General features: G+C 26.1%; 505 protein-coding genes, 26 tRNA genes, 1 other RNA gene, 104 pseudogenes and 1 riboswitch (2 of these 637 running past the window's edge). Of the genes and pseudogenes, 295 read left to right on the top strand and 341 right to left on the bottom strand.

Annotated elements, in window-relative coordinates:
• The 4 genes and pseudogenes from AACK78_RS07085 to AACK78_RS00280 all read right to left on the bottom strand — a co-directional run.
• Positions 1–147: pseudogene (locus tag AACK78_RS07085) on the bottom strand (DDE-type integrase/transposase/recombinase) (its annotated part extends 93 nt beyond the left edge of the window); the annotation flags it as partial.
• Positions 123–281, bottom strand: a complete 159-nt coding sequence (locus AACK78_RS00275) for a hypothetical protein (protein WP_338955493.1) — start codon at positions 279–281, stop codon at positions 123–125. The gene AACK78_RS00275 and the pseudogene AACK78_RS07085, both read right to left, overlap by 25 nt.
• A 21-nt stretch (positions 282–302) precedes the next feature.
• Positions 303–575: pseudogene (locus AACK78_RS07090) on the bottom strand (hypothetical protein); the annotation flags it as partial.
• A complete protein-coding gene (locus AACK78_RS00280; protein WP_338955495.1) occupies positions 542–805 on the bottom strand; it encodes a transposase family protein in 264 nt (87 codons plus the stop codon). The pseudogene AACK78_RS07090 and the gene AACK78_RS00280, both read right to left, overlap by 34 nt.
• Positions 806–890: 85 nt before the next feature.
• On the opposite strand from AACK78_RS00280, the pseudogene AACK78_RS07095 reads away from it, so the two are divergent.
• Positions 891–1,223 (top strand): annotated as a pseudogene (locus AACK78_RS07095) (IS30 family transposase); the annotation flags it as partial.
• Between the two features lie 201 nt (positions 1,224–1,424).
• Here AACK78_RS07095 and rpsU read toward each other — a convergent pair.
• Positions 1,425–1,589, bottom strand: a complete 165-nt coding sequence (gene rpsU / locus AACK78_RS00290) for a 30S ribosomal protein S21 (protein ID WP_338955499.1) — start codon at positions 1,587–1,589, stop codon at positions 1,425–1,427.
• Positions 1,590–1,997: 408 nt separating this feature from the next.
• Between rpsU and AACK78_RS00295 the strand changes: the two genes are divergently transcribed.
• The 5 genes and pseudogenes from AACK78_RS00295 to AACK78_RS00305 all read left to right on the top strand — a co-directional run bounded on the left by AACK78_RS00295 (position 1,998) and on the right by AACK78_RS00305 (position 3,117).
• Positions 1,998–2,261 carry a hypothetical protein gene (locus tag AACK78_RS00295; protein WP_338955501.1) on the top strand — a complete coding sequence of 88 codons (264 nt, stop codon included), beginning with the start codon at positions 1,998–2,000 and terminating at the stop codon, positions 2,259–2,261.
• Between the two features lie 173 nt (positions 2,262–2,434).
• Positions 2,435–2,500 (top strand): annotated as a pseudogene (locus AACK78_RS07100) (hypothetical protein); the annotation flags it as partial.
• 21 nt (positions 2,501–2,521) lie between these two features.
• Complete coding sequence (locus AACK78_RS00300; protein WP_338955502.1) at positions 2,522–2,680, top strand: hypothetical protein; 159 nt, start codon at positions 2,522–2,524, stop codon at positions 2,678–2,680.
• A gap of 68 nt (positions 2,681–2,748) precedes the next feature.
• Positions 2,749–2,895, top strand: a pseudogene (locus AACK78_RS07105) (hypothetical protein); the annotation flags it as partial.
• Positions 2,896–2,934: 39 nt separating this feature from the next.
• A complete protein-coding gene (locus AACK78_RS00305) occupies positions 2,935–3,117 on the top strand; it encodes a hypothetical protein (RefSeq protein ID WP_338955504.1) in 183 nt (60 codons plus the stop codon).
• Between the two features lie 9 nt (positions 3,118–3,126).
• Here AACK78_RS00305 and AACK78_RS07110 read toward each other — a convergent pair.
• Positions 3,127–4,066: pseudogene (locus AACK78_RS07110) on the bottom strand (IS30 family transposase).
• 36 nt (positions 4,067–4,102) lie between these two features.
• Here AACK78_RS07110 and AACK78_RS00320 point away from each other — a divergent pair.
• Both AACK78_RS00320 and AACK78_RS00325 read left to right on the top strand, forming a co-directional pair.
• The gene (locus AACK78_RS00320) at positions 4,103–4,216 is read left to right on the top strand and encodes a lipoprotein (RefSeq protein ID WP_338955511.1); all 114 of its coding nucleotides are present in this window, start codon (positions 4,103–4,105) and stop codon (positions 4,214–4,216) included.
• Between the two features lie 332 nt (positions 4,217–4,548).
• Positions 4,549–5,505, top strand: coding sequence for an L-lactate dehydrogenase (locus tag AACK78_RS00325; protein WP_338955513.1), 957 nt, complete (start codon positions 4,549–4,551; stop codon positions 5,503–5,505).
• 219 nt (positions 5,506–5,724) lie between these two features.
• Here AACK78_RS00325 and AACK78_RS07115 read toward each other — a convergent pair.
• The 9 genes and pseudogenes from AACK78_RS07115 to alaS all read right to left on the bottom strand — a co-directional run.
• Positions 5,725–6,636: pseudogene (locus tag AACK78_RS07115) on the bottom strand (IS30 family transposase); the annotation flags it as partial.
• Positions 6,637–6,676: 40 nt separating this feature from the next.
• A complete protein-coding gene (locus tag AACK78_RS00345) occupies positions 6,677–6,859 on the bottom strand; it encodes a hypothetical protein (RefSeq protein WP_338955521.1) in 183 nt (60 codons plus the stop codon).
• Positions 6,860–6,898: 39 nt separating this feature from the next.
• Positions 6,899–7,138: pseudogene (locus AACK78_RS07120) on the bottom strand (DDE-type integrase/transposase/recombinase); the annotation flags it as partial.
• Positions 7,114–7,272, bottom strand: coding sequence for a hypothetical protein (locus tag AACK78_RS00350; RefSeq protein ID WP_338955489.1), 159 nt, complete (start codon positions 7,270–7,272; stop codon positions 7,114–7,116). The gene AACK78_RS00350 and the pseudogene AACK78_RS07120, both read right to left, overlap by 25 nt.
• 21 nt (positions 7,273–7,293) lie before the next feature.
• Positions 7,294–7,566: pseudogene (locus AACK78_RS07125) on the bottom strand (hypothetical protein); the annotation flags it as partial.
• The gene (locus AACK78_RS00355) at positions 7,533–7,796 is read right to left on the bottom strand and encodes a transposase family protein (RefSeq protein ID WP_338954456.1); all 264 of its coding nucleotides are present in this window, start codon (positions 7,794–7,796) and stop codon (positions 7,533–7,535) included. The gene AACK78_RS00355 and the pseudogene AACK78_RS07125, both read right to left, overlap by 34 nt.
• A 297-nt stretch (positions 7,797–8,093) precedes the next feature.
• Positions 8,094–8,222 (bottom strand): hypothetical protein, encoded by a 129-nt coding sequence (locus AACK78_RS00360; RefSeq protein WP_338955523.1) that lies wholly within the window; start codon positions 8,220–8,222, stop codon positions 8,094–8,096.
• Between the two features lie 491 nt (positions 8,223–8,713).
• Entirely contained in the window at positions 8,714–9,133 is a 420-nt protein-coding gene (gene ruvX / locus AACK78_RS00365) for a Holliday junction resolvase RuvX (RefSeq protein WP_338955525.1), read from the bottom strand.
• Positions 9,126–11,882, bottom strand: coding sequence for an alanine--tRNA ligase (alaS, locus tag AACK78_RS00370; protein ID WP_338955527.1), 2,757 nt, complete (start codon positions 11,880–11,882; stop codon positions 9,126–9,128). The genes ruvX and alaS overlap by 8 nt, the downstream gene beginning before the upstream one ends.
• A gap of 275 nt (positions 11,883–12,157) precedes the next feature.
• Between alaS and AACK78_RS00375 the strand changes: the two genes are divergently transcribed.
• The 12 genes and pseudogenes from AACK78_RS00375 (at position 12,158) to frr (ending at position 20,129) form a co-directional block, all read left to right on the top strand.
• Entirely contained in the window at positions 12,158–12,574 is a 417-nt protein-coding gene (locus AACK78_RS00375) for an HIT family protein (protein ID WP_338955528.1), read from the top strand.
• An 83-nt stretch (positions 12,575–12,657) separates the two neighbouring features.
• A complete protein-coding gene (locus AACK78_RS00380) occupies positions 12,658–12,915 on the top strand; it encodes a transposase family protein (protein ID WP_338955529.1) in 258 nt (85 codons plus the stop codon).
• 44 nt (positions 12,916–12,959) lie between these two features.
• Positions 12,960–13,223, top strand: a complete 264-nt coding sequence (locus AACK78_RS00385; RefSeq protein WP_338954596.1) for a transposase family protein — start codon at positions 12,960–12,962, stop codon at positions 13,221–13,223.
• 173 nt (positions 13,224–13,396) lie between these two features.
• A pseudogene (locus tag AACK78_RS07130) lies at positions 13,397–13,462 on the top strand (hypothetical protein); the annotation flags it as partial.
• Positions 13,463–13,483: 21 nt separating this feature from the next.
• Entirely contained in the window at positions 13,484–14,080 is a 597-nt protein-coding gene (locus AACK78_RS00390; protein WP_338954594.1) for a DDE-type integrase/transposase/recombinase, read from the top strand.
• A gap of 28 nt (positions 14,081–14,108) precedes the next feature.
• Entirely contained in the window at positions 14,109–14,825 is a 717-nt protein-coding gene (locus AACK78_RS00395) for a DDE-type integrase/transposase/recombinase (protein WP_338955531.1), read from the top strand.
• On the top strand, positions 14,826–15,008 hold the full coding sequence (locus AACK78_RS00400; protein ID WP_338955504.1) for a hypothetical protein: 183 nt from the start codon (positions 14,826–14,828) through the stop codon (positions 15,006–15,008).
• A gap of 94 nt (positions 15,009–15,102) precedes the next feature.
• The gene (locus AACK78_RS00405; protein WP_338955534.1) at positions 15,103–16,308 is read left to right on the top strand and encodes a prolipoprotein diacylglyceryl transferase; all 1,206 of its coding nucleotides are present in this window, start codon (positions 15,103–15,105) and stop codon (positions 16,306–16,308) included.
• Positions 16,292–17,233, top strand: coding sequence for an NAD(P)/FAD-dependent oxidoreductase (locus tag AACK78_RS00410; RefSeq protein ID WP_338955535.1), 942 nt, complete (start codon positions 16,292–16,294; stop codon positions 17,231–17,233). The genes AACK78_RS00405 and AACK78_RS00410 overlap by 17 nt, the downstream gene beginning before the upstream one ends.
• Before the next feature lie 61 nt (positions 17,234–17,294).
• Complete coding sequence (locus tag AACK78_RS00415; RefSeq protein WP_338955536.1) at positions 17,295–18,530, top strand: phosphoglycerate kinase; 1,236 nt, start codon at positions 17,295–17,297, stop codon at positions 18,528–18,530.
• Positions 18,531–18,854: 324 nt separating this feature from the next.
• The gene (gene pyrH, locus AACK78_RS00420) at positions 18,855–19,580 is read left to right on the top strand and encodes a UMP kinase (protein WP_338955539.1); all 726 of its coding nucleotides are present in this window, start codon (positions 18,855–18,857) and stop codon (positions 19,578–19,580) included.
• The gene (gene frr / locus AACK78_RS00425; protein WP_338955540.1) at positions 19,581–20,129 is read left to right on the top strand and encodes a ribosome recycling factor; all 549 of its coding nucleotides are present in this window, start codon (positions 19,581–19,583) and stop codon (positions 20,127–20,129) included.
• Positions 20,130–20,471: 342 nt separating this feature from the next.
• Here frr and AACK78_RS00430 read toward each other — a convergent pair whose 3' ends face one another.
• The 6 genes and pseudogenes from AACK78_RS00430 to AACK78_RS00445 all read right to left on the bottom strand — a co-directional run bounded on the left by AACK78_RS00430 (position 20,472) and on the right by AACK78_RS00445 (position 22,764).
• Positions 20,472–21,068, bottom strand: coding sequence for a DDE-type integrase/transposase/recombinase (locus AACK78_RS00430; RefSeq protein WP_338955541.1), 597 nt, complete (start codon positions 21,066–21,068; stop codon positions 20,472–20,474).
• Between the two features lie 21 nt (positions 21,069–21,089).
• Positions 21,090–21,362 (bottom strand): annotated as a pseudogene (locus AACK78_RS07135) (hypothetical protein); the annotation flags it as partial.
• Positions 21,329–21,592: a transposase family protein gene (locus AACK78_RS00435; RefSeq protein ID WP_338954390.1), complete on the bottom strand. Its 264-nt coding sequence runs from the start codon at positions 21,590–21,592 to the stop codon at positions 21,329–21,331. The pseudogene AACK78_RS07135 and the gene AACK78_RS00435, both read right to left, overlap by 34 nt.
• A 51-nt stretch (positions 21,593–21,643) precedes the next feature.
• Entirely contained in the window at positions 21,644–22,240 is a 597-nt protein-coding gene (locus tag AACK78_RS00440; protein WP_338954388.1) for a DDE-type integrase/transposase/recombinase, read from the bottom strand.
• Between the two features lie 21 nt (positions 22,241–22,261).
• Positions 22,262–22,534: pseudogene (locus tag AACK78_RS07140) on the bottom strand (hypothetical protein); the annotation flags it as partial.
• Positions 22,501–22,764: a hypothetical protein gene (locus tag AACK78_RS00445; protein ID WP_338954581.1), complete on the bottom strand. Its 264-nt coding sequence runs from the start codon at positions 22,762–22,764 to the stop codon at positions 22,501–22,503. The gene AACK78_RS00445 and the pseudogene AACK78_RS07140, both read right to left, overlap by 34 nt.
• Positions 22,765–23,116: 352 nt before the next feature.
• Here AACK78_RS00445 and AACK78_RS00450 point away from each other — a divergent pair.
• The 12 genes and pseudogenes from AACK78_RS00450 to AACK78_RS00495 form a co-directional block, all read left to right on the top strand.
• Positions 23,117–23,461, top strand: a pseudogene (locus AACK78_RS00450) (IS30 family transposase); the annotation flags it as partial.
• A gap of 247 nt (positions 23,462–23,708) precedes the next feature.
• Positions 23,709–26,036 (top strand): lipoprotein, encoded by a 2,328-nt coding sequence (locus AACK78_RS00455; protein ID WP_338955545.1) that lies wholly within the window; start codon positions 23,709–23,711, stop codon positions 26,034–26,036.
• A gap of 30 nt (positions 26,037–26,066) precedes the next feature.
• A complete protein-coding gene (locus AACK78_RS00460) occupies positions 26,067–30,308 on the top strand; it encodes an ABC transporter permease (protein WP_338955547.1) in 4,242 nt (1,413 codons plus the stop codon).
• Between the two features lie 94 nt (positions 30,309–30,402).
• Positions 30,403–30,621: pseudogene (locus AACK78_RS07145) on the top strand (IS30 family transposase); the annotation flags it as partial.
• Between the two features lie 500 nt (positions 30,622–31,121).
• On the top strand, positions 31,122–31,976 hold the full coding sequence (locus AACK78_RS00465) for a 2-oxo acid dehydrogenase subunit E2 (RefSeq protein WP_338955549.1): 855 nt from the start codon (positions 31,122–31,124) through the stop codon (positions 31,974–31,976).
• Between the two features lie 107 nt (positions 31,977–32,083).
• Positions 32,084–33,025, top strand: a complete 942-nt coding sequence (locus AACK78_RS00470) for a 3'-5' exoribonuclease YhaM family protein (RefSeq protein ID WP_338955550.1) — start codon at positions 32,084–32,086, stop codon at positions 33,023–33,025.
• A 922-nt stretch (positions 33,026–33,947) separates the two neighbouring features.
• Positions 33,948–34,232: a hypothetical protein gene (locus AACK78_RS00475; RefSeq protein WP_338955551.1), complete on the top strand. Its 285-nt coding sequence runs from the start codon at positions 33,948–33,950 to the stop codon at positions 34,230–34,232.
• Positions 34,233–34,322: 90 nt separating this feature from the next.
• The gene (locus AACK78_RS00480) at positions 34,323–34,688 is read left to right on the top strand and encodes a site-specific DNA-methyltransferase (protein ID WP_338955553.1); all 366 of its coding nucleotides are present in this window, start codon (positions 34,323–34,325) and stop codon (positions 34,686–34,688) included.
• Positions 34,689–34,822: 134 nt separating this feature from the next.
• Positions 34,823–35,086, top strand: coding sequence for a transposase family protein (locus AACK78_RS00485; RefSeq protein WP_338954596.1), 264 nt, complete (start codon positions 34,823–34,825; stop codon positions 35,084–35,086).
• A 173-nt stretch (positions 35,087–35,259) separates the two neighbouring features.
• A pseudogene (locus tag AACK78_RS07150) lies at positions 35,260–35,325 on the top strand (hypothetical protein); the annotation flags it as partial.
• A gap of 21 nt (positions 35,326–35,346) precedes the next feature.
• Entirely contained in the window at positions 35,347–35,943 is a 597-nt protein-coding gene (locus tag AACK78_RS00490; RefSeq protein WP_338954388.1) for a DDE-type integrase/transposase/recombinase, read from the top strand.
• Between the two features lie 61 nt (positions 35,944–36,004).
• Positions 36,005–36,268, top strand: a complete 264-nt coding sequence (locus AACK78_RS00495) for a transposase family protein (protein WP_338955555.1) — start codon at positions 36,005–36,007, stop codon at positions 36,266–36,268.
• Between the two features lie 182 nt (positions 36,269–36,450).
• Here AACK78_RS00495 and AACK78_RS00500 read toward each other — a convergent pair whose 3' ends face one another.
• Together AACK78_RS00500 and AACK78_RS00505 are read right to left on the bottom strand one after the other, a co-directional pair.
• On the bottom strand, positions 36,451–36,732 hold the full coding sequence (locus AACK78_RS00500; RefSeq protein WP_338955558.1) for a hypothetical protein: 282 nt from the start codon (positions 36,730–36,732) through the stop codon (positions 36,451–36,453).
• A gap of 425 nt (positions 36,733–37,157) precedes the next feature.
• Positions 37,158–37,265 carry a lipoprotein gene (locus tag AACK78_RS00505; RefSeq protein ID WP_338955560.1) on the bottom strand — a complete coding sequence of 36 codons (108 nt, stop codon included), beginning with the start codon at positions 37,263–37,265 and terminating at the stop codon, positions 37,158–37,160.
• A gap of 1,080 nt (positions 37,266–38,345) precedes the next feature.
• On the opposite strand from AACK78_RS00505, the gene AACK78_RS00510 reads away from it, so the two are divergent.
• Together AACK78_RS00510 and AACK78_RS00515 are read left to right on the top strand one after the other, a co-directional pair.
• Entirely contained in the window at positions 38,346–38,996 is a 651-nt protein-coding gene (locus AACK78_RS00510) for a UPF0236 family transposase-like protein (protein WP_338955562.1), read from the top strand.
• A 122-nt stretch (positions 38,997–39,118) separates the two neighbouring features.
• Positions 39,119–39,685, top strand: coding sequence for a UPF0236 family transposase-like protein (locus AACK78_RS00515; protein WP_338955564.1), 567 nt, complete (start codon positions 39,119–39,121; stop codon positions 39,683–39,685).
• A 181-nt stretch (positions 39,686–39,866) separates the two neighbouring features.
• Here the strand turns inward: AACK78_RS00515 and AACK78_RS00520 are convergent.
• Positions 39,867–40,315: pseudogene (locus AACK78_RS00520) on the bottom strand (IS30 family transposase); the annotation flags it as partial.
• Between the two features lie 36 nt (positions 40,316–40,351).
• Between AACK78_RS00520 and AACK78_RS00525 the strand changes: the two are divergent.
• The 3 genes and pseudogenes from AACK78_RS00525 to AACK78_RS00535 form a co-directional block, all read left to right on the top strand.
• Positions 40,352–40,519, top strand: a complete 168-nt coding sequence (locus tag AACK78_RS00525; protein WP_338955568.1) for a lipoprotein — start codon at positions 40,352–40,354, stop codon at positions 40,517–40,519.
• 375 nt (positions 40,520–40,894) lie between these two features.
• Positions 40,895–42,697 carry a translation elongation factor 4 gene (gene lepA / locus AACK78_RS00530; RefSeq protein ID WP_338955569.1) on the top strand — a complete coding sequence of 601 codons (1,803 nt, stop codon included), beginning with the start codon at positions 40,895–40,897 and terminating at the stop codon, positions 42,695–42,697.
• A gap of 41 nt (positions 42,698–42,738) precedes the next feature.
• Positions 42,739–43,368: pseudogene (locus AACK78_RS00535) on the top strand (IS30 family transposase); the annotation flags it as partial.
• A 38-nt stretch (positions 43,369–43,406) separates the two neighbouring features.
• On the opposite strand, the gene AACK78_RS00540 reads toward AACK78_RS00535, so the two are convergent.
• The 4 genes and pseudogenes from AACK78_RS00540 to AACK78_RS00550 all read right to left on the bottom strand — a co-directional run bounded on the left by AACK78_RS00540 (position 43,407) and on the right by AACK78_RS00550 (position 44,527).
• Positions 43,407–43,589: a hypothetical protein gene (locus tag AACK78_RS00540; RefSeq protein ID WP_338955504.1), complete on the bottom strand. Its 183-nt coding sequence runs from the start codon at positions 43,587–43,589 to the stop codon at positions 43,407–43,409.
• Positions 43,590–43,778: 189 nt separating this feature from the next.
• A complete protein-coding gene (locus AACK78_RS00545) occupies positions 43,779–44,003 on the bottom strand; it encodes a hypothetical protein (RefSeq protein WP_338955571.1) in 225 nt (74 codons plus the stop codon).
• Positions 44,004–44,024: 21 nt separating this feature from the next.
• Positions 44,025–44,297: pseudogene (locus tag AACK78_RS07155) on the bottom strand (hypothetical protein); the annotation flags it as partial.
• The gene (locus AACK78_RS00550; RefSeq protein WP_338955572.1) at positions 44,264–44,527 is read right to left on the bottom strand and encodes a hypothetical protein; all 264 of its coding nucleotides are present in this window, start codon (positions 44,525–44,527) and stop codon (positions 44,264–44,266) included. The pseudogene AACK78_RS07155 and the gene AACK78_RS00550, both read right to left, overlap by 34 nt.
• A gap of 442 nt (positions 44,528–44,969) precedes the next feature.
• On the opposite strand from AACK78_RS00550, the gene pgsA reads away from it, so the two are divergent.
• Together pgsA and AACK78_RS00560 are read left to right on the top strand one after the other, a co-directional pair.
• A complete protein-coding gene (gene pgsA / locus AACK78_RS00555) occupies positions 44,970–45,689 on the top strand; it encodes a CDP-diacylglycerol--glycerol-3-phosphate 3-phosphatidyltransferase (protein WP_338955574.1) in 720 nt (239 codons plus the stop codon).
• The gene (locus AACK78_RS00560) at positions 45,667–46,470 is read left to right on the top strand and encodes an SDR family NAD(P)-dependent oxidoreductase (RefSeq protein WP_338955576.1); all 804 of its coding nucleotides are present in this window, start codon (positions 45,667–45,669) and stop codon (positions 46,468–46,470) included. The genes pgsA and AACK78_RS00560 overlap by 23 nt, the downstream gene beginning before the upstream one ends.
• Positions 46,471–46,631: 161 nt before the next feature.
• On the opposite strand, the gene AACK78_RS00565 is transcribed toward AACK78_RS00560, so the two are convergent.
• The 4 genes and pseudogenes from AACK78_RS00565 to AACK78_RS00575 all read right to left on the bottom strand — a co-directional run bounded on the left by AACK78_RS00565 (position 46,632) and on the right by AACK78_RS00575 (position 47,989).
• Positions 46,632–47,228 carry a DDE-type integrase/transposase/recombinase gene (locus tag AACK78_RS00565; RefSeq protein ID WP_338954985.1) on the bottom strand — a complete coding sequence of 199 codons (597 nt, stop codon included), beginning with the start codon at positions 47,226–47,228 and terminating at the stop codon, positions 46,632–46,634.
• Positions 47,229–47,249: 21 nt separating this feature from the next.
• Positions 47,250–47,351, bottom strand: a pseudogene (locus AACK78_RS07160) (hypothetical protein); the annotation flags it as partial.
• 136 nt (positions 47,352–47,487) lie between these two features.
• Positions 47,488–47,751, bottom strand: a complete 264-nt coding sequence (locus AACK78_RS00570) for a transposase family protein (protein WP_338954456.1) — start codon at positions 47,749–47,751, stop codon at positions 47,488–47,490.
• Positions 47,752–47,818: 67 nt separating this feature from the next.
• Positions 47,819–47,989 carry a hypothetical protein gene (locus AACK78_RS00575; protein WP_338955579.1) on the bottom strand — a complete coding sequence of 57 codons (171 nt, stop codon included), beginning with the start codon at positions 47,987–47,989 and terminating at the stop codon, positions 47,819–47,821.
• Between the two features lie 546 nt (positions 47,990–48,535).
• On the opposite strand from AACK78_RS00575, the gene AACK78_RS00580 reads away from it, so the two are divergent.
• Positions 48,536–49,516 carry an IS30 family transposase gene (locus AACK78_RS00580; RefSeq protein ID WP_338955581.1) on the top strand — a complete coding sequence of 327 codons (981 nt, stop codon included), beginning with the start codon at positions 48,536–48,538 and terminating at the stop codon, positions 49,514–49,516.
• A 340-nt stretch (positions 49,517–49,856) separates the two neighbouring features.
• Here AACK78_RS00580 and infB read toward each other — a convergent pair whose 3' ends face one another.
• The 6 genes from infB to AACK78_RS00610 all read right to left on the bottom strand — a co-directional run bounded on the left by infB (position 49,857) and on the right by AACK78_RS00610 (position 54,251).
• Positions 49,857–51,710: a translation initiation factor IF-2 gene (gene infB / locus AACK78_RS00585; RefSeq protein WP_338955582.1), complete on the bottom strand. Its 1,854-nt coding sequence runs from the start codon at positions 51,708–51,710 to the stop codon at positions 49,857–49,859.
• Positions 51,711–51,733: 23 nt separating this feature from the next.
• Positions 51,734–52,039, bottom strand: a complete 306-nt coding sequence (locus AACK78_RS00590; protein WP_338955584.1) for a 50S ribosomal protein L7ae-like protein — start codon at positions 52,037–52,039, stop codon at positions 51,734–51,736.
• Positions 52,040–52,041: 2 nt separating this feature from the next.
• Positions 52,042–52,317, bottom strand: coding sequence for an RNase P modulator RnpM (gene rnpM, locus AACK78_RS00595; RefSeq protein WP_338955585.1), 276 nt, complete (start codon positions 52,315–52,317; stop codon positions 52,042–52,044).
• 28 nt (positions 52,318–52,345) lie between these two features.
• Positions 52,346–53,749, bottom strand: a complete 1,404-nt coding sequence (nusA, locus tag AACK78_RS00600) for a transcription termination factor NusA (protein WP_338955588.1) — start codon at positions 53,747–53,749, stop codon at positions 52,346–52,348.
• Between the two features lie 19 nt (positions 53,750–53,768).
• Complete coding sequence (locus AACK78_RS00605) at positions 53,769–53,936, bottom strand: hypothetical protein (RefSeq protein WP_338955590.1); 168 nt, start codon at positions 53,934–53,936, stop codon at positions 53,769–53,771.
• A 75-nt stretch (positions 53,937–54,011) separates the two neighbouring features.
• A complete protein-coding gene (locus tag AACK78_RS00610; RefSeq protein ID WP_338955592.1) occupies positions 54,012–54,251 on the bottom strand; it encodes a hypothetical protein in 240 nt (79 codons plus the stop codon).
• A gap of 165 nt (positions 54,252–54,416) precedes the next feature.
• Here AACK78_RS00610 and AACK78_RS00615 point away from each other — a divergent pair, with 165 nt between their 5' ends.
• Together AACK78_RS00615 and AACK78_RS00620 are read left to right on the top strand one after the other, a co-directional pair.
• On the top strand, positions 54,417–54,620 hold the full coding sequence (locus tag AACK78_RS00615) for a hypothetical protein (protein WP_338956513.1): 204 nt from the start codon (positions 54,417–54,419) through the stop codon (positions 54,618–54,620).
• Positions 54,621–54,909: 289 nt separating this feature from the next.
• Positions 54,910–55,462: pseudogene (locus tag AACK78_RS00620) on the top strand (IS30 family transposase); the annotation flags it as partial.
• 136 nt (positions 55,463–55,598) lie between these two features.
• Here the strand turns inward: AACK78_RS00620 and AACK78_RS00625 are convergent.
• Positions 55,599–56,762, bottom strand: coding sequence for a hypothetical protein (locus AACK78_RS00625; RefSeq protein WP_338955597.1), 1,164 nt, complete (start codon positions 56,760–56,762; stop codon positions 55,599–55,601).
• A 406-nt stretch (positions 56,763–57,168) separates the two neighbouring features.
• On the bottom strand, positions 57,169–57,303 hold the full coding sequence (locus AACK78_RS00630; protein WP_338955599.1) for a hypothetical protein: 135 nt from the start codon (positions 57,301–57,303) through the stop codon (positions 57,169–57,171).
• A 265-nt stretch (positions 57,304–57,568) separates the two neighbouring features.
• On the opposite strand from AACK78_RS00630, the gene AACK78_RS00635 reads away from it, so the two are divergent.
• From AACK78_RS00635 to AACK78_RS00655, 7 genes and pseudogenes are all read left to right on the top strand, one after another.
• On the top strand, positions 57,569–57,832 hold the full coding sequence (locus tag AACK78_RS00635) for a transposase family protein (protein ID WP_338954390.1): 264 nt from the start codon (positions 57,569–57,571) through the stop codon (positions 57,830–57,832).
• A 173-nt stretch (positions 57,833–58,005) separates the two neighbouring features.
• A pseudogene (locus AACK78_RS07165) lies at positions 58,006–58,071 on the top strand (hypothetical protein); the annotation flags it as partial.
• Between the two features lie 21 nt (positions 58,072–58,092).
• The gene (locus tag AACK78_RS00640; RefSeq protein WP_338955601.1) at positions 58,093–58,689 is read left to right on the top strand and encodes a DDE-type integrase/transposase/recombinase; all 597 of its coding nucleotides are present in this window, start codon (positions 58,093–58,095) and stop codon (positions 58,687–58,689) included.
• Positions 58,690–58,984: 295 nt separating this feature from the next.
• Positions 58,985–59,851, top strand: coding sequence for a 16S rRNA (adenine(1518)-N(6)/adenine(1519)-N(6))-dimethyltransferase RsmA (gene rsmA, locus AACK78_RS00645; RefSeq protein ID WP_338955603.1), 867 nt, complete (start codon positions 58,985–58,987; stop codon positions 59,849–59,851).
• Positions 59,852–59,895: 44 nt separating this feature from the next.
• Complete coding sequence (locus AACK78_RS00650) at positions 59,896–60,135, top strand: transposase family protein (protein WP_338955605.1); 240 nt, start codon at positions 59,896–59,898, stop codon at positions 60,133–60,135.
• 199 nt (positions 60,136–60,334) lie between these two features.
• Positions 60,335–60,400 (top strand): annotated as a pseudogene (locus tag AACK78_RS07170) (hypothetical protein); the annotation flags it as partial.
• A 21-nt stretch (positions 60,401–60,421) separates the two neighbouring features.
• Positions 60,422–61,018, top strand: a complete 597-nt coding sequence (locus tag AACK78_RS00655) for a DDE-type integrase/transposase/recombinase (protein WP_338955607.1) — start codon at positions 60,422–60,424, stop codon at positions 61,016–61,018.
• A 700-nt stretch (positions 61,019–61,718) separates the two neighbouring features.
• Here the strand turns inward: AACK78_RS00655 and gpmI are convergent.
• The 12 genes from gpmI to AACK78_RS07175 form a co-directional block, all read right to left on the bottom strand.
• Complete coding sequence (gene gpmI / locus AACK78_RS00660) at positions 61,719–63,296, bottom strand: 2,3-bisphosphoglycerate-independent phosphoglycerate mutase (protein WP_338955609.1); 1,578 nt, start codon at positions 63,294–63,296, stop codon at positions 61,719–61,721.
• A 37-nt stretch (positions 63,297–63,333) separates the two neighbouring features.
• A complete protein-coding gene (locus AACK78_RS00665; protein WP_338955611.1) occupies positions 63,334–64,146 on the bottom strand; it encodes a Cof-type HAD-IIB family hydrolase in 813 nt (270 codons plus the stop codon).
• A 96-nt stretch (positions 64,147–64,242) separates the two neighbouring features.
• Positions 64,243–65,172, bottom strand: coding sequence for a hypothetical protein (locus AACK78_RS00670; RefSeq protein ID WP_338955613.1), 930 nt, complete (start codon positions 65,170–65,172; stop codon positions 64,243–64,245).
• A 61-nt stretch (positions 65,173–65,233) separates the two neighbouring features.
• A complete protein-coding gene (locus AACK78_RS00675) occupies positions 65,234–66,244 on the bottom strand; it encodes an NAD(P)H-dependent glycerol-3-phosphate dehydrogenase (RefSeq protein ID WP_338955616.1) in 1,011 nt (336 codons plus the stop codon).
• Positions 66,245–66,255: 11 nt separating this feature from the next.
• Positions 66,256–67,572 carry a ribosome biogenesis GTPase Der gene (gene der / locus AACK78_RS00680; protein WP_338955618.1) on the bottom strand — a complete coding sequence of 439 codons (1,317 nt, stop codon included), beginning with the start codon at positions 67,570–67,572 and terminating at the stop codon, positions 66,256–66,258.
• Positions 67,573–68,241: a (d)CMP kinase gene (gene cmk / locus AACK78_RS00685; RefSeq protein WP_338955621.1), complete on the bottom strand. Its 669-nt coding sequence runs from the start codon at positions 68,239–68,241 to the stop codon at positions 67,573–67,575. It abuts the gene before it with no gap.
• Between the two features lie 16 nt (positions 68,242–68,257).
• Positions 68,258–68,959: a hypothetical protein gene (locus AACK78_RS00690; RefSeq protein WP_338955623.1), complete on the bottom strand. Its 702-nt coding sequence runs from the start codon at positions 68,957–68,959 to the stop codon at positions 68,258–68,260.
• A 67-nt stretch (positions 68,960–69,026) separates the two neighbouring features.
• The gene (locus tag AACK78_RS00695; protein WP_338955626.1) at positions 69,027–69,695 is read right to left on the bottom strand and encodes a hypothetical protein; all 669 of its coding nucleotides are present in this window, start codon (positions 69,693–69,695) and stop codon (positions 69,027–69,029) included.
• On the bottom strand, positions 69,650–72,466 hold the full coding sequence (gene parC / locus AACK78_RS00700; protein ID WP_338955628.1) for a DNA topoisomerase IV subunit A: 2,817 nt from the start codon (positions 72,464–72,466) through the stop codon (positions 69,650–69,652). The genes AACK78_RS00695 and parC overlap by 46 nt, the downstream gene beginning before the upstream one ends.
• Before the next feature lie 14 nt (positions 72,467–72,480).
• Positions 72,481–72,768: a hypothetical protein gene (locus tag AACK78_RS00705; protein WP_338955630.1), complete on the bottom strand. Its 288-nt coding sequence runs from the start codon at positions 72,766–72,768 to the stop codon at positions 72,481–72,483.
• A gap of 618 nt (positions 72,769–73,386) precedes the next feature.
• Positions 73,387–75,324 carry a DNA topoisomerase IV subunit B gene (gene parE, locus AACK78_RS00710; protein WP_338955631.1) on the bottom strand — a complete coding sequence of 646 codons (1,938 nt, stop codon included), beginning with the start codon at positions 75,322–75,324 and terminating at the stop codon, positions 73,387–73,389.
• A gap of 395 nt (positions 75,325–75,719) precedes the next feature.
• Entirely contained in the window at positions 75,720–75,833 is a 114-nt protein-coding gene (locus AACK78_RS07175; RefSeq protein WP_422396873.1) for a lipoprotein, read from the bottom strand.
• A 36-nt stretch (positions 75,834–75,869) separates the two neighbouring features.
• Between AACK78_RS07175 and AACK78_RS07180 the strand changes: the two are divergent.
• Both AACK78_RS07180 and AACK78_RS00725 read left to right on the top strand, forming a co-directional pair.
• Positions 75,870–76,858: pseudogene (locus AACK78_RS07180) on the top strand (IS30 family transposase).
• A 197-nt stretch (positions 76,859–77,055) separates the two neighbouring features.
• Positions 77,056–77,850: a glycerol-3-phosphate acyltransferase gene (locus AACK78_RS00725; protein ID WP_338955634.1), complete on the top strand. Its 795-nt coding sequence runs from the start codon at positions 77,056–77,058 to the stop codon at positions 77,848–77,850.
• 100 nt (positions 77,851–77,950) lie between these two features.
• Here the strand turns inward: AACK78_RS00725 and AACK78_RS00730 are convergent, their stop codons facing one another.
• Positions 77,951–78,757 carry an IS3 family transposase gene (locus tag AACK78_RS00730; RefSeq protein WP_338956476.1) on the bottom strand — a complete coding sequence of 269 codons (807 nt, stop codon included), beginning with the start codon at positions 78,755–78,757 and terminating at the stop codon, positions 77,951–77,953.
• Between the two features lie 434 nt (positions 78,758–79,191).
• Entirely contained in the window at positions 79,192–80,550 is a 1,359-nt protein-coding gene (gene ffh / locus AACK78_RS00735) for a signal recognition particle protein (protein ID WP_338955636.1), read from the bottom strand.
• A gap of 265 nt (positions 80,551–80,815) precedes the next feature.
• Between ffh and AACK78_RS00740 the strand changes: the two genes are divergently transcribed.
• A complete protein-coding gene (locus AACK78_RS00740; RefSeq protein WP_338955638.1) occupies positions 80,816–82,597 on the top strand; it encodes an ABC transporter permease in 1,782 nt (593 codons plus the stop codon).
• 162 nt (positions 82,598–82,759) lie between these two features.
• Here AACK78_RS00740 and AACK78_RS07185 read toward each other — a convergent pair.
• The 7 genes and pseudogenes from AACK78_RS07185 to AACK78_RS00765 all read right to left on the bottom strand — a co-directional run.
• A pseudogene (locus AACK78_RS07185) lies at positions 82,760–83,089 on the bottom strand (IS30 family transposase); the annotation flags it as partial.
• A gap of 39 nt (positions 83,090–83,128) precedes the next feature.
• Positions 83,129–83,725, bottom strand: coding sequence for a DDE-type integrase/transposase/recombinase (locus AACK78_RS00750; RefSeq protein ID WP_338955641.1), 597 nt, complete (start codon positions 83,723–83,725; stop codon positions 83,129–83,131).
• Positions 83,726–83,746: 21 nt separating this feature from the next.
• A pseudogene (locus tag AACK78_RS07190) lies at positions 83,747–84,019 on the bottom strand (hypothetical protein); the annotation flags it as partial.
• Positions 83,986–84,249 (bottom strand): transposase family protein, encoded by a 264-nt coding sequence (locus AACK78_RS00755; protein WP_338954390.1) that lies wholly within the window; start codon positions 84,247–84,249, stop codon positions 83,986–83,988. The gene AACK78_RS00755 and the pseudogene AACK78_RS07190, both read right to left, overlap by 34 nt.
• Positions 84,250–84,314: 65 nt before the next feature.
• Entirely contained in the window at positions 84,315–84,911 is a 597-nt protein-coding gene (locus AACK78_RS00760; protein WP_338955643.1) for a DDE-type integrase/transposase/recombinase, read from the bottom strand.
• A gap of 21 nt (positions 84,912–84,932) precedes the next feature.
• Positions 84,933–85,205, bottom strand: a pseudogene (locus AACK78_RS07195) (hypothetical protein); the annotation flags it as partial.
• 67 nt (positions 85,206–85,272) lie between these two features.
• Positions 85,273–85,434 (bottom strand): hypothetical protein, encoded by a 162-nt coding sequence (locus tag AACK78_RS00765; protein WP_338954708.1) that lies wholly within the window; start codon positions 85,432–85,434, stop codon positions 85,273–85,275.
• Positions 85,435–85,672: 238 nt separating this feature from the next.
• Here AACK78_RS00765 and AACK78_RS00770 point away from each other — a divergent pair, with 238 nt between their 5' ends.
• The 3 genes from AACK78_RS00770 (at position 85,673) to AACK78_RS00780 (ending at position 86,518) form a co-directional block, all read left to right on the top strand.
• The gene (locus tag AACK78_RS00770) at positions 85,673–85,840 is read left to right on the top strand and encodes a lipoprotein (RefSeq protein ID WP_338955645.1); all 168 of its coding nucleotides are present in this window, start codon (positions 85,673–85,675) and stop codon (positions 85,838–85,840) included.
• Between the two features lie 329 nt (positions 85,841–86,169).
• Positions 86,170–86,367 carry a 50S ribosomal protein L28 gene (gene rpmB, locus AACK78_RS00775; RefSeq protein WP_338955647.1) on the top strand — a complete coding sequence of 66 codons (198 nt, stop codon included), beginning with the start codon at positions 86,170–86,172 and terminating at the stop codon, positions 86,365–86,367.
• Positions 86,368–86,433: 66 nt separating this feature from the next.
• Positions 86,434–86,518 (top strand) — tRNA-Leu (locus AACK78_RS00780).
• 241 nt (positions 86,519–86,759) lie between these two features.
• Here the strand turns inward: AACK78_RS00780 and AACK78_RS07200 are convergent.
• Positions 86,760–87,206 carry a transposase gene (locus AACK78_RS07200; RefSeq protein WP_422396874.1) on the bottom strand — a complete coding sequence of 149 codons (447 nt, stop codon included), beginning with the start codon at positions 87,204–87,206 and terminating at the stop codon, positions 86,760–86,762.
• 408 nt (positions 87,207–87,614) lie between these two features.
• Here AACK78_RS07200 and AACK78_RS00790 point away from each other — a divergent pair, with 408 nt between their 5' ends.
• Complete coding sequence (locus AACK78_RS00790; protein WP_338955651.1) at positions 87,615–87,854, top strand: Mbov_0395 family pilin-like conjugal transfer protein; 240 nt, start codon at positions 87,615–87,617, stop codon at positions 87,852–87,854.
• Between the two features lie 72 nt (positions 87,855–87,926).
• The gene (locus AACK78_RS00795; protein ID WP_338955653.1) at positions 87,927–88,694 is read left to right on the top strand and encodes a DUF3196 family protein; all 768 of its coding nucleotides are present in this window, start codon (positions 87,927–87,929) and stop codon (positions 88,692–88,694) included.
• 208 nt (positions 88,695–88,902) lie between these two features.
• On the opposite strand, the gene AACK78_RS00800 is transcribed toward AACK78_RS00795, so the two are convergent.
• The 24 genes and pseudogenes from AACK78_RS00800 to AACK78_RS00905 form a co-directional block, all read right to left on the bottom strand.
• Positions 88,903–89,487 carry an inorganic diphosphatase gene (locus tag AACK78_RS00800; RefSeq protein WP_338955655.1) on the bottom strand — a complete coding sequence of 195 codons (585 nt, stop codon included), beginning with the start codon at positions 89,485–89,487 and terminating at the stop codon, positions 88,903–88,905.
• 88 nt (positions 89,488–89,575) lie between these two features.
• On the bottom strand, positions 89,576–90,178 hold the full coding sequence (locus AACK78_RS00805) for a deoxynucleoside kinase (protein WP_338955657.1): 603 nt from the start codon (positions 90,176–90,178) through the stop codon (positions 89,576–89,578).
• Positions 90,179–90,194: 16 nt separating this feature from the next.
• The gene (locus AACK78_RS00810; protein ID WP_338955659.1) at positions 90,195–90,938 is read right to left on the bottom strand and encodes a pseudouridine synthase; all 744 of its coding nucleotides are present in this window, start codon (positions 90,936–90,938) and stop codon (positions 90,195–90,197) included.
• Positions 90,938–91,486, bottom strand: coding sequence for an SMC-Scp complex subunit ScpB (scpB, locus tag AACK78_RS00815; RefSeq protein WP_338955661.1), 549 nt, complete (start codon positions 91,484–91,486; stop codon positions 90,938–90,940). Before scpB ends, AACK78_RS00810 begins: the two co-directional genes overlap by 1 nt.
• A 5-nt stretch (positions 91,487–91,491) precedes the next feature.
• On the bottom strand, positions 91,492–92,253 hold the full coding sequence (locus AACK78_RS00820; protein WP_338955663.1) for a segregation/condensation protein A: 762 nt from the start codon (positions 92,251–92,253) through the stop codon (positions 91,492–91,494).
• A 256-nt stretch (positions 92,254–92,509) separates the two neighbouring features.
• Positions 92,510–92,599: pseudogene (locus AACK78_RS00825) on the bottom strand (hypothetical protein); the annotation flags it as partial.
• Positions 92,600–92,806: 207 nt separating this feature from the next.
• Positions 92,807–93,052: a hypothetical protein gene (locus AACK78_RS00830; protein WP_338955665.1), complete on the bottom strand. Its 246-nt coding sequence runs from the start codon at positions 93,050–93,052 to the stop codon at positions 92,807–92,809.
• A 26-nt stretch (positions 93,053–93,078) separates the two neighbouring features.
• Complete coding sequence (locus AACK78_RS00835) at positions 93,079–93,378, bottom strand: hypothetical protein (RefSeq protein WP_338955667.1); 300 nt, start codon at positions 93,376–93,378, stop codon at positions 93,079–93,081.
• A gap of 25 nt (positions 93,379–93,403) precedes the next feature.
• Complete coding sequence (locus AACK78_RS00840) at positions 93,404–93,676, bottom strand: hypothetical protein (RefSeq protein WP_338955669.1); 273 nt, start codon at positions 93,674–93,676, stop codon at positions 93,404–93,406.
• Between the two features lie 19 nt (positions 93,677–93,695).
• Positions 93,696–94,487 (bottom strand): lysophospholipid acyltransferase family protein, encoded by a 792-nt coding sequence (locus AACK78_RS00845; protein WP_338955671.1) that lies wholly within the window; start codon positions 94,485–94,487, stop codon positions 93,696–93,698.
• 1 nt (position 94,488) lies between these two features.
• A complete protein-coding gene (locus AACK78_RS00850) occupies positions 94,489–94,971 on the bottom strand; it encodes a dihydrofolate reductase (RefSeq protein WP_338955673.1) in 483 nt (160 codons plus the stop codon).
• Positions 94,971–95,840, bottom strand: coding sequence for a thymidylate synthase (gene thyA, locus AACK78_RS00855; RefSeq protein WP_338955675.1), 870 nt, complete (start codon positions 95,838–95,840; stop codon positions 94,971–94,973). Before thyA ends, AACK78_RS00850 begins: the two co-directional genes overlap by 1 nt.
• Positions 95,841–96,205: 365 nt before the next feature.
• On the bottom strand, positions 96,206–96,460 hold the full coding sequence (locus AACK78_RS00860) for a hypothetical protein (RefSeq protein ID WP_338955677.1): 255 nt from the start codon (positions 96,458–96,460) through the stop codon (positions 96,206–96,208).
• A gap of 74 nt (positions 96,461–96,534) precedes the next feature.
• Entirely contained in the window at positions 96,535–97,131 is a 597-nt protein-coding gene (locus tag AACK78_RS00865) for a DDE-type integrase/transposase/recombinase (protein WP_338955679.1), read from the bottom strand.
• A 21-nt stretch (positions 97,132–97,152) separates the two neighbouring features.
• Positions 97,153–97,425: pseudogene (locus tag AACK78_RS07205) on the bottom strand (hypothetical protein); the annotation flags it as partial.
• Positions 97,392–97,655, bottom strand: a complete 264-nt coding sequence (locus tag AACK78_RS00870; RefSeq protein WP_338954390.1) for a transposase family protein — start codon at positions 97,653–97,655, stop codon at positions 97,392–97,394. The pseudogene AACK78_RS07205 and the gene AACK78_RS00870, both read right to left, overlap by 34 nt.
• Before the next feature lie 191 nt (positions 97,656–97,846).
• Positions 97,847–99,631 carry a 1-deoxy-D-xylulose-5-phosphate synthase gene (locus AACK78_RS00875; protein ID WP_338955681.1) on the bottom strand — a complete coding sequence of 595 codons (1,785 nt, stop codon included), beginning with the start codon at positions 99,629–99,631 and terminating at the stop codon, positions 97,847–97,849.
• Between the two features lie 13 nt (positions 99,632–99,644).
• On the bottom strand, positions 99,645–100,319 hold the full coding sequence (locus AACK78_RS00880) for a hypothetical protein (RefSeq protein ID WP_338955683.1): 675 nt from the start codon (positions 100,317–100,319) through the stop codon (positions 99,645–99,647).
• 6 nt (positions 100,320–100,325) lie between these two features.
• A complete protein-coding gene (gene xseB / locus AACK78_RS00885; RefSeq protein WP_338955685.1) occupies positions 100,326–100,547 on the bottom strand; it encodes an exodeoxyribonuclease VII small subunit in 222 nt (73 codons plus the stop codon).
• A complete protein-coding gene (gene xseA, locus AACK78_RS00890) occupies positions 100,537–101,829 on the bottom strand; it encodes an exodeoxyribonuclease VII large subunit (protein ID WP_338955686.1) in 1,293 nt (430 codons plus the stop codon). Before xseA ends, xseB begins: the two co-directional genes overlap by 11 nt.
• A gap of 370 nt (positions 101,830–102,199) precedes the next feature.
• Positions 102,200–102,346, bottom strand: a complete 147-nt coding sequence (locus AACK78_RS00895) for a hypothetical protein (protein WP_338955687.1) — start codon at positions 102,344–102,346, stop codon at positions 102,200–102,202.
• A complete protein-coding gene (locus tag AACK78_RS00900; protein ID WP_338955689.1) occupies positions 102,300–102,797 on the bottom strand; it encodes a DDE-type integrase/transposase/recombinase in 498 nt (165 codons plus the stop codon). Before AACK78_RS00900 ends, AACK78_RS00895 begins: the two co-directional genes overlap by 47 nt.
• A 21-nt stretch (positions 102,798–102,818) precedes the next feature.
• A pseudogene (locus tag AACK78_RS07210) lies at positions 102,819–103,091 on the bottom strand (hypothetical protein); the annotation flags it as partial.
• Positions 103,058–103,321, bottom strand: coding sequence for a transposase family protein (locus AACK78_RS00905; protein ID WP_338954390.1), 264 nt, complete (start codon positions 103,319–103,321; stop codon positions 103,058–103,060). The pseudogene AACK78_RS07210 and the gene AACK78_RS00905, both read right to left, overlap by 34 nt.
• Positions 103,322–103,452: 131 nt before the next feature.
• On the opposite strand from AACK78_RS00905, the pseudogene AACK78_RS07215 reads away from it, so the two are divergent.
• The 4 genes and pseudogenes from AACK78_RS07215 to AACK78_RS07220 all read left to right on the top strand — a co-directional run.
• A pseudogene (locus AACK78_RS07215) lies at positions 103,453–103,786 on the top strand (IS30 family transposase); the annotation flags it as partial.
• A gap of 196 nt (positions 103,787–103,982) precedes the next feature.
• Positions 103,983–105,290: an MFS transporter gene (locus AACK78_RS00915; RefSeq protein ID WP_338955693.1), complete on the top strand. Its 1,308-nt coding sequence runs from the start codon at positions 103,983–103,985 to the stop codon at positions 105,288–105,290.
• Positions 105,291–105,323: 33 nt separating this feature from the next.
• Entirely contained in the window at positions 105,324–106,013 is a 690-nt protein-coding gene (locus AACK78_RS00920) for a SprT family zinc-dependent metalloprotease (RefSeq protein ID WP_338955695.1), read from the top strand.
• 507 nt (positions 106,014–106,520) lie between these two features.
• Positions 106,521–107,508, top strand: a pseudogene (locus tag AACK78_RS07220) (IS30 family transposase).
• Between the two features lie 241 nt (positions 107,509–107,749).
• Here the strand turns inward: AACK78_RS07220 and AACK78_RS00935 are convergent.
• The 4 genes from AACK78_RS00935 to AACK78_RS00945 all read right to left on the bottom strand — a co-directional run bounded on the left by AACK78_RS00935 (position 107,750) and on the right by AACK78_RS00945 (position 110,242).
• Positions 107,750–108,967: a hypothetical protein gene (locus AACK78_RS00935; RefSeq protein ID WP_338955701.1), complete on the bottom strand. Its 1,218-nt coding sequence runs from the start codon at positions 108,965–108,967 to the stop codon at positions 107,750–107,752.
• Positions 108,968–109,123: 156 nt separating this feature from the next.
• The gene (locus AACK78_RS00940; protein WP_338955703.1) at positions 109,124–109,681 is read right to left on the bottom strand and encodes a DDE-type integrase/transposase/recombinase; all 558 of its coding nucleotides are present in this window, start codon (positions 109,679–109,681) and stop codon (positions 109,124–109,126) included.
• A gap of 30 nt (positions 109,682–109,711) precedes the next feature.
• Positions 109,712–109,990, bottom strand: coding sequence for an IS3 family transposase (locus AACK78_RS07225; RefSeq protein ID WP_422396875.1), 279 nt, complete (start codon positions 109,988–109,990; stop codon positions 109,712–109,714).
• A 90-nt stretch (positions 109,991–110,080) separates the two neighbouring features.
• Entirely contained in the window at positions 110,081–110,242 is a 162-nt protein-coding gene (locus tag AACK78_RS00945) for a hypothetical protein (RefSeq protein ID WP_338954996.1), read from the bottom strand.
• Between the two features lie 540 nt (positions 110,243–110,782).
• Between AACK78_RS00945 and AACK78_RS00950 the strand changes: the two genes are divergently transcribed.
• Positions 110,783–112,825, top strand: a complete 2,043-nt coding sequence (locus AACK78_RS00950) for a spiroplasma phage ORF1-like family protein (protein ID WP_338955705.1) — start codon at positions 110,783–110,785, stop codon at positions 112,823–112,825.
• Positions 112,826–113,018: 193 nt separating this feature from the next.
• Entirely contained in the window at positions 113,019–113,210 is a 192-nt protein-coding gene (locus AACK78_RS00955; RefSeq protein ID WP_338955707.1) for a hypothetical protein, read from the top strand.
• 36 nt (positions 113,211–113,246) lie between these two features.
• Here the strand turns inward: AACK78_RS00955 and AACK78_RS00960 are convergent, their stop codons facing one another.
• Together AACK78_RS00960 and AACK78_RS00965 are read right to left on the bottom strand one after the other, a co-directional pair.
• Positions 113,247–113,588 (bottom strand): holo-ACP synthase, encoded by a 342-nt coding sequence (locus tag AACK78_RS00960; protein WP_338955709.1) that lies wholly within the window; start codon positions 113,586–113,588, stop codon positions 113,247–113,249.
• 320 nt (positions 113,589–113,908) lie between these two features.
• Positions 113,909–114,118: a hypothetical protein gene (locus AACK78_RS00965; protein ID WP_338955711.1), complete on the bottom strand. Its 210-nt coding sequence runs from the start codon at positions 114,116–114,118 to the stop codon at positions 113,909–113,911.
• Between the two features lie 815 nt (positions 114,119–114,933).
• On the opposite strand from AACK78_RS00965, the gene AACK78_RS00970 reads away from it, so the two are divergent.
• Positions 114,934–115,674 (top strand): site-specific DNA-methyltransferase, encoded by a 741-nt coding sequence (locus AACK78_RS00970; RefSeq protein WP_338955713.1) that lies wholly within the window; start codon positions 114,934–114,936, stop codon positions 115,672–115,674.
• A gap of 35 nt (positions 115,675–115,709) precedes the next feature.
• Here AACK78_RS00970 and AACK78_RS00975 read toward each other — a convergent pair whose 3' ends face one another.
• On the bottom strand, positions 115,710–115,892 hold the full coding sequence (locus AACK78_RS00975) for a hypothetical protein (protein WP_338955716.1): 183 nt from the start codon (positions 115,890–115,892) through the stop codon (positions 115,710–115,712).
• Positions 115,893–116,203: 311 nt separating this feature from the next.
• Between AACK78_RS00975 and AACK78_RS00980 the strand changes: the two genes are divergently transcribed.
• A complete protein-coding gene (locus AACK78_RS00980; protein WP_338955718.1) occupies positions 116,204–116,719 on the top strand; it encodes a hypothetical protein in 516 nt (171 codons plus the stop codon).
• 176 nt (positions 116,720–116,895) lie between these two features.
• Here AACK78_RS00980 and AACK78_RS00985 read toward each other — a convergent pair whose 3' ends face one another.
• The 3 genes and pseudogenes from AACK78_RS00985 to AACK78_RS07230 form a co-directional block, all read right to left on the bottom strand.
• Positions 116,896–117,033, bottom strand: coding sequence for a hypothetical protein (locus AACK78_RS00985; RefSeq protein WP_338955721.1), 138 nt, complete (start codon positions 117,031–117,033; stop codon positions 116,896–116,898).
• A 254-nt stretch (positions 117,034–117,287) separates the two neighbouring features.
• Positions 117,288–117,446 carry a hypothetical protein gene (locus AACK78_RS00990; protein ID WP_338955723.1) on the bottom strand — a complete coding sequence of 53 codons (159 nt, stop codon included), beginning with the start codon at positions 117,444–117,446 and terminating at the stop codon, positions 117,288–117,290.
• Positions 117,447–117,467: 21 nt separating this feature from the next.
• A pseudogene (locus AACK78_RS07230) lies at positions 117,468–117,740 on the bottom strand (hypothetical protein); the annotation flags it as partial.
• 434 nt (positions 117,741–118,174) lie between these two features.
• Between AACK78_RS07230 and AACK78_RS00995 the strand changes: the two are divergent.
• On the top strand, positions 118,175–118,288 hold the full coding sequence (locus tag AACK78_RS00995; protein WP_338955725.1) for a lipoprotein: 114 nt from the start codon (positions 118,175–118,177) through the stop codon (positions 118,286–118,288).
• Positions 118,289–118,659: 371 nt separating this feature from the next.
• Entirely contained in the window at positions 118,660–118,911 is a 252-nt protein-coding gene (gene rpsT, locus AACK78_RS01000; RefSeq protein ID WP_338955727.1) for a 30S ribosomal protein S20, read from the top strand.
• 206 nt (positions 118,912–119,117) lie between these two features.
• On the opposite strand, the pseudogene AACK78_RS07235 reads toward rpsT, so the two are convergent.
• A pseudogene (locus tag AACK78_RS07235) lies at positions 119,118–119,433 on the bottom strand (IS30 family transposase); the annotation flags it as partial.
• A gap of 227 nt (positions 119,434–119,660) precedes the next feature.
• Positions 119,661–120,683, bottom strand: coding sequence for a ribose-phosphate pyrophosphokinase (locus AACK78_RS01015; RefSeq protein WP_338955733.1), 1,023 nt, complete (start codon positions 120,681–120,683; stop codon positions 119,661–119,663).
• 135 nt (positions 120,684–120,818) lie between these two features.
• On the opposite strand from AACK78_RS01015, the gene AACK78_RS01020 reads away from it, so the two are divergent.
• Entirely contained in the window at positions 120,819–121,046 is a 228-nt protein-coding gene (locus tag AACK78_RS01020) for a NifU family protein (protein ID WP_338955734.1), read from the top strand.
• Between the two features lie 165 nt (positions 121,047–121,211).
• On the opposite strand, the gene AACK78_RS01025 is transcribed toward AACK78_RS01020, so the two are convergent.
• Positions 121,212–121,445: an RpiB/LacA/LacB family sugar-phosphate isomerase gene (locus AACK78_RS01025; RefSeq protein ID WP_338955735.1), complete on the bottom strand. Its 234-nt coding sequence runs from the start codon at positions 121,443–121,445 to the stop codon at positions 121,212–121,214.
• Positions 121,446–121,594: 149 nt separating this feature from the next.
• Between AACK78_RS01025 and AACK78_RS01030 the strand changes: the two genes are divergently transcribed.
• The 6 genes and pseudogenes from AACK78_RS01030 to AACK78_RS01050 all read left to right on the top strand — a co-directional run bounded on the left by AACK78_RS01030 (position 121,595) and on the right by AACK78_RS01050 (position 126,075).
• On the top strand, positions 121,595–121,795 hold the full coding sequence (locus tag AACK78_RS01030) for a hypothetical protein (RefSeq protein ID WP_338955737.1): 201 nt from the start codon (positions 121,595–121,597) through the stop codon (positions 121,793–121,795).
• A 194-nt stretch (positions 121,796–121,989) separates the two neighbouring features.
• Complete coding sequence (gene uvrB / locus AACK78_RS01035) at positions 121,990–123,954, top strand: excinuclease ABC subunit UvrB (protein WP_338955739.1); 1,965 nt, start codon at positions 121,990–121,992, stop codon at positions 123,952–123,954.
• Between the two features lie 39 nt (positions 123,955–123,993).
• The gene (hprK, locus tag AACK78_RS01040) at positions 123,994–124,887 is read left to right on the top strand and encodes an HPr(Ser) kinase/phosphatase (RefSeq protein ID WP_338955741.1); all 894 of its coding nucleotides are present in this window, start codon (positions 123,994–123,996) and stop codon (positions 124,885–124,887) included.
• 67 nt (positions 124,888–124,954) lie between these two features.
• On the top strand, positions 124,955–125,218 hold the full coding sequence (locus tag AACK78_RS01045; protein WP_338954390.1) for a transposase family protein: 264 nt from the start codon (positions 124,955–124,957) through the stop codon (positions 125,216–125,218).
• Between the two features lie 173 nt (positions 125,219–125,391).
• Positions 125,392–125,457: pseudogene (locus tag AACK78_RS07240) on the top strand (hypothetical protein); the annotation flags it as partial.
• A 21-nt stretch (positions 125,458–125,478) separates the two neighbouring features.
• Positions 125,479–126,075, top strand: coding sequence for a DDE-type integrase/transposase/recombinase (locus AACK78_RS01050; protein ID WP_338954388.1), 597 nt, complete (start codon positions 125,479–125,481; stop codon positions 126,073–126,075).
• A gap of 444 nt (positions 126,076–126,519) precedes the next feature.
• On the opposite strand, the gene rlmB is transcribed toward AACK78_RS01050, so the two are convergent.
• Both rlmB and AACK78_RS01060 read right to left on the bottom strand, forming a co-directional pair.
• The gene (gene rlmB, locus AACK78_RS01055; RefSeq protein WP_338955743.1) at positions 126,520–127,254 is read right to left on the bottom strand and encodes a 23S rRNA (guanosine(2251)-2'-O)-methyltransferase RlmB; all 735 of its coding nucleotides are present in this window, start codon (positions 127,252–127,254) and stop codon (positions 126,520–126,522) included.
• Positions 127,255–127,300: 46 nt separating this feature from the next.
• Positions 127,301–127,408 (bottom strand): annotated as a pseudogene (locus AACK78_RS01060) (IS3 family transposase); the annotation flags it as partial.
• A 223-nt stretch (positions 127,409–127,631) separates the two neighbouring features.
• Between AACK78_RS01060 and AACK78_RS01065 the strand changes: the two are divergent.
• From AACK78_RS01065 to AACK78_RS01075, 3 genes are all read left to right on the top strand, one after another.
• Positions 127,632–128,999 carry a BMP family ABC transporter substrate-binding protein gene (locus AACK78_RS01065; RefSeq protein ID WP_338955744.1) on the top strand — a complete coding sequence of 456 codons (1,368 nt, stop codon included), beginning with the start codon at positions 127,632–127,634 and terminating at the stop codon, positions 128,997–128,999.
• Between the two features lie 68 nt (positions 129,000–129,067).
• Positions 129,068–129,328 carry a hypothetical protein gene (locus AACK78_RS01070; RefSeq protein WP_338955746.1) on the top strand — a complete coding sequence of 87 codons (261 nt, stop codon included), beginning with the start codon at positions 129,068–129,070 and terminating at the stop codon, positions 129,326–129,328.
• A gap of 53 nt (positions 129,329–129,381) precedes the next feature.
• Positions 129,382–131,091, top strand: coding sequence for an MSC_0882 family membrane protein (locus tag AACK78_RS01075; protein ID WP_338955748.1), 1,710 nt, complete (start codon positions 129,382–129,384; stop codon positions 131,089–131,091).
• A gap of 275 nt (positions 131,092–131,366) precedes the next feature.
• On the opposite strand, the gene AACK78_RS01080 is transcribed toward AACK78_RS01075, so the two are convergent.
• The 4 genes and pseudogenes from AACK78_RS01080 to AACK78_RS07250 all read right to left on the bottom strand — a co-directional run.
• On the bottom strand, positions 131,367–131,963 hold the full coding sequence (locus tag AACK78_RS01080) for a DDE-type integrase/transposase/recombinase (protein WP_338955750.1): 597 nt from the start codon (positions 131,961–131,963) through the stop codon (positions 131,367–131,369).
• 21 nt (positions 131,964–131,984) lie between these two features.
• Positions 131,985–132,257 (bottom strand): annotated as a pseudogene (locus AACK78_RS07245) (hypothetical protein); the annotation flags it as partial.
• Positions 132,258–132,324: 67 nt separating this feature from the next.
• Positions 132,325–132,486, bottom strand: a complete 162-nt coding sequence (locus AACK78_RS01085; RefSeq protein WP_338954996.1) for a hypothetical protein — start codon at positions 132,484–132,486, stop codon at positions 132,325–132,327.
• A gap of 63 nt (positions 132,487–132,549) precedes the next feature.
• Positions 132,550–133,166, bottom strand: a pseudogene (locus AACK78_RS07250) (IS30 family transposase); the annotation flags it as partial.
• A gap of 951 nt (positions 133,167–134,117) precedes the next feature.
• On the opposite strand from AACK78_RS07250, the gene AACK78_RS01105 reads away from it, so the two are divergent.
• The 4 genes from AACK78_RS01105 to AACK78_RS01120 all read left to right on the top strand — a co-directional run bounded on the left by AACK78_RS01105 (position 134,118) and on the right by AACK78_RS01120 (position 137,836).
• A complete protein-coding gene (locus AACK78_RS01105; RefSeq protein ID WP_338955755.1) occupies positions 134,118–135,215 on the top strand; it encodes a nicotinate-nucleotide adenylyltransferase in 1,098 nt (365 codons plus the stop codon).
• Positions 135,216–135,365: 150 nt separating this feature from the next.
• Entirely contained in the window at positions 135,366–136,613 is a 1,248-nt protein-coding gene (locus tag AACK78_RS01110) for a hypothetical protein (RefSeq protein ID WP_338955757.1), read from the top strand.
• Between the two features lie 13 nt (positions 136,614–136,626).
• A complete protein-coding gene (locus AACK78_RS01115) occupies positions 136,627–137,232 on the top strand; it encodes a hypothetical protein (protein WP_338955759.1) in 606 nt (201 codons plus the stop codon).
• The gene (locus AACK78_RS01120; protein ID WP_338955761.1) at positions 137,222–137,836 is read left to right on the top strand and encodes a hypothetical protein; all 615 of its coding nucleotides are present in this window, start codon (positions 137,222–137,224) and stop codon (positions 137,834–137,836) included. The genes AACK78_RS01115 and AACK78_RS01120 overlap by 11 nt, the downstream gene beginning before the upstream one ends.
• A 173-nt stretch (positions 137,837–138,009) precedes the next feature.
• On the opposite strand, the pseudogene AACK78_RS07255 reads toward AACK78_RS01120, so the two are convergent.
• A pseudogene (locus tag AACK78_RS07255) lies at positions 138,010–138,222 on the bottom strand (IS30 family transposase); the annotation flags it as partial.
• A gap of 321 nt (positions 138,223–138,543) precedes the next feature.
• Between AACK78_RS07255 and ptsP the strand changes: the two are divergent.
• On the top strand, positions 138,544–140,277 hold the full coding sequence (ptsP, locus tag AACK78_RS01125; protein WP_338955763.1) for a phosphoenolpyruvate--protein phosphotransferase: 1,734 nt from the start codon (positions 138,544–138,546) through the stop codon (positions 140,275–140,277).
• A gap of 365 nt (positions 140,278–140,642) precedes the next feature.
• On the opposite strand, the gene AACK78_RS01130 is transcribed toward ptsP, so the two are convergent.
• The 4 genes and pseudogenes from AACK78_RS01130 to AACK78_RS01140 form a co-directional block, all read right to left on the bottom strand.
• Positions 140,643–140,960 (bottom strand): integrase core domain-containing protein, encoded by a 318-nt coding sequence (locus AACK78_RS01130; RefSeq protein WP_338955765.1) that lies wholly within the window; start codon positions 140,958–140,960, stop codon positions 140,643–140,645.
• Positions 140,944–141,243 (bottom strand): hypothetical protein, encoded by a 300-nt coding sequence (locus AACK78_RS01135; protein WP_338955767.1) that lies wholly within the window; start codon positions 141,241–141,243, stop codon positions 140,944–140,946. Before AACK78_RS01135 ends, AACK78_RS01130 begins: the two co-directional genes overlap by 17 nt.
• 15 nt (positions 141,244–141,258) lie before the next feature.
• Positions 141,259–141,306, bottom strand: a pseudogene (locus AACK78_RS07260) (hypothetical protein); the annotation flags it as partial.
• 197 nt (positions 141,307–141,503) lie between these two features.
• Positions 141,504–141,767 (bottom strand): transposase family protein, encoded by a 264-nt coding sequence (locus AACK78_RS01140; RefSeq protein WP_338954390.1) that lies wholly within the window; start codon positions 141,765–141,767, stop codon positions 141,504–141,506.
• Positions 141,768–142,264: 497 nt separating this feature from the next.
• Here AACK78_RS01140 and AACK78_RS01145 point away from each other — a divergent pair, with 497 nt between their 5' ends.
• A complete protein-coding gene (locus tag AACK78_RS01145; RefSeq protein WP_338955769.1) occupies positions 142,265–142,828 on the top strand; it encodes a DDE-type integrase/transposase/recombinase in 564 nt (187 codons plus the stop codon).
• Positions 142,829–142,953: 125 nt separating this feature from the next.
• On the top strand, positions 142,954–143,871 hold the full coding sequence (gene miaA, locus AACK78_RS01150; protein ID WP_338955771.1) for a tRNA (adenosine(37)-N6)-dimethylallyltransferase MiaA: 918 nt from the start codon (positions 142,954–142,956) through the stop codon (positions 143,869–143,871).
• Between the two features lie 172 nt (positions 143,872–144,043).
• On the opposite strand, the gene groL (AACK78_RS01155) is transcribed toward miaA, so the two are convergent.
• From groL (AACK78_RS01155) to AACK78_RS01165, 3 genes are all read right to left on the bottom strand, one after another.
• Positions 144,044–145,657: a chaperonin GroEL gene (groL, locus tag AACK78_RS01155; RefSeq protein ID WP_338955773.1), complete on the bottom strand. Its 1,614-nt coding sequence runs from the start codon at positions 145,655–145,657 to the stop codon at positions 144,044–144,046.
• Positions 145,658–145,678: 21 nt separating this feature from the next.
• Positions 145,679–145,954 (bottom strand): hypothetical protein, encoded by a 276-nt coding sequence (locus AACK78_RS01160; RefSeq protein ID WP_338955775.1) that lies wholly within the window; start codon positions 145,952–145,954, stop codon positions 145,679–145,681.
• A gap of 277 nt (positions 145,955–146,231) precedes the next feature.
• The gene (locus AACK78_RS01165) at positions 146,232–146,336 is read right to left on the bottom strand and encodes a lipoprotein (protein ID WP_338955776.1); all 105 of its coding nucleotides are present in this window, start codon (positions 146,334–146,336) and stop codon (positions 146,232–146,234) included.
• An 81-nt stretch (positions 146,337–146,417) separates the two neighbouring features.
• Here AACK78_RS01165 and AACK78_RS07265 point away from each other — a divergent pair.
• The 6 genes and pseudogenes from AACK78_RS07265 to AACK78_RS01195 form a co-directional block, all read left to right on the top strand.
• Positions 146,418–147,087 (top strand): annotated as a pseudogene (locus tag AACK78_RS07265) (IS30 family transposase); the annotation flags it as partial.
• 112 nt (positions 147,088–147,199) lie between these two features.
• Positions 147,200–147,424, top strand: coding sequence for a hypothetical protein (locus AACK78_RS01180; protein WP_338955781.1), 225 nt, complete (start codon positions 147,200–147,202; stop codon positions 147,422–147,424).
• A 213-nt stretch (positions 147,425–147,637) separates the two neighbouring features.
• A pseudogene (locus tag AACK78_RS07270) lies at positions 147,638–147,703 on the top strand (hypothetical protein); the annotation flags it as partial.
• A 21-nt stretch (positions 147,704–147,724) separates the two neighbouring features.
• The gene (locus AACK78_RS01185) at positions 147,725–148,321 is read left to right on the top strand and encodes a DDE-type integrase/transposase/recombinase (RefSeq protein WP_338955783.1); all 597 of its coding nucleotides are present in this window, start codon (positions 147,725–147,727) and stop codon (positions 148,319–148,321) included.
• A gap of 51 nt (positions 148,322–148,372) precedes the next feature.
• Positions 148,373–148,504 (top strand): hypothetical protein, encoded by a 132-nt coding sequence (locus tag AACK78_RS01190; RefSeq protein ID WP_338955785.1) that lies wholly within the window; start codon positions 148,373–148,375, stop codon positions 148,502–148,504.
• A 399-nt stretch (positions 148,505–148,903) separates the two neighbouring features.
• Entirely contained in the window at positions 148,904–150,388 is a 1,485-nt protein-coding gene (locus tag AACK78_RS01195; protein ID WP_338955786.1) for an APC family permease, read from the top strand.
• A 139-nt stretch (positions 150,389–150,527) separates the two neighbouring features.
• On the opposite strand, the gene AACK78_RS01200 is transcribed toward AACK78_RS01195, so the two are convergent.
• The 3 genes and pseudogenes from AACK78_RS01200 to AACK78_RS07275 all read right to left on the bottom strand — a co-directional run.
• Positions 150,528–151,385 carry an IS3 family transposase gene (locus AACK78_RS01200; protein ID WP_338956478.1) on the bottom strand — a complete coding sequence of 286 codons (858 nt, stop codon included), beginning with the start codon at positions 151,383–151,385 and terminating at the stop codon, positions 150,528–150,530.
• Positions 151,364–151,582 carry a transposase gene (locus AACK78_RS01205; protein ID WP_338955788.1) on the bottom strand — a complete coding sequence of 73 codons (219 nt, stop codon included), beginning with the start codon at positions 151,580–151,582 and terminating at the stop codon, positions 151,364–151,366. The genes AACK78_RS01200 and AACK78_RS01205 overlap by 22 nt, the downstream gene beginning before the upstream one ends.
• A gap of 145 nt (positions 151,583–151,727) precedes the next feature.
• Positions 151,728–152,120: pseudogene (locus tag AACK78_RS07275) on the bottom strand (IS30 family transposase); the annotation flags it as partial.
• Positions 152,121–152,591: 471 nt separating this feature from the next.
• Here AACK78_RS07275 and AACK78_RS01215 point away from each other — a divergent pair.
• From AACK78_RS01215 to AACK78_RS01220, 3 genes and pseudogenes are all read left to right on the top strand, one after another.
• Positions 152,592–152,732, top strand: coding sequence for a transposase family protein (locus AACK78_RS01215; protein ID WP_338955427.1), 141 nt, complete (start codon positions 152,592–152,594; stop codon positions 152,730–152,732).
• Positions 152,733–153,028: 296 nt separating this feature from the next.
• Positions 153,029–153,094, top strand: a pseudogene (locus tag AACK78_RS07280) (hypothetical protein); the annotation flags it as partial.
• Between the two features lie 21 nt (positions 153,095–153,115).
• Positions 153,116–153,712, top strand: coding sequence for a DDE-type integrase/transposase/recombinase (locus AACK78_RS01220; protein ID WP_338955792.1), 597 nt, complete (start codon positions 153,116–153,118; stop codon positions 153,710–153,712).
• A gap of 19 nt (positions 153,713–153,731) precedes the next feature.
• On the opposite strand, the gene AACK78_RS01225 is transcribed toward AACK78_RS01220, so the two are convergent.
• Positions 153,732–153,872: a hypothetical protein gene (locus AACK78_RS01225; RefSeq protein WP_338955794.1), complete on the bottom strand. Its 141-nt coding sequence runs from the start codon at positions 153,870–153,872 to the stop codon at positions 153,732–153,734.
• A 351-nt stretch (positions 153,873–154,223) separates the two neighbouring features.
• Positions 154,224–154,715 carry a major tail protein gene (locus AACK78_RS01230; RefSeq protein WP_338956479.1) on the bottom strand — a complete coding sequence of 164 codons (492 nt, stop codon included), beginning with the start codon at positions 154,713–154,715 and terminating at the stop codon, positions 154,224–154,226.
• A gap of 257 nt (positions 154,716–154,972) precedes the next feature.
• Here AACK78_RS01230 and AACK78_RS01235 point away from each other — a divergent pair, with 257 nt between their 5' ends.
• From AACK78_RS01235 to AACK78_RS01260, 6 genes and pseudogenes are all read left to right on the top strand, one after another.
• Positions 154,973–155,839 (top strand): bifunctional 5,10-methylenetetrahydrofolate dehydrogenase/5,10-methenyltetrahydrofolate cyclohydrolase, encoded by an 867-nt coding sequence (locus tag AACK78_RS01235; protein ID WP_338955795.1) that lies wholly within the window; start codon positions 154,973–154,975, stop codon positions 155,837–155,839.
• A gap of 81 nt (positions 155,840–155,920) precedes the next feature.
• Positions 155,921–157,924: an NAD-dependent DNA ligase LigA gene (gene ligA / locus AACK78_RS01240; RefSeq protein ID WP_338955796.1), complete on the top strand. Its 2,004-nt coding sequence runs from the start codon at positions 155,921–155,923 to the stop codon at positions 157,922–157,924.
• Position 157,925: 1 nt separating this feature from the next.
• Complete coding sequence (gene gatC, locus AACK78_RS01245) at positions 157,926–158,219, top strand: Asp-tRNA(Asn)/Glu-tRNA(Gln) amidotransferase subunit GatC (RefSeq protein ID WP_338955797.1); 294 nt, start codon at positions 157,926–157,928, stop codon at positions 158,217–158,219.
• Position 158,220: 1 nt separating this feature from the next.
• Positions 158,221–159,696 carry an amidase family protein gene (locus AACK78_RS01250; RefSeq protein ID WP_338955799.1) on the top strand — a complete coding sequence of 492 codons (1,476 nt, stop codon included), beginning with the start codon at positions 158,221–158,223 and terminating at the stop codon, positions 159,694–159,696.
• Positions 159,689–161,122, top strand: a complete 1,434-nt coding sequence (gatB, locus tag AACK78_RS01255) for an Asp-tRNA(Asn)/Glu-tRNA(Gln) amidotransferase subunit GatB (protein WP_338955801.1) — start codon at positions 159,689–159,691, stop codon at positions 161,120–161,122. The genes AACK78_RS01250 and gatB overlap by 8 nt, the downstream gene beginning before the upstream one ends.
• Positions 161,123–161,301: 179 nt before the next feature.
• Positions 161,302–161,727 (top strand): annotated as a pseudogene (locus AACK78_RS01260) (IS30 family transposase); the annotation flags it as partial.
• 294 nt (positions 161,728–162,021) lie between these two features.
• Here AACK78_RS01260 and AACK78_RS01265 read toward each other — a convergent pair.
• Positions 162,022–163,071: a rod shape-determining protein gene (locus AACK78_RS01265; RefSeq protein WP_338955803.1), complete on the bottom strand. Its 1,050-nt coding sequence runs from the start codon at positions 163,069–163,071 to the stop codon at positions 162,022–162,024.
• 128 nt (positions 163,072–163,199) lie between these two features.
• Here AACK78_RS01265 and rnmV point away from each other — a divergent pair, with 128 nt between their 5' ends.
• The 4 genes and pseudogenes from rnmV to AACK78_RS07285 all read left to right on the top strand — a co-directional run.
• Positions 163,200–163,727, top strand: coding sequence for a ribonuclease M5 (gene rnmV / locus AACK78_RS01270; protein ID WP_338955804.1), 528 nt, complete (start codon positions 163,200–163,202; stop codon positions 163,725–163,727).
• Positions 163,728–163,932: 205 nt separating this feature from the next.
• Positions 163,933–164,991: a rod shape-determining protein gene (locus tag AACK78_RS01275; RefSeq protein WP_338955806.1), complete on the top strand. Its 1,059-nt coding sequence runs from the start codon at positions 163,933–163,935 to the stop codon at positions 164,989–164,991.
• Positions 164,992–165,118: 127 nt separating this feature from the next.
• Positions 165,119–167,014 carry an ABC transporter ATP-binding protein gene (locus AACK78_RS01280; RefSeq protein ID WP_338955808.1) on the top strand — a complete coding sequence of 632 codons (1,896 nt, stop codon included), beginning with the start codon at positions 165,119–165,121 and terminating at the stop codon, positions 167,012–167,014.
• A gap of 23 nt (positions 167,015–167,037) precedes the next feature.
• Positions 167,038–167,269: pseudogene (locus AACK78_RS07285) on the top strand (IS30 family transposase); the annotation flags it as partial.
• Positions 167,270–167,423: 154 nt separating this feature from the next.
• On the opposite strand, the pseudogene AACK78_RS01290 reads toward AACK78_RS07285, so the two are convergent.
• Positions 167,424–167,579, bottom strand: a pseudogene (locus AACK78_RS01290) (IS30 family transposase); the annotation flags it as partial.
• Between the two features lie 41 nt (positions 167,580–167,620).
• On the opposite strand from AACK78_RS01290, the gene AACK78_RS01295 reads away from it, so the two are divergent.
• The 8 genes from AACK78_RS01295 (at position 167,621) to AACK78_RS01330 (ending at position 170,044) form a co-directional block, all read left to right on the top strand.
• Positions 167,621–167,749, top strand: coding sequence for a hypothetical protein (locus AACK78_RS01295; RefSeq protein ID WP_338955812.1), 129 nt, complete (start codon positions 167,621–167,623; stop codon positions 167,747–167,749).
• Positions 167,739–167,969 carry a hypothetical protein gene (locus tag AACK78_RS01300; RefSeq protein ID WP_338955814.1) on the top strand — a complete coding sequence of 77 codons (231 nt, stop codon included), beginning with the start codon at positions 167,739–167,741 and terminating at the stop codon, positions 167,967–167,969. The genes AACK78_RS01295 and AACK78_RS01300 overlap by 11 nt, the downstream gene beginning before the upstream one ends.
• Before the next feature lie 53 nt (positions 167,970–168,022).
• Positions 168,023–168,337: a hypothetical protein gene (locus tag AACK78_RS01305; RefSeq protein ID WP_338955816.1), complete on the top strand. Its 315-nt coding sequence runs from the start codon at positions 168,023–168,025 to the stop codon at positions 168,335–168,337.
• Complete coding sequence (locus AACK78_RS01310; RefSeq protein WP_338955818.1) at positions 168,315–168,458, top strand: hypothetical protein; 144 nt, start codon at positions 168,315–168,317, stop codon at positions 168,456–168,458. The genes AACK78_RS01305 and AACK78_RS01310 overlap by 23 nt, the downstream gene beginning before the upstream one ends.
• A 342-nt stretch (positions 168,459–168,800) precedes the next feature.
• A complete protein-coding gene (locus AACK78_RS01315; protein ID WP_338955820.1) occupies positions 168,801–168,980 on the top strand; it encodes a hypothetical protein in 180 nt (59 codons plus the stop codon).
• 15 nt (positions 168,981–168,995) lie between these two features.
• Positions 168,996–169,118, top strand: coding sequence for a hypothetical protein (locus AACK78_RS01320; RefSeq protein WP_338955822.1), 123 nt, complete (start codon positions 168,996–168,998; stop codon positions 169,116–169,118).
• A 34-nt stretch (positions 169,119–169,152) separates the two neighbouring features.
• A complete protein-coding gene (locus tag AACK78_RS01325; RefSeq protein WP_338955823.1) occupies positions 169,153–169,638 on the top strand; it encodes a hypothetical protein in 486 nt (161 codons plus the stop codon).
• Between the two features lie 169 nt (positions 169,639–169,807).
• Complete coding sequence (locus tag AACK78_RS01330) at positions 169,808–170,044, top strand: hypothetical protein (RefSeq protein WP_338954946.1); 237 nt, start codon at positions 169,808–169,810, stop codon at positions 170,042–170,044.
• Between the two features lie 18 nt (positions 170,045–170,062).
• Here AACK78_RS01330 and AACK78_RS01335 read toward each other — a convergent pair whose 3' ends face one another.
• From AACK78_RS01335 to AACK78_RS01375, 9 genes are all read right to left on the bottom strand, one after another.
• The gene (locus tag AACK78_RS01335; protein ID WP_338954944.1) at positions 170,063–170,248 is read right to left on the bottom strand and encodes a hypothetical protein; all 186 of its coding nucleotides are present in this window, start codon (positions 170,246–170,248) and stop codon (positions 170,063–170,065) included.
• A 43-nt stretch (positions 170,249–170,291) separates the two neighbouring features.
• Complete coding sequence (locus AACK78_RS01340; RefSeq protein WP_338955825.1) at positions 170,292–170,432, bottom strand: hypothetical protein; 141 nt, start codon at positions 170,430–170,432, stop codon at positions 170,292–170,294.
• 4 nt (positions 170,433–170,436) lie between these two features.
• Positions 170,437–170,940, bottom strand: coding sequence for a hypothetical protein (locus AACK78_RS01345; protein WP_338955827.1), 504 nt, complete (start codon positions 170,938–170,940; stop codon positions 170,437–170,439).
• 106 nt (positions 170,941–171,046) lie between these two features.
• Positions 171,047–171,793 (bottom strand): recombinase RecT, encoded by a 747-nt coding sequence (locus AACK78_RS01350; protein WP_338955829.1) that lies wholly within the window; start codon positions 171,791–171,793, stop codon positions 171,047–171,049.
• A 1-nt stretch (position 171,794) separates the two neighbouring features.
• A complete protein-coding gene (locus AACK78_RS01355; RefSeq protein WP_338955831.1) occupies positions 171,795–172,118 on the bottom strand; it encodes a hypothetical protein in 324 nt (107 codons plus the stop codon).
• A gap of 31 nt (positions 172,119–172,149) precedes the next feature.
• A complete protein-coding gene (locus tag AACK78_RS01360) occupies positions 172,150–172,572 on the bottom strand; it encodes a hypothetical protein (RefSeq protein WP_338955833.1) in 423 nt (140 codons plus the stop codon).
• Positions 172,573–172,595: 23 nt separating this feature from the next.
• Positions 172,596–172,721 carry a hypothetical protein gene (locus tag AACK78_RS01365; RefSeq protein WP_338955835.1) on the bottom strand — a complete coding sequence of 42 codons (126 nt, stop codon included), beginning with the start codon at positions 172,719–172,721 and terminating at the stop codon, positions 172,596–172,598.
• The gene (locus tag AACK78_RS01370; RefSeq protein ID WP_338955837.1) at positions 172,714–173,004 is read right to left on the bottom strand and encodes a hypothetical protein; all 291 of its coding nucleotides are present in this window, start codon (positions 173,002–173,004) and stop codon (positions 172,714–172,716) included. The genes AACK78_RS01365 and AACK78_RS01370 overlap by 8 nt, the downstream gene beginning before the upstream one ends.
• A 13-nt stretch (positions 173,005–173,017) precedes the next feature.
• Positions 173,018–173,143 carry a hypothetical protein gene (locus AACK78_RS01375; RefSeq protein ID WP_338955838.1) on the bottom strand — a complete coding sequence of 42 codons (126 nt, stop codon included), beginning with the start codon at positions 173,141–173,143 and terminating at the stop codon, positions 173,018–173,020.
• 1,113 nt (positions 173,144–174,256) lie between these two features.
• Between AACK78_RS01375 and AACK78_RS01380 the strand changes: the two are divergent.
• The 9 genes and pseudogenes from AACK78_RS01380 to yqeH all read left to right on the top strand — a co-directional run.
• Positions 174,257–174,492: pseudogene (locus AACK78_RS01380) on the top strand (IS30 family transposase); the annotation flags it as partial.
• 71 nt (positions 174,493–174,563) lie between these two features.
• Positions 174,564–174,827, top strand: a complete 264-nt coding sequence (locus AACK78_RS01385; protein WP_338954390.1) for a transposase family protein — start codon at positions 174,564–174,566, stop codon at positions 174,825–174,827.
• 173 nt (positions 174,828–175,000) lie between these two features.
• Positions 175,001–175,066: pseudogene (locus AACK78_RS07290) on the top strand (hypothetical protein); the annotation flags it as partial.
• Positions 175,067–175,087: 21 nt separating this feature from the next.
• Positions 175,088–175,684 carry a DDE-type integrase/transposase/recombinase gene (locus AACK78_RS01390; RefSeq protein ID WP_338955842.1) on the top strand — a complete coding sequence of 199 codons (597 nt, stop codon included), beginning with the start codon at positions 175,088–175,090 and terminating at the stop codon, positions 175,682–175,684.
• A 45-nt stretch (positions 175,685–175,729) separates the two neighbouring features.
• A pseudogene (locus tag AACK78_RS01395) lies at positions 175,730–176,059 on the top strand (IS30 family transposase); the annotation flags it as partial.
• Positions 176,060–176,207: 148 nt separating this feature from the next.
• Complete coding sequence (locus AACK78_RS01400; RefSeq protein WP_338955845.1) at positions 176,208–177,593, top strand: DEAD/DEAH box helicase; 1,386 nt, start codon at positions 176,208–176,210, stop codon at positions 177,591–177,593.
• A gap of 92 nt (positions 177,594–177,685) precedes the next feature.
• Entirely contained in the window at positions 177,686–178,015 is a 330-nt protein-coding gene (locus AACK78_RS01405; protein ID WP_338955846.1) for a hypothetical protein, read from the top strand.
• An 801-nt stretch (positions 178,016–178,816) separates the two neighbouring features.
• Positions 178,817–178,972: an HAD hydrolase-like protein gene (locus tag AACK78_RS01410; protein WP_338955847.1), complete on the top strand. Its 156-nt coding sequence runs from the start codon at positions 178,817–178,819 to the stop codon at positions 178,970–178,972.
• A 50-nt stretch (positions 178,973–179,022) separates the two neighbouring features.
• Positions 179,023–180,099, top strand: a complete 1,077-nt coding sequence (yqeH, locus tag AACK78_RS01415) for a ribosome biogenesis GTPase YqeH (protein ID WP_338955848.1) — start codon at positions 179,023–179,025, stop codon at positions 180,097–180,099.
• 144 nt (positions 180,100–180,243) lie between these two features.
• Here yqeH and AACK78_RS01420 read toward each other — a convergent pair whose 3' ends face one another.
• Together AACK78_RS01420 and AACK78_RS01425 are read right to left on the bottom strand one after the other, a co-directional pair.
• Positions 180,244–180,489 carry a ferredoxin gene (locus AACK78_RS01420; RefSeq protein ID WP_338955849.1) on the bottom strand — a complete coding sequence of 82 codons (246 nt, stop codon included), beginning with the start codon at positions 180,487–180,489 and terminating at the stop codon, positions 180,244–180,246.
• 220 nt (positions 180,490–180,709) lie between these two features.
• Entirely contained in the window at positions 180,710–181,690 is a 981-nt protein-coding gene (locus AACK78_RS01425) for an IS30 family transposase (protein ID WP_338955851.1), read from the bottom strand.
• Between the two features lie 587 nt (positions 181,691–182,277).
• On the opposite strand from AACK78_RS01425, the gene AACK78_RS01430 reads away from it, so the two are divergent.
• The gene (locus AACK78_RS01430; protein ID WP_338955853.1) at positions 182,278–182,451 is read left to right on the top strand and encodes a hypothetical protein; all 174 of its coding nucleotides are present in this window, start codon (positions 182,278–182,280) and stop codon (positions 182,449–182,451) included.
• Between the two features lie 357 nt (positions 182,452–182,808).
• Here the strand turns inward: AACK78_RS01430 and AACK78_RS01435 are convergent, their stop codons facing one another.
• Positions 182,809–182,913, bottom strand: coding sequence for a lipoprotein (locus tag AACK78_RS01435; protein ID WP_338955855.1), 105 nt, complete (start codon positions 182,911–182,913; stop codon positions 182,809–182,811).
• Between the two features lie 72 nt (positions 182,914–182,985).
• Here AACK78_RS01435 and AACK78_RS07295 point away from each other — a divergent pair.
• Both AACK78_RS07295 and AACK78_RS01455 read left to right on the top strand, forming a co-directional pair.
• Positions 182,986–183,959: pseudogene (locus tag AACK78_RS07295) on the top strand (IS30 family transposase).
• Positions 183,960–184,144: 185 nt separating this feature from the next.
• Positions 184,145–184,672: a lipoprotein gene (locus tag AACK78_RS01455; protein ID WP_338955863.1), complete on the top strand. Its 528-nt coding sequence runs from the start codon at positions 184,145–184,147 to the stop codon at positions 184,670–184,672.
• 57 nt (positions 184,673–184,729) lie between these two features.
• Here AACK78_RS01455 and AACK78_RS01460 read toward each other — a convergent pair whose 3' ends face one another.
• The 3 genes and pseudogenes from AACK78_RS01460 to AACK78_RS01465 form a co-directional block, all read right to left on the bottom strand.
• Complete coding sequence (locus AACK78_RS01460) at positions 184,730–185,326, bottom strand: DDE-type integrase/transposase/recombinase (protein ID WP_338955865.1); 597 nt, start codon at positions 185,324–185,326, stop codon at positions 184,730–184,732.
• A 21-nt stretch (positions 185,327–185,347) separates the two neighbouring features.
• Positions 185,348–185,620: pseudogene (locus AACK78_RS07300) on the bottom strand (hypothetical protein); the annotation flags it as partial.
• 67 nt (positions 185,621–185,687) lie between these two features.
• Complete coding sequence (locus AACK78_RS01465; protein ID WP_338954996.1) at positions 185,688–185,849, bottom strand: hypothetical protein; 162 nt, start codon at positions 185,847–185,849, stop codon at positions 185,688–185,690.
• 505 nt (positions 185,850–186,354) lie between these two features.
• Here AACK78_RS01465 and asnS point away from each other — a divergent pair.
• The 3 genes and pseudogenes from asnS to AACK78_RS01485 all read left to right on the top strand — a co-directional run bounded on the left by asnS (position 186,355) and on the right by AACK78_RS01485 (position 188,947).
• Positions 186,355–187,722, top strand: coding sequence for an asparagine--tRNA ligase (gene asnS / locus AACK78_RS01470; protein WP_338955867.1), 1,368 nt, complete (start codon positions 186,355–186,357; stop codon positions 187,720–187,722).
• A gap of 260 nt (positions 187,723–187,982) precedes the next feature.
• Positions 187,983–188,620: pseudogene (locus tag AACK78_RS01475) on the top strand (IS30 family transposase); the annotation flags it as partial.
• Positions 188,621–188,683: 63 nt separating this feature from the next.
• Positions 188,684–188,947, top strand: a complete 264-nt coding sequence (locus AACK78_RS01485) for a transposase family protein (protein WP_338954390.1) — start codon at positions 188,684–188,686, stop codon at positions 188,945–188,947.
• Between the two features lie 218 nt (positions 188,948–189,165).
• Here the strand turns inward: AACK78_RS01485 and AACK78_RS01490 are convergent, their stop codons facing one another.
• Entirely contained in the window at positions 189,166–190,506 is a 1,341-nt protein-coding gene (locus AACK78_RS01490; protein WP_338955873.1) for an Mbov_0401 family ICE element transposase-like protein, read from the bottom strand.
• 593 nt (positions 190,507–191,099) lie between these two features.
• On the opposite strand from AACK78_RS01490, the gene AACK78_RS01495 reads away from it, so the two are divergent.
• Positions 191,100–191,297 carry a hypothetical protein gene (locus AACK78_RS01495; RefSeq protein WP_338955874.1) on the top strand — a complete coding sequence of 66 codons (198 nt, stop codon included), beginning with the start codon at positions 191,100–191,102 and terminating at the stop codon, positions 191,295–191,297.
• A gap of 59 nt (positions 191,298–191,356) precedes the next feature.
• Here the strand turns inward: AACK78_RS01495 and AACK78_RS01500 are convergent, their stop codons facing one another.
• On the bottom strand, positions 191,357–191,527 hold the full coding sequence (locus AACK78_RS01500) for a hypothetical protein (RefSeq protein ID WP_338955876.1): 171 nt from the start codon (positions 191,525–191,527) through the stop codon (positions 191,357–191,359).
• 574 nt (positions 191,528–192,101) lie between these two features.
• Between AACK78_RS01500 and AACK78_RS01505 the strand changes: the two genes are divergently transcribed.
• The 5 genes and pseudogenes from AACK78_RS01505 (at position 192,102) to AACK78_RS01520 (ending at position 196,523) form a co-directional block, all read left to right on the top strand.
• Complete coding sequence (locus AACK78_RS01505) at positions 192,102–192,620, top strand: hypothetical protein (protein WP_338955878.1); 519 nt, start codon at positions 192,102–192,104, stop codon at positions 192,618–192,620.
• A 371-nt stretch (positions 192,621–192,991) separates the two neighbouring features.
• On the top strand, positions 192,992–195,358 hold the full coding sequence (locus AACK78_RS01510) for a hypothetical protein (RefSeq protein WP_338955880.1): 2,367 nt from the start codon (positions 192,992–192,994) through the stop codon (positions 195,356–195,358).
• A 44-nt stretch (positions 195,359–195,402) separates the two neighbouring features.
• On the top strand, positions 195,403–195,666 hold the full coding sequence (locus tag AACK78_RS01515; RefSeq protein ID WP_338954390.1) for a transposase family protein: 264 nt from the start codon (positions 195,403–195,405) through the stop codon (positions 195,664–195,666).
• A 173-nt stretch (positions 195,667–195,839) separates the two neighbouring features.
• Positions 195,840–195,905: pseudogene (locus AACK78_RS07305) on the top strand (hypothetical protein); the annotation flags it as partial.
• A gap of 21 nt (positions 195,906–195,926) precedes the next feature.
• Positions 195,927–196,523 (top strand): DDE-type integrase/transposase/recombinase, encoded by a 597-nt coding sequence (locus AACK78_RS01520; RefSeq protein WP_338955882.1) that lies wholly within the window; start codon positions 195,927–195,929, stop codon positions 196,521–196,523.
• 62 nt (positions 196,524–196,585) lie between these two features.
• Here AACK78_RS01520 and AACK78_RS01525 read toward each other — a convergent pair whose 3' ends face one another.
• Positions 196,586–196,849, bottom strand: coding sequence for a hypothetical protein (locus tag AACK78_RS01525; protein WP_338955884.1), 264 nt, complete (start codon positions 196,847–196,849; stop codon positions 196,586–196,588).
• A gap of 102 nt (positions 196,850–196,951) precedes the next feature.
• On the opposite strand from AACK78_RS01525, the gene AACK78_RS01530 reads away from it, so the two are divergent.
• The 7 genes from AACK78_RS01530 to AACK78_RS01560 all read left to right on the top strand — a co-directional run bounded on the left by AACK78_RS01530 (position 196,952) and on the right by AACK78_RS01560 (position 200,708).
• Positions 196,952–197,413, top strand: coding sequence for a hypothetical protein (locus AACK78_RS01530; RefSeq protein WP_338955886.1), 462 nt, complete (start codon positions 196,952–196,954; stop codon positions 197,411–197,413).
• A complete protein-coding gene (locus tag AACK78_RS01535; protein ID WP_338955888.1) occupies positions 197,413–198,006 on the top strand; it encodes a PBSX family phage terminase large subunit in 594 nt (197 codons plus the stop codon). The genes AACK78_RS01530 and AACK78_RS01535 overlap by 1 nt, the downstream gene beginning before the upstream one ends.
• Positions 198,006–198,284 carry a hypothetical protein gene (locus AACK78_RS01540; protein WP_338955889.1) on the top strand — a complete coding sequence of 93 codons (279 nt, stop codon included), beginning with the start codon at positions 198,006–198,008 and terminating at the stop codon, positions 198,282–198,284. The genes AACK78_RS01535 and AACK78_RS01540 overlap by 1 nt, the downstream gene beginning before the upstream one ends.
• Positions 198,277–198,495: a hypothetical protein gene (locus AACK78_RS01545; protein ID WP_338955891.1), complete on the top strand. Its 219-nt coding sequence runs from the start codon at positions 198,277–198,279 to the stop codon at positions 198,493–198,495. The genes AACK78_RS01540 and AACK78_RS01545 overlap by 8 nt, the downstream gene beginning before the upstream one ends.
• Positions 198,496–198,517: 22 nt before the next feature.
• Positions 198,518–198,751, top strand: a complete 234-nt coding sequence (locus tag AACK78_RS01550; RefSeq protein ID WP_338955893.1) for a hypothetical protein — start codon at positions 198,518–198,520, stop codon at positions 198,749–198,751.
• 150 nt (positions 198,752–198,901) lie between these two features.
• On the top strand, positions 198,902–199,669 hold the full coding sequence (locus tag AACK78_RS01555; protein WP_338955895.1) for a hypothetical protein: 768 nt from the start codon (positions 198,902–198,904) through the stop codon (positions 199,667–199,669).
• Between the two features lie 103 nt (positions 199,670–199,772).
• Complete coding sequence (locus AACK78_RS01560) at positions 199,773–200,708, top strand: hypothetical protein (protein WP_338955897.1); 936 nt, start codon at positions 199,773–199,775, stop codon at positions 200,706–200,708.
• Here AACK78_RS01560 and AACK78_RS01565 read toward each other — a convergent pair.
• Both AACK78_RS01565 and AACK78_RS01570 read right to left on the bottom strand, forming a co-directional pair.
• Entirely contained in the window at positions 200,635–201,033 is a 399-nt protein-coding gene (locus tag AACK78_RS01565) for a hypothetical protein (RefSeq protein ID WP_338955899.1), read from the bottom strand. The two genes, AACK78_RS01560 and AACK78_RS01565, sit on opposite strands and share 74 nt — an antisense overlap.
• 58 nt (positions 201,034–201,091) lie before the next feature.
• Entirely contained in the window at positions 201,092–201,424 is a 333-nt protein-coding gene (locus AACK78_RS01570) for a hypothetical protein (protein WP_338955901.1), read from the bottom strand.
• Between the two features lie 297 nt (positions 201,425–201,721).
• Here AACK78_RS01570 and AACK78_RS01575 point away from each other — a divergent pair.
• Positions 201,722–202,702, top strand: a pseudogene (locus AACK78_RS01575) (IS30 family transposase).
• A 479-nt stretch (positions 202,703–203,181) separates the two neighbouring features.
• Here the strand turns inward: AACK78_RS01575 and AACK78_RS01580 are convergent.
• The 3 genes from AACK78_RS01580 to AACK78_RS01590 all read right to left on the bottom strand — a co-directional run bounded on the left by AACK78_RS01580 (position 203,182) and on the right by AACK78_RS01590 (position 204,825).
• Complete coding sequence (locus AACK78_RS01580) at positions 203,182–203,649, bottom strand: hypothetical protein (RefSeq protein ID WP_338955903.1); 468 nt, start codon at positions 203,647–203,649, stop codon at positions 203,182–203,184.
• A gap of 7 nt (positions 203,650–203,656) precedes the next feature.
• Positions 203,657–204,220, bottom strand: a complete 564-nt coding sequence (locus AACK78_RS01585; RefSeq protein ID WP_338955905.1) for a hypothetical protein — start codon at positions 204,218–204,220, stop codon at positions 203,657–203,659.
• Between the two features lie 143 nt (positions 204,221–204,363).
• Positions 204,364–204,825: a hypothetical protein gene (locus AACK78_RS01590; RefSeq protein ID WP_338955907.1), complete on the bottom strand. Its 462-nt coding sequence runs from the start codon at positions 204,823–204,825 to the stop codon at positions 204,364–204,366.
• Positions 204,826–205,104: 279 nt separating this feature from the next.
• Between AACK78_RS01590 and AACK78_RS01595 the strand changes: the two genes are divergently transcribed.
• From AACK78_RS01595 to AACK78_RS01610, 4 genes are all read left to right on the top strand, one after another.
• Entirely contained in the window at positions 205,105–205,275 is a 171-nt protein-coding gene (locus AACK78_RS01595) for a hypothetical protein (protein ID WP_338955909.1), read from the top strand.
• Positions 205,276–205,732: 457 nt separating this feature from the next.
• Positions 205,733–206,191, top strand: coding sequence for a hypothetical protein (locus tag AACK78_RS01600; RefSeq protein WP_338955911.1), 459 nt, complete (start codon positions 205,733–205,735; stop codon positions 206,189–206,191).
• 16 nt (positions 206,192–206,207) lie between these two features.
• On the top strand, positions 206,208–206,507 hold the full coding sequence (locus AACK78_RS01605; protein WP_338955913.1) for a hypothetical protein: 300 nt from the start codon (positions 206,208–206,210) through the stop codon (positions 206,505–206,507).
• Between the two features lie 515 nt (positions 206,508–207,022).
• Complete coding sequence (locus AACK78_RS01610; protein WP_338955916.1) at positions 207,023–207,181, top strand: hypothetical protein; 159 nt, start codon at positions 207,023–207,025, stop codon at positions 207,179–207,181.
• Positions 207,182–207,382: 201 nt separating this feature from the next.
• Here AACK78_RS01610 and AACK78_RS01615 read toward each other — a convergent pair whose 3' ends face one another.
• The 7 genes and pseudogenes from AACK78_RS01615 to AACK78_RS01640 all read right to left on the bottom strand — a co-directional run bounded on the left by AACK78_RS01615 (position 207,383) and on the right by AACK78_RS01640 (position 212,207).
• Positions 207,383–207,520 carry a hypothetical protein gene (locus tag AACK78_RS01615; RefSeq protein WP_338955918.1) on the bottom strand — a complete coding sequence of 46 codons (138 nt, stop codon included), beginning with the start codon at positions 207,518–207,520 and terminating at the stop codon, positions 207,383–207,385.
• A gap of 28 nt (positions 207,521–207,548) precedes the next feature.
• Entirely contained in the window at positions 207,549–208,145 is a 597-nt protein-coding gene (locus tag AACK78_RS01620; RefSeq protein ID WP_338954388.1) for a DDE-type integrase/transposase/recombinase, read from the bottom strand.
• 21 nt (positions 208,146–208,166) lie between these two features.
• A pseudogene (locus tag AACK78_RS07310) lies at positions 208,167–208,439 on the bottom strand (hypothetical protein); the annotation flags it as partial.
• Positions 208,406–208,681: a hypothetical protein gene (locus AACK78_RS01625; protein WP_338955920.1), complete on the bottom strand. Its 276-nt coding sequence runs from the start codon at positions 208,679–208,681 to the stop codon at positions 208,406–208,408. The gene AACK78_RS01625 and the pseudogene AACK78_RS07310, both read right to left, overlap by 34 nt.
• A 36-nt stretch (positions 208,682–208,717) precedes the next feature.
• Positions 208,718–208,918, bottom strand: coding sequence for a hypothetical protein (locus AACK78_RS01630; RefSeq protein WP_338955922.1), 201 nt, complete (start codon positions 208,916–208,918; stop codon positions 208,718–208,720).
• A 104-nt stretch (positions 208,919–209,022) separates the two neighbouring features.
• Positions 209,023–210,903 carry a prolipoprotein diacylglyceryl transferase gene (locus AACK78_RS01635; RefSeq protein ID WP_338955924.1) on the bottom strand — a complete coding sequence of 627 codons (1,881 nt, stop codon included), beginning with the start codon at positions 210,901–210,903 and terminating at the stop codon, positions 209,023–209,025.
• Between the two features lie 324 nt (positions 210,904–211,227).
• A pseudogene (locus AACK78_RS01640) lies at positions 211,228–212,207 on the bottom strand (IS30 family transposase).
• A 297-nt stretch (positions 212,208–212,504) separates the two neighbouring features.
• Here AACK78_RS01640 and AACK78_RS01645 point away from each other — a divergent pair.
• Genes AACK78_RS01645 through AACK78_RS01665 form a run of 5 tightly spaced genes read left to right on the top strand, consistent with a single transcriptional unit; the run spans position 212,505 to position 216,023 of the window.
• A complete protein-coding gene (locus AACK78_RS01645; RefSeq protein WP_338955926.1) occupies positions 212,505–212,858 on the top strand; it encodes a hypothetical protein in 354 nt (117 codons plus the stop codon).
• A gap of 37 nt (positions 212,859–212,895) precedes the next feature.
• Positions 212,896–213,753: a phage terminase large subunit gene (locus tag AACK78_RS01650; protein WP_338955928.1), complete on the top strand. Its 858-nt coding sequence runs from the start codon at positions 212,896–212,898 to the stop codon at positions 213,751–213,753.
• Positions 213,714–214,358, top strand: a complete 645-nt coding sequence (locus tag AACK78_RS01655; RefSeq protein WP_338955930.1) for a PBSX family phage terminase large subunit — start codon at positions 213,714–213,716, stop codon at positions 214,356–214,358. The genes AACK78_RS01650 and AACK78_RS01655 overlap by 40 nt, the downstream gene beginning before the upstream one ends.
• Positions 214,358–214,636: a hypothetical protein gene (locus AACK78_RS01660; protein WP_338955932.1), complete on the top strand. Its 279-nt coding sequence runs from the start codon at positions 214,358–214,360 to the stop codon at positions 214,634–214,636. The genes AACK78_RS01655 and AACK78_RS01660 overlap by 1 nt, the downstream gene beginning before the upstream one ends.
• A complete protein-coding gene (locus AACK78_RS01665) occupies positions 214,629–216,023 on the top strand; it encodes a hypothetical protein (protein WP_338955934.1) in 1,395 nt (464 codons plus the stop codon). Before AACK78_RS01660 ends, AACK78_RS01665 begins: the two co-directional genes overlap by 8 nt.
• Positions 216,024–216,163: 140 nt before the next feature.
• Here the strand turns inward: AACK78_RS01665 and AACK78_RS01670 are convergent, their stop codons facing one another.
• From AACK78_RS01670 to AACK78_RS01735, 15 genes and pseudogenes are all read right to left on the bottom strand, one after another.
• Positions 216,164–216,760, bottom strand: a complete 597-nt coding sequence (locus tag AACK78_RS01670) for a DDE-type integrase/transposase/recombinase (protein WP_338955936.1) — start codon at positions 216,758–216,760, stop codon at positions 216,164–216,166.
• A gap of 21 nt (positions 216,761–216,781) precedes the next feature.
• Positions 216,782–217,054, bottom strand: a pseudogene (locus AACK78_RS07315) (hypothetical protein); the annotation flags it as partial.
• Entirely contained in the window at positions 217,021–217,284 is a 264-nt protein-coding gene (locus AACK78_RS01675; protein ID WP_338954390.1) for a transposase family protein, read from the bottom strand. The gene AACK78_RS01675 and the pseudogene AACK78_RS07315, both read right to left, overlap by 34 nt.
• A gap of 44 nt (positions 217,285–217,328) precedes the next feature.
• Positions 217,329–217,499, bottom strand: a complete 171-nt coding sequence (locus AACK78_RS01680; protein WP_338955938.1) for a hypothetical protein — start codon at positions 217,497–217,499, stop codon at positions 217,329–217,331.
• Positions 217,500–217,699: 200 nt separating this feature from the next.
• Positions 217,700–218,347: a recombinase RecT gene (locus AACK78_RS01685; RefSeq protein ID WP_338955940.1), complete on the bottom strand. Its 648-nt coding sequence runs from the start codon at positions 218,345–218,347 to the stop codon at positions 217,700–217,702.
• 1 nt (position 218,348) lies between these two features.
• The gene (locus AACK78_RS01690) at positions 218,349–218,627 is read right to left on the bottom strand and encodes a hypothetical protein (RefSeq protein WP_338955941.1); all 279 of its coding nucleotides are present in this window, start codon (positions 218,625–218,627) and stop codon (positions 218,349–218,351) included.
• A 12-nt stretch (positions 218,628–218,639) separates the two neighbouring features.
• Positions 218,640–219,128: a hypothetical protein gene (locus AACK78_RS01695; protein ID WP_338955943.1), complete on the bottom strand. Its 489-nt coding sequence runs from the start codon at positions 219,126–219,128 to the stop codon at positions 218,640–218,642.
• Between the two features lie 2 nt (positions 219,129–219,130).
• Positions 219,131–219,277, bottom strand: a complete 147-nt coding sequence (locus tag AACK78_RS01700) for a hypothetical protein (protein WP_338955945.1) — start codon at positions 219,275–219,277, stop codon at positions 219,131–219,133.
• Positions 219,270–219,560 carry a hypothetical protein gene (locus AACK78_RS01705; RefSeq protein ID WP_338955947.1) on the bottom strand — a complete coding sequence of 97 codons (291 nt, stop codon included), beginning with the start codon at positions 219,558–219,560 and terminating at the stop codon, positions 219,270–219,272. The genes AACK78_RS01700 and AACK78_RS01705 overlap by 8 nt, the downstream gene beginning before the upstream one ends.
• Positions 219,561–219,573: 13 nt before the next feature.
• The gene (locus tag AACK78_RS01710) at positions 219,574–219,699 is read right to left on the bottom strand and encodes a hypothetical protein (protein ID WP_338955949.1); all 126 of its coding nucleotides are present in this window, start codon (positions 219,697–219,699) and stop codon (positions 219,574–219,576) included.
• A 569-nt stretch (positions 219,700–220,268) separates the two neighbouring features.
• The gene (locus AACK78_RS01715; RefSeq protein ID WP_338955951.1) at positions 220,269–220,508 is read right to left on the bottom strand and encodes a hypothetical protein; all 240 of its coding nucleotides are present in this window, start codon (positions 220,506–220,508) and stop codon (positions 220,269–220,271) included.
• A 433-nt stretch (positions 220,509–220,941) separates the two neighbouring features.
• Entirely contained in the window at positions 220,942–221,550 is a 609-nt protein-coding gene (locus AACK78_RS01720; protein ID WP_338955953.1) for a thiamine diphosphokinase, read from the bottom strand.
• Positions 221,537–222,217 (bottom strand): ribulose-phosphate 3-epimerase, encoded by a 681-nt coding sequence (gene rpe / locus AACK78_RS01725; protein ID WP_338955955.1) that lies wholly within the window; start codon positions 222,215–222,217, stop codon positions 221,537–221,539. The genes AACK78_RS01720 and rpe overlap by 14 nt, the downstream gene beginning before the upstream one ends.
• Before the next feature lie 12 nt (positions 222,218–222,229).
• On the bottom strand, positions 222,230–223,099 hold the full coding sequence (rsgA, locus tag AACK78_RS01730) for a ribosome small subunit-dependent GTPase A (protein ID WP_338955957.1): 870 nt from the start codon (positions 223,097–223,099) through the stop codon (positions 222,230–222,232).
• Between the two features lie 6 nt (positions 223,100–223,105).
• The gene (locus tag AACK78_RS01735; protein WP_338955959.1) at positions 223,106–224,119 is read right to left on the bottom strand and encodes a protein kinase domain-containing protein; all 1,014 of its coding nucleotides are present in this window, start codon (positions 224,117–224,119) and stop codon (positions 223,106–223,108) included.
• A gap of 293 nt (positions 224,120–224,412) precedes the next feature.
• On the opposite strand from AACK78_RS01735, the gene rlmN reads away from it, so the two are divergent.
• Together rlmN and AACK78_RS01745 are read left to right on the top strand one after the other, a co-directional pair.
• Positions 224,413–225,450, top strand: a complete 1,038-nt coding sequence (rlmN, locus tag AACK78_RS01740) for a 23S rRNA (adenine(2503)-C(2))-methyltransferase RlmN (RefSeq protein WP_422396876.1) — start codon at positions 224,413–224,415, stop codon at positions 225,448–225,450.
• A 2-nt stretch (positions 225,451–225,452) separates the two neighbouring features.
• Positions 225,453–226,214, top strand: a complete 762-nt coding sequence (locus AACK78_RS01745; RefSeq protein ID WP_338955963.1) for a PP2C family protein-serine/threonine phosphatase — start codon at positions 225,453–225,455, stop codon at positions 226,212–226,214.
• Between the two features lie 158 nt (positions 226,215–226,372).
• Here the strand turns inward: AACK78_RS01745 and AACK78_RS01750 are convergent, their stop codons facing one another.
• The 5 genes and pseudogenes from AACK78_RS01750 to AACK78_RS01770 all read right to left on the bottom strand — a co-directional run.
• Positions 226,373–226,606, bottom strand: a complete 234-nt coding sequence (locus tag AACK78_RS01750; RefSeq protein ID WP_338955965.1) for a hypothetical protein — start codon at positions 226,604–226,606, stop codon at positions 226,373–226,375.
• A gap of 13 nt (positions 226,607–226,619) precedes the next feature.
• Positions 226,620–227,027, bottom strand: a complete 408-nt coding sequence (locus AACK78_RS01755; protein ID WP_338955967.1) for a hypothetical protein — start codon at positions 227,025–227,027, stop codon at positions 226,620–226,622.
• 255 nt (positions 227,028–227,282) lie between these two features.
• Positions 227,283–227,543 carry a hypothetical protein gene (locus AACK78_RS01760; RefSeq protein WP_338955968.1) on the bottom strand — a complete coding sequence of 87 codons (261 nt, stop codon included), beginning with the start codon at positions 227,541–227,543 and terminating at the stop codon, positions 227,283–227,285.
• A 33-nt stretch (positions 227,544–227,576) separates the two neighbouring features.
• The gene (locus AACK78_RS01765; protein WP_338955970.1) at positions 227,577–227,711 is read right to left on the bottom strand and encodes a hypothetical protein; all 135 of its coding nucleotides are present in this window, start codon (positions 227,709–227,711) and stop codon (positions 227,577–227,579) included.
• 85 nt (positions 227,712–227,796) lie between these two features.
• Positions 227,797–228,367: pseudogene (locus tag AACK78_RS01770) on the bottom strand (IS30 family transposase); the annotation flags it as partial.
• Positions 228,368–228,807: 440 nt separating this feature from the next.
• Between AACK78_RS01770 and AACK78_RS01775 the strand changes: the two are divergent.
• From AACK78_RS01775 to AACK78_RS01865, 19 genes are all read left to right on the top strand, one after another.
• The gene (locus tag AACK78_RS01775) at positions 228,808–229,146 is read left to right on the top strand and encodes an Asp23/Gls24 family envelope stress response protein (protein ID WP_338955974.1); all 339 of its coding nucleotides are present in this window, start codon (positions 228,808–228,810) and stop codon (positions 229,144–229,146) included.
• 110 nt (positions 229,147–229,256) lie between these two features.
• Positions 229,257–230,876, top strand: coding sequence for a DAK2 domain-containing protein (locus AACK78_RS01780; RefSeq protein WP_422396877.1), 1,620 nt, complete (start codon positions 229,257–229,259; stop codon positions 230,874–230,876).
• A gap of 84 nt (positions 230,877–230,960) precedes the next feature.
• A tRNA-Cys gene (locus tag AACK78_RS01785) sits at positions 230,961–231,036 on the top strand.
• A gap of 40 nt (positions 231,037–231,076) precedes the next feature.
• Positions 231,077–231,153 (top strand) — tRNA-Arg (locus tag AACK78_RS01790).
• A 23-nt stretch (positions 231,154–231,176) separates the two neighbouring features.
• Positions 231,177–231,253: transfer RNA gene (locus tag AACK78_RS01795), tRNA-Pro, on the top strand.
• A gap of 17 nt (positions 231,254–231,270) precedes the next feature.
• A tRNA-Ala gene (locus tag AACK78_RS01800) sits at positions 231,271–231,346 on the top strand.
• Positions 231,347–231,377: 31 nt separating this feature from the next.
• Positions 231,378–231,454 (top strand) — tRNA-Met (locus tag AACK78_RS01805).
• 1 nt (position 231,455) lies between these two features.
• Positions 231,456–231,532: transfer RNA gene (locus tag AACK78_RS01810), tRNA-Ile, on the top strand.
• A gap of 41 nt (positions 231,533–231,573) precedes the next feature.
• Positions 231,574–231,666, top strand: a tRNA-Ser gene (locus AACK78_RS01815).
• 51 nt (positions 231,667–231,717) lie between these two features.
• Positions 231,718–231,792 (top strand) — tRNA-Met (locus tag AACK78_RS01820).
• 2 nt (positions 231,793–231,794) lie between these two features.
• Positions 231,795–231,870, top strand: a tRNA-Asp gene (locus AACK78_RS01825).
• A 5-nt stretch (positions 231,871–231,875) separates the two neighbouring features.
• Positions 231,876–231,951: transfer RNA gene (locus AACK78_RS01830), tRNA-Phe, on the top strand.
• Positions 231,952–232,058: 107 nt separating this feature from the next.
• On the top strand, positions 232,059–232,247 hold the full coding sequence (locus tag AACK78_RS01835; RefSeq protein ID WP_338955977.1) for an undecaprenyl diphosphate synthase family protein: 189 nt from the start codon (positions 232,059–232,061) through the stop codon (positions 232,245–232,247).
• Positions 232,231–233,328 carry a phosphatidate cytidylyltransferase gene (locus tag AACK78_RS01840; protein ID WP_422396878.1) on the top strand — a complete coding sequence of 366 codons (1,098 nt, stop codon included), beginning with the start codon at positions 232,231–232,233 and terminating at the stop codon, positions 233,326–233,328. The genes AACK78_RS01835 and AACK78_RS01840 overlap by 17 nt, the downstream gene beginning before the upstream one ends.
• A 3-nt stretch (positions 233,329–233,331) precedes the next feature.
• Entirely contained in the window at positions 233,332–234,480 is a 1,149-nt protein-coding gene (gene dxr, locus AACK78_RS01845; RefSeq protein ID WP_338955981.1) for a 1-deoxy-D-xylulose-5-phosphate reductoisomerase, read from the top strand.
• Between the two features lie 39 nt (positions 234,481–234,519).
• Complete coding sequence (locus tag AACK78_RS01850) at positions 234,520–235,872, top strand: site-2 protease family protein (RefSeq protein ID WP_338955983.1); 1,353 nt, start codon at positions 234,520–234,522, stop codon at positions 235,870–235,872.
• A 24-nt stretch (positions 235,873–235,896) separates the two neighbouring features.
• On the top strand, positions 235,897–240,258 hold the full coding sequence (locus AACK78_RS01855; protein ID WP_422396869.1) for a PolC-type DNA polymerase III: 4,362 nt from the start codon (positions 235,897–235,899) through the stop codon (positions 240,256–240,258).
• Between the two features lie 58 nt (positions 240,259–240,316).
• Complete coding sequence (gene era / locus AACK78_RS01860) at positions 240,317–241,210, top strand: GTPase Era (protein WP_422396879.1); 894 nt, start codon at positions 240,317–240,319, stop codon at positions 241,208–241,210.
• 6 nt (positions 241,211–241,216) lie between these two features.
• Positions 241,217–241,378 carry a hypothetical protein gene (locus tag AACK78_RS01865; protein WP_338955989.1) on the top strand — a complete coding sequence of 54 codons (162 nt, stop codon included), beginning with the start codon at positions 241,217–241,219 and terminating at the stop codon, positions 241,376–241,378.
• Positions 241,379–241,961: 583 nt separating this feature from the next.
• On the opposite strand, the gene AACK78_RS01870 is transcribed toward AACK78_RS01865, so the two are convergent.
• The 5 genes from AACK78_RS01870 to AACK78_RS01885 form a co-directional block, all read right to left on the bottom strand.
• On the bottom strand, positions 241,962–242,351 hold the full coding sequence (locus tag AACK78_RS01870; protein WP_338955991.1) for a hypothetical protein: 390 nt from the start codon (positions 242,349–242,351) through the stop codon (positions 241,962–241,964).
• Complete coding sequence (locus AACK78_RS01875; protein ID WP_338955993.1) at positions 242,339–242,752, bottom strand: ParA family protein; 414 nt, start codon at positions 242,750–242,752, stop codon at positions 242,339–242,341. Before AACK78_RS01875 ends, AACK78_RS01870 begins: the two co-directional genes overlap by 13 nt.
• Positions 242,753–242,856: 104 nt before the next feature.
• Positions 242,857–242,997: a hypothetical protein gene (locus AACK78_RS07320; protein ID WP_422396880.1), complete on the bottom strand. Its 141-nt coding sequence runs from the start codon at positions 242,995–242,997 to the stop codon at positions 242,857–242,859.
• Between the two features lie 282 nt (positions 242,998–243,279).
• Positions 243,280–244,641 carry a glycine--tRNA ligase gene (locus AACK78_RS01880; protein WP_338955995.1) on the bottom strand — a complete coding sequence of 454 codons (1,362 nt, stop codon included), beginning with the start codon at positions 244,639–244,641 and terminating at the stop codon, positions 243,280–243,282.
• Positions 244,642–245,100: 459 nt separating this feature from the next.
• Complete coding sequence (locus tag AACK78_RS01885; RefSeq protein ID WP_338955997.1) at positions 245,101–245,382, bottom strand: hypothetical protein; 282 nt, start codon at positions 245,380–245,382, stop codon at positions 245,101–245,103.
• Between the two features lie 122 nt (positions 245,383–245,504).
• Between AACK78_RS01885 and AACK78_RS01890 the strand changes: the two genes are divergently transcribed.
• The 3 genes and pseudogenes from AACK78_RS01890 to AACK78_RS01895 all read left to right on the top strand — a co-directional run bounded on the left by AACK78_RS01890 (position 245,505) and on the right by AACK78_RS01895 (position 246,625).
• Entirely contained in the window at positions 245,505–245,768 is a 264-nt protein-coding gene (locus tag AACK78_RS01890; protein ID WP_338954390.1) for a transposase family protein, read from the top strand.
• A 173-nt stretch (positions 245,769–245,941) separates the two neighbouring features.
• A pseudogene (locus tag AACK78_RS07325) lies at positions 245,942–246,007 on the top strand (hypothetical protein); the annotation flags it as partial.
• A gap of 21 nt (positions 246,008–246,028) precedes the next feature.
• Positions 246,029–246,625: a DDE-type integrase/transposase/recombinase gene (locus AACK78_RS01895; protein ID WP_338955999.1), complete on the top strand. Its 597-nt coding sequence runs from the start codon at positions 246,029–246,031 to the stop codon at positions 246,623–246,625.
• Positions 246,626–246,669: 44 nt separating this feature from the next.
• Here the strand turns inward: AACK78_RS01895 and AACK78_RS07330 are convergent.
• Positions 246,670–247,326, bottom strand: a pseudogene (locus AACK78_RS07330) (helix-turn-helix domain-containing protein); the annotation flags it as partial.
• A 36-nt stretch (positions 247,327–247,362) separates the two neighbouring features.
• On the opposite strand from AACK78_RS07330, the gene AACK78_RS01915 reads away from it, so the two are divergent.
• Positions 247,363–247,476, top strand: a complete 114-nt coding sequence (locus tag AACK78_RS01915) for a lipoprotein (protein WP_338956007.1) — start codon at positions 247,363–247,365, stop codon at positions 247,474–247,476.
• A 408-nt stretch (positions 247,477–247,884) separates the two neighbouring features.
• Here the strand turns inward: AACK78_RS01915 and AACK78_RS01920 are convergent, their stop codons facing one another.
• The 4 genes from AACK78_RS01920 to secG form a co-directional block, all read right to left on the bottom strand.
• Positions 247,885–248,643, bottom strand: coding sequence for a hypothetical protein (locus AACK78_RS01920; RefSeq protein ID WP_338956009.1), 759 nt, complete (start codon positions 248,641–248,643; stop codon positions 247,885–247,887).
• Between the two features lie 121 nt (positions 248,644–248,764).
• Positions 248,765–249,196, bottom strand: a complete 432-nt coding sequence (gene smpB, locus AACK78_RS01925; RefSeq protein WP_338956011.1) for an SsrA-binding protein SmpB — start codon at positions 249,194–249,196, stop codon at positions 248,765–248,767.
• A gap of 13 nt (positions 249,197–249,209) precedes the next feature.
• Positions 249,210–251,327 carry a ribonuclease R gene (rnr, locus tag AACK78_RS01930; protein ID WP_338956013.1) on the bottom strand — a complete coding sequence of 706 codons (2,118 nt, stop codon included), beginning with the start codon at positions 251,325–251,327 and terminating at the stop codon, positions 249,210–249,212.
• 77 nt (positions 251,328–251,404) lie between these two features.
• Positions 251,405–251,701 carry a preprotein translocase subunit SecG gene (gene secG / locus AACK78_RS01935; protein ID WP_338956014.1) on the bottom strand — a complete coding sequence of 99 codons (297 nt, stop codon included), beginning with the start codon at positions 251,699–251,701 and terminating at the stop codon, positions 251,405–251,407.
• Positions 251,702–252,043: 342 nt separating this feature from the next.
• Between secG and tig the strand changes: the two genes are divergently transcribed.
• Positions 252,044–253,366: a trigger factor gene (gene tig / locus AACK78_RS01940; protein ID WP_338956016.1), complete on the top strand. Its 1,323-nt coding sequence runs from the start codon at positions 252,044–252,046 to the stop codon at positions 253,364–253,366.
• Positions 253,367–253,620: 254 nt separating this feature from the next.
• Positions 253,621–255,939: an endopeptidase La gene (gene lon, locus AACK78_RS01945; RefSeq protein WP_338956018.1), complete on the top strand. Its 2,319-nt coding sequence runs from the start codon at positions 253,621–253,623 to the stop codon at positions 255,937–255,939.
• A 542-nt stretch (positions 255,940–256,481) separates the two neighbouring features.
• Here the strand turns inward: lon and AACK78_RS01950 are convergent.
• From AACK78_RS01950 to AACK78_RS02065, 27 genes and pseudogenes are all read right to left on the bottom strand, one after another.
• Positions 256,482–257,783, bottom strand: a complete 1,302-nt coding sequence (locus tag AACK78_RS01950) for a YitT family protein (RefSeq protein ID WP_338956020.1) — start codon at positions 257,781–257,783, stop codon at positions 256,482–256,484.
• 96 nt (positions 257,784–257,879) lie between these two features.
• Entirely contained in the window at positions 257,880–259,418 is a 1,539-nt protein-coding gene (gene fib, locus AACK78_RS01955) for a cytoskeletal motor fibril protein Fib (RefSeq protein WP_338956021.1), read from the bottom strand.
• Positions 259,419–259,865: 447 nt separating this feature from the next.
• Positions 259,866–260,810: an ABC transporter ATP-binding protein gene (locus AACK78_RS01960; RefSeq protein WP_338956023.1), complete on the bottom strand. Its 945-nt coding sequence runs from the start codon at positions 260,808–260,810 to the stop codon at positions 259,866–259,868.
• Between the two features lie 25 nt (positions 260,811–260,835).
• Positions 260,836–262,632, bottom strand: coding sequence for an ABC transporter permease (locus AACK78_RS01965; RefSeq protein ID WP_338956025.1), 1,797 nt, complete (start codon positions 262,630–262,632; stop codon positions 260,836–260,838).
• A gap of 320 nt (positions 262,633–262,952) precedes the next feature.
• Positions 262,953–263,243, bottom strand: coding sequence for a 50S ribosomal protein L27 (gene rpmA, locus AACK78_RS01970; protein ID WP_422396881.1), 291 nt, complete (start codon positions 263,241–263,243; stop codon positions 262,953–262,955).
• A 2-nt stretch (positions 263,244–263,245) separates the two neighbouring features.
• A complete protein-coding gene (locus tag AACK78_RS01975) occupies positions 263,246–263,560 on the bottom strand; it encodes a ribosomal-processing cysteine protease Prp (RefSeq protein ID WP_338956029.1) in 315 nt (104 codons plus the stop codon).
• Between the two features lie 140 nt (positions 263,561–263,700).
• Positions 263,701–263,991: pseudogene (gene rplU, locus AACK78_RS01980) on the bottom strand (50S ribosomal protein L21); the annotation flags it as partial.
• Between the two features lie 473 nt (positions 263,992–264,464).
• Positions 264,465–265,877: a Fe-S cluster assembly protein SufB gene (sufB, locus tag AACK78_RS01985; protein WP_338956031.1), complete on the bottom strand. Its 1,413-nt coding sequence runs from the start codon at positions 265,875–265,877 to the stop codon at positions 264,465–264,467.
• Between the two features lie 85 nt (positions 265,878–265,962).
• A complete protein-coding gene (gene nusG / locus AACK78_RS01990) occupies positions 265,963–266,619 on the bottom strand; it encodes a transcription termination/antitermination protein NusG (RefSeq protein ID WP_338956033.1) in 657 nt (218 codons plus the stop codon).
• A 33-nt stretch (positions 266,620–266,652) separates the two neighbouring features.
• Complete coding sequence (locus AACK78_RS01995) at positions 266,653–267,090, bottom strand: preprotein translocase subunit SecE (RefSeq protein WP_338956035.1); 438 nt, start codon at positions 267,088–267,090, stop codon at positions 266,653–266,655.
• Between the two features lie 9 nt (positions 267,091–267,099).
• Positions 267,100–267,249, bottom strand: coding sequence for a 50S ribosomal protein L33 (rpmG, locus tag AACK78_RS02000; RefSeq protein WP_338956037.1), 150 nt, complete (start codon positions 267,247–267,249; stop codon positions 267,100–267,102).
• A 411-nt stretch (positions 267,250–267,660) separates the two neighbouring features.
• A pseudogene (locus tag AACK78_RS07335) lies at positions 267,661–267,933 on the bottom strand (IS30 family transposase); the annotation flags it as partial.
• Between the two features lie 96 nt (positions 267,934–268,029).
• Complete coding sequence (locus tag AACK78_RS02010; RefSeq protein WP_338956041.1) at positions 268,030–268,572, bottom strand: DDE-type integrase/transposase/recombinase; 543 nt, start codon at positions 268,570–268,572, stop codon at positions 268,030–268,032.
• Positions 268,573–268,593: 21 nt separating this feature from the next.
• Positions 268,594–268,866 (bottom strand): annotated as a pseudogene (locus AACK78_RS07340) (hypothetical protein); the annotation flags it as partial.
• Positions 268,833–269,096 (bottom strand): transposase family protein, encoded by a 264-nt coding sequence (locus AACK78_RS02015; protein ID WP_338954390.1) that lies wholly within the window; start codon positions 269,094–269,096, stop codon positions 268,833–268,835. The gene AACK78_RS02015 and the pseudogene AACK78_RS07340, both read right to left, overlap by 34 nt.
• 63 nt (positions 269,097–269,159) lie before the next feature.
• Entirely contained in the window at positions 269,160–269,756 is a 597-nt protein-coding gene (locus AACK78_RS02020) for a DDE-type integrase/transposase/recombinase (RefSeq protein WP_338956043.1), read from the bottom strand.
• A gap of 21 nt (positions 269,757–269,777) precedes the next feature.
• Positions 269,778–270,050 (bottom strand): annotated as a pseudogene (locus tag AACK78_RS07345) (hypothetical protein); the annotation flags it as partial.
• Positions 270,017–270,280 carry a transposase family protein gene (locus tag AACK78_RS02025; RefSeq protein WP_338954390.1) on the bottom strand — a complete coding sequence of 88 codons (264 nt, stop codon included), beginning with the start codon at positions 270,278–270,280 and terminating at the stop codon, positions 270,017–270,019. The gene AACK78_RS02025 and the pseudogene AACK78_RS07345, both read right to left, overlap by 34 nt.
• 92 nt (positions 270,281–270,372) lie before the next feature.
• Positions 270,373–271,275, bottom strand: a complete 903-nt coding sequence (locus AACK78_RS02030; RefSeq protein WP_338956045.1) for an ABC transporter ATP-binding protein — start codon at positions 271,273–271,275, stop codon at positions 270,373–270,375.
• Positions 271,276–271,389: 114 nt separating this feature from the next.
• Complete coding sequence (locus AACK78_RS02035; protein WP_338956047.1) at positions 271,390–272,253, bottom strand: Hsp33 family molecular chaperone HslO; 864 nt, start codon at positions 272,251–272,253, stop codon at positions 271,390–271,392.
• 88 nt (positions 272,254–272,341) lie between these two features.
• Positions 272,342–274,360 carry an ATP-dependent zinc metalloprotease FtsH gene (gene ftsH / locus AACK78_RS02040; RefSeq protein ID WP_338956049.1) on the bottom strand — a complete coding sequence of 673 codons (2,019 nt, stop codon included), beginning with the start codon at positions 274,358–274,360 and terminating at the stop codon, positions 272,342–272,344.
• 72 nt (positions 274,361–274,432) lie between these two features.
• On the bottom strand, positions 274,433–275,740 hold the full coding sequence (gene tilS / locus AACK78_RS02045; protein WP_338956051.1) for a tRNA lysidine(34) synthetase TilS: 1,308 nt from the start codon (positions 275,738–275,740) through the stop codon (positions 274,433–274,435).
• Between the two features lie 329 nt (positions 275,741–276,069).
• Entirely contained in the window at positions 276,070–276,507 is a 438-nt protein-coding gene (locus AACK78_RS02050) for a hypothetical protein (RefSeq protein WP_338956053.1), read from the bottom strand.
• 72 nt (positions 276,508–276,579) lie between these two features.
• Entirely contained in the window at positions 276,580–276,762 is a 183-nt protein-coding gene (locus AACK78_RS02055; RefSeq protein WP_338956055.1) for a hypothetical protein, read from the bottom strand.
• An 89-nt stretch (positions 276,763–276,851) separates the two neighbouring features.
• A complete protein-coding gene (locus tag AACK78_RS02060; RefSeq protein WP_338956057.1) occupies positions 276,852–277,175 on the bottom strand; it encodes a hypothetical protein in 324 nt (107 codons plus the stop codon).
• Between the two features lie 21 nt (positions 277,176–277,196).
• Positions 277,197–277,469 (bottom strand): annotated as a pseudogene (locus tag AACK78_RS07350) (hypothetical protein); the annotation flags it as partial.
• 67 nt (positions 277,470–277,536) lie between these two features.
• Positions 277,537–277,698 carry a hypothetical protein gene (locus tag AACK78_RS02065; protein ID WP_338954708.1) on the bottom strand — a complete coding sequence of 54 codons (162 nt, stop codon included), beginning with the start codon at positions 277,696–277,698 and terminating at the stop codon, positions 277,537–277,539.
• A gap of 398 nt (positions 277,699–278,096) precedes the next feature.
• Between AACK78_RS02065 and AACK78_RS02070 the strand changes: the two genes are divergently transcribed.
• The 3 genes from AACK78_RS02070 (at position 278,097) to AACK78_RS02080 (ending at position 280,590) form a co-directional block, all read left to right on the top strand.
• Entirely contained in the window at positions 278,097–279,341 is a 1,245-nt protein-coding gene (locus AACK78_RS02070; protein ID WP_338956059.1) for a DnaD domain protein, read from the top strand.
• A 25-nt stretch (positions 279,342–279,366) separates the two neighbouring features.
• Positions 279,367–280,281, top strand: a complete 915-nt coding sequence (locus AACK78_RS02075) for an ATP-binding protein (RefSeq protein ID WP_338956061.1) — start codon at positions 279,367–279,369, stop codon at positions 280,279–280,281.
• 159 nt (positions 280,282–280,440) lie between these two features.
• Entirely contained in the window at positions 280,441–280,590 is a 150-nt protein-coding gene (locus tag AACK78_RS02080; RefSeq protein ID WP_338956063.1) for a hypothetical protein, read from the top strand.
• Between the two features lie 19 nt (positions 280,591–280,609).
• Here AACK78_RS02080 and AACK78_RS02085 read toward each other — a convergent pair whose 3' ends face one another.
• The 4 genes and pseudogenes from AACK78_RS02085 to AACK78_RS02095 all read right to left on the bottom strand — a co-directional run bounded on the left by AACK78_RS02085 (position 280,610) and on the right by AACK78_RS02095 (position 283,242).
• Positions 280,610–281,206, bottom strand: coding sequence for a DDE-type integrase/transposase/recombinase (locus AACK78_RS02085; protein ID WP_338954985.1), 597 nt, complete (start codon positions 281,204–281,206; stop codon positions 280,610–280,612).
• 21 nt (positions 281,207–281,227) lie between these two features.
• A pseudogene (locus tag AACK78_RS07355) lies at positions 281,228–281,500 on the bottom strand (hypothetical protein); the annotation flags it as partial.
• Complete coding sequence (locus AACK78_RS02090) at positions 281,467–281,730, bottom strand: hypothetical protein (RefSeq protein ID WP_338956065.1); 264 nt, start codon at positions 281,728–281,730, stop codon at positions 281,467–281,469. The gene AACK78_RS02090 and the pseudogene AACK78_RS07355, both read right to left, overlap by 34 nt.
• A gap of 210 nt (positions 281,731–281,940) precedes the next feature.
• Positions 281,941–283,242, bottom strand: coding sequence for a hypothetical protein (locus AACK78_RS02095; RefSeq protein ID WP_338956067.1), 1,302 nt, complete (start codon positions 283,240–283,242; stop codon positions 281,941–281,943).
• A gap of 401 nt (positions 283,243–283,643) precedes the next feature.
• On the opposite strand from AACK78_RS02095, the gene AACK78_RS02100 reads away from it, so the two are divergent.
• The 13 genes and pseudogenes from AACK78_RS02100 (at position 283,644) to AACK78_RS02155 (ending at position 291,385) form a co-directional block, all read left to right on the top strand.
• Positions 283,644–283,799: a hypothetical protein gene (locus AACK78_RS02100; RefSeq protein ID WP_338956069.1), complete on the top strand. Its 156-nt coding sequence runs from the start codon at positions 283,644–283,646 to the stop codon at positions 283,797–283,799.
• A 14-nt stretch (positions 283,800–283,813) separates the two neighbouring features.
• Complete coding sequence (locus AACK78_RS02105) at positions 283,814–284,389, top strand: nucleoside 2-deoxyribosyltransferase (RefSeq protein WP_338956071.1); 576 nt, start codon at positions 283,814–283,816, stop codon at positions 284,387–284,389.
• Between the two features lie 336 nt (positions 284,390–284,725).
• Positions 284,726–285,646 carry a hypothetical protein gene (locus AACK78_RS02110; RefSeq protein ID WP_338956072.1) on the top strand — a complete coding sequence of 307 codons (921 nt, stop codon included), beginning with the start codon at positions 284,726–284,728 and terminating at the stop codon, positions 285,644–285,646.
• Positions 285,647–285,820: 174 nt separating this feature from the next.
• A complete protein-coding gene (locus tag AACK78_RS02115; RefSeq protein ID WP_338954581.1) occupies positions 285,821–286,084 on the top strand; it encodes a hypothetical protein in 264 nt (87 codons plus the stop codon).
• Positions 286,085–286,257: 173 nt separating this feature from the next.
• Positions 286,258–286,323 (top strand): annotated as a pseudogene (locus tag AACK78_RS07360) (hypothetical protein); the annotation flags it as partial.
• A gap of 21 nt (positions 286,324–286,344) precedes the next feature.
• Positions 286,345–286,941: a DDE-type integrase/transposase/recombinase gene (locus AACK78_RS02120; protein ID WP_338954985.1), complete on the top strand. Its 597-nt coding sequence runs from the start codon at positions 286,345–286,347 to the stop codon at positions 286,939–286,941.
• A 77-nt stretch (positions 286,942–287,018) separates the two neighbouring features.
• Positions 287,019–287,582: an RsmD family RNA methyltransferase gene (locus AACK78_RS02125; protein WP_338956074.1), complete on the top strand. Its 564-nt coding sequence runs from the start codon at positions 287,019–287,021 to the stop codon at positions 287,580–287,582.
• A gap of 1 nt (position 287,583) precedes the next feature.
• Positions 287,584–288,159, top strand: a complete 576-nt coding sequence (gmk, locus tag AACK78_RS02130) for a guanylate kinase (protein WP_338956076.1) — start codon at positions 287,584–287,586, stop codon at positions 288,157–288,159.
• 21 nt (positions 288,160–288,180) lie between these two features.
• The gene (locus AACK78_RS02135; RefSeq protein ID WP_338956078.1) at positions 288,181–288,462 is read left to right on the top strand and encodes a transcription antitermination factor NusB; all 282 of its coding nucleotides are present in this window, start codon (positions 288,181–288,183) and stop codon (positions 288,460–288,462) included.
• The gene (locus AACK78_RS02140) at positions 288,419–288,979 is read left to right on the top strand and encodes a transcription antitermination factor NusB (protein WP_338956080.1); all 561 of its coding nucleotides are present in this window, start codon (positions 288,419–288,421) and stop codon (positions 288,977–288,979) included. Before AACK78_RS02135 ends, AACK78_RS02140 begins: the two co-directional genes overlap by 44 nt.
• 79 nt (positions 288,980–289,058) lie before the next feature.
• Positions 289,059–289,484: a hypothetical protein gene (locus AACK78_RS02145; protein WP_338956082.1), complete on the top strand. Its 426-nt coding sequence runs from the start codon at positions 289,059–289,061 to the stop codon at positions 289,482–289,484.
• 27 nt (positions 289,485–289,511) lie between these two features.
• The gene (gene argS, locus AACK78_RS02150; RefSeq protein WP_338956083.1) at positions 289,512–291,185 is read left to right on the top strand and encodes an arginine--tRNA ligase; all 1,674 of its coding nucleotides are present in this window, start codon (positions 289,512–289,514) and stop codon (positions 291,183–291,185) included.
• A gap of 47 nt (positions 291,186–291,232) precedes the next feature.
• Entirely contained in the window at positions 291,233–291,385 is a 153-nt protein-coding gene (locus AACK78_RS02155) for a hypothetical protein (RefSeq protein ID WP_338956084.1), read from the top strand.
• A 9-nt stretch (positions 291,386–291,394) separates the two neighbouring features.
• Here AACK78_RS02155 and AACK78_RS02160 read toward each other — a convergent pair whose 3' ends face one another.
• The 17 genes and pseudogenes from AACK78_RS02160 to AACK78_RS02230 all read right to left on the bottom strand — a co-directional run bounded on the left by AACK78_RS02160 (position 291,395) and on the right by AACK78_RS02230 (position 297,813).
• On the bottom strand, positions 291,395–291,991 hold the full coding sequence (locus AACK78_RS02160) for a DDE-type integrase/transposase/recombinase (RefSeq protein ID WP_338956085.1): 597 nt from the start codon (positions 291,989–291,991) through the stop codon (positions 291,395–291,397).
• Positions 291,992–292,012: 21 nt separating this feature from the next.
• Positions 292,013–292,285 (bottom strand): annotated as a pseudogene (locus AACK78_RS07365) (hypothetical protein); the annotation flags it as partial.
• Complete coding sequence (locus tag AACK78_RS02165) at positions 292,252–292,515, bottom strand: transposase family protein (RefSeq protein WP_338956087.1); 264 nt, start codon at positions 292,513–292,515, stop codon at positions 292,252–292,254. The pseudogene AACK78_RS07365 and the gene AACK78_RS02165, both read right to left, overlap by 34 nt.
• A gap of 53 nt (positions 292,516–292,568) precedes the next feature.
• Positions 292,569–293,165: a DDE-type integrase/transposase/recombinase gene (locus AACK78_RS02170; protein ID WP_338954388.1), complete on the bottom strand. Its 597-nt coding sequence runs from the start codon at positions 293,163–293,165 to the stop codon at positions 292,569–292,571.
• A gap of 21 nt (positions 293,166–293,186) precedes the next feature.
• Positions 293,187–293,459 (bottom strand): annotated as a pseudogene (locus AACK78_RS07370) (hypothetical protein); the annotation flags it as partial.
• Complete coding sequence (locus AACK78_RS02175; RefSeq protein WP_338954456.1) at positions 293,426–293,689, bottom strand: transposase family protein; 264 nt, start codon at positions 293,687–293,689, stop codon at positions 293,426–293,428. The pseudogene AACK78_RS07370 and the gene AACK78_RS02175, both read right to left, overlap by 34 nt.
• Positions 293,690–293,832: 143 nt before the next feature.
• Positions 293,833–293,940: pseudogene (locus AACK78_RS02180) on the bottom strand (IS3 family transposase); the annotation flags it as partial.
• 97 nt (positions 293,941–294,037) lie between these two features.
• Positions 294,038–294,122: transfer RNA gene (locus AACK78_RS02185), tRNA-Leu, on the bottom strand.
• Positions 294,123–294,222: 100 nt separating this feature from the next.
• Positions 294,223–294,295, bottom strand: a tRNA-Thr gene (locus tag AACK78_RS02190).
• A 16-nt stretch (positions 294,296–294,311) separates the two neighbouring features.
• A tRNA-Val gene (locus AACK78_RS02195) sits at positions 294,312–294,387 on the bottom strand.
• A 4-nt stretch (positions 294,388–294,391) separates the two neighbouring features.
• Positions 294,392–294,467: transfer RNA gene (locus tag AACK78_RS02200), tRNA-Glu, on the bottom strand.
• Positions 294,468–294,497: 30 nt separating this feature from the next.
• Positions 294,498–294,573: transfer RNA gene (locus AACK78_RS02205), tRNA-Asn, on the bottom strand.
• 24 nt (positions 294,574–294,597) lie between these two features.
• Entirely contained in the window at positions 294,598–294,783 is a 186-nt protein-coding gene (locus AACK78_RS02210; protein ID WP_338956089.1) for a hypothetical protein, read from the bottom strand.
• A 172-nt stretch (positions 294,784–294,955) separates the two neighbouring features.
• Positions 294,956–295,234, bottom strand: coding sequence for a hypothetical protein (locus tag AACK78_RS02215; protein ID WP_338956091.1), 279 nt, complete (start codon positions 295,232–295,234; stop codon positions 294,956–294,958).
• A 384-nt stretch (positions 295,235–295,618) separates the two neighbouring features.
• Positions 295,619–296,380 (bottom strand): Pr6Pr family membrane protein, encoded by a 762-nt coding sequence (locus AACK78_RS02220; protein ID WP_338956092.1) that lies wholly within the window; start codon positions 296,378–296,380, stop codon positions 295,619–295,621.
• A 300-nt stretch (positions 296,381–296,680) separates the two neighbouring features.
• Positions 296,681–297,575 (bottom strand): annotated as a pseudogene (locus tag AACK78_RS02225) (IS30 family transposase); the annotation flags it as partial.
• 25 nt (positions 297,576–297,600) lie between these two features.
• On the bottom strand, positions 297,601–297,813 hold the full coding sequence (locus AACK78_RS02230) for a hypothetical protein (RefSeq protein ID WP_338956094.1): 213 nt from the start codon (positions 297,811–297,813) through the stop codon (positions 297,601–297,603).
• Between the two features lie 297 nt (positions 297,814–298,110).
• Here AACK78_RS02230 and AACK78_RS02235 point away from each other — a divergent pair.
• Positions 298,111–299,090, top strand: a pseudogene (locus AACK78_RS02235) (IS30 family transposase).
• Positions 299,091–299,500: 410 nt separating this feature from the next.
• Here the strand turns inward: AACK78_RS02235 and AACK78_RS02240 are convergent.
• Complete coding sequence (locus AACK78_RS02240; RefSeq protein ID WP_338956096.1) at positions 299,501–300,223, bottom strand: hypothetical protein; 723 nt, start codon at positions 300,221–300,223, stop codon at positions 299,501–299,503.
• A 310-nt stretch (positions 300,224–300,533) separates the two neighbouring features.
• Between AACK78_RS02240 and AACK78_RS02245 the strand changes: the two genes are divergently transcribed.
• Complete coding sequence (locus AACK78_RS02245) at positions 300,534–301,106, top strand: DxFTY motif-containing membrane protein (protein ID WP_338956098.1); 573 nt, start codon at positions 300,534–300,536, stop codon at positions 301,104–301,106.
• On the opposite strand, the gene AACK78_RS02250 is transcribed toward AACK78_RS02245, so the two are convergent.
• From AACK78_RS02250 to AACK78_RS02300, 11 genes and pseudogenes are all read right to left on the bottom strand, one after another.
• Positions 301,103–301,888, bottom strand: coding sequence for a phosphotransferase (locus tag AACK78_RS02250; RefSeq protein ID WP_338956099.1), 786 nt, complete (start codon positions 301,886–301,888; stop codon positions 301,103–301,105). The two genes, AACK78_RS02245 and AACK78_RS02250, sit on opposite strands and share 4 nt — an antisense overlap.
• A gap of 83 nt (positions 301,889–301,971) precedes the next feature.
• Positions 301,972–302,103 carry a hypothetical protein gene (locus AACK78_RS02255; RefSeq protein WP_338956100.1) on the bottom strand — a complete coding sequence of 44 codons (132 nt, stop codon included), beginning with the start codon at positions 302,101–302,103 and terminating at the stop codon, positions 301,972–301,974.
• Positions 302,104–302,298: 195 nt separating this feature from the next.
• Positions 302,299–303,912 (bottom strand): chaperonin GroEL, encoded by a 1,614-nt coding sequence (gene groL, locus AACK78_RS02260; RefSeq protein ID WP_338956104.1) that lies wholly within the window; start codon positions 303,910–303,912, stop codon positions 302,299–302,301.
• Between the two features lie 21 nt (positions 303,913–303,933).
• Positions 303,934–304,209 carry a co-chaperone GroES family protein gene (locus AACK78_RS02265; RefSeq protein ID WP_338956106.1) on the bottom strand — a complete coding sequence of 92 codons (276 nt, stop codon included), beginning with the start codon at positions 304,207–304,209 and terminating at the stop codon, positions 303,934–303,936.
• 288 nt (positions 304,210–304,497) lie between these two features.
• Positions 304,498–304,656: pseudogene (locus AACK78_RS02270) on the bottom strand (IS30 family transposase); the annotation flags it as partial.
• Positions 304,657–304,729: 73 nt separating this feature from the next.
• Positions 304,730–304,924, bottom strand: a complete 195-nt coding sequence (locus tag AACK78_RS02275; RefSeq protein WP_338956109.1) for a hypothetical protein — start codon at positions 304,922–304,924, stop codon at positions 304,730–304,732.
• Complete coding sequence (locus AACK78_RS02280) at positions 304,924–306,465, bottom strand: sodium-dependent transporter (RefSeq protein ID WP_338956110.1); 1,542 nt, start codon at positions 306,463–306,465, stop codon at positions 304,924–304,926. The genes AACK78_RS02275 and AACK78_RS02280 overlap by 1 nt, the downstream gene beginning before the upstream one ends.
• Positions 306,466–306,517: 52 nt before the next feature.
• Positions 306,518–308,170: a hypothetical protein gene (locus AACK78_RS02285; RefSeq protein WP_338956112.1), complete on the bottom strand. Its 1,653-nt coding sequence runs from the start codon at positions 308,168–308,170 to the stop codon at positions 306,518–306,520.
• A 123-nt stretch (positions 308,171–308,293) separates the two neighbouring features.
• On the bottom strand, positions 308,294–308,476 hold the full coding sequence (locus AACK78_RS02290) for a methylated-DNA--[protein]-cysteine S-methyltransferase (RefSeq protein ID WP_338956483.1): 183 nt from the start codon (positions 308,474–308,476) through the stop codon (positions 308,294–308,296).
• Entirely contained in the window at positions 308,389–308,829 is a 441-nt protein-coding gene (locus AACK78_RS02295) for a hypothetical protein (protein WP_338956113.1), read from the bottom strand. The genes AACK78_RS02290 and AACK78_RS02295 overlap by 88 nt, the downstream gene beginning before the upstream one ends.
• Before the next feature lie 328 nt (positions 308,830–309,157).
• On the bottom strand, positions 309,158–309,262 hold the full coding sequence (locus AACK78_RS02300) for a lipoprotein (RefSeq protein ID WP_338956115.1): 105 nt from the start codon (positions 309,260–309,262) through the stop codon (positions 309,158–309,160).
• Positions 309,263–309,342: 80 nt separating this feature from the next.
• Between AACK78_RS02300 and AACK78_RS02310 the strand changes: the two are divergent.
• The 6 genes and pseudogenes from AACK78_RS02310 to greA form a co-directional block, all read left to right on the top strand.
• Positions 309,343–310,000: pseudogene (locus AACK78_RS02310) on the top strand (IS30 family transposase); the annotation flags it as partial.
• A 76-nt stretch (positions 310,001–310,076) separates the two neighbouring features.
• A complete protein-coding gene (locus tag AACK78_RS02315; RefSeq protein ID WP_338954390.1) occupies positions 310,077–310,340 on the top strand; it encodes a transposase family protein in 264 nt (87 codons plus the stop codon).
• A gap of 173 nt (positions 310,341–310,513) precedes the next feature.
• Positions 310,514–310,579, top strand: a pseudogene (locus tag AACK78_RS07375) (hypothetical protein); the annotation flags it as partial.
• Between the two features lie 21 nt (positions 310,580–310,600).
• Positions 310,601–311,197 carry a DDE-type integrase/transposase/recombinase gene (locus AACK78_RS02320; protein ID WP_338956121.1) on the top strand — a complete coding sequence of 199 codons (597 nt, stop codon included), beginning with the start codon at positions 310,601–310,603 and terminating at the stop codon, positions 311,195–311,197.
• Between the two features lie 180 nt (positions 311,198–311,377).
• A complete protein-coding gene (locus AACK78_RS02330) occupies positions 311,378–311,506 on the top strand; it encodes a hypothetical protein (RefSeq protein ID WP_338956123.1) in 129 nt (42 codons plus the stop codon).
• A 219-nt stretch (positions 311,507–311,725) separates the two neighbouring features.
• A complete protein-coding gene (gene greA, locus AACK78_RS02335) occupies positions 311,726–312,196 on the top strand; it encodes a transcription elongation factor GreA (protein ID WP_338956125.1) in 471 nt (156 codons plus the stop codon).
• A 126-nt stretch (positions 312,197–312,322) separates the two neighbouring features.
• On the opposite strand, the gene AACK78_RS02340 is transcribed toward greA, so the two are convergent.
• The 6 genes and pseudogenes from AACK78_RS02340 to AACK78_RS02365 form a co-directional block, all read right to left on the bottom strand.
• Positions 312,323–312,457 carry a hypothetical protein gene (locus AACK78_RS02340; protein WP_338956127.1) on the bottom strand — a complete coding sequence of 45 codons (135 nt, stop codon included), beginning with the start codon at positions 312,455–312,457 and terminating at the stop codon, positions 312,323–312,325.
• Positions 312,458–312,637: 180 nt separating this feature from the next.
• Complete coding sequence (locus AACK78_RS02350; protein WP_338956129.1) at positions 312,638–313,234, bottom strand: DDE-type integrase/transposase/recombinase; 597 nt, start codon at positions 313,232–313,234, stop codon at positions 312,638–312,640.
• A 21-nt stretch (positions 313,235–313,255) separates the two neighbouring features.
• Positions 313,256–313,528: pseudogene (locus AACK78_RS07380) on the bottom strand (hypothetical protein); the annotation flags it as partial.
• A complete protein-coding gene (locus AACK78_RS02355; RefSeq protein ID WP_338954390.1) occupies positions 313,495–313,758 on the bottom strand; it encodes a transposase family protein in 264 nt (87 codons plus the stop codon). The pseudogene AACK78_RS07380 and the gene AACK78_RS02355, both read right to left, overlap by 34 nt.
• 69 nt (positions 313,759–313,827) lie before the next feature.
• A pseudogene (locus AACK78_RS02360) lies at positions 313,828–314,424 on the bottom strand (IS30 family transposase); the annotation flags it as partial.
• Positions 314,425–314,873: 449 nt separating this feature from the next.
• Positions 314,874–315,638 carry a type III pantothenate kinase gene (locus AACK78_RS02365; RefSeq protein ID WP_338956132.1) on the bottom strand — a complete coding sequence of 255 codons (765 nt, stop codon included), beginning with the start codon at positions 315,636–315,638 and terminating at the stop codon, positions 314,874–314,876.
• 228 nt (positions 315,639–315,866) lie between these two features.
• A riboswitch (purine riboswitch) is annotated at positions 315,867–315,966 on the top strand.
• Between the two features lie 87 nt (positions 315,967–316,053).
• On the opposite strand from AACK78_RS02365, the gene AACK78_RS02370 reads away from it, so the two are divergent.
• Complete coding sequence (locus AACK78_RS02370) at positions 316,054–317,454, top strand: BMP family ABC transporter substrate-binding protein (RefSeq protein ID WP_338956133.1); 1,401 nt, start codon at positions 316,054–316,056, stop codon at positions 317,452–317,454.
• Between the two features lie 243 nt (positions 317,455–317,697).
• On the opposite strand, the gene AACK78_RS02375 is transcribed toward AACK78_RS02370, so the two are convergent.
• The 8 genes from AACK78_RS02375 to AACK78_RS02410 all read right to left on the bottom strand — a co-directional run bounded on the left by AACK78_RS02375 (position 317,698) and on the right by AACK78_RS02410 (position 319,453).
• Positions 317,698–317,771: transfer RNA gene (locus AACK78_RS02375), tRNA-Gly, on the bottom strand.
• 75 nt (positions 317,772–317,846) lie between these two features.
• A tRNA-Leu gene (locus AACK78_RS02380) sits at positions 317,847–317,933 on the bottom strand.
• A gap of 18 nt (positions 317,934–317,951) precedes the next feature.
• Positions 317,952–318,027: transfer RNA gene (locus AACK78_RS02385), tRNA-Lys, on the bottom strand.
• Between the two features lie 4 nt (positions 318,028–318,031).
• Positions 318,032–318,106 (bottom strand) — tRNA-Gln (locus AACK78_RS02390).
• 16 nt (positions 318,107–318,122) lie between these two features.
• Positions 318,123–318,206, bottom strand: a tRNA-Tyr gene (locus tag AACK78_RS02395).
• Positions 318,207–318,211: 5 nt separating this feature from the next.
• Positions 318,212–318,287, bottom strand: a tRNA-Thr gene (locus AACK78_RS02400).
• Positions 318,288–318,295: 8 nt separating this feature from the next.
• Positions 318,296–318,371: transfer RNA gene (locus AACK78_RS02405), tRNA-Val, on the bottom strand.
• Positions 318,372–318,535: 164 nt separating this feature from the next.
• Positions 318,536–319,453, bottom strand: a complete 918-nt coding sequence (locus AACK78_RS02410; RefSeq protein ID WP_338956135.1) for a hypothetical protein — start codon at positions 319,451–319,453, stop codon at positions 318,536–318,538.
• 180 nt (positions 319,454–319,633) lie between these two features.
• On the opposite strand from AACK78_RS02410, the gene AACK78_RS02415 reads away from it, so the two are divergent.
• Positions 319,634–320,596 (top strand): GMP reductase, encoded by a 963-nt coding sequence (locus AACK78_RS02415; protein ID WP_338956138.1) that lies wholly within the window; start codon positions 319,634–319,636, stop codon positions 320,594–320,596.
• A gap of 146 nt (positions 320,597–320,742) precedes the next feature.
• On the opposite strand, the gene ssrA is transcribed toward AACK78_RS02415, so the two are convergent.
• Positions 320,743–321,170, bottom strand: a transfer-messenger RNA (tmRNA) gene (gene ssrA / locus AACK78_RS02420).
• A gap of 466 nt (positions 321,171–321,636) precedes the next feature.
• Here ssrA and AACK78_RS02425 point away from each other — a divergent pair.
• Entirely contained in the window at positions 321,637–324,300 is a 2,664-nt protein-coding gene (locus tag AACK78_RS02425; RefSeq protein ID WP_338956140.1) for a valine--tRNA ligase, read from the top strand.
• Positions 324,281–324,499: pseudogene (locus AACK78_RS02430) on the top strand (FAD-dependent oxidoreductase); the annotation flags it as partial. The gene AACK78_RS02425 and the pseudogene AACK78_RS02430, both read left to right, overlap by 20 nt.
• 55 nt (positions 324,500–324,554) lie before the next feature.
• Here AACK78_RS02430 and AACK78_RS02435 read toward each other — a convergent pair.
• From AACK78_RS02435 to AACK78_RS02440, 3 genes and pseudogenes are all read right to left on the bottom strand, one after another.
• A complete protein-coding gene (locus AACK78_RS02435) occupies positions 324,555–325,133 on the bottom strand; it encodes a DDE-type integrase/transposase/recombinase (RefSeq protein WP_338956142.1) in 579 nt (192 codons plus the stop codon).
• Between the two features lie 21 nt (positions 325,134–325,154).
• Positions 325,155–325,424: pseudogene (locus AACK78_RS07385) on the bottom strand (hypothetical protein); the annotation flags it as partial.
• A 67-nt stretch (positions 325,425–325,491) separates the two neighbouring features.
• Positions 325,492–325,653 carry a hypothetical protein gene (locus AACK78_RS02440; RefSeq protein ID WP_338956145.1) on the bottom strand — a complete coding sequence of 54 codons (162 nt, stop codon included), beginning with the start codon at positions 325,651–325,653 and terminating at the stop codon, positions 325,492–325,494.
• 70 nt (positions 325,654–325,723) lie between these two features.
• Here AACK78_RS02440 and trmFO point away from each other — a divergent pair, with 70 nt between their 5' ends.
• From trmFO to AACK78_RS02495, 11 genes are all read left to right on the top strand, one after another.
• Positions 325,724–326,578, top strand: a complete 855-nt coding sequence (trmFO, locus tag AACK78_RS02445; protein WP_338956147.1) for a methylenetetrahydrofolate--tRNA-(uracil(54)-C(5))-methyltransferase (FADH(2)-oxidizing) TrmFO — start codon at positions 325,724–325,726, stop codon at positions 326,576–326,578.
• The gene (locus tag AACK78_RS02450) at positions 326,538–326,822 is read left to right on the top strand and encodes a hypothetical protein (protein WP_338956149.1); all 285 of its coding nucleotides are present in this window, start codon (positions 326,538–326,540) and stop codon (positions 326,820–326,822) included. Before trmFO ends, AACK78_RS02450 begins: the two co-directional genes overlap by 41 nt.
• 376 nt (positions 326,823–327,198) lie before the next feature.
• Positions 327,199–327,378: a hypothetical protein gene (locus AACK78_RS02455; RefSeq protein ID WP_338956151.1), complete on the top strand. Its 180-nt coding sequence runs from the start codon at positions 327,199–327,201 to the stop codon at positions 327,376–327,378.
• Between the two features lie 575 nt (positions 327,379–327,953).
• A complete protein-coding gene (locus AACK78_RS02460) occupies positions 327,954–328,271 on the top strand; it encodes a hypothetical protein (protein WP_338956152.1) in 318 nt (105 codons plus the stop codon).
• A gap of 190 nt (positions 328,272–328,461) precedes the next feature.
• A complete protein-coding gene (locus AACK78_RS02465; protein WP_338956154.1) occupies positions 328,462–328,752 on the top strand; it encodes a hypothetical protein in 291 nt (96 codons plus the stop codon).
• Complete coding sequence (locus AACK78_RS02470) at positions 328,745–328,891, top strand: hypothetical protein (protein WP_338956156.1); 147 nt, start codon at positions 328,745–328,747, stop codon at positions 328,889–328,891. The genes AACK78_RS02465 and AACK78_RS02470 overlap by 8 nt, the downstream gene beginning before the upstream one ends.
• Before the next feature lie 2 nt (positions 328,892–328,893).
• A complete protein-coding gene (locus AACK78_RS02475; RefSeq protein WP_338956159.1) occupies positions 328,894–329,670 on the top strand; it encodes a hypothetical protein in 777 nt (258 codons plus the stop codon).
• A 2-nt stretch (positions 329,671–329,672) separates the two neighbouring features.
• On the top strand, positions 329,673–330,242 hold the full coding sequence (locus AACK78_RS02480) for a hypothetical protein (RefSeq protein ID WP_338956161.1): 570 nt from the start codon (positions 329,673–329,675) through the stop codon (positions 330,240–330,242).
• Entirely contained in the window at positions 330,243–330,542 is a 300-nt protein-coding gene (locus AACK78_RS02485; protein WP_338956163.1) for a hypothetical protein, read from the top strand.
• The gene (locus AACK78_RS02490; protein ID WP_338956164.1) at positions 330,524–331,030 is read left to right on the top strand and encodes a hypothetical protein; all 507 of its coding nucleotides are present in this window, start codon (positions 330,524–330,526) and stop codon (positions 331,028–331,030) included. Before AACK78_RS02485 ends, AACK78_RS02490 begins: the two co-directional genes overlap by 19 nt.
• A gap of 4 nt (positions 331,031–331,034) precedes the next feature.
• Entirely contained in the window at positions 331,035–331,214 is a 180-nt protein-coding gene (locus tag AACK78_RS02495; protein ID WP_338956165.1) for a hypothetical protein, read from the top strand.
• Positions 331,215–331,239: 25 nt separating this feature from the next.
• Here the strand turns inward: AACK78_RS02495 and AACK78_RS02500 are convergent, their stop codons facing one another.
• The 6 genes from AACK78_RS02500 to AACK78_RS02525 form a co-directional block, all read right to left on the bottom strand.
• The gene (locus AACK78_RS02500; protein ID WP_338956167.1) at positions 331,240–331,518 is read right to left on the bottom strand and encodes a hypothetical protein; all 279 of its coding nucleotides are present in this window, start codon (positions 331,516–331,518) and stop codon (positions 331,240–331,242) included.
• A gap of 155 nt (positions 331,519–331,673) precedes the next feature.
• Positions 331,674–332,306 carry a hypothetical protein gene (locus AACK78_RS02505; protein ID WP_338956169.1) on the bottom strand — a complete coding sequence of 211 codons (633 nt, stop codon included), beginning with the start codon at positions 332,304–332,306 and terminating at the stop codon, positions 331,674–331,676.
• A 15-nt stretch (positions 332,307–332,321) separates the two neighbouring features.
• On the bottom strand, positions 332,322–333,530 hold the full coding sequence (locus AACK78_RS02510; protein WP_338956170.1) for a hypothetical protein: 1,209 nt from the start codon (positions 333,528–333,530) through the stop codon (positions 332,322–332,324).
• A complete protein-coding gene (locus AACK78_RS02515) occupies positions 333,520–334,437 on the bottom strand; it encodes a hypothetical protein (RefSeq protein WP_338956171.1) in 918 nt (305 codons plus the stop codon). Before AACK78_RS02515 ends, AACK78_RS02510 begins: the two co-directional genes overlap by 11 nt.
• Before the next feature lie 6 nt (positions 334,438–334,443).
• Positions 334,444–335,850, bottom strand: a complete 1,407-nt coding sequence (locus tag AACK78_RS02520; RefSeq protein WP_338956172.1) for a hypothetical protein — start codon at positions 335,848–335,850, stop codon at positions 334,444–334,446.
• A gap of 17 nt (positions 335,851–335,867) precedes the next feature.
• Positions 335,868–336,311, bottom strand: coding sequence for a hypothetical protein (locus AACK78_RS02525; RefSeq protein WP_338956173.1), 444 nt, complete (start codon positions 336,309–336,311; stop codon positions 335,868–335,870).
• A 251-nt stretch (positions 336,312–336,562) separates the two neighbouring features.
• On the opposite strand from AACK78_RS02525, the gene AACK78_RS02530 reads away from it, so the two are divergent.
• A complete protein-coding gene (locus AACK78_RS02530; RefSeq protein ID WP_338956174.1) occupies positions 336,563–337,651 on the top strand; it encodes a hypothetical protein in 1,089 nt (362 codons plus the stop codon).
• 15 nt (positions 337,652–337,666) lie between these two features.
• Positions 337,667–338,077: a hypothetical protein gene (locus AACK78_RS02535; protein WP_338956176.1), complete on the top strand. Its 411-nt coding sequence runs from the start codon at positions 337,667–337,669 to the stop codon at positions 338,075–338,077.
• Positions 338,078–338,098: 21 nt separating this feature from the next.
• On the opposite strand, the gene AACK78_RS02540 is transcribed toward AACK78_RS02535, so the two are convergent.
• From AACK78_RS02540 to AACK78_RS02565, 7 genes and pseudogenes are all read right to left on the bottom strand, one after another.
• Positions 338,099–339,211, bottom strand: a complete 1,113-nt coding sequence (locus tag AACK78_RS02540) for a hypothetical protein (protein WP_338956178.1) — start codon at positions 339,209–339,211, stop codon at positions 338,099–338,101.
• Entirely contained in the window at positions 339,177–339,740 is a 564-nt protein-coding gene (locus AACK78_RS02545) for a hypothetical protein (protein WP_338956179.1), read from the bottom strand. The genes AACK78_RS02540 and AACK78_RS02545 overlap by 35 nt, the downstream gene beginning before the upstream one ends.
• A 28-nt stretch (positions 339,741–339,768) precedes the next feature.
• Positions 339,769–339,951 carry a hypothetical protein gene (locus AACK78_RS02550; RefSeq protein ID WP_338956182.1) on the bottom strand — a complete coding sequence of 61 codons (183 nt, stop codon included), beginning with the start codon at positions 339,949–339,951 and terminating at the stop codon, positions 339,769–339,771.
• 85 nt (positions 339,952–340,036) lie between these two features.
• Positions 340,037–340,366: a hypothetical protein gene (locus tag AACK78_RS02555; RefSeq protein ID WP_338956184.1), complete on the bottom strand. Its 330-nt coding sequence runs from the start codon at positions 340,364–340,366 to the stop codon at positions 340,037–340,039.
• A gap of 21 nt (positions 340,367–340,387) precedes the next feature.
• Positions 340,388–340,660, bottom strand: a pseudogene (locus AACK78_RS07390) (hypothetical protein); the annotation flags it as partial.
• Positions 340,627–340,890 carry a transposase family protein gene (locus AACK78_RS02560; protein WP_338954725.1) on the bottom strand — a complete coding sequence of 88 codons (264 nt, stop codon included), beginning with the start codon at positions 340,888–340,890 and terminating at the stop codon, positions 340,627–340,629. The gene AACK78_RS02560 and the pseudogene AACK78_RS07390, both read right to left, overlap by 34 nt.
• Before the next feature lie 157 nt (positions 340,891–341,047).
• Complete coding sequence (locus tag AACK78_RS02565) at positions 341,048–341,428, bottom strand: transcription antitermination factor NusB (RefSeq protein ID WP_338956186.1); 381 nt, start codon at positions 341,426–341,428, stop codon at positions 341,048–341,050.
• Between the two features lie 288 nt (positions 341,429–341,716).
• On the opposite strand from AACK78_RS02565, the gene tyrS reads away from it, so the two are divergent.
• Positions 341,717–342,979, top strand: coding sequence for a tyrosine--tRNA ligase (tyrS, locus tag AACK78_RS02570; RefSeq protein ID WP_422396870.1), 1,263 nt, complete (start codon positions 341,717–341,719; stop codon positions 342,977–342,979).
• 354 nt (positions 342,980–343,333) lie between these two features.
• Here the strand turns inward: tyrS and AACK78_RS02575 are convergent, their stop codons facing one another.
• Positions 343,334–343,660, bottom strand: a complete 327-nt coding sequence (locus AACK78_RS02575) for a rhodanese-like domain-containing protein (protein WP_338956190.1) — start codon at positions 343,658–343,660, stop codon at positions 343,334–343,336.
• A gap of 105 nt (positions 343,661–343,765) precedes the next feature.
• Between AACK78_RS02575 and AACK78_RS02580 the strand changes: the two genes are divergently transcribed.
• The 4 genes from AACK78_RS02580 to AACK78_RS02595 all read left to right on the top strand — a co-directional run bounded on the left by AACK78_RS02580 (position 343,766) and on the right by AACK78_RS02595 (position 346,387).
• Positions 343,766–345,889, top strand: a complete 2,124-nt coding sequence (locus AACK78_RS02580) for a polyribonucleotide nucleotidyltransferase (protein WP_338956192.1) — start codon at positions 343,766–343,768, stop codon at positions 345,887–345,889.
• A 163-nt stretch (positions 345,890–346,052) separates the two neighbouring features.
• Positions 346,053–346,128 (top strand) — tRNA-Trp (locus tag AACK78_RS02585).
• 81 nt (positions 346,129–346,209) lie between these two features.
• Positions 346,210–346,284: transfer RNA gene (locus AACK78_RS02590), tRNA-Trp, on the top strand.
• 10 nt (positions 346,285–346,294) lie between these two features.
• Positions 346,295–346,387, top strand: a tRNA-Ser gene (locus tag AACK78_RS02595).
• A gap of 57 nt (positions 346,388–346,444) precedes the next feature.
• Here the strand turns inward: AACK78_RS02595 and AACK78_RS02600 are convergent.
• Both AACK78_RS02600 and AACK78_RS02605 read right to left on the bottom strand, forming a co-directional pair.
• A complete protein-coding gene (locus AACK78_RS02600; protein ID WP_338956194.1) occupies positions 346,445–347,302 on the bottom strand; it encodes a DegV family protein in 858 nt (285 codons plus the stop codon).
• Between the two features lie 15 nt (positions 347,303–347,317).
• Positions 347,318–348,160: a DegV family protein gene (locus AACK78_RS02605; protein WP_338956196.1), complete on the bottom strand. Its 843-nt coding sequence runs from the start codon at positions 348,158–348,160 to the stop codon at positions 347,318–347,320.
• Positions 348,161–348,522: 362 nt separating this feature from the next.
• Between AACK78_RS02605 and AACK78_RS02610 the strand changes: the two are divergent.
• The 15 genes and pseudogenes from AACK78_RS02610 to rnc all read left to right on the top strand — a co-directional run bounded on the left by AACK78_RS02610 (position 348,523) and on the right by rnc (position 362,831).
• Positions 348,523–349,383: pseudogene (locus AACK78_RS02610) on the top strand (M42 family peptidase).
• Complete coding sequence (locus AACK78_RS02615) at positions 349,340–349,483, top strand: hypothetical protein (RefSeq protein ID WP_338956514.1); 144 nt, start codon at positions 349,340–349,342, stop codon at positions 349,481–349,483. Before AACK78_RS02610 ends, AACK78_RS02615 begins: the two are co-directional and overlap by 44 nt.
• Before the next feature lie 5 nt (positions 349,484–349,488).
• Positions 349,489–349,671 carry a hypothetical protein gene (locus AACK78_RS02620; protein ID WP_338956197.1) on the top strand — a complete coding sequence of 61 codons (183 nt, stop codon included), beginning with the start codon at positions 349,489–349,491 and terminating at the stop codon, positions 349,669–349,671.
• A gap of 57 nt (positions 349,672–349,728) precedes the next feature.
• A complete protein-coding gene (locus tag AACK78_RS02625; RefSeq protein WP_338956485.1) occupies positions 349,729–351,024 on the top strand; it encodes a nicotinate phosphoribosyltransferase in 1,296 nt (431 codons plus the stop codon).
• A gap of 318 nt (positions 351,025–351,342) precedes the next feature.
• On the top strand, positions 351,343–351,504 hold the full coding sequence (locus AACK78_RS02630) for a hypothetical protein (protein WP_338954708.1): 162 nt from the start codon (positions 351,343–351,345) through the stop codon (positions 351,502–351,504).
• Positions 351,505–351,778: 274 nt separating this feature from the next.
• Positions 351,779–351,844 (top strand): annotated as a pseudogene (locus AACK78_RS07395) (hypothetical protein); the annotation flags it as partial.
• A 21-nt stretch (positions 351,845–351,865) separates the two neighbouring features.
• Entirely contained in the window at positions 351,866–352,462 is a 597-nt protein-coding gene (locus AACK78_RS02635) for a DDE-type integrase/transposase/recombinase (protein ID WP_338954388.1), read from the top strand.
• 204 nt (positions 352,463–352,666) lie between these two features.
• The gene (locus tag AACK78_RS02640; RefSeq protein ID WP_338956199.1) at positions 352,667–353,143 is read left to right on the top strand and encodes a hypothetical protein; all 477 of its coding nucleotides are present in this window, start codon (positions 352,667–352,669) and stop codon (positions 353,141–353,143) included.
• A gap of 482 nt (positions 353,144–353,625) precedes the next feature.
• Positions 353,626–354,024, top strand: a complete 399-nt coding sequence (locus tag AACK78_RS02645; protein WP_338956201.1) for a hypothetical protein — start codon at positions 353,626–353,628, stop codon at positions 354,022–354,024.
• A 338-nt stretch (positions 354,025–354,362) separates the two neighbouring features.
• Entirely contained in the window at positions 354,363–355,073 is a 711-nt protein-coding gene (locus AACK78_RS02650) for a hypothetical protein (protein ID WP_338956202.1), read from the top strand.
• A 41-nt stretch (positions 355,074–355,114) separates the two neighbouring features.
• Positions 355,115–359,209 carry an ABC transporter permease gene (locus AACK78_RS02655; RefSeq protein WP_338956204.1) on the top strand — a complete coding sequence of 1,365 codons (4,095 nt, stop codon included), beginning with the start codon at positions 355,115–355,117 and terminating at the stop codon, positions 359,207–359,209.
• Between the two features lie 11 nt (positions 359,210–359,220).
• Entirely contained in the window at positions 359,221–360,180 is a 960-nt protein-coding gene (locus AACK78_RS02660) for a hypothetical protein (RefSeq protein ID WP_338956206.1), read from the top strand.
• A gap of 235 nt (positions 360,181–360,415) precedes the next feature.
• Complete coding sequence (locus tag AACK78_RS02665) at positions 360,416–360,628, top strand: hypothetical protein (RefSeq protein ID WP_338956207.1); 213 nt, start codon at positions 360,416–360,418, stop codon at positions 360,626–360,628.
• Positions 360,629–361,072: 444 nt separating this feature from the next.
• Entirely contained in the window at positions 361,073–362,077 is a 1,005-nt protein-coding gene (gene plsX / locus AACK78_RS02670) for a phosphate acyltransferase PlsX (RefSeq protein ID WP_338956209.1), read from the top strand.
• A 7-nt stretch (positions 362,078–362,084) separates the two neighbouring features.
• A complete protein-coding gene (gene rnc, locus AACK78_RS02675; protein WP_338956211.1) occupies positions 362,085–362,831 on the top strand; it encodes a ribonuclease III in 747 nt (248 codons plus the stop codon).
• Positions 362,832–362,898: 67 nt separating this feature from the next.
• On the opposite strand, the gene AACK78_RS02680 is transcribed toward rnc, so the two are convergent.
• A complete protein-coding gene (locus AACK78_RS02680; RefSeq protein WP_338956213.1) occupies positions 362,899–363,012 on the bottom strand; it encodes a lipoprotein in 114 nt (37 codons plus the stop codon).
• A gap of 36 nt (positions 363,013–363,048) precedes the next feature.
• Between AACK78_RS02680 and AACK78_RS07400 the strand changes: the two are divergent.
• The 6 genes and pseudogenes from AACK78_RS07400 to cysS all read left to right on the top strand — a co-directional run bounded on the left by AACK78_RS07400 (position 363,049) and on the right by cysS (position 371,033).
• Positions 363,049–364,038, top strand: a pseudogene (locus AACK78_RS07400) (IS30 family transposase).
• A 318-nt stretch (positions 364,039–364,356) separates the two neighbouring features.
• On the top strand, positions 364,357–365,262 hold the full coding sequence (locus tag AACK78_RS02700) for an ABC transporter ATP-binding protein (RefSeq protein WP_338956218.1): 906 nt from the start codon (positions 364,357–364,359) through the stop codon (positions 365,260–365,262).
• Entirely contained in the window at positions 365,255–366,127 is an 873-nt protein-coding gene (locus tag AACK78_RS02705; RefSeq protein ID WP_338956219.1) for an ABC transporter permease subunit, read from the top strand. Before AACK78_RS02700 ends, AACK78_RS02705 begins: the two co-directional genes overlap by 8 nt.
• 72 nt (positions 366,128–366,199) lie before the next feature.
• Positions 366,200–367,783: a methionine--tRNA ligase gene (gene metG / locus AACK78_RS02710; protein WP_338956221.1), complete on the top strand. Its 1,584-nt coding sequence runs from the start codon at positions 366,200–366,202 to the stop codon at positions 367,781–367,783.
• Between the two features lie 20 nt (positions 367,784–367,803).
• Complete coding sequence (mnmG, locus tag AACK78_RS02715; protein WP_422396882.1) at positions 367,804–369,684, top strand: tRNA uridine-5-carboxymethylaminomethyl(34) synthesis enzyme MnmG; 1,881 nt, start codon at positions 367,804–367,806, stop codon at positions 369,682–369,684.
• Positions 369,685–369,695: 11 nt separating this feature from the next.
• The gene (gene cysS / locus AACK78_RS02720) at positions 369,696–371,033 is read left to right on the top strand and encodes a cysteine--tRNA ligase (RefSeq protein ID WP_338956225.1); all 1,338 of its coding nucleotides are present in this window, start codon (positions 369,696–369,698) and stop codon (positions 371,031–371,033) included.
• 177 nt (positions 371,034–371,210) lie between these two features.
• Here cysS and AACK78_RS02725 read toward each other — a convergent pair.
• Positions 371,211–371,594: pseudogene (locus AACK78_RS02725) on the bottom strand (IS30 family transposase); the annotation flags it as partial.
• 72 nt (positions 371,595–371,666) lie between these two features.
• Between AACK78_RS02725 and AACK78_RS02730 the strand changes: the two are divergent.
• The 3 genes and pseudogenes from AACK78_RS02730 (at position 371,667) to AACK78_RS02735 (ending at position 372,786) form a co-directional block, all read left to right on the top strand.
• Positions 371,667–371,828 carry a hypothetical protein gene (locus tag AACK78_RS02730; RefSeq protein WP_338956229.1) on the top strand — a complete coding sequence of 54 codons (162 nt, stop codon included), beginning with the start codon at positions 371,667–371,669 and terminating at the stop codon, positions 371,826–371,828.
• 274 nt (positions 371,829–372,102) lie between these two features.
• Positions 372,103–372,168: pseudogene (locus AACK78_RS07405) on the top strand (hypothetical protein); the annotation flags it as partial.
• 21 nt (positions 372,169–372,189) lie between these two features.
• Positions 372,190–372,786, top strand: coding sequence for a DDE-type integrase/transposase/recombinase (locus AACK78_RS02735; RefSeq protein ID WP_338956232.1), 597 nt, complete (start codon positions 372,190–372,192; stop codon positions 372,784–372,786).
• Between the two features lie 77 nt (positions 372,787–372,863).
• Here AACK78_RS02735 and AACK78_RS02740 read toward each other — a convergent pair whose 3' ends face one another.
• The 5 genes and pseudogenes from AACK78_RS02740 to AACK78_RS07415 form a co-directional block, all read right to left on the bottom strand.
• Entirely contained in the window at positions 372,864–373,349 is a 486-nt protein-coding gene (locus AACK78_RS02740; protein ID WP_338956234.1) for a lipoprotein, read from the bottom strand.
• Between the two features lie 2 nt (positions 373,350–373,351).
• Positions 373,352–375,460: a hypothetical protein gene (locus tag AACK78_RS02745; protein WP_338956235.1), complete on the bottom strand. Its 2,109-nt coding sequence runs from the start codon at positions 375,458–375,460 to the stop codon at positions 373,352–373,354.
• A 370-nt stretch (positions 375,461–375,830) separates the two neighbouring features.
• Positions 375,831–376,820, bottom strand: a pseudogene (locus AACK78_RS07410) (IS30 family transposase).
• A gap of 534 nt (positions 376,821–377,354) precedes the next feature.
• Complete coding sequence (locus AACK78_RS02765) at positions 377,355–377,861, bottom strand: redoxin family protein (RefSeq protein ID WP_338956241.1); 507 nt, start codon at positions 377,859–377,861, stop codon at positions 377,355–377,357.
• A 51-nt stretch (positions 377,862–377,912) separates the two neighbouring features.
• Positions 377,913–378,721, bottom strand: a pseudogene (locus AACK78_RS07415) (TlyA family RNA methyltransferase).
• Between the two features lie 226 nt (positions 378,722–378,947).
• Here AACK78_RS07415 and AACK78_RS02780 point away from each other — a divergent pair.
• On the top strand, positions 378,948–379,499 hold the full coding sequence (locus AACK78_RS02780) for a DJ-1 family glyoxalase III (protein ID WP_338956245.1): 552 nt from the start codon (positions 378,948–378,950) through the stop codon (positions 379,497–379,499).
• A 159-nt stretch (positions 379,500–379,658) separates the two neighbouring features.
• Positions 379,659–382,445: a cation-translocating P-type ATPase gene (locus AACK78_RS02785; RefSeq protein ID WP_422396883.1), complete on the top strand. Its 2,787-nt coding sequence runs from the start codon at positions 379,659–379,661 to the stop codon at positions 382,443–382,445.
• A 130-nt stretch (positions 382,446–382,575) separates the two neighbouring features.
• On the opposite strand, the gene AACK78_RS02790 is transcribed toward AACK78_RS02785, so the two are convergent.
• From AACK78_RS02790 to obgE, 5 genes and pseudogenes are all read right to left on the bottom strand, one after another.
• On the bottom strand, positions 382,576–383,172 hold the full coding sequence (locus tag AACK78_RS02790; protein WP_338954388.1) for a DDE-type integrase/transposase/recombinase: 597 nt from the start codon (positions 383,170–383,172) through the stop codon (positions 382,576–382,578).
• 21 nt (positions 383,173–383,193) lie between these two features.
• Positions 383,194–383,466 (bottom strand): annotated as a pseudogene (locus AACK78_RS07420) (hypothetical protein); the annotation flags it as partial.
• A 67-nt stretch (positions 383,467–383,533) separates the two neighbouring features.
• Positions 383,534–383,695 (bottom strand): hypothetical protein, encoded by a 162-nt coding sequence (locus tag AACK78_RS02795; protein ID WP_338954708.1) that lies wholly within the window; start codon positions 383,693–383,695, stop codon positions 383,534–383,536.
• Positions 383,696–383,780: 85 nt separating this feature from the next.
• Positions 383,781–384,533, bottom strand: a complete 753-nt coding sequence (gene nadE, locus AACK78_RS02800; protein ID WP_338956249.1) for an NAD(+) synthase — start codon at positions 384,531–384,533, stop codon at positions 383,781–383,783.
• Positions 384,533–385,837: a GTPase ObgE gene (obgE, locus tag AACK78_RS02805; protein ID WP_422396884.1), complete on the bottom strand. Its 1,305-nt coding sequence runs from the start codon at positions 385,835–385,837 to the stop codon at positions 384,533–384,535. The genes nadE and obgE overlap by 1 nt, the downstream gene beginning before the upstream one ends.
• 395 nt (positions 385,838–386,232) lie before the next feature.
• Here obgE and AACK78_RS02810 point away from each other — a divergent pair, with 395 nt between their 5' ends.
• Entirely contained in the window at positions 386,233–387,159 is a 927-nt protein-coding gene (locus tag AACK78_RS02810) for a deoxyribonuclease IV (protein WP_338956252.1), read from the top strand.
• A 2-nt stretch (positions 387,160–387,161) separates the two neighbouring features.
• Entirely contained in the window at positions 387,162–387,635 is a 474-nt protein-coding gene (locus AACK78_RS02815; protein WP_338956253.1) for a dual specificity protein phosphatase, read from the top strand.
• 226 nt (positions 387,636–387,861) lie between these two features.
• Here AACK78_RS02815 and ispG read toward each other — a convergent pair whose 3' ends face one another.
• Together ispG and AACK78_RS07425 are read right to left on the bottom strand one after the other, a co-directional pair.
• Positions 387,862–388,947, bottom strand: a complete 1,086-nt coding sequence (gene ispG / locus AACK78_RS02820) for a flavodoxin-dependent (E)-4-hydroxy-3-methylbut-2-enyl-diphosphate synthase (RefSeq protein WP_338956255.1) — start codon at positions 388,945–388,947, stop codon at positions 387,862–387,864.
• A 372-nt stretch (positions 388,948–389,319) separates the two neighbouring features.
• Positions 389,320–390,308: pseudogene (locus AACK78_RS07425) on the bottom strand (IS30 family transposase).
• 36 nt (positions 390,309–390,344) lie between these two features.
• Here AACK78_RS07425 and AACK78_RS02840 point away from each other — a divergent pair.
• The 4 genes from AACK78_RS02840 to AACK78_RS02855 all read left to right on the top strand — a co-directional run bounded on the left by AACK78_RS02840 (position 390,345) and on the right by AACK78_RS02855 (position 394,575).
• Entirely contained in the window at positions 390,345–390,512 is a 168-nt protein-coding gene (locus AACK78_RS02840; protein WP_338956260.1) for a lipoprotein, read from the top strand.
• Positions 390,513–391,176: 664 nt separating this feature from the next.
• Positions 391,177–392,436 carry a histidine--tRNA ligase gene (hisS, locus tag AACK78_RS02845; protein WP_338956261.1) on the top strand — a complete coding sequence of 420 codons (1,260 nt, stop codon included), beginning with the start codon at positions 391,177–391,179 and terminating at the stop codon, positions 392,434–392,436.
• A complete protein-coding gene (aspS, locus tag AACK78_RS02850; RefSeq protein ID WP_338956263.1) occupies positions 392,436–394,169 on the top strand; it encodes an aspartate--tRNA ligase in 1,734 nt (577 codons plus the stop codon). Before hisS ends, aspS begins: the two co-directional genes overlap by 1 nt.
• Before the next feature lie 190 nt (positions 394,170–394,359).
• The gene (locus tag AACK78_RS02855) at positions 394,360–394,575 is read left to right on the top strand and encodes a YneF family protein (protein ID WP_338956264.1); all 216 of its coding nucleotides are present in this window, start codon (positions 394,360–394,362) and stop codon (positions 394,573–394,575) included.
• A gap of 129 nt (positions 394,576–394,704) precedes the next feature.
• Here AACK78_RS02855 and AACK78_RS02860 read toward each other — a convergent pair whose 3' ends face one another.
• The 3 genes and pseudogenes from AACK78_RS02860 to AACK78_RS02865 all read right to left on the bottom strand — a co-directional run bounded on the left by AACK78_RS02860 (position 394,705) and on the right by AACK78_RS02865 (position 395,825).
• Positions 394,705–395,301: a DDE-type integrase/transposase/recombinase gene (locus tag AACK78_RS02860; RefSeq protein ID WP_338954985.1), complete on the bottom strand. Its 597-nt coding sequence runs from the start codon at positions 395,299–395,301 to the stop codon at positions 394,705–394,707.
• A gap of 21 nt (positions 395,302–395,322) precedes the next feature.
• Positions 395,323–395,595, bottom strand: a pseudogene (locus AACK78_RS07430) (hypothetical protein); the annotation flags it as partial.
• The gene (locus tag AACK78_RS02865; RefSeq protein WP_338954581.1) at positions 395,562–395,825 is read right to left on the bottom strand and encodes a hypothetical protein; all 264 of its coding nucleotides are present in this window, start codon (positions 395,823–395,825) and stop codon (positions 395,562–395,564) included. The pseudogene AACK78_RS07430 and the gene AACK78_RS02865, both read right to left, overlap by 34 nt.
• A 469-nt stretch (positions 395,826–396,294) precedes the next feature.
• Here AACK78_RS02865 and AACK78_RS02870 point away from each other — a divergent pair, with 469 nt between their 5' ends.
• Positions 396,295–396,420, top strand: coding sequence for a hypothetical protein (locus AACK78_RS02870; RefSeq protein WP_338956266.1), 126 nt, complete (start codon positions 396,295–396,297; stop codon positions 396,418–396,420).
• A gap of 175 nt (positions 396,421–396,595) precedes the next feature.
• Here AACK78_RS02870 and AACK78_RS02875 read toward each other — a convergent pair.
• Positions 396,596–396,921 (bottom strand): annotated as a pseudogene (locus tag AACK78_RS02875) (IS30 family transposase); the annotation flags it as partial.
• 266 nt (positions 396,922–397,187) lie between these two features.
• Between AACK78_RS02875 and AACK78_RS02880 the strand changes: the two are divergent.
• The 3 genes and pseudogenes from AACK78_RS02880 to rny all read left to right on the top strand — a co-directional run.
• A pseudogene (locus AACK78_RS02880) lies at positions 397,188–398,666 on the top strand (MATE family efflux transporter); the annotation flags it as partial.
• Between the two features lie 213 nt (positions 398,667–398,879).
• Positions 398,880–400,358: pseudogene (locus AACK78_RS02885) on the top strand (MATE family efflux transporter); the annotation flags it as partial.
• Positions 400,359–400,570: 212 nt separating this feature from the next.
• Positions 400,571–402,100, top strand: coding sequence for a ribonuclease Y (rny, locus tag AACK78_RS02890; protein WP_338956274.1), 1,530 nt, complete (start codon positions 400,571–400,573; stop codon positions 402,098–402,100).
• A gap of 352 nt (positions 402,101–402,452) precedes the next feature.
• Here rny and AACK78_RS02895 read toward each other — a convergent pair whose 3' ends face one another.
• Positions 402,453–402,557, bottom strand: a complete 105-nt coding sequence (locus tag AACK78_RS02895) for a lipoprotein (protein WP_338956276.1) — start codon at positions 402,555–402,557, stop codon at positions 402,453–402,455.
• Positions 402,558–402,637: 80 nt separating this feature from the next.
• On the opposite strand from AACK78_RS02895, the pseudogene AACK78_RS07435 reads away from it, so the two are divergent.
• Positions 402,638–403,109 (top strand): annotated as a pseudogene (locus tag AACK78_RS07435) (helix-turn-helix domain-containing protein); the annotation flags it as partial.
• A gap of 91 nt (positions 403,110–403,200) precedes the next feature.
• Here AACK78_RS07435 and AACK78_RS02910 read toward each other — a convergent pair.
• The 4 genes from AACK78_RS02910 to AACK78_RS02925 form a co-directional block, all read right to left on the bottom strand.
• Positions 403,201–403,797, bottom strand: coding sequence for a DDE-type integrase/transposase/recombinase (locus AACK78_RS02910; RefSeq protein WP_338956281.1), 597 nt, complete (start codon positions 403,795–403,797; stop codon positions 403,201–403,203).
• Between the two features lie 260 nt (positions 403,798–404,057).
• Positions 404,058–404,321 (bottom strand): transposase family protein, encoded by a 264-nt coding sequence (locus AACK78_RS02915; protein ID WP_338955495.1) that lies wholly within the window; start codon positions 404,319–404,321, stop codon positions 404,058–404,060.
• Positions 404,322–404,365: 44 nt separating this feature from the next.
• Positions 404,366–404,569 (bottom strand): hypothetical protein, encoded by a 204-nt coding sequence (locus tag AACK78_RS02920; RefSeq protein ID WP_338956283.1) that lies wholly within the window; start codon positions 404,567–404,569, stop codon positions 404,366–404,368.
• Positions 404,570–404,594: 25 nt separating this feature from the next.
• Entirely contained in the window at positions 404,595–405,533 is a 939-nt protein-coding gene (locus tag AACK78_RS02925) for an RluA family pseudouridine synthase (RefSeq protein WP_338956285.1), read from the bottom strand.
• Positions 405,534–405,744: 211 nt separating this feature from the next.
• Here AACK78_RS02925 and AACK78_RS02930 point away from each other — a divergent pair, with 211 nt between their 5' ends.
• On the top strand, positions 405,745–406,194 hold the full coding sequence (locus tag AACK78_RS02930) for a hypothetical protein (RefSeq protein ID WP_338956287.1): 450 nt from the start codon (positions 405,745–405,747) through the stop codon (positions 406,192–406,194).
• Positions 406,195–406,446: 252 nt separating this feature from the next.
• Here AACK78_RS02930 and AACK78_RS02935 read toward each other — a convergent pair whose 3' ends face one another.
• On the bottom strand, positions 406,447–407,445 hold the full coding sequence (locus AACK78_RS02935) for an NAD(P)/FAD-dependent oxidoreductase (protein WP_338956289.1): 999 nt from the start codon (positions 407,443–407,445) through the stop codon (positions 406,447–406,449).
• Between the two features lie 112 nt (positions 407,446–407,557).
• Between AACK78_RS02935 and AACK78_RS02940 the strand changes: the two genes are divergently transcribed.
• Genes AACK78_RS02940 through AACK78_RS02950 form a run of 3 tightly spaced genes read left to right on the top strand, consistent with a single transcriptional unit; the run spans position 407,558 to position 410,622 of the window.
• Entirely contained in the window at positions 407,558–407,815 is a 258-nt protein-coding gene (locus AACK78_RS02940) for a tRNA (adenosine(37)-N6)-threonylcarbamoyltransferase complex ATPase subunit type 1 TsaE (protein ID WP_338956291.1), read from the top strand.
• Positions 407,816–407,875: 60 nt separating this feature from the next.
• Positions 407,876–408,418: a hypothetical protein gene (locus tag AACK78_RS02945; RefSeq protein WP_338956293.1), complete on the top strand. Its 543-nt coding sequence runs from the start codon at positions 407,876–407,878 to the stop codon at positions 408,416–408,418.
• On the top strand, positions 408,418–410,622 hold the full coding sequence (locus tag AACK78_RS02950) for a hypothetical protein (RefSeq protein WP_338956294.1): 2,205 nt from the start codon (positions 408,418–408,420) through the stop codon (positions 410,620–410,622). Before AACK78_RS02945 ends, AACK78_RS02950 begins: the two co-directional genes overlap by 1 nt.
• Before the next feature lie 14 nt (positions 410,623–410,636).
• On the opposite strand, the gene AACK78_RS02955 is transcribed toward AACK78_RS02950, so the two are convergent.
• From AACK78_RS02955 to AACK78_RS02975, 5 genes are all read right to left on the bottom strand, one after another.
• On the bottom strand, positions 410,637–411,137 hold the full coding sequence (locus AACK78_RS02955; RefSeq protein WP_338954657.1) for a lipoprotein: 501 nt from the start codon (positions 411,135–411,137) through the stop codon (positions 410,637–410,639).
• A gap of 14 nt (positions 411,138–411,151) precedes the next feature.
• Positions 411,152–411,919 (bottom strand): hypothetical protein, encoded by a 768-nt coding sequence (locus tag AACK78_RS02960; protein ID WP_338956295.1) that lies wholly within the window; start codon positions 411,917–411,919, stop codon positions 411,152–411,154.
• Positions 411,900–412,634, bottom strand: coding sequence for a hypothetical protein (locus AACK78_RS02965; protein WP_338956297.1), 735 nt, complete (start codon positions 412,632–412,634; stop codon positions 411,900–411,902). Before AACK78_RS02965 ends, AACK78_RS02960 begins: the two co-directional genes overlap by 20 nt.
• A gap of 288 nt (positions 412,635–412,922) precedes the next feature.
• Positions 412,923–413,297 (bottom strand): hypothetical protein, encoded by a 375-nt coding sequence (locus AACK78_RS02970; RefSeq protein ID WP_338956298.1) that lies wholly within the window; start codon positions 413,295–413,297, stop codon positions 412,923–412,925.
• Positions 413,298–413,630: 333 nt separating this feature from the next.
• The gene (locus tag AACK78_RS02975) at positions 413,631–414,242 is read right to left on the bottom strand and encodes a hypothetical protein (RefSeq protein ID WP_338956300.1); all 612 of its coding nucleotides are present in this window, start codon (positions 414,240–414,242) and stop codon (positions 413,631–413,633) included.
• Positions 414,243–414,489: 247 nt separating this feature from the next.
• Between AACK78_RS02975 and AACK78_RS02980 the strand changes: the two genes are divergently transcribed.
• Positions 414,490–414,939, top strand: coding sequence for a hypothetical protein (locus tag AACK78_RS02980; RefSeq protein WP_338956302.1), 450 nt, complete (start codon positions 414,490–414,492; stop codon positions 414,937–414,939).
• 270 nt (positions 414,940–415,209) lie between these two features.
• Here AACK78_RS02980 and AACK78_RS02985 read toward each other — a convergent pair whose 3' ends face one another.
• A complete protein-coding gene (locus tag AACK78_RS02985; RefSeq protein ID WP_338956304.1) occupies positions 415,210–416,190 on the bottom strand; it encodes an NAD(P)/FAD-dependent oxidoreductase in 981 nt (326 codons plus the stop codon).
• 112 nt (positions 416,191–416,302) lie between these two features.
• On the opposite strand from AACK78_RS02985, the gene tsaE (AACK78_RS02990) reads away from it, so the two are divergent.
• The gene (gene tsaE, locus AACK78_RS02990; RefSeq protein WP_338956306.1) at positions 416,303–416,764 is read left to right on the top strand and encodes a tRNA (adenosine(37)-N6)-threonylcarbamoyltransferase complex ATPase subunit type 1 TsaE; all 462 of its coding nucleotides are present in this window, start codon (positions 416,303–416,305) and stop codon (positions 416,762–416,764) included.
• Between the two features lies 1 nt (position 416,765).
• Positions 416,766–417,338: a tRNA (adenosine(37)-N6)-threonylcarbamoyltransferase complex dimerization subunit type 1 TsaB gene (tsaB, locus tag AACK78_RS02995; RefSeq protein ID WP_338956308.1), complete on the top strand. Its 573-nt coding sequence runs from the start codon at positions 416,766–416,768 to the stop codon at positions 417,336–417,338.
• A 471-nt stretch (positions 417,339–417,809) separates the two neighbouring features.
• On the opposite strand, the gene AACK78_RS03000 is transcribed toward tsaB (AACK78_RS02995), so the two are convergent.
• From AACK78_RS03000 to AACK78_RS03015, 5 genes and pseudogenes are all read right to left on the bottom strand, one after another.
• Entirely contained in the window at positions 417,810–418,406 is a 597-nt protein-coding gene (locus tag AACK78_RS03000; protein WP_338956281.1) for a DDE-type integrase/transposase/recombinase, read from the bottom strand.
• Between the two features lie 21 nt (positions 418,407–418,427).
• A pseudogene (locus AACK78_RS07440) lies at positions 418,428–418,700 on the bottom strand (hypothetical protein); the annotation flags it as partial.
• Positions 418,667–418,930, bottom strand: coding sequence for a hypothetical protein (locus AACK78_RS03005; RefSeq protein WP_338956310.1), 264 nt, complete (start codon positions 418,928–418,930; stop codon positions 418,667–418,669). The pseudogene AACK78_RS07440 and the gene AACK78_RS03005, both read right to left, overlap by 34 nt.
• Before the next feature lie 98 nt (positions 418,931–419,028).
• Positions 419,029–419,232, bottom strand: a complete 204-nt coding sequence (locus AACK78_RS03010) for a hypothetical protein (protein ID WP_338956311.1) — start codon at positions 419,230–419,232, stop codon at positions 419,029–419,031.
• Positions 419,233–419,257: 25 nt separating this feature from the next.
• Positions 419,258–420,196 carry an RluA family pseudouridine synthase gene (locus AACK78_RS03015; RefSeq protein WP_338956313.1) on the bottom strand — a complete coding sequence of 313 codons (939 nt, stop codon included), beginning with the start codon at positions 420,194–420,196 and terminating at the stop codon, positions 419,258–419,260.
• Positions 420,197–420,407: 211 nt separating this feature from the next.
• Here AACK78_RS03015 and AACK78_RS03020 point away from each other — a divergent pair, with 211 nt between their 5' ends.
• Entirely contained in the window at positions 420,408–420,857 is a 450-nt protein-coding gene (locus tag AACK78_RS03020; RefSeq protein WP_338956302.1) for a hypothetical protein, read from the top strand.
• A 215-nt stretch (positions 420,858–421,072) separates the two neighbouring features.
• Here AACK78_RS03020 and AACK78_RS03025 read toward each other — a convergent pair whose 3' ends face one another.
• A complete protein-coding gene (locus AACK78_RS03025) occupies positions 421,073–422,071 on the bottom strand; it encodes an NAD(P)/FAD-dependent oxidoreductase (protein ID WP_338956315.1) in 999 nt (332 codons plus the stop codon).
• A 112-nt stretch (positions 422,072–422,183) separates the two neighbouring features.
• Here AACK78_RS03025 and tsaE (AACK78_RS03030) point away from each other — a divergent pair, with 112 nt between their 5' ends.
• Entirely contained in the window at positions 422,184–422,645 is a 462-nt protein-coding gene (gene tsaE, locus AACK78_RS03030) for a tRNA (adenosine(37)-N6)-threonylcarbamoyltransferase complex ATPase subunit type 1 TsaE (protein WP_338956317.1), read from the top strand.
• A gap of 1 nt (position 422,646) precedes the next feature.
• On the top strand, positions 422,647–423,219 hold the full coding sequence (tsaB, locus tag AACK78_RS03035; protein ID WP_338956320.1) for a tRNA (adenosine(37)-N6)-threonylcarbamoyltransferase complex dimerization subunit type 1 TsaB: 573 nt from the start codon (positions 422,647–422,649) through the stop codon (positions 423,217–423,219).
• A gap of 470 nt (positions 423,220–423,689) precedes the next feature.
• Here the strand turns inward: tsaB (AACK78_RS03035) and AACK78_RS03040 are convergent, their stop codons facing one another.
• Complete coding sequence (locus AACK78_RS03040; RefSeq protein ID WP_338955504.1) at positions 423,690–423,872, bottom strand: hypothetical protein; 183 nt, start codon at positions 423,870–423,872, stop codon at positions 423,690–423,692.
• A 39-nt stretch (positions 423,873–423,911) separates the two neighbouring features.
• Positions 423,912–424,148 (bottom strand): annotated as a pseudogene (locus AACK78_RS07445) (DDE-type integrase/transposase/recombinase); the annotation flags it as partial.
• Between the two features lie 86 nt (positions 424,149–424,234).
• Between AACK78_RS07445 and AACK78_RS03045 the strand changes: the two are divergent.
• The 3 genes and pseudogenes from AACK78_RS03045 to AACK78_RS03050 all read left to right on the top strand — a co-directional run bounded on the left by AACK78_RS03045 (position 424,235) and on the right by AACK78_RS03050 (position 425,355).
• Positions 424,235–424,414, top strand: coding sequence for a transposase family protein (locus AACK78_RS03045; protein ID WP_338956322.1), 180 nt, complete (start codon positions 424,235–424,237; stop codon positions 424,412–424,414).
• A 257-nt stretch (positions 424,415–424,671) separates the two neighbouring features.
• Positions 424,672–424,737 (top strand): annotated as a pseudogene (locus AACK78_RS07450) (hypothetical protein); the annotation flags it as partial.
• A gap of 21 nt (positions 424,738–424,758) precedes the next feature.
• Positions 424,759–425,355 (top strand): DDE-type integrase/transposase/recombinase, encoded by a 597-nt coding sequence (locus tag AACK78_RS03050; protein WP_338954388.1) that lies wholly within the window; start codon positions 424,759–424,761, stop codon positions 425,353–425,355.
• Between the two features lie 35 nt (positions 425,356–425,390).
• Here the strand turns inward: AACK78_RS03050 and AACK78_RS03055 are convergent, their stop codons facing one another.
• Positions 425,391–425,522, bottom strand: a complete 132-nt coding sequence (locus AACK78_RS03055; RefSeq protein WP_338956324.1) for a hypothetical protein — start codon at positions 425,520–425,522, stop codon at positions 425,391–425,393.
• 329 nt (positions 425,523–425,851) lie between these two features.
• Here AACK78_RS03055 and AACK78_RS03060 point away from each other — a divergent pair, with 329 nt between their 5' ends.
• Together AACK78_RS03060 and AACK78_RS03065 are read left to right on the top strand one after the other, a co-directional pair.
• Complete coding sequence (locus tag AACK78_RS03060) at positions 425,852–426,253, top strand: hypothetical protein (protein WP_338956326.1); 402 nt, start codon at positions 425,852–425,854, stop codon at positions 426,251–426,253.
• 153 nt (positions 426,254–426,406) lie between these two features.
• The gene (locus AACK78_RS03065; protein WP_338956328.1) at positions 426,407–426,928 is read left to right on the top strand and encodes a lipoprotein; all 522 of its coding nucleotides are present in this window, start codon (positions 426,407–426,409) and stop codon (positions 426,926–426,928) included.
• Between the two features lie 480 nt (positions 426,929–427,408).
• Here AACK78_RS03065 and AACK78_RS03070 read toward each other — a convergent pair whose 3' ends face one another.
• Complete coding sequence (locus AACK78_RS03070) at positions 427,409–427,603, bottom strand: hypothetical protein (RefSeq protein ID WP_338956330.1); 195 nt, start codon at positions 427,601–427,603, stop codon at positions 427,409–427,411.
• A gap of 30 nt (positions 427,604–427,633) precedes the next feature.
• Positions 427,634–427,864 (bottom strand): lipoprotein, encoded by a 231-nt coding sequence (locus AACK78_RS03075; RefSeq protein ID WP_338956332.1) that lies wholly within the window; start codon positions 427,862–427,864, stop codon positions 427,634–427,636.
• A 33-nt stretch (positions 427,865–427,897) separates the two neighbouring features.
• Here AACK78_RS03075 and AACK78_RS03080 point away from each other — a divergent pair, with 33 nt between their 5' ends.
• The 9 genes and pseudogenes from AACK78_RS03080 to AACK78_RS07455 all read left to right on the top strand — a co-directional run.
• Entirely contained in the window at positions 427,898–428,011 is a 114-nt protein-coding gene (locus AACK78_RS03080) for a lipoprotein (protein ID WP_338956334.1), read from the top strand.
• A 27-nt stretch (positions 428,012–428,038) separates the two neighbouring features.
• Positions 428,039–428,284, top strand: a complete 246-nt coding sequence (locus tag AACK78_RS03085; protein WP_338956336.1) for a hypothetical protein — start codon at positions 428,039–428,041, stop codon at positions 428,282–428,284.
• A 38-nt stretch (positions 428,285–428,322) separates the two neighbouring features.
• Positions 428,323–428,898: a dephospho-CoA kinase gene (coaE, locus tag AACK78_RS03090; RefSeq protein WP_338956338.1), complete on the top strand. Its 576-nt coding sequence runs from the start codon at positions 428,323–428,325 to the stop codon at positions 428,896–428,898.
• A complete protein-coding gene (locus tag AACK78_RS03095; protein ID WP_338956340.1) occupies positions 428,898–429,185 on the top strand; it encodes a hypothetical protein in 288 nt (95 codons plus the stop codon). Before coaE ends, AACK78_RS03095 begins: the two co-directional genes overlap by 1 nt.
• 42 nt (positions 429,186–429,227) lie before the next feature.
• Positions 429,228–429,545, top strand: a complete 318-nt coding sequence (locus AACK78_RS03100; RefSeq protein ID WP_338956342.1) for an RsmE family RNA methyltransferase — start codon at positions 429,228–429,230, stop codon at positions 429,543–429,545.
• The gene (locus AACK78_RS03105) at positions 429,512–429,619 is read left to right on the top strand and encodes a 16S rRNA (uracil(1498)-N(3))-methyltransferase (protein WP_338956490.1); all 108 of its coding nucleotides are present in this window, start codon (positions 429,512–429,514) and stop codon (positions 429,617–429,619) included. Before AACK78_RS03100 ends, AACK78_RS03105 begins: the two co-directional genes overlap by 34 nt.
• A gap of 12 nt (positions 429,620–429,631) precedes the next feature.
• Positions 429,632–430,207, top strand: coding sequence for a hypothetical protein (locus AACK78_RS03110; RefSeq protein ID WP_338956343.1), 576 nt, complete (start codon positions 429,632–429,634; stop codon positions 430,205–430,207).
• Positions 430,208–431,083: 876 nt separating this feature from the next.
• Positions 431,084–431,248: a hypothetical protein gene (locus AACK78_RS03115; RefSeq protein ID WP_338956345.1), complete on the top strand. Its 165-nt coding sequence runs from the start codon at positions 431,084–431,086 to the stop codon at positions 431,246–431,248.
• A gap of 1 nt (position 431,249) precedes the next feature.
• Positions 431,250–431,423 (top strand): annotated as a pseudogene (locus AACK78_RS07455) (IS30 family transposase); the annotation flags it as partial.
• A gap of 52 nt (positions 431,424–431,475) precedes the next feature.
• Here AACK78_RS07455 and AACK78_RS03120 read toward each other — a convergent pair.
• From AACK78_RS03120 to AACK78_RS03140, 6 genes and pseudogenes are all read right to left on the bottom strand, one after another.
• Positions 431,476–431,658, bottom strand: coding sequence for a hypothetical protein (locus AACK78_RS03120; protein ID WP_338955504.1), 183 nt, complete (start codon positions 431,656–431,658; stop codon positions 431,476–431,478).
• A gap of 89 nt (positions 431,659–431,747) precedes the next feature.
• The gene (locus AACK78_RS03125; RefSeq protein WP_338955071.1) at positions 431,748–432,074 is read right to left on the bottom strand and encodes a hypothetical protein; all 327 of its coding nucleotides are present in this window, start codon (positions 432,072–432,074) and stop codon (positions 431,748–431,750) included.
• A 21-nt stretch (positions 432,075–432,095) separates the two neighbouring features.
• Positions 432,096–432,368: pseudogene (locus AACK78_RS07460) on the bottom strand (hypothetical protein); the annotation flags it as partial.
• Between the two features lie 67 nt (positions 432,369–432,435).
• On the bottom strand, positions 432,436–432,597 hold the full coding sequence (locus tag AACK78_RS03130) for a hypothetical protein (protein WP_338954996.1): 162 nt from the start codon (positions 432,595–432,597) through the stop codon (positions 432,436–432,438).
• Between the two features lie 44 nt (positions 432,598–432,641).
• Entirely contained in the window at positions 432,642–432,815 is a 174-nt protein-coding gene (locus tag AACK78_RS03135; RefSeq protein ID WP_338956347.1) for a hypothetical protein, read from the bottom strand.
• Positions 432,816–432,877: 62 nt separating this feature from the next.
• The gene (locus AACK78_RS03140) at positions 432,878–433,144 is read right to left on the bottom strand and encodes a hypothetical protein (protein ID WP_338956349.1); all 267 of its coding nucleotides are present in this window, start codon (positions 433,142–433,144) and stop codon (positions 432,878–432,880) included.
• 961 nt (positions 433,145–434,105) lie between these two features.
• On the opposite strand from AACK78_RS03140, the pseudogene AACK78_RS07465 reads away from it, so the two are divergent.
• From AACK78_RS07465 to AACK78_RS03160, 4 genes and pseudogenes are all read left to right on the top strand, one after another.
• Positions 434,106–435,070 (top strand): annotated as a pseudogene (locus AACK78_RS07465) (IS30 family transposase).
• 164 nt (positions 435,071–435,234) lie between these two features.
• Positions 435,235–435,498, top strand: coding sequence for a hypothetical protein (locus AACK78_RS03155; protein ID WP_338956353.1), 264 nt, complete (start codon positions 435,235–435,237; stop codon positions 435,496–435,498).
• A gap of 173 nt (positions 435,499–435,671) precedes the next feature.
• Positions 435,672–435,737, top strand: a pseudogene (locus AACK78_RS07470) (hypothetical protein); the annotation flags it as partial.
• A 21-nt stretch (positions 435,738–435,758) separates the two neighbouring features.
• Entirely contained in the window at positions 435,759–436,355 is a 597-nt protein-coding gene (locus tag AACK78_RS03160) for a DDE-type integrase/transposase/recombinase (RefSeq protein WP_338956355.1), read from the top strand.
• Positions 436,356–437,036: 681 nt separating this feature from the next.
• Here the strand turns inward: AACK78_RS03160 and AACK78_RS03165 are convergent.
• From AACK78_RS03165 to AACK78_RS07475, 3 genes and pseudogenes are all read right to left on the bottom strand, one after another.
• The gene (locus tag AACK78_RS03165) at positions 437,037–437,276 is read right to left on the bottom strand and encodes a hypothetical protein (protein WP_338955951.1); all 240 of its coding nucleotides are present in this window, start codon (positions 437,274–437,276) and stop codon (positions 437,037–437,039) included.
• A 346-nt stretch (positions 437,277–437,622) separates the two neighbouring features.
• The gene (locus AACK78_RS03170) at positions 437,623–439,179 is read right to left on the bottom strand and encodes a hypothetical protein (RefSeq protein WP_338956356.1); all 1,557 of its coding nucleotides are present in this window, start codon (positions 439,177–439,179) and stop codon (positions 437,623–437,625) included.
• 209 nt (positions 439,180–439,388) lie between these two features.
• Positions 439,389–440,366 (bottom strand): annotated as a pseudogene (locus AACK78_RS07475) (IS30 family transposase).
• Between the two features lie 209 nt (positions 440,367–440,575).
• Here AACK78_RS07475 and AACK78_RS03190 point away from each other — a divergent pair.
• From AACK78_RS03190 to AACK78_RS03200, 4 genes and pseudogenes are all read left to right on the top strand, one after another.
• Positions 440,576–443,623, top strand: coding sequence for a DNA polymerase III subunit alpha (locus tag AACK78_RS03190; protein WP_338956362.1), 3,048 nt, complete (start codon positions 440,576–440,578; stop codon positions 443,621–443,623).
• Positions 443,624–443,875: 252 nt separating this feature from the next.
• A complete protein-coding gene (locus AACK78_RS03195) occupies positions 443,876–444,139 on the top strand; it encodes a transposase family protein (protein WP_338956363.1) in 264 nt (87 codons plus the stop codon).
• Positions 444,140–444,312: 173 nt separating this feature from the next.
• A pseudogene (locus AACK78_RS07480) lies at positions 444,313–444,378 on the top strand (hypothetical protein); the annotation flags it as partial.
• A gap of 21 nt (positions 444,379–444,399) precedes the next feature.
• Complete coding sequence (locus AACK78_RS03200; protein ID WP_338956364.1) at positions 444,400–444,999, top strand: DDE-type integrase/transposase/recombinase; 600 nt, start codon at positions 444,400–444,402, stop codon at positions 444,997–444,999.
• 9 nt (positions 445,000–445,008) lie between these two features.
• Here the strand turns inward: AACK78_RS03200 and AACK78_RS03205 are convergent, their stop codons facing one another.
• The 9 genes from AACK78_RS03205 to AACK78_RS03245 all read right to left on the bottom strand — a co-directional run bounded on the left by AACK78_RS03205 (position 445,009) and on the right by AACK78_RS03245 (position 450,121).
• Positions 445,009–445,236, bottom strand: a complete 228-nt coding sequence (locus AACK78_RS03205; RefSeq protein WP_338956366.1) for a hypothetical protein — start codon at positions 445,234–445,236, stop codon at positions 445,009–445,011.
• A gap of 243 nt (positions 445,237–445,479) precedes the next feature.
• Positions 445,480–445,692: a hypothetical protein gene (locus tag AACK78_RS03210; RefSeq protein ID WP_338956367.1), complete on the bottom strand. Its 213-nt coding sequence runs from the start codon at positions 445,690–445,692 to the stop codon at positions 445,480–445,482.
• A 218-nt stretch (positions 445,693–445,910) separates the two neighbouring features.
• Positions 445,911–446,687, bottom strand: coding sequence for a ParA family protein (locus AACK78_RS03215; RefSeq protein ID WP_338956369.1), 777 nt, complete (start codon positions 446,685–446,687; stop codon positions 445,911–445,913).
• A 790-nt stretch (positions 446,688–447,477) separates the two neighbouring features.
• Positions 447,478–447,654 carry a 50S ribosomal protein L32 gene (gene rpmF, locus AACK78_RS03220; protein ID WP_338956371.1) on the bottom strand — a complete coding sequence of 59 codons (177 nt, stop codon included), beginning with the start codon at positions 447,652–447,654 and terminating at the stop codon, positions 447,478–447,480.
• 21 nt (positions 447,655–447,675) lie between these two features.
• Positions 447,676–447,843 (bottom strand): hypothetical protein, encoded by a 168-nt coding sequence (locus AACK78_RS03225; RefSeq protein WP_338956373.1) that lies wholly within the window; start codon positions 447,841–447,843, stop codon positions 447,676–447,678.
• A gap of 29 nt (positions 447,844–447,872) precedes the next feature.
• Positions 447,873–448,052 carry a hypothetical protein gene (locus AACK78_RS03230; RefSeq protein WP_338956375.1) on the bottom strand — a complete coding sequence of 60 codons (180 nt, stop codon included), beginning with the start codon at positions 448,050–448,052 and terminating at the stop codon, positions 447,873–447,875.
• A 10-nt stretch (positions 448,053–448,062) separates the two neighbouring features.
• Complete coding sequence (gene rplA / locus AACK78_RS03235; protein WP_338956376.1) at positions 448,063–448,764, bottom strand: 50S ribosomal protein L1; 702 nt, start codon at positions 448,762–448,764, stop codon at positions 448,063–448,065.
• A gap of 2 nt (positions 448,765–448,766) precedes the next feature.
• Positions 448,767–449,201 (bottom strand): 50S ribosomal protein L11, encoded by a 435-nt coding sequence (gene rplK, locus AACK78_RS03240; protein ID WP_338956377.1) that lies wholly within the window; start codon positions 449,199–449,201, stop codon positions 448,767–448,769.
• A 317-nt stretch (positions 449,202–449,518) separates the two neighbouring features.
• Positions 449,519–450,121, bottom strand: coding sequence for an FMN-dependent NADH-azoreductase (locus tag AACK78_RS03245; protein WP_338956379.1), 603 nt, complete (start codon positions 450,119–450,121; stop codon positions 449,519–449,521).
• Positions 450,122–450,434: 313 nt separating this feature from the next.
• On the opposite strand from AACK78_RS03245, the gene AACK78_RS03250 reads away from it, so the two are divergent.
• The 3 genes and pseudogenes from AACK78_RS03250 (at position 450,435) to AACK78_RS03255 (ending at position 451,555) form a co-directional block, all read left to right on the top strand.
• Positions 450,435–450,698, top strand: coding sequence for a hypothetical protein (locus AACK78_RS03250; protein ID WP_338956381.1), 264 nt, complete (start codon positions 450,435–450,437; stop codon positions 450,696–450,698).
• Positions 450,699–450,871: 173 nt separating this feature from the next.
• A pseudogene (locus tag AACK78_RS07485) lies at positions 450,872–450,937 on the top strand (hypothetical protein); the annotation flags it as partial.
• Positions 450,938–450,958: 21 nt separating this feature from the next.
• Entirely contained in the window at positions 450,959–451,555 is a 597-nt protein-coding gene (locus tag AACK78_RS03255; RefSeq protein ID WP_338955783.1) for a DDE-type integrase/transposase/recombinase, read from the top strand.
• A gap of 69 nt (positions 451,556–451,624) precedes the next feature.
• Here AACK78_RS03255 and dnaJ read toward each other — a convergent pair whose 3' ends face one another.
• The 5 genes from dnaJ to AACK78_RS03280 form a co-directional block, all read right to left on the bottom strand.
• Entirely contained in the window at positions 451,625–452,731 is a 1,107-nt protein-coding gene (gene dnaJ / locus AACK78_RS03260; protein WP_338956383.1) for a molecular chaperone DnaJ, read from the bottom strand.
• Between the two features lie 68 nt (positions 452,732–452,799).
• Complete coding sequence (dnaK, locus tag AACK78_RS03265; RefSeq protein ID WP_338956385.1) at positions 452,800–454,587, bottom strand: molecular chaperone DnaK; 1,788 nt, start codon at positions 454,585–454,587, stop codon at positions 452,800–452,802.
• Between the two features lie 29 nt (positions 454,588–454,616).
• The gene (locus tag AACK78_RS03270) at positions 454,617–455,249 is read right to left on the bottom strand and encodes a nucleotide exchange factor GrpE (RefSeq protein ID WP_338956387.1); all 633 of its coding nucleotides are present in this window, start codon (positions 455,247–455,249) and stop codon (positions 454,617–454,619) included.
• Between the two features lie 25 nt (positions 455,250–455,274).
• Positions 455,275–456,288 (bottom strand): heat-inducible transcriptional repressor HrcA, encoded by a 1,014-nt coding sequence (gene hrcA, locus AACK78_RS03275; protein WP_338956389.1) that lies wholly within the window; start codon positions 456,286–456,288, stop codon positions 455,275–455,277.
• 102 nt (positions 456,289–456,390) lie between these two features.
• Positions 456,391–458,532 carry an ATP-dependent Clp protease ATP-binding subunit gene (locus AACK78_RS03280; protein WP_338956391.1) on the bottom strand — a complete coding sequence of 714 codons (2,142 nt, stop codon included), beginning with the start codon at positions 458,530–458,532 and terminating at the stop codon, positions 456,391–456,393.
• Between the two features lie 188 nt (positions 458,533–458,720).
• Here AACK78_RS03280 and AACK78_RS03285 point away from each other — a divergent pair, with 188 nt between their 5' ends.
• Positions 458,721–459,584 (top strand): Cof-type HAD-IIB family hydrolase, encoded by an 864-nt coding sequence (locus AACK78_RS03285; RefSeq protein WP_338956394.1) that lies wholly within the window; start codon positions 458,721–458,723, stop codon positions 459,582–459,584.
• 120 nt (positions 459,585–459,704) lie between these two features.
• On the opposite strand, the gene AACK78_RS03290 is transcribed toward AACK78_RS03285, so the two are convergent.
• The 3 genes from AACK78_RS03290 to AACK78_RS03300 form a co-directional block, all read right to left on the bottom strand.
• Positions 459,705–460,010 (bottom strand): MMB_0454 family protein, encoded by a 306-nt coding sequence (locus tag AACK78_RS03290; RefSeq protein ID WP_338956396.1) that lies wholly within the window; start codon positions 460,008–460,010, stop codon positions 459,705–459,707.
• A gap of 33 nt (positions 460,011–460,043) precedes the next feature.
• Entirely contained in the window at positions 460,044–460,601 is a 558-nt protein-coding gene (gene efp, locus AACK78_RS03295) for an elongation factor P (protein WP_338956398.1), read from the bottom strand.
• 244 nt (positions 460,602–460,845) lie between these two features.
• Positions 460,846–461,373 carry the end of a TrkH family potassium uptake protein gene (locus AACK78_RS03300; protein ID WP_338956400.1) on the bottom strand. It continues 1,056 nt past the right edge of the window, so only the last 528 of its 1,584 coding nucleotides appear in the window; its start codon lies beyond the right edge, outside the window; its stop codon occupies positions 460,846–460,848.

Consider the following 461,373-nt stretch of genomic DNA (forward strand, 5'->3'; position numbering starts at 1 on the left):
TAAATTATCAATTACAAGTTTGTTATTATTAAATTTTGATCATTTTACATCAATAATTTCTTTAGTATATCCATCAAGTATTGTTGATTGATAATGTTTTTTACCATTTCAAATTAAATAAGTTACATCAGTAAATAAATTGAAAATCTTTCTTTAATATCATTAAAATTACGATTTACTAAATCAGGATATTTAATTATATTTTTATTTCTATTTTGTTTTATTAATATTTTTATACGCATACGCTTTACATATTCAGCTTGAATATTATTTTCTTTCATAATTCGCAATACTTTCTTAGCATTATAAATAATGCCATAATCTTCTTTTAAATATTTGGTAATTCGACGATAACCAAATTGTTTTAAATTTTCTTCATAGACTTTTACAATATTTTTTAATGATTCGCTATCCTTACCATTACTTGAATAATTTTTATATTTATCTCAATAACTACGCTTTAAATCTGTTATATCAAGTAATAAATTTAGTGGATATTTATTAATGTTTTCTTTGATAAAAGATACAATTTTTCTTTTATTTAATTGTAAAAGTCATGAAGCTTTTTTAGTAATTTATACCTAACTTTGTAATAGTTTAAATCTCTTTTTTCAAATGATTCTTTTGGACCTTTATTGGTGTTTAAAATTCCTTTCTTAAAATTTTCATACCATGAAGCAACAGTTTTTTTATTAATTTGATATTTTTTTGCAATAAAACTTATACTATTATTTTTAACCTCTTGTACTATCATTTTTCGAAAATATGCTGTATATTTATTAAATTTTTGTCCTTTTCTTGCCATATAAAAATGCACCTCCTCTAAAGTTTAGCAAAGACTTTTTTTCTTTACTTACTTTTTTGGGTGCAGTCTAGTGCAGTCTATATTTGTATTAACAATTTTAATGAAAATGATTAAACAAATTGGTATTAGTAAATTTAGTTGTATTTTAACCGATAGAGGAAAATAATTTTATAGATGAAAAACAATAGAAAAGCACTTTAAAATAAGAGTTTATTTTTGTGATCCTGGTAAACCTCACCAGAAAGCATTAGTAGAAAGAATAAATAGAGATATAAGGCGTTTATTGGCTCAAAATGAGCCATTAATTAATATTCGTAGTAGATTAAAATCTATTTTAGATATATTAAATACCACAATTAGACCTTGCTTGGAAAATTTTACATCAAGACAATATTTTAAAAAAATTTTTTTAAATTAAATTAGTGTTTGTTAAGATTAGTAAAATTTATTTTTTGTTGTGTTTAATTTTATAATTTTAAAAATAAATATTAAAAACAATATTTTTAATTTAATATTTTTTGTAATTATTGTTTTTTATTTTTAATTTGTTATAATTTTACTAACTTTTTATGATTTAGTTTTACAGTATACAATTAAAAAATCCCATTAATGGGATTTTTTAACGAAAACTACGCAATTGGTCTTGCTTATAACGTCTTTTTTCTTTTTTGCTCATTCAGTGTTCACGTTTACGGGCTTCTTTTCTTTTAACTGACGAAACCTTGTTAAATCGTTTCAACGCTTTGTCTAGCGGTTCTCCTGCTTTTACAACAACAGTAGCCATAATATTTCAACTCCTAAAACTATATAAATTAACAATATTATCTTATCATACTTTTTTGGACAAAACAAACTTTTCTGATTTATGTATGTATATACTGTAAAACTAAATCATAAAAAGTTAATAAAATTATAACAAATTAAAAATAAAAAACAATAATTACAAAAAATATTAAATTAAAAATATTGTTTTTAATATTTATTTTTAAAATTATAAAATTAAACACAACAAAAAATAAATTTTACTAATCTTAACAAACACTAATTTAATTTAAAAAAATTTTTTAAAATATTGTCTTGATGTAAAATTTTCCAAGCAAGGTCTAATTGTGGTATTTAATATAGACTGCAACCAAAAGAGTAAGTAAAGAAAAAAAGTCTTTGCTAAACTTTAAAGGAGGTGCATTTTTATATGGCAAGAAAAGGACAAAAATTTAATAAATATACAGCATATTTTCGAAAAATAATAGTACAAGAGGTTAAAAATAATAGTATAAGTTTTATTGCAAAAAAATATCAAATTAATAAAAAAACTGTTGCTTCATGGTATGAAAATTTTAAGAAAGGAATTTTAAACACCAATAAAGGTCCACAAGAATCATTTGAAAAAAGAGATTTAAACTATTACAAAGTTAGGTATGAATTACTAAAAAAGCTTCATGACTTTTACAATTAAATAAAAGAAAAATTGTATCTTTTATCAAAGAAAACATTAATAAATATCCACTAAATTTATTACTTGATATAACAGATTTAAAGCGTAGTTATTGAGATAAATATAAAAATTATTCAAGTAATGGTAAGGATAGCGAATCATTAAAAAATATTGTAAAAGTCTATGAAGAAAATTTAAAACAATTTGGTTATCGTCGAATTACCAAATATTTAAAAGAAGATTATGGCATTGTTTATAATGCTAAGAAAGTATTGCGAATTATGAAAGAAAATAATATTCAAGCTGAATATGTAAAGCGTATGCGTAGAAAAATATTAATAAAACAAAATAGAAATAAAAATATAATTAAATATCCTTATTTAATAAATCGTAATTTTAATGATATTAAAGAAAGATTTTCAATTTATTTACTGATGTAACTTATTTAATTTGAAATGGTAAAAAACATTATCAATCAACAATACTTGATGGATATACTAAAGAAATTATTGATGTAAAATGATCAAAATTTAATAATAACAAACTTGTACTTGATAATTTAAATGATGCAATTAATAAAATTAAAAAAATAAAAAAAGATTTAAATAAAATAATAATTCATTCAGATCACGGATATCAATATACATCTAAAGATTACAATAGTAAGTGTTTAGATAACAAAATTATAATTTCAATGGGTAAAAATTATCATTGTGCAGACAACATTATTATTGAAAGTTTTCATTCATTACTTAAAAAAGGAACAATCCATAATAAAAATTATAAATCTCATAATGAATATATTAATGATGTTAAAAAATGAAATAAATGATATTCAAACCAAAAAGAAAAATATATAATAAATGAAAGTTTGTAAACCTTTTTATTAATAGTTACTAAACAGGGTGCAGTCTAATAATAAAATAGATTTTAATCTACTACGAATATTAATTAATGGCTCATTTTGAGCCAATAAACGCCTTATATCTCTATTTATTCTTTCTACTAATGCTTTCTGGCGAGGTTTACCAGGATCACAAAAATAAACTCTTATTTTAAAGTGTTTTTCTATTATTTTTCATCTATAAAATTATTTTCCTCTATCGGTTAAAATACAACTAAATTTACTAATACCAATTTGTTTAATCATTTTCATTAAAATTGTTAATACAATACTTGCCTTTTTACTAAATAAAATATGATAAAAAAGTATTTTTGATTTACGATTTACTAAAACTAACAAATGAAAATTACCACAATCAAGAGTATCCATTTCTCAAATTACACTAAAACTTAAATCATTTCCATAATCATTTAAAAATTGCTTATAATCTCTAATATTAAGTAATTTTCCACGATTATCATTTTGTTCCCCATTTTTTGTTTTTCTTTTTTTTATTTTTAAAATATAACATTTCTTTTTTTAAATTAAAATAACCTAATTTAATATATTTATACATTGTTTTAAAGCATACACCAAATTTTACATTATATTGTAATTCATACGAAGTAATAATATTTTGTGGCGAACGACCAAAATTATTATATTCATTAGAAAAATGGCGTAATTCTTGTGAATTTAACATTAAATATTTACGACATTGTTTTTTATTTTTATCATGTATTTTTTGTGCTTTTGCAGCATTATAATCATTAATATTATCAAACATATTTAACTCTTGCCAAATAGTTCTATAATCTCTATTCATTTGCTTAGCAATTTTTCGAATATTAATTGTTCCATTTTTATTTTTAAATAATTCATTATTTTTTAATTTTTCCAAATTTACTCTTTCATTAAAATCTAATCTTTCATATTTTTTCATACTTTACCTCCTAAAATACTTAAAATGTTATAATTATTGCACATAAATTATAACATTTTAAGTATTTTAGGAGCAATCGGATTAACAGCAACAAGTACAACATCATTAATTAGTTGCGAAAAACCAAATAATAGTGAAAATGGGGAGTAATAAACCAGAACCCAAACCACAGCAACCACCAGTTGGAAGTAATTGAAAGTTAATTGAAGATTATAAATTACGCGGTATAATTTATTCTTTACTTTTTAATTTCAATATCATTTGCAATCTTATTGACAGTCTTAATAACAATATCTTTACCATACTTTTTTATTAACGACCGCAAAATTAAATATTGCTTTATTTGCATAATTTCAACCTCCTATAATTAACTTTTTGTGATTATTGTTTTTTATTTTTAATTTGTTATAATTTTATTAACTTGTTAAGATTTAGTTTTACAGTATACAATAATGAACCAGGAGATTCAAAGGAGAAAAAAGATGGAGAATTCAACGAGAAAAGTAGTTTTAGTTGGATGTGGAATGGTTGGAAACAGCTTTTTATATTCAGCAATGAACAGAGGGATTGCACAGCATTATGTGTTAATCGATGCATTTCGACAAGCAGCGGAAGGGAACGCAATTGATTTATCTGATGCTGCTGCTGTCTTAGAAAACCGTTTTAGTACAATTAAAACTGGTGATTATAATGATTGTAAAGATGCTGATTTAATTGTTATTACAGCTGGAAGACCACAACGCGATGGGGAAACACGCTTAGATATGGTTGCTGATAATGCAAGAATTATGCAAGATATTGCTTTACAAATTAAAGCATCAGGGTTTAAAGGAGTTACTTTAATTGCTTCAAATCCAGTTGATGTTTTGGCATCAGTTTATCAAAAAGTAACTGGTTTTGCAAAAAATAAAGTTATTTCTTCAGGAACAACTTTAGATTCAGCACGTTTAAGAAGATTAGTGGGGAATAAATTAAATATTGCTCCAGCTAGTGTTAATGCTTATGTTTTAGGAGAACATGGTGATTCATCAGTTTCAGTTTGATCAAAAGCTTCAATTATGCAAAAATCAATTGTTGATTTTGTTGCAGAAGGGAAACTAACCGAAAAAGATCTAGAAGATATGCATCAACAAATGATGAAAATGGCTTATACAATTATTGATTTAAAAAAATCAACTTTTTATGGAATTGGAGCATGCTTATCATCAATTGCCAAAGCAATTTTAAATGATGAAAGATCAACCTTTTTAGTTGGGGCAAAGTGTGAAGGGCAATATAATGTTACTGGAACACACATTGGAGTTCCAGCCGTAATTGGGGTTAATGGAATTGAAGAAATTATTGAATGAAAATTAACTAAAGAAGAACAAGCTAAATTTGAAAAATCAGCAGCGCAATTACATGAAGCCTTAACGGTTGCTCTGGGGGCTTTAAAATAGGAAATTGTAAATTGTAAATACCAAATGGTATCATGTACGATGAAGCTCTGTATACTGTAAAACTAAATTATAAAAAGTTAATAAAATTATAACAAATTAAAAATAAAAAACAATAATCACAAAAAATATTAAATTAAAAATATTATTTTTAATATTTATTTTTAAAATTATAAAATTAAACACAACAAAAAAATTTTACTAATCTTAACAAACACTAATTTAATTTAAAAAAATTTTTTTAAAATATTGTCTTGATGTAAAATTTTCCAAGCAAGGTCTAATTGTGGTATTTAATATATCTAAAATAGATTTTAATCTACTACGAATATTAATTAATGGCTCATTTTGACCCAATCAACGCCTTATATCTCTATTTATTCTTTCTACTAATGCTTTCTGACGATGTTTACCAGGATCACAAAAATAAACTCTTATTTTAAAGTGTTTTTCTATTGTTTTTCATCTATAAAATTATTTTCCTCTATCGGTTAAAATACAACTAAATTTACTAATACCAATTTATTTAATCATTTTCATTAAAATTGTTAATACAACACTTGCCTTTTTACTAAATAAAATATGATAAAAAAGTATTTTTGATTTACGATTTACTAAAACTAATAAATAAAAATTACCACAATCAAGAGTATCCATTTCTCAAATTCCACTAAAACTTAAATCATTTCCATAATCATTTTAAAATTGCTTATAATCTCTAATATTAAGTAATTTTCCACGATTATCATTTTGTTCCCCATTTTTTGTTTTTCTTTTTTTATTTTTAAAATATAGCATTTCTTTTTTTAAATTAAAATAACCTAATTTAATATATTTATACATTGTTTTAAAACATACACCAAATTTTACATTATATTGTAATTCATACAAAGTAATAATATTTTGTGGCGAACGACCAAAATTATTATATTCATTAGAAAAATGGCTTAATTCTTGTGAATTTAACATTGAATATTTACGACATTGTTTTTTATTTTTATCATGTATTTTTTGTTCTTTTGCAGCATTATAATCATTAATATTATCAAACATATTTAACTCTTGCCAAATAGTTCTATAATCTCTATTCATTTGCTTAGCAATTTTTCGAATATTAATTGTTCCATTTTTTTTAATAGACTGCACCCTGTTTAGTAAGTATTAATAAAAAGGTTTACAAACTTTCATTTATTATATATTTTTCTTTTTGGTTTGAATATCATTTATTTCATTTTTTAACATCATTAATATATTCATTATAAGATTTATAATTTTTATTATGGATTGTTCCTTTTTTAAGTAATGAATGAAAACTTTCAATAATAATGTTGTCTGCACAATGATAATTTTTACCCATTGAAATTATAATTTTGTTATCTAAACATTTACTATTGTAATCTTTAGATGTATATTGATATCCGTGATCTGAATGAATTATTATTTTATTTAAATCTTTTTTTATTTTTTTAATTTTATTAATTGCATCATTTAAATTATCAATTACAAGTTTGTTATTATTAAATTTTGATCATTTTACATCAATAATTTCTTTAGTATATCCATCAAGTATTGTTGATTGATAATGTTTTTTACCATTTCAAATTAAATAAGTTACATCAGTAAATAAATTGAAAATCTTTCTTTAATATCATTAAAATTACGATTTACTAAATCAGGATATTTAATTATATTTTTATTTCTATTTTGTTTTATTAATATTTTTCTACGCATACGCTTTACATATTCAGCTTGAATATTATTTTCTTTCATAATTCGCAATACTTTCTTAGCATTATAAACAATGCCATAATCTTCTTTTAAATATTTGGTAATTCGACGATAACCAAATTGTTTTAAATTTTCTTCATAGACTTTTACAATATTTTTTAATGATTCGCTATCCTTACCATTACTTGAATAATTTTTATATTTATCTCAATAACTACGCTTTAAATCTGTTATATCAAGTAATAAATTTAGTGGATATTTATTAATGTTTTCTTTGATAAAAGATACAATTTTTCTTTTATTTAATTGTAAAAGTCATGAAGCTTTTTTAGTAATTCATACCTAACTTTGTAATAGTTTAAATCTCTTTTTTCAAATGATTCTTTTGGACCTTTATTGGTGTTTAAAATTCCTTTCTTAAAATTTTCATACCATGAAGCAACAGTTTTTTTATTAATTTGATATTTTTTTGCAATAAAACTTATACTATTATTTTTAACCTCGTGTACTATCATTTTTCGAAAATATGCTGTATATTTATTAAATTTTTGTCCTTTTCTTGCCATATAAAAATGCACCTCCTTTAAATTTTAGCAAAGACTTTTTTTCTTTACTTACTTTTTTGGGTGCAGTCTAATTTTAATAGTTAACTTTTTATGATTTGGTATTTACAATTTACATAGATTAAATATGTAATATCTGTTCCAATTTTTTGGTTAATTCCAGTTGTAGAAAAATTTCTATTTAGAATATTTTCATATCTTAATTGACCAGAAAGTTTTTTATAATTGAATCTTTTTTTCTAATTATAGCTTTTAATTTCATTTGTTTCATATATCTATATACTACTCATGGATTAATATTTAAATCATATAATTTTTTAATCATAATGTAATCATATTATAACCATAGATTCTTTTAAAATTATGATATGTTGATTGAATAATATCAGCAATTAACTTATTTCATTTATTATATTTTGGTTTCCCCAAACATAATCATTTATGATAACCAGCTCTGGAAACTTTAAATATTTTACACAAAGATACAATTGTATAAATATTAGATAATTAATAAATTTTTTTATATTTATTTTTTACGCTTAGGGATAAGTACTTTGATAATTCTTCAAATTGTTTTGCATATTCATATATTTCTTTCTTTGTCATTAACTCTAATGGTTTATTGGCAACTCCATGCTTTCTGGCTCTGCTTTTTATTTGTGTTCCATGACCTCATTCTAAACTTTCTTCACCTTTTGCATTATATTTTTTAATTCATAAATAAATAGTATGTCATGAAACATTATATTCCTTTGAAAGTAATTTTACGGGTTTTCTATTTTTGTATAAATTAATAATATTTATTTTAAATTCTTTATTGTTTTTTTCATATAAAAGAACATCTCCTTAATAAATTAATAAAATTTTAACATAATTTTCTATTTTTTATGTCTACTTTATTTTAGATGTTCAAATCTCTTTTATTTTTGTTGTAAATATGTCTCTAAAATTAATTGCGCAGCTAAACTATCTTTCTTTTGTTTTCGTTTTTTACGAGAAAGATTTGCTTCTAACATAATTTGATGAGCTTGATGAGTTGTTAACCGTTCGTCAACCAAATGAATTGTTATAGTTGAATCTAATAAAGGTTTTAATAAAGTAACAAAATCATCAACCATTAATGCTCGTGAACCAATGGTATTATTCATATTTTTGGGATATCCGATGATAATATCACTAAAATTTTCCTTTGTAATTAACTCCGCTAAATACTGTGCTGCCGCTAAAAAATCGTTTTCGGTAAAACGGTGAACACCATACGCTGTTGCAATAAGACCACGACTTGTTGCTAGCCCGACCGTTTTCGTCCCTAGATCAACTCCTAAATAATACTTATTCATGCTGTTTTAAAAATTCCAGCGGATCAGTTAATAACTTCGTTAAAATATCACTATTTTGATTTTTAAAACAACTTTGTGCCACGCTGTTGTTGCCGCCCCCTTTTCCTTCTAATAACGGATTTAATTGCTGAATAATTTGACCAGCTTGGTAATGATCATGTAAATCATCACTAACACCCACAACTAATGTTGCTTGATTATCATCGCCCATTGTAACTAAGAAAATTACTAAGTTAGAATAACGTGCTTTATAATCATCAATTAATACTTTTAAAGCATTAACATCAACTTTTGTTGAAAATTGATGAGTTAAAATATTAAGGTTATTTTTTTCTTGTGGTGCCAACGTATTATGTTGTTTAAGAAATTGTTGGATTAAACTATTTTCATAGTGTTTTTGTCATTGTTTAAAAATTTCTTTAAATTGCCCAACTAATTCTTTTAATAATTTCCAATTTTCTTTTGACACTGTTAAATTACTAATTTGATTTCACATTTGTTCTAAATTCTGATCAGGTAATTTGGTTTTGCCTTGATTATATTTATCAAAATAATTTATTGCTTCGATTTTCTCTTTTAAAAACTGGTCATTTAAATAACTAGCAATCGTTTTATTGGATGTAATAGCATGAATACGAAATGTTCCAGCCCCTTTTGATTCAAGGCCTGTCACTAATAAATCTTCAACATCTTGGGAATTAGCAACATGCGTTCCCCCACATAGTTCACAAGAATAAGTGCCAAATTTAACAATCCGTACTTCCGCATCATATTTTTCCGTGAAAAAAGCTAAAGCATGATGAACATCTAATGCCGTTTGAATGTCAGTATAAATTATTTCACAAGGAATAGCCGCCTTAATTGCCTTGGCAACTGACGTTTCAACCGCCGTAATTTCAGCTGGAGTAATTGGTTGATTATGGGTAATATCAATCCGTAATCTTTCATCATCATTATAAGAACCTGTTTGCATAACATGCGTCCCTAAAACTTCCCGTAACGCTGCATGAATTAAATGCGTCCCTGAATGATTTTTTCGCGTATAAAAACGACGATCACTATCAATAGAAGCATTAACGATATAGCCAACCTGTAAAATTCCTTCCACTTTAACAAAATGTAAGTGTTGTTTATTAGGTCCTTGTTGCACATCAAGCACATAACCTGTTGTATTGTCTTTTAAAATAAGACCATGGTCCGCCGCTTGTCCACCTTTTTCAACATAAAATGGTGTTTCTTGCAAAATAATATAACCTGTTGTATCTGTTAACTTTGTAACTGGTTTATCATCTGCAAACATAAAGACAATTTCCGTATTATTAACTTGTTCATGTTCATAACCAACAAATTGACTAGCAACATCTAACTTGGTAAAAAGTTCATTTTGCAGTTGAATCGCTTTAATATCTTTTCGATTAGTCCGTGAAATTATTTTGGCATTTTCTAACAATTCATCAAAACCAGCCCAGTCCACTTTAATCCCCGCTTCATGAGCTTCTTCTTCAATTAATTCAATTGGAAAACCATAACTTTCAAATAATCGAAAAGCATGTTCTTTCGAAATAACACCATATTTTGTTTTAACTTCGGTAAAAAGTTTACTTCCTTGTTCTAATGTTTTTAAAAATTTATTTTCTTCATTTAAGACAGCTTGTTCAATAATTGGTTGTTTTTCCACTAAATAAGAATAATATTCTTGCATAATTTTAACAACCGTTGCTACTAGTTTAAATAAAAATGGTTCTTCTAACCCTAGTTTTTTACCATATAAACTAGCACGACGAATCAAACGACGAATAACATAACCACGATCTTTATTACCGGGAAAAGCCCCATCTGCAATCGCAAAAGTAACTGCCCGTAAATGATCAGTAATCACTTTAAAAGCCGTATTAATTTTTAATTGTTTCACATCACCGCTAAACAATGCTGTTTCATCATAATGGTATTTCCCCTTTACTATTTCTTCAACCGCTTTAATAATTGGCATAAATAAATCAGTTTCAAAATTAGTTGGCGTTTCTTGAATAATTGAAGTAATTCGTTCTAATCCAGCCCCCGTATCAATATTCTTGCGGGGTAAATCAGTATATGTGCCATCACCATTATTATTATATTGTGAAAAAACAATATTTCAAACTTCTAAATAACGATCATTTTCTAAATCCTCTTGTAATAATTTTAATCCTAAATGGTTAGGGTCATACTTTTCACCCCGGTCATAAAAAATTTCTGTATTTGGGCCACAAGGTCCTTCCCCAATTTCTCAAAAATTAGTATCCTTATCGCCTTTGATAATTCGGTCATCACTTAATCCAATAACATTATGTCAAATTTCATATGCTTCCTTATCGTCTTTATAAATTGTGACATATAATTTAGTTGGATCGAAACCAATTCATTTTTTATCTGTTAAAAACTCTCAAGCATACATAATTGCTTCTTTTTTAAAGTAATCACCAATCGAAAAATTACCAAGCATTTCAAATAAGGTGTGATGACGAGTAGTATAACCAACATTTTTAATATCATTAGTTCGGATTGATTTTTGTGAATTTGTTAACCGTGGTGAAAATGGATTTTTACGACCATCAAAATATGGTTTTAAGGTTGCGATACCTGAATTAATTCATAGTAATGATGGATCATCAGCAGGAATTAATGATACAGATGGTAATTCATAATGGTCCTTACTACGGAAAAAATCTAACCACATCTTTCGGATTGCATTTGCTGTAAATTTTGTCATTTTAATATTCCCTTCCTGTTCATAATTAATCAATAGGATTATAGCATACCAAACGAAAAAAACTTCTTTTTTGTAAATTGTAAATACCATAGGCATCATGTACGATGAAGCTCCAAAAAAAATTCTTGTTAAATAAAAAGAGTTGTTTTTTATTTTTAATTTGTTATAATTTTATTGACTTTTTATGATTTAGTTTTACAGTATACACAATCCAATCTTCTTTTCAACATAAGTTTAGTTTGTTATAATTAATGATATAAGGAGCTGAAATTAATATGAACGAAAGTAATTGTCTTTTTTGTGATATTATTGCCCAAAAAACACCAAGTAAACAAATTTATGAAAATGACCTTGTCTATGCTTTTTTAGATGCCTTCCCCAATAGTGATGGTCATACCTTAGTAATTCCGAAAAAACATTTTGAATATTATAGTGTCACTGATGACGAATATTTAGCAGAGGTTGCTAAAGTTGGCAAACTAATTACTCAAAAAATGTATCAAGCCTTAAAACCAGCTGGTATCAATTATCTTAGTAATGAAAAAAGTGAAGCTTTTCAAAAAGTTTTTCACTATCATCTACACATTATTCCAAAATATCAAAAGGATGAAGGATATAGTTTTAAACTTAATGTTGACCAAGGAAAATTACGTGATTTAGCAGCAATCCAAACAATATTAACTTTAAAATAAAAAAATTATTTTTTAGACTGCACCCAAAAAAGTAAGTAAAGAAAAAAAGTCTTTGCTAAACTTTAAAGGAGGTGCATTTTTATATGGCAAGAAAAGGACAAAAATTTAATAAATATACAGCATATTTTCGAAAAATGATAGTACAAGAGGTTAAAAATAATAGTATAAGTTTTATTGCAAAAAAATATCAAATTAATAAAAAAACTGTTGCTTCATGGTATGAAAATTTTAAGAAAGGAATTTTAAACACCAATAAAGGTCCAAAAGAATCATTTGAAAAAAGAAATTTAAACTATTACAAAGTTAGGTATGAATTAGACTGCACCCAAAAAAGTAAGTAAAGAAAAAAAGTCTTTGCTAAACTTTAAAGGAGGTGCATTTTTATATGGCAAGAAAAGGACAAAAATTTAATAAATATACAGCATATTTTCGAAAAATGATAGTACAAGAGGTTAAAAATAATAGTATAAGTTTTATTGCAAAAAAATATCAAATTAATAAAAAAACTGTTGCTTCATGGTATGAAAATTTTAAGAAAGGAATTTTAAACACCAATAAAGGTTCAAAAGAATCATTTGAAAAAAGAGATTTAAACTATTACAAAGTTAGGTATGAATTACTAAAAAAGCTTCATGACTTTTACAATTAAATAAAAGAAAAATTGTATCTTTTATCAAAGAAAACATTAATAAATATCCACTAAATTTATTACTTGATATAACAGATTTAAAGCGTAGTTATTGAGATAAATATAAAAATTATTCAAGTAATGGTAAGGATAGCGAATCATTAAAAAATATTGTAAAAGTCTATGAAGAAAATTTAAAACAATTTGGTTATCGTCGAATTACCAAATATTTAAAAGAAGATTATGGCATTGTTTATAATGCTAAGAAAGTATTGCGAATTATGAAAGAAAATAATATTCAAGCTGAATATGTAAAGCGTATGCGTAGAAAAATATTAATAAAACAAAATAGAAATAAAAATATAATTAAATATCCTGATTTAGTAAATCGTAATTTTAATGATATTAAAGAAAGATTTTCAATTTTATTTACTGATGTAACTTATTTAATTTGAAATGGTAAAAAACATTATCAATCAACAATACTTGATGGATATACTAAAGAAATTATTGATGTAAAATGATCAAAATTTAATAATAACAAACTTGTAATTGATAATTTAAATGATGCAATTAATAAAATTAAAAAAATAAAAAAAGATTTAAATAAAATAATAATTCATTCAGATCACGGATATCAATATACATCTAAAGATTACAATAGTAAATGTTTAGATAACAAAATTATAATTTCAATGGGTAAAAATTATCATTGTGCAGACAACATTATTATTGAAAGTTTTCATTCATTACTTAAAAAAGGAACAACCCATAATAAAAATTATAAATCTCATAATGAATATATTAATGATGTTAAAAAATGAAATAAATGATATTCAAACCAAAAAGAAAAATATATAATAAATGAAAGTTTGTAAACCTTTTTATTAATACTTACTAAACAGGGTGCAGTCTAAATCTAAAAAAGCTTCATGACTTTTACAATTAAATAAAAGAAAAATTGTATCTTTTATCAAAGAAAACATTAATAAATATCCACTAAATTTATTACTTGATATAACAGATTTAAAGCGTAGTTATTGAGATAAATATAAAAATTATTCAAGTAATGGTAAGGATAGCGAATCATTAAAAAATATTGTAAAAGTCTATGAAGAAAATTTAAAACAATTTGGTTATTGTCGAATTACCAAATATTTAAAAGAAGATTATGGCATTGTTTATAATGCTAAGAAAGTATTGCGAATTATGAAAGAAAATAATATTCAAGCTGAATATGTAAAGCGTATGCGTAGAAAAATATTAATAAAACAAAATAGAAATAAAAATATAATTAAATATCCTGATTTAGTAAATCATAATTTTAATGATATTAAAGAAAGATTTTCAATTTTATTTACTGATGTAACTTATTTAATTTGAAATGGTAAAAAACATTATCAATCAACAATACTTGATGGATATACTAAAGAAATTATTGATGTAAAATGATCAAAATTTAATAATAACAAGCTTGTAATTGATAATTTAAATGATGCAATTAATAAAATTAAAAAAATAAAAAAAGATTTAAATAAAATAATAATTCATTCAGATCACGGATATCAATATACATCTAAAGATTACAATAGTAAATATTTAGATAACAAAATTATAATTTAAATGGGTAAAAATTATCATTGTGCAGACAACATTATTATTGAAAGTTTTCATTCATTACTTAAAAAAGGAACAATCCATAATAAAAATTATAAATCTCATAATGAATATATTAATGATGTTAAAAAATGAAATAAATGATATTCAAACCAAAAAGAAAAATATATAATAAATGAAAGTTTGTAAACCTTTTTATTAATACTTACTAAACAGGGTGCAGTCTAAAAAACAAGACCGTTTTAAAGAATATTCAAAATAGAATTAAGAAGGAGTTTATGCAGTGAATTTAACAACATGAATTGTCCATGATACTTATGGAAATTGATTTCGTCCATATTGACTTTTTATTTTTTGTGCTTTTGCAATTACTATTATTTTGTCGTGGGTTAATTTTCGGAAACGTGATATTCCAACCCAAGGTTTTTATTGAGGAATTTTTGTCATTACCCCAATTGCTTTATTAGGAGCGAGTTTGTTTGGCAAATATGATGTTAAGAATCCAATTTTATTTTTTAATTTATTTGCCTTTTGAGAACCCGGAATGAGTATTCATGGAGGGTTAATTTTTGGTTTAATTACTGGTTGAATTTGATTTGGGTTTGAATCACGAAAGCATAATATTTCATTATGAGTTTATGCTGATTTAATTGTGCCAAATATTTTATTAGCTCAGGCGATTGGTCGTTGAGGGAACTTTTTTAATCATGAGTTGTTAGGAAGTCCAATTGCTCGGGAACAGTTAGTGTGATTGCCAAGTTTTATTCGGGACAACCTTTTTAAATGATATGTTCCAACACCACTGCCCGATCATTTTCATCCAACCGAGGCAATTGGTTTAAATGGCAGTGGTGTTGACCCCACTGATTTTGTTAATGTTCAATATTTTCAACCAATATTTTTATATGAATCATTTGCGAATATTTTACTGTGAATTTTAATTGTGATTGCATTACCGTTAATATTTCGTTATAGTTATTATTGACGGTTTAAAAAAGAAGAACCCGATTTTAGAAAGTTATCGTGAAAAGGTGTTTCGGCAAAATGATATTATGATGTAAAACCTGATCCAACGATTGTTACTAACTTATCACAGCAAGTAAATTTACATAAAGTTTATTTTAAAAATAAACATAAGATGACAAAAAAGCAAGTGATGAAAGCTAAATGAAAATATTGTGGGGCAAGGTTAAAACAAATTTTTACAGCAGATGTTCGTGCATTAGAAAAAATAGAAAATCCACATCAATTAAAGATTGTGCGTTGTGGTGTTAAAGCGGGAATGTACATTGCTGGTTATAATTTAATTCGGATAATTTTAGAAACACAACGAAATGACCATGATTTATTTTTAAAAAATATGCGAACATTAGACTATATTATTCTTAGTTTAATGATTGTTGTTGGTATTATTTTAATATTATTTGTCCAATGGATAACTGTTAGAAAATGAAGAAAAGGCGGATGATTATATGAAAAACAATACTAATGAAATATATGATATTTTAGTAATTGGGGCTGGCCCTGGCGGGATGACAGCGGCCATTTATGGGGCTCGCGCAATGGCAAAAATCGCAATGATTGAAAAAGGGGCTCCTGGTGGAAAAGTAACAAAGACAAGTGAAATTGAAAACTATCCTGGTTTTGAGAGTATTCAAGGTCCTGATTTAGCAATAAAAATGTTTCAACAAACTCAGAAATTAAAAATCCCCTATCTTGCCGATCGCGTAATGAACATTACCAAAACAGATAATTTATTTAAATTAGATCTATTTTCAAAAAAAGAAGTATTGTCAAAAGCAGTTATTGCCGCAACCGGAACGGTTGAACGAAAATTAGGCGTGCCTGGTGAATTAGAATTAGAAGGACGCGGGGTTTCATATTGTGCTGTTTGTGATGGAGCTTTATATAAAGGGAAAGATGTCGTTGTTGTTGGCGGTGGCTATGCGGCGCTTCAAGAATCGCTTTATTTAGCGCGGTTTGTTACTAAAGTGAATTTAATTCATCGTCGTGATAAGTTCCGCGCTGATAATAATATTGTTACGAAGGTAAAAGAAAATCCCAAAATTAATTTGATTATTGATACAATCATAACCGAAATTAAGGATGTGGCCGAAAAGTGTGTCACAACGGTTGTTATTAAAAATGTTAAGACAGCGAAAATTGAACAATTAGCAGTGAGTGCGATTTTCCCATATATTGGGGCAATTCCAACTAGTAGTTTTGCTGCTAAATTAGGGGTCTTAGATCCAGAAGGTTATTTCATTATTAATAATAAATGTTTAACAGCAATCCCGGGATTATACGCTGCTGGGGATGTTACTAATACAACATTACGGCAAATTGCAACAGCTGTTTGTGATGGAGCTAAAGCAGCCCAGTTTGCCTTAGAATATCTTGATAGTTGTAATTAAAACGGTAATTTTACGGTAAGATATATAGTGGATAAAAAAAGAAAGTGAGAAGGAATTTATGATGAACAAAAAAGAATTAAAAGATGTTCAAGTTAACGGAAAAAAAGTTTTAGTCCGTGTTGATTTTAATGTTCCAATGAAAAATGGACAAGTAACAGATGATAATCGTATCGTTGCTGCGTTGCCAACAATTAAATATTTATTAGGCCAAAAGGCAAAAGTTATTTTATTTTCCCATTTAGGAAAAGTAAAAACAGCAGCTGATTTAGAAAAACATGATATGGTCCCAGTTGCAAAAGTGTTAGAACAAAAATTAGGGCAACCAGTTAAATTTGTTAATGCTTTTGAAGGCAAAGAATTAGAAGATGCGATTAATCAAATGCATAATGAGGATGTTATTTTATTCCAAAATACCCGCTTTGCGGACATTATTAATAGTGATGGTCAAATTAGTGTTGATAGTGATGGAAAAGCAACTACAAAACGAGAAAGTAAAAATGATGCTGCGCTAGGAAAATATTGAGCAAGTTTAGGGGATGTTTTTGTTAATGATGCCTTTGGAACTGCTCACCGTGCGCATGCTTCAAATGTTGGGATTGCTGATAACATTACCGAATCATGTTTAGGATTTTTAGTTGAAAAAGAAGTTAAAATGTTATCACAAGGGGTTGATAACCCGGTTAAACCATTTGTGGCAATTATTGGGGGAGCGAAAGTTTCTGACAAAATTGGTGTAATTGAACATTTATTAACTAAAGCAGATAAGATTTTAATTGGTGGAGGGATGGCTTATACATTTTTTGCTGCGCAAGGACACAAAATTGGTAATTCATTGTTAGAAAGTGATAAAGTGGCGATTGCAAAAGAATTTTTAGCAAAAGGAAAAGGGAAAATTATTTTACCAATTGATGCTTTAGAAGCGTCAGAATTTGACGATGTTCCATCGAAAGTTACTATCGGCGTTGATATTGACGATGGTTATATGGGCTTAGATATTGGGCCTAAAACAATTGAATTATTTAAAAAAGAATTAGCTGATGCAAAAACAGTGGCTTGAAATGGTCCCATGGGAGTTTTCGAATTTAAAAATTATCGAATTGGAACCCAAGCAGTTTGTGAAGCAATTGCGGAATTAGAAGGGGCCTTTATTTTAATCGGTGGAGGAGATTCTGCCGCAGCGGCAATTCAATTAGGTTATAAAGATAAATTTACCCATATTTCAACTGGTGGTGGAGCTAGTTTAGAATATATGGAAGGTAAACCACTACCGGGAATTGAAGCGGTGCAAAATAAATAACAGGACAAAACGACAAAATGTCGTTTTTTTGTTACCAAAAAGAGTTTATTTGCGAAGGGATATCAACAAAAAGTGTTAGATAAAATAAACTTAATAGAATGGGATTTATTCTTATTCAATTTATTGTTGTATGCTATAAAACTAAATTTTTAAGAATTTGATGATTATTTTGGCATTGGAAAATTAAAAATCAAAGGTTAGAATTTATTTTTTGTGATTATTGTTTTTTTATTTTTAATTTGTTATAATGTTATTAACTTTTTATGATTTATTTTTACAGTATACATATTAGAATAAAATAGAACAAAGAGAGGAAAATTTATAATGGCGTTACAATATAAGCGTGTTTTATTAAAATTATCTGGTGAAGCTTTAGGGAATCCTAATGATTTATATGATTCAAATAAAATTCATGATATTGCTAAGCAAATTGTTAAATTGCAAAAAGAAGGCTTACAAATTGCAATTGTTGTTGGAGGCGGTAACATTTGACGTGGTAACCGCGCTGATACAATTAATATGAACCCAATTAGTGCAGATTATATGGGAATGTTGGCAACTGTTATGAATGCATTAGCATTAGAAGCAGTTTTAAAAAATGAAGGTAGCGAAAATGTTGTTGTAACTTCAAAAATTCAAGTTTCGGAAGTTGCTTCGCCATATTTATTTAAAAAAGCAAAAGCTGCTTTAGAAAAAGGGACAATTGTTATTATGGCCGGAGGAACTGGGCAACCAAAATTTACCACTGATACAGCAGCAACAATTAGAACAATTGAAATTGATGCGGATGTGATGTTAATGGCTAAAAATGGCATTGATGGGATTTATGATAAAGATCCCCGCCACAATGCCGATGCTGTTCGTTTTGACAATATTAGTTTAAATGAATTACAAAAACAACAATTAAAAGTGATGGATTTAACTGCTTCTAGTTTAGCAATGGAAGATAATGTTAAAATTGTTGTTTTTGATATTAATGAATCAGATAATATTTATAGGGCAGCGCATGGTAATGCTCGCTCAACAATTGTCACAGGAGGAAAAAAATAGATGTCGCAAGAAGTTATTAATCAAACCAAAGAAAATATGGAGAAAGTGATTGTTTCCTTTGAAAATGAATTAGTCAAAATTCGCACTGGTCGGGCTAATCCAAATATGTTATCATATATTATGATCGATTACTATGGAACATTAACCCCAATTCAACAATTAGCTAATATTATGGTTCCCGAGGCACGCCAATTAGTAATTAAACCATATGACCGTTCAATTATTAGTTTAATTGTTACAGCAATTAATAAAGCCGATTTAGGGTTAACACCAAATTCGGAAGCAGATTTAATTCGGTTAAATATTCCCCCATTAATAGAAGAACGCCGAAAAATAATGGTTAAAGAAATGTGAAAGGCAAGTGAGCAATTTAAAATTTCTGTTCGTAATGAACGTCGTGATAGTAATGAACATATTAAAAAAGATGGTGATTTAAACGAAGATGATAAAAAATATTATGAAGGGGAAGTTCAAAAATTAACTGATCAGTTTATTAAAAAGATTGATGAAAAAGCAACGTTAAAGGAAAAAGAACTAAGGGAAGTGTAAATTGTAAATACCAAATCATAAAAAGTTAACTAAATCAATAGTTAACTTTTTATGATTTGGTATTTACAATTTACAAAATATTTTATTATTAATCTAACAAGATATAAATTTGCCGTTTCTATCTACACAGCGCCATTTTAAAAATAAATATTAAAAACAATATTTTTAATTTACTATTCTTTGTGATTATTGTTTTTTATTTTTAATTTGTTATAATTCTATTAACTTTTTATGATTTAGTTTTACAGTATACAAAATAGACTGCACCCAAAAAAGTAAGTAAAGAAAAAAAGTCTTTGCTCTTTAGACTGCACCCTGTTTAGTAAGTATTAATAAAAAGGTTTACAAACTTTCATTTATTATATATTTTTCTTTTTGGTTTGAATATCATTTATTTCATTTTTTAACATCATTAATATATTCATTATGAGATTTATAATTTTTATTATGGATTGTTCCTTTTTTAAGTAGTGAATGAAAACTTTCAATAATAATGTTGTCTGCACAATGATAATTTTTACCCATTGAAATTATAATTTTGTTATCTAAACATTTACTATTGTAATCTTTAGATGTATATTGATATCCGTGATCTGAATGAATTATTGTTTTATTTAAATCTTTTTTTATTTTTTTAATTTTATTAATTGCATCATTTAAATTATAAATTACAAGTTTGTTATTATTAAATTTTGATCATTTTACATCAATAATTTCTTTAGTATATCCATCAAGTATTGTTGATTGATAATGTTTTTTACCATTTCAAATTAAATAAGTTACATCAGTAAATAAAATTGAAAATCTTTCTTTAATATCATTAAAATTACGATTTACTAAATCAGGATATTTAATTATATTTTTATTTCTATTTTGTTTTATTAATATTTTTCTACGCATACGCTTTACATATTCAGCTTGAATATTATTTTCTTTCATAATTCGCAATACTTTCTTAGCATTATAAACAATGCCATAATCTTCTTTTAAATATTTGGTAATTCGACGATAACCAAATTGTTTTAAATTTTCTTCATAGACTTTTACAATATTTTTTAATGATTCGCTATCCTTACCATTACTTGAATAATTTTTATATTTATCTCAATAACTACGCTTTAAATCTGTTATATCAAGTAATAAATTTAGTGGATATTTATTAATGTTTTCTTTGATAAAAGATACAATTTTTCTTTTATTTAATTGTAAAAGTCATGAAGCTTTTTTAGTAATTCATACCTAACTTTGTAATAGTTTAAATCTCTTTTTTCAAATGATTCTTTTGGACCTTTATTGGTGTTTAAAATTCCTTTCTTAAAATTTTCATACCATGAAGCAACGGTTTTTTTATTAATTTGATATTTTTTTGCAATAAAACTTATACTATTATTTTTAACCTCTTGTACTATCATTTTTCGAAAATATGCTGTATATTTATTAAATTTTTGTCCTTTTCTTGCCATATAAAAATGCTCTTAGACTGCACCCCGTTTAGTAAGTATTAATAAAAAGGTTTACAAACTTTCATTTATTATATATTTTTCTTTTTGGTTTGAATATCATTTATTTCATTTTTTAACATCATTAATATATTCATTATGAGATTTATAATTTTTATTATGGATTGTTCCTTTTTTAAGTAATGAATGAAAACTCTCAATAATAATGTTGTCTGCACAATGATAATTTTTACCCATTGAAATTATAATTTTGTTATCTAAACATTTACTATTATAATCTTTAGATGTATATTGATATCCGTGATCTGAATGAATTATTATTTTATTTAAATCTTTTTTTATTTTTTTAATTTTATTAATTGCATCATTTAAATTATCAATTACAAGTTTGTTATTATTAAATTTTGATCATTTTACATCAATAATTTCTTTAGTATATCCATCAAGTATTGTTGATTGATAATGTTTTTTACCATTTCAAATTAAATAAGTTACATCAGTAAATAAAATTGAAAATCTTTCTTTAATATCATTAAAATTACGATTTACTAAATCAGGATATTTAATTATATTTTTATTTCTATTTTGTTTTATTAATATTTTTCTACGCATACGCTTTACATATTCAGCTTGAATATTATTTTCTTTCATAATTCGCAATACTTTCTTAGCATTATAAACAATGCCATAATCTTCTTTTAAATATTTGGTAATTCGACGATAACCAAATTGTTTTAAATTTTCTTCATAGACTTTTACAATATTTTTTAATGATTCGCTATCCTTACCATTACTTGAATAATTTTTATATTTATCTCAATAACTACGCTTTAAATCTGTTATATCAAGTAATAAATTTAGTGGATATTTATTAATGTTTTCTTTGATAAAAGATACAATTTTTCTTTTATTTAATTGTAAAAGTCATGAAGCTTTTTTAGTAATTCATACCTAACTTTGTAATAGTTTAAATCTCTTTTTTCAAATGATTCTTTTGGACCTTTATTGGTGTTTAAAATTCCTTTCTTAAAATTTTCATACCATGAAGCAACAGTTTTTTTATTAATTTGATATTTTTTTGCAATAAAACTTATACTATTATTTTTAACCTCTTGTACTATTATTTTTCGAAAATATGCTGTATATTTATTAAATTTTTGTCCTTTTCTTGCCATATAAAAATGCACCTCCTCTAAAGTTTAGCAAAGACTTTTTTTCTTTACTTACTTTTTTGGGTGCAGTCTATCTCTCCTTTAAAGTTTAGCAAAGACTTTTTTTCTTTACTTACTTTTTTGGGTGCAGTCTAAGTTTAGCAAAGACTTTTTTTCTTTACTTACTCTTTTGGGTGCAGTCTAAGTTTTTAGCAAAGACTTTTTTTCTTTACTTACTCTTTTGGGTGCAGTCTATAAAAATTGGATTGGCAACCCTTTTTAGGACACTTTTTATATGGACTGTTGTTTTCTAAATTAAACAGGTATGAAATAATTTAAACTACCGTGAATTCGAATATTGTTATATCAATGCACAAAGGCAAATATTGTATTAACAATTTTAATGAAAATGATTAAACAAATTGGTATTAGTAAATTTAGTTGTATTTTAACCGATAGAGAAAAAGAATTTTATAGATGAAAAACAATAGAAAAACATTTTCAAATAAGAGTTTATTTTTGTGATCCTGGTAAACCTCGTCAGAAAGCATTAGTAGAAAGAATAAATAGAGATATAAGGCGTTGATTGGGTCAAAATGAGCCATTAATTAATATTCGTAGTAGATTAAAATCTATTTTAGATATATTAAATACCACAATTAGACCTTGCTTGGAAAATTTTACATCAAGACAATATTTTAAAAAAATTTTTTTAAATTAAATTAGTGTTTGTTAAGATTAGTAAAATTTATTTTAAATAATGTTATTATTAATTTAACAAGAGATACAAATTTGGAGCTTGTATCTACACAATGCCATTTTAAAAATAAATATTAAAAACAATATTTTTAATTTACTATTTTTTGTGATTATTGTTTTTTATTTTTAATTTGTTATAATTTTATTAACTTTTTATGATTTAGTTTTACAGTATACAAATTTAATAAATATAAAAAGGAGTGGGTAAAATGAAAAAATTACTTTCAATTTTAGGGACAACAACTTTAACATTAACATCTGTGTTAGGAGTAGTTGCTTGTTCAAAAGGAAAAAGTAACAAGGATGATTATTTTGATAGCGAAATTAATAATATTGATCCGACAATTCGTAATTTAGTAAAATATACTAGTTCAATTGCTAAAATATTAATTTCTGGACGCCATGAAAATATGAATAATTATGCATTTCCAACATTGCAATATTTTTTAAATAATGTTGGAAATAACTTAAAAGGTACTTTTACGACTAAGAGTGGTAAAGAGGTTGAAATTAAGAAATATGTTGAGGAATATAAAGCGTTAAATAATATTTCTTATAATCCATGAAAAGCAACAAGTACAACATATCAACCAGAATGAAACATTTATAATTTGATGTCTACAATGGTAGCAATGACTGATTTTTCAAAATGAAACACAACAAAGAACCAAGGGCGTCCTACTACTAAAACTGATACAACAGGGCGTTATGAAGATTTTCAAGTAAACCAAAATTTAGCATGAGCGCAATATGATACGGGGGCTCTGGCAAATACATTATCACAAAAATCCGATTCAGTTCTTGCTTATATTCAGAGAATTGCTAATTGAGGGGGATCTTATTATGATTCATCATCACAAGCTTATGTGTCAAATATTTTATATCATAATTCTCTTTCAAACCCACCAACAAAAGAAATAATGTCTTATACGGATGGTAAAAAAGAAATTCAGTTTGGGAAAGCGGTTGCGAACCAATCTAGTGCATTATACGATTTATTTGGTTTAAAATATTTTGATGAAGCAATTACCATGTTAATGCACTTTGGGCCAGGGCTAGAATTACCAGTTTTATATTCGTTAGCACAATTATTACCATTTGCTCAAAATAACCGTTTTGGTGAAAAAACAGCTGGAATTTTCTTAGTGGCACCATTTTTTATTTTAGGTCAAATTAGAGAAGAATTTTTTGATGACTCAGGTAATTCAAAAGATGCTAGTCCATTATTAGAAATATTTGACCGTGATACAATTGATAAAACTGTTCTTAAAGTTGAAAAACAAAGTGATGGTGAAGTGATTGAACCTAATAAACAAGTTGATGAAATGAATCTTTACGGAATTTTAAATAGTCCGGTGATAGAAAAATCTATTAGAGGTTTCGGTCTCGGTGGAGAGGAACAGTTTTTAGATTTAACAAATACTACAGACAAACACACAAATACCTTTTTAAAATGATATGCTGTTTTAGGAAATTGATTTACAGCTGCTTTAACAAAAGAAGGTTCAAAGTTTGATGTTCAAAAATTTAATCGCATAATGACAAAAACAGTTTATAATGGACTTTTAAGATTCCAAGGAGCAATTGGGTTGTTTGCAGAAGATGCTGTTGTTGCGTTAATTCGAACATTATTGCAAATGTTGAATGCACCAAACTTTGATTTATTTAGTTTATTAAAAGGAATTTCTGGATTAGCAAATTGATTTTATACTAGTGATAGTGATGGACATTATAATTTAAATATTAATAATGTCAAAACAGTTGAGAATGTTTATATTGAAGGAAAAAACAAAGCTGGGTTTAAAAATAACTTAGCAGCAGTTGATATTAATAGTGAATATGCTAAATTTATTTTAGATAATTATGGCTTTGATAAAAATACTCATAAATATAAACCAGGGTCATTATTTGATATGATTGACATTTGATCACATGGGAGGAATAATACTTATCCTGATCATGAAGCAATGCATAATTTTATTACCCAAATATTAGATTCTCAAAATGGTTATATTGGTGATTTAACAAGTCAAATTAATACGGCAATGGCCCAAGATTGACTTGATAATATTTTTTTAGATCGTAAATGATACATCACTGCAACAGAAACAGGTGTTGATGGTACTAAGTTAGGAGTAGTTGTAACGGATGGTCATATAACAGGTGTACGTTACCAATTAGATTATTATGGACCAAAAGACGCTTCAACTAAATTAGGACTTCATAAAAAACCATTAGGATATAATGATCCTGTTTCTGGTAATTCTCCTTCGTATGTTGAACAAATAAAAGATGCAAACCAGCGTCATAATATTACCCCAGAGGGCCAAACATGAAGTGAACAAGATTGATTTGACTATGATGGAATGGGTAATGAATATTTAGCAAATAGTGAAAAAATTAAATACAGTTATGTTGTTGAATTTCAAAACCAAGCTCGCTTCTTATATAACCTGGGTATTAAAGATGATTTAACAAAAAATGCATATTTATTAAGTGATTTTTCTTGATACTATAATAATGTTCGTTATTATTAGTAGTCAAATTGAAAAAGAGGAGATTTAAAAATGTTGCTGTTTTGACAAATATTAAAAGGTGTGTTTAAGCAAAAAGCACAACTAACTATTTTCATAATATTGGCTGCGCTTTTAACATTGTTAACAACTTCTTCGTGAATTATTAATGCACGTTTAATTGATGCATATTCATTCATGGGGCAAGGAACTTTTGCTTATGATTATTTATTGAGGTTTGATAGTAAAAAGAAAAAAGGACAGAATGTTGAAACAATTACACCGTGATATGCTTTTAGTAATACTTATCATTTAATTACTGATACTGATGGTGGACAATGAACATTACCTTATGTTCATTTGGGCCAAGATGGGGCTTTAAAAGCCTTGGACAAGAATATTGAAATGGCATTTACTTTTGATTCAACAACAAAAGAAGTTACTAATATTGTTTTTACTGACCCTGATAAGGAGGCCCTAAATTTTTTAAATAATGGATTGTATTGTTTTAACTTTCAAAGTAAAGCGTTTCAAACATCTGTAATAGGGCAATTGTATGATCAAAATGGATTACTTTTTGCACAAAATAATTTAAGTTTAATTGAAAAATTTATGGATAATTTTACTCGTAGTGATATTTCACAAAATACTGTTAATTTAATTATTGCATATTTGAATAAGAAATACTCTGGGGAAGCAGATAAGGCAAAATTAAAAGAGGTCGTGATTGATTTTGTTAATAATGGGGTAACAAAATGGAAAAAAGATGTTGATTTGCGGGGAGAAATTAATGAAATTCCGACAAAAAATGATATTCAGGATCGCTTATTTAATGAAAAATTAAATGGGGATTTAAGTTTTTTAACCAAAGACACATCACAATCTTTAACAAAAATTAATTTTTATTATTCACCAACTGTTAATAATAATCTTGAAGTTGGTTATAATAATAATCTTGAAAATGCCGTTTTTAGTATTAATGATTTTTATAATCAAAATAATAAAAATAGTAATTTTAAGAATCACCCATATGGGCCTTATCAATTTATAGAAACTTACTATGGTTTAGTTGCAAAAGCTACAAATTTTTCATATGAATTACGTGAGCAATTTGCGTATTGAGACTTAACATCAAATTTAAAATATAAAATTATTAATTCCCAACAGTTGTTACAAAATAATAAGTTAAAGTTTATTAAAAAATATGCTTCATTTGATCCAAGTGATCCAATTAATTCGGTTTATGTTACTATTACGCCTCAATTTGCGCGTAGCCAAAAATTAAAATTAGGAGATCAACTAACAATTGGTGAAAATTCTAATTTCTTTGTGGGTGCGATTGGTGGAGATCCAGCTAATATTTATCCGACAATTTATGATACTGATGTTTTCCCAGACCCAAAAAAAGATGGGATTATTTATGTTTCAGAAAGTATTTATCGTGGTGAATCAATTGTTGCAAATGCAGAAATTGAAGAAAATTCAACATTATATATTACTCATTTTGGAACACCCGAAAATAAGAATGCCAATATGGAGCAGTTTAAAAAATATTTAGCTGGTGATTTTTGAAGTTTAAATAACCCAAGTGATAAAAATGCTTCCTTGCAAAATCGTGATGAAACAAAATTAGTTTATTTGCGTTATTCTTTATTAGGAACAATAATTAAGTTTTATCGTACCATTACAATTATCTTATGTGTTCTGTTCATAATTATTTTAGTCTTTACATTAGTAATTTTAATTAAAAAAATTATTAATCAACAAAAAATTGAGAATGGGATTTTAAAAGCAAATGGTTATAGTGGATTAACAATTTCTAGTTCTTATTTAGCCCATGCTCTTGTGGTAACTGGTATTGGTGTCCCGATTGGATGGATTATTGGGATTATTTTACAATTACCTATTATGAGTGTATTTAATAGTTACTTTGTTATTCCGGTTAACTTTTCATTTTCAATTATTCCATTTGCAATTTGTTTAGGAATTATTGGTCTTGTAAGTAGTTTGTCAATTTTAACAACTGCAACTCGCCAGTTAATAATCAGTCCGTTAGACTTATTGAATCCAAATAAAAATATTAAAATTTCAAAATTAATTTATTCAATTAGTAATCTTTTCCATTTTAAAAAATTTACAACAAAATTCAAGTTTATTATGATGGCTGTTTCAATTAAAAAAATTGGCTGATTTTTCTTAACATTTTTTATTGCTAGTTTATCCTTAACATTAGCAACGTTAATTCCCACTGCTATTAATAAGTTTAGTAAAGATTATTATGCTAATTTAAATTATAATAATGAATACGAATATACTAATGTTATTGGTAATATGCCATTTACACGTTATGAAATGTATGATTGAAATGGACCAGGGGCTTCAAATAATGCCGCGTATCCATTAACTAAAAATTCATTAGTCAGTGATTATTTATATAATAATAACAAGTGATTATCAACAAGGACTGATATTAATGATAAAAATGCTAATTTATATGTGCAACAATTAAATAATATGATTATTTTTAATTTTATGGTTGGCAAAGGGGCAAGTTTATCAATTGGAACACTCTATGTTATGTATCTTCGTTATGGTGAAAATATTGATATTCGAAATCAAATTGATACTTTATTATGTTTAACAATGCCCCGCGCTTTTAGAAAAAAACTAGTTCATCCAACTGACCGGAATATTATTGACTGTTGAACTTATTGTGCTCAATATGCAACAAGTGATGTTATGCCAAATAAGATTCGTTCAATGTGGTTAAAAAGTGAGGCAGCTAAATTGCAGTTTAATTTTACCTTTGGGACTTCAACCTATAATGCTAAAGATGAAGATGTTTATACTGGATATATAACAAATATTGCTGGGACAAGTTTCATTCTTTCAATATATGGGATTAATGCAAATAATAAAACGATTATTTTCCCAAATAAAAATATTAAAAAAATATTAGACGATACTAAAAACTTAGATATTGCAACAGATATCATTCCTATTGTCGTTAATAAAGCGGCAGAAAGTAAATATAATTTATCATTGAATAAAATAATTACTGGTACAACTAATGTTAAACAATTACAATATTGTGATGATGCAGCTCATTGTGTTGTGCCGCAAGCAAATTGATCATATGAGTTACCAAATGGTTTTGTTGATGATAATATTAATCCATTTACCCTTGATTTAACAAAATTAGCGGTTGTTAATAAGCTTCGGGCTGGTTTTGAAAGCAAAACAGGAACAATTCAAGACTATTACAATATTAAGAATTTTATTTTAAAATTACCAGTTAATGCTTTTAAAACAAGTGAATTTCAAAATGAAACAATTTCAATGACAACGGGGAATCGTTTGCCGGGATTATTAGATGTTAATAGTCCACTTGTTAATCAAAAAGTAATTACAAAAGAAGGAGACTATTATATTATTCATCCATTTGATAATAAATTTGATAAGGAAATTAATGAAATTAGTGATTTAAAAACGGGGTTCCCGACTAATTGATATCGCGAAGCTTTACGACAAGGATTATTAAAAATTGGGAAAATTACTAAAAATTTTAATTACCAGGTTATTGGAATTCAAAATTCTTATGATGTGCCAAAAGCATATGTAAACCAAGTTTTAGCGAATAAAATTCTTGGTTTTAATACAGACAATGGTCCATTATACAATAATGAAAATGATAATCCATTGTTGTGATTTAATGGTAAATTTAGTAAATATCCCGATCAAGTTGATCAAACAAAACGTTTTAATCTTTCTTCACCAGATGGGTCATATTCAATGAATGATTTTATGAATGGTCAGTTAAGCGATGGGATTGGAACAACAGATTATTTAATTATCAAATCTCAAGTTATTGCCAAATTTGCTTGAATTTCAAGTATCTTATCAATCATCTTTGTTGTTATTACTATTATAACTGCTGTTATTATTGTATATATTATGACAGAATCGTTTGTTAATTCATTCTTGAAATTTATGGCGGTAATGAAAGCGTTAGGATATTCAAATCATGAAATTAATAATTTAACATTAGGAATATTTACGCCATTTGCTGCGCTAGCATGGATATTAGGTGTTGGAATTATGTGGTTAATATTGTGATTAGGAGTTTATGGCTTTATTGCAATTGCTAAAGTAATTATTCCGTTTGGATTCCCATGAATTACAATTCCGATTACGTTCTTTTTAATGATAGCAATTTATTTAGTAACTTATTGCATTTCAACGTATAAAATTAATCATATGAGTATTCAAGAGCAAATTAATGCAAATGAAATATAAATTTAAGGTTCTGAATTGTAAATTGTAAATACCAAATCATAAAAAGTTAACTATTAATTTAGTTAACTTTTTATGATTTGGTATTTACAATTTACAATGAAAAACAATAGAAAAACATTTTAAAATAAGAGTTTATTTTTGTGATCCTGGTAAACTTCGCCAGAAAGCATTAGTAGAAAGAATAAATAGAGATATAAGGCGTTGATTGGGTCAAAATAAGCCATTAATTAATATTCGTAGTAGATTAAAATCTATTTTAGATATATTAAATACCACAATTAGACCTTGCTTGGAAAATTTTACATCAAGATAATATTTTAAAAAAATTTTTTTAAATTAAATTAGTGTTTGTTAAGATTAGTAAAATTTATTTTTTGTTGTGTTTAATTTTATAATTTTAAAAATAAATATTAAAAACAATATTTTTAATTTAATATTTTTTGTAATTATTGTTTTTTATTTTTAATTTGTTATAATTTTATTAGCTTTTTATGATTTAGTTTTACAGTATACAAAGAGTTAAACCAGGAAAGTAATGAAAAATAATTACTTGCTGATGATGGTGCTTCGGAAGTAATTTATTTTGATGAAAATTTAATGACCGAAGAATTAGAGATGAAGAAGTTATTTTACCATCGCTTAATGAAACAGAGCTAATTCAATACCAAGAAAAGAGCGTTTCAGATGAAAGCAAAAATGTTCCGGCTGCTGCTGAAAAAGAACCTAGGCCAAAAGTAGAATTAACCGCAATGAACAAGCATGAAAAGACGGAGGAAGCAAGACCGAAGGAACATGCGGAACATTTAAAATCACATGTTGCCACTCATTCACATACAACCAGCACACGTTAAAAAAGATAGTGGTGAAGAAGACAAAGAGAAGGAACATAGTGAACATTCAAAAACGCATGCAACAGTTCATTCGTATGTAGCATCCCATATTAAAAAAGATATTAACGAAGATATCAAATCAAGTGAACATTCTGTTTTATCACATCATAAAACAAAAGAGAGTTCACAAAGTTTAGAAGCTGACCAAGTTAAATTAAATCAACAAGCAATTATTTGGGCAAAAGAAATTATGGAAAGTAAACGAAATATTGCGCATGGTTTTATTGATATTGAAGTTGATATTAGTGAATTAGTTATTTTATTATTAATTATGTGTGAAGCATATTCACAAAATGAAATTGTATTAACATTGTTAATTTTTTATGTTAAAGCGGTTTACGATGGATTAAAAAAATTTCCTATTCTAAATGCATCTTTTATTAGTAAAGATCATGCCCTTTTATTGAAATTATTTTATAATATTGTTTTTAATGTGGATAGTGCTACTACTGTGAAAATGCCATTTTTATATGATTTGAAAAATTATTCCATTAAAGAAATTGCTTCAAAATTAACAAAATTAATAAAGAAAACTATTAATAATGAATTAGAAGAAACAGACTATCGCGATGCCTCATTTTCAATTATAAATTATGGTGAATATGGGATAATACGGGGAACATTTATCATTCCAGAGGATAATGTTGCTGGAATTGCCATGGGAATTATTTTTAAAAAACCAGTTGTTGTTGAAAAGAATGATATTGCAATTCGCAATATTATGGTTATTATACTAGGCTACAATGAAGCTGTAATTGGATATTACAGAAGCAAGTAAATTTGTCCATTATGTAGCGTATTTACTATCAAATCCAGGGTTATTATTATAAAACAAAAAAAGTAATGTTTTTTATTACGTATTTTTTTATTTTTAGGAGGGGAAAAATGAATATTAAAGATTTAACGAAAGAAGTTAATAATGTGGAATTAAATGTGATTGCTGATAAAGTAACACAAGGAACAGCTTCCAATGGAAGCACTTATTTATCAATAACATTAAAAGATCGCACAGGGATAATTGAAGCAAGATTATGAGATGCCCGCCCAAGTGACCTTGAATGTTGAGCGAAAGGTAATTGTTATAAAGTAAATATTAATATTATTGAATATCGCAAAGTTTTACAAGCAAAAATTAATAGTTATGATGTCATTGATAATGAAAGTATTAATTTGGATGATTTTATTGAAGTGGCACCACTTTCACTGGATAAAATGTATAAAGAAATTATGAAAACCGTAAAAAAAATGAAAACACCAGAATACCGTGAAATTATGACCTTAATTTTAGCCAAATATGGGGAACAATTTAAAATTTGACCAGCGGCAATTCGTAATCATCATGAAATAAAATCGGGTTTAATCTGACATAGTTTAACAATGCTACAAATGGCAAAAAATGTTGTCGATGTTTATCAAGATCGTTTAATTGATGCCGAATTATTATATTGTGGCGTTATTTTACATGATCTGGGTAAAGTTATTGAAATTACAAGTGGGGCAACAAATGATTTTTCGTTTGAAGGGAAATTGCTTGGTCATATTTCAATTATGGCCAATGAATTAAACCATCTTGCCCAAAGTAATAAATTAAATTCAGAAAAGATTGTTTTGTTAGAACATATGATTTTAGCTAGTCATGGACGGTTAGAATATGGTTCCCCAGTTGAACCACACATATTGGAAGCTGAAATTTTATCATTTTTAGATAATTTAGATGCGCGAATTTACCGAATTGATAAAGAATTATCAAAAACGTTACTTAATGAACAAACACAACGGCTATTATCAGTTGAAGGACGCTGATTCTTAAAACATTTTGAAAAATAATGTAGTATACCACACACATTTTGGAGATTGCAAGAAAAAATTGTATACTGTAAAACTAAATAATAAAAAGTTAATAGAATTATAACAAATTAAAAATAAAAAACAATAATCACAAAAAATATTAAATAAAAAATATTGTTTTTAATTTAATATTTTTTGTGATTATTGTTTTTTATTGGTCGCATGGAAAAAGAAGGGTTTTGAAAAAAAACTTAGAAATTGAATAAGAATAAATAAATCATTTACTAAAATGGTTTATTTATTTATAAAACCATAATTATATATTAATTTAATTGAAACAGAGAAAAGACAGCATCTTATTTATAAAATAAAAAACTTTATAGCAACTTTTTGATGTCCTCTTTAAGTTGTTTCAACATTTATTAAATATCTTAGAAATCTTTACAAAAAATGTACCTGTTTTTTTTCCTAATTTAACGTGTTGTCTTTTCTCTGCTCCATTTATATTAATTTCTATTGGCACACTTAATTATTTATTAAAAAATTAATATTTAATATATGATCTTTGAAAACTTAATAGTATTTTTCGGTATGCCAATTTTTACTATTTTGCATATTTTAAATGTGTCAAAATTTATTTTTATTATATATTTAATATATTTATTTAAAAGACAGATAGATAGAGAGATAAAAAATAAAATATTAATATTTATCTCACACTCTCTCATAAATAATTAGTTAATAACAAAATTAATATATTTTTTAATAAATAAATTATAGTAAAAGTAAGTAAAAAAGTATTAATAATATATTTATCTTAATCTCTATCATAAACAAATAATATAAATATATTAAATTAAATATTTTTGATAAACATATCTTAAAATTATATAAAAAATAATGCTAAAAAATATTTAATAATTTTAGATTAATAAAATACAAAAAATAGGATGATAATTTAATGAAAGAATTTAAAACTAATTTGGGTAAATTAACAAATACTAATGCTTTATCTTTTATCAAAATATTAGAAAATGATAGCGTTGATTTGATATTAACTGATCCACCTTATTTATATGATTTACCAACAAGAAAAAAAGAACAAATAAATTCCAGCGAAATATCAAAAAGTATAAATAAATATACTAACGCTATCTATGATAATAATTTACATAATTCATTTGATATAAATACTTATTTAGATAAATTTTATCGAATTTCAAAAAATAAATTTATGTTAATTTAAATGAATAGAAGACAAATTAAAGATTACTTAGATTGAGTTTATAAAAATAATATGAATTTTGATTTTTATTTTTGAGAAAAAATAAATCCAATGCCAATTAATAATTTTGTTTTTCAAGATAAAGAATATTGTATGATTATTTATTCTAAAAAAGATCCAATACCAAACTATATAAAAAACTATGAAAATAAAAAAATAATATTTAAAAACCCAATAGGTTCATCTTATAAAAAAACAGAACACCCAACAGAAAAACCATTAAATATATTTGGCGATTTGATTAAAAAACACAGCAAAGAAAATGACTTAATTTTAGATCCTTTTATGGGAAGTGGTACAACCACATATGCTTGTGAACAATTAAAGAGAAAATGACTAGGTTGTGAAATAAATAATAATTATTTTGCAATTATAGAAAAAAAATTAAATAAAATAGAACTTAAATTAAATTTTTAAAAAATGAATAACTTTAGACTGCACCCAAAAAAGTAAGTAAAGAAAAAAAGTCTTTGCTAAACTTTAGACTGCACCCAAAAAAGTAAGTAAAGAAAAAAAGTCTTTGCTAAACTTTAAAGGAGGTGCATTTTTATATGGCAAGAAAAGGACAAAAATTTAATAAATATACAGCATATTTTCGAAAAATGATAGTACAAGAGGTTAAAAATAATAGTATAAGTTTTATTGCAAAAAAATATCAAATTAATAAAAAAACTGTTGCTTCATGGTATGAAAATTTTAAGAAAGGAATTTTAAACACCAATAAAGGTTCAAAAGAATCATTTGAAAAAAGAGATTTAAACTATTACAAAGTTAGGTATGAATTACTAAAAAAGCTTCATGACTTTTACAATTAAATAAAAGAAAAATTGTATCTTTTATCAAAGAAAACATTAATAAATATCCACTAAATTTATTACTTGATATAACAGATTTAAAGCGTAGTTATTGAGATAAATATAAAAATTATTCAAGTAATGGTAAGGATAGCGAATCATTAAAAAATATTGTAAAAGTCTATGAAGAAAATTTAAAACAATTTGGTTATCGTCGAATTACCAAATATTTAAAAGAAGATTATGGCATTGTTTATAATGCTAAGAAAGTATTGCGAATTATGAAAGAAAATAATATTCAAGCTGAATATGTAAAGCGTATGCGTAGAAAAATATTAATAAAACAAAATAGAAATAAAAATATAATTAAATATCCTGATTTAGTAAATCGTAATTTTAATGATATTAAAGAAAGATTTTCAATTTTATTTACTGATGTAACTTATTTAATTTGAAATGGTAAAAAACATTATCAATCAACAATACTTGATGGATATACTAAAGAAATTATTGATGTAAAATGATCAAAATTTAATAATAACAAACTTGTAATTGATAATTTAAATGATGCAATTAATAAAATTAAAAAAATAAAAAAAGATTTAAATAAAATAATAATTCATTCAGATCACGGATATCAATATACATCTAAAGATTACAATAGTAAATGTTTAGATAACAAAATTATAATTTCAATGGGTAAAAATTATCATTGTGCAGACAACATTATTATTGAAAGTTTTCATTCATTACTTAAAAAAGGAACAATCCATAATAAAAATTATAAATCTCATAATGAATATATTAATGATGTTAAAAAATGAAATAAATGATATTCAAACCAAAAAGAAAAATATATAATAAATGAAAGTTTGTAAACCTTTTTATTAATACTTACTAAACAGGGTGCAGTCTACTTTAGAGGAGGTGCATTTTTATATGGCAAGAAAAGGACAAAAATTTAATAAATATACAGCATATTTTCAAAAAATGATAGTACAAGAGGTTAAAAATAATACTATAAGTTTTATTGCAAAAAAATATCAAATTAATAAAAAAACTGTTGCTTCATGGTATGAAAATTTTAAGAAAGGAATTTTAAACACCAATAAAGGTCCAAAAGAATCATTTGAAAAAAGAGATTTAAACTATTACAAAGTTAGGTATGAATTACTAAAAAAGCTTCATGACTTTTACAATTAAATAAAAGAAAAATTGTATCTTTTATCAAAGAAAACATTAATAAATATCCACTAAATTTATTACTTGATATAACAGATTTAAAGCGTAGTTATTGAGATAAATATAAAAATTATTCAAGTAATGGTAAGGATAGCGAATCATTAAAAAATATTGTAAAAGTCTAATTTATTTTAAATGCTTTTTTAACATATTTTTTTATAAAAAATATCACTATTTGTACCAAAAAAAATATCATCATTTTTATCAATAGCAATATATTTATATGTTAATTTCGCATATTTATTAAAATTAAGAAATTTTTTTGCTTTGGTTTCATTGCTTTTAAATACATATATATTATTGTCTGTTCCAAAATAAACATTATCTTTGCTATCAAAAACAATTGATAAAATCTTATCATTTATATCATTAATTTTATCGTCTATACCATTAATTTTGGTTACGGTGTCCGACCCAATGGGCAACTTATATACACTGTTGCGTGTACAAAAATAAACATTATCTTTACTATTAATTGAAATTAAATAGACCGCATCATTTATACCATTAATTTTGGTTGCGGTTTTTCCATCGTGTTTTAATACATATACACCATTATCTTCTGTTCCAAAATAAACATTATCTTTACTATCGATAATAGGCTTAATATTTTTTTTAATTGTATGTGAATCTTTTATTCCTTCAATTTTTACTGGCGTTGTTTCGCCTTGTTTTAATACATATATTTTTTTATTTCCAATAAAATAAACATTATTTTTACTGTCAGTTATAATATCAAATACATCTTCATCTATGCCAAAAATTTTATTAATAGATTTATTATTAAATTCTAAAAAATCATTTGTTGATATATTTTCATTGTCTTGCCTTTTAACTCTTTTTAATTTTTCTAAATTATTTGTTTTATTATTTTTTTATATGGGCTAGCAGCAATTACAGTTGGCATTGCAGTTCCGATAATTGTTAATAAACTTAATAAACTTAAAAGTTTTTTCATTTTGTATAATTTCCCTTCTTAAATCTCTAAACTTTCTTCATGATCTATTGACATTATATATATATATACAAGCACTTTTAGAACTATTTTAGGAAGGCAGGAAATTGAAATAACTATTATCGCGGAATTATGATTGTAATAACAAGTATGGGGGACGCGGTGATTTTTTGGCGTATTGTTTTTTTTGCTTTAATTTTGTCGAAAACTCTTGATATTTTAATAAAACCCTGATTTTATTGAGTTTTTGATAAAATGTATTTCTTGCAAATCTCTATATTTTATAAGGTTTTTTGACTTTATCAAGAGTTTTCGACAAAATTAAAGTTTTTTTGTGTGTTTTTGTTGTATTTTCATATAAAATAATTCCCTGATATGGCGTTTAAAATGCTTAATAAATGGCAGATTATTTTAATTATTTATTTGACATTTATTTTAAATGACGATATCATCATGTAGTAAAACTGCATCACATGTCTCAAAAGGAAAAGACTAACAATAACGGTTGCTTAGTTATATGTTCGTTCGTTGTATATGTTTAAATTATATATATTGAAATGTGGGAAACTATTTCTCATTAAATATAGCGAAAAATAAACAAAGCAGAAATTCTTAGTTTATTCCTTGGGTTTGATAAACCTAATAGTTATATTTAATTACCAAAAAAATGAGTGTAGCATTAATTATTGAAAAGATAATTAAAAAATAGTTTCTGTCTGTGTCAAAGTCTATATAAAGCAAGATTAAAAAATGGAGCCCTATTCGTTAAATGGGAATTAAAAAGTTTTTTGAAACTGGTTGGCATAAGTGGGTATCACTATATATACAAAAATTATTGCTAGATTAAGTAAAGTGATATAACAGAAAAAAAGCATATATAATTTGCATAGACGGCGATAATCACGGTAGTCTGGTTTAATAAAAATTAATATAATAATATTTAATTATCGCCACCTCCTTTCTATTACAAGATTAATAATAATCTTGTTTTTTTATTAAAACTAAATTTGACAAATATCTAAAATAGAGTTAGTGTGTGAGCAATATTAATTTATAAATAAAAAGGAAAAGAGGGCAAAATAAATGATAAATTTTGATAAAAATTATATTAAAAACTCTATTAATTTTTTAGATAAACAAAGTAATGAGATTATTCAACAAAATTTAGAATATTATGATGAATTAATTTTAAAAAATTATAAAACTCACGAAAGTTTAAAAGAATTTAAAGAATATAAAGTAAAAGAATTCAAAACAAGAACATTAACTATTTTAAAAGGAAAAATAACTTTTAAAAGAAGAAAATATTATAAAATTAATCCAGAAACAGGCAAAGAAGAATATATTTTCCCTTTGGATAAGCTTTTAGGAATTGAAAAATGACAAAGAATAGATAATACTGTTAAAGAAAAAATATTATCATTTATTGGCAATAAAAAAACATATCAAGATATTTTAGATACTATGGAACATGTAAAAATTTGTATAAAAACAATTTCAAATATTATGAAAAATGCAAAAACTGATAAAGAATATTATATTAATAAAACTGCTAAAAAAATAAAGGTACCTCATACTTTATATATTCAAATTGATAGAACTTATTTAAAAATGTGAAATGAAAATAAAAAATTAAAAGAAAAAATAAAAAAACATAGTATATTTTCAACTGTTCATACTGGATTTGATAAAGCAAAATCAACTAAAAAAAGACCTGTAATTGCAAATGAATAGAGATTATAGAACTAGATAATATCCCAGAATATATTAAAAAAAATAGTAAATTAACTAATTTTGTTAGTAAATTACTTACATTAATTACAAGTTATTATGATATTAATGACAATATTGAATTTATGGTATTGGGTGATGGAGCAACATGAATTAAAAATATTTCAAAATTTATTCAAGAATATTTCCCTAAAAATAAAGTACATTACACGATAGATAAATTTCATCTTGCAAGTAGATTTAAAAAATTATATCCTTATCAAAGTAAAAACAAGCAAAATAAAGAAACATATCATAAAGCAGTTGATTATTTTTTTAATGCTAAATATGAAGAATTATTAGAATGTTTAGAAAACAGCGCTTCTTTTATAAAAGAATCAAAAATGAAATTCTTAAAAGAGACAATTAGATTAATTAAAAATAATGAAGAAGGTGTCAGAAATCAAACATTATGAAATAATATTGGTTGTCATATTGAGGGTGATATATCACATTACTGTAAAGGTGTTTCGGTTAAAAAAGCAACTTATAATGAAAAAAATCTTAAAAATAAATTAAATACTAGTATGATGAATTTTAAAAATAAAATTAATTTATTTAATACTAATGAACCATTAGAAGAAAATAGAATTAATTATTCAGTTAATAATTTTGTAAATAATAGTTTACAATCAAACTTATATTTTTATTAATTTTATCTAATAAATTAAATAACTTTAATAAACATGTATTTTTGTCGTGGAAAAATTTAAAAAAATAGAAAAATATATTGATAATAAAATTAAAAGTAATATAATCTAAGTAAGTAAGTGGTATATTATTCCACAATTTCTAAGGTATTAATTAAAACCCTTAAATAATACATACAACCTTTTTGTTTTTCTTTTTTTTATTTTTAAAAAAATAGCATTTCTTTTTTTAAATTAAAATAACCTAATTTAATATATTTATACATTGTTTTAAAACATACATCAAATTTTACATTATATTGTAATTCATACGAAGTAATAATATTTTGTGGCGAACGACCAAAATTATTATATTCATTAGAAAAGTGACTTAATTCTTGTGAATTTAACATTGAATATTTACGACATTGTTTTTTATTTTTATCATGTATTTTTTGTGCTTTTGCAGCATTATAATCATTAATATTATCAAACATATTTAACTCTTGCCAAATAGTTCTATAAGCTCTATTTATTTGCTTAGCAATTTTTTCAAATATTAATTGTTTCATTTTTCTTTTTAAATAATTCATTATCTTTTAATTTTTCCAAATTTACTCTTTCATTAAAATCTAATCTTTCATATTTTTTCATACTTTACCTCCTAAAATATTTAAAATGTTATAATTTATGTGCAATAATTATAACATTTTAAATATTTTAGGAGCAATCGGATTAAAAGCAACAAGTACAACATCATTAATTAGTTGCGAAAAACCAAATAATAGTGAAAACGGGGGGGTAATAAACCAGAACCCAAACCACAACAACCACCAGTTGGAAGTAATTGAAAGTTAATTGAAAATTGTAAATTACGCGGGATAATTTATTCTTTACTTTTTAATTTCAATATCATTTGCAATCTTATTGACAGTATTAATAACAATATCTTTACCATACTTTTTTACTAACGACCACAAAATTAAATATTGCTTTATTTGCATAATTTCAACAGCCTATAATTAACTTAAAAAAGTTAACTAAATGAATAGTTAACTTTTTATGATTTGGTATTTACAATTCAATTATATAATTCTAATTAGAATTAATATTTCTTATCATTTGCAAGTTTCTTGGTTTAAAAATGTTATTTAAAGTTATTTTTTTAAAATTATGTATAATTAATAAGAATAAATAAGTAACTTTTTAAATAGAAAGGGTTTTAATTTTAATATGGATAAAAAATTAATTCGTAATTTTTCAATTATTGCCCATATTGATCATGGGAAGTCAACGTTAGCAGACCGGATTTTAGAGTTAACAGGAACAGTTGAAAAACGTGAAATGCAAGAACAATTATTAGATTCAATGGACTTAGAACGTGAGCGCGGGATTACGATTAAATTAAATTCAGTCCAGTTAAAATATCATGTGCAAGATCAGCAAGAGTATATTTTTCATTTAATTGATACTCCTGGGCATGTTGATTTTACTTATGAAGTGGCGCGTAGTTTAGCAGCTTGTGAGGGAGCCATTTTAGTTGTTGATGCGGCACAAGGAATTGAAGCGCAAACATTAGCTAATGTTTATTTAGCAATTGATAATAATTTAACAATTATTCCGGTTATTAATAAAATTGATTTACCATCAGCTGATCCAGAACGAGTTAAGGAAGAGATTGAAAATTTAATTGGGATTCCAACAACAAATGCTCCTTTAATTAGTGCCAAGACGGGTTTAAATATTGAACAAGTCCTAGAGACAATTGTGAAAGAAATTCCGGCGCCATTAGATGCTGATGATAATAATCCGTTACAAGCTTTAATTTTTGATTCACATTATGATAAATATCGTGGAGTAATGGTTTCAATTCGTGTTAAGCAAGGAACTGCTCACGTTGGTGAAAAAATTAAATTAATGAATACAGGGGCTATTTATGAAGTCACAGAATTAGGCGTTAGAACGCCGAAAGAAGTAAAAAAAGACCAGTTGGTAGCCGGCGAAGTTGGTTGATTAACAGCAAGCATTAAAATGGTTCGCGATGTTCAGGTGGGAGATACGATTACAAGTGTTGCAAAACCAGCACAGCATCCATTACCAGGTTATAAAAAAATGAATCCAATGGTTTTTTGTGGTTTATACCCAATTGATTCAGCTAAGTATAATGACTTAAAAGAAGCGTTAGAAAAAATTCAATTATCCGCTGCGGCCCTTGTTTATGAACCCGAAACATCACAAGCCTTAGGTTTTGGTTTTCGCTGTGGTTTTTTAGGCTTATTACACATGGATGTAATTCAAGAACGATTAGAACGGGAATATAACTTAGAATTAATTGCAACAGCTCCCTCGGTAATTTACCATGTTTATTTAACAAATAAAGAAATGATTAGTATTGATAATCCAAGTAAATTACCCGCCGTGCAAAAAATTGACCGGATTGAAGAACCTTTTGTTAAAGCAACAATTATGACCCCTGAACAATATATCGGCGCTTTAATGGACTTATGTCAAAATAAGCGGGGAACATATGTTAACTTAGAATATATTGATGATACCCGTCGAATTTTAACTTATGAAATGCCATTAAATGAAATTGTCTTTGATTTTTTTGATCGGTTAAAATCAATTAGTAAAGGTTATGCATCATTAGATTATGATTTTATTGGTTATCGTCCAAATAAATTAGTTAAAATGGATATTTTATTAAACAATGAAATTATTGATGCTTTATCAATTATTGTTCACCGTGATTTTGTTTACGGACGTGGGAAAGCACTGTGTGCTAAATTAAAAAAAATTATTCCACGCCAAAATTTTGAAGTCCCAATTCAAGCATCAATTAATCATAAGGTGATTGCCCGGGAAGATATTAAAACAATGCGAAAAAATGTTTTAGCAAAATGTTATGGTGGAGATATTACCCGGAAAAAGAAATTATTAGAAAAACAAAAAGAAGGAAAAAAACGGATGAAAGCAATTGGGTCAGTTGAAGTGCCACAAGAAGCTTTTATGGCAGTATTAAAGTTAGATGATTAATTTCTATATATTAGCAATTTTTTATGATTTGGTATTTACAATTTACAAATGAATATAATAATTTTGGTCGTTCGCCACAAAATATTATTACTTCGTATGAATTACAATATAATGTAAAATTTGGTGTATGTTTTAAAACAATGTATAAGTATATTAAATTAGGTTATTTTAATTTAAAAAAAGAAATGTTATTTTTTAAAAATAAAAAAAGAAAAACAAAAAATGGGGAACAAAATGATAATTATGGAAAATTACTTAATATTAGAGATTATAAGAAATTTTTAAATGATTATGGAAATGATTTAAGTTTTAGTGGAATTTGAGAAATGGATACTCTTGATTGTGGTAATTTTTATTTGTTAGTTTTAGTAAATCGTAAATCAAAAATACTTTTTTATCATATTTTATTTAGTAAAAAGGCAAGTATTGTATTAACAATTTTAATGAAAATGATTAAACAAATTGGTATTAATAAATTTAGTTGTATTTTAACCGATAGAGGAAAATAATTTTATAGATGAAAAACAATAGAAAAACACTTTAAAATAAGAGTTTATTTTTGTGATCCTGGTAAACCTCGTCAGAAAGCATTAGTAGAAAGAATAAATAGAGATATAAGGCGTTGATTGGGTCAAAATGAGCCATTAATTAATATTCGTAGTAGATTAAAATAGACTGCACCCCGTTTAGTAAGTATTAATAAAAAGGTTTACAAACTTTCATTTATTATATATTTTTCTTTTTGGTTTGAATATCATTTATTTCATTTTTTAACATCATTAATATATTCATTATGAGATTTATAATTTTTATTATGGATTGTTCCTTTTTTAAGTAATGAATGAAAACTTTCAATAATAATGTTGTCTGCACAATGATAATTTTTACCCATTGAAATTATAATTTTGTTATCTAAACATTTACTATTGTAATCTTTAGATGTATATTGATATCCGTGATCTGAATGAATTATTGTTTTATTTAAATATTTTTTTATTTTTTTAATTTTATTAATTGCATCATTTAAATTATCAATTACAAGTTTGTTATTATTAAATTTTGATCATTTTACATCAATAATTTATTTAGTATATCCATCAAGTATTGTTGATTGATAATGTTTTTTACCATTTCAAATTAAATAAGTTACATCAGTAAATAAAATTGAAAATCTTTCTTTAATATCATTAAAATTACGATTTACTAAATCAGGATATTTAATTATATTTTTATTTCTATTTTGTTTTATTAATATTTTTCTACGCATACGCTTTACATATTCAGCTTGAATATTATTTTCTTTCATAATTCGCAATACTTTCTTAGCATTATAAACAATGCCATAATCTTCTTTTAAATATTTGGTAATTCGACGATAACCAAATTGTTTTAAATTTTCTTCATAGACTTTTACAATATTTTTTAATGATTCGCTATCCTTACCATTATTTGAATAATTTTTATATTTATCTCAATAACTACGCTTTAAATCTGTTATATCAAGTAATAAATTTAGTGGATATTTATTAATGTTTTCTTTGATAAAAGATACAATTTTTCTTTTATTTAATTGTAAAAGTCATGAAGCTTTTTTAGTAATTCATACCTAACTTTGTAATAGTTTAAATCTCTTTTTTCAAATGATTCTTTTGGACCTTTATTGGTGTTTAAAATTCCTTTCTTAAAATTTTCATACCATGAAGCAACAGTTTTTTTATTAATTTGATATTTTTTTGCAATAAAACTTATACTATTATTTTTAACCTCTTGTACTATCATTTTTTGAAAATATGCTGTATATTTATTAAATTTTTGTCATTTTCTTGCCATATAAAAATGCACCTCCTCTAAAGTTTAGCAAAGACTTTTTTTCTTTACTTACTTTTTTGGGTGCAGTCTAAAAACTATTTTAGATATATTAAATACCATAATTAGACCTTGCTTGGAAAATTTTACATCAAGACAATATTTTAAAAAAATTTTTTTAAATTAAATTAGTGTTTGTTAAGATTAGTAAAATTTATTTTTTGTTGTGTTTAATTTTATAATTTTAAAAATAAATATTAAAAACAATATTTTTAATTTAATATTTTTTGTGATTATTGTTTTTTATTTTTAATTTGTTATAATTTTATTAACTTTTTATGATTTGGTATTTACAATTTACATCTCCTCTTCATAAACTTTCTTACATATTATACATTTATATAATATAATATGTAAGTAATATTAACATATCTAGCAAAGATAGTTTTAGAAAAGAGGACATAAAATGAATTGAGCTAATCGCATTACATTAATTCGGATTTTTTTAATCCCAGTTATTATTGTTTTAATGGTAATTGTTCCTTTTGAAAATAGTTCATTGTATAATGGCTGAGATCAACGCTTACTAATTGAAGGAAAAAATGTGACTTATTCATTGCCAATTAGTTATTTAATTGCTGGAATTTTATTTATTATTGCTAGTTTAACTGACTTATTAGACGGTTATATTGCTCGTCGATATCATCAAGTTACAACCTTTGGGAAATTTTTTGATTCAATTGCCGATAAATTATTAACAAATGCTGTTTTAATTATATTTGCATGTGCTAACATTATTCCAATTTGAATGATTGTAATTTTAATTGCCCGAGACTTTGTAATTGATGTTGTTCGCCAAATTTTAGCAATCAAAAAAGTAGTAATGGCTGCTAATCAATTAGGGCGCATTCGCGCAGCAATGGAAATGTTTGGAATGACAATTTTATTTTTTGTTGGCTGTCGTATGTTTAATGGTCATTCTTTACCAACAGGAGGACAATGAGATAAATTTGGATGAGTAAACCAAATTATTATGATTCCAATGTATTTAACAACAGTATTATCATTAGCGGCGGCTGGTAATTATATTTTCTTAAATCGAAAAACATTATTTGATATGACCGTTATTAAAAAACCAACATTAGAAAGTGTACAAGAAACCAATGGCACAGAAAAAGGAAAATAAATTAGAATGAGCTGTTGTTACGGGGGCTAGTAAAGGATTAGGCTATTGCTATTGCGAAGAATTATTAAAACTTGGTTATAATGTTATTGCAGTTGCTCGTAACACGATCCCGGTTGCTACTTTACAAAAAAAATATCCATCCCAATCAATTAAAATGATTAATTATGATTTAAGTATTTTAGCAAATTGTCAAAAACTATTTAATGAGGTACAAACAGATAATGTAACAATTTTAATTAATAATGCTGGATATGGGGTTTGAGGTTACTTTAATGAATCTAGTTTAGAACAAGAAATGAATATGATTGATTTAAATATTAAAGCATTACAAATTTTAACAAAACTTTTTGTGCAACGATTTATTGAACAAAACCAAGGTCGTGTTTTAAACATTGGCAGTTTAGCGGCGTTTACCCCTGCCCCAGTCTTTGCTAGTTATTATGCTTCAAAAGCTTATGTTTGAAGTTTAGGCGTGGCAATTAATACTGAGTTAAAGAAAACAAAGTCACCAGTACGGGTTATTACCTTATGCCCTGGACCTTTAAAAACTGATTTTTGAAATCGAAGTAGCAATCAACACAATGCCAAATATTATTCAACTGTCAAAGTAATGAAAACATCTACTTATGCTCGCAAAAGCCTGGTAAAAAGTTTAAAAGTCAAACGAAAAAATTATATTATAACGGGGAGTATTAATAAGATTGTTAAGAAATTAACAAAATGGAGTCCTCAAAGTTGAGTGTTAACATCAGTCTATAATTATCAAAAAAAACGAAAATAGAAACAACATTGTTGTTTCTATTTTTATATTAGGCATCGTACAGGACGCCTAATATAAAAAAATCTAGATTTTATTTAGACTGCACCCAAAAAAGTAAGTAAAGAAAAAAGTCTTTGCTAAAACTAGACTGCACCCTGTTTAGTAAGTATTAATAAAAAGGTTTACAAACTTTCATTTATTATATATTTTTCTTTTTGGTTTGAATATCATTTATTTCATTTTTTAACATCATTAATATATTCATTATGAGATTTATAATTTTTATTATGGATTGTTCCTTTTTTAAGTAATGAATGAAAACTTTCAATAATAATGTTGTCTGCACAATGATAATTTTTACCCATTGAAATTATAATTTTGTTATCTAAACATTTACTATTGTAATCTTTAGATGTATATTGATATCCGTGATCTGAATGAATTATTGTTTTATTTAAATCTTTTTTTATTTTTTTAATTTTATTAATTGCATCATTTAAATTATCAATTACAAGTTTGTTATTATTAAATTTTGATCATTTTACATCAATAATTTCTTTAGTATATCCATCAAGTATTGTTGATTGATAATGTTTTTTACCATTTCAAATTAAATAAGTTACATCAGTAAATAAAATTGAAAATCTTTCTTTAATATCATTAAAATTACGATTTACTAAATCAGGATATTTAATTATATTTTTATTTCTATTTTGTTTTATTAATATTTTTCTACGCATACGCTTTACATATTCAGCTTGAATATTATTTTCTTTCATAATTCGCAATACTTTCTTAGCATTATAAACAATGCCATAATCTTTTTTTAAATATTTGGTAATTCGACGATAACCAAATTGTTTTAAATTTTCTTCATAGACTTTTACAATATTTTTAATGATTCGCTATCTTTACCATTACTTGAATAATTTTTATATTTATCTCAATAACTATGCTTTAAATCTGTTATATCAAGTAATAAATTTAGTGGATATTTATTAATGTTTTCTTTGATAAAAGATACAATTTTTCTTTTATTTAATTGTAAAAGTCATGAAGCTTTTTTAGTAATTCATACCTAACTTTGTAATAGTTTAAATCTCTTTTTTCAAATGATTCTTTTGGACCTTTATTGGTGTTTAAAATTCCTTTCTTAAAATTTTCATACCATGAAGCAACAGTTTTTTTATTAATTTGATATTTTTTTGCAATAAAACTTATACTATTATTTTTAACCTCGTGTACTATCATTTTTCGAAAATATGCTGTATATTTATTAAATTTTTGTCCTTTTCTTGCCATATAAAAATGCACCTCATTTAAAGTTTAGCAAAGACTTTTTTTCTTTACTTACTATTTTGGGTGCAGTCTATTTTTTTTCATAAGATACTTTTAAACTTTTTGAACGAAACATTGAAACTCTTAAATTATTATATCTTTTATCTAATTCTTTATCAGTTAAGATTTCTTTTTCTTCCGCATGTATCATTTCATCTGTTCATGCAGAGATAATACCACTACCTTTACCAACTTCCCCCATAATTTTATTACCATTAGCATAACCAGCAAAAGCAACACGAGTACCACTAGGAAAAACAATTTCGCCACCTTCTTTAACATTTTTAGGTCAAACAACGCCATTTTCATTGTCAGACCCTATATCAATCCCATATTTATCATATAGATAGTTACATACATTAATTGTATCCCCAAATGTAGTATCTTCGTGAGTGTTGGCATATCTTCGTAAAATATTAGATGAAGCATCGGTAAAATTACAAGCAAAAAATAATTTTTCTGCTAAGTAATTTCATGTCTTATTAGTGCCGCGCCCCGCTGAGATAAACTTAAAAAAACTTGGCGAAGTAAAATATCGGGCATAACTATCACCAACAAAATCTTTAAATACTTCTCAATCAAAACCAAAATTATAGTCACTAAAATTTAAATCATATTTTTTATTTAAATGTTCATAACTAGTAATTCGTTTTTTATTATTAATTTTACTAAATTCTTACATATTTATTGACCTCTTTATTTTATATATAATACATTATAAGAAAAAATGAAAGGAATTTATATAAAAATGAGAAAATTTAAACATTTAATATTTGATGAGCGAGATTTATTTAAGGATTTATTATTATCTGATACTTGTAAAAAGAAAAATGGCACAATTAATTTATCTGAAATATCACGACAAACGGGTCGTGGAGTTAATGCTGTTAAAAGAGAAATTAAGCGATTTAAAAATATACAAGATTATAATCCATATCAAGCACAAAAAGATTATAAACAAAAACGTAAAAAATGCATTAAAAAACTACCTAAATTTACAAAAGAGCAGTTAGATTTTATTAAAATAAGATTTAATAAATACCACGATATACCCGAACAATTAATTTATCGTTATTTCTTGGAGTTTGGTGTTAAATTTCCTGCTTGTGTTAAAACATTGTATAAATGAATTCGCTTAGGTGAATTTGGATTAAAAAAAGAAAATTTACCCCATCGTGGTAAAAAATATAAAACAAAAGGAAAACCTGATAATCGTGGTAAATTAACTAACTTTAAATCAATTTGAGATATTGAAAATAAAGTTTCTAATGTTAGATGATTTGAAATGGATACTGTTGTAGGAAAAGACCATCAATCTAGTAATTTAGTTTTAGTAGAACAATCAAGTAAAAATTATTTTGTAATGAAATTAAAAAATAATACTGCTAATGAAGTTTTAGAAAAATTTAAATATATTGTTAAAAATAATAATTTAATTGGGAAAATGAAAGGAATAATAACTGATAGAGGAAAAGAATTTAGTAAATGAAAACAAATGGAAATATTTGCTGAAACACAAGTTTATTTTTGTGACCCCGGTAAACCACAACAAAAACCATTAATTGATCATATGAACGGTGAATTTAGATATTGACTTTCTAAGGGAATTGATTTTAATAATATTAGTCAAAAAATGATAGATTGAGTAGTTAATGTTATAAATGATAAACTCCGACCATGTTTAAATTGACTAAGTGCAAAGACAATGTTTTTACAAAATTTTAAATAAATTTATTAGTTAAAATTTAATAAATTATTTTTAGTGTGCTTAAATATGAATAAAATAAGATAAAATTACAAAAATTTAATTTTTTCTGAAAAAGTTGTTGCAATTTATTAAAAATATTTTATTATTAACTTAACAAGATATAAATTTGCCGTTTATATCTACACAGCGCCATTTTTAAAAATAAATATTAAAAAAATATTTTTAATTTAATATTTTTTGTAATTATTGTTTTTTATTTTTAATTTGTTATAATTATATTAACTTTTTATGATTTAGTTTTACAGTATACAAAGGATTAAAAATCCTACTTGCATCTTTACTTTACAACTTGAAAAAGCCGTTACTTTGTAACGGCTTTTTCAGTATAAGCTTCAATAAGATCTTGCTCTTTTAAATCATTATAGTTTTTAATTGTTAAACCACATTCAGCACCATTCTTAGCTTCCTTAATGTCATTTTTAATATGTTTTAAGGATGCTAATTCCCCATTATAAACAATAACGCCATCACGTAACACACGCACACGTGATTTATGGGGAATAAGACCATCCGTGACATGACAACCAGCAATTGTTCCAATATCGGAATGACGGAAGATTTGACGGACTTCTGCTTGGCCTAGAACTTCTTCGACCATTTCCGGATCTAACATTCCTTCTGCGGCGGCAATAATTTCCTCAGTTAGTTTATAAATAATCGTATGTAAGCGAATTGCGACTCCCTCATCTTCGGCTTTTTTACGAACATGGGCCGTTGGTCGCACATTGAAACCAACAATAAAGGCCTGACTAGCTAGTCCCAATGTAACATCACTTTCCGATATTCCGCCAACAGTTGCTCGTAAAATATTAATTTTTACGCCCGAAATATTAATTTTTAGTAACCTTGACCTCGCTGCTTCAACTGTTCCTTGGGTATCCGCTTTTAAAATGATATTAATTTGTTTTAATTGGCCATCTTTAATTTGAGCTGATAAACTCTCTAATGAGAAATTTTGATTTTTATAACGTTTATTCATCGTATCAATTTTTTTTCGTTTTAAAGCTATTTCCCGGGCTAGTTTTTCATCCCGAAAGACCATAAAGCGGTCTCCGGCATTAGGGATTTCATTTAAACCATGAATCATAACTGGTGTTGAAGGTCCCGCCAATTTAATTTTTTTACCCCTTTCATCAAATAAATCACGAACAAAACCAAAAGTATACCCAACAACTACGGCATCTTTAATATTTAATGTTCCTGATTGAACCAATAATGTTGCCACTGGTCCTAAACCACGATTCAAGTGTGATTCAAGGACGGTTCCTAACGCAAAACGATTTGGATTTGTTTTTAATTCCATTAAATCAGCCATTAATAAAATGGTATCTAACAATTCATCAATTCCTTGTTTTTGTTTGGCACTTCCTTTCACATAAGTCGTTGTCCCTCCTCATTCTTCAGGTGTTAATTCTTCTTGCGATAATTGCATTAAAATATTATCTAAATTTGTCCCTGGTTTATCCATTTTATTAACAAAAACAATAATTGGTACATCCGCGGCTTTGGCGTGGTCAATTGCTTCTTTTGTTTGCAACATCACCCCATCATCAGCCGCTACCACTAAGACAACAATATCCGTTACCTCACTCCCACGGGCACGCATTTGGGTAAAAGCTTCATGCCCAGGAGTATCAACAAAGGTAATCTTTTCCCCATTTTTCGTTTTTATTTGATACGCCCCAATATGTTGGGTAATCCCGCCATGTTCAGTGCTAACAACATTAGTATTTCGAATTGTATCTAGTAAGGTTGTTTTCCCATGGTCAACATGCCCCATAATTGTTACAATTGGTGGACGTTTTTCTAACGACGCGGGATCATCATTAACTTCAAAACTCTCAATTAAGTTTTCATGCGTTACTGATTTTTCTCGTTTAAAATCTAACCCAAATTCCAAACATAACTCCCCTAATTGTTCTTCGATTAAAAAAGTATTTTGATTTAATATCATTCCTTTACTAAAGAAATATTTAATAATATCAGTAACAGGTTTTTTAATTTTTTGGGAAAATTCAGCAATTGTTAATGCTTCATCATACACAAAAACCCCTTCTGTAACATGGGCTTCAACCGTTTTTAATTGTGATTGAATCCGATTGCGTTGATTTTTCGCTAATGATTTTTTATTCTGTTTGTTCTTTTGGCTACTCATCTGTCCCTCCTCCTTTTTGATTTTTAAGAATTATTTAATAATGTTAACAACCTTTGGACAAGATGTTGATCCTTAATCCCTATTGTTTTAACATTATCCATTCCTAAAGCTTGTTGAGTTAAATTGAAATCAAGGCACCTAAAATAAAGAATATGATAATAAAAACATTTTTGTTCATATTTTTTAGCTTGCGTTGGGCCAACATCAATACTAATTAATACTAAATAAACGGTTTTTTGTTGAATCGCTTGTAATAACCTAACTCCCGTAATGAGGTTACCGCCTCTTTTTGCTAAACCAAGATAACTATATCCTTGTTGTGGTAACATTGTTAATCTCAACCTTCACTAATTTCACGATATAACATTTCGTAAAATTGATTAGTTAATTTTGTTTTTAATGCCCGCTCTAAAACATTACTTTTTTTTGCTTTTTCATAAATCTCTAATGTTGGTCGTAAATAAGCACCACGACCATTGGCCTTTCCGTTTGGGTCAATAATAATTTCCCCGTTTGATGTCTTAACAATTCGTACCAATTCTTTTTTTGGTAACATTTGTTGTGAAATAACACATTTTCGTAAGGAAATTTTTTTGTGGTTTGCCATCTTGCTCCCTCCTCATTAATTATTTATCTTAATCGTAATAATCATCATAGTCTTCATAGTTAATTTCATCATCTTCCTCTTCATCATCTTGATTTTCAAATTGTTCAGTTTCAAAATAAGAAAGATTTTCTTCAATTTCATTGGCTAATAGCGCTGGGTTTACTTCGGTTAAATTATCAACATGATAATTTTCTTCATCCAAAATCAGCATTTCTTCTACCATTTGTTCTTCAATAATTTCAAATTCTTCAATTGGTAATCCCACTGTGATTGCCACAGGTTCTGGGGTAATTTCTATTTTTGGTTTAATTTTATCTTTTAATTTAACTTGTAAAGCCGTAAGTTCCTCGGCGGTTAAATTACCATTTCATAAAATTTCAATTTGTTTAGTTAATGCTTCATTGTAACTCATAATATTTAGTTTTCATTTCGTTAACTTCGCAACTAATTTGGCAGCACTACCACCTTTCCCAATTGCTAATGATAATTGTTCATCTGGAACAATAACATTCGCTTCTTTTCCTTCTTCATTAGTTATAATTGAAATTACTTTTACTGGTGATAATGAGTTAATAATAAATTGTTGACTATTATCATTATAAATACAAATATCAATTTTTTCATCTTGTAATTCCGCTGTTACTTTATTAATCCGGCTTCCCTTGCTTCCAACACAAGCTCCAATTGGATCAATATTATCATTTGTACTATAAACCGCAATTTTACTACGGCGCCCTGGATCACGGGCAATTTCTTTAACAGTAATTACTTGTTCAAAAATCTCGGGAATTTCGCGTTCTAATAAACGATATAAAAAATCATTGCTTGTTCGAGAACCAGTAATTTGACCGGCATTTTTTGACTTAACAACATCTTCGGCTAAAAAGATAATTGCTTGGCCAACTTCAAAATGATCAGAAAAGATTAAATTCTTGCGGGAAATATAAGCAAATGTTCGTTCAACTTCGACTAATAAGTATTTTTCTTCCGCGGCAATGACAACACCAGTCATTAAATGCCCTTTTTGGACAATATATTCATCAAATATTGAATCCTTTTCGGCTTCTTTAATTTGTTGTTTAATAATTTGGCCAGCTTGGAAAATTATTAACCGAGAAAATTCTTCAGAGTTAACTGGTTCATAAATTTTATCATCAATCGTAATTTCGTCCCCGTATTTTGCTTTTGCTTCATTTAATCCAATTTCTAATAAGTCATCTTCAACTTTTTTGACAACAGTTAATTGTTTGTCAACTTTAATTTGTCCTGTTTTTTGATCAATATCAACAACAATTGTTGCTTCAGGATCAAAATGTTTTTCATAAGCCTTTTTAATTCCTTCTTTAATTGATTCTAAAATTAAATCACGGCTAATTTGTTTTTCACTAACAATTTCATCAATTGTTGTTAATACTTTTGTACCATCAATCATACTATATAATGTTCCTTTCTTAAAATTTAACCGCACAACGCGCAAATTTAATATTTTGATAAGTTATTTGTAACGTTTTACGAGCACCTTTGATAAAATAAGTAACAGTAAGATTCTGTTCCTGATTAACCATTCTTAATTCACCAATAACATCAGCTAAATTATTGACTTTTTCCTTAAATTCCAAATAAACATATGCATTAAGAGTTTGTTGTAATTCATTTCAATCTCGTAATGGTCGTTCCGCTCCAGGTGTTGAAACTTATAACAAATACTCTTCTGAAAATAAATCAAGGTTATCAACCAGATGATTAATTTCTTCGTTAATAATTGTTAACCGATCTAAATCAAGTCCGGTTGTTTGATCTTCAATTAACACTTGCACAACATTTGTTTCAAATTCTTGTAAAAAATTAATGGTAAACAATGTTAAGTTTTGCTCGGTTAAGTAATTCGCTAACGCGGTTCTTAATTGTTGCTCTTGTAGTATAAATTGTTCCATCCAACACCATCCTTTCTTAATCAAACATAACTAAATTTATGGCATTAAAGAAAGAGCACAATTGTGCTCTTTCCTGACCCTTTTTAATTACATTATTATTATAATCCTTTATTAATAAAAAGCAAGCATATTTTTTTAAATCCATTTTAAACGATTTCACTAATTATGTATACTGTAAAAATAAATCATAAAAAGTTAACTATTAATTTAGTTAACTTTTTTAAGTTAATTTTTAAGTTAATTATAGAAGGTTGAAATTATGCAAATAAAGCAATATTTAATTTTGCGGTCTTAGTGAAAAAGTATGGTAAAGATATTGTTATTAATACTGTCAATAAGATTACAAATGATATTGAAATTAAAAAGTAAAGAATAAATTATCCCGCGTAATTTACAATTTTCAATTAATTTTCAATTACTTCCAACTGGTGGTTGTTGTGGTTTGGGTTCTGGTTTATTACTCGCCGTTTTCAGTATTATTTGGTTTTTCGTAACTAATTAATGATGTTGTACTTGTTGCTTTTAATCCGATTGCTCCTAAAATACTTAAAATGTTATAATTATTGCACAATAATTATAACATTTTAAGTATTTTAGGAGGTAAAGTGTGAAAAAATATGAAAGATTAGATTTTAATAAAAGAGTAAATTTGTAAAAATTAAAAGATAATGAATTATTTAAAAAGGAAAATGGAACAATTAATATTCGAAAAATTGCTAAGCAAATGAATAGAGATTATAGAACTATTTGGCAAGAATTAAATATATTTTGATAATATTAATGATTATAATGCTGCAAAAGGACAAAAAATACATGATAAAAATAAAAAACAATGTCGTAAATATTCAATGTTAAATTCACAAGAATTAAGTCATTTTTCTAATGAATATAATAATTTTAGTCGTTCGCCACAAAATATTATTACTTCGTATGAATTACAATATAATGTAAAATTTGGTGTATGTTTTAAAACAATGTATAAATATATTAAATTAGGTTATTTTAATTTAAAAAAAGAAATGTTATTTTTTAAAAATAAAAAAAAAACAAAAAATGGGGAACAAAATGATAATTATGGAAAATTACTTAATATTAGAGATTATAAGCAATTTTTAAATGATTATGGAAATGATTTAAGTTTTAGTGGAATTTGAGAAATGGATACTCTTGATTGTGGTAATTTTTATTTGTTAGTTTTAGTAAATCGTAAATAAAAAATACTTTTTTATCATATTTTATTTAGTAAAAAGGCAAGTATTGTATTTTAGCTGTAGACTGCACCCAAAAAAGTAAGTAAAGAAAAAAAGTCTTTGCTAAACTTTAAAGGAGGTGCATTTTTATTAAATCTTAGTTTGGACTTTGTTTGGGAATCTTGCCAAACAATTCATGAAAGGCTTGTTTTCAACCAACTTTGCTAGCATGAACCAAAAACTCATTACTAGAAATAATAAAAGTACACAAGACAATTGGCACAACATAAATTCAATAATATCATGTTGGTGGTGCAACCTCATTTGTATCATTTGCTGCAATAAAAATATATTGAAAAATAGGCGTTCAAAATAACATTAACAATTGGGTTGAAGTTGTATAAGTTGCTCCAGCCATTGCTAAACAAGCATAATATAAAATTCGCGAACTACCCATAATAAGCCCCCCTGCAATGAAAATTAAAGCATAATCGTAATATTGAAAATTCGCAAAAACTTTATACCCATCTACGAAACTTTGATGAGAAAAAACCGCGGCAATTGGAGTTCCCAATAATAACATTAATAATGTTGAAGATCCCGTCTTAATGGAAACTGTCTCATGATTTGAAAACTTAATTTTAGAAGAACTCATTAAATGTGACATCCCTACTACTTCCATTGCATAAAAAGCAGTTGTTACTAAAGCTAAACACATCCCGCCAATCGACGATCAATCTAGGCTTTCTTCAAGGGCAAAATGAATTGACATTCCGATAATTAAAAATGTTGAAATTGCTAATGCAGTCCAAGTATATTTACTTTGACGAGCACGAAAGAAAATAGCACTTCCAACCGCCGCTAAAATAACATTTAAGTTTAATAATAATCCTGGCACTGTTCCATCTGTTCCATCATGATTAGTAATTGTTAATAATACTGATAATTGAAAAAAAACCATCGCAACTGGGCCACCTAAGAAACCATATAAAACAACTAGTCATGTTTCTTTATGACGAAGTAATTTAAAAAAATTAATAAAAATTTTGGGCTTATAAAAAATAAATATCACAAAAACTGCCATTATTTCTTGCACTGTAACATAAAAAGTAACATTAATTGGTGATGCTAAATCTCCATAGAGTCCATGTGTTGGAATAATATATAACATTAAGGGGATAATAGAATACCCAACAGCAGAAATTAATCCATATAAAATCCCTAAAATAATACGTCGCTTTATTCGAATTGTATCTAATTCATTTTTTGTAAATTTTTCTTTTTGTAGCAGTTGTCCCTCTGCGTTAACCTGATCTGCCATATTTATACTTACCTAATCCAATCTTTTTTTGCTAATATTGATATAATTTCACTTTTCCTTTAAAATTATTAGTTATATCTTACACTAAACATAAAAAAAGTTAAACTCTTTTAACTTTTTTTATGTTTTTTATTTAATTTAAATAATATAATTATGAAATTATAATTTCAAAGCAGAATTTTGTTTGGGTTTTAGTTCATTCGAAAAGAGTTGGATTAACAGCAGTAGCTCTAGTGTATACTGTAAAACTAAATCATAAAAAGCTAATAAAATTATAACAAATTAAAAATAAAAAACAATAATCACAAAAAAATTAAATTAAAAACATTTTTTTAATATTTATTTTTAAAATTATAAAATTAAACACAACAAAAAATAAATTTTACTAATCTTAACAAGCACTAATTTAATTTAAAAAAATTTTTTTAAAATATTTTCTTGATGTAAAATTTTCCAAGCAAGGTCTAATTCTGGTATTTAATATATCTAAAATAGATTTTAATCTACTACGAATATTAATTAATGGCTCATTTTGACCCAATCAACGCCTTATATCTCTATTTATTCTTTCTACTAATGCTTTCTGACGAGGTTTACCAGGATCACAAAAATAAACTCTTATTTTAAAGTGTTTTTCTATTGTTTTTCATCTATAAAATTATTTTCCTCTATCGGTTAAAATACAACTAAATTTACTAATACAAATTTGTTTAATCATTTTCATTAAAATTGAAATTAGACTGCACCCAAAAAAGTAAGTAAAGAAAAAAAGTCTTTGCTAAACTTTAGAGGAGGTGCATTTTTATATGGCAAGAAAAGGACAAAAATTTAATAAATATACAGCATATTTTCGAAAAATGATAGTACAAGAGGTTAAAAATAATAGTATAAGTTTTATTGCAAAAAAATATCAAATTAATAAAAAAACTGTTGCTTCATGGTATGAAAATTTTAAGAAAGGAATTTTAAACACCAATAAAGGTCCAAAAGAATCATTTGAAAAAAGAGATTTAAACTATTACAAAGTTAGGTATGAATTACTAAAAAAGCTTCATGACTTTTACAATTAAATAAAAGAAAAATTGTATCTTTTATCAAAGAAAACATTAATAAATATCCACTAAATTTATTACTTGATATAACAGATTTAAAGCGTAGTTATTGAGATAAATATAAAAATTATTCAAGTAATGGTAAGGATAGCGAATCATTAAAAAATATTGTAAAAGTCTATGAAGAAAATTTAAAACAATTTGGTTATCGTCGAATTACCAAATATTTAAAAGAAGATTATGGCATTGTTTATAATGCTAAGAAAGTATTGCGAATTATGAAAGAAAATAATATTCAAGCTGAATATGTAAAGCGTATGCGTAGAAAAATATTAATAAAACAAAATAGAAATAAAAATATAATTAAATATCCTGATTTAGTAAATCGTAATTTTAATGATATTAAAGAAAGATTTTCAATTTTATTTACTGATGTAACTTATTTAATTTGAAATGGTAAAAAACATTATCAATCAACAATACTTGATGGATATACTAAAAAAATTATTGATGTAAAATTATCAAAATTTAATAATAACAAACTTGTAATTGATAATTTAAATGATGCAATTAATAAAATTAAAAAAATAAAAAAATATTTAAATAAAATAATAATTCATTCAGATCACGGATATCAATATACATCTAAAGATTACAATAGTAAATGTTTAGATAACAAAATTATAATTTCAATGGGTAAAAATTATCATTATGCAGACAACATTATTATTGAAAGTTTTCATTCATTACTTAAAAAAGGAACAATCCATAATAAAAATTATAAATCTCATAATGAATATATTAATGATGTTAAAAAATGAAATAAATTATATTCAAACCAAAAAGAAAAATATATAATAAATGAAAGTTTGTAAACCTTTTTATTAATACTTACTAAACAGGGTGCAGTCTAATAATACCATAATTAGACCTTGCTTGGAAAATTTTACATCAAGACAATATTTTAAAAAAATTTTTTTAAATTAAATTAGTGTTTGTTAAGATTAGTAAAATTTATTTTTTGTTGTGTTTAATTTTATAATTTTAAAAATAAATATTAAAAACAATATTTTTAATTTAATATTTTTTGTGATTATTGTTTTTTATTTTTAATTTGTTATAATTTTATTAACTTTTTATGATTTAGTTTTACAGTATACAGGAGAAATAATGAAAAAAAATCAAGAAATGGAAATAGAAGGTATTGTTGCCAAGAAAATTAAAGGGCAAAATTTTTTAACAAATCCTTATTTTATTAATTTAATTGTTGATAGTGCCTTTGATTTACCAAAAACAAATATTTTAGAAATTGGTCCCGGGATGGGAGCCTTGACAAGTTATATTTTGGCAAAAGGAAATAAACTTGTCTGTGTTGAAATTGATTCGGATTTAGTAAAATACTTAACAGTAAAATTTAAAGATCAAAACTTAAAAGTTATTGAGGCTGATATTTTGAATCTTGATTTAGAGACATTATTTTTAACAGAATTTTTCGATAATAATCCAATTAGTATTATTTCTAATATTCCTTATTATATTACTTCACCAATTATTTTTAAATTATTAAAAATAAAAAATTCAAAAGTAACAGAGATTATTTTAATGATGCAAAAAGAAGTTGGAGAACGAATTATGGCACAACCAAATTTCAAAGCTTATAATAGCTTTTCGGTTGTTTGTCAGTTCTATAGTGATATTGAAAAAGTTAGTTTAGTTGGACGAAATAATTTTATGCCCGTTCCAAAAGTTGATAGTATTGTTTTAAAATTTAAATTAAATAAAAAATATCCAAGCTTAAAGGATGAAGAAGAATTTATTAACTTTGTTCGGATGATGTTTGCAACAAAACGAAAAACAATTTTAAATAATTTATCAGGCATTGTTAATGATAAAACCTTAGCATCAGATGTTTTACTGAAATTACACTATTCTTTAAATTTACGTTCTGAAAATTTAAGTTTAAATGATTTTTATATTTTATTTGTATATTGTAAAACTAAATCATACAGAGTAGACTGCACCCAAAAGAGTAAGTAAAGAAAAAAAGTCTTTGCTAAACTTTAAAGGAGGTGCATTTTTATATGGCAAGAAAAGGACAAAAATTTAATAAATATACAGCATATTTTCGAAAAATGATAGTACACGAGGTTAAAAATAATAGTATAAGTTTTATTGCAAAAAAATATCAAATTAATAAAAAAACTGTTGCTTCATGGTATGAAAATTTTAAGAAAGGAATTTTAAACACCAATAAAGGTCCAAAAGAATCATTTGAAAAAAAGAGATTTAAACCTATTACAAAGTTAGGTATGAATTACTAAAAAAGCTTCATGACTTTTACAATTAAATAAAAGAAAAATTGTATCTTTTATCAAAGAAAACATTAATAAATATCCACTAAATTTATTACTTGATATAACAGATTTAAAGCGTAGTTATTGAGATAAATATAAAAATTATTCAAGTAATGGTAAGGATAGCGAATCATTAAAAAATATTGTAAAAGTCTATGAAGAAAATTTAAAACAATTTGGTTATCGTCGAATTACCAAATATTTAAAAGAAGATTATGGCATTGTTTATAATGTTAAGAAAGTATTGCGAATTATGAAAGAAAATAATATTCAAGCTGAATATGTAAAGCGTATGCGTAGAAAAATATTAATAAAACAAAATAGAAATAAAAATATAATTAAATATCCTGATTTAGTAAATCGTAATTTTAATGATATTAAAGAAAGATTTTCAATTTTATTTACTGATGTAACTTATTTAATTTGAAATGGTAAAAAACATTATCAATCAACAATACTTGATGGATATACTAAAGAAATTATTGATGTAAAATGATCAAAATTTAATAATAACAAACTTGTAATTGATAATTTAAATGATGCAATTAATAAAATTAAAAAAATAAAAAAAGATTTAAATAAAATAATAATTCATTCAGATTACGGATATCAATATACATCTAAAGATTACAATAGTAAATGTTTAGATAACAAAATTATAATTTCAATGGGTAAAAATTATCATTGTGCAGACAACATTATTATTGAAAGTTTTCATTCATTACTTAAAAAAGGAACAATCCATAATAAAAATTATAAATCTCATAATGAATATATTAATGATGTTAAAAAATGAAATAAATGATATTCAAACCAAAAAGAAAAATATATAATAAATGAAAGTTTGTAAACCTTTTTATTAATACTTACTAAACAGGGTGCAGTCTAAAGAGCAAAGACTTTTTTTCTTTACTTACTTTTTTGGGTGCAGTCTATATTGTATTAACAATTTTAATGAAAATGATTAAATAAATTAGTATTAGTAAATTTAGTTGTATTTTAACCGATAGAGGAAAATAATTTTATAGATGAAAAATAATAGAAAAACACTTTAAAATAAGAGTTTATTTTTGTGATCCTGGTAAACCTCGTCAGAAAGCATTAGTAGAAAGAATAAATAGAGATATAAGACGTTGATTGGCTCAAAATGAGTCATTAATTAATATTCGTAGTAGATTAAAATCTATTTTAGATATATTAAATACCACAATTAGACCTTGCTTGGAAAATTTTACATCAAGACAATAATTTAAAAAAATTTTTTTAAATTAAATTAGTGTTTGTTAAGATTAGTAAAATTTATTTTTTGTTGTGTTTAATTTTATAATTTTAAAAATAAATATTAAAAACAATATTTTTAATTTAATATTTTTTGTGATTATTGTTTTTTATTTTTAATTTTTTATAATTTTATTAACTTTTTATGATTTATATTTTACAGTATACACTGTAAAATATAAATACCAAATCAAATAAAAATGAATTCAAAATTGCAAAATATTTATTAATATCATAGCCGTTATATAAAAAAGATATTTTGCAATATCTTTTTATTTTACAATTAATGAAGGTTGTGTCATTTCTGCAGGAATTTCTTCCCCTAATAAATCTAAAATTGTTGGGGCAACATCAGCAATAGCTGGGTTATCTTCACGTAATTTGATTCCTGCTTTTGTAATAATAATTGGCACTAACTGGGAAGTATGTTTCTTATTTGGGCCACCAGTTTCGTCAATCATAACTTCAGCATTACCATGATCAGCGGTAATAATCATAATTCCATTAACTTTTTGGATTACTTCATAAATTTTACCAAGACAATTATCAATTGCTTTAACCGCTTTAATTACGGCGGGTAGCATTCCAGTATGCCCAACCATATCACAATTAGCAAAATTTAAAATAATAACATCAAATTCATTGCTTTGAAGTTTGGTAATTAATTTATCAGTAATTTCATATACTGACATTTCTGGTTTTAAATCATATGTGGATACTTTTGGTGATGGGATTAAATCTGCTGAGGCCCCAGGTAAAGTAATTTCTGCTTGAGTCGCTAAACCATTTTTAAAATAATCTTTTCCCCCATCAAAGAAAAATGTAACATGCGCAATTTTTTCTGTTTCAGCAATTCGTAATTGACGATAACCTTTTTTGCTTAATCATTCGCCTAACCCATTAACAACTTCAATTGGTTTAAAAGCAACATGTTTTGAAGCAACTGTTTCGGCATATTCCATCATTGAAACAAAATAAATATCTTTTAATTTTAGCGTAAAATAAGTTTCTGCTTCATTGCCTGGAAAAGCAGGATTTGTTAATGCTGAAGCAATGGCAATCGCACGATCAGGGCGAAAATTAGCAAAAAAGACCCCATCACCCGCTTTAATATATCCTTTTGGCGCATTAACATTATACGCTGGCATTAAAAATTCATCATTACGTCCAGCAGCATATTCGCGATCAATATATTCGATTGGATCACTAAATTCTGCCCCTTTTCTGGCAACTAAAACATCATAAGCCACTTGTACACGGTCATATTTTTTATCACGATCCATCGCATAATAACGTCCCGCAATTGTGGCAATAACCCCAACTTTTAATTGTTCCTGTAATTGTTGAAATTGTTCAAGATAAATTTTAATACATTCTGGTTTAGTATCACGACCATCACCGAAAACATGTAAATATATTTCTTTTAAGCCTTCTTGCACCGCTAATTGATACGCAGCAAAAATATGGTTAACGTATGAATGAACACCACCATCCGAAAATAATCCCATAATATGAAAAGCCCCATTATTTTTTTTCGCAAAATTAATTGCTGCTAAAATTTCTGGGTTTTGCTTAAATGTTCCATCTTTAATTGCTTTATTAATTAAAGTTAATGATTCATATTTAATCCGCCCGGCTCCCAAATGAATATGGCCAACTTCAGAATTTCCCATTTGTCCTTCTGGCAAGCCCACTCATTCTCCCGAGGCATGCGCTGATACTAATGGATATTTTGCCTTTAACATTTCAACATTCACCATATGTCCTTGCGTAATAGCGTTCCCTTCCGCATCAGGGGCAATTCCTCACCCATCAAGAATTACCAATAAAATCGGTTGTTTTTCTTTCATTCTCCTCTTTCTCCTTTTTTCCTAAACAATTATATAATTATTTTTTATCATTGAGAACATATTTTTCAATTATTTTTGCCACACCACCTGTTTCAACGCTACTTGTTACTTCCTTGGCAATGGCTTTAATTTGTTCTTGTCCATTACCCATTGCAATTCCTAAACCAACACTTTTAATCATTCAATAGTCATTCATACTGTCCCCAATTGCCATCATTTCCGATAAAGCAATCTTTCATTGGGTTGAAATTCATTTTAGTCCAGCTAATTTACTAATTCCAGGAGCATTTATTTCTGCTGTCTTTGCTACATTAATTGCAATCTCAATTTTCTCGGCACGAGCAGCAATAATAAATTGATCGTTTTCATCAACATCCATCACAATACATTTGTAACTTGTGTTCTGAATTTCAACTGCCGAATCATACTGAATAAACTCCCCGTTAAAAAAGACTAATTCAGGATTTTGTTCCGCAACAGGATCAAAATTAACAATAACTTTTGTTAAATCATCAATATAACATCATAATTTCTTATAATATTTCTCTGCTAATTGAAATAAAAAATTAACTTGCAACACTGATAAAATTTGTTGATAAGCTATTTTATTGGCTTTAATATCATAAATACACGCCCCATTGAAACCAATAAAGTATTGCTGAAAATAATCCATTTTCACTCGTAATGCTTCAGATAAGGAAGTCAATACTGGCCGCCCTGTTGCAAAAACAACTCGTACTCCCATTTCTTGTGCTTTAATAATTGGTTCAATATTTATTGCATGAATCTCTTGGTAAAAAGAACAAGCAGTACCATCCATATCCAATGCAATTAATTTAATCTTAGTCATAATTCCCTACTTTCTATTTTAAAAAACTTATAATTATATTGTAAAAAAACCCATATTTGAAAATATGATTTAAAAGTTAATTAATAATCCATACAATTACTCCCTAATTGCTGTTTTAATTTCAGTGGCAGTTTCTGCTTTAAGTAATCAATCTTTAATTTGGGGACGAAAACCATAAATAGCTCCGACACAACTGCCTAAAATAATTAACACCCCAAACAGAGTAAGAAAAACAACTAACCCTGAGCGTGATTTTTTAGTTCAATTTTTACATTGACATTTAACCTCGGTAGAATTAGCATCAATATTTAATTGATGACTTGTTTTGTTTCTTCCTGGTTGATTTTTATCATTGTTAATTAAATCTGCCGCTTTAACTGAATTACCATTTTTAATATTAGCAATTTTTTCCGCAATTGTTTGATTTTGGACTCCTTGTCCTGTTGTTTGTTGGCCATTTCCTGGCGAAGAATTTAAACCCTGACTATTTTGTTGTTCGTAGCAATTAACATTCCCGTGTTGTTGATATTGTTGTTGGAATGATGTTCCACTCTGATTAACATTATTGATTGCATTATAATTCTGAGCCCCAATATTTTGTTGATATTGTTGCACCCCAGAATTTTTTTGTGGTCCAAATTGTGGTGGACGTTGCATTAAATTTTGTTGTTGCAAATATTGTTGTGATTGCCCTCTTTCTGAAGTAGTTATCGGATGATAATTTTGATTAGAATTGTTTGGTTGATATTGTTGCACCCCAGAATTTTTTTGTTGTGAATATTGTTGTGATGAAACATTTTGTCCTAAATGTTGACCATATTGTTGTGCAATTTGTCCTCCTTCGACAGAATTCATTGGATTATAATTCTGATTAGAATTATTTTGTTGATATTGTTGTTGCGATGAAGCATTAAAAATATTTCCCTGGTTAAGAGAAACTTGTTGTTGATTACTTTCTGGTTTGTTGCCTAAACCATTATTAAAAGAATGTTTAAAATTCATTTTGTGCCCTTCCATTTTATTCATAATTACATACTCTTTATTTTCATATACTTTATACTATGATTATACCATAAAAGGCCCCCTTTTAAGATAATATTGCCTTTGTAAAAACATTGTTAATGATAATGCTTGGGCGTTTACAATTATATAAAATATCATATAAAGTTTCAAACAACGGTAAAGTAATATTATTAGCTTGCGCGTCTAACACAATTGTTTTACAAGTTAAAACTCCTTCGACTGTTTTTGGATAACTCGCTAAAACTTTTTCCGCATCATCAGCTTGGCCAATTTCAAAACCAAGAGTATAATTTCGTGATTTTTTAGAAGTAACCGTTAAAATTAAATCCGCTAAGCCGGCAAAGTTTAAAAAAGTTTCAATCCGGGCTCCTTTTGCATTTGCAAAAAGTTTAATCTCATTTAATCCCATCGTAATTAATGATGCTTTAGCATTATCTGATTCATAAAGACCATTAAAGATTCCTGAAGCAATAGCAACAGCATTTTTCAAGGCAACAGCATATTCAGCGCCAATCACATCAGTGTCAGCAAAAGTAACAAAATATTCATTATTAAACAATCCTTGAACTTCTTGGGCAATACCAAGATCATTGGAAACTGCCATAATGCAAGTCGGTTTTCGTTGTAATACTTCCTTAGCAATACTTGGTCCATAAATACCAGCATATGCTTTTAAAATGCTTGGACTAATTAATTTAACAATTGATTTTGATAAAATTTCATGTGTTTCAGGGTCTAAGCCCTTTGCAACATTAATGATAACAACGGGTTTTTTCACTGTTTGATTAATTTTATCAATAATTGGTTTAATTGCCACAACAGGAATTCCTAAAATAATATATTCGGCATCTTCCACTGCTTCACCAAAATTTGTTGTTGCTTTAATTTCTTTATTAATTTTTAAATCCGCAAAAAAATGACGATTTAAATGATCATCATTAATATCATTAACTTCTTTGTTTTCAATACCATACATAATAACATTATGGTCGTTATCTGTTAAAACATTTGCTAAGACAGTTCCGTATGCACCGGTTCCAATAATAGTGATATTCTTTTGTTCTTTTTTCATCATAATCTACCTCATTACTTTCTCTCTCTAAATAATATTTTCATTGGGACCCCATCAAAACCAAAATACTCACGAATTTGATTTTCAAAAAACCTTTTATAAGAAAAATGAATATATTTTGGATTATTACAAAACATAATAAAAGTCGGAATCATACTCTCGGGTTGTGTTGCATAATAGATTTTTAAACGACCACCATTAAAATCTGGCGGGGGATTTAATAATTGAACTTTAACTAAAATTTCATTTAAAACACTAGTTTTAACCCGCTGGGTTAACCCAGCATAAACTTCATCAATTGTTTGAAATAAAAGATGCAAACGTTTTTTTTCTAATGCCGAAACAAAAACCATTTTAGCATAATTTAAATATTTAAAATAACCGCGGATACTTTTTTCAATTTTTTGCATTGACTGATCATCTTTTTCAGCTACCGCATCTCATTTATTAACAACTAAAATAATTGGTTTATTTTGTTCAAAGGCAATTCCAGCAATATTAGTATCTTGATCAGTAATAGGAATTGTACCATCAATAATTAGTAAAACAAGATCACTTCGTTCAATAGCACTAACAGCCCGTAGAACACTATATTTTTCGAGCTTTTCATAAACCTTTCCCTTGCGGCGAATACCAGCCGTATCAATTACAGTATAAAGTTGGGTATTTCGTTTAAAACTGGTATCAATTGAATCGGTAGTTGTTCCCGCAATTGGTGAAACAATTACACGTTCTTCACCTAAAATGGCATTTGTTAAGGAAGATTTCCCAACATTTGGTTTTCCAATTAATGAAAAATGAATCCCTTCTGTTTTTGGTTGAACGGGAATTTGATCTAAATGCGAAATTACTTGGTCTAATAAATCTCCCACCCCAATTCCATGGACTGCTGACACCGCAATTGGCTCGCCAAATCCTAATGTCATATATTCATACAATTCACTTTCTTTTTCTTGTTTATCATATTTATTAATAACTAAAAGAACTGTTTTTTTTGCTCGATATAAAATTTTAGCAATCATCTCATCATCGGAAGTAATCCCTTCTTTGTATGATAAAACAAAAATAATAATATCTGCTTCTTCAATTGCAATTTCAGCTTGCATTTTAATTTTTTGGGCAAACATTGCTATATTATTTAACGTAATTCCACCAGTATCAATAATTAAAAATTCACGGGTCAATCATTCTGAAAAAGCATAAATGCGGTCACGCGTCACACCAGGAGTATCTTCAACAATGGCAAGCCGATTTTTAATGATACGATTAAATAATGTTGATTTCCCAACATTTGGCCGTCCTATAATTGCAACAGTTCCTTTTTGTGCCATTTATTTCCCTGCTTTCTGATAAGTACTTACTACTTGATAAATTTTTGCTACTGTTTCAGCAAATGTTAATCCACTACTATCAATAACAATTGCGCCCGGGGCAATTGTTAATGGCCCTACTGTTCGGGTTGTATCAACATAATCCCGTTCAGTTAATTTTGCTGTAATTTTTACTAAACTATTAGGAGTAATATGATTTTCCTTATTTTGATTTCATCGTCGTTCCGCACGCGCGACAATACTAGCTGTTAAATAAATTTTTACTTCAGCATCAGGTACTATAACCGTTGTAATATCACGGCCAACAACAACATTCCCTTTCTTAATAACTAATTTTCGTTGCAAACAAACCATTGTTGTGCGAATAAAATCAATCCCCGTAATTTTGTTGATATTATCAAGAACGATATTGGTTTGTAACTTGTCAGTAACATCAACATTATTAACATAAACTTGATTATTAATAACTTGATATTTAAAGTGTGCTAATTGTGCTTGCAATTGATGATGGTTTGTAAAATCAACGTCCCCTTTGACACAAAAATAAGTAAAGGCACGATAAGTTAAACCAGTATCAATAAACTGATAATTTAATTTTTTAGCCAATTCATAACCAGCAGAGGATTTACCACTACCAGCTGGCCCATCAATCGCAATATTTATTTTCATCATCTTCTCCTATTTTCTATAACATAAAGATTAAAGCTATACAAACTATCAATAAAACAATTAGTAAAACCATCGTACTAAATAAAACTTTATATCGTGGTTTTATCTTGCGATAAACAACTAACACATTATTATGTTTTTCCTCTAACAACGCGCTTGAGTCTTTTAACATTTCTGCTGTTGGTCGTTGATCATTTTTACGCATATACGCAATTGTACTAAATTCAATATTAGCAGAATTAATTTTAAAATCATTATTTTCTGCTTGAATTTTATCGCTTATGCGATGATATGTAATTTTTTCCGCTAAAATACTTTCTAAAATTGCTTGATATTTCTGATAAGTTGGTTTATTTAACAAAGTTTCCGTAATTAAAATATTATGCATAATATCACCAGCATCTTGTTCATTTTTTTGATTAGTTTGAATTGTTGCCTTTGTTGTATTAACAACTTGTTCTAACAATTGTTGCAAATCATATTTAAAGTCAGATGCATAAGGTTGTTCATCCGGATTTTTGTCCAAATATACTTTTTCTCAACTAAATTCTTGTTCAAAGTTTAATTTAACACTACCAAAAAAAGTCTCATCAATAGCATTTAATTTCGTCATATAACTATTAATGATCTGATTTGTTTGATTAATTTCTTGATCTATTTCAATCTCCTTCTTAATCATTTCACGTAGCTGGGCGAATTTCTCCATTCTAGTTTCCATATTAAACCTCCAACATTGTATACTGTAAAACTAAATCAGTCAAAAATTGACTGATTTTCAAATAATTCTATTTTTTACTTTTATCTAAAATATCATGAATTGTTAATTGTAATTCTTTTGTTTCTTCAACTGCTAAGTCTTTTTTAGATTTTTTTGTAATGCCCTGCTTTGGCATTTGATTAAAATTAACCCTTTGAAGAGTTTGCTCATGATTATTTGAATTAACATTTTTTAAACCGACTTTAATTGCCCCCGCGGGGGCTTGTTCAATTGCTTTTAATCATTCTGTTCGTGATTTAGCTTTTACAATCGGTTTTGTTACTGTTTCTTCATAACCCTCATTATTATTAAATTTAAAATCAATTTGTTGTTGATGTTTATCTTTCAAAAGAACTTCAACAGTAGTAACTACTTTCCCAAAAGTTGGTTTTGTTGGATGAAAAAAAGTTTCCGTTATTTGCTCATTTTTTGATGGCTGGTTTTGTTGTGCTTGGGCTTTTACTAATACTACTTTCGCTTGTTCACGTTGTTTCTTTTCAATCAACATATCGGCCGTTGTTTTTATTTTCCCAAAAGTTTTACGAACAAACAAGGTCGGTTGTTGTGGTGGTGGGGCCGGGGGTAATATTTTCGTTTCGCTAACTTCGCCTACTTTTGGTGGTGGTAATTGTTCTTTTTCATATTTTGCTTTTAAGTATTTTTTTTTATTACTTTCATATTTTTCTTTTTTTGCCACATTTTTTCTCCGCGTGGTTTAACCACAGTTTTTTCTTTAAGCGCTTTGCTTTTTTTAATATTCTTTTCAAGTGTCTTAATCGGTTCTGCTGTTGCAATAACTTGTTCCGCGTGATAAATTTCATTCGTTGGAATCATTAGAGCTACTTTAACAGTGAGATCACTTTCTTCATCACTATTACTATCTGGTGAACTTGTTCCTTGTTCATATTTTTTTTCATCTGAAACAGTTTTATTAATTGGAACATTATTAGGCTTATTTGTTGCTTCAATTATGCGTTTAACACTATTAGTATTTTCATGTTCATGATGATTACCATATTTCTTACCAATAATATTACTGTTTTCCAAACTTTTTTTCGAAGGAATTACTTTTAAATCATAGTATTGGGGAATCACAATATCAACAATGTTTTCAAATCCTAACACATGATTAGCCATAACTAATTTGTGAACAGCCATTTTATCAGTATTAAATAATTCAATTTTATCACTTTGATTTAACATATGTAAAGTGTCTTTCCCTTTTATTAAAAAAGCTCAGCGGACAAGTTCGTTCATATCTTTATTTAATTTATACAAGCGAGTCCCTCGAACTGGTCGAGTCGATGTTGGAATTTCGGTTAAAGATATCTTTTTCCCAGTATTAAGGCTCGTAATGAAAACTAAATCATCTTCTTCACAATAACCAACACTAATAACAACATCATTTCGTAAATTGATTGATTTAACCCCCGCTGTGCGTAATCCTAAGATTGGAATTTGTTTTATCCGATATTTAACAATAAAACCATTCGCTGTTATTATCACAACATAAGGATAATGACCAACTAGCTGACTAGCAACAACTTCATCATCATTTTTTAAGTTAATCGCTTTAATCGCTTTACTAATTCGCGTCGCTTCAAAATCCTTAACTGCCGTCTTTTTAATCATTCCGTTTTTAGTTGCTAACATAATATATTGTTCTTTTTTATTAAAATCATTTAGTAAAAAAGAACTAATAATTTTTTCTTCTCCTGGTAATTCGGAAATTGTATTAACATGTTCACCAATATCGCGTAAACGAACGGTTTTAATTTTATAGACTGGAATAATAACATAATTTCCTTTTGAAGTAATTAATAAAATTTTATCAGAAGTACTTGCTTGTAAATCAGCAATTCATAAATCCCCTGGTTTTCGCTTAAATTCTTCGTATGCTAAGCGGACTAATTGATTATTTTCTAACGCTTTTAAATACCCATCGCGAGAAATTCAAATACTCAAATCTTTTTCAATAATTGTTTCTGTCTTTTGAATTTCAATTGTTTCAATTTCATTTTCAATAACACTCCGACGACGAGAAGCAAACTTTTTCTTAATTAATTCTAATTGATTAATAATAACATGATTTAATTTGTTGATATCTCTTAAAATTGCTTTTAATTCCTCAATTATGGCAATTAATTCTTTTTGTTCAGCTTTTAATTGCAAAATATCAGTTGAAGTTAAACGATATAAACGTAATTGTACAATCGCTTCTGTTTGAATTTTCGTAAAAGAAAACTTTTTCACTAAATTATGGATTGCATCACTACGATCTTTAGAATGGCGAATAACAGCAATAACTTCATCTAAAATACTAATTGTTTTAATTAATCCCGCTACAATTTCAGAACGTTTTTGGGCACGAGCTAATTCAAAACGTGAACGATTAGTAACAACTTCTTGCTGATGTTCAACATAGTATGCTAAAATTGCTTGTAAACCTAATTGATGTGGCTGTTTTTTGGCAATTGCAACCATATTAAAATTATAAGAAATTTGCAAATTAGTATTTTTTAATAAAAATTTCCGAACAGTTTCAACATTTGCTTGTTTCCCTAATTCAATGACAATCCGTAACCCTTCTCGGTCTGTTTCATCGCGGACTTCTTTAATATTTAAGCCTGGTTCATTATATTTAATATCATCAATCTTTTTAACTAAGTCTTGTTTAATAACTTCATACGGGATTTCGGTAATAACTAAGGCATTATTCTCATAAGCAATCTTACTACGAACAATAATTTTTCCTTTTCCTGTTTCATACGCTTCTAAAATCCCGCTTTTTCCTTGGATAATCCCCCCCGTTGGAAAATCAGGGCCCTTAACGTATTTTACTAATTCTTTAACGGTACTGTCTGGTTTTTTAATAAAATGAATTGTTGCATTAATAATTTCATGTAAATTATGGGGAGGAATATTTGTGGCATATCCAGCCGCAATTCCGGTTGAACCATTAACTAATAAATTTGGAAATAAGGCTGGTAAAACAACCGGTTCTTGTTCTGAATCATCAAAATTAGGAGTAAAAGCAACTGTTTTTTTATCAAGATCTTGTAATAAAAATGATGAAATTTCACTTAAACGAGTTTCAGTATAACGCATCGCTGCTGCTGAATCACCATCAATTGAACCATTGTTTCCATGCATATCAATTAAGGGATAACGAACTTTTCAATCTTGCGATAATCTGACCATTGCGTCGTAAACAGAAGTATCACCATGGGGATGATATTTCCCAATTACTTCTCCAACAATCCGCGCTGATTTCTTATAACTAATATTAAAAATTAACCGTAACTCATTCATCGCAAATAAAATTCGGCGTTGAACGGGTTTTAATCCATCACGAACATCGGGTAAGGCACGATCTTGAATAATATATTTTGCATAACGACCAAATCGTTCTGACATAATATCATTTAAAGTATAAATTAATTCATTTTCTTTTTCATTATTACTCATTTTTAAATCCCTCTCTATAAATGAACTTTCATTATTTCTGTCTTAATTATAAATTTTTTATAATCAATTTGACAAAATAACTTTTGCCCTAATTTTGTTAATATTCAATAATCCTGTTCTTTATCATAGTCAAAAAGTTGTTGATGATGAGTTAATAATAACAATATTCGATAATATTCTAATATTTGGCTGTTAAGTGCATTACATATCGTAATTAACTGTAAAAGTTGAAATAAAATATCTGTTCTTATTGCAAATTCTTGTTGATAATAAATTATTGCTCCTGATGTAATTATATACATTCCTTTTTGTGATAATCAATCAATTTCATATTGATAAGCTAATGTTCCTTCAATTAAGGATAATTTATAAATTGTTTGGTTTAAAGCATTTAATTGTTGTTTAATTTTTGCCTATAAATTCGGAACATTAATTAATCCAGGTTTTGAAAAGTCTACACTCATATTAATTTTTTGGTAAGCAATCAAAATTATTAAAATATTATAATTATAGTAATTTAACTTAAGCGCATTAGCATTATCATTAAAAAAATGAAGGCCTCTTTTGGTTAATACGTATAAGTTACTACTGCTTTCTAATTGATAAAGTGGTTCTGGCTGTTGTATTATTTTTTTTCAAAAACTTCTTTTTGAACAGTTTGTTGTTCCGATAATAATAAACTTTCATAACTTCATCTTAACGCTGTTTCATCCAGTTATTGGGAAATCAATTGTTGCTACAATAATATTATCACTATTTTCACTACCACTAGTTGTTGATATTTCTAATGTTAAAATCGCACTTATTTTTTTGTTTTAATAAGTCATAACTGAAAATTTTGGTATTGACTAAGTACTAGATTTATTTGATTTAGGTTATCAATTACTTTTTAATTGATTGTTACAACACCCTAATCCTTGTTAACTAATGATTGCTTGAAAATTGTCTTCTAAAGTGAATTTAACATTTTCATCAATTCAATCTTTCCGTTTTTTAGCATCATCTCCCATTAAGATTACAATCCGTTTTTCAGCCATAACAGCGTCATCAATTGTTACCAAAATTAACTGACGAGTTTGCGGATCCATCGTGGTTTCCCATAATTGTTCGGCATTCATCTCCCCTAATCCTTTATAGCGCTGTAATTCAAATTTACCATTAAATTGACTTAATTTATTTTTTAATTCATTTTCATCTCACGCATATTCAATATGCTTATTTTTGGTACTAGTAATTTTAAATAAAGGGGGTAAGGCAATAAATACCCGATGATTTTCAATTAATGGCCGCATGTAACGGTAAAAAAATGTTAATAATAAAGTTTGAATATGCGCACCATCAGTATCAGCATCAGTCATTATAATTACTTTTCCATAATTTGCATCATTAATATCAAACCCATTTCCAACACCAGCGCCAATGGCATTAATCATAACATTAATCTCTTCATTATTCATTAAATCCTGCAGTTTTGCCTTTTCGGCATTAATTACTTTTCCTCGTAATGGTAAGATTGCTTGAAAACGACGATCACGCCCTAACTTTGCACTACCACCAGCTGAATCTCCTTCAACCAGAAAAATCTCATTATTAAATTTATTGCGACTTTGGGCGGGGGTTAACTTCCCTGTTAATAAACGGTCACTATTCCCGCGTTTTTTATTACTCCGCTCTGCTTCCCGCGTTTTACGAGCTTCTTCGCGAACATTACGAGCTAATAATGCTTTTTCAATAATAGTATAAGCATTTGTTTTATTTTCGGTTAATCAAAAGCCAAATTGTTTCGCAACAATGTTTTCAACCGCTGTGCGAGCTTCATAAGTTCCTAATTTTCCTTTTGTTTGTCCTTCATATTGAATTAAATTTTCGGGAATTTTTACGGAAATAATTGCTGTTAAGCCCTCACGAGTATCAACTGAATCAAGGTTCTTATCTTTTTCTTTTAACAATCCTTCTTTTCGGGCATAATCATTAATAACTTTTGTTAATCCTGTTCGAAACCCAGCAACATGGCTTCCACCTTCACTTGTTTTAACATTATTAGCAAAACTAAGTAAATTTTCATTAAATTCGGTTGAATATTGCAAAGCGATTTCAACTTCAATTTGTTTTTCTACCCCTTTTAGCATCACAATTGGGTTAATACTTTTTTTTCCTTCATTCATATATGTAATAAATTCTTCTAAACCATTATTAAATAAATATGATACTTTTTTATCAGTTCGTTGATCATGTAACGTAAGTTTTAAACCACTATTTAAAAAGGCTGATTCACGAATTCGTTCAGCAATTGTTGAAAAGGAAAAATCAACTATTTTAAAAATCTTATGGTCAGGTAAAAAAGTAATTGTTGTTCCAATTTTAGTTGTTGTTCCAATTTTAGTTAATGGTTCTTTTACTTGTCCCCCATTAGCAAATTTAATATTTCAAACCTTTTGGTCACGATAAATTGTCACATCAAATGCTGATGATAAAGCATTAACAACCGAAGAACCAACCCCATGTAATCCTCCCGATGTTTTATAACCGTCACCACCAAATTTCCCCCCCGCATGTAAAACAGAAAAAATTACTTCTGGCGTTGACTTTCCTGAAGCATGAATTCCGGTTGGAACACCACGGCCATTATCAGCAACGGTAATGGCATTATTTTTATAAATGGTAATATTAATTTCATCGCAATAGCCTGCCAATGCTTCATCAATTGAATTATCAATAATTTCTCAAACCAAATGATGTAAGCCACGAACATCAGTTGACCCAATATACATCCCTGGTCGTTTTCGAACAGCGTCTAATCCTTCTAAAATTTGAATTGATGATTCATCATACTTTAATCTTTTATCTTCAATACTCATATTCTCTATCATCCCTTTTACTTATAATTTCACTATTAATATCTTATATTATAACGGTTTTATTTACAATTATTTACTAAATTATTTCTAATTACTATAATATGTAAATTGTAAATACCAAATCATAAAAAGTTAATTATTAATTTAGTTAACTTTTTTTAAGTTAATTTTTAAATTAATTATAGGAGGTTGAAATTATGCAAATAAATCACTATTTAATTTTGTGGTCTTAGTGAAAAAGTATGGTAAAGATATTGTTATTAATACTGTCAATAAGATTGTAAATGATATTGAAATTAAAAAGTAAAGAATAAATTATCCCGCGTAATTTACAATTTTCAATTAACTTTCAATTACTTCCAACTGGTGGTTGTTGTGGTTTGGGTTCTGGTTTATTACTCCCCGTTTTCACTATTATTTGGTTTTTCGCAACTAATTAATGATATTGTACTTGTTGCTTTTAATCCGATTGCCCCTAAAATATTTAAAATGTTATAATTATTGCAAATAAATTATAACATTTTAAATATTTTAGGAGGTAAAGTGTGAAAAAATATGAAAGATTAGATTTTAATGAAAGAGTAAATTTGGAAAAATTAAAAGATAATGAATTATTTAAAAAGGAAAATGGAATAATTAATATTCGAAAAATTGCTAAGCAAATGAATAGAGATTATAGAGCTATTTGGCAAGAGTTAAATATGTTTGATAATATTAATGATTATAATGCTGCAAAAGCACAAAAAATACATGATAAAAATAAAAAACAATGTCGTAAATATTCAATGTTAAATTCACAAGAATTAAGTCATTTTTCTAATGAATATAATAATTTTGGTCGTTCGCCACAAAATATTATTACTTCGTATGAATTACAATATAATGTAAAATTTGGTGTATGTTTTAAAACAATGTATAAATATATTAAATTAGGTTATTTTAATTTAAAAAAAGAAATGTTATATTTTAAAAATAAAAAAAGAAAAACAAAAAATGGGGAACAAAATGATAATCGTGGAAAATTACTTAATATTAGAGATTATAAGCAATTTTAAAATGATTATGGAAATGATTTAAGTTTTAGTGGAATTTGAGAAATGGATACTCTTGATTGTGGTAATTTTTATTTGTTAGTTTTAGTAAATCGTAAATCAAAAATACTTTTTTATCATATTTTATTTAGTAAAAAGGCAAGTATTGTATTAACAATTTTAATGAAAATGATTAAATAAATTGGTATTAGTAAATTTAGTTGTATTTTAACCGATAGAGGAAAAGAATTTTATAGATGAAAAACAATAGAAAAACATTTTAAAATAAGAGTTTATTTTTGTGATCCTGGTAAACTTCGCCAGAAAGCATTAGTAGAAAGAATAAATAAGAGATATAAGGCGTTGATTGACTCAAAATGAGCCATTAATTAATATTCGTAGTAGATTAAAATCTATTTTAGATATAATTAAATACCACAATTAGACCTTGCTTGGAAAATTTTACATCAAGACAATATTTTAAAAAAATTTTTTTAAATTAAATTAGTGTTTGTTAAGATTAGTAAAATTTATTTTTTTGTTGTGTTTAATTTTATAATTTTAAAAATAAATATTAAAAACAATATTTTTAATTTAATATTTTTTGTGATTATTGTTTTTTATTTTTAATTTGTTATAATGTTATTAACTTTTTATGATTTAGTTTTACAGTATACAATAGTAAAAGAGGGGTGAAGCAATGACATTATATGGATATTTAGGAACAGCTATTACTGCAATAATCGGATACTTAATTGGTTCTTTTAGTTGATCAATTTTTATTAGTAAAACAATTTATAAGATTGATGTGCGTGATTATCATTCGAAAAATGCTGGTGCTACAAATATTAGCCGTGTCTTAGGAAAAAAGTGGGGTTTTGCAATTATGTTTTTAGATATGTTGAAAGTTACAATTACAATGTTTATTGCATTCGGTATTAGTTGTATTAATATTAATGGTGTTAATTTTGGTTCAACTAGTTATTATATTCCAGCTTTTTTTGTTTTAATTAGTCATTCTTATCCAATTTATTATAAATTTAAAGGTGGTAAAGTAGTTTCTTCTTTTTTAGGATTATTATGGATGACTAATCCATATTACTTTTTAATTGCAACAGTTATTTGATGAAGTACAATTTTTATTTGAAATCGAGTCTCTGTTTCTTCAATTTTAGCAGCGTTGTTGACAGGAGCATTATGTTGGATTCCCCAATTAAGTGGTATTGATGTCATTAATTTCAATGGTGAATTATTCCAAGATTCTCATCTTGTTTGAGTCAATTACTTACATTATGTTAATTACGATAATTACTATGATAGTTTAGCTTTAATTAATATTATTGTTACTTTAAGTGCATACTTCCTAATCCTAAAACATCATAAAAATATTGCTCGTTTATTAAAAGGAACCGAAAAACCTTATGATTTTAAGGGGAAATCTGATTTAGAAACTGGAAATATTTCAACAAATAGTAAAAAAATAAGCAATAATTAAATTGGAACGATACCCAAAAAGTAGACATAAAATAAAAAACATTTGGTATTAATATTCTACACGATATGTTTGTTTAAAATTCATTCATTTATGAATTAAATTAATCATATCGTGTTTTGTTTTGATAAATAGTTTCTTTCTTTAAAATTGAATGAAAACTTTCTATAACTGCATTATCTAAAGGAGTACCTTTTCTTGACATTGATATACGTATTCCAAGATTTTCACAAAATTTATTATATTTAGTGGTTCTATATTGAATTCCTTGATCAGAATGTAATATTAAACCATTTAATTTTTTATTTTTTACAGCTTTTAAAAGAGTATTCATTACTAGCTCTGTATTGTTTTTAAAACTAATTTCATATGCAATAATTCTTTTATCATATAAATCAATAATAGTACTTAAATAAAGAAAATATTTTTGTTTATAAATTTTAATATAAGTAATATCAGTAACTCATTTTTGATTAATTTTTTCAGCTCTAAAATTTCTTTGTAATAAATTATATTTAGCATCTAATAAATTTTCATAACTACGATCAGTATTTTTTCTGTGAATATATTTTACTCAATTAGCTCTAATATTATAATTTTTAATTAATTTTAATAATTTTTTATGATTAATAATTCATCTAACTTCCTTCTCAATAGCAATTTTTAGTCTCCTATACCCGTAACATTTCTTTTTTTTCAAAAATTTTTTAATACTATTTATTTCTTTAAAATCATTTTTATTATTAAATCTTTGTTTATAATAATTAGCAAGATTAACATTAAGAATTTTACATAATACTTTTATTGAGTATTTATTTTTATATAAATTAATAAAATTTATTTTATATTTTGTTGTTGTCTTGAGAAGGAAAGAAACTTTTTTAGAATTTCATTTTCTAATCTTAAATATTCAAGCTCACTATAATTTTCCTTATGAATTTTTCTTTCAAAATTTAAATTTTTATTTTTATTTTTATAAAGTCACTGACTAATAGTATTGCGAGAAATATTATATTTTTCAGCTAAATAACTATAACTACATCCTTCTTTTAGATGTTCATTAACAATTTTAATAATTAATTCTTTACTTCTATGAATTTTTTTCCATTGTAAATTGTAAATACTAAATCATAAAAAGTTAACTAAATCAATAGTTAACTTTTTATGATTTAGTATTTACAATTTACACTTAAATATTTTAATAATTTATATATTCGTACTTAATAATTTATATTCTTAATTAATATGAGATTATTTTATCATTCCTAAATATTTTTGTTAAGACTGCTCTAATTTTTGGCCCCAAAATAAAAAATGTTTCAAAAACAGTTTTTATCGTAGTAGTTAATTAAAGCCCATTCCGCTTAAACCACCCATCCCAGGAATATTTGGCATTCGCCCAGATTTAATTTGACGAGCAATTTCATCAACTTGTTTTTTTGTTTTTTCAAATTGATTAATTAATTCATTATATTCTTTCTCAGTTCGCCCTGATCCTTTTACAATGCGGTTTTTACGAGATAAATGCTTTAAGAGGCGGGGTTCGCGCCGTTCTTTCACAGTCATTGAAGATAGTAATACTTCAGTTACTTTTAATTTGCGTTCAGCATCAGCAATCTTTTCATCACTTAACTTTGGCATTCCGGGTAGTAATTTCATAACCCCCCCCATTTTCCCCATTTTTGAAATTTGGTGCATTTGGTTTAACAAGTCTTGCATATCAAACTGCCCCATCATCATCCGGTTCATTGTTTTTTTCATATCGCGTTCATCTAAAACGTCTTTTGCTTTTTCAACTAAGGTTTGAACATCACCCATTCCAAGAATCCGGTCCGCCATTCTATCAGGATAAAAGATTTGTAAATTGCTCATTCCTTCACCAGTTCCAATAAAAGTAATTGGTAATTTCGTTAAATGCGTAATTGATAAGGCTGCCCCCCCCCGAGCATCACCATCTAACTTCGTTACAATTACGCCGGTTAATTTTAATAGCTGGTTAAATTCAGTTGTAATATTAATAATGTCTTGTCCAGTCATTCCATCAACAACTAATAAGATTTCATCGGGAGTAATATGATTTTTAATTTCTTTTAATTCTTGCATTAATTCAGCATCAATATGTAAGCGCCCAGCAGTATCAATTAAAATAACATCGTTTTTCTTTGCTTTGCCATATGCAATTGCTTCTTGTGCCGTAGCAATGGGATTTTGAGTTCCCTGTTCAAAAACTTCAATATTTAAATTTTTTCCAATAGTTTTTAACTGGTCAATCGCCGCTGGCCGGTAAATATCACAAGCAACTAATAACGGTTTTTTATGATATTTCTTTTCCACTAACTTCGCAATTTTTCCAGTTGTTGTTGTTTTCCCACTTCCTTGTAATCCAACCATCATTACAATTGTTGGTTTTGAAGCAAAAGATAATTCTTTCGTGGTTTTCCCAAAAATATTAACTAATTCTTCATGCACAATTTTAACCATCATCTGTGATGCATTTAATCCGTCTAAAATATATTCCCCACGAGTTTTAGCTTCAACAGCTTTAATAAAATCTTTCACAACTTCATTATTAACATCCGCTTCTAACAACGCTAAGCGAATTTCACGCATTGTTTCAGTAATAGCATCGGTTGTTAAAGTTGATTTTTTCATATTTTTCTCGATTGATTTCTTCAATCGATTTGCTAAAAAATCTCCAATCATATCTTTTTCTCCTTTATTTTGTATACTGTAAAACTAAATCATAAAAAGTTAATAAAATTATAACAAATTAAAAATAAAAAACAATAATCACAAAAAATATTAAATTAAAAATGCCATTTTTAATTTAATATTTTTTGTGATTATTGTTTTTTATTTTTAATTTGTTATAATTTTATTAACTTTTTATGATTTAGTTTTACAGTATACAAAATAAAGGATATAATTAATATATAGTTCTAAATTTGGTTTGAAGTGGGTGCTTATAATGCGAAGTGATGATATTAAAATTTTAAAAATTAAACCAATTAAAAGAAGTGTTCTTAAAGACCAAAATAATGATCAACAAGACCTTTTTTTAAGCAATAAAAAAGCAACTTTTTTGCAAAATGAAAATAGTCATTTTTTTAAAAATAATTATTATTCATCATTTGCTTTGCCTCAAAATCAAATTGCTGACCAAAATAATGATTTAAATGCTGTAATACAACAAGCTCGTAACATAACTTTAAATTTAGATAATCCTGATGCTTTAAATATTTTACATAATCAAACGGAGAAATTAAAACAAGAAAAGATAAATTTTCATCAGCGCTTAAATAAGATTAAATCAACTTTTGATGAAAAAGATCCTTTGTATAATGAAAAATATTTGCATGAACCCCCAGTAATAATAAAAAAGATTAATTTAATAAATTTTAATAATAAGAATAATACTGTTGTTGGGAATGACCCTGCGGAAAAAAAAATTGAACGAGTAGTTTTGGAAGAACAAGCTCGTGCTGTTGCTCAGAAAATAATGCAAAAGGATCAGCAAAAAAAGAGTCAGTCATTAACTAATCCTGTTGATAATAATCAAAGAAGAGCATCAAAGCCTCTTTTTCCAAAACATTTGTCTAATTTTTCTTCATCAAAAGCAACACAAAAAAAAGATGTTTTTTTTACCCAGAGTTATAATAAGCCCCCCTTACCAAAAGCAATTATTTTGCCAAAAGAAGAAGATAAAATATCATCTAAGTTATTAAAAGGGGCAGGTGAATTAAATCAAGATAATAGTTTTGCTGTTACGGGGAAAGAAATGTTAAAAGCAAAGCAAGACATTAATTTTCTTATGCCTTCAGAACAAAATAGACAATTGTATGATGAGACTGAGACAATGGAATGAGATATCACAAAGCGTCCCAATTTAGGTGTAGAGCAGACAACTAATAAATATTATCATCAGGAAGAAAAGAAACCCCAACAAGCAGAAACTTTCCAAATGTTACAAGGAAAGGAAAATTATCAAAAAGAAATTCTGCGAGCAGTAGAACTTGAAGAAATAGATGGAACTTATCAGATTGATAATTTTTATGCGAAGTTATTTAATTCTAATATTAATGAACATGCATTAAACCAAAAAGGAAAAATTAAAACTAAGAAAATTAGGGGAAAAAAGAAAAAACAGCTTAATCCTAATGAGGAAAAGTTAGCAAAGAAACAAGCAAAATTTTCTGTGCAAGCAACAACAATATTTAATAATAATTATCAAGTTCAACAATTATCAAATGGTCGCCAGCGAATTACTAAAATTAATAAAAATAACATTATTAAGTGACGATATCCAATTATTTTAGCCGCCCGTTTGATGGCGATTATTGGTTTAATTGCATTATGCAGTACTTTTTTATTATTTAATAATTGAGTTAATAATTCAGCATTAGATTTATATAATTTTATTGAAGTTAATTTTGGGAAACTTGATTTTATTGCTGTTAAGCACCATTATTTTTTCATAAATCGAATTTTTATGTTAACTTTAATTGGCATTTATGCGGTGATTGGTATTTTTCCATTTTGTTTGGTATCGAATTTTAAGATGCAACTTTATTGCTTTTTACCATTAAATTTAATATTTTTGTGTGGGGTGATTGGTATCGCTTTATATGGGTATTTTTTTATGAATATTAACTTTAATTGAATTAACAATATTCTGCAAATTATTAGTTATAGTTTTTTACTGTTAGCAAATCTTTTAATGGTGATCGGAATTTTTAGTTGTATACTGTAAAACTAAATGATAAAAAGTTAATAAAATTATAAAAAATTAAAAATAAAAAACAATAATCACAAAAAATAGTAAATTAAAAATATTGTTTTTAATATTTATTTTTAAAATTATAAAATTAAATACAACAAAAAATAAATTTTACTAATCTTAACAAATACTAATTTAATTTAAAAAAATTTTTTTAAAATATTGTCTTGATGTAAAATTTTCCAAGCAAGGTCTAACTGTGGTATTTAATATATCTAAAATAGATTTTAATCTACTACGAATATTAATTAATGGCTCATTTTGACCCAATCAACGCCTTATATCTCTATTTATTCTTTCTACTAATGCTTTCTGGCGAAGTTTACCAGGATCACAAAAATAAACTCTTATTTTAAAATGTTTTTCTATTGTTTTTCATCTATAAAATTCTTTTCCTATATCGGTTAAAATACAACTAAATTTACTAATACCAATTTATTTAATCATTTTCATTAAAATTGTTAATTAGACTGCACCCTGTTTAGTAAGTATTAATAAAAAGGTTTACAAACTTTCATTTATTATATATTTTTCTTTTTGGTTTGAATATCATTTATTTAATTTTTTAACATCATTAATATATTCATTATGAGATTTATAATTTTTATTATGGATTGTTCCTTTTTTAAGTAATGAATGAAAACTCTCAATAATAATGTTGTCTGCACAATGATAATTTTTACCCATTGAAATTATAATTTTGTTATCTAAACATTTACTATTGTAATCTTTAGATGTATATTGATATCCGTGATCTGAATGAATTATTATTTTATTTAAATCTTTTTTTATTTTTTTAATTTTATTAATTGCATCATTTAAATTATCAATTACAAGTTTGTTATTATTAAATTTTGATCATTTTACATCAATAATTTCTTTAGTATATCCATCAAGTATTGTTGATTGATAATGTTTTTTACCATTTCAAATTAAATAAGTTACATCAGTAAATAAAATTGAAAATCTTTCTTTAATATCATTAAAATTACGATTTACTAAATCAGGATATTTAATTATATTTTTATTTCTATTTTGTTTTATTAATATTTTTCTACGCATACGCTTTACATATTCAGCTTGAATATTATTTTCTTTCATAATTCGCAATACTTTCTTAGCATTATAAACAATGCCATAATCTTCTTTTAAATATTTGGTAATTCGACGATAACCAAATTGTTTTAAATTTTCTTCATAGACTTTTACAATATTTTTTAATGATTCGCTATCCTTACCATTACTTGAATAATTTTTATATTTATCTCAATAACTACGCTTTAAATCTGTTATATCAAGTAATAAATTTAGTGGATATTTATTAATGTTTTCTTTGATAAAAGATACAATTTTTCTTTTATTTAATTGTAAAAGTCATGAAGCTTTTTTAGTAATTCATACCTAACTTTGTAATAGTTTAAATCTCTTTTTTCAAATGATTCTTTTGGACCTTTATTGGTGTTTAAAATTCCTTTCTTAAAATTTTCATACCATGAAGCAACAGTTTTTTTATTAATTTGATATTTTTTTGCAATAAAACTTATACTATTATTTTTAACCTCTTGTACTATCATTTTTCGAAAATATGCTGTATATTTATTAAATTTTTGTCCTTTTCTTGCCATATAAAAATGCACCTTCTTTAAAAAAAGTAGACTGCACCCTGTTTAGTAAGTATTAATAAAAAGGTTTACAAACTTTCATTTATTATATATTTTTCTTTTTGGTTTGAATATCATTTATTTCATTTTTTAACATCATTAATATATTCATTATGAGATTTATAATTTTTATTATGGATTGTTCCTTTTTTAAGTAATGAATGAAAACTTTCAATAATAATGTTGTCTGCACAATGATAATTTTTACCCATTGAAATTATAATTTTGTTATCTAAACATTTACTATTGTAATCTTTAGATGTATATTGATATTCGTGATCTGAATGAATTATTATTTTATTTAAATCTTTTTTTATTTTTTTAATTTTATTAATTGCATCATTTAAATTATCAATTACAAGTTTGTTATTATTAAATTTTGATCATTTTACATCAATAATTTTTTTAGTATATCCATCAAGTATTGTTGATTGATAATGTTTTTTACCATTTCAAATTAAATAAGTTACATCAGTAAATAAAATTGAAAATCTTTCTTTAATATCATTAAAATTACGATTTACTAAATCAGGATATTTAATTATATTTTTATTTCTATTTTGTTTTATTAATATTTTTCTACGCATACGCTTTACATATTCAGCTTGAATATTATTTTCTTTCATAATTCGCAATACTTTCTTAGCATTATAAACAATGCCATAATCTTCTTTTAAATATTTGGTAATTCGACGATAACCAAATTGTTTTAAATTTTCTTCATAGACTTTTACAATATTTTTTAATGATTCGCTATCCTTACCATTATTTGAATAATTTTTATATTTATCTCAATAACTACGCTTTAAATCTGTTATATCAAGTAATAAATTTAGTGGATATTTATTAATGTTTTCTTTGATAAAAGATACAATTTTTCTTTTATTTAATTGTAAAAGTCATGAAGCTTTTTTAGTAATTCATACCTAATTTTGTAATAGTTTAAATCTCTTTTTTCAAATGATTCTTTTGGACCTTTATTGGTGTTTAAAATTCCTTTCTTAAAATTTTCATACCATGAAGCAACAGTTTTTTATTAATTTGATATTTTTTTGCAATAAAACTTATACTATTATTTTTAACCTCGTGTACTATCATTTTTCGAAAATATGCTGTATATTTATTAAATTTTTGTCCTTTTCTTGCCATATAAAAATGCACCTCCTTTAAAGTTTAGCAAAGACTTTTTTTCTTTACTTACTCTTTTGGGTGCAGTCTAAAGTTAGCAAAGACTTTTTTTCTTTACTTACTTTTTTGGGTGCAGTCTAGTGAGTCTATAAAAAAATTCATTATCTTTTAATTTTTCCAAATTTACTCTTTCATTAAAATCTAATCTTTCATATTTTTTCATACTTTACCTCCTAAAATATTTAAAATGCTATAATTATTGTACATAAATTATAACATTTTAAATATTTTAGGAGTAATCGGATTAACAGCAACAAGTACAACATCATTAATTAGTTGCGAAAAACCAAATAATAGTGAAAACGGGGGGGTAATAAACCAGAACCCAAACCACAACAACCACCAGTTGGAAGTAATTGAAAGTTAATTGAAGATTGTAAATTAGGCGGGATAATTTATTCTTTATTTTTTAATTTCAATATCATTTGCAATCTTATTGACAGTATTAATAACAATATCTTTACCATGCTTTTTACTAACGACCGCAAAATTAAATATTGCTTTATTTGCATAATTTCAACCTCCTATAATTAATTTAAAAATTAACTTAAAAAAAGTTAACTAAATTAATAGTTAACTTTTTATGATTTGGTATTTACAATTTACACACTTTAAATAAAAAATTACATTTCTACTTGCTTTTAATTTAAAAATTAGTTACTATTTTATAGTATATAGATATAAAGGAGTGAAATTATGGCAAGAAAATGTGAAATTACTGGTAAAAGAGCTTTATCAGGAAATAAAAGATCACACGCTTTAAACGCAACCCATCGTAAATGAAATGTTAATTTACAAAAAGTAAAGATTGTTGTTGATGGTGAAGTTAAAACATTACGTGTTGCAACAAGAACTTTAAAAACATTAAAGCGTAAAGGTCAAATTGCGAAATAAATAAAGCTCACAGAAACAATTAAGACATAATAAAAAAGTAAGGATAAAATTAAAAAGATACAAAATGCCCATGTGGCGGAATAGGCAGACGCAGTAGACTCAAAATCTACCGAAGAAATTCGTATCGGTTCGAGTCCGATCATGGGCACCATTTTAAGAGAAAAAAATAATGATTTGGTATTTACAATTTACAAAATTGTTAATACAATACTTGCCTTTTTACTAAATAAAATATGTAAATTGTAAATACCAAATCATAAAAAGTTAACTATTAATTTAGTTAACTTTTTTAAGTTAATTTTTAAGTTAATTATAGGGGGTTGAAATTATGCAAATAAAGAAATATTTAATTTTGCGGTCGTTAGTGAAAAAGTATGGTAAAGATATTGTAATTAATACTTACTAAACAGGGTGCAGTCTATATCATTAAAATTACGATTTACTAAATCAGGATATTTAATTATATTTTTATTTCTATTTTGTTTTATTAATATTTTTCTACGCATACGCTTTACATATTCAGCTTGAATATTATTTTCTTTCATAATTCGCAATACTTTCTTAGCATTATAAACAATGCCATAATCTTCTTTTAAATATTTGGTAATTCGACAATAATCAAATTGTTTTAAATTTTCTTCATAGACTTTTACAATATTTTTTAATGATTCGCTATCCTTACCATTACTTGAATAATTTTTATATTTATCTCAATAACTACGCTTTAAATCTGTTATATCAAGTAATAAATTTAGTGGATATTTATTAATGTTTTCTTTGATAAAAGATACAATTTTTCTTTTATTTAATTGTAAAAGTCATGAAGCTTTTTTAGTAATTCATACCTAACTTTGTAATAGTTTAAATCTCTTTTTTCAAATGATTCTTTTGGACCTTTATTGGTGTTTAAAATTCCTTTCTTAAAATTTTCATACTATGAAGCAACAGTTTTTTTATTAATTTGATATTTTTTTGCAATAAAACTTATACTATTATTTTTAACCTCTTATACTATCATTTTTCGAAAATATGCTGTATATTTATTAAATTTTTGTCCTTTTCTTGCCATATAAAAATGCACCTCCTTTAAAGTTTAGCAAAGACTTTTTTTCTTTACTTACTCTTTTGGGTGCAGTCTATTTAATAACCAACAACAACACTATCAAAAAAAAGAAAAATATTTATTACCAAGAAAGAAAAAAATTTAACAAAATAAAAATTTTTAAATAACAAAGGAGGACGAAAATATGAAAGCAAACACAGTAAATTTAAGTGGAATAATTGATGTTGCCATAATGTGAACTAATATTGTTTTGGGAGTAATTCTGACATTGGAAGTTATATTTGCAGGTTGAAAATTAATTATTATTTTAATTTCAATAATGCGAAATACCGATAACCCAGAGGCAAGAGCAAATGATTTGGGCGCTTTAAAATGACCAATTATAGTAATTATTGCTTCGTTGGTAGTAATTGCCCATAATTAATTTAATTTTACAGTATACAAAAATTGTTATAATAAATATAAATGATAAATTCATGGGAGGAGGACTTATTAAATGGAAACACCATTAAATTATTATGATGAGTTAATTTATGAAATTAAGGAATTAATTAATAATAATAATTATGATGGAGCCTTTATGAAAATTAATGATGAATTAATGATGCCTTATGTTCCACAACATATTGAAAAAAAATTAACAACCTTATTAGAAGAAGTTAATGCAAAAATCCGTGAACAAAAATCTAGCGAAACGGCTGTTTGAACATTAGCAAAAATTAGTGCTATTTTAGCAAATCCACCTAATGAAGAAACACAATTATTAGCTTTTCAATATTTAAAAGATCAAAATTTACGTCAAATTCTGCCAGTCATTCGTAAATATTTCCTTAATAAAAAGGTTTCTGATTTTGCTAAAATTTATTTATTATATCTTTTAAAAAAACAAGAAATCACTGAAGTATTTCAAGTTCAAAAAACAAATGGTGTTTTTAATTTAGATCCAACCAAAATTATCCCATATAAAGAGAATGACCAAGTTAAAGTTGTTATGAAATTATTAGATCAATGAGTTTATAACGATAATTCTAGTTTATATCATACTTGTTTGTATTTATTAGAAACATATTATTATAATTTATATCCTTATTTTTTAAAACATAACGAAACAAGAGAATTAGCGATTGCGATTATATATCAAGGGCATCAGATGTATGGTGAAAACATAACATTACAAGTGTTGGCTGATCAATTTAAAGTGCAAGACAAAATAGTGAAAAAATATGTTCTTTATTTGGCATTTGCCAATTTACACCACAATTAGACCTTGCTTGGAAAATTTTACATCAAAACAATATTTTAAAAAAATTTTTTTAAATTAAATTAGTGTTTGTTAAGATTAGTAAAATTTATTTTTTTTGTTGTGTTTAATTTTATAATTTTAAAAATAAATATTAAAAAAATATTTTTAATTTAATATTTTTTGTGATTATTGTTTTTTATTTTTAATTTATTATAATCTTATTAACTTTTTATGATTTAGTTTTACAGTATACAACTTGACCTAATCCTTTTTCTTTTCAAATTTTCATCACAGTGTCTTTGCCTTTAGTATTTAAAATATCTTTATATTCTAAATAACGGTCTTGACATTCTTTAATTTCTTTTAAAGCTTGGTCTAAGCCACTTCAACCGTTAATTTTAACTTCTTTTTTTTGTAAAGCTTTATATTGTAAAAAGAAGTTTTCAATTTCATCGCGAATAGCTTGTGGTACATCTTCTAAAGTTTGAATATGATTAAAACGAGGGTCATCGGCAACAACAGCCATTAATTTTGTGTCAATTTCCCCATTATCAATCATATTAATTGCTCCTAAAATTCGAACATTAATTTGACAACCTGGTACAGTTGGATAAGTGATTAATGAAATCACATCAAGCGGATCCCCATCTCAGTCTAATGTATTTTCAATAAAACCATATTCGCCAGGATAAAAGTTAGCACCATATAACACTCGATCTAATATGATTCGTCCCGTTTTAAGATCATATTCGTATTTATTGCTAGATCCTTTTGGGATTTCAACAACAATTGGTAAAATATTATTTTTACTCATTATTTTTTCTTCCTTTCATTAATTTTGTATACTGTATCGGGGGCATTCCATGTTAACACTAGTATTTTTTATTATAATTTTATGCTCCCTAATCAATTAGCTTCTCAGAAATTATGGCAACAATCTCTTCTGGTGTTTTATGATTGGCATCAATAACTAAAAAATTAAACTTATCTTTTGAACGTTCATATCATTCCTCATACTTCTGGTTCAATAATGTTCAATAAGCGCTACCAACATTTTGCTCACTAGCACGGCCTCTTTTACTAATTCGCTCCATTGCTATTTCTGGATCAACCCGTAAATAAACAACTAATTCTGGTTTGATATTTTCATCTAAATATAAACTTTGTAATACAACAACAACATAAAATTCTTTATAAACTTTATAGTCGGTCTTATTCATATATCCTAGTTCATACAAAACATCAACAAAAATTGGGTCTTCTAAAATACTACGATCAAAAATAATATTTGATGTTATTTTTGCTTGTTTTAATTGCTTACTGCGGGCCATAATCATATAAACTTGCATTTTAAAAGCCATCCCTTTTGGATCAGCATAATACTGATCTAAATATGGATTTTCTTCGACTGGTTCATCCATTACCAGATATTTATGCTTTTCCCCCAACATTTTACTAACAGTTGATTTTCCAACTCCAACAACTCCTGCTAATGTAATTCGCATTGTTTTTTTCTCTCCTTTATTTTGTTTTTAAATGTGATGCTATTCCAAAAAAACGTTTAATCTCTTTCGGTTTTAAATAACGTCATTCACCAGGTTTTAATGCTTCATCTAATTGTAAAAAACCAATTGCAACGCGTTTTAATTTAATAACTTCATGTCCAATCGCTTGAATCATTTTTTTAACTTGATGCTTTCGTCCTTCATGAATTGTCAATAAAAGAATGGAAGCATCCTTTGTTTCTTCGTATTTTATTAATTTTGCTTGCGCTTGACTTGTTATAATTCCTGGCTCAATTTCAACGCCAGCTGCTAACTGTTGTAATTCTTGTTTTGTAAGATAACGAGAAACTAATACATGATATGTCTTATTAATAATATGACTTGGGTGCGTAATAATATTAGTAAATTCCCCATCATTAGTCAATAGTAAAAGACCACTAGTATCATAGTCTAATCGTCCGACTGGATAAATTCGTTGTGGTACCCCTTTAATATAACTTAACACCATTTTTCGATGTTGAGGGTCATGCATTGTTGAAACACAATTACGGGGCTTATTTAACATTAAATAAACCTTACTTGAATTTTCATCAGTAAGGATTTTATTATCAATCTGAATTTGATCATATTTATCGATTTTTGTTCCTAATGTTATCACAATAACATTATTAACTTTAACTCGACCCTGTGTAATTAATTCTTCTGCTTTTCGGCGTGAACAATAACCTTTTGCAGCAATAACTTTTTGTAATCGTTCCATTATTTAAATAAATCCTGTTCATTATCCACCACAGTTTCTTTAATTTGTGGCAGCTCCGATAAAGAAGTTAAATTAAAAGCTTTTAAAAATTCTTCGGTAATGTGATAAGTCATTGGTTTCCCTGGTAATTCACTTTTTCCAGCTTCATCAATTAAATCACGAGCGCGTAATTTGGCAATAACACTATCTGAATTAACACCACGTAATTCTTCAATTTCTGGTTTACTAATTGGTCCCCGATATGCAACAATAGCTAATGTTTCTAATGCTGCTTGTGATAATCGTGCTTCCATTTTATTATTAGCTAATTTTAAATAAAATTGGTAATATTCTTGTTTCGTTGTTAAACGATATTTATCCGCAAAAGGCGTTATTGTCAACCCTCGCTGCTCATTAGTTTGATATTTTGTTTGTAATTTTGTTAAAACTTCTTCACATTCAACAACAGAAATTTCAAGAATATAAGCGATTTCTTTTAAACTAATTCCTTCATCGCCCCTAATAAATAAGAGCCCCTCTAAAACAGCCATTTTTTTATTTACATTCATTAATCTTAATTCCCCTCTTTCTGTAAATATGGTCTAATATAAATTTCTTCTAAATGGTGGTATTGCTCAATTTCAATTTTTTGGTGCCGAGCTAAATCTAACAACGCAATAAAACAAGCAATAAAAACTTGCAATGATAACGTAAAATTACCTAATAATTCTTCTAATGTCCATTCTTTATCATCTTGGGCTAATAAAGCCATAATGCGCTCAGCCATTTCCTCTGGTGAAAATTCAGTAATAACAACTTTTGATTCTAACGGTTTTGTTGCATTAACTCGTTCTAACATTTTTAAAAAACTATTCGTTAATTTATCAATATTAATTTTGGGTGATAATAGTAAATCCTCGTCTTTAATGGGATTACCCTTAATAATTGTCCGTGGTTTTGATAAATAACGAATTCCTTCTTGATGCTGATCTTTGAAATATTGACTAACTTCTTTAATTTTTTTATATTCTAATAAACGACTAATTAACTCATTCCGGGCATCTTTTTCATAATTATCATCAATTTTAACTTCTTCTTTTGGTAACACTAACTTTGTTTTTGTTTCCACTAAATAACTTGCCATTGTTAAATATTCCGAGGCAATTTCAATATTTAATTGTTCCATGGCCCCAATATATGCTAAAAATTGGTCAGTAATTTCTGTTAACTTAATTGTAAAAAGATCCATTTCTTTTTCCTTAACTAAATGTAACAACAAATCTAATGGTCCTGAAAAATTATCAAGTTTTACTTCATAACGCGGTAAATGTAACATTATTATTTCTCTCCCATTTTCATTTTCTTAGTTAATAAGACCGCTATTTTTAAAAAAATTAAAGTCATTAAAACAAAAAAGTGATTAACTTAAAGCATGACTTTTACTGAATTATTTCATAAACTAACTCTTCTTCTTGTGGTTTTGTTGCAACAATCCGGAAAGTCCGTTTTGCTCAATTATAAACTGGGGTCGTAATATACCGATTAGTATATAATGTCATTATAACCTCATCCTTGGCTACTTCCTCGCCGGCTTTTTTATTTAAATAAATTCCTGCATGATAGTCAATTGTTTCTTCCTTAGTATTACGCCCAACTCCTAAACGCCCAGCTAATAATCCTAATTAATTAGTATCAATAATTTCCATAAAGCCAGCTTGGTTGGCTTTAATTTCAATAATATTTTTTACTTTTAAAATATCTTTTAAAGGTAAATTATTATCAATAAAACTTAAATCTCCTCCTGCACTTTAACAAAAGAACGGAAGCAATTTAATGGTTCTTTAGTTTTTAATTTTTCCTGACAAGCTTGAACTGCCGATGGCAAATCATTAAAAAGACCTGCTTGGGTTAAGGGTTAAACTTAAAGCCGCAGCTTCACAAACAATATAATTTAAATCATCCGGTCCTTGTCCTTGCAATGTTTGTAATGCTTCATAAATTTCAATCGCATTACCAATTGTTCGCCCTAATGATTGGGTCATATTCGTAATTTCAGCGGCAATTTTCTTGTTAAATTTAATCCCTAATTCAACCATAATTTGGTCTAATTTACGAGCATCAGAAATTGTTTTCATAAAAGCACCGTTTCCACATTTAACATCTAGGGCAATGCCACCCCCACCAGTTGCAATTTTTTACACATAATACTGGTAGCCACTAATGGTAATGAATCAACCGTCCCCGTTACATCCCGTAAAGCATAAATTTTTTTATCCGCAGGTACTAGATTATCTGACTGGGCCATGATTGATAAATTTATTTTATTAATAATATCCTGAAATTCAACAAAAGAAAGTTCAACTTTAAAACCAGGAATACTTTCTAGTTTATCAATTGTTCCCCCTGTTTGTCCTAATCCCCATCCTGACATTTTCGCTACTTTTAACCCAAAAGCAACCACTAACGGCCCATAAATTAAGCTAACTTTATCACACCAACCCCGCGCCTGACGAATGTTTATCAACTTTAAAACCTGGGATCCCACTTAAATCATATACTTCCCCAGATTCAATCATTGCTTCGATTAAAAACAAAATTTCGGAAATTGACATTGACTGAAAATAAATTGCCATTAAAAAAGCTGAAATTTGATAATCAGGAATAATCCCTGTCGTATAACCTTTAATAACAAAGTTAATTTCTTCACATAATAATTCTTGTCCATTTTTCTTTTTATCAATTAATTGTAAAATATTCACTATTAGATACCTTCTTTTTTTAAGTATTTTTTTTCTTTAATGAAGCTTTATATTCAATATAAGCTTTTTTATGATCCACATCTTGATATTGCTCAATTCCTTTTTGAATAATTTGTTTAACATTATTAGCAATTAACTCCGTTGGTTTTGTCATAAATGTATCGGGTTTAATTGGTTTATGAAACACAACATGCACATACTTCTTCCCACGTTTTTTAAATTTTTTATTAAAAATTAGATAAGAATTGACAATTGAAACAGGAATAATTGGTGCATGAGCTTTTTGGGCAATTTTAAAACTTCCCGCATGGAATTCACCAATTTCTTGGCTAGGATTACGTGTTCCCTCGGGAAAAACAACCATTGTTCGCGGTACACGAATTAAGTCATTAGCTTCTTTAATAACTTCTAGGGCTTGACGAGGATTTTCACGGTCTAAAAATAAAACATCAATTAATGTTAAAAAATTCTTATATGGCCGATCATTTGCTAATTCTTTTTTAGCAATAAAAGCACATGGCGCTATTTTATTAAAATCATTTAAAGCATACAATAACACTGGATCAACATTTGACTGATGATTTGCAATCATTAAACAACCTTTATCAATTCAATTATCCCGATCATGGGCAATTATTTTAACATCATATACTCATAACATATAACGTGTTCGTTTTTGCAATCAATGATAACGATATTCTTCTGAAACAATATTTGGATCATGTTTAATCTTTTTACTAATACTTCTTGCCTTAGTAATTGTTCGCAAAAATCTTGGTCATGTTAGAATAATTTTTCAAATATTTACCATTTTAATTTTGTTCCTTTCTCTTATAATATTTTATTACAAATTGTTGATATTCGGCTGTTTTAATTAACGTAAATTGTATTAAATCAAATTTCGGAAAATAAGTATCTCCTTTGTAATTTCCTTTAATATAACTAATAATTAATTCATCAGCAACTGGTAATGTTACCTGATAAATCTGTTTACCCCCACAAATATAAATATCCTCTGTTGGCTTTTGATAATAAAAATTAATAATTGCTGATAAATCAGTTACCACTTTAACATCCGGATGGTTAATTTGATAATCTGGTTGGGTTGTTAAAACTAATGTTTTGCGGTTTAGAAGCAGATGACCAATTCCTTCATAAGTTAAACGCCCAAATAAAATTGTTTGTCCACGAGTTGTTGCTTTAAAATGTTGCAATTCTTCATTGATATGTCATGGTAATCGATTATTTTTCCCAATTAAATTATTTTTATCCATTGCTCATAATAACTTAATCATTATACTGCAACAGTTCCTTTAATCAATGGGGCTGGGTCATAATCCACCAGTGAGATATCTTCAAATTTAAAATCAAATAAGGAAGTAATTGCTGGATTTAATTTTAAAGTTGGTAATTTTCGTGGTGTTCGTGTTAATTGTTCTTTAATTTGATCAAAATGATTTTTATAAATATGATAATCCCCAAAAGTATGGACAAAATCGCCAACGTCTAAACCAACAACTTGGGCAATCAAATGAGTTAATAAAGCATAATTGGCAATATTAAAAGGAACACCTAAAAAAACATCAGCACTACGTTGATATAATTGACAACTCAATTTATTATCTTTTGAAACATAAAATTGCATCAAAGTATGGCATGGTGGCAAAGCCATTTCATCAACTTCCGTTGGATTTCAAGCACTAATAATATGACGACGAGAATAAGGATTCTTTTTTAAATTCGTTAGTAATTTTGCTAACTGGTCCACTCTATCAAAGTTTCGTCATTGTTTCCCATATACTGGTCCTAAATCACCAAACTCCGCAGCAAAATTTGGATCAGTCTTAATTTTTTCTACAAATTCAGCTAATGTTTCATGATTATATTTTGCTGATGCTTTATATTTTTCATATGGTCATTCATTTCAAATTCGAATATCATGATCAACCAAATATTTAATATTAGTATCGCCTTTAATAAATCATAGCAATTCATAAACAACTGATTTAAAATGAACTTTTTTTGTTGTTAAAATTGGAAAACCTTCTTTTAAATTAAAGCGCATTTGATAACCAAAAGCAGAAATTGTTCCAGTGTTTGTCCGATCATCTTTTTCTTGCCCATGCTCTAAAATAAAACGAGCCATTTTATGATATTGTTCCATCCTTTTCACCCTATTTTCTATTCTCACATACTTAAATCTTACCTTATTTAAAAATAAAATCATATGAAAAAATAAAAAAATTCTTAACAAGATTATTTTTTTATGTGTATACTGTAAAACTAAATCATAAAAAGTTAATAAAATTATAACAAATTAAAAAACTAACATCAATTTATTAGTTTTTGCTTTATATTTAAAATAACTCTGAACTGCTTTAAATGCTTGGGTGTAGAGTTACTGATTTATATAGCTGTTAATAACCCCAAACACACCTTAACGTTATTATAAACGTATATAACTGTCCTTGCGGACAAGTTATATTTTATCACATTTTCTTTCTTTTCAAGAAGAATAACAAATGTAAATTATTCTAACTCTAATAGATCAGCAACAACAAAGTTCCCAATTAAATAATTCGATACGGTTCCATACTTATCAGAAATAACTAATTTAACACCAATGATTTGTTTAATTGGTAAAATTGGTAAGTTTTCAAAAAGATTATCGTTACTCTTAACAACGGGACGGTCATCAACAAAATGCTTTGTTCACTTTTCTGAATCTCATACTGTGAAAGCTAATGTAATTTTTGCATTGGAACTGTAAATTGTAAATACCAAATCATAAAAAATTAACTTAAAAAAGTTAACTAAATTTAGACTGCACCCTGTTTAGTAAGTATTAATAAAAAGGTTTACAAACTTTCATTTATTATATATTTTTCTTTTTGGTTTGAATATCATTTATTTCATTTTTTAACATCATTAATATATTCATTATGAGATTTATAATTTTTATTATGGATTGTTCCTTTTTTAAGTAATGAATGAAAACTTTCAATAATAATGTTGTCTGCATAATGATAATTTTTACCCATTGAAATTATAATTTTGTTATCTAAACATTTACTATTGTAATCTTTAGATGTATATTGATATCCGTGATCTGAATGAATTATTATTTTATTTAAATCTTTTTTTATTTTTTTAATTTTATTAATTGCATCATTTAAATTATCAATTACAAGTTTGTTATTATTAAATTTTGATCATTTTACATCAATAATTTCTTTAGTATATCCATCAAGTATTGTTGATTGATAATGTTTTTTACCATTTCAAATTAAATAAGTTACATCAGTAAATAAAATTGAAAATCTTTCTTTAATATCATTAAAATTACGATTTACTAAATCAGGATATTTAATTATATTTTTATTTCTATTTTGTTTTATTAATATTTTTCTACGCATACGCTTTACATATTCAGCTTGAATATTATTTTCTTTCATAATTCGCAATACTTTCTTAGCATTATAAATAATGCCATAATCTTCTTTTAAATATTTGGTAATTCGACGATAACCAAATTGTTTTAAATTTTCTTCATAGACTTTTACAATATTTTTTAATGATTCGCTATCCTTACCATTACTTGAATAATTTTTATATTTATCTCAATAACTACGCTTTAAATCTGTTATATCAAGTAATAAATTTAGTGGATATTTATTAATGTTTTCTTTGATAAAAGATACAATTTTTCTTTTATTTAATTGTAAAAGTCATGAAGCTTTTTTAGTAATTCATACCTAACTTTGTAATAGTTTAAATCTCTTTTTTCAAATGATTCTTTTGGACCTTTATTGGTGTTTAAAATTCCTTTCTTAAAATTTTCATACCATGAAGCAACAGTTTTTTTATTAATTTGATATTTTTTTGCAATAAAACTTATACTATTATTTTTAACCTCTTGTACTATCATTTTTCGAAAATATGCTGTATATTTATTAAATTTTTGTCCTTTTCTTGCCATATAAAAATGCACCTCCTTTAAAGTTTAGCAAAGACTTTTTTTCTTTACTTACTTTTTTGGGTGCAGTCTAAAGTTTAGCAAAGACTTTTTTCTTTACTTACTTTTTTGGGTGCAGTCTATAATAATACTTATTCTCCTTTTTCTTATATATAAATTTAACCTTTATTATTGCATAATACAAGGATATTTTTTTAATTAATTAAGTTTCTTAATAATTCGGCTAAATTATTAGGCTCTTTTTTAATTAAACCATTATCGTAACCATAATGTGAAATTATCGTTGTATTATTGTTAATTAAAAAATCAATAATTTTAGCATATAACCCCGTTTCTTTAATAACTTCTTCAAAAACAATAATTTGTCAATATTTTGCTGTCTTAATTTGCACTAGCATTTGTTTATCAAGTCGATTAATAAATCGTGCGTTGATAAGATTAATTTTTTTTGTTGCTAACTTCATAATAATTGTTTGGGCTTTCACGACATTATTCCCATATGTTATTAATAAAATTGGTGCTTTAGCATTTTGAATAACATATTCTCATTGCCCAATTTGAAATGCCCCCCCCGCACAAGCTTGATGCGTAATTCCACCCTTTGGATAACGAATAAAAAAAGGATTTGTTTGATTTGCTAACGCTAACTTTAATAATTGCTCAAATTCACCACTAGTTGCTGGTTGACTAATAATTGGGATATCACCCATACTATTTAAAAAACCAACATCATAAATCCCATGGTGACTATCGCCGTCCCCCAGTGATAAACTAGCCCGGTCAATTAAAAAGATCACTGGTAAATGATTACGAATAACATCATGTAAAACTTGATCATAAGTCCGTTGTAAAAAAGTAGCATACATATTCACAATTACTTTATGATGGTCTAAGGCAAAACCAGCTGCTAATGTCACAGCATGCTCCTCTGCTAATCCAACATCAAAACAATATTGGGGATTTTGTAACATAAATTCTTCCAAATGAACGGAAGCTTGCATTGCCGCTGAAATAAAATAAAATTTTTCGGGGGCAGTTTGGAAGAATTTTCCCACTGTTTGAGCAACATAATAACTTCATTCATTATTTTTATTCTCGGTTAAACTATAAGAATGATATTTTTCTTGCTCTGCTTGTGATAATCCATAACCATGTCCTTTTTTTGTTTTAACATGTAAGACAACACTGGCACTGCGTTTTTTTGCCTGCCGCAAACTTTTTGTTAACTTACGAAAATTATGCCCATCAACAGTCCCAATATAATCCAAATTAAAACCAGCAAATAAACTCGGAATAACAAAACTACGAATAATTTTTTCCACTAATAAATGTCCTAATCATAACAATGTTAATGGTGGAATATAACGTAAAACTCGCGCAATTTTACTAGCCCCCCGGTATAATCACCCAGTTCGAACTTTACTAACTGCTGTATGTAAAATATTAACATTTTTTGAAATACTCATCGCATTATCATTTAGAATAATAATAATTTTATTCGAAATTGTTCCTAAATAAGTTAAAGCTTCTAAAGTTAACCCATTGGTAAAAGCAGCATCACCAATTACACAAATAATATTATGATACTTTTGATTATAACTATAAGCAATAGCCGTTGATAAGCCCGTTCCAGCATGGCCATTTGAAAGATAATCATATTTACTTTCATCAACATGTTGAAAAGCAACTAACCCTTCTGGCAAGCGAATTGTTGTAAAATGGGTTTTTCGATCAGTTAAAATCTTATATGCATAAGTTTGATGACCAGTATCAAAAATAATCACATCATTATTATCAATATCAAAAGTTTGCAATAAACTAATTGTTAACTCAACTACTCCTAAATTGCTAGCTAAATGACCACCATTTTTCGTCACTGTTGCAATAATAATACGGCGAACATCCTCTGCTAATTCAATTAAAGCTTTTGTTTTTAAATTTTTTAAATCCTGATGACTCTGATAATCTTGCAATTTCATCTTTTAACCCCACTTAATATTTTTGTAAAAAATAATTAATTTGTTGAACAAAATTATTGAAATATAATGGCGTAATTTCACCAATTAAATAATGACAATTAGCAGTTACGGCTAATTTTATTTTATAAATTTCAACATTACTGCTATCTTTTAAAACCTTTTTCATTACAGTTAAATTAATTAAAAAGACAAGATAATAACTATAGTCAAAATATAACTTATGATTTTCCAATTTAGTAAATGGTTGGTAAAAAATATTAGCAATAATATTATAAAGCAAATTAAACTTATAATACATTTTAATTTTTGGATTAGTAATATCACTATCCGCAAAAATTTCTGTTTCATAATTAGTATCAAGCTGGTTAACAAAAATTTTTGTTTTTAATTCCTTAATTACTTTTAAAATTCGTTCCCCTTCTCGTTTTACCCCCGAATGACGAATATATTGCATATGATAATAAATTAAAACTAACTTGATTAAAATAATGCTATCAAAATATTCTTGTTCATCTAAATTATTTAACCGTAATAAGTAAACAAAGTTTTTAATTAAAATTCCTTTTTCATCAAAAGTTTTAAAATCTTTTAAAATAACTCGATTTAATTTTAATTCATTTAATTTTTTTCAAATTTTAATATTATTCTTTTTAACTGAGCCACTACGTTCAAAAATTTGTCCTGCCATTATAAACTAGTCTTCATCAACTTTAAAATCAGTGGCATTATTATCTTTAACAATTTTAGTGACTTTATCTTTAATATCTTGTAACTTAGTTTCAGCTACTTTCGTTAATTTAATGCCAGTTTCAAAAGCATCAATTGCTTGATCTAATGGTAATTGATTATTTTCTAAATCATTAACGATTTGTTTTAATTTTTCTAAAATTTGTTCAAATGATTTATTATTTGTCATTTTTTTCACCATCCTTATTAATTGATTGCACGATTGATTGAATAATTCCATCTTGCACACGTGTTATAATTATATCATTATTCTTAATATCTTGAGTTGTTATTACGACATTTTTATTATTATTGTAGGTAATACTATATCCTCGTGTTAATGTTTTTAACGGACTTAATAAGTCTAATTTACTTAATAAATTATTTTTAATATGTTCAATTGTTAATATTTGTTGCTGAATTGTACTTATTAAAGTTTGATAATACGTTTTAATCATATTCTTATTTGCTAAAAAAAAAGTCTCTTGTAAGATATTAAATTTATTTAATAACAATTGATAAACATGCTGCTGATTAGTATACAAAGCTTGTGGCTTTGTTAACACATAACTATGTTTTAAATCATTTAACTTATCTCCGACCTTATCAACCTTGCTTTTAATAATATTAATTAAACTACACCGTTGTTGTTGTAAATAAGTTCCTAATTCTTTTTGATCAGGGGTTGCTAATTCAGCCGCAGCAGTTGGGGTTGGTGCTCGTAAATCACTAACAAAATCAGTCAACGTAAAATCAACCTCATGCCCAACAGCAGCAATAATTGGAATCGTTGCTTGATAAATTGCCTCAATAACTTCAATTTCATTAAAGGCTCATAAATCTTCAATACTACCACCACCACGGCCAACAATTAAGGTATCAATTTGTGGTTTAAAAGCTTGGGCTGCCTTAATTTTTGTGCGAATATCATGTTTCGCCTCAGATCCTTGCACTAAACTAGGAAATAAATAAATATTTGCTTGTGAAAAACGACGATGAATGGTGGTAATAATATCGCGAATGACAGCTCCGGTTGGCGCTGTTATAACCCCAATATTATTTGGAAAGCGAGGAATTGGTTTTTTTAAGGATTGATCAAACCATCCTTTTTTATTTAATTCTTGCTTTAATGCTTCGTATTTTAAAAATAAATCACCAACACCTTGTAAAGACAATGCAACAACTTGCAAACTATATGTCCCTTGTGGTTCATATACTTTAATCGAACCTGTTGCCACAATTTTTAAGCCCTCTTTTAATTTAAATTTTAAATTTTTAGCACTAAAAGCGAACATAATTGCCCGAATTTGGGCTTTATCATCTTTAATTGTAAAATAAATATGCCCTGAAGAATGATTTGTAATATTAGAAATTTCTCCCTGCAAAGAAATATTAATTAAATTTGGTTCTTGTTCAATCATTGTTTTTAAATAATAATTAACTTCACTAACCGTATAAATATTTTTACTCATATGCCCCCTCCAATTGTTGTCATGCTCCTCCAATTAATAATATTGTATAATGTAAAACTAAATCATAAAAAGTTAATAAAATTATAACAAATTAAAAATAAAAAACAATAATCACAAAAAATAGTAAATTAAATGGAACGATACCCAAAAAGTAAACATAAAATAAAAAACATTTGGTATTAATATTCTACACGATATGTTTGTTTAAAATTCATTCATTTATGAATTAAATTAATCATATCGTGTTTTGTTTTGATAATATTATTGTAAATAGTTTCTTTCTTTAAAATTGAATGAAAACTTTCTATAACTGCATTATCTAAAGGAGTGCTTAGACTGCACCCCGTTTAGTAAGTATTAATAAAAAGGTTTACAAACTTTCATTTATTATATATTTTTCTTTTTGGTTTGAATATCATTTATTTCATTTTTTAACATCATTAATATATTCATTATGAGATTTATAATTTTTATTTATGGATTGTTCCTTTTTTAAGTAATGAATGAAAACTTTCAATAATAATGTTGTCTGCACAATGATAATTTTTACCCATTGAAATTATAATTTTGTTATCTAAACATTTACTATTGTAATTTTTAGATGTATATTGATATCCGTGATCTGAATGAATTATTATTTTATTTAAATCTTTTTTTATTTTTTTAATTTTATTAATTGCATCATTTAAATTATCAATTACAAGTTTGTTATTATTAAATTTTGATCATTTTACATCAATAATTTCTTTAGTATATCCATCAAGTATTGTTGATTGATAATGTTTTTTACCATTTCAAATTAAATAAGTTACATCAGTAAATAAAATTGAAAATCTTTCTTTAATATCATTAAAATTACGATTTACTAAATCAGGATATTTAATTATATTTTTATTTCTATTTTTTTTTATTAATATTTTTCTACGCATACGCTTTACATATTCAGCTTGAATATTATTTTCTTTCATAATTCGCAATACTTTCTTAGCATTATAAACAATGCCATAATCTTCTTTTAAATATTTGGTAATTCGACGATAACCAAATTGTTTTAAATTTTCTTCATAGACTTTTACAATATTTTTTAATGATTCGCTATCCTTACCATTACTTGAATAATTTTTATATTTATCTCAATAACTACGCTTTAAATCTGTTATATCAAGTAATAAATTTAGTGGATATTTATTAATGTTTTCTTTGATAAAAGATACAATTTTTCTTTTATTTAATTGTAAAAGTCATGAAGCTTTTTTAGTAATTCATACCTAACTTTGTAATAGTTTAAATCTCTTTTTTCAAATGATTCTTTTGGACCTTTATTGGTGTTTAAAATTCCTTTCTTAAAATTTTCATACCATGAAGCAACAGTTTTTTTATTAATTTGATATTTTTTTGCAATAAAACTTATACTATTATTTTTAACCTCTTGTACTATCATTTTTCGAAAATATGCTGTATATTTATTAAATTTTTGTCCTTTTCTTGCCATATAAAAATGCACCTCCTTTAAAGTTTAGCAAAGACTTTTTTTCTTTACTTACTCTTTTGGGTGCAGTCTATCCTTAAAGTTTAGCAAAGACTTTTTTTCTTTACTTACTTTTTTGGGTGCAGTCTATATTTGTATTAATAATTTTAATGAAAATGATTAAACAAATTTGTATTAGTAAATTTAGTTGTATTTTAACCGATAGAGGAAAAGAATTTTATAGATGAAAAACAATAGAAAAACACTTTAAAATAAGAGTTTATTTTTGTGATCCTGGTAAACCTCGTCAGAAAGCATTAGTAGAAAGAATAAATAGAGATATAAGGCGTTGATTTGGATTAAAATGAGCCATTAATTAATATTCGTAGTAGATTAAAATCTATTTTAGATATATTAAATACCACAATTAGACCTTGCTTGGAAAATTTTACATCAAGACAATATTTTAAAAAAATTTTTTTAAATTAAATTAGTGTTTGTTAAGATTAGTAAAATTTATTTTTTGTTGTGTTTAATTTTATAATTTTAAAAATAAATATTAAAAACAATATTTTTAATTTAATATTTTTTGTGATTATTGTTTTTTATTTTTAATTTGTTATAATTTTATTAGCTTTTTATGATTTAGTTTTATAGTATACAGTTTAAAAGATAGGTGAAAAAAATGAAGAAATTACGAAGAGTTTCATTAATTTTCTTAACAATTGGAGGAATTTTTAGTACGTTACTATTTGGATTATTAATTATTTTAAAAAATAAAATTAGTAGTCAAATGTTTCTTTATAATGCTGCATACATGTTATTAGAAGATATTCGGCGTTTAGTTTTACAGTTTTCAAATAGAAGAGTATATAATAATATGATGGCAAAACCAGAAGTAGTCGGTGGTATTTTAATAGCAATTTCTTCTTTTTTAGTGTCAATGTATTTAATTCCAAATTATTTAAGAAAAAATAATGCTTATAAAGGATTTGGAGCTAGTTTAGCTTTTATTATTGGTCTAGCGAGTGTTATTTTATTATCAATGGCTGTTTTTCTTGCTGGACAACCAGAGAATTTAAACAAAAGTTTAAATATTTTTAAATTAGGTCGTAACTTTAATACGGGAATTATTTTATTATTTATTGGACCAGTTTTAACTTTCCTTGGTGGTGTTTTAGCAATAGTTTATTATGGAAAAACTCAAAAAATGAAAGTATTAACCCAAGATCAACAAAATCGTTTGTCAGCAATTAATTTAAAAACTGATAAAATTGGAGCACTTGGCGTAACACTACAAAAAGAGATGGTAAGTTCTGCTGAGCTTTCTAACGTTAAAGAACGAACACCAGCGGTTAATAAAACAGTTTCATCAATGAATGATTTAAAAGCGAAGATGGCTCGTAATGCTCTTTTACATGAAGAAGGTGAGGCCCATCTTCTTTCAGAAGAAGAAAATAATAGTAATATTCATAATTCAAATGGAGCAATGCGTATTGGCAAAGAGGGTCAATATTTACGTACAATTAAAGATGGCGAAGGAATCGTTGATGAATCACCAGCAGGTTTATTGCTTGAAAAAGAAGGTAATTTTGTACAAAAAAGCGATATTATTAAACACCACGATTATTCAGCACCAATTTTTAGTGCGGGGACAGGATCATCAAGAGGACGTTCATCTTCGCATAGTTCAATTATTATTCCAAAATCAAAGCAACATATGCCATTAGATACAACAGAATTAGCTGAACGAATTGGTTCAGTTCCACAGCCAAGTAGAAAACAACGAATTAATCCGAATGCGCGTGTTGATAGTTCGTATTATGGGAAAGTTTTTTTAGGTGATATTGATAAAATTTGAACTGCCGGGAAAAAATATCGCGAAGATATTACTAAAAAACCAGCAACAAAGCATTCTTTTCAATCATCAAATTTAGATGATAATCTTGATGATTATAATGAAAATGATGACAAAATAGATAATAATCATTAATTAAGGCAAATTATGATAGGGGGGCGGGACAGCATGGCATTGCAAAAAGTGCTACCGTATCAGGGAAATTTAATTAAATATGATTTAATTATTAAAGAACAAAAGAATATTGTGTTGAATGTTAATAATGGCAAAATTAAAGTATCAGCCCCTAGCTATGCGTATGATTGGGAAATTGAAGCTTTAATTTATAAAAATATTAAAAAAATTATTACCGTAATTAATGTTCACGATAATTATCGGAAAATTGTTATTAACCCTAATGGCATGGGTTATGTTTATGTTTTTAATGAAAAATATACATTGCAATTGACCCAAGAAAATATCCATACAAAAATCATTAATCGCCAAGTATTCTTATTAAAAGACGCTGGTAGTTATGATGAAAATGTTAAAAAGTTACATAGTTTTTTAAAACAAAAATTTAGTTATAAATTTGAACAATTATTAAATAAATGAGCAAAAACGATGAATTTCTCTTATAAAAATTTAACAATTAAAACAATGATTCGCAAATGAGGTGTTTGTTATCCCCAAACTGAAAAAATTGTTTTAAATACCAAATTAATTCATTTTAATCCAATGGTATTAGAATATGTTATTATTCATGAGTTATCCCATTTAGTTCATCATAATCATTCGAAATCATTTTGATATCATGTTGAAAAATATATGCCAAATTATCGCGAAAAGGTTGAAATTTTAAAAAAACCAGGAATTTAAAATGGTTTTCTTTTTAATTTATATTTTAACTAAGTAAGGAGATGAAAAATGTGCTTTATATTTAGTGTAAATTGTAAATACCAAATCATAAAAAGTTAACTATTAATTTAGTTAACTTTTTAAGTTAATTTTTAAGTTAATTATAGGAGGTTAAAATTATGCAAATAAAGCAATATTTAATTTTGCGATCGTTAGTAAAAAGTATGGTAAAGATATTGTTATTAATACTGTCAATAAGATTGCAAATGATATTGAAATTAAAAAGTAAAGAATAAATTATCCCGCGTAATTTACAATTTTCAATTAACTTTCAATTACTTTCAACTGGTGGTTGTTGTGATTTGGGTTCTGGTTTACTACTCCCCGCTTTCACTATTATTTGGTTTTTTGCAACTAATTAATGATGTTGTACTTGTTGCTTTTAATCCGATTACCTCCTAAAATATTTAAAATGTTATAATTTATGTGCAATAATTATAACATTTTAAATATTTTAGGAGGTAAAGTATGAAAAAATATGAAAGATTAGATTTTAATGAAAGAGTAAATTTGGAAAAATTAAAAAATAATGAATTATTTAAAAAGAAAAATGAAACAATTAATATTCAAAAAATTGCTAAACAAATGAATAGAGACTATAGAACTATTTGGCAAGAGTTAAATATGTTTGATAATATTAATGATTATAATGCTGCAAAAGCACAAAAAATACATGATAAAAATAAAAAACAATGTCGTAAATATTCAATGTTAAATTCACAAGAATTAAGTCATTTTTCTAATGAATATAATAATTTTGGTCGTTCGCCACAAAATATTATTACTTCGTATGAATTACAATATAATGTAAAATTTGGTGTATGTTTTAAAACAATGTATAAATATATTAAATTAGGTTATTTTAATTTAAAAAAAGAAATGTTATATATTAAAAATAAAAAAAGAAAAACAAAAAAATAGGGAACAAAATGATAATCGTGGAAAATTACTTAATATTAGAGATTATAAGCAATTTTTAAATGATTATGGAAATGATTTAAGTTTTAGTGGAATTTGAAAAATGGATACTCTTGATTGTGATAATTTTTATTTGTTAGTTTTAGTAAATCGTAAATCAAAAATACTTTTTTATCATATTTTATTTAGTAAAAAGGCAAGTATTGTATTAACAATTTTAATGAAAATGATTAAACAAATTGGTATTAATAAATTTAGTTATATTTTAACCGATAGAGGAAAAGAATTTTATAGATGAAAAACAATAGAAAAAAACTTTAAAATAAGAGTTTATTTTTGTGATCCTGGTAAACCTTGCCAGAAAGCATTAGTAGAAAGAATAAGTAGAGATATAAGGCGTTGATTGGGTCAAAATGAGCCATTAATTAATATTCGTAGTAGATTAAAATCTATTTTAGATATATTAAATACCACAATTAGACCTTGCTTGGAAAATTTTACATCAAGAAAATATTTTAAAAAAATTTTTTTAAATTAAATTAGTGTTTGTTAAGATTAATAAAATTTATTTTTTGTTGTGTTTAATTTTATAATTTTAAAAATAAATATTAAAAACAATATTTTTAATTTACTATTTTTTGTGATTATTGCTTTTTATTTTTAATTTGTTATAATTTTATTAACTTTTTATGATTTAGTTTTACAATATACAACACCTGTTGAATTTAGAAAACAACAGTCCATATAAAAAGTGTCCTAAAAAGGGTTGCCAATCCAATTTATTTTTTTACTGGTAGTTTTATAAAAAGAAAACTAAAACTAAAAAGTAACATTCCAATGATAATACTGTAAATAATAATATAAGTTAATATATTTGCATAAAAATTGATCATATTTGGCATAATAATGATACTTAATAATAAACTAAAGATAGCACGGCCAAAGACATGTTCAATCATTAATCCTAATGTTAAATGTTCAGAACCAACTAAATTAATAATATTATTTTTTTGAATCCGACTTAAATTTCCTAAACAACACCCAATTAAAAATTGACTACCCCCTAACCCAATTGTTAAGTATAAAGTATATGATAACTGAGTTTGGAACGGAAAATAGGAAATTGTTAATCCTAATAATAAGCCAATTACGACGATAGCAATCGTAGTGTTACAAATAATTTGTTGTTTAATATTTTGATTTGTTTTAATTAAATATCCAAATAGATAACTTAATTTACGAATAACATATAAACTACCAATTATGATGATTATCATTGGCATATTATTTTTATTAAAAACTAAAATCGGTAAAATATAACCCAAAAGTTCATTAATACTATATAAAAAACTTGATGAATATAAATAACTTCAAAATTGTTTATTTTTTCGCAACATTTTTCAACTAGCCGGATTAATTTTAAAGGTAATTTCTTCTGTTTGTAAATTATGGTTAAAGAAAATTAAACTAAAATTAATTAATGTAAACAAACTAAAATATGCTTGTAAGCTAATTTTAGCTGCTAAGTCTTTTAAAAAGTATTGTAATAAAAATGGAATTATAATTGTCACAACACTCCCCATAATAAAATAAAGACTAGGGTTTGTTTTTAAATGATGTTCATGAGCATAACTCCGAATAATTTCCATTGAGAAGGGAACCATTCCAGCAACAAACATTTCTGTGCAAAAAAGCAACAGGGGATAAAAATAAATAATTAAATTATTATCAAAAAAATTAATAGTCATTAATAATGATAGAAAAATAAATAGAAAAAAACTATTAATTTGAAGAATAAAAGTATTACTTTTTTTCTTTTTAACTTTTGCTCATAACGGGGTAAAAAAGAACATTGCAATTGGAATTAATAAGAAGAATCAAATTTTTGTTACACCAAATTTGTCAAAAATTTGAAATGGAATAAATGAAAATAATGCTCCCATTAAAATCCCTTGAATGATCATTATTATTTTTCAATTTCGTAATGTATTTGTCATTTTTTATTATCACATCCTGTATACTGTAAAAATAAATCATAAAAATCTAATAAAATTATAACAAATTAAAAATAAAAAACAATAATTACAAAAAATATTAAATTAAAAATATCATTTTTAGACTGCACCCTGTTTAGTAAGTATTAATAAAAAGGTTTACAAACTTTCATTTATTATATATTTTTCTTTTTGGTTTGAATATCATTTATTTCATTTTTTAACATCATTAATATATTTATTATGAGATTTATAATTTTTATTATGGATTGTTCCTTTTTTAAGTAATGAATGAAAACTTTCAATAATAATGTTGTCTGCACAATGATAATTTTTACCCATTGAAATTATAATTTTGTTATCTAAACATTTACTATTGTAATCTTTAGATGTATATTGATATTCGTGATCTGAATGAATTATTATTTTATTTAAATCTTTTTTTATTTTTTTAATTTTATTAATTGCATCATTTAAATTATCAATTACAAGTTTGTTATTATTAAATTTTGATCATTTTACATCAATAATTTCTTTAGTATATCCATCAAGTATTGTTGATTGATAATGTTTTTTACCATTTCAAATTAAATAAGTTACATCAGTAAATAAAATTGAAAATCTTTCTTTAATATCATTAAAATTACGATTTACTAAATCAGGATATTTAATTATATTTTTATTTCTATTTTGTTTTATTAATATTTTTCTACGCATACGCTTTACATATTCAGCTTGAATATTATTTTATTTCATAATTCGCAATACTTTCTTAGCATTATAAACAATGCCATAATCTTCTTTTAAATATTTGGTAATTCGACGATAACCAAATTGTTTTAAATTTTCTTCATAGACTTTTACAATATTTTTTAATGATTCGCTATCCTTACCATTACTTGAATAATTTTTATATTTATCTCAATAACTACGCTTTAAATCTGTTATATCAAGTAATAAATTTAGTGGATATTTATTAATGTTTTCTTTGATAAAAGATACAATTTTTCTTTTATTTAATTGTAAAAGTCATGAAGCTTTTTAGTAATTCATACCTAACTTTGTAATAGTTTAAATCTCTTTTTTCAAATGATTCTTGTGGACCTTTATTGGTGTTTAAAATTCCTTTCTTAAAATTTTCATACCATGAAGCAACAGTTTTTTATTAATTTGATATTTTTTTGCAATAAAACTTATACTATTATTTTTAACCTCTTGTACTATCATTTTTCGAAAATATGCTGTATATTTATTAAATTTTTGTCCTTTTCTTGCCATATAAAAATGCACCTCCTTTAAAGTTTAGCAAAGGCTTTTTTCTTTACTTACTTTTTTGGGTGCAGTCTATTTAATTTAATATTTTTTGTAATTATTGTTTTTTATTTTTAATTTGTTATAATTTTATTAGATTTTTATGATTTATTTTTACAGTATACATTGGAAAAAGAAAAAAGGCGACTAATTTAATTATAAATAATTCTTGGCGACAAAAACAAGCATACGAAGAACTGGATCAAGGAAATAAAATAGCAAATATATAAAAAATACCCTATCTATAAAGAGTATAGTAAAATAATAGTAGTGAGTGATTTGGCTTCCTTACTTCTTAAAATTATACAAAGTGATACTAAGTTGTTTGTAAAACAATTTAGTATCGTGGAAACGCTAGCGTTTTCATAGACAATTTTAACATATTTTACTTGGGTATTTTGTTTATTATACTCTTGTGAAATGTTTTGAAAATTGCTTGTGGGAATAGTGTGCAGTGGTGCTGTTCTCTTTTTAATAAAAAAAGAGAACAGAAGGGAAACAAAGGAAATGAAAAAATTACTAAGCTTATTAACTATAACTACGCTGGCAACGAGTGTTCCGGCTCCGTTATTAGCCAACACAGTACAAACTCGCACCAAACGCGATGTTGGAACAACTGAAAAAGATGTCACAGATGGATTACAAATAAAAATGGAAAACGGCAAAAATTTAAATTTTAATTGAAAATTAATTTCCAAAACAATTGGTGGGAGAGAAATAGAAAAAAAATACGATAAGTGATATTTTTTTATAGTCCCATACAATTATATTCCCAACAATGTTGTTAAATTTAATTCAAAATGAGATGTTTTAACTTTAGGTGGTAACATAAAATTTAATGGTTATTACTTTCCCTTCAAACATGTTAAAAAAATGTATCGCTGGGATGGCGTTGGCGAACCTAATTTACCCGAAATAAATTCTAGTACTGGTGAAATAACAGATTGAAAAGATAGTTCTTTATTTCAAAAAGGAATTTCGTTTTCACTTGCTGATGGTTCTAAAACGGCGACTTGGTCTAATGTTGGAATGCGGTTGACTGTGGATGGCGAAACAAACATCAATATCAATAATCCGAATGTTGAAGAAGTTTATTGAGATAGTGCTAAACAAAATATGTTAGAATACAAAGTAAATATCAATGTGAAATCATCAACAAGTGAAAAGACTCATAAATTAGTTATCAAATATAATATAAATGGCACTAAATACACAAGTGAAGATATTGATGTTGTTGTGGCAGCAAAAATTAACCAACCAAGTCCAATAGTTCCAAAACAGTTAAGCGAGTTAATTAATAACACTACCTTAGGAAATATTACCAATAACAATGATGACACTATCAAGGCAAAAATAATTAAAAATAATTCGCTTGATATTGATTTTTCTCAAATTGCAATTGAAAAAAAAGATATGCATTCGGCAACTTTAAAAGCACGCGATGTTAGCAGAAGTTATCAAGGTTCAGTTGTTGTAATTTACAACGTTGTACCAGCAACAGTGGTTGATTTAAAAATTTATTTAACATCATTGGCAAGTGGTGTTCAAATTGATAAAGATTATTTAGCACAACTTGGCAAAAGTAAAATGACAAACAAAGTTGATACATTTTATTATGCGAATGGGAAAAGTGTTATTAAAATCAAACAACCACCAACTGGCAATAACATAACTGGGGTTGTGTATGGCTGTGATGAGCAATGAAATAAAACAGCACAATCAAGTACTATTGACCAAACAAATGGTTTAGAGATTGATAAGGGACAATATGGTTCAGTTGATGGTCGTTATTTAGTTGAATTACAACATAAAGATTTACCAACGCATACTAAAACTATTTATCTGCAAGTATCAGATAAACAAAAAGTGCCTCATTATTTTGACACTGATAATGGCAAACAGTTTGAACAATGAGCAGAAGATAACGGATATAAAAATATCCGTGGTTCTAGTGCTAGTCAGTTAAATAATTTGTTTGAGTTGTCGAAGACTTGAAAGCAGAGCTTAGCCCACTTAGACCTAAAATTAGATAACTTTGTTGTTTATAACATTCAAAATGTTACCCAAGATGAAATTGATACTTATAAAACAAAACTCCTTGCTAGTGTAAAAGCACAAGTTGAAAAGTATGTCCCTGATGTTGTAGAAAACATCGATTATGCTATTAACGCAAATAATCTTGTTGCGGGTGATTGAACTACGGGCAAAGATGTCAAAATTCAAGCGGTCGATGATAGCACAAAACTGTTGAGTTTTACTACCAAAACTATTCCAACACAAATAAAACACCAACCAACAACACCTGAGTCAACACTAAACAATGACAAAAAAGGATTAACAGGTTGAGCGATTGTTGGTATTATTGTTGGTTCTTTATCGGGACTACTGCTTCTTGGTTGATTATTGAAAAAATTTGTAATTACACCATTTATTTGTGAACCAATCCGCAAGAAAAAAGCGAAAGCGTTTGCTGAAAAAACCGCAAAAGACATCGCTCAAATGAAAGCTGACGAAGCTGACGAAGAAGCCAAACGAAAAGGAGAAAAATAAATATGAACTGTAAATTGTAAATAAAATTATATAAAAAAATATATTTTATTGTTAATTTAGCCCTTAAAACGCGTAATAAGAGCTATTTTTCAAGATAAAATTCTTAAAATAATTCGTAATTTTGCTTGTATATATATAATGCAGGTAAATCTTGATAAAAAGTTTCAAGATTAAGAAAAGGAGAAAAACAAGGATGAAAAAATTACTTAGTTTATTGAGTGTATTAACAATTAGTGGAACTGCTGTACCAATAACAATTGCTGCTAGTCCGTATCAGAAACAAGAAAAATTAAATATTGAAACTAATTATAAACAAATAAATAATTTAAAAAGATGTAAATTGTATACTGTAAAACTAAATCATAAAAAGTTAATAAAATTATAACAAATTAAAAATAAAAAAAACAATTTTTAAAAATTGTTAAAAAGTTGAAAAAACTGCTAAACCGACACTATAATCACATTCATGGCTAAGTGAAACATGCACAATTTCATTTTGGGCTAAAGATAATCCTTCAACCAATAAATTATTATCATCCTTTAAATAAATCGTCACTTCGTTTAAAATTACCCTAATATCAAGGGCTTTAACTACGGCCTCTTTGACCACTCAACGTCCAGCTAAAAATTGGCGTCGGGCATTTTTATCAAAAAAAGTTGTATATTGCTTTAATTCAACTGGACTTAATAATTTTTTAACGAATGCGGTTGATAACTTGATTCGTTTATTTTGAACAATATCAATCCCAACATTTTTAATCATAATTTTTTCCTCCGTTTTATATCTATTAAGATGTATACTGTAAAACTAAATCATAAAAAGTTAATAAAATTATAACAAATTAAAAATAAAAAAACAATAATCACAAAAAATATTAAATTAAAAATATTGTTTTTAATATTAATTTTATAATTGGCATTATGTACGATGAACCTCCAAAAAATAAATTTTACTAATCTTAACAAACACTAATTTAATTTAAAAAAATTTTTTTAAAATATTGTCTTGATGTAAAATTTTCCAAGCAAGGTCTAATTGTGGTATTTAATATTTCTAAAATAGATGTTAATCTACTAAAAATATTAATTAATGGCTCATTTTAACCCAAATCAACGCCTTATATCTCTATTTATTCTTTCTACTAATTCTTTCTGACAAGGTTTACCAGAATCACAAAAATAAACTCTTATTTGAAAATGTTTTTCTATTGATTTTCATCTATAAAATTCTTTTCCTCTATCGGTTAAAATACAACTAAATTTACTAATACCAATTTGTTTAATTATTTCCATAATCATTTAAAAATTGCTTATAATCTCTAATATTAAGCAATTTTCCACGATTATCATTTTGTTTCCTATTTTTGTTGGTCGCATGGAAAAAAGAAGGGTTTTGAAAAAAACTAAGAAATTGAATAAGAATAATAAACCATTTTAGTAAGTGGTATATTTATTTATAAAACCATAATTATAGATTAATTTAATTGAAATAGAGAAAAGACAGCATCTTATTTATAAAACAAAAAACTTTATAGCAACTTTTTGATGTCCTCTTTAAGTTGTTTGAATATTTATTAAATATCTTAGAAGTCTTTATAAAAAATGTACCTGTTTTTTCTCCTAATTTAAGGTGTTGTCTTTTCTCTGTTCCATTTATATTAATTTCTATTGGCACACTTAATTATTTATTAAAAAATTAATATTTAATATACGATCTTTGAAAACTTAATAGTATTTTTCAGTGTGCCAATTTTTACTATTTTGCATATTTTAAATGTTCCAAAATTTATTTTTACTATATATTTAATATATTTATTTAAAAGACAGAGAGATAAAGAGATAAAAAATAAAATATTAATATTTCTCTCACTCTCTCTCATAAATAATTAGTTAATAACAAAATTAATATATTTGTTAATAAATAAATTAGAGTAAAAGTAAGTAAAAAGTATTAATAATATATTTATTTCAATCTCTATCATAAACAAACAATATAAATATATTAAATTAAATATTTTTGATAAACATATCTTAAAATTATATATAAAAAATAATGTTAAAAAAATATTTAATAATTTTAGTTAAATAAAAAATAGGATGATAATTTAATGAAAGAATTTAAGACTAATTTAGGTAAGTTAATAAATAATGATGCTTTATCTTTTGTCAAAACATTAGAAAATGATAGCGTTGATTTAATATTAACTGATCCACCTTATTTATATGATTTACCAACAAGAAAAAAAGAACAAATAAATTATGGCGAAATATCAAAAAGTATAAATAAATATATTAACGCTATATATGATAATAATTTACATAATTCATTTGATATAAATACTTATTTAGATGAATTTTATCGAATTTCAAAAAATAAATTTATGTTAATTTGAATGAATAGAAGACAAATTAAAGCTTACTTAGATTGAGTTTATAAAAATAATATGAATTTTGATTTTTATTTTTGAGAAAAAACAAATCCAATGCCAACTAATAATTTTATTTTTCAAGATAAAGAATATTGTATGATTATTTATTCTAAAAAAAATCCAATATCAAACTATATAAAAAACTATGAAAATAAAAAAACAATATTTAAAAACCCAATAGGTTCATCTTATAAAAAAACAGAACACCCAACAGAAAAACCATTAAATATATTTGGCGATTTGATTAAAAAACATAGCAAAGAAAATGATATAATTTTAGATCCTTTTATGGGAAGTGGTACAACCGCATATGCTTGTGAACAATTAAAGAGAAAATGACTAGGTTGTGAAATAAATAATAATTATTTTGCAATTATAGAAAAAAGATTAAATAAAATAGAACTTAAATTAAATTTTTAAAAAATGAATAACTTTCAATTAATTAAAAAAATAAATTATGTGGTAATTTTAATTGCCATGACGGTTGTATTATCACAAGTAATGCAAATACAAGTTATTTCAAGAACATCAATTCCATTATTTTTAATCCCCATTTTTGTAGGCGGATTTATTTTAAATTGATATTGGTGTTTCTTAATTGGATTTATGGGACATTTATTTTCTATCTGATTTAACATTATGAGGTTTTACTTTGGGATCATTATGTTGAAATATTGGTACGGGTTTATTGGCAATTTTAATTAAACTAATTAATTGAATAAAAATAAATCATATTATTAAAATTATTCTAATTTTATTAGTAAACATAATTATTTATTTTCCGATTGATTTTATACTTTTTTGATTAAATCTTGCGATTTTAAATATAGAACAAATAATTATCGGAATATTAATTACAAATACCATATGTTTACCAATTTTCTATTTTATAACATTAAAAATAATCAAACTATTTAATAGTAAATAACGAAAGGAAGAAATAAAAAATATGGAATTAATAACTATAAAAGAATTAATAACTAAAAATGATATTGAAGATGAAAAAATAAAACTAAGGAATTCACTTAATGATTCTTTAAATTGTTTGAAAGATTTTATATCAAAAATAACTGATAAAAATAATATTGATTATTTTAATTCTTTACAAAATAAAATCATTAATTACACAATTAATAATAAAAAAGATGCAGATAATGGTAGCGAATTAAAGTCTATTTTAAAAATAGAAGAAAAAAAATACTTAAATCCACTTTCTTCATCAAAAAATATTTTAAATCAAGTAAGAAGAATTTTATTATTATTTGAAAAAGAAATTAGCAATAAATTTAAAGATTTAACAGATGAAATTTTACAAAAACAAATTTATTGGTATGAAAAACAACAACAACTAATTTTAGAAAATAAGAATTTAACTAATAATGTTGGAATTATTGATCAATTAATTAGTGAAAATGAATTAAAAATTAGAGGATTAAAACAAAAAAAGAATATAATATTAAAATAATTGACATTGATAAAGTTCCTAATAAATTTATTAAAAAAGAACTTGATACGACTAGACTGCACCCTGTTTAGTAAGTATTAATAAAAAGGTCAATAGACTGCACCCTGTTTAGTAAGTATTAATAAAAAGGTTTACAAACTTTCATTTATTATATATTTTTCTTTTTGGTTTGAATATTATTTATTTCATTTTTTAACATCATTAATATATTCATTATGAGATTTATAATTTTTATTATGGATTGTTCCTTTTTTAAGTAATGAATGAAAACTCTCAATAATAATATTGTCTGCACAATGATAATTTTTACCCATTGAAATTATAATTTTGTTATCTAAACATTTACTATTGTAATCTTTAGATGTATATTGATATTCGTGATCTGAATGAATTATTATTTTATTTAAATCTTTTTTTATTTTTTTAATTTTATTAATTGCATCATTTAAATTATCAATTACAAGTTTGTTATTATTAAATTTTGATCATTTTACATCAATAATTTCTTTAGTATATCCATCAAGTATTGTTGATTGATAATGTTTTTTACCATTTCAAATTAAATAAGTTACATCAGTAAATAAATTGAAAATCTTTCTTTAATATCATTAAAATTACGATTTATTAAATCAGGATATTTAATTATATTTTTATTTCTATTTTGTTTTATTAATATTTTTCTACGCATACGCTTTACATATTCAGCTTGAATATTATTTTCTTTCATAATTCGCAATACTTTCTTAGCATTATAAACAATGCCATAATCTTCTTTTAAATATTTGGTAATTCGACGATAACCAAATTGTTTTAAATTTTCTTCATAGACTTTTACAATATTTTTTAATGATTCGCTATCCTTACCATTACTTGAATAATTTTTATATTTATCTCAATAACTACGCTTTAAATCTGTTATATCAAGTAATAAATTTAGTGGATATTTATTAATGTTTTCTTTGATAAAAGATACAATTTTTCTTTTATTTAATTGTAAAAGTCATGAAGCTTTTTTAGTAATTCATACCTAACTTTGTAATAGTTTAAATCTCTTTTTTCAAATGATTCTTTTGGACCTTTATTGGTGTTTAAAATTCCTTTCTTAAAATTTTCATACCATGAAGCAACAGTTTTTTATTAATTTGATATTTTTTTGCAATAAAACTTATACTATTATTTTTAACCTCTTATACTATCATTTTTCGAAAATATGCTGTATATTTATTAAATTTTTGTCCTTTTCTTGCCATATAAAAATGCACCTCCTTTAAAGTTTAGCAAAGACTTTTTTTCTTTACTTACTCTTTTGGGTGCAGTCTACTATATATATATTGCATTTTCCTTTTTAAATAATTCATTATCTTTTAATTTTTCCAAATTTACTCTTTTATTAAAATCTAATCTTTCATATTTTTTCACACTTTACCTCCTAAAATACTTAAAATGTTATAATTATTGTGCAATAATTATAACATTTTAAGTATTTTAGGAGCAATCGGATTAACAGCAACAAGTACAACATCATTAATTAGTTGCGAAAAACCAAATAATAGTGAAAACGGGGAGTAATAAAAACCAGAACCCAAACCACAACAACCACCAGTTGGAAGTAATTGAAAGTTAATTGAAAATTGTAAATTACGCGGGATAATTTATTCTTTACTTTTTAATTTCAATATCATTTGCAATCTTATTGACAGTATTAATAATAATATCTTTACCATACTTTTTCACTAACAACCGCAAAATTAAATATTGCTTTATTTGCATAATTTCAACCTCCTATAATTAACTTAAAAATTAACTTATAAAAAGTTAACTATTAATTTAGTTAACTTTTTGTGATTATTGTTTTTTATTTTTAATTTGTTATAATTTTATTAACTTTTTATGATTTAGTTTTACAGTATACATATCTTAAAAGACGAAAGGAGGTAAAAATGGCTAATATTAAATCACAAATTAAAAGAGTTAAAACTAATGCAAAAGCTAATTTAGCAAATAAATCTTTTAAATCATCAGTAAAAAAAGCAATTAAAAAAGCTGAAATTGCAATTAACGCTCAAGAAACAAACACACCAGAATTAGTTAATACTGCAATTAGTTTAGTTGACAAAGCAGTTACTAAAGGAATTTATCATGCTAATAAAGCCGCTCGTGTTAAAAGTAAATTAATGCTTAAAGCACAATAATTTTAAAGCCTTTTTAACAAAAATAATAAGTTTGTATACTGTAAAACTAAATCATAAAAAGTTAATAAAATTATAACAAATTAAAAATAAAAAACAATAATCACAAAAAATATTAAATTAAAAATATTGTTTTTAATATTTATTTTTAAAATTATAAAATTAAACACAACAAAAAATAAATTTTACTAATCTTAACAAACACTAATTTAATTTAAAAAAATTTTTTTAAAATATTGTCTTGATGTAAAATTTTCCAAGCAAGGTCTAATTGTGGTATTTAATATTTCTAAAATAGATTTTAATCTACTACGAATATTAATTAATGGCTCATTTTGACCCAATCAACGCCTTATATCTCTATTTATTCTTTCTACTAATGCTTTTCTGGCGAGGTTTACCAGGATCACAAAAATAAACTCTTATTTTAAAATGTTTTTCTATTGTTTTTCATCTATAAAATTCTTTTCCTCTATCGGTTAAAATACAACTAAATTTACTAATACCAATTTGTTTAATCATTTGGCGTTCTGTGCGATTAACCGGCAAAAAATAATCTCACAAGAATTGTTTTTTGCCGGTTCATCGCACAGAACAGGACGCCCATCAATAATGTTCCTTTCCAATTAAAAATTATGATGTTTATTAGGATTTATACAAATAAATTATACTATATCTTGACTAAGAGCACCATTAAAATTAAAAAAGTTTGCTCACTATTAATTAATAGTGAGCAAACTTTAAAAACACAATTATTTCTTCATTTTTTCAATTAATTTTTTTATTTTTTCATTACAACTTGAATAAACATCAGATAAACTACGTTTTTCAATCATCGCCTTAATCATTTGTGAAATTAAATCAGCAATAGAAATAATTTCTAAACCATCAAATAAACGATTCTCATTAATATCAATTGTATTTGTAACAATAACTTTTTTAACTGTCCCATCTTTAATAACTTCAGTTAAACGCTCTTTTGCTGGTGGTGAAAATACCCCATGACAAGCTAGTAAATACAATGCTTTTGCCCCATTTTGTTTCAATGCTTTCGCTGCATTGCAAATTGTTCCAGCCGTATCAATCATATCATCAACAATAAAACAAACACGATCTTTAACATCCCCTAAAATAAATTGAACCTCGCTAACATTTGATTTTGGTCGGCGCTTATCAATTACCGCAATATTCCCAGCTAAATTCGCTAAGCGATCAGCGACATTCCGTGCCCGAACTAATCCGCCATGATCTGGTGAAACAATTGTTACCTCTTCTTTAATGTGGTCTTCTTCAATTTTCCGCATAATTCTTTTTACTAGTTCTTGAGTTAAACGTAAATCATCAACTGGTACATCAAAAAATCCCATTGATTGTGACGAATGTAAATCAACAGTCATTACCCTTGTTGCCCCAGCTGTTGTTAACATATTTGCTACTAATTTACACGTAATTGGTTGACGACCACGGGCCTTACGATCTTGACGAGCATACCCAAAGTAAGGGATTATCACATTAATACTTTGAGCGCTGCCACGTTTTAACGCATCAATGGCAATTAATAACTCCATTAAATTTTCATTAACTGGTCAAGATGTTGATTGAATAATATAAACATCCTTCCCGCGTACCGAATTCATTGCACGTACCAGAATCTCACCATCAGCAAAACGAATTGTTTCCATTTCTTGCCTTTTAACACGTAAAATTTTACAAATTTCATCAGTTAATTTTATTCCCGCGGATAGGCCATATATACTAAAACTTTTTTCTTCCATTAGTCCTCCTTTAAACATTTAAGCTCCAATAAAAAATTATAAATTGAATTTATACCTATTATTATATACATTTCCATAATGAATTAAACAAACTTTTATCATAAAAATGCTATAATTAAAAAAGAAGGTGATAAAATGACACAAAAAAAACAAGCAAAAGATATTATTGATAATCTTCGCCCTTACATTAATCAAGATGGTGGTGATATTGAATTTGTAGAAGTTAAAGATGATGTTGTTTATGTTCGTTTAGCAGGAGCATGTGTTGGCTGTGGTTTAATTGATTCAACAATTAAAGATGGCGTAGAACAAATTGTTAAACAAGAAATTCCTGATATTAAAGCTGTTGAAGTTATTATGTAACTTCTTTTTTTGTATTGTAAAATATTACTTAAAAAAATAATGAGGCATAGAACCTCATCCTAAAGTTTATTAAGTTTATCAACACGAAGATTATGACGTCCAGCATCAAATGCAGTATTTAAAAACATTTCAACAATTCAAATCGCATTTTGATTGGCAATAACTTTAGCCCCCTGATGCTAAAACATTAACATTATTGTGTTCGCGAGCTAATTTTGCTAACACTGTTTCATTACATAATGCTGCTCGAATCCCCTTTACTTTATTTGCTGCAATTGAAATTCCAATGCCTGTTTCACAAATCACAATTCCAATACTATCTTGCTCTTGGATTACTCTTTCCCCAACAGCTTGACCAATATCAGGATAGTCAACTGCCGTCACACTATCTGTTCCCAAGTTAATAATTTGATGCTTTTGTTCGGTTAAATATTTAAAAATTGTGTTTTTTATTTTTAATTTGTTATAATTTTATTAACTTTTTATGATTTACTTTTACAGTATACAAAATATTTTATTATTAATCTAGCAAGATATAAATTTGCCGTTTGTATCTACACAGCGCCACTTATTTATCAAAACAACAATTAAAAGAATATTTAATTGAAATAGAAAATTATAATTTAAAATTTGAATTAATAATTTATAGAAAAACAAATGATGCACTTAGTAATAATATATATCGTAAAGATAAAGAATTATGTTTATATATTTATAATAAACCAATTTCTTTGGATAGGTTACAATAAGTTGGACCATATTTATGTGGACTTTCAAATAAAATATAATTATGAAGAAAGTGGGAATTGATCTACTGGTTACTAATATCACGAAAGGACAAAAAAAATAAAATACCTTTTACTTTTTTATTTTTAAAATAATTAGTCGGAAGATTGATATAATTAAAGAACAGGGAACAAAGGCGTAAAGGAGTAGTGAGACAATGTTTAAATTAACATCAAATTATTTACCAGCAGGTGATCAACCATTAGCAATTGAAAAATTAACTACCAATTTATTAGCAAATAAAAAGCATCAAGTTTTATTAGGAGCAACTGGAACGGGAAAAACATTTACGATGGCTAATGTTATTGAAAATTATCAAAAGCCAACGTTAGTAATGGCCCATAATAAGACATTAGCAATGCAATTATATGTTGAATTAAAAGAAATGTTTCCCAATAATCGTGTTGAGTATTTTGTTTCAAACTTTGATTTTTATCAACCAGAAGCTTATTTACCAGGGAAAGATTTATATATTGATAAAGATGCTCGCCAAAATATGGAATTAGATATGATGCGGTTAAGTGCTTTTAATGCGTTAACAACACGTAAAGATGTGATTGTTGTCGCATCGGTTGCTGCGATCTATGGGGCGCAAGATCCAAATGAATATAAAAAATCTTTTCTTCAAATTGATCGTAATCAAAAAATTAGTAAAAAGGATTTAGCTAATTTTTTAGTATCATCAGGATATGCCCGTAATGATATTGAATTAATTCCCGGTAGTTTTAGTGCAAAAGGGGATGTTATTAAAATTGTTCCAGGATGAAATATTAAAACTTTTATCCGCATTGATTTGTTTGGTGATGAAATTGATGATTTAGCTTATATTGATGGAATAACAGGTGATGTTACCCAACGGTTATCAACGGTAACAATTTTTCCAGCGCAAGATTATATTATTTCACCAGAACGGTTAGTCAAAGGAATTAAACGAATTGAAGCGGAGTTAAAAGTTGGGTTAGAAGAATTAAAAGCAGATGGAAAAATTGTTGAGTTTCAACGATTAAAACAACGGACAGAATATGACTTAGATTCCTTACGAGAAAGTGGCATATGTTCAGGGATTGAAAATTACTCGCGTCATTTAGATTTACGTTCAGAAGGGGAAGCCCCTTATACTTTGATTGATTTTTTTGGTGATGATTTTTTAACTATTATTGATGAGTCCCATATGTCATTACCCCAAATTCGGGCAATGTATAATACTGATCGAAGTCGAAAAGAAACATTAGTAAATTATGGCTTTCGTTTAAAAAGTGCATTGGATAATCGTCCTTTAAATTTTGATGAATTTAATCAGAAATTAAAAAATATTATTTATGTTTCAGCAACACCCGGTGATTATGAGGTCCAATTGGTTGATCACAAAGTTGCTGAACAAATTATTCGACCAACGGGTTTATTAGATCCAACTGTCGAAGTAAAATCAACAACAGGGCAAATTGATGATATTATTGAACAAGTAAAAATCCGTTGGAAAAAGAATGAACGGGTGTTTATTACAGCGTTAACAATTCGAATGTCTGAAGATTTAACAAGTTATTTACAAGAACAAAATGTTAAAGTTGCCTACTTACACAGTGAATTAAAAACCTTAGAGCGTACTCAAATCTTACTTGATTTACGAAAAGGTGTTTATGATTGTATTGTGGGTGTTAACTTAATTCGAGAAGGAATTGATATTCCAGAAGTTTCGTTAATTTGTATTCTTGATGCGGATAAGCAAGGCTTTTTACGTAATGAACGTAGTTTAGTTCAAACAATTGGTCGGGCAGCGCGGAATGCGGAAGGGCATGTTATTTTATATGCTGATACTATTTCTGATGCAATGCAAAAAGCAATGCAAGAGACAGCTCGTCGTCGTCAAATTCAGGAAGCATATAATTTAAAATATCATATTACGCCAACAACAATTATTAAAAGTATTCGTGATTATAGTAATATTAAACGCCAAGAAGATAAATTACAGAAGATTAAAAATAAAAAATCAAAAGAATATCAAACAGCGAAAACAGCATTATTAGCTGATTTACGAAAAGAAATGTATGAAGCAAGTAAGAAACTTGATTTTGAACGCGCCGCGGAATTACGCGATATTATTATTGAAATTGAAGCAGAATAACAATTTGTGATAGTATTAATTTACAGGGAGAAACTGGGAATGACAAAGTTTATTGTAAAAGATATTGTTGATAAATTTTGCTATGAGGTTTTAGCAGGGAAAGATGGCATTAATCGGGCTGTTAAAATTTATGGCCTTAACCGGCCAGGGTTAGAATTAGCTGGCTTTGATTTTGAAAAAAATAATATTAATCGTCGGGTAATTTTATTATCAAATAAAGAACAATTATTTGTAAACACCTTAAGTGAAAAAGTAAAAAGAGAACGGTATGAATATATTTTAAATGAAAACATTCCGATGATTATTTTAACGGAAAAGTTTACGGATAAAATATTATTAGAAATTGCGGAAAAACATAGTTGTCCCGTTGCCCGTGCTAGCAATATTACAACAAGTCGTTTATACCAACTAATCTTAGAATTTTTTGATGAATATTTTGCTCCAGTAACAGAAGAGCATGCTTCGTTAATTAATGTTTTTGGGAAAGGAATTTTATTAAGAGGAAAATCTGGGATTGGAAAATCAGAAATGACATTGGAATTAATTAAAAAGAATCATTTATTTGTTGGGGATGATCGTATTATTATTCAGCAGCGAAATAATCGTTTATATGGGCAATCCCATGAAATGTTAAAAAATTTAATTGAAGTTCGTGGCTTAGGAATTTTAGATTTAAGTAAAATTTATGGTTTACAAGTGTTATTAGATGAAACAAAAATTGATTTAGTGATTGAATTAATTCATTTAGACGATGAACAATATAAATCAATTGATCGGTTAGGGACTGAATATAAATATATTAAAATTTTAGATACAAAAATCCCAATTATTACGATTCCAGTTACCTATGGTCGGAATGTTAGTGAATTGGTTGAGACGGCAGTTTCAAAATTGAAGTTAGATGAAGCGGGAATTTCTTCCCTAAAAAAATAGACTGCACCCAAAAGAGTAAGTAAAGAAAAAAAGTCTTTGCTAAACTTTAAAGGAGGTGTATTTTTATATGGCAAGAAAAGGACAAAAATTTAATAAATATACAGCATATTTTCGAAAAATGATAGTACAAGAGGTTAAAAATAATAGTATAAGTTTTATTGCAAAAAAATATCAAATTAATAAAAAAACTGTTGCTTCATGGTATGAAAATTTTAAGAAAGGAATTTTAAACACCAATAAAGGTCCAAAAGAATCATTTGAAAAAAGAGATTTAAACTATTACAAAGTTAGGTATGAATTACTAAAAAAGCTTCATGACTTTTACAATTAAATAAAAGAAAAATTGTATCTTTTATCAAAGAAAACATTAATAAATATCCACTAAATTTATTACTTGATATAACAGATTTAAAGCGTAGTTATTGAGATAAATATAAAAATTATTCAAGTAATGGTAAGGATAGCGAATTATTAAAAAATATTGTAAAAGTCTATGAAGAAAATTTAAAACAATTTGGTTATCGTCGAATTACCAAATATTTAAAAGAAGATTATGGCATTGTTTATAATGCTAAGAAAGTATTGCGAATTATGAAAGAAAATAATATTCAAGCTGAATATGTAAAGCGTATGCGTAGAAAAATATTAATAAAACAAAATAGAAATAAAAATATAATTAAATATCCTGATTTAGTAAATCGTAATTTTAATGATATTAAAGAAAGATTTTCAATTTTATTTACTGATGTAACTTATTTAATTTGAAATGGTAAAAAACATTATCAATCAACAATACTTGATGGATATACTAAAGAAATTATTGATGTAAAATGATCAAAATTTAATAATAACAAACTTGTAATTGATAATTTAAATGATGCAATTAATAAAATTAAAAAAATAAAAAAAGATTTAAATAAAATAATAATTCATTCAGATCACGGATATCAATATACATCTAAAGATTACAATAGTAAATGTTTAGATAACAAAATTATAATTTCAATGGGTAAAAATTATCATTGTGCAGACAACATTATTATTGAAAGTTTTCATTCATTACTTAAAAAAGGAACAATCCATAATAAAAATTATAAATCTCATAATGAATATATTAATGATGTTAAAAAATGAAATAAATGATATTCAAACCAAAAAGAAAAATATATAATAAATGAAAGTTTGTAAACCTTTTTATTAATACTTACTAAACAGGGTGCAGTCTACTATAGTTTAGCAAAGACTTTTTTTCTTTACTTACTTTTTTGGGTGCAGTATAATAAAAAAAATTTTTTTAAATTAAATTAGTGTTTGTTAAGATTAGTAAAATTTATTTTTTATTGTGTTTAATTTTATAATTTTAAAAATAAATATTAAAAACAATATTTTTAATTTAATATTTTTTGTGATTATTGTTTTTTATTTTTAATTTGTTATAATTTTATTAACTTTTTATGATTTAGTTTTACAGTATACAATAAAAATGTATTTTTGTCGTGGAAAAATTTAAAAAAATAAAAAAATATATTGATAATAAAATTAAAAGTAATATAATTTGAGTAATTAAGTGGTATATTATCCCACAATTTCTAAGATATTAATTAAAACCCTTAAATAATAAATACAATCTATTTATTGTTGCAACATTTTAATTTGATAAATTAAAATAGCCGCTGCAACGGATACATTTAAAGAATCAAGATGACCTGTCGTTGGAATATAAATATTAAAATCAGAATGCTTTAATAATTTTGAACTAATACCGGTTGCTTCATTTCCAACAATTAAACAAACTGGTGTATCATATTTTAATTTCCCTACTTTTTGGGCTTTTGTTGTTAAATTTGTCGCATAAATTCAAAAACCTTGTTTTTTTAAAGATTCAATCCCAGTAGTTAAATTATTTACCCGACAAACTGGAACATAATTAAAAGCTCCGGCAGAAGTTTTTGCAACCGTAGCATTAATATCAACTTGTCGTTTATCTAAAATAATAACACCATCAACATTAAACAAATCACAAGTTCGTAAAATTGCTCCAAAATTATGTGGATCAGAAATTTGATCAAGTACTAATAAAAAAGGATGTTTGCTTTGTAATGCTTTTTCAGTCAGTGTTATCAAAGAATAATTTTCTGGTTTGCAAATTTCTAATACTAAATTTTGGTGTTTGTTTGTTTCAACCAGGGTTGTCATTTTATCTGTTGAACAAAAAATAACCTCAAGGTGGCGCTCTTGAGCTAATTTTAAATAATAGTCATTATGCTTCCCGGTTAACAATAAATATAGTTTATTAAGTTTCATTGTCGGATTTAATAACGATTCCATAACAGGATTAATTCCATAAATGTATATATATTTTTGCATGCTTTCTTCCTTTTCCTGGATTGGAAACCCTTTTTAGGACACTTTTTTATATGAAGTGTTGTTTTCTAAATTCAACAGGTGTTAAATAATTTAAGCTATCGTAAATTCGAATATTATTATATCAATGCACAAAGTCAAATAATTTGTATTTTAATTGGGTTAAATTTATAATTTTTTCCCTCCTGTATACTGTAAAACTAAATCATAAAAAGTTAATAAGATTATAACAAATTAAAAATAAAAAACAATAATCACAAAAAATATTAAATTAAAAATATTGTTCTTAATATTTTTTGTGATTATTGTTTTTTATTTTTAATTTGTTATAATCTTATTAACTTTTTATGATTTAGTTTTACAGTATACAGGAGATTAAAATGAAAAAAATAATGAAAGTTTTAATGATGGTACAAATACTAACAACATCGACGAGTTTTACCGTGTCTTGTGCGAAAAAATATCAGTATCTGTGTGATGTGTGAGTAATTAGTAGTGGTGGTCCCATTAATGATAAGTCTTTTATTCAGTCAGCATGAGAAGGAGCAAGTAAATTTATTGTTTCACAAGCAGCAAGTAGTCCTGCTTTAGCGAAGTGACAAGATAGTTCTTTATGGGCTAGTTATTATGAACCAAGTGGGATTACCCCCAGTGAATTTCAAACGGCATATAAAGTGGCAACTATTGTTGGGGCAAAGACGCTAATTTTACCTGGCTTTAGTCATGGTCTTACGATTGGTTGAGCGGCCGCTTTAACCGATAACGTCATTTTTATTGATGGTAGTGGGCAAAATGTGCACGCTAAGATGGGCGCTAATGAACCAATAGTTGATAATATTATTGGAATTTTATTTCAAAAAGAAATTGCTGGGTTTTTAGCTGGTCTTGTGACAGCAATTTGACTTAATTTACACCAAGCAGAATTTAAGCAAGAATTAAATATTGCAACTTATGGTGGAATGGATAATCCAATTGGAGTTTCAAATTATTTATGAGGATTTTTACTAGCGGCTGATATTTTTAATGAAATTATTAAGCCAAATGCTTCATATCCTAATTTACAACAATTAATGCCAGATATTTTAGCAGTAATTAATAATAAGATTGATCCAACCATTAAGCATTTATTACCAATTAATAAAGTTCAAGATGTTTTAAATGCTAATGAATCATGATTCTCACAGTCTTTCAACCAAGGAGAAGGAAAAATAATTTCTGATTATTTAATTAGTAAGAAGGCAAGTATTATTTTCCCAGTTGCCGGACCACAAACACAAGATACAATTGATTACATTAAATATAAGCAAGTGAAAACCAAAGTTATTGGTGTCGATACTGCCCAATCGCAAATATATGGTGATGAACATATCATTACTAGTGGTTTACTAAATATTGCCCAAGCAACGGAGGATGCTTTAGCTAATATTTATTCATCAAAATGTAATTATAATAGTGTAACTAAACAATGAGATGACAGTAAAACCGCTCAAGAATGTTGAATTAATACTGATCAATCTTCTAAAACAAATCCTAATTGATTAGGAGTCGAGAAAACAAAATGAATTGATGATAGCGTTATTAATTATCTTAACAATAATGCAAAAATTGCTAAATTAACCACCACAATTGGGACAATTTATGAACAAATCAACCAAGCTCATTTTGCTGATACGTTAAGATTAACTTATCAAACGCAAAACCAACTAAAAAAAGACTTATTAGTAATGCTAGAAAATGGTTTAAAATAAAAATCATTTATTTTTTCATAAAATTTTAAAAAGTATAGTATAATTCTCATAGATAGTGTGGTGTTTATATGGAGGGCTTCTTGACGACGACTATAAAAATCTTAGATTTGGAAATATCAGTAATCGGGTTAATTGGTTTTTTTCTAGGGTTTGCAGCGCTATTATTATTTGTTTATTTTATTATTACTTTTTCTTTATTTCAAAGTAAAAAAAGTAGTAGTAATTGAACAAATATTATAAATCTAAAACAAGAAACTAGTTTTAAAGAAAACATTGAGTATTTTGAACAAGAAATTATGCTAGCTAAAAAAATGGGTGATAAAAACTAGCACTTTCTTTTTTCATACAATGTTATTCACATTTAGGGCAGGTGAAACAAAGAATGGGTTTTTTCAATACGGTTAAGTCTTTTATGGTAAAAGATAAACAACATCAGCAACCACCAATGCAATCAGAGCAACGTTTTGGTGATAGTTTTAATGTTGATTTAATTCAACATAATAATTCTGGCTTTACAGAAAACCGCCCATATCCGCATAATATGCTGCCAAATCAATATTTTCGTCCAAATGAAGCATATAAACAAAACCAATTAAATAATATGGAAATGTTATATCAAAATAATAATACAATTCATCCGTGCCGGATGAATTTAAGTAATCAATATAATTATTATGCTAATAATAATAAGCGACAATATCCACCAGAAGACCAGGATATTATGCATACAACCTCACCTCAAATGCGATCAGGGTATGTTGAACCATATTATAATCATGTTGCTGCGCAAAATCATCCACAATCAATGCCAATGCAGCAACAAATTTTTCCACGGCGAATTCAACAATATCCGGCAAGTGCTAATTATGATCAATATTGGGCCGGACCACAAAAACCAGAGCGTTATGATAATCCGGAATTTGTTGGATATCAAAATGACCATGAAGGGTATGAAAATAATGATAATTATTCACATCAGCATTGTCATCCTTATCAAGCTCGTGTTACACCGGCATATAATCAAATGCCTGTGAATGACCAATTTAATCGTTCGGAAGTAGGGTATGATTCGAAAGGATATTATCGTGGAGCAAATGCCGGCCAATATTTGGATGATAATCAAATGATGGGGAATAGGATGCTAGCGCCACCGTCATTTTATCAAAAGAATCATTTTATCCCCTCAACACAATTTGAAGCACCAGCGTTAACAAATAGTATTGAAAATAAACGCTATGCTTATCAACCACAATTATCCGAGAAACAACGCCACCGTCATTTTAGTAAAGATTATGCTAATCGATTGATTCCGTTAGAAATTGGGCGGGAAATTCGTTCGGAAAAAGTGCGCACTTTAATTATGATTATTGTTGGTTTCTTTGGCACAATGATAGCAAGTTTATTTATTGCTTTATATTTTATTTCGCATCAGCAAGAGTTAGAAGCAATTATGGGAATTAAAGCCAGATATATTCCCCATCCTTTTTTAACAATTACTTTTTTATTAATATCTTTAGGCTTATTGTTTGCTGGTATTTTTGATTTATCACGCGTTCGGATTGAAATAAATAGTTATCTTTCGAATTTAATACGGGGTAATCACACGATTCCTCATTTCTTAATTGATAATTATAAAAAGATGACCGTTCGTAGCATTGTTTTAAATTGATTGGCTTTTCCAACTTATTTCTTTGGCGGTATTATTTTAGGAATTTTATATGGTTTCCAACAACATTTCGGGGAAGAATTCCGCTTTGGTTTCTGGAGTTGAGGCATTGTTGATGATTTAACAGCCGCCATCACCATTACCATTATTATTTTAATTGTAACGTTAGGGGTTCATATTGCGAATATTGTTTTAGCGAAAAAAAGAAAAGCAAATATTATTGGCTATTATGGTTATGAAATTGTTCATCCCGAAGAATTAGCAGCGTTAAAGAAAAAAACAAACCGGATTTGTTTAGTTGTCTTTATTATTTTCCTAATTATTTTAACCCTAGTAATTTCAATTCCATGATTAATTGCTCGTCGTCGTAAATGAAGTGGGAAGTCTTTCCTTGACAGTTGATTTAATGGTAATTGTATACTGTAAAACTAAATCATAAAAAGTTAATAAAATTATAACAAATTAAAAATAAAAAACAATAATCACAAAAAATATTAAATTAAAAATATTGTTTTTAATATTTATTTTTAAAATTATAAAATTAAACACAACAAAAAATAAATTTTACTAATCTTAACAAACACTAATTTAATTTAAAAAAATTTTTTTATATTAGACTGCACCCAAAAAAGTAAGTAAAGAAAAAAAGTCTTTGCTAAACTTTAGACTGCACTCTGTTTAGTAAATATTAATAAAAAGGTTTACAAACTTTCATTTATTATATATTTTTCTTTTTGGTTTGAATATCATTTATTTCATTTTTTAACATCATTAATATATTCATTATGAGATTTATAATTTTTATTATGGATTGTTCCTTTTTTAAGTACTGAATGAAAACTTTCAATAATAATGTTGTCTGCACAATGATAATTTTTACCCATTGAAATTATAATTTTGTTATCTAAACATTTACTATTGTAATCTTTAGATGTATATTGATATCCGTGATCTGAATGAATTATTATTTTATTTAAATCTTTTTTTATTTTTTTAATTTTATTAATTTCATCATTTAAATTATCAAGTACAAGTTTGTTATTATTAAATTTTGATCATTTTACATCAATAATTTCTTTAGTATATCCATCAAGTATTGTTGATTGATAATGTTTTTTACCATTTCAAATTAAATAAGTTACATCAGTAAATAAAATTGAAAATCTTTCTTTAATATCATTAAAATTACGATTTACTAAATCAGGATATTTAATTATATTTTTATTTCTATTTTGTTTTATTAATATTTTTCTACGCATACGCTTTACATATTCAGCTTGAATATTATTTTCTTTCATAATTCGCAATACTTTCTTAGCATTATAAACAATGCCATAATCTTCTTTTAAATATTTGGTAATTCGACGATAACCAAATTGTTTTAAATTTTCTTCATAGACTTTTACAATATTTTTTAATGATTCGCTATCCTTACCATTACTTGAATAATTTTTATATTTATCTCAATAACTACGCTTTAAATCTGTTATATCAAGTAATAAATTTAGTGGATATTTATTAATGTTTTCTTTGATAAAAGATACAATTTTTCTTTTATTTAATTGTAAAAGTCATGAAGCTTTTTTAGTAATTCATACCTAACTTTGTAATAGTTTAAATCTCTTTTTTCAAATGATTCTTTTGGACCTTTATTGGTGTTTAAAATTCCTTTCTTAAAATTTTCATACCATGAAGCAACAGTTTTTTATTAATTTGATATTTTTTTGCAATAAAACTTATACTATTATTTTTAACCTCTTGTACTATCATTTTTCGAAAATATGCTGTATATTTATTAAATTTTTGTCCTTTTCTTGCCATATAAAAATGCACCTCCTCTAAAGTTTAGCAAAGACTTTTTTTCTTTACTTACTTTTTTGGGTGCAGTCTATTTGATTTACGATTTACTAAAACTAACAAATGAAAATTACCACAATCAAGAGTATCCATTTCTTAAATTCCACTAAAACTTAAATCATTTCCATAATCATTTAAAAATTGCTTATAATCTCTAAGATTAAGTAATTTTCCACGATTATCATTTTGTTCCCCATTTTTTGTTTTTCTTTTTTTATTTTTAAAATATAACATTTCTTTTTTTAAATTAAAATAACCTAATTTAATATATTTATACATTGTTTTAAACATACACCAAATTTTACATTATATTGTAATTCATACGAAGTAATAATATTTTGTGGCGAACGACCAAAATTATTATATTCATTAGAAAAATGACTTAATTCTTGTGAATTTAACATTGAATATTTACGACATTATTTTTTATTTTTATCATTTATTTTTTGTGCTTTTGCAGCATTATAATCATTAATATTATCAAACATATTTAACTCTTGCCAAATAGCTCTATAATCTCTATTCATTTGCTTAGCAATTTTTCGAATATTAATTGTTCCATTTTCCTTTTTAAATAATTCATTATCTTTTAATTTTTCCAAATTTACTCTTTCATTAAAATCTAATCTTTCATATTTTTTCACACTTTACCTCCTAAAATATTTAAAATGTTATAATTATTGCACATAAATTATAACATTTTAAATATTTTAGGAGCAGTCGGATTAACAGCAACAAGTACAACATCATTAATTTAGTTGCGAAAAACCAAATAATAGTGAAAACGGCGAGTAATAAACCAGAACCCAAACCACAACAACCACCAGTTGGAAGTAATTGAAAGTTAATTGAAGATTGTAAATTACGCGGGATAATTTATTCTTTACTTTTTAATTTCAATATCATTTGTAATCTTATTGACAGTATTAATAACAATATTTTTACCATACTTTTTCACTAACGACCGCAAAGTTAAATATTGCTTTATTTGCATAATTTCAACCTCCTATAATTAACTTAAAAAGTTAACTAAATTAATAGTTAACTTTTTATGATTTGGTATTTACAATTTACACTTTCTATGAATTTTTTTCATAATAAAATGCACCCCATTTCTAGTTTACACAAATGTTTTTATTTTTGTGTCTACTATATAGGGGGCATTCCACAGTATTTTTAATTTAATATTTTTTGTGATTATTGTTTTTTATTTTTAATTTGTTATAATTCTATTAGCTTTTTATGATTTAGTTTTACAGTATACATTTTTCATCGTGATGATGATAAATTAGAATTATACCAAAATGGTAAACCACTAGAAGTAAAAAAGAATAACAAAGTAGGGAAAAAATAAAATTACAGTTACTGGTGATAAAGAATAAATTACGAGTTTAAAACAAAAATTACCAAATAATTCTTTGAATAATATTGAGGAAAAAGATAATCTTACCATTACTTTATCTGTTAAATAATTTCAACAAGTTGTTCGTGATACAGTGGAAGATGTTTTAGTTGAGTTGGGAATTAAAAATAAAAATGAATAATTTTCCCTTTATTTTTGTTTATTTTAATTTTAGATTGGAGCGGAAAAATCGATGAAAATAGCGTTATTTGGTGGTAGTTTTGATCCTTTTCATACTGATCATTTAACAATGATTAATCTTGTTAAAATAAAAACAGATATTGATGAAATTTGAATTATTCCAACAAATCAAAATCCGTTTAAAACACGGAAACTATCACCAGTTAATGATCGCCTTGCAATGATTACTTTAGCAGTTAGTAGTTTACCATATGTTAAAATTAATGCAATTGAATTAGAAAATAAAAAGCCTAGTACTACTTATGATACTGTTTTAAAATTACAACACCAATTTTTTAACCATCAATTTTATTTTATGATTGGGTCTGATCAATTGGCGACGTTAGATAAATGAAATAATATTGAGGCATTAACAAAAATTCAAACTTTTATTATTTTTCAGCGAAATAAAAAGATTGATCAAGCAATTTTAAAACAATATCAAGCAATTTTAATTCCATTTCATGATAATTTACATTTATCATCAACAATGTTACGCGAAGGAAAAAATATCGCCTTGCAATTACCAATGATTACTAATTATATTAATAATAATTTATTATATTTGCCAGAACGTTTAAAACAAAATATGGATGCGAAACGTTATCAACATTGTTTAAATGTTGGTCAAAAAGCACAAGAATTAGCGTTAATTTATCATTTAGATTCGCAAAAAGCTTTAATTGCCGGGACTTATCATGATATCACAAAACAATGAACAGAAGAAAAACAACAGGCGTATTTAACAAAATATTTACCATCTTTTTTATCAGAGCCCTTGCCAACGTGACACTCTTATACTGGTTATTGTCATTTAAAATATGATTTATTATTTACTGATGAAGAAATTTTATCAGCAGTTAAGTGGCATACTGTTGGTTGACCACAGATGACAATGTTTGAAATGTTAATATTTATTACTGATAAAATTAGTTGTGAACGAGATTATCCGAAGGTTGATTATTATCGAACATTAGCCCAACAAGATTTAAAAAAAGCATTTCAAGAATTGTTAGTCGCTCAATTTGAGTGAGCAGTGGCTCAATATGGTCTTGAACATTTAGGAAAGAACATTCAATTAACTTATCAACATTGGAGAGAGGATAAATAAAGTGTAAATTGTAATTGAAATTATGGTGGAAAAATTTATATGTTGCTTTTGAGCGTTTTACTTCTAGTAAAACGATTTTTTGTAGCAAAATTAACTAGATAAGTTTATAATTATAATTAGAAGATAAAATCAGAGGAGATTTATTTTACAATGCAAAAAGGATTAGAAAAGCAGCTGGAAGATAGTTTAAAAAGCTCAGAACAAGCGATGTTTGATGCTTTATTAAAAAGTTATTATTTAGATGATGATCAATTAGATTATTTACACCAACATTATCGCCCAATTTTTACTTTTGATGATAATGAAGAATGTATTTGTTTAAGCAAGGAAAAATATGGAGTTTGTTGTAACCCAAAGGTCTTAAGTTCAATTAAAAACCGAACAGAATATATTTCAATTTTACAAGCGGTGGGGGATTCGACCTTAAAAGAATTTTATTTGCAACAAGAAACAAAACATTATCAACAAGCCTTAAAAAATTGTGCTAAACAAACATGTATTTTACCAGATTGTGATAATAAAGTTTCCCAATATGACTTGTATCCGCTTGAAATTAGTAAAAATAGGTATTATTTAAATCGTTATCATTCAAAGAATTTTTTTAAAAGTATTAAAATACCATTTTTAGATGCTACAAAGGATGATAAAACGGCGTATTATTTTAGTGTTTTTTGTCGTAAACATCTTAATGAGTATCTTAAAACAGATAAGGTCCTAGCACCACAATTAGAAGCATTATTAATGAATATAAATGATAATTTAATTGATCATAAAGAGCTTTATGAAACATATGTTAATTATTATCATGGGTTAAGTGTTGCTGAACAAGTAATTTTAACGATTAAACTTCGTCGTCTGATGAAATTAGCTTTAATTTATCAATTCGAGTTATCACGGTTACTTAATGATTTAGATAATCAACAACATAGATATGTTACTAAAAAAATTATTTTACCAAAGCCAATTCATTCGCTTGTTTTTAATGATATCTTATTAGCTCAATTAACACCAATTACTTTTCAAGCAATTAATTCACCAAATAATCCCTTTTTGCAAAATAAAATTTTATATGCATGATTAGTTAATAAGGATAAAAAGGGAGAAGTCCACTTTATTTATCATAAAAATAATCGAATCTTTAATACTTATTTTGCCGAATGAGACGAAAAGAATAAAAAAGAAAAACAATGAGAAAACTATATTTCAAGTATTATCCTTAACCAAGGAACCCATTTTTTAATTGATAAAAAATATTATGATAAATTGAACCAAAAAACAAAAGATTTAATTAATATTTATTATTATAATCGTTTTGAACAACCACGAAATTCGGCAGAAGAATTAATATTGCAAACTTTTATTAATAATTTTAATAATGGCATTAATATTTTAAAATAGGAAGTTAATGAAAATGACAATTGCAGGATGAATTATAATTGGTTTTTTCCTTAGTTTATTAATTATATTTAGTGGTTTTTTATGATGATTTTATCAAAAGAAACAACAACTTTTTTTTGAAATTTATAAACAATTAGAAATGGAAAATCAAGAATATATTAATAATAAATTAGCAGATTTACCTTTACAAGAAATTGCTGTTAAATTTAAGTTAGAACCTGGTGAAAAGGTTTTTAGTAATATTTCAGTAACAACTTATCGCCAAGGGCAAACGAAAAAGAATGCTGGTCAAACCCACTCAAAATATACTATTTCATTTGAAAATGGTATTAGTCTTGGTTATGGAAATGGTAAAAAAATTAAAGAAATGGTCCAAATTCCTTTTCAAAATGGTCATATGTTTATTATGAACCAACGAATTTTAATTATTAACGAGGAGATTACAACGATTTGACCGTTAACACAAATTAACAACTTTGAATTAAGTATCTTTCGCATTAATAATATCTTATGTCAGGGCTTTTTTTATTTATATGTGCAACTAAAGTGCTTTATAATCATTGTAAAAGGGTTAGAAACACCATATTTAATTTATAAGGTGTGAAAAAATGAACAATAGTTATTTAATTGCTTTTATTTTATTTGGCAGTATTTTAGGAAGTGCTACCATTATTGTGCTTATTTTAGCTTTGTTCCAACACCAAAAAATTAAGCATTTTAAACAAAAAAAACATGAATTACAAACGATGATTGATGATAATCAACCATTGTTAACTGATCCATTAAATGAAGTCCAAATTAAATATGAATTGCCAAAAGATGAAACATGTTATTATGAAGCAACAATTAGTGGCTATGAAATCACTAAGAAAAAAGAACTTAACCAAAATGCTTATTATTTAAGTCAACGAATGCAAAATAAATATTATGTTGAATACTTGGCGGGTTATTTAAACTTAACCACAAATAGGGGTGGGGAAACCCTGACCGGAACACTTTATGTAACAAACCAACGTTTAGTATGGCAAACTAAAGATCAAAATGTAATAATTTGATTAAAAGATGTCAGTTTTGCCTTACCAAGTGTTTTTAATCGGAATGGACTTTATCAACGTGGTTTTTTCATTAGTACCACTGAAAAAATTTATTGTTTTATAACAAATGATGTTAAAATATCAATAATAATTTTTAAAGCATGTGTATACTATAAAACTAAATCATAAAAAGTTAATAGAATTATAACAAATTAAAAATAAAAAACAATAATTACAAAAAATATTAAATTAAAAATATTGTTTTTAATATTTATTTTTAAAATTATAAAATTAAACACAACAAAAAATAAATTTTACTAATCTTAACAAACACTAATTTAATTTAAAAAAATTTTTTTAAATTATTGTCTTGATGTAAAATTTTCCAAGCAAGGTCTAATTGTGGTATTTAATATATCTAAAATAGATTTTAATCTACTACGAATATTAATTAATGGCTCATTTTGACCCAATCAACGCCTTATATCTCTATTTATTCTTTCTACTAATGCTTTCTTGCGAGGTTTACCAGGATCACAAAAATAAACTCTTATTTTAAAATGTTTTTCTATGGTTTAGACTGCACCCTGTTTAGTAAGTATTAATAACAATATCTTTACCATACTTTTTCACTAAGACCGCAAAATTAAATATTGCTTTATTTGCATAATTTCAACAGCCTATAATTAACTTAAAAATTAACTTATAAAAAGTTAACTAAATTAATAGTTAACTTTTTATAAGTTGGTATTTACAATTTACAGGGGAAATATTTTTTTATTTTACAAAAAATAGTGGTTTTCTAACGAAAAGTCACTTTAAAATGGAACAAATTCCTCATTTTCGGTATATAATAAAAATAGTTTTAGTAGAAAGAGAAGTGAGGATTTTTTATTATGTCAAAAAAACTACACGGGATAGGCGCTAGTAATGGAATTGCGATTGCAAAAGTTTTTAAGTTAGAAGAACCAAAATGTGAAATTTCAAATAATACGGTTTTTGACCCAGCAAAAGAAATTAAAATGTTAGAAGCAGCAATGCAAAAAGCAAGTACAGATATTGAAAAATTACAAAAGATTGCTTTGGAAAAATTAGGGGCAGAGAAAGCGGCCATTTTTGAAGCACACAAAGAAATATTGCATGATCCAGCAATGATTGATGAAGCAAAAAACATGATTAAGAATAATAACAATAATGCAGCGTATGCAATTCATACAGTTACCCAAAAATTTATTACAATGTTTGCCGGAATGGATGATACATATTTTAAAGAACGTGCTGCTGATGTTAAAGATGTAAAGGACCGTTTAATTAAGTACCTTTTAAATTTTCCAGTGTTAGATTTAGCAACTATTAATGAAGAAGTTATTATTGTTGCAGAAGATTTAACACCTTCCCAAACAGCGCAGTTAAATCCTAAATTTGTTAAAGGATTTAGTTGTGATATGGGGGGAAGAACTAGTCATGCGGCAATTATGGCGCGTAGTTTAGAAATTCCAGCTGTCTTAGGATTAAAAGATGTTACAAAACAAGTTAAACATAATGAAACAATTATGCTTGATGGAACAACGGGAGAAGTTATCTTAGATCCAACAACAGCAGAAGTTAAAGAATGAACAACCGCAAAAGAAAATTTTTTACAATTGCAACAAGAATTATTAGCATTTAAAGACAAACCAACTATTTCCAAAGATGATTATAAAAAATTTGTTTTAGAAGGAAATATTGGGGCGCCAAAAGATATTCAAGGGGTTTTAGATAACGGTGGCCAAGGAATTGGGCTGTTTAGAAGTGAATTCTTATACATGGATAATGATCATTTTCCAACTGAAGATGAACAATATGAAGCGTATAAAGGTGTCTTAGAAGGAATGCAAGGACGACCAGTTATTATTCGAACATTAGATATTGGGGGCGATAAAAAATTATCGTACTTTAAATTTCCCGAAGAAATGAACCCATTTTTAGGTTATCGTGCTATTCGTCTTTGCTTGGATAAAACAGATATTTTCCGTACACAATTACGGGCTTTATTACGTGCCAGTATGCATGGAAAAATGGGAATTATGTTTCCAATGATTGCAACAATTGATGAATTTAAATCCGCTAAAGAAATTACTTTAGAGGAAAAAGCCGCTTTAATCAAAGCAGGATATAAAGTTTCAGATAATATTGAAATTGGAATGATGATGGAAATTCCAGCAGCAGCAATGATAACTGACCAGTTTGCTAAACATGCTGATTTCTTTTCAATCGGAACTAATGATTTAATTCAATATACAATGGCAGCTGATCGTATGAGTCAATTTGTGGCATATTTATATCAACCATATAATCCGTCTGTTTTACGCTTAATTAAAAAAATTATTGATGGCGCACATAAAGAAGGAAAATGAGTTGGAATGTGTGGCGAAATGGCAGGAGAGGAACAAGCAATTCCACTTTTAATGGGAATGAAATTAGATTACTTTTCAATGTCAGCAACAAGAATTTTAAATGCTCGTCGCATTATTAGTAAATTAGAAGTTTCAGCAATGGAACAATTAGTATCAGAAGCATTAGCAGCAGAAACAGCTGATGAAGTTTTAACATTAGTTGAAAAAATAACAAAAGCTGCTTTAAACGCTTAAAATTTTGTTAAAATAACACTATAATTATATATAGTGTTATTTTTTATTAAATAGGTGGTTTGTATGAATTATTTAAATGTGTATACTGTAAAAATAAATCATAAAAAGTTAATAAAATTATAACAAATTGATGGAATGCCCCCTATATAGTAGACACAAAAATAAAAAATTTGTGTAAACTAGAAATGGGGGGCATTTTATTATGAAAAAAATTCATAGAAGTAAAGAATTAATTATTAAAATTGTTAATGAACATCTAAAATAAGGATGTAGTTATAATTATTTAGCTGAAAAATATAATATTTCTCGCAATACTATTAGTCAGACTAGACTGCACCCCGTTTAGTACGTATTAATAAAAAGGTTTACAAACTTTCATTTATTATATATTTTTCTTTTTGGTTTGAATATCATTTATTTCATTTTTTAACATCATTAATATATTCATTATGAGATTTATAATTTTTATTATGGATTGTTCCTTTTTTAAGTAATGAATGAAAACTTTCAATAATAATGTTGTCTGCACAATGATAATTTTTACCCATTGAAATTATAATTTTGTTATCTAAACATTTACTATTGTAATCTTTAGATGTATATTGATATCCGTGATCTGAATGAATTATTGTTTTATTTAGATCTTTTTTTATTTTTTTAATTTTATTAATTAATTGCATCATTTAAATTATCAATTACAAGTTTGTTATTATTAAATTTTGATCATTTTACATCAATAATTTCTTTAGTATATCCATCAAGTATTGTTGATTGATAATGTTTTTTACCATTTCAAATTAAATAAGTTACATCAGTAAATAAAATTGAAAATCTTTCTTTAATATCATTAAAATTACGATTTACTAAATCAGGATATTTAATTATATTTTTATTTCTATTTTGTTTTATTAATATTTTTCTACGCATACGCTTTACATATTCAGCTTGAATATTATTTTCTTTCATAATTCGCAATACTTTCTTAGCATTATAAACAATGCCATAATCTTCTTTTAAATATTTGATAATTCGACGATAACCAAATTATTTTAAATTTTCTTCATAGACTTTTACAATATTTTTTAATGATTCGCTATCCTTACCATTACTTGAATAATTTTTATATTTATCTCAATAACTACGCTTTAAATCTGTTATATCAAGTAATAAATTTAGTGGATATTTATTAATGTTTTCTTTGATAAAAGATACAATTTTTCTTTTATTTAATTGTAAAAGTCATGAAGCTTTTTTAGTAATTCATACCTAACTTTGTAATAGTTTAAATCTCTTTTTTCAAATGATTCTTTTGGACCTTTATTGGTGTTTAAAATTCCTTTCTTAAAATTTTCATACCATGAAGCAACAGTTTTTTTATTAATTTGATATTTTTTTGCAATAAAACTTATACTATTATTTTTAACCTCTTGTACTATCATTTTTCGAAAATATGCTGTATATTTATTAAATTTTTGTCCTTTTCTTGCCATATAAAAATGCACCTCCTTTAAAGTTTAGCAAATACTTTTTTTCTTTACTTACTTTTTTGGGTGCAGTCTAAAGAGCAAAGACTTTTTTTCTTTACTTACTTTTTTTGGGTGCAGTCTAGACTATAAACATAAAAATAAAAATTGAAATTTTGAAAGAAAAATTTATAAGGCAAATTATAGTGAGCTTGAATATTTAAGATTAGAAAATAAAATTCAAAAAAAGTTCCTTTCCTTCTCAAGACAACAACAAAATATAAAATAAATTTTATTAATTTATATAAAAATAAATACTCAATAAAAGTATTATGTAACATTCTTAATGTTAATCGTGCTAATTATTATAAACAAAGATTTAATAATAAAAATGATTTTAAAGAAATAAATAGTATTAAAAAATTTTTTGAAAAAAAAAGAAATGTTACGGGTATAGGAAACTAAAAACTGCTATTGAGAAGGAAGCTGGATGAATTATTAATCATAAAAAATTATTAAAATTAATGAAAAATTATAATATTAGAGCTAATTGAGTAAAACATATTCACAGAAAAAATACTGATCGTAGTTATGAAAATTTATTAGATGCTAAATATAATTTATTACAAATAAATTTTAGAGCTGAAAAAATTAATAAAAAATGAGTTATTGATATTACTTATATTAAAATTTATAAACAAAAATATTTTCTTTATTTAAGCACTATTATTGATTTATATGATAAAAGAATTATTGTATATGAAATTGGTTTTAAAAACAATACAGAGCTAGTAATGAATATTCTTTTAAAAGCTGTAAAAAATAAAAAATTAAATGGTTTAATATTACACTCTGATCAAGGAATTCAATATAGAACCACTAAATATAATAAATTTTGTGAAAATCTTGGAATACATATATCAATGTCAAGAAAAGATATTCCTTTAGATAATGCAGCTATAGAAAGGTTTCATTCAATTTTAAAGAAAGAAAATATTTACAATAATATTATCAAAATAAAACACGATATGATTAATTTAATTCATAAATGAATGAATTTTAAACAAACATATCGTGTAGAATATTAATACCAAATGTTTTTTATTTTATGTCTACTTTTTGGGTATCATTCCACAAATTGATGTTAGTTTTTTAATTTGCAAAAAATAGATTATCCGCTAAAATTGATAGTGAGATTAGTGAGGTTTTGGTAGTGAGTAAAAAAGTTATTTTAATTGTTGGACCAACAGGGAGTGGTAAGACTGACTTATCAATTAAGATTGCCCAAAAATTTCATGGGGGGGAGTGTGTTAATGTTGATGCAACCCAAATTTTTAATGGTTTAAATCTTGCCACCAATAAAATAACACCAACGGAACAAACGGGAATTCCACATCATTTATTATCAACAGTTGATTTAAAAGATAATTATTCAATTAAGACTTATCAACAAGAGGGACGTAAAATATTAGAGAAATTGTGAGCTAAAAATAAGCTTCCGATTGTTGTCGGGGGCAGTGGTTTATATATTAATGCATTATTAAAAAACTATTGCTTTTCTGATCAGGGGCGTGATTTAGAATTGGTTAAAAAATATGAGCAAGTTTCTAATGATACTTTATGAGAAAAGTTAGCCACAATTGATCCACAAGCAAGTGCAAAAATTCATCCGAATAATCGCAAACGAGTTTGACGGGCATTAGAATATTATTTCCAAACGGGGACCTTAAAATCATCGAATGATCATCATCACAATGACTGGTATGTTGAGCCATATATTATTGGATTATTACCCGATAAAATCGAACTTCACCAACGCTTACATGACCGGGTATTACAATTAATAGCGCGTGGTTTGTTTGCCGAAGTTACTGCAGCATATGAGTATTGTGACTATGATTTAACCAAGCAAAGTATGAAAATTATTGGTTGTCCGGAAATTGTTCGTTATTTAAACGGTGAACTTTCATATGAAGCAACATTAGATGCAATGGTACAAGCGAATAAGATTTATGCTAAAAAACAAGTAACATGGTTTAAACATCAATTAAAAAATGTTCATTGATATTCATTTCATTATGCACAATTTAATGATCTTTGCCAACAAATTATTCTTGATTGTATACTGTAAATACTAAATCATAAAAAGTTAACTATTGTTAATAGTTAACTTTTTATGATTTAGTATTTACAGTATACACATAAAATGCACCCCCTATAAAAATTTAGCAAAATCTTTTTTTATTTTACTTACTTTTTTGGGTGCAGTCTTACTTAGTCTTTTTTAATTTATTTTAATCTAATTACATTCCTAAATCAGGATAACTTGATGTTTTTGGTTGACTATCTTCTTCATTATTAACAACAATCGCTTCAGTTGTCAATAATAAGGCACTAACACTCCCTGCATGTTGTAAAGCATAGCGTGTTACTTTTACGGGATCAACAATACCTGCCTTAATCATATCTTCTCATACGCCTGTTGCTGCATTGTACCCAATATTATCTGGTTGTTCTTTTAATTTATTAACAATAACTGAACCTTCAACACCAGCATTAGCGGCAATTTGGCGAACTGGTTCTTCAATTGCCCGCAACACAATATTTAATCCTATTTTTTCTTCATCATTTAGTTTTAAATCTCCTAATTTTTTCCCAACCTGTACTAAGGCTGTTCCACCACCAGCAACAGTTCCTTCTTCTACTGCTGCTTTTGTTGAATTTAAGGCATCTTCAATTCGTAATTTTTTCTCTCTCATTTCGGTTTCGGTTGGAGCTCCAACTTTAATAATTCCAACACCCCCTGCAAGTTTTGCTAATCTTTTTTGTAATTTCTCTTGCTCAAATGATGATGATTCGCTTTTAATTTGGTTTCGAATGAATTCTTTTCTTGTCTCTAATTCCGCTTTTGTTCCTTTACCTTCAACAAGTGTTGTTGTATCTTTTGAAACAATTACTTTTTTTGCTGTTCCTAAATCAGCTAACGTTAATGTTTTGAAATCCATTCCTAAATCAGCGCTAACAAATCTTCCTTTTACTAATACAGCAATATCTTCTAATATTTTTTTACGGTTATCACCAAATTCTGGCGCTTTAACAACACAAATATTAAAAGCACCACGCATTTTGTTTAATAACAATGTTGGTAAAACATCTCCATCAACATCATCAGCAATAATTAATAAGGGGCATCCTTCTTCAACAATTTTTTCTAAAATTGGTAAAATTTCTTTCATATTACTAATCTTTTTATCAGTAATTAAAATATAAGGATTATCAAATTCTGTTAACATTTTTTCACTATCCGTTACCATATATTGTGATAAATATCCTTTATCAAATTGTAATCCTTCGGTTACACTTGTTTCAGTATTAATTGTTTTTGATTCTTCAATGGTAATAACCCCATCATTCCCAACCTTTTCCATAATTTCAGCAATTAAATTACCAATTTCTGGGTCTTTTGAACTAACACTTGCTACTTGAGCAATTTCTGCTTTTGATTTAATTTGGTTAGCAGATTGTTTTAATAACTCAACAATTTTGTTAACTGTTTTTTCAATTCCATTGCGAACTGCGACTGCATTAGCCCCTGCCGTAATATTTTTTAAGCCTTCTTTCACAATTGCTTGCGTTAAAACAATCGCCGTTGTTGTTCCGTCCCCAGCAACATCATTTGTTTTATTGGCAACTTCTGCTACTAATTTAGCCCCCATATTTTCAAAATGATTGCTTAATTCAATTTCTTTTGAAATTGTCACTCCATCATTAGTAATTAATGGTGAGCCATAATTTTTTTCTAATAAAACATATTTTCCTTTTGGTCCTAAAGTAACTTTCACTGTATCTGTTAATTTATTAATTCCATTAATTAACATCATTCTTGCTTCTTCAGCAAATTTAATTGATTTTGACATAATTCTATTCCTCCTTGAATCCTATTCTTCAATGACACCTAAGATATCATCTGCTGGAATTACAACTAATTTTTTATTATTGCATTCAATTTCAGTTCCGGCATATTCACGATAAAGAACTTTACTGTTCATCTTGCCTTCAAATGTTCCATCTTTACTAATTTCGGTACTAATTGCAATTATTTTCCCAATATGACTTTTGCTTTTCTCATCTTCTTGTAAATAAATTCCATTAATAAATGTTTCTTGTTTTTCTTCTTTTTCTAAGACAATATTTTTGCCTAATGGTTTGATCATATCTTGTCCCTCCTTATTAATATGAACTATTAGCAAATGGCATATGTAACTGCCAATAATATATTTAACAAATTTTAGAAAAAAATGCAAGTATTTTTAATTTGTTATAATTTTATTAACTTTTTATGATTTAGTTTTACAGTATACACTGTCAATAAGATTGCAAATGATATTGAAATTAAAAAGTAAAGAATAAATTATCCCGCGTAATTTACAATTTTCAATTAACTTTCAATTACTTTCAACTGGTGGTTGTTGTGGTTTGGGTTCTGGTTTATTACTCGCCGTTTTCACTATTATTTGGTTTTTCGCAACTAATTAATGATGTTGTACTTGTTGCTTTTAATCCGATTGCTCCTAAAATAATTAGCAACTTTTTCACACTTTACCTCCTAAAATATTTAAAATGTTATAATTTTATGTGCAATAATTATAACATTTTAAATATTTTAGGAGGTAAAGTGTGAAAAAATATGAAAGATTAGATTTTAATGAAAGAGTAAATTTGGAAAAATTAAAAGATAATGAATTATTTAAAAAGAAAAATGGAACAATTAATATTTGAAAAATTGCTAAGCAAATGAATAGAGATTATAGAACTATTTGGCAAGAGTTAAATATGTTTTTGATAATATTAATGATTATAATGCTGCAAAAGCACAAAAAAAATACATGATAAAAATAAAAAACAATGTCGTAAATATTTAATGTTAAATTCACAAGAATTAAGTCACTGTTCTAATGAATATAATAATTTTGGTCGTTCGCCACAAAATATTATTACTTCGTATGAATTACAATATAATGTAAAATTTGGTGTATATTTTAAAAAAATGTATAAATATATTAAATTAGGTTATTTTAATTTAAAAAAAGAAATGCTATATTTTAAAAATAAAAAAAGAAAAACAAAAAATGGGGAACAAAATGATAATCGTGGAAAATTACTTAATATTAGAGATTATAAGCAATTTTTAAATGATTATGGAAATGATTTAACTTTTAGTGGAATTTGAAAAATGGATACTCTTGATTGTGGTAATTTTTATTTGTTAGTTTTAGTAAATCGTAAATCAAAAATACTTTTTTATCATATTTTATTTAGTAAAAAGGCAAGTGTTGTATTTAGACTGCACCCAAAAAAGTAAGTAAAGAAAAAAGTCTTTGCTAAACTTTAGACTGCACCCAAAAAAGTAAGTAAAGAAAAAAAGTCTTTGCTAAACTTTAGAGGAGGTGCATTTTTATATGGCAAAAAAAGGACAAAAATTTAATAAATATACAGCATATTTTCGAAAAATAATAGTACAAGAGGTTAAAAATAATAGTATAAGTTTTATTGCAAAAAAATATCAAATTAATAAAAAAACTGTTGCTTCATGGTATGAAAATTTTAAGAAAGGAATTTTAAACACCAATAAAGGTCCAAAAGAATCATTTGAAAAAAAGAGATTTAAACTATTACAAAGTTAGGTATGAATTACTAAAAAAGCTTCATGACTTTTACAATTAAATAAAAGAAAAATTGTATCTTTTATCAAAGAAAACATTAATAAATATCCACTAAATTTATTACTTGATATAACAGATTTAAAGCGTAGTTATTGAGATAAATATAAAAATTATTCAAGTAATGGTAAGGATAGCGAATCATTAAAAAATATTGTAAAAGTCTATGAAGAAAATTTAAAACAATTTGGTTATCGTCGAATTACCAAATATTTAAAAGAAGATTATGGCATTATTTATAATGCTAAGAAAGTATTGCGAATTATGAAAGAAAATAATATTCAAGCTGAATATGTAAAGCGTATGCGTAGAAAAATATTAATAAAACAAAATAGAAATAAAAATATAATTAAATATCCTGATTTAGTAAATCGTAATTTTAATTATATTAAAGAAAGATTTTCAATTTTATTTACTGATGTAACTTATTTAATTTGAAATGGTAAAAAACATTATCAATCAACAATACTTGATGGATATACTAAAGAAATTATTGATGTAAAATGATCAAAATTTAATAATAACAAACTTGTAATTGATAATTTAAATGATGCAATTAATAAAATTAAAAAAATAAAAAAAGATCTAAATAAAATAATAATTCATTCAGATCACGGATATCAATATACATCTAAAGATTACAATAGTAAATGTTTAGATAACAAAATTATAATTTCAATGGGTAAAAATTATCATTGTGCAGACAACATTATTATTGAAAGTTTTCATTCATTACTTAAAAAAGGAACAATCCATAATAAAAATTATAAATCTCATAATGAATATATTAATGATGTTAAAAAATGAAATAAATGATATTCAAACCAAAAAGAAAAATATATAATAAATGAAAGTTTGTAAACCTTTTTATTAATACTTACTAAACGGGGTGCAGTCTAATTAACAATTTTAATGAAAATGATTAAACAAACTGGTATTAGTAAATTTAGTTGTATTTTAACCGATAGAGGAAAAGAATTTTATAGATGAAAAAGAATAGAAAAACATTTTAAAATAAGAGTTTATTTTTTGTGATCCTGGTAAACCTCGTCAGAAAGCATTAGTAGAAAGAATAAATAGAGATATAAGGCGTTGATTTGGGTTAAAATGAGCCATTAATTAATATTCGTAGTAGATTAAAATCTATTTTAGATATATTAAATACCAGAATTAGACCTTGCTTGGAAAATTTTACATCAAGAAAATATTTTAAAAAAATTTTTTTAAATTAAATTAGTGTTTGTTAAGATTAGTAAAATTTATTTTTTGTTGTGTTTAATTTTATAATTTTAAAAATAAATATTAAGAACAATATTTTTAATTTAATATTTTTTGTGATTATTGTTTTTTATTTTTAATTTGTTATAATGTTATTAACTTTTTATGATTTAGTTTTACATTATGCAAACTGTGGAAAATTAATAAAAATGACGAGGTGAAGATATGGAGAGAAAAAAAGCTCAAAAATATGGTTTTTTTATGTGCTTTTGTATGGTTGTTGGAACAGTTGTTGGAACAGGAATCTTTTTTAAAAACGAAGGTGTATATGGATTAACAAATGGAAATGGAATTTTAGGTTTAATTGCCTGAATAATTGGTGGTATTATGGCCCTTTCATTTGGGTTATCCTTTATGGAAATTTCATCAGCAAATCAAGATTCAAATTCTGGGATTGCTTTATATGCAAAAATATTTGGAGGAAAACAATTTGGATGCGTTGTGCGGAATGCGATGAACCACATTTATATTCCATTAATAACTTTTACTGTGGCGTATTACACAACAAAAGCGTCGATTTGAGCATTTGGTGGTGGTTTAGCAGCTGAAATTGCTTTTAGTGAAAAGGTTGGTGGTTATGCTAATTATCAATTAATTTTAACTAGTTTTTCCATTGTTTATACTATTTTATTGATTTATATTTGTACGTATTTAGAAAAAACAGGAAAATATATTCAAATGACAACCGTTGTTTTAAAGTTAATTCCATTAATTTTAGTTGGTTTAATTGGAATGTTCTTTTTTAGGAATGAGCCGAATGCATTAAGTAAGACTGGCTTAGGCGATCCAACAAAATATAAGTTAGTTGCCAATAAAACTGGCTTTGAAATGATTTTAATGGCTTTACCAGGAATTTTATTCTCATTTGATGGTTTTTTATCAACAACTTATATTCAAAAAGATGTTAAAAAACCAGAACGAAACATTCCTTTAGCTTTAGTATTAGGATTAGCTTCTGTAACGATCCTTTATTTACTTGTTTCTCTTGGAACTTTAAATTTAGATGCTCGTGGAAGTGTTGCCACCGCAGCGGGTAAAATCTTTAGTGATCCAGTTGTTAATAAAATTTTTGAACGGGTTGTTTTTTTCTTTATTTTAATTAGTGCCTTTGGCACATTAAATGGCTATAGTTTTTCATTAGTTAAGATAAGCCATTCCTCAATTGAAGATAATTTTTTCATTGGGGCAAAGTTATGAAATAAAATTATTGAAAAATATAATCTTAATTTAGCAATTTTTTTAGGCTCAGTGATGATAACGTTAGTATGGGGATTAATTATGGGAATTCCCACAATCTTGGCAACTGAGAATTATAATTTTTATGATTTTATTAGTAATGCGGGGGTTGTGATGGCCTTTTTAATGTATGGCACAATTATTATGTTGGGGATTTGCAATCGCTTTCGTCAGCGGATTACAACAGTTAAAAAATGGTATTTTCTTCCCGCAGCAATAATTAGTGTATTTTGTATTGTTACAATAATTGGTTATAATGTTTATTCATATTTTTTAAATGCGATTGTTATGGCGGAAAAAACTGGCCCTATTTTAGCAATTGTCTTATTATTATTAATCTTGCTTTTACCATGAGTTGGTGTATGAATGAAAGATAAAGATACAATTAATGTATACTGTAAAACTAAATCATAAAAAGTTAATAAAATTATAACAAATTAAAAATAAAAAACAATAATCACAAAAAATATTAAATTAAAAACATTTTTTTAATGGAACGATACCCAAAAAGTAGACATAAAATAAAAAATATTTGATATTAATATTCTATACGCTATGTTTGTTTAAAATTCATTCATTTATGAATTAAATTAATCATATCGTGTTTTGTTTTGATAATATTATTGTAAATAGTTTCTTTCTTTAAAATTGAATGAAAACTTTCTATAACTGCATTATCTAAAGGAGTACCTTTTCTTGACATTGATATACGTATTCCAAGATTTTCACAAAATTTATTATATTTAGTGGCTCTATATTGAATTCCTTGATCAGAATGTAATATTAAACCATTTAATTTTTTATTTTTTACAGCTTTTAAAAGAGTATTCATTACTAGCTCTGTATTGTTTTTAAAACTAATTTCATATGCAATAATTCTTTTATCATATAAATCAATAATAGTGCTTAAATAAAGAAAATCTTTTTGTTTATAAATTTTAATATAAGTAATATCAGTAACTCATTTTTGATTAATTTTTTCATCTCTAAAATTTCTTTGTAATAAATTATATTTAGCATCTAATAAATTTTCATAACTACGATCAGTATTTTTTCTGTGAATATGTTTTACTCAATTAGCTCTGATATTATAATTTTTCATTAATTTTAATAATTTTTTATGATTAATAATTCATCCAACTTCTTTCTCAATAGCAATTTTTAGTTTCCTATACCCGTAACATTTCTTGTGTTTTTCAAAAATTTTTTTAATAATATTTATTTCTTTAAAATAATTTTTATTATTAAATCTTTGTTTATAATAATTAGCATGATTAACATCAAGAATTTTACATAATATTTTTATTGAGTATTTATTTTTATATAAATTAATAAAATTTATTTTATATTTTGTTGTTGTCTTGAGAAGAAAAGGAACTTTTTTAGAATTTAATTTTCTAATCTTAAATATTCAAGCTCACTATAATTTGCCTTATGAATTTTTCTTTCAAAATTTCAATTTTTATTTTTATGTTTATAAAGTCACTGACTAATAGTATTGCGAGAAATATTATATTTTTCAGCTAAATAATTATAACTACATCCTTCTTTTAGATGCTCATTAACAATTTTAATAATTAATTCTTTACTTCTATGAATTTTTTTCATAATAAAATGCACCCCATTTCTAGTTTACACAAATGTTTTTATTTTTGTGTCTACTATATAGGGGGCATTCCATTTTAATATTTATTTTTAAAATTATAAAATTAAACACAACAAAAAAATTTTACTAATCTTAACAAACACTAATTTAATTTAAAAAAACTTTTTTAAAATATTGTCTTAATGTAAAATTTTCCAAGCAAGGTCTAATTGTGGTATTTAATATATCTAAAATAGATTTTAATCTACTACGAATATTAATTAATGGCTCATTTTGACCCAATCAACGCTTTATATCTTTATTTATTCTTTCTACTAATGCTTTCTGACGAGGTTTACCAGGATCACAAAAATAAACTCTTATTTTAAAGTGTTTTTCTATTGTTTTTCATCTATAAAATTCTTTTCCTCTATCGGTTAAAATACAACTAAATTTACTAATACCAATTTGTTTAATCATTTTTATTAAAATTGTTAATACAATACTTGCCTTTTTACTAAATAAAATATGATAAAAAAGTATTTTTGATTTACAATTTACACCTCCAAAAAATATTTTATTTATTTTTTCTTGTATTGGTTTTTTAGATAAATTGTTAACATCTTGATATCTTTCTGAATGTAAAGCGATAATATTTAAAAATTGTTTTAAGGTAAATAATTTTAAATCGCTAACTAAATAACGACATTCTTTAATTAAACAAATAAAAGTATGAGTTCAGTTTTTATTTAAATTTTGATTAACTACTTTTTTCATTAATATTATTATTTGAAATAAATACCTCTGCTATTAAATTATTTAATTTTGTTACAAATGCTTCATTCATAATTTCTGATAATGGGATACTTTGGAAAAATTCTTTATAATTTAAATTATTATCATAATTATATGCAAAAGAAAACAACATATCTAATAATTTTTTATATGAAAATTTTTCATTCTAGACTGCACCCAAAAAAGTAAGTAAAGAAAAAAAGTCTTTGCTAAACTTTAAAGGAGGTGCATTTTTATATGGCAAGAAAAGGACAAAAATTTAATAAATATACAGCATATTTTCGAAAAATGATAGTACAAGAGGTTAAAAATAATAGTATAAGTTTTATTGCAAAAAAATATCAAATTAATAAAAAAACTGTTGCTTCATGGTATTAAAATTTTAAGAAAGGAATTTTAAACACCAATAAAGGTCCAAAAGAATCATTTGAAAAAAGAGATTTAAACTATTACAAAGTTAGGTATGAATTACTAAAAAAGCTTCATGACTTTTACAATTAAATAAAAGAAAAATTGTATTTTTTATCAAAGAAAACATTAATAAATATCCACTAAATTTATTACTTGATATAACAGATTTAAAGCGTAGTTATTGAGATAAATATAAAAATTATTCAAGTAATGGTAAGGATAGCGAATCATTAAAAAATATTGTAAAAGTCTATGAAGAAAATTTAAAACAATTTAGTTATCGTCGAATTACCAAATATTTAAAAGAAGATTATGGCATTGTTTATAATGCTAAGAAAGTATTGCGAATTATGAAAGAAAATAATATTCAAGCTGAATATGTAAAGCGTATGCGTAGAAAAATATTAATAAAACAAAATAGAAATAAAAATATAATTAAATATCCTGATTTAGTAAATCGTAATTTTAATTATATTAAAGAAAGATTTTCAATTTTATTTACTGATGTAACTTATTTAATTTGAAATGGTAAAAAACATTATCAATCAACAATACTTGATGGATATACTAAAGAAATTATTGATGTAAAATGATCAAAATTTAATAATAACAAACTTGTAATTGATAATTTAAATGATGCAATTAATAAAATTAAAAAAATAAAAAAAGATTTAAATAAAATAATAATTCATTCAGATCACGGATATCAATATACATCTAAAGATTACAATAGTAAATGTTTAGATAACAAAATTATAATTTCAATGGATAAAAATTATTATTGTGCAGACAACATTATTATTGAAAGTTTTCATTCATTACTTAAAAAAGGAACAATCCATAATAAAAATTATAAATCTCATAATGAATATATTAATGATGTTAAAAAATGAAATAAATGATATTCAAACCAAAAAGAAAAATATATAATAAATGAAAGTTTGTAAACCTTTTTATTAATACTTACTAAACAGGGTGCAGTCTATTCTTCATTTTTTCAAAATCAGTAATTAAATCACTACCAGTTAATTGTTCATAAATTACTAAAAAATAAGCACTTGTATTAATATTTATATCAACATTCCCAACTTTAATTTTTTTGTTCATATTTAACTCCTTTAAATTCTTAAATATTTTTTAAGAATTTTTAATTACAACATCAATCTGATTTGTTTTACCAGTAGCGTTGTTTTTACCTTTAATTTGAACTTCAACAGTTTTATCATTTGTAATATTAATTGGTCAATCTTCACCTTTACTTTCAATAAAATAATTAAAATCATTTTCAGTTAAAGAACTATCTACGGCTTTTACTGCTTTTAAAACAACATCTTTAAATTGTGGTTTTAATTCTTCTAGTGTTGTACTTGCTGCGTTTGCAACATGAATGATTGGTTTGTCTATTTTATTAATTTTACTAATATTGATTTTAATTATTTCAGAATGTATTTCACTATTTTATTTATATACTTCATTAAATCAACTATTAAAAATATTTTTATTAGTATTTTCACTAATATAACTTTTAATAATATTATCTTCTGCTCTGGGAAAGGCATTAAATTCAAATGAATAAGTATCTGCTTCAACATTTTCATTTTTTGTATTGTGTGTTTCATTAGACCTTTTTAAATTAACTCGATAAAGTCATATTCTTCGTTTTACGGTGTCACCATCAATTTCAAAACCCAATGCCATTTCTTTTGGTTGAATATTTGATTTTTCAAATCTAATATTATTTTTATCTTTTATTAATCCAAAAATTTCTTCTAAAAATGTATCACTTGGTTTAATAATAGTTAATGTTCCAGTATAACCTTGATTAGAATGAGCAATATAATAGGGAATATTATCAGCATAAATAGTAGTTGTATTTTCAGCAATATTTAACGCTAAACTGGTAGCACCTTTAATTGCTTTTGGTGTTTTATAACTGATTTTATTATCTATTTTTTAATAATTGCATAATGAACATTTGAAAGTCCAAACTCAATTAAATTATCTTTGTTCATATTTTTTCTCCTTGTAAATTGTAAATATCAAATCATAAAAAGTTAACTATTAATTTAGTTAACTTTTTATGATTTGATATTTACAATTTACACTCCCGAATATTTTACGCGCTCAAATAGCATTTAATTTTCTAACCCTTTCAGATACAATTATTCATATAAAAGTATTTTAGCATAGAAAAGAGTAAAAATTTGATGGATAAAGAAAAAATAATTGATGGAAAAGTGGTTAGTGAATTAATTAAAACAAAAGTTACGGCACAAGTTGCAAAAATAAAAGCAGCAGAACAACGAATTCCTGCCTTAACTATTATTCAAATTGGTAATTATAAAGCAAGTAGTACTTACATTAAAAATAAAAAAATTGCTTGTGAAAAAGTTGGCATTAATTGTAATGTTTTAAATTATCTCGATACTATCTCTGAAGCAGCATTAATTAAAATTATTGATGAATTGAACAATAATGCAGAGATTGATGCTATTCTTATTCAACTTCCTTTACCAGAGCATATTAATAGTGAAAAAATTATTAATACAATTGCAACAAAAAAAGATGTTGATGGTTTCACACCTGAAATCTTGGGAAATTTAATGCTTGGTCATTATAATCTATTACCAGGAACACCCAAAGGAATTATGGCCCTGTTTAAACACTATCAAATTCAATTATCTGGGCAACATGCTGTCATTCTTGGCCGTAGTAATATTGTTGGAAAACCTCTTGCTAATCTCTTAATAAATGCCTCAGCAACAGTAACAGTTTGTCATTCACAAACAAAGGATTTAACTGCTTTAACAAAGCAAGCTGATATTTTAATTTCTGCAGTTGGAAAAGCAAAATTTGTAACAGCATCAATGATTAAAGAAAATGCTATTGTTATTGATGTTGGTATTAATCGGGATGAACATAATAATTTATGTGGCGATGTTGATTTTGAAAATATTTTACCAAAAGTAAAAATGATTACCCCCGTCCCTGGTGGGGTTGGGCCAATGACAATTGCCTCATTATTAGAAAATATCTTATATCTTTACCATGTATACTGTAAAACTAAATCATAAAAAGTTAATAAAATTATAACAAATTAAAAATAAAAAACAATAATCACAAAAAGAAGCTAAATATAAAATAAGGAGGAAATTATGACTTTTGAACAAGCAAAAAACCGCAGTTTAGTACTAAAAGAACAATTAGAAAAATGAAATTATGAATATTATGTTAATGATAATCCTAGCGTTAGTGACCAAGAATATGATCAAGCAATGCAAGAATTAATTGCCATTGAACAACAATATAGCGAACTGATTACAATTGATTCCCCGACCCAACGTGTTTCGGGTGAAGTTAGTGAAAAGTTTAATAAATATGTTCATACAAGTCCAATGTTAAGTTTAGGAAATGCTTTTAATTATGATGATTTAATTCATTTTGATGAACAAATTAAAGAATTAACTGGTTTATCTGAAGTTGAATATACTTGTGAATTAAAAATTGATGGGTTATCAATTTCTTTAGTTTATGAGGAACATTTGTTAGTAATGGGGGTAACCAGGGGGGATGGTCTTATTGGCGAAGATGTTACTGTTAACATTAAAAAAATTAAATCAATTCCCTTAAGCATTGACCAACCAAATTTAACAGTGCGTGGGGAAGTTTATTTATCAATTGAAGAATTTAATAATATTAACAAAGAACGAGTTAAAAATGGCGAGCCAGAATTTGCTAATCCACGCAATGCTGCTGCTGGAACATTGCGGCAACTAGATTCCGCAATTGTTGCGAAACGAAATTTAAATGCTTTTCTATATTACTATGTTAATGCAGCGCAAGATGGAATTCAATCACAACAGGCAGCTTTACAACAGTTAGAGCAATTAAAATTTAAAACAAATCCTGAATATCGCTATTGTCCAAATATTGCGACGGTTTGAGCCTATATTCAAGAGTATGAGTCAAAACGTCATCAGTTAGGATATGAAATTGATGGGATTGTTATTAAAGTTAATAACTTAAATTTATATAATCGGATTGGTTATACGGCTAAAAATCCAAAATGAGCAATTGCTTATAAATTCCCAGCAGAAGTGGTCGTTACAAACTTATTAAATATTTTTCCGTCAGTTGGCCGAACTGGCCGAATTACTTATAATGCTATTCTTGAGCCAGTACGGATTGCGGGAACAGTTGTTCGTGCTGCAACATTACATAATGCTGATTTTATTACTGAACGCGATATTCGAATTGGTGACGCGGTGCAAGTTAAAAAAGCTGGTGATATTATTCCAGAAGTGATTAATTATGTTGCAGGGCAGCGCCAGAGTAAAACTCCCAAATGACAAGAAGCGACCCATTGTCCTGAATGTCAGTCATTATTAGAACGGGTTGAAGGGGAAGTTGACCAATATTGTATTAATTCTATTTGTCCAAAAAAAATTATGCGTGGGTTAGAACATTATTGCTCACGCAATGCAATGAACATTGAAGGAGTTAGTGAAAAAATTATTGAACGATTATTTAAATTAGGGTATTTAAAAAGTTTTAGTGATTTATACCAATTAGAGAAATATCGGACAAAAATTATTGAATTAGAAAATTTTGGTGATAAATCATTTGAAAATATGATTAATTCAATTAATAATTCAAAAAATAATTCATTAGAGCGGTTATTATTTGGATTAGGAATTCGCCATGTTGGTCAAAAAACAGCTAAATTATTAGCCCGCCAATTTAAAACAATTGATAATTTAGCAACAATGCAGATTGAACAACTGGTCGTTATTAATGATGTTGGTCCAATTGTGGCAGCAAGTGTTGTTGATTATTTTGCAATTCCAGCGAACCAACAAGAACTGGCATTATTACGTCAAAGAGGGATTAAAATCGAATATATTGTTTCAAATCAACATTTAATTCAAAAATTTGAAAATTATCGTTTTGTTATTACTGGTGTTTTATCAAAACCACGAGAATATTTTAAAGAATTAATTGAAAGTTATGGTGGGCAAGTTTCAGAAAGCGTTAGTGCCAAAACAACTTATTTATTAGCGGGGGCAGATGCGGGTAATAAATTAGTGAAATCACAAAAATTAAATGTTAAAATTATTAGTGAAGAAGAATTTAAACAATTATTAACTAAGGAGAAATAAGATGGCAAGAATTACGAAAGAAGTGCTACAATTTTTAGCACATGATATTATGTTAGATTTACAAGATGAGGAATTAACTAATTTAAGTCAAGAATTTGATGTTATTTTGAAACAAATGGATTTAGTGCAAAAAATTGATACAACTAATGTTCATTCAATGCATTTTCCCTTTGATTTAACAGTTAATTATTTGCGAGAAGATGATGCGATTGATGTTGCACCCCAAACGGAAATTTTAACGGCCGCGCCTCAAAAAAAAACTGATTATATTGTAATTAATAAGGTGGTTAAATAAAATGACATATTATTCAATTAAAGAATTGCATCAACTTTTATTAACTAAAAAAATTATTCCATCGCGAATTGTCAAAGATGCTTTTACTAATTTAGCACAGCATCAAATTTTAAATGCAACAGTAACCGAATTAGCAGCGGAAGCTGCAATCTTAGCTAAAAAATTAGACGACCTTGTTGTTCCAAAGGATAATTATTTATTTGCTTTGCCATATTTTGCCAAAGATAATTTTGCAACAAAGGGGATTAAGACAACGGCTAGCTCAAAAATTTTAGAAAATTTTGTTCCAAATTATGAATCAACAGTAATTAATATTTTAAAAGAACATCATAGTATTTTATTAGGAAAAAGTGCCCTTGATGAATTAGGAATGGGGGGGCATGGTTTATATGCCTTAACAGGTGATGTTTTAAATCCATGAGATTTAACCCGCATTACGGGGGGTTCATCATCAGGTTCTGCGGTTCTTGTTGCTGCTGGAGTTGTCCCATTTGCCTTAGGAACCGATACAGGTGATTCTGTGCGAAAACCCGCTGGGTATTGTGGTATTGTTGGATTTAAACCAACTTATGGCTTAATTTCACGTTATGGTGTTTTTCCCTATGCTCCATCGTTGGATACTGTTGGGTACTTTACCCGAACTGTTGAAGATAGTGCGATTGTTTTTGACTATTTAGCGCAAGAAGATCATCAGGATGCGACATCATTAAAAAGTAAAGAGCATGGTTATTTTAAAAATTTATCAAGTTCCGCTGCTAAAAAACAGAAATTTGCTTATTTAAAAAATGCTCATTTAATTCTAGACGATGAAATTAGAGAACAATTTGAACAATTATATGGCAAGTTAAAAGCAGTCGGAATTAGTGTGACAGCAATTGATTTCCCTGAGGATTTATTAAAAACCTTAATGTCGGTTTATATGGTGATTTCTTTTGCTGAAGCAGTAAGTAGTCATTCAATGTTAGATGGGATTAATTTTGGAACGCGAGTTGAGGGGGATACCTACCAAGAAGTAATGATGAATTCTCGGACAACTGGTTTTGGCCATGTTGTTAAACGCCGTTATGTTATTGGTTCTTATGCCTTAACAAAAGATAACCAAACATTATTATTTTTGAAAGCGAAATGTGTCCGTCGTTTAATTGTTGATGCTTTAGCTGCTGTTTTTTCTGAATATGATATTTTATTATTGCCAGCGGCTTCAACGATTGCTCCGAAAATTAGTACAATTAAAGATCAAATTTTAACAGAAGCTGAATTAGAAAATTATGTTGATGATTTATTAGTATTAGGAAATTTAATGGGTAATCCCTCGTTAACTATCCCCCTTGCCTATCTTGAAGAAATGCCAATTGGGATTAATGTTAATGCGGCTCCTTTTGCGGATCAAAAAGTCTTTAATGCTAGTTTATTAATTGAAGAAATTATTGGCATTAAAAATAAAGTGGCGTCACAAGGAGGGAAAAACCATGGTTAATTTTCAAGTAGTGATTGGAATTGAAAATCATGTGGAATTAAAAACTAAAACCAAAATGTTTTCAACAGGAGCAGTTAGTTACGGGGAAAAACCAAATAGTATGGTGAATCCAATGGATGTTGGTTATCCGGGGACAATGCCAACGGTTAATAAAAAAGGGGTTGAATTAGCTTTAATTGCGTGTCAGACGCTTAATTTAACAATTGATCCGATTGTGCAATTTGATCGTAAACATTATTATTATCCTGATTTAGCGAAAGGATTTCAAATTACACAACAATATTATCCAATTGGGAAAAATGGCGTTTTAACAATTATTGATGAAAAAGGGAAACCGTTAAAAGTAGAAATTGAACGGTTACATCTTGAAGAAGATACGGCAAAACAATTGCATGAAGAAGATTGCACATTATTAGATTATAATCGTGCCGGGATTGGGTTAATTGAAATTGTAACACGACCAGTGTTATCTTCTGCTTTTCAAGTTCGGCAATATTTAGAAGCTTTACATGAAATTTTAGTTTATACCCAAGTCAGCGATGCCAAAATGAATGAGGGTTCACTTCGTTGTGATGTTAATATTTCATTGCGACCAGTTGGAGCAAAGACATTTGGGGATAAAGTTGAATTAAAAAATCTTAATTCAATTGTGAATGTTGAAAAGGCAATTGAATATGAAATTAAAAGACAAATGGCAATTTTATTAATGGGGGAAAAAGTGCCTCAAGAGACTCGTCGTTTTGATGAAAAAACAAAAAAAACAGTGCTAATGCGTCACAAAACCGATGCGATTGATTATAAATATTTTTCTGAACCAAATATTTTTCCGATTCAATTAGATAAAACATGGATGAAAAAGGTTCTTAAAAATATGCCGGAGTTACCAGCAACAAAACGAGAGCGCTATTTAACGGAATTAAAATTAAAAACGGCTGATATTGAAATTATTTTACAAGATTATGCTTTAATGAATTTTTTTGAAACAGCAATTAAGTTGTCATCGCATTATGAAACAATTGCCCATTATTTAATTGGTGATATTACTGCTTATTTAAATCAAAAAGGATTAACATTAACGGAAACGGCTTTAATGCCCCAAAATTTAGTGGAAATGATTACCCTAATTAATACGAATGTAATTTCAAATAAACAGGCTAAAATGGTGTTACAACGGATTTTAGTTGAAGATTATTCCCCAACTAAAATAGTTGCTGAGTTAGGATTAAAACAAGTTAGTGATCCGACGGAAATTAAGGCAATTATTGAACCAGTTTTCGCAGCTAACTTAGAAATATTAGCGCAATATGAACAACGCCCAGAACGAGTAATTAAGTTTTTTATGGGTGAACTAATGAAATTAACAAAAGGACAAGTTGTTCCAGAAATTGGTCAACAGGTTGTTTTGGAATTAATTACGGCGAAATAAGGACAATAAAAAAAGATGGTTAAGGACTGCACCCATTTTAGTAAGTATTAATAAAAAGTATTTACTATTTTTTTAATTATATCTTTTTCTTTACATATTCAATATGAACATCTTGTATATATTCTTCGTGTTAATTATATATTTTATTATGGATTGTGGCTTTCTTAAGTATAAATTGTAATGCTGCAAAAGCACAAAAAATACATGATAAAAATAAAAAACAATGTCGTAAATATTCAATGTTAAATTCACAAGAATTAAGTCACTTTTCTAATGAATATAATAATTTTGGTCGTTCGCCACAAAATATTATTACTTCGTATGAATTACAATATAATGTAAAATTTGGTGTATATTTTAAAAAAATGTATAAATATATTAAATTAGGTTATTTTAATTTAAAAAAAGAAATGCTATATTTTAAAAATAAAAAAAGAAAAACAAAAAATGGGGAACAAAATGATAATCGTGGAAAATTACTTAATATTAGAGATTATAAGCAATTTTTAAATGATTATGCAAATGATTTAAGTTTTAGTGGAATTTGAGAAATGGATACTCTTGATTGTGGTAATTTTCATTTGTTAGTTTTAGTAAATTGTAAATTGTAAATACTAAATCATAAAAAGTTAACTATTAATTTAGTTAACTTTTTATGATTTAGTATTTACAATTTACAAAGGAATAATTTTAATAAAAATACATTTTTATTGTGGAAAAATTTAAAAAAATAGAAAAATATATTGACAATAAAATTAAAAGTAATATAATTTAAGTAAGTAAGTGGTATATTATTCCAAAATTTCTAAGGTATTAATTTAATACCCTAAAATAATTTATGCGACCTTTTTTGTATATAACATAAAAATAGAGAAACTATATTTTAAAATATATTTTCTCTATGAAATCTTGTATTCATTTGCATCAATTAATTGAATTCTTTCAATTACAGCACCTAAATTTTTTTCATATGTTTTTGCGCCATCAATTACACACATCAATGGATCATTTGCAGCTTTTACTTTTAATTGGAAGATTAATTCAAAATATTTCACAATCCCACGAATTAAAGCTCCTCCCCCACAAATTGTAATTCCATTTCTAATAACATCTCCAGCTAATTCTGGTGGTGTTTGTTCTAATACTTCAACGAGTAAGTCTGTAATTCTTGAGAATGGAGTTAATAAAACGTTTTTAACTTCTTCAGGTTTAATTAATACTTCACGTGGTAGGCCGGTAATAATATCACGGCCAAAAGCACGAACTGGTTTTTCATTAATTATTTTAACTAATGCTCCAATTTCTTTTTTAATTTGCTCAGCAGCTCTAATACCAACTAAGACGTTGTATTGAGCACGAATATATTTTTGAATTTCTTGATCTAAGTGTTTTCCAGCAACTTTAACTGATTTTGAAATTACAATATCACCTGCTGAAATAATTGCGATGTCAGTTGTTCCGCCACCAATATCAATTACTAAATTTCCTTGTGCTAAACCAATATTAATTCCTGCTCCCAAGGCTGCTAGCTTAACTTCTTCTTCAACTAAAACATGACTTGCGCCCATATCTTTTGCAATAGCTTTTAAAGCACCACGTTCTAATTCGGTAACTCCACTTGGACATGCTAATATTACTAGTGAATTTTTTCAAATTCCTGATAATTTTAATCTACTAAAAATATGTTTTAATAAATCTTGTGCTGCCTCTATATCTGAGATAACGCCATCAACTAGCGGTGTTACCATTCTAATATGGTCGTGGGTTTTTCCAACCATTTTGTATGCTTCATTTCCTAAGGCAATTAATGAGTTACTTAAAGTATCATAAGCCATCATAGAAGGTTCATTGTAAACGATTCCTTGGCCTGATACATATGCCACTGTATTAGCTGTACCTAGGTCTAAAGCCAAAAATGAGTAGTCTTTTCCAAATTTATAATTAGCCATTTTTCTTTTGCCTCCTACTCCTATATTTAAAATTTATGATTATTTTAATATAACAGTTTAGTATAATTATACTATAAAATCATAATTAAGTAAAATCAAAAATATATTTATAGGGGTGAAAGGCTAAGATGGCAGTATTTATTATTGTTGAAGGAAAAACTGATACAGCAAAATTAAAAAGTATTTTTCCGGAAATTAAAACAATTGAAACTAGTGGTAGTGGAATCACAACTGAAAAATTAGCATTTATTAAACAAATTAGTTTGAATAATAAAGTAATCATTTTTACTGATCCGGATTATCCTGGCCAAAAATTACGCCAAACTATTAGTGATTATTTGGATAACAATTGTCTGCATGCTTTTATTAATAAAAATGATGCAATCAAAGGTAAAAAAATTGGCATTGCTGAAGCATCTCCAGTAGCAATTAAAAATAGTATTAATAATTTAATTAGTTTTACCAAGCAAGTAGATAATACCTTATGCTGAAATGATTATATTAATTTGGTTGATTCAAAAAGTAAACGCGATAAAATTATTAAATATTATAACTTAATGCCAACTAATAATAAAACAACTTTTAAATGACTAAACTATATGAATATTACCAGCCAAGATTTAATTAATATTTTAGAGGAGAAATGTATACTGTAAAATTAAATCATAAAAAGTTAATAACATTATAACAAATTAAAAATAAAAAACAATAATCACAAAAATATTAAATTAAAAACGCTGTTTTTAATTTAATATTTTTGTGATTATTGTTTTTTATTTTTAATTTGTTATAATGTTATTAACTTTTTATGATTTAATTTTACAGTATACAGGCAATAAAACGAAAGGAGACATTTTAAAGATGGCAATATCAGACGTATTAAAAAATACATTTAACATTTCACCAAAAGCACCGCGTAAATTTATTGCGATTGACTTAGGTACCACTAATTCAATTGCTTATGTTGCGGGGAGAGGCATCATTTTTAATGAAGCATCAGTAATGGCATTTGAAATCGGAACTAATAAACTAATAGCATTGGGGGATGATGCTAAAAAGTTAATTGGAAAAACCCACGATAAAATTGAAATTTATTCACCATTACGAAATGGTGCAGTTACAGATTTAACTATTGCAGAAGAATTTATTGAACAAATAGGAAAAAAAGCAAAGGTAACTGAGTTATGAAAAAATGCTATTGTTTTAATTTCATGCCCCAAAATTGTTACAGACTTAGAAAAACAAGCAATAATTAAAATGTGTAAAAATATTGGTGCTGACTTTGTAAAAATTGAAGAAGATTCATTAATGGCAGCCTTGGGAGCAGGCGAAAATATTTTTGCACCAAAAGGAACTTTTATTTTAGATATTGGTGGTGGCAAAACAAGTTGTGCCATTATCTCTGCTGGTGGAATAGTTGAAAGTAAATCAATTAAAACAGCCGGAAATTATATTGATGAAGAAATCCTAAAATATATTCGTGCAAAACACACCATCTCAATTGGTATCGTAACCGCTGAACAAATTAAAAAACAAATTGGTTCGTTATACAAAACAAAAGAAAATAAAAAAATGATTATTTTTGGCCGTGATGTTGTAACAGGAATGCCAAAAGAAACCGAGATTTTAGACTCAGAAATTAGAAAATTATTAATAAGCATTTTTTCATCAATTACGCAATTAATAACAGAAGTTTTAGAAAAAACTCCTGCTGAATTAGCTGGGGATGCTGTTGCTAACGGTATTTTAGTTACTGGCGGATGTTCCCAAATTGCTGGAATGAAAGAATTCTTATCCGAATATTTCCAAATTCCTGTTCAAATAGCTAAAAATGCTAACACATCTGTTATTGACGGATGTATAGCCTATGAGAAAAAAATTAGAACTGAATTAATTGAAGAAAATAAAAAAAATAGATAAGGATTTTAAACCTTATCTATTTTTTTATGATTTAGTTTTACAGTATACAGTTTTATTTTTTTTTGATATAATACATTGATAAGATAGCAAATATTATGCTCGCATTTTTAAGAAATGAGGTGAGGTTATGGGGAAAATTAAAGAGTTAATTGATATTAATAAAATTGAGAAGAATTTACATTACAATGAATTATATGAAAAAAATAAAACTCGTAAGCAAGAAACGCCATTAGAAATGATGAAGCGGATTAAGGCACCTCGCATTGGTTTTTTTAAGTTCGTTGCGATTTATTATCGTCGTTATATTTTACGTTCATTGACAATTTTACTAGCATTGGTAGTCAGCTCCACTTCAATTGTTATAATGACTTTTTTAATTAACCAGTTAATGAGTGAAATTTTATATGAATTTGGGGATGACCCAAAGGCAATAACAACCAGATTAAGATGATATATATGATTAATTATTATTGGGGTTGATTTATTAGTAGCCGTAATCACAACCAATGTTCGAGAACGAGTAGGTGGGATGTTAGGAAGGAATATTGAAATTGATGTCCGTAATGCGGTGTTAAATAATTTAGTTAATTTAAACATTGGTTATTATTCTGATAAAAAAATTGGAGAAACAATGACAAAATTAATTAATGATACCCAAGTAATTGGCGATGAATCACAATTAACACCAGCTAACTTAATTAGTATTCCAATTATTTTTATTGGTAGTGCTATTTCGTTGTTAAATATTGATTGAAAATTAGCATTAATTTGTTTAGGCTCAACAGCATTATTTATGACTGCTGTTGCCGTAACTTTCCGTTCACAAGCAGCAGAAACAGAAAATATTCGTACTAAAATTACCAATGTTAATGGGGATGTAACAGACCGCATTGCTTCAATTGCTTTAATTAAATCAACTGGAGCGGAAGAATATGAACGTATTCGTTTTGAACAAATTTATAAAGAATATTATCGTGTTAATCGTCGTTTGAATCGGATTCAAGCTCGTATGACAACAATTATTATTTTATGTGCTTTGAGTTTGACAGTTATTGTTGTTTTAGCAAGTATTATTTTATATGGTAATAAAGGAGCGGAACATACTAACCGTATTATGAAAATTTTACCAGCCTTCATTACCGGGGTTAATACATTAGCCTTTCCAATTTGAACATTGACAGGGTTAGTGCCCGGATTAGCACGGGCAACCACTTCAACAAAAAGAATTATTCAATTAATTCGTGTCGATACAACAATTGAACCAAACCGTAATGCTCCAGCAGTAAAAGAAGTTAAAGGAGATATTATCTTAAAAGATATTGTTTTTGAATATCCCGAAAAACCTGGAGTTACTATTTTACCAAAAACAACAGTTATTTTTGAAAAAGGAAAAAGTTATGCTTTTGTTGGGGAAACAGGAAGTGGTAAATCAACAATTTCAAAATTATTATTACGTTTTTATGACCCAACAAGTGGTGACGTTATTGTTAATAATACTAATTTAAAAGAATTAAACTTATCAAGTTATTTAACGCATGTTGGTTATGTGGAACAAGAACCAAAAATTTTATTTGGAGATGTTGTGTATAATGTTAAATACGGAATCTTTAATGCTACGGATGAAGAAGTTGTTGAAGCTTGTAAAAAAGCTAATCTGCATGAGTTAGTGATGGGTTGAAAAGACGGTTATAATACCATTTTAGGAGAACGTGGTTTCATGTTATCTGGGGGCCAAAAACAACGGTTAGTTATTGCCCGGATGATTTTAAAAAATCCCCAAATTCTAATCTTAGATGAAGCGACAAGTGCTTTGGATAATATTGTTGAAAAAGAAATTCAAGCGGAATTAGAAAAAATTATGGTTGGCAAAACAACAATTTCAATTGCCCACCGGTTAAGTACCATTAAAAATGTTGATCAAATTTTTGTATTAGGAAAAGGACAAGGAATTATTCAAAATGGAACATATGATGAATTAACTGCGATTGATGGTCCTTTCCGTGATCTACATCTAGCTGGCTAGCAAGGAAAATAAAAAATTGTTAAAATAAAAAACAATGTCGTAAATATTCAATGTTAAATTTACAAGAATTAAGTCATTTTTCTAATGAATATAATAATTTTTTTCGTTCGCCACAAAATATTATTACTTCGTATGAATTACAATATAATGTAAAATTTGGTGTATGTTTAAAAAATGTATAAATATATTAAATTAGGTTATTTTAATTTAAAAAAAGAAATGTTATATTTTAAAAATGTATTATGTAAATTCAAGCAGTAAATTCTGTCTCTTGTTAGTATGATAATAACATCATTTAAAATAAATGCAACTATTTTTTTTAAAAAAATTAAAATATTTGTAAATTTAGTCTATTTTAAGAATATTTAAGCACACTAAAAAATAATTTATTAAATTTTTAAAATAAACTTTATCTAAAATTATTTAAAAATACTTCTTTAGATGTTCTTCAATTTAAACAAGGTCTTAATTTTTCATTCATAACATTAATTACTCAATCTATTTCTTGTTGAGTAACATTATTAAAATCCGCTCCCTTAATATAACGTTTTCTAAATTCATGGTTCTTCTAGACTGCACCCTGTTTAGTAAGTATTAATAAACAGGGTGCAGTCTAAAACTAATCAAACTATTAAAAAAATTAAAAAAGTACAAAGAAAAGTTAATAGTTATAAACCATCTAATTTAAAAAATAAATATCATAATCAATTAAGGGGTATTTTATATGGAAAATAATTTAAGTAATTTGTTATTTATAACAGTTGAAGATGTTAAAGAAAGTAAACTTTGACAACCTATTAATGACCGTAAGCAATCTGCTTATAATAATAATTTAATTTATAATGCTATTTTAAAAACTAGTTTATGAATGGATAGATTATCAGGTGGAATAATTTCAGATAAAATAAATAAAAAAGATTTATTTCCCTGAGTAAAAAAGATAATACTGGAATAATTGAATATGATAAATGATTAAATTATATTCAATCTGCTTGTTTATTAGCAATTATGAATTGGTATTTACCAAAAGGAGTTAATGATTTAACTGGTAGTGCATCATTTTCACAAGGTGGAGTTGCTTATTCACAAACTAATTATCCTGAATCAAATGAAAATATTACTCGTGATGTTAAAAATGCTTTAAAATTAGCTGGTGAAATAATTGATATTATATCTAGTAAAACAGTTACAAGACCATATAATTATTATTTAGGGAATTATGTTCATCCTTGAGAAGAAGAATATAAATATATAACTAAAAAAATTTTATGAAGTATTATTATATTATTTAAAAGAAAGAGTGCAAACTGACAATACTATTAATATTACTCATCCAGAAATTATTGATTATAGTAAAATTGATTATAACGAATATATTAAGATTATTGTTCCGTTTGATAAAGATATTATTTATTTTGATAGTGGAATTTGAAAATCAAAATAAAGTAATAATATTCCAACTGACATTATTAAAGATAGTGATTTAAATAAAGATTATATTGATAAAGAAAATGATAAATATATTGTAAAAACATCACAAGATATTAATACAAAATAAAATAAATTAATAAGTGGAACAAACATTAAAACTATTAATGGTAATTCATTATTAGGGGGTGGTAATGTAACCATTATTTCTAGTAATGATTGAGAAGAAGTTGATACTCATTATTTTAGAGCGGGTCAAACTGGATATAATATTCCTAATTTTGATAAAGAAAAATATATTTATAGAATTTGAGCCTCAGGGAAAAACAGTCAGGGAGATCTAAAGAGTCAAGGAATATTGCAAACAAGGCGTGGTTTTACACAAATAATAGGTATTATATATGATCAAATTGGTGTTAATAGTGCATGTTTAGCATTATCTATTAATCCTGATGGATTGATTAATATTGGAGTTAATGGTCCAGCAACGTTTAGACCTTTGGAATTTGTTTTTGTTGAAAGAAAAAAAGTAAGTTAGAAAGGAGTTTAATTAATGAAACAAGATAAAACAAGTTGATTAAAAGGTGTCTTACCGTGAAATTGATTTAAAAAAGACCCTATTCCAACTTATAATTGAACTAATAAAGATATTAAGAGAATGAGAAAGAAAATATAAAATTAGGAGTTGAGTAGTTAGTTTTTATACTTTAATGTTTTTAACATTAAATTGTTGATTGGAATATGGAATGATTAATGCAATTAAAGATAATATTAATTGATATAATTACGGCCAATATTGGGGTAATGGGATTGCTATTTTATTAACACCATTATTTACATATGGAATTCAAGGTGTTTTTGTTGCTAGTAGTAAACCAAAAGTAGATATGAAGATTGATATTCCACGATTAAAAGTTTCTAAAATGGGATTAGTATTTACAATTTTGCCTTTAATTACTTTAATAATTTCTTTAATTATTATTTGAATTGATAAATCAAAATGAAAAAAAGACCATTTAAGATATTGTTTAGATTGCCGGATTAATCCTCGTGTTATTCAACCAAGAATAGCAAAACAATGAAATAATTTAGATGGTGTAACAGAAGAAATATTTAAAAATATACAAGATAAAAATATTAAAAAACAAGAACAAGAAGAAAATAACAAAGAATTAAATATAAACAATAACTCTTAAAAATAATATATAATTATAGCAAGGTTAACCAAATATAAAAAACAACAATAATTTTGTTCTGAAAGGATAGATGGCCACTGTTTGAGTAAGGATAAGAAAGGAAATATAAAAATGGAAATTAGTAATGAGTTAGTAATTACTTTACTTGTGTTAGCTGGCGCAGGGGGGGATGGGTAGTCTTGGCATTCTTGGATTATCTGCTAAAAAAATTAAAAAATATAAAGCAGAAATTAGAGAATTAAGAACTGCTGTTATTGCCCACGAAAAACATTTACGAGGACCTGATTATGCAACAGAATTAGCCCTTAAAACAGGTCAAATTAAAAACGTTAAAAAACAAGTTAAAGTAAACGATAAAAAACAAGCACAAAAAGATGCTATTAGAAAACTAACAAATAGTATTTAAAAAAATAACCAATTAAGGTTATTTTTTATTTGTTTTTAAGATAACTAAATTTTCTTCACCATATGCCTTAATTAAATATTCCCAATTTCAAGTTGAATTAATGTTTACACCTTCAATATCTGAACCAGTAATATATTCACCAAGAAGATTTTTACAAGGAACATTACCTCCTTCGGTACGATAACATAAAATATATTTATTCATGTTTTTTGTCACCTTTATTGTGACTAATATAAAAATTAATAAGTTATTCTATTCGTTGTGAATAAGTATCAAAGTTAGATAATTGATTTCAAACTTTTTCTTCATTTTCATTTAAGTAAATATTAACATTTCGAATTTTACAAGAATAATATTTTCCTGTTTTTTGATTATATGACTCTTTCATAATATTAACCCTCATAATTAACAATAATAATGGCATCTCGTAAATGATTACTTATTTTCTCATTATTATATTTTCAACCTTTACCATATTGATAAATTAAATTACCATCTTTATCAAATTCTCATAAACAACTATCATTATATTTACTTAAATTTTCTATATTTTTAACAACGGATTTAGTGTGTTTTGGAGAAATAGTAGCAATATATCCTTGTGTTTCTAATGAACCTAATAGTCTTAATAAATTATCTCTATCTTTTGAACCGCTGGCCTTTGTATATAAACAATTTTCTATAAAAATTGAATATTCTAGTTTATGATTATTTGATAATATTTCCTCAAATGGTTTTTCATTTTTTAAATAATTTATAATAAATTTAGAATGATTTTTTCAATCTTTATTTTTAAACTCTTGTTTATCTAATAAGATATTATTTTCAAAAACAGCAATAGCAGTAGTACCGGTTCCAGATGGGTCAATACCTATTTTTATTCCCATCTTGCTCATTCCTCATTGTTATTATTAACTGTTGGCACTAAATTTGATATATCATCTTCTTTAACTATATTATCGTTTGTGTCCGCTATTTCTGTATAAGATGGGGTATTTATTATTATATTATATTATTTGATACGGGTTCATTGCTCATTTGCCCCTGATTTTTGGCGACAGTAATATCATTAAAAGGTATGTAATCAAAATTATCATCTTCTTTAATTTCTTTTTCATCTAAATCAATGTCAGTAATATCTATACTTAATTCTTGCGCTAATTTACGATATAATTTTGCTTCAACCATTTCTTTTGGTCATTTATTTCAAGGCGAATACTCACTATTTCCACTTGGACTACTATTTTTTAAACGGTCAATATCTGCTTTTTTTAATAAAATACCTTGATAATTTCCATTAATATCTTTTGCAAAAGCATAAGCACCAATAATTTCATTATAATCACTAGTATTTGCATTAAAATTAATCTCATGAATTTTGGGGCAAGAATTTATAGTATCCCATTCAAATTTTTCATCTTTAAATATAATAGATTTTCGTGGACTGTATACTGCTTCTTCAATTCTTTTACAATAAATTTTACTATCAATAATAGTAGTTAATTTATTTTTAAATGGAATAATATTAAAATCTTTTCCAAAAATTAAACCTTTATTACTTAATTTAATAATTCCTAAGGCTGTAATTTTGGCATTATCTGCATTATTAATTAATTGTAAATAACTTTGTACATTTTTCATTTTTAATTCTTCAAGTGCTAAAATATTTTCTTTTAAATATTTCTCATTAACTTTTAATTCATATTTAATAATTGCACCTTTAATATATTGTTGTAATTCATTTGTCATTTTATTTTTCTCCTTTATTTATTTTGAATTTAATTCCATTAACTCTAATAGTATTAATATCTTTATTACTATCTCATTGTTCTTTAATTTCGTTTTTAACAACTTGTTCATCGATAATTAAATAATTTTTAATAAGATTAATAAGTCCTAACTTATCGGTATTTTGTAAAAAATCATCATTAACACCTAAAATCTCAATATCTTTAACTAATATTTTTTCTTTACGAAATTTACCAATATTTTTTTCTAATTCCCTATCTATTTTTGCTACATCTTCCATAGCACGAACTTGTTCATCTTCAATTTGGTCCATGTCTAATCCCATATCAGACGTTAAGTTATTAGCATATTCAACCCTATTTTCTTGTTCTTGTTTTTTTAGTTTGAATAAACTGTTGTTGTTTTAAATATTGAACTTGTATTAGGCTATTTTTAATTTCAATTTTATTATTTTGAAGTATTTTTTCTAAATTAATAACATTAACTCTAATTCGATTTAATTCATCTTTAAAATCTTTTATTAATTCTAATGGTTCTCTAAAAACAAAATCAATTTTACTAATAGCACTGGGTATATCTTTTAAATGTATATCTTGATAACCATTTAATGTATAATGATTAAGGTGACGATAGATAAACTCTGTTAATTCTTGACCATGATTATCAATTCAATTTTTAATTGGTAATTCTTTTAAACTTAATTTTTTAAAATCATTACCTTTTAAATAAAATGGATAAGTAATATTTTTAATTTGATTATTTAATGTTAAATCTGCCATTATTAAATTTCCTCTAATTGCATTTATTCAATTAAATTATCAATATCTTCATAAGCACTTTCTTCTGAATGACATTCTTCTAATACTATATTAAATAAATCTTCTTCTGTATAAACATAACCATCCTCATTTTTTCACATATTATTCATAATTTATCACCTCGTAATCTGCTTCTTCATCTTCTAAATAATCACCTATTAAACCTTTAACTTCATCAATTTGATATCATTTTAAATTTAAATCAAAATCTGTTGACAATAAAATATTACCTACATATCTTTCTTCATTACCAAATTTAAGATATAAATTTAATTCTCAACTCATATCATAATCACTATCAATTTGTGCATAAATAATATCTTTATTACTAATTTTTAATGCTTTATTATTAATTCATTTTTCATTTAAGTAATCACTAATACAATATGACATTTTCTTATTCCTCCTAATTCTTTTTATTGTTTAATGCTCAATGTTCATCAGTAATATCATCAAGTGATACAAGGTAACTTCTAAGCATTATTTGATTTAATTTATTAATTATGTATTTATTTAACTTTTTCTTTTTCATATATATCCCTTCGTTAAATTATTTTATTAATTTTTTTAATTCTCTTTTTTTAACTCGCTGGCACCCACTCCCAAGTGAAAGTACCAAAGCGAGAATTAGTTATATAATTAAGGTATTTATCTATTTATTTACTTCGCCGCCCGCTTCACTTTGAGGGTGAGCGGTTGCGGTATATTATTCAATAATCGATAGTTGTTTTTTATTGTTTACGCCAGAGAATTCTCTCTCTTCATCCGCACCATTTCAGGTCAAAACGTTCAGTTTTTAAAATAAATTCACTAGCACCTTGAAGAGCCTGGTGCTGGCTTTGTGGTTTGTTTTAAACCGCTGTCACTTCTAAGAAGTAATATCTATCGCAAATTTATTTATAAAGTGATCATCTCAATATTTATTGTCGTTTGATGTTGACTATACACTTATCACGACTATCGCTTAGTTTAAATATAACCAGCGCCGATTTACATATTTCCTCATACACTATTTCAGTACTTGCCTCGGCTAGCTGTGGAAAATGAATTATTTAATCCATTTAGTACTTAATTATTAATAAATAACCGTTCCACACTACATTAAGTTGTTTTATAAAATTTAAGTTTAAAAGAACCAGTTTTATCATCAAAGATAATTTTTGAATTTTCTAAGCATTTATAAAACCGCTTTTGTTTTTTATCTTTTGTTCGATTTAATAAATCTTTATGTTTTTCACAAGTTCATAAAACTCTATTTGATACAAATTCTTCGGTAATGAACGATATTGTTTTATAGCAGTTATCAATATCGCAAATTTGTTGTTGCTTATTAATTGCTATTACTTACTCCTTCCTTTATTAAGTTTTTTATTTATTAGCCAAATTAATTAACTAAAACAGAGAAAGGACAACACCGTAAAATAGGAGAAAAACAGTTACACTTTGTAAAGATTTCTAAGATATTTAATAAATGTGTAATACAACTTTAAGTTAACGAAAAAGTTGTGATAAAAAGTTTTTATTTTAAGAATTTAAAATGCTGTCCTTTCTCTGAATTAATTAATAATTATGGGTTTACAAATAAAAAAAACAACCCTTTTTATTTAACAAGAGTTGTTTTTTTGCCGCTTCACCGTACATGATACAAAATAAAAAAAGAAAAACAAAAAAAGGGGAACAAAATGATAATCGTGGAAAATTACTTAATATTAGAGATTATAAGAAATTTTTAAATGATTATGGAAATGATTTAAGTTTTAGTGGAATTTGAGAAATGGATACTCTTGATTGTGGTAATTTTTATTTGTTAGTTTTAGTAAATCGTAAATCAAAAATACTTTTTATCATATTTTATTTAGTAAAAAGGCAAGTGTTGTATTATAGACTGCACCCAAAAAAGTAAGTAAAGAAAAAAAAGTCTTTGCTAAACTTTAAAGGAGGTGCATTTTTATATGGCAAGAAAAGGACAAAAATTTAATAAATATACAGCATATTTTCGAAAAATGATAGTACAAGAGGTTAAAAATAATAGTATAAGTTTTATTGCAAAAAAATATCAAATTAATAAAAAAACTGTTGCTTCATGGTATGAAAATTTTAAGAAAGGAATTTTAAACACCAATAAAGGTCCAAAAGAATCATTTGAAAAAAGAGATTTAAACTATTACAAAGTTAGGTATGAATTACTAAAAAAGCTTCATGACTTTTACAATTAAATAAAAGAAAAATTGTATCTTTTATCAAAGAAAACATTAATAAATATCCACTAAATTTATTACTTGATATAACAGATTTAAAGCGTAGTTATTGAGATAAATATAAAAATTATTCAAGTAATGGTAAGGATAGCGAATCATTAAAAAATATTGTAAAAGTCTATGAAGAAAATTTAAAACAATTTGGTTATCGTCGAATTACCAAATATTTAAAAGAAGATTATGGCATTGTTTATAATGCTAAGAAAGTATTGCGAATTATGAAAGAAAATAATATTCAAGCTGAATATGTAAAGCGTATGCGTAGAAAAATATTAATAAAACAAAATAGAAATAAAAATATAATTAAATATCCTTATTTAATAAATCGTAATTTTAATGATATTAAAGAAAGATTTTCAATTTTATTTACTGATGTAACTTATTTAATTTGAAATGGTAAAAAACATTATCAATCAACAATACTTGATGGATATACTAAAGAAATTATTGATGTAAAATGATCAAAATTTAATAATAACAAACTTGTAATTGATAATTTAAATGATGCAATTAATAAAATTAAAAAAATAAAAAAAGATTTAAATAAAATAATAATTCATTCAGATCACGGATATCAATATACATCTAAAGATTACAATAGTAAATGTTTAGATAACAAAATTATAATTTCAATGGGTAAAAATTATCATTGTGAAGACAACATTATTATTGAAAGTTTTCATTCATTACTTAAAAAAGGAACAATCCATAATAAAAATTATAAATCTCATAATGAATATATTAATGATGTTAAAAAATGAAATAAATGATATTCAAACCAAAAAGAAAAATATATAATAAATGAAAGTTTGTAAACCTTTTTATTAATACTTACTAAACAGGGTGCAGTCTATTAAATAATTTTAATGAAAATGATTAAACAACTTGGTATTAGTAAATTTAGTTGTATTTTAACCGATAGAGGAAAAGAATTTTATAGATGAAAAACAATAGAAAAACACTTTAAAATAAGAGTTTATTTTTGTGATTCTGGTAAACTTCGCCAGAAAGCATTAGTAGAAAGAATAAATAGAGATATAAGGCGTTGATTGGGTCAAAATAAGCCATTAATTAATATTCGTAGTAGATTAAAATCTATTTTAGATATATTAAATACCACAATTAGACCTTGCTTGGAAAATTTTACATCAAGACAATATTTTAAAAAAATTTTTTTTAAATTAAATTAGTGTTTGTTAAGATTAGTAAAATTTATTTTTTGTTGTGTAAATTGTAAATACCAAATCATAAAAAGTTAACTAAATTAATAGTTAACTTTTTATGATTTGGTATTTACAATTTACAATGTTATAATTTTGATGGTAAGGGGGTTAAATGATGAGCAATTTTGATAAATTTCGTTTTAAACAGTTTTTAAATTTAGGTCTTGCTGAATTAAATTTTTCAGCCCCAACGAGTGTGCAGGATAAGGCTATACCATTATTATTAAAGCATCAAAATGTTATTTGTAAAGCCCACACAGGGACGGGGAAGACATTTACATTTTGTTTGCCAATTTTAAATAATTTAGATTATGACCAAGCAAAGATTCAATGTATTATTGTAACGCCAACGCGTGAGTTAGCGAAACAAATTTATGATAATATCCGCTTTTTTAAAAAATTTCAACCAACATTACAAGTTAATTATTTTATTGGTGGTAAAGACATTAAACGGCAAAGTGAACAATTACAACGCACACAGCCACAAATTATTATTGCAACGCCAATGCGCTTAAAAGATTTATTTGATCAACAAAGTTTAAACTTAGGAAAATTAACCACTTTTATTATTGATGAATATGATATGATGATGTTTAATTTAGGTTTTATTGAAAATATAGACTATATTTTGAGTAAAGTTAATCCCAATGTTCAAGTATCGGTTTTTTCAGCGACAATTACTGATGAATTAAAACATTTCCTAATGAAGTATTTAAAAAATCCCCATTATTTGGATTTAAGTTCTAATCAATTAACAAACCAGAATATTACGCATATCTTAATTCCAACCAAACATCAAGAACGAGAAACAATTTTATTAAAGCTTTTAAAAACATTTGACCCATATTTATGTTTAATTTTTGTTAATAAAAAAGAAGAAATTAATAAATATTATGATTTATTATTGGAGCATAATTATTCGGTTACGCAATTGCACGGGGGGTTAGAGCCACGCTTACGCACACAAATTGTGAAACGGATTCGCAATTTAGAATATAAATATGTTATTGCCAGTGATATTGCAGCCCGGGGAATTGATTTTGTTGGTATGAGTCATGTTATTTCACTTGATTTACCAAATGATTTAGAATACTATATCCATCGTAGTGGTCGTACTGGGCGAGCAAATTATACGGGGTATAGTTATGTTTTGTATGATACTAAAAATTTAACTTTAGTACAACAATTAATTGCCAAAGGAATTACTTTTGAACCTAAAAAATGAAATCAAGCAGGAGAATTAGTCGAAACTGATCTTGGTGGGGGTAAACCTAAAAAACAAACCCCTCCAGCAGTTAATAATGAAATTAATAAAATTATCCATCGTTATAAAACAAAAGATAATAAGAAAAAAGTCAAACCAGGCTATAAGAAAAAAAGGAAAGCCGAAATTGTTGAACTTAAGAAACAAATTCGTCGTGATCACATTAAAGCATCAATTAAAAAAATTAAAAAAGAAAAGGCAAGAGAACGCGCAATTAAATTATTTGATAAAGATTAAGTGTAAATTGTAGCAAATTAAAAATAAAAATTGTAAATTGTAAATACCAAATCATAAAAAGTTAACTATTAATTTAGTTAACTTTTTATGATTTGGTATTTACAATTTACAATTATATTAAAAATAATAGTGTAGGAATTAAAGTTTATAAAGAAAATTGATATTTGGGTTCTTGCACTGAATCACAAATTTCACATAATGTAAAGTGATTAAAAGGTTATGGTGCAAAATCATATAGTGAAAAAGTTTTTAAAAATATTATTGCAATGAAAATGGCAAAAGAAAATGGAATTGATTTAATTGGATTTTATCTTAACAAGATAAATAAAAAATTACAAAAACAAAATAATAATTATTTATATAAAAACAATCAATTTCTAGTAAATAATACTGTTTTGTCACAAACACAAGCTTTTGGCTAAAAAATTTAAAGCAACAACTAATTAAAAATAAATTTATTAAATAATTTACAAATTATTATTTTTTTGTGTTGTAAATTATTAATTTTATGTTACAATGAAATTAATTAAAAAAGATAATTTCATCTTTTTCTTAGAAAATCTTATTTTAATAAGTAATTATTTATTAAAATTGGGTTTCACCAAACATTTATTTTATTCCATCCTTCGGTTGTGAGCGGGGGGGGTAAGGTTATTTAGACAGAGTTTATCCCCCTACGGAAGTAAAAAAACAGTTTACCCAGTTATTAATTACGCTTCATCCATCCCTACACAACTTTATATAAAGAAAATAACCTTTTGGAGATCCAACCCTCTTGTTTTTTTAGTGTCCGATATTGTTTTTTTCGGTTTAACAGCATTCTTTTTATGAAAACAAGCAAAAACAAGTGCTCTGACATTTCGCAAGTGATTAATCTTGCCGAGAATTAAAGAAATAAATAGGAGTAGTAAATCCAATCGCTTTCACACTTTCTTTAAGGCTTCGCGCCATAGATGAGTTATTCATCTTTAAGCATCAAAATATTAAGTTTTAAGAGTTGCATTATTGATCAGATAATACCTTTATTTGAAAGGATTTATAAAAATAAAGTTTATTTTGTGTAGGGAAAACAGAACTTAATCTGTTTTATAATAAAAGTTCTAAATTTAAAGATACTATCCGATCAATAATGCAAATAAATTTATGTTTTTTATTTTTAATTTGTTATAATTTTATTAACTTTTTATGATTTAGTTTTACAGTATACAGTTAACCCCCATGAAATGATTATCGTTGGTGATCAATTAATTATTACAGATATTTTATTTGCTAACCGTGCTCATATGAAAAGTATTTTGGTAGCCCCAGTAACAGGGGTTAATGAATTAAACCGGTTAGTGAGTTTATTAGAAAATTTACTTTATAAACGGTTAGCGTAAAAAAACATTTTACATAAAGGGTTTTTTGATGAAGGAGTATGGATTAGACTATGATATCTTATAAAAAATGTAGTGGGTGTGGGGTCATCTTACAAAATACCAGCCCTAACCAACTTGGTTATGTTGAAGCATTAACCCAAGATTATTGTTATCGTTGTTTTCGGTTAACCCACTATAATGAATTAATTCCTTATGATATTACTGAAATTGATTTTTTGGCAAAGGTACAACAAGATTATCACTTAAATTGACATTATTTTTATGTTTTAGATGTTTATGATTTAGACGGATCACGAAACTTTGAATTAGAGCAACTGATCCAAAACAATAAAATTACCTTAATTATTAATAAAATTGATTTAGTGGATAAATTAATTAATAAGCAGAAGATTATTAGTTATATTAGTGAACTGTTTACTAGTTCAGTTCTCTTTAGCAAGATTGAGGATATTATTTTAGTTAGTGGTTTAAAGAATTATGGGTTAGATGAATTATGACGTTATCTTAAACGTCAGACAGATGATCTTGTCTTTGTTGGCAACTCTAATACGGGGAAAAGTACCTTATTAAATAGTTTAATTAAGTTAACCAAGCAACAACAAAAGATTACTGTTTCAAATAATATTGCAACAACCTTAGACAAGATTGTTATTAACTTAGGAACAAGACATCGGATTTATGACACCGCAGGGATTGTTAATGAACATAATATTGTTACTTATCTTGCCAAGAATGATAAAAGAATGATTACCAAACAATTATTAAAACCAATTACGTTTCAATTAAATGTTGAACAAGCAATTTTTTATGAAGGGTTAGCGAGCTTTTCTTATTTACAAGGTGGTAAAACAAGTTTTCATTTTTATAAAAATAATAATTTAAAATTACATCGTACCAAGTTGATGAATAAAGATTATTATTTTAGGCAACATTTAAGTACCTTATCAATTCGATTAAAAGATTATCAGGACTGAATAGAGCGAGAAATTGAAATTAAAGAATCAGGGAATTATTCATTATTTATTTCCGGACTAGGGTGAATTAGTTTTAAAGGCGAGAGTGGTCAAAAAATGTTAGTGGGAACTAATCAAAAGATTAAAATAACGCTACGAAAGCAATTTATTTAGTTATAATTAAGAGGAGATAGGTAGAAAGGAAATTGATTATTATGAATCTTGTTAAAAAATATCCGTATATGTATACTGTAAAACTAAATCATAAAAATTTAATAAAATTATAAAATGTTTTATAAGGAAATTATAAAAAATTTTTTAATCAGTATCCAAACTACTTTTACGGTTTTCTTTAAATTCTTCTAATGTTTTAATAAAAATTGCCGCTGTCGGACAAACCATTTGGCCTTCAACTAGTTCTTTGTCATTGTCAATTGTATTTGCAAAACCATCATCATCCATAAAAAATATTTTAGTTTCATCAATCATAATACAGCTACCACAAGAAATACATAAGTCAGTATTTACATATGTTCTTTTTTTTGATATATCACGATTTGTCATCTTTATCACTCCATTATTTTTGTTATTATAATAATAAAAATTTTAATATAAGGCGCTGTGTAGATACAAACGGCAAATTTATATCTTGCTAGATTAATAATAAAATATTTTTAATAAATTGCAACCATTTTTTCAAAAAAAATAAATATTTGTAATTTCATCTTATTTTAAGTATATTTAAGCACGCTAAAAATAACTTATTAAATTTTAACTAATAAATTTATTTAATATTTTGTAAAAACATTGCTTTTGCACTTATTCAATTCAAACATGGTCGAAGTTTATCATTTATAACATTAACTACTCAATCTATCATTTTTTGACTAACATTATTAAAATCAGTTCCCTTAGGGAGTCAATATCTAAATTCGCCATTCATATGTTTAATTAATGGTTTTTGTTGTGGTTTACCGGGATCACAAAAATAAACTTGTGTTTCAGAAAATATTTCCATTTCTCTTCATTTACTAAATTCTTTTCCTCTATCAGTTATTATTCCTTTAATTTTCCTAATTAAATTATTATTTATAACAATATCTTTAAATTTTGTTACAATTTCGCTAGCACTATGATTTTTCAATTTCACTGCAAAGTAATTATTACTTAATCGCTCAACTAATACCAAACAACTAGATTGATGGTGTTTTCTCATAACAGTATCCATTTCAAATCAACCAATACTAGAAACTTTATTTTCAATATCTCAAATTGATTTAAAATTAAGTAATTTTCCACAATTATCTGGTTTTTGTTTTGTTTTATATTTTTTACCACGATGGGGAAAATTTTCTTTTCTTAACCCTAATTTTCCTAAGCGAATTCATTTATATAAAGTTTTAACACAAGCAGAAAATTTAACACCAAATTCTATAAAATAACGATAAATCAATTGTTCGGGTGTATCGTGGTATTTATTAAATCTTGTTTTAATAAAATCTAACTGCTCTTTTGTAAATTCAGGTATTTTTTTAATACATTTTTTATGCTTTTGTTTATAATCTTTGTGAGCATCTGATGGATTATAATCTTGTATATTTTTAAATCGCTTAATTTCTCTTTTAACAGTATTAATCCCGCGACCCATTTGTCTTGCTATTTCAGATAAATTAATCGTGCCACTTTTCTTTTTACAAGTATCAGATAATAATAAATTTTTAAAAAAATATCGTTCATCAAATATTAAATATTTAAATTTTCTCATTTTTATACAAATTCCCTTCATTTTTTCTTATAATATTTTATATATAAAATAAAGAGGTTAATAAATATGCAAGAATTTAGTAAAGTTAACAACAAAAAAACGAATAACAAGCTACGAACATTTAAATAAAAAATATGATTTAAATTTTATTGACTATAATTTTGGTTTTGATTGAGAAGTATTTAAATATTTTGTTGGTGATAGTTATGCTCGATATTTTACAACGAATTGTTTTTTTAAGTTTGTTTCAGCGGTCGTGGTACTAATAAAACATGAAATCACCTAGCAGAAAAGTTATTTTATGCTTGCAATTTTACAGATGCTTCATCTAATATTTTACGAAGATACGCCAACACCCACGAAGATACTACATTTGGAGATGCAATTAATGTATGTAATTATCTATATGATAAATATGGAGTTGATTTGGGCCCTGATAATGAAAATGAGATTACTTGACCTAAAAATGTTAAAGAAGGTGGAGAGATTGTTTTTCCTAGTGGTGTAAGAATTGCTTTTGCGGGTTATGCTAATGGTAATAAAAAGTTGGTAAAGGTAGCGGCATTATATCAGCATGAACAGATGAAATGATCCATGCTGAAGAAAAAGAAATATTGACGGATAAAGAACTAGATAAAAGATATAATAATTTAAGAATTTCAATGTTTCGTTCTAAAAGTTTAAAAGTATCTTATGAAAAATACATTAACGATATTGGAGATGAGCATTATAATTTAGAAAATCCTATTCCAGTAAAATAATTATCTTGGACATTTCAAGAATGAGATAGCACAGCAAAACAATATAGCACAATAACAAGATATTTTGTAAATTGTAAATACCAAATCATAAAAAGTTAACTATTAATTTAGTTAACTTTTTTAAGTTAATTTTTAAGTTAATTATAGGAGGTTGAAATTATGCAAATAAAGCAATATTTAATTTTGCGGTCGTTAGTAAAAAGTATGGTAAAGATATTGTTATTAATACTGTCAATAAGATTGCAAATGATATTGAAATTAAAAAGTAAAGAATAAATTATCCCGCGTAATTTACAATCTTCAATTAACTTTCAATTATTTCCAACTGGTGGTTGTTGTGGTTTGGGTTCTGGTTTATTACTCGCCGTTTTTACTATTATTTGGTTTTTCGTAACTAATTAATGATGTTGTACTTGTTGCTTTTAATCCGATTGCTCCTAAAATACTTAGCAACTTTTTCACACTTTATCTCCTTATTTAAAATGTTATAATTATTGTACATAAATTATAACATTTTAAATAAGGAGATAAAGTGTGAAAAAATATGAAAGATTAGATTTTAATGAAAGAGTAAATTTGGAAAAATTAAAAGATAATGAATTATTTAAAAAGAAAAATGAAACAATTAATATTCGAAAAATTGCTAAGCAAATGAATAGAGATTATAGAACTATTTGGCAAGAGTTAAATATGTTTGATAATATTAATGATTATAATGCTGCAAAAGCACAAAAAATACATGATAAAAATAAAAAACAATGTCGTAAATATTAAATGTTAAATTCACAAGAATTAAGTCACTTTTCTAATGAATATAATAATTTTGGTCGTTCGCCACAAAATATTATTACTTCGTATGAATTACAATATAATGTAAAATTTGGTGTATATTTTAAAAAAATGTATAAATATATTAAATTAGGTTATTTTAATTTAAAAAAAGAAATGCTATATTTTAAAAATAAAAAAATGGGGAACAAAATGATAATCGTAGAAAATTACTTAATATTAGAGATTATAAGCAATTTTAAAATGATTATGGAAATGATTTAAGTTTTAGTGGAATTTGAGAAATGGATACTCTTGATTGTGGTAATTTTTATTTGTTAGTTTTAGTAAATCGTAAATCAAAAATACTTTTTTATTATATTTTATTTAGTAAAAAGGCAAGTATTGTATTAACAATTTTAATGAAAATGATTAAACAAATTGGTATTAGTAAATTTAGTTGTATTTTAACCGATAGAGGAAAAGAATTTTATAGATGAAAAACAATAGAAAAACACTTTAAAATAAGAGTTTATTTTTGTGATCCTGGTAAACTTCGTCAGAAAGCATTAGTAGAAAGAATAAATAGAGATATAAGGCGTTGATTGGCTCAAAATGAGCCATTAATTAATATTCGTAGTAGATTAAAATCTATTTTAGATATATTAAATACCACAATTAGACCTTGCTTGGAAAATTTTACATCAAGAAAATATTTTAAAAAAATTTTTTTAAATTAAATTAGTATTTGTTAAGATTAGTAAAATTTATTTTTTGTTGTATTTAATTTTATAATTTTAAAAATAAATATTAAAAACAATATTTTTAATTTAATATTTTTTGTGATTATTGTTTTTTATTTTTAATTTGTTATAATTTTATTAGCTTTTTATGATTTAGTTTTACAGTATACAAAGGGATAAATATGAAAAAAACATTAAGTCTTTTAGGATCAATTACTTTAATTGGAACAAGTACAACAAGTTTAGTGGCATGTAATAATGTGGTAGAATATACACCAGAACAATTAGACGCATTAAAAAAAGAGAACCAAATAAATACAACAAATAAAGAAATCAAAGATAATTTAGAATGAATAGCACCACAAGAAAAACCATTTAATAAAGTTAATAATAAGTATTACTATATAGTATGAAAAGGTAAAAATTGAAACATTACCAAGTTTAAAAATAATGAAGAAATAATACCTCCAAAACAAGAATATAGATATAAACTTCTACAGGAAAAAGAAGAATACAAAATTCAATTACGCTATTGCTCGCGTAATGATACTAAAATTGATTTAATTATTTTTAAATCAATTAATGAACCAACTTTAATTTGAAAAAGAAATAGTAATGATTTTATTAAATCAGTTTATCGTTGAAATGGCGAAGAACAAAATTTACCTAACTTAATTATTGATAAAGATGCTAATATACAAGTTAATTAATAATTACAAAAAGAGATTTTATACTGCACCCTGTTTAGTAAGTATTAATAAAAAGGTTTACAAACTTTCATTTATTATATATTTTTCTTTTTGGTTTGAATATCATTTATTTCATTTTTTAACATCATTAATATATTCATTATGAGATTTATAATTTTTATTATGGATTGTTCCTTTTTTAAGTAATGAATGAAAACTTTCAATAATAATGTTGTCTGCACAATGATAATTTTTACCCATTGAAATTATAATTTTGTTATCTAAACATTTACTATTGTAATCTTTAGATGTATATTGATATCCGTGATCTGAATGAATTATTGTTTTATTTAGATCTTTTTTTATTTTTTTAATTTTATTAATTGCATCATTTAAATTATCAAGTACAATTTTGTTATTATTAAATTTTGATAATTTTACATCAATAATTTCTTTAGTATATCCATCAAGTATTGTTGATTGATAATGTTTTTTACCATTTCAAATTAAATAAGTTACATCAGTAAATAAAATTGAAAATCTTTCTTTAATATCATTAAAATTACGATTTACTAAATCAGGATATTTAATTATATTTTTATTTCTATTTTGTTTTATTAATATTTTTCTACGCATACGCTTTACATATTCAGCTTGAATATTATTTTCTTTCATAATTCGCAATACTTTCTTAGCATTATAAACAATGCCATAATCTTCTTTTAAATATTTGGTAATTCGACGATAACCAAATTGTTTTAAATTTTCTTCATAGACTTTTACAATATTTTTTAATGATTCGCTATCCTTACCATTACTTGAATAATTTTTATATTTATCTCAATAACTACGCTTTAAATCTGTTATATCAAGTAATAAATTTAGTGGATATTTATTAATGTTTTCTTTGATAAAAGATACAATTTTTCTTTTATTTAATTGTAAAAGTCATGAAGCTTTTTTAGTAATTCATACCTAACTTTGTAATAGTTTAAATCTCTTTTTTCAAATGATTCTTTTGGACCTTTATTGGTGTTTAAAATTCCTTTCTTAAAATTTTCATACCATGAAGCAACAGTTTTTTATTAATTTGATATTTTTTTGCAATAAAACTTATACTATTATTTTTAACCTCTTGTACTATCATTTTTCGAAAATATGCTGTATATTTATTAAATTTTTGTCCTTTTCTTGCCATATAAAAATGCACCTCCTCTAAAGTTTAGCAAAGACTTTTTTTCTTTACTTACTTTTTTGGGTGCAGTCTATTTAGTATCTATTTTGTTTTTATCTCGGTTTTTTAATTTTTATTTTAACGGGGTTAGTACTACTATTTCTAACACCTAATACATTTTGATTATTAATATTTATTATTATATCTTTTTCATTTCCAGAATTAAAAAATTAAAAGCCCGAATTATTATTACGTAAAAGTAATTCAATAAATAATATTTTTGAAAATATAATTTTTAATTTTGCATACTGTAAAACTAAATCATAAAAAGTTAATAAAATTATAACAAATTAAAAATAAAAAACAATAATCCAATGGAATGCCCCCTATATAGTAGACACAAAAATAAAAACATTTGTGTAAACTAGAAATGGGGTGCATTCCATTGGATTATTGTTTTTTATTTTTAATTTGTTATAATTTTATTAACTTTTTATGATTTAGTTTTACAGTATGCAGGAGAAAAAATATGACAACAGTTTTACAGTTATATCAAAATCAAGTTAAAGATCAAGATGAAGTTACAATTTTGGGGTGAGTTCGTTCTAATCGTAGTAGTGGTAAACTAGGTTTTTTAGTTGTGAACGATGGAACTATTTTTGACAATGTGCAAATTGTTTATAAAGCGGAACAACTTCCTAATTTTTTAGAAATTAGTAGTTTACGAGTTTCATCCGCCATTAAAGTGGTTGGTAAGTTTTGTTTAACACCATCAACGAAACAAACCTTTGAAATTCAAGCAACAATGATTGAAATTCTTGATCAAGCAAGTAAAGATTACCCGTTACAAAAAAAAGAACATTCATATGAATATTTACGCGAAATTTCTCATCTACGCGCAAAGACTAATACTTTTAATGCTATTTTTCGAATTCGTAGTAGTAGTGCTTTTGCCATTCATCAGTTTTTTAATAAAAATAATTTTATTTATGTTCATTCGCCAATTATTACGGAGAATGATGTTGAGGGAGCTGGTGAATCATTTGTTGTGACAACAAGAACGGATAATAATTATCCCGAAGATTTTTTTGGCAAAAAAGCTAGTTTAACTGTTTCTGGGCAATTGCACGCCGAGGGATTTGCCCAAGCATTTCGCCAAGTTTATACTTTTGGGCCAACTTTTCGTGCGGAAAATTCGAATACAACAAGACATGCTGCCGAGTTTTGAATGATTGAACCAGAAGTTGCTTTTATTGACCTTGCGGAAAATATGACCTTAATTGAAACAATGATTAAACATATTATTAATTATTTATTTGCTAATAATCGGCATGAGTTAGAATTTTTAAATAATAATGTTGATGATAAATTATTGGCAAGATTACAAAATGTCATTGATGAGGAATTTGTGCGTTTATCATATACAACAGTAATTGAAATTTTACAAAAAGCGGTCACAAAAGGACAACAATTTAATAATCCTAATATTTTTTGAGGAATGGACTTAGAAACTGAGCACGAAAGATATTTATGTGAACAAGAAACCAAGAAACCAACCTTTCTATTTGATTATCCAAAAGAAATTAAAGCATTTTATATGAAGGCCCAAGATGATAATAAAACAGTAGCGGCTTGTGATTTATTAGTACCAGGAATTGGTGAATTAGTTGGAGGTAGTGTTCGGGAAAATGATTATGACAAAATTGTTAACCGTTGTCATGAATTAAAAATTCCTATGGCAGACTTACAATGATATCTTGATTTACGAAAATATGGGTATTATAAAAGTTCTGGTTTTGGCTTAGGATTTGAACGCTTTGTGATGTATGTTACCGGGGCAACTAATATTCGGGATGTGATTCCTTTCCCCCGCACACCACGCAACTTACTATTTTAATTTGATGCATATAAAAATTTTACAATCTTCAATTAACTTTCAATTACTTCCAACTGGTGGTTGTTGTGGTTTTTCTGGTTTGGGTTCTGGTTTATTACTCGCCGTTTTCACTATTATTTGGTTTTTCATAACTAATTAATGATGTTGTACTTGTTGCTTTTAATCCGATTGCTCCTAAAATATTTAAAATGTTATAATTATTGCACATAAATTATAACATTTTAAATATTTTAGGAGGTAAAGTATAAAAATATGAAAGATTAGATTTTAATGAAAGAGTAAATTTGGAAAAATTAAAAGATAATGAATTATTTAAAAAGAAAAATGAAACAATTAATATTCGAAAAATTGCTAAGCAAATGAATAGAGATTATAGAACTATTTGGCAAGAGTTAAATATGTTTGATAATATTAATGATTATAATGCTGCAAAAGCACAAAAAATACATGATAAAAATAAAAAACAATGCCGTAAATATTCAATGTTAAATTCACAAGAATTAAGTCATTTTTCTAATGAATATAATAATTTTGGTCGTTCGCCACAAAATATTATTACTTCGTATGAATTACAATATAATGTAAAATTTGGTGTATGTTTTAAAACAATGTATAAATATATTAAATTAGGTTATTTTAATTTAAAAAAAGAAATGTTATATTTTAAAAATAAAAAAATGGGGAACAAAATGATAATCGTGGAAAATTACTTAATATTAGAGATTATAAGCAATTTTAAAATGATTATGGAAATGATTTAAGTTTTAGTGGAATTTGAGAAATGGATACTCTTGATTGTGGTAATTTTTATTTGTTAGTTTTAGTAAATCGTAAATCAAAAATACTTTTTTATTATATTTTATTTAGTAAAAAGGCAAGTATTGTATATAGTAGACTGCACCCAAAAGAGTAAGTAAAGAAAAAAAGTATTTGCTAAACTTTAAAGGAGGTGCATTTTTATATGGCAAGAAAAGGACAAAAATTTAATAAATATACAGCATATTTTCGAAAAATGATAGTACAAGAGGTTAAAAATAATAGTATAAGTTTTATTGCAAAAAAATATCAAATTAATAAAAAAACTGTTGCTTCATGGTATGAAAATTTTAAGAAAGGAATTTTAAACACCAATAAAGGTCCAAAAGAATCATTTGAAAAAAGAGATTTAAACTATTACAAAGTTAGGTATGAATTACTAAAAAAGCTTCATGACTTTTACAATTAAATAAAAGAAAAATTGTATCTTTTATCAAAGAAAACATTAGGTTGTATGTATTATTTAAGGGCTTTAATTAATATCTTAGAAATTGTGGAATAATACACCACCTACTTATTTAAATTGTATTACTTTTAATTTTATTGTCAATATATTTTTCTATTTTTTTAAATTTTTCCACAACAAAAATACATTTTTATTAAAATTATTTAATTTCTTAGATAAAACTAATAAAAATATAAGTTTGGTTGCAAATTATTATTTACAAAATTATTAACTGAATAATTAATTCTATTTTCTTCTAGTGGTTCATTGGTATTAAATAAATTAATTTTATTTTTAAAATTAATCATACTAGTATTTAATTTATTTTTAAGAGTTTTTCCATGATAAGTTGCTTTTTTAACCAAAACACCTTTACAGTAATGTGATATATCACCCTCAATATGACAACCAATATTATTTCATAATGTTTGATTTCTGACACCTTCTTCATTATTTTTAATTAATCTAATTATCTCTTTTAAGAATTTCATTTTTACTTCTTTTATAAAAGAAGTACTGTTTTCTAAGCATTCTAATAATTCTTCATATTTAGCATTAAAAAAATAATCAACCGCCTTATGATATGTTTCTTTATTTTGTTTGTTTTTACTTTGGTAGGGATATAATTTTTTAAATCTACTTGTAAGATGAAATTTATCTATAGTGTAATGCACTTTATTTTTGGGGAAATATTCTTGGATAAGTTTTGCAATATTTTTAATTCAAGGTGCACCATCGCCTAAAACCATAATTTCAATATTGTCATTAATATCGTAATAACTTGTAATTAAAATAAGTAATTTATTAACAAAATTAGTTAATTTACTATTTTTTTTAATATATTCTGGAATATTATCTAGTTCTATAACACCCAATTTATTTGCAATTACAGGTCTTTTTTTAGTTGATTTTGTTTTATCAAAACCAGTATGAACAGTTGAAAATATACTATGTTTTTTTATTTTTTCTTTCCCTTTTTTATTTTCATTTCACATTTTTAAATAAGTTCCATCAACTTGAATATATAAAGTATGTGGTATTTTTATTTTTTTATCAGTTTTATTAAAATAATATTCTTTATTAGTTTTTGCATTTTTCATAATATTTGAAACTGTTTTTATACAAAGTTTTACATATTCCATAGTATCTAAAATATCTTGATATGTTTTTTTCTTGCCAATAAATGATAATATTTTTTCTTTAACACTATTATCTATTCTTTGTCATTTTTCAATTTCTAAAAGTTTATCTAAAAGAAAAATATATTCTTCTTTACCTGTTTCTGTATTAATTTTATAAAGTTTTCTTCTTTTAAAAATTATTTTTCCTCCCATAGTAATTAATGTTTTTGGTTTTATTTCTTTTACTTTATATTTTTTAAATTCTTTTAAACTTTCGTGAGTTTTATAATTTTTTAAAATTCATTCATCATAATTTTCTAAATTTTGTTTAATAATCTCAACACTTTGTTTATCTAAAAAATTAAAATAATTTTTAATAAAATTTTTATCAAAATTTATCATTTATTTTGCCCTCTTTTCTTTTTTATTTATAAATTAATATTGCTCACACACTAACTCTATTTTAGATATTTGTCAAATTAATTTTAATAAAAAAAACAAGATTATTATTAATCTTGTAATAGAAATAATACGGCGATAATCAAATATTATTAACTATTTTAGTTTTTTATTAAAACAGGTGGCTATGGTTATCGCCGCCTATGTCAAATTATATATGCTTTTTTTCTGTCATATTATTTACTCAATCTAGCAAGGGTTTTGTATATATAGTAATACCCACTTTCGTGGGACTTTGTGCCGACCAATTTCAAGAAACTTTTTAATTCCCATTTAACGAATAGGATACCATTTTTGAATATTTCTTTATATAGATACTGTTATTAAAATATAATGTCAAATAAAAAAAGACAATTAAAATTGTCTAAAAAAATAAATACGATATTATTAAATTAATTTAATAAATAAAAAGAATGATAAACCAACTATCACTCTATAATTTCATTATAACATAATTATTATGTTTATCAATAAAAAAATAGAAATTTAAACGGTTATAATCACTTTTTTAATTAAATTAAGGAGGTGAAAAATACATGAATAAAAATAATGAAAATAATTTAGATTTAATTTTAAAAGAAAACAAAGAATTAAAAGAAAGAATATTTTTGTTGGAAGAAGAATTTAAAAAATATGCAAATGATACAAATATTAGATTATCTGAACTTGAAGATATAGAAGTATTAACGAATAAAGTGTGTAGATGTATGGGAAATAAAATAAATAGGAGTTAAAAAATAAATAATATTAATTAATTATTAGTATTTTTATTTTATAAATAAAAATAGTTTAATTAAACTATTTTTTTACTTATTTCCAAAAATTCAATAGCATCATCAATATTATTAACTGTTATAGAAATTGATATGGAGTCTTTAACCTTATTATAATTTTTTTCAACATTAAAATAGCCTTTTTCATTTGAGTCATTGATTTTTTTTATTTTTAAATCATTAATTTTCATATATTTACTCCTTTCGCTTTAATTTACATGACGATGATACCGTCATTAAAATATAATGTCAAATAAATAATTAAAATAATCTGCCTTTATTAAGCATTTTAACCACCATATGAGGGATTATTTTATATTAATGTTGTTGTTAAAAATAAAAATAATATCACAAAATCAAATGTAGCACTTTATGAACTATAAAATCAAGCTTTTTAAATTTTTAAAGATTTGTTATAAAAATTAAAGCAAAAATATTTTTTATTTTATGGTTTATTTTCGTTAATTAATTACTAAAATTAATTATTAAGTTTAAAACTAATATTTTCATTTGTATAAAAAGCGCTACACTTCATAGTACAATTTACATAATTAATAAAATTATTATATATAATATATATTTATTTTATTAAAAAACATAATAAAATAACCGCTTGCCCATTTATACAATCATAATTAAAATAATAATCATTCTAATTTTCCGATATTTCTAAAATAGATTTAAAGGTACTTGTATATATATATATATATATAATGTCGATAGATCGTGATAAAAGTTTCAAGATAAGAAAGGTAAAATAAAGTTATGAAAAAACTTTTAAGTTTATTAAGTGTATTAACAATTAGCGGAACTGCAATGCCAATTGTAATTTCTACTAGTCCTTATAAAAAAGAAAAAAATAATTCGGAAATATTAAAAATAAATAGACAGGAAACAAAATCAACAAATGAATTTTTAGATTTTAAAAATAAAAATGACGATATTAAATATTTTGAAAAAATTAAAGAAATAGAAGGATCTGTTAATAATCTTTTATTTGATAAAAAACAAAATATTTATTTTAGTGTTAATGATAAGGATCTTTATATTTTAAAAAAATACGAAACAGCAGCTAAAAAAATTGAAGAAATAAAAAATGGAATAAGAGTAATTAAAACTGACATTAATAATAATATTTATATTGGAACGGATGATGGCGTTTATATTTTGAAAGAAAATGAAACAAGAGTAAAAAAATTGAAGGACTATTTGGAGGCGTATATAGTATTATTTTTGATAATAAAAATAACACTTATCTTTATAAAGATGAATTATATGTACTAAAAAATGGAAATATAAGAGCTATTAAAATTAATAATATTAATGAAGGCTATATTTTTGATATTGCAATTGATAAAGATGATAATTTATATATTGCGACACACAACATTAATTCATATATATTAAAGCAAGGTGAGATAAAAACAACAATAATTAATAATTTACCTAAATATGTTTATTCAATCAAAATTGATGGTAATAATAATGTTTATTTTATAACGCTTGATAATATTTATCTTCTAAAAAAAGATGACCAAACACCAATTAAAATTAAGGGTTTACCAGAATATATTGATTCTTGTGTTATTGATAACAAAAATAATGTTTATTTTGGTACAAATGATGGAATTTATAAATTAAAAAATAATAGTATTATGTCAGAAATAATAAATGTAAATGAAAAAAATGAATATGTTATTCAAGATATAACTATTGATAAAAATAATAATGTATATTTTTTAATACCCCTTGATGGAATATACATAATAAAAGAAAACGAAACAAAAGCTAATAAAATTAAAGGGATAGAAATTGATGGATATTCAGTTTCAATTTCTTTCGATAATTTTGGTAATGTTTATTTTGGAAGTACAGATGTTGCTTATAAATTAATAAATAATAATTCAATTCCAATAAAAATTAATGGTATAAAAGGAAATATTAATTCAATTTTTTTTGATAAAAATTACACATATTTTTCAACAATAACAAAAGGTTTTTATAAATTAAAACATAGTACATATATATCAGAAGAAATAAAAGAAACTACTGATGTTGAAAGTTTCATTTTTGATAATTTTGGTAATATTTATTTTGGAAAATATAATGGTCTTTTTTTCTTAAAAAACGGGGAAACATCCTTAATACTTAAAAAAATTTATAAAATAAAATTAAATAATAAAGAAAATAATTTTTTTATTGATGAAAATAACAATTCTTATATTATATCTAATGATAATATATATATTTTAAATAATGAAGAAAAAGAATTAACAAGGTTAAGTGTTGATTTTAATATTAACAATATTTATTCTATTAATAAAAATAAGGATAATATTTACTTTAGTGCTGATAATGGATTTTATTTCTTAAAAATTAACAAAAATAAGCCAATATTGAAAAAAGTTTATGGAATAGAAATAAAACAAAATCAGCAAATAAAATCACTTATATTTGATAATAATGATAATATTTATGTTGCATATAATGATAGTTTTTATTTCTTAAAAAATGGTGAAACACAAGCCACAAAAATTAGTGAAATAAATAACTATGTTTCAGAAATAAAAATAGATAAAAATAATAATGTTTATTTTGTATCAGATAATTATCTTTATAAAATAAAAAATAATGAAACACAAGCCACAAAAATTAGTGAAATAAATAATGAAAATAGTTCAATTTTAATTGATAATGAAGATAATATTTATTTTAAAAAAAATGATAATTTTTATATTTTTAAATATGATGGAAATACTATGCCAATTAAAATTAAAGGAATAAATAACAGTTTTAACAAAATTTTGTTTGATAATGAAAATAATATTTATTTTATTACAAATAATGGTTTTTTTAAATTAAAAACTGGTGAAACACAAGCCATAAAAATTAATGGAATAGAAATAAATAATTTTTTAGGGAAGTTGTATTTTGATAGTAAAAAAAACTTATATGTTGAAAGTTTTTCTAAAATATATTTTTTAAATAAAAATTCTACATTTGCAAATAAAGTTGAAGGAATAAATAAAAATTCTTCAATTAATATAATAGATAAAGGTAATAATGTTTATTTTAGATCAAATAATGATTTTTATAAATTAGAATATGGTAAAATAATAGCTAATAAAATTAATGGTCTACCTAATGATACAGATATTATCTTATCTGAAATAGATAAAAATGATAATGTTATTTTTAAAAGAAATGTATGTGGGGCACATGGTTTTGGTCTTTGAATTTTAAAAAAAGAAAATACAACAGTAGATGAAATTATAGGAATAAAGGATTATGTTAATTCAGTATATTTTTTTGAAAATGATATATATATTAATGTTAGAAGAAGTGGGGCTTATATTTTAAAACAAAATGAAACAGAAGCAAAATTACTTAATAATATAAATGGTTGAGTCCACGAAATAATAAAAGATAGCAAAGGTAATATTTATTTTTATGCAAATTATGGATTTTATTTTTTAAAAAACGGAGAAAATAATCCAATTAAAATTGATGGTTTATATGAAAGTATAAATAAAATTATTGTTGATAAAAATGATAATTTATATATTTTAACTTATGATGGAGAAATTTATATTTTAAGAAACGAAATAATAAAAATTACAGAAATAAATTTAGATGTTAATCAAAAAATTAATTCTACTATTTTTAATAAAAATCAAGGCATTATAAATTTTAATTTATTATTAAAATTAGCATTTTTTTTAAATTATACTAATAATTTTTTGTTTTTTAATTTAAAAGAAATAAAAGATATTGATATCAATGATTTAGATTTTGATAATGTTGAAGTAACAAGAGGTAGAGATTTAAATTGAAGTGCCGATTTCAAAAGTGTTTGTTTTACCACAAAAGAGCATAGAAACAATTCTTCAATTAAAAAAACAGTATACACCCCTAAATGTGAATATAATCAAAAATCAAAATTTATGTTTCATATTATAAAAGGAATAAATAAAAATGGGAAAGATAACGTAAAAATAGACTGCACCCAAAAAAGTAAGTAAAGAAAAAAAGTCTTTGCTAAACTTTAAAGGAGGTGCATTTTTATATGGCAAGAAAAGGACAAAAATTTAATAAATATACAGCATATTTTCGAAAAATGATAGTACAAGAGGTTAAAAATAATAGTATAAGTTTTATTGCAAAAAAATATCAAATTAATAAAAAAACTGTTGCTTCATGGTATGAAAATTTTAAGAAAGGAATTTTAAACACCAATAAAGGTCCAAAAGAATCATTTGAAAAAAGAGATTTAAACTATTACAAAGTTAGGTATGAATTACTAAAAAAGCTTCATGACTTTTACAATTAAATAAAAGAAAAATTGTATCTTTTATCAAAGAAAACATTAATAAATATCCACTAAATTTATTACTTGATATAACAGATTTAAAGCGTAGTTATTGAGATAAATATAAAAATTATTCAAGTAATGGTAAGGATAGCGAATCATTAAAAAATATTGTAAAAGTCTATGAAGAAAATTTAAAACAATTTGGTTATCGTCGAATTACCAAATATTTAAAAGAAGATTATGGTATTGTTTATAATGCTAAGAAAGTATTGCGAATTATGAAAGAAAATAATATTCAAGCTGAATATGTAAAGCGTATGCGTAGAAAAATATTAATAAAACAAAATAGAAATAAAAATATAATTAAATATCCTGATTTAGTAAATCGTAATTTTAATGATATTAAAGAAAGATTTTCAATTTTATTTACTGATGTAACTTATTTAATTTGAAATGGTAAAAAACATTATCAATCAACAATACTTGATGGATATACTAAAGAAATTATTGATGTAAAATGATCAAAATTTAATAATAACAAACTTGTAATTGATAATTTAAATGATGCAATTAATAAAATTAAAAAAATAAAAAAAGATTTAAATAAAACAATAATTCATTCAGATCACGGATATCAATATACATCTAAAGATTACAATAGTAAATGTTTAGATAACAAAATTATAATTTCAATGAGTAAAAATTATCATTGTGCAGACAACATTATTATTGAAAGTTTTCATTCATTACTTAAAAAAGGAACAATCCATAATAAAAATTATAAATCTCATAATGAATATATTAATGATGTTAAAAAATGAAATAAATGATATTCAAACCAAAAAGAAAAATATATAATAAATGAAAGTTTGTAAACCTTTTTATTAATACTTACTAAACAGGGTGCAGTCTAAAGTTTAGCAAAGACTTTTTTTCTTTACTTACTCTTTTGGGTGCAGTCTATACCCTCACTATTTTTTTGTTTTCAAAAATCATATCTACTTTCCATATCTTTTTTTCAGTTTTCATAACCAGTTATCATAGTTGGTTGAATGCCTTGAATATTATATCAACTTACTTCTGGTGATGCATAAGTATTTACTTTATCAGGTGGACACGGATACATATTATACATTAATAAATCTCTTGAATTCATTACTTTTTTATTAAATTCACCTTTAATAATTGGTCTACAAATCACAGGCATATCAAAAAAAGATCGGATTACCATAAAATTTAACTGCCATTGCTCTAACGCCTGGATTCGCCAAGCCGGAAAGAAAAATTAAAAGCATTTGCCGATTTGAATAAATATAAATTAGTTATTGATTGAAGAGAAGAATGTGACCAATTTCAACAAAAAGATTTAAGTGATTTAGAGTTTGCTATTCGTGGTTATAAAGAAAAAATAACAATTAATACATATAATCCCGAAAGTTTAAAAAGATATATTGTTGGTTATTGTAATGAATTAATGCTTTTTAATGAAGAAATAATGCGTAGTAAATATGAACAAATTAAATATATTGAAAAATGAAGTATGAAAATTATTATTCATTATTCTAGTTGAAGATTAAATTATGAATTACCACAAAATAAAGTTAATGAACAATTAAGATTAGAACAATTAGATATCGAACGATCAAGAGTATGGAGTTGAGGACTACCTGGTAATACTAGTGGGTCAATCTTTGCGAGATATATTGATATTATGCAAGCAACAGATATTTATTCAACCAACGAAATTATTAGGTGGTGTTGATAGTGCTAATGCCACTAGTCCAAAAGGACATACCACTGCTGCTAGTTTTTTGATTATATAATTCATTTGATAAAAAATCATATAAAGTAGCAGAATATAATCATTCAAATTCTACACAGCAATTTAAAACTGAATTAGAACAAGTAAAAGATATTTTAGAGTTTTATAACAATCAATTAAATCAATACTTTAATTTAATACAACAAGGAATATCAATTAATGTTAATGATAGTGCTTATTCAACATTGCAAAGTTTAAATCGAGAGAAATATAATTATACTTTTGGTCAATATATGACATTTAAACCAGCACAAAAACAGAAATTTAAAATAAGACATCGTATTGAGGCATTTACAATGTTAATAAATACAAACCAATTAAAATGATTATGAGAAAAATGTCCTGTAAGTAAAACACAATATGAATTAATTCAATGAGAAGATAAGTCAGATGCCAGAGAAGAACGAATGTTAGATTTATATGATGATACATTTGATAGTGATTTTTATGCTTTACATTTTGAATTAGTTAATATGGTTAAACATAATAGTTCAGCAGATTATAAATTATGACAGCAAAGGGAGTGAATAACTTAATGAAAAAAGATATTTATGTAATCCATGATGAGCGTGTAATAAATGCAAAAAGACCTTATATGTCTGTTTGTGGACAGGTTAAAAAAAGACTTTGTCAAGAATTAAAAAAAGATAATATCGCAATATGTAAATTAAATTTATATAACGAATATATTAAAAAATATCAAAAAATTAAAGTATGTGTACAAGTTTTAGAAAATGAACCAAATTTATTAACAGTAAATATTATTAATTATGCACTTATCTTAAAATTAAAGGAGCAAAATAACCGTGAATAATACTTTTCCTAGTTTACTAAACTTAAATCATATTAATAATGTTTTAAAATTTTATAATTATGATTGAACAATTAATTTAGCAAATATTATTGCTCGCCATCAAATGCGATTAATAAATGGTAAAGATATTTTATTTAAGTCTCATCGTAAAGACATTTTAGAAAAATTAAATTGATGATATCAAACTTATAAAATAAAAAAAGTTAGATAAAAATGAATTAACAACAAGTTTAATGGGTAAAACTATCTTTGGTTTATTAGAAACTAGTGATGGAAATATTGATTTATGAATTAACCCTTTTAACTTTACATCTCGTGTAAGTAAAATAAACGAAATTGAACAAGGTGCTGATATTTGATTAAATTATCACCAATCAGACAGTGGATTTATTTTAAATTTAATTTGTACCAAAGATAAAATAGTTATTAAAGGTTGGCCAAAAAATAACGAAATAGTTGTTGGATAAAGCAAAACACAAATTGAAGATAATGTTATTAGACCTGTATTAATACAAGAATTTAAAAACAAATTAGGTATTGTACCTTTTTGAGAAATGATTAATGAGCTCAATCCATTATTCTTATCAACATCAACTACTTTAAATCCATGACCCACAATGGCAAATTGTTATAAATTACAATTTGATTTAGAAGATAGTTTTAATATTAAATCAAAAGAAAGATGAGCAAATCGTACGCACTGATATGGAATATTAGACGATGATTTAATGACTGCCTATAACAAAGGTAATAAAAAAGTATTACAAGATGCTTTTGATGATATTTTTATTCAATCAGGTCAATCAGCAGTAGATGGACAATTATCCCAATCTTTACAAGTAGTACAAGGGACACCAACCTTAGAAACATATACTGAAGACCAAAAAGCAATTATTGAGCAAGTATATTTAGCCTGCCATTTTTCTAGTCCATTTGGTGATAAATCAGATAATGACCAGAATAAAACCCAATCATTATTAACTAAAAAAAAAGACTTAGAAAAACAAGCATATTTACAAGCATATCGTAAACAATATTATACTAAAATGTTTGATACTGTTTTAAAATATTATGGTTTATGGAACGGTAGTGGTGAGCGCCCTTATGGATTTGATTTTATTAGTGCTAGTTTAGTTGACCAAATGCGACAAAATGAATTAATTACTGCTAGATTAGATAATGGCACAATGGAACCAGTAAGAGCCATAACTGAATATGACAATATTGATGAATTAGAAGCAAAAAAATATTATGAAAAAATAAAAGAATGACAAGATAAATTACAAACAAAAGAAATCGAACATAATAATAAATTAATGGAATATGATGAAACTTTTAATAATCAAAATGCCTTACAAGGTAGAACAGAAATAAAGGAGAATTAAAAAATGAGTAAAATTAATCCAGGCGTTATAGAAGAATTAAGAAGACAAGCCCACGATACTTTAAATAGATATTAGAGAAAATATACGAGATAATCGCCATTGAATGGTATTTCAGTTTAATGTCTATAGTTCATATATTCCTGATACTGAAACAGGTTGAAAACCTAATAATGCTAAACCAAGTGATTATGGTAGTTATTCAAGAATATTTAATAATATGGAAAGCACTATTGCCCAATGACAAGACAGTTTAAAAATAGTTCAAAAACATAAAGGTGAAGAAATTAATATTTTAACTGTTGATGATTTTAAAAATCAACCGGTTAACTCAACTATATGAGCCAATAATGAAACACCTTTTGCGATTAAATTAAAAAATGAAAATAATAATGTTTATTGAAAATTAATTGATGGTGAAAATATTCATGATATTAATAGAATGTTAGCATACTTAAAGCAATATAAATTAAGTTATTTTATTAATAATGATAATAAAGCCGATAATTTTTATATAAAAGAGGTTAAAGTTGGTAAATATTGAGATGCTTATATTATTGATGATAGAAGTTCAATTCAATTTGGTGATGCTAAATTTGAACAAGTATTTACCCAACAATCAACAGAAAGACAGTATACTTTATTAATTTTAGATGAAGATGCTGATAAATTAAATATTAATGATTATTATAATTTTTATACTGTTTTTAATGATCCTGGTTTAAATATTGGTGGTGGTAATATAAATATTGCACCGCAAGATAGACAATGATTATATCCATCAAGTGTTATTAATTATTATTCACCATATGATAGTAGTTTTTTATGACAAGAAATTACCTTTTCAAGTATTAATGACAAAATTAGTAATAGTGGTTTATCAGTGCGACAATTTATTCAAACATCAGCGCCAGGTGAAGGTTATTGTTTTCCTAAAATAACTTATGATGAAAAAATAAATAAAGGTATTATTGAATTAGATGAGATTTTATTAAAAGACGTAAATCTTTGTAATATATTTTGCTACCATTTGATAAAGTAAAAGTAAAATTTGATAAATTAATAGTATAAGGTATATGATTTTCATCTAACATATTTCATATATTTGGAAAGACACTATCTTTTAAATCTTTACTTCAATACATACTAGCAATTATACAAATTGGTTCTTTAATTAATAAACTAATTTTTAATAATTCACCAAACATTTTAATATTTGATATAGTCTTACCACTATATCGTGTCCCAATTTGAATAATTTCATTTACTAATTCATATTTCTTAACAAATGGATATTTATTGCCAATACTACTATTTTGTAATAAGCAATAAGGAGTTTCTAACAAATAAGTAAAATTATTAAGCATTATTATCACTTTCTTTTTTAATATCTCTAATATCAGTTTGTAAATTAACTATTATTGGTTATTGATTATTTAAATTTAATTCTTTTTCAAGTTCTTTTTCTTGCAGTGAATACTTATGATTAAATGCACGCTGTCAATATAACCTAGTACCTTCTGGCGTTTTAACCATTTGTTTAATAAGTTCACTTTCTATTTTATTAACTTGTTTTTCAAGTAAAGGTACTATCTTCTCGCTCTTGTAAGTTTCATATCTTCATCTGTTAGAAAGATTGAATTTATTGGTTAAATCATTTAAAGTATAGGGAATATTAGGTAATTTATCACTTCAAAACTGCTCTATTTTACGCTCAAATGTTCGTAAATTTGCTGTTTTTGGATTAAATTCTTTCATTTTTTACTCCTTTTTGCATATTAAAATTGCTATTATTTAATGAATATGATTAAATAAAAGAGTAAGTTATAGAAATGTATAAAAGAACCACAATGGTTATTTTTTTATTACTTACATTTTACATCAAAATAAAAAAAGTAAATTACTTTACTCCTTTATTTTGTAATACAAGTAATAGAGATACAAATTTATTACTTATTACAATTTAATTATATAATTCTTAAAATTTTTGTCAATATCTTTTTAAAAAAATAGTGTATAAATAAATTTAAATAAAAAGATTGGAGATACAAAGATATGAAAAAATATACACATGTAAAATTTGATGAGCGAGATTTGTTTAAGGATTTATTATTATCTGATAGTTGTAAAAAGAAAAACGGCATAATTAATTTATCTGAAATAGCAAGACAAACTGGAAGAGATATTAATACTATTAAAAGAGAGATTAAGCGATTTAAAAATATAGAAGATTATACCCCGTATAAAGCACAAAAAGATTATAAACAAAAGCGGAAAAAATGTATTAAAAAACTACCCGAATTTACAGAAGAATAGAAAGAATGATTAAATTTACGATTTAATATTCTTCATGATTCACCAACACAAATTATTCATCGTTATTTTATAAAATTTGGTGCTAAATTTCCTGCTTGTGTTAAAACTTTTTATAAATGAATTAATTTAAAATTATTAGGTTTAAATAAACAAAATTTACGACATCATGGTAAGAAATATAAAACGAAAGGAAAACCTGATAATCTTGGTAAATTAAATAATTTTAAATCAATATAAGATATTGAAAATAAAAAATATAATGTTGGTTTATTTGAAATGGATACTGTAGTTGGTAAAGATCATCAATCTAGTAATTTAGTTTTAGTAGAACAATCAAGTAAAAATTACTTTGTAATCAAATTAAAAAATAATACTGCTAATGAAGTTGTAGAAAAATTTAAAGATATTGTTATAAACAATAATTTAATTGGTAAAATTAAAGGAATAATAACTGATAGAGGAAAAGAATTTAGTAAGTGGAGAGAAATGGAAATATTTGCTGAAACACAAGTTTATTTTTGTGATCCTGGTAAGCCACAACAAAAACCATTAATTGAATATATGAACTCTGAACTTAGACATTGGTTTCCCAAATGAACAGATTTTAATAATGTTACGCAACAAGAAATAGATTGGGTAGTTAATATTATAAATGATAAACTTCGACCATGTTTAAACTGAGTAAGTGCAAAAGCAATGTTTTTAAAAAATATTAAGTAAATTTTTATTAATTAAATTTAATAAATTATTTTTTAGTGTGTCAAAATATGTTCAAAATAATAACAATTTAAAAATAATTTATTTTTTTAAAAAAATAGTTGCATTTATTTTAAATAATGTTGTTATTAATTTAACAAGAGATACAAATTTGGAGCTTGTATCTACACAATGCCACTCACTTTATTAATTAAATTAACAAATTTATTTATTAAAGGTTTATTACCTAAATTCTCTGCTAATAAAGTTAAAATTCGTAATATTAATAAATTCATTCTTTATTAAGAATTTTTAATTACTATATCAATAGGTTTTGTTTTACCAGTAGCGTTGTTTTTACCTTCAATTTGAACTTCAACAGCTTTATCATTTGTAATATTTATTGGTCATTCTTCACCTTTACTTTCAATAAAGTAATCAAAATCATTTTCAGTTAAAGAATTATCTACTGTTTTTACTGCTTTTAAAACAACACTTTTAAATTATGGTTTTAATTCTTCTTGTGAAACACTAGCAGGATTATTTACTTTAATATTAGGTTGTTCAATTTTATTAATTTTACTAATATCAATTTTATTTGATGATGGAATTACATAATAAACAGGAACTCTAAAAGTTTTATTTAGATTACTTTTTGCAGTATTAATTTCATCTTGTGTTGGTACTTTTTCTAAAATAATTTTACATGTTTTTGGATATAAAATAGTTGGAGTAGCATATTGTACTTTACCAATTCATTTAGGGTTAGCAGTATCATTATCTAAAACTTGTTGAATAGTATCCATATTAATTGGACATGCTCATACTTGTTTATTAATAATTAAACCATTTACATTAGTAAAATTACAACCTTTATCACGGTTAACTTGTCCTTTTGTATATGTTTTTTCTAAATGAAAACTTTTCGATACAGGAATACCCATTGTTGTATTTTCATATAAATTCACCATTAACCATTTATTTTAATTGCGCTTGTGAACCAATTACTTTTAAATAAGCAGGTGTTAACCCTAAATATGCACGTCGTCCTAAAACCATAAACATTTTATCGGTTGGCAAACAAAAATATAAATTACTAATTTGATTTGTTAATTCAATCAAAATTTCATTTAATGTAAAGAATGCTTTATTTGCATCATCTGCATTTTCTGATGTATAACTACGAAATGGAATTACTTCATATTGTCCATCTGCTAAACAATAATCATAAATCCCCTGAATTAATTTACACTCTAAGTTAACAAATTTATTCTGGACAACACTAGAAATAGCGTTAGCAATAACACCATTTTTAATATTTTGTTCTATTAATGCTAAATAAAATGCTTCATTCATTAATTTTAAATTAAATCTTTTATCAATAGGAACTGGAATTCTTGTTAATCCCATAGTTTGAGTTGTTCCACCATTTGGTAATGCATAATCATCTTGTCATACCACACGATGAGTTAAATTATATAATGCTTGTCCTGCATTAGGCAGTCAAGCAACTTGTTCGGCTGTTGCTGTTGCATATTGCATAATGCTCGCATATTCATTAATATAAAGGTCCACGCAATAAAGCATTAACCATATCAGCATAGGCTTTTTGCCCTGTTGTATTACCTTGTAATGTAAAAGGTACTTGTGGCAAATTAATTGTTGTCATAATATTCACTCCCTTATTATCTAAGGTTTTTAAGTGTGTAATCAGTTAATTTTTTAATTTCTTCTGGAGTATATGCTCCTTTTTCTTTAATAGTTTCAATTTCATCATTCTTATTTTCAGAAGATTTTTCAATTATATCTTTAATAAAATTACCAGGTGAAATTGATGGCTGTTCTTGTACAAACAAATCAGGTTTTAATTCTTTTAAAGTTTTCATTTTTTCATTTAAAGAACTATCACTAACTTTTTCTAAATTAGTTTTAATATCTTCAATTTTAGTAGACGGTACATCTTTAAAAGCCTTTAATTCATCTAATTCATTAGATAATTTAATAAAGTCTTCTTTTGATATAACATCTTCGCGTTTTTGCACACTTTCTCTAATTTGTTTTGCTTCATTATTAAACTGATTTAAGATATTTTCCGCAATCCCTTCACTTAAACCTTGTTCGATTAATTGTTCTTTTGTAAGTGCCATTTTTATAAACTCCTCTTTTTTTATTCTTGTTCGATTAACAAGTCAGCATAACTCTTTTTTACGGAAAAAGATTAAACCTATGAATTAATTATATACTATTATTTTACCAATACAATACTTTTTATACATAAACACTAAACTTAATATATTTTCTTACCATTTTAGGTCTTAAAACGCGTGATAATGGTTATTTAACAAGATAAAATTTTTAAAATAATTCATAATTTTGCTTGTATATATATAATGTCAATAGAAATTGAAAAGGGGAGAAATATAAGTATGAAAAAATTACTAAGTTTATTAAGCATATTAACAATTAGTGGAACTAGTGTGCGAATAATGATTGCTGATATTCCTTATCAAAAAAATACTATTAAAGATTTATCTGAATCAAATTGAACAGGTTTAAATATAAATAAAAATAAAAGAGACACAAAAAAATCAAACTAAACATATATTTAAAACTAATGGAGCTGACAGACCAACTGAAAAACAAATCAAAAATAAAGTAAAAGAATTAAATCCTCAATTAAATATTAATAACATTAATGTTACAAAAATTACTGAAAATAGCGCGGTAATCACTCTAACTGGTTTTAGTAATACGAAAACAATTAATTTTATAATTGATAAATCTGTTGATTTAAATACTATAATTCCAAATAATACTAGTTTAGGTCAAATAATTGATAATGAGGAGGGTAAACAAAATATTGTAAATATAAGTGAAATACAAATTAAAAATAAATTAAAAAAATTATTTCCGTCATTAAACATTTCAAAAATTAATATTAAACTACTTAGTACACATTCTTCTAAAATTACTTCAAATGATATAAACATTTATACTGGTGAAACAGATGTTAAATATACCTTACCACTAGGTTTTTATATAAAAAATAATAATTTGGGTGTAATAAAAACCAATCGTCTAAGTATACCAACAGATAATCAAATTAAAGATAAAATAAAAGAATTATACCCTATAATGTTAAAAAGTAGCTTTTTAAATTTTTTGAACATTAATATTATAAATTCTACAAATGCAAAAATTAGTTGTAGACCAAATAATGATACTGCTTCTGATATATTAGATATCAATTTTACAGTTGATAAATCTGTATTACTAAGTACAGTTATTAATAATAATACTTTAGACGAATTTAAAACTAATAATTTATCTAACCCAACAGCGCAACAAATCAAAAATAAAGTAAAAGAATTAAATCCACGGGTAGATATTGATAAAATAAAAGTTGAAAATATTAATAATAACAAAGCAACTATTAATTCTTCTGATTTAACTGTTTATATTGGAAATATAGATGTTAATTATTCTATTTCAATAGATTTACTTAATTGATAATAAAAAAAATAATTAAATGAAAAAAATATTAGTCTCCTTAATAACAATCACTTTAATTGGAATAAGTACAACCAGTTTAGTTGCTTGTAATAATGTAGCAGAATATACACCCGAAGAATTAAAAGAACTAAAAGAAAAGAATAAAATAAATACAACAGATAAAACTATTAAAAACAATTTAGAATGAGTAGCACCACAAGAAAAACCATTTAATGAGAAAAATGATAAATTATACTATGTTGTATGACGCGGTGATGAAAAAAGTAATTGAAGAATAATTAATTTTAATTATAACTTTAATGATACAAAAAAATAGATAAAGATAGTTCATTCATTCTTTATATTACAGCAATTAAAAAATTACAAATATGAGATAAAACAAATAAAAATTGAACTGAATGAAGTAATGATAAAAATAAAATACAATATAAATCAGTTTATTGTTGAAATTTAGATACTAAGGAATCTGATTTAATTTTGGATGAAAACAGTAATGTAAAAGTTAAGGGTGAATAGAAAAAGAGATATTTAATTGACATTACCATTAAATATCTCTTTTTATTTTTAATTTGTTATAATTTTATTAACTTTTTATGATTTAGTTTTACAGTATACAAATGCTAAATATGAAGAATTATTAGAATGCTTAGAAAGCAGCACTTCTTTTATAAAAGAAGCAAAAATGAAATTTTTAAAAGAGACAATTAGATTAATTAAAAATAATGAAGAAGGTGTCAGAAATCAAACATTATGGAATAATGTTTGATTTCATATTGAAGGTGATATATCACATTACTGTAAGGGTGTTTTGGTTAAAAAAAGCAACTTATCATGAAAAATCTTAAAAATAAATTAAATACTAGTATGATGAATTTTAAAAATAAAATTAATTTATTTAATACTAATGAACCATTAGAAGAAAATAGAATTAATTATTCAGTTAATAATTTTGTAAATAATAATTTGCAACCAAACTTATATTTTTATTAATTTTATCTAATAAATTAAATGATTTTAATAAAAATATATTTTTGTCGTGGAAAAATTTAAAAAAATATAAAAATATATTGACAATAAAATTAAAAGTAATACAATTTAATTAAGTAAGTGGTATATTATTCCACAATTTCTAAGATATTAATTAAAACCCTTAAATAATAGATACAACCTGAATATTCACGACAATTTTGTTTAATAAAAGAGACGATTCTTAATTTGCTTAATTGTAAAAGTTATGGATTTTTTTAATAATTCATACTTTGTTTTATAATATTCTAAATCTTTTTTGCCAAAAGAGATTTTAGGTCCTTTAGGATTTGTAGACTGCACCCCGTTTAGTAAGTATTAATAAAAAGGTTTACAAACTTTCATTTATTATATATTTTTCTTTTTGGTTTGAATATCATTTATTTCATTTTTTAACATCATTAATATATTCATTATGAGATTTATAATTTTTATTATGGATTGTTCCTTTTTTAAGTAATGAATGAAAACTTTCAATAATAATGTTGTCTGCACAATGATAATTTTTACCCATTGAAATTATAATTTTGTTATCTAAACATTTACTATTGTAATCTTTAGATGTATATTGATATCCGTGATCTGAATGAATTATTATTTTATTTAAATCTTTTTTTATTTTTTTAATTTTATTAATTGCATCATTTAAATTATCAATTACAAGTTTGTTATTATTAAATTTTGATCATTTTACATCAATAATTTCTTTAGTATATCCATCAAGTATTGTTGATTGATAATGTTTTTTACCATTTCAAATTAAATAAGTTACATCAGTAAATAAAATTGAAAATCTTTCTTTAATATCATTAAAATTACGATTTACTAAATCAGGATATTTAATTATATTTTTATTTCTATTTTGTTTTATTAATATTTTTCTACGCATACGCTTTACATATTCAGCTTGAATATTATTTTCTTTCATAATTCGCAATACTTTCTTAGCATTATAAACAATGCCATAATCTTCTTTTAAATATTTGGTAATTCGACGATAACCAAATTGTTTTAAATTTTCTTCATAGACTTTTACAATATTTTTTAATGATTCGCTATCCTTACCATTACTTGAATAATTTTTATATTTATCTCAATAACTACGCTTTAAATCTGTTATATCAAGTAATAAATTTAGTGGATATTTATTAATGTTTTCTTTGATAAAAGATACAATTTTTCTTTTATTTAATTGTAAAAGTCATGAAGCTTTTTTAGTAATTCATACCTAACTTTGTAATAGTTTAAATCTCTTTTTTCAAATGATTCTTTTGGACCTTTATTGGTGTTTAAAATTCCTTTCTTAAAATTTTCATACCATGAAGCAACAGTTTTTTTATTAATTTGATATTTTTTTGCAATAAAACTTATACTATTATTTTTAACCTCTTGTACTATCATTTTTCGAAAATATGCTGTATATTTATTAAATTTTTGATCTTTTCTTGCCGTATAAAAATGCACCTCCTCTAAAGTTTAGCAAAGACTTTTTTTCTTTACTTACTTTTTTGGGTGCAGTCTATTGTTTAATTTCCCTTTTTTGTGATTTTCTCATCAAAATTCTACTGTATTTGCATTTAGATTATATTGTTTTGCTACTATTCAACAACTTTTTTGTCTAATTTCATCAATGATTTTTGTTCTAAATTCTGATGTATATTTGTTATATTTTTGATCTTTTCTTGCCGTATAAAAATGCACCCCCCTATAAAAATTTAGCAAAATCTTTTTTTATTTTACTTACTTTTTGGGGTGCATTCTTTTTTCCGCTCTTTCTATTATTATTGTACACTCTTAAAAGTTAATTATTTTCATTTTATTTTAAAACAAATATTTTTATTGAAAGAATAAAATTGGTTTTCTTTAAATTTAAATTTTGATACTTCAATTTTCTTAGCTTCTGGTTTAATTTTTAGTTCATCAAAAATAATGAAATCATTAACATCAAGGTTAAAAATTGTTGTTTTTTGTTCATTAATGTAGGGATAAAAATTATTTCAAATTGTTTTAATTGCCGCGGTTTTTTCAGGAGAATGAATAACCTTATTTAATAACATACCAAAAAATTTTTTTGTTAATTTTAAAGTAGCAATATTCTCTGGTTTTGTTATCTCTAACGTTGTTTGTTGTAAAATTTTACTTAAATCAATTTTGAAAGTTTGATTAACAACCAAATCATCAATAAATTTATTTCCGGCTGTTGGTAAAGCAGCAATATTAAAACTATAATTTATAATTTCGGGGTTTTTTTTGCCTTGTTCATTTGTTTTAAAATATTTTAACTCAAAATATTTTTCAAAAACCTCATTTTCATATCCTAAAAATTCCATTACTTTTGTTTCAATTACTGTTGGCAGTTTATCAACATAATTATCTTCACCAATAACAATATTATTATTTAAATACTTTCCAAATTTTCACGTTTGCAAACTATGAAAATTAACATATTCTTTTTCGTACATAAAACCATTTTTACGGAATTTTCGCGGCGCTCCTCACTGCGCATAAATTGCTAATCCTAACCCAATGACCGCAATTAAAAGTAAAACTGTATAATCTAATGCCCGATGGTTTTTAATAAATAAAGTTGATGGGTCATCTCGTTGTGTTTCTAAGACAAAACGAATTAAATTCCATAAAAAGAAATAAAAACCAGTTTGTACTCCACTCTTTGTTATTAAATAACCCTCCGGATTATTTAATTTTGTTAAAGCAGCACTATCGTTATGTCATCATTTTTTAATCTTATCCTTAAAAGTTAGTTTCTCTTTCCAGCTAAGTTGGCTTTGCATTGATTTTGGCATTTCATCTAAGACTTTTTGGTTTGGCATATAGTTAAAGTATGCTTTATCCCATGCTTCTTTTCATGTCATTTTATCGGGTTTAATGTATTTCTGATTAAAGAAATGAATAAAATTATATTTTGAATTAAACGGATATTCTTTGGGATTTTTTTTTCATGGTTTTTTACCAAATAATTGCCCAGCAAAAGGAATGAAAAAAGTAATAAATAACCATGCTAAGAAATTGAAAAATGATTCATATAAAAAGATTGGTTGACGGAAAACAATCTGACCACTATCCATTTCTGGTGATAAACCTTGTAATTGTCATAAATTATCCCGAATAAAAGCTGGTAATCAACGTAGCGAATCATATGAAGTAACACTTCCTAATAGCTCATGATTAAAGAAATTACCTCAACGTCCTAATACTTGCCCTAATAAAATATTTGGAATAATACAATCAATATAAATTAAAAGGGAAACTTTTGCTTTCCGACCAACAAAGCCAAAAACAATTAATCCTGTAATTGTGCCAAATAAGACACCACCATGAATACTCATTCCTGCTTTTCAAAAAGCAAATAAAGATCAAAAGGGAACATCACCAGGATCTAACACTCAAGGATGATTAACATCATTATTAAATTTACCAAAAAAACTAGCGCCGAATAATGAAAATGGAATAATAGCAAAAATTGACCAAATTAATGGCTCAATTGGGACTTTTTTTATTTTTAACCAAATAAAGCAAGCTAAAACCGAGAAAATCATTCCCAAGGTAATAAAAAAAGCATACATATGAATTCACCCCCCATATGTGGCTAAAATATGATGTGGCGTATTGTTTGGCATAATTCATCCTGAATTTGGGGGACTACTTGTTAATAAAAGACTATTCATTTAATTTTTCGCTCCTTGTATACTGTAAAACTAAATCATAAAAAGTTAATAAAATTATAACAAATTAAAAATAAAAAACAATAATCACAAAAAATATTAAATTAAAAATATTTTTTGTGATTATTATTTTTTATTTTTAATTTGTTATAATTGGCATTGTGTAGATACAAGCTCCAAATTTGTATCTCTTGTTAAATTAATAATAACATTATTTAAAATAAATGCAACTATTTTTTTAAAAAATAAATTATTTTTAAATTGTTATTATTTTGAACATATTTTGACACACTAAAAAATAATTTATTAAATTTAATTAATAAAAATTTACTTAATATTTTTTAAAAACATTGCTTTTGCAGTTACTAATTTTAAACATGGTCGAAGTTTATCATTTATAATATTAACTACCCAATCTATTTCTTATTGCGTAACATTATTAAAATCTGTTCATTTGGGAAACCAATGTCTAAGTTCAGAGTTCATATATTCAATTAATGGTTTTTGTTGTGGTTTACCCGGATCACAAAAATAAACTTGTGTTTCAGCAAATATTTCCATTTCTCTCCACTTACTAAATTCTTTTCCTCTATCAGTTATTATTCCTTTAATTTTACCAATTAAATTATTGTTTATAACAATATCTTTAAATTTTTCTACAACTTTATTAGCAGTATTATTTTTTAATTTGATTACAAAGTAATTTTTACTTGATTGTTCTACTAAAACTAAATTATTAGATTGATGATCTTTATCAACTACAGTATCCATTTCAAATAAACCAACATTATATTTTTTATTTTCAATATCTCATATTGATTTAAAATTATTTAATTTACCACGATTATCAGGCTTTCCTTTCGTTTTATATTTCTTACCATGATGTCGTAAATTTTGTTTATTTAAACCTAATAATTTTAAATTAATTCATTTATAAAAAGTTTTAACACAAGCAGGAAATTTAGCACCAAATTTTATAAAATAACGATGAATAATTTATGTTGGTGAATCATGAAGAATATTAAATCGTAAATTTAATCATTCTTTCTGTTCTTCTGTAAATTCGGGTAGTTTTTTAATACATTTTTCCGCTTTTGTTTATAATCTTTTTGTGCTTTATAAGGGGTATAATCTTCTATATTTTTAAATCGCTTAATCTCTCTTTTAATAGTATTAATATCTCTTCCAGTTTGTCTTGCTATTTCAGATAAATTAATTGTGCCGTTTTTCTTTTTACAACTATCAGATAATAATAAATCCTTAAACAAATCTCGCTCATCAAATTTTACATGTGTATATTTTTTCATATCTTTGTATCTCCAATCTTTTTATTTAAATTTATTTATACACTATTTTTTTAAAAAGATATTGACAAAAATTTTAAGAATTATATAATTAAATTGTAACAAGTAACAAATTTGTATCTCTATTACTTGTATTACAAAATAAAGGAGTAAAGTAATTTACTTTTTTTATTTTGATGTAAAATGTAAGTAATAAAAAAAGAACCATTGTGGTTCTTTTATACATTTCTATAACTTACTCTTTTATTTAATCATATTCATTAAATAATAGCAATTTTAATATGCAAAAAGGAGTAAAAAATGAAAGAATTTAATCCAAAAACAGCAAATTTACGAACATTTGAGCGTAAAATAGAGCAGTTTTGACGTGATAAATTACCTAATATTCCCTATACTTTAAATGATTTAACCAATAAATTCAACCTTTCTAACAGATGAAGATATGAAACTTACAAGAGCGAGAAGATAGCACCTTTACTTGAAAGACAAGTTGATAAAATAGAAAATGAACTTATTAAACAAATGGTTAAAACGCCAGAAGGTACTAGGTTATATTGACAGCGTGCATTTAATCATAAGTATTCACTGCAAGAAAAAGAACTTGAAAAAGAATTAAACTTAAATAGTCAACAACCAATAATAGTTAATTTATAAACTGATATTAGAGATATTAAAAAAGAAAGTGATAATAATGCTTAATAATTTTACTTATTTGTTAGAAACTCCTTATTGGTTATTACAAAATAGTAGTATTGGCAATAAATATCCATTTGTTAAGAAATATGAATTAGTAAATGAAATTAATCAAATTGGGACACGATATAGTGGTAAGACTATATCAAATATTAAAATGTTTGGTGAATTATTAAAAATTAGTTTATTAATTAAAGAACCAATTTGTATAATTGCTAGTATGTATTGAAGTAAAGATTTAAAAGATAGTGTCTTTCAAAATATATGAAATATGTTAGATGAAAATCATATACCTTATACTATTAATTTATCAAATTTTACTTTTACTTTATCAAATGGTAGCAAAATATATTGCAAAGGTTTACATTCGCCAAGCCGGAAAGAAAAATTAAAAGCATTTGCCGATTTGAATAAATATAAATTAGTTATTGATTGAAGAGAAGAATGTGACCAATTTCAAGAAAAAGATTTAAGTGATTTAGAGTTTGCTATTCATGGTTATAAAGAAAAAATAACAATTAATACATGTAATCTCGAAAGTTTAAAAAGATATATTGTTGGTTATTGTAATGAATTAATGCTTTTTAATGAAGAAATAATGCGTAGTAAATATGAACAAATTAAATATATTGAAAAATGAAGTATGAAAATTATTATTCATTATTCTAGTTGAAGATTAAATTATGAATTACCACAAAATAAAGTTAATGAACAATTAAGATTAGAACAATTAGATATCGAACGATCAAGAGTATGGAGTTGAGGACTACCTGGTAATACTAGTGGGTCAATCTCTTTGCGAGATATATTGATATTATGCAAGCAACAGATATTATTCAACCAACGAAATTATTAGGTGGTGTTGATATTGCTAATGTCACTAGTCCAAAAGGACATACCACTGCTGCTAGTTTTTGATTATATAATTCATTTGATAAAAAATCATATAAAGTAGCAGAATATACTCATTCAAATTCTACACAGCAATTTAAAACTGAATTAGAACAAGTAAAAGATATTTTAGAGTTTTATAGCAATCAATTAAATCAATACTTTAATTTAATACAACAAGGAATATCAATTAATGTTCATGATAGTGCTTATTCAACATTGCAAAGTTTAAATCTAGAGAAATATAATTATACTTTTGGTCAATATATGACATTTAAACCAGCACAAAAACAGAAATTTAAAATAAGACATCGTATTGAGGCATTTACAATGTTAATAAATACAAACCAATTAAAATGATTATGAGAAAAATGTCCTGTAAGTAAAACACAATATGAATTAATTCAATGAGAAGATAAGTCAGATGCCAGAGAAGAACGAATGTTAGATTTATATGATGATATATTTAATAGTGATTTTTATGCTTTACATTTTGAATTAGTTAATATGGTTAAACATAATAGTTCAGCAGATTATAAATTATGACAGCAAAGGGAGTGAATAACTTAATGAAAAAAGATATTTATGTAATCCATGATGAGCGTGTAATAAATGCAAAAAGACCTTATATGTCTGTTTGTGGACAGGTTAAAAAAAGACTTTGTCAAGAATTAAAAAAAGATAATATCGCAATATGTAAATTAAATTTATATAACGAATATATTAAAAAATATCAAAAAATTAAAGTATGTGTACAAGTTTTAGCAAATGAACCAAATTTATTAACAGTAAATATTATTAATTATGCACTTATCTTAAAATTAAAGGAGCAAAATAACCGTGAATAATACTTTCCCTAGTTTACCAAACTTAAATGATATTAATAGTGTTTTAAAATTTTATAATTATGATTGAACAATTAATTTAGCAAATATTATTGCTCGCCATCAAATTCTATTAATAAATGGTAAAGATATTTTATTTAAGTCTCATCGTAAAGACATTTTAGAAAAATTAAATTGATGATATGAAACTTATAAAATAAAAGAGAAATTAGATAAAAATGAATTAACAACAAGTTTAATGGGTAAAACTATTTTTGGTTTATTAGAAACTAGTGATGGAAATATTGATTTATGAATTAACCCTTTTAACTTTACATCTCGTGTAAGTAAAATAAACGAAATTGAACAAGGTGCTGATATTTGATTAAATTATTACCAATCAGACAGTGGATTTATTTTAAATTTAATTTGTACCAAAGATAAAATAGTTATTAAAGGTTGGCCAAAAAATAACGAAATAGTTGTTGGACAAAGCAAAACACAAATTGAAGATAATGTTAGACCTGTATTAATACAAGAATTTAAAAACAAATTAGGTATTGTACCTTTTTGAGAAATGATTAATGAGCCCAATCCATTATTCTTATCAACATCAACTACTTTAAATCCATGACCCACAATGGCAAATTGTTATAAATTACAATTTGATTTAGAAGATAGTTTTAATATTAAATCAAAAGAAAGATGAGCAAATCGTACGCACTGATATGGAATATTAGACGATGATTTAATGACTGCCTATAACAAAGGTAATAAAAAAGTATTACAAGATGCTTTTGATGATATTTTTATTCAATCAGGTCAATCAGCTGTAGATGGTCAATTATCACAATCTTTACAAGTAGTACAAGGGACACCAACCTTAGAAACATATACTGAAGACCAAAAAGCAATTATTGAGCAAGTATATTTAGCCTGCCATTTTTCTAGTCCATTTGGTGATAAATCAGATAATGACCAGAATAAAACACAATCATTATTAACTAAAACAAAAGACTTAGAAAAACAAGCATATTTACAAGCATATCGTAAGCAATATTATACTAAAGTTTTTGATACTGTTTTAAAATATTATGGTTTATGAGATGGCACAACAGGTGAACGTCCTTATGGATTTGATTTTATTAGTGCTAGTTTAGTTGACCAAATGCGACAAAATGAATTAATTACTGCTAGATTAGATAATGGCACAATGGAACCAATAAGAGCCATAACTGAATATGATAATATTGATGAATTAGAAGCATCAAAATATTATGAAAAAATAGAAGAATGACAAGATAAATTACAAACAAAAGAAATCGAACATAATAATAAATTAATGGAATATGATGAAACTGGTAATAATCAAAATGCCTTACAAGGTAGAACAGAAATAAAGGAGAATTAAAAAATGAGTAGAATTAACCCAGGAGTTATGGAAGAATTAAGAAGACAAGCCCACGATACTTTAATAGATATCAGAGAAAACATAAAAGATAACAGACACTTGTAGACTGCACCCCGTTTAGTAAGTATTAATAAAAAGGTTTACAAACTTTCATTTATTATATATTTTTCTTTTTGGTTTGAATATCATTTATTTCATTTTTTAACATCATTAATATATTCATTATGAGATTTATAATTTTTATTATGGATTGTTCCTTTTTTAAGTAATGAATGAAAACTCTCAATAATAATGTTGTCTGCACAATGATAATTTTTACCCATTGAAATTATAATTTTGTTATCTAAATATTTACTATTGTAATCTTTAGATGTATATTGATATCCGTGATCTGAATGAATTATTGTTTTATTTAAATCTTTTTTTATTTTTTTAATTTTATTAATTGCATCATTTAAATTATCAATTACAAGTTTGTTATTATTAAATTTTGATCATTTTACATCAATAATTTCTTTAGTATATCCATCAAGTATTGTTGATTGATAATGTTTTTTACCATTTCAAATTAAATAAGTTACATCAGTAAATAAAATTGAAAATCTTTCTTTAATATCATTAAAATTACGATTTACTAAATCAGGATATTTAATTATATTTTTATTTCTATTTTGTTTTATTAATATTTTTCTACGCATACGCTTTACATATTCAGCTTGAATATTATTTTCTTTCATAATTCGCAATACTTTCTTAGCATTATAAACAATGCCATAATCTTCTTTTAAATATTTGGTAATTCGACGATAACCAAATTGTTTTAAATTTTCTTCATAGACTTTTACAATATTTTTTAATGATTCGCTATCCTTACCATTACTTGAATAATTTTTATATTTATCTCAATAACTACGCTTTAAATCTGTTATATCAAGTAATAAATTTAGTGGATATTTATTAATGTTTTCTTTGATAAAAGATACAATTTTTCTTTTATTTAATTGTAAAAGTCATGAAGCTTTTTTAGTAATTCATACCTAACTTTGTAATAGTTTAAATCTCTTTTTTCAAATGATTCTTTTGGACCTTTATTGGTGTTTAAAATTCCTTTCTTAAAATTTTCATACCATGAAGCAACAGTTTTTTTATTAATTTGATATTTTTTTGCAATAAAACTTATACTATTATTTTTAACCTCTTGTACTATCATTTTTCGAAAATATGCTGTATATTTATTAAATTTTTGTCCTTTTCTTGCCATATAAAAATGCACCTCCTTTAAAGTTTAGCAAAGACTTTTTTTCTTTACTTACTCTTTTGGGTGCAGTCTACTATTATAATAAATTTAGAATGATTTTTTCAATCTTTATTTTTAACCTCTTGTTTATCTAATAAGATATTTTTTTCAAAAACAGCAATAGCAGTAGTACTGGTTTCAGATGGGTCAATACCTATTTTTATTCCCATCTTGCTCATTCCTCATTGTTATTATTAACTGTTGGTACTAAATTTGATATATCATCTTCTTTAACTATATTATCGTTTGTGTCCGCTATTTCTGTATAAGATGGGATATTTTTATTATATTATTTGATAAGGGCTCATTGCTCATTTACCCCTGATTTTTGGCGACAGTAATATCATTAAAAGGTATGTAATCAAAATTACCATCTTCTTTAATTTCTTTTTCATCTAAATCAATGTCAGTAAATATCTATACTTAATTCTTGTGCTAATTTACGATATAATTTTGCTTCAACCATTTCTTTTGGTCATTTATTTCAAGGCGAATATTCACTATTTCCACTTGGACTACTATTTTTTAAATGGTCAATATCTGCTTTTTTTAATAAAATACCTTGATAATTTCCATTAATATCTTTTGCAAAAGCATAAGGACCAATAATTTCATTATAATCACTAGTATTTGCATTAAAATTAATCTCATGAATTTTGGGGCAAGAATTTATAGTATCCCATTCAAATTTTTCATCTTTAAATATAATAGATTTTCGTGGACTGTATCCTGCTTCTTCAATTCTTTTACAATAAATTTTACTATCAATAATAGTAGTTAATTTATTTTTAAATGGAATAATATTAAAATCTTTTCCAAAAATTAAACCTTTATTACTTAATTTAATAATTCCTAAGGCTGTAATTTTGGCATTATCTGCATTATTAATTAATTGTAAATAACTTTGTCCATTTTTCATTTTTAATTCTTCAAGTGCTAAAATATTTTCTTTTAAATATTTCTCATTAACTTTTAATTCATATTTAATAATTGCACCTTTAATATATTGTTGTAATTCATTTGTCATTTTATTTTTCTCCTTTATTTATTTTGAATTTAATTCCATTAACTCCAATAGTATTAATATCTTTATTACTATCTCATTGTTCTTTAATTTCGTTTTTAACAACTTGTTCATCGATAATTAAATAATTTTTAATAAGATTAATAAGCCCTAACTTATCGGTATTTTGTAAAAAATCATCATTAACACCTAAAATCTCAATATCTTTAACTAATATTTTTTCTTTACGAAATTTACCAATATTTTTTTCTAATTCCCTATCTATTTTTGCTACATCTTTCATAGCACGAACAACTTATTCATCTTCAATTTGGTCCATGTCTAACCCCATATCAGACGTTAAGTTATTAGCATATTCAACCCTACTTTCTTGTTCTTGTTTTTTAGTTTGAATAAACTGTTGTTGTTTTAAATATTGAACTTGTATTAGGATATTTTTAATTTCAATTTTATTATTTTGAAGTATTTTTTCTAAATTAATAATATTAACTCTAATTCGATTTAATTCATCTTTAAAATCTTTTATTAATTCTAATGGTTCTCTAAAAACAAAATCAATTTTACTAATAGCACTGGGTATATCTTTTAAATGTATATCTTGATAACCATTTAATGTATAATGATTAAGGTGACGATAGATAAACTCTGTTAATTCTTGACCATGATTATCAATTCAATTTTTAATTGGTAATGCTTTTAAACTTAATTTTTTAAAATCATTACCTTTTAAATAAAATGGATAAGTAATATTTTTAATTTGATTATTTAATGTTAAATCTGCCATTATTAAATTTCCTCTAATTGCATTTCTTCAATTAAATTATCAATATCTTCATAAGCACTTTCTTCTGAATGACATTCTTCTAATGCTATATTAAATAAATCTTCTTCTGTATAAACATAACCATCTTCATTTTTTCACATATTATTCATAATTTATCACCTCGTAATCTGCTTCTTCATCTTCTAAATAATCATCTATTAAACCTTTAACTTCATCAATTTCATATCATTTTAAATTTAAGTCAAAATCTGTTGACAATAAAATATTACCTACATATCTTTCTTCATTACCAAATTTAAGATATAAATTTAATTCTCAACTCATATCATAATCACTATCAATTTGTGCATAAATAATATCTTTATTACTAATTTTTAATGCTTTATTATTAATTCATTTTTCATTTAAGTAATCACTAATACAATATGACATTTTCTTATTCCTCCTAATTCTTTTTATTGTTTAATGCTCAATGTTCATCAGTAATATCATCAAGTGATACAAGGTAACTTTTAAGCATTATTTTATTTAATTTATTAATTATGTATTTATTTAACTTTTTCTTTTTCATATATATCCCTTCGTTAAATTATTTTATTAATTTTTTTAATTCTCTTTTTTTAACTCGCTGGCACCCACTCCCAAGTGAAAAGTACCAAAGCGAGAATTAGTTATATAATTAAGGTATTTATCTATTTATTTATTTCACCGCCCGCTTCACTTTGAGGGTGAGCGGTTGCGGTATATTATTCAATAATCGACAGTTGTTTTTTATTGTTTACACCAGATAATTCTCTCTCTTCATCCGCACCATTTCAGGTCAAAACGTTCAGTTTTTAAAATAAATTCACTAGCACCTTGAAGAGCCTAGTGCTGCCTTTGTGGTTTGTTTTAAACCGCTGCCACTTCTAAGAAGTAATATCTATCGCAAATTTATTTATAAAGTGATCATCTCAATATTTATTGTCGTTTGATGTTGACCTTGCACTTATCACGACTATCGCTTAGTTCTAATAAACCAGCGCCGATTTACATATTTCCTCATACACTATTTCAGTACTTGCCTCGGCTGGCTGTGGAAAATGAATTATTTAATCCATTTAGTACTTAATTATTAATTAATAACCGTTCCACACTACATTAAGTTGTTTTATAAAATTTAAGTTTAAAAGAACCAGTTTTATCATCAAAGATAATTTTTGAATTTTCTAAGCATTTATAAAACCGCTTTTGTTTTTTATCTTTTGTTCGATTTAATAAATCTTTATGTTTTTCACAAGTTCATAAAACTCTATTTGATACAAATTCTTCGGTAATGAACGATATTGTTTTATAGCAGTTATCAATATCGCAAATTTTTTGTTGCTTATTAATTGCCATTACTTACTCCTTCCTTTATTAATTTTTTTATTTATTAGCAAATTAATTAACTAAAGCAGAGAAAGGACAACACCTTAAAATAGGAGAAAAACAGTTACACTTTGTAAAGATTTCTAAGATTTTTAATAAATGTCTAACACAAATTAAATACGGTAACAAAAATTGTGATAAAAAGTTTCTATTTTAAAATTTAAGATGCTGTCCTTTCTCTGAATCAATTAATAATTTTTGTTTTATAAATAAAAAACAATTCTTTTTATTTAACAAGAGTTGTTTTTTGGAGCTTCATCGTACATGATGCCATTTTATTAAGTTTTTATGATTTAGTTTTACAGTATACAGGATTTAACATTGAATATTTACGACATTGTTTTTTATTTTTATCATGTATTTTTTGTGCTTTTGTAGCATTACAATTTACACAACCGATTATTTATTTACTATAAATGGCTACAACCTGTCCCGATAAAACTTCAATATTCCCCGTTGACCCAATAAATTCATTACTAACAGCATTCGGGGATAACTCTGCTAACTGAAATTGCTTAACATTATATTTTAAATTAGTAATTGTTACAGTTGCTGATTGCAAACTAAATAAGGAAAAATAACGATATGCCGGTTTAGCAAGCACTTCATTCATCCCTGGTTTTAATAAATAAGCATAAGTATGATCATTCATAAAAATAATATTGTAATGATAAATAAAGTAAAAACAACTCAATTGCATATCGAACCGCTCACCTTGTGCAATAAAAAAAATTTCTTGTGGTTCTAATTTAAGAGCCTCCTGAAGGGCTAATTCCCCATCAAGATAATCTTTCATTTCCAGAACTACTAAAACTTCTTTTGCCTTACTAGTAATTAACTTTGCTTCCGATGCTGTTAAACTATCTTGATCACAACAAAAAAAATCAAAAGTATCAAAAGTTTTAATTAAATCTAACGATCCCCGCTCAACCCCAATTTTATAATAATCTTGATAAGGCTGTAAATCGAGGTTTGTTTCAGAACAAACAATTACCACCTTACTTGCTTTCATCAGTCATTAATTCCTTTACACGGGTTGCTAAATCAGCGTGGCCAAATAAATAACTTCCGGCAACTAAAACATCAACCCCATATTGTTTACAAACCTTAGCCGTCTCAGCATTAATTCCACCATCAACTTCAATTAAAGTCTGCATCTTATTTTGGTCAAGATAATTTCGTAATGTTTTAATCTTGCTTGCGGCGGTCCCTATAAAAGCTTGCCCCCCAAAACCAGGCTCAACAGTCATTATTAATACTAAATCAAGACTATTTAAATGCGAAATAAGTAGATCAATTGGTGTTGCTGGTTTAATGGCTAACCCAATTTTTAACTTTAATTTTGCGCGTAAAGTTAAAAATTCTGTTAATTGCGATGGGGTTAATGCTTCATAATGCAATGTTATGGCTGAAGATCCCGCTTGAATAAATGGCATTAAATAATTTTCAACACTATCATTTTTAATTTTAACCATTAAATGACAATCAAGAAATAAATCACTATAATTAGTAATATCAGCTAAAATTTTTGGACCAAAAGTTAAATTTGGTACAAAGTCACCATCCATTACATCAAAGTGAATTCATTGCGCTCCGGCTGCTTTAATAGCCATTAATTCGTCTTTTAATATTAAATAATTTGCACTTAAAACACTCGGTGCAACAATATATTTTTTCATCATTACCTCTTTCTATTGTTCTTGCATAATTCGCACATAATCATTATAAAAAAACTTCGGAATAATATTTTCTTGCACTAAGGCTTTTATTTTACAATGGGGTTCATGTAAGTGTAAACAAGTTCGAAACTTACATTCACTAGCATACTGATTAAAAAAATGATACGCGAGGGCTAAACCGCTTTTTTCATAATCTCTTAAATCAAAGGTTGAAAAACCTGGCGTATCTGCAATCATACCATGTAATAGTTCATATAAGGCACTTGTTGTTGTTGTATGCTTCCCCTGCCCTAAGGCTTTTGAAATTTTTTGAGTTTTAATTATTTCCGCTTGTAATAAAGTATTTAATGTTGACGACTTGCCACTTCCCGTTTGACCAGTAAAAACTGAAATTTTATTTTGAAAAAGTTGTTCAAATTGTTGTCATGTTTTTTTGTCATCCTTTTTATTACTAATAAAATAAACATCATACCCTAAGGCTGGATATCAATTAAAATATTTTTGATAAAGGTCCTCTGTTTGTACTAAGTCTTTCTTAGTAAAAACAATCACTGGTTTTAAACTTTTATATTCAATAAATGCTAAATATTTATTTAATAAATATGAATTAAAAGTTGGCTCGATCATTGCTGTAATAATAATAACTTGATCAACATTGGTAATTCGGGGGCGATATAATTCATTTTTTCGTGGTTTAATTTGATAAATAATTCCTTGTTTGTCATTTTGGATTTCAAACTGAACATAGTCCCCAACAACTGGTTTAATCTCTTGATGGCGAAATAACCCTTTTGCTTTACATGCATAAACCTGTTGGTCAGCATCATTTTTCACATAACAAAACTGGCTAACAATGCAAATAATCATTCCTTTTTGATGCATATTACTTTACCTTGTTAAAAACAACCAAAGGCAAACCATCGCAATAATAAAAACAACAAACAAAAAACTAAACCATCAGACAACCTTAATTCTTAAAAACCATGGGTAAGAATAATAGCGATCATACAGTTTATGTGACTTCCCTTTTACAGCAATTAAATTAGATAATTTTAATGGTTTATCATTTTGATGTTCAATTGTTTCAACTACTTGTAAACTAGTATTAAACTCCGTAACCGTTTGAAAACGCTCACTGGGGTCTTTGGCAATTGCTTTTAAAATAACATTTTCCAAACTTTGTGGTAACATTGGATTCACTAAGCGCGGACGTAATGGTAATTCTTTAACATGCTTCACCGCAATAAATGTTGGATTTTTCCCAACAAACGGCGCTGTTCCAATTGCTAACTCATATAATATAATTCCTAATGCATAAATATCACTGCGTTTAGTGGCTGGTTTCGACTGAACAATTTCAGGAGCCATATATTTTGAGGTTCCAATAATCTTGCTGCTTTCTAAATCTTCACTATTTTCTAAAATTGCGACTCCAAAATCAGCAACTTTGATTTTTCCATCATATGAAATTAAAATATTTTCTGGTTTAATATCCCGGTGAATAATATCATTTTGGTGTGCTTCTGTAATTGCTAAATTAATTTCATCAAAAAAATATAATAATTCTTTAACAGTACACGGTCCTAATGTTAATAAACGGTCTTTTAAAGTATAACCTTTCACTAATTCTAAAACTAAACAATGACGATCATATGCTTCAAATGAACCATAAACCTTAACAACATTATTATGGGAAAATTGCGCAATTGAATTGTATTCTTTATTAAAACGTTCCACTGCTTCTTTATTCTTTGATAAAGTTAATGTCATAATTTTAATTGCAACATGGCGTTTTAATAACATATCGTACCCTTCAAAAACTTCAGCCATTCCACCATCAGCAATTTTAGCTAAAATCTGATATCGATTATGTAAAATCGTTCCAATTGTGATTGGTTTCATTTTCTCCACCCTTTACTTTATTATTTCAACTTGTAAACATCATAACACAAAAAACACGAATAAAAAACAAACTGTAAATTGTGTATGCTGTAAAACTAAATGATAAAAAGTTAATAAAATTATAACAAATTAAAAATAAAAAACAATAATCACAAAAAATATTAAATTAAAAACAATATTTTTAATTTAATATTTTTTGTGATTATTGTTTTTTATTTTTAATTTGTTATAATTTTATTAACTTTTTATCATTTAGTTTTACAGCATACAATATAAAAATGGAGTGGAAAATGATGACATCAATTTTTGAATATCGGAAAGAGGAATTACAATTAGACTTAGTTGTGCATGGTTTTAAAAAATATTTGGCAGAGCAAATTTTTGATTGAATATATATCAAAAACATATATTCTTTTGATGAAATGACAAATATTTCAAAAACGGACCGAATTAAATTACAAGAATATTATACAATTGAGCCATTAAAAATTGTTGTGCAACAACAATCAAAAGATGGAACAATAAAATTTTTATTTCAATTAGCAGATGACTATAAAATTGAAACAGTTTTAATGCCGAAAAATTATGGTAATTCAGTTTGTGTCACAACACAAGTTGGATGTAATATGGCTTGCACTTTTTGTGCCTCAGGGCTATTAAAGAAGACGCGTAATTTATCAACTGCTGAAATTATCCAACAAGTTATGATGGTTAACCGTTACTTAGCAGCAACGCAAGATCGTGTTAGTCACATTGTTGTAATGGGGATTGGGGAACCATTTGATAATTTTGATAATACCCTTAAGTTTGTTAACATTATTAATGATGCAAAAGGTTATCAAATTGGCGCTCGTCATATTACAATTTCAACTTGTGGTTTGATTCCTAAAATTAAACAATTTGCGGAGTTAAAAACGCAAGTTAATTTAGCTATTTCGTTGCATGCACCAAACAATACGATTCGTAATCAATTAATGCCAATTAATAAAGCTTACCCAGTGGAAAAACTAATGGGTGCTGTGCGTTATTATATTGAATTAACTAATCGTCGGGTTACTTTTGAATATATTTTAATTGAGGATGTTAATGATAGTCGTGAAACAGCGTTAGAATTAGCAAAATTAATTCGGGGATTAAATGCTTATGTTAATTTAATTCCCTATAATACGGTCGTAGAAAATGGTTATCAACGTAGCACTAAAATTAATCAATTTTTTGAAACTTTACAACAACAAAAAATTAATTGTATTGTACGGCGTGAATTTGGTCATGATATTGATGCTGCTTGTGGACAATTGTGCGCTAAAAATGAAGGGATTATTAGAAAATAATTATGCAAATACAGTTTGGATATAAAACTGATATTGGTGCTTATCGTAGTAGTAATCAAGATTACTTTGATTTTGCTAATAATAGTTTTAATAATTATATTGCGATTGTTTGTGACGGAATGGGTGGCCATCAGCATGGGGAAATTGCTAGTAAAATGGCGGTTGATAGTTTAGTCGAATATTTTAAACGAACAAATTTTAATCACTTATCGGATGAAGAAATGAACAAATGATTTCGACAGACAATTTTAGCAATTCAAGAAGAAATGGTCACTTATGCGCAAGTTTATCCTGATACGAGTGATATGGGAACAACTGTTGTGGCAGCATTAATTGCAAATGGAAAAGTATATGTAATTAATATTGGTGATTCACGGTTATATAAATTTTATCATGATAAAATTTATCAAATTACGACTGATCAAAATATGGAAAATTCAATCGAGTATCGGGAAAAACAAGAATTAGAATTTCAAGGTCAGTATAAAAAACAATATAATATGCATACTTTTTGAAAAGTATTAACAAGTGCCTTAGGACCAACTAAGAATTTAAAAATTGATACTTATGTAATTGAAGATATTAAGGGGCAATATTTATTAACAACAGATGGTATTCATGATTATGTTGATGAAATTGATTTGATTGAAACCTTAAAATCAGCAAATAAATTAAATGATAAAGTTAAAATTTTAATTGATAGGGCATTAGAAAACTTATCAACCGATAATTTAACAGGCGTTGTTTTTGAAATAACAGATTAAAGCCCTGTTATTTTTTACAGTATACAACCGATAAATTTAAAAAACAAATTATTTTACTTTATCAAAATGGTAAAACCATTCTTGAAATTTTTAAGGAATATGGGGTGTCAAAATCAGTCGTATATCAGTAAATTGAAAAATTTAATAATTCTCGATCTTTACCTTGTAAATTGAACTTGTCCTACAGTATTGCCAAATTCATCTTTTCTTCTAAAATATGATGATGCTTGGGTACTGATGATATTATCAACTGTTCCACCATTTACTTTTATTTTGTTTGGTGGAGTTATTTTTCAATCTTTAGATCAATAAAATTTAGAATCAATATTTTCTCTATGAGTAGTTTTTCCAACAGTAGGATTAGTTGCTGTTGAACTTGCTTGGTCAGTCATAACAATACCTTCATTATTTTTTTTGCTTTCAAAAATAATATCTATTTTCCATATCTTTTTTTCAATCTTTATAACCAGTTATCATAGTTGGTTGAATACCTTGAATATTATATCAACTTACTTCAGGTGATGCATAAGTATTTATTTTATCAGGAGGAGTAGGAAACATATTATACATTAATAAATCTCTTGAATTTATTACTTTTGTATTAAATTGACCTTTAATAATTGGTCTACCAATCACAGGTATATCAAAAAAGATCGGATTACGATAAAATTTAACAGCCATTGCTCTAACGCCGGGATCTTTTAATAAAACCTCATCTAATTCAACAATACCTTTATTTAGTTTTTCATCATAAGTTATTTTAGGAAAATAATAACCTTCACCTGGCGCTGATGTTTGAATAAATTGTCGCACTGATAAACCACTATTACTAATTTTGTCATTAATACTTGAAAATGTAATTTCTTGTCATAAAAAACTACCATCATATGGTGAATAATAATTAATAACACTTGATGGATATAATCATTGTCTATCTTGCGGTGCAATATTTATATTACCACCACCAATATTTAAACCATGGTCATTAAAAATAGTATAAAAATTATAATAATCATTAATATTTATTTTATCATCATATTCATCTAAAATTAATAAAGTATACTGTCTTTATGTTGATTGTTGGGTAAATACTTGTTCAAATTTAGCATCACCAAATTGAATTGAACTTCTATCATCAATAATATAAGCATCTCAATATTTACCAACTTTAACCTCTTTTGTATAAAAATTATCGGCTTTATTATCATTATTAATAAAATAACTTAATTTATATTGCTTTAAGTATGCTAACATTCTATTAATATCATGAATATTTTCACCATCAATTAATTTTCAATAAACATTGCTATTTTCATCTTTTAATTTCATAGCAAACGGTGTTTCATTATTTGATCATATTGTTTAATTAATTGGTTGTTTACTAAAATCATCAATCGTTAAGATATTGATTTCTTCACCTTTATGTTTTTGAACTATTTTTAAACTATCTTGTCATTGAGCAATCGTACTTTCCATATTATCAAAATTAGACTGCACCCAAAAAAGTAAGTAAAGAAAAAAAGTCTTTGCTAAACTTTAGACTGCACCCTGTTTAGTAAGTATTAATAAACAGGGTGCAGTCTAGTCTAATACTTGCTTTTTTACTAAATAAAATATGATAAAAAAGTATTTTTGATTTACGATTTACTAAAACTAACAAATAAAAATTACCACAATCAAGAGTATACATTTCTCAAATTCCACTAAAACTTAAATCATTTCCATAATCATTTAAAAATTGCTTATAATTTCTAATATTAAGTAATTTTCCACGATTATCATTTTGTTCCCCATTTTTTGTTTTTCTTTTTTTATTTTTAAAATATAGCATTTCTTTTTTTAAATTAAAATAACCTAATTTAATATATTTATACATTGTTTTAAAACATACACCAAATTTTACATTATATTGTAATTCATACGAAGTAATAATATTTTGTGGCGAACAACCAAAATTATTATATTCATTAGAAAAATGACTTAATTCTTGTGAATTTAACATTGAATATTTACGACATTGTTTTTTATTTTTATCATGTATTTTTTGTGCTTTTGCAGCATTATAATTATTAATATTATCAAAACATATTTAACTCTTGCCAAATAGTTCTATAATCTCTATTCATTTGCTTAGAAATTTTTCGAATATTAATGTTTGTAAATTGTAAATACCAAATCATAAAAATATAAAGGATAGTAATTATTTTTAATTTAATATTTTTTGTGATTATTGTTTTTTATTTTTAATTTGTTATAATTTTATTAACTTTTTATGATTTACTTTTACAGTATACAATCTATTAAAATTAAAGATGAATCAGAAAAGAAAGAAATTAATATAAAATATTTTGTTTTAAAATATTAAAATATCAAGAATTAATATTAGCCGAAGAGAAAACATTAGAGAAGCTTGTTAATCCTAGTCATATGTTAACGAACATTGATGATTTTTTTAAATAATATAAAGGGAAAGATAACGAAAAATTAACAATTTAATTAGGAAAATATAATAAAATTATTGATAGGGAACTATTGCTTTATTATATTTTCTAGTTATAATTAATAATGTTAATTTAGTTTAGTGGTGATTTTTATGATTGAGAAAATTAATGTAGCTAAAATTGCAGATTTGGTTCATGCAGCAGTTATTACAGTACCTGGGGTAGCTGGGTTCGCAAAAATTGATGATACTGAAAATAATGAAGAAAATGTGATAATGTTGCTTAAAGATTACTCACAGTCAATTAAATTGAGACAAGATGGTCGTAACTTTTATATCGATATGTTTATAATTTTGCTTGAAGGAGTAAATATTAAGGATATTGCGCAAGAAATACAAATTAGGATTAAATATGAGTTAGAAAAGTTAGATATTTATTCAAATGACATTATGATTTATGTTAATGTAAATATTCAAGATTTATTAATTTAGGAAAGTTTATTAAAAACGAGATATTTAGAATGATGCAAGATTTACAATTATATCACTTAGGAGAGTTAAAAAAGGAAAAGTAATTGATGAAAAATGTAAAGGTGATAGAAATGGAATTTAATGCAAAATCTTTTAAAGATTCACTGATTAGCGGCTATAATAATTTATATAATTTTTATCCAGAAATTGATAAATTAAATGTTTTTCCAGTTCCTGATGGTGATACAGGAACAAATATGAATTTAACAATGAGTAATGCTGTCAAGGAAATCAATGAGTTCAATTCGGAATCAATTAGTAAGATTGCTGATATTTTTGCGCGTGGCTTAATTATGGGCGCGCGTGGGAATTCGGGAGTTATTTTATCACAGATTTTTCGTGGTTTTGCGAACAGCTTAAAGGAATTTGATGAATTAAATTTTGATTCAGTTAAAGCGGGAATTTCCCAAGCGAATGAAGTTGCTTATAAAGCGGTAATGAAACCGGTTGAAGGAACAATTTTAACAGTAATTCGCGAAACAGCAGAGCATGTTTCAACATTAGATCAGGAAATTTCTGTGCCAGAATTATTTCAAAAAATTGTTGATTTTGCAACAGAATCATTAAATCATACACCAGAGTTATTACCCGTTTTAAAAGAAGTTGGGGTTGTTGATTCCGGTGGTTTTGGTTTAGTAAAAATTTTTGAAGGAATTACAGAATATTGAAAAACAGGAAAAATTGTGCCACAACAAAAAAAACAAGTCGAAAATGTTGGTGAAAATATTGTGATGGCTTTGCAAAATGAAGAATTCGGTTATTGTACTGAAGCAATTGTGATGCTCGATAGTAAGCATATTAATAAAATTAATGTTACGCAAGTTCGTCAAAAATTAGAGGACCAAGGTGGAAAATCAATTGTCGCTGTTGTTGATAATGATATTTTAAAAGTTCATGTTCATACTTTACTGCCCGGCCATATTTTAACTTTTTTACAACAACATGGTGAAATTAAAAATATTAAAATTGAAAATATGAATTTACAAGCCGAAAAACATATTAAAACAATTAAAGTTGATCGGCAATTGAAAAATCCGGCCTCTATTATCGCTGTTATACCATCAAATGGGATTGCTAATTTCTTTAAAACTGACTTAAATATTCAATTTACGGTTAATGGTGGTGCATCAATGAATCCATCAACAGATGATTATTTAAGTGCTATTGAAGCGGTTGATGCAGTTGATGTCTTTATTTTGCCAAATAATAGTAATGCGATTTTAGCCGCGCAACAAGCCGCAAAAGTTGAACGTAAATCAAATGTCTATGTCATACCAACAACATCCGTTCAAGAAGGAATGGTAGCGGCGTTGTCATTTGAATCAGGAGAAGCTCCTAAAAAGATTTATTCAACTTTAAAATCAAGTCTTAAAAATGTGACAAGTTTATCAATTACGATTTCTGCTAAAACAGCTTCAATTGATGGGATTAAGATTAATAAAGGGGAATACATGGGGATTATGAACAAAAAAATTATTTGTTCATACCCAACCTTAACAAAAACAATGAAATATTTGTTTAACCGCGCAATTAATAAATCAACCGAAATTGTTACAATTTTTACTGGTGAAGAAGCTGAAACATGGGATATCAATGCAATTCGAAAATATTTAGATGAAAGTTTCGATGTTGAATATGAATTCATTGATGGTGACCAAACATTATATCCATTTTTAATTGCTGTTGAATAAAAAAGAAAATAAATTTAAGTTTTTTATTTATTTGTCTTGAAATGAATTATGAATATGATAATATGTTAGGGGTTTAGATTTTATGGCACTATAGCCAAGGTGGCTAAGGCATGGGACTGCAACTCCCCGATCGTCGGTTCGAATCCGACTAGTGCCTCCATTTAAATCTATTTAACATTTAAATATAGTTTTACTTCTATGCGCTTATAGATCAATTGGATAGATCGTTTGACTACGGATCAAAAGGCTGAGGGTTCGAATCCTTCTAGGCGCGCCATTTATTTAAATGTTATTTTTTTTCGGAAAGTAGCTTAGCTTGGTAGAGCACTCGGTTTGGGACCGAGGGGTCGCAGGTTCGAATCCTGTCTTTCCGACCATTTTTTATACTATTTTTGGGCCCGTAGCTCAGCTGGGAGAGCACCTGCCTTGCACGCAGGGGGTCGACGGTTCGATCCCGTTCGGGTCCACCATTAACATTAATAAAACAATTAAACATGATATGGCGGGATAGCTCAGCTGGTTAGAGCGCTCGGCTCATACCCGGGAGGTCAAGAGTTCAAGTCTCTTTCTCGCTACCATGGACCCTTAGCTCAGTTGGTTAGAGCGCTCGGCTCATAACCGGATGGTCACTGGTTCAAGTCCAGTAGGGTCCACCATTTATTATTTAATTGCTTTTAATTGCTTTCATCACATTTTTGGAAGATTACCCAAGCCTGGTTGAAGGGATCGGTCTTGAAAACCGACAGGCGGTGAAAGCCGCGCGGGGGTTCGAATCCCTCATCTTCCGCCATTTTACAGAAAAAACTTGCAATTAAAAGTTAAGTTATGATAGTATTAAAATTGTGGGGTGGAGCAGTGGTAGCTCGTTGGGCTCATAACCCAAAGGTCGCAGGTTCAAGTCCTGCCCCCGCAACCAATGGTCTTGTAGTGAAGTGGTTATCATGCCTCTCTGTCACAGAGGAGATCGCGGGTTCAAGTCCCGTCAAGACCGCCAATCCTGGTTCAGTAGCTCAGTTGGTAGAGCATTTGATTGAAGCTCAAAGTGTCGGCAGTTCAATTCTGTCCTGAACCACCATTGAATTTAGTTAAAAATAACCCTAGACTCTAGATTAATTTAGAGTCTTTTATTTTTGTTATAAATTGTAAATTGTAAATATCAAAAACTTCCCCGATATTGATTTAATGATTCGCTGTGGTGGTGAACAACGGTTAAGTAATTTCTTATTATTACAAAGTCGTTATGCTGAATTATATTTTATGAAAGACTTTTGACCAGAATTTGATGAAAATGCTTTCACTGCGGCAATATTGGATTATAATAATAGAAATAGAAGATTTGGAGGAATTGAAAGTGATAAAAAATCAGGATAATAATGTGTTTGTTAATGAAAAAGAAATGTCAGCAGGAACTAATAATGGATTAAATAAGCCAGACAAAACAAAAGACCACAAAGGCATATTTCAAAAAAAATATGTTGCTCGTCACATTACCTTTTATGCCTTATTAGTTTTTTTAACATTATATTTATTTACTGGCGTAATTACGACAGAATGACATGGTTGAGAAAAAACACCACATATTGAAATTGCTAATTATGTTTTTATTATTATTAATGTTGTTATTTTAGGGTTAGTTAACTATGAAATTCTACGGTTACTTGGTGGAACAAGGTGACCAATTTATACCCAAGTTATTACTTACGTATTAATGATTTTTTTATTTTTATTTCCAGTTGAGGCATTGGCAGATGAATATGGGGCCATTGGGGCAATTAATTATCCGTTTTATACCTTCATGAACTTCACTTGATTAAAACCATGAATTATTTTTGTCATTTATTTATGTATCATTTTAGTGTATTACTGTTTAGTATTTAGTTCAAAAGATATTATCTTTGGTAAAATGACTTTAGTTTTAATTTTTACCTTGTATTTAACTTTTTCTTTCAAAGCAATGAATAAATTTATGTTAAATCCGGTTTATGGTTGAAGTAGTGTTGTTTGATTAGCCTTAATTATTATTTTAACTGATACCTTTGCTTTTGTGGGGGGAGTTACTTGTGGAAAACATAAATTAGCCCCAACGATATCTCCAAATAAAACGTGAGAAGGGGCAGTGATGGGAACTGTTTTCGCTGCCGGAGTAGCAATTACTTATGCTATCTTAATGTTTCATTTTGATTCGAATAGTCAACATTGAGTTTTTAGCTTTTTTTCAAATGATAATGACAAAAATGTTATGCGATATGTAATCTATCTTTTATTAGCAATTGTGTTGAGTATTTTATCACAATTAGGGGATTTATCATTCTCATGAATTAAACGACGTTATGATATTAAAGATTTTAGTAATTTATTTCCTGGCCATGGTGGGGTTTTAGATCGTTTGGATTCATTTTCATTAGTCTTTTTTGTAATGTTTATTATTTCTAATGTAGCCTTAAAACAATAATTAATGATGCGAAATATTATTATTTTTGGTGCTTCTGGCAATATTGGTCAACAAGCTTTACAAATTATTGAATCAAATCCAAATGATTTTCAGTTAACAGCGGTTAGTATTTATCATAATGTTGCAGTGTTACATAAAATTTTACAAAAAAATCAAACAATTACAATTGTCCATCTTGGCGATGAAACCCACCAAGCAGCATTAGCAACCCAATATCCAAATATAACATTTGTGACGGGTGAAGCGGGGATTGATGCGATGTTAGCGGTTGACCCTACAGCAATGGTTCTTAATGCAATTGGTGGTTTTGCGGGGTTATATCCAACTTTGCAAACTTTAGCGGGTAAAAACAGGACCTTATTATTAGCAAATAAAGAATCATTGGTAGTTGCTGGGGATTTAATTAATAGTTTATTAACAAAAAACAATAATCAGTTATATCCAATTGATTCGGAGCATTGTGCTATTTTTCAATGTTTAGAACAAAATAATCGTTGCCAAGAACTTATTTTAACGGCCTCGGGGGGAATGTTTGCCAATAAGACATTAGCGGAGTTAAAGACAATTGATGAGCATCAAGTTTTACAACATCCAACTTGAACGATGGGACAAAATATTACGATTGATTCTTCAACAATGGTTAACAAAGGATTAGAAATTATTGAAGCTTACCATTTGTTTAAAACAGCGAATATTACGGTAGTCTTACATCCTCAGTCGGTGTTACATTCGGCGGTCCAATATGAAGATTATTCAATTTTAGCACAATTATCAAAACCATCAATGTTACAAGTTTTAAATTATTTTTTATATTATCCAGTTCGGAAACATAATGCGCTCTTGCCACCTTTAGAATTTAATGAACTAATGATCTTAACTTTTCAGAAGGCGGATTTATCTCGTTGAAAAGTGCTACAATTAGCTTATCGTTGTTTAAACGAAAATAATTCTTTGGCAGTTACTTTTAATGCCGCAAATGAAGAATTACGGGGCCTTTTTTTAGCCGGAAAAATTAAGTTTTATCAAATTGTGGACTATATTGAATATTTTATGAATCAGATTAAACCACAAAAATTGGTTAATTATCTGCAAATAAAAAAATTAAATGATATCATTAAAAGAGATATTATTAATTATTTTTCAAAGAAATAATATTATTTGGATTAAAACAAGTAAGGAGTTAAGAAATAAATGTCGGCAGGGATGATAGTTTTAGGTTTTGTAAGTGGGATTATAATTTTACTAATACTAGTTACAATTCATGAATTTGCACACTTTGTTATTGCAAAATTAGCCAGGGCCTATGTCTATGAATTCGCAATTGGTTTTGGTCCCAAAATTTTTTCGTGAAGGAAAAAAGAAACCCGTTATTCAATTCGGATTTTTCCATTTGGTGGTTATGTTTATATTGCTAGTGAACTAGTGGATCCACCCAAAGGACGGGAGGAGGAAAAAGTTCCTCCTGAACGAAAAATGGAAAATATTGCCAAATGAAAACGTTTAATTTTTATTGTGGCCGGCGCTTTAATGAATTTTTTTATTGCTGTTTTTATTTTTACAACAACTTTTGCGGTGTTAAGTTATAAACCATCTGATTTAAATTATTGAGGCGCTAAGTATGATACTAATGGGGCAGCTTATCAAGCCTTAGCTACTGCAACAGATGATATTGGTCAAGATATTATTATTTTACATTATTGATTAGGACCAGATGAAGCGAAACTTACAACGGCATGAGAATATTATTTTAAACAAGGCAAAGATAAAGATGATAATGACCAAAATCAGATTTTAGCAAGTCACTTGGGAACAGTCGCGGATATTCCTAATTATGGAAAAACTGTTAATAATTTTATTAGTAATTTAGAAAAACAATATAATAAAAGTAATACAAAAGATAAGGTTAATTATATTACTCTTGCTTTTGCTCGGGTAAATAGTAAGAAAGAAATTACGATTGATGATAAAATTAAGTTGTTGTTTCAAACTAAAGCGGTGGAATTAACCGTAAAAGGAAAAACCTATGTTGTTGGTATTAGAGCCCCTGACCGTTTATTTAATTCAACTGCGCAAGGATATGGGTATGGATGATGGGAAACACTTACTCAGTCAGTAACCATTTTAAAATCATTTGGGTTATTATTTACTGACCAATGGGGACAATTATCGGGGCCAGTTGGAATTGCCAAAACAATTTCTTCAATTTTAACAAGTGGGCCAGCTGAGTTCTTCATATATGTGGGAATGTTGTCAGCTAACTTATTTGTTTTAAACTTAATTCCAATTCCACCTTTGGATGGTTATAAGTTTTTTGAAACAGGAATTGAAGGAATTGTTGGTGGCACAAAACGGTTGCATGGACGGATTCGAATTTGAAGAAAACGCCATAATCCAGCGGAGCAAAAATTATTATTAGCAGAATATGAAGGAAAAGATCAAAATTGACAGCTACCCCATAAAGCAAAAATTATTATTAATGTGACGGGAGCCGTCTTATTTATCTTATTATTTATTGGAATAACAATTAAAGATGTCTTTTTTTAAGCGGAAAATATAGATGAGGATTAAATGATGGACCAACAATTGATAAAACTATTTACAACAAATAATTTAGCATTCACCGAGAATTATTTTGATGATGCTAAAATCATTAAAACTGAATATAGTACTAGCGAAGGGCTCTTTCGGATTGTAATTGAAATTAATGATTTTTTACCTCCTGAAATTTTATTAAAATTAGAAAAAACTTTATTAGAGAGTGAGATCTTACCAACCAAAATTTCATTGCGAGTATGCCAAAAAAAATATCACTTAGAAACTATTTTTCGTTATTTAGAATATATTCGGTTAAATAAATCTGAATTAAAAAATAGTTTTTTTAGTAAACTAGCCCCAGAACGATTTGCCTTAACAGATAACATTTTAAAAATTTCTGTTCATTCTGAAAGTGAACAGAAATTAGTCGGCGAACACTGTAATTATTATCAGCAAAAACTTCGTCGTTATGGTTTTAATGACTTGCAATTAGCATTAGTAATTGATTTACGAGAAAATAATATTTTAGAAATTAATGAACAAGAGTTAATTAAATATCAAGCAGCAGTGCAAACTGCTATCCCGGTAGTTTCGAAACCACCAATGACGGCAAATGGTATACGAAAAGGAACGAATAACTATAGCAAAGGGAAAATTGGGGAAGCAAGTTATGAACGGTTAATTGATATTGATCAAGATGCTCAAAATGTTAGCATTTATGGGAAAATCTTGAATAAAGAACGTCAATTAATTTCAACGAAAAAATTTATTTATACAATTACAATTACCGATTATAGCGATACGATTAGGGCAAAATTTTTTTCCCGAACAGAACAACCAGATGATTTTATTGAAGCATTAAAAATAAATCAATGAGTTAGTCTTTTTGGTGACATTCGTTATGATACTTATGCCAGTGAACAAATTTTTTTTATTAAAAAAATTTCACAATTAGAGCGTGAAGATTTATATCGCGAGGATAATGCTCCAGAGAAACGGGTGGAGTTACATTTACATACTAAAATGAGTGTGATGGATGGTGTAACTGATATTGCTGAGCTTTTTAAAACGTTACAACATTGAAATCATAAGGCAATTGCTTTTACAGACCATTTGAATGTGCAAGCTTATCCGGAAATTTATAATCTTAATAAGAAATATCCGGATATTAAAGTTATTTATGGGGTCGAAGCGGATGTCTTAGATGATAAGGTATGATATGTTAAAAATCTCCACCATCATAATTTAAGAACTGCTAAGTATGTTATTTTTGACTTAGAAACAACGGGGTTAAGTAGTAGTTATGATGAAATTATTGAATTTGGAGCCGTTATTATGGATGGAATTAGTGGCGAACGCCAAAGTATTAATCATTTGTTTAAACCATCAGTCAAGTTATCATCATTTACGACGGAATTAACGGGAATTACGGATGAATTATTAGCCGATAAGCCAACCTTTATTGAATCAATTGACCAGATTTTAATATATTTTGAAGACGCCATTTTAATTGCTCATAATGCGGAATTTGATATGGGGTTTATTCAATCATGACTAGAAAAAGCGGGACGGCCAAAAATTAATAATACGGTAATTGATACTTTACAATTATCGCGAATTTTAGAACCACATTTAAAAAATTACCGCTTGGGAACAATTGCCCGTTGTTATAGTGTTATTTATAACGAAGAAGTGGCCCATAGGGGGGATTATGACGCGATTGTATTAACTGATGTTTATGAACAACAATTGCGGAAATTAATTAACACTTATGAGATTGAGTTTGATGATCAAATTGACCAAATTCATGATTCGGCAGTTTATAAAAAACTACGGGCAAAACACATGACTGTTTTAGCAAAAAATCAAAGTGGTCTCCTAGAATTATTTCAATTAATTACTGCAGCCCACACCAAGTACTTTTATTTGACTCCCAAATTATTACGAAGTGTTATTGCTGAACATCGGAGTAATTTATTAATTGGTTCATCATGTGTTAATGGTGATGTTTTTGAAACAGCGCGGAATAAAGATTTAACAGAATTACAAGAAGTAATTAGTTTTTATGATTATATTGAAATTCAACCACCAAGTGTTTATAAACATTTAGTTCAAATGGGTGATCTTTCCGAAACAAGATTATTAACAGTTATTAAAGACATTATTTTAACAGCGAAAGAATTAAATAAATTAGTTGTTGCCAGTGGTGACGTGCATTATCTTAATCCTGAAGATAAAATTTTTCGCGAAGTTTATATTAATGCAAAAGGAATTGGGGGTAGACCCCATCCCTTATATGACTATAAGCAACGGGTAAATGAGAACCCAGAGCAGTTTTTACGCACAACAACTGAAATGATAAATGAATTTAAGTTTTTAGGGGATGATGACTTAATTTATGAAATTGTCGTCACCAATCCAAACCGGATTGCTGATCAAATTGAAAAAGTTGAAATTATTAAAGATAAGTTATACATGCCCAAAATTGAGGGTAGTGATCAGTTATTAAAAGAGTTATGTTATCAAAATGCTTATAAAATTTATGGTAATCCCTTACCAGCAATTGTTGCTAGTCGTTTAGAGCGAGAATTAAATGCTATTATCAAACATAGATTTGCTGTTATTTATTGAATTGCTCATAAACTAGTTGATAAATCGTTACAAGATGGTTATTTAGTTGGTTCACGAGGGAGTGTTGGAAGTAGTTTTGTTGCAACAATGAGTAATATTACTGAAGTTAACCCCTTGCAACCCCATTATTTATGTATTTATTGTAGTTATAGCGAATTTATTGTTGATGGGTCAGTTAAATGTGGTTATGATTTACCTGCTCGCACTTGTCCAAAGTGTCAAAAACCATTAAAAGGGGAAGGCCATGATATTCCATTTGAAACCTTCTTGGGGTTTGAAGCCGATAAAGTGCCGGATATTGATTTAAACTTTTCTGGTGAATATCAACCAATTGCCCATGATTTTACGAAAGAAATGTTTGGTGAACGAAGTGTTTATCGTGCCGGAACAATTTCGACTGTTGCTGAAAAAACAGCATATGGTTATGTAAAAGGTTACTTTGAAAGTAAAAATATTTTACATTTAAAGCGGCACGTTGAATTGGAACGGATTGCAAAAGGATGTGAAGGGGTTAAAAGAACAAGCGGTCAACATCCAGGGGGGATTGTTGTTATTCCTAATGAATATGAAGTGGAAGCTTTTACCCCAGTTAATTTTCCAGCGGATGATATTAAATCAAATTGATTAACAACCCATTTTGATTTCCACGCAATTCATGATAATGTTTTCAAATTAGATATTTTAGGGCATGCTGATCCAACGGCGTTACGAATGCTACAAGATTTAACGGGCGTTGACCCAAAAACAATTCCGACTAATGATGAAAAAGTTTTAAGCTTGTTCCGTAGTTTAGATGTTTTAAACATTAAACCAGAAGATATTAATGGTGAAAAAACCGGCGTAATTGGGATTCCAGAATTTGGAACTTTTTTCGTGCGGAAAATGCTATTAGATACGAAGCCAACATCGTTCGCTGATTTAGTACAAATTTCAGGGTTATCCCACGGGACAGATGTTTGAATTGGTAATGCCCAAGACTTAATTCGTAATCAAAATATTACTATTTCTGACGTAATCGGGTGTCGCGATGATATTATGGTTAATTTAATTTATAAAGGATTACTAGCCCAAAGTGCTTTTAAAATTATGGAAGATGTCCGAAAAGGAAAAGGTTTAACAGCGGAACAAGAGCAATTAATGCGGGAAAATAATGTTGAGCAATGATATATTGATTCATGTAACAAGATTAAGTATATGTTTCCAAAGGCCCATGCCACAGCCTATGTTTTAATGACATGACGCATAGCGTGATATAAAATTAATTATCCGGTTGAATACTATGCAACATTCTTTTCAACTCGTACTGATGTTTTTGATATTAAGACCATTTTAAAAGGAGCCGAAACAATTAAGCAAGTTTTACGTGATATTCAAACGCGCTTGGATAATAAATATTTTAATGCGCCAACAAAGCCATCACAAAAAGAAAAGGATTTAATTCCTGTTTATGAAATTGCTTTGGAAATGTATGCACGGGGAATTAAAATGAGTAATATTGATTTAAAAACAAGTCACAATAAAAATTTTACTATTGTCACAAATGAAAATGATGAAAAAATTATTTTACCCCCATTTTCGGCAATTGATGGTTTAGGCGGGAATGCTGGGGATAGTATTATTAATGCCCGCCATGAAAAACCATTTTTATCAATTGCTGACTTACAAAAACGAACAAATATTACTAAAGCGCATTTAGAATCATTTGAAGAACTTGGCATTTTAAATGGTTTATCATTAGATGACCAAATTGTATTTGAGTTTTAAATAAGATATTTTTTTGGTGATTTTCCTTTATAATTAGACTGATTAAGAGGTGAAGAAAATAGCAATTAAATCAGGATTTGTGGCAATTGTGGGGCGCCCAAATGTTGGGAAATCAACATTATTAAATACAATTTTAAATAATAAAGTAGCAATTGTAACCGCTAAAGCACAAACAACCCGTAATCGAATTCAAGGTATTTATAATGATAAAGAATCCCAAATTGTTTTTATGGACACACCAGGGATTCATAAAGCCCATCATGAAATGGGGAAATTTATGAATAAAGTTGCTTTATCAACAACGAAAGCAGCTGATGTTATCTTATTTTTAGCTCCTGTGAATGAACGGATTGGCGATAATGATCGTTATATTATTAAAGCGTTACAAGAACGTGAAATTCCAATTATTTTAGTTGTCACAAAAATTGATTTAGTTTCAAAAAGTGATTTGATGGTAAAAATTGCTGAATGAGAAAAGATTCACCAGTTTACGGCAATTATTCCGATTTCAGCGGTAAAACATCAAAATATGGGCGAGTTATTAACTTTATTAAAAGGACATTTAACAGAAGGACCACAATATTATCCCGATGATATGTTAACTGATCAACCAGAGAAGTTTTTAATTCGTGAAATTATTCGTGAAAAAATTTTGTTATTAACAGAAGAGGAAATTCCACATAGTGTGGCAATTTTAATTGATAAGTTGGAAGACAAACTACAGTTGTTAAAAATTATGGCTTCAATTTGTGTGGAACGCGATTCGCAAAAAGGAATTATAATTGGGAAACAAGGGCGATTAATTAAACAAATTGGCACACAAGCGCGCTTAGAATTAGAGCAAATTTTAGGAACTAAAATATTTCTAGAATTATTTGTGAAAGTTGTTGATAAATGACGCGATAAACCATCAATGATTGCTCGCTTAGGTTATAACAAAGAAAGTTATTAAAAGATAATGGCACAAAAACTTACTGGGATGGTACTCAATAAGCAACCTTATGGCAATGATAGTGAGATTGTTACTATTTTGTCTAATAAAGAACTCGGTAAATTAGTTTTTTTGCGCCAGGAGTGCAAAAAATTACATCAAAAAATTAGTATGCAGTGCAGTTTTTAGAAAATAGTGAATTTGAAATATTTTTAGCATATCAGCATAACAAATTAAATAAATTAAAGACCAGCAATTTATTAACATGTATACTGTAAAAGTAAATCATAAAAAGTTAATAAAATTATAACAAATTAAAAATAAAAAACAATAATCACAAAAAATATTAAATTAAAAATATTTTTTTAATATTTATTTTTAAAATTATAAAATTAAACACAACAAAAAATAAATTTTACTAATCTTAACAAAAACTAATTTAATTTAAAAAAATTTTTTTAAAATATTGTATTGATGTAAAATTTTCCAAGCAAGGTCTAATTGTAGTATTTAATATATTGTAAATTGTAAATAACTTAATATCACTTTATATAATTTTAACGAGTAATAAGGACAAAATCACTTATTAATATTGTTTTACCACATCAAATGATTTGATGTGGTTTTTTTATAAATTTTTTATTTACCGCAATTTTTATTCCCAGTGTTAATTGTAAATCATTCATTATCAAGTTTTTGAATGACAAAACTATAATTCAGACATTTTTGCAAATCAATATCTACAACCATTAAATTATGGTTGATAGTATCTTTATTTTCTACTTTTTTCATAGTTATTTTGTCTATTTTCATTTTTTTTCTTCTGTTTTGCTTTTGTGTTTGATTTTTTCTTTTTTATTACCTGCTTATTTTTTCTATGATATTCTTTTTCTAATTTTTTAAAAAAATTTCCTAAACTTTCAAGCATAAAATTAAAGTGTGCTTCTTTATTATTTTCTAATAACTCTTCTAAATCAGGACTAACAGATAAATTATCCATATATTCCATAAATTGTTTTTCATGTTCTCCACACATAGAAAAAGAGGGAATTAGAAGTAATCTTATTTCTTCACAATAGGGAGAGCAATGCAAATATTTTCATATAATTTCATTGTTTATTTGATTTCTTTGATTAATTCTTTGTATGCTTATTTTTGCCATCAATAATAAGGGTTCTCCCAAATGCTATTAAAATAATTTTCGCTATTATTAAATATTTCAGAATGCCTAATAATTATATTTAATAATTTATCATATAAATTATTTTCTTTTAATCGTTCTTTAAAAATATCTTGATTATCTGTATCTAATACAGAATTAAATAATATTTTTATTTCAGGCTTTTCAGTTTTTAATTCTTTTACAATTATTTCTAAATTATTATTTAAGTTTAAAATTACCTTATAAACTAAATTTTTAGGAACAACAATTAAATTACTAAATATTAGTCAATTTAAAATTAAATTATCTGTTGAAGGTGGATAGTCAATTAACACATAATCATAACTATCAAATGTTGATTTATATTCATTATATATTTTAAAACCAACTTGAAAATACATTTCTTTTGAATAAAATTATTTCAGTACTAATAATGATTTTTTTAAACTTTCTCCACCAGCAATAATATCAATGTTTTTATATTTTGTTTGTTGAATAATATTTTTTATATTATATTCACAATCACTTGCAATAATTTTATGTAATTTTTTTCAATACTAAAATTTTCAGTTGTTCTAGTCAATAATGTCAATGTTGATTGGGTATCTAAATCAATTAATAAAACTTTGTTGTTATCTAGTGCTAATTTATAAGCAACATTTTTACAAAGGCTCGTTTTTCTAACGCCACCTTTTTATTACAAAAACTAATCATCTTCATATTTGCTATTCTCCAATCTATCAAAATAATCTGCTAAAATTTCATTTATTAAAGTTGTCTTACTCCATTTTTTTCTTCATTTTATTTAATTATTTACTATAAGAAGCAGTCTCATTAAGTAAATAATTTTTTATATCTTTTGGCATAATTATTTACCTCCTTTTATTTATTGTGTTATAAATAACACAATTAGCACTTTAAGCACAATTTACACTGCTATGAAATAATTCTCTAAATTAGCAATTGCAACGCGTTCTTGTTGCATTGTATCCCGATTTCGGACGGTAACTTTCTGGTCTGTCGCTGATTCAAAATCAAACGTTACACAAAATGGTGTCCCAATAGCATCTTGGCGGCGATAACGTTTACCAATATTCCCCGTTTTATCATAGATACATTGAAAACGCATTAATAGTTCTTCATACAACTGATATGCCGCTTTGTTTAATTGTTTGCTTAATGGAATAACCGCAATCTGATAGGGTGCTAATAAGGGACTTAATTTTAACACAACTCTTGTCTCATTATCACTAACTTTTTCAATATGATAAGCATCATATAAAACTGCTAACATCAAGCGGCCAACACCAACTGATGGTTCAATAACATGCGGTAAAATTTTTTCATTTGTTTCTTGATTTAAATATGTTAAATCCTGTTTACTCACTTCACTATGACGACGTAAATCATAATCGCCACGGTCGGCAATCCCCCATAGTTCACCCGTTCCAAATGGAAATTTATATTCAATATCAATTGTGCGTTTAGCATAATGAGCTAGTTCACTAGCATCATGCTCGCGGAAAAGATAGTTTTCAGCCTTTAAATTAATTAATGTTAAAAATTTCGTTACTTCTTGAACTCAGTATTCAAATCAATCAATCTTTTCCTTACTATCATAAAAAAACTCTAATTCCATTTGTTCAAATTCCCGTGTTCGAAAAATAAAATTTTCTGGCGTAATTTCATTTCGGAATGACTTCCCAATTTGGCCAATTCCAAAGGGCAATTTTTTTCGTAATGAACGTTGAACATTTTTAAAATTAACAAAAATTCCTTGGGCTGTTTCTGGTCGTAAATAAACAACTGATTTTTCATCTTCAATCACACCCTGGTTTGTTTTAAACATTAATTCAAATTGACGAATATCCGTAAAATCATGCGCTCCACAATTTGGACAAGAAATATTTTTTTCAGTAATAAAAGCTGATAATTGTTCATTGCTTCACCCCCCACAATTAAGTTTCGGATAATTATCTTCAATTAGTTTATCAGCTCGCATTCGCATTTTACATTTTTTACAATCTAATAATGGATCAGCAAAATTACCCAGATGACCAGAAGCTTTTCATACATTATTGTTCATTAAAATCGAACTATCAAGACCAACATTATATTTTGACTTAGCAATAAAATGTTGTCATCACAAATTTTTTAAATTTCGTTCTAATTCAATTCCCAATGGTCCAAAATCTCAACTATTTGCTAAACCACCATAAATTTCACTTCCTTGGAAAACAAAACCTTGTGTTTTTAAATGATTAACAACTTCCTTTAATGTATATTGCATTAATTGTAACTCCTTCTTATTTCTCTAATCTCAATTATACTATGTTATTCTTTAAAATAAATTTATTTTTCCCGCATTTCATAAATACTACACGAAAAAAATACCAACTTTCGTTAAATAATACTCACATAACATTTTAAATAACATCATCAAAGCTTTTATATTAATCTTATTATGAAAATAAAAATTATCATGAAAATTAACATTAAACATTTTAACTAGTTCAATTGACAAAAGATAATCGCTTGATAATAAACAATTTTTGCAAAGATATCCTTTGTATACTTGTATATTGTAAAACTAAATCATAAAAAGTTAATAAAATTATAACAAATTAAAAATAAAAAACAATAATCACAAAAAATATTAAATTAAAAATATTTTTTTAATATTTATTTTTAAAATTATAAAATTAAACACAACAAAAAATAAATTTTACTAATCTTAACAAACACTAATTTAATTTAAAAAAATTTTTTTAAAATATTGTTTTGATGTAAAATTTTCCAAGCAAGGTCTAATTATGGTATTTAATATTTCTAAAATAGATTTTAATCTATTACGAATATTAATTAATGGCTCATTTTGAGCCAATCAACGCCTTATATCTCTATTTATTCTTTCTACTAATGCTTTCTGGCGAATTTTACCAGAATCACAAAAATAAACTCTTATTTTAAAGTGTTTTTCTATTGTTTTTCATCTATAAAATTCTTTTCCTCTATCGGTTTTAAAATACAACTAAATTTACTAATACCAATTTGTTTAATCATTTTCATTAAAATTGTTATACTAGACTGCACCCAAAAAAGTAAGTAAAGAAAAAAAGTCTTTGCTAAACTTTAAAGGAGGTGCATTTTTATATGGCAAGAAAAGGACAAAAATTTAATAAATATACAGCATATTTTCGAAAAATGATAGTACAAGAGGTTAAAAATAATAGTATAAGTTTTATTGCAAAAAAATATCAAATTAATAAAAAAACTGTTGCTTCATGGTATGAAAATTTTAAGAAAGGAATTTTAAACACCAATAAAGGTCCAAAAGAATCATTTGAAAAAAGAGATTTAAACTATTACAAAGTTAGGTATGAATTACTAAAAAAGCTTCATGACTTTTACAATTAAATAAAAGAAAAATTGTATCTTTTATCAAAGAAAACATTAATAAATATCCACTAAATTTATTATTTGATATAACAGATTTAAAGCGTAGTTATTGAGATAAATATAAAAATTATTTAAGTAATGGTAAGGATAGCGAATCATTAAAAAATATTGTAAAAGTCTATGAAGAAAATTTAAAACAATTTGGTTATCGTCGAATTACCAAATATTTAAAAGAAGATTATGGCATTGTTTATAATGCTAAGAAAGTATTGCGAATTATGAAAGAAAATAATATTCAAGCTGAATATGTAAAGCGTATGCGTAGAAAAATATTAATAAAACAAAATAGAAATAAAAATATAATTAAATATCCTGATTTAGTAAATCGTAATTTTAATGATATTAAAGAAAGATTTTCAATTTTATTTACTGATGTAACTTATTTAATTTGAAATGGTAAAAAACATTATCAATCAACAATACTTGATGGATATACTAAAGAAATTATTGATGTAAAATGATCAAAATTTAATAATAACAAACTTGTAATTGATAATTTAAATGATGCAATTAATAAAATTAAAAAAATAAAAAAAGATTTAAATAAAACAATAATTCATTCAGATCACGGATATCAATATATATCTAAAGATTATAATAGTAAATGTTTAGATAACAAAATTATAATTTCAATGGGTAAAAATTATCATTGTGCAGACAACATTATTATTGAAAGTTTTCATTCATTACTTAAAAAAGGAACAATCCATAATAAAAATTATAAATCTCATAATGAATATATTAATGATGTTAAAAAATGAAATAAATGATATTCAAACCAAAAAGAAAAATATATAATAAATGAAAGTTTGTAAACCTTTTTATTAATACTTACTAAACGGGGTGCAGTCTACTACTATACAACACTTGCCTTTTTACTAAATAAAATATGATAAAAAAGTATTTTTGATTTACGATTTACTAAAACTAACAAATAAAAATTACCACAATCAAGAGTATCCATTTTTCAAATTCCACTAAAAGTTAAATCATTTCTATAATCATTTAAAAATTTCTTATAATCTCTAATATTAAGTAATTTTCCACGATTATCATTTTGTTCCCCATTTTTTGTTTTTCTTTTTTTATTTTTAAAATATAACATTTCTTTTTTTAAATTAAAATAACCTAATTTAATATATTTATACATTGTTTTAAACATACACCAAATTTTACATTATATTGTAATTCATACGAAGTAATAATATTTTGTGGCGAACGACCAAAATTATTATATTCATTAGAAAAATGACTTAATTCTTGTGAATTTAACATTGAATATTTACGACATTGTTTTTTATTTTTATCATGTATTTTTTGTCCTTTTGCAGCATTATAATCATTAATATTATCAAACAATATTTAACTCTTGCCAAATAGTTCTATAATCTCTATCCATTTGCTTAGCAATTTTTCGAATATTAATTGTTCCATTTTTCTTTTTAAATAATTCATTATCTTTTAATTTTTCCAAATTTACTCTTTCATTAAAATCTAATTTTTCATATTTTTTCATACTTTACCTCCTAAAATATTTAAAATATTATAATTATTGCACATAAATTATAACATTTTAAATATTTTAGGAGCAGTCGGATTAAAAGCAACAAGTACAACATCATTAATTAGTTGCGAAAAACCAAATAATAGTGAAAACGGCGAGTAATAAACCAGAACCCAAACCGCAACAACCACCAGTTAGAAGTAATTGAAAGTTAATTGAAGATTGTAAATTACGCGGGATAATTTATTCTTTACTTTTTAATTTCAATATCATTTGTAATCTTATTGACAGTATTAATAACAATATCTTTACCATACTTTTTACTAACGACCGCAAAATTAAATATTTCTTTATTTGCATAATTTTAACCCCCTATAATTAACTTAAAAATTAACTTAAAAAAGTTAACTAAATTAATAGTTAACTTTTTATGATTTGATATTTACAATTTACACTTATTAATGCTTGCATTTTCTTTCACTTCACTTTCTACTTATGATTATACCGAAATAATAATGATGTTAAAGAAAAAAACAAGACAAAATAACTTTTAAAATGCTTATTTTTATCTTATTCTTCAATTTGTAATGTTCCCCGTTCAATTTCTAAAGCCATATTAGGGTCAACTAAATCCGTAAATAATCGTTGATGGGGCATTCTTAAATTAAAATATTGTCGAGAGTTTTTCCGAATTAATTCTTGATTCTCATCAGTTAAATTCATAAAAACCCATGCATCAGTACAAACCGGTAAATTATTAAACATAATAACTTCGGCCGCATATGTCTCAGCTAACTGAACACTATCTTTCACTTCTTCATCAAAAGGAACAATGAAACTATCATCTAAATCATTAATTTTTTCAATTGACGGATCATTGGCAATCCCAATCCCAATTCTAACTTCCCGAACTGTTTGATATTTTTCATATAACGTATAATTAATAATTTTAACAGTAGTACTAATATAATTTGCAATTTCAATTAAATAATTTAAATCGCCATCATCTTCATATAAAACTAAATAAATATCTTCATGACGATGAATGCCAACAATACCTTCCCCCATTTGTAATGAACTTAAAATGGCTTCCTCTAAACTATTAATAATTCAGTCATAAGTTTCTTTATCATATGTTTTTTTAATTTCTTTCTCATTAATAAAACGAACAACAATTGATGAAACTGATTGATTTTTATCCTCTTTTAAATAAAAAGGTGGTAATTTTAAATTTGATAACGCCACACGATTGCGATATTCATCAAGTCGATTTTTACTATAAACATATTCTTTTAATATTTCAATCGTTTGTTGTGGATTTCATTTCATATTTACTTACCCCTTATTAAAATTTACCATATTTATTAATTATAGCATAAAAAACCCTTAAAATAAAGGTGATAAAGACATTCAGTAACAATCAAACAAAATTTATGATGCAACTTAGTCATTAATATTTTTGGCGTAATCGTTCATTATCGCGTTGTTTAATTGCTTCGCGTTTATCATAATTCTTTTTCCCGCGGCCTAAAGAAATTTCTAATTTGGCATAGTTATTTTTAAGGTACAGTTTTAAAGGAATTAATGTTAAACGTTCTAATTTAATTCGTTGAAGAATTTTCTTAATTTGTTTCTTATGTAAAAGTAATTTTCGAGTTCGATCAGTGGGAGGGACATAGGCCGTAGAAAATTTATATTGAGCAATTACCATATTAATAATAAACGCTTCATTCTTACGAATAATAATAAATGCTTCATTAATTGAGACATCCTTATTACGAACTGATTTAATCTCACTGCCCGTTAAAACAACTCCGGCTTCATATGTTTCAATAATTTCATAATTGTACCGTGCTTTTTTATTAACTGTAATTATCAACATTAATATCAACCCCTTACTCAACTAAATCAAAATCAATTTGGCGTAATTTTTTGCTTGCTTTCTTAACTCTAATTCGAACTTTTTTCCCCAAGAAAAATTCTTTTCGTTTTCGTTTTCCAATTAATTTTAAACTTTTTTCATCAAAAACATAATAGTCATTTTTCAAATTAGTAATATGGACTAATCCTTCAATGGTATTTGGTAATTCAACAAAAATACCAAACGAAGTAACCCCCGCAATAATTCCATCATATTCACAACCGACTTTATCTTCCATATATTCGGCTTCTTTCATTTTATCAACTTCACGTTCACATTCCATTGCGCGTAATTCCGCTAACGATGACTGCTGACTAGCATAACTAATAAAAGAACGAGTTTGTTCTAAATCAGGAACTTGAACTTTGCCCTGAAATAAATACGCTTTTAATAACCGGTGCACAACTAAATCTGGATACCTACGAATTGGTGAAGTAAAATGTGTATAACACCATGATGCCAACCCAAAATGGCCATCATTAATCGCACTATATTTAGCCTTTTCCATACTTCGTAAAACAAGCGCAGAAATAACTTTAAAATTTTCCTTATCTTTTAATTTATTTAAAATTTGTTGTAAGTCTTTTGAATGAATATTTTCTAATTTACCTTTAATATTTAATCCTAAATAAGATAATTGCGTATACAAATCAAATAATTTCTTTGGTTTTGGTTTATCATGTACCCTATAAATAAATGGTAAATCCATTCAATAAATTGTCTCGGCGACTATTTCATTAGCCCGAATCATAAAACTCTCAATTAATTTTTCAGCATCTGCCCGTTCACGCGCAACAATATCTTTAATTTTCCCATTTTTATCAACAATAAACTTTGGTTCATCTAAATCAAAATCAACAACACCATCTTGCTCTTTTTTGCGAGCTAGAACTTGATATAATTGCTGCGCTAGGAAAAGCATTGGGGTAATTGTTGATGAAATTTGATTCTTTTCCTGGCAAAATAATTTGTTAACTTCATCATAAGTTAAACGAGCTTTAGAAATAATAACTGCTTCATAAATGCTGGAATTAACAACATGCCCTTGGTTATTAATTTCCATTTCACAAGTTAATGTTAAGCGTGGTTCATTCGGATTTAAGGAACAAATTCCGGTGCTTAATTTTTCTAGTAACATTGGCACAACTCTGTCAATTAAATAAACAGAGCATCCTCGTTCAATCGCTTCTTTATCAAGATAACTATTAATTGGAACATAATGCGCCACATCCGCGATGGCAACCATTAAGACATAATTACCATTTTTATTTTTTTTAACTAAAATAGCATCATCAAAATCTTTTGAATCATTACCATCAATTGTAACAAACATTTCTGCTTGTAAATCACGGCGTGATTGGTCGGCTAACATCGTTGGAACATCAACATCTTGTTTAATTTGATTTGCTTCATCCAATGTTTTTTTATCAAATTTAGTAGGCAAATTAAACTCATGCAAAATAGCTAAAACATCAACACCAACTTGATTAACATTCCCAATAATCTCGATAATTTTAACTTGCATTAAATTGGTTTTACTATTAATACTGCTAATAATTCCTTTAACAATGGTATTTTCAATTGCCTCAGGTGAATTAATAATTTCAGCCCGATATTGGGTTAATCTATTATTTAAGATTTCTAAATATTTTTGCTGATGACGATTTATTTTAATAACCCCCACTACATACTCATTATTTCGTTTTAAAACTTTAATTACTTGAACCTCTATTTTTTTAAGACTAGTTAGTTGCTTCTGCTTCTTTAAAATAAATAAAACTTGGTCTTGATCTAAAGCATTATTTAAATCCTCTTGTTTAACATAATATTCCTCTTGACCCTCACTAATTTTAATAAAACCAAAACCTTTTTTATTAACACTAATAACGCCCCGTAAATAAATTTTTGGATCAAAATAATAAAAACGATGTTGTTGCGTTACACCAATAATATTATCATTCTCTAATTTAATCAAAACTTTTAACATCATCTTATTATTATCAATTTTATTAATTGCTAATAACTGTGCTAATTGCATTGTGTCAATTGGTTTTGCTTGTTTTTTTAAAATAGCTACAATCCGATCGTGCATATACCGTCCCCCCTAAATGAAAAAAGAGACATTTTTAAATCTCTTTTAAATTAATGGTATTTTTAAAAGCTTAATTATTACAATAAAATTTTCGTTAATAAACTTATCAATAATGTAACAATTAATAATATTGAACCAAATCCTAACATAAAAACTGATAATGTTCAATCTAACCCACGCTCTTTACTATTAGCAAATAGTTCATTATTACCACCATTTAAAGCACTTAATCCTGTCTGTGCTTTTTTGTTTTGCAATAAACCAATAATAATCATAATAATTGAAACAACTAAGGCAATCATTTCAAAAACGTAAATAATTGTATTAACTACTTTTGGTTCAACTGCTAAAAAAATCATACTTGATAGGTTCATTAAAACATCCCTCTCTAAAATAATTTATGTTCCTAATAATAATACTATAAAAATAATAAAAATTAGTGGATTTTTAAATTAATTTTAATTATTTTTGCGGGAAAACATCTTAATTTTAATAAATTCTGACCCATATAATCTAAATATCCTTTTTATTGTTTTTTTCAAGTTTTGTAAATTGTAAAAATTGAATTTTACAATTTACATGTTGCAAACACCTTTAAAATATTTATGATTGAAAAGTGCTTTTAGGGAAACAAAATAAAAATTAGCAAAAAAGGTTATTTAAACCCATTTTTTGCTATAATGAATTATGTGCAATAATTAGTTAAGGAGTAAAGTGTGAAATTTAGAGCTGAAAGAATTGAGAGTAAATGAATTGGAAGATGATATGTAACCATTGATGGTACAGAATGATCCAATTATATTAAAAAGGCCCAAAAGAAAGCAGGAGAACAATTACAAGTTCCTGGTTTTCGTAAGGGGAAAGTACCGGCTAATTTATTAAAGAAACATTTAACAGAAGAAAAAATTTTAGATGCAGCGCATCATTTAGTTGTTAATGAAGCCTATAAATTTGCGTTTGATCAAAAATCAGATATTGAGCCATTTTCTTCTCCCGTTACAAGTGTTAAAAAAATTAGTAGAGCAGTATATATTCTACAATTAGAATTTGATTTAAAACCAAAAGTTGAAATTAGTAAATATACTGGCTTTACTGGTGAGCACTTAAAAAAAGAAAAAGTTGAAATAAAAGAAAAAGATATTGAAGATAATATTAATCAAATTCGTAATCGTTTTTCCATTTTTAAAGCAAAAAAAGAAAAAAAAGGAGAATCAGAAGTACCAGGAAAAATTGCCAAAGGTGATATCGTAATTTTTGATTTTGAAGGTTTTGTTGATGGAAAACTATTTAAAGGTGGCAAAGCAACAGATTTTACCTTAGAAATTGGTAGCAATCAATTTATTCCAGGTTTTGAAGATGCCATGATTGGTTTCAAAGCTGGGGAAAAAATATCAATTAATGTTACTTTCCCTGCGGATTATCATGTTGAAGAATTGCGTTCAGTTGCTGCTATTTTTAAATTAAATATTAAAGAGGTTAAAGAAAAAGTATTGCCACCATTAAATGACGATTTAGCAAAAGACGTTAATATAAAAGGAATTAATACATTAGCCAAATTGGAAGCGCATGTTAAAAATAATATTTATGAACAATCAATCAAACAAGAATATGATCATTTTATTGGTCACTTATTCCATTTAATTGCCGAGGATTCAAAGATTGCTTTACCAGAGTCAATTATTCGAAAAGAAACAAATCAATTAAAACATGAATTTGAACAAAAATTGCAAGGACAACAAATGGATATCAAAACTTATAAGAAACGAACAGGAATGTCTCAAGAAGATATTTTTGATGAGCTATTTAAAGATGTTAAAACTCGGTTAGAAAATGATATTATTCTTGATGCTGTTGTTCAAAAAGAAAAAATTACTGCAACTGAAGCAGAAATTAATGAACAATATGAGAAATTAGGAAAACAATTTGGGATTGATGGGAAAACATTAAAAGAAACGAAATTAGTGTCTGATCAACAAGTAAAAGAACAAGTTATTCATGATAAGGTATTTTCCTTTTTATATGAAAATAACGGAGAATAAAAACTAACATTTTTTGTTAGTTTTTATATTGGTGGAAGATTAGACTGTAAAGGTTCTTAATTTTCCTTCTTTTTGTGGTATAATATTAATATTATTAAGTACTAAAACTGGTATTTCTTATTTTAGAATATAAGATATAATAAAGCATAGGTGTGATGATTTTTTTGTAATTTAATTTATATTGCGATATTTCGGAAAATACGATAAGATATTGCCAATATAAGTGAAGAAAAGAAACAGGAGGTGTTTTGAAGATGGATTCAAAAATAACACAATTAAAAAATGTGCCAGTTTTAGTAACACGGGGTAGTTATATTTTTCCAGGCTTTGAACAAGTATTAGAGGTAGGACGCGATAAATCAATTTTAGCAGTAAATACAGCTAGTAAGGATTTTGATAATCATATTGTTTTAGTTAGTCAGAAAAAACCGTTAGAAGATAATCCGAAATTATCGGAAATTTATCGAATTGGTATTTTAGCAGAATTAAAAATTCGCAAAGTATGGGAAGATGGTAGTTTAACAGTTAACTTTAAAGCCGTTGATCGGGTAAAACTTTTAGAATTACGCAAAGGTGAATTTTATGCGGCTGATATTGATATTTTAAAATCATTTGTTCAATCAGAAGATAAAATTGTTGAAAAATTAACTGCTAATATTAAAGAATTAATGGAATTGCAAGATATTTTACCAGAAGATTTATTAGATCAAATTAGTAATTCAGTTAATGGGAATGAAGTTGTTGATACTATTGCCCAATTTTTACCATTTATTCCAGTGGCAAAAAAACAAGAAATTATTGAAGAATTAGATGTTGAAAAAAGACTTCAAATAATTTTTGATCATTTAGTTAATAAACAACAAGCGAATGATATTGACAATAAAATTAGTAAAAAAATTAAAGAACGCGTTGATGAACAACAACGGGAATATTACTTACGGGAAAAATTAAAAGCAATTAAAGATGAACTGGATGAATTTGATGGCGCAGCGGATGAAATGAAAATATATAAAGAACGCTTAGCAAAAGAATCATTCCCCAAAAATATTAAAGAAAGAATTGAACAAGAAATCACTCGTTATGAAGCCTTGCCACAAGCATCAAGTGAATCAAATATTATTCGAACTTATATTGATTGAATGATGCAAATTCCATGATGACAAAAAACCGATGAAAAAAATGATTTAAAGTTTGCGAAAGAAGTACTAGATAAATACCATTTTGGCTTAGACAAAGTTAAAGAACGGATTATTGAATACTTAGCGGTTAAAACAATCACAAAATCTTTAAAAGGACAAATTATCTGTTTATTTGGACCACCAGGGGTTGGGAAAACAAGTTTAGCAAAATCAATTGCCGAAGCAACAGGACGTAATTTTGTTAAAATGGCCTTGGGAGGCGTAAAAGATGAATCAGAAATTCGTGGTCATCGTAAAACATATATTGGGGCAATGCCAGGACGCATTATTCAATCAATGAAGCGCGCTGGATCAACCAATCCAGTGTTCTTATTAGATGAAATTGATAAAATGGCATCAGATTACCGTGGTGATCCAGCTAGTGCAATGTTAGAAGTATTAGACCCAGAACAAAATTCAGCCTTTTCTGACCATTACTTAGAAGAAACATATGATTTAAGTGATGTTATGTTTATTGCAACAGCAAACTATTATGATAATATTCCCGAAGCATTAATTGACCGAATGGAAATTATTCAATTATCATCATATACAGAATTGGAAAAATTCCATATTGCCAAAGATTATTTAGTACCAAAAGTATTAAGTAATAATGGTTTAGCTGATGGTCAATTAACAATTGCCAATGAGGCAGTTAATGAAGTAATTAAATATTATACTCGTGAAGCAGGAGTTCGTCAGTTAGAACGGGACCTAAATGCTATTGCGCGGAAATTTATTGTTAAATTTTTAAATAAAGAAATGGTAAACTTAGTTGTGCAACCAAGCACAGTTAATGAGCTATTAGGTAAGCGTCGTTTTGAGCATACTGAAAAAGAAAAAGAATCACAAGTTGGGGTTGTAACAGGATTAGCATATACCCAATTTGGGGGCGATATCTTACCAATTGAAGTTAATAGTTTCTTAGGAAAAGGTTCATTAGTCTTAACCGGGAAATTAGGAGATGTAATGAAAGAATCAGCCTCAATTGCTTTAGACTATGTTAAAGCAAATTCTGGTAAGTTTAACATTGATCCAAAATTCTTTGAAACCCATGATATTCATATCCATGTTCCTGAAGGAGCAGTACCAAAAGATGGGCCATCAGCGGGAATTACTTTAACAACCGCAATTATTAGTGCGTTAAGTAATCGCCCAGTTTCGAAAGATATTGGGATGACAGGAGAAATTACCTTACGAGGACAAGTCTTACCAATTGGAGGGTTACGGGAAAAATCAATTTCCGCTAACCGTAGTGGTTTAAAAACAATTTTAATTCCGCATAAGAATATCAAGGATATTGAAGATATTCCAAAAGAAGTGCAAGAAACTTTAAATATTATTCCAGTTGGAACATATGATGAAGTTTTCAAAAATATTTTTGGCACAAACTAAGTTTTAAAATGTATCAAATTGATACATTTTTTTATTTTAATTTTAAATTGATTGTAAATTGTAAATACTAATCCCATTTTAGATAATTTTAATCGTGGAATATCAATCTTCATATCTACTTTTGGTTTACTACTAGCAAACAAATACACCTTGAATTCGATGTGTTAATAATATTGCAATCCCATTACCGCAATATTGATCATAATTATATCAATTAATATTATCTTTAATTGCATTAATCATTCCATATTCTAATCAACAATTTAATGCTAAAAATATTTGTTGTAAATTGTAAATACCAAATCATAAAAAGTTAACTATTAATTTAGTTAACTTTTTTTAAATTAATTTTTAAGTTAATTATAGGAGGTTGAAATTATGCAAATAAAGAAATATTTATTTTGCAGTCGTTAGTAAAAAAGTATGGTAAAAATATTGTTATTAATACTGTCAATAAGATTGCAAATGATATTAAAATTAAAACGTAAAGAATAAATTATCCCACGTAATTTATAATGGTTTAATTTAATCCCCCGTAACAGTTAATACTTATCAACTTTATAGTTAGCAATAATCTTATCAAGTTTATACGATAAGATTTTAGCATCCGGATCAGAAACAACAATTGCTGCTTTAATCTTTTTATATTCTAAAACGGAAGTTGAAACAATAATAACTTCATTATTAATATCGTTCCCTTCATAATGATCACGCGCTGGAATTCGCACAATGTCATTTGGATAATGAACATATTGTAACCCTGAAACGATTGCATCACCTTTTGAAGTAATAACCATTAAACTACGATATTTAAATTTCGGGAAAATAATATCAATTGCAATTGTTTGCACAACAACAAATAAATATGAAGCAAATAACGCCGGGCCAAAGAAGTATTTAATTTTGTGAGTCGCAATATCACCGCCAATTAACCCGCCTTCATCAATTTTAAAGCCAAGTTCTTTAATTTGGTCAATGTGGGCCGCTCAATCTTTACCAAAATAAATACTTGTAATTTCACTACGACTTAATAATGTGGTATGAATTGCTAACATTGCAACAATAATAATATAATTAACAATGCGGTTATAGTTCGCAATTGAGATTTTTTTCTTAGCTGAATAATAGGCAAAAACAAAATCAGTTCCGGCTGTTGAAGCTCCCCCTTTATAAACTAATCCATAAGCAATTCCATTTAAAATTCCCGCTACCGCGGCAAACACAAATAATCAAATTTGATACATTCCCCCATAATTAGTAAAAAAATTTAAACTACTATAATTAACAATAAAAAATAATTCTTGGGGATTAATAACAGGAATATAAGCAAAAGTAAAGTGGAACCCATTTTGCAAAGCAATATAAACAATTGTTCGGAATGAGAACCGAATCCCTACTTTAATAACCCCAAAAATAAATAAGGGAACATTAAAGACAAAGTAAAATACTCAGTACATACTTGTCTGAATTTGTAATTCATTTTTTTCTGGTCAAATTCCAATGGCAATTCCCCGGGCAATGGCCCCAATCCCACTTGGGGTAATCCCGTTACTTGTTGTTGACGCAATAAAATAATCATAACTCGCCATTCCTAAAAAAGCGGCAAAAATAATATAACCATAATCACGGAATAAGCGTGATTTAAAGTAAGCTTTAAAACGTAAATTAAATTCTGTTCGGGAAATCCGTTCACGACTACGGGTTTTCCGTTCATTTATTTTTTCTTTCGAATAATTTTCTGCTTTTTTACTTTTTATATTATCAGGGCTAATTCCAGAGTTATTACTATTTCTTTCTTGTTTTAATCTGTTTTCTTCATCATTAACCATTTTTCGTTTTTCCATGCGCTTTCTTAACCGTAATTATTATAAATAAGTATAACACCATTTAAAAATTAAAAAACAACCAAAAGGTTGTTTTTTAATAAAATTAGTTAAAAACTACTCACTTTTTAAACGAATTGTAACTTTGAATGAACCAACTTTAATTGGATCATAATCATTTCTCGTAATATCAACGACAGTGTAATCTCTTTGGTACTTTTGTTTTAAAGCGCTAAATTTAACACCTCTGTTTGCTCCTTTATTTGAAGGAATAAACACGGGAATTTTACGATAATCTAATGCTGGAATTGTCATATAAATAACAATTTGTTGATATGGTGAATCAACATCTTTTAATGCTTCATTCAAGTATTTAACAAATTCATTACTTACTAATTGTGTCCCAAATTCTTTATCTTCCACAAATTCATGTGATTGATTGTGGGTAATGTAAAATGAAACTTTAGCATCACAATTTATTAATAAGTATTTTTCTGATACTGTTGCACCATTATATGTATATGATGAATTATCTTGAGATTTTTCAGAAATAGCAGCTGCTATTTCATTGGCAACTGTTTCAATTTTATATAATCTTTCATTATTTAAATCATATTTTTCTGATTTATTTCATAATAATTCATCATCATTAACACGAACTTGTTCTAAAAATAATAACTTACGTAATCATTTTTTTGGCGCATTTTTCCATTCATCTTCGCCTAAAATCACTTTACTTGGTCCTTCTGTTTCTTTCGCTTTTGAATGCATTACTTGAATAATATCCAAGGCAACTGGTGTTCTTTCTGCTTTATCAACTAACATTAATGAAGGTCCAAATCCCGATAATACTTTGTGTGTATTTGGTTTAAATAATTTAATTCATTGGTCATGTTTAATTTCAAATAATTCATTAATTGAATCTAAATCATCTTGTAAAGATTGTGACAAGTCAATAATATATCTTGAACTTAATAAATTAAATAATCTTCTTAATAAATATTTTAATGTATTAACTGTTTCATACATTTTAAATTTATGAATTGGGTCATTATCTCATGGTGATAATGCATTATTATAAATAATTTTTAAAGCAATATAATTAATACTTGACTTTTTCGAAATTTGTGCAATTGCACCAGCTTCAGTGTCAATCACATCAATGGCATACTCATATTTATCAACCATTTCTTTAAATTGTTTTGAGTTATAAATCAACACATCTGCTGTTCCAGTAACCCCTTCAGTTAATCCTAATTTAAAGTCTTTAACAACCTTAGAAAATTCACCATCGAATTGGAATGATTCTGGTTCATTAACAATTTGCCCATATTTAATATCTTTGAAAACTGTTAAGTCCGCATCACGATAAATAAATTTTGTTGATATTGTTGTATCTCCTATGTCATGTTTATCATTTGTTGATAATGCTAAGTCTACATTTAAAATTGTTTGTAAACCAGGATATTTTTCTAATAAATAAGTAATAGCCATTGCAGCGTTTGTTTTACCATATCCTACTGTTGCTATAATGAAAGTTTTTCCATGGTATTTAACATGTTGAATTACACAGTTCTTTCACCAATATTTTTTTACTGTTTTAATACTGTGTTTATCTTTCATAGTAAAATATGCTGTTGAAATTACACCGATCATTTATTTTCCACCTCTATTTTCATATTTTTATTTCCAAAAATTGTCTATTTTTAGTGCATCTTACTATAATTAATATTTGATTATATGCAAAATACAACTATGCTTATTGTATCGTATTTTGGCCTAATTATCAATGACTAACCCTAAAATGTTCAAAATTGTTAAAATCTGTATACTGTAAAACTAAATCATAAAAAGTTAATAAAATTATAACAAATTAAAAATAAAAAACAATAATCGCAAAAAATTTTTTTAAATTAAATTAGTGTTTGTTAAGATTAGTAAAATTTATTTTTTGTTGTGTTTAATTTTATAATTTTAAAAATAAATATTAAAAACAATATTTTTAATTTAATATTTTTTGCGATTATTGTTTTTTATTTTTAATTTGTTATAATTTTATTAACTTTTTATGATTTAGTTTTACAGTATACACGTAATTTACGACTAGTGGTCATATTTAGGCGGTAAGGTAATATTTAGTTTTTGCAATAAGAAATTAAATGAAAATTCAACTTCACTAATTTTTAAAATTTTAATACGTTTTTTTAAGGCATACTGCGTTACATAATATAAATGTAATGGCGAATTTAAAACGAAATTTAACGAATTATTCACACGATCATACCAGTTTGGAACACGGTTGGCATTAAAAAACCGGATTATTTCTTGGGGATTATTTGTAACAAGATAGTAATTATTTTTAACATTAAAAGCAGCTAATTGCCCTGTATAAATTTGTGTTCCACGCATTACCATCGTAAATTCATCAATATAGTCTTTAATTTCATCTAACAAGTGGGAAGAAAAAAAGACTGTTTTACCACATAATGTTAACTGTTTTAAATAAAAAATAATTTTTTTTCGATTATTAATATCTAATCCGGCTTCTGGTTCATCTAAAATTAAAATTTTTGGATCATGAATAATTCCTTGAATAATCATGACCCTTTTTTTCATTCCCGATGAAAAGGAATTAACATCCTTATCACGGTGTTCTCAAATTTCTAATGATTTCATTAAGTATTCAATACGATCGCGAAGATATTTTCCGCGTAAACCATTAGTTTTTCCTAAATACTTTAAAAAATTATAAGAACTAATATTTTCGGGAAAAGTAACAAATTCTGGTACATAACTAATCATTTTTTTCATACTAATTTTTGTTGCTTTTTTACCAAAAATGGTAATTTCCCCTTTAAAGCCCTTTAAACCACCAATTAAAGATTTAATAAAAACCGTTTTTCCACTTCCCGATGATCCTAAAATAGCATGTAATTTCCCCCGGCCAACATTAAAATTAAAAGGACCAACAATACTATTTTTAAATTTTTTACTAAAATTACGCGCAGCAATGGCAACATCACTAAGCACTAATGCATTATTATTCATCTTTTAACATCTCCTTTGTCATCATTTAAGTAATATTTTTGCAGCATAAAACTAGGTAAGAATTAAGTAAAAATAAACCAGATATTCCTAAATAAATATATAATAATAAGTTAATATTTAAGAATGGTGGTGGATAAAGATTAACTTTTTTATCTGTCATGCCCAATAATATTGGAAAATCTTGATAACTCATTAAATAATTGTTTTGAACATTAAAATCAATATTGCTTCGTTCAATTGGAGTAAATCAAAATGGAACATACGATAACAAACTTGTTCAAATTTGATTTCAATGTTCAATAATATTCAATTTCGAAATTAAACTATAAGTTTCCATTAAATCATTATATTTTTGTCAGGCGCTATTTGTTTTTAATGGTATTAATTCAAGTAATTTATAATCCATTATTTTTTTTACAATATCAAGTTCAATTTCCCGTAAAACATAAAGCGTTTTAATGACAAAATCATTTTGATTATCAAAATCAAAATCATCTGAATTTTTAATTCCAAAATAAATAAAAATTCATTTTTGAAACTCATCACCATTATTATAAATTGATTCAATTGGTAAAAAACCCATTCGATCAAAGTCTGCTTTAAAGACCGATACCGGATTAAAGGAATTTGGTTCTGATAATTTTCGGTCAACAGTTACTAACTTTGGATCATTATTTTTTGATGATAAATTATAATATGATTTATCTAAATTAAAATAAAATAAAGAAGTTCCATTAAAATAATTTAGTCTAAGATACGGCAATCATGTTGTTTTTTTGCCAATGACATTAATAAAATCAAGTAGGTCTTTATGAATTTCATTATGTGGGTCTAATTCACTTGGTGCTTTAAAGAAGTAGTCAGTTGCAAAATGAACTTTCATTTTAAGATTCTGCGTTCCAACACTACTAATAACTTGACTGACAGTACTATCTTTTCCATCATAATTATATTTTGTTGTTGAATCCCACTTTTGAAGAGCATCAATTTCATATTCACTTTCCTTTGTTTTAGTTAAACCAAGTGATTTATAAAACTCTAAACGTTGAATTCGTAACATCGAATCATCTGTAATATTCCGATAGTCAGAATTATCAAAAACTTTTTTTAAATCATCATAGTCATATTGACTATAAAAATTTCACATTTCATTAGTTAACTTATCATAGTTAATTAATTTTTGTTCTAATTTTCTTTTAAAATTAATGGTATCTTTAATAATTTTAACGGGATAATTTTGTTTAACAATTGATTCATTAGCAAATGATAAATCAATGTTATTCGTTAAACTCATAATTAATCAATATGGCATTCCCCCAACTAAAAACAAACTACAGAAAATAACAACAATTAATAAAACAATTTGTGAATTTAAAAAAGTTACCGCAAATAAAATCCCACTTGAAGCAAAAAAAGATAATATTAAAGAATAAATAAATAACTTTAATAATAAACTTTGATAAACTTGGAAATATTCGGGGTTCTGCTGTTTAAAGAAACTTCCAATATAACCAGTGCCGAAAGCGAACAAAGTAATTGTTCCTAAAAAAAGAAGAATTAAAATTCAAAGCGAAATTAATTTTAATAAAAATAAAACAAAACGGGAATACGGCTTTGAAATTAATAATAAATAAGTTCCATCTTCAAACTCTCGTCCAAAAATTTTAATAATTACTAACAAAATAAACAATAATAATAAAATGTTATTAAAAATAAATACAGCATACTGAAAATTTTTTAAAAATTCATTAATATCTTTTGAAGATAAAAAAAGAGTACTTGCAATTGTTCCAAATAAAACAAGTGACAGTAAAAGTAACACTCAGACTACCATTGAACGACGAATTTTAAAAATCGAAAAAGATATTATTGACCATCATGAATTTGATCTTCTTTTTTTTAACATTTTATTTCCCATCTATTTTCCTCAAATTATTTATTTATATCTGCTAAGTTTATATGGATGTATTTTATCATTTTTTAATTTGTTTTACTAGTTTAATTAATTAAATGTATACTGTACTGTAAAATTAAATCATAAAAAGCTAATAGAATTATAACAAATTAAAAATAAAAAACAATAATCACAAAAAATATTAAATTAAAAATATTGTTTTTAATATTTAATTTTACAATTTACATTTATTTAACTTGTTTTTGATAAACTGATGCTTTTGTTTTATTTCGTTCAAATTTTTCAAACTTAAGAATTCCATCAATTAAGGCAAATAAGGTATCATCTCCACCACGCCCAACATTTACTCCTGGGTGAACTTTTGTTCCACGTTGACGATAAATGATTGATCCTGCTCTAATTATTTGGCCATCAGCTCTTTTTGCGCCTAATCGTTTTGAATGTGAATCACGACCATTTTTAGTCGACCCTACTCCTTTTTTTGAAGCAAATAACTGTAACCCTAATAAGAACTTCATCATTATTCTTCAACCTCCTTTACACTAATAAATTTTTGATATTGCTGATAAATTGTTAAAAATTGATAATAAATTGTTTGTAACATAACTTGTAAGTCAGCACTATCATTTTTGACAATAATATTAATTAGTCCTTCCTTAACAAGGAACTCACAACTATCTGGTTTAATTTGATCAATTGCATTTAAACCACCCGTTGTAATTGCTGTTATTGCCGCACAAACAAGGTTTTTGCCATATTCAGCTGCTTTCGCATGACCAGTAATTTCAATTTTTTTAATTTTTTGTTCAGTTTTAGTAATTATAATTTTAATCATAATGTATTACTCGTCACTTTTTTTGTTTTTGTTGCTGGTTTTTTTGCTGATCTTGTTGATGAACTTTTAGCAGCCGGTTTAGCCGCAGTAGCTGTTTTTGCTGTTGCTGGTTTAGTTGCTTTCATAGTTCCTGATAACAAGATTTCATCAATTTTAACTTTTGTATATGGTTGACGATGCCCATATTTTTTATGTTGTGTTTTCTTTGGTTTATAATGGAAAACAACAATTTTCTTTTGTTTTCCTTGCTTTAAAATTGTTCCTGTTACGGATGCCCCTTTAATAAAAGGAGTCCCTACTTCACCATCGATCATTAAAATTTCAGTGAAATTAACTTTTTCACCTTCATTGCCATTTAACATCTCAACAAATATTTCATCACCTTGAGAAACACGAAGTTGTTTCCCTCCAGTTTTAATTATTGCAAACATTTTTACACCTCCAGTTTATACTCGCCTTGTAAGTAGATAAGTATTGCATATCCTTTTGGTACTTAAAAGTCAAAGAGCGGTTGAAACTGAAACAACCATAATTAATTATATCGTTATCTAAAAAAAATTCAATAAATTTTTAGTTTTTCTTCTGTAAATTGTAAATACCAAACTGCGAATTAAGTTCTAAATCAGTTGTTAAATTAGAAATATGATGAAATTGTAAATTATTTCCAACCACTCGGGGTAATAAGACATTAACCTTTGCCGCTAATAATTGTTCAATAATAAAAGGATATTAACATCACCTTTAACTGAATAATAAAGAGCAATATTTTTGCTATTTTGAACCGCTGAATGCTGGAAAAAAGCATTAAAAATTTCTGTTTCTTTTTGTTGACGTAAAGCCGATGAAAGCTTATTTCGACCTATTAACTTTTCTTACCGAATTTGTTGCTTATCAAGAACTGCCATTAACCAACACTACCTTCCATATCCATTTTAATTAATTGATTTAATTCAATGGCATACTCCATTGGTAATTCTTTCATAAAAGGTTCTAAAAATCCCATAATAATCATTTCTAAAGCTTCTTGCTCAGATAAACCACGATTTTGTAAATAAAACAGCTGTTCTTCGGAAACTTTACTTACTGTTGCTTCATGTTCAATTTGTGATTCATTATTATAAACCTTGTTTTGGGGAATTGTATCAGAGTGTGATTTTCCATCTAAAATTAAGGTATCACATTTAACCCTTGCTTTTGAATATTGTGCTTTAGGACCAATATGAACTAAGCCACGATAATTGGCTGTTCCCCCATTAAAAGTCATTGATTTAGAAATAATCTTCGAAGAGGTATTTTTCCCTAAATGAATCATTTTTGAACCGGCATCTTGAATCACATTTTCTTTAGCAACAGCAATTGAAATACATTGTCCTTTACTATTATTCCCTTTTAAAATAACACTAGGATATTTCATATTAATTTTTGAACCAATGTTACCATCAATTCATTCCATTTGACCATTTTCCTCAACAATACTCCGTTTTGTAACTAAATTTAAAACATTATCACTTCAATTTTGAACTGTGGTATAACGCATTTTAGCATTTTTCCCAACAAAAATTTCGACAATCGCTGCATGCAAAAAATCACACGAATAAACTGGTGCTGTACAACCTTCAATATAATGTAACTCAGCATCATCGTCAACAATAATTAATGTTCGTTCAAACTGTCCACTATTCTGATAATTAATCCGAAAATAAGCTTGTAATGGTTTTTCTAATTTAACGCCTTTCGGAACATAAATAAATGATCCCCCCGATCAAACTGCCCCATTTAACGTTGCATATTTATTATCCATATTAGGAACTAGTGTTCCAAAATATTTTTTAAATAATTCTGGATGTTCTCGTAATGCCGTGTCACAATCCAAGAAAATAATCCCTTTTTCTTCAACTTCTTTCAGCATACTACTATAAACAGGTTCACTATCATATTGGGCTTTAATTCCAGCTAAATATTCCCGTTCTGCCTCTGGTAAGCCTAATCGATCAAAGGTTTCTTTAATTTTTTCAGGAACTTCTTCTCATTTTGTCACAATATGTTCTGTTGGCTTAATATAATAAATATACTCATTAAAATCCATAAATTGGAGATTTGGACCTCAACTTGGATTTTTCATTTTTAAAAAATTATGATATGACTGTAACCGATATTCTCGCATTCATGTTGGTTCATTTTTATGATCTGAAATTTCATTAATAATTGCTTCATTAAGACCTTTTCCCGTATTATAGTAGGAAATGTCTCCGTCATTAAAACCATATTTATAACTAGAAATTTCTTTAATTTCTTTTTCTTGTTTTAATTTTGGCATTAATAAGACCTCCTTTACTTGTTAATTATCATTTTTGTATACTGTAAAACTAAAGCATAACAAAAATTAATATTAATTTGTTATGCTAACCTATTTTTTCACATTGGTCAAATTCAACTTCAGTAGGCGTTAAACGACCAAACATTTCTAAATTTACTGTTGCAATCCCTTTTGAAGTATCAATTTTTGTTACTTGTCCTTCCATTTCGGTAAAAATTCCGGATAGAATTCGAACATAATCGTTAACTTTAAAGTTTGCCACAAATACTTTTTTTACTTTTTTCCCTTGTTGCGATGCCGCTTTTTTTGCAACGATTGATTTTGAAAGCATTGTTTTTGCTTCTTGGTCCGTTAAAGGAAATGGTTTTGTTCCTCGTCCTGATGAACCAATAAATCCAGTAACGCCTGTTGTATTCCGAACAATATATCAAGCTTCATCATTCATAATCATATTAATAAAAATATATCCTGGATAAACATTCTTTTCGATTGGTTTTCCTTTTTTCGCTGGAACCATTTCTTTGACAACTCTAATATCAAAAACAACATCTTTCATATTTAATGATTCTACCCGTTGGATTAAGTCATCACGAACACGATCTTCATGACCAGAATAACAATTAATTACATATCATTTCCCAGGATATTTTGTCATATCCTTTAAATTCTCACCGCTATCCAATTTATCATTCGCTTTATCATTATCAATGATTTCATCTGTTATTGTGTTTTTCCCTAACATTATTTTACTCCTTTAAATCTTACCTATTAATTATTATATAATGCGAGCAACAGTTAGTAAATGATGTAAAACTAAATCTAATACTAAATAAAATACCGCAAAAGAAATAATAAATAAAATTGTGATTAAAAACTTGTGTCCTAAACTACCTTTACTTGTTCAACGAATTCTTGTAACTTCTTTTGCCATTTTAACAGGAAATTCACGGAAAGCTAATTTTCAATTAGTCTTTTTATTTTTACCTGAATTTTCGCGTTTGAAAAAACCTTTTTTTATTGGGTCACCATTTTTATAAACTGCTGGGGCGATAATTTCTTTTTTCGTTCCAACTTGAATTGGTGCTACCTTATTTGTTTTTTTTTGAAAAATTAAAACTGCTTTTTCATTTTTCTTTTGAATTTTTAAAACTCTTTTTTCTTCTTTTGTTAAAGCAGTTTTAATTTCCTTTTTTTGTTTTTCCTTTTTTGCCATTACGAACACCTACCTTGTTTCTTTATGTTTAGTATGTTTATTACATGTTTTACAAAATTTATTTACTTCTAAACGTTCTTTTTGTGTCATTTTGTTTTTAAACGTTGTATAATTTCGATTTAAACACTCGGAACACACTAATATGATCTTTTCGCGCATAATACTCACCGTGGTTAATTATATTATATTAATAACAACATTGATATACTTAATTAATTATTTTTTAAAAATCTTTGGTTTTTTGCATAATTCGTTGCATTGTATTATCAACTTGCCGATAATTTAGTCCTAACAAATGATGAATAGGCGTCCTGTACGATGAACCTGCAAAAAATTTTTAGTTTAAGATAGTTCTATTTTAATTCAAGTTGAAAATAACTACCCATTATATTGCCATGTATACTGTAAAACTAAATCATAAAAAGTTAATAGAATTATAACAAATTAAAAATAAAAAACAATAATCACAAAAAATATTAAATTAAAAATATTATTTTTAATATTTATTTTTAAAATTATAAAATTAAACACAACAAAAAATAAATTTTACTAATCTTAACAAACACTAATTTAATTTAAAAAAATTTTTTTAAAATATTGTTTTGATGTAAAATTTTCCAAGCAAGGTCTAATTGTGGTATTTAATATATCTAAAATAGATTTTAATCTACTACGAATATTAATTAATGGCTCATTTTGAGCCAATCAACGCCTTATATCTCTATTTATTCTTTCTACTAATGCTTTCTGACGAGGTTTACCAGAATCACAAAAATAAACTCTTATTTTAAAGTGTTTTTCTATTGTTTTTCATCTATAAAATTATTTTTCTCTATCGGTTAAATACTAGACTGCACCCTGTTTAGTAAGTGTTAATAAAAAGGTTTACAAACTTTCATTTATTATATATTTTTCTTTTTGGTTTGAATATCATTTATTTTATTTTTTAACATCATTAATATATTCATTATGAGATTTATAATTTTTATTATGGATTGTTCCTTTTTTAAGTAATGAATGAAAACTTTCAATAATAATGTTGTCTGCACAATGATAATTTTTACCCATTGAAATTATAATTTTGTTATCTAAACATTTACTATTATAATCTTTAGATGTATATTGATATCCGTGATCTGAATGAATTATTGTTTTATTTAGATCTTTTTTTATTTTTTTAATTTTATTAATTGCATCATTTAAATTATCAATTACAAGTTTGTTATTATTAAATTTTGATCATTTTACATCAATAATTTCTTTAGTATATCCATCAAGTATTGTTGATTGATAATGTTTTTTACCATTTCAAATTAAATAAGTTACATCAGTAAATAAAATTGAAAATCTTTCTTTAATATCATTAAAATTATGATTTACTAAATCAGGATATTTAATTATATTTTTATTTCTATTTTGTTTTATTAATATTTTTCTACGCATACGCTTTACATATTCAGCTTGAATATTATTTTCTTTCATAATTCGCAATACTTTCTTAGCATTATAAACAATGCCATAATCTTCTTTTAAATATTTGGTAATTCGACGATAACCAAATTGTTTTAAATTTTCTTCATAGACTTTTACAATATTTTTTAATGATTCGCTATCCTTACCATTACTTGAATAATTTTTATATTTATCTCAATAACTATGCTTTAAATCTGTTATATCAAGTAATAAATTTAGTGGATATTTATTAATGTTTTCTTTGATAAAAGATACAATTTTTCTTTTATTTAATTGTAAAAGTCATGAAGCTTTTTTAGTAATTCATACCTAACTTTGTAATAGTTTAAATCTCTTTTTTCAAATGATTCTTTTGGACCTTTATTGGTGTTTAAAATTCCTTTCTTAAAATTTTCATACCATGAAGCAACAGTTTTTTTATTAATTTGATATTTTTTTGCAATAAAACTTATACTATTATTTTTAACCTCTTGTACTATCATTTTTCGAAAATATGCTGTATATTTATTAAATTTTTGTCCTTTTCTTGCCATATAAAAATGCACCTCCTTTAAAAAGTAGACTGCACCCCGTTTAGTAAGTATTAATAAAAAGGTTTACAAACTTTCATTTATTATATATTTTTCTTTTTGGTTTGAATATCATTTATTTCATTTTTTAACATCATTAATATATTCATTATGAGATTTATAATTTTTATTATGGATTGTTCCTTTTTTAAGTAATGAATGAAAACTTTCAATAATAATGTTGTCTGCACAATGATAATTTTTACCCATTGAAATTATAATTTTGTTATTTAAACATTTACTATTGTAATCTTTAGATGTATATTGATATCCGTGATCTGAATGAATTATTGTTTTATTTAGATCTTTTTTTATTTTTTTAATTTTATTAATTGCATCATTTAAATTATCAATTACAAGTTTGTTATTATTAAATTTTGATCATTTTACATCAATAATTTCTTTAGTATATCCATCAAGTATTGTTGATTGATAATGTTTTTTACCATTTCAAATTAAATAAGTTACATCAGTAAATAAAATTGAAAATCTTTCTTTAATATCATTAAAATTACGATTTACTAAATCAGGATATTTAATTATATTTTTATTTCTATTTTGTTTTATTAATATTTTTCTACGCATACGCTTTACATATTCAGCTTGAATATTATTTTCTTTCATAATTCGCAATACTTTCTTAGCATTATAAACAATGCCATAATCTTCTTTTAAATATTTGGTAATTCGATGATAACCAAATTGTTTTAAATTTTCTTCATAGACTTTTACAATATTTTTTAATGATTCGCTATCCTTACCATTACTTGAATAATTTTTATATTTATCTCAATAACTACGCTTTAAATCTGTTATATCAAGTAATAAATTTAGTGGATATTTATTAATGTTTTCTTTGATAAAAGATACAATTTTTCTTTTATTTAATTGTAAAAGTCATGAAGCTTTTTTAGTAATTCATACCTAACTTTGTAATAGTTTAAATCTCTTTTTTCAAATGATTCTTTTGGACCTTTATTGGTGTTTAAAATTCCTTTCTTAAAATTTTCATACCATGAAGCAACAGTTTTTTTATTAATTTGATATTTTTTTGCAATAAAACTTATACTATTATTTTTAACCTCTTGTACTATCATTTTTCGAAAATATGCTGTATATTTATTAAATTTTTGTCCTTTTCTTGCCATATAAAAATGCACCTCCTCTAAAGTTTAGCAAAGACTTTTTTTCTTTACTTACTTTTTTTGGGTGCAGTCTACTATTATTAGCGTTTTATAGATTAAGATCAATCAATTTCACTTGGCTTTTTTGAATGGGTGTTCTTTTTAATTTGGTCAATTAAACCATTACGAACATGAATAACGGTATTAGCAATATCAGCAATATTCGGGTTATGGGTAACAATAATTACAGTTGTTTTGTATTTTTTATTAACATCAACTAAAATTTCAAGTACTTTACGGCCCATTTCTTCATCTAAAGCTCCCGTTGGTTCATCCGCAAACAAGATGTCGGGATTTTTTGCTAATGCTCTAGCAATCGAAACACGTTGTTGTTGTCCCCCTGACATTTGGTGTGGATATTTATTCATTTGTTCTTCCATCCCAATTGTTTCAAAAATATCTTTAATTGTCATATCTTTATTTTTATTTTTACTTAAGTTTTCACCAACTTCAGCATTTTCTTTGGCAGTTAAATTAGTTAATAAATTATATTGTTGGAAAATAAAACCAATATTATCTCGTCTAAATTTTGTTAAATGAACATCTTTTAATAACGATAAATTATAATCGATTACAAAAACATCACCGCTAGAAACTTTATCTAATCCTGAAATAATGTTCAATAATGTTGTCTTTCCTGACCCAGAAGGACCTAAAATTACAATAAAATCGCCTTTTTCTAATTTTAAATCAATTCCTTTTAAAACTGGTATTTCAACTTCGCCAGTAATATATGATTTTTTAACATTGACTAATTCAATTACATATTTACTTGTATCTGGTTTACTGTTTGTTGTTGAAATAATTTCCCCTTTTAAAATCCGTTTTGAATATAACTTTGTTTGTTTCTTTTGTTCTTTTAATTTTTGTTTAAATTCTTTAACGGCATTATAATCAACTTTTTCTTTTCCCTCTGATTTTTTTTGATCTGTACTAGGTACATCTTTAATTTTAGCCATCTTGTATTTTTCCTCCCCTTTGAACATTAAATTACATTTAACAAATATTTTTTATCATAATAATATCATAACAAAATTATTGTAATTTTATCAACTTATTTGGGTATATTATCCTTATTCTTTTAGTAAGATTTTTAAATCGCTAGCTCTAATAAGATATTTTTTGCGACAAAAGTCACAAGCAATTTCAACTTCAACATTACTTGCTAGAATTTCATTAAGCTGCTCATCACCTAATAATTTAGCTGATTCTAAAGCTTTTTCATATGAACAACTACATTTAAAATTAACCTCATCAGCTTCTAATACTTTGGCATCTTGATCAATTAATTTAAAAATATTAATTACATTATCTTCCGCAATTAATTTATGACTAATGTTTTCTAAATTCTCAATCTTTTCTTCTAAATAATCAATATCTTCGTCCTTATGTCCTGATAATAACTGCGCAAAAAAACCAACCGCTTTGGTAATGGTATTATCTTCATTCATTTTAATTGAACAAGCAATAATAGATTTAATTTGTTCACTTTGTGTTAAATAATAAATAAAATCTAAATTAATTTCACCAGAAATTAATTCAATTTGCCCCGAAAAATTATCTTTCATTTCTAAATCTTTCATCACTCGTAAATAACCATCTGTTCCGACTACTTGCGAAATAACATTATGATCCCGGTCAATTTCCTCAACATCAAATTGGGGATTAGTACAAAATCCTCGTACTTTATGCCCAGTATACTCCACCATAATAGTTCCAATTGGACCATTACCATTAACAATACTTGTCATTTTATCAGTTGCATTCTTCATATCACTACCAATTAAAATAGTTGCTAAAACAACTCGTGATAACACAATTGTAGCAAGTGGAGTAGTTTCATGTAATTTAATAATATCATTTAATGATTTGGTTGCATCAACAACGGTCATTTTAATATTATGAACATTACTAATTGCTTTCGTTACTTTATCCATTCTTTTAAAACTCCTTTATAAATTTCTTTCTTTTGCAATTATAGTACAACCATCCGAAAAAGTAAAATAAAAGCAGGCTTAATTCAACCTACTTTTTATTTTGATCATTATTTTTGTCATCTGCCGGGTGATCTTTTTTTCGTTCTTTTGGTTTAACTTCTAAAATTTCACCTTTAGCTTCTTTTTCCTTATGCTTAGAAGCACGTTCTTTTTCATGAATTACTTCATCTGGTAACTTATGATATTTATCAATATATTCAATTTGTTCAGCTGTAATTGTTTCTAATACTTTTAAACTTTCAGCAATTAAATCTAATAAACTACGGTTTTCAGAAATCAATGCTTTTGCTGTAACATAACAATCATCTAAAATTTTACGAACTTCCGTATCAATTTTAGCTGCCACATCTTCTGAATATCGTTTTCTTGTTTCCGTATATTCATCTTTTGGCGATTCAAATTGAACTAATCCTAATGAACTCATTCCGTATTCAGTAACCATATGACGAGCAATATTGGTTGCTTTTTCTAAATCATCATGCGCTCCTGTTGTTATTTTTGTTTTTCCAAACATAATTTCCTCTGAAGCACGTCCACCTAAATAACCAGTAATTGTTGCATATAAGTTTTCTTTACTATGGAACATTGTTTCTTCTTTTGGGGTCATAATTGTATAACCAGCTGCTTGCCCCCTTGGAATAATTGTAACTTTTTGAACTTTTCTAGCAGCTTCTAATCGTAAACCAATTAAAGCATGACCAGCTTCATGATATGAAACAATATCTTTATCCATTACTGAATATTTACGTGATTCTTTTGCTGGTCCGCCAACAACACGGTCAATCGCTTCATCAATAATATTAACAGTAATAATTTTTAAATTCTTACGAACACATAAAATTGCTGCTTCATTTAAAACATTCTCTAACTGTGCCCCAGAAAAACCAGGCGTTCTTTCGGCAATTCGTCTAAAATCAACTTCTGTTGAAACTGCCTTGTTACGAGCATGTAATTTTAAAATTGCTTCACGCTCATTAATATCTGGTAATGAAATTTGGATTTGACGATCAAAACGACCTGGTCTTAATAAGGCTGAGTCTAATACATCAACGCGGTTTGTTGCTGCCATTACAATAACTCCCGTATTAGTTCCAAATCCATCCATTTCAACTAATAACTGGTTTAATGTTTGTTCATTACCACTGCTCCCAAATGAAACAGTTCTTTTACGACCAACAGCATCAATTTCATCAATGAAAATAATACATGGTGCTGCTTTTTTAGCGGCAATAAACATTTCACGAATTCTTGAAGCCCCAACTCCAACAAACATTTCTTCAAATTCAGAACCTGAAATTGAGAAGAATGGTACACCAGCTTCTCCAGCAACTGCTTTTGCTAATAAGGTTTTCCCTGTTCCAGGTGGCCCTTCCATTAGAACTCCTTTTGGTGCACGAGCTCCCATATTTGAATATTTTTGTGGGTTTTTCAAATAGTCAAGTAATTCAACTAATTCTATTTTTTCTTCATTAATTCCCGCTACATCCGAAAACTTAACAGTTGATTGAATTTGACGAGCTTTATTTTTCCCCATTGAAAAAGGATTAGCCCCCGACATTCCACCCGACATTTTTGATAATCGTGCAATAATAAACGCCGCAATTCCCACTATTAATAATCATGGCACCAAGTCGACTAACATTGTTTGTCACACTGGAACAAATTCACGATCAATTGAAACAAGACCACCTTTTAATTTTTCTTTAAAATTCTGATCTCATATATTTGTTCCTTTTCCCGGTCGGTAAGTATAATTGTTAAAACCTTCACGACTTCATTGAGAACTATAACGGACAGTTTTAATATTCCCGCCTTCAGAATAACGAATGACCCCTTTCATAACAACACTATTTTTACCAACACCAGCCTCAATAGTCATTTCATTAATTTCTTTTTCATTATATTTCTGGGTATTGCCAATTCTTTGCATGTCCCCTTCGCTAATTTTTGTAATATCTGCTTTTGTTCATAATACAATTGTTAAAATAATCAAACCAATAAAAATTAATGAACTTATAATTGCAAACCACATTCTTTTCTTATTCATAACTATTTCTCCTCTATTAAGACTTAAAAATTAATCTTTTTTGGGCATTTTAAACAATAATCCAATTCTAAATTATTTTATCATAAAAAAAAATAAATTGTTTTTTTCCAAGTAAGTATTATTAATAAATTCATTAATTTTTAAATTAACTAAATTATTGGCATAAATAAGCTGATTATTTTTATCTAAGACAAAATAACTTTTTCGCGCTAAAAGCGAAACTTTATTTTTAATAAATCAACGATTTAATGGCATCTTATTTACTATTACTTTATTTAGTAATAGTAAATCATTAGTAATTGTGATTGGTCATTGCGCTGTTGTAATCTTAAAAAGATGCTTGTTTTTAGTTCCCCAATTAATAGTATTTTCTTTCCATTTTATAGGTAAATTAGTCTTTGAACTAATTTGTATTGTTGTTGGTTTTAAAAGATCATTATTAATAATATCAACATTATCATATGATTTAATTAAGGCATAATCCGCATTAATGTTAAGAATAAGATTGGCTTTTGGACTTTTTAACTCCTTAATTATTTCATCTAAAAATTTTCTTTTTTTATGACTAATTAAATGAACAACATTATTAGTTTTAAAATAATTAAAAATAATAATTTTTTGTAATTGAACATTATTAAGAACATTAAAACTAGAAACATTAATTTGACCAAAATTATCAATTAAATAATTCTTGGCAATTAATTTTAATTGTTCATTCTCTTTATTTTTTTGGTCAATTTCTAATAACATATCTTGTAAATTAATTTGTTGAATTTCATTGCGAATAATATTGCGGTTATAAATTGCTAAAATATTAGTTGAATCAATCGCATAATTAACTTGCTCGTGCAATAAATATTCAATAATTTCTTCTCGTGTTATTTTTAACATAATTCGAAAGACATTAAGTTTTGTTCCCAACATTTGTGAATAGTAATAGCTATTTTGATTTAAACCATAATGTTCAATAATGCCGTTTCGTTGTTTTTGTAAAATATATGTCTCAATATGATCTGTTAAATTATGAGCAATTAAAACTCCCTGGCAATGATATTTTTCACTAATTTGGCAAAAGAAATCATAACGTAAATCACGCGCAATCCGCTGGAAATTATGTGATAGCGCTTGATATTGTTGATATTCCTGCGCCGTTACTTTTTTAACATGTAGCTTAATATTTCGTTTTTGACAATATTCAACAACAATTTGTTCATCATGATTACTATCTTCTCGTTTTTGATAGTTCACTAAACAAACAATAAAATTATTAATATCTAATTCAGAACTATGATAAATATTATCAAATAAAAACATACTATCTGGGCCACCCGAAACACCAATAACATATTTTTCATTTTGTTTTAAAAGTTTAGTATCCATTTTAATCACCTATTTTCGAAATAATTTTAAAACTGTTTCTGTATAGTGATAATCACTATTATGTACTATAATTGATTCTTCAACAATAAGTCCTTCCCCGCTTTAAAAACGAGCTTCAATTAAAACATTATTTGCTTCACTTGTTAAAAAAGGATGAATAAACTGTAATCGTTTAATATTAAAACCATATTTAACTAATAAAGCAGTAATTTCTAATAATCTTGTTGTTCGATGAATAATCCTAAAATAACCCCGATTGGCAATTAATTTCTTAGCAGCAAAATAACATCTTTTATACTGTAAAATTAAATCATAAAAAGTTAATAAAATTATAACAAATCAAAAATAATTTGGCGAATTTTTCTTCGCGATAAGATAATATCTTTTCTGGTTAAAATAGCTTTAATTTTACGAGCTCCATAAATTTTGCGATTAGCATTAAATGCACTGATAACTTCTTGTTCATAATTATTAACATCAACCGTAGCGTATTTATTAATTTGATAGTAATATGTTGATTTTGCTATCTTTAATATTTGACCCATTTTTCGCACGGAATATTTTTCTTTATTATTGTTAATAATTTCTATTTTTTGCCAATTATCAGTGCCGCTTGCTTTAAAATGTCGTTTTCCATTCGTAATTGGATTAATTCTTTCCGCAAGGCAATCTAGTTCATTTTCTTCAACAGTGCGGTTATCTTTTGCTTTAAAAGATCCAGAATTATTAAATTTTTCAATTCACTGATATACGACTGATTTCGACACCCCATATTCCTTAAAAATTTCAAGAATGGTTAGTTAAACTGCACCCTGTTTAGTAAGTATTAATAAAAAGGTTTACAAACTTTCATTTATTATATATTTTTCTTTTTGGTTTAAATATCATTTATTTCATTTTTTAACATCATTAATATATTCATTATGAGATTTATAATTTTTATTATGGATTGTTCCTTTTTTAAGTAATGAATGAAAACGTTCAATAATAATGTTGTCTGCACAATGATAATTTTTACCCATTGAAATTATAATTTTGTTATCTAAACATTTACTATTGTAATCTTTAGATGTATATTGATATCCGTGATCTGAATGAATTATTATTTTATTTAAATCTTTTTTATTTTTTTAATTTTATTAATTGCATCATTTAAATTATCAAGTACAAGTTTGTTATTATTAAATTTTGATCATTTTACATCAATAATTTCTTTAGTATATCCATCAAGTATTGTTGATTGATAATGTTTTTTACCATTTCAAATTAAATAAGTTACATCAGTAAATAAAATTGAAAATCTTTCTTTAATATCATTAAAATTACGATTTACTAAATCAGGATATTTAATTATATTTTTATTTCTATTTTGTTTTATTAATATTTTTCTACGCATACGCTTTACATATTCAGCTTGAATATTATTTTCTTTCATAATTCGCAATACTTTCTTAGCATTATAAACAATGCCATAATCTTCTTTTAAATATTTGGTAATTCGACGATAATCAAATTGTTTTAAATTTTCTTCATAGACTTTTACAATATTTTTTAATGATTCGCTATCCTTACCATTACTTGAATAATTTTTATATTTATCTCAATAACTACGCTTTAAATCTGTTATATCAAGTAATAAATTTAGTGGATATTTATTAATATTTTCTTTGATAAAAGATACAATTTTTCTTTTATTTAATTGTAAAAGTCATGAAGCTTTTTTAGTAATTCATACCTAACTTTGTAATAGTTTAAATCTCTTTTTTCAAATGATTCTTTTGGACCTTTATTGGTGTTTAAAATTCCTTTCTTAAAATTTTCATACCATGAAGCAACAGTTTTTTATTAATTTGATATTTTTTTGCAATAAAACTTATACTATTATTTTTAACCTCGTGTACTATCATTTTTCGAAAATATGCTGTATATTTATTAAATTTTTGTCCTTTTCTTGCCATATAAAAATGCACCTCCTTTAAAGTTTAGCAAAGACTTTTTTTCTTTACTTACTTTTTTGGGTGCAGTCTAGGTTTTTTACCATTTTGATAAAGTAAAATAATTTGTTTTTTAAATTCATCGGTATATAAATTTCTTCCCATTTTTATATTCCCACTTTCTTCATAATTATATTTTATTTGAAAGTCCACATAAATATGGTCCAACTTATTGTAACCTATCCATATAGTAGTTAAAATTTGTTTATATGTGTAAAAGTTTTAAAAACTTAATAATAATAACTATTTTATTAAAAAAAGAATGTGGATAAGTCAATTAATAATACTATTTTAATAAAATATATTTACTTCTTCTTTGTTCGTTGTAATATTATTAATGATTAAGCAAAGGACGGAAAATGATGGAAAAGGAAGCAACTTATTTAATTAAACAAGAGTATCAATTGTCAGACGATGAACGTATGTTATTTTTATGTTTATATCGCCCAATTATTGGTGATAAAGCGCATATGTTATATATTGCTTTGACAGCACAAGATTTTATCTTGAAATTAAATACGAAATATCATTTAGAAAATCTTTTAACATTATTACAAATATCATATGATGAATTTTTAACAGCAAAAAGTAAATTAGAAACTATTGGCTTATTAAAAATTGCAAAGCACAAAAAAGGGAAACACTTTATTTTAAAACCGCAATTACCAATTTCTGCGATTTCTTTTTTTGAAAATAAAATTTTACGAAATTATTTATTAGATATTGTCGGGGAAAAATCTTTTGCAATGATTAAAACAAAATTTATTAACAATGATCAACCAGAAAATAAAAGTAGCAATGATTTATCTGAACAATTAGCGAATAAAACAATGACATTTGATTTTGTTTACATTGATAAATATTTAGCATCGAAAAATGCTAATCATAAATTATACTTACCATATAGCGAAAAAATTATTCAATTAGCAAATTATTATAATGTTTTGACAAATAATCTTGCTATTTTTATTTACAAAAGTATTGAGTTAACAGCTAATAATCGCATTTTTAATTATGAAACATTTCAAAATTTATTATCTGATTTTTATCAAAAAACAGTTTTGAAAAAAAAACTTAATAGGGAGCAATTAAACTTAATTATTAATGAGGAAAATGTGATTAAACCAAGTAGTATGTTAGAAGCAAAAATTAATGAAATGGTTTCCATTGATCCAATTGAATATTTAACATTATTACGAGAAAATAGTAGACCAACGCCAATTGAAATTGAATTAATTCGCGATTTAATTATTGATTATTCGTTAACACCTGGGGTTCTTAATTGTTTAATTGAATATGTTTGATTTAAAAATTCTCGTCGAATTGAAAGAAAGTATTGCGAAAAAATAGCTAATACTTTGTATCAATTACAAATTAATACTGTTGATAAAGCAATGGAACATTTACGTGGGGCTTATGCAAAAACACAAAAAAGTAAAATTACCAAGGATGTTATTAAGACAAAAACATATCAATGAAAAGAAAAAGTGGCTAAACAAAATTTGGCGGAATTGGAATATAATAAAATTTATGAACAAAAACGTCAGGAACAAGAAGTTAAGAAAGTTAATCTAACGCAATTATTAGATGATTTAAAAAACTTATAATAGAAAAATGAAAGAGAGATGGGGTATGGCAAAACTAAGTTTGTTAAAACAAATTCAAAATAATGCAGAGTTAATATTTAATTTACAACAAATTGCCTTTGATGTTAATAATTATCAGCAGTTTAGTGCACTCTTTCAGGAATATATAGTTAACTATCATCAATGTGAAAAAAATTCGCCTTTATCATTATGCCAACAACAATTTCAAGGCTACAAATATTATTTTAAAAAAGAAAATGATAATTTATTTTTAACACGAATTGAATGCGAACATACCAGCGCTATTAAAGAAAAAAATAAGGTTAAAAGTAATTATCTTTATTATGACTTTAGTGATGAACTATTAAAATTACGATTAAATGATGATATTAAAAAAGATAAGAATTTTAATAATATGCATTTTATTATTGACGAAATGGTTAAATTTGTCAAAGGGCAGCGAAAAAAGTGCCTGTATATTCATGGCCATCCGGGGGTTGGAAAAACTTATTTATTAATTCGATTAGCTAATGTTTTAGCAAATAATAATCGTAAAGTTGCTTTTATTTCCGTAATTAATTTAATTAACCGTGTAAAAGAGTCATTTAGTATTTTTAATAGTGAATCATCATTGGTGGAAACATTATTAGGAGCAGATGTTTTATTTTTAGATGACATTGGTGGAGAGTCAGTTTCCTCATGGGTGCGAGATGATTTATTATTTCGAATTTTAAATGACCGCATTAGTCGGCAATTACCAACTTTTTTTTCATCAAATTTCACCACGACAGCTTTGACAACAATTTATGCAAATGTTAAAAATGAAATTAGTGATAAGGAAATTAATAAGGTAAAAGCCTTACGAATTGTTGATCGTATTCGAGGGTTAGCAACAGAGTTAGAATTATTAGGGCATAGCCGCAGAAGTGATGATGATTATGTTGAAAAATTAGTAGTTTAAGTAAGCTTAACTGGATTGTATTTTCGGTTTTTATCAAAAATTTGTTATAACAAATAATTTTCGACAAAATGTCTTTGTAAGCAATTAAGTTGTTAAAAGCACCAGGATGTTTTTTTCAGTATAATTATGCTTACATCACAAAAGGAAGGTGACAATTTAATGAAAAAATTACTAACGCTTTTTAGTGTTTTTGTTTTGGGATTGGGGAGTAGTTTTGAACTTGCGAGTTGTACATCACAAGTAAAACATATTATTGATGATGACGATGAGGAAAATCCAAATCAAGATATAGACTGCAACCCTGTTTAGTAAGTATTAATAAAAAGGTTTACAAACTTTCATTTATTATATATTTTTCTTTTTGGTTTGAATATCATTTATTTCATTTTTTAACATCATTAATATATTCATTATGAGATTTATAATTTTTATTATGGATTGTTCCTTTTTTAAGTAATGAATGAAAACTTTCAATAATAATGTTGTCTGCACAATGATAATTTTTACCCATTGAAATTATAATTTTGTTATCTAAACATTTACTATTGTAATCTTTAGATGTATATTGATATCCGTGATCTGAATGAATTATTGTTTTATTTAAATCTTTTTTTATTTTTTTAATTTTATTAATTGCATCATTTAAATTATCAATTACAAGTTTGTTATTATTAAATTTTGATCATTTTACATCAATAATTTCTTTAGTATATCCATCAAGTATTGTTGATTGATAATGTTTTTTACCATTTCAAATTAAATAAGTTACATCAGTAAATAAAATTGAAAATCTTTCTTTAATATCATTAAAATTACGATTTACTAAATCAGGATATTTAATTATATTTTTATTTCTATTTTGTTTTATTAATATTTTTCTACGCATACGCTTTACATATTCAGCTTGAATATTATTTTCTTTCATAATTCGCAATACTTTCTTAGCATTATAAACAATGCCATAATCTTCTTTTAAATATTTGGTAATTCGACGATAACCAAATTGTTTTAAATTTTCTTCATAGACTTTTACAATATTTTTTAATGATTCGCTATCCTTACCATTACTTGAATAATTTTTATATTTATCTCAATAACTACGCTTTAAATCTATTATATCAAGTAATAAATTTAGTGGATATTTATTAATGTTTTCTTTGATAAAAGATACAATTTTTCTTTTATTTAATTGTAAAAGTCATGAAGATTTTTTAGTAATTCATACCTAACTTTGTAATAGTTTAAATCTCTTTTTTCAAATGATTCTTTTGGACCTTTATTGGTGTTTAAAATTCCTTTCTTAAAATTTTCATACCATGAAGCAATAGTTTTTTTATTAATTTGATATTTTTTTGCAATAAAACTTATACTATTATTTTTAATCTCTTGTACTATCATTTTTCGAAAATATGCTGTATATTTATTAAATTTTTGTCCTTTTCTTGCCATATAAAAATGCACCTCCTTTAAAAGTAGACTGCACCCTGTTTAGTAAGTATTAATAAAAAGGTTTACAAACTTTTTATTAATACTTACTAAACAGGGTGCAGTCTATAAATTTCAACCCCCTATAATTAACTTAAAAATTAACTTAAAAAAGTTAACTAAATTAATAGTTAACTTTTTATGATTTGATATTTACAATTTACAATCCTTTAACTAAAAAAATAATTTATTAAAATTTTCTATTTTTTCTGAAATATCATTATTATTAATTTTATAAAAATTAATGCTTTGTCGTGTATATTCTTTAAAATAAATACTATCATTATTATTATTATAATAAATATACATAATTTCAGCATCACTATCATATAAATTATTATTTTTATTAATTTTTATTTTTTGGTATTTCATTGTATTTGGATTAAACTTATATATTCCTCTACCAGATCCAAAATAAATTTTGCCATTATTGTCATAGCTATAACAATGTGAATTAGGAAGTAGTTTTATAATTTTGTAATTATAATCTAAAATATAAGTTTGATATAAACAACCAATATAAATATATTTTTTATCAAATAAAAAATAATTTACTTTATCATTTTTATTTAAAAATTTTATTTCATTTATTTTTGTAACTGTTGTTTTCCCTTGTTTTAACACAAAAGGACCATTATTTGTCCCAAAATAAATATTGTTATTTTCATAAACAGCAAAAGAAATAACATCACTAGTTAAATTATTTATTTTAGATGGTATATCTACATTACTTTTTAAAATATATGTACTATTCAAAGTTGAAAAATATAAATTATTATAATTATCAAACCCTAGTGTTTTTTTATAAAAACCATATTTTTTAAGAGATTCACATAAAAAGACAGTTGTTTCACCATTTTTTAAAATATATAAACCGTTACTTGAATCAAAATAAACATTGTTTTTGTTATCAATGGTAATATTAAAAATACGTTCATTTATTCCATTAATTTTTTGTGCAGTAGTTTCACCATTTTTTAATACATATACTTCTCCACCATCAGAACCAAGCAAAACACTATACATAGCAAAATACATATTATTTTTTGAATCAAAATCTATATATCAAATATTTGAACTATTAATATTATTAATTTTTATTATTTTATTTTCTTTTTTTCTTAAGAGATATAATCCGTTATCTACTATAAAATAATTATTATCATAATTATCATTAAAAAATGAAATAATCTTACTTTTTATCTTATCAAAGTTAATTATTGATTTTTGAGATTTTTTATAAAAATTAAATTCTTTTTCAAAATTAACACTTCTTTTAATTTTTTTAATAACATTTTTTTCATTTTTTCCTTGATTTATATAATTTATTCGTTTATTAACAATAATAGGTTTGTTCTTATTCTTATTTGAAATTACTTTTTTTTCCTTTTGTTTATTAGGTTCACAAGCAATAACATTGCTTATTCCTGTACACATTAAAGCAGCTGTACTTAAAATACTTAAAATTTTTTTCATTACAATTGACCCTCTTTTTCTTTTATTTTTATGTGGTGTATACTGTAAAACTAAATCATAAAAAGTTAATAAAATTATAACAAATTAAAAATAAAAAACAATAATTACAAAAAATATTAAATTAAAAATAAAAAACAATAATTACAAAAAATATTAAATTAAAAATAAAAAACAATAATTACAAAAAATATTAAATTAAAAATATTGTTTTCAATTTAATATTTTTAATTTAATATTTTTTGTAATTATTGTTTTTTATTTTTAATTTAATATTTTTTGTAATTATTGTTTTTTATTTTTAATTTAATATTTTTTGTAATTATTGTTTTTTATTTTTAATTTGTTATAATTTTATTAACTTTTTATGATTTAGTTTTACAGTATACACCACATAAAAATATATGGCGTCGGGAGGAATTAATTTAACAAATTATGAAGAGGCAACAAGGTTAGGATATGATTTAATCGCCGTTGGGGATTTTATTACCGGAGATGTTAATAGTAAAGGTCTTGATTTGGAAAAACTTAAAACATTTGAAACAATAGTTAATCAATAAAGGAGAAAAATAATATGAAAGATAATAGAAAAGTAATTTATAATGCGGGCAGTATGTTTACTGAGGCCCAATGAAATACAAGAAAACAAGAAGGTGATTTGTTACGCGAAATGTTTCCAGATTTTGTGATTAGTAATCCTGTTGATTTTGAAACAAATCAAACAGTTCGTCCAACAAATAAAGCAATTTTTGAATTAGATTATGCAGAATTAACGGATGCTGATTATGTTATTTTTGAATTAGATGGATGAGATTCAGGAACACATATGGAATTTGGTTTAATGGTTGAGCAAGGCTTGCATAATAAGAAGAAATATTTATTTCCAGTGATTTCTGATTTTCGTTTACAACAGGGAATTTTAAAAGGAGAATGCCCAGGTTTTGGTTTAAATGAAATGATCACTGGTGCATTATATTTTGAACCATTAAATAGTGGTGATATTCCGCAAATTACGTTATGTGTCTCACATAAGATGGCATGTGAAGCAATTAAGGCAATTGAAATGGGAGAAATCGCTGATTATCGAGAAAAATATGATATTAAGGATATTTTTAAAGAAGATAAGTTATATAATGGTTTTGATTGTTAAATTTAAAATAATTTATCCGAATTACGAAAAAGTTTGGGGTTTTGTAAATTGTAAATGCCAAATCATAAAAAGTTAACTAAATTAATAGTTAACTTTTTATGATTTGGCATTTACAATTTACATTGGTTTAATTTTATTAACTTTTTATGATTTAGTTTTACAGTATACAATTGATGAAAAGGATCGAGTGTATTTTCAAGCTAAAAAATAAAAAATAACTATATTCTTTTCCAAGAATTATGACAATAGTTTACTTTAATTTTAACCAAATATATGATATAATCCATTTATAAACAAATTGGACAGAGGGTATATTGAGTTAGATGGAGGTATCACATGAACAATAATGAACCAAATTTTAATGGAGGGAACGAAAATAATTTTAATTCGTTTGGTAATCCAAATGAATTCGGAAATAATAATTTTGCAAACCAAAATCCAGCGGTAACTCCATTAACTGACCCGATTAAAGTTCCTGGTAATCTAAATGAATTTCAAACTGAAGCTAATCCGCCGTTTAATTCTTCTTATATTTCACAAAAATTAGGAATTAATAGCACAGCAATGAAACCGCAACATAATAAACCAATTTATCAACCAATTATTTATCAACCAATTGTGATGCCAATGATGGGCAATCCAATGATGATGGGTTATCCACAAATGTTTCCGTATCCAATGATGATGGGTTATCCACAAATGTCACAATATCCAGGGATGTTAACTTATCCATCAATGGTTGGAGCAGAAGTAGGACAACAAGGAATGCAACAATATGCTCCTGGTCAAGAATCTGGAAAACACCAAATGCAAGATAATGGTCATCATTTTGCTTTTATGAATCCTGATTTAATGCAACAACAACCACTTAATGGTGATTTTGATGATAATTTTGGTGGTGGAAATAATTTTGGATCAAATTCAGATTTTGGACAAGGAACTTCAAAATTTGGTTCAACGCCAGATTTTAATGCTGCGCCAAGTTTTAGTTCTGTTCCTGATTTTGCCCCACCGGATGTTTTTAATAACAATAGTAATGTTTTGGGAAAAATGGATTCCACTAAAATGCCATTTCAATATGAAGAAGAAACAAGCAAACTAAAATTACCTGTTTGAGCAATAGTCTTGATTGTGATGTTAGTCTTTTTAGTTTTAGCAATTATAATTATTGTAATGTTATATTTTAATTTAGAAGCAGTGCACGATTTAATTAATAGTTGATTTGGTTTTGAATTACCATTTGAACCGTGATTTTAAAAATGTTATGGCGTGTAAATTGTAAATACCAAATAATAAAAAGTTAACTATTTTTAGACTGCACCCAAAAAAGTAAGTAAAGAAAAAAAGTCTTTGCTAAACTTTAGACTGCACCCAAAAAAGTAAGTAAAGAAAAAAAGTCTTTGCTAAACTTTAGAGGAGGTGCATTTTTATATGGCAAGAAAAGGACAAAAATTTAATAAATATACAGCATATTTTCGAAAAATAATAGTACAAGAGGTTAAAAATAATAGTATAAGTTTTATTGCAAAAAAATATCAAATTAATAAAAAAACTGTTGCTTCATGGTATGAAAATTTTAAGAAAGGAATTTTAAACACCAATAAAGGTCCAAAAGAATCATTTGAAAAAAGAGATTTAAACTATTACAAAGTTAGGTATGAATTACTAAAAAAGCTTCATGACTTTTACAATTAAATAAAAGAAAAATTGTATCTTTTATCAAAGAAAACATTAATAAATATCCACTAAATTTATTACTTGATATAACAGATTTAAAGCGTAGTTATTGAGATAAATATAAAAATTATTCAAGTAATGGTAAGGATAGCGAATCATTAAAAAATATTGTAAAAGTCTATGAAGAAAATTTAAAACAATTTGGTTATCGTCGAATTACCAAATATTTAAAAGAAGATTATGGCATTGTTTATAATGCTAAGAAAGTATTGCGAATTATGAAAGAAAATAATATTCAAGCTGAATATGTAAAGCGTATGCGTAGAAAAATATTAATAAAACAAAATAGAAATAAAAATATAATTAAATATCCTGATTTAGTAAATCGTAATTTTAATGATATTAAAGAAAGATTTTCAATTTTATTTACTGATGTAACTTATTTAATTTGAAATGGTAAAAAACATTATCAATCAACAATACTTGATGGATATACTAAAGAAATTATTGATGTAAAATGATCAAAATTTAATAATAACAAACTTGTAATTGATAATTTAAATGATGCAATTAATAAAATTAAAAAAATAAAAAAAGATCTAAATAAAACAATAATTCATTCAGATCACGGATATCAATATACATCTAAAGATTATAATAGTAAATGTTTAGATAACAAAATTATAATTTCAATGGGTAAAAATTATCATTGTGCAGACAACATTATTATTGAAAGTTTTCATTCATTACTTAAAAAAGGAACAATCCATAATAAAAATTATAAATCTCATAATGAATATATTAATGATGTTAAAAAATGAAATAAATGATATTCAAACCAAAAAGAAAAATATATAATAAATGAAAGTTTGTAAACCTTTTTATTAATACTTACTAAACAGGGTTGCAGTCTAGGGGTTACCAATCCAAAATAAAGAAAAGGGACAAGAAAATGCGTGTAATTAGTGGAAAATATAAGGGTTATCAAATTAAAACATTGGAGGGAATGAATACCCGGCCAATGGCAGGACGTATTAAAAAAGATATGTTTAATATTTTAGATAATTATTTTGTTTATGAAAATAAGATTGGGTTAGATATTTTTGCGGGTAGTGGACAATTAGGAATTGAAGGATTATCACGGGGATTACAACTGTGTTATTTTAATGATTTTAATCAAGGGGCTTATAAAATTATTGAAACTAATTTAAATAAATTAAAAGTTGACAATGCAAAACTACTGAGTTATGATTATCAACTTTTACTAAATTGAATGATTCAAAATAAAATACTAATTGATATTTTATTTTTAGACCCACCTTTTAAGCAAATTCAATATTATTATGATATTATTACTGTAATGTTGAATAACAATATTATCGATAATTATGGAGTAATAGTTTGTGAATCAAATCAAGCGTTATCATTTGATCAATTTAATTTAGTTATATTACGTTGCAAAACATATCGTAAAAAGTATTTGTATATTTTAAGGTTAGAAAAAGGAGAAAATTAATGTGCAGAAAAAGGGTTTTTTAATTATTTTTTCTGGCCCATCAGGAGTCGGAAAAGGAACAATATGCCAAGAACTTTTTAAATATCAAGAATTAAATTTGGCTTATTCAGTTTCAATGACAACAAGAGAAAAAAGGCAAGATGAAGTTGAAGGGGTAAATTATTTTTTTGCTGACCGGCCAACATTTGAAGCGGCAATTAAAAATGATGAGCTATTAGAATATGCTGATTTTGTTGGGAATTATTATGGAACGCCAAAATCATATTGTTTTGATCAAATTAATGTTGGAAAAAATGTTTTATTAGAAATTGAAATACAAGGGGCAACGCAAGTATTAGAAAAAGTCACAGATGCCGCTTCAATATTTTTAATTCCACCGAGTTTAGAAGAATTAGAAAACCGCATCCGTGGGCGAAAAAGTGAGCCAGAGGAAGTTCTACAAGCACGTTTAGCAAAAGCAGCGGATGAACTTCCCTTACAAAGTAATTACAATTATGTTGTTGTAAATAATACAGTTGAACAAGCAGTTACAGAAATTAAAGCAATTTTAGAGCAAGAAATTGCTAAACGGTCATAAGTTTGAATAAAGAAATAAGAAATGCAAGCAAAAGAATTAGCCTGGAATATTCTATGAAAAATCTTTGGAAAAAATAAGCTTAGTAATCAATTATTATCAAATATAATTGAAAAAAATGATAACTTTAGTGACCAAGATAAAACTTTAATTTATCGAATTGTGTATGGAACATTAAAAAATAAATTATATTTAGAATATATTGCTAATCAATTTATTAATGCTAATAAAATAAAACAAATCAAAAACTATAAGTTCTGTTATGAATGAGTATTTATCAATTTCAGTTTTAGATCGAATTCCTAATTATGCAATTATTAATGAAGCAGTTAATATTGGGAAAACGGTTAATTCAAAATGTGCTGGTTTTATTAATGCTACTTTAAAGAAAATTTTTGAAAGTAAAGATAGTATTTTTGAAATTAAAGTTTCTGATGAAATGAAAAAATTAAGTATTAAATATAGTTTTCCATCAGCATTATATTTAATTCTTCGTAATGAATATAGTGAAGATATTGCGCGGCAAGTAATGGTTGATAGTTTGACAATTCCAAAACTTTCATTTCGCGTTAATACGCTAAAAATTAGTCAGGATAAATTGCTAACAAAATATCCAAATCATAAATTAACAAAGAGTTTGGTATCACCAGTTGGTGTTATTGCTGATAAACCAGTTATTAATTCAGAAATGTTTCAGAAAGGTTTAATTTTTATCCAAGATGAAATGAGTATGCAGATTGCAGAAGTGTTAGATCCGCACGAGATTGATCGTGTGTTAGATATGTGCAGTGCACCTGGTGGTAAAACAACCCATTTAAGTTAATTAATGAACAATAAGGGGATTATTCATGCATATGATATTAGTGAAAAAAATTAATTTAATTAAAATAAATGCCTAGCGATTGGGAATTACTAATATTTATCCGCATTTATTAGATGCCAGAGAAATTAAGACCGAAATTCAATATGATAAAATTCTGTGTGATGCCCCCCCCTGTAGTGGGTTAAGCGTAATTAAGCGTAAGCCGGAAATTAAATATCATACTTTTACTAACCAAAAATTAGCCAATTTAGTTGAAATTCAAGAACAATTATTAGAAAAAGCTTACGAATTATTAAAACCAGGGGGAATCTTGGTTTATTCAACTTGTACTTTTGGTGGATATGAGAATACGGTTCAGATCCGCAATTTTTTAGCAAAGTATGATGATTTAGAAATTATTGCCACCGAACAAATTTTTAGTTATGAAAATAACACTGATGGATTCTATTATTGTAAAATTAGAAAAAAGATAAGTAATTATAAAAAATATGTAAAATATATATAAATAAATAAGAAGAAAGGAAGCATAATTATGAATACGAATGTTAAATTAATTGAAAATATTTTACAAGAATATCTAAAAGCCAGCAATTTAACAATCCCAGTCATGGTTGAAAAGCCCCGTCAAGAAGGATTTGGCCATTTATCATCCAATTTAGCTTTGTTATTAGCAAAGGATTTAAAAAAGGCTCCTAATAAAATTGCTGCGGAAATTATTGCTTTTATTGAAAAAGATAATAAATCATATTTTAAAAAAATTGAGATTGCTGGGGCTGGATTTATTAATTTTACCCTAGCTGATGAACAGTTACATCGAGTTATTAATGATGTTTTAAAACTACAAACAACATATGGGCATTCTGCTCCGAAAAAGTTTACTTATAATTTAGAAATTGTTTCAGCGAACCCAACTGGTTTCTTACATATTGGTCATGCACAAAATGGGGCAATTGGGGATAGTGTTGCGCGCATTTTACGAGCAGCTGGTTATCATGTTCAAACTGAATATTATGTTAATGATGCTGGTAATCAAATCAATACTTTAGCTGTGACTGTTTTTGTTAGTTATTTAAATTTATTAGGAAAGAAAACTGAATTTCCTCCTGAAATATATCGTGGGGAAATGTATAATGATGTTGCCCAATATTTTGTTGATCATTATCAAGATAAATTTATTAATTTAACTTTTGATAAAGATTATAAAATTAGTGATCCCGAAGTCCACCAAATCTTTCGCCAAAAATCAATTGATTTATTTTTAGATATAATTAAAAACCAATTAAAACTATTTCGCGTTGATATTGAATATTATTCTTCAGAAGCGGCAATGTATGAAGGTGGTAAAATTGATGCAACGTTAGCGCAATATGCTAAATTAGGAAAAACTTATGAACAAGATGGCGCATTATGATTAAAAACAACTCATTTTGGGGATGATAAAGATCGGGTTTTAGTTAAATCGAATGGTGATTTAACTTATATTACCCCGGATTTAGCAGCGCACAATGAACGTTTAATGCGCAGCAAAGCGGATAAATTAGTTAACTTTTGGGGTGGTGATCATCACGGCTATATTATCCGTATGTTAGCTGGTTTACAGTTATTAGGGTATCAAAAAGATGTTTTAGATATGGATATGATTCAAATGGTGCGGCTAATTAAAGACGGGGCTGAATATAAAATGAGTAAACGGAAAGGAACAGCCGTTTGGTTAATTGATTTAATTGAAGAAATTGGTGTTGATCCAATTCGTTATATGTTAGCTTCAAAAAGTGCGCAAAGTCATATGGACTTAGATATTGGAATTTTAAAAGAGCATTCTTCGAAAAATCCGGTTTATTATGTACAATATGCCACCGCTCGTTGCAATAGCGTTTTGCAACAAGCGAAAAAAAACAAGATTAGTATTAGTGATGTGACGAGTTTTGAATTATTAACTTCGCAAAAAGAATTAGATCTTTTAAATCAGATTGATCTATTTAATCGTTGCATTGAAGGAGCCGCAAAATTGCGCCAACCACATCTTATCTGTGATTATGTCCAAAGTATTGCACGTCAATTCCATTCATATTATAATGAATCAAAAGTTATTAATTTAGATAACTTAGAATTAACAAAACAACGCTTAGTATTTATCAAAGTAATTTATCAAGTTTTATCAAATGCCTTTAATTTATTAGGGATTAATGTTATTGAACAGATGTAATTATTTAAGTTATGTTATAATCTATAAGACAGAAAGAGGGTGCCTAGGTGTTACAAGATAATTGAGATGTTTTTTTATTTAATCCATTAATATTATTATTGTTATTTGTTCTTTACGTTTTAATTTTAATAAAAAACATTAAAATCAAACATACTAGTCAGAAAGCATTTCTAGACTGCACCCTGTTTAGTAAGTATTAATAAAAAGGTTTACAAACTTTCATTTATTATATATTTTTCTTTTTGGTTTGAATATCATTTATTTCATTTTTTAACATCATTAATATATTCATTATGAGATTTATAATTTTTATTATGGATTGTTCCTTTTTTAAGTAATGAATGAAAACTTTCAATAATAATGTTGTCTGCACAATGATAATTTTTACCCATTGAAATTATAATTTTGTTATCTAAACATTTACTATTGTAATCTTTAGATGTATATTGATATCCGTGATCTGAATGAATTATTATTTTATTTAAATCTTTTTTTATTTTTTTAATTTTATTAATTGCATCATTTAAATTATCAATTACAAGTTTGTTATTATTAAATTTTGATCATTTTACATCAATAATTTCTTTAGTATATCCATCAAGTATTGTTGATTGATAATGTTTTTTACCATTTCAAATTAAATAAGTTACATCAGTAAATAAAATTGAAAATCTTTTTTTAATATCATTAAAATTACGATTTACTAAATCAGGATATTTAATTATATTTTTATTTCTATTTTGTTTTATTAATATTTTTCTACGCATACGCTTTACATATTCAGCTTGAATATTATTTTCTTTCATAATTCGCAATACTTTTTTAGCATTATAAACAATGCCATAATCTTCTTTTAAATATTTGGTAATTCGACGATAACCAAATTGTTTTAAATTTTCTTCATAGACTTTTACAATATTTTTTAATGATTCGCTATCCTTACTATTACTTGAATAATTTTTATATTTATCTCAATAACTACGCTTTAAATCTATTATATCAAGTAATAAATTTAGTGGATATTTATTAATGTTTTCTTTGATAAAAGATACAATTTTTCTTTTATTTAATTGTAAAAGTCATGAAGCTTTTTTAGTAATTCATACCTAACTTTGTAATAGTTTAAATCTCTTTTTTCAAATGATTCTTTTGGACCTTTATTGGTGTTTAAAATTCCTTTCTTAAAATTTTCATACCATAAAGCAACAGTTTTTTTATTAATTTGATATTTTTTTGCAATAAAACTTATACTATTATTTTTAACCTCTTGTACTATCATTTTTCGAAAATATGCTGTATATTTATTAAATTTTTGTCCTTTTCTTGCCATATAAAAATGCACCTCTAGACTGCACCCCGTTTAGTACGTATTAATAAAAAGGTTTACAAACTTTCATTTATTATATATTTTTCTTTTTGGTTTGAATATCATTTATTTCATTTTTTAACATCATTAATATATTCATTATGAGATTTATAATTTTTATTATGGATTGTTCCTTTTTTAAGTAATGAATGAAAACTTTCAATAATAATGTTGTCTGCACAATGATAATTTTTACCCATTGAAATTATAATTTTGTTATCTAAACATTTACTATTGTAATCTTTAGATGTATATTGATATCCGTGATCTGAATGAATTATTATTTTATTTAAATCTTTTTTTATTTTTTTAATTTTATTAATTGCATCATTTAAATTATCAATTACAAGTTTGTTATTATTAAATTTTGATCATTTTACATCAATAATTTCTTTAGTATATCCATCAAGTATTGTTGATTGATAATGTTTTTTACCATTTCAAATTAAATAAGTTACATCAGTAAATAAAATTGAAAATCTTTCTTTAATATCATTAAAATTACGATTTACTAAATCAGGATATTTAATTATATTTTTATTTCTATTTTGTTTTATTAATATTTTTCTACGCATACGCTTTACATATTCAGCTTGAATATTATTTTCTTTCATAATTCGCAATACTTTCTTAGCATTATAAACAATGCCATAATCTTTTTTTAAATATTTGGTAATTCGACGATAACCAAATTGTTTTAAATTTTCTTCATAGACTTTTACAATATTTTTTAATGATTCGCTATCCTTACCATTACTTGAATAATTTTTATATTTATCTCAATAACTACGCTTTAAATCTGTTATATCAAGTAATAAATTTAGTGGATATTTATTAATGTTTTCTTTGATAAAAGATACAATTTTTCTTTTATTTAATTGTAAAAGTCATGAAGCTTTTTTAGTAATTCATACCTAACTTTGTAATAGTTTAAATCTCTTTTTTCAAATGATTCTTTTGGACCTTTATTGGTGTTTAAAATTCCTTTCTTAAAATTTTCATACCATGAAGCAACAGTTTTTTTATTAATTTGATATTTTTTTGCAATAAAACTTATACTATTATTTTTAACCTCGTGTACTATCATTTTTCGAAAATATGCTGTATATTTATTAAATTTTTGTCCTTTTCTTGCCATATAAAAATACACCTCCTTTAAAGTTTAGCAAAGACTTTTTTTCTTTACTTACTCTTTTGGGTGCAGTCTAAAGTTTAGCAAAGACTTTTTTTCTTTACTTACTTTTTTGGGTGCAGTATAGTCTACCCTTTTTAGGAGACTTTTTATATGGACTGTTGTTTTCTAAATTCAACAGGTGTTAAATAATTTAAACTACCGTGAATTCGAATATTGTTATATCAATGCACAAAGTCAAATAATTTGTATTTTAATTGTGTATACTGTAAAACTAAATCATAAAAAGTTAATAACATTATAACAAATTAAAAATAAAAAACACTTTAAAAGTGTTAATTTATTGTTTATTTATGGTCCGGGTGAAGGGACTTGAACCCCCACGAGTTACCCCGCCAGATCCTAAGTCTGGTGCGTCTGCCAGTTCCGCCACACCCAGGTAGTCGGTTTTAAAAAATGGTCTTCTGTAAAGGACTTGGACCTTTGACCAACTGGTTAAGAACCAGTTGGTTACCCTACTGAGCCAACAGTCAATGGTGCTCTGGCTAGAAGAATCGAACTCCCAACCTACTGATTACAAGTCAGTTGCTCTACCTACTGAGCTAAGCCAGTTCATTAATATAAAAAATGGTCGGGTGTAACGGACTTGAACCGCTGACCACCTGCTTGTAAGGCAGGCGCTCTCCCAACTGAGCTAACACCCGAAAATGGTGACCTGTACGGGATTTGAACCCGTGAGTGCATGCGTGAAAAGCATGTGTGTTAACCGCTTCACCAACAGGCCGTTAAATATTAAAAATTGTCAAAAAAATAATGGCGCCTAGTGCAGGACTCGAACCTGCGACCGATCGGTTAACAGCCGAATGCTCTACCGACTGAGCTAACTAGGCATGGCATTTTTTTAACCTTATTTATTATATACTAAAAATTAAAAAACAAGCAACTATTTTTATCCTTTTTTTATTTTTTCTAAAATACGTATACTGTACGATATTATAGCTAGTAGTTCCAACCATTAAGTCACTTGTATCAACTAATTCTCAATCATTACCAGTATTAATACAAATATTATCATTACAGTATACACGTCTCAGTGGCATTTCGCAGAACAAGCATTAACTTCAATACCACCGGCAACCAGTGCCTTAATTTTAGTTTTAATAGGATTTTAATGTAATCTAACAGTTAATTCTAATTTATTAAATCTTTTATTTTTAATTTTAGGTTTATTAGTTATTGATTTTTTAGATAAATTACTTTTAGTTTGGGACATTATTTCACATCCTTACTAGGTAATTTTTCATATTTTTCTTTCGAAATATAACCTCTATAGCTATTCTTTAAATCAGGAACAATAAGAAAATCTTCTTTAAATAATATTTGTTGTTTTAATTCTTTAATTTTACTATCTAAATTTTGATTAAAATAATGTGCCATATCTATTTGTTGTTTAAAACTATTAATTTCTTGTTCTTTTTCGGCAAGTTCTTTTTTAAGAGTTTCATTTCCTTCTTTAAGTTTGTCAAATTTTATTAATTCTGTTATAGTCATTATTTATCCTCATTTTTTAAAAAATATTGTAAATGTTTTCATGCATCGTGTTCTGTCATTTTAATATTTCCTTTATATATATAATTTTTCTTAATGACTGGTGATTGTAAAGCATATTTTAAATTAAATAGATATTTACATAAAACTGTAAATTGTAAATATCAAATCATAAAAAATTAACTATTAATTTAGTTAACTTTTTAAGTTAATTATAGGAGATTGAAATTATGCAAATAAAGCAATATTTAATTTTTCGGTCGTTAGTGAAAAAGTATGGTAAAGATATTGTTATTAATACTGTCAATAAGATTGCAAATGATATTGAAATTAAAAAGTAAAGAATAAATTATCCCGCGTAATTTACAATCTTCAATTAACTTTCAATTACTTTCAACTGGTAGTTGTTGTGCTTTTTCTGGTTTGGTATTTACAATTTACATTACCTTGTTGCGGATATTTCGCAAGTTTCAAAATAATAAAATGATATAAACTACCAAAAGCAAGAATAATCCCGGAAATTAATACAATGGCAATCACAAACCAAACAATTCCCGATAACCCTGCTACTTTTGGGTTTGTTATTTGTAAAAAGAAATACTGATAAGCAATGTTCGGATGCATCCCACTGTACTTACATAAAATTCCTTTAATAATTCCATAGACCCCATACAAAATTGGATAAAGAAAATATCATCCTAATTTTTGTTGATAAAATTGCCTTGTTGAAACTAATGTTGATTGTTTAGTAAAGCCAACAATATAAAAAATGGTTAATAAAGGAACAACAACATGCAACATAATTTGTCCTGCTCAGCGAATCGCATTTCAAGTTAAATCTTTATTTTTCAAAATTGATGGTAATAATAAGAAATTATAAATTAAACAAGTAACAGTAATATAAACTGTAACTGATAATGAAAAATATGTTTTTAATGGTTTAATAATTCCTTCATGCCGATGACCAATAATTGCAATTAAAAATCAAATTAATACTAAAAAATTTGATTGGGTTGTAAAATACGAAATTCATGACATAGTATAACCAGCATAATTTCAATGACTAATTACCCCCGCTTTATCATACACAGCTCATAAATATATTGGTTTTTGATCACTTCCAGTCACAATCATTTTATCTAAATACATTAAATTTGTTAAATAATCTGTTATTAAACCAAATAAAGCAATCATTGCGACAACTATTTTAAATCAAAACCTTCAATTGCAACAATAATATTTGATAAAATTTTGCATTTAATACCTCTTTCTATTTGTATACTGTAAAATTAAATCATAAAAAGTTAATAAAATTATAACAAATTAAAAATAAAAAACAATAATTACAAAAAATATTAAATTAAAAATATTGTTTTTAATATTTATTTTTAAAATTATAAAATTAAACACAACAAAAAATAAATTTTACTAATCTTAACAAACACTAATTTAATTTAAAAAAATTTTTTTAAAATATTGTCTTGATGTAAAATTTTCCAAGCAAGGTCTAATTGTGGTATTTAATATATCTAAAATAGATTTTAATCTACTACGAATATTAATTAATGGCTCATTTTGACCCAATCAACGCCTTATATCTCTATTTATTCTTTCTACTAATGCTTTCTGACGAGGTTTACCAGGATCACAAAAATAAACTCTTATTTGAAAATGTTTTTCTATTCTTTTTCATCTATAAAATTCTTTTTCTCTATAGGTTAAAATACAACTAAATTTACTAATACCAATTTGTTTAATCATTTTCATTAAAATTGTTAATACAATATTTGCCTTTTTACTAAATAAAATATGATAAAAAAGTATTTTTGATTTACGATTTACTAAAACTAACAAATAAAAATTACCACAATCAAGAGTATCCATTTCTCAAATTCCACTAAAACTTAAATCATTTCCATAATCATTTAAAAATTGCTTATAATCTCTAATATTAAGTAATTTTCCACGATTATCATTTTGTTCCCCATTTTTTGTTTTTCTTTTTTTATTTTTAAAATATAACATTTCTTTTTTTAAATTAAAATAACCTAATTTAATATATTTATATATTGTTTTAAAACATACACCAAATTTTACATTATATTGTAATTCATACGAAGTAATAATATTTTGTGGCGAACGACCAAAATTATTATATTCATTAGAAAAATGACTTAATTCTTGTGAATTTAACATTGAATATTTACGACATTGTTTTTTATTTTTATCATGTATTTTTTGTGCTTTTGCAGCATTATAATTATTAATATTATCAAAACATATTTAACTCTTGCCAAATAGTTCTATAATCTCTATTCATTTGCTTAGTAATTTTTCAAATATTAAATTGTAGACTGCAAACCTTTTTATTAATACTTACTAAACAGGGTGCAGTCTATTTCAAGTAAAGGTACTATCTTCTTGCTCTTGTAAGTTTCATATCTTCATCTGTTAGAAAGGTTTAATTTATTGGTTAAATCATTTAAAGTATAGGGAATATTAGGTAATTTATCATGTCAAAACTGCTCTATTTTACGCTCAAATGTTCGTAAATTTGCTGTTTTTGGATTAAATTCTTTCATTTTTTACTCCTTTTTGCATATTAAAATTGCTATTATTTAATGAATGTGATTAAATAAAAGAGTAAGTTATAGAAATGTATAAAAGAACCACAATGGTTCTTTTTTTATTACTTACATTTTACATCAAAATAAAAAAAGTGAATTACTTTACTCCTTTATTTTGTAATACAAGTAATAGAGATACAAATTTGTTACTTGTTACAATTTAATTGTATAATTCTTAAAATTTTTGTCAATATCTTTTTAAAAAAATAGTGTATAAATAAATTTAAATAAAAAGATTGGAGATACAAAGATATGAAAAAATATACACATGTAAAATTTGATGAGCGAGATTTGTTTAAGGATTTATTATTATCTGATAGTTGTAAAAAGAAAAACGGCACAATTAATTTATCTGAAATAGCAAGACAAACTGGAAGAGATATTAATACTATTAAAAGAGAGATTAAGCGATTTAAAAATATAGAAGATTACACCCCTTATAAAGCACAAAAAGATTATAAACAAAAGCGGAAAAAATGTATTAAAAAACTACCCGAATTTACAGAAGAACAGAAAGAATGATTAAATTTACGATTTAATATTCTTCATGATTCACCAATACAAATTATTCATCGTTATTTTATAAAATTTGGTGCTAAATTTCCTGCTTGTGTTAAAACTTTTTATAAATGAATTAATTTAAAATTATTAGGTTTAAATAAAAAAATTTACGACATCATGGTAAGAAATATAAAATGAAAGGAAAACCTGATAATCGTGGTAAATTAAATAATTTTAAATCAATATGAGATATTGAAAATAAAAAATATAATGTTGGTTTATTTGAAATGGATACTGTAGTTGGTAAAGATCATCAATCTAGTAATTTAGTTTTAGTAGAACAATCAAGTAAAAATTACTTTGTAATCAAATTAAAAAATAATACTGCTAATGAAGTTGTAGAAAAATTTAAAGATATTGTTATAAACAATAATTTAATTGGTAAAATTAAAGGAATAATAACTGATAGAGGAAAAGAATTTAGTAAATGGAGAGAAATGGAAATATTTGCTGAAACACAAGTTTATTTTTGTGATCCTGGTAAACCACAACAAAAACCATTAATTGAATATATGAACTCTGAACTTAGACATTGGTTTCCCAAATGAACAGATTTTAATAATGTTATGCAACAAGAAATAGATTGGGTAGTTAATATTATAAATGATAAACTTCGACCATGTTTAAACTGAGTAAGTGCAAAAGCAATGTTTTTAAAAAATATTAAGTAAATTTTTATTAATTAAATTTAATAAATTATTTTTTAGTGTGTCAAAATATGTTCAAAATAATAACAATTTAAAAATAATTTATTTTTTTAAAAAAATAGTTGCATTTATTTTAAATAATGTTATTATTAATTTAATAAGAGATACAAATTTGGAGCTTGTATCTACGCAATGCCATTAAAAATAAATATTAAAAACAATGTTTTTAATTTAATTTTTTTGTGATTATTGTTTTTTATTTTTAATTTGTTATAATTTTATTAGCTTTTTATGATTTAGTTTTACAGTATACAAAGATTAATCATTGTTAAATGATCAGTATGAAAAAAATCAAAACTACCACCAAATAACGCTATTTTCATCAATTTTTCCGCTCCAATCTAAAATTAAAATAAACAAAAATAAAGGGAAAATTATTCATCTTTATTTTTAATTCCCAACTCAACTAAAACATCTTCCACTGTATCACGAACAACTTGTTGAAATTGTTCAACAGATAAAGTAATGGTAAGATTATCTTTTTCCTCAATATTATTCAAAGGATTATTTGGTAATTTTTGTTTTAAACTCGTAATTTCTTCTTTATCACCAGTAATTGTAATTTTATTTTTTTTCCCTACTTTGTTATTCTTTTTTACTTCTAATGGCTTAACATTTTGGTCTAATTCTAATTTATCATCATCACGATGAAAAACTTTAATTCGTTCCATAATATATGTCATACGATCATTAAAATTACGTTCTTTAATACGATTTAACATTTGTTGAAATTCATTTGGTTGGGCTTGGGAACTATCACGTAATTTTTTTAATTGTTCTAAGCGTTCTAATAAATTTTCATGTTCATTCACATTATTTTCTTCTTTGTATTTATTGATTTGGTGACGAGCATTTTGCACAAGATAATGGATATTGTTAACATCTTTTGGTTCTTGTTTTAACTCTTGTTCTTCATTATCTTTTATTTCCGAATTTGGTGATTTCGTTCGTGTTATTGATTTAGCTAAATCAATTCTAAATGGTTCATCGCTAAAACTAATCCCGCTAAATCCTTCAATTTCGTCATCAAAAGTATTAGCTGTTGCTAAATTTACTATTCTTGCTTCAGTTTTTTTTCGTCTTCATAATTTAAACATATCTCTTGCCTCTAATTTTATATATTGTATATTGTAAAACTAAATCATAAAAAGTTAATAAAATTATAACAAATTAAAAATAAAAAACAATAATCACAAAAAATAGTAAATAAAAAACAATATTTTTAATTTACTATTTTTTGTGATTATTGTTTTTTATTTTTAATTTGTTATAATTTTATTAACTTTTTATGATTTAGTTTTACAATATACAGCACCTGTTGAATTTAGAAAACAACAGTCCATATAAAAAGTGTCCTAAAAAGGGTTGCCAATCCAAAATAAGAGAAAAGAGGAGTTAATAATTCTTATGAAAGTCATTAAAAAGGATAATAAAAAAGAATCTACTAATAATTGAGAACATTTACCACCAGAAATGCAAAATGATTTAGCATTTCATGCTTCACGAACAGGATTTTGAAAAAGCTTTTTATTTTTAATTATTGAAGCAGTAGGGCCATTTTTATTATTGTTTTTCTTAACTTCCCCAGATTTAAATTTTACCTATCATTTTGATGTTGGCGTTGGGATTGACTTTGGCTTAGCAATGATTGTTAGCGTCTTTTTATTGACTGGCCTTGGTTTTGTTTTACATTGTCATCAAGCGGACCAGTTTACTTATACAATTACTTTATCTTGAACTTTATATGGGATTTATTTGACAGGGTATTGATGAGGATGAGATAAAATTCTCTATCGTTGTTTAGTTTCCTTTCTTTTTTTACTAATTGCGATTTTTTTTGGAACCTTTATCGCCGTATGAATGTGCAATTTACGCGCGCATTTCCAAATGAAAAAAGCGCAAAAGCATTATTTGGCCCCTGCTGATCAAAAGGATAATAAGGCATTACAAGATCCACCATTCCCGACAAAAGAACCTTAATTATTTTTTTGTAAATTAGTTCATTTTCCTTCAATAATGTCCAAGAAAATCTTTTGGTTTGTTTGTTCATATATATAATTAGCTCAATAAATTCAAAGAATATTTTGATAATACATTCACATTGCTACTTTTTCTTGTTGGCTAGGTGTTAAATTAAAAAGACTAAATCAAGCAGTTTGGTCTGCTTTTGTTGTTAATGTTTCAGAAGCGAATGAAGCAATATCAAAAAATTTGTCATTCAACATTGCATACTCAAAATCAATTAAGTACAAATTATGATCTAAAAAGACTAAGTTACCACTATTCAAATCATTATGGCATAAGATAAGTTCTGATGGTTTTAATTTTGCATAAATTATTTTATCTTCATAAGGGGCTAAATTAACTAATTTTTTTTGTACCGCTATTTTAAAGGTTGTTAAAAATTGTTGGGGATTAAAAGTTTTAATTTTTGAATTTGGCCTAATTTCAATGGCTCATAATTGTTGAATTATTGTGGCAACTTGTGATAGGACTTGCTTTGTTATTTTAACAGCACTAAGTGGTTGTAAAGTTGGATAGTAGGGGGTTACTAAAAAGAAATGCTCATTATCATAACCATAGTCAACAATTGGCAAAGTTAAATTAGTATTTTTAATTTGTTCTAAAACAAAAATTTCATTTTGATGGTCAATGAATAAGTTAGTAAAAGGATTACTGTAGCGTATAAAAAAATTATCAATACTTTGATAATTTTTATTAGTAATACCTAAATTCAGTTTTGTTTTAATTCGGTATTTCATGATATCGTTGCCTTTCATTTCAATATTTTATTAATTTTATTATGCTGTATACTGTAAAACTAAATCATAAAAAGTTAATAAGATTATAACAAATTAAAAATAAAAAACAATAATTTTATTAAATTTTTATGATTTAGTTTTACAGTATACATAACAATATCTTTACGATACTTTTTCACTAACGACCGCAAAATTAAATATTGCTTTATTTGCATAATTTTAACCTCCTATAATTAACTTAAAAATTAACTTAAAAAGTTAACTAAATTAATAGTTAACTTTTTATGATTTGGTATTTACAATTTACACATAAAAATGCACCCCCTATAAAAATTTAGCAAAGACTTTTTTTCTTTACTTACTTTTTTGGGTGCAGTCTTACTTAGTTTTTTTAATTTATTTTAATCTAATTACATTCCTAAATCAGGATAACTTGGTGTTTTTGGTTGACTATCTTCTTCATTATTAACAACAATCGCTTCAGTTGTCAATAATAAGGCACTAACACTCCCTGCATGTTGTAAAGCATAGCGTGTTACTTTTACGGGATCAACAATACCTGCCTTAATCATATCTTCTCATACGCCTGTTGCTGCATTGTACCCAATATTATCTGGTTGTTCTTTTAATTTATTAACAATAACTGAACCTTCAACACCAGCATTAGCGGCAATTTGGCGAACTGGTTCTTCAATTGCCCGCAACACAATATTTAATCCTATTTTTTCTTCATCATTTAGTTTTAAATCTCCTAATTTTTTCCCAACCTGTACTAAGGCTGTTCCACCACCAGCAACAGTTCCTTCTTCTACTGCTGCTTTTGTTGAATTTAAGGCATCTTCAATTCGTAATTTTTTCTCTCTCATTTCGGTTTCGGTTGGAGCTCCAACTTTAATAATTCCAATACCCCCTGCAAGTTTTGCTAATCTTTTTTGTAATTTCTCTTGCTCAAATGATGATGATTCGCTTTTAATTTGGTTTCGAATGAATTCTTTTCTTGCCTCTAATTCCGCTTTTGTTCCTTTACCTTCAACAATTGTTGTTGTATCTTTTGAAACAATTACTTTTTTTGCTATTCCTAAATCAGCTAGCGTTAATGTTTTGAAATCCATTCCTAAATCAGCGCTAACAAATGTTCCTTTTACTAATACAGCAATATCTTCTAATATTTTTTTACGGTTATCACCAAATTCTGGCGCTTTAACAACACAAATATTAAAAGCACCACGCATTTTGTTTAATAACAATGTTGGTAAAACATCTCCATCAACATCATCAGCAATAATTAATAAGGGGCGTCCTTCTTCAACAATTTTTTCTAAAATTGGTAAAATTTCTTTCATATTACTAATCTTTTTATCAGTAATTAAAATATAAGGATTATCAAATTCTGTTAACATTTTTTCACTATCCGTTACCATATATTGTGATAAATATCCTTTATCAAATTGTAATCCTTCAGTTACACTTGTTTCAGTATTAATTGTTTTTGATTCTTCAATGGTAATAACCCCATCATTCCCAACCTTTTCCATAATTTCAGCAATTAAATCACCAATTTCCGGGTCTTTTGAACTAACACTTGCTACTTGAGCAATTTCTGCTTTTGATTTAATTTGGTTAGCAGATTGTTTTAATAACTCAACAATTTTATTAACTGTTTTTTCAATTCCATTTCGAACTGCGACTGCATTAGCCCCTGCCGTAATATTTTTTAAGCCTTCTTTCACAATTGCTTGCGTTAAAACAATCGCCGTTGTTGTTCCGTCCCCAGCAACATCATTTGTTTTATTGGCAACTTCTGTTACTAATTTAGCCCCCATATTTTCAAAATGATTGCTTAATTCAATTTCTTTTGAAATTGTCACTCCATCATTAGTAATTAATGGTGAGCCATAAGTTTTTTCTAATAAAACATATTTTCCTTTTGGTCCTAAAGTAACTTTCACTGTATCTGTTAATTTATTAATTCCATTAATTAACATCATTCTTGCTTCTTCAGCAAATTTAATTGATTTTGACATAATTCTATTCCCCCTTGAATCCTATTCTTCAATGACACCTAAGATATCATCTGCTGGAATTACAACTAATTTTTTATTATTGCATTCAATTTCAGTTCCGGCATATTCACGATAAAGAACTTTACTGTTCATCTTGCCTTCAAATGTTCCATCTTTACTAATTTCGGTACTAATTGCAATTATTTTCCCAATATGACTTTTACTTTTCTCATCTTCTTGTAAATAAATTCCATTAATAAATGTTTCTTGTTTTTCTTCTTTTTCTAAGACAATATTTTTGCCTACTGGTTTGATCATATCTTGTCCCTCCTTATTAATATGAACTATTAGCAAATGGCATATGTAACTGCCAATAATATATTTAACAAATTTTAGAAAAAAATGCAAGTATTTTTAAATTGGAAATGCAAACAAAATAAAAAATCTTTCTCAAAAGAAAGATTTTAACTGTATACTGTAAAACTAAATTATAAAAAGTTAATAAGATTATAACAAATTAAAAATATTTTTTTTAATATTTATTTTTAAAATTATAAAATTAAACACAACAAAAAATAAATTTTACTAATCTTAACAAACACTAATTTAATTTAAAAAAATTTTTTTAAAATATTGTCTTGATATAAAATTTTCCAAGCAAGGTCTAATTGTGGTATTTAATATATCTAAAATAGATTTTAATCTACTACGAATATTAATTAATGGCTCATTTTGACCCAATCAACGCCTTATATCTCTATTTATATTTGTAAAATATTCATCAACTATTGAATTGACTGAAATTATAAAATATTATGATAATTAAGAAATATTAAACCTACTCCCCTTTATCAGTTTTATGATCTAAACTTGGTTCTAAATCTATTTCTAATTTATTTTCTATTGCCAGCTTTTGGTCAACCTCTAATGTATGCTGACTACGTTGTCAATCCTTATAAATAAAAAAACCAAAAGCAACAGCTAATAAAGTTGCTAAAACCAATAAGACAACAATAGCAATTGTGACTAACATTATTTTACCCCGCCTTTTTCGCATTTTATTCCATAATAACTATTTAGACTTGCCACTAAGACTGGTACAAAAATTCCTAAAACAAACGCTAAGACTGAAATATATCACATATTTTTAGTACAACTAATAATAAAATCATAAATTGAAAAGCCAATAATAACCCCTAAAATCAAGGGAATTAAATAATGCATCATTAATTGATATAATTTTCGTAATTTAATTCATGACACTTGATTATTGTAATTTATAATAATATGAATTTTTTTGGCATATCAAACAAAGAAAATAATTTGGGCTAACGATACTAAAATTAAATCTAACCCTGCTGCTAACAATTGGAATGAATTAATTACTTGGTAAGTACTTTCAAAAACTAATGCTAAACCAACCAAAATAATTATTGAACAAATTCCACAAATTACTTTTTGATTACTAATTTCATATTGCGTTTCAATCGCATCAACAATAACTTCGACATTCCCGACTGTTGTACTTAATCCAGCAATAAATAAAGCGAGAAAGAATAAAACCCCTAAGAAATTCCCAACTCCGACGGCAGTATTCTGATTAATAATGTGGAATGTTTCGGGTAAAACATTAAAAACAAAAACCATTGAATCATTCCCGAACTTTGCGGCAATTTGTTGTTGAAATAATAAAATATTACTTTTATCCATAACTAAATTATTAACGATTGCTCCTGATGCGCCAAAAATAAAAATAAAATTAGTAATCGATAAAAATAAAATTCCAATTACCAATAAATACGCTTTTGAAGCATTATCTTGGTTATGCGGTCCAACACCAGCAAACCGCAACATCATTCCCATCCCTAATGATGTTGTAAAAAAGGCTAGGAAAAAAACACTTGATCAGGCTTCACTTTGTTGTAATTTTTTTAAATTTTCGGGTAAAAATAATGTTGCTAATCCTTGGTGGCTACCGGGAACAGTTAAAATATAAATTGCTAAAATTAAAATAATTAAAAATAATAAGGGCATAAAAAACTTATTAACTTTTTCAATTCCTTTAATTCCAAATAATAAAATAATTCCAACTAACAAGACCACAAATAGAAAAGCTAAAAAGACAATTCATTGAAAACCACCATTATTTGTGACGCCAAAACCACCCTGTTCTAAAATCTGATGATTAAAAATATTCCCATCAACATTACTAATTAAGGTCGGACTAAACTCAATCCCAATTGAAATAATCGTATAACCAACTAGTACTGAATAATAAATCGGAATAATAATCATTAATGTCGCTTGAAATCACCCCATAAACCGGCTAAAGCGCACACTTTCCTTATCAAAAATATTAATAACACTTTTCCGACAGAGATTCCCCAAATTAAATTCAAAAATTAATAAGGGCACCCCAACAATTAACATTGCCAAAATATAAATTAAGAAAAAATAAAATCCCCCATTTTTATTAATATAACCAGGTAACCCTCAAATTACCCCTAAGCCAATTGCAGCTCCTAACGATGAAACAATAAATCCAAATTTTGTCATTTGCTTCTTACTACTCATTTTTCTCCTCCTTTGCTTTTAAATAAAAAATGCAAGATTGTTGCATTTTTTATTAATCTTTTTTGTTTTGTGGTGGCAGCTTGGGACGTGCCCCCAAAATAACGGCAATAATAATACTTGTACAAAAAATCCCAAAAATAACAATTAAAATAATTTTAATAAGATTAACTTTTTGATTATAACTAGAAATATCATCGTAACCAAAAATATTCCCTGAATATTGACCGCTAACCCCAAGATTATCTAAAATGTCTTTAAAATAATCTTGTGCCTTATTACGGGCTTCTTTAATCATTCCATAATAAGCATCAATAGCATGTCCCATCTCATGATTTAAAATATAAAATTGATTCGGTGTACTTCATCATCCACTATTATATTGCGAACGAACTCTTCCACGCATAATATTATTAATTCCTTCAGTAGAAATAACAACATTTGCTTTTCTTGTTGTAATAATTTGATTTCTTGTTCCTATCACATTTTCAAAAGAATAACTTGTATAAGCTGCTGTCCGTCCCGATTGATTTGCCAATCGGGCATCTGGTGAAAAAATAAAACCCGTTAAGAAATATTTAAAATTATTATTCGTTACAGCATAGGTTATATTAAATAAATCCAAAATTTGATTTTTAAAAGCCCTAACTTCATCATCACTTCAACGATAATAATCTTGAACTGCTTGAATACTATCTTTTAAGAAAATGGTGCTACCTTTTCGGTGATAATAATTATTCTCATACCTTGTTAAAGTTTTTAAAGTCTGATCTAATTTATCAAATGATGCATAATTCTTTTGTTTTGCCGCACTCATAAAATCTTCATATTTTCTACGGGATGACCTTTGGGCTTTCGTATAGGAATCATTCATCATTTTTGCTAATTCATCAGATAAATCCCATCATCCATTGGTAATAATATTTTGGTATATTACACTACTTAAAATAGGAAAATGAATATTTTTAATGTCCTTATTTTTATTTGATTGTCACATAATTAATGCTGTTTTAAGAGCATTAAAAGTATAACTCTCTTTTCCTCCCATTGGAATTGTTTGTTGTAACCCAAAACGAGAACCAAAAATATTAGAACTATATTTTAAATTAACAGCATCAGATGGTTTTTTTTCTAAATTAGTATCGTAAATAATTTTTGATGACGCAAGATACTGATCAATGAAATCATGGCTCTTTTGAAGCGTACTTATTTGTGAACCAAAATTAGTTTTTTGTAAGGGCGCATAAATCTCAATAAAAAACTCATTCAAAATTTCTCAACTCTTATTTTTCATCGCATCTGGTGTTGTTGTTCACTTCGCATATGCTTCCGCAAAAAATTCTTTTCAACTTTCCATTCCATAACTACTAATGTTGACAATTGAACCGATTAACGACATTTCAAACAGTTCTTTTTGATTTATTGTAACATTCCATGTCTTATCTGAACCATTATAAATGGTATCTTTATTTTGAATAATATTTTTTTCGATTTTTCTTATTGTACTGTTACTACTAATATTTGATGATTTATAAATAAATTCAAGCAATATTCGTCCAGAATAGATAAAATCATCTTGACTGGTTGATGTAATATTTCTTAATCCAAGGTATCCATTTGAATCAACAAAATTAGTAGTTGGTATAAATGCCAAATTAACAGTTCCAAACACTCATAAACTACTCGCTATTGCATGAAACTTTCCCATAATTTTTTCTCCTTTTATATTTTAAAAATTTATTACTACTACACACTAGTTTAATTTAAAATACAACTTATTTTAAACAAAAAAGGACTTTTAAAAAGCATACTTTTAAACTAACTAATGCTACTAATAAAATATAATTATCAAATATTTTCTAATTGTAATAACGATGCTTTCATTTCTAACCCAACCACGATAACCACGTAAAGCATTATTTTTGCCTAAAACACGATGACATGGAACAATAATTGTCATAGCAGTATTCCCAATTGCTGTCCCCACTGCCCGCATTGCTTGCGGATATCCAATTTTCTGTGCAATATCAGCATAGCAAGTTGTTGTTCCATAAGGAATTTTAGCAACCTCTGCTCAAACTTTTTTTGAAAAGAAGTCCCCGTAAAATCAAACGATAAAGTAAAATTTGTTCGTTTGCCTGTTAAATATTCTCTTAATTGTGTCACAACAGGTGTTGTTTTCCCCGTTTGATCAGCAATTAACAAAATATTAGGGCTCTTTTTCTTTTGCCAAGATTCTAATTCACAAAACCCCTTGTTATTAGAACCAATAAAAGTCAGGCCTTGATCAGAAACAGCAACATATAAATTTCAATTATTAACCGTTAAATTAATATAATATCATTTAATTAACCTTGCTTCGGCCATTTTCTAACCTCCTGTTGCTGCTTTTGATTAAAATAAATTTTTGTGCTTTAAGGTATTTAAATTATACTATTAATTTATATAAATTGTAAATACCAAATCATAAAAAGTTAATTATAGGAGGTTGAAATTATGCAAATAAAGCAATATTTAATTTTGCGGTCGTTAGTAAAAAAGTATGGTAAAAATATTGTTATTAATACTGTCAATAAGATTGCAAATGATATTGAAATTAAAAAGTAAAGAATAAATTATCCCGCGTAATTTACAATCTTCAATTAACTTTCAATTACTTCCAACTGGTGGTTGTTGTGGTTTGGGTTCTGGTTTATTACTCGCCGTTTTCACTATTATTTGGTTTTTCGCAACTAATTAATGATGTTGTACTTGTTGCTCTTAATCCGATTGCTCCTAAAATACTTAACAATTTTTTCACACCTTACCTCCTAAAATATTTAAAATGTTATAATTATTGCACATAAATTATAACATTTTAAATATTTTAGGAGGTAAAGTGTGAAAAAATATGAAAGATTAGATTTTAATGAAAGAGTAAATTTGGAAAAATTAAAAGATAATGAATTATTTAAAAAGGAAAATAGAACAATTAATATTCGAAAAATTGCTAAGCAAATGAATAAAGATTATAGAGCTATTTGGCAAGAGTTAAATATGTTTGATAATATTAATAATTATAATGCTGCAAAAGCACAAAGAAATACATGATAAAAATAAAAAACAATGTCGTAAATATTCAATGTTAAATTCACAAGAATTAAGTAATTTTTCTAATGAATATAATAATTTTTTTCGTTCGCCACAAAATATTATTACTTCGTATGAATTACAATATAATGTAAAATTTGGTGTATGTTTTAAAACAATGTATAAATATATTAAATTAGGTTATTTTAATTTAAAAAAAGAAATGTTATATATTAAAAATAAAAAAAGAAAAACAAAAAATAGGGAACAAAATGATAATCGTGGAAAATTACTTAATATTAGAGATTATAAGCAATTTTTAAATGATTATGGAAATGATTTAAGTTTTAGTGGAATTTGAGAAATGGATACTCTTGATTGTGGTAATTTTTATTTGTTAGTTTTAGTAAATCGTAAATCAAAAATACTTTTTTATCATATTTTATTTAGTAAAAAGGCAAGTATTATAGATAGATAGACTGCATCCAAAAAAGTAAGTAAAGAAAAAAAGTCTTTGCTAAACTTTAAAGGAGGTGCATTTTTATATGGCAAGAAAAGGACAAAAATTTAATAAATATACGGCATATTTTCGAAAAATGATAGTACAAGAGGTTAAAAATAATAGTATAAGTTTTATTGCAAAAAAATATCAAATTAATAAAAAAACTGTTGCTTCATGGTATGAAAATTTTAAGAAAGGAATTTTAAACACCAATAAAGGTCCAAAAGAATCATTTGAAAAAAGAGATTTAAACTATTACAAAGTTAGGTATGAATTACTAAAAAAGCTTCATGACTTTTACAATTAAATAAAAGAAAAATTGTATCTTTTATCAAAGAAAACATTAATAAATATCCACTAAATTTATTACTTGATATAACAGATTTAAAGCGTAGTTATTGAGATAAATATAAAAATTATTCAAGTAATGGTAAGGATAGCGAATCATTAAAAAATATTGTAAAAGTCTATGAAGAAAATTTAAAACAATTTGGTTATCGTCGAATTACCAAATATTTAAAAGAAGATTATGGCATTATTTATAATGCTAAGAAAGTATTGCGAATTATGAAAGAAAATAATATTCAAGCTGAATATGTAAAGCGTATGCGTAGAAAAATATTAATAAAACAAAATAGAAATAAAAATATAATTAAATATCCTGATTTAGTAAATCGTAATTTTAATGATATTAAAGAAAGATTTTCAATTTTATTTACTGATGTAACTTATTTAATTTGAAATGGTAAAAAACATTATCAATCAACAATACTTGATGGATATACTAAAGAAATTATTGATGTAAAATGATCAAAATTTAATAATAACAAACTTGTACTTGATAATTTAAATGATGCAATTAATAAAATTAAAAAAATAAAAAAATATTTAAATAAAATAATAATTCATTCAGATCACAGATATCAATATACATCTAAAGATTACAATAGTAAATGTTTAGATAACAAAATTATAATTTCAATGGGTAAAAATTATCATTGTGCAGACAACATTATTATTGAAAGTTTTCATTCATTACTTAAAAAAGGAACAATCCATAATAAAAATTATAAATCTCATAATGAATATATTAATGATGTTAAAAAATGAAATAAATGATATTCAAACCAAAAAGAAAAATATATAATAAATGAAAGTTTGTAAACCTTTTTATTAATACTTACTAAACAGGGTGCAGTCTAGTATATAACCGATAGAGGAAAAGAATTTTATAGATGAAAAACAATAGAAAAACATTTTAAAATAAGAGTTTATTTTTGTGATCCTGGTAAACCTCGCAAGAAAGCATTAGTAGAAAGAATAAATAGAGATATAAGGCGTTGATTGGCTCAAAATGAGCCATTAATTAATATTCGTAGTAGATTAAAATCTATTTTAGATATATTAAATACCAGAATTAGACCTTGCTTGGAAAATTTTACATCAAGACAATATTTTAAAAAATTTTTTTAAATTAAATTAGTGTTTGTTAAGATTAGTAAAATTTATTTTTTGTTGTGTTTAATTTTATAATTTTAAAAATAAATATTAAAAACAATATTTTTAATTTACTATTTTTTGTGATTATTGTTTTTTATTTTTAATTTGTTATAATTTTATTAACTTTTTATCATTTAGTTTTGCAGTATACATTATTGTAATTTAAAAACAGAGAAGAACGGTGAGAACACAATGAATGAAGAAATTTTGTTAACTAAAGAGGGAATTAAAGACTTACAAGAAGAATTAGATAATTTAATTAATGTTGTCCGTCCGAAAGTTATTGAAGAATTAAAAGAAGCTCGTGCCCAAGGAGATTTATCAGAAAATGCTGATTATGACGCAGCGCGTAATCGTCAAGCGGAAGTTGAAGGGCGAATTAAAGAAATTGAATCATTATTAACAAAAGCAAAAGAAATTAAAGAAGTTAAATCAAAAACAGGAATTATTAAATTAGGAAGTACCATATTTTTTACTAATTTATTAATTAATAAAAAATATGAACTTAAAATTGTTGGGGTGGTTGAAGCAAATCCTTTTGAAAATACAATTTCAAATGAATCACCAATTGCGAAAGCAATTATTGGAAAAAAAGTTGGTGATTTAGTTGAAATCAAAGGAATTCAAGAACCATATAAGGTTAAGATTCTAACTGTTGAGTAAATAATAAATTAAGTAATTTTAAAATTACTTTTTTTGAAACTTGTATACTGTAAAACTAAATCATAAAAAGTTAATAAAATTAAACACAACAAAAAATAAATTTTACTAATCTTAACAAACACTAATTTAATTTAAAAAAATTTTTTTAAAATATTGTCTTGATGTAAAATTTTCCAAGCAAGGTCTAATTCTGGTATTTAATATATCTAAAATAGATTTTAATCTACTACGAATATTAATTAATGGCTCATTTTGAGCCAATCAACGCCTTATATCTCTATTTATTCTTTCTACTAATGCTTTCTTGCGAGGTTTACCAGGATCACAAAAATAAACTCTTATTTTAAAATGTTTTTCTATTGTTTTTCATCTATAAAATTCTTTTCCTCTATCGGTTATATACTAGACTGCCCCCTGTTTAGTAAGTATTAATAAAAAGGTTTACAAACTTTCATTTATTATATATTTTTCTTTTTGGTTTGAATATCATTTATTTCATTTTTTAACATCATTAATATATTCATTATGAGATTTATAATTTTTATTATGGATTGTTCCTTTTTTAAGTAATGAATGAAAACTTTCAATAATAATGTTGTCTGCACAATGATAATTTTTACCCATTGAAATTATAATTTTGTTATCTAAACATTTACTATTGTAATCTTTAGATGTATATTGATGTCTGTGATCTGAATGAATTATTATTTTATTTAAATCTTTTTTTATTTTTTTAATTTTATTAATTGCATCATTTAAATTATCAAGTACAAGTTTGTTATTATTAAATTTTGATCATTTTACATCAATAATTTCTTTAGTATATCCATCAAGTATTGTTGATTGATAATGTTTTTTACCATTTCAAATTAAATAAGTTACATCAGTAAATAAAATTGAAAATCTTTCTTTAATATCATTAAAATTACGATTTACTAAATCAGGATATTTAATTATATTTTTATTTCTATTTTGTTTTATTAATATTTTTCTACGCATACGCTTTACATATTCAGCTTGAATATTATTTTCTTTCATAATTCGCAATACTTTCTTAGCATTATAAATAATGCCATAATCTTCTTTTAAATATTTGGTAATTCGACGATAACCAAATTGTTTTAAATTTTCTTCATAGACTTTTACAATATTTTTTAATGATTCGCTATCCTTACCATTACTTGAATAATTTTTATATTTATCTCAATAACTATGCTTTAAATCTGTTATATCAAGTAATAAATTTAGTGGATATTTATTAATGTTTTCTTTGATAAAAGATACAATTTTTCTTTTATTTAATTGTAAAAGTCATGAAGCTTTTTTAGTAATTCATACCTAACTTTGTAATAGTTTAAATCTCTTTTTTCAAATGATTCTTTTGGACCTTTATTGGTGTTTAAAATTCCTTTCTTAAAATTTTCATACCATGAAGCAACAGTTTTTTTATTAATTTGATATTTTTTTGCAATAAAACTTATACTATTATTTTTAACCTCTTGTACTATCATTTTTCGAAAATATGCTGTATATTTATTAAATTTTTGTCCTTTTCTTGCCATATAAAAATGCACCTCCTTTAAAGTTTAGAAAAGACTTTTTTTTACTTACTCTTTTGGGTGCAGTCTATCTACTATAATACTTGCCTTTTTACTAAATAAAATATGATAAAAAAGTATTTTTGATTTACGATTTACTAAAACTAACAAATGAAAATTACCACAATCAAGAGTATCCATTTCTCAAATTCCACTAAAACTTAAATCATTTCCATAATCATTTAAAAATTGCTTATAATCTCTAATATTAAGTAATTTTCCACGATTATCATTTTGTTCCCTATTTTTTGTTTTTCTTTTTTTATTTTTAATATATAACATTTCTTTTTTTAAATTAAAATAACCTAATTTAATATATTTATACATTGTTTTAAAACATACACCAAATTTTACATTATATTGTAATTCATACGAAGTAATAATATTTTGTGGCGAACGACCAAAATTATTATATTCATTAGAAAAATAACTTAATTCTTGTGAATTTAACATTGAATATTTACGACATTGTTTTTTATTTTTATCATGTATTTTTTGTGCTTTTGCAGCATTATAATCATTAATATTATCAAACATATTTAACTCTTGCCAAATAGTTCTAGAATCTCTATTCATTTGCTTAGCAATTTTTCGAATATTAATTGTTCCATTTTCCTTTTTAAATATTTTAGGAGCAATCGGATTAACAGCAACAAGTACAACATCATTAATTAGTTGCGAAAAACCAAATAATAGTGAAAACGGCGAGTAATAAACCAGAACCCAAACCACAACAACCACCAGTTGGAAGTAATTGAAAGTTAATTGAAGATTGTAAATTACGCGGGATAATTTATTCTTTACTTTTTAATTTCAATATCATTTGCAATCTTATTGACAGTATTAATAACAATATTTTTACCATACTTTTTTACTAACGACCGCAAAATTAAATATTGCTTTATTTGCATAATTTCAACCTCCTATAATTAACTTAAAAATTAACTTAAAAAAGTTAACTAAATTAATAGTTAACTTTTTATGATTTGGTATTTACAATTTACAATTTAAATACCTAAGTGGACTTTACAATTAATAAAATATTTCAAAAATATAAAAATAGGACTTTGGTTCTATTTTTATATTAGGTTATTATCTTGTAAAATAGCAACTAAACCGTGAAAAATTAAATCCTTATCATAATGATAATTAACTAATTTTTTAATGTAGTCAGCATTGCCCCCTGTTAAAATGACTTGTGGTTTGCTTACTTCACTGGCAAGTTGATTAACAAAGCCAGTTATTGCTAACAAATGACCATTAACTAACCCAATATTGATTGCTTGTTTGGTATTTTTTCCTAAAATAACATTCTCATAAGAGAAATCAAATTTTTGTAATAATTGAGCCCGTTCAAATAAGGCTTCAGCTGATATTTCTAAACCAGGCATAATAATTGTTCCTAATAATATGCCTGGTTTTAATAAGGAAATCGTTGTTACAGTTCCCATATTAACTAAAATAACATCTTGTTTTGGAAATAAATTTAATGTTGCATAAGAGCCAACAATTAAATCCGCCCCAAGATTACGAGGATTAGGAATATCTGTTATTAACCGATCGGTTAATAAATTTTTTTTAACTTGATAAAAAGGAATCTTTAAATCTAACGTTAATTGATAAATTAGATCATCTCACATTGGTCTAACTGATAACAATGCCAATAAAGTAAGATCAGTTAAATTACAATTTATTTTACTTAAAGCAGTAGTTATTTTTTGGCGAAAATTTTTTTCCGCCACTAATTCATGACTAGACATTATTAAAAAAACAATGATTTTTTTTTGCCGATTAAGAATAGCAAATTTAATTGCGGTGTTACCAATATCAACTAATAATTTCATCTTATTGTTCACGCTCCTTTATTAGTATATACTGTAAAACTAAATCATAAAAAGTTAATAAAATTATAACAAATTAAAAATAAACAGCACAAGTTTAGCCCTATAAATATGACCATACTTTGTATTATATTATCTTATACTTCATGGATACCCTAAAAAAGCAATTTCACTCGGATTGTTTTTTTTTATTTTATTTGCTTTTTCTAAAAAAAGAGATTATGATGTAAGTATAAAAATAAATGATATACCTGTATATATTAGTAATATGGTCTAGTGTTTCTACGTCTTACCATTGGAAAAAGACACTATAGGTTAATGCTTTTGCTTTTTAAACATTAACCATTCATTTTAATTGAAGATACCAGGTTGATTTTTTTTGTTTTTAGGAACATTAAGTTAAAAAGGAGCAAATTTAATGAAAAGAATTTTACAAAGTTTAATGATTATAAGTATTGCGGGGACTTCAGCTAGCAGTCTTATTGCTTGTATAAAAAAATATTATTTTGATAGTAGTATTTGAGTTATTATTGATGGTGGGACTATTACTGACCGTGCTTTTAATCAATCGGCATGAGAAGGGGCAAGTAAATATGTTGTTGCCCAAAAAAATAACGCGATTTTAAGATTACAATGAAAAACTTCAGATTGACGAGCAAGTTATTTTGAATCAGTTAGTCAAACACCTGGTGATTATAAACGTGCTTATATTACTTCTTCAATTGCAGGGGCCAAAACCTTAGTTTTACCAGGCTTTAATCATGGTAACATTTTGGGGTGAGCTGCAGATTTAGTTGATAATATTATTTATATTGATGGTAGTGGGCAAAATATTCATCTTAATATGTATCAAAAAGCTCCTTTAGCAAAAAATATTATTGGAATTACTTATCAAGCTGAAGCTTCTGGTTTTTTTGTTAGTTTAGCAACAAGTATTTATTTAAATGCTCATCAACAAGAATATAATGGTCAATTAAAAATAGGTACTTATGGGGGAATGGATAATCCTGTTGCTGTTTCAAATTATATGTGAGGTTTTTTAGTTGGGGTTGATTTATTTAATATGATTATTGATACACCATTAAACAATAAGTGAAATAATTTAAAAGGCAAATTATCCGAGCAAGTTCAAAATATTAATCCGTCAATAATAACTTTACAACCAGTTATTAAAGTTCAAAAAGTTTTAAAACAAAATGAATCATGATTTTCACAATCATTTCAAGCTGGCAACGGGAAAATTATTAGTGATGAATTATTGTCTCGGGGGGCTCGTATTATTTTTCCTGTTGCTGGGGCACAAGTGCAAGATACAATTAATCAAATTAAAGTTCATAAAGTTAATGCTAAAGTTGTTGGTGTTGATACTGAACAATCAAAAATTTATGGGGAAAATTATGTTGTAACAAGTGCTCTAAAACAAATTGGCACTTCAACTTATGATGCTTTAAAAAATATTTATTCGCAAGAATGTGGTTATGATGCTCAAAATGAAATGTGAGATTTGACATATCAAACCAATAATTGTTGAATTAATACTGATCAAACTTCCCTTGATCATCCATCATGAACAGGGATTGAAACAACTAAATGGGTTAAACAAAACTTAGTTGATTTTTTACATAATACTAGTGAAGATAAAAGCAAAAATACTTTATTTGATCAAATTATTCAAATATTACAACGAGCTTATAAAACGGGGATTGATAACCATGGGGCAATTGCCGCACAGAACTTTGCTAATACTTTACAAAATACTTACGAGACACAAACAACATTAAAAGAATATTTATTAACAGAGATTGAAAAAATATTATAAGATATTTGTTAGTAACAAACTAAATTGATATAAATCCAATAAATTTATGATTGTAAATTATAAATATTGTTCTTAATTTAGCGTCCTGTACGATAAACCGGCAAAAAAAATTCTTGTTAGATTTTTTTATTTTTATATTGTAAGTGCCAAATCATAAAAAGTTAACTAAATTAATAGTTAACTTTTTATGATTTGGCACTTACAATATAAAAATAAAAAATGTTAAACTAACAATTAATATCATGGAGCGGGTGAAGGGAATCGAACCCTCACAGTCAGCTTGGAAGGCTGAAGTTCTACCATTAAACTACACCCGCATTTTTAAATTTTATCATTAACCACAATAATATATATACCATTGTCTTGTTTGATGTCAATTCTTTTTTAATAAATGGTACCCAAGACCGGACTTGAACCGGTACAGTTGTAAAACCGACGGATTTTAAGTCCGTTGCGTCTACCTATTCCGCCACTCGGGCATATATCTTTTTTATAAATGGTCTCCTGTAAAGGACTTGAACCTTTGACCCACTGGTTAAAAGCCAGATGCTCTACCTACTGAGCTAACAGGAGACAATGGCTGGGCTAGCTGGATTTGAACCAGCGCATGAAGGAGTCAAAGTCCTTTGCCTTACCGCTTGGCTATAGCCCAAAATACACAATAAATATGGTGGAGGGGGAGGGATTCGAACCCCCGAACCCGAAGGAGCTGAGTTACAGTCAGATGTGTTTGGCCACTTCACTACCCCTCCAAAAATGGTGCTGGCTAGAAGAATCGAACTCCCAACCTACTGATTACAAGTCAGTTGCTCTACCTATTGAGCTAAGCCAGCAGAAATCATGGTCGGGTGTAACGGACTTGAACCGCTGACCACCTGCTTGTAAGGCAGGCGCTCTCCCAACTGAGCTAACACCCGATTATACAATTCGTTTATTGTGTTGAAACCTTCTTAATTTTATATAAAACAATAATTTTTGTCAATTAAAATATTATTAATTAATTAATTTTTTAAAATATTAAAATGCATAATAGATTTAAAAAATGGATTTTTATGCTTGTAAATCCATTTTCTAATCTTAATTAATGTTGACATTGCATATGATCAGATCCCTTATATTGGGGAATATTAATCATGTAACCGTCTTCACGTCGTCATAATCCTTTGATTACTTTGGTAATTAGATAAACCATAAAGAATATTCCAATTAAAGTTGAAGTAAAGTGTAAAATATTGACAAAAATTGATAAACCATCTTGTCCTTTTTGGAACATACGTCCAAATGCTTCAATCAATTTTAATAATGCTGTAATAATTTGAATAATTAACATTATTGTTACTAAAACAGTATAAATAGTTGAAACCAAACGTAATCATTTTCCATAAGAAGTTTCGGTCATCATATTAGCTACGACTTTATTACTATAAAAACCCGGGACAAAAATTAAACTTAAAACACTAACAACAGCTAAAACTCCCATCATAATGGCAAAATTTTGTTTTGCATCACCAACTCACACTTTATCTGTTGCTTTGTTGTAAAAAATCATTACAGAAGCAATGCAAGCAAGAGCTGAGACTAATCAAGCAGTTCCTAAATAACGAACAATAACAATGCGAGCATTTTTTGTCGCTTTAACATCAGTATCTGGTAATCATGTTAATGCAAAAGGTGCAAAAAATCCACCAAATGATAATGATAAAACCGCTAAACTTCATTTGTTAGCACATAATTCAGCATCAGTACTCCCAATCGCATAACGAATTAAACCAATATTACAGATGATTGTGGTAAATAACGAAAAAATAACGGCTAATAAAATTAACACTTTGTAACTTGTTAAATCAGCATATGAATTCATTAATAAACTACGTGCCACATTTAGATCACCAGGAAAAGTTCCATTGTTATATTGACCTAAATAATAAAAGTAAGTTCCCACTGCTGCTGTCATCCCCACAATACCAACGATACTTGACAACACAATTCAAAATCTCATAAATAAAAAATTTCTTCTCATCATTTATATAATCACTATTCCTTTCTACAATTATATAAGTAAATTATATGCTTTTTTCAGTTTAATACAAGATATTTCTTTCATTCTTTTTCAACCGAAAAAATCCGTTTTTTCACCTTATTTTATGGTACATTTAATAAGTGAGGTGAAATTAAAATAATGAAAGCATTTGATTATGAAGACATTCAATTGATTCCAGAATTATGTGTTGTTGATTCCCGAAAAGAATGTGATACAACCGTTAAATTAGGAAAACATACCTTTAATTTACCTGTAGTACCTTCTAATATGGCAACGGTAGTTAATGAAGAATTATGTGAAAAACTAGCTGAAAAAAACTATTTTTATATTATGCATCGTTTTAATGTTAATGAAATTAAATTTATTAAACATATGAAAAGTAAAAATTTAATTACATCAATTTCCGTTGGTGTTAAACCAGATGATTATGCCTTAATTGAAACATTGCAAAAAGAAGCTTTAATTCCTGACTATATTACAATTGATATTGCCCATGGTCACGCCGTTAGTGTTAAGAAAATGATTGAACATATTCGTCACCATTTAGGGCACGAAACATTTATTATTGCTGGTAATGTTGGAACCCCAAAAGCTGTTCGTGATTTAGAACAATGAGGCGCTGATGCAACAAAAGTTGGAATTGGACCTGGAAAAGTATGTATTACAAAATTAAAAACTGGCTTTGGGAATGGTGGATGACAATTATCGGCCGTTAAATGATGCAGTAAAGGTAGTTCAAAACCAATTATTGCGGATGGTGGATTACGAGTTAATGGTGATATTGCCAAATCAATCCGAATGGGAGCGACAATGTGTATGATCGGAAGCTTATTTGCTGCTCATCAAGAATCACCAGGAAAAAAAGTTGAAAATAATGGCGTTAAATATAAAGTATATTTTGGCTCAGCAAGTGAATATAATAAAGGTGAAAAACGTTATGTTGAAGGAAAAAAAGAATTGATTGAAATTCGCGGTAGCATTTTTGAAACATTACGCGAAATGACCGAAGATTTACAATCATCAATTTCCTATGCTGGAGGAAAAGACCTTTCGGCCATTAAAAAAGTTGATTATGTCATTTTAAAAGATAGTAATTTTTAAATTGGTCGTATAAATAAAAGTAGGGTAAAGATAAAGTTGGTCGCGTGAAAAAAAGAATGGTTTTGAAAAAAACTCAGAAATTGAATAAGAATATATACTGTAAAACTAAATCATAAAAAATTAATAAAATTATAACAAATTAAAAATGGTGGAGATGGCGGGAATTGAACCCGCGTCCACAAATAACTTTCTAATACCTTCTACAGTTTAGTCTAATCATCTTTTTTTCATTATTTAATAGTAGGATTAGACAACTAATTAAATAACTAGATAATAAGATTTTTCAAAATCCTAACATTATCAATCAGAATTTCTATTAGATTAAATTTTGAGATACGATAATAATTAATAACCTACAATTAATCATCATTACGGCTAGCAATCCTCTAACAACGAGGAATTAAGCTGCTAACATTGGTCTCCCTGCTAATTGATTATTCATCAAGAAAGTAGGAATTTCAACTTTTTCTTCTGTTTGTTTTTTGTTTGCATTTCTTCAAACCTAGTAGCATTATAGTTTGCCAAACTACTGCCAATATTAGTAGATCATTCCTGTCGAAACCAGAACATCCCCATATAGTAATTATACTCTTAAATTATTAAACTGTATACTGTAAAACTAAATGATAAAAAGTTAATAAAACCATAACAAATTAAAAATAAAAAACAATAATCACAAAAAATATTAAATTAAAAATATTGTTTTTAATATTTATTTTTATAATTTTATTAACTTTTATTTTTTATTTTATAAATATTCTTGTTGGGAAAAATTAAAAATAGTTGCAATTAATTAAAAAAGAATTATAATAAAACCATAAATATTAGAGGAGTAATTAATAACATAGTTCAGAGAGTTAATTGGCGGTGTGAAATTAACCTATTGTTTTAATGAAGGTTGCTAAATATTTTAACTTGATATTTTAATTAAGGTAGTAAGTAATACTTATTAAAGAAGGATGGTACCGTAATTATTGCATAATAATTGCTCCTATTATTTTATTTAAATAATAGGAGTTTTTATTTAGAAAGGATAGCGTATGGGAAAAGAATTAACAAAGAAATATAATCATGACTTAGTCGAAAAAGGAAAGTATCAATTTTGGAAAACAGCAGATTATTTTACAGCGGATGTGAAAAGTAAACAACCAAGTTTTAGTATTGTCATCCCCCCCCCAAATGTAACTGGAAAACTACATTTAGGACATGCTTGGGATACAACATTACAAGATTTAATTATTCGTTATAAAAAATTAATGGGATTTGATACATTATATTTACCAGGAATGGATCATGCCGGAATTGCTACCCAAGCAAAGGTTGAAGAACGCTTACGCGTAACAAAAAAGATGTTACGTCATGATTTAGGGCGTGAAAAGTTTATTGAACAAGTTTGAATATGAAAAGAAGAATATGCCGAAGTTATTCGAGAACAATGAGCTAAGTTAGGATTAGCATTAGATTATTCTCGCGAACAATTTACTTTAAATGACAATTTATCAGCAGCAGTGCAAAAAGTCTTTATTGATTTATATCAAAAAGGATTAATTTATCGTGGCAAACGAATTATTTCATGAGACCCATTGCAAAAAACTGCTTTATCAAATATTGAAGTTATTTATCAAGAGCAACAAGGAAAAATGTATTATTTTAAATATTTTTTAGAAAATAGTACAAGCGAGTTTTTAACAATTGCAACAACTCGCCCAGAAACAATGTTTACTGATCAATGTGTTGTCGTTAATCCAAATGATAAGCGCTATCGACAATATTGAAATAAGAAAGTCGTAAATCCAGCGAATGGTGAATTAATTCCTGTTATTTGTGATGATTATGTTGATCAAGATTTTGGAACAGGGGCAATGAAATGTACGCCAGCCCATGATGCTAATGATTTTGAAATTGCTTTGCGTCATCATTTAGCAATGCCAATTTGTATGAATTTAGATGGGACAATGAATGAACTAGCTGGGGAATATAATAACCAAGATCGTTTTACCGCTCGTCAGAATTTAGTTAATGATTTAACTAAACAGAAATTAGTCGTTGAGATTAAAGATCATTTTCATCAAGTCGGTTTTTCAGAACGAAGCGGGGCTATTGTTGAACCATATTTATCCGATCAATGATTTTTTAAAATGGCTTATTTTGCTGAAAAAATTATTAAATTTCAAGCAACAAATGACCAAATTAAGTTTTACCCGTCTCGTTTTAATACAACATTAATTAATTGAATGGAAAATGTACAAGACTGATGTATTTCACGTCAATTATGATGAGGGCACCAAATTCCTGCTTGATATCATAAAGATGATTTAACAAAGATTCATGTTGGTCTAACAGCACCAGATAATAGTAAAAATTGAGTGCAAGATGAAGATGTCTTAGACACTTGATTTTCGTCGGCATTATGACCAATGACAACTTTAGGATGAATTTCAGATGAAACATTATTTCAACGTTATTTTCCAACCAATGTTTTAGTTACTGGTTATGATATTATTTTCTTTTGGGTTTCGAGAATGATGTTTGAATCATTAGAATTTACCAATAAAAAACCGTTTAATGATGTTTTAATTCATGGATTAATTCGGGATGAAGAAGGGCGTAAAATGAGTAAATCCTTAGGAAATGGGATTGACCCAATGGATGTTATTAAAGAATATGGGGCTGATACCTTACGTTATTTTTTAGTTACAAATAGTGCGCCAGGTCAAGACTTGCGTTTTTCTTTAGAGAAGGTAAAAGGAGCATGAAATTTTATTAATAAATTATGAAATGCTACTCGATATATTGAAATGAATTTACCAAGTAATTTCAACCCATTAGCTAATTTTGACCAAGAGATTAAGAAATTATTAGCACATCAAGCGAATGAGATTGATCAATGAATTTTAACGGAATTAACAAAAACAATTGTGAAAGTTCAAACTAATATGGAGAAATATGAGTTTGTGTTAGTCAGTAAAGCTTTGTATGATTTTGTGTGAAATAAGTTTTGTTCATGATATATTGAATTAACAAAAGTTAATTTGCAAAGCGATAATGTCACCATTCAAATGGCATCGTTACAAACATTATTTTATGTGCTAAAACAAATTTTAATTATGATGCATCCTTTTATTCCATTTGTAACAGAAGAGATTTATCAGAAACTAAATTTAAAACAATCAATTATGTTAGAAAATTATCCAACAACTAATTTTAATTATGATGTTGATTATTTAAATGTAGTGACCGAAATTGTTGCTGCTATACGAGAAGTGCGTAGTGATTATCAAGTTAAAAAACAACAGGAAATTGAAATTTGAGTTGATCAAACAAGTAGCAAAAATAAAATTAATACAGCATTAATTACTTTAATTAATGAATTTATTTTAAAAATGGTAAATAGTAAAATTATTGGTGTTTTGCAACAAAAAGATGAGCATCAAAAATATTTAACAATTCCATTATCCAATGTTATTTTAGAAGTTGTGGCAAATGATATTATTGATGAAACCACTGAACAAGCAAAAACAACAATCGAATTAACTCGGCTAGAGCAAGAAATAAAACGAAGTAAAAACATTTTAGAAAATCAAAACTTTTTAGCAAAAGCTAGCGCGGAAAAGATTAAGATTGAGCAAGAAAAATATTCCCAGTATTTAGAGAAATATCAACAGTTAAAAGGGAAAATAACTAATGAGAACTCTAACAATTAATATTATTGGGGCCGGATTGGCAGGAACAGAAGCAGCGTACCAATTAGCACGAAGAGGTTTTAAAATTAACTTATATGAGAGTAAACGGTTAGTTAAGAATCTGGTGCAAAAACAAGATTCATTTGCTGAATTAGTTTGTTCTAATTCCTTACGCAGTGATAGTTTAACGAATGGAGTTGGCTTATTGAAATATGAAATGTAGACTGCACCCTGTTTAGTAAGTATTAATAAAAAGGTTTACAAACTTTCATTTATTATATATTTTTCTTTTTGGTTTGAATATCATTTATTTCATTTTTTAACATCATTAATATATTCATTATGAGATTTATAATTTTTATTATGGATTGTTCCTTTTTAAGTAATGAATGAAAACTTTCAATAATAATGTTGTCTGCACAATGATAATTTTTACCCATTGAAATTATAATTTTGTTATCTAAACATTTACTATTATAATCTTTAGATGTATATTGATATCCGTGATCTGAATGAATTATTGTTTTATTTAGATCTTTTTTTATTTTTTTAATTTTATTAATTGCATCATTTAAATTATCAATTACAAGTTTATTATTATTAAATTTTGATCATTTTACATCAATAATTTCTTTAGTATATCCATCAAGTATTGTTGATTGATAATGTTTTTTACCATTTCAAATTAAATAAGTTACATCAGTAAATAAAATTGAAAATCTTTCTTTAATATCATTAAAATTACGATTTACTAAATCAGGATATTTAATTATATTTTTATTTCTATTTTGTTTTATTAATATTTTTCTACGCATACGCTTTACATATTCAGCTTGAATATTATTTTCTTTCATAATTCGCAATACTTTCTTAGCATTATAAACAATGCCATAATCTTCTTTTAAATATTTGGTAATTCGACGATAACCAAATTGTTTTAAATTTTCTTCATAGACTTTTACAATATTTTTTAATGATTCGCTATTCTTACCATTACTTGAATAATTTTTATATTTATCTCAATAACTACGCTTTAAATCTGTTATATCAAGTAATAAATTTAGTGGATATTTATTAATGTTTTCTTTGATAAAAGATACAATTTTTTTATTTAATTGTAAAAGTCATGAAGCTTTTTTAGTAATTCATACCTAACTTTGTAATAGTTTAAATCTCTTTTTTCAAATGATTCTTTTGGACCTTTATTGGTGTTTAAAATTCCTTTCTTAAAATTTTCATACCATGAAGCAACAGTTTTTTATTAATTTGATATTTTTTTGCAATAAAACTTATACTATTATTTTTAACCTCTTGTACTATCATTTTTCGAAAATATGCTGTATATTTATTAAATTTTTGTCATTTTCTTGCCATATAAAAATGCACCTCCTCTAAAGTTTAGCAAAGACTTTTTTTATTTACTTACTCTTTTGGGTGCAGTCTAATGTTAGCCTTTGATTCCTTAATTATTAAGGCAGCCTATGCAAGTCGTGTTCCAGCGGGAGGAGAATTAGCTGTTGATCGCCACCAATTTTCAGCCTATATTACAACATGGTTAACAAATAATTCAAATGTAACTTTAATTGACCAAGAAATAACAACAATTGATTCGAATGCCATTACCTTATTTGCTTCTGGTCCATTAACAACTCCAAAATTGCAAACTACAATGCAAGAATTATTAGGGCAAGAATATTTTTATTTTTATGATGCTGTTGCCCCAATTATTACCAAAGAAAGTATTAATTTTACAAAGCTATATTATAAGTCACGTTATGACCAAGTCGATAGTAAAGATTATATTAATTGTTCAATGACAAAAGATGAGTTTGACTTATGAGTTCAAGCATTAATTACTGCGGAGACAGTAACTTTACATGATTTTGAAAAAGAAATTTATTTTGAAGGATGTATGCCAATTGAAGCAATGGCGAAGCGAGGAGTTAAGTCCCTATTATTTGGACCACTAAAACCCGTTGGTTTAGAGAAATCAAATGGGGAACGACCATATGCTGTTGTTCAATTACGGCAAGATGATGCAATTGATACATTATATAATTTAGTTGGTTTTCAAACTAATTTAAAATTTCCAGAACAACAACGCTTGATTATGATGTTGCCAGGATTAGAACAGGCTCATATTGTACGATATGGGGTTATTCATAAGAATAATTTTATTAATTCTCCTGTTTTGTTAAATCAATTTTTACAATTAAAGAATTATCCAAATATTTTTTTTCGCAGGGCAAATTACTGGTATGGAAGGATATGTTGAATCAGCGGCAACGGGAATTATTAGTGCATTGAATATTGCAAAACTATTACAAAAAGAACCGATGATAGCATTACCCCCAGAAACAATGATGGGAGCATTAGTAAATTATATTATTAATGCGTCAACAACTAATTTTCAACCAATGAAATCTAACTTTGGAATTATACCTGCGTTTGACAAACGCTTTAAAAATAAACATGAAAAATATTTAGCATATAGTAATCGAGCATTAACAATTTTAAAAGATTTTATTACAAACAATGTGTAAATTGTAAATACCAAATCATAAAAAATTAACTAAATTAATAGTGGTAGTCGGAAAAATTTTATTTTTGGCATCGTGTACGATGAACCTCCAAAAAACAACTCTTGTTAAATAAAAAGGGTTGTTTTTTTATTTGTAAACCCATAATTATTAATTAATTCAGAGAAAGGGTAGCATCTTAAATTCTTAAAATAGAAACTTTTTATCACAACTTTAAGTTAACAAAAAAAGTTGTATTACACATTTATTAAATATCTTAGAAATCTTTACAAAGTGTACCTGTTTTTTCTCCTAATTTAAGGTGTTGTCCTTTCTCTGTTTTAGTTAATTAATTTGGCTAATAAATAAAAAAACTTAATATCAAAGAAAGGAGTAAGTAATGGAAATTAATACGAAACAAACAATATGTGATGTTGATAATTGCTATAAATCAATATCATTCATTACCGAAGAATTTTTATCAAATAAAGTTTTATGAACTTGTGATAAACACAAAGATTTATTAAATCGTACAAAAGATAAGAAACAAAAGCGATTTTATCAAAAAATAGAAAATTAAAAAATTATCTTTGATTGAGAAACTGGTTATTTTAAACTTTGATTTTATAAAACAACTTAATGCAGTGTGGGACGGTTATTTTAAATAACTGAGTGCTTCCATAAGAACATGAGTTTAAGCTCATTTCCACAGCCAGCCGAGGCAAGTACTGAAATAGTGTATGAGGAAATATGTAAATCGGCGCTGGTTTATTAGAACTAAGCGATAGTCGTGATAAGTGCAAGGTCAATATCAAACGACAATAAAGATAGAGATGGCCACTTTATAAATAAATTTGCGATAGATATTGTCCCCATCGAGGATGGCAGCGGTTTAAAAACCACAAAGCCAGCATTAGGCTCTTCAAGGTGCAAGTGAATTTATTTTAAAAACTGAACGTTTTGACCTGAAATGGCGCGGATGAAGAGAGAAAATTCTCTGGCGTAAACAATAAAAAACAACTGTCTATTATCTAATAATAAATAAATATTAAATATATTATCGCCACCGCTCACCCCCAGTGAAGCGGATGGCGTAGTAAATAAGTAGATAAATACTTATATAACTAATTATCGCTTTGGCACTTTCACTTGGGAGTGAGTGCCAGCGAATTAAAAATAGGAGGAAATATAATGGAATATAAAAGTTTGTATATTAATAAAACTTGAAATGAAATAACAACATTATTTGATTGAGTGAATTGTCAACCTTTTAATTGTCGTATTTCACATCATAAAAATCATTATGATTTACAATGTTTAGAATGAGCAAAAATGTATTTAAATTTATTTGAAAATAAATGAGATGTTATTGCTTCTTATATGCAACATTACAAAATTAACGATATTTTAGATTTAGCATCAGATGGTTGAAAAATATTACAAATTGAGAAAAAAATCAATCAAATAATTTAGAAGGTTTATATGAAAAAGTTAAATAAAATTTGTCTTAAATAAAGATATTGAGGTTATTGTTTTTATAAAGAATGCAATAAAGAAAATAAATTGAATGAATTAATCCTTAAAAGTTATTCAGTATCGCAAGAAGATATTACGGATGAACATTGAGCATTAAACAATAAAAATAATTAGGAGGAATAAGAAAATGTCATATTGTATTCGTGATTACTTAAATGAAAAGTGAATTAATAATAACGCATTAAAAATTAGTAATAAAGATATTATTTATGCACAAATTGATAGTGACTATGATATGAGTTGAGAATTAAATTTATATCTTAAATTTGGTAATGAAGAGCGACATGTAGGTAATATTTTATTGCCAAAATATTTTGACTTAAATTTAAAATGATATGAAATTGATGAGGTTAAAGGTTTAATAGATGATTATTTAGAAAATGAAGAAGCAGACTACGAAGTGATAAATTATGAATAATATGTGAAAAGATGAAAGTGGTTATGTTTATAGCGAAGAAGATTTATTTAATATCGCATTAGAAGAATGTTATTCAGAAGAGACTGCTTACGAATATATTGATAATTTAATAAGTGAAGTGGATTTGAAGGAAATTTAATTATGGCAGATTTAAAGTTAAATAATCAAATTAAAAATATTACCTATCCATTTTATTTAAAAGGTAATGATTTTAAAGAATTAAGTTTAAAAGCATTATCGATTAAAAATTGAATTGATAATCACGGTAAAGAATTAGCAGAGTTTATCTATCGTCATCTTAATCATTATGCATTAAATGGTTATCAAGATATACATTTAAAAGATATACCCAGTGCTATTAGTAAAATTGATTTTGTTTTTAGAGAACCATTAGAATTAATAAAAGATTTTAAAGATGAATTAAATCGAATTAGAGTTAATATTATTAATTTAGAAAAAGTACTTCAAAATAATAAAATTGAAATTAAAAATAGCCTAATACAAGTTCAATACTTAAAACAACAACAGTTTATTCAAACTAAAAAACAAGAACAAGAAAATAGGGTTGAATATGCTAATAACTTAACGCCTGATATGGGGTTAGACATGGACCAAATTGAAGATGAACAAGTTCGTGTTATGGAAGATGTAGCAAAAATAGAACAAGATTTAGAAAAAACTACTAGTAAATTTCGGAAAGAAAAAATATTAATTAAAGATATTGATATTTTGGGTGTTAATGATGATTTTTTACAAAATGCTGATAAATTAGAACTTATTAATTTAATTAAAAATTATTTAATTGTTGATGAACAAATTGTTAAAAACGAAATTAAAAAACAATGAGATAGTAATAAAAACATTAATACTATTGGTGTTAATGGAATTAAATTCAAAATAAATAAAGGAGAGAAATAATTATGAATAATCAAATGGGAATAAAAGAATTAGTAGCAACAGCAGTTAAAGCATATGAATTAAATGTTAATTCTAAATATTTACAAGAAAATTTAATTGCTTTACAAGAACTAAAATTAAAAAATAATCAAAGTTATATGAATTTAGTGGGTAATGCTGATAATGGAAAAATTACAGCCTTAGGAATTATTAATTTAAGTAATAAAGGTTTAATATTCGGAAAAGATTTTAATATTATTCCATTTAAAAATAAATTAATAACTATTATTGATAGTAGTGTGTTTCAAAAAAGAATGGAACAAGAAAATTGAATGTTAAAACGAGGAATTATTTATAAAAGTGAAAAATTTGTATGAGATACCGATTTACAAAAACCAAAATTACATGAAATAGATTTTATGACAAATACCAGTCAATATGAAAATATTATTGGTGCTTATGCTTTTGGAATTAATCGTTTAACTGGTGAAACAAAAGGAATTTTATTAAGAAAAGCTGATATTGACCGTTTAAAAAATAGTAGTCCAAGTGAAAATAGTGAATATTCGCCTTGAAATAAATGACCAAAATAAATGGTTGAAGCAAAATTATATCGTAAATTAGCCCAAGAATTAGGTATAGATATTACTGACATTGATTTAGATGAAAAAGAAATAAAAGAAGATAGTAATTTTGATTATATACCTTTTAATGATATTACTGTCGCCAAAAATAAGGGGCATATGAGCGATGAACCATTATCAAATAATATAAAAACCCTATCTTATGAAGAAATAGCGGACACTAATGATAATGTAGTTAAAGAAGAAGATATATCAAATGTAGTACCAACAGTTAATAATAATGATGAAGAATGAGCAAGATGGGAATAAAAATGGGTATTGACCACCCATCAGGAACTGGTACTACGGCTATTGTTGCTTTTAAAGATAATATGTTATTAGATAAACAAGAATTTATAAACAAAGATTGAAAAGAACACTCTAAATTTATTATAAATTATTTGAAAAATGAAAAACCATTTGAGGAAATATTATCAAATAATAATAAACTAAAATATTTAATTTTTATAGAAAATTGTTTATATACAAATGCCAATGGCTCAAAAGATAGAGATAATTTATTAAGACTATTAGGTTCATTAGAAACACAAGGATATATTGCTACTGTTTCACCAAAACACACTAAATCAGTTGTTAAAAATATGGAAAATTTAAGTAAATATAATGATAGTTGTTTATGAGAATTTGATAAAGATAGTAATTTAATTTATCAATATGGTAAAGGTTGAAAATATAATAATGAGAAAATAAGTAATCATTTACGAAATGCCATTATTATTGCTAATTATGAGGTTTAATATTATGAAAAAATCATATAATCAAAAAACAGGAAAATATTATTCTTGTAAAATTCGAAATGTTAATTTTTACTTAAATAAAAATGAAGAAAAAGTTTGAAATCAATTATCTAACTTTGATACTTATTCGCAACGAATAGAACATCTTATTAATTTTTATATAAGTCACAACAAAGAAAAATAAAAAATAACCTTAATTGGTTATTTTTTTAAATACTATTTGTTAGTTTTCTAATAGCATCTTTTTGTGCTTGTTTTTTGTCGTTTACTTTAACTTGTTTTTTAACATTTTTAATTTGTCCTGTTTTAAGGGCTAATTCTGTTGCATAATCAGGCCCTCATAAATGTTTTTCGTGGGCAATAACAGCCGTTCTTAATTCTCTAATTTCTGCTTTATATTTTTTAATTTTTTTAGCAGATAATCCAAGAATGCCAAGACCCCCTGCGCCAGCTAACACAAGTAAAGCAATCATTAATGTTTCATTCATTTTTTTGCTTCCTTTCTTATCCTTACTCAAACAGTGGCCATCCATTCTTTCAGAACAAAATAATTTATAAATTAAGCTATATAACCACCCAAAAATATCTACCACCCCTATATATAGTCTATTTTAATAAAATTTAATTATTAGTTTCATAATTATTATTTATATTTATTTTTATCGTTATTTTCTTCTTGTTTTTGTTTTTTAATATTTTCATCTTGTATATTTTTAAATATTTCTTCTGTTATACCATCTAAATTATTTCATTGTTTTGCTATTCTTGGTTGAATAACGCGCGGATTAATCCGACAATCTAAGCAATATCTTAAATGGTCTTTTTTTCATTTTGATTTATCAATTAAAATAATAATTAAAGAAATTATTAAAGTAATTAAAGGTAAAATTGTAAATAATAATCCCATTTTAGATAATTTTAATCGTGGAATATCAATTTTCATATCTACTTTCGGTTTACTACTAGCAACAAATATACCCTGAATTCCATGGGTAAATAAAGGTGTTAATAAAATAGCGATGCCATTACCTCAATATTGACCATAATTGTATCAATCAATTTTTCCTTTCATTGCATCAATCATTCCATATTCTAACCAACAATTTAATGCTAAAAATATTAATGTATAAAAACTAACTACTCAACTACGAATTTTATATTTTCTTTCTCATTCTCTAATATCTTTATGAATTCAATTATAAGTTGGAATAGGATCTTTTTTAAATCAATTTCAAGGTAATACACCCTTTAATCAAGTTGTTTTATCTTGTTTCAATAATTAAATTCCTTTCTAACTTACTTTTTTTCTTTGAATATATAATGCTTGCATTTTTGCAGGTGTTCCGTATTGATTTTTATATGATATAATTTTTCCTTGTGAAAATGATACATAAAAAGATAATCCATCATTTGTTTCAATCGGGGCTTTAACAGAAAATGGGAACCTAGGATTTGTTGTAACCATACCACCATATCCACCAGTTGGATTATTTTCATTATTTTGAACAAAAACTTGATAACTATAATTATCTTTATCATAGTTTTTAATGTCATAATAATGACTACTATCTGATATAAAATCACTAGTATTCACAACTTCTCAATCATTATCAGTATTAATAGATATATCACCATTACCTAATAATGAATTCCCATTAATAGTTTTAATATTTGTTCCACTTATTAATTTATCTTGTTTAACATCTGATACCATTAATTGTTGTTGGTCATTTTTAATAATAGTTTTATTATCAATTGATGTTTCTACACTTGAACATTGTTTTGCTTTTCATACATTATTTTCATAATAAATCGTATCATTATCAAACGGAACAACAAGTTTAATATATTCATTATAATCAATTTTACTATAATCGATAATTGTTGGATGAGTAATATTAATAGTGTTATCAGTTTGCACTTTTTCTTTTAAATAAAATAATAAACTGTCATAAAATGTTTTTTTAGTAATATATTTATATTCTTCTTCTCAAGAATGAGCATAATTCCCTAAATGATAATTATATGGTCTATCAACCGTTTTACTAGATATAATATCAATTATTTCACCAACTAATTTTAAAGCATTTTTAACATCTCTAGTAATATTTTCATTTGCTTCGGGGTCATTAGTTTGTGAATAAGCAACTCCACCTTGTGAAAAAGATGCACTACCAGTTAAATCATTAACACCTTTTGGTAAATATCAATTCATAACTGCTAATAAACAAGCAGATTGAATATAACTTAATCATTTATCATATTCAATTAAACCAGTATTATCTTTTTTCACTCAGGGAAATAAATCTTTTTTATTAATCTTATCTGAAATTGTGCCACCTGATAATCTATCCATTCATAAACTAGTTTTTAAAATAGCATTATAAATTAAATTATCATTATAAGCAGATTGCTTACGGTCATTAATAGGTTGTCAAAGGTTACTTTCTTTAACATCTTCAACTGTTATAAATAACAAATTACTTAAATTATTTTCCATATAAAACACCCCTTAATTGATTTCGATATTTATTTCTTAAATTAGATAGTTTATAACTATTAACTTTTCTTTGTACTTTTTTAATTTTTTTAATAGTTTGATTAGTTTTATAAAAAATACTTTTAACTGGTGTTTTATATAAATTCTTAATATTTTTAACATCACTTTTTCGCTCTCGATACCATTTTTTATTATTAATTTCACCAGCAAAATTGAAATTAAAATGGCCAATCTTTAAATTATTAATAAACCTTTTAATTTGTTGTAATTTTTGAATATGTGGTAATGTTAATTTAATATTTCCTTTTGGATATTTTTCTTTTAATTCTTGTGGTAATCGTTTTTTAATATAATCTCTTAAATGACTAGGTAATCATTTTCTTAATCAATAACGCCAAAATAAAGTTCCTGCATTAGACACAGCATTACTTAATAATTTTCAAATTTCAACTGGAACACTAGGATAAACATATGGACCATAAAATTTCGGATGTTTTGCTGTTTTTGTATATATTAAAATAGTTAAATTACCTGTTAAAGTTAACTTATTTGTTATATTAAACATACCACTATTAAGCCAACTACTATTTAAAGGTTGTCAATTAGTATTTAGATAATTTTCTTTTTTAAATTGTTCTCTATTTTTAATATTGTTATCTTTTTCTAATTTATTTAATATTTGCTGTATTTCTTTTTTATGATCTTTTTTAATTAAATTTAAATAAGTATAAGGATTTAATCACTGATAAATATCTTCAATTTTATTTGTAATATTTTGAAAAGGATTAGCATAATATGAAGCAAACTTATTAACCTTATTAATTAAATTAACAAACTTATTTATTAAAGGTTTATTGCCTAAATTTTCTGTTAATAAAGTTAAAATTCGTAATATTAATAAATTCATTGTTTATTAAGAATTTTTAATTACTACTTCAATTGACTTTGTTTTACCAGTTGCTTTGTTTTTACCTTCAATTAAAACTTCAACAATTTTATCATTTGTAATATCAATTGGTCAGTCTTCATCTTTAGGATTAATAGAATAATCAAAATCATTTTCAGTTAAAGAACTATCTACTGTTTTAACTGCTTTTAAAACAACATCTTTAAATTGTGGTTTTAATTCTTCTGGTGTTGTACTTGCTGCGTTTGCAACATGAATGATTGGTTTGTCTATTTTATTAATTTTACTAATATCTATTTTAGCAACGTCTGGTGTTAAAATTGCATTAGATTTTGTTGTATTTATTAGTGTAGAAATTTCATAATCAACCGGCACTCTAAATGTTTTATTTAAATTACTTTTAGCAGTATTTATTTCTTCTTGTGTTGGTTGTTTTTCTAAAATAATCTTACATGTTTTTGGATATAAAATTGTTGGTGTTGCATATTGTACTTTACCAATTCATTTAGGGTTAGCAGTATCATTATCTAAAACTTGTTGAATAGTATCCATATTAATTGGATATGCTCATACTTGTTTATTAATAAGTAAACCATTTACATTAGTAAAATTATAACCCTTATCTCGGTTAACTTGTCCTTTTGTATATGTTTTTTCTAAATGAAAACTTTTCGATACCGGAATACCCATTGCGGTATTTTCATATAATTCACCATTAACCATTGCTTTTAATTGAGCTTGTAAACCAATTACTTTTAAATAAGCAGGTGTTAATCCTAAATAGGCTCTTCGACCTAAAACCATAAACATTTTATCGGTTGGCAAACCAAAATATAGATTACTAATTTGATTAGTTAATTCAATCAAAGTTTCATTTAATGTAAAGAATGCTTTATTTGCTTCATCAGCACTATCGGCTGTATAACTACGAAATGGAATTACTTCATATTGACCATCTGCTAAACAATAATCATAAATAGCTTGAATTAATTCACATTCTAAGTTAACAAATTTATTTTGTACAATACTAGAAATAGCGTTAGCAATAACACCATTTTTAATATTTTGTTCTATCATTGCTAAGTCAAATGCTTCATTCATTAATTTTAAATTAAATCTTTTATTAATAGGCACCGGAATTCTTGTTAATCCCATAGTTTGAGTTGCCCCACCATTTGGTAATGAATAATCATCTTGTCATACCACACGATGAGTTAAATTATATAACGCTTGTCCTGCATTAGGTAATCAAGCAACTTGTTCAGCAGTTGCAGTTGCATATTGCATAATACTTGCATGCTCATTCATTAATGGTCCTCTTAGCATAGCGTTAACCATATCAACATAGGCTTTTTGACCTGTTGTATTACCTTGTAATGTAAAATGTACTTGTGGCAAATTAATTGTTGCCATAATATTTCACTCCCGTATTATCTAAGGTTTTTAAGTGTATAATCAGTTAATTTTTTAATATCTTCCGGAGTATATGCTCCTTTTTCTTTAATAGTTTCAATTTTATCATTCTTATTTTCAACCGAATTTTCAATCATTTCTTTAATAAAATTAGTGGGTGAAACTGATTGTTGTTCTTGCACAAACAAATCAGGTTTTAATTCTTTTAAAGTTTGCATTTTTTCAGATAAAGAACTACCACTAACTTTTTCTAAATTAGTTTTAATATCTTCAATTTTAGTAGATGGAACATCTTTAAAGGCTTTTAATTCATCTAATTCATTAGATAATTTAATAAAGTCTTCTTTTGATATAACATCTTCGCGTTTTTGCACACTTTCTCTAATTTGTTTTGCTTCATTATTAAACTGATTTAAGATATTTTCCGCAATCCTTTCACTTAAACCTTGTTCGATTAACAAGTTAGCATAACTCTTTTTACGAAAAAAGATTAAACCTATGAATTAATTATATACTATTATTTTACCAATACAATACTTTTTATACATAAATACTAAACTTAATATATTTTATTACCATTTTAGGTCTTAAAACGCGTGATAATGGTTATTTAACAAGATAAAATTTTTAAAATAATTCATAATTTTGCTTGTATATATATATATATATATATATAATGTCAATAGAAATTGAAAAAGGGAGAAATATAAGTATGAAAAAATTACTAAGTTTATTAAGTGTATTAACAATTAGTGGAACTGGTGTGCCAATAATGATTGCTGATATTCCTTATCAAAAAAATACTATTAAAGATTTATCTGAATTAAATTGAACAGGTTTAAATATAAATAAAAATAAAAGAGACACAAAAAACAATCAAACTAAACATATATTTAAAACTAATGGAGCTGACAAACCAACTGAAAAACAAATCAAAAATAAAGTAAAAGAATTAAATCCTCAATTAAATATTAATAACATTAATGTTGCAAAAATTACTGAAAATAGCGCGGTAATCACTCTAACTGGTTTTAGTAATACGAAAACAATTAATTTTATAATTGATAAATCTGTTGATTTAAATACTATAATTCCAAATAATACTAGTTTAGGTCAAATAATTGATAATGAGGAGGGTAAACAAAATATTGTAAATATAAGTGAAATACAAATTAAAGATAAATTAAAAAAATTATTTCCGTCATTAAACATTTCAAAAATTAATATTAAACTACTTAGTACACATTCTTCTAAAATTACTTCAAACGATATAAACGTTTATACTGGTGAAACAGATGTTAAATATACCTTACCACTAGGTTTTTATATAAAAAATAATAATTTGGGTGTAATAAAAACTAATGGTCTAAGTATACCAACAGATAATCAAATTAAAGATAAAATAAAAGAATTATACCCTATAATGTTAAAAAGTAGCTTTTTAAATTTTTTGAACATTAATATTATAAATTCTATAAATGCAAAAATTAGTTGTAGACCAAATAATGATACTGTTTCTGATATATTAGATATCAATTTTACAGTTGATAAATCTGTATTACTAAGTACAGTTATTAATAATAATACTTTAGGCGAATTTAAAACTAATAATTTATCTAACCCAACAGGACAACAAATCAAAAATAAAATAAAAGAATTAAATCCACGGGTAGATATTGATAAAATAAAAGTTGAAAATATTAATAATAACAAAGCAACTATTAATTCTTCTGATTTAACTGTTTATATTGGAAATATAGATGTTAATTATTCTATTTCAATAGATTCACTTAATTGATAATAAAAAAATAATTAAATGAAAAAAATATTAGTCTCCTTAATAACAATCACTTTAATTGGAATAAGTACAACCAGTTTAGTTGCTTGTAATAGACCACAAGAAAATACAAAAGAAGAATTAGCAAAATTAAAAGAAGAAAACAAAATAGATACAAATGATGAAAATATTAAAAACAATTTAGAATGAATAGCACCACAAGAAAAACCATTTAATGAAGTGATAGATAATAAATGGTATTACATAATATATAAGGATAATTCTAATAATATAAAATTATCAAAAAGAATAAATAATAATCCAGATGTTAATATTAAATTACCATGGTCTAATTCATGAATAAAAGTTTATCGTTGAAATTTAGTAGGTATTAAGGAACCTTATTTAATTTTAGATGAAAACGTTAATATAAAAGTTAAGGTTGGGTAAAAAAGAGATTTACATCTTTTTTTATCTTGGCCTCATTGTTATTTTAACAGGACTATTACTTTTATTTATAAAACCTAAAATATTTGGATTTTCAACATCTAATATAATGTTTTTATCATTACCTCAATATTTAAAATATTCTTGATGTGGGAATTTTTCAATACCAACACATGATAAATTAATAAATAATACTTTTGAAAATCTAATTTTTAATTTTAAATCATTATTATAATATGCCTGTAAATATGTTTCTTTAATTTTATTACTAATTAAATCATTATAATCTTCGTTGGAAAGATTTGTTATTTGAAGCAAAAAATTAATACCACAATTTCTATCATTTATATTGCTATTATAAGTATTTTTATAACCTTTTTCAGATAATCCATTAGTATATGCAGTAGCAGATGTTTTAATATTATTTATTTCTATATTATCTGTATATAAAGTTATTATATTATCAAAATTAATATTATCAGTTTGTGATAAATCCTCTTTTTGTAAAGTTATATTCGACAATAAACCTAAATCATAATTACAACTATTGTTTCCAGCAGATAAATTAACATCTCTATCATAAATAAATTTTTCTATATCAGGTTTGAAACAATTAACTTCTAAATTAGATAGATTACTTATTTCTATGGTTTTATAAGCATCTTGAAATTTACTAATACTTTGAATTGTTGGGTCAATTTGTTTTAAATCAATTTCTATTTCATAATAAGCAGAATTAAATTCATTATTAAATAAATTAATTAAATTATTATCATTTACATAACCGCTATTAGTACATTGAATAGGTGCTGTAATTTTAGTTTTTAATGGTTTGATTGTATTAGCATCTCAGATATCTTTGGTATAAGTTTTATAATTATATGGCACTGGTGGTAATACATATTTAGGGTAATTAAATGTTGGCATTTCATAGTCGTGTGATAATAAGAAACTGGTTTTATAATTAGTTGTCATATCTCGTAAATAATTATTTAAGGTACTTTTTGTTTTACCTCTAAAAATTCATACTGATAATCTTAAATAATCTTCTTCATTATTTGTATATGGGTTATCAGAATAAAAGATAATTTCAAAATTACCTTTATATAATGAATGCTTGGATTGAAAACATATCAATTATATAACTACAATTTATCCCATCGGGTGTTTGTAAGAATTCACAATCATTATCTTCTTCACCATCACTAACTGGTGTTTGAGCATCTACTGCTGTTGTAAGTTCATTAATTAAATAAATTCAGTTAGTTTTTTGATTTAATTGTTTTAGATTATATGTTGAATAAACTATATTATTTGTTGGTTTACCATCCTTAGTTAAAACAGTACCTACTAATTTATCAGTTAATAAAGTAGTAAACCCGAAACTAGTGGCATTTGCTCCAAAAATAGCACCAACTTTATCATTACCTTGTTCTCTAAATATTTCAAATGGTAAATAACCATTACCTTTTGCATTACCACTTCAAAAAGCATGGTTATAAAAACTATAAACATTAGCACTCATAAAGCCATTAAGTCATTGAAAATTAGGTCAAGTTTTTTCATCTTGATTAATAACTCAGCCTCATGGAATACCAAATGAAATAAAGTTTAGGAATTTACCAACACCACCCGGTATAGTAAAAGGATTAACACTAGACTGCACCCTGTTTAGTAAGTATTAATAAAAAGGTTTACAAACTTTCATTTATTATATATTTTTCTTTTTGGTTTAAATATCATTTATTTCATTTTTTAATATCATTAATATATTCATTATGAGATTTATAATTTTTATTATGGATTGTTCCTTTTTTAAGTAATGAATGAAAACTTTCAATAATAATGTTGTCTGCACAATGATAATTTTTACCCATTGAAATTATAATTTTGTTATCTAAACATTTATTATTGTAATCTTTAGATGTATATTGATATCCGTGATCTGAATGAATTATTATTTTATTTAAATCTTTTTTTTATTTTTTTAATTTTATTAATTGCATCATTTAAATTATCAATTACAAGTTTGTTATTATTAAATTTTGATCATTTTACATCAATAATTTCTTTAGTATATCCATCAAGTATTGTTGATTGATAATGTTTTTTACCATTTCAAATTAAATAAGTTACATCAGTAAATAAAATTGAAAATCTTTCTTTAATATCATTAAAATTACGATTTACTAAATCAGGATATTTAATTATATTTTTATTTCTATTTTGTTTTATTAATATTTTTCTACGCATACGCTTTACATATTCAGCTTGAATATTATTTTCTTTCATAATTCGCAATACTTTCTTAGCATTATAAACAATGCCATAATCTTCTTTTAAATATTTGGTAATTCGACGATAATCAAATTGTTTTAAATTTTCTTCATAGACTTTTACAATATTTTTTAATGATTCGCTATCCTTACCATTACTTGAATAATTTTTATATTTATCTCAATAACTACGCTTTAAATCTGTTATATCAAGTAATAAATTTAGTGGATATTTATTAATGTTTTCTTTGATAAAAGATACAATTTTTCTTTTATTTAATTGTAAAAGTCATGAAGCTTTTTTAGTAATTCATACCTAACTTTGTAATAGTTTAAATCTCTTTTTTTAAATGATTCTTTTGGACTTTTATTGGTGTTTAAAATTCCTTTCTTAAAATTTTCATACCATGAAGCAACAGTTTTTTTATTAATTTGATATTTTTTTGCAATAAAACTTATACTATTATTTTTAACCTCTTGTACTATCATTTTTTGAAAATATGCTGTATATTTATTAAATTTTTGTCCTTTTCTTGCCATATAAAAATGCACATCCTTTAAAGTTTAGCAAAGACTTTTTTTCTTTACTTACTTTTTTTGGGTGCAGTCTATTTTGTGTAAATTGTAAATACCAAATCATAAAAAGTTAACTAAATTAATAGTTAACTTTTTATGATTTGGTATTTACAATTTACACTTAGACTTGGTCAAGAACTGAATTAATATAACTAAAATCAGTATCTTCACTATATATTTTTAAAATTTCTAAACTTTCATTAATAACAATTGCTTTTGATAATTGTTGATAACGAATTTCATAAACACCATATACTAAAACAGCTTTATGATAATTACTTAAGCGTTCAAAATGTCAACCAGGCTTTAAATATTGATTAATATTCGCAATAATATCTGGCAAATTTGCTAATATTTCCTCAATTTGGATTGTTTCAATGGTTGTTGTTACCATTTGAGAATAATCATAAGCTTCTTGTTTCGTTGTTAAAACATCATGCTGTAAAACAAAATGACGATATAACAAATTAATAATATTAATGCGTTCCTGGCGTTTCGACACGTGACATACTCCTTTTTGTATACTGTAAAACTAAATCATAAAAAGTTAATAAAATTATAACAAATTAAAAATAAAAAACAATAATCACAAAAAATATTAAATTAAAAATGCTGTTTTTAATTTAATATTTTTTGTGATTATTGTTTTTTATTTTTAATTTGTTATAATTTTATTAACTTTTTATGATTTAGTTTTACAGTATACAAACCCCAACTAAAAAAGATGCAAAAGTTGATAAGAAAAAACTCTAAATTATTAGAGTTTTTTAAATAACAAAGGAGATAAATGGTGGCAAAAAATATTTTAGAAGAATTAAAATGAAGAGGTTTATTAAAACAAGTAACTAATGAAACAAAATTATTGAAAGCACAAGAATTAAAAAAAGGAGTTTATTGTGGTTTTGACCCAACTGGTGATTCATTGCATGTTGGTCATTTGATTCAAATTATGTTATTGAAACGTTTTGAAATGTTTGGCTTTCAAGCTATTGTGATTATTGGTGGTGGAACCGGAATGATTGGTGATCCTAGTGGAAAAAAAGAAGAACGAGTATTATTAGATAATAAGACTATTAAGCATAATGTTGAAGCTATCAGTCAACAAATGAAGCAATTAATTGGAACAAAGATTAAAATGGTGAATAATGCCGAATGATTACAAAAAATGACCTTGATTGATTTTTTACGAAATGTTGGAAAAGATTTTAATATTAGTTATTTGTTAGCGAAAGAAAATATTGCAACTAGAATTGAAGTTGGTTTATCATATACGGAGTTTGCTTACACGCTATTGCAAGCTTATGATTTTTATCAATTATATCTTAATTATGATTGTGCTGTTCAAACTGGGGGTAGTGACCAATGAGGAAATATTACTTCAGGGACCGATTATATTTATAAACAAGTTGGGGAAGATAATTTAGCGTGTGGTTTAACAATGAATTTATTAACAAAAGCGGATGGTTCAAAATTTGGCAAGACAGAATCAGGAGCAGTTTGGTTAGACGCCACAAAAACTTCACCTTATGAATTTTATCAGTTCTTTTTTAATCAAGATGATCAAGAAACAGGGAAATTATTACGTTATTTAACAATGCGATCGGAAACAGAAATTATCGTGCTTGAAGCAAACCACAAAAAAGAACCAGCACAACGAATTGCTCAAAAAAAATTAGCAGAAGAAGTAACCTTATTTGTTCATCAAACAACAGGATTAAAAGAAGCCCAAATTGTTAGTGAGGCTTTATTTAAAGGTAGTTTACATGAATTATCAGAACAACAGTTAGATCAATTGAAAAATAGCTTACCTAATTTTCAATTATTAGACCTTGATTTACTAATTCTTGATTTGTTAGTGCAAGCAGAAATTGTTACTTCGAAACGAGAAGGTCGTGAATTTTTAGAACAAGGGGCAATTACTGTTAATAGTGAAGTTATTAAAACAAAGACTTGAACTGTAACAAAAGATAAGTTTTTATTTGATAAATATTTAATTATTCGTCGTGGCAAACGTAAATATCATTTAATTTCTTTTACTAATCACAAAAAATAATAAAAGAATCGTTTTTCTGAAACAATAATATTGTTTCAGAAAAACGATTCTTTTATTTTCCTTTAAAATTATTGTAATTCTATTGGTTTATTTTTAGTTGCTTTTTTTATTTGGCGTCCTGTGTATATTGTAAAACTAAATCATAAAAAGTTAATAAAATTATAACAAATTAAAAATAAAAAACAATAATCACAAAAAAATAGTTTCATTTATTTTAAATAATGTTATTATCAATTTAATTTAACAAGAGATACAAATTTGGAGCTTGTATCTAGACAATGCCAAAGAAAAAATATTATTATCTTTATTAGTCGACTTTTCCCACTATATTTACAATTTTCAATTAAAACTTTTTTATTTCTTTGTTATTTGTTCTTTTCACCGATAGTAACCATAAATTCCAGTTGTTAAAACATAAGCATTTTGATATCCTAATTGGCGTAATTCGGATGCAGTTTCACTACTACGATTGCCTCCATTACATAAAGTAATAATTAACTGGTCTTTATCTGGTAAATAGCGGGTTGGATCTTGGAGTAAATCAAAAATGTAAACATTAGTTGAATTGGAAATTTGACTTAAGGCTTTAAATTCAACATTAGTGCGGACATCTAATAATAACGCTTTGTCTTTTTCAATGTCAAAAGTAGCATTATCAAGATAAATTGGTTTTTGATTCATTTTGTTCTCCTTATTTTTTGTATATTTATATCATATCGTAAATATAAAATAATGTGTGATAAAATTAAGAAGATAAATTATAACAGAGAGGAATAAAAAGTTTTGATGGCAAAACAAGTATTTAAAAAAATAATAAATAATCGAAAGTTGCTTGTAGAACATGGTCAGTTAGCAAAACAAGCAAGTGGCTCAGTCTTAGTTCGCTATGGAGAAACGGTTGTTTTAGTAACAGCAACAGTTAATAATAAAGTTAGTGAAGCTGATTTTTTTCCGTTGACGGTTGTTTTTCAAGAAAAATTATATTCAGTAGGGAAAATCCCAAGGGGATTGTTAAAACGAGAAGGGAAACCATCAGAATATGGGACATTATCAGCACGGGTAATTGACCGAGCTTTACGGCCATTATTTTCTGAAAACTTTCGGAATGAAGTGCAAATTGTTATTAATGTTTTAGCAGTTGATAATGATAATGATGTTCGAATTGTTAGTTTATTTGCCGCATCATTATCCCTTGGTATTTCAAAAATTCCTTTTGCTGGACCAGTAGTGGGAACATTAGTAATGGTTGATCAAAAGAATAATATTATTATTAATCCCTCATTAGAGCAACTAAATGATGGCCAATTGGAACTAATTGTGGCAGGAACAGCGAATGCAATTAATATGGTTGAAGCAGGGGCCAAAGAAGTTTCCGAGAGTTTAATGTTGCAAGCAATTTTAACTGGCCATGAGGTTATTCAGGAGTTAATTGTTTTTCAAAATGAAATTATCGCTAAAGTTGGGGTTTCCAAAATGGCGGTTGAATTGTTTCAAGTTAGACCAGAAATCATGACTTATGTTGATGAAAATTATGCAAAGGAATTAGTTACTGCATCACAAATTAAAACAAAGATTAAACGTTATGAGACAATTGAATTTTTAACTGAGCAAGCAATTAGTTATTATCCTGTTCCATCATCGCTTGCGGAGAAAGAACAAAAAAGGTTAATTACCGAATTAAAAACAGCATTACATGATATTGTTCGCCAAGAAGTACGCCGTCAAATTCTAATTGATAAAAATCGGTTAGATGGCCGGAACTTAGATCAAATTCGTCCATTAAGTAGTGAGATTGATATCTTACCAGTTGTTCATGGGAGTGCTTTATTTACGCGTGGTGAAACACAAGTTTTATCAGTTGTAACGTTAGGAGCATTAGGGAAAAACCAAATTATTGATGGCATTACTGACAAAGAAGGGAAACGCTTTATGCACCATTATAATTTTCCCCCATTTTCTGTTGGAGAAATTGGCCGAATGGGCCCTCCTTCACGACGAGAAATTGGCCATGGTGCATTAGGAGAGAAGGCCTTAAGTCAAATTATTCCGAATGAAAAAGTGTTTCCATATACAATTCGAATTGTTTCAGAAGTTTTAGAATCAAATGGTAGTACTTCGCAGGCATCAATTTGTGCTGCGACATTAGCTTTAATGGCGGCTGGTGTTCCAATTACAGCTCCCGTAGTGGGAATTGCAATGGGATTAGTTAAAGAGGGGAAAAATTATACTATTTTAACTGATATTCAAGGAATGGAAGATCACCTTGGCGATATGGACTTTAAAGTAGCGGGGACGGCAGCGGGGATTTGTACCTTACAAATGGATATTAAAGTTGCGGGGATTGATAAAGCAATATTAAAAGAGGCATTAATGGTGGCTAAAAAAGCACGTTTAACAATTTTAGAAAATGTCTTGGCTGCCATTGCAACTCCACGGTCGGAGTTAGCCCCAACAGCGCCAAAAATGAAAACATTTATGATTCCAGTTGATAAAATTCGGAAAGTTATTGGTCCTGGCGGTAAGATGATTACAGCTATTATTGAAAAATCTGATGATGTCAAAATTTATATTGAAGATGATGGACAAGTTACCATTTATCATAAAGCAACAACAGCAATTGAAAAAGCATATCAATTAATTAAAGCGATTGCAATGCCCGTTACAATTGGTGAGGAAATAATTGGGCCAGTTGTTAAAATTGAAAAATTTGGGGTTTTTGTTAATTTGAAAGAAAATGTTGATGGTTTAATTCATATTTCGAAGTTATCAGACAAACATGTTGAAAAAGCAGAAGATATTGTTCAATTAAATGATAATGTTAAAGTTAAGGTTTTAGAGATTAATGAAAAGGGGAAAATTAAATTACAATTAATGGAAATTTTACCTGTATACTGTAAAAATAAATCATAAAAAGTTAATAACATTATAACAAATTAAAAATAAAAAACAATAATCACAAAAAATATTAAATTAAAAACAATGTTTTTAATTTAATATTTTTTGTGATTATTGTTTTTTATTTTTAATTTGTTATAATGTTATTAACTTTTTATGATTTATTTTTACAGTATACAGGGGTATAGTTCAAGTGGTAGAACATCGGACTTCAAATCCGAGTGTTGTGGGTTCAAGTCCTGCTACCCCTGCCATAACATGAAAAGATGAAAGTATAGAAATACTTTTTTATTTTGCCATATTTCTATTATTATGTTATGCTTGAAAAAGGATTTAGGGGTGTAGTTTAATGGTAAAACAGCGGTCTCCAACACCGTACGTTGTGGGTTCAAGTCCTGCTACCCCTGCCAGTAAAAAAGTGGAAGTATACCCAAGCCTGGTTGAAGGGGGCGGTCTCGAAAACCGTTAGATGGAGTGATTCATGCAAGAGTTCGAATCTCTTTACTTCCGCCATTAAAATTAAATAACAATAAAAAAACCATTTATAAAGTAGAAATGGTTTTTTTATTGTTATTTAATTTGAGGAACTGCGACAAAAGCAATTGTATTTAAGCCCGCATGGGCAACAAAAATATTAGCTAAATTTTCAGTTTGATATGTAACTTTTAACTTATCTAATTTTTGGATAACGTTGTCCCAAACTTTATTATTACATGCACTTGTTTTTAAAACAAATAATTGAAAGTTTAATTTCACTGCTTTCTTAAATTTTTCTCAAGTTTCAACTAATGTTTCAATTAAATTATTTAAAGTTCGTGATGAAGCAATTTTTTTTGGATGTTCACCTCATTGAATTAAAATTTTAATTTTGAATAGATTAATTATTGATAATAAAACTTTTCCAACACGACCACCCTTTGATAAACGATCTAGGCTGCCAGGAATCATTGCCATATATGTTCTTTGTTCAAGAGCGCTTGTTTTAGCAATGATTTCTTTTATGCTAAGATTTTGTTTTATTAATTCATTAGCATAAATTACTAATGTTTTTAAAGCAAAAGCTGCTGTGTGATTACAAACAACATGAATTCTACCAAGATATGCTTCATCTTGACTTAGAGTATAAGCTGTTTCATATTGACTTGAAAGTTTTTCATCGATTGGATAATGAATAATTTCATCATATGTTTTTAATATTTTATCATATTTTTCCATTAATTCACCAATTGAAGCTTGGCTTGTTTTTGTTGTTCCAGTTTGAACAATTTCATAAAAATTATATTTTGTTGTTTCTTCTTCAGTATCTAAAATATCAGTTTCATTATTTAAAATAATGTGTAAGGGAATGACATGAATACCCAATTGTTTAATTTCTGCTGTTGTAAAACCTGCGGATGAATCAGTTACGATTGCAATTTTTTTACTCATTAGCTGGACCTCCTTTTATTGATCTCAACATACTAACACGACTGTATTTGCTCCTGTATGAGCTGCGATAACATTTGGCAAAATGTATGTCGAATTAATTTTAGCACCCGCATCGTCAATAATGTTATAAACTTCTTGCAAAGTTTCATCATCAGTTTTTGAATGCAATAAAATAATATTTTTTCAATTTTGCCGTTCTTTTTTAATTTGTTGGAAAGTTGTTTCGACAGCTTTTTTAAATGTTCTAGTTTTGTTAAATTTATCAATGCGACCATCATATCTCAAAATAGGTGTTATTTTTAAAAGCGATGCTAAGGCTGCAGCTGTTGCTGTAATTCGCCCTCCACGCTTTAAAGTTTCCAAACTTTTTGAGATAATGAATGCGCTAACTTTTGTTTTAATTAAATCAAGTTTTGGTTGAATTTCTGTTAATTTAATTCCTTCACCAATTCATTGATAAACTAAATCAATCATATATACCAATAGTTGACTTACACCATCAGTATCAATAATAAAAACCTTGTCTTTATATTCATCACCTTGTGCTAACATTGAGATATTTTCATGTTGGCCAGATAATCCTTTTGATAATCCCATAAAAACAATGCCATCATATTTTTTTAATAATTCGTTTCAAGCACTTAACATTTTCCCCATTGGAATCTGACTAGTTTTAATTACTTGATGTTCTAAGATATCATAAAATTCATTAAAAGAAATAATATCTTCATCATCTTCAACTTCACTACCATCTGGGAAATTTAGTAATAATGGTAACAAATAGGTATCTTCGTATTTTTTTAGTTCTCCTTTTTTAATTCCTGACGATGAGTCGATTATTAATGCATCTTTGCGCATATTTTTCCTCCATATATTTTCTGTAATTTTAAGTATCATTGAATCTAAGTTAATGTATTGTTAATGTTTTAACAATAAATTAATTATAAACTTTGATATAATAATTTCAAGGACGAAAGGAAGATAACAATGAAAATTAGTGCGGAAAAGCAAAAAAATGTATGAAAGTATTTTACAAGCATTTGGTCCATCTGGATGTGAATATCAAGTTGCTACATTGCTAAAAGAATACTATCAAAAATATACGTCAGAAATAATTCAAGATAACTTGGGGGAGTTGTTTTGCTGTCATCCGAAAGTAAAAGAGGATTGCAAATCCCAAAAAAGTAATGTTAATGGCACACGGTGATGAAGTTGGTTTTATGGTTAGTCAAATTAATAGTAAAGGATTAGTTCGGATTAACCCTTTAGGTGGAATTTGAGAACAAACATTATTAGCTAAGCGAGTAAAGTTGTTAAAAGATGATGGGTCATTTCTAAGTGGAGCAATTTCAGTAATTACACCGCATTTATTATCGCCAGAAGCGCGATCAAAACCAACACCAATTGCTAACATGCTAGTTGATTTTGGTTTTTCTACGCAAGCAGAAGCATATGCGGCAGGAATTTGGGAAGGGAACGTTGTTATTTGTGAAGGGTCAACACTCTTTTTAAATGATAAAAGATTATTATCTAAAGCAATTGATAACTAGATGGGAGTTATTTTAGGTTTAGAAGTTCTAGAACAAATTAAAAATAAAAAATTAGATTATGATTTATATGTTGGTTTTAGTGTACAAGAGGAAGTTGGAACACGAGGAGTTAAAACAGCAACAGCATTAATTAATCCTGATTTTGGCATTGTCACAGCTGTTTCGCCAGGACAAGATTATAAATCAGCAACAATTTTTGGATAATTAGGACAAGGGGTAATGTTACGTGGAATGGATAATGGTTATATTACTCGGTATGATTTAATTCAATATCAACTTAAATTAATGTAAGAGCATCAGATTAAATATCAATTTTATATTTCACCAGGAGGAACAGATGCTGGGGCTGTTCATTTATCAGGAGCAGGTGTATCAAGAATTCAAGCGTGTTTAATTGCGCGTAATTTTCACACAATTAGTGGTATTATTGATTTAGATGACTTTAATGAAACAATTAAGTTAGTAACAACTATTATCGCGGATATAGATGAAACAAAAATTAAGAAATTTAATTGAAGTAGTAAGGAGTAAAAATGGAAGCAAAAAAATTGGTTTATTTTATAATCAAGGCTTTGATGTTTTAATTTGTTATCAACCATCAGCAACACCGACCTGTCATGTTATTAAGTAATGATTATGTTTTCTTTTATAATTAAAGATAACCAATGTTGTGGTTTTAATTTGTTAAATGTTAGTAAATATTTAACAACCCCTTTATGGTTAGGTGTTAATAGTGATAATAATGATTTATTAGCTGAATTAGGAACTATTTTTAAACAAAAAGATTGTTCTTTTAATAATATTAATGAAGAACCGTAATTTGTTGTTGTAAAAATTATTGAGCGAGAAAAACATCCTAATTCTGATAAACTAAGTATTTGCCAAGTAAAAATTGGTTCAACAACAGAACAAATTATTTGTGGTGCGGATAATTGCAATGCTGGGAAATTAGTTGTTGTTGCGCATGTTGGGGCTATTATGCCATCAACATTGCAAATTATTCTTAGTGAGTTATGAGGAGTTATTTCGAATGGGATGCTCTGTTCTGAACGAGAGTTAGGTTTAGAAGTTACTACTACTGGAAAAAAATTATGTTATTACCAGAAAAACAATATCATCTTGGCAATAGTTTTTGAAAGGAATATTATAATGGGAAAAATTAAGGCAGGATATTATAGTGCAGTCTATTTTTTAAAAACAGCAAATATTTTAAAACATGAAAAACCGAATGATATCGTAACAATACAATTTTTTCAACGAGAAGAAAATGTTATTTTAGCCGGAATTGATGCATGTGTTGAGTTATTAAAAACAGAAGCTTTTAATTCAGAAAGTTTAGAAATTGTTGCCTTAACAGATGGTGATTTAATTCAAGCAAATGAGCCTGTTTTAAAAATAACAGGACATTATTATCAGTTTGGTCATTTAGAAGGCATTATTGATGGAATTTTAGCACGACAAACAAGTATTGCAACTAACTGCCATCGTGTTTTACAAGCAGCAAACAATAAACCAGTCATATATATGAATGACCGTAGTGATTATTATTATAATCAAGAAAATGATGGAGCAGCTGCTAAAATTGGTGGCATAACTAATTTTGTTACTGCTGCGCAAGTAACAAAATTAGAAGACAATTATGAACCAATGGGAACTGTTCCGCATGCTTTAATTCAAGCCTTTAATGGTGATTTAATTGTTGCATTAAAAGCGTATCAAAATTTTTATCCAACTGATAAACTAGTAGCTTTAGTCGATTATAATAATGATGTTATTACTGATACGTTACAAGTAGCGCATCAGTTTTCAAATTTATATGCAGTTCGTGTTGATACTTCAAAAGCATTAATTGATAAATATTTTGTTGGAAAAGAGAGTAAATATCCGGCAGATGAAATTAATGGTGTTAATAAGCATTTAATTCGAGCTTTACGACAAGCTTTAGATCATGAGGGATATCAACATGTTAAAATTATTGTTTCCTCAGGTTTTAATGCTCAGAAAATTGCTACTTTTGAAAAAGAAGGTGTTCCCGTTGATATTTATGGTGTTGGTAAATTGTTGGCAAAAATTAATATTGGTTTTACTGGTGATGCGGTGCAATTAAATGGTGTTGATCAAGCAAAAGTTGGCCGTCATAATATTGTTTCAAATCGACTAGTTAAAAAATAAAAAATGTGTATACTGTAAAAGTAAATCATAAAAAGTTGGTCGTATGTAAAAAATAAGGGTTTTTGTTTTTAAATGTTATTTTGTTCAATAAAATAAAGACATTTTTTACCTGTTTTTATAAAACCCTTCTTTTTTCCATGCGACCAAAAAGTTAATAAAATTATAACAAATTAAAAATAAAAAACAATAATCACAAAAAATATTAAATTAAAAGTATTGTTTTTAATATTTATTTTTAAAAGGCATCATAGACTGCACCCAAAAAAGTAAGTAAAGAAAAAAAGTCTTTGCTAAACTTTAAAGGAGGTGCATTTTTATATGGCAAGAAAAGGACAAAAATTTAATAAATATACAGCATATTTTCGAAAAATGATAGTACACGAGGTTAAAAATAATAGTATAAGTTTTATTGCAAAAAAATATCAAATTAATAAAAAACTGTTGCTTCATGGTATGAAAATTTTAAGAAAGGAATTTTAAACACCAATAAAGGTCCAAAAGAATCATTTGAAAAAAGAGATTTAAACTATTACAAAGTTAGGTATGAATTACTAAAAAAGCTTCATGACTTTTACAATTAAATAAAAGAAAAATTGTATCTTTTATCAAAGAAAACATTAATAAATATCCACTAAATTTATTACTTGATATAACAGATTTAAAGCGTAGTTATTGAGATAAATATAAAAATTATTCAAGTAATGGTAAGGATAGCGAATCATTAAAAAATATTGTAAAAGTCTATGAAGAAAATTTAAAACAATTTGGTTATCGTCGAATTACCAAATATTTAAAAGAAGATTATGGCATTGTTTATAATACTAAGAAAGTATTGCGAATTATGAAAGAAAATAATATTCAAGCTGAATATGTAAAGCGTATGCGTAGAAAAATATTAATAAAACAAAATAGAAATAAAAATATAATTAAATATCCTGATTTAGTAAATCGTAATTTTAATGATATTAAAGAAAGATTTTCAATTTTATTTACTGATGTAACTTATTTAATTTGAAATGGTAAAAAACATTATCAATCAACAATACTTGATGGATATACTAAAGAAATTATTGATGTAAAATGATCAAAATTTAATAATAACAAACTTGTAATTGATAATTTAAATGATGCAATTAATAAAATTAAAAAAATAAAAAAAGATTTAAATAAAATAATAATTCATTCAGATCACGGATATCAATATACATCTAAAGATTACAATAGTAAATGTTTAGATAACAAAATTATAATTTCAATGGGTAAAAATTATCATTGTGCAGACAACATTATTATTGAAAGTTTTCATTCATTACTTAAAAAAGGAACAATCCATAATAAAAATTATAAATCTCATAATGAATATATTAATGATGTTAAAAAATGAAATAAATGATATTCAAACCAAAAAGAAAAATATATAATAAATGAAAGTTTGTAAACCTTTTTATTAATACGTACTAAACGGGGTGCAGTCTATAATACAATACTTGCCTTTTTACAGTATACAATCCATGTGACCTAAAAATATATAATATAGTAAAATACCTTTTTAAATAGATAAGGAGAAAATGATGAAAAAACTATTAAGTATTTTAAGCACTTTTTATTGACTACAACGGGCACTTTTAGTGTCGCTAGTTGTATGATACGGAATAAGAATTTAGTTAAAAATGAAGAATATAATGGCGAACTAAACCAAGATATTAATACCTTTTATAAACTAATGGTAGAAGCTAAAAAAACATTTCAAACATGATGGAAGGCAAAAGAATTAATTAATATTAATGATTATTCTGAACATGTTGCTAAATTTAATGAGTTTATTACAACTTTAAAAGAAGATGAAACAAAAATAATTAATGGTGCAAATATTGGCCCTTGACCTTTTTTAAAACAATTAGTTAGTGATTTTAAAAAAGAAGTTAATAATATTAATGAGGAGATTGTTAATGATTATAGTAATTTTTATCCTGATCCTACGAAAGCGCCACCAATAATGTTTAGCGAGGATAAGATTAATTTTAGAATTGAAAAAGTTAATTTTGATTTTAGTTATGACATTAATTTTAAAGAACTGTCACAACCTGATGGATGAACACAAAGAGTTGGTTATTATTAGTAATAATCTTGAAGAACTAAGTAATGTGCAAGATAAACTTGAGTCATGGTTTCTTCAATTTATTAATGATTTGTTTGAAACCCAACAAAATAAAATTATGGTCAGATTAAATGATCAGTTTAATGAAATTGATACGTATAATATAATTTGACCAATTATTAAACAAGAGCTAGAGAATAAAAAAATATATTTAGTAATATGCCTGCTTTTGCTGAATTTTTTAACACTCTAAATTTATGAAGTCCATTTGCGAAAACTGATTCAATCTTAAACTGCGTAGGGGAAGGTTATCAACCAGAAAAATTAACCAAGGAAAACTTTTTAAAACTTTATAAAGAAAAGAATCATATTGTTAGTGAGGGTGATTATTATGTTAAAGCAGATATAACATATTTTTACCAATGAATTTTATAATTGAAAATTTACCATTTAAGGATAAAAAAAGTAATTGAAGAACATTAAAAACACCAATTAAAGTTTTGGTGGCAAAAAAGCAAGTTGATCAACAATTAGAGCAATTTGCGGAAAAGACAATGGCCTTTTGACAACATTATAAAATAGAAACTTATAATGATAAAATTGTTTTCAATATGAATCAAACTGATTTTGATAAATTACTCGGAGAGGTTAATTCATTTAAACCAAATAGTTCAGTAAATTCAAGAATTTCTCTAATTTTTAAAATGATTTTTAATTTTTTTAAGAATCCTACTGGCACAATAAGTGCCTTTAAAACAAAGTTTTATCAAACTACTGCTATAGATGCCAAAGGAATTGTTCCTAAATTTAAAATGGAAATAATAACTGATGATAAAACTATTACAATTAAATTATTTCGGAATCATTATACTAATGGTTGAATATCCAGATTATTATATTAAATTTTACTTACAATAACTTTGGGTATAGTTTCTTTTTTAAACCTGATAAGGAAGAAAACAATAATCCCGATGATGACGAGTATCAATTTTTATAAACATTTGAATTTAAAGTAAATTAATTTTTGCATTAAACGTTAGAAAGTTAAAGTTTCTTAAAAAAACAGATAATTAAATAGTTTTAATATCTGTTTTTTAATATTTTTTAGGGTTTTCTTCTATAATATAGTTATTCTTGAATTACATAATTTATTTTTAACAATTTTACATTTTACATTAATTTAGGAATAATGTTATAATAATATAAGAAAAATATAATCAAATCTATGAAGGTGATGGTAATGAAAATATCTGTTTTGAAAAAGTATCAAAAATTTATTAATATTTTCTTTATTATTTTTATTGGTTATATTTTATTTTCATCATCTTTTTCAATTATTAATATTGCTGATAATTATAGTTTTGTAAATATTACATTAAATTTATTTTATCTTGTTTGAACTAGTTTTATTTTTCTTTTTTGTATGGGAATTTTAGTTAATTTTAAGCAAATGAAAAAAACAACAATCTCAGCCTGAAAATTAATTTTATTTTCTAATTGACAAATTATTATTTTATGATTTTGTAATATTCTCTTAATTTCATATATCTTGTTTTTTAGTCATACTTCAATAATTTCTCAATTGCAAAATATAATTGTATATAAAGCAATATATTCTTTTTTAGTTATTTTATGTTATGTTTTTTATGCAATTTTTACAATTGGTTTTATCACCATGTTAATATTATTTCGTTTATATATTGGTTATTTAAAAAAGATTAATGATGTCATTGCTTTTAGCTATTATATGTTTAGTAAAAGCACTTTTACTAATATTGTGTTTTGACTACACCATCAGTTAACAATTTCAATTTTAGCCATAATTTGTCGAAATTTTAAATTCAACCAATGATTTATTGAAATAACTAGTATTATTGATAATCTTCGCAAAACAGAATTGTTAACACAATTTAAGAAACAAACAACCCCACCCAATTTTATTTTTAACTAAATTCAAATAATAATAAGAAAGAAAAGAAAGAGGGTGGAAAAATGCCAGGTTTTAAGTTATTATTTAAAAACAATTTCAAAAACACGGTTAAAAATAAAATTCAATTTATTGGCTTAGTTGTCTTAGTATTTTTAACTAGTTTTATTTTTACAATTATTGAAGTTTCAAAACAACGAGTAGATAATAACTACAATAGTTTTATTTCTGAGCAACAAAGTAATCAACATGATTTTGTTGTTAGTTTTAGTGAAACTACTTATGTTAAAAATCCAAATGTAAAACCCGACCAGTTTGAAAAAATTACCGATAATGCCTTACGCCAAAATGCAATGTTGGAATTTATTAAACAAAAATTAAGTAATCAAAAAGAAAACTTTAACTATAATCGTGTTGAGGCACGAACATTTACCTTAGGGAATAATAAAATTATTAAAGCAGTAACATTAAATTCTTCTCAAGAAATTGATAAGTTTATTGTAGCGAATGGACTACCATTGAGTTTTTATATGCAATATTTATCATCAATTAGGCAAGAAACAATGCATTGAATTTATTTAACTTCCGAGTTTGCGCGAAAAAATAAGATTAAAATTAATGATATTGTGCGATTACAACCGGATCGATATGGAACTACCATTAAAGTTGTCGATAGTGAATTGGAAAATGTTGATTTAAGTTCATATCAAAAAGAAGATATTAATAAATGATTGCCACATTCCCCTTATACAAAAGAAAATTGATTTCGCGTAGTCGGTTTTGGCCAATCAGCGGATTATGTTACCCCAATTATTGATGCATCGCATCCATTTCCAAATATGCGAGACGAAGGGATTGCTTATTTAGATCCACGGTTATTTGGTTTAGTTGAGGAAACGGTGGAAGACACAGATGGTAACCAATATCTGGTAACAAAGTTAGATTTAGCAAAACAAGTTTTAATTCCGGAAAGTCAATTAGAACGAGAAGTTTATTATGTTGGAAAATTCCAACAAACAAAAGTTGATCAAACTCGCAGTGTCTATAGTAAAATAATAAATAATTATTTAAATAGTGATCAAGGTGAGCACATTGGTTTACAAGGTTATTATGTGAAAACATTATCAACGGGAATTCCCACTGCTACTTTTCGAACTGATAATAGTTATGAGTTTGCGAAGCGAATCACATACTTTACTTCAACATTAAATGCTTTTATTAGTGCTTCGTATATTTTAATTACCATTTTATTAATTATTTCATTTTTTGTCTTAATTTTAGTTGTTCGTCGGCAAATTGATGCAACCGGACCCCAAAATGGTTTATTACGAGCATTGGGATATCGTCGTCGTGTTTTAACCCTTAGTTATATTTCCTATCCATTAATGATTGCTTTGATTGGTGGAATCGTTGGTTATGGAACCGGAATTAGTGGTCAATTTACTGTTAAATATTTATTTGGTTCTTATTTTAATCTACCATATGGTAATTTTGTGTTTGCTCCGTTAGCATTAGTAACTTGTGTCTTATTTATTTTTGCCTTGTTAACTTGTGTAACAATGATTAGTGGCACAATTATGATGGTTTCACGAACACCATTACAATTGATTCGAAAAGAAAAAACAGTGTTAAATGGCCGTTTTAAAAAAGTTGTTTATAAAATGTTTGCAATTCGAAAAACATTTGATGCTCTTTTTCAAGCAGTTCAATTATCTAATTCAATCGGAAAAATGGTTGGAGTATCATTAACAATGATTATTAGTACCATAATGATTACGATGTCGACATCAATTCCAATTATTTTACAGAATAATATTCGTTATTCATATGAAGGTGATAATTATCAAACATTAGTTGAATACAATAGTCCAGTTTATAATTTACCAACAACTTTTTTAAAGACATATGATCCAACGCAAAAACCATGAGATAGTAATAATAGTTTGCTAGCTAATACAAATATGACTAAAGATAGTAACCAATATTTGCTTGATTTAGTAACAGGGCAAATTAACCCAGAAAATTTTGCTCCAACATATCAAGCAGAAGATATGCGTTCGTTATTATATCGTAATATTTCAAAAGAATTTTTGCAAAGTAATAAATTAACTTCAAGTCAGTCTGGTTTAGCAAAAGCAATTTGTACGACAACATGAAGTGATTATAATGATTTTTCTGTAAATCTTTTAACAAAACCAACAATTGAAGAATATTTGTGAACAACAGAAACTGCTCGTGAGCATATTAATGCTTTAGAAAAATATCGTTTATTTTATTGAAAATATCGCGAAACAGTTGGTCTAAATATTAAACGAGAACCGTATTTTGATGCAAGGGGTAATTTAAATTTAGATGATAAAAATGCGCAGTTAAAAGATAATATTTTTACGCAAAGTGATTATCAACGCAATTTTGGTCAAGGAGGACCATCAATTATCTTAGCAAATAATCATTTTCGTCCTGCATTAGAGCAACCATTGTCAGAATCTTTTTATGATGTCTTTTCAGCAACTGGAAATGAGTTTAATACGCGGTTAAAAAAACCAATGTATGATTTGTACAATTGAATTTATGCTTATTTTTTTGAAAATGTTAATCAATGTTTTATTCAAGGAGTGTATTCACGTTTACCACAAACAGTTCGCATAAAAATGAAAGAAACCTTTAATCAACAGAACAGTAATTTCAATTTAGGCTTTGGCGTTGTTCCATTTAATCCCTTAACAGATGATCGGGGAACAATGATTCATGCCGAAACAAATGGGATTAAATTTGAAATTTATGGAATTAATAAAACCTTTAAAGATCAAGCATTAATTAATAAAGATCAAGAACGTTTAAACGAAAAATTATTTGCTCCAAGTGACAATATTATTTTAAATAAAACTTTAGCGAAGCTGTTAAATGTTGCAGTTGGCGATCAAATTGATCCTAATCTGACTCGGAAAGCCTTAGTTGCGGCGGACCAGAAAGTTACCACAGATCAAATTTTACAAAGTTGAGATGCTAGTGATGTTACTGACTATGATGCGAAAGCACAAGGCCATGTTGGGAAATTAATGTTTAATGGTGATAATAAATATAAAAATAAGGTTTTAAAAAATGTAGATAGTGAAAATGTCTTAGAAAGTAAACTTGATGCGCTTGATCCTAATTTTACCCAACCAACAATTTTAAATGATAAAATTATTAACGGTAGTTATCGGGTAAGTAATCAAAATTATAATCAATCATTTACGATTGTTGGAATTACTAATCAATATGGTTCACCACGGGCTTGAATTAATGAAAATCGCGCGCAAAAATTATTAGAATATGATAAAACACGAAACTATTTATTACGCTTATTTTTAAAGGAATGAACAGATTCTTTTATCAAGAATAATTTATCTGAGGAAAATAAAAAAAGTTTAGCCTTATTAGAGGATTTTATTAGAGCTCATCCTGGTAAACCAGATGAAAATGATTTATGAAAAAAATTTGTTGCTTACTGAACAGCACAACAAAGCGCAATTGATTGAATTGCAGTGTTTGAAAATACATATCCAATTTTTAATTATAAAATTTCGAATAGTGCTAAAATTGATGATATTGAGATCGGATTAGGAACAAGTCAATTATTTGGTGACTATAGTTTTTATGGCTTAAATGGGGGCATTAGAAACGATATTGCTTATCCACCATACGCAAATAGTCCTTTTAGTAGCTTAATCCCAATTACACAGGCTCAAGCAATTTTAGGTAATATTTCAAAAGCCATTAATGATATTGTTTTCTTTATTATTGGAATTTCTTTTGTCCTAAGTTTTATGATTATTATTTTAACAAGTAATATTGTTATTGCAGAGAATCAGACAATTATTGCAACAATGAAAGTATTAGGGTATCGTAACCGGTATATTACAAAACTAGTTATTGGAATGTATATTCCGATTATTGTAATAATGACCATTGCCGGATTTGGTTTTGGATGGCTATCCTTAATTATTTCAAACATGATTTTAATTCGGATTGGCATTGTTTTACCACTATTTATCAATATTATTATTCCAATTATTGCAATTGGTAGTGGGTTATTACTATACTTTATTGCATATTTAATTAGCTGGTTTAATATGAACTGGATTAATCCATTAATTGCAATTATAAATGCGGATTAGGAGGAAATAAAATGACGAAATTATTAGCAGTGATGGGAATTGGTCTCGTAACATTTGGACCAACAATGGCATTAGTTAGTTGTAATAAAAATGATAATTGAAATATTATTCCAGTTGATCCGCCGATATTACCTGTTGAAGTAAGGGGTTTTGCAGGAATTAATTTTAAAACATTTAATCCGCAGAATAATAAACAAACAATTCCAGATCTATTAGATCAGTTAGCACAATTGTTTATAGGAACACAATGAAAATTTGAACAATTAACAAAAAATTATAAATTTAATAATCAAACAAAACCAGTTGCACAAATTGATTTATATCGTAATGGGCAATATGAATTAAATTTTAATGATGGAACAAATGCCAATACCATTAAAATTAATAAAACAGTAATGACTTCAAATCATCTTACTGATAAAGTAAAAAGTACTGATTTAGGGAAAATTACTGATGCTCGTCCCAAAACAATTTTAATTGCCATTATTTTTAACAATATGCAACTTATTTCAGAATTAGATAAGTTTGGTGAGTTTTTTATTGGAGAACAAGTGCCAGAGATTTGAAATGAACAGATTGAAACAGTCGCTAACATTGAAATTAATGCTGATCAAACGGCGGCAACTTTAAAGACAGGCAAAGATACTTGGTCCAAAGATGATAATCCAGCAACAGATTATTATGGTTCAGTTAATGTTCGTTTTTCAGTTGTAACTCCGCCACCCCCAGCAGTAAAAGAAGATTTAGGGAAAATGGAGTTAAAAACAAGTTTAGGAAAATTACCAAAAGTGACAATTTTAGAAGTAATGATGATGTTCATTAGTGTTAACTTTATTAGTCAGTTAGATCGGTTAAGTGCTTTGTTAAATGATTTATATTTAGATATTAACCCCGACCAAAAAAGGGGAAGAATTACGACATATGCTAAATCAGATTATTATACTGGTGAAGTTAACATAACTTTTAGTTAATTTTTACTGTAAATTGTAAATGCTAAATCATAAAAAGTTAACTAAGTTAATAGTTAACTTTTTATGATTTAGCATTTACAATTTACAAATTCATTATCTTTTAATTTTTCCAAATTTACTCTTTCATTAAAATCTAATCTTTCATATTTTTTCACACTTTACCTCCTAAAATATTTAAAATGTTATAATTATTGCACATAAATTATAATATTTTAAATATTTTAGGAGGTAAAGTGTGAAAAAATATGAAAGATTAGATTTTAATGAAAGAGTAAATTTGGAAAAATTAAAAGATAATGAATTATTTAAAAAGGAAAATGGAATAATTAATATTCGAAAAACTGCTAAGCAAATGAATAGAGATTATAGAACTATTTGGCAAGAATTAAATATATTTGATAATATTAATGATTATAATGCTGCAAAAGCACAAAGAAATACATGATAAAAATAAAAAACAATAGAAAAACATTTTAAAATAAGAGTTTATTTTTGTGATCTTGGTAAATCTCGCCAGAAAGCATTAGTAGAAAGAATAAATAGAGATATAAAGCGTTGATTTGGGTTAAAATGAGCCATTAATTAATATTCGTAGTAGATTAAAATCTATTTTAGATATATTAAATAATACAATTAGACCTTGCTTGGAAAATTTTACATCAAGACAATATTTTAAAAAAATTTTTTTAAATTAAATTAGTGTTTGTTAAGATTAGTAAAATTTATTTTTTGTTGTGTTTAATTTTATAATTTTAAAAATAAATATTAAAAACAATATTTTTAATTTACTATTTTTTGTGATTATTGTTTTTTATTTTTAATTTGTTATAATTTTATTAATTTTTTATGATTTAGTTTTACAGTATACATTAAAGAATTAGGAGAGTTAATTATGAGTAAAATTGCAATTGATATGATGGGAACTGATTTAGGTATTACACCGATTATCGGAGCTTTAAAAGTTTTTATGAAAAAATATCAAGATGTTACTTTTATCTTAATCGGAAATGAAAAAGAGCTTAAAATTGCTGCTGAAGGAGCAAAATTAGATAATACTAAATATGAAATTTTTGCTACAACAGAAATAATTGCTATGACAGAAGGAATGATGGAAGTTCGGCGTAAACCAGATAGTTCAATGGTTCGGGGAGCGGAATTATTACGTGATCAAAAAGTGGATGCTTTGGTTTCAGGTGGTTCAACGGCTGCTTTTTTAGCCGCATGTCATTTTCTTGTGGGCGAAATTCCTAGTGTTTCTCGGTCAGCTTTTATGCCTTTTATTCCAACCGTTAAAAAAGGAAAGTCGGTTTTAATGTTAGATGTTGGGGCTAATTTAGAAAATGATGCCCAAGATCTTGTTAATTTTGCAATTATGGCCAGTATTTATGCTCAAGAAATTATGCATAATCCAACACCAACTGTTGCAATGTTAAACATTGGCGAAGAAACAACAAAAGGGAAAGATTATCATAAAGAAGCTTATAAATTATTAACAAATAATAATAAAGTTTTTTTTAAGGGGAATATTGAACCACGTGATATTACTAGTGATGTTGTTGATATCATTATAACAGATGGTTTTACTGGTAATATTGCTTTAAAAACATTAGAGGGAATGGCTAAAAATTTAATGGGTGTAATTAAATACGAGTTAACAAAGAACTTTTATCGAAAATTAAAAACACTATCGTTGCGAAAAGTTTTTGGCTGTATGCGCCAAACCTTTGATTATCGAAATAATGCAGCAGCATTAGTCATCGGTTTAAAGACAATTGCTGTTAAAACCCATGGTAGTAGTGATGAAAAATCATGAATTAGTACTTTAGAATTAACTCGTAATGCAGTTGTTAATGATTTTGTTCAAAAAATGACAGCAAAATTGTTAAAGGGGGATTAATGATACGATGCAGTTTGTAAATAAACAGCCACAACAACTTTTTCATGAATTAAAAGCTTTTTTTGAACAGTATCATATTTTTATTAAAAAACAACAATATTATTTAGAAGCCTTAACACATAACTCTTATGCCAATGAGCATAATTTGACTTATACTTATCAACGAATGGAATTTTTGGGGGATGCTATTTTAGCGAAAGAAATTTCCTTATATTTATTTTTAAGTTTCCCTGATAAAAATGAAGGCGAAATTACTAATTTACGTAGTAAAATTGTGCGGGAAGGAACTTTAGCAGAATTAGTGTGCCGGATGAATTGAGCACCCTTTTTATTATTAGGAAAAGGAGAAATTAAAACAAAAGGGTATGAAAAAAACCGGATTTTAGCCGATATTTATGAATCAATGCTGGCCGCCTTATATCTTGATTTGGGGGAAGAAACTGTCCGAACCTTTATTAATAATACTCTTATTCACATGGTTTCTAATCCTGGTTTTTTTGACCAAATTCGCGATTATAAAACTGAATTACAGGAATTTTTACAAGCTGGTGATGCCCGCACATTAGAATATAAGTTAGTTAAAGAATCGCCACCATTGGAAGGCAACCGCGTTTTATATACTGTTATTGTTGAAATTGGCGGTATTCGGTATGGCGAAGGGTGCGGCTATACGCACAAGGAAGCCGAGCAATTGGCCGCCCGCAATGCCGTACAAAAGTTAGCAAAGAAACCAGAATATCATTTTGATAAATAATTTACAATTTTCAATTAACTTTCAATTACTTCCAGTTGGTGGTTGTTGTGGTTTGGGTTCTGATTTATTACTCGCCGTTTTCACTATTATTTGGTTTTTCGCAACTAATTAATGATGTTGTACTTGTTGCTGTTAATCCGATTGCTCCTAAAATATTTAAAATGTTATAATTATTGCACATAAATTATAACATTTTAAATATTTTAGGAGGTAAAGTGTGAAAAAATATGAAAGATTAGATTTTAATGAAAGAGTAAATTTGGAAAAATTAAAAGATAATGAATTATTTAAAAAGGAAAATGGAACAATTAATATTTGAAAAATTGCTAAGCAAATGAATAGAGATTATAGAACTATTTGGCAAGAGTTAAATATATTTGATAATATTAATGATTATAATGCTGCAAAAGCACAAAGAAATACATGATAAAAATAAAAAACAATGTCGTAAATATTCAATGTTAAATTCACAAGAATTAAGTCATTTTTCTAATGAATATAATAATTTTGGTCGTTCGCCACAAAATATTATTACTTCGTATGAATTACAATATAATGTAAAATTTGGTGTATGTTTAAAATAATGTATAAATATATTAAATTAGGTTATTTTAATTTAAAAAAAGAAATGTTATATTTTAAAAATAAAAAAAGAAAAACAAAAAATGAGGAACAAAATGATAATCGTGGAAAATTACTTAATATTAGAGATTATAAGCAATTTTTAAATAATTATGGAAATGATTTAAGTTTTAGTCGAATTTGAGAAATGGATACTCTTGATTGTGGTAATTTTTATTTGTTAGTTTTAGTAAATTGTAAATCAAAAATACTTTTTTATCATATTTTATTTAGTAAAAAGGCAAGTATTGTATTAACAATTTTAATGAAAATGATTAAACAAATTGGTATTAGTAAATTTAGTTGTATTTTAACCGATAGAGGAAAAGAATTTTATAGATGAAAAACAATAGAAAAACATTTTAAAATAAGAGTTTATTTTTGTGATCTTGGTAAACCTCGTCAGAAAGCATTAGTAGAAAGAATAAATAGAGATATAAGGCGTTGATTTGGGTTAAAATGAGCCATTAATTAATATTCGTAGTAGATTAAAATCTATTTTAGATATATTAAATACCAGAATTAGAGACCTTGCTTGGAAAATTTTACATCAAGAAAATATTTTAAAAAAATTTTTTTAAATTAAATTAGTGTTTGTTAAGATTAGTAAAATTTATTTTTTGTTGTTTTTAATTTTATAATTTTAAAAATAAATATTAAAAACAATATTTTTAATTTACTATTTTTTGTGATTATTGTTTTTTATTTTTAATTTGTTATAATTTTATTAACTTTTTATGATTTAGTTTTACAGTATACAAAAGAAATTTTAAAAATGGAACTAAAATTAAAAAAAGCAAATAGAGAAAGATAAAATATATTTTTTATTTACTTAAAAAATTTAATTTATTGTTTTTATGTTAAAATTATTATAATTTATAAAAAATAGATAGGAATTAAAGATATGGAAATAATATCATTAAAAAATATGACGAAGAAATATAGCCCTAATATTGGTTGTTTTGATATTAATATAACCGTTAAAAAACGAGAAGTTTATGGTTTTCTTGGACCCAATGGTGCTGGTAAAACAACTGTTATTCGCCAAATGATTGGATTTATTAAATCAGATAATGGAACAGGCACTATTTTAGGTTATGATGTGTGAAAAAATACTAAAAATATTATGAAAGATTTAGGCTATTTAGCTGGTGAAGTTAATTTACCAGAATATATGACAGGAATTGGTTATTTAAAAACAATTTCTGAAATTAGAGGGAATATTGATTGAAAATATGTAGAAAAACTAATTGAATATTTTGATTTTGATCCTAAACGGAAAATTAAAAAAATGTCAAAAGGAATGAAACAAAAAGTAGCTATAATTAGTGCTTTTATGCATAAGCCAAAAGTATTAATTTTAGATGAACCAACATCAGGATTAGACCCCTTAATGCAACAAAAATTTGATACATTAGTTAAAAATTCACAAAAAGAAGAGGCAACCGTTTTTATGAGTTCCCATGTTTTTAGTGAAATTGATAATACTTGTGATAAAGTAGCAATTATTAAAAAAGGTAAAATTGTATCAGAAGCTAATATTAAAGAAGTTAAAAATAATGCTGATAAAATTTATGAAATAAAATTTATAAGTATTAATGATTATGATAATTTTATGAATAAAAAATGAAAAATAATTGATACTAATAAAGTAACAAAAATAATAAAAGTTGAAATCAGCAACAATAGTATAAATAATTTTTTAAAAGAAATAACAGATTATCAGTTAGAATATTTTAAGGAATTACCATTTAATTTAGAACAACATTTTATTAAATTTTATGAAAAAGAGGTAAATTTCAATGATTAATTTTAAGTTTGTCAAATCACAGTTTAAAAATATAATTATTCCAATAATTATTTTCTTTGTTTTATTTTTTGTTCTTTTAATTCCTTCTTTGTTTTGTAGTGCATTTGCTCCAGCTAAATACATTTATAATGATAGTTATGGTTATGGTTCGCGAACCTCACTTTCTGCATCTCAAATATTACCATGAACTTTATATGGAATTCCTGCTTTTATATTAATTTTTAGTTTTGGAATTATTTTAATCCGTATTTTATTGGTTAAAGAAATTGATCGTGGTTATATGGCATCCTGATTAACTACTCCAATGTCAAGAAATACCATTTTAAATTCAAAATTATTTGTTATTTTAAGTTCAATTTTAATTATAAATATTACACTGTTACTTTTACAATTAATTTTCTTCGCTGTAATACAACAGGATTTTAACAAACAAGTACTAGGAAATGTTGTATTAACAAGTTTTAGTTTTTTATTTTTGTCTTTATTATGAACATCAATTAATTTTGTCATTATGGTTTATTTAAATAGACCATCCGTTGCAATAACAGTTGTAGCTGGAATATCGACTTTTTTTGTAATTTGTAATATTTTATTTAATTTATCATTAGTTATTGAACAATTAAAATTTTTTAAATTTATTCAATATTTAACAATTACATCATTTTTTAATGTTTCATTTGAGTTTGATGTTAATAATTTAACAAAAGAAATTTCAAATGATACTCCTGATGGTTATATTTATGCAACGTGAAAACAAATTAATGCTTTAAAATTTGCTTGACAATTGCCAATTATGTTGATTGGAGCATCGGGATTATTTGCTTTAGGAAATTGAATATTTATTAAAAAAAGTTTATCATTATAATTTATTTTAAAAAATATAAATAATGTATATTTGTATAATATAAAACTAAATCATAAAAATGAGGGGGATATTATGAGTCAAAACAAGAAATTATTTTATGTTACAACCCCAATTTATTATCCAAGTGCCCAGTTACATATTGGTCATGCTTATACTACTAGTTTAGCTGATATTCTTAATCGTTATAAGAAGATGGATGGTTATGAAACTTTCTTTTTAACCGGAAGTGATGAACATGGGAAAAAAATTGAGAAGAAGGCAAAAGAAGCCGGGATTACACCGTATCAATTTACAACAATGATTGTTGATAATTTTAAATTGTTGTGAAATAAATTAAGGATTGAATATTCGAAATTTATTCGAACTACGGATAAAAGCCATAAAATTAGTGTGCAAAAGATTTTTAGTAAATTATATAATAATGGGGATATTTATTTAGGAACATATGAAGGATTGTATTGTGTTAGTTGTGAAGAATTTTTAACTGAAGCACAAATAGATAAAGCAACGAACCAATGTTTGGTTTGCGGTAATAAACCACAAAAGGTGAAAGAAGAAACTTATTTCTTTAAAGTTTCAAAATATAGCCAATTTTTAATTAACTACTATAATAATCATTCGGGTTTTATTGAACCAGAAGCAAGGAAAAATGAAATGTTAAATAATTTTATTTTACCCAGTTTAACAGATTTATCGGTAACGAGAACAACTTTTTCATGAGGAATTAAAACATTAGAAAATGATAAACATATTATTTATGTTTGAATTGATGCTCTATCAAATTATTTAACAGCATTAGGCTATTTGTCAGAAGATAATACTTTGTTTAATAAGTTTTGAAATAATCCAAATGTTGAAATTTTACAGTTATTGGGAAAGGAAATTGCTCGTTTTCATACTATTTATTGACCAAGTATGTTAGAAAGTTTAGGATTACGGCAACCAAATAAGCTTTTATCACATGGTTGAATTTTATTTAAGGATACTAAAATGAGTAAATCAATTGGGAATGTTGTTGATCCCTTATATTTAATTGATAAATATGGCCTTGATACCTTACGTTTTTACTTAGGATATGAAATTCCAACGGAAAATGATGGGAAATTTTCTTATGAAATGTTTTTAGAATCATATAATACTCATTTAGTTAATAATATTGGGAATTTAGTATCACGAGTAAGTAATATGATTAGTAAATATTTTGATGGTAAGTTAGTGAAACAAAAAAAATTAGTCAATGATTTAATTAAAAGTTGTGCATTAGCAGTTCAAAATTATCAACAAGCAATGAATGCTTATCAGATATCAAAAGCATTAGGTATTATTTTAGAATTGTGTAATAAGGCTAACAAATATATTGAAGAAAACAAACCATGAGAATTAGAAAAAAACCAAAAAATTAATCAGTTACATGAAACTTTAGCAAGCTTAGCTTATACTATTATTGTTAGTGCTTTTTTATTACAACCAGTTTTAATTGATAATGCTCAAAAAATTGCCGATTATTTTAATATTAATTTAGAAAATTTAACATTTGCCACAATTTTAGAGCAAGAAATCATATATAATAAAAAGATAGAGAAAAAAGAAAATTTATTTAGTCGTGTAAATGTTGAACAAGAATTAAAAAAAATTGAAACAGAATTAAATCAATAAAATTTATAAAAGGAGGGAGTTTAATGAAAAAATACGATGTAATTGTCATTGGTGCTGGTCACGCTGGTGTTGAAGCAAGTTTAGCAGCTGCGAGAATGCAGAAGAAAACATTATTAATTACTTTACATAAAGATAAAATTGCATTAATGCCATGTAATCCCTCAATTGGAGGACCAGCGAAAGGGATTGTAGTACGAGAAATTGATGCAATTGGTGGGGAAATGGCAAAAGCCGCTGATGCAACAACACTCCAAATGAAATTATTAAATTCTTCGCGGGGACCAGCAGTGTGAGCAGTGCGAGCTCAATCAGATAAAATTAAATATGCAAAATATATGCAAACAGTAATTGAAAAACAAGATAATTTAGATTTATATGAAGGAGCAGTACAAGAGTTATTAGTTGATGATAATAATTGTTATGGTGTAATTTTAAAAGATCAAACGCAATTTTTAGCAAAAAAAGTTATTTTAACAACGGGAACATATATGCAATCATTGGTATTACAAGGAATGACAAAAAAAGTGGAAGGACCAGCTGGTGATGTTACAACAGCTGGTTTATCAACTCAGTTAAAACATTTAGGGTTTGAATTATTTCGTTTAAAAACAGGAACCCCCGCACGAGTTCTTAATACTTCAATTGACTATACAAAAGCACAAGAAGAGCCCGGAAGTAATTTACCGTTAGCCTTTTCTTATTCAACAAAAACCTTTACGCCATTGCAAGAACAAGAATTATGTTGATTAATTCATTCAACACCACAGACACATAGTATTGTACAAGAAAATCTAACATCATCTGCAATGTATTCTGGTAATGTGCAAGGAACAGGGCCACGTTATTGTCCAAGTTTTGAAGATAAAATTGTTCGTTTTGTTGATAAACCACGTCATCAAATTTTTTTAGAACCAGAATCAAAAAGTTTAAACACAATTTATGTTCAAGGCTTTTCAACTTCAATGCCAATTGATGTTCAAGAAAAAATGCTGCGTTCATTACCAGGATTTGAAAATGTTGAGGTTTTAAAATGAGCTTATGCAATTGAATATGATGCCATTGTGCCAACCCAATTAAAACATACCTTAGAAACAAAAAAGATTAATAATTTATATACCGCGGGACAAATTAATGGAACTAGTGGTTATGAAGAAGCGGCTAGTCAAGGTCTAATGGCGGGGATTAATGCTGTTTTAAGTATTGACCACAAAGAACCATTTATTTTACGCCGTGATCAAGCATATATTGGGGTTCTAATTGATGACTTAATTACAAAAGGAACACAAGAACCATATCGTTTGTTAACTTCTCGTGCAGAATATCGCTTATTGTTACGAAATGATAATGCTGAAGAACGTTTAAAAAAATATGCAAATCAATTTGGATTAATTGACCAAGAAAGTTGAGAAGAATATCAAGTTAATGTGCAAAACTATAATGCGGTCATTCAATTATTAAAAGAAACTTTTTTTATGGCGAAATCACCCTTAATTCAGAAATTAAATGAATTAGGTCTTGCAAATATTACTGAACGAATTTCTGCTTATAATTTATTAAAACGACCAAATATTGAGTTAAAATATTTAGAGGAGGAGTTACCACCATTAAATAATTTAAAATCATTTTTAAAACAAAATTTATTAATTAATATTCGCTTTAAGGGATATATTAAAAAAGAACAAAAAATTGCTTTAAAAACAATTAAGTTGGAAAAAAAATTAATCCCATTTAATTTAAATTATGATTTAGTCGATAACTTAGCTCTTGAAGCCCGCGAAAAATTTAAACAAATTCGACCAATTTCAATTGGCCAAGCAAATCGAATTTCAGGGATTAATCCAGCTGATATTCAAATGCTGTTAATTCATTTAAAAAAGATGGAATTTGATGCAAATAGATAAGAGGATGAAGAATGAAATTATATAATACTTTGACACGTAATTTTACTGATTATGGTCAAACAAAGAAAGTTAATATTTATGGTTGTGGGCCAACAGTTTATAATTATATTCATATTGGGAATTCCCGCACAATTATTACCGTTGATTTGTTAGTTAGTTTTTTACAATTCCAACAAATTGAGGTTAATTATATTCAAAATTATACCGATATTGATGACAAAATTATCAACAAAGCAACAACAGAGGAGAAAACAGAGCAACAAATTGCCGAATTTTATATTAAGGCTTTTGAAGAAGATGTTTTTAACTTAAATATTAAAACACCAACAAAACGCGTCCGGGTAACAGAACATATTAAAGATATTATTACTTTTATCCAGAAATTAGTTAAAATTGATGCTGCCTATGAAGTTAATGGTAATGTCTATTTTAATATTGCCAATTATCAAACAGAATATGGGAAATTAGCAAATAAAAAATTAGCCGAATTAGCTGTTAATGCTCGGATTGACCATGATGCTAATAAACATAGTCAATATGATTTTGCGTTATGAAAACAACCAACAGAAGGTATTTCATTTCCCTTTTATGATCAAAAAGGCAAATTATATCAAGGCCGCCCTGGCTGACATACCGAATGTGTTGTCTTGATTGATCAATTTTTTCATAAAGAAAAAATTGATATTCATGCCGGTGGAATTGATTTAGTTTTTCCCCATCATGAAAATGAACGAATTCAATTTCTAGCTAAAAATAAAGCCGAGATTGCAAAAATTTGAATGCATAATGGGCATTTAAATGTTGCGGATGAAAAAATGAGTAAATCATTAAACAATACTATTTTAGTTCATGATTTTATTAAATTATATGGGGCAAATACATTGCGTTATTTGTTATATACAACCAATTATACCCAGCCATTAAATGTCACAGAAAGCTTAATTAGTAGTGCTCAAGGTGAAACAGGAAAGATTTTTAAAGTATTAAAAGCGATGAATTTATATTTGGCTGAATATGATTTAAATTATAATTTAACAAAACATGGCGAAAATATTAAAAAAGTTCTGGCAGAATTAGGAAACAACTTAAATAGCCCTAATATTTTAACAATTATTAGTAAAATGATTAAAATTATTAATGGACAGTTACGTGATAAAAAACTTGATTTACAACTTGCCAGTGACTTTTATAATATTATTTTTAATATTATGAATTTTAATTTTAATTTACCAATGATTAGTGGTGAAATTCGTTGATACTTATTAGAATGAATTAAATCAAAAAATAATAAAGATTTTGTTAAAGCCGATGAACTACGTAAAGTTCTCTTAGAAAAAGATATTTTATAGAACTGTATACTGTAAAACTAAATCATAAAAAGTTAATAAAATTATAACAAATTAAAAATAAAAAACAATAATTACAAAAAATATTAAATTAAAAATATTGTTTTTAATATTTGTTTTTAAAATTATAAAATTAAACACAACAAAAAATAAATTTTACTAATCTTAACAAACACTAATTTAACTTAAAAAAATTTTTTTAAAATATTGTCTTGATGTAAAATTTTCCAAGCAAGGTCTAATTGTGGTATTTAATATATCTAAAATAGATTTTAATCTACTGCGAATATTAATTAATGGCTCATTTTGAGCCAATCAACGCCTTATATCTCTATTTATTCTTTCCACTAATGCTTTCTGGCGAGGTTTACCAGGATCACAAAAATAAACTCTTATTTTAAAGTGTTTTTCTATTGTTTTTCATTTATAAAATTCTTTTCCTCTATCGGTTAAAATACAACTAAATTTACTAATACCAATTTGTTTAATCATTTTCATTAAAATTGTTAATACAATACTTGCCTTTTTACTAAATAAAATATGATAAAAAAGTATTTTAGACTGTAGACTGCACCCAAAAAAAAGTAAGTAAAGAAAAAAAGTCTTTGCTAAACTTTAAAGGAGGTGCATTTTTATATGGCAAGAAAAGGACAAAAATTTAATAAATATAAAGCATATTTTCGAAAAATGATAGTACACGAGGTTAAAAATAATAGTATAAGTTTTATTGCAAAAAAATATCAAATTAATAAAAAAATGTTGCTTCATGGTATGAAAATTTTAAGAAAGGAATTTTAAACACCAATAAAGGTCCAAAAGAATCATTTGAAAAAAGAGATTTAAACTATTACAAAGTTAGGTATGAATTACTAAAAAAGCTTCATGATTTTTACAATTAAATAAAAGAAAAATTGTATCTTTTATCAAAGAAAACATTAATAAATATCCACTAAATTTATTACTTGATATAACAGATTTAAAGCGTAGTTATTGAGATAAATATAAAAATTATTCAAGTAATCGTAAGGATAGCGAATCATTAAAAAATATTGTAAAAGTCTATGAAGAAAATTTAAAACAATTTGGTTATCGTCGAATTACCAAATATTTAAAAGAAGATTATGGCATTGTTTATAATGCTAAGAAAGTATTGCGAATTATGAAAGAAAATAATATTCAAGCTGAATATGTAAAGCGTATGCGTAGAAAAATATTAATAAAACAAAATAGAAATAAAAATATAATTAAATATCCTGATTTAGTAAATCGTAATTTTAATGATATTAAAGAAAGATTTTCAATTTTATTTACTGATGTAACTTATTTAATTTGAAATGGTAAAAAACATTATCAATCAACAACACTTGATGGATATACTAAAGAAATTATTGATGTAAAATGATCAAAATTTAATAATAACAAACTTGTAATTGATAATTTAAATGATGCAATTAATAAAATTAAAAAAATAAAAAAAGATTTAAATAAAATAATAATTCATTCAGATCACGGATATCAATATACATCTAAAGATTACAATAGTAAATGTTTAGATAACAAAATTATAATTTCAATGGGTAAAAATTATCATTGTGCAGACAACATTATTATTGAAAGTTTTCATTCATTACTTAAAAAAGGAACAATCCATAATAAAAATTATAAATCTCATAATGAATATATTAATGATGTTAAAAAATGAAATAAATGATATTCAAACCAAAAAGAAAAATATATAATAAATGAAAGTTTGTAAACCTTTTTATTAATACTTACTAAACAGGGTGCAGTCTATAAGCTAATAAATGACTTTTTATATTATCTATTCTTATTTTAATTTTTAATATTTCCGTTATTATCAATTTCTGGTGTTTGTAATTCACTTGTTCCATTTCAACGATAAACTGATTTAAAGTAAGAACCATTATCATCTCTCCAATGTGTCACATATTTAACAAATCCTGAATCATTTGTAATATATAAATCTCTTCCCATACCTAAATCAGTTTTCTGCAATTGTCGATTATTAGAATTATCAATTTTGATAGTCATTTCATTATTTTTAAACTTAATAATACGCCAATCAGTATTTTTATCACTATGCCAAACAGCAAAATATCACTTATCATCTTTCTCATTAAATGGTTTTTCTTGTGGTGCCATTCATTCTAAAATATTTCCATTTATATTTATATTATTTTTTTCTTTTTCTTTTTTTAATTCATCTTCGCTATATTGAGGTGTATTACAAGCAACTAAACTTGTTGTACTTGTTCCTGATAAAGTAATTGTGCTCAAAATACTAAGTATTTTTTTCATATTTATATTATTTCTGTATTTAAAATTAGTTTAGGTTTTCCATCTCTTATTAAAGATAAAATTGCTTTTCCATTAAAAGTTATACTATTATCTTCATTAATAATAATTTCATCTGGTAATAAACTATATTTTTGTAAAATCTGCATTGCTTCTTTAATTGATAATGTAACAATTTGCTCTTTATTATCACCACCATTAATTATTTCAACATTAATAGTTCCTATAATTTTTTGTTTTAAATTTATTGTAGATTCATATTTACTTTCTCTTACTGAATAAACAATTGTTATTTTTTCATGGGGGGCAAGTTCTATTTCATCTTCGGGTTCATTAAATGGATATAAAATCATTTCTTGTTCTTGTTTATTTATATTTGATAAATCAAAATTATTTGATAAAGTATGTGTTGTTATTTCATCCCTATAATTAATATTTACAAAGTCTCATAATTTATTTTCATTATCCATATTTAAAGTTCAACCAGTTTGTAAATTATCTTTTCCATCTTTACTTATTCCTTTTATAATCTGAAACATAAATTTTGATTTTTGATTATATTCACATTTTGGTATGCTTACTGATTTTATAATTAAAGAATTGTTTTTGCGTTCTTTTATAGTAAAACAAACACTTTTATAATTAACACCCCAATTTAAATCTTCGTTTCTTTTTGCTTCAATATTTCCAAAATTTAAATTATTAGTATTAATATAATTTATTTTCTTAAATTTTAAATTGGGATTCTCATCTCGAAATTTAAAAAATACTGCTTTTTTAATTAATTCATTTAAATTAACAATTTTATTTTGTTGATTAATTATATAATATATTTTATTATTTTTAGAAAAATATTTATTATTATTATTTTTTTCTTTTACTATAGCTGAATTATTTGTTTTGTTAATAATTTCTAATTGTGAAATATCTAATTCAGGATTTAAATAATTTAATTCATTTAAAATTACACTATCAAAATTATTATTAATTTGTCCTAAATTATAGTAATTAGGATCATATTCATAAACATTTTTATCATCTGAACCAAAATATATTTTATTATTTAAAACCACCCCAGAAGAAGCAACTTTATCATTTGTTGTGATTGCAATTTTTTGTTGTTCTGTAACAGGATCATATTCATAAACATTATGGTCTCATGATCCAAAATATATTTTATTGTTAAAAACAACGCCAGAACATCAAATTTCTCCATTTGCTATAATAACAATTTTTTGTTGTTCTGTAACAGGATCATATTCATAAACATTTTTATCATATGAACCAAAATATATTTTATTATTTAAAACTAACCCAGAAGATTCAATTCAACTATTTGTTTTAATAACAATTTTTTGTTGTTCTGTTATTGGATCATATTCATAAACATTATTATCATCTGAACCAAAATATACTTTATTATTTAAAACAACCCCTGAAGATCAAAAAAATTCCGCTTTTTCTGTTTTAATAATAACTTTTTGTTGTTTTGTTACTGGATCATATTCATAAACATTTTTATCTTGTGAGCCAATATATACTTTATTATTTAATACAACTCCAGAAGATTTAATTGAACCGTTTGTTTTAATAACAACTTTTTGTTGTTTTGTTACTGGATCATATTCATAAACATTATTATCTCCTGAGCCAAAATATAATTTATTGTTGAAAACTACACCAGAAGAAGCAATTCAACCATTCGTTTTAATAATAACTTTTTGTTGTTCTGTAACAGGATCATATTCATAAACATTTTTATCATATGAACCAAAATATATTTTATTATTTAAAACAACCCCTGAAGATCAAATTTGTGACCCTGTTGTAATAACAATTTTTTGTTGTTCTGTAACAGGATCATATTCATAAACACTATAATCTAATGATCCAAAATATACTTTATTATTTAAAATAATTCCACTAGTAGAAATTCCGCCATTTGTTGTAATGACAATTTTTGTTCTATTTATTTTATCATTTTCATTGTTACTTCGCTTTTGTCTTTTATTATTTATATTTTCTATTTTTTGATAAGGGTTGGCAGCAATGACATTTGGAATTGCAGTTCCGGTAATTGTTAATACACTTAATAAACTTAACAGTTTTTTCATTTTGTATAATTTCCTTTCTTTCACCTTGAAACTTTTTATCAAGATCTATTGACATTATATATATATACATATATATATACAAGCACTTTTAAATATATTTTAGAAAGAAGATTGTTTGGAATGATTGTTATTGTAATTATATTGTACTAATCTGGGCTCGCGTGATTTTCATAAGTTTGTGAAAAATTACTTAGAGTCTATACTGTAAAAATAAATCATAAAAAGTTAATAAAATTATAACAAATTAAAAATAAAAAACAATAATCACAAAAAATATTAAATTAAAAATATTGTTTTTAATATTTATTTTTAAAATTATAAAATTAAACACAACAAAAAATAAATTTTACTAATCTTAACAAACACTAATTTAATTTAAAAAAATTTTTTTAAAATATTGTCTTGATGTAAAATTTTCCAAGCAAGGTCTAATTGTGGTATTTAATATATCTAAAATAGATTTTAATCTACTACGAATATTAATTAATGACTCATTTTAACCCAAATCAACGCCTTATATCTCTATTTATTCTTTCTACTAATCCTTTCTGACGAGGTTTACCAGGATCACAAAAATAAACTCTTATTTTAAAGTGTTTTTCTATTGTTTTTCATCTATAAAATTCTTTTCCTCTATCGGTTAAAATACAACTAAATTTACTAATACCAATTTGTTTAATCATTTTCATTAAAATTATTAATACAACACTTGCCTTTTTACTAAATAAAATATGATAAAAAAGTATTTTTGATTTACGATTTACTAAAACTAACAAATAAAAATTACCACAATCAAGAATATCCATTTCTCAAATTCCACTAAAACTTAAATCATTTCCATAATCATTTTAAAATTGCTTATAATCTCTAATATTAAGTAATTTTCCACGATTATCATTTTGTTCCCCATTTTTTGTTTTTCTTTTTTTATTTTTAAAATATAACATTTCTTTTTTTAAATTAAAATAACCTAATTTAATATATTTATACATTGTTTTAAAAACATACACCAAATTTTACATTATATTATAATTCATACGAAGTAATAATATTTTGTGGCAAACGACCAAAATTATTATATTCATTAGAAAAATGACTTAATTCTTGTAAATTTAACATTGAATATTTACGACATTGTTTTTTATTTTTATCATGTATTTGTTGTGCTTTTGCAGCATTATAATCATTAATATTATCAAAACATATTTAACTCTTGCCAAATAGTTCTATAATCTCTATTCATTTGCTTAGCAATTTTTTGAATATTAATTGTTCCATTTTCCTTTTTAAATAATTCATTATCTTTTAATTTTTCCAAATTTACTCTTTCATTAAAATCTAATCTTTCATATTTTTTCATACTTTACCTCCTAAAATACTTAAAATATTATAATTATTGCACATAAATTATAAAATTTTAAGTATTTTAGGAGGTAATCGGATTAACAGCAACAAGTACAACATCATTAATTAGTTGCGAAAAACCAAATAATAGTGAAAACGGGGGGGATAATAAACCAGAACCCAAACCACAACAACCACCAGTTGGAAGTAATTGAAAGTTAATTGAAGATTGTAAATTACGCAGGATAATTTATTCTTTACTTTTTAATTTCAATATCATTTGCAATCTTATTGACAGTATTAATAACAATATCTTTACCATACTTTTTCACTAACGACCGCAAAATTAAATATTGCTTTATTTGCATAATTTCAACCCCCTATAATTAACTTAAAAAGTTAACTAAATTAATAGTTAATTTTTTATGATTTGGTATTTACAATTTACATGATTTAGTTTTACAGTATAGAATTTCTGAGTTTTTTCAAAACCCTTCTTTTTTCCATGCGACCAAAAAATAAAAAAACTCTCTTTTATTCGAGAATTTTTTTACTTTTGTAATGTAGCTAAAAATTGATAAACTTCATCATAATTTGGTTCTAAAGAAACTGGTAACACAATTTGTAAATAAATTATTTCATTATTTTGATTCAAAACCATAACACTACGTGCTAATAAATTAGTAAAAGTAAAATATAACTTTGTATGGTTACCAAATTCACGATAATTAGTATCTGATAATAGAATATGTTCTGGATTAATAAATCCTTCACAAGTGCGTTTTAAAGCAAATGGTAAGTCTCGTGAAATTGTTATTAATTGAACATCGGGATATTTGCTAATAATTGTTTCATTAAATTGCTTTGTTTGGGTTAAACAAACACTAGTATCAATACTAGGCACGGATGAAATAACTTTATATGCTTTAGTTACCGTTGTCAATTCAAAATCTTTTCAATCAACCATATCAGCTTTAAATGTTACCTTATCACCAACTTTGAGATGATCTTTTGCTAGTAAAGTTATAACTTCACCGCTCATTGTTCCGACTGCCATAAAGTTTACTGCCTCCCTTCTGCTTTGAACATATTATATCTTAAAATGTTATTAAAATAGTAAACTATTTCAAGCATTTTCAATTATTGTCGTTATCATTTGATCAGAAAGATGATTAATTGGTTTTGTTACTCGTTGTAATAAACAAATAAATTCAATGTTTTTCTTCTTATTTCCTAAAATTGGGGAGTAATCACAATTAATAACACTAAAACAATTATCAAGGGCTAAATGAAAGATTTTCTTAATAACATCATAATGAACTGTTTTTTGATTAATTTTCCCTTTATTAACCATTTCTTTGGTACTCTCAAACTGGGGTTTAATTAAGAAAAAAGCATAATGGTTTAATAACAAAATATCTTTTAACGGGGGAATAATTTTATCTAATGAAATAAATGAAACATCACAACAAGCAAATTCAATTTGATCAGGGGCAAATAATTCTTTCGTAACATACCGAAAATTTTTTTTTCTAATGAAACTACTTGCGGATTACTTCGTAATTTTCAAGCTAATTGATTTGTTCCAACATCAACCGCATATACTTTTTTAGCATGATTTTGTAATAAACAATCAGTAAAGCCACCCGTTGATGCGCCAATATCAAGACAAATAAAATTATTAATTGTTAAGTTAAAGGTGGTTAAACCTTTTGCTAACTTTTCCCCCGCGCGAGAAACATATTTTAATGGCTCACCGCGTAAGGTAATAATACTATCGGGTTTGACTAATTCACCTGCTTTTAAAGCAGGAACAGTATCTACTAACACATTATTAGCTAAAATCATCGCCTTCGCTTTTTCCGGGGAAGGGGCTAAATTATTATTAACCATTAATTGATCTAATCGCATTTTCATTCAAATTTAGTCCCCTTTTTGTATACTGTAAAAATAAATCATAAAAAGTTAATAAAATTATAACAAATTAAAAATAAAAAAACAATAATCACAAAAAATATTATTTTTAATTTACTATTTTTTGTGATTATTGTTTTTTTATTTTTAATTTGTTATAATTTTATTAACTTTTTATGATTTATTTTTACAGTATACAAAAAATACCAAGAGAAAAGAGGTGTTATTTATGAAATTTGCATTGTTTTTAGCAACAGGTTTCGAAGAAGGTGAAGCAATTATTACCACAGATATTTTACGGCGTGGAGAAATCAATTTGGAATTAATTAGTATTACCAAAACGTTAGAAGTTGTATCTTCCCATCATGTTACAATTAAAGCTGATAAATTAATTGAAGATGTTAAGTATGAAAATTATGATGGGTTTATTTTACCAGGTGGTCGCATTGGATTTGATAATTTAGCCAAAAATGAGATGTTAAAAGATTGATTATTGAAAGCCAATAATGATCAAAAAACAATTGCCGCTGTTTGTGCGGCACCCCAAATTTTAGGACATTTAGGAATTTTAGATGGCAAAGAAGCAACAAGTTATCCTGGATGTACGGAAGGAATGGAAAAAGCAATTTATAATGATGAAATGGCTGCTATTACTGACGGACATATTATTACGGGGGCATCAGTTGGCTCAACAATGAATTTTGCTTTAGCAATTGCTGACCGTGTTTTAGGAGCTGAAAAAGTGATGAAATTACAAAATGAATTAGTAATTCGTAACTAATTCCGTTATGAAAATCCTCTGCATAATGATGTATACTGTAAAACTAAATCATAAAAAGGCTTCATCGTACATGATGCCTAACTAAAAAATAACTGTTATAAAATAATATTTTTAAGGTATAATAATTAACAAAACAAAAGAATGGAAAGGTCATTAATGATGCAAGAATATATATCCCAAAGTAATAGTAACTTAGAACCGTTTTTAAACACTAATTTTGAAACTGGCTTAACTTCTAAAGAAGTAATCGTGCGGCAAAAACAATATGGTAAAAATGAATTACCAAAAAGTAAAGTAACACCATGATATGTTATCTTTGGAAAAGCATTAATTGAACCAATTCAATTAATTTTAATTGTTGCTGCGGTAATTTCAGTTATTGCTCCTATGATTGGTAATAACTGACAAATTAAAGGGGAATATTTTATTGATTTTTCGGTGATTGCAGCAATTGTTATTCTTGATGCAATTTTAGAAACAATACAAACTGTAAAAGCACGAAAATCAATGGCCGTTTTAAAGTCACTATCAAAGCCCAAAACGGTTGTCATTCGGAATGATGCACAACAAGAAATTCCAGCGCATGAATTAACAGTCGGTGATATTGTTATTTTAGAATCCGGAAAATATGTTCCAGCGGAGTTACGAATTATTGAACAATCGGATGTTTTTATTGATGAAGCAATTTTAACTGGTGAAAGTATTCCTGTTCATAAAACGGCTTTCCCAATTGAACCAACAACAATTTTAGCCGAAATGAAAAACATTGCTTTTATGTCAACTTTTATTACTGCTGGTCGTGCTATTGGTGTTGTGATTAAGGTTGGCCAACAAACTGAGATTGGTAAAATTGCCACAACAATTAATGAAACAGAAGAAACAGCAACTAATTTAGAAAAAAAACTAACAAAGTTTTCATATTGAATTGCGGGATTAAGTTTTATTATTGCTATTGTTATCTTTTTAGCATTATACTTTAATGGTGATAAGAATGGTTGAACTAGTTATTTAATGGTTGCGATTACTTTAGCAATTGGTGTTATTCCAGAATCATTAGCAGCTGTTGTTTCCATTACTTTATCGTTTTCAACGAAACGAATGGCGAAGCAAAATGTGATTGTAAAAAAACTATCTAGTATGGAAACACTAGGAAGTGTAAATGTTATTTGTACTGATAAGACGGGAACTTTAACACAAAATAAGATGACTGTTAAAAAAGTAATTATGAATAATAATGTGATTAATGCTGATCAGTACATTAGTAGTCATCTTGATCAGCACCAGGATTTATTTTTAAAAGCATTAGTGTTGTGTAATGATAGTGTTACGGAGGATAAAGAACGGATTGGTGATCCAACCGAATTAGCATTAGTGGATTATGCTGAATTATTTGCTTATGATGAACAAGATTCTCGTGATAAATGAGAACGAATTGATGAGGTTCCTTTTGATTCAGAACGAAAACTAATGTCAACATTAAATGTTATTGAAGGGGTTAGTACAACTTTTACCAAAGGGGCTTTAGACAGTTTATTAGAGCACTGTGACCGGATTATGATTAAAAATGAAATTTTAACCTTAACCAAAAAAGATAAAGCTGAATTATTAAAATTAGCTGATGATTTATCAGCCCAAGCATTACGAGTATTAGCCTTTGCTTACAATACTAATTTTGATGATGAACAAGATTCAGAAGCTTTAGAAACAAATTTAATTTTTTTAGGAGCTGTTGGAATGATTGATCCTGTGCGGCAATCAGCAATTGAAGCGGTAAAAAAAGCCCATGCGTCCGGAATTCAAGTTGTTATGATTACTGGTGATCATGCCACAACGGCTTTAGCAATTGCCAAGGAATTAGATTTAGCATATTCGGAATATGAAGTAATTTCTTCAGAACAATTAAATGAAATGTCAGATGAACAATTGATTCGGATTGTCGATAATATTAAAGTGTTTGCCCGCGTTAATCCAGAACATAAGGTGCGGATTGTTAGCATTTTACAACAAAAAGGTTATCTTGTCTCAATGACCGGCGATGGGGTTAATGATGCTCCAAGTTTAGTCAAAGCGGATATTGGGGTCGCAATGGGAATTACGGGGACGGATGTTGCAAAGCAAGCAGCAGATGTTATTTTAACCGATGATAATTTTGAAACAATTATTAAAGGGGTTAATGAAGGCCGTAATGTTTACCAAAAAATTCGGCGCGCCATTACTTTTGTTATTGGGGTTAACTTAGCAAATGTGTTATCAATTTTTATTTTATCGTTAATTAATCATGTTTCATCAGTTGAAGCAACCGATATTTTATGAATGAATTTAGTTATTGAATCAATTTTAGCAATTTGTATCGGGATGGCCGATAATGATAATACTTTAATGACAATTAAACCGGTGCAAGGGAAGAATCCTTTATTTCGGAATATTTGAGGACCAATAATTCGGATTACCCTCTTAACAGCCGGAGTTTGTATTGGGGCTTATTATTTTGGAATGAGTTTTGTCGCAGCGGAAGAATATGAAGCTTTTGGTTATCAAACAGTTTTTGATTTTTTACGAAGTAGTGATCCAAACATTACGATTGAGATGAAATTACAAATTTCTGACTTTGGTCGTACCGGAATTTTCATTGCTCTAACTTGTGCTCCAAGTATGTTTGTGAATACGGTTACTTTAACTAATTGAAAAATAAAATCACACTTTACGCCAATTATTAATCGCCCATTAATTTACGCTGCCGTGGGAGCTGTTTTCTTAAATATCATTATTTTGTTTATTCCTTGAATTAATAATAAGGTCTTAAATTTAAATGATTTAGAAGTCTATAATTTAAGCAACTGATATTTTGTTCCATCGTGTTTAGCAATGGCTATGATTCCAGTGACAATAATTATCATAACTGATGCTTGTCATTTTTGATGACATCATGGGGTTTGTAAATTGTAAATACCAAATCATAAAAATTTAACTATTAATTTAGTTAAATTTTTATGATTTGGTATTTACAATTTACAAAAAAAGTTTTACAATGCTAAAATTAGACTGCACCCTGTTTAGTAAGTATTAATAAAAAGGTTTACAAACTTTCATTTATTATATATTTTTCTTTTTGGTTTGAATATCATTTATTTCATTTTTTAACATCATTAATATATTCATTATGAGATTTATAATTTTTATTATGGATTGTTCCTTTTTTAAGTAATGAATGAAAACTTTCAATAATAATGTTGTCTGCACAATGATAATTTTTACCCATTGAAATTATAATTTTGTTATCTAAACATTTACTATTGTAATCTTTAGATGTATATTGATATCCGTGATCTGAATGAATTATTATTTTATTTAAATCTTTTTTTATTTTTTTAATTTTATTAATTGCATCATTTAAATTATCAATTACAAGTTTGTTATTATTAAATTTTGATCATTTTACATCAATAATTTCTTTAGTATATCCATCAAGTATTGTTGATTGATAATGTTTTTTACCATTTCAAATTAAATAAGTTACATCAGTAAATAAAATTGAAAATCTTTCTTTAATATCATTAAAATTACGATTTACTAAATCAGGATATTTAATTATATTTTTATTTCTATTTTGTTTTATTAATATTTTTCTACGCATACGCTTTACATATTCAGCTTGAATATTATTTTCTTTCATAATTCGCAATACTTTCTTAGCATTATAAACAATGCCATAATCTTCTTTTAAATATTTGGTAATTCGACGATAACCAACTTGTTTTAAATTTTCTTCATAGACTTTTATAATATTTTTTAATGATTCGCTATCCTTACCATTACTTGAATAATTTTTATATTTATCTCAATAACTACGCTTTAAATCTGTTATATCAAGTAATAAATTTAGTGGATATTTATTAATGTTTTCTTTGATAAAAGATACAATTTTTCTTTTATTTAATTGTAAAAGTCATGAAGCTTTTTTAGTAATTTATACCTAACTTTGTAATAGTTTAAATCTCTTTTTTCAAATGATTCTTTTGGACCTTTATTGGTGTTTAAAATTCCTTTCTTAAAATTTTCATACCATGAAGCAACAGTTTTTTATTAATTTGATATTTTTTTGCAATAAAACTTATACTATTATTTTTAACCTCGTGTACTATCATTTTTCGAAAATATGCTGTATATTTATTAAATTTTTGTCCTTTTCTTGCCATATAAAAATGCACCTCCTTTAAAGTTTAGCAAAGACTTTTTTTCTTTACTTACTTTTTTGGGTGCAGTCTAAATTGTAAAACTTTTTTAATCTTTGATACCAGATATTAACAAACTAAAAACAGATGGCGGTGCTTTTGGCAAATGGCGTTTGTGTTCAGATCTTTGATGTAATTGTTTAATTCTTTGACCAATAGACCCCGGAACGGCTTTTTCTTGTAAAAAATGGTCTAATTGTTGGTATGTAATTCCCATTTCTTTTTCATCGGTTTGATTAGCTCACAATCCGGCTGTTGGTGGACGGGTAATAATTTGAGATGGCACTCCTAATAATTGCGCTGCTTGTTGCACTTCTGATTTTAATAAATGAATAATCGGAACTAAGTCAGCCGCACCATCCCCATATTTCGTAAAATATCCTACAAATCATTCATCGGCATTATCGGTTCCTAATACCATATAATTATGACTTTGCGCTAATGCATATAATGTTGTCATTCGCAATCGTGGTTTAATATTGCTTAATGCCAACTGATGGCTTTCAAAACCTAAAGATGCCACTAAAATATCATAAGTCGATGTTAAATCAACAATATGACTATTTAATTGGTAATGATTAATTAATAGTTGGGCACATTCTTGATCAAATTGGTCAGAATGACAAGGTATCATAACTGTTAAATGATGGTCAGGAAAAGCTTGCTGCGCTAATAAACTAACAACAGCAGAATCAATCCCTCCTGATAAGCCAACAATAACCCCCTCACATTGGGCTTTTGTTACTTCTGTTTTAATTCATTTTACTAAATAACTTAAATATTGCTTTAAATCTTGCATCATTATCCATCCCATTCTAATTCGTAATCAAAAATCCAAACAGCATCTCCTGCTTTGGCCCCTTTTGCCCGTAATATTTCAAAAACTTTTAAATCTTGTAATTTTTTATTAAATAATAATAAGTTATCATAAGTTGTAATTGGCGTTTTATGATAGGCTTTATAAACAGCATCCCCTGATACTTTTCAAACCCCATTTCCAAGATTAATAACTTCAACTTCTGTTTCAAGTGGATTGTTATAAGTATATACTTTATAGTCCTCTGTTTCAACTAATGGTTCATCTAATTGCCATAATGCTTTATTATCTTTAATTTTTGTCAGCATTGTGCCAATTTTGTTTACTAACAACGATAAATTTTGTTGCATTAAACTACTAACTTCAATAATTTTAGCAGCTGGCATTTGCGCTTTAAACTTAACTAAATTTTTGGTTTCCATTTCAAGATCCATTTTATTTGCCACAATAATCTCTGGTCGTAATTCTAATTTATAATTATAATTTTTTAATTCGGTTTTAACACTTAAATAATTTTGATAAACATCTTCGGTTCCATAATTTCCGGACATATCTAGCACATGGACAATTAATTTACAACGTTCAATATGGCGTAAAAAATCATGCCCTAACCCCTTCCCGGCAGCAGCCCTAGCAATTAAACCTGGTAAATCAGCCACAACAAAAGTATGTTGTTTTTGGTCCCGAGCAACCCCTAACTGTGGGGTTAATGTTGTAAATGGATAATTAGCAATTTGTGGTTTTGCTTTGGAAATTTTTGCTAATAAAGTTGATTTCCCCGCATTTGGTAAACCAACTAAACCAACATCAGCTAAAACTTTTAATTCACAACGAATCTCCACTGTTTCACCTAAATCACCTGCTTCAAAGATTGTTGGTGCTTTATTTTTTGCATTTGCAAAGCGAGCATTTCCCCGCCCTCCTTGACCACCTTTCGCTAAGACATGTTTTTGTTGATTAGTTGTAATATCAGCAATAATTTCATTTGTTTGATTATTATATATTAAAGTACCCAATGGGACTCTAATATATTTATTAGAAGCATTTTTACCATGCATATTTTTAATTGTTCCATTTTCACCATCAGCAGCTTTAATTTCACGTTGATATTTTAAATCTAATAAGGTATTCATTCCTTCTTCACCAACGAAAATAATGTTGCCGCCATTACCACCATCGCCACCAGAAGGACCACCTTTTGGGACATACAATTCACGATGAAAAGCAACGGCCCCATTGCCACCTTTTCCTGCAAATAACTTAATTGTTGCAACATCAATAAACTTCATCATATATCCTTTTCTAACTATGTTATCATTATTATCCTTTACAATTAAAATCCTATTCAAGAATTAATTTTAAGCAAACATTGCCTTGTTCATCACCATTAAATCTAGAATGAACAACATTAAGAATAGTTTTTTTATTAATTTTCAAATAATTCTTATATTTTGACATATTATATTATATCAAAATTTAAGGAATTTTGTATACTGTAAAACTAAATCATAAAAAGTTATGGCGTCCTGTACGATGAACCGGCAAAAAACAATCTCACAAGAATTGTTTTTTGCCGGTTCATCGTACAGGACGCCATATTAATCCTTTCCCAAAGAATAAATTATTTTTTCTTATCTTATATATGATATTATAAAATTGATTAGAAAGAAAGAGTGACTTAAGGATGAAAGGTTATAATTTAATTATTGGTAGTCATGTTAGCATGAATAAGCAGCAGAAATATTTATTGGGGGCTTTAAATGAAAGTTTAAATAATAAGGCTAATGCGATGATGATTTATACCGGACCACCACAAAATACGATTCGGGTTAGTAGCGAGCAGTTTTTTATTCCAGAATTTTATCAACAATTAAAGGAGCACAAGTTTGATATTAATAATGTCATTATTCATGCTCCCTATATTATTAATTTAGCTAATACGACTAATCCTAGTACTTTTGAAATTGCTGTTGAATTTTTAAAAAAAGAAATTACCCAGGCTGATGAAATTGGGGTTAAAACAATTGTCTTACACCCTGGGAGCGCTGTTGGGGCTCCTGAACAAGTTGGACTAGATCGTATTATTGAAGGATTAAATTTAGTTTTAATTCCTGATCAAAAAGCAAAAATTGCTTTAGAGACGATGGCTGGGAAAGGAAGCGAATTAGGAACTAATTTTACCCAATTAAAGTATATTATTGATAATGTTAAATTAAATGATAAATTAGGAGTGTGTTGAGATACTTGCCATATACATGATGCTGGTTATCGTTTGACAGAAGCTTTAGATGATATTATTATAGAATTTGACCAATTAATTGGGTTAAATCGGTTATTATGTTTGCATATTAATGATAGTAAAAATCCATTAGATGCACATAAGGACCGGCATGAAAACATTGGTTATGGTTACTTAGGTTTTGATACCCTTTTAAAAATAATTTATCATCCCAAATTAGATGGAATGGTTAAAATTTTAGAAACCCCATATGTCGATGAAAAAAATTATGCATTCCCACCTTATAAGGATGAAATTACTATGATTAAAGCAAAGCATTTTACTGAACCGTTTCACCAAAATGGGAAAAGAAAAGTAGATTTAGGAGAATAAAAATGTCCGCAAAAAAAATTATCGATAATTTGTATCTGGGTGATCGTCATAGTATTCCAAAAGATGCGAAGTTAGTAGTGAGTTGTGCTGAGGAAATTTATCGGGAACAAATTCAAAAAAATAAAATTAAAGATGATAATCAAGAATATTTGTGAACTGATTATGAGCATGTTTATTTTAATTTTAAAGATTATCCAATATTACATGAATTAGATGTTAATGTTGTCATTCAAGCATTCAAGATTATTGATAATAATATTAAAAATAAAAAAATTTATGTGCATTGTATTTGAGGAGTTAATCGGAGTGCCTCAATTGTTTTTATGTATTTAGTTGCCAAAGGGTATATTAATAATGATGATTTTGATAGTTCTTTAGAGCAATTTGAACGAATTTATCCGTATATAAATCCAAATCCAGGTTGATTTGATTTTTTACTAAATGAATTTCCCTACAGTCATTTAATTTCAAATTAAAAAAACTAGGTAGTTACCTAGTTTTTTTAATTAACGTTTATTTTTACAACACTCACATTTTTTATTAACACAATCTGTACAAGAAATACAAATTAAACAAGAACGGCATCCAACTTTTGACTTACTTAGAAGTACGACACGAAAAACAATCATGGTTTTTAGCAGGGCAACACATATTCATATTATTTACCTTGTATATTGTAAAACTAAATCATAAAAAGTTTTATTATGATTGTTCCTGCTTTTTTTCTTGTCATTCTCGATAATATTCATTAATTAATATTTTTAATTCCGGGACAAGGTCCTCTTGTTTACATGATTTATAAATTTTACCTTTTTTAAAGATAATACCACCATTTTTCCCCCCAGCAATCCCTAAATCAGCTTGTTTAGCTTCTCCAGGTCCGTTAACAACACAACCTAAGATGGCAATTTTCAATGGAATTTTCATATCTTTAGTATATTCTTCTAATTCTTTAACAACTAGAAAAAGTTCATATTCTAATCGTCCACAAGTTGGGCAAGCAATAACATCAACAATATTATCATATAGCCCTAATGAATTTAACATTCGTTTGGCAACTTCAACTTCGGCAACAGGATCAGTTGATAAACTAATACGAATTGTATCACCAATGCTATTAAAGAGAAGCGGTGATAAACCACTACATGATTTAATTGTTCCCCGGTGATGACTTCCAGCTTCTGTAATTCCCAAGTGAAGAGGATAATTTCATTCTTGACTAGCTAAGGTATAAGCTTCGATCGCCATTATTGGTTCAGTTGCTTTTAATGATAGAATAATGTCATAAAAACCAAGATTTTCTAAAATTTCAATGTGTCGTCGTGCACTTTCAATCATTGCTTTAGGTGTTCAACCATATTGATTAACAAGATCCAATGGTAAACTACCAGAGTTAATCCCAATTCGAATTGGGATTTTTTTTTCATGACATTTTGCCACAACTTTTTTAGTATTTTCAATACTACCAATGTTACCGGGATTAATTCTAATTTTACTAATTCCAGCATCAGCTGCAATCAAAGCAAACTCATAATTAAAATGAATATCCGCCACTAAAGGACAAGGCGAGCGTTCAACGATTGTTTTTAATGCTGCTGCATCATCTTTTCCTAAAACAGCAATTCGAACAAGTTCACAACCTTCTTGGTATAATTGGTTAATTTGCTTTAAAGTTGCTTCAATATCGTGGGTTTTGGTATTAGTCATTGATTGAATGACAACTTTATTTTGACCACCGATTTGGACATTACCGACCATTACTTTTCGCGTATTACTTCGTTTATTCATATTTTGCACGTCCTTATCTTTTTAATCTTTTTGCTGTGGCATAGTGAACGGTTGGGAAGTTTCAACTCCCCAATATACTAAAGGGTCCATGCTTTGATACATTACATATAATTATTGCCTTATTTTAAAATAATTTCAAAATAATCATACGACTAAAAGCAAATAAGTTCAAGACTTAAATTAGTTTTTCTAAATTTGTGTATACTGTAAAACTAAATCATAAAAAGTTAGTAAAATTATAACAAATTAAAAATAAAAAACAATAATTACAAAAAATATTAAATTAAAAATATTGTTTTTAATATTTATTTTTAAAATTATAAAATTAAACACAACAAAAAATAAATTTTACTAATCTTAACAAACACTAATTTAACTTAAAAAAATTTTTTTAAAATATTGTCTTGATGTAAAATTTTCCAAGCAAGGTCTAATTGTGGTATTTAATATATCTAAAATAGATTTTAATCTACTGCGAATATTAATTAATGGCTTATTTTGACCCAATCAACGCTTTATATCTCTATTTATTCTTTCTACTAATGCTTTCTGGCGAGGTTTACCAGGATCACAAAAATAAACTCTTATTTGAAAATGTTTTTCTATTGTTTTTCATCTATAAAATTCGTTTCCTCTATCGGTTAAAATACAACTAAATTTACTAATACCAATTTGTTTAATCATTTTCATTAAAATTGTTAATACAATACTTGCCTTTTTACTAAATAAAATATGATAAAAAAGTATTTTTGATTTACGATTTACTAAAACTAACAAATAAAAATTACCATAATCAAGAATATTCATTTATCAAATTCCACTAAAACTTAAATCATTTCCATAATCATTTAAAAATTGCTTATAATCTCTAATATTAAGTAATTTTCCACAATTATCATTTTGTTCCCCATTTTTTTGTTTGTCTTTTTTTATTTTTAAAAAATAACATTTCTTTTTTTAAATTAAAATAACCTAATTTAATATATTTATACATTGTTTTAAAACATACACCAAATTTTACAGTATATTGTAATTCATACGAAGTAATAATATTTTGTGGCGAATGACCAAAATTATTATATTCATTAGAAAAATGACTTAATTCTTGTGAATTTAACATTGAATATTTACGACATTGTTTTTTATTTTTATCATGTATTTTTTATACTTTTGCAGCATTATAATCATTAATATTATCAAAACATATTTAACTCTTGCCAAATAGTTCTATAATCTCTATTCATTTGCTTAGCAATTTTTCGAATATTAATTGTTCCATTTTCCTTTTTAAATAATTCATTATCTTTTAATTTTTCCAAATTTACTCTTTCATTAAAATCTAATCTTTCATATTTTTTCACACTTTACCTCCTAAAATATTTAAAATGTTATAATTATTGCACATAAATTATAACATTTTAAATATTTTAGGAGCAATCGGATTAAAAGCAACAAGTACAACATCATTAATTAGTTGCGAAAAACCAAATAATAGTGAAAACGGGGGGGTAATAAACCAGAACCCAAACCACAACAACCACCAGTTGGAAGTAATTGAAAGTTAATTGAAGATTGTAAATTACGCAGGATAATTTATTCTTTACTTTTTAATTTCAATATCATTTGCAATCTTATTGACAGTATTAATACCAATATCTTTACCATACTTTTTCACTAACGACCGCAAAATTAAATATTGCTTTATTTGCATAATTTCAACCCCCTATAATTAACTTAAAAAGTTAACTAAATTAATAGTTAACTTTTTATGATTTGGTATTTACAATTTACATTTTGTAAATTGTAAATATTTTTTTTGAAAAAATGGTTGCATTTATTTTAAATAATGTTATTATTAATTTAATAAGAGATACAAATTTAGAGCTTGTATCTACACAATGCCTTTTTATAAAACCTAAACTTTTTTCTTACTACCTAGTTCATAGTATTTTTAATTTTTAAATAAGTTAAAAATGGTTAATTTATTTTACTTTTCTTAAAAAATAGGTATAATTTTAATTGAAAGAAATTATTGTAACAATAATTTAACAGAGAAATAGTGGCTGATGGAAACTATTATAATTTTAAAGTTTTTTGACAATATTATGATAAAATTTAATAGATTTTGACAATAAAGCGCATTAACTAAAAGATAATTAAATAGGATGGCACCGCGATTTTTCGTTCCTAAGCATTCTTTTAGTTTTTTATTTAGAAGGGAAGTTAGTTATGAATATTCAAAAACCACGTGGAACCGAAGACATCTATTATGAAAAAGCAAGAGAATTAAGCGCCTTAGAATTAATGCTGCGTAGTCTTGCGATGCAATATAATTATCATGAAATTAGAACGCCAATTTTTGAAGCGAAAGATTTATTTGTTCGTTCGGTCGGAGCTGAAACAGATATTGTTAGTAAAGAAATGTTTGAGTTATTAGACAAAAAAGAACGAGAATTTGTTTTACGACCAGAAGGAACAGTCCCCGTAATTCGTAGTATTATTGAAGATAAATTATATGGGAAATATGAATTACCATTAAAATTATTTTATCTTGGCAATATGTTTCGTTATGAACGACCACAACATGGCCGTTTACGTCAATTTAATCAGTTTGGTGTTGAAGTTGTTGGGACAAAGAACTATTTATTAGATGTTGAAGTGATTTTACTTGGGTATACACTTTTAAAAACAATTGGATTAAATTATTTAACCTTAAAATTAAATTATTTAACCGTTGGTGCTGCGCGAACAAAATATCTTGCTGTTTTAACAGCTTTCTTCCAACAACAAGAATTATGTGCTGATTGTCAAATTCGTGTTAAAAAGAATCCTTTACGTGTCTTGGATTGTAAGATTGACCAAAATAAATTTGATACAGCGCCTAAAATTTATGATTATTTAACAGAAGAAGAAAATAATGAATTTAAAACCTTACAAAGTTTTTTAACAAAATTAGAAGTCCCTTTTGCTTTAGATTATAAACTAGTTCGCGGATTAGATTATTATACAGGGGTTGTTTTTGAAATTGTTATTGATAAACAAGAACGAGAACTAACCTTATTAGGCGGGGGAAGATATGATCAATTGGTTCATACCTTTGAACCAAGTTTGGATTATCCCGCTGTTGGGTTTGCCGTAGGTTTAGAACGCTTATTGTTAGCATTATCAGAACAGAACATTACTTTGGCTGATGAACCGTATCTTGATGCTTATTTAATTTGTTTATCAGATCATGCGCGTCATTTCGTAGTTTCTCTTTTATTAATGTTACGTGCTAGTGGTTTACGTGTGGATTGCGATTATTTAGCACGCAGTGTTAAAGCACAGTTTAAATCTTTAAAGCGGTTATTAAAAGCAAAACATGCAATTATTATTGGTGATGAAGAATTGAAAAAAAATGTTATTAAGATTAAAAATCAAAAAACTGGCAAAGAACAAAAAGTTAAATTTGAAAAAATTATTGCCTTTTTAAATAAGGAGAATAAATAATGAAAAGAACACATACCTGCGGAGAATTAACATTACAAGATGTTAAAAAGAAAGTAATTTTAACTGGTTGAGTAGCGAAGAATCGGCGCTTAGGTGGCATTATTTTCTTGGATTTACGTGATCGTGAGGGGATTACCCAAATTGTTGTTCATCCAGAGCACCAACAATATGAAATGATTAATACCATTCGTAATGAATTTGTTATTAGTGTGGAAGGGGTTGTTATTGAACGTAAAAGTAAAAACCCTGAATTACCAACGGGAGCAATTGAAATCGTTGCGAATAATATTACCATTTTATCAAAAGCACAAACGCCACCATTAATTATTAATGATGTTACTGATGCTTTAGAAGATGTTCGTATGAAGTATCGTTACTTAGATTTACGCCGACCAATAATGCAACAAAAAATTATGCTACGTAATCAATTAATTCAAACCATTCGCCAATTTTTACAAGCCCAGAAATTTATTGATATTGAAACACCAATCTTAAATAAATCAACGCCAGAAGGGGCTCGTGATTTTTTAGTACCATCAAGATTAAATCAACATAATTTTTATGCTTTACCGCAATCACCGCAATTATTTAAACAATTATTAATGTTAGCTGGCTTTGACCAATATTTTCAAATTGCCAAATGTTTTCGTGATGAAGATTTACGAAGTGATCGTCAACCAGAGTTTACCCAATTAGACTTAGAAATGAGTTTTGTTGAGCGAGACGATATTATTAAGTTAGTAGAAACATTATTTAAAACAATTATGCATGATGTAATGCAAGTTAATATTAAAACGCCATTTATCCAAATGGATTATGATGTTGCAATTGAAACATATGGGACTGATAAACCCGATACTCGTTATGATTTAAAATTATTTGAGGCTAGTGCCATTTTTAATAAAACTACTTTTACAATCTTTGCCACTGCTTTAAAAGAAGGAATGAGTCTAAAAGGAATTTTTATTCCCCAGTTAGTAACAAAAAAACAAGTTGAGGAATTAACCCGCATTGCCCAACAAAATAAATCAAAAGGATTAGCATGAGTTAAACAAGAAAATAGTAATTGAGAAGGGCCCTTGGCGAAAGTTCTTAGTGCGGCAGAAAAAACAAAGTTATTACAGGAAAGTAACAACCAAGCAGGGACATTCTTTTTTGTCAGTGATGAAAAAACCATTACTTGTCAAGCTTTAGGCGCAGTTCGGGTTGCCTTAGCGAAAATGTTTGATTTAATTCCACCTAATCAATATCATTTCTTATGAATTGTTAATTGGCCATTATATGAATGATCAGATGAAACACAACGTTATGAAGCAACGCATCATCCTTTTACAGCTCCAATCGCAGTCTTTTTAGATAACTTTGATCAACAACTAGTCACTGCACGAGCTGATGCTTATGATCTTGTTTTAAATGGGTATGAAATTGGCGGGGGGAGCATTCGAATTCATCAAAGTGAAATCCAAGAACGCATGTTTAAATCTTTACAATTATCAAAAGCCGAAATTGAAAGTAAGTTTGGTTGATTCTTAAATTCTTTTAATTATGGTGTCCCACCACATGGGGGAATTGCCTTTGGTATTGACCGCTTAGCAATGATTTTAACAAATAGTGAGTCAATTCGGGATGTAATTGCTTTTTCCAAGAATGCCGCGGGAACTGACCCAATGACATCTTCACCAAGTCCAGTTGATGTAAAACAACTGGATGAATTAGGCCTTAAATTAAAATAATAAAACCCAGATTATGCAGTTTCCTGCTACCCGCTAAGATTTTTAGTAAAATAGGGGAGGGGAGTTCTGGCTAATCGGGTTTTAAAATTAGCACGGAGAAATAAGACTTATTTTAAAAAATATGTTAAAATATTATAAGAATTATTATAATAATTACTTAATTATTACGAGAAAAAGGAGGACAATAAAAATGCCTTGATGAGGAGGACTTATTATAGGGATTGGTGCTTTTGTTATTGGTGGGTTTTTAGGATTTTTAATTACTAAAAAGATTGTTCAAAAACAATTGCGTGATAATCCCCCAATTACTGAAAAACAAATTCGGGCAATGTATATGCAAATGGGGAGAAAACCTTCGGAAGCAGATATTAAAAAAGTTATGAACTCAATGAAACGAGCAAAATAGCTTATTGCCAATAATACAACACATGTTAGTCATTACAAATGAACTAAGATGTATTTTTGTCTGTAAATTGTAAATACCAAATCACAAAAAGTAGACTGCACCCTGTTTAGTAAGTATTAATAAAAAGGTTTACAAACTTTCATTTATTATATATTTTTCTTTTTGGTTTGAATATCATTTATTTCATTTTTTAACATCATTAATATATTCATTATGAGATTTATAATTTTTATTATGGATTGTTCCTTTTTTAAGTAATGAATGAAAACTTTCAATAATAATGTTGTCTGCACAATGATAATTTTTACCCATTGAAATTATAATTTTGTTATCTAAACATTTACTATTATAATCTTTAGATGTATATTGATATCCGTGATCTGAATGAATTATTGTTTTATTTAGATCTTTTTTTATTTTTTTAATTTTATTAATTGCATCATTTAAATTATCAATTACAAGTTTGTTATTATTAAATTTTGATCATTTTACATCAATAATTTCTTTAGTATATCCATCAAGTATTGTTGATTGATAATGTTTTTTACCATTTCAAATTAAATAAGTTACATCAGTAAATAAAATTGAAAATCTTTCTTTAATATCATTAAAATTACGATTTACTAAATCAGGATATTTAATTATATTTTTATTTCTATTTTGTTTTATTAATATTTTTCTACGCATACGCTTTACATATTCAGCTTGAATATTATTTTCTTTCATAATTCGCAATACTTTCTTAGCATTATAAACAATGCCATAATCTTCTTTTAAATATTTGGTAATTCGACGATAACCAAATTGTTTTAAATTTTCTTCATAGACTTTTACAATATTTTTTAATGATTCGCTATCCTTACCATTACTTGAATAATTTTTATATTTATCTCAATAACTACGCTTTAAATCTGTTATATCAAGTAATAAATTTAGTGGATATTTATTAATGTTTTCTTTGATAAAAGATACAATTTTTCTTTTATTTAATTGTAAAAGTCATGAAGCTTTTTTAGTAATTCATACCTAACTTTGTAATAGTTTAAATCTCTTTTTTCAAATGATTCTTTTGGACCTTTATTGGTGTTTAAAATTCCTTTCTTAAAATTTTCATACCATGAAGCAACAGTTTTTTTATTAATTTGATATTTTTTTGCAATAAAACTTATACTATTATTTTTAACCTCTTGTACTATTATTTTTCGAAAATATGCTGTATATTTATTAAATTTTTGTCCTTTTCTTGCCATATAAAAATGCACCTCCTCTAAAGTTTAGCAAAGACTTTTTTTCTTTACTTACTTTTTTGGGTGCAGTCTATAGTTTAGCAAAGACTTTTTTCTTTACTTACTTTTTTGGATACAGTCTAAAGTTAACTATTAATTTAGTTAATTTTTTTAAGTTAATTTTTAAGTTTGGCATCATGTACGATGAAGCTCCAAAAAACAACTCTTGTTAAATAAAAAGAGTTGTTTTTTATTTATAAAACAAAAATTATTAATTGATTCAGAGAAAGGACAGCATCTTAAATTTTAAAATAGAAATTTTTTATCACAATTTTTGTTACCGTATTTAATTTGTGTTAGACATTTATTAAAAATCTTAGAAATCTTTACAAAGTGTAACTGTTTTTCTCCTATTTTACGGTGTTGTCCTTTCTCTGTTTTAGTTAATTAATTTGCTAATAAATAAAAAACTTAATAAAGGAAGGAGTAAGTAATGGCAATTAATAAGCAACAACAAATTTGCGATATTGATAACTGCTATAAAAAATATCGTTCATTACCGAAGAATTTGTATCAAATAGAGTTTTATGAACTTGTGAAAAACATAAAGATTTATTAAATTGTATACTGTAAAACTAAATCATAAAAAGTTAATAAAATTATAACAAATTAAAAATAAAAAACAATAATCACAAAAAATATTAAATTAAAATATTGTTTTTAATATTTATTTTTAAAATTATAAAATTAAACACAACAAAAAATAAATTTTACTAATCTTAACAAACACTAATTTAATTTAAAAAAATTTTTTTAAAATATTGTCTTGATGTAAAATTTTCCAAGCAAGGTCTAATTGTGGTATTTAATATATCTAAAATAGATTTTAATCTACTACGAATATTAATTAATGGCTCATTTTGACCCAATCAACGCCTTATATCTCTATTTATTCTTTCTACTAATGCTTTCTGGCGAGGTTTACCAAGATCACAAAAATAAATTCTTATTTTAAAATGTTTTTCTATTCTTTTTCATCTATAAAATTCTTTTCCTCTATCGGTTTTAAAATACAACTAAATTTACTAATACCAATTTGTTTAATCATTTTCATTAAATTGTAGACTGCACCCTGTTTAGTAAGTATTAATAACAATATCTTTACCATACTTTTTTACTAACGACCGCAAAATTAAATATTGCTTTATTTGCATAATTTCAACCTCCTATAATTAACTTAAAAAGTTAACTAAATTAATAGTTAACTTTTTATGATTTGGTATTTACAATTTACAGCTATAATTAGAAATGAGGATTATTAATGTAGTTTTAAAAATTACTTTACATTATAAGGTTTTTTATTTTTTTATAAGGAGGAAAATTAAATTGTCAGAAGTTTTCACCAATCGTGAAAAAAAATTACGATTTGAAAAACCTTGAAAAACAATAGCGTACTTTTGTATTCCCACAGTTTTTATAATGGTTATACAAGGATTATATAATATTGTTGATAAAAGTTTAGCTTTATCATTTGCGGCACTGGATTTAATTCACGAGCAATTTTATATTGATGCATATAATCGTTTAAAAAATATTAATGTTACAAAAATACCATTAGCGGACATGCGGTCATTTATTAATGTTGCGACCCAATACGCTTCACAAACATATAATTTACAATGATCATTTAGTATTATGATTGGAATGGGTTGTGCAATGAACTTTTCAATTGCTTATGGGCAACGTGATATTCCAGCGATGCGTCGAATTGCTGGGAATGGCTTTTCCGTAACATTTCTTTTTTCAATATTAGTAGCATTTGTTATTTTTTGTATTGTCTTTCCAGGATGAAATGCTGTTTTTATTACTTCACAAATGGGTAAACATTATAATCCAATTACCGAAAGTTTATGTTGGGAATATTCATTTCCAATGTTAGCAGCGGCCCCAATGTTGTTTTTAAGTTATTATTTTATGTCATTAATTCGTAGTGAAGGCCGAATGAAATGAGTAATAATTATGATTTTAAGTTCATTATTAATTAATGTTGCTACTGCAATTTTCTTTATGCGAGTTTGTCATCTTGGAATGTCAGAAGCAATGTTAGGAACTGTTTTTTCGTGAACAGTGCAAGTAATTTGAGGATTTATTATTGTTTTTAAAACAAAGAATAGTTATTCAAAATTTTATTGAAGTGATTTATTTCATATTGAAGGGAAAAATATTGCGAATTTTGCCAAAGCAGGGTTACCAAATTTCATTAATAATGCTGCTTTAGTTGTTACTTCGTATGTTGCAATATCCCTTATTATTCAGTTGCCAAACCAAGGCGAGCACAATGGGGTTACCGTGTTACAAGAACTTTATTCTTCAATTGTGCCATGAATGACATTAGTATTATCAGCGGGAATTGGTGTAACGCAAGGGGCCCGCAGTATTATTGCTTATAATTATGGGGCGAAAAAGAATGCCCGGATTTGAGAAATTTTAAAACGCGTTAGTTTATTAATTATTATTTGATTTTCGTTAATGTTAGTTCTCTTTATTATTTTTGGGAAAGATATGGTGATGTTATTTGCTTTATCAGAAGAAACGGCAACTAAATATCGTTGATGAATTGTTTTAAACTTTATGACTTATCCGTTTTGTTCAGTAACATATATTGCGCTAACTTTATTCCAAGGAATTAATCGTTCGTTTTTAGCAACCTTTACTAGTAGTTTACGCTCAATTTTAGTTATTTTACCATTAATTGGAATTGGGTATGGGGTTAGCCAGGCCACTGGTAATCCAATTTTCTATTATGTCTTTATTGGTTTAAATGATTTAATTTCAGCGGCGATTATTATTCCAATTTTAGTTTATTTGTAAATTGTATACTGTAAAAATAAATCATAAAAAGTTAATAAAAATTTTGGAAAAGCAAGTGCTTTAGCTAATTAATTTCCAAGTTTTTAATAAAAAACCTACGTAAAATATTTTTTTGAGCTATAATTAGAAATGAGGATTATTAATGTAGTTTTAAAAATTACTTTATATTATAAGGTTTTTTATTTTTTTATAAGGAGGAAAATTAAATTGTCAGAAGTTTTCACCAATCGTGAAAAAAAATTACGATTTGAAAAACCTTGAAAAACAATAGCGTACTTTTGTATTCCCACAGTTTTTATAATGGTTATACAAGGATTATATAATATTGTTGATAAAAGTTTAGCTTTATCATTTGCGGCACTGGATTTAATTCACGAGCAATTTTATATTGATGCATATAATCGTTTAAAAAATATTAATGTTACAAAAATACCATTAGCGGACATGCGGTCATTTATTAATGTTGCGACCCAATACGCTTCACAAACATATAATTTACAATGATCATTTAGTATTATGATTGGAATGGGTTGTGCAATGAACTTTTCAATTGCTTATGGGCAACGTGATATTCCAGCGATGCGTCGAATTGCTGGGAATGGCTTTTCCGTAACATTTCTTTTTTCAATATTAGTAGCATTTGTTATTTTTTGTATTGTCTTTCCAGGATGAAATGCTGTTTTTATTACTTCACAAATGGGTAAACATTATAATCCAATTACCGAAAGTTTATGTTGGGAATATTCATTTCCAATGTTAGCAGCGGCCCCAATGTTGTTTTTAAGTTATTATTTTATGTCATTAATTCGTAGTGAAGGCCGAATGAAATGAGTAATAATTATGATTTTAAGTTCATTATTAATTAATGTTGCTACTGCAATTTTCTTTATGCGAGTTTGTCATCTTGGAATGTCAGGAGCAATGTTAGGAACTGTTTTTTCGTGAACAGTGCAAGTAATTTGAGGATTTATTATTGTTTTTAAAACAAAGAATAGTTATTCAAAATTTTATTGAAGTGATTTATTTCATATTGAAGGGAAAAATATTGCGAATTTTGCCAAAGCAGGGTTACCAAATTTCATTAATAATGCTGCTTTAGTTGTTACTTCGTATGTTGCAATATCCCTTATTATTCAGTTGCCAAACCAAGGCGAGCACAATGGGGTTACCGTGTTACAAGAACTTTATTCTTCAATTGTGCCATGAATGACATTAGTATTATCAGCGGGAATTGGTGTAACGCAAGGGGCCCGCAGTATTATTGCTTATAATTATGGGGCGAAAAAGAATGCCCGGATTTGAGAAATTTTAAAACGCGTTAGTTTATTAATTATTATTTGATTTTCGTTAATGTTAGTTCTCTTTATTATTTTTGGGAAAGATATGGTGATGTTATTTGCTTTACCAGAAGAAACGGCAACTAAATATCGTTGATGAATTGTTTTAAACTTTATGACTTATCCGTTTTGTTCAGTAACATATATTGCGCTAACTTTATTCCAAGGAATTAATCGTTCGTTTTTAGCAACCTTTACTAGTAGTTTACGCTCAATTTTAGTTATTTTACCATTAATTGGAATTGGGTATGGGGTTAGCCAGGCCACTGGTAATCCAATTTTCTATTATGTCTTTATTGGTTTAAATGATTTAATTTCAGCGGCGATTATTATTCCAATTTTAGTTTATTTGTAAATTGTATACTGTAAAAATAAATCATAAAAAGTTAATGAAATTATAACAAATTAAAAATAAAAAACAATAATCACAAAAAATATTAAATTAAAAATATTGTTTTTAATTTAATATTTTTTGTGATTATTGTTTTTTATTTTTAATTTGTTATAATTTCATTAACTTTTTATGATTTATTTTTACAGTATACAAAAGGAGAAATAATTATGCATACACACGTATGAGTAGTAATCGTCATTGCTGTGGCAATAGGTTCCTACTTTCTTGGGTATTTAGTTGAAAAATATCTTAGATTTAAATTAAACAAAAAAACAAAATTAAAAATTAAACAAGCAGAAGAAAAAGCAAAAAAAATTATTAATGTTGTTAAAGCCGATGGGCGGGTTGAAGCAGCACAAATTAGACAAGAAATGAAAGATGAATTAACTCGCAAACGTGAAGAATTTTTGGAGACCGAAAAATTCTTAGTAAATAGAGAACGTTTAATTGTTGAGCTAGAAGAAGTATTAAATGGTAAAGAGCAAGAAGTGTTTCGCAAGAAAGAAGAATTGCAAGAAAAGATTAACTATTATCAAGAAATGGTAGAGCGCAATCTTCATCAACTTGAAAAAATTTCTGGATATTCACTTGAAGAAGCAAAAGATATTCTTTTTAAAGAAATAAGTGATCGTTATCAAAAGGAAATTGGTGAATTCTTACAAAATGCTGAAAATACTGTGAAAATTAATGCCAAAGAAACAGCCCTTAATATTATTACAACGGCGATTGAGCGTTATGCGGTGAAAGTTGTGGCAGAAAAAACAATAACTTCAATTTATTTAGAAAATGATAATATGAAAGGACGAATTATTGGGAAAGATGGTCGTAATATTCGAACATTTGAAATTGCAGCGGGGGTTGATTTAATTATTGATGACACGCCAAATGTTGTGCAGATTTCATCTTTTAATCCTATTCGTCGGGAAATTGCGAAAAAAACTTTAGAAAAATTATTGCTTGATGGTCGTATTCAGCCAAATCGCATTGAAGAAACAATTAAATTAGAACAAGAAGAAATTGAAATGACAATTCTTGAAGCGGGAAAAGAAGTTGTTGCTGAATTGGCAATTGATAATTTAAATATTGAATTAATTCGACACCTTGGAATTTTAAAATATCGAACTAGTTATGGCCAAAATGTTTTATTACATTCTGTTGAAGTAGCAAAATTAGCCGCAATAATGGCGAGTGAACTAGGATTAGATCCTACCGTGGCAATGCGTGCAGGGTTATTACATGATATTGGGAAAGCCGTTGATTTTGAAACGAAAGAAAGTCATGTGATATTAGGAGTTAAAATTGCGACAAAATGTAATGAACATCCAATCATTATTAATGCGATTGCTTCCCATCATGGTGAAGGTCCCACAACTAATCCGTATTCGGTTCTAGTTTCCGCCGCTGATACATTATCTGCTGCGCGACCAGGTAGCCGTAATAATACTATTGAAAATTATATTGTGCGGATGAATGAGCTGGAAAAAATTTGTCAAACAGTACTCGGAGTTCAATCGGTTTATGTTTTACAAGCTGGACGTCAAATTCGGATTATTGTTAATCCAGTTATTAGTGATGATGCTCGTACCCATAAAATTGCGCTTGATATTAAGGAAAAAGTTAAAAAAGAAAAAGTAATTCCAGGAGATATTGTGATTACTGTTATTCGTGAATTACGCGTAACAGAAATGGTGGTTTAAAGAATAAAATTATAACAAATTAAAAATAAAAAACAATAATCACAAAAAATATTAAATTGTAAATTGTAAATACCAACTCATAAAAAGTTAACTATTAATTTAATTAACTTTTTATGAGTTAATTTTTAAGTTAATTATAGGAGGTTGAAATTATGCAAATAAAGCAATATTTAATTTTGCGGTCGTTAGTAAAAAAAGTATGGTAAAGATATTGTTATTAATACTGTCAATAAGATTGCAAATGATATTGAAATTAAAAAGTAAAGAATAAATTATCCCGCGTAATTTACAATCTTCAATTAACTTTCAATTACTTCCAACTGGTCGTTGTTGTAGTTTGGGTTCTGGTTTATTACTCGCCGTTTTCACTATTATTTGGTTTTTCGCAACTAATTAATGATGTTGTACTTGTTGCTGTTAATCCGATTGCTCCTAAAATACTTAGCAATTTTTTCACACTTTATCTCCTAAAATATTTAAAATGTTATAATTATTGCACATAAATTATAACATTTTAAATATTTTAGGAGATAAAGTGTGAAAAAATATGAAAGATTAGATTTTAATGAAAGAGTAAATTTGGAAAAATTAAAAGATAATGAATTATTTAAAAAGGAAAATGGAACAATTAATATTCGAAAAATTGCTAAGCAAATGAATAGAAATTATAGAACTATTTGGCAAGAGTTAAATATGTTTGATAATATTAATAATTATAATGCTGCAAAAGCACAAAGAAATACATGATAAAAATAAAAAACAATGTCGTAAATATTCAATGTTAAATTCACAAGAATTAAGTAATTTTTCTAATGAATATAATAATTTTGGTCGTTCGCCACAAAATATTATTACTTCGTATGAATTACAATATAATGTAAAATTTGGTGTATGTTTTAAAACAATGTATAAATATATTAAATTAGGTTATTTTAATTTAAAAAAAGAAATGTTATATTTTAAAAATAAAAAAAGAAAAACAAAAAATGGGGAACAAAATGATAATCGTGAAATAGACTGCACCCAAAAGAGTAAGTAAAGAAAAAAAGTCTTTGCTAACTTTAGACTGCACCCTGTTTAGTAAGTATTAATAAAAAGGTTTACAAACTTTCATTTATTATATATTTTTCTTTTTGGTTTGAATATCATTTATTTCATTTTTTAACATCATTAATATATTCATTATGAGATTTATAATTTTTATTATGGATTGTTCCTTTTTTAAGTAATGAATGAAAACTCTCAATAATAATGTTGTCTGCACAATGATAATTTTTACCCATTGAAATTATAATTTTGTTATCTAAACATTTACTATTATAATCTTTAGATATATATTGATATCCGTGATCTGAATGAATTGTTATTTTATTTAAATCTTTTTTTATTTTTTTAATTTTATTAATTGCATCATTTAAATTATCAATTACAAGTTTGTTATTATTAAATTTTGATCATTTTACATCAATAATTTCTTTAGTATATCCATCAAGTATTATTGATTGATAATGTTTTTTACCATTTCAAATTAAATAAGTTACATCAGTAAATAAAATTGAAAATCTTTCTTTAATATCATTAAAATTACGATTTACTAAATCAGGATATTTAATTATATTTTTATTTCTATTTTGTTTTATTAATATTTTTCTACGCATACGCTTTACATATTCAGCTTGAATATTATTTTCTTTCATAATTCGCAATACTTTCTTAGCATTATAAACAATGCCATAATCTTATTTTAAATATTTGGTAATTCGACGATAACCAAATTGTTTTAAATTTTCTTCATAGACTTTTACAATATTTTTTAATGATTCGCTATCCTTACCATTACTTGAATAATTTTTATATTTATCTCAATAACTACGCTTTAAATCTGTTATATCAAGTAATAAATTTAGTGGATATTTATTAATGTTTTCTTTGATAAAAGATACAATTTTTCTTTTATTTAATTGTAAAAGTCATGAAGCTTTTTTAGTAATTTATACCTAACTTTGTAATAGTTTAAATCTCTTTTTTCAAATGATTCTTTTGGACCTTTATTGGTGTTTAAAATTCCTTTCTTAAAATTTTCATACCATGAAGCAACAGTTTTTTTATTAATTTGATATTTTTTTGCAATAAAACTTATACTATTATTTTTAACCTCTTGTACTATCATTTTTCGAAAATATGCTGTATATTTATTAAATTTTTGTCCTTTTCTTGCCATATAAAAATGCACCTCCTTTAAAGTTTAGCAAAGACTTTTTTTCTTTACTTACTCTTTTGGGTGCAGTCTAAACCACCCGCTACTGCTCCTAAAAAAGAGACAATCGCCACGCTATTCTTTACAAACCCGTTTAATTGTGATCCATAATTACGAATTAATAAATACATTAGCGTAAATTGAAAACATGTTCCAATTAACGAAGTAAAAGCCCCAATTAAAATACTAAAAATTCCTTTTCTTGTTGACAATTACTTCACCTCGTTTCTAATTTTTTTATTTTATAATATTTTCTGAGATTTTAATAACCTTTTCATTTAAATACGCTAAATGATCTGGTAAGTTATGGAAACTTAATGTTGTTGCATATAAGGCAATCATATAAGCTTTTGTTATTTGTTTCGCCCCATATTTAACATCATTAACAACCGGATGATGGAAATAACTTAACGATGCTCGAATCTGATGTTTCCGACCAGTTATTAATGTTCCTTCTAATCAAGTCGCATTTGCCAATCGCTCTTGAACGATAAAATGCGTGCTAACTGCCTTTGCTATTGGTTGGGAAATTTTAGTAAAACCCATTTTTTGATTAGGCTCATCTTTACACAAATAACCCGTTAAAATAAAGTCATCTTCGGAAATAATCCCTTCACATTTCGCTAAATACTTTTTCTCAATGTATTCTTTTTGATTAATTTTTGTTAATAATAAATCTAAAGTAATTTTATTTTTAGCATATAGAACTAAGCCACGCGTTAATTTATCTAAGCGATGGACATGTGAAATAACAAAAGATTGTTTATCCTGAGGATGATATTCTTGTTTTTGCATTAAATAATTACGAACCATTGCATCTAACGAAACATGAAAATTAGAATGCATTTCAACACCATGGGGTTTATCAACCACTAAAATGTTTTCATCTTCATAAACAACTTGTAATGGTAATAATTTTGCATCAAGAATAGTTGTTTGTTGTTGGCGCTCTGTGACAACTAAATTTTTATCGAAAATAAGAATTTGATCCCCTAACTGCAGTTTATAGTTTCGCTTTTTTACTACTTTGTTATTTACCTTAATTTTTTTATTGCGGAATAACTTGTAAATAACTGATAAAGGAGTTATTTGAAACATTTTTTTAATGAAATTAAAAATCGTTTGATTAACATCATTTGCTTTCACTGTTAACGTAATAACTGCTTTTTGTTCCATACTTCCCCCATTTTTCATAGTTAAATTATATAATGAAAATTAGTATTTATAAGAGGCGTCCTGTACGATGAACCGGCAAAAAACAATCTCACAAAAATTATTTTTTGCCGGTTCATCGTACAGGACGCCTCTTACGAATTATTTAATTTATCACCAATATTTTTAAAACTAAGTTATAATATAAATAATGTTATAGTTAAGGAGGAAAACAATGGCAAAAATGAAATATGCAACAATTAAAATTGCTGTAACATTCCAAAAAGTAATGCTTTGAATTTCTGGGTTTTGATTATTTATCTTGGCAATTTTAAATTCTTTTCCAAGCGTTCATGTTAACACAAAACTTTTTGATCTTCATAATACTGGTGGCGATAATGGCGCAATTATTTTAATTACAGCTTTCTTATTTATTTTTATTACAACCTTTATTCGACATAAAATCGGTAAACTAGTTGCAGGAATTATTTTTATTACTATTGCAGTTGTTGGAGTGATTGGAGCAATTATTACTTCAACAAAAGAAGTTTCAACATGAGTAATTGTTGTTGGTGAATTAATTGCTATAATTGGTTCATTAATTTGATTATTAGAAGGAATTGGGGCAATTCGTGCCAATAAAACTAGTCCTTCTTCAACAAATACAACACCTACAAACAAATAGTAAGTAATTACAAACTGTAAATTGTAAATACTAATCCTATTTTAGATAATTTTAATCGTGGAATATCAATCTTCATATCTACTTTTGGTTTACTACTAGCAACAAATATACCCTGAATTCCGTGCTGTATATTGTAAAACTAAATCATAAAAAGTTAATAAAATTATAACAAATTAAAAATAAAAAACAATAATCACAAAAAATATTAAATTAAAAATATTGTTTTTAATTTGTTATAATTTTATTAACTTTTTATGATTTAGTTTTACAATATACAGCACTTAAATATCCAGGGTGATATTTTTGCCCATGAATGATTTTAGTAATATTATAGAGTGCATTAATATCTTCACCAAAACCAGTTACCATATTGTAATACTTCCCTTCATAATAGACACTATTTCCAGCGGCAAATATGTGGGGATGACTAGTTTGACCATTTGGTTGAATAATGATTTTTCGCATTGGGGTTGTTGCTAATGTAAATTGTTGTAACATTGTTGGCATAACTTTTGCCCCATATTGAACAATAAAATAATCAGCATTAATTGTTAATGTTTCCTTGATTGTTTTGTTGGAAATTCTTAAAGTAGTAATTTTATTATTATTTGTGTCAACCGCTTCAACATGATAAGGTTTTAATTCCTTCACTTTATTTTTTTGTAACTTTTGAACACTGCTTTCTTTTGCACGGTATAGTTCACGGCGATGAACAATTGTTACATCATTACTAATATTATCTTCAACAAGATGATTTGCCCAGTCCACAGAGCTATCACCACCTCCTAGAATAACAATCTTTTTGTTTGCCAACAGAGTTGGATTTTTAACAGCATATCATAAATTATCATATATTTGGACAGGATCAAGATTCTCTAAGCGAATTGGGGTGAACACACCATTACCACTTGTAATTAAAATTGTTTTAACAGTGAGGATTTGGTTTGTTGTTAGGGTAATGGTAAACCCATCTTTTGTTTCCGTAACACTTTGTAAATTAGTTTTGCCAACGTATGTTATTTGCCCGGTGTGTGTTTCAGCTTGTTGCATTAAATTTTCAATAAAAGTTTTTGTTTTAATTTCTTTAAAACCAGGCATATCGTATAGTGGTTTTTCAGGATACAATTCTCAAGGTTGACCACCAGGGTTGTCATTTCCTTCAATGACATAACCACTTAATCCTAACATCCCGGAGCAACTTCACGCATACAAACCAACAGGGCCAGCCCCAATAATTAAAATATCTTTCATTTTTTATAACAATCTTTCTAATTTTTCTGCACTTTAATTATTACATATTTTTTTAAAAGTCTAGCACAATAATTAATTCCTATATATAATAATAAAAGAGAGTGAGTTATTGATGAAAATAATTGTTAAAGATGAGATAGCAACAAAAATTTTAGCTGAAAAAATTGCACCATTTTTACAGCGTAATTTATGTTTATTATTAGAAGGCCCGTTAGCTGTTGGGAAGACGACTTTTACTAAATATTTATTACAAGTTTTAGGAGTAACTGAATCAGTTACTTCACTAACCTTTTTGATTATGCAGCAATATACAACAAAGGACGATATTGGTGTTAATCATATGGATTGTTATCGCTTAGCCGGATTATAACAGCAAGAAGAATGGAAAATCTATTTTGACTATTTTTTAGATATTATTGCTGAAAAGATAATGTTAGACCCATTATTAAATAGTGGTAAATTTACCATTAATACTAATGGCGTGACTGGTGTTGTTGACCAAGAAATTAGCAAAATGTTAGCTTCATTTATTGAAAATGACTTGTTATTAGTTGAAGGAGACCCCGATAGTAATTTTCAATCAGTAGACTATATTGCGGGTAATTTTAAAGGTGAACAATTAACTAAAATATATGATTGATTATTAACTAATTACTATAAAATAAATCGTCATCATGTTCCATCTATTGCTAAAGGGGCTCAACAAACCCAAGCAGAAGTTGCGGGAGTTAATATTCAAACAAACGCCTCTTATGAACAAATGATATATATCAGAGAAATTAAATTAACTGAGTTTATTATTAAGTTAATTAAATATGACAATGCGATTTTAAATAATAGAACATTTAATATTAAAAATATTGATGAGTTAATTGTTGATGTTCACTTACCAGTAAATGCTACTTTAAACAGACAATTAAAAAACAACGAAACTATTATCAATATGCCTAATGAAAAAGGAGAACAAGAATAATGTTAAAACCATCTGAAAAAATGTTAGCACAATTAACAAATGATGAACCAATTGATTATTCAATTGATAATATTCCATTAGATTTTGCTAATCAATCGCAGTACAGTGACCCTGATTTAGAACAATTATTTACCGAAGATCGCGCGAGAACCTTATATATTTATAAAATTAATAATCTTGTTAAGACAAAGCAAAAACCAACCTTAAACTACTCGCAAAATAGCGTTAAAATAGGTTTTATTGACAAAGATGAATATATTAAAATAACTGGTTATGAAATTAGTGAATTTAATTTTAAATTACAAATTCAACAAAATACTACAATTCAAGATAATAGCACAAGTTATGTAATGATTGATGAAAAAGATATTTTAATTAATGAGATGTCAAAACAAGACAAAGCATTTTTAGAAACATTAGATTTAAAAATAGTATCTATCAATGAACCGATTAATGAAAATAACAAAAATGAATGTTATATCATCGAAGAATACAAACGCCCTTATTCGCCATACGGAATTGATATTATTAAATCTATGCACTTAGTTAAAATAACTGATTTTAAGTGAAAAAATCAGAATAGTATTCATTTAGTATTACAAAAATCATTGTCAGAAGATACAGTTTTTACTGGGATTGAAATTAAATATCCTAAAGCAATGTTATTTGGAAATATTAAATGCTGAGGTAATGTCAATGGTGTATATTCTTATCCATCATCAATAGTTCAAAATGCTAGTTTAGTGCCTTTATTATCAATGCCGATTGAAACAAATCCCAGTGTACGAATATTTCAATATTGATTTACCGAAAGTTTTTTACCATGAAGGATTGCCAAAAACTATATTCAAGGTAAAGATATATTAGATATATTAGATGTTAAAAAATTAAATATTGTTTTGTTAAATTATCTAACATATCGTTATAATTATGACCGTAAATTTCAAGGTGCAAAATACAATGAAAAAGGTAACCCCACTAATAAAGCGGCTGAACTACGTCAAAAATTCGAAGGACAAAAATCCGAAGATGTCATTGATGGTTTATTTGAAAACTGAAAATTAGATAATTTTACTTCTTTAAATGATAATGCTGTCAAAAGATTTAAACAAATTATCTATATGTTATCAAATTATACATATAGTAAATACGCAATTAATAAAGGTTATAATGACGATGTTAAATTGTTTTCTCCTTATTATTTTGAATTAATATCTAATCCAAGAGAACTAGAAACTGGGTATTGAGAATTTGAACATTGTAAAGTTAAATTAAATTCATCATATTTTAATTTTACTGGTGGATACACTCCGTCAATTCCAATAAATTATTGAGAAGATGTTTATTCAAATGATAAATTATTCAATAATGTTGATAATAAATATTATTATGTAGTATGGCGTGGTGATAAAAATGCTGGTTGAAAAATTGCTTTATTTAAATTTGAAAATACTAATGTCACAAATATTGATCAGTATGGTAAATACATTATTCAATATAGCGTTAAACAAGGATATAATTCTGGATTAATGTTGGTTGAAAAAAGAAATCCTGGAAATGTATTAATTAAAAGATGAGAAGATGATAATAAACAAGAATATTTTAAGTCTCTTTATCGTTGAAATAATGATAGTGAGCCAAATACACCATTTATCTCACCTAAAACAGGTCGAATTACAGAATTAAATTTAAAAGAAAAAAATAATATAAAAACAAAAGATGATGATATTAAATTAACTGTTAAAAACAAAGATATTTCAGAAAACCATATTTATCAATTAGACTCAAATTATTTTAATTGATTATCCATAACAAATGAATTAGAAACAAACAATATTCCTTCCCTTATTCCAGCAGAAATCAAATTATCTGATGGAGAATATGGTAAATATTTAACTAATTTAATTGTTTCTAACGAAAAAATAGAAGAATATTTAAACTATTTTTCACAATGATATAGATTACTTTATTCTAAAGCAGTTTGAATAAGTATGACTAAAGATTTAGTTGAGGATAGTATTAAAATAACTTTTTATAAACACGAAAAACTATTTGTTTTAAATAAAATTGAATTATCAGGCACATGGGGTTATGGAAATTATGATATTACAATTTTTACAGAAAAAGAACAAATTAATATTAATAATTTACAATTATTTAATAAAAATAATGAAAAATTATCATTGATTATATTAGAAATATAAAAAGTTATTTAGATTTATAAATCTAAATAACTTTTTAATTTATTTTTAACATCTATATTTGGCTCACTATCATTATTTCAACGATAAAGAGACTTAAAATATTCTTGTTTATTATCATCTTCTCATCTTTTAATTAATACATTTCCAGGATTTCTTTTTTCAACCAACATTAATCCAGAATTATATCCTTGTTTAACGCTATATTGAATAATGTATTTACCATACTGATCAATATTTGTGACATTAGTATTTTCAAATTTAAATAAAGCAATTTTTCAACCAGCATTTTTATCACCACGCCATACTACAAAATAATATTTATTATCAACTTGACTAAATGGTTTTTCTTGTGGTGCTATTCATTCTAAAACCCCATCTTTTGTTTTTATATTATTTTTTTCTTTTAAATCTGATAATTCTTTTTCTGTATATTGTGGTGTATTACAAGCAACTAAACTTGCTGTACTTGTTCCAATTAAAGTGATTGTTCCTAAAATAGTTATTATTTTTTTCATTTTATACTTTTTGTTTAATTATTTAAAAAATTACTATTAATTATATAAACATTACTATTATTTGTTACAATATATATATTTTTTTTATTATAATTAATGTAAATTGATTTAATTTCTTTTTTATTTATATTACCAATAATAGTTTTGTGAGAATATCCATCTTTATTCATTTCATAAATATTACCATCAGTTGTTCCAATATAAAAATAACTTACATGATTAAAAGTTTTTATAGCGGCTACAGAACTAACTTTTTCATTGTTAGGAACTTTAATTTCTCTTGCATCTCAACTATTTGCTGGAATATAATAAAGTTTTCCACTATATGTCATCGCATATGCACCACCCTCATGATCAATGTCAATAAATTTTATACTTTCATTTTTATTTATATAATTTTTTATTTTTCCTACATTACCATTGCTTTGATATTTAAAACAAATACCATTTTGAAATCCAGTTCATAAACTTCCTGCTTTAACATAAGAACTAAGAGTACTATCTTTTTCTAAAGTTAAAATAAAGGTTGCTTTTATAATATTTATATTACCATCTTGAGGAAAATTAAGTTGAGATGCATCACAACTATTTGCTGGAATATAATAAAGTTTTCCACTATATGTCATCGCATATGTACTACCTTGGTTATCAATACTAATATATTTTACACCTTCATTTAAATTATTAATTCTAGTTAATTCATAATCTTGTAAAGATCCTTCTTGATATTGAAAATAAACACCGTCAGTTGTTCCTATATATTTAGATCCTGCTTTTAACATAAGAACTAAGAGTACTATCTCTTTTTAAGATACCGATTGAAGTAATTTGTAAACAGTTTTGTATTTTTCTTGGTACTCTATTTCTGTCCCTTCTTCTTATACCACTTGTAGAAGGTTGACAATTATTAAGTTCTTGATTTGTCTGTGCTGTTGTACTAATAACATTAATATTATTAGCATTACGTGTATTTTGATTTCTTGAATTTTGATCTCAATTTATAACTATATTATTTATATCATTTGATCAAGAAACTGTTGGCCTTGGATTATTTTGTTGTCTTGTTCTTAAATTTTGAATCATATTACGTATACTTCCTGTACGGATAGCTTCTGTTGATGTTAATAAAATACTACGTAAGCTTATTCTCATAAAATTATCACCATTATTATATCTTATCCTGTGAGTATTATTATCAAGGATTATTTCTCTATTTGTTAACATATTATTAATTTGATTATATGAATTAACAATACTATCTCAGCTAATTTCTCCATTTCTACCAAGAGTACCATAATCTCCATCAAAATTTAAATCATAGGTATTATTAGTATCAATATCATCTAAGCGCGGAATTTGAGCATCACTAAAATGAAAATATCTTCTGTCACTTTCATTATTTCTATTTATTAAAATAAAACCTTGAAGATACAAATGTGTTGATAAAAAAACTAATTCACTTCTATAATTATCATTACTATCATTATTTATAGGCATGATAACAATTCTAGACAAATCATTTGCATAAGAAGTATTAAAACCTAGTAATCTATCTTCAAAAGTGGTTGTATTTGGAATAAGGTTAATTAAAATATTATTTTGAACCAAATTTTATATAATTTCGTTTATAGAAATTTCATAATCATTATTAGTTTCATAATCAATTTTTAAACTTGATGTAGTATAAAAATTTTGATTTAATTTACCTTTTTTACTTCTGTTTTTATAATTTTCAGTAATAATTCAGGCCTCTCCATTATTATCAACTTTTATATCTTGTATTGCTTAATTTAAGCCAGCAACTTGCCCAATTTCTTCTCTATTGTTTTTTCGATAGTAAACTCCATTTTCAGTTGCAATTCAAACATCAGCAGCGTTTGAACTTGATGCATTAGGCACTAAACTTATTGAAAGAATAGGAACTTGAATATAACTAAGGAAATACGCATTATTTGTTATAGTTTGTTTATTATTATCAACTCAATAAAGCTTACCACTTTCTGCAATTGTAGTTCTTTTTATTCTTTTTAAATTATTTGTTTGCAAATTAATATTTTTATTAATATTTTCTTGTTTTTTATAAGAACTAGCGGCAATTGTTGTTGGTATAGCACTTCCACTAATAGTTAATACACTTAATAAACTTAAAAGTTTTTTCATTTTGTATAATTTCCTTTCTTTAATCTTGAAACTTTTTATCAAGATCTATTGACATTATATATATATATATATATATATGCAAGTCAAGCATTTTTAAATCTATTTTAGAAGGAAGTTGAATTATATATGATTATTATTGTGATTATATTGTACTAATCTGGGCTCGTGGTGATTTTCATAAGTTTTGTGAAAAATGCCTTAAAGTTTAAAAAAACTTTTGCCGCGCTTTTCAAAATACTTGGGAAAAATTCTAAGCGTTAAGCGAAGAATTTTATAAAGGTTACCCAAATTTGTTTGAAAGAACCTCAAAATTTTTTTAACTTGTAAGTCATTTTATCACAAAAATTTAAGAAAATCAACCGCTCGCCCAAAACCCAAAAAAATATAAAATGTATTTTTATATGCCCATTTTAAAATGATACGGATAAGAACCATAAAACAAAGCATCATATGGGTCGTGGTACATATTTTACTGTCGGGTGTGTTTGTTTTGGTATCACTAAACCTTAATTCACTAATGCACCTATATAAAAATGGAAAATTATCTAACATGCCATATATTTTACTTTGAACAAACATTTTTCTTATTCATGTTACACGATTGATTATGCCTGCTTCTTTATTAAGAGATGTTTGGTGTTTTTTGGCTTTAAATATTTTAATTTTATAACCTAAATAAGGATAAATATATTCTTGTAGTTTTTGTATAAAGTCGTGGGCATTAATATCATAATGAAATGTAGCATATTCAAAACCATCAAATTTATCAAATGTATTAATTATTCATTGCCCGTAATGTTCAACTATTTCATTTAAATTCATGACATTTTTTGGGGTAACAACATTTTCTTCAATTAAATATTTATCATATTCATTATTTTCATTAATTTTATAACCACTAAATAAAAATACCGTATGGTCTTCACTACCATTGGCATAATCCACACCAAATGAATAACTATCAAATTGATACTGTTTTGTATTGGAATTATAAAAATATTGTAAATTATAATCTTTAATATATTTACGATATTTGGCGTCCTGTACGATGAACCGGCAAAAAACAATCTCACAAGAATTGTTTTTTGCCGGTTCATCGTACAGGACGCCTCTTACGAATTATTTAATTTATCACCAATATTTTTAAAACTAAGTTATAATATAAATAATGTTATGGTTAAGGAGGAAAACAATGGCAAAAATGAAATATGCAACAATTAAAATTGCTGTAACATTCCAAAAAGTAATGCTTTGAATTTCTGGGTTTTGATTATTTATCTTGGCAATTTTAAATTCTTTTCCAAGCGTTCATGTTAACACAAAACTTTTTGATCTTCATAATACTGGTGGCGATAATGGCGCAATTATTTTAATTACAGCTTTCTTATTTATTTTTATTACAACCTTTATTCGACATAAAATCGGTAAACTAGTTGCAGGAATTATTTTTATTACTATTGCAGTTGTTGGAGTGATTGGAGCAATTATTACTTCAACAAAAGAAGTTTCAACATGAGTAATTGTTGTTGGTGAATTAATCGCTATAATTGGTTCATTAATTTGATTATTAGAAGGAATTGGGGAAATTCGTGCCAATAAAACTAGTCCTTCTTCAACAAGTATAACACCTACAAACAAATAGTAAGTAATTACAAACTGTAAATTGTAAATACTAATCCTATTTTAGATAATTTTAATCGTGGAATATCAATTTTCATATCTACTTTTGGTTTACTACTAGCAACAAATATACCCTGAATTCCGTGCTGTATAATGTAAAACTAAATCATAAAAAGTTAATAAAATTATAACAAATTAAAAATAAAAAACAATAATCACAAAAAATATTAAATTAAAAATATTGTTTTTAATTTGTTATAATTTTATTAACTTTTTATGATTTAGTTTTACATTATACAGCACTTAAATATCCAGGGTGATATTTTTGCCCATGAATGATTTTAGTAATATTATAGAGTGCATTAATAGCTTCACCAAAACCAGTTACCATATTGTAATACTTCCCTTCATAATAGACACTATTTCCAGCGGCAAATATGTGGGGATGACTAGTTTGACCATTTGGTTGAATAATGATTTTTCGCATTGGGGTTGTTGCTAATGTAAATTGTTGTAACATTGTTGGCATAACTTTTGCCCCATATTGAACAATAAAATAATCAGCATTAATTGTTAATGTTTCCTTGATTGTTTTGTTGGCAATTCTTAAAGTAGTAATTTTATTATTATTTGTGTCAACCGCTTCAACATGATAAGGTTTTAATTCCTTCACTTTATTTTTTTGTAACTTTTGAACACTGCTTTCTTTTGCACGGTATAGTTCACGGCGATGAACAATTGTTACATCATTACTAATATTATCTTCAACAAGATGATTTGCCCAGTCCACAGAGCTATCACCACCTCCTAGAATAACAATCTTTTTGTTTGCCAACAGAGTTGGATTTTTAACAGCATATCATAAATTATCATATATTTGGACAGGATCAAGATTCTCTAAGCGAATTGGGGTGAACACACCATTACCACTTGTAATTAAAATTGTTTTAACAGTGAGGATTTGGTTTGTTGTTAGGGTAATGGTAAACCCATCTTTTGTTTCCGTAACACTTTGTAAATTAGTTTTGCCAACGTATGTTATTTGCCCGGTGTGTGTTTCAGATTGTTGCATTAAATTTTCAATAAAAGTTTTTGTTTTAATTTCTTTAAAACCAGGCATATCGTATAGTGGTTTTTCAGGATACAATTCTCAAGGTTGACCACCAGGGTTGTCATTTCCTTCAATGACATAACCACTTAATCCTAACATCCCGGAGCAACTTCACGCATACAAACCAACAGGGCCAGCCCCAATAATTAAAATATCTTTCATTTTTTATAACAACCTTTCTAATTTTTCTGCACTTTAATTATTACATATTTTTTTAAAAGTCTAGCACAATAATTAATTCCTATATATAATAATAAAAGAGAGTGAGTTATTGATGAAAATAATTGTTAAAGATGAGATAGCAACAAAAATTTTAGCTGAAAAAATTGCACCATTTTTACAGTGTAATTTATGTTTATTATTAGAAGGCCCGTTAGCTGTTGGGAAGACGACTTTTACTAAATATTTATTACAAGTTTTAGGAGTAACTGAATCAGTTACTTCACCAACCTTTTTGATTATGCAGCAATATACAACAAAGGACGATATTGGTGTTAATCATATGGATTGTTATCGCTTAGCCGGATTAGAACAGCAAGAAGAATGGAAAATCTATTTTGACTATTTTCCCGATCGGATTAATATTATTGAATGACCAGCATTAATTAGTAACCAAATAAGTTCAAAGTATGAGATAATTAAAATTACCATTAAGGTAGGAAACGACCAAGAACGTCTTTTTACCATTAAAACTAATAATCCGGATTTATCAGCAGCATTAGGAAAAGAAGGATAAGATGTTAAATCTATTTATTGATACTAGTACTGATTTCTTAATTTTAATTTTAGAACAAGACGAGAAAATTATTGGCCAAGTCCACCATAACAATGCTCGTCGTCATACTGAAACAACTTTACCAATCATTATGCAGTTATTAAGTGAACATCAATTAAAATTGCAAGATATTAATAATTTTTATTTAACGTCTGGGCCAGGTAGTTATACTGGTGTACGGATTCCAATGACAATTGTTAAAACTATTAAAGTAATTAATCCAGCGGTTAAAGTATATACGATTAATACTTTAATTTACCAAGCGGGGTTAGATAATGTTATTTCAATGCTTGATGCGCGGGGTGGAAAACATTATTTTGCGGTAGTTAGTAATGGAACAGAAGTAATTCCAAGTCAAGTGCTAGATTATGAAACGTGTCTTGAAATTACCAAACAATTTCCAGATTATGAATTTCGTTGTGATTTACAAGCTGTGGATTTAGGGCAAAATTATCTTGCTCTAAAAAAACATTTTCGTTTAGTTGACGATATGACAACCTTAGAACCACAATACTTGAAAAAGGACTGAAGTTAAATGGTTACTTTTAAACCAATAAATAATAGTGGAATGCCCCTATATAGTTAGACACAAAAATAAAAACATTTGTGTAAACTAGAAATGGCGTGCATTTTATTATGAAAAAAAATCATAGAAGTAAAGAATTAATTATTAAAATTGTTAATGAACATCTAAAAGAAGGATGTAGTTATAATTATTTAGTTTTACAGTATACAATCATAAAAAATCATTAAAATGGCATCATGTACGATGAAGCTCTAAAAAACAACTCTTGTTAAATAAAAAGAGTTGTTTTTTATTTATAAAACAAAAATTATTAATTGATTCAGAGAAAGGGCAGCATCTTAAATTTTAAAATAGAAACTTTTTATCACAATTTTTGTTACCGTATTTAATTTGTGTTAGACATTTATTAAAAATCTTAGAAATCTTTACAAAGTGTAACTTATAGACTGCACCCTGTTTAGTAAGTATTAATAAAAAGGTTTACAAACTTTCATTTATTATATATTTTTCTTTTTGGTTTGAATATCATTTATTTCATTTTTTAACATCATTAATATATTCATTATGAGATTTATAATTTTTATTATGGATTGTTCCTTTTTTAAGTAATGAATGAAAACTCTCAATAATAATGTTGTCTGCACAATGATAATTTTTACCCATTGAAATTATAATTTTGTTATCTAAACATTTACTATTATAATCTTTAGATATATATTGATATCCGTGATCTGAATGAATTGTTATTTTATTTAAATCTTTTTTTATTTTTTTAATTTTATTAATTGCATCATTTAAATTATCAATTACAAGTTTGTTATTATTAAATTTTGATCATTTTACATCAATAATTTCTTTAGTATATCCATCAAGTATTATTGATTGATAATGTTTTTTACCATTTCAAATTAAATAAGTTACATCAGTAAATAAAATTGAAAATCTTTCTTTAATATCATTAAAATTACGATTTACTAAATCAGGATATTTAATTATATTTTTATTTCTATTTTGTTTTATTAATATTTTTCTACGCATACGCTTTACATATTCAGCTTGAATATTATTTTCTTTCATAATTCGCAATACTTTCTTAGTATTATAAACAATGCCATAATCTTCTTTTAAATATTTGGTAATTCGACGATAACCAAATTGTTTTAAATTTTCTTCATAGACTTTTACAATATTTTTTAATGATTCGCTATCCTTACCATTATTTGAATAATTTTTATATTTATCTCAATAACTACGCTTTAAATCTGTTATATCAAGTAATAAATTTAGTGGATATTTATTAATGTTTTCTTTGATAAAAGATACAATTTTTCTTTTATTTAATTGTAAAAGTCATGAAGCTTTTTTAGTAATTCATACCTAACTTTGTAATAGTTTAAATCTCTTTTTTCAAATGATTCTTTTGGACCTTTATTGGTGTTTAAAATTCCTTTCTTAAAATTTTCATACCATGAAGCAACAGTTTTTTTATTAATTTGATATTTTTTTGCAATAAAACTTATACTATTATTTTTAACCTCTTGTACTATCATTTTTCGAAAATATGCTGTATATTTATTAAATTTTTGTCCTTTTATTGCCATATAAAAATGCACCTCCTTTAAAGTTTAGCAAAGACTTTTTTTCTTTACTTACTTTTTTGGGTGCAGTCTAGTCAAAGTTTAGCAAAGACTTTTTTTCTTTACTTACTTTTTTGGGTGCAGTCTAAATCACCCGCTACTGCTCCTAAAAAAGAGACAATCGCCACGCTATTCTTTACAAACCCGTTTAATTGTGATCCATAATTACGAATTAATAAATACATTAGCGTAAATTGAAAACATGTTCCAATTAACGAAGTAAAAGCCCCAATTAAAATACTAAAAATTCCTTTTCTTGTTGACAATTACTTTACCTCGTTTCTAATGTTTTTATTTTATAATATTTTCTGAGATTTTAATAACCTTTTCATTTAAATACGCTAAATGATCTGGTAAGTTATGGAAACTTAATGTTGTTGCATATAAGGCAATCATATAAGCTTTTGTTATTTGTTTCGCCCCATATTTAATATCATTAACAACCGGATGATGGAAATAACTTAACGATGCTCGAATCTGATGTTTCCGACCAGTTATTAATGTTCCTTCTAATCAAGTCGCATTTGCCAATCGCTCTTGAACGATAAAATGCGTGCTAACTGCCTTTGCTATTGGTTGGGAAATTTTAGTAAAACCCATTTTTTGATTAGGCTCATCTTTACACAAATAACCCGTTAAAATAAAGTCATCTTCGGAAATAATCCCTTCACATTTCGCTAAATAATTTTTCTCAATGTATTCTTTTTGATTAATTTTTGTTAATAATAAATCTAAAGTAATTTTATTTTTAGCATATAGAACTAAGCCACGCGTTAATTTATCTAAGCGATGGACATGTGAAATAACAAAAGATTGTTTATCCTGAGGATGATATTCTTGTTTTTGCATTAAATAATTACGAACCATTGCATCTAACGAAACATGAAAATTAGAATGCATTTCAACACCATGGGGTTTATCAACCACTAAAATGTTTTTATCTTCATAAACAACTTGTAATGGTAATAATTTTGCATCAAGAATAGTTGTTTGTTGTTGGCGCTCTGTGACAACTAAATTTTTATCGAAAATAAGAATTTGATCCCCTAACTGCAGTTTATAGTTTCGCTTTTTTACTACTTTGTTATTTACCTTAATTTTTTTATTGCGGAATAACTTGTAAATAACTGATAAAGGAGTTATTTGAAACATTTTTTTAATGAAATTAAAAATCGTTTGATTAACATCATTTGCTTTCACTGTTAACGTAATAACTGCTTTTTGTTCCATACTTCCCCCATTTTTCATAGTTAAATTATATAATGAAAATTAGTATTTATAAGAGGCGTCCTGTACGATGAACCGGCAAAAAACAATCTCACAAAAATTGTTTTTTGCCGGTTCATCGTACAGGACGCCTCTTACGAATTATTTAATTTATCACCAATATTTTTAAAACTAAGTTATAATATAAATAATGTTATAGTTAAGGAGGAAAACAATGGCAAAAATGAAATATGCAACAATTAAAATTGCTGTAACATTCCAAAAAGTAATGCTTTGAATTTCTGGGTTTTGATTATTTATCTTGGCAATTTTAAATTCTTTTCCAAGCGTTCATGTTAACACAAAACTTTTTGATCTTCATAATACTGGTGGCGATAATGGCGCAATTATTTTAATTACAGCTTTCTTATTTATTTTTATTACAACCTTTATTCGACATAAAATCGGTAAACTAGTTGCAGGAATTATTTTTATTACTATTGCAGTTGTTGGAGTGATTGGAGCAATTATTACTTCAACAAAAGAAGTTTCAACATGAGTAATTGTTGTTGGTGAATTAATCGCTATAATTGGTTCATTAATTTGATTATTAGAAGGAATTGGGGAAATTCGTGCCAATAAAACTAGTCCTTCTTCAACAAGTATAACACCTACAAACAAATAGTAAGTAATTACAAACTGTAAATTGTAAATACTAATCCTATTTTAGATAATTTTAATCGTGGAATATCAATCTTCATATCTACTTTTGGTTTACTACTAGCAACAAATATACCCTGAATTCCGTGCTGTATATTGTAAAACTAAATCATAAAAAGTTAATAAAATTATAACAAATTAAAAACAATATTTTTAATTTGTTATAATTTTATTAACTTTTTATGATTTAGTTTTACAATATACAGCACTTAAATATCCAGGGTGATATTTTTGCCCATGAATGATTTTAGTAATATTATAGAGTGCATTAATAGCTTCACCAAAACCAGTTACCATATTGTAATACTTCCCTTCATAATAGACACTATTTCCAGCGGCAAATATGTGGGGATGACTAGTTTGACCATTTGGTTGAATAATGATTTTTCGCATTGGGGTTGTTGCTAATGTAAATTGTTGTAACATTGTTGGCATAACTTTTGCCCCATATTGAACAATAAAATAATCAGCATTAATTGTTAATGTTTCCTTGATTGTTTTGTTGGAAATTCTTAAAGTAGTAATTTTATTATTATTTGTGTCAACCGCTTCAACATGATAAGGTTTTAATTCCTTCACTTTATTTTTTTGTAACTTTTGAACACTGCTTTCTTTTGCACGGTATAGTTCACGGCGATGAACAATTGTTACATCATTACTAATATTATCTTCAACAAGATGATTTGCCCAGTCCACAGAGCTATCACCACCTCCTAGAATAACAATCTTTTTGTTTGCCAACAGAGTTGGATTTTTAACAGCATATCATAAATTATCATATATTTGGACAGGATCAAGATTCTCTAAGCGAATTGGGGTGAACACACCATTACCACTTGTAATTAAAATTGTTTTAACAGTGAGGATTTGGTTTGTTGTTAGGGTAATGGTAAACCCATCTTTTGTTTCCGTAACACTTTGTAAATTAGTTTTGCCAACGTATGTTATTTGCCCGGTGTGTGTTTCAGCTTGTTGCATTAAATTTTCAATAAAAGTTTTTGTTTTAATTTCTTTAAAACCAGGCATATCGTATAGTGGTTTTTCAGGATACAATTCTCAAGGTTGACCACCAGGGTTGTCATTTCCTTCAATGACATAACCACTTAATCCTAACATCCCGGAGCAACTTCACGCATACAAACCAACAGGGCCAGCCCCAATAATTAAAATATCTTTCATTTTTTATAACAATCTTTCTAATTTTTCTGCACTTTAATTATTACATATTTTTTTAAAAGTCTAGCACAATAATTAATTCCTATATATAATAATAAAAGAGAGTGAGTTATTGATGAAAATAATTGTTAAAGATGAGATAGCAACAAAAATTTTAGCTGAAAAAATTGCACCATTTTTACAGCGTAATTTATGTTTATTATTAGAAGGCCCGTTAGCTGTTGGGAAGACGACTTTTACTAAATATTTATTACAAGTTTTAGGAGTAACTGAATCAGTTACTTCACCAACCTTTTTGATTATGCAGCAATATACAACAAAAGACGATATTGGTGTTAATCATATGGATTGTTATCGCTTAGCCGGATTAGAACAGCAAGAAGAATGGAAAATCTATTTTGACTATTTTCCCGATCGGATTAATATTATTGAATGACCAGCATTAATTAGTAACCAAATAAGTTCAAAGTATGAGATAATTAAAATTACCATTAAGGTAGGACACGACCAAGAACGTCTTTTTACCATTAAAACTAATAATCCGGATTTATCAGCAGCATTAGGAAAAGAAGGATAAGATGTTAAATCTATTTATTGATACTAGTACTGATTTCTTAATTTTAATTTTAGAACAAGACGAGAAAATTATTGGCCAAGTCCACCATAATAATGCTCGTCGTCATACTGAAACAACTTTACCAACCATTATGCAGTTATTAAGTGAACATCAATTAAAATTGCAAGATATTAATAATTTTTATTTAACGTCTGGGCCAGGTAGTTATACTGGTGTACGGATTCCAATGACAATTGTTAAAACTATTAAAGTAATTAATCCAGCGGTTAAAGTATATACGATTAATACTTTAATTTACCAAGCGGGGTTAGATAATGTTATTTCAATGCTTGATGCGCGGGGTGGAAAACATTATTTTGCGGTAGTTAGTAATGGAACAGAAGTAATTCCAAGTCAAGTGCTAGATTATGAAACGTGTCTTGAAATTACCAAACAATTTCCAGATTATGAATTTCGTTGTGATTTACAAGCTGTGGATTTAGGGCAAAATTATCTTGCTCTAAAAAAACATTTTCGTTTAGTTGACGATATGACAACCTTAGAACCACAATACTTGAAAAAGGACTGAAGTTAAATGGTTACTTTAAACCAGTAAATAATAGTGGAATGCCCCTATATAGTTAGACACAAAAATAAAAACATTTGTGTAAACTAGAAATGGCGTGCATTTTATTATGAAAAAAAATCATAGAAGTAAAGAATTAATTATTAAAATTGTTAATGAACATCTAAAAGAAGGATGTAGTTATAATTATTTAGTTTTACAGTATACAATCATAAAAAATCATTAAAATGGCATCATGTACGATAAAGCTCTAAAAAACAACTCTTGTTAAATAAAAAGAGTTGTTTTTTATTTATAAAACAAAAATTATTAATTGATTCAGAGAAAGGGCAGCATCTTAAATTTTAAAATAGAAACTTTTTATCACAATTTTTGTTACCGTATTTAATTTGTGTTAGACATTTATTAAAAATCTTAGAAATCTTTACAAAGTGTAACTTATAGACTGCACCCTGTTTAGTAAGTATTAATAAAAAGGTTTACAAACTTTCATTTATTATATATTTTTCTTTTTGGTTTGAATATCATTTATTTCATTTTTTAACATCATTAATATATTCATTATGAGATTTATAATTTTTATTATGGATTGTTCCTTTTTTAAGTAATGAATGAAAACTTTCAATAATAATGTTGTCTGCACAATGATAATTTTTACCCATTGAAATTATAATTTTGTTATCTAAACATTTACTATTGTAATCTTTAGATGTATATTGATATCCGTGATCTGAATGAATTATTATTTTATTTAAATCTTTTTTTATTTTTTTAATTTTATTAATTGCATCATTTAAATTATCAATTACAAGTTTGTTATTATTAAATTTTGATCATTTTACATCAATAATTTCTTTAGTATATCCATCAAGTATTGTTGATTGATAATGTTTTTTACCATTTCAAATTAAATAAGTTACATCAGTAAATAAAATTAAAAATCTTTCTTTATATTAGACTGCACCCAAAAAAGTAAGTAAAGAAAAAAAGTCTTTGCTAAACTTTAAAGGAGGTGCATTTTTATATGGCAAGAAAAGGACAAAAATTTAATAAATATACAGCATATTTTCGAAAAATGATAGTACAAGAGGTTAAAAATAATAGTATAAGTTTTATTGCAAAAAAATATCAAATTAATAAAAAAACTGTTGCTTCATGGTATGAAAATTTTAAGAAAGGAATTTTAAACACCAATAAAGGTTAAAAAGAATCATTTGAAAAAAGAGATTTAAACTATTACAAAGTTAGGTATGAATTACTAAAAAAGCTTCATGACTTTTACAATTAAATAAAAGAAAAATTGTATCTTTTATCAAAGAAAACATTAATAAATATCCACTAAATTTATTACTTGATATAACAGATTTAAAGCGTAGTTATTGAGATAAATATAAAAATTATTCAAGTAATGGTAAGGATAGCGAATCATTAAAAAATATTGTAAAAGTCTATGAAGAAAATTTAAAACAATTTGGTTATCGTCGAATTACCAAATATTTAAAAGAAGATTATGGCATTGTTTATAATGCTAAGAAAGTATTGCGAATTATGAAAGAAAATAATATTCAAGCTGAATATGTAAAGCGTATGCGTAGAAAAATATTAATAAAACAAAATAGAAATAAAAATATAATTAAATATCCTGATTTAGTAAATCGTAATTTTAATGATATTAAAGAAAGATTTTCAATTTTATTTACTGATGTAACTTATTTAATTTGAAATGGTAAAAAACATTATCAATCAACAATACTTGATGGATATACTAAAGAAATTATTGATGTAAAATGATCAAAATTTAATAATAACAAACTTGTAATTGATAATTTAAATGATGCAATTAATAAAATTAAAAAAATAAAAAAAGATTTAAATAAAATAATAATTCATTCAGATCACGGATATCAATATACATCTAAAGATTACAATAGTAAGTGTTTAGATAACAAAATTATAATTTCAATGGGTAAAAATTATCATTGTGCAGACAACATTATTATTGAAAGTTTTCATTCATTACTTAAAAAAGGAACAATCCATAATAAAAATTATAAATCTCATAATGAATATATTAATGATGTTAAAAAATGAAATAAATGATATTCAAACCAAAAAGAAAAATATATAATAAATGAAAGTTTGTAAACCTTTTTATTAATACTTACTAAACAGGGTGCAGTCTATATAACATCTTCGCTTTTTTGCATACTTTCTCTAATTTGCTTTGCTTCATTATTAAACTGATTTAAGATATTATCTGCAATCTCTTCACTTAAACCTTGTTTTATTAATTGTTCTTTTGTAAGTGCCATTTTATATAACTCCTCTTTTTTTATTCTTGCTCGATTAACAAGTCAGCATAACTCTTTTTTTACGGAAAAAGATTAAACTTATGACTTAATTGTATGCTAACATTTTACTAATACAATACTTTTTATAAATATATAAATATATAAATATTATAACTAAACTTAATATCTTTGATTGCTAATTTAGCACTTAAAACATGTAATAAGAGTTATTTTAAAAGATAAATTTATTAAATAATTCATAATTTTGCTTGTATATATATATATATATATATATAATGCAGGTAGATCTTGATATAAAGTTTCAAGATTAAGAAAAGAGAAAAACAAGTATGAAAAAATTACTTAGTTTATTAAGTGTCTTAACAATTAGTGGAACTGCTGTACCAACAACAATTGCTGCCAGTCCTTATCAAAAACAAGAAAAAATATTAAAAAGGGTTAAAAGACCAACTTGATCGCCAATTTCTGGACCACAAGGACCAGAAGCTCATCACCACGCAGAATATTATCGTCAACATGGTGAATGATGGAAACAATATGCTATAGAATTGCAAGTTATAGTTGCAAAAAAAGATACTGAAATTAATAAAATTAAAACAGCATTAGAAAATTATAAAAATGAATTTAAAAAAATTTCTATGAAGTATGTTTCATTAGATCAGGATCAATTTTTAAAAAATATGGATAGAGCAATAAAAAATATTGAAAAAACACAAAATTTGTATGTATAAAAAATTAATATTGATATTATAAATAATTAATTTAATAGTAATAAGCAAATTAAAAAATTTATTAAACTATAAATAAATGAAAATAAACAAATTTTATTTTCATTTTTAATTAAATTAACAAACAAAATTATATATAAAACAGAAAGGATAAATATGAAAAAATTATTAAGTATTTTAGCAACAATCGCTTTAATAGAAACAAGCACAACAAGTTTAATTGCTTGTAATAGACCACAAGAATATACAAAAGAAGAATTAGCAAAATTAAAAGAAGAAAACAAAATAAATACAACAGATAAAACTATTAAAAACAACTTAGAATGAATAGCACCACAAGAAAAACCATTTAATACAGGTGATAATAAATGATATTGTGTTGTATGAAAAAGTAAAAATTGAAATATTACCAAGTTTAAAAATGATATTTTAGTGGATAGATTACATACAAATAGAGAGCTTGATGCTAAAAATGAAGATGAAGACTATAAACTAAATTTAGAATGATATCAACAAAATGATATAATTAACACACTTTTTATCCGTTCTAAAAGTGTTGTTTCGCCATGAATTAGTAATAGATATCGTTTTAAATCAGTTTATCGTTGAAATTTAACTGATAATGTGCCCGACTTAATTATTGATGATAAAGGTAAAGTAAAAGTTAACGGAGAATAAAAAAAGAAATAATTAAATCTCTTTTTTCTTTTTTTATCTTGGTTTAAATGTAATCTTAATAGGACTATCACTTTTATTTCTAATACCTAAAATAGAGTTATTAACATCTAAAATAATTGACTCTTTATTATCTCAAAACCATCTAGTACTATATATAATTGCTATTGATAAATTAATAAGATATGTTTTTGAAAATCTAATTTTAAATTTTATATCATTAGTATAATATGCTTGTAAATATGTTTCTCTAATTTTGTCATTGTCTTTATTTTTTAATTTTGTTATTTGTGTTGAAAAATATACTTTATACTTAATATCTGGTGCTTTATATTTATTAAAATAAATCTTATCATCTAATCCATCAGTATAAGCAGTAGTAAATGTTTTAACATCATTTATAGGTATTTCTTTCGTATCCTTTATTATAAAAGTATTTGGGAAATTAACTTTATCAGTTTGTGAATAACCACTTTCTTCTAATTATAAATCTAATAATGAAAATAATAAATTATTACAATTTTTAATCCCACCATATAAATAAATATTTCTATTAGGAATAAAATCTTCTATATCTGGTTGTCCACATTCTACTTGTAAATTATTAAGATTACTTATTTCTATTGTTTTATAAGAACTAATAAATTTATCATTTGTATACTGTAAATACCAAATCATAAAAAGTTAACTAAATTAATAGTTAACTTTTTATGATTTGGTATTTACAGTATACAAATTAAAACGTAAAGAATAAATTATCCCGCGTAATTTACAATATTCAATTACTTCCAATTGGTGCTTGTTGTGGTTTGGTTTCTGGTTTATTACCCCCCCGTTTTCACTATTATTTGGTTTTTCGCAACTAATTAATGATGTTGTACTTGTTGCTGTTAATCCGACTGCTCCTAAAATATTTAAAATGTTATAATTATTGTACATAAATTATAACATTTTAAATAAGGAGATAAAAATATGAAAAAGTTGCTAAGTATTTTAGGAGCAGTCGGATTAACAGCAACAAGTACAACATCATTAATTAGTTGCGAAAAACCTGTAAATTGTAAATTCCAAATCATAAAAAGTTAACTAAATTAATAGTTAACTTTTTATGATTTGGAATTTACAATTTACACTTACTTACCATGATGGCGCGACCTATTAACATCATTACCAACTGCTTATCAAAAATATTTTGCAAATTTAAAAATCCCTGTTGTTAATTTACAATTATCAGCAAATCCCCATTGTGAAGATCAAACTAAATATGATGGGATTCATTATACAGTACTGGAGACAATGGCTGTTGCTGATGCTATTTTTGATGTTATTGTTGCAGAAGATTTATTAAATTTAAATTAATTTTTTAACAAGCGGTATTTTGAAAGGAACTAAATATAATGATTATTGGTGTTTATGGTTATATTGGCGCTGGAAAAACAAGCGCATGTGAATATTTGCAAAATAAATATCATTTTACTTATTTAAATGCGGATAAAATTGCGAAAGAAATTGTGCAAGAACCAGCAGTTTTAACTTTTTTAGAAGAAACTTTTCCCGGGATAGTTCATAGTGGGATTATTGACCGTGACTTGTTACGAACAATTATTTTTACTGATGCAATTGCTAATAATAAATTAAATAATTATTTGTGGCCAAAGATTAATCAACAAATTACGACAATTATTAATAATCATCCAGACCAAAATTTTTTAGTTGAATCGATTGGGTTGAACACATTAGACCTTGTTTTTAAAGCAAAAATATTTATTACAACTAGCGAAGAAATAATTATTGATAGGATTAACGCTCGTGATCAGCAAACAGCGGCGCAAACAAAACAATTGTTAAAAATTCAAGAAACTTTTTTTAAACAGATGAAACTAGATTATAAAATAATAACTAACAAATCATTGGTAGAACTATATCAGAGATTAGATGAAATAATGAATGAAATATTAGGAGATGAACAATAATGCATCGTTTTGTAGCCAAGAATTTAGAAGATAATTATTTTAGTTTAGTTGAAGATGATATTAAACAAATTAAACAAGTTTTGCGTTTAAGAGATCAAGAACAAATTATTTGTATTTATAATGGTGAACATTATTTAACAACCTTAGAAGTACAACCACCCCAAAAGTATTTATTTAAATTAATTACAAAATTAAATCAGAATCATAAGAGCCCCATTAAAGTTCGTTTAATTGCTGGATTAATTCGAAATACAAAATGAGATTATTTGTTACAAAAAGCAACATAATTAGGGGTTAATGAAATAATTCCCTTTCAGTTTAGCCGTTGTGTGGTACAATTAAAAGGTGAAAATAATGTTAAGAAGATAGAACGTTGGACAAAAATTTGTAAAGAAGCGACAGAGCAATCTTATCGGAATCAAGTGCCATTGATTCATGATGTTGAAAGTGACTTAAAAGTTTTGAAAAAATATCAAAGTGATATTAATCTTGTTTGTTATGAAAAAATTGCCGAAACTGTTTCGGCAAAAGAATTTTTACAACAAGATTTTAAAACAATTACAATTGTAATTGGACCAGAAGGGGGGGCTTTACCCCAGCGGAAATTGCTGTTTTATCTTCATATCGTTATCATCCCGTTTCATTAGGAGAACGGATTCTGCGAGCAGAAACAGCACCAGTTGCTCTTTTGGCAATAATTATGTATGAAAAGGAATTATAGGAGAAGACAAAGATGACAAAAGTAGTATCGATTAAATCACTAGTTAGTGTTGCAAATATAATTTTATATACCGCACTAGTATTAATTTTTCTAATTTTAGGCTTACAAAAATGAGATATCCCAGCCGTGACAGGTTATAAAATTGGTTATATTTTAATCGGATTTGCTGTTATTATTTTTATTATTTATCATTTAGTTCGTATTCATGAGTTAAAAAAAACACCTTTTCAATTATTACGAAAACATATTATTTTTATACAATTTTTTTATATTGGCCAATACTTAATTTTTGCCATTAGTTTATTTTTTTTAATTTTAGCTAATACAAAAGTTTTAAATTCATCGCAAATTTGTATTTTCTGATATGTCTGATTTCCAACAGTCTTTATTGGGACAATTGCTTGCTCAGTATCAGAATCAATTGTTCGTGTTGAAGAACGGATTTTTATTGTTAAGAAAAATTGACAAGATTCAAAACAATGAGAAAAAGAGGAAGCAGCAGCGAAAAATGGTCTGGAAGAGGGAAATGAAGGCCAAGCAAAAAAAGGCGAAAATCCTTTCTTTGATGATGATAAAAATCCTAATTAGTGTAAATTGTAAATACCAAATCATAAAAAGTTAACTATTAATTTAGTTAACTTTTTTTAAGTTAATTTTTAAGTTAATTATATTATAGGAGGTTGAAATTATGCAAATAAAGCGGTCGCATAAAGAAAAGAAGGGTTTTTAAAAAACTTAGAAATTGAGTAGAATAATAAATCATTTACTAAAATGGTTTATTTATTTATAAAACCATAATTATAGATTAATTTAATTGAAACAGAGAAAAGACAGCATCTTATTTTTATATAATAAAAAACTTTATAACAACTTTTTGATGTCCTCTTTAAGTTGTTTGCACATTTATTAAATATCTTAGAAATCTTTACAAAAAATGTACCTGTTCTTATTCTAATTTAAGGTGTTGTCTCTTCTCTGTCTCGGTATATTAATCTCTATTGGCACACTTAATTACTTATTAAAAAATTAATATTTAATATACGATCTTTGAAAACTTAATAGTATTTTTCAGTGTGCCAATTTTTACTATTTTGGCACATTTTAAATGTGCCAAAATTTATTTTTACTATATATTTAATATATTTATTTAAAAGACAGAGATATAAAGAAATAAAAAAAAGAAAATATTAATATTTCTCTCACTCTCTCATAAATAATTAGTTAATAACAAAATTAACATATTTGTTAATAAATAAATTAGAGTAAAAGTAAGTAAAAAGTATTAATAATATATTTATTTCAATCTCTATCACAAACAAATAATATAAATATATTAAATTAAATATTTTTGATAAACATATCTTAAAATTATATAAAAAATAATGCTAAAAAAATATTTAATAATTTTAGATTAATAAAATAAAAAAATAGGATGATAATTTAATGAAATAATTTAAGACTAATTTGGGTAAGTTAACAAATACTAATGCTTTATCTTTTATCAAAACATTAGAAAATGATAGCGTTGATTTAATATTAACTGATCCACCTTATTTATATGATTTACCAACAAGAAAAAAAGAACTGTATACTGTAAAACTAAATCATAAAAAGTTAATAAAACTATAACAAATTAAAAATAAAAAATGGGGAACAAAATGATAATCGTGGAAAATTACTTAATATTAGAGATTATAAGCAATTTTTAAATGATTATGGAAATTATTTAAGTTTTAGTGGAATTTGAGAAATGGATACTCTTGATTGTGGTAATTTTTATTTGTTAGTTTTAGTAAATCGTAAATAAAAAATACTTTTTAGACTGCACCCTGTTTAGTAAGTATTAATAAAAAGGTTTACAAACTTTCATTTATTATATATTTTTCTTTTTGGTTTGAATATCATTTATTTCATTTTTTAACATCATTAATATATTCATTATGAGATTTATAATTTTTATTATGGATTGTTCCTTTTTTAAGTAATGAATGAAAACTTTCAATAATAATGTTGTCTGCACAATGATAATTTTTACCCATTGAAATTATAATTTTGTTATCTAAACATTTACTATTATAATCTTTAGATGTATATTGATATCCGTGATCTGAATGAATTATTATTTTATTTAAATCTTTTTTTTTATTTTTTTAATTTTATTAATTGCATCATTTAAATTATCAATTACAAGTTTGTTATTATTAAATTTTGATCATTTTACATCAATAATTTCTTTAGTATATCCATCAAGTATTGTTGATTGATAATGTTTTTTACCATTTCAAATTAAATAAGTTACATCAGTAAATAAAATTGAAAATCTTTCTTTAATATCATTAAAATTACGATTTACTAAATCAGGATATTTAATTATATTTTTATTTCTATTTTGTTTTATTAATATTTTTCTACGTATACGCTTTACATATTCAGCTTGAATATTATTTTCTTTCATAATTCGCAATACTTTTTTAGCATTATAAACAATGCCATAATCTTCTTTTAAATATTTGGTAATTCGACGATAACCAAATTGTTTTAAATTTTCTTCATAGACTTTTACAATATTTTTTAATGATTCGCTATCCTTACCATTACTTGAATAATTTTTATATTTATCTCAATAACTATGCTTTAAATCTGTTATATCAAGTAATAAATTTAGTGGATATTTATTAATGTTTTCTTTGATAAAAGATACAATTTTTCTTTTATTTAATTGTAAAAGTCATGAAGCTTTTTTAGTAATTCATACCTAACTTTGTAATAGTTTAAATCTCTTTTTTCAAATGATTCTTTTGGACCTTTATTGGTGTTTAAAATTCCTTTCTTAAAATTTTCATACCATGAAGCAACAGTTTTTTATTAATTTGATATTTTTTTGCAATAAAACTTATACTATTATTTTTAACCTCTTGTACTATCATTTTTCGAAAATATGCTGTATATTTATTAAATTTTTGTCCTTTTCTTGCCATATAAAAATGCACCTCCTTTAAAGTTTAGCAAAGACTTTTTTTCTTTACTTACTTTTTTGGGTGCAGTCTAGTTGATAATCTTCAATTATTACAATAACTTTATTTAAATAAGATCAAATTTTATTTTTAAATTGATTTAATATTAAATACATATTATTTATTGCTTCTTCTTCATTTTTGGAATTAAAAGTAATATTATTAATTATTTTCTTTTGCAAAACATTATAAATAATAATACCAGTTTGTCCAATTCCAGCAGGGTCAATTGCAATAATATATTTTAATTTATTTCTTTGATTTTTTGGTTAATTTGTAATATTTTTCATCCATCGGAAGCTAAATCTAAAATATCGTTAATTTTGTAATGTTGCATATAAGAAGCAATAACATCTCACTTATCTTTAAATAAATTTAAGTACATTTTGGCTCATTCTAAACATTGCAAATCATAATGCTTTTTATGATGTGAAATATGACAATTGATAGGTTGACAATTAACTCAATCAAAAGATGTTGTTATTTCATTTCAAGTTTTATTAATATACAAACTTTTATATTCTGGGATTTTATCTATACTCCTTAATTCTTTTTATTTGTTGCTCAAATTTCATCATTAATATCATTTACCGTTACTGGATAAGCTCGTATCATTAATTTTTGTAATTTATTTTTACTTTTTTTATTTCATTTTTTCATCAAATATTTTCCTTTCTGTAAAAAAACATAATATTCCTTTATTGGTTAATATTTTGATATTTAGTAAATAATTTATTTTAGTATTTAATTACTTCGCCGCCCGCTTCACTTTGAAGGTGAGCGGGCGGCAGATAGGATATTTTTATAGAGTTTACCCCCATACGGAAATAAACAAAAAAATAGTTTACCCAGTTATTAATTACGCTTCATCCATCCCTAGACAACTTTATATAAAGAAAATAACCTTTTGGAGTTCCAACCCTCTTGTTTTTTTAGTGTCCGATATTGTTTTTTTCGGTTTAACAACACTCTTTTTATGAAAACAAGCCAAAAAACACATGATCTGACATTTCGCAAGTGATTAATCTTGCCGAGAATTAAAGAAATAAATAGGAGTAGTAAATCCAATCGCTTTCATACTTTCTTTAAGGCTTCGTGCCATAGATGAGTTATCCATCTTTAAGCATCAAAATATTAAGTTTTAGATTGCATTATTCATCAGATAGTACCTTTATTAAAAATGATATTATTAGTAGTTGAACCGAAAAAATATAATAAATCACAGAAAGGAAATTATAAAAATTAACTAATTTGTAGGGAAAAAATAGGTTAATTTTTAATTTTAAAGATACTATCTGATTAATAATGCAAATAAAAAAATCGCTCTAATAAGCGATTACTTTAATTTATATTTAATTACTTTATTTATAATTTTTATAAAACCTCAACTTTTTTCTGACTACCAAAATATTTAAAATGTTATAATTATTGTACAATAATTATAACATTTTAAATATTTTAGGAGGTAAAGTATGAAAAAATATGAAAGATTAGATTTTAATGAAAGAGTAAATTTGGAAAAATTAAAAAATAATGAATTATTTAAAAAGGAAAATGGAACAATTAATATTCGAAAAATTGCTAAGCAAATGAATAGAAATTATAGAACTATTTGGCAAGAGTTAAATATGTTTGATAATATTAATGATTATAATGCTGCAAAAGCACAAAAAATACATGATAAAAATAAAAAACAATGTCGTAAATATTCAATGTTAAATTCACAAGAATTAAGTTATTTTTCTAATGAATATAATAATTTTGGTCGTTCGCCACAAAATATTATTACTTCGTATGAATTACAATATAATGTAAAATTTGGTGTATGTTTTAAAACAATGTATAAATATATTAAATTAGGTTATTTTAATTTAAAAAAAGAAATGTTATATATTAAAAATAAAAAAAGAAAAACAAAAAATGGGGAACAAAATGATAATCGTGGAAAATTACTTAATATTAGAGATTATAATAAATTTTAAAATGATTATGGAAATGATTTAAGTTTTAGTGGAATTTGAGAAATGGATACTCTTGATTGTGGTAATTTTTATTTGTTAGTTTTAGTAAATCGTAAATCAAAAATACTTTTTTATCATATTTTATTTAGTAAAAAGGCAAGTATTGTATTAACAATTTTAATGAAAATGATTAAATAAATTGGTATTAGTAAATTTAGTTGTATTTTAACCGATAGCGGAAAAGAATTTTATAGATGAAAAACAATAGAAAAACACTTTAAAATAAGAGTTTATTTTTGTGATCCTGGTAAACACCTTGCCAGAAAGCATTAGTAGAAAGAATAAATAGAGATATAAGGCGTTGATTGGGTCAAAATGAGCCATTAATTAATATTCGTAGTAGATTAAAATCTATTTTAGATATATTAAATACCATAATTAGACCTTGCTTGGAAAATTTTACATCAAGACAATAATTTAAAAAAATTTTTTTAAATTATTGTCTTGATGTAAAATTTATTTTTTGTTGTGTTTAATTTTATAATTTTAAAAATAAATATTAAAAAAAACTAGACTGCACCCAAAAGAGTAAGTAAAGAAAAAAAGTCTTTGCTAAACTTTAAAGGAGGTGCATTTTTATATGGCAAGAAAAGGACAAAAATTTAATAAATATACAGCATATTTTCGAAAAATAATAGTACAAGAGGTTAAAAATAATAGTATAAGTTTTATTGCAAAAAAATATCAAATTAATAAAAAAATTGTTGCTTCATGGTATGAAAATTTTAAGAAAGGAATTTTAAACACCAATAAAGGTCCAAAAGAATCATTTGAAAAAAGAGATTTAAACTATTACAAAGTTAGGTATGAATTACTAAAAAAGCTTCATGACTTTTACAATTAAATAAAAGAAAAATTGTATCTTTTATCAAAGAAAACATTAATAAATATCCACTAAATTTATTACTTGATATAACAGATTTAAAGCGTAGTTATTGAGATAAATATAAAAATTATTCAAGTAATGGTAAGGATAGCGAATCATTAAAAAATATTGTAAAAGTCTATGAAGAAAATTTAAAACAATTTGGTTATTGTCGAATTACCAAATATTTAAAAGAAGATTATGGCATTGTTTATAATGCTAAGAAAGTATTGCGAATTATGAAAGAAAATAATATTCAAGCTGAATATGTAAAGCGTATGCGTAGAAAAATATTAATAAAACAAAATAGAAATAAAAATATAATTAAATATCCTGATTTAGTAAATCGTAATTTTAATGATATTAAAGAAAGATTTTCAATTTTATTTACTGATATAACTTATTTAATTTGAAATGGTAAAAAACATTATCAATCAACAATACTTGATGGATATACTAAAGAAATTATTGATGTAAAATGATCAAAATTTAATAATAACAAACTTGTAATTGATAATTTAAATGATGCAATTAATAAAATTAAAAAAATAAAAAAAGATTTAAATAAAATAATAATTCATTCAGATCACGGATATCAATATACATCTAAAGATTACAATAGTAAATATTTAGATAACAAAATTATAATTTCAATGGGTAAAAATTATCATTGTGCAGACAACATTATTATTGAAAGTTTTCATTCATTACTTAAAAAAGGAACAATTCATAATAAAAATTATAAATCTCATAATGAATATATTAATGATGTTAAAAAATGAAATAAATGATATTCAAACCAAAAAGAAAAATATATAATAAATGAAAGTTTGTAAACCTTTTATTAATACTTACTAAACAGGGTGCAGTCTAATACAAGGTAACTTCTAAGCATTATTTGATTTAATTTATTAATTATGTATTTATTTAACTTTTTCTTTTTCATATATATCCCTTTGTTAAATTATTTTATTAATTTTTTTAATTCTCTTTTTTTAATTCGCTGGCACTCACTCTCGAGTGAAAGTGCCAAAGCGAGAATTAGTTATATAATTAAGGTATTTATCTATTTATTTACTTCGCCGTCCGCTTCACTTTGAGGGTAAGCGGTTGCGGTATATTATTCAATAATCGACAGTTGTTTTTTATTGTTTACACCAGATAATTCTCTCTCTTCATCCGCACCATTTCAGGTCAAAACGTTCAGTTTTTAAAATAAATTCACTAGCACCTTGAAGAGCCTAGTGCTGCCTTTGTGGTTTGTTTTAAACCGCTGCCACTTCTAAGAAGTAATATCTATCGCAAATTTATTTATAAAGTGATCATCTCAATATTTATTGTCGTTTGATGTTGACCATACACTTATCACGACTATCGCTTAGTTAAATATAACCAGCGCCGATTTACATATTTCCTCATACACTATTTCAGTACTTGCCTCGGCGGCTGGCTGTGGAAAATGAATTATTTAATCCATTTAGTACTTAATTATTAATAAATAACCGTTCCACACTACATTAAGTTGTTTTATAAAATTTAAGTTTAAAAGAACCAGTTTTATCATCAAAGATAATTTTTGAATTTTCTAAGCATTTATAAAACCGCTTTTGTTTTTTATCTTTTGTTCGATTTAATAAATCTTTATGTTTTTCACAAGTTCATAAAACTCTATTTGATACAAATTCTTCGGTAATGAACGATATTGTTTTATAGCAGTTATCAATATCGCAAATTTTTTGTTGCTTATTAATTGCCATTACTTACTCCTTCCTTTATTAAGTTTTTTATTTATTAGCAAATTAATTAACTAAAGCAGAGAAAGGACAACACCTTAAAATAGGAGAAAAACAGTTACACTTTGTAAAGATTTCTAAGATTTTTAATAAATGTCTAACACAAATTAAATACGGTAACAAAAATTATGATAAAAAGTTTCTATTTTAAAATTTAAGATGTTGTCCTTTCTCTGAATCAATTAATAATTTTTGTTTTATAAATAAAAAACAACTCTTTTTATTTAACAAGAGTTGTTTTTTAGAGCTTTATCGTACATGATGCCTTTTATTAACTTTTTATGATTTAGTTTTACAGTATACAAAAAAATTATTTAGAAAAACATATGTCAAAGAGGGATTTTCCATTTGTCTCATAAGTAATTTTATCATTTACTTTTGCTGTAACTTTAAATTTAACATCTGTAAAACTTAATTTAAAATCAACAGCATTTAAAATTTGGTTTAAATTAACGCTATCATTCTCACAAACAATAGCAGTAAAGTCTTCTCAGTTCCGTGCTTTATTTTTAAATTGTAAGGTAACTCGCCCACTGTTCATTGTAACATCGTTACTTTTTAACTCAGTATTGCTTACACCTAAATCACGTAAAATATTAGATCCGGCATAAGTCATTAATGATGGTCCTAAAAAAAAGTTAATTTTAGGAATAAATAAATTTAAGTATGATTTAATTCCTTTTCATGTTGCTGGTTGCAGAAGAATAGAGTTAAGACTATCAATTCCTTGCTTATCTTTCTTTGAAACAAAAATATCTAAAATACTTCCGACTAGTAAAGTTGGCTTTAACCCAAAAAATGATTTAACTATCCATTGGCCAATTTCTCCGAAAAATCCCAGCGATATTCGATATTTACTTTCAGTTTTTTCATATTCTGCTTTATAACCAACTAATAAGTGAAATACTAAACTATCTAAATTTGTCCCAGTATTCTGATAAAAGTAATCACCCTCGCCAAAAGCAGCATTAATGTTAGCTTTTAAGTCTGAATTAACTTGTGATAATAAATACTGAACTAATGGTAAAATTATATTATGTGTTTTTTCACATTCTGCTTTTCCATCTTTAACAAATCATTGTAATAACGCAATTAAATCAGGCGCAGCATTATGTAACAAATCTCTAACTGTTCCTTTCCCTTTAATTGTTTTATTAAAAGAAATATCTTTATCAAGATAACTGTTAATATTGACTCCGATATTTTTGACACTATTAGTAATAATTTCTAATACATTATCAAATTTTGAAATAAAATCAGATTCCGCAATTTTTATTAAATTAATTTTCATAATTTCTTCCTTTGGTAACGGAATAAGCCCGATAAAACTATATAAGTCAGCAAAAGTTAGATTTATTCCTGCTTTAATCTGTAGAAATGGTAAATCAATTTTTTGTTTTATATCACTTGTGCTACTAATCTTGTTAACAGCATTTTTTACATGTAATAATTCATTGACAACTCATTGAATTATTATATATAATTCTTCTTTATCTTTTCTTAAAATACTAACGCTAGCAGTCCCATTAACAATTTCCAAATCGCCTTTGGCTTCTTGTTGTTCTGCGATAGCTAATGTATTAGATTGCTCATTACCACCGACAATTTTTGGTTGAACAAATGTTTTATCATTTTTAATCACTAATTTATAATTTTCTAAAGTATGGCGATTCCCTAACTCTTCAGCTAATTGTTCGTTTGTTATCATTAATGATGAAGCTAAAAATGGTATTTCAGTATATTGTTCTAATTCCCGTTTAATAGTTTCAAGCGATGCATCGTTTTGTTTAGTATGGCATGTTGTCGTAGATATAGCGCTGACTGCAATTATTAAAACAGATCCTAAAAAAGCTAATAACTTTTTCATTTTCTTTCCTCCTCATTTTAATTTAGTTCTTGTATACTGTAAAACTAAATCATAAAAAGTTAATAAAATTATAACAAATTAAAAATAAAAAACAATAATTACAAAAAATATTAAATTAAAAATAATATTTTTAATATTTATTTTTAAAATTATAAAATTAAACACAACAAAAAATAAATTTTACTAATCTTAACAAACACTAATTTAATTTAAAAAATTTTTTTAAAATATTGTCTTGATGTAAAATTTTCCAAGCAAGGTCTAATTATGGTATTTAATATATCTAAAATAGATTTTAATCTACTACGAATATTAATTAATGGCTCATTTTGAGCCAATCAACGCCTTATATCTCTATTTATTCTTTCTACTAATCCTTTCTGGCGAGGTTTACCAGAATCACAAAAATAAACTCTTATTTTAAAGTGTTTTTCTATTGTTTTTCATCTATAAAATTCTTTTCCTCTATCGGTTAAAATACAACTAAATTTACTAATACCAATTTATTTAATCATTTTCATTAAAATTGTTAATACAACACTTGCCTTTTTACTAAATAAAGTATGATAAAAAAGTATTTTTGATTTACGATTTACTAAAACTAACAAATAAAAATTATCACAATCAAGAGTATCCATTTTTCAAATTCCACTAAAACTTAAATCATTTCCATAATCATTTAAAAATTGCTTATAATCTCTAATATTAAGTAATTTTCCACGATTATCATTTTGTTCCCCATTTTTTGTTTTTCTTTTTTTATTTTTAAAATATAACATTTCTTTTTTTAAATTAAAATAACCTAATTTAATATATTTATACATTGTTTTAAAACATACACCAAATTTTACATTATATTGTAATTCATACGAAGTAATAATATTTTGTGGCGAACGACCAAAATTATTATATTCATTAGAAAAATGACTTAATTCTTGTGAATTTAACATTGAATATTTACGACATTGTTTTTTATTTTTATCATGTATTTCTTTGTGCTTTTGCAGCATTATAATCATTAATATTATCAAACATATTTAACTCTTGCCAAATAGTTCTAGAATCTCTATTCATTTGCTTAGCAATTTTTCGAATATTAATTGTTCCATTTTTTTAAATAATTCATTATCTTTTAATTTTTCCAAATTTACTCTTTCATTAAAATCTAATCTTTCATATTTTTTCACACTTTACCTCCTAAAATATTTAAAATGTTATAATTATTGTACATAAATTATAACTGTAAATTGTAAAGAAAAAAACCGCATATGACGTTATTTGGTGTTTGGTATTTTAGCCTTGTTAATTATTATTATTGCAATTAAATTATAAAAATTAACCACAATTGTGGTTTTTATTTTTTTTTTCGTTAAAATGTAAGGAGAGCGAGGTAACAATGATGACAACTCCCTATTTAAATGTTAGAACAAGTTATAGTTTATTATCATCTTTAATTACATTTGATAAATATTTTAATCATGCTATGACAACAGGTTTAACATCGTTAGCAATTTGTGACAGTAATATGTTTGGGATTTATGAGTTTCATCAACTTTGTCAAAAAAATAAAATTAAACCAATCGTTGGCTTAAATGTTACTATTTTATTTAATGATGTTACTTATAATATGAATTTATTCGCGCGTAATCAACAGGGTTATTTTAATTTAGTTGAAATTTCATCCATCATGATGATTAATGCCGAACATAAAAAACTTTTAACATTAGATGAAATTAAACAATTTTTAACAGCTGATGTTAAGATTATTATTAATTATACAACGGATAATTATCAACGAGCCCTGTACCAAACGCTACAGAGTATTTTAAAACAAGAGACTGATTTATATGTAGGGATTAATAATGATAATTTATCGTTATTAACTTCTTTTCAAACATTACTAGCAGCGGAACAAATTATTTGAAATAATAAAGTGCAATATTTTACTAGTGAAGATTTTACTGCCTACAAAGTTGTTGATACGATTAAAACACAGACTTTATTTAAAGAGAGTAAATTGCAAGATTTCTATGGTTGAGTAGCGCCGTCAAACCTTTATCACCAATATTTTGATAATATTAATTCTTTTATTGCAACAATTGATTTTTTTCCATTGCATAAAGGTACTATTTTTGATAATTTATTACATTATCCAATCCCGGATAATCAATCAGCGCAACAATTTTTACGAGAAATCTGTGAGACAGCCTTGGCACAAAAAAAGATTACAAAATTAAAAGCAACATATCTTGAACGATTAAATTATGAATTAACAGTTATTAATAAGATGGGTTTTAATGATTATTTTTTAATTGTCTGAGATTATGTTCGGTATGCTAAAGAACAAAACATCTTTGTTGGTCCGGGACGAGGAAGTGCTGCGGGTAGTTTAGTTAGTTATTTATTAGATATTACAACAATTGATCCAATTACTTATAATTTACTTTTTGAGCGTTTTTTAAATCCTGAACGAAAAAGTTTACCTGATATTGATATTGATTTTGAAGACGATAAGCGGGAAATGGTGGTTGAATATTTATTTGAAAAATATGGTAGTGAGCATGTTGCTCATATTATAACTTTTCAAACAATTGGGGTGAAAATGGCCATTCGGGATATTTGTCGTATTTTTGATATTGCAATTGAAGAAGCGGACAAAATGAGTAAAGCAGTTCCATTAGAATTTAATTATCATTATGAGCAAGGAATTAGTGCTAATCCTCTTTTTGAAATTTATCAAAAAAAATACCCCCAAGTCTTTTTGCATTTAAAAAAAATTATTGGTTTACCACGGCAAACAGGAACCCATGCAGCAGGGGTTGTTTTAACCCAACAACGATTACAAACAATTATTCCGATTAAAGAGGGATATAATGGCATTTATCAAACCCAATATTCAATGAATTACTTAGAAGAATTGGGAATTTTAAAAATGGATTTATTAGGATTACGGAATTTAACTATTTTACATGATGTTGTTAATAATATTTATCAGGAAACAAAAGTAAAATTAGATGTTAATACCTTGCCGTTAAATGATCAAAAAACGTATCAATTGTTAGCGCAAGGCGATACAAAAGGGATTTTTCAGTTAGAATCACCTGGTATGACAAAGGTTTTAATTGATATGGTTCCGGACCAATTAGAAGATATTGTTGCAACTTCATCATTGTATCGTCCGGGACCGCAGGATAATATTCCTTTGTTTATTAAACGAAAAAAAAAATTAGCGAAAGTTACTTATATTGATGAACGTTTAGCAGAAATTTTAGCCCCAACATATGGGATTATTGTTTATCAAGAACAAGTTATGTTAATTGCCCAGAAAGTTGCTAATTTTTCCCTAACGAAAGCGGATGTTTTTCGTCGTGCGATGGGGAAAAAAGATGCCACAATTATGAGCCAAATAAAAACAGAATTTATTGAAGAGGCAGTGAAAAATCATTATGTTGAGAAAACCGCTCAAGAAATATGAGAATTAATTTATAAATTTGCGGCGTATGGTTTTAACCGTAGTCATGCGGTTGCTTATTCATTATTGGGTTATCAAATGGCGTATTTAAAAGCAAACTATCCTTCGCAATTTTTGGCTAGTTTGTTAACACATGTTATTGGTGATGAAAATAAGACTCATGATTATATTAATTTAGCAAAGAAAAATCATTTAACAATTGTCCCACCAAATATTAATGCCCCATATCGCCAATATTATACGGTTGATAATCAAATTTGTGTGCCATTATTAATTATTAAACAAATTGGTTTTGCCTTTTTTAATAAAATTGCACAAGAATATCAGACGAATGGTTTATTTACCGATTTATATGATTTGTTTATTCGCTTGTATAAAAAGGGGTTAAACCGTAAAACTTATGAAGCATTATGTTTTTCGGGGGCGTTAGACTTTTTTAAATTAAATCGAATTACAGTATTTAATAATTATCAACGGATTCTTACTTATATTGAACTAATTAAAACCCAAGAAGAAAATGAAAATTTAGTTGTTGACTTTTCATTAGCGGAAAAACCAGAATTAGTAATTGAACCAGATGATGAAGTTGTTTGTTTGGAAAAAGAGTATGAATTTTTAGGATTTTATTTATCGAACCATCCTTTGAAATATCTTCGTGAAAAAGAGGGATACCAAGATAAAATAACCTTAATTAGTAATTTACGATTAACATTGGGTTTAACAAATGTTTTAGTTTTAGTTAAACGGGTAAAAACAATTACGGATAAAAATAATAATAAAATGGCTTTCTTAGATTGTTACGATGAAAGTGGCGAAATTAGTATTACTGCTTTTGCCGGAATATATAAGGATTATGCAAATTTATTAAAAGTTAATAATGTTTTATTATTAAATATTCGTTTAGGGACATATAATAATAAGATTAATGGTATTATTAATCGCATTAAATTTATTAGTGGGAAGCAAGAGTAAATCTTTATTGAACTTATTACAACTGTAAATTGTAAATACCAAATCATAAAAAGTTAACTATTAATTTAGTTAACTTTTTAAGTTAATTTTTAAGTTAATTATAGGGGGTTGAAATTATGCAAATAAAGCAATATTTAATTTTGCGGTCGTTAGTAAAAAAGTATGATAAAGATATTGTTTTAATAGACTGCACCCAAAAAAGTAAGTAAAGAAAAAAAGTCTTTGCTAAACTTAAAGGAGGTGCATTTTTATATGGCAAGAAAAGGACAAAAATTTAATAAATATACAGCATATTTTCGAAAAATGATAGTACAAGAGATTAAAAATAATAGTATAAGTTTTATTGCAAAAAAATATCAAATTAATAAAAAAACTGTTGTTTCATGGTATGAAAATTTTAAGAAAGGAATTTTAAACACCAATAAAGGTCCAAAAGAATCATTTGAAAAAAGAGATTTAAACTATTACAAAGTTAGGTATGAATTACTAAAAAAGCTTCATGACTTTTACAATTAAATAAAAGAAAAATTGTATTTTTTATCAAAGAAAACATTAATAAATATCCACTAAATTTATTACTTGATATAACAGATTTAAAGCGTAGTTATTGAGATAAATATAAAAATTATTCAAGTAATGGTAAGGATAGCGAATCATTAAAAAATATTGTAAAAGTCTATGAAGAAAATTTAAAACAATTTGGTTATCGTCGAATTACCAAATATTTAAAAGAAGATTATGGCATTATTTATAATGCTAAGAAAGTATTGCGAATTATGAAAGAAAATAATATTCAAGCTGAATATGTAAAGCGTATGCGTAGAAAAATATTAATAAAACAAAATAGAAATAAAAATATAATTAAATATCCTGATTTAGTAAATCGTAATTTTAATTATATTAAAGAAAGATTTTCAATTTTATTTACTGATGTAACTTATTTAATTTGAAATGGTAAAAAACATTATCAATCAACAATACTTGATGGATGATATACTAAAGAAATTATTGATGTAAAATGATCAAAATTTAATAATAACAAACTTGTACTTGATAATTTAAATGATGCAATTAATAAAATTAAAAAAATAAAAAAAGATTTAAATAAAATAATAATTCATTCAGATCACGGATATCAATATACATCTAAAGATTACAATAGTAAATGTTTAGATAACAAAATTATAATTTCAATGGGTAAAAATTATCATTGTGCAGACAACATTATTATTGAAAGTTTTCATTCATTACTTAAAAAAGGAAGAATCCATAATAAAAATTATAAATCTCATAATGAATATATTAATGATGTTAAAAAATGAAATAAATGATATTCAAACCAAAAAGAAAAATATATAATAAATGAAAGTTTGTAAACCTTTTTATTAATACTTACTAAACAGGGTGCAGTCTAGACTTAATTCTTTTAATTTTCTTTGTGGTCTAATTTCATTATAAAATTTAATATATTGTGGAATCATTATATATATATATATATATATATATTCTTTGTTTCTAAAAATACGTTTTAATGTTTCAAAAAATTCAGTTTTAAAAGTTCCAAATCAAGATTCAGTATGACCATTATCTGGTGAAGATCCTCTTCGTGACATTGAAATTATTATTCCCAATTTTTTACACAAATTTGTAAATATAAAATTTGTATACTGTAAAACTAAATCATAAAAAGTTAATAAGATTATAACAAATTAAAAATAAAAAACAATAATTACAAAAAATATTAAATTAAAAACATTGTTTTTAATTTAATATTTTTTGTAATTATTGTTTTTTATTTTTAATTTGTTATAATCTTATTAACTTTTTATGATTTAGTTTTACAGTATACAAAAAAATTATTTACCACATTTACTATCACCTTCATTGATAGTAAACCATTCATCATCTATCTTTTGAATAACAAAACTACAATTTTCACACTTACTTAAATCTTCGCCTAAACTTATTAATTTATGCATAATATCTCTACTTTCTAATTTTTTATTATATTTTATTTTATTTAAAATAACAATAACAATTATTGAAGAGGAAAATAATAAAGAAAACAAACTTGAAATATATATTTGTATTTGATTTGTTAAGACACCATAAATAATTCAAATAATAGAATTTAAAAAAATAAAAAACAAGGTTATTTTTGATAGAGATTTTGTATTTTTTTGTATTAATACTTTAATTGTTTGCGGTAATAACGTTATTAAACTAGTAACAAAACCAATTCAAGCTATAATATCAATTAATATTTCTTTTATATTTTAAACTTCATTTATTTTATTTCTTTAATAAGTTCTTCGTATGCTTGTTTTTGTCGTCAATAATATTTACTGTCTCAATTACTTGCTAATTCGTTTTCGTTTGTTAAAAAAGTTTCAGAACTTTTTAATATTATTTTAAAACAATAATTTAAAAATCCCTTTTCATCTAATCACTCATTAATTAATATTAAATTTTTATCACTTTTTATAGTATTCAATATTATTTTATATTCTGGTATTTTTCTTTTTTCTCTTTTGCAAATATATTTTAAAGTATTAATTAAATCTAAAATTCCCTTAAATGCTCCCAAGCCTTCATTAATAGGAATTATAATCAAGTCAGAAATAATTAATCAATTTAAACTTAATTCATCTACTGTTGGTGGATAATCAATTAAAACATAATCATAACTATCAAGTGTTTCTTTATTAGTTAAATAAATATTTTCAGCAACAAAAAATTTATCATTATTCTCATAAAGTTTTTTTAATAAAAAATTTACTTTTTTTACTTTTTCTCTACCAACAATATAATCAATTTCTTTATATTTTGTATTTTGAATAACTTTTTTTAAAGAATTATTCTTGTTAAAAACAAAACAATCTGATATTGTTTTTTCTAAATTAACTTCTGTACCTTTTAATTCAAAAGTTATTGTTGCCTGTGGGTTTAAATCAATTATTAAAAATTTTTTATTTTCTAAAGCAAATTTATATGCGACATTTTTACAGAGCGTTTTTTTCCCAACAACCCCAACCTTTTTATTATAAAAACTAATCATTTTCATTGTTGTTGTTTTCCCTTCTATATCTTTTTCTTAAAATTCTATTCATAAGAGTTGTGTATTTTAACTCTTTTTTGCTGCTTCTTTTTTAAATTCTTTTACTAATTCTGAATCACATGTCATAGTTGACATTTTTTGATTTTAATATTTATCATTTTCTTTTTTAAATGCTATTGTATCTTCAATTTTTTCTAATTTTTTTCTGTTTTTTTCACTTGTAATTGGCATTAAAAAAATTTCCTTTCTAATTTAGATTATTAATAATCTAAATAATCTAAGTTAATAATACCTTTATTTTATTAACTTTTCAATAAAATAATCTAAAGATTATTTTATATATAATATTACATAATTAATTTTTGTTATGATTAAACTCATTAAACTAACTTTCAATGCGTTACAGACGATAATTTTATAAAAAACAATAAAAACCCTTATTTTATAAGGAATAATTAACTATGTTCGTTCATTTAAATATAAAAATGAAATTTTAGGTGAGCAGTTGATTTTCTGAAATTTTGTGATAAAATAATTTACAAGTTAAAAAGTTTTGAGGTTCTTTCAAATAAATTTGGATAACCTTTATAAAATTCTTCGCTTAACGATTATAATTTTTTCCAAGTATTTTAAAAAGGCTGTGTATACTGTAAAAATAAATCATAAAAAGTTAATAAAATTAAACACAACAAAAAATAAATTTTACTAATCTTAACAAACATTTATTTTTTGTTGTGTTTAATTTTATTAACTTTTTATGATTTATTTTTACAGTATACACAGCAGCTATTATTCCCTAATCAACTTTAATAACTTCTTTATCCTTATAATATCCACATTCACGACAAACTCTATGTGATTTAATTGATGCTCCACAATTTTTACATGATATCAAAGTTGCTCCAACTAATTTAAAATGTGTTCGGCGTTTTCTTTTTGCCTGTTTGGATGTTTTTCGAAATGGTACCGCCATTATTTTTCCTCCTCTGTTGTTTTAACTAATTTTTCCGTGTAATTGTTCTCATCGTGAATTCGCTTGAGCTGCTTGATACGCTGCAAATTCTTCTTCGGAAAAAACTTGCCAAGTTGAATCACCACTAGTTATTTTATCACTATTTTTCGATAAGCTAATAGGACTATTCATAATTATTTCATCTCACACATACTTTATTATATCAAAATTTTTCTCATTTAATTAATTAATATTGCTTTTTTTAAAAATTTAAAACTATATTTATCATTTCACTCTAAATTAACCGGAACAACAAAATGTTCCAATGTATGGGTATCTTCAACCACAATTTCGCCAATAATTGTTGCTGCAATATTAATTGCATTAAGATCACAGTGATAATTAATAACACCTTTCACCTGCCCTGTTTTAAGAGACTGTAAATTTTAATTCAATTAAAACTTTAATTCCTGGCCCCATTGTTGTTGTTATAGCAATATTTTTAATATATGCTCCTTTAACAGCAGCAGGTTTGACCTTACGAATTGTTTCATAAATTACATCGTAATTAGCTTTTAAATCTTCTGCTTTGAATGATGCTTTTCCAATAATTGAATGAATGTTTCCATTCTTATCAACACAGTATTCAACTTTCCCTTTTTTAACATCACCAATTGCTTTAGTAACATCTGGCGTAACTGTTCCAGTTTTAGGGTTTGGCATTAGCCCTTTTGGTCCTAATAACTTCCCAATTTTTCCTAGTTCAGCCATAATATCTGGTGTTGCAATAATAACATCAAAATCAAATCAATTTTCTTTTTTAATTTTTTCAATTAAATCTTTACCTCCAACAAAGTCAGCACCAGCTGCTTTTGCATCAGCTTTTTTACTATTTGTTAAAACTAAGATTCGTTGTGTTTTTCCAGTTCCTTTTGGTAACAGAACTGCCCCCCGAATTTGTTGGTCAGCATGACGAGGATCAACATTTAAGTTAAAAGCGACTTCAACTGTTGAATCAAATTTTGTTGTTGCAGTTTGTTTTGCTAATTCAATTGCTTCTACAATTGGGTATACCTTATTTTTATCAACTAACTCAGCAACTTTGTTATATTTTTTTCCAAATTTTGCCATCCTTAGTTTTTCTCCTTCTTACTTGGCATACCTTCAACAACAATTCCCATATTACGAGCAGTTCCTTCAATAATATGCATTGCTGCTTCAACATCATTTGCATTCAAATCAACAATTTTATATTCCGCAATTTTGCGAACTTCATCTGCTGAAATTGTTGCTACTTTTTCATCCTTTGCTTTTGCTGATCCTTTTTGGATTTTAGCTGCTTTTTTTAATAAAATGGCTGCTGGGGTTGTTTTTAATTCAAATTTAAATGTTTTGTCATCAAAAGCAGTAATAACAAAGGGAACAACATCACCCATACGGTCTTTTGTTGCATCGTTAAATTGTGTACAAAACTGCGGCATGTTAATTCCTAATGAAGCTAACTCTGGCCCTGGTTTTGCTTGTCCTGCGTTAAATTCTAATTTTGCAATTCTTGTAATTCTTGCCACGAGCAATTCCTCCTTTTATTCAAATTCTCGCTGTGGTCCAAACGTAATGTTACCATTACTACCACATTTAAGCATATTCTAAAACTTAGAATAAATGCCTAGTTAATTATAACAATAAACAACAAAAAAACAACTTTATTTTAAAATATTACGCTGGAGTTACCCAAAAAATGATATTAAATTAAATTCAATATCATTTTTATAATATTGTATACTGTAAAACTAAATCATAAAAAGTTAGTAAAATTATAACAAATTAAAAATAAAAAAACACTTTATGAAAAATAAAGTGTTGCATTTGGTTTACAATATACATATTAAAAAGTTTTAACAACTTTTTGAATTTCTTCATCATATTGGTCAATTAATTCATCTGGCGTTAGAGAGCTTGTTGGGGCCGCTTTTGTTCCTGCCACAAGGATTGGTTGATTAACGCTTGCGCCAACAAATTCTCATATTCCTTTTAAATATTCAGTGTGATTTCCTCAAGGGTATCATCCAAAAGGTGCCCCTTGGGTTGTTAAAATTTGAACTTTTAAATGGGGTAATAACCCAATTGCACCCGATTTTTTCGAATATTTATAAGAAAATGTTTTATCAGCAACTAACACATGATCTAAATAATTTTTCATTAAGCCTGAAACATTAAAATTATTCATTGGACATACAATAATAACTTTTTGGACTTCTTTTAATTGGTTAATATAAACATCAGTATCCTCTGTATTAAAAAAAGTTCCAAAGTTATCTCGTGTAAGTGTTTTAACAGCCATTGGGGGCTCATTTAGATCTAAATGAATAATTTCATCTTTTGGGTTGTCAACTTGATAATATTTAATAAAACGGGCTGCTAAAGCCTTTGAATATGATTTCTCATTTGGGCTAACGGTTCCATAAATTACTAATACTTTATTTACCATGATTATCTTTCCTTTCTGGTTTTATTTTATCATAATTTATAATCTAATCTGTTTGATAATAATACTGTAAACTGTAAATACCAAATCATAAAAAGTTAAGGCGTGTCCTGTACGATGAGCTGGCAAAAAACAATCTCACAAGAATTGTTTTTTGCCAGCTCATCGTACAGGACACCAATAATTTATAGATTAATTAGACTGCACCCAAAAAAGTAAGTAAAGAAAAAAGTCTTTGCTAAACTTTAGACTGCACCCAAAAAAGTAAGTAAAGAAAAAAAGTCTTTGCTAAACTTTAGAGGAGGTGCATTTTTATATGGCAAAAAAAGGACAAAAATTTAATAAATATACAGCATATTTTCGAAAAATAATAGTACAAGAGGTTAAAAATAATAGTATAAGTTTTATTGCAAAAAAATATCAAATTAATAAAAAAACTGTTGCTTCATGGTATGAAAATTTTAAGAAAGGAATTTTAAACACCAATAAAGGTCCAAAAGAATCATTTGAAAAAAGAGATTTAAACTATTACAAAGTTAGGTATGAATTACTAAAAAAGCTTCATGACTTTTACAATTAAATAAAAGAAAAATTGTATCTTTTATCAAAGAAAACATTAATAAATATCCACTAAATTTATTACTTGATATAACAGATTTAAAGCGTAGTTATTGAGATAAATATAAAAATTATTCAAGTAATGGTAAGGATAGCGAATCATTAAAAAATATTGTAAAAGTCTATGAAGAAAATTTAAAACAATTTGGTTATCGTCGAATTACCAAATATTTAAAAGAAGATTATGGCATTATTTATAATGCTAAGAAAGTATTGCGAATTATGAAAGAAAATAATATTCAAGCTGAATATGTAAAGCGTATGCGTAGAAAAATATTAATAAAACAAAATAGAAATAAAAATATAATTAAATATCCTGATTTAGTAAATCGTAATTTTAATTATATTAAAGAAAGATTTTCAATTTTATTTACTGATGTAACTTATTTAATTTGAAATGGTAAAAAACATTATCAATCAACAATACTTGATGGATATACTAAAGAAATTATTGATGTAAAATGATCAAAATTTAATAATAACAAACTTGTAATTGATAATTTAAATGATGCAATTAATAAAATTAAAAAAATAAAAAAAGATCTAAATAAAATAATAATTCATTCAGATCACGGATATCAATATACATCTAAAGATTACAATAGTAAATGTTTAGATAACAAAATTATAATTTCAATGGGTAAAAATTATCATTGTGCAGACAACATTATTATTGAAAGTTTTCATTCATTACTTAAAAAAGGAACAATCCATAATAAAAATTATAAATCTCATAATGAATATATTAATGATGTTAAAAAATGAAATAAATGATATTCAAACCAAAAAGAAAAATATATAATAAATGAAAGTTTGTAAACCTTTTTATTAATACTTACTAAACGGGGTGCAGTATAAATAACATAATTAAAACTTTTACTTGCTCAATTATAAATCTTCATAGAAATCATCGGTAATTTTAAACGAACTACTATTTTTTAATTTTTGTAAAATTGTTTTCTCTTCTGGGGACAATTTTGTTGGAATTGTGACAATCACATTAACAATTAAATCCCCCCGTTTTGTTGAAGTTGGTGATTTAAAAAAACCATGATTGGGAATATTAAAAATACTATTTGTTTTTGTATTTGGTGGTAATTTTAAATGAACATCACCATCAAAAGTTGGAACTTTAATTTCAGCTCCTAATAAGGCATCTAAATAAGAAACAGGTAAATTTAAATGTAAGTTGTCATTAACTCGTTTAAAGTATTTGTTCGGTTTAACTGAAATTTCAAGATACAAGTCACCTCGAGGACCATTATTTAAGCCATAGTTTCCTTTTTCACGAATTCGGACTTGTTGATTTTCATAAATTGATTTTGGTAATTCAATTTCAACGGCTTCTTTACCACGATAATGTCCTTGCCCTTTACATTTTGAACATTTATTGGTAATAACTTTCCCCCGTCCTTTACAATCTGGACATGGTTGTTGCGACTGAATAATACCAAAAATGCTCCGTTGTTCAAGATTAACATAGCCATAACCATCACAAGTTGTACAAGTATGAATGTCTTTTTTCAGATCTTTTGCTCCTGTTCCTTCACAACTTTCACATTTCTTATCAATATTTAAGTCTAATTTAACTGTTTTACCAAACATTTGTTCTTTTAAAGTTACTACAAAACGAGCGGCAATATTTTCCCCTTTAATCGATTGATTGCTAAAACCGCGTTGTTTCTTACCACCACCAAAAAAATTTTCAAAAATATCGCTAAAACCACCAGAGAAAATATCTTCAAAATCAGCAGTTCCACCAAAACCATTATGATCAGTTTTGCCATACGGGAACTGATCATAATTACGGCGTTTATTGGGGTCTGATAAAACTTCATAAGCTTCATTAACTTCTTTAAATTTTGCTTCGGCATCCTTTTCTTTTGAAACATCAGGATGATATTTTTTCGCTAATTGCCGAAAAGCACGTTTAATTTCATCATCAGTGGCATTACGATTAACACCTAATACTTCATAATAGTCTCGTTTTCCCATTTTACCATCTTTCTACTTTCTCTTTTAAAGAAAAGATAACTAAAATAATTTTAGTTATCATTATCGTCTTATTTATCTTTTTTCTCATCATCATCATTGTTAGTAACTTCTGGTTCTGGTTGGCCACCTTCTTGATCGCGCATAAATTTTGAAGCTTCAGCCATTGCTTGTTCTAACATTGTCATTTTGGCTTCTAATCCTGCATAGTCTTCTTTTTCTAACAATTCTTTAATTTCTTTAACCATTTCTTCTGAAGTTTTTAATTGCTCAGGATCCATTTTATCCTTATTACCCTCTAAAGCTTCTGTAATTGTTGAAATATATGACTCTGCTTTATTGCGTAGTTCAATGTTTTTTAATTTTTGTTCATCTTTATCTTTGTTTTGTTCTGCTTCATTAATCATTCGTTGAATTTCTTCTTCTGTTAAACCACCACCATTGGTAATTGTAACTGATTGTTCTTGATTTGTTTTTAAATCTTTTGCCGCAACCGATACGATTCCGTTAGCATCAATTGAAAACTTAACTTCAATTTGGGGAATTCCTTTTGGGGCAGGATCAATCCCTGATAATTGGAAACGACCCAAAGTTTTATTATCCTGTGCCATTTTACGTTCCCCTTGTAAAACATGAATATCAACGGCAGGTTGATTATCAGCGGCCGTTGAAAAAACTTGTGCCTTTGATGTTGGAATTGTTGTATTACGAGGAATTAAAACTGTTGAAACGCCTCCTAATGTTTCAATTCCTAATGATAATGGTGTAACATCTAATAATAAGACATCTTTAACATCACCAGCTAAAACTCCCCCTTGAATTGCGGCACCAATTGCCACCACTTCATCTGGATTAATTGTACGGTTTGGTTCTTTTTCTAACTCATGTTTAATAACTTCTTGGACAGACGGAATTCTCGTACTTCCTCCAACTAGTAAAACTTGATCTAAATCACTTGGTTTTAATTTTGCATCAGCTAAGGCTTTTCGAACTGGTTCAATTGTTCGTTGCACAAGTGATTTTGTCATTTCATCAAAATTTGCTCTTGTTAATGTTAAGTTTAAGTGTAATGGATTACCATCACGCGCAGTAATAAATGGAGCAGCGATTTCAGTTTGTAATTGTGAAGAAAGATTTTTTTTGGCTTTTTCTGCTTCTTCTTTTAACCGTTGCATTGCCATTTTGTCAGTTTTTAAATCAATTCCATTATCTTTTTTAAATTCATCAACCATTCATTGAATAATAACTTCATCAAAGTCATCTCCTCCTAAATGATTATCCCCCGCAGTTGACAAAACTTCAAATGTTCCATCTGCTAAATCTAAGATTGAAACGTCAAAAGTTCCTCCTCCTAAGTCAAAAACTAACACTTTTTGTTCTTTATCAACTTTATCAATTCCATATGCTAAGGCAGCAGCAGTTGGTTCATTAATAATTCTTTCAACATCTAACCCAGCAATTTTCCCAGCATCTTTTGTTGCTTGGCGTTGTGCATCGTTAAAATATGCTGGAACAGTAATAACTGCTTTTGAAATTTTTTGTCCTAATTTTTTTTCAGCATAATGTTTTAAATAACGTAAAACTTCCGCAGAAATTTGTTCAGGAGTATAATCCTTATTATTTACATGAATTTTTTCCACTGTTCCCATTTTTCTTTTAATTGAACTAATTGTATTTGGATTTGTCACTGCTTGTCGTTTAGCAGCATCTCCTACAATAATTTCTTCATTTTTAAATGAAACAACTGATGGTGTTGTTCGTTGTCCTTCTGGATTTTCTAAAACTTTAAATTCTTTCCCTTCCATCACCGCAACACACGAATTTGTTGTTCCTAAATCAATCCCAATAATTTTGGCCATAATATCATTCCTTCCTCTCTCTAATTTAGTTATTTTGCAACTTGAACTGATGCATGACGTAAAACACGATCATGCATCATATACCCTTTTTGTAAAATTTTAACAATACATCCTGATGGAACATCAGATGTTTCGATCGTTTCGATTGCCGCATGGAAACTAGAATTAAAGTGTTCGCCTACTTTTGTTTCCATTGCGGTAATTCCTTCTTCTTCAAAAACCGTTTTAAACATACGATAAATCATTTCAAACCCCGTTAAAAAGTTTATAACTTCTGTTGTTACATTGGTAACTTGTAAAGCACGTTCAAAGTTATCTAATATTGGCAATAATTTCTCTACCATCCCAGCTGCCCGATAACGTTTAATATCTGCAACTTCGTGATGAATTCTTTTCTTTAAATTTTCACCATCAGCTAAAGCTAATAATTTCTCTTCCCGCAATCGTAAATTATCTTTCAACAATGAATCAATTTCTTGTTCTAAATCCTCAATAATTGTTAAATTATTTGCTTCAGCTGTCGGTGACACTGTTTCTGGTGTTTCCGATGATGAATTAGTCGTTTGATTATTTGCTAATTCTTTCCGTAACTGTTGATTTTTTTCTTTTAATTGGTTTGGTGAAGATTTGTCTTTTTTTTCACTACTTTTTTCATTACTCATTAATCTCATCCTCTCTCTCCTCTTTTTAATATGCTTCTTTAATCCGATATGCTAATCATTCTAAAACTTCATAAAGCTTATCGTATTCTAAGCGCTTTGGTCCCACCAAAGCAATTCCTCCTTCTTGCACATCATCAACCTTATAAGTTGTTGTCAATAAAGCCATATCATCATTGTTAAACCCTGTCTCATTCCCAATTTGAATTGAAACAAGATCTTCATTTGGATTATTTTGTTGTTTTTTAAAATAATCAAACGGAGAAATTGTTTCAATAAAACGAATAACTTGTTTAATTCGTTCGGGATTATTATATTCTGGATTTTGCAGCATATATTGAATCCCATGGGTTGAATAACTCGGTTTAACAATGCTTGTTAAAGCATTAACAAATTGTTTTAAAATATATTCATAGTGTTTTACTTGTTGTTCTAAAATTGGCCGAATTACCTCGAATTTCGTTGGAATATCAGTTATTTTAGTATTTTCCAACCGACTATTAAATAATTCAACTGAAATTTGTAAATCATCCATTGAACTATTTTCATCAATTGTAAACATTTTATTTTCAACATGACCATTTGCTAACACAAAGACAACAACTACTTGTGTTGCAGAAATTGGTAATAACTCAATTTTCTTTAATAATTCCTCTTTAAAATTTGGCCCAACAACAACTGTTGTTAAATTTGTCATCTCACTTAAAATTTGGCCAGTTTGATCAAGAATATCATTAATTGACATATTACGATTAACAAATAAAGCTTCAATACGGTTTTTAATATCATCAATATTTTTTTCAACCATCAAATTATCGACATAATAACGATAACCTTTTGTTGATGGAATTCTTCCCGATGAAGTATGTTCTTTTTCTAAAAAACCTTCTTTTTCTAAAATTGCACATTCATTACGAATTGTTGCAGAAGAAGAATCTATTAAGGATGAAGCAATAATAGCTTTACTTCCTACAGGTTGTGCTGTTTTTGTGTACTCTTCTACAATTATTTTTAAAATGCTTTCTTGTCGTTGACTTAACATTATCAGCACCTTCCTTCTTCAATTCTAATAAATATTTGGCAATTAACACTAAATAGTGCTAACACTTAATATTATAAATTTATCATTTATAGAATGCAAGTGCTAATTTAATTTTGTGCTATTTTTAATAACCATTTCATTCTTAACAACGTCAATTGTATAATAATTTCCCTCTTGCACTTTTTCAGCAATAATAGCATGAGCAATTAAAGATTCAAGGTTTCGTTGAATATATCGTTTAATTGGTCGTGCCCCAAATTCGCGGTCATAGCCTTCATTTAAAATTTTCTCTAACACTTTTTCAGAATAACTAATGCAAATATTTTTCGCATCCTCAATCCGTTGTGTTAACTCAGATAATTCTTTTTCAATAATTTCTTTAATAACATCTTTTGATAAAGCATTAAAGGTGATAACATTATCAATTCGGTTTAAAAATTCTGGTTTGAATTTTTTCGCTAATTCTTTTTGAATCAATAACCCAGGGCCTTCATTATTTTCATTTAATAAATACTCTGATCCAATATTAGAAGTCATAATAATAATTGTATTTTTAAAATCAACCGCTTTCCCTAATGAGTCTGTTAAACGCCCATCTTCTAAGATTTGTAATAAAATATTTAGAATATCAGGATGGGCTTTTTCAATTTCATCAAATAAAACTATTGAATAAGGATTACGGCGAACAGCTTCAGTTAATTGTCCCCCTTGTTCATGGCCAACATAACCTGGCGGGGCCCCAATTAATTTACTTACTGAATGGCGCTCCATATATTCTGACATATCTAAGCGACCCATTTGTTTTTCTGAGTTAAAAAGAATATCTGCTAAACTACGGACAACTTCGGTTTTCCCAATCCCTGTTGGTCCTAAAAATAAGAAACTACCAATTGGTTTATTCGGATCTCTAATTCCACTGCGGCTACGAATAATAGCATCCGCAACAGCTTGAATTGCCTCACTTTGGCCCCAAACACGACGCCGTAAAATCTTATCTAGATTTAATAATTTTGTTTTTTCAGTTTCCACTAAGCGGTCAACTGGAATTCCCGTTCATTTTGCAACAATCGCCGCAATTTCACGTTCAGTAACATCTTCTTTTAATAGTTGCGAACCAGATACTTGTTTTTCTTGTTCATGTAATTGTTGTTCTAATTTTGGTAACAAGGCATATTGAATTTCACCAGCACGATTAAAGTCGCCACTTAATTGCGCTTGTTCTAATTCTTTTTTTAACTGTTCAACTTGAGACTTTAAGTCTTTTAATTTTTTAATACTTTCTTTTTCTGAATTTCATTGAATATCTAATTTTTGTTGTTTTGTTTTCAATGGTTTTAACTCATTCTCAATATCAACTAACCGTTCATTTGATGCCTTATCTGTTTCCTTCTGTAAAGCTGCTTTTTCAATTTCTAATTGAACAATTCGCCGATTTAAATTATCTAACTCCGTTGGCACAGAGGCAATTTCTGTTTTAATTGTTGCAGAAGCTTCATCAATTAAATCAATTGCTTTATCTGGTAAAAATCGATCAGTAATATAGCGTGACGATAAATTAATAGATGCAACTAAAGCACTGTCATGAATTTTAACCCCATGAAAGGTTTCAAAACATTCTTTTAAACCACGTAAAATTGAAATACTTTCATCAATTGTGTTTTCACTAACGACTACTTTTTGAAAACGGCGTTCTAAGGCAGCATCTTTTTCAATATATAAACGATATTCATCTAATGTTGTTGCTCCAATACAATGTAAATCACCACGAGCTAACATTGGTTTTAATAAGTTGCTAGCATCCATACTACCTTGGGTTTTTCCAGCCCCAACAATTAAATGTAATTCATCAATAAATAAAATGATATCTCCATTTGACTCTTTAACTTTGTTAAACACTGCTTTTAGGCGTTCTTCAAATTCACCCTGAAATTTAGCGCCAGCAATTAAAGCCCCCATATCTAATTCATAAATTGTTTTATTTTGTAAATTACTAGGAATATCACCTTTAACAATTCGTTGGGCTAATCCTTCTACAATGGCTGTTTTCCCAACCCCTGGTTCACCAATTAAAACCGGATTGTTTTTAGTTCTGCGCGATAAAATTCGAATTACCCGATTAATTTCATCTTCACGGCCAATAATTGGGTCTAATTTTCCGCCAATAGCTTCTTTATTAAGATTTTTGGCAAATTTTTCAAGCACCTTAGGATCTTTGCCTGGTTCATATTGTTGTGTTAAATCCATGATACCCTGCCTCCTTATTTTTAGCACTCTATGTGTTTATCTGCTAATTTTATATTTATATCTTATCATACTGCTTAGCAAAGTCAATTAAATAGTGCTAAATTTTTAAAAATAATTATAAAAATAAAAATATTAGATATAATAAGATATACAGGGATAAGAAACATAGCTTTTTAGAAAGGAGCCTCATGAAATTACAACACTTAAATAAAAAACGTTTAATTCTAATTGATTTAGATGGAACAACGTTAATGAATGATGGCAAAACAATCCATCCAAAAACACATGAAGCTATCAAAGAAGCTGTTCATGCCGGACACAAAGTATGTATTACAACTGGCCGTCCGCACCGGGCAAGCATTCGCTTTTATCGCGAATTAGGGTTAGACACCTTATTAACTAACTTTGATGGTGGCCATATTCACGATCCATTAAAACGAGAATTTAAACGATTAGTTTTCCCAATTTCTTATGATGTTATTATGAATATTATCAACCATCCTGATGTTAAAAATATTGTTGCAAATGTTTTAATTGAACATTATGATAAGGCAATTTGTTGAAAAAAAGATGAAGCAATTGAAAATTACTTTCATCTTGATGATGTTGCTGATGATGAATATTTTGTCGCTAATCCTTATAATGCTTGAAAAGGCCCCGCTAGTAATATGGCATTATACTTAAATAATGCTAATGAAAAAGATCAAATATTGCGAATATTTGAAAGTTTCAAAAACTCTGTACAGGTTAACATTGGCCACTATAGTAGTGGTCAAACCCAAACAATGATTAATATTACCAATAAACTTGTTTCAAAAGGATTTGCCGCTAATATTCTAGCACAATACTATAATGTTGACATTCGTGATGTTATCGCCTTTGGCGATGAAATGAATGATTTAGAACTATTACAAAATGTTGGCTATGGAATAGCAATGAAAAATGGAAATGATAATTTAAAAACCAATGCGCGCGGAATTACGCATTTAGCAAATGACAAAGGGGGAGTTGGCGATTATTTGAAAAAATTATTAAATGGAGAAAATGTCTAAATGTAAATTGTAAATACTAATCCCATTTTAGATATTTTTAATCTTGGTATATCAATCTTCATATCTACTTTTGGTTTACTATTAATTGGCATCATGTACGATGAAGCCATGCAAAGACAACTAATGATGATAAGTAATACTAATATTCTTTGATTTAATTTGTAAAGAATAACTTAATTCTTTCATAATTGCTTCATTAATTTCAGTGGTTAAATCATTTAAATCTTCTTTTTTGATTACTTTACCACTAATATAAATATGTAATAATGCATTATCAAACATTCGACATTCAACTTTATCAACAAAATATTGGTGTGTCATATCATGGATTGCATATAAAATAATTTTTTTAATTGTTAATAAACTGACAACAATTGTCCCCCGATGATTATTATCAACTGTTAATTCATTAAAATTATTATTCATTTTTAGTTACTCTCCTTTATTTGTTGATGAAGATTAGGCACGACCTGAATATTTCCCATCACTAGTTGAAACGATAATTACTTCCCCTTCTTTAATAAACAATGGTACTTGTAATTCTAAGCCAGTTTCTAACACTGCTTTTTTCATGGCTCCTGAACTCGTATCCCCTTTAACTGCTGCTTTGACTTCGGTAATTACTAAATCCACCTTATCTGGTAAAATAATTTCTAAAACTTCACCCTCATATTTTGTAACAGAAGCCATTACCCCTTCTTTTAAAAAGTTCTTTTCTCAAACTAGCTTAGTTGACGGAACTTCTAATTGGTCATAAGTTTGGATATCCATAAAGATAACATTGACCCTATCATCATATAAATATTGCATATCAACTTTATCAATAATTGCTTTCTCAACTTTATCGCCACCAGTGAAAGTAATATTTGTTGTCGCATTACTGCGCAAATTTCTAACTTTTGTTTTAACATGTGCTTGGCCACGCCCTGATTTTGAATGTTGTGCTTCAATTACAACATAAATGTTGTCCGCATATTGAAACGTTAATCCGGGGCGAAAATCGTTTACACTAATCATCTTCTTCTTCCTTTTCTATTTTTCTTGCTTTAATTATATCTTAATTTTAACCAGAAAATTATTAAAATTAAGAAAAAGGGCAAATTCTTTTTAACTAAAATTTTTCTCAAACTGAAATTGTAAATTGTAAATGTGTACTAATCATACCGAATTTCTCCTTTTAAACGTAAAAAAACACTTTTACGCGGTATTATGCTAAATTCTTAAATGCATATGGCACCTTACAAAAAGACCGTTTTTTAAACTAACCAATTAAAATATTTTCCTCAACATAACTATATTCTTTTTCACCGCTGCCACGAATTGAAACTGATAAAGTTGAAGAAACTCCTGCTTGTCCAATAAACATTAATAAAATCAAGATTAAAGTACTTAAAACACCAAGATTATATATATCTTTAAAACCTAATGTATTTAATCCCGTTGTCCCAAAGGCACTACAAATCGTAAAAAAGATATTTAAGACATCAAGATTAGGATTTTCCGAACTAATGCAAATAACAGCAATGGCAATTAAGGCTCCCGAAATAACGGTAACTCCTAGAGCTCGTTTTACTGTTTCATTTGGAATTTTCCGTTTAAAAACATTAACACTATTATTATTCCGAATAATGGACCAAATGGTAATGATAATAACAGCTAATGTTGTAGTTCGAATTCCCCCCGCTGTTGAAGATGCGGCTGATCCAATAAACATCATAATTGACATTACAATCCGAGCCCCTGGTAAAAATTGCCCCATATCAACTGTTGAATAACCAGCATTTCTGGT

Origin of the sequence: Spiroplasma endosymbiont of Polydrusus cervinus, assembly GCF_964019755.1 — a bacterium.
In the GTDB taxonomy this organism is placed as follows: Bacteria; Bacillota_I; Bacilli_A; order Mycoplasmatales; family Mycoplasmataceae; genus Spiroplasma.